The 460,242-nt window shown below is 71.3% G+C and carries 412 protein-coding genes, 15 pseudogenes and 1 riboswitch (1 of these 428 cut by a window edge); of the genes and pseudogenes, 257 read left to right on the top strand and 170 right to left on the bottom strand.

What is annotated here, in order from left to right; genetic code table 11:
- From ENC19_RS11865 to ENC19_RS11805, 13 genes are all read right to left on the bottom strand, one after another.
- Nucleotides 1–132 carry the 5' end (the start) of an IucA/IucC family protein gene (locus ENC19_RS11865; protein ID WP_164447222.1) on the bottom strand. It extends 1,491 nt beyond the left edge of the window, so the window shows 132 of its 1,623 coding nt (coding positions 1–132); the start codon lies at nt 130–132; its stop codon lies beyond the left edge, outside the window.
- Nucleotides 129–1,298: an ATP-grasp domain-containing protein gene (locus tag ENC19_RS11860; RefSeq protein WP_166458519.1), complete on the bottom strand. Its 1,170-nt coding sequence runs from the start codon at nt 1,296–1,298 to the stop codon at nt 129–131. The genes ENC19_RS11865 and ENC19_RS11860 overlap by 4 nt, the downstream gene beginning before the upstream one ends.
- Nucleotides 1,299–1,323: 25 nt before the next feature.
- A complete protein-coding gene (locus ENC19_RS11855; protein ID WP_164447220.1) occupies nt 1,324–2,037 on the bottom strand; it encodes a siderophore-interacting protein in 714 nt (237 codons plus the stop codon).
- Nucleotides 2,038–2,099: 62 nt separating this feature from the next.
- Nucleotides 2,100–2,675, bottom strand: a complete 576-nt coding sequence (locus ENC19_RS11850; RefSeq protein ID WP_164447219.1) for a GNAT family N-acetyltransferase — start codon at nt 2,673–2,675, stop codon at nt 2,100–2,102.
- A gap of 90 nt (nt 2,676–2,765) precedes the next feature.
- Nucleotides 2,766–3,161, bottom strand: a complete 396-nt coding sequence (locus tag ENC19_RS11845) for a DUF1330 domain-containing protein (protein ID WP_164447218.1) — start codon at nt 3,159–3,161, stop codon at nt 2,766–2,768.
- Between the two features lie 130 nt (nt 3,162–3,291).
- Nucleotides 3,292–3,699 carry an arsenate reductase ArsC gene (locus ENC19_RS11840; RefSeq protein WP_164447217.1) on the bottom strand — a complete coding sequence of 136 codons (408 nt, stop codon included), beginning with the start codon at nt 3,697–3,699 and terminating at the stop codon, nt 3,292–3,294.
- A gap of 55 nt (nt 3,700–3,754) precedes the next feature.
- The gene (locus ENC19_RS11835; RefSeq protein WP_164447216.1) at nt 3,755–4,498 is read right to left on the bottom strand and encodes an aquaporin; all 744 of its coding nucleotides are present in this window, start codon (nt 4,496–4,498) and stop codon (nt 3,755–3,757) included.
- A 23-nt stretch (nt 4,499–4,521) separates the two neighbouring features.
- Complete coding sequence (locus ENC19_RS30185; protein WP_164447215.1) at nt 4,522–5,181, bottom strand: arsenate reductase ArsC; 660 nt, start codon at nt 5,179–5,181, stop codon at nt 4,522–4,524.
- A complete protein-coding gene (locus ENC19_RS11825) occupies nt 5,178–5,864 on the bottom strand; it encodes an arsenate reductase/protein-tyrosine-phosphatase family protein (protein ID WP_164447214.1) in 687 nt (228 codons plus the stop codon). Before ENC19_RS11825 ends, ENC19_RS30185 begins: the two co-directional genes overlap by 4 nt.
- A gap of 59 nt (nt 5,865–5,923) precedes the next feature.
- The gene (locus ENC19_RS11820; protein WP_164447213.1) at nt 5,924–6,511 is read right to left on the bottom strand and encodes a DUF6879 family protein; all 588 of its coding nucleotides are present in this window, start codon (nt 6,509–6,511) and stop codon (nt 5,924–5,926) included.
- Nucleotides 6,512–6,728: 217 nt separating this feature from the next.
- Entirely contained in the window at nt 6,729–8,021 is a 1,293-nt protein-coding gene (locus tag ENC19_RS11815; protein ID WP_208020867.1) for a zinc metalloprotease, read from the bottom strand.
- Between the two features lie 11 nt (nt 8,022–8,032).
- Complete coding sequence (locus ENC19_RS11810) at nt 8,033–9,133, bottom strand: HesA/MoeB/ThiF family protein (protein WP_164447211.1); 1,101 nt, start codon at nt 9,131–9,133, stop codon at nt 8,033–8,035.
- Between the two features lie 134 nt (nt 9,134–9,267).
- On the bottom strand, nt 9,268–9,666 hold the full coding sequence (locus ENC19_RS11805; protein WP_164447210.1) for a hypothetical protein: 399 nt from the start codon (nt 9,664–9,666) through the stop codon (nt 9,268–9,270).
- Between the two features lie 86 nt (nt 9,667–9,752).
- Here ENC19_RS11805 and ENC19_RS11800 point away from each other — a divergent pair, with 86 nt between their 5' ends.
- From ENC19_RS11800 to ENC19_RS11770, 7 genes are all read left to right on the top strand, one after another.
- On the top strand, nt 9,753–10,373 hold the full coding sequence (locus tag ENC19_RS11800) for an L-threonylcarbamoyladenylate synthase (RefSeq protein ID WP_164447209.1): 621 nt from the start codon (nt 9,753–9,755) through the stop codon (nt 10,371–10,373).
- A 188-nt stretch (nt 10,374–10,561) separates the two neighbouring features.
- Nucleotides 10,562–12,934: an ATP-binding protein gene (locus tag ENC19_RS11795; RefSeq protein WP_235944749.1), complete on the top strand. Its 2,373-nt coding sequence runs from the start codon at nt 10,562–10,564 to the stop codon at nt 12,932–12,934.
- A 117-nt stretch (nt 12,935–13,051) separates the two neighbouring features.
- Nucleotides 13,052–13,729 carry a hypothetical protein gene (locus tag ENC19_RS11790; protein WP_164447207.1) on the top strand — a complete coding sequence of 226 codons (678 nt, stop codon included), beginning with the start codon at nt 13,052–13,054 and terminating at the stop codon, nt 13,727–13,729.
- A 229-nt stretch (nt 13,730–13,958) separates the two neighbouring features.
- Entirely contained in the window at nt 13,959–14,753 is a 795-nt protein-coding gene (locus tag ENC19_RS11785; RefSeq protein WP_164447206.1) for an SCO2525 family SAM-dependent methyltransferase, read from the top strand.
- Between the two features lie 207 nt (nt 14,754–14,960).
- On the top strand, nt 14,961–16,802 hold the full coding sequence (locus ENC19_RS11780) for an SCO2524 family protein (RefSeq protein WP_164447205.1): 1,842 nt from the start codon (nt 14,961–14,963) through the stop codon (nt 16,800–16,802).
- Nucleotides 16,803–17,732 (top strand): SCO2523 family variant P-loop protein, encoded by a 930-nt coding sequence (locus tag ENC19_RS11775; RefSeq protein WP_164447204.1) that lies wholly within the window; start codon nt 16,803–16,805, stop codon nt 17,730–17,732.
- On the top strand, nt 17,732–18,700 hold the full coding sequence (locus ENC19_RS11770; RefSeq protein WP_166458400.1) for an SCO2522 family protein: 969 nt from the start codon (nt 17,732–17,734) through the stop codon (nt 18,698–18,700). Before ENC19_RS11775 ends, ENC19_RS11770 begins: the two co-directional genes overlap by 1 nt.
- Here ENC19_RS11770 and ENC19_RS11765 read toward each other — a convergent pair whose 3' ends face one another.
- Nucleotides 18,701–19,741 carry an SCO2521 family protein gene (locus tag ENC19_RS11765; RefSeq protein ID WP_164447203.1) on the bottom strand — a complete coding sequence of 347 codons (1,041 nt, stop codon included), beginning with the start codon at nt 19,739–19,741 and terminating at the stop codon, nt 18,701–18,703. It abuts the gene before it with no gap.
- A 211-nt stretch (nt 19,742–19,952) separates the two neighbouring features.
- Between ENC19_RS11765 and ENC19_RS11760 the strand changes: the two genes are divergently transcribed.
- On the top strand, nt 19,953–24,161 hold the full coding sequence (locus tag ENC19_RS11760) for a HEAT repeat domain-containing protein (RefSeq protein WP_164447202.1): 4,209 nt from the start codon (nt 19,953–19,955) through the stop codon (nt 24,159–24,161).
- Nucleotides 24,162–24,228: 67 nt separating this feature from the next.
- On the opposite strand, the gene ENC19_RS11755 is transcribed toward ENC19_RS11760, so the two are convergent.
- From ENC19_RS11755 to ENC19_RS11740, 4 genes are all read right to left on the bottom strand, one after another.
- The gene (locus ENC19_RS11755) at nt 24,229–25,308 is read right to left on the bottom strand and encodes an ABC transporter ATP-binding protein (RefSeq protein ID WP_281604523.1); all 1,080 of its coding nucleotides are present in this window, start codon (nt 25,306–25,308) and stop codon (nt 24,229–24,231) included.
- A 65-nt stretch (nt 25,309–25,373) separates the two neighbouring features.
- Nucleotides 25,374–26,219, bottom strand: coding sequence for an ABC transporter permease (locus ENC19_RS11750; RefSeq protein ID WP_164447201.1), 846 nt, complete (start codon nt 26,217–26,219; stop codon nt 25,374–25,376).
- A 3-nt stretch (nt 26,220–26,222) separates the two neighbouring features.
- A complete protein-coding gene (gene modA, locus ENC19_RS11745) occupies nt 26,223–27,002 on the bottom strand; it encodes a molybdate ABC transporter substrate-binding protein (protein ID WP_164447200.1) in 780 nt (259 codons plus the stop codon).
- Nucleotides 26,999–27,418, bottom strand: a complete 420-nt coding sequence (locus ENC19_RS11740) for a TOBE domain-containing protein (protein WP_164447199.1) — start codon at nt 27,416–27,418, stop codon at nt 26,999–27,001. Before ENC19_RS11740 ends, modA begins: the two co-directional genes overlap by 4 nt.
- Nucleotides 27,419–27,783: 365 nt before the next feature.
- Between ENC19_RS11740 and ENC19_RS11735 the strand changes: the two genes are divergently transcribed.
- The 6 genes from ENC19_RS11735 (at nt 27,784) to ENC19_RS11710 (ending at nt 36,506) form a co-directional block, all read left to right on the top strand.
- Nucleotides 27,784–30,144, top strand: a complete 2,361-nt coding sequence (locus tag ENC19_RS11735; protein WP_328824224.1) for a glycoside hydrolase family 43 protein — start codon at nt 27,784–27,786, stop codon at nt 30,142–30,144.
- Nucleotides 30,145–30,228: 84 nt separating this feature from the next.
- Nucleotides 30,229–32,640, top strand: a complete 2,412-nt coding sequence (locus tag ENC19_RS11730; RefSeq protein WP_164447197.1) for a family 43 glycosylhydrolase — start codon at nt 30,229–30,231, stop codon at nt 32,638–32,640.
- Between the two features lie 36 nt (nt 32,641–32,676).
- Nucleotides 32,677–33,309, top strand: a complete 633-nt coding sequence (locus ENC19_RS11725) for a hypothetical protein (protein ID WP_164447196.1) — start codon at nt 32,677–32,679, stop codon at nt 33,307–33,309.
- A 91-nt stretch (nt 33,310–33,400) separates the two neighbouring features.
- On the top strand, nt 33,401–34,423 hold the full coding sequence (locus tag ENC19_RS11720) for a hypothetical protein (RefSeq protein WP_164447195.1): 1,023 nt from the start codon (nt 33,401–33,403) through the stop codon (nt 34,421–34,423).
- Nucleotides 34,424–34,543: 120 nt separating this feature from the next.
- Nucleotides 34,544–35,227, top strand: coding sequence for a copper resistance CopC family protein (locus ENC19_RS11715; RefSeq protein ID WP_164447194.1), 684 nt, complete (start codon nt 34,544–34,546; stop codon nt 35,225–35,227).
- A 241-nt stretch (nt 35,228–35,468) separates the two neighbouring features.
- Nucleotides 35,469–36,506, top strand: coding sequence for a hypothetical protein (locus ENC19_RS11710; protein WP_328824223.1), 1,038 nt, complete (start codon nt 35,469–35,471; stop codon nt 36,504–36,506).
- Here ENC19_RS11710 and ENC19_RS11705 read toward each other — a convergent pair.
- A complete protein-coding gene (locus tag ENC19_RS11705) occupies nt 36,493–37,488 on the bottom strand; it encodes a helix-turn-helix domain-containing protein (RefSeq protein ID WP_164447193.1) in 996 nt (331 codons plus the stop codon). The genes ENC19_RS11710 and ENC19_RS11705 overlap by 14 nt on opposite strands.
- A 59-nt stretch (nt 37,489–37,547) precedes the next feature.
- Here ENC19_RS11705 and ENC19_RS11700 point away from each other — a divergent pair, with 59 nt between their 5' ends.
- The 5 genes from ENC19_RS11700 to ENC19_RS11680 all read left to right on the top strand — a co-directional run bounded on the left by ENC19_RS11700 (nt 37,548) and on the right by ENC19_RS11680 (nt 42,096).
- The gene (locus tag ENC19_RS11700) at nt 37,548–38,759 is read left to right on the top strand and encodes an MFS transporter (protein WP_164447192.1); all 1,212 of its coding nucleotides are present in this window, start codon (nt 37,548–37,550) and stop codon (nt 38,757–38,759) included.
- Complete coding sequence (locus ENC19_RS11695; protein WP_164447191.1) at nt 38,756–39,637, top strand: hypothetical protein; 882 nt, start codon at nt 38,756–38,758, stop codon at nt 39,635–39,637. Before ENC19_RS11700 ends, ENC19_RS11695 begins: the two co-directional genes overlap by 4 nt.
- A gap of 80 nt (nt 39,638–39,717) precedes the next feature.
- Nucleotides 39,718–40,251, top strand: coding sequence for an AAA family ATPase (locus ENC19_RS11690; RefSeq protein ID WP_164447190.1), 534 nt, complete (start codon nt 39,718–39,720; stop codon nt 40,249–40,251).
- Nucleotides 40,252–40,292: 41 nt separating this feature from the next.
- Nucleotides 40,293–40,817, top strand: coding sequence for an NUDIX hydrolase (locus ENC19_RS11685; RefSeq protein ID WP_164447189.1), 525 nt, complete (start codon nt 40,293–40,295; stop codon nt 40,815–40,817).
- Nucleotides 40,818–40,872: 55 nt separating this feature from the next.
- Entirely contained in the window at nt 40,873–42,096 is a 1,224-nt protein-coding gene (locus ENC19_RS11680; protein ID WP_208020866.1) for a low temperature requirement protein A, read from the top strand.
- Nucleotides 42,097–42,118: 22 nt separating this feature from the next.
- Here ENC19_RS11680 and ENC19_RS11675 read toward each other — a convergent pair whose 3' ends face one another.
- Nucleotides 42,119–44,044, bottom strand: a complete 1,926-nt coding sequence (locus ENC19_RS11675; RefSeq protein WP_164447187.1) for a Xaa-Pro dipeptidyl-peptidase — start codon at nt 44,042–44,044, stop codon at nt 42,119–42,121.
- A 408-nt stretch (nt 44,045–44,452) separates the two neighbouring features.
- Here ENC19_RS11675 and ENC19_RS11670 point away from each other — a divergent pair, with 408 nt between their 5' ends.
- Nucleotides 44,453–45,757, top strand: a complete 1,305-nt coding sequence (locus tag ENC19_RS11670; RefSeq protein ID WP_164447186.1) for a cellulose binding domain-containing protein — start codon at nt 44,453–44,455, stop codon at nt 45,755–45,757.
- 107 nt (nt 45,758–45,864) lie between these two features.
- Nucleotides 45,865–46,398, top strand: coding sequence for a DUF4184 family protein (locus ENC19_RS11665; RefSeq protein ID WP_164447185.1), 534 nt, complete (start codon nt 45,865–45,867; stop codon nt 46,396–46,398).
- On the opposite strand, the gene ENC19_RS11660 is transcribed toward ENC19_RS11665, so the two are convergent.
- Nucleotides 46,325–47,281, bottom strand: a complete 957-nt coding sequence (locus ENC19_RS11660; protein ID WP_164447184.1) for an acyltransferase domain-containing protein — start codon at nt 47,279–47,281, stop codon at nt 46,325–46,327. The genes ENC19_RS11665 and ENC19_RS11660 overlap by 74 nt on opposite strands.
- Before the next feature lie 66 nt (nt 47,282–47,347).
- The gene (locus ENC19_RS11655; RefSeq protein WP_164447183.1) at nt 47,348–47,884 is read right to left on the bottom strand and encodes a cupin domain-containing protein; all 537 of its coding nucleotides are present in this window, start codon (nt 47,882–47,884) and stop codon (nt 47,348–47,350) included.
- A gap of 309 nt (nt 47,885–48,193) precedes the next feature.
- Here ENC19_RS11655 and ENC19_RS11650 point away from each other — a divergent pair, with 309 nt between their 5' ends.
- The 10 genes and pseudogenes from ENC19_RS11650 to ENC19_RS11605 all read left to right on the top strand — a co-directional run.
- Nucleotides 48,194–49,801, top strand: coding sequence for an ABC transporter substrate-binding protein (locus ENC19_RS11650; RefSeq protein ID WP_164447182.1), 1,608 nt, complete (start codon nt 48,194–48,196; stop codon nt 49,799–49,801).
- A gap of 10 nt (nt 49,802–49,811) precedes the next feature.
- Nucleotides 49,812–50,897: an ABC transporter permease gene (locus ENC19_RS11645; RefSeq protein ID WP_164447181.1), complete on the top strand. Its 1,086-nt coding sequence runs from the start codon at nt 49,812–49,814 to the stop codon at nt 50,895–50,897.
- Complete coding sequence (locus tag ENC19_RS11640) at nt 50,894–51,811, top strand: ABC transporter permease (protein ID WP_164447180.1); 918 nt, start codon at nt 50,894–50,896, stop codon at nt 51,809–51,811. The genes ENC19_RS11645 and ENC19_RS11640 overlap by 4 nt, the downstream gene beginning before the upstream one ends.
- Before the next feature lies 1 nt (nt 51,812).
- Nucleotides 51,813–52,793 (top strand): ABC transporter ATP-binding protein, encoded by a 981-nt coding sequence (locus tag ENC19_RS11635; RefSeq protein WP_164447179.1) that lies wholly within the window; start codon nt 51,813–51,815, stop codon nt 52,791–52,793.
- On the top strand, nt 52,790–53,758 hold the full coding sequence (locus ENC19_RS11630) for an ABC transporter ATP-binding protein (protein WP_164447178.1): 969 nt from the start codon (nt 52,790–52,792) through the stop codon (nt 53,756–53,758). Before ENC19_RS11635 ends, ENC19_RS11630 begins: the two co-directional genes overlap by 4 nt.
- 10 nt (nt 53,759–53,768) lie before the next feature.
- Complete coding sequence (locus ENC19_RS11625) at nt 53,769–55,007, top strand: amidohydrolase family protein (protein ID WP_164447177.1); 1,239 nt, start codon at nt 53,769–53,771, stop codon at nt 55,005–55,007.
- On the top strand, nt 55,004–56,674 hold the full coding sequence (locus ENC19_RS11620; RefSeq protein WP_164447176.1) for a DUF885 domain-containing protein: 1,671 nt from the start codon (nt 55,004–55,006) through the stop codon (nt 56,672–56,674). Before ENC19_RS11625 ends, ENC19_RS11620 begins: the two co-directional genes overlap by 4 nt.
- Nucleotides 56,675–56,679: 5 nt before the next feature.
- A complete protein-coding gene (locus tag ENC19_RS11615) occupies nt 56,680–57,054 on the top strand; it encodes a nuclear transport factor 2 family protein (RefSeq protein WP_164447175.1) in 375 nt (124 codons plus the stop codon).
- On the top strand, nt 57,051–57,377 hold the full coding sequence (locus ENC19_RS11610; RefSeq protein WP_164447174.1) for a TIGR04076 family protein: 327 nt from the start codon (nt 57,051–57,053) through the stop codon (nt 57,375–57,377). The genes ENC19_RS11615 and ENC19_RS11610 overlap by 4 nt, the downstream gene beginning before the upstream one ends.
- Nucleotides 57,374–58,255: pseudogene (locus ENC19_RS11605) on the top strand (LLM class flavin-dependent oxidoreductase); the annotation flags it as partial. The gene ENC19_RS11610 and the pseudogene ENC19_RS11605, both read left to right, overlap by 4 nt.
- A 231-nt stretch (nt 58,256–58,486) precedes the next feature.
- Here ENC19_RS11605 and ENC19_RS11600 read toward each other — a convergent pair.
- From ENC19_RS11600 to ENC19_RS11560, 10 genes and pseudogenes are all read right to left on the bottom strand, one after another.
- Nucleotides 58,487–60,238, bottom strand: coding sequence for an ABC transporter ATP-binding protein (locus ENC19_RS11600; RefSeq protein WP_164447173.1), 1,752 nt, complete (start codon nt 60,236–60,238; stop codon nt 58,487–58,489).
- On the bottom strand, nt 60,235–61,911 hold the full coding sequence (locus ENC19_RS11595; RefSeq protein ID WP_164447172.1) for an ABC transporter ATP-binding protein: 1,677 nt from the start codon (nt 61,909–61,911) through the stop codon (nt 60,235–60,237). The genes ENC19_RS11600 and ENC19_RS11595 overlap by 4 nt, the downstream gene beginning before the upstream one ends.
- An 88-nt stretch (nt 61,912–61,999) precedes the next feature.
- Nucleotides 62,000–62,941: an NAD(+) diphosphatase gene (gene nudC / locus ENC19_RS11590; protein ID WP_164447395.1), complete on the bottom strand. Its 942-nt coding sequence runs from the start codon at nt 62,939–62,941 to the stop codon at nt 62,000–62,002.
- Nucleotides 62,942–63,085: 144 nt separating this feature from the next.
- Nucleotides 63,086–63,697, bottom strand: coding sequence for a TetR/AcrR family transcriptional regulator (locus ENC19_RS11585; protein ID WP_164447171.1), 612 nt, complete (start codon nt 63,695–63,697; stop codon nt 63,086–63,088).
- Nucleotides 63,698–63,730: 33 nt separating this feature from the next.
- A complete protein-coding gene (gene sugE / locus ENC19_RS11580; RefSeq protein ID WP_164447170.1) occupies nt 63,731–64,048 on the bottom strand; it encodes a quaternary ammonium compound efflux SMR transporter SugE in 318 nt (105 codons plus the stop codon).
- Between the two features lie 11 nt (nt 64,049–64,059).
- A pseudogene (locus ENC19_RS11575) lies at nt 64,060–64,799 on the bottom strand (SDR family NAD(P)-dependent oxidoreductase).
- Between the two features lie 157 nt (nt 64,800–64,956).
- A pseudogene (locus ENC19_RS31810) lies at nt 64,957–65,349 on the bottom strand (cellulose binding domain-containing protein); the annotation flags it as partial.
- A 72-nt stretch (nt 65,350–65,421) separates the two neighbouring features.
- Nucleotides 65,422–67,020: pseudogene (locus ENC19_RS31805) on the bottom strand (CotH kinase family protein); the annotation flags it as partial.
- Nucleotides 67,021–67,085: 65 nt separating this feature from the next.
- The gene (locus ENC19_RS11565; protein ID WP_164447169.1) at nt 67,086–67,916 is read right to left on the bottom strand and encodes a polyphosphate polymerase domain-containing protein; all 831 of its coding nucleotides are present in this window, start codon (nt 67,914–67,916) and stop codon (nt 67,086–67,088) included.
- Nucleotides 67,913–68,512, bottom strand: coding sequence for a DUF4956 domain-containing protein (locus ENC19_RS11560; protein ID WP_164447168.1), 600 nt, complete (start codon nt 68,510–68,512; stop codon nt 67,913–67,915). Before ENC19_RS11560 ends, ENC19_RS11565 begins: the two co-directional genes overlap by 4 nt.
- A gap of 545 nt (nt 68,513–69,057) precedes the next feature.
- Between ENC19_RS11560 and ENC19_RS11555 the strand changes: the two genes are divergently transcribed.
- A complete protein-coding gene (locus tag ENC19_RS11555; protein WP_408058071.1) occupies nt 69,058–70,749 on the top strand; it encodes a glucuronyl esterase domain-containing protein in 1,692 nt (563 codons plus the stop codon).
- Nucleotides 70,750–70,980: 231 nt separating this feature from the next.
- A complete protein-coding gene (locus ENC19_RS11550) occupies nt 70,981–72,354 on the top strand; it encodes an endo-1,4-beta-xylanase (protein ID WP_164447167.1) in 1,374 nt (457 codons plus the stop codon).
- A gap of 58 nt (nt 72,355–72,412) precedes the next feature.
- On the opposite strand, the gene ENC19_RS30175 is transcribed toward ENC19_RS11550, so the two are convergent.
- The 3 genes and pseudogenes from ENC19_RS30175 to ENC19_RS30165 form a co-directional block, all read right to left on the bottom strand.
- Nucleotides 72,413–72,613 (bottom strand): beta-xylosidase family glycoside hydrolase, encoded by a 201-nt coding sequence (locus tag ENC19_RS30175; protein WP_235944664.1) that lies wholly within the window; start codon nt 72,611–72,613, stop codon nt 72,413–72,415.
- A 67-nt stretch (nt 72,614–72,680) separates the two neighbouring features.
- Nucleotides 72,681–73,307 (bottom strand): annotated as a pseudogene (locus ENC19_RS30960) (family 43 glycosylhydrolase); the annotation flags it as partial.
- A gap of 62 nt (nt 73,308–73,369) precedes the next feature.
- Nucleotides 73,370–73,789, bottom strand: a pseudogene (locus ENC19_RS30165) (family 43 glycosylhydrolase); the annotation flags it as partial.
- A 250-nt stretch (nt 73,790–74,039) separates the two neighbouring features.
- Between ENC19_RS30165 and ENC19_RS29535 the strand changes: the two are divergent.
- From ENC19_RS29535 to ENC19_RS11535, 3 genes are all read left to right on the top strand, one after another.
- On the top strand, nt 74,040–74,189 hold the full coding sequence (locus ENC19_RS29535; protein ID WP_208020865.1) for a hypothetical protein: 150 nt from the start codon (nt 74,040–74,042) through the stop codon (nt 74,187–74,189).
- A 10-nt stretch (nt 74,190–74,199) separates the two neighbouring features.
- A complete protein-coding gene (locus ENC19_RS11540; protein ID WP_164447166.1) occupies nt 74,200–75,366 on the top strand; it encodes a GH12 family glycosyl hydrolase domain-containing protein in 1,167 nt (388 codons plus the stop codon).
- A gap of 173 nt (nt 75,367–75,539) precedes the next feature.
- Nucleotides 75,540–76,916, top strand: a complete 1,377-nt coding sequence (locus ENC19_RS11535) for a glycosyl hydrolase family 18 protein (RefSeq protein WP_164447165.1) — start codon at nt 75,540–75,542, stop codon at nt 76,914–76,916.
- A gap of 280 nt (nt 76,917–77,196) precedes the next feature.
- Here ENC19_RS11535 and ENC19_RS31395 read toward each other — a convergent pair whose 3' ends face one another.
- Nucleotides 77,197–77,973 carry an IclR family transcriptional regulator gene (locus ENC19_RS31395; RefSeq protein ID WP_164447164.1) on the bottom strand — a complete coding sequence of 259 codons (777 nt, stop codon included), beginning with the start codon at nt 77,971–77,973 and terminating at the stop codon, nt 77,197–77,199.
- Nucleotides 77,974–78,046: 73 nt separating this feature from the next.
- On the opposite strand from ENC19_RS31395, the gene eda reads away from it, so the two are divergent.
- From eda to ENC19_RS11515, 3 genes are all read left to right on the top strand, one after another.
- Nucleotides 78,047–78,658, top strand: a complete 612-nt coding sequence (gene eda, locus ENC19_RS11525; RefSeq protein ID WP_166458398.1) for a bifunctional 4-hydroxy-2-oxoglutarate aldolase/2-dehydro-3-deoxy-phosphogluconate aldolase — start codon at nt 78,047–78,049, stop codon at nt 78,656–78,658.
- Nucleotides 78,655–79,758, top strand: a complete 1,104-nt coding sequence (locus ENC19_RS11520) for a sugar kinase (RefSeq protein WP_164447162.1) — start codon at nt 78,655–78,657, stop codon at nt 79,756–79,758. Before eda ends, ENC19_RS11520 begins: the two co-directional genes overlap by 4 nt.
- A gap of 144 nt (nt 79,759–79,902) precedes the next feature.
- Complete coding sequence (locus tag ENC19_RS11515) at nt 79,903–80,460, top strand: hypothetical protein (RefSeq protein ID WP_164447161.1); 558 nt, start codon at nt 79,903–79,905, stop codon at nt 80,458–80,460.
- A gap of 55 nt (nt 80,461–80,515) precedes the next feature.
- Here the strand turns inward: ENC19_RS11515 and ENC19_RS11510 are convergent, their stop codons facing one another.
- Nucleotides 80,516–81,358: a YybH family protein gene (locus tag ENC19_RS11510; RefSeq protein WP_164447160.1), complete on the bottom strand. Its 843-nt coding sequence runs from the start codon at nt 81,356–81,358 to the stop codon at nt 80,516–80,518.
- A gap of 67 nt (nt 81,359–81,425) precedes the next feature.
- On the bottom strand, nt 81,426–82,409 hold the full coding sequence (locus ENC19_RS11505; RefSeq protein ID WP_166458510.1) for an RNA polymerase subunit sigma-70: 984 nt from the start codon (nt 82,407–82,409) through the stop codon (nt 81,426–81,428).
- Nucleotides 82,410–82,740: 331 nt separating this feature from the next.
- Here ENC19_RS11505 and ENC19_RS11500 point away from each other — a divergent pair, with 331 nt between their 5' ends.
- From ENC19_RS11500 to ENC19_RS31390, 3 genes are all read left to right on the top strand, one after another.
- Entirely contained in the window at nt 82,741–84,042 is a 1,302-nt protein-coding gene (locus ENC19_RS11500; RefSeq protein WP_164447158.1) for a TrkH family potassium uptake protein, read from the top strand.
- A complete protein-coding gene (locus ENC19_RS11495; RefSeq protein WP_164447157.1) occupies nt 84,035–84,715 on the top strand; it encodes a potassium channel family protein in 681 nt (226 codons plus the stop codon). Before ENC19_RS11500 ends, ENC19_RS11495 begins: the two co-directional genes overlap by 8 nt.
- Nucleotides 84,716–84,799: 84 nt before the next feature.
- The gene (locus ENC19_RS31390) at nt 84,800–85,657 is read left to right on the top strand and encodes a DUF4253 domain-containing protein (protein WP_208020864.1); all 858 of its coding nucleotides are present in this window, start codon (nt 84,800–84,802) and stop codon (nt 85,655–85,657) included.
- Nucleotides 85,658–85,669: 12 nt separating this feature from the next.
- Here ENC19_RS31390 and ENC19_RS11485 read toward each other — a convergent pair whose 3' ends face one another.
- Together ENC19_RS11485 and ENC19_RS11480 are read right to left on the bottom strand one after the other, a co-directional pair.
- The gene (locus ENC19_RS11485) at nt 85,670–86,515 is read right to left on the bottom strand and encodes an endonuclease/exonuclease/phosphatase family protein (protein ID WP_235944662.1); all 846 of its coding nucleotides are present in this window, start codon (nt 86,513–86,515) and stop codon (nt 85,670–85,672) included.
- A gap of 58 nt (nt 86,516–86,573) precedes the next feature.
- Nucleotides 86,574–87,968: a short-chain fatty acyl-CoA regulator family protein gene (locus ENC19_RS11480; RefSeq protein ID WP_164447156.1), complete on the bottom strand. Its 1,395-nt coding sequence runs from the start codon at nt 87,966–87,968 to the stop codon at nt 86,574–86,576.
- 217 nt (nt 87,969–88,185) lie between these two features.
- On the opposite strand from ENC19_RS11480, the gene aceA reads away from it, so the two are divergent.
- Nucleotides 88,186–89,457: an isocitrate lyase gene (gene aceA / locus ENC19_RS11475; protein ID WP_164447155.1), complete on the top strand. Its 1,272-nt coding sequence runs from the start codon at nt 88,186–88,188 to the stop codon at nt 89,455–89,457.
- Nucleotides 89,454–91,064: a malate synthase A gene (gene aceB, locus ENC19_RS11470; RefSeq protein ID WP_164447154.1), complete on the top strand. Its 1,611-nt coding sequence runs from the start codon at nt 89,454–89,456 to the stop codon at nt 91,062–91,064. Before aceA ends, aceB begins: the two co-directional genes overlap by 4 nt.
- Before the next feature lie 68 nt (nt 91,065–91,132).
- Here aceB and sthA read toward each other — a convergent pair whose 3' ends face one another.
- From sthA to ENC19_RS11440, 6 genes are all read right to left on the bottom strand, one after another.
- Nucleotides 91,133–92,536 carry a Si-specific NAD(P)(+) transhydrogenase gene (gene sthA / locus ENC19_RS11465; protein ID WP_164447153.1) on the bottom strand — a complete coding sequence of 468 codons (1,404 nt, stop codon included), beginning with the start codon at nt 92,534–92,536 and terminating at the stop codon, nt 91,133–91,135.
- Between the two features lie 135 nt (nt 92,537–92,671).
- Nucleotides 92,672–93,640, bottom strand: a complete 969-nt coding sequence (locus ENC19_RS11460; protein ID WP_164447152.1) for an ATP-binding protein — start codon at nt 93,638–93,640, stop codon at nt 92,672–92,674.
- A 21-nt stretch (nt 93,641–93,661) separates the two neighbouring features.
- A complete protein-coding gene (locus ENC19_RS11455; protein ID WP_164447151.1) occupies nt 93,662–94,807 on the bottom strand; it encodes an LLM class flavin-dependent oxidoreductase in 1,146 nt (381 codons plus the stop codon).
- Nucleotides 94,797–95,189 carry an SCO5389 family protein gene (locus ENC19_RS11450; RefSeq protein WP_164447150.1) on the bottom strand — a complete coding sequence of 131 codons (393 nt, stop codon included), beginning with the start codon at nt 95,187–95,189 and terminating at the stop codon, nt 94,797–94,799. The genes ENC19_RS11455 and ENC19_RS11450 overlap by 11 nt, the downstream gene beginning before the upstream one ends.
- A gap of 97 nt (nt 95,190–95,286) precedes the next feature.
- On the bottom strand, nt 95,287–96,246 hold the full coding sequence (locus ENC19_RS11445; RefSeq protein ID WP_164447149.1) for a TIGR03557 family F420-dependent LLM class oxidoreductase: 960 nt from the start codon (nt 96,244–96,246) through the stop codon (nt 95,287–95,289).
- Between the two features lie 155 nt (nt 96,247–96,401).
- Complete coding sequence (locus ENC19_RS11440; RefSeq protein ID WP_208020863.1) at nt 96,402–97,112, bottom strand: MerR family transcriptional regulator; 711 nt, start codon at nt 97,110–97,112, stop codon at nt 96,402–96,404.
- A 56-nt stretch (nt 97,113–97,168) separates the two neighbouring features.
- Between ENC19_RS11440 and ENC19_RS11435 the strand changes: the two genes are divergently transcribed.
- From ENC19_RS11435 to ENC19_RS11420, 4 genes are all read left to right on the top strand, one after another.
- On the top strand, nt 97,169–97,879 hold the full coding sequence (locus ENC19_RS11435) for a hypothetical protein (protein ID WP_164447147.1): 711 nt from the start codon (nt 97,169–97,171) through the stop codon (nt 97,877–97,879).
- A gap of 21 nt (nt 97,880–97,900) precedes the next feature.
- Complete coding sequence (locus tag ENC19_RS11430) at nt 97,901–98,263, top strand: metalloregulator ArsR/SmtB family transcription factor (protein WP_281604229.1); 363 nt, start codon at nt 97,901–97,903, stop codon at nt 98,261–98,263.
- Nucleotides 98,260–98,757 carry an SRPBCC family protein gene (locus ENC19_RS11425; RefSeq protein WP_164447145.1) on the top strand — a complete coding sequence of 166 codons (498 nt, stop codon included), beginning with the start codon at nt 98,260–98,262 and terminating at the stop codon, nt 98,755–98,757. Before ENC19_RS11430 ends, ENC19_RS11425 begins: the two co-directional genes overlap by 4 nt.
- Before the next feature lie 103 nt (nt 98,758–98,860).
- Nucleotides 98,861–101,122: a catalase gene (locus ENC19_RS11420; RefSeq protein WP_164447144.1), complete on the top strand. Its 2,262-nt coding sequence runs from the start codon at nt 98,861–98,863 to the stop codon at nt 101,120–101,122.
- A 131-nt stretch (nt 101,123–101,253) separates the two neighbouring features.
- Here the strand turns inward: ENC19_RS11420 and ENC19_RS11415 are convergent, their stop codons facing one another.
- From ENC19_RS11415 to ENC19_RS11395, 6 genes are all read right to left on the bottom strand, one after another.
- Nucleotides 101,254–103,887 (bottom strand): DUF6493 family protein, encoded by a 2,634-nt coding sequence (locus ENC19_RS11415; protein WP_328824222.1) that lies wholly within the window; start codon nt 103,885–103,887, stop codon nt 101,254–101,256.
- The gene (locus ENC19_RS31385) at nt 103,884–104,618 is read right to left on the bottom strand and encodes an SWIM zinc finger family protein (protein WP_328824221.1); all 735 of its coding nucleotides are present in this window, start codon (nt 104,616–104,618) and stop codon (nt 103,884–103,886) included. Before ENC19_RS31385 ends, ENC19_RS11415 begins: the two co-directional genes overlap by 4 nt.
- On the bottom strand, nt 104,579–105,220 hold the full coding sequence (locus tag ENC19_RS30150) for a hypothetical protein (RefSeq protein WP_235944661.1): 642 nt from the start codon (nt 105,218–105,220) through the stop codon (nt 104,579–104,581). The genes ENC19_RS31385 and ENC19_RS30150 overlap by 40 nt, the downstream gene beginning before the upstream one ends.
- A 47-nt stretch (nt 105,221–105,267) precedes the next feature.
- Nucleotides 105,268–106,494 carry a multidrug effflux MFS transporter gene (locus ENC19_RS11405; RefSeq protein WP_164447389.1) on the bottom strand — a complete coding sequence of 409 codons (1,227 nt, stop codon included), beginning with the start codon at nt 106,492–106,494 and terminating at the stop codon, nt 105,268–105,270.
- 288 nt (nt 106,495–106,782) lie between these two features.
- Nucleotides 106,783–108,468, bottom strand: a complete 1,686-nt coding sequence (locus ENC19_RS11400; RefSeq protein ID WP_164447143.1) for a sodium:solute symporter family protein — start codon at nt 108,466–108,468, stop codon at nt 106,783–106,785.
- Nucleotides 108,465–108,818 carry a DUF4212 domain-containing protein gene (locus ENC19_RS11395; protein WP_164447142.1) on the bottom strand — a complete coding sequence of 118 codons (354 nt, stop codon included), beginning with the start codon at nt 108,816–108,818 and terminating at the stop codon, nt 108,465–108,467. The genes ENC19_RS11400 and ENC19_RS11395 overlap by 4 nt, the downstream gene beginning before the upstream one ends.
- A gap of 394 nt (nt 108,819–109,212) precedes the next feature.
- On the opposite strand from ENC19_RS11395, the gene ENC19_RS11390 reads away from it, so the two are divergent.
- The 6 genes from ENC19_RS11390 to ENC19_RS11370 all read left to right on the top strand — a co-directional run bounded on the left by ENC19_RS11390 (nt 109,213) and on the right by ENC19_RS11370 (nt 114,658).
- The gene (locus ENC19_RS11390) at nt 109,213–109,626 is read left to right on the top strand and encodes a hypothetical protein (protein ID WP_164447141.1); all 414 of its coding nucleotides are present in this window, start codon (nt 109,213–109,215) and stop codon (nt 109,624–109,626) included.
- A 151-nt stretch (nt 109,627–109,777) separates the two neighbouring features.
- Nucleotides 109,778–110,398, top strand: a complete 621-nt coding sequence (locus tag ENC19_RS11385) for a hypothetical protein (protein ID WP_164447140.1) — start codon at nt 109,778–109,780, stop codon at nt 110,396–110,398.
- 87 nt (nt 110,399–110,485) lie between these two features.
- Nucleotides 110,486–110,995 (top strand): sigma-70 family RNA polymerase sigma factor, encoded by a 510-nt coding sequence (locus ENC19_RS11380; RefSeq protein ID WP_164447139.1) that lies wholly within the window; start codon nt 110,486–110,488, stop codon nt 110,993–110,995.
- The gene (locus tag ENC19_RS30145) at nt 110,995–111,324 is read left to right on the top strand and encodes a hypothetical protein (RefSeq protein ID WP_235944660.1); all 330 of its coding nucleotides are present in this window, start codon (nt 110,995–110,997) and stop codon (nt 111,322–111,324) included. Before ENC19_RS11380 ends, ENC19_RS30145 begins: the two co-directional genes overlap by 1 nt.
- Nucleotides 111,321–111,743, top strand: coding sequence for a hypothetical protein (locus ENC19_RS30140; RefSeq protein ID WP_235944659.1), 423 nt, complete (start codon nt 111,321–111,323; stop codon nt 111,741–111,743). The genes ENC19_RS30145 and ENC19_RS30140 overlap by 4 nt, the downstream gene beginning before the upstream one ends.
- Before the next feature lie 101 nt (nt 111,744–111,844).
- Complete coding sequence (locus tag ENC19_RS11370; RefSeq protein WP_235944658.1) at nt 111,845–114,658, top strand: DEAD/DEAH box helicase; 2,814 nt, start codon at nt 111,845–111,847, stop codon at nt 114,656–114,658.
- Between the two features lie 196 nt (nt 114,659–114,854).
- On the opposite strand, the gene ENC19_RS11365 is transcribed toward ENC19_RS11370, so the two are convergent.
- On the bottom strand, nt 114,855–116,027 hold the full coding sequence (locus tag ENC19_RS11365) for an MFS transporter (protein ID WP_164447138.1): 1,173 nt from the start codon (nt 116,025–116,027) through the stop codon (nt 114,855–114,857).
- A gap of 41 nt (nt 116,028–116,068) precedes the next feature.
- Between ENC19_RS11365 and ENC19_RS11360 the strand changes: the two genes are divergently transcribed.
- Nucleotides 116,069–116,524: a MerR family transcriptional regulator gene (locus ENC19_RS11360; protein ID WP_164447137.1), complete on the top strand. Its 456-nt coding sequence runs from the start codon at nt 116,069–116,071 to the stop codon at nt 116,522–116,524.
- A 53-nt stretch (nt 116,525–116,577) separates the two neighbouring features.
- On the opposite strand, the gene ENC19_RS11355 is transcribed toward ENC19_RS11360, so the two are convergent.
- A complete protein-coding gene (locus ENC19_RS11355) occupies nt 116,578–117,429 on the bottom strand; it encodes an SDR family NAD(P)-dependent oxidoreductase (protein WP_328824220.1) in 852 nt (283 codons plus the stop codon).
- Nucleotides 117,426–118,274 carry a fumarylacetoacetate hydrolase family protein gene (locus ENC19_RS11350; protein WP_164447136.1) on the bottom strand — a complete coding sequence of 283 codons (849 nt, stop codon included), beginning with the start codon at nt 118,272–118,274 and terminating at the stop codon, nt 117,426–117,428. Before ENC19_RS11350 ends, ENC19_RS11355 begins: the two co-directional genes overlap by 4 nt.
- Before the next feature lie 235 nt (nt 118,275–118,509).
- Between ENC19_RS11350 and ENC19_RS11345 the strand changes: the two genes are divergently transcribed.
- From ENC19_RS11345 to ENC19_RS11310, 8 genes are all read left to right on the top strand, one after another.
- Nucleotides 118,510–118,974, top strand: a complete 465-nt coding sequence (locus ENC19_RS11345) for a universal stress protein (RefSeq protein WP_164447135.1) — start codon at nt 118,510–118,512, stop codon at nt 118,972–118,974.
- Between the two features lie 44 nt (nt 118,975–119,018).
- Nucleotides 119,019–119,639, top strand: coding sequence for a M23 family metallopeptidase (locus ENC19_RS11340; RefSeq protein ID WP_309246064.1), 621 nt, complete (start codon nt 119,019–119,021; stop codon nt 119,637–119,639).
- 37 nt (nt 119,640–119,676) lie between these two features.
- Nucleotides 119,677–120,138: a hypothetical protein gene (locus ENC19_RS11335; RefSeq protein ID WP_164447133.1), complete on the top strand. Its 462-nt coding sequence runs from the start codon at nt 119,677–119,679 to the stop codon at nt 120,136–120,138.
- Nucleotides 120,139–120,259: 121 nt separating this feature from the next.
- Nucleotides 120,260–121,795: an ABC transporter substrate-binding protein gene (locus ENC19_RS11330; RefSeq protein WP_164447132.1), complete on the top strand. Its 1,536-nt coding sequence runs from the start codon at nt 120,260–120,262 to the stop codon at nt 121,793–121,795.
- An 18-nt stretch (nt 121,796–121,813) separates the two neighbouring features.
- Nucleotides 121,814–122,758, top strand: a complete 945-nt coding sequence (locus ENC19_RS11325) for an ABC transporter permease (RefSeq protein ID WP_164447131.1) — start codon at nt 121,814–121,816, stop codon at nt 122,756–122,758.
- Nucleotides 122,755–123,645, top strand: coding sequence for an ABC transporter permease (locus ENC19_RS11320; protein ID WP_164447130.1), 891 nt, complete (start codon nt 122,755–122,757; stop codon nt 123,643–123,645). The genes ENC19_RS11325 and ENC19_RS11320 overlap by 4 nt, the downstream gene beginning before the upstream one ends.
- Nucleotides 123,642–124,625 (top strand): ABC transporter ATP-binding protein, encoded by a 984-nt coding sequence (locus tag ENC19_RS11315; protein WP_164447129.1) that lies wholly within the window; start codon nt 123,642–123,644, stop codon nt 124,623–124,625. Before ENC19_RS11320 ends, ENC19_RS11315 begins: the two co-directional genes overlap by 4 nt.
- Nucleotides 124,622–125,695: an ABC transporter ATP-binding protein gene (locus tag ENC19_RS11310; protein ID WP_164447128.1), complete on the top strand. Its 1,074-nt coding sequence runs from the start codon at nt 124,622–124,624 to the stop codon at nt 125,693–125,695. The genes ENC19_RS11315 and ENC19_RS11310 overlap by 4 nt, the downstream gene beginning before the upstream one ends.
- 17 nt (nt 125,696–125,712) lie before the next feature.
- Here the strand turns inward: ENC19_RS11310 and ENC19_RS11305 are convergent, their stop codons facing one another.
- The 3 genes from ENC19_RS11305 to ENC19_RS11295 all read right to left on the bottom strand — a co-directional run bounded on the left by ENC19_RS11305 (nt 125,713) and on the right by ENC19_RS11295 (nt 129,116).
- Nucleotides 125,713–126,909 (bottom strand): epoxide hydrolase family protein, encoded by a 1,197-nt coding sequence (locus ENC19_RS11305; RefSeq protein WP_208020886.1) that lies wholly within the window; start codon nt 126,907–126,909, stop codon nt 125,713–125,715.
- A 159-nt stretch (nt 126,910–127,068) separates the two neighbouring features.
- The gene (locus tag ENC19_RS11300; protein WP_164447126.1) at nt 127,069–128,016 is read right to left on the bottom strand and encodes a glycoside hydrolase family protein; all 948 of its coding nucleotides are present in this window, start codon (nt 128,014–128,016) and stop codon (nt 127,069–127,071) included.
- Between the two features lie 74 nt (nt 128,017–128,090).
- A complete protein-coding gene (locus ENC19_RS11295; RefSeq protein WP_164447125.1) occupies nt 128,091–129,116 on the bottom strand; it encodes a LacI family DNA-binding transcriptional regulator in 1,026 nt (341 codons plus the stop codon).
- A 379-nt stretch (nt 129,117–129,495) separates the two neighbouring features.
- Here ENC19_RS11295 and ENC19_RS11290 point away from each other — a divergent pair, with 379 nt between their 5' ends.
- The 5 genes from ENC19_RS11290 (at nt 129,496) to ENC19_RS11270 (ending at nt 134,683) form a co-directional block, all read left to right on the top strand.
- A complete protein-coding gene (locus ENC19_RS11290) occupies nt 129,496–130,857 on the top strand; it encodes an ABC transporter substrate-binding protein (RefSeq protein WP_164447124.1) in 1,362 nt (453 codons plus the stop codon).
- On the top strand, nt 130,854–131,822 hold the full coding sequence (locus tag ENC19_RS11285; RefSeq protein WP_164447123.1) for a carbohydrate ABC transporter permease: 969 nt from the start codon (nt 130,854–130,856) through the stop codon (nt 131,820–131,822). The genes ENC19_RS11290 and ENC19_RS11285 overlap by 4 nt, the downstream gene beginning before the upstream one ends.
- Nucleotides 131,822–132,649 carry a carbohydrate ABC transporter permease gene (locus tag ENC19_RS11280; RefSeq protein WP_164447122.1) on the top strand — a complete coding sequence of 276 codons (828 nt, stop codon included), beginning with the start codon at nt 131,822–131,824 and terminating at the stop codon, nt 132,647–132,649. The genes ENC19_RS11285 and ENC19_RS11280 overlap by 1 nt, the downstream gene beginning before the upstream one ends.
- Nucleotides 132,650–132,653: 4 nt before the next feature.
- Entirely contained in the window at nt 132,654–133,805 is a 1,152-nt protein-coding gene (locus ENC19_RS11275) for a serine hydrolase domain-containing protein (RefSeq protein ID WP_164447121.1), read from the top strand.
- A 77-nt stretch (nt 133,806–133,882) separates the two neighbouring features.
- Entirely contained in the window at nt 133,883–134,683 is an 801-nt protein-coding gene (locus tag ENC19_RS11270; protein WP_164447120.1) for an inositol monophosphatase family protein, read from the top strand.
- Between the two features lie 22 nt (nt 134,684–134,705).
- Here the strand turns inward: ENC19_RS11270 and ENC19_RS11265 are convergent, their stop codons facing one another.
- Nucleotides 134,706–135,167: a VOC family protein gene (locus tag ENC19_RS11265; RefSeq protein WP_164447119.1), complete on the bottom strand. Its 462-nt coding sequence runs from the start codon at nt 135,165–135,167 to the stop codon at nt 134,706–134,708.
- 631 nt (nt 135,168–135,798) lie between these two features.
- Here ENC19_RS11265 and ENC19_RS11260 point away from each other — a divergent pair.
- The 4 genes from ENC19_RS11260 (at nt 135,799) to ENC19_RS11245 (ending at nt 140,838) form a co-directional block, all read left to right on the top strand.
- Nucleotides 135,799–136,866, top strand: a complete 1,068-nt coding sequence (locus tag ENC19_RS11260) for a sugar ABC transporter substrate-binding protein (RefSeq protein WP_208020862.1) — start codon at nt 135,799–135,801, stop codon at nt 136,864–136,866.
- Nucleotides 136,863–138,404, top strand: a complete 1,542-nt coding sequence (locus tag ENC19_RS11255; RefSeq protein ID WP_164447118.1) for a sugar ABC transporter ATP-binding protein — start codon at nt 136,863–136,865, stop codon at nt 138,402–138,404. Before ENC19_RS11260 ends, ENC19_RS11255 begins: the two co-directional genes overlap by 4 nt.
- The gene (locus ENC19_RS11250) at nt 138,397–139,437 is read left to right on the top strand and encodes an ABC transporter permease (protein WP_164447117.1); all 1,041 of its coding nucleotides are present in this window, start codon (nt 138,397–138,399) and stop codon (nt 139,435–139,437) included. Before ENC19_RS11255 ends, ENC19_RS11250 begins: the two co-directional genes overlap by 8 nt.
- 72 nt (nt 139,438–139,509) lie before the next feature.
- Entirely contained in the window at nt 139,510–140,838 is a 1,329-nt protein-coding gene (locus ENC19_RS11245; protein WP_166458501.1) for an enolase C-terminal domain-like protein, read from the top strand.
- Nucleotides 140,839–140,993: 155 nt separating this feature from the next.
- Here the strand turns inward: ENC19_RS11245 and ENC19_RS11240 are convergent, their stop codons facing one another.
- Entirely contained in the window at nt 140,994–141,689 is a 696-nt protein-coding gene (locus ENC19_RS11240) for a FadR/GntR family transcriptional regulator (protein ID WP_164447115.1), read from the bottom strand.
- Nucleotides 141,690–141,859: 170 nt separating this feature from the next.
- Between ENC19_RS11240 and ENC19_RS11235 the strand changes: the two genes are divergently transcribed.
- Both ENC19_RS11235 and ENC19_RS11230 read left to right on the top strand, forming a co-directional pair.
- The gene (locus ENC19_RS11235) at nt 141,860–142,177 is read left to right on the top strand and encodes an L-rhamnose mutarotase (protein ID WP_309246062.1); all 318 of its coding nucleotides are present in this window, start codon (nt 141,860–141,862) and stop codon (nt 142,175–142,177) included.
- Nucleotides 142,178–142,603: 426 nt separating this feature from the next.
- Nucleotides 142,604–145,606: a glycoside hydrolase family 95 protein gene (locus ENC19_RS11230; RefSeq protein ID WP_164447114.1), complete on the top strand. Its 3,003-nt coding sequence runs from the start codon at nt 142,604–142,606 to the stop codon at nt 145,604–145,606.
- Nucleotides 145,607–145,793: 187 nt separating this feature from the next.
- Here the strand turns inward: ENC19_RS11230 and ENC19_RS11225 are convergent, their stop codons facing one another.
- On the bottom strand, nt 145,794–147,101 hold the full coding sequence (locus tag ENC19_RS11225; RefSeq protein WP_164447113.1) for a hypothetical protein: 1,308 nt from the start codon (nt 147,099–147,101) through the stop codon (nt 145,794–145,796).
- A 482-nt stretch (nt 147,102–147,583) separates the two neighbouring features.
- On the opposite strand from ENC19_RS11225, the gene chvE reads away from it, so the two are divergent.
- The 12 genes from chvE (at nt 147,584) to ENC19_RS11165 (ending at nt 164,460) form a co-directional block, all read left to right on the top strand.
- A complete protein-coding gene (chvE, locus tag ENC19_RS11220; RefSeq protein ID WP_164447112.1) occupies nt 147,584–148,714 on the top strand; it encodes a multiple monosaccharide ABC transporter substrate-binding protein in 1,131 nt (376 codons plus the stop codon).
- 81 nt (nt 148,715–148,795) lie between these two features.
- Nucleotides 148,796–150,343 (top strand): multiple monosaccharide ABC transporter ATP-binding protein, encoded by a 1,548-nt coding sequence (gene mmsA / locus ENC19_RS11215; RefSeq protein ID WP_164447111.1) that lies wholly within the window; start codon nt 148,796–148,798, stop codon nt 150,341–150,343.
- The gene (gene mmsB / locus ENC19_RS11210; RefSeq protein WP_164447110.1) at nt 150,340–151,584 is read left to right on the top strand and encodes a multiple monosaccharide ABC transporter permease; all 1,245 of its coding nucleotides are present in this window, start codon (nt 150,340–150,342) and stop codon (nt 151,582–151,584) included. The genes mmsA and mmsB overlap by 4 nt, the downstream gene beginning before the upstream one ends.
- Before the next feature lie 110 nt (nt 151,585–151,694).
- Entirely contained in the window at nt 151,695–152,990 is a 1,296-nt protein-coding gene (locus ENC19_RS11205; protein ID WP_164447109.1) for an ROK family transcriptional regulator, read from the top strand.
- 118 nt (nt 152,991–153,108) lie between these two features.
- On the top strand, nt 153,109–154,779 hold the full coding sequence (gene araB, locus ENC19_RS11200) for a ribulokinase (RefSeq protein WP_164447108.1): 1,671 nt from the start codon (nt 153,109–153,111) through the stop codon (nt 154,777–154,779).
- 8 nt (nt 154,780–154,787) lie between these two features.
- The gene (locus ENC19_RS11195; protein ID WP_164447386.1) at nt 154,788–155,468 is read left to right on the top strand and encodes an L-ribulose-5-phosphate 4-epimerase; all 681 of its coding nucleotides are present in this window, start codon (nt 154,788–154,790) and stop codon (nt 155,466–155,468) included.
- Between the two features lie 122 nt (nt 155,469–155,590).
- Nucleotides 155,591–156,598, top strand: coding sequence for an ABC transporter substrate-binding protein (locus ENC19_RS11190; protein ID WP_373688859.1), 1,008 nt, complete (start codon nt 155,591–155,593; stop codon nt 156,596–156,598).
- Nucleotides 156,599–156,777: 179 nt separating this feature from the next.
- Nucleotides 156,778–158,319 carry a sugar ABC transporter ATP-binding protein gene (locus ENC19_RS11185; protein ID WP_164447107.1) on the top strand — a complete coding sequence of 514 codons (1,542 nt, stop codon included), beginning with the start codon at nt 156,778–156,780 and terminating at the stop codon, nt 158,317–158,319.
- Nucleotides 158,316–159,389: an ABC transporter permease gene (locus ENC19_RS11180; RefSeq protein ID WP_164447106.1), complete on the top strand. Its 1,074-nt coding sequence runs from the start codon at nt 158,316–158,318 to the stop codon at nt 159,387–159,389. Before ENC19_RS11185 ends, ENC19_RS11180 begins: the two co-directional genes overlap by 4 nt.
- Nucleotides 159,390–159,465: 76 nt before the next feature.
- Nucleotides 159,466–160,452 carry a galactofuranose ABC transporter, permease protein YjfF gene (gene yjfF, locus ENC19_RS11175; protein WP_164447105.1) on the top strand — a complete coding sequence of 329 codons (987 nt, stop codon included), beginning with the start codon at nt 159,466–159,468 and terminating at the stop codon, nt 160,450–160,452.
- Nucleotides 160,453–160,479: 27 nt separating this feature from the next.
- A complete protein-coding gene (gene araA, locus ENC19_RS11170) occupies nt 160,480–161,982 on the top strand; it encodes an L-arabinose isomerase (RefSeq protein ID WP_164447104.1) in 1,503 nt (500 codons plus the stop codon).
- Between the two features lie 381 nt (nt 161,983–162,363).
- A complete protein-coding gene (locus ENC19_RS11165) occupies nt 162,364–164,460 on the top strand; it encodes an RICIN domain-containing protein (protein ID WP_164447103.1) in 2,097 nt (698 codons plus the stop codon).
- Between the two features lie 194 nt (nt 164,461–164,654).
- Here the strand turns inward: ENC19_RS11165 and ENC19_RS31800 are convergent, their stop codons facing one another.
- The 3 genes from ENC19_RS31800 to ENC19_RS11155 all read right to left on the bottom strand — a co-directional run bounded on the left by ENC19_RS31800 (nt 164,655) and on the right by ENC19_RS11155 (nt 168,197).
- A complete protein-coding gene (locus ENC19_RS31800) occupies nt 164,655–165,512 on the bottom strand; it encodes a carbohydrate-binding protein (RefSeq protein ID WP_373688858.1) in 858 nt (285 codons plus the stop codon).
- A complete protein-coding gene (locus ENC19_RS11160) occupies nt 165,509–166,417 on the bottom strand; it encodes a glycoside hydrolase family 43 protein (RefSeq protein WP_373688857.1) in 909 nt (302 codons plus the stop codon). Before ENC19_RS11160 ends, ENC19_RS31800 begins: the two co-directional genes overlap by 4 nt.
- A 127-nt stretch (nt 166,418–166,544) precedes the next feature.
- Nucleotides 166,545–168,197 carry a glycoside hydrolase family 27 protein gene (locus tag ENC19_RS11155; RefSeq protein WP_164447102.1) on the bottom strand — a complete coding sequence of 551 codons (1,653 nt, stop codon included), beginning with the start codon at nt 168,195–168,197 and terminating at the stop codon, nt 166,545–166,547.
- Nucleotides 168,198–168,760: 563 nt separating this feature from the next.
- On the opposite strand from ENC19_RS11155, the gene ENC19_RS11150 reads away from it, so the two are divergent.
- Nucleotides 168,761–169,750, top strand: coding sequence for a LacI family DNA-binding transcriptional regulator (locus ENC19_RS11150; protein ID WP_208020885.1), 990 nt, complete (start codon nt 168,761–168,763; stop codon nt 169,748–169,750).
- Between the two features lie 164 nt (nt 169,751–169,914).
- On the opposite strand, the gene ENC19_RS11145 is transcribed toward ENC19_RS11150, so the two are convergent.
- Both ENC19_RS11145 and ENC19_RS11140 read right to left on the bottom strand, forming a co-directional pair.
- The gene (locus tag ENC19_RS11145; RefSeq protein WP_164447100.1) at nt 169,915–171,288 is read right to left on the bottom strand and encodes an endo-1,4-beta-xylanase; all 1,374 of its coding nucleotides are present in this window, start codon (nt 171,286–171,288) and stop codon (nt 169,915–169,917) included.
- Nucleotides 171,289–171,769: 481 nt separating this feature from the next.
- The gene (locus ENC19_RS11140) at nt 171,770–174,514 is read right to left on the bottom strand and encodes a beta-L-arabinofuranosidase domain-containing protein (RefSeq protein ID WP_164447099.1); all 2,745 of its coding nucleotides are present in this window, start codon (nt 174,512–174,514) and stop codon (nt 171,770–171,772) included.
- A gap of 334 nt (nt 174,515–174,848) precedes the next feature.
- Between ENC19_RS11140 and ENC19_RS11135 the strand changes: the two genes are divergently transcribed.
- The 6 genes from ENC19_RS11135 to ENC19_RS11115 all read left to right on the top strand — a co-directional run bounded on the left by ENC19_RS11135 (nt 174,849) and on the right by ENC19_RS11115 (nt 180,772).
- On the top strand, nt 174,849–176,156 hold the full coding sequence (locus ENC19_RS11135) for an MFS transporter (RefSeq protein ID WP_328824219.1): 1,308 nt from the start codon (nt 174,849–174,851) through the stop codon (nt 176,154–176,156).
- A gap of 15 nt (nt 176,157–176,171) precedes the next feature.
- Nucleotides 176,172–177,053, top strand: coding sequence for a GNAT family N-acetyltransferase (locus tag ENC19_RS11130; RefSeq protein ID WP_164447098.1), 882 nt, complete (start codon nt 176,172–176,174; stop codon nt 177,051–177,053).
- Nucleotides 177,054–177,137: 84 nt separating this feature from the next.
- Nucleotides 177,138–178,442: a M48 family metalloprotease gene (locus tag ENC19_RS11125; protein ID WP_164447097.1), complete on the top strand. Its 1,305-nt coding sequence runs from the start codon at nt 177,138–177,140 to the stop codon at nt 178,440–178,442.
- Between the two features lie 106 nt (nt 178,443–178,548).
- Complete coding sequence (locus ENC19_RS11120) at nt 178,549–179,019, top strand: TetR/AcrR family transcriptional regulator (RefSeq protein WP_208020861.1); 471 nt, start codon at nt 178,549–178,551, stop codon at nt 179,017–179,019.
- On the top strand, nt 178,980–179,147 hold the full coding sequence (locus ENC19_RS29530) for a hypothetical protein (RefSeq protein WP_208020860.1): 168 nt from the start codon (nt 178,980–178,982) through the stop codon (nt 179,145–179,147). Before ENC19_RS11120 ends, ENC19_RS29530 begins: the two co-directional genes overlap by 40 nt.
- Complete coding sequence (locus tag ENC19_RS11115) at nt 179,144–180,772, top strand: isovaleryl-CoA dehydrogenase (RefSeq protein WP_164447096.1); 1,629 nt, start codon at nt 179,144–179,146, stop codon at nt 180,770–180,772. The genes ENC19_RS29530 and ENC19_RS11115 overlap by 4 nt, the downstream gene beginning before the upstream one ends.
- 45 nt (nt 180,773–180,817) lie before the next feature.
- Here the strand turns inward: ENC19_RS11115 and ENC19_RS11110 are convergent, their stop codons facing one another.
- Nucleotides 180,818–181,900: a glycoside hydrolase family 19 protein gene (locus ENC19_RS11110; protein WP_164447095.1), complete on the bottom strand. Its 1,083-nt coding sequence runs from the start codon at nt 181,898–181,900 to the stop codon at nt 180,818–180,820.
- 322 nt (nt 181,901–182,222) lie between these two features.
- Between ENC19_RS11110 and ENC19_RS11105 the strand changes: the two genes are divergently transcribed.
- The 12 genes from ENC19_RS11105 (at nt 182,223) to ENC19_RS31795 (ending at nt 194,437) form a co-directional block, all read left to right on the top strand.
- A complete protein-coding gene (locus tag ENC19_RS11105; protein WP_164447094.1) occupies nt 182,223–184,322 on the top strand; it encodes a cellulose binding domain-containing protein in 2,100 nt (699 codons plus the stop codon).
- Nucleotides 184,323–184,516: 194 nt separating this feature from the next.
- Nucleotides 184,517–185,347, top strand: a complete 831-nt coding sequence (locus tag ENC19_RS11100; protein ID WP_164447383.1) for an alpha/beta hydrolase family protein — start codon at nt 184,517–184,519, stop codon at nt 185,345–185,347.
- A gap of 117 nt (nt 185,348–185,464) precedes the next feature.
- Nucleotides 185,465–186,622 carry an acyl-CoA dehydrogenase family protein gene (locus ENC19_RS11095; RefSeq protein ID WP_164447093.1) on the top strand — a complete coding sequence of 386 codons (1,158 nt, stop codon included), beginning with the start codon at nt 185,465–185,467 and terminating at the stop codon, nt 186,620–186,622.
- Nucleotides 186,619–187,272 carry an acyl-CoA dehydrogenase family protein gene (locus ENC19_RS30130; protein ID WP_235944656.1) on the top strand — a complete coding sequence of 218 codons (654 nt, stop codon included), beginning with the start codon at nt 186,619–186,621 and terminating at the stop codon, nt 187,270–187,272. The genes ENC19_RS11095 and ENC19_RS30130 overlap by 4 nt, the downstream gene beginning before the upstream one ends.
- Nucleotides 187,242–187,766 carry an acyl-CoA dehydrogenase family protein gene (locus ENC19_RS30125; protein WP_328824238.1) on the top strand — a complete coding sequence of 175 codons (525 nt, stop codon included), beginning with the start codon at nt 187,242–187,244 and terminating at the stop codon, nt 187,764–187,766. The genes ENC19_RS30130 and ENC19_RS30125 overlap by 31 nt, the downstream gene beginning before the upstream one ends.
- An 88-nt stretch (nt 187,767–187,854) precedes the next feature.
- The gene (locus ENC19_RS11085) at nt 187,855–188,637 is read left to right on the top strand and encodes an ABC transporter ATP-binding protein (protein WP_164447092.1); all 783 of its coding nucleotides are present in this window, start codon (nt 187,855–187,857) and stop codon (nt 188,635–188,637) included.
- The gene (locus ENC19_RS11080) at nt 188,637–189,356 is read left to right on the top strand and encodes an ABC transporter ATP-binding protein (RefSeq protein WP_164447091.1); all 720 of its coding nucleotides are present in this window, start codon (nt 188,637–188,639) and stop codon (nt 189,354–189,356) included. The genes ENC19_RS11085 and ENC19_RS11080 overlap by 1 nt, the downstream gene beginning before the upstream one ends.
- Before the next feature lie 17 nt (nt 189,357–189,373).
- Complete coding sequence (locus ENC19_RS11075) at nt 189,374–190,252, top strand: branched-chain amino acid ABC transporter permease (RefSeq protein ID WP_164447090.1); 879 nt, start codon at nt 189,374–189,376, stop codon at nt 190,250–190,252.
- Nucleotides 190,249–191,355, top strand: coding sequence for a branched-chain amino acid ABC transporter permease (locus ENC19_RS11070; protein WP_164447089.1), 1,107 nt, complete (start codon nt 190,249–190,251; stop codon nt 191,353–191,355). The genes ENC19_RS11075 and ENC19_RS11070 overlap by 4 nt, the downstream gene beginning before the upstream one ends.
- Before the next feature lie 65 nt (nt 191,356–191,420).
- Nucleotides 191,421–192,701 (top strand): ABC transporter substrate-binding protein, encoded by a 1,281-nt coding sequence (locus ENC19_RS11065; protein ID WP_164447088.1) that lies wholly within the window; start codon nt 191,421–191,423, stop codon nt 192,699–192,701.
- 174 nt (nt 192,702–192,875) lie between these two features.
- Nucleotides 192,876–193,439, top strand: coding sequence for a TetR/AcrR family transcriptional regulator (locus tag ENC19_RS11060; RefSeq protein ID WP_328824217.1), 564 nt, complete (start codon nt 192,876–192,878; stop codon nt 193,437–193,439).
- A gap of 113 nt (nt 193,440–193,552) precedes the next feature.
- A complete protein-coding gene (locus ENC19_RS31795; protein ID WP_164447087.1) occupies nt 193,553–194,437 on the top strand; it encodes an AAA family ATPase in 885 nt (294 codons plus the stop codon).
- A 370-nt stretch (nt 194,438–194,807) separates the two neighbouring features.
- Here ENC19_RS31795 and ENC19_RS30115 read toward each other — a convergent pair whose 3' ends face one another.
- A complete protein-coding gene (locus tag ENC19_RS30115) occupies nt 194,808–195,731 on the bottom strand; it encodes a hypothetical protein (RefSeq protein WP_235944654.1) in 924 nt (307 codons plus the stop codon).
- 121 nt (nt 195,732–195,852) lie between these two features.
- Here ENC19_RS30115 and ENC19_RS30110 point away from each other — a divergent pair, with 121 nt between their 5' ends.
- From ENC19_RS30110 to ENC19_RS11020, 6 genes are all read left to right on the top strand, one after another.
- Nucleotides 195,853–196,440 (top strand): helix-turn-helix transcriptional regulator, encoded by a 588-nt coding sequence (locus ENC19_RS30110; protein WP_235944653.1) that lies wholly within the window; start codon nt 195,853–195,855, stop codon nt 196,438–196,440.
- A 184-nt stretch (nt 196,441–196,624) separates the two neighbouring features.
- A complete protein-coding gene (locus tag ENC19_RS11040) occupies nt 196,625–197,596 on the top strand; it encodes an ABC transporter substrate-binding protein (RefSeq protein WP_164447085.1) in 972 nt (323 codons plus the stop codon).
- Between the two features lie 78 nt (nt 197,597–197,674).
- Nucleotides 197,675–198,466, top strand: coding sequence for an ABC transporter permease (locus tag ENC19_RS11035; RefSeq protein ID WP_235944652.1), 792 nt, complete (start codon nt 197,675–197,677; stop codon nt 198,464–198,466).
- Complete coding sequence (locus tag ENC19_RS11030) at nt 198,463–199,290, top strand: ABC transporter permease (RefSeq protein WP_281604179.1); 828 nt, start codon at nt 198,463–198,465, stop codon at nt 199,288–199,290. The genes ENC19_RS11035 and ENC19_RS11030 overlap by 4 nt, the downstream gene beginning before the upstream one ends.
- Nucleotides 199,283–200,083 (top strand): ABC transporter ATP-binding protein, encoded by an 801-nt coding sequence (locus ENC19_RS11025; RefSeq protein WP_164447084.1) that lies wholly within the window; start codon nt 199,283–199,285, stop codon nt 200,081–200,083. Before ENC19_RS11030 ends, ENC19_RS11025 begins: the two co-directional genes overlap by 8 nt.
- 37 nt (nt 200,084–200,120) lie before the next feature.
- On the top strand, nt 200,121–201,005 hold the full coding sequence (locus tag ENC19_RS11020) for a PaaX family transcriptional regulator (protein ID WP_216592412.1): 885 nt from the start codon (nt 200,121–200,123) through the stop codon (nt 201,003–201,005).
- Here the strand turns inward: ENC19_RS11020 and ENC19_RS11015 are convergent.
- From ENC19_RS11015 to ENC19_RS11000, 4 genes are all read right to left on the bottom strand, one after another.
- On the bottom strand, nt 201,002–202,528 hold the full coding sequence (locus ENC19_RS11015; protein ID WP_164447082.1) for an acyl-CoA synthetase: 1,527 nt from the start codon (nt 202,526–202,528) through the stop codon (nt 201,002–201,004). The genes ENC19_RS11020 and ENC19_RS11015 overlap by 4 nt on opposite strands.
- A gap of 61 nt (nt 202,529–202,589) precedes the next feature.
- Nucleotides 202,590–203,042: a MaoC family dehydratase gene (locus tag ENC19_RS11010; protein ID WP_164447081.1), complete on the bottom strand. Its 453-nt coding sequence runs from the start codon at nt 203,040–203,042 to the stop codon at nt 202,590–202,592.
- A gap of 16 nt (nt 203,043–203,058) precedes the next feature.
- Nucleotides 203,059–203,940: an amidohydrolase family protein gene (locus ENC19_RS11005; protein ID WP_281604176.1), complete on the bottom strand. Its 882-nt coding sequence runs from the start codon at nt 203,938–203,940 to the stop codon at nt 203,059–203,061.
- A 23-nt stretch (nt 203,941–203,963) separates the two neighbouring features.
- On the bottom strand, nt 203,964–204,890 hold the full coding sequence (locus tag ENC19_RS11000) for an SDR family oxidoreductase (RefSeq protein WP_164447080.1): 927 nt from the start codon (nt 204,888–204,890) through the stop codon (nt 203,964–203,966).
- An 83-nt stretch (nt 204,891–204,973) separates the two neighbouring features.
- Here ENC19_RS11000 and ENC19_RS10995 point away from each other — a divergent pair, with 83 nt between their 5' ends.
- Nucleotides 204,974–205,441 carry a MarR family winged helix-turn-helix transcriptional regulator gene (locus ENC19_RS10995; protein ID WP_164447079.1) on the top strand — a complete coding sequence of 156 codons (468 nt, stop codon included), beginning with the start codon at nt 204,974–204,976 and terminating at the stop codon, nt 205,439–205,441.
- A 53-nt stretch (nt 205,442–205,494) separates the two neighbouring features.
- Here ENC19_RS10995 and ENC19_RS30950 read toward each other — a convergent pair whose 3' ends face one another.
- The 7 genes from ENC19_RS30950 to ENC19_RS10960 all read right to left on the bottom strand — a co-directional run bounded on the left by ENC19_RS30950 (nt 205,495) and on the right by ENC19_RS10960 (nt 211,792).
- Nucleotides 205,495–206,208, bottom strand: a complete 714-nt coding sequence (locus ENC19_RS30950) for a DUF6351 family protein (RefSeq protein WP_164447078.1) — start codon at nt 206,206–206,208, stop codon at nt 205,495–205,497.
- Nucleotides 206,139–207,647 carry a DUF6351 family protein gene (locus ENC19_RS30945; RefSeq protein ID WP_164447077.1) on the bottom strand — a complete coding sequence of 503 codons (1,509 nt, stop codon included), beginning with the start codon at nt 207,645–207,647 and terminating at the stop codon, nt 206,139–206,141. Before ENC19_RS30945 ends, ENC19_RS30950 begins: the two co-directional genes overlap by 70 nt.
- A gap of 158 nt (nt 207,648–207,805) precedes the next feature.
- A complete protein-coding gene (locus ENC19_RS10980; RefSeq protein WP_164447076.1) occupies nt 207,806–208,687 on the bottom strand; it encodes a PaaX family transcriptional regulator in 882 nt (293 codons plus the stop codon).
- Nucleotides 208,688–208,770: 83 nt separating this feature from the next.
- Entirely contained in the window at nt 208,771–209,544 is a 774-nt protein-coding gene (locus ENC19_RS10975; protein WP_216592406.1) for an IclR family transcriptional regulator, read from the bottom strand.
- A 30-nt stretch (nt 209,545–209,574) separates the two neighbouring features.
- Nucleotides 209,575–210,528, bottom strand: coding sequence for a PDR/VanB family oxidoreductase (locus ENC19_RS10970; protein WP_164447075.1), 954 nt, complete (start codon nt 210,526–210,528; stop codon nt 209,575–209,577).
- Nucleotides 210,525–210,752, bottom strand: a complete 228-nt coding sequence (locus ENC19_RS10965; RefSeq protein WP_164447074.1) for a hypothetical protein — start codon at nt 210,750–210,752, stop codon at nt 210,525–210,527. Before ENC19_RS10965 ends, ENC19_RS10970 begins: the two co-directional genes overlap by 4 nt.
- On the bottom strand, nt 210,749–211,792 hold the full coding sequence (locus ENC19_RS10960) for an aromatic ring-hydroxylating dioxygenase subunit alpha (RefSeq protein WP_164447073.1): 1,044 nt from the start codon (nt 211,790–211,792) through the stop codon (nt 210,749–210,751). Before ENC19_RS10960 ends, ENC19_RS10965 begins: the two co-directional genes overlap by 4 nt.
- Nucleotides 211,793–211,935: 143 nt before the next feature.
- Between ENC19_RS10960 and ENC19_RS10955 the strand changes: the two genes are divergently transcribed.
- Together ENC19_RS10955 and ENC19_RS10950 are read left to right on the top strand one after the other, a co-directional pair.
- The gene (locus ENC19_RS10955) at nt 211,936–213,222 is read left to right on the top strand and encodes an MFS transporter (protein ID WP_309246059.1); all 1,287 of its coding nucleotides are present in this window, start codon (nt 211,936–211,938) and stop codon (nt 213,220–213,222) included.
- A gap of 61 nt (nt 213,223–213,283) precedes the next feature.
- Nucleotides 213,284–213,583 carry a hypothetical protein gene (locus tag ENC19_RS10950; RefSeq protein ID WP_164447072.1) on the top strand — a complete coding sequence of 100 codons (300 nt, stop codon included), beginning with the start codon at nt 213,284–213,286 and terminating at the stop codon, nt 213,581–213,583.
- 436 nt (nt 213,584–214,019) lie between these two features.
- On the opposite strand, the gene ENC19_RS10945 is transcribed toward ENC19_RS10950, so the two are convergent.
- Together ENC19_RS10945 and ENC19_RS30100 are read right to left on the bottom strand one after the other, a co-directional pair.
- Nucleotides 214,020–215,825: a DUF6119 family protein gene (locus ENC19_RS10945; protein WP_164447071.1), complete on the bottom strand. Its 1,806-nt coding sequence runs from the start codon at nt 215,823–215,825 to the stop codon at nt 214,020–214,022.
- A gap of 130 nt (nt 215,826–215,955) precedes the next feature.
- A pseudogene (locus ENC19_RS30100) lies at nt 215,956–216,314 on the bottom strand (hypothetical protein); the annotation flags it as partial.
- An 87-nt stretch (nt 216,315–216,401) separates the two neighbouring features.
- On the opposite strand from ENC19_RS30100, the gene ENC19_RS10940 reads away from it, so the two are divergent.
- The 4 genes and pseudogenes from ENC19_RS10940 (at nt 216,402) to ENC19_RS31380 (ending at nt 221,480) form a co-directional block, all read left to right on the top strand.
- A protein-coding gene (locus ENC19_RS10940) for an IS5 family transposase (protein ID WP_164447377.1) occupies nt 216,402–217,201 on the top strand; the annotation gives its coding sequence in 2 pieces (ribosomal slippage) (nt 216,402–216,738 and nt 216,738–217,201; 801 coding nt in all).
- A gap of 159 nt (nt 217,202–217,360) precedes the next feature.
- The gene (locus tag ENC19_RS10935; RefSeq protein WP_164447070.1) at nt 217,361–219,259 is read left to right on the top strand and encodes an AAA family ATPase; all 1,899 of its coding nucleotides are present in this window, start codon (nt 217,361–217,363) and stop codon (nt 219,257–219,259) included.
- A 250-nt stretch (nt 219,260–219,509) separates the two neighbouring features.
- Nucleotides 219,510–220,661 carry a helix-turn-helix domain-containing protein gene (locus ENC19_RS10930; RefSeq protein ID WP_164447069.1) on the top strand — a complete coding sequence of 384 codons (1,152 nt, stop codon included), beginning with the start codon at nt 219,510–219,512 and terminating at the stop codon, nt 220,659–220,661.
- A gap of 387 nt (nt 220,662–221,048) precedes the next feature.
- Nucleotides 221,049–221,480, top strand: a pseudogene (locus ENC19_RS31380) (hypothetical protein).
- A 331-nt stretch (nt 221,481–221,811) separates the two neighbouring features.
- On the opposite strand, the pseudogene ENC19_RS31790 reads toward ENC19_RS31380, so the two are convergent.
- The 3 genes and pseudogenes from ENC19_RS31790 to ENC19_RS10905 form a co-directional block, all read right to left on the bottom strand.
- Nucleotides 221,812–222,887, bottom strand: a pseudogene (locus ENC19_RS31790) (alcohol dehydrogenase catalytic domain-containing protein).
- Complete coding sequence (locus tag ENC19_RS10910) at nt 222,884–224,302, bottom strand: aldehyde dehydrogenase family protein (protein ID WP_164447067.1); 1,419 nt, start codon at nt 224,300–224,302, stop codon at nt 222,884–222,886. The pseudogene ENC19_RS31790 and the gene ENC19_RS10910 overlap by 4 nt, the downstream one beginning before the upstream one ends.
- Before the next feature lie 43 nt (nt 224,303–224,345).
- Complete coding sequence (locus tag ENC19_RS10905; RefSeq protein ID WP_164447066.1) at nt 224,346–225,011, bottom strand: TetR/AcrR family transcriptional regulator; 666 nt, start codon at nt 225,009–225,011, stop codon at nt 224,346–224,348.
- A gap of 89 nt (nt 225,012–225,100) precedes the next feature.
- Here ENC19_RS10905 and ENC19_RS10900 point away from each other — a divergent pair, with 89 nt between their 5' ends.
- The 5 genes from ENC19_RS10900 to ENC19_RS10880 all read left to right on the top strand — a co-directional run bounded on the left by ENC19_RS10900 (nt 225,101) and on the right by ENC19_RS10880 (nt 229,511).
- Nucleotides 225,101–226,249 (top strand): acyl-CoA dehydrogenase family protein, encoded by a 1,149-nt coding sequence (locus ENC19_RS10900; RefSeq protein ID WP_164447065.1) that lies wholly within the window; start codon nt 225,101–225,103, stop codon nt 226,247–226,249.
- Nucleotides 226,250–226,273: 24 nt separating this feature from the next.
- Nucleotides 226,274–227,446, top strand: coding sequence for an acyl-CoA dehydrogenase family protein (locus ENC19_RS10895; protein ID WP_164447064.1), 1,173 nt, complete (start codon nt 226,274–226,276; stop codon nt 227,444–227,446).
- A complete protein-coding gene (locus ENC19_RS10890; RefSeq protein ID WP_164447063.1) occupies nt 227,443–227,907 on the top strand; it encodes a MaoC family dehydratase in 465 nt (154 codons plus the stop codon). The genes ENC19_RS10895 and ENC19_RS10890 overlap by 4 nt, the downstream gene beginning before the upstream one ends.
- Nucleotides 227,904–228,848: an AMP-binding protein gene (locus ENC19_RS10885; RefSeq protein WP_164447062.1), complete on the top strand. Its 945-nt coding sequence runs from the start codon at nt 227,904–227,906 to the stop codon at nt 228,846–228,848. The genes ENC19_RS10890 and ENC19_RS10885 overlap by 4 nt, the downstream gene beginning before the upstream one ends.
- A 144-nt stretch (nt 228,849–228,992) precedes the next feature.
- Nucleotides 228,993–229,511 carry a GNAT family N-acetyltransferase gene (locus ENC19_RS10880; protein ID WP_164447061.1) on the top strand — a complete coding sequence of 173 codons (519 nt, stop codon included), beginning with the start codon at nt 228,993–228,995 and terminating at the stop codon, nt 229,509–229,511.
- A 46-nt stretch (nt 229,512–229,557) separates the two neighbouring features.
- Here the strand turns inward: ENC19_RS10880 and ENC19_RS10875 are convergent, their stop codons facing one another.
- Together ENC19_RS10875 and ENC19_RS10870 are read right to left on the bottom strand one after the other, a co-directional pair.
- Nucleotides 229,558–231,420: an adenylyl cyclase gene (locus ENC19_RS10875; RefSeq protein WP_164447060.1), complete on the bottom strand. Its 1,863-nt coding sequence runs from the start codon at nt 231,418–231,420 to the stop codon at nt 229,558–229,560.
- A 242-nt stretch (nt 231,421–231,662) separates the two neighbouring features.
- On the bottom strand, nt 231,663–233,129 hold the full coding sequence (locus ENC19_RS10870; RefSeq protein WP_164447059.1) for a PepSY-associated TM helix domain-containing protein: 1,467 nt from the start codon (nt 233,127–233,129) through the stop codon (nt 231,663–231,665).
- 219 nt (nt 233,130–233,348) lie between these two features.
- Between ENC19_RS10870 and ENC19_RS10865 the strand changes: the two genes are divergently transcribed.
- The gene (locus ENC19_RS10865; protein WP_164447058.1) at nt 233,349–234,059 is read left to right on the top strand and encodes a class I SAM-dependent methyltransferase; all 711 of its coding nucleotides are present in this window, start codon (nt 233,349–233,351) and stop codon (nt 234,057–234,059) included.
- 19 nt (nt 234,060–234,078) lie between these two features.
- Here ENC19_RS10865 and ENC19_RS10860 read toward each other — a convergent pair whose 3' ends face one another.
- Nucleotides 234,079–235,248, bottom strand: a complete 1,170-nt coding sequence (locus ENC19_RS10860; protein ID WP_164447057.1) for a 4-hydroxybenzoate 3-monooxygenase — start codon at nt 235,246–235,248, stop codon at nt 234,079–234,081.
- Between the two features lie 18 nt (nt 235,249–235,266).
- Nucleotides 235,267–236,727, bottom strand: coding sequence for a benzaldehyde dehydrogenase (locus ENC19_RS10855; RefSeq protein WP_164447056.1), 1,461 nt, complete (start codon nt 236,725–236,727; stop codon nt 235,267–235,269).
- Nucleotides 236,728–237,068: 341 nt separating this feature from the next.
- Here ENC19_RS10855 and ENC19_RS10850 point away from each other — a divergent pair, with 341 nt between their 5' ends.
- The 10 genes from ENC19_RS10850 to ENC19_RS10810 all read left to right on the top strand — a co-directional run bounded on the left by ENC19_RS10850 (nt 237,069) and on the right by ENC19_RS10810 (nt 245,052).
- Nucleotides 237,069–237,887, top strand: a complete 819-nt coding sequence (locus ENC19_RS10850; RefSeq protein WP_164447055.1) for a CoA transferase subunit A — start codon at nt 237,069–237,071, stop codon at nt 237,885–237,887.
- Nucleotides 237,884–238,654 carry a CoA-transferase subunit beta gene (locus ENC19_RS10845; RefSeq protein WP_164447054.1) on the top strand — a complete coding sequence of 257 codons (771 nt, stop codon included), beginning with the start codon at nt 237,884–237,886 and terminating at the stop codon, nt 238,652–238,654. Before ENC19_RS10850 ends, ENC19_RS10845 begins: the two co-directional genes overlap by 4 nt.
- Nucleotides 238,655–238,757: 103 nt before the next feature.
- Nucleotides 238,758–239,498, top strand: coding sequence for a protocatechuate 3,4-dioxygenase subunit beta (pcaH, locus tag ENC19_RS10840; protein WP_164447053.1), 741 nt, complete (start codon nt 238,758–238,760; stop codon nt 239,496–239,498).
- Nucleotides 239,491–240,060 (top strand): protocatechuate 3,4-dioxygenase subunit alpha, encoded by a 570-nt coding sequence (gene pcaG / locus ENC19_RS10835; RefSeq protein WP_164447052.1) that lies wholly within the window; start codon nt 239,491–239,493, stop codon nt 240,058–240,060. Before pcaH ends, pcaG begins: the two co-directional genes overlap by 8 nt.
- Before the next feature lie 233 nt (nt 240,061–240,293).
- On the top strand, nt 240,294–241,025 hold the full coding sequence (locus tag ENC19_RS30095; protein WP_328824215.1) for a lyase family protein: 732 nt from the start codon (nt 240,294–240,296) through the stop codon (nt 241,023–241,025).
- Between the two features lie 38 nt (nt 241,026–241,063).
- Nucleotides 241,064–241,456, top strand: coding sequence for a lyase family protein (locus ENC19_RS30935; protein ID WP_328824237.1), 393 nt, complete (start codon nt 241,064–241,066; stop codon nt 241,454–241,456).
- A complete protein-coding gene (gene pcaD, locus ENC19_RS10825) occupies nt 241,453–242,235 on the top strand; it encodes a 3-oxoadipate enol-lactonase (RefSeq protein WP_164447051.1) in 783 nt (260 codons plus the stop codon). Before ENC19_RS30935 ends, pcaD begins: the two co-directional genes overlap by 4 nt.
- The gene (gene pcaC, locus ENC19_RS10820) at nt 242,232–242,612 is read left to right on the top strand and encodes a 4-carboxymuconolactone decarboxylase (protein WP_164447050.1); all 381 of its coding nucleotides are present in this window, start codon (nt 242,232–242,234) and stop codon (nt 242,610–242,612) included. The genes pcaD and pcaC overlap by 4 nt, the downstream gene beginning before the upstream one ends.
- Nucleotides 242,609–243,397, top strand: coding sequence for an IclR family transcriptional regulator (locus ENC19_RS10815; RefSeq protein WP_164447049.1), 789 nt, complete (start codon nt 242,609–242,611; stop codon nt 243,395–243,397). Before pcaC ends, ENC19_RS10815 begins: the two co-directional genes overlap by 4 nt.
- An 83-nt stretch (nt 243,398–243,480) precedes the next feature.
- Nucleotides 243,481–245,052 carry a Na+/H+ antiporter gene (locus ENC19_RS10810; RefSeq protein WP_216592402.1) on the top strand — a complete coding sequence of 524 codons (1,572 nt, stop codon included), beginning with the start codon at nt 243,481–243,483 and terminating at the stop codon, nt 245,050–245,052.
- A gap of 37 nt (nt 245,053–245,089) precedes the next feature.
- On the opposite strand, the gene ENC19_RS10805 is transcribed toward ENC19_RS10810, so the two are convergent.
- Complete coding sequence (locus ENC19_RS10805; RefSeq protein WP_164447048.1) at nt 245,090–246,343, bottom strand: PucR family transcriptional regulator; 1,254 nt, start codon at nt 246,341–246,343, stop codon at nt 245,090–245,092.
- Nucleotides 246,344–246,427: 84 nt separating this feature from the next.
- On the opposite strand from ENC19_RS10805, the gene ENC19_RS10800 reads away from it, so the two are divergent.
- Together ENC19_RS10800 and ENC19_RS10795 are read left to right on the top strand one after the other, a co-directional pair.
- The gene (locus ENC19_RS10800) at nt 246,428–247,516 is read left to right on the top strand and encodes a ferredoxin reductase (protein ID WP_164447047.1); all 1,089 of its coding nucleotides are present in this window, start codon (nt 246,428–246,430) and stop codon (nt 247,514–247,516) included.
- Between the two features lie 16 nt (nt 247,517–247,532).
- On the top strand, nt 247,533–248,690 hold the full coding sequence (locus ENC19_RS10795; RefSeq protein WP_164447046.1) for a fatty acid desaturase family protein: 1,158 nt from the start codon (nt 247,533–247,535) through the stop codon (nt 248,688–248,690).
- A gap of 37 nt (nt 248,691–248,727) precedes the next feature.
- Here ENC19_RS10795 and ENC19_RS29270 read toward each other — a convergent pair whose 3' ends face one another.
- Both ENC19_RS29270 and ENC19_RS10790 read right to left on the bottom strand, forming a co-directional pair.
- Nucleotides 248,728–248,898 carry a hypothetical protein gene (locus tag ENC19_RS29270; RefSeq protein ID WP_166458379.1) on the bottom strand — a complete coding sequence of 57 codons (171 nt, stop codon included), beginning with the start codon at nt 248,896–248,898 and terminating at the stop codon, nt 248,728–248,730.
- A gap of 104 nt (nt 248,899–249,002) precedes the next feature.
- Nucleotides 249,003–250,109: an L-dopachrome tautomerase-related protein gene (locus ENC19_RS10790; protein ID WP_164447045.1), complete on the bottom strand. Its 1,107-nt coding sequence runs from the start codon at nt 250,107–250,109 to the stop codon at nt 249,003–249,005.
- A gap of 212 nt (nt 250,110–250,321) precedes the next feature.
- Here ENC19_RS10790 and ENC19_RS10785 point away from each other — a divergent pair, with 212 nt between their 5' ends.
- Nucleotides 250,322–250,891: an STAS domain-containing protein gene (locus tag ENC19_RS10785; protein ID WP_164447044.1), complete on the top strand. Its 570-nt coding sequence runs from the start codon at nt 250,322–250,324 to the stop codon at nt 250,889–250,891.
- 126 nt (nt 250,892–251,017) lie between these two features.
- On the opposite strand, the gene ENC19_RS10780 is transcribed toward ENC19_RS10785, so the two are convergent.
- The 5 genes from ENC19_RS10780 to pgi form a co-directional block, all read right to left on the bottom strand.
- The gene (locus tag ENC19_RS10780) at nt 251,018–251,317 is read right to left on the bottom strand and encodes a BON domain-containing protein (protein ID WP_164447375.1); all 300 of its coding nucleotides are present in this window, start codon (nt 251,315–251,317) and stop codon (nt 251,018–251,020) included.
- Between the two features lie 140 nt (nt 251,318–251,457).
- The gene (locus tag ENC19_RS10775; protein ID WP_164447043.1) at nt 251,458–251,832 is read right to left on the bottom strand and encodes a YciI family protein; all 375 of its coding nucleotides are present in this window, start codon (nt 251,830–251,832) and stop codon (nt 251,458–251,460) included.
- A gap of 102 nt (nt 251,833–251,934) precedes the next feature.
- Nucleotides 251,935–253,179, bottom strand: coding sequence for an RNA polymerase sigma factor (locus ENC19_RS10770; RefSeq protein ID WP_164447042.1), 1,245 nt, complete (start codon nt 253,177–253,179; stop codon nt 251,935–251,937).
- A gap of 69 nt (nt 253,180–253,248) precedes the next feature.
- Complete coding sequence (locus ENC19_RS10765; RefSeq protein ID WP_164447041.1) at nt 253,249–253,857, bottom strand: MOSC domain-containing protein; 609 nt, start codon at nt 253,855–253,857, stop codon at nt 253,249–253,251.
- Nucleotides 253,858–253,991: 134 nt separating this feature from the next.
- A complete protein-coding gene (pgi, locus tag ENC19_RS10760) occupies nt 253,992–255,626 on the bottom strand; it encodes a glucose-6-phosphate isomerase (RefSeq protein WP_164447040.1) in 1,635 nt (544 codons plus the stop codon).
- 226 nt (nt 255,627–255,852) lie between these two features.
- Between pgi and ENC19_RS10755 the strand changes: the two genes are divergently transcribed.
- Entirely contained in the window at nt 255,853–257,298 is a 1,446-nt protein-coding gene (locus ENC19_RS10755; protein WP_164447039.1) for a glucose-6-phosphate dehydrogenase, read from the top strand.
- Nucleotides 257,299–257,367: 69 nt separating this feature from the next.
- Here the strand turns inward: ENC19_RS10755 and ENC19_RS10750 are convergent, their stop codons facing one another.
- Both ENC19_RS10750 and ENC19_RS10745 read right to left on the bottom strand, forming a co-directional pair.
- A complete protein-coding gene (locus tag ENC19_RS10750) occupies nt 257,368–258,810 on the bottom strand; it encodes a cellulase family glycosylhydrolase (RefSeq protein WP_208020859.1) in 1,443 nt (480 codons plus the stop codon).
- A 189-nt stretch (nt 258,811–258,999) separates the two neighbouring features.
- Nucleotides 259,000–259,230 carry a hypothetical protein gene (locus ENC19_RS10745; protein ID WP_164447038.1) on the bottom strand — a complete coding sequence of 77 codons (231 nt, stop codon included), beginning with the start codon at nt 259,228–259,230 and terminating at the stop codon, nt 259,000–259,002.
- Between the two features lie 181 nt (nt 259,231–259,411).
- Between ENC19_RS10745 and ENC19_RS10740 the strand changes: the two genes are divergently transcribed.
- The 6 genes from ENC19_RS10740 to ENC19_RS10715 all read left to right on the top strand — a co-directional run bounded on the left by ENC19_RS10740 (nt 259,412) and on the right by ENC19_RS10715 (nt 265,659).
- Nucleotides 259,412–260,290, top strand: a complete 879-nt coding sequence (locus ENC19_RS10740) for a hypothetical protein (protein WP_164447037.1) — start codon at nt 259,412–259,414, stop codon at nt 260,288–260,290.
- 139 nt (nt 260,291–260,429) lie between these two features.
- Complete coding sequence (locus ENC19_RS10735) at nt 260,430–260,753, top strand: plasmid stabilization protein (protein WP_164447036.1); 324 nt, start codon at nt 260,430–260,432, stop codon at nt 260,751–260,753.
- A gap of 132 nt (nt 260,754–260,885) precedes the next feature.
- Complete coding sequence (locus ENC19_RS10730) at nt 260,886–261,278, top strand: MmcQ/YjbR family DNA-binding protein (RefSeq protein WP_164447035.1); 393 nt, start codon at nt 260,886–260,888, stop codon at nt 261,276–261,278.
- Between the two features lie 136 nt (nt 261,279–261,414).
- Nucleotides 261,415–263,211 carry an ABC transporter ATP-binding protein gene (locus ENC19_RS10725; protein ID WP_164447034.1) on the top strand — a complete coding sequence of 599 codons (1,797 nt, stop codon included), beginning with the start codon at nt 261,415–261,417 and terminating at the stop codon, nt 263,209–263,211.
- The gene (locus ENC19_RS10720) at nt 263,208–264,965 is read left to right on the top strand and encodes an ABC transporter ATP-binding protein (RefSeq protein ID WP_164447033.1); all 1,758 of its coding nucleotides are present in this window, start codon (nt 263,208–263,210) and stop codon (nt 264,963–264,965) included. The genes ENC19_RS10725 and ENC19_RS10720 overlap by 4 nt, the downstream gene beginning before the upstream one ends.
- A gap of 7 nt (nt 264,966–264,972) precedes the next feature.
- On the top strand, nt 264,973–265,659 hold the full coding sequence (locus tag ENC19_RS10715) for a TetR/AcrR family transcriptional regulator (RefSeq protein WP_164447032.1): 687 nt from the start codon (nt 264,973–264,975) through the stop codon (nt 265,657–265,659).
- Nucleotides 265,660–265,728: 69 nt separating this feature from the next.
- Here the strand turns inward: ENC19_RS10715 and ENC19_RS10710 are convergent, their stop codons facing one another.
- Complete coding sequence (locus ENC19_RS10710; RefSeq protein ID WP_216592398.1) at nt 265,729–267,072, bottom strand: extracellular catalytic domain type 1 short-chain-length polyhydroxyalkanoate depolymerase; 1,344 nt, start codon at nt 267,070–267,072, stop codon at nt 265,729–265,731.
- A gap of 302 nt (nt 267,073–267,374) precedes the next feature.
- On the opposite strand from ENC19_RS10710, the gene ENC19_RS10705 reads away from it, so the two are divergent.
- Entirely contained in the window at nt 267,375–268,433 is a 1,059-nt protein-coding gene (locus ENC19_RS10705; protein ID WP_164447031.1) for a PaaX family transcriptional regulator, read from the top strand.
- Nucleotides 268,434–268,484: 51 nt separating this feature from the next.
- Here the strand turns inward: ENC19_RS10705 and ENC19_RS10700 are convergent, their stop codons facing one another.
- Entirely contained in the window at nt 268,485–269,618 is a 1,134-nt protein-coding gene (locus ENC19_RS10700; RefSeq protein WP_164447030.1) for a sensor histidine kinase, read from the bottom strand.
- Between the two features lie 76 nt (nt 269,619–269,694).
- On the opposite strand from ENC19_RS10700, the gene ENC19_RS10695 reads away from it, so the two are divergent.
- The 7 genes from ENC19_RS10695 (at nt 269,695) to ENC19_RS31365 (ending at nt 273,874) form a co-directional block, all read left to right on the top strand.
- Nucleotides 269,695–270,333, top strand: a complete 639-nt coding sequence (locus ENC19_RS10695; protein WP_164447029.1) for a nitroreductase family protein — start codon at nt 269,695–269,697, stop codon at nt 270,331–270,333.
- Between the two features lie 125 nt (nt 270,334–270,458).
- Entirely contained in the window at nt 270,459–270,881 is a 423-nt protein-coding gene (locus ENC19_RS10690) for an OsmC family protein (RefSeq protein ID WP_164447028.1), read from the top strand.
- Nucleotides 270,882–271,017: 136 nt separating this feature from the next.
- Complete coding sequence (locus ENC19_RS10685) at nt 271,018–272,007, top strand: AAA family ATPase (protein ID WP_164447027.1); 990 nt, start codon at nt 271,018–271,020, stop codon at nt 272,005–272,007.
- Nucleotides 272,008–272,220: 213 nt separating this feature from the next.
- Entirely contained in the window at nt 272,221–272,343 is a 123-nt protein-coding gene (locus ENC19_RS30930; protein ID WP_268968009.1) for a hypothetical protein, read from the top strand.
- A gap of 40 nt (nt 272,344–272,383) precedes the next feature.
- Entirely contained in the window at nt 272,384–273,073 is a 690-nt protein-coding gene (locus ENC19_RS10680) for a hypothetical protein (protein WP_164447026.1), read from the top strand.
- Nucleotides 273,058–273,435, top strand: coding sequence for a hypothetical protein (locus ENC19_RS10675; protein WP_164447025.1), 378 nt, complete (start codon nt 273,058–273,060; stop codon nt 273,433–273,435). The genes ENC19_RS10680 and ENC19_RS10675 overlap by 16 nt, the downstream gene beginning before the upstream one ends.
- 127 nt (nt 273,436–273,562) lie before the next feature.
- Complete coding sequence (locus tag ENC19_RS31365) at nt 273,563–273,874, top strand: response regulator transcription factor (protein WP_164447024.1); 312 nt, start codon at nt 273,563–273,565, stop codon at nt 273,872–273,874.
- An 81-nt stretch (nt 273,875–273,955) separates the two neighbouring features.
- Here ENC19_RS31365 and ENC19_RS10665 read toward each other — a convergent pair whose 3' ends face one another.
- Genes ENC19_RS10665 through ENC19_RS10650 form a run of 4 tightly spaced genes read right to left on the bottom strand, consistent with a single transcriptional unit; the run spans nt 273,956 to nt 277,479 of the window.
- Nucleotides 273,956–275,182 (bottom strand): ABC transporter permease, encoded by a 1,227-nt coding sequence (locus tag ENC19_RS10665; protein ID WP_164447023.1) that lies wholly within the window; start codon nt 275,180–275,182, stop codon nt 273,956–273,958.
- Between the two features lies 1 nt (nt 275,183).
- A complete protein-coding gene (locus ENC19_RS10660; RefSeq protein ID WP_164447022.1) occupies nt 275,184–275,879 on the bottom strand; it encodes an ABC transporter ATP-binding protein in 696 nt (231 codons plus the stop codon).
- Nucleotides 275,876–276,952 (bottom strand): peptidoglycan-binding protein, encoded by a 1,077-nt coding sequence (locus tag ENC19_RS10655; protein WP_164447021.1) that lies wholly within the window; start codon nt 276,950–276,952, stop codon nt 275,876–275,878. Before ENC19_RS10655 ends, ENC19_RS10660 begins: the two co-directional genes overlap by 4 nt.
- A complete protein-coding gene (locus ENC19_RS10650; protein ID WP_164447020.1) occupies nt 276,949–277,479 on the bottom strand; it encodes a hypothetical protein in 531 nt (176 codons plus the stop codon). The genes ENC19_RS10655 and ENC19_RS10650 overlap by 4 nt, the downstream gene beginning before the upstream one ends.
- A 129-nt stretch (nt 277,480–277,608) precedes the next feature.
- Between ENC19_RS10650 and ENC19_RS10645 the strand changes: the two genes are divergently transcribed.
- Together ENC19_RS10645 and ENC19_RS10640 are read left to right on the top strand one after the other, a co-directional pair.
- Nucleotides 277,609–278,265, top strand: coding sequence for a response regulator transcription factor (locus ENC19_RS10645; RefSeq protein WP_216592394.1), 657 nt, complete (start codon nt 277,609–277,611; stop codon nt 278,263–278,265).
- Nucleotides 278,262–279,428, top strand: a complete 1,167-nt coding sequence (locus tag ENC19_RS10640) for a sensor histidine kinase (RefSeq protein ID WP_164447019.1) — start codon at nt 278,262–278,264, stop codon at nt 279,426–279,428. The genes ENC19_RS10645 and ENC19_RS10640 overlap by 4 nt, the downstream gene beginning before the upstream one ends.
- 25 nt (nt 279,429–279,453) lie before the next feature.
- Here the strand turns inward: ENC19_RS10640 and ENC19_RS10635 are convergent, their stop codons facing one another.
- Nucleotides 279,454–280,398 carry an FAD-dependent oxidoreductase gene (locus ENC19_RS10635; RefSeq protein ID WP_164447018.1) on the bottom strand — a complete coding sequence of 315 codons (945 nt, stop codon included), beginning with the start codon at nt 280,396–280,398 and terminating at the stop codon, nt 279,454–279,456.
- 9 nt (nt 280,399–280,407) lie between these two features.
- On the bottom strand, nt 280,408–281,526 hold the full coding sequence (locus ENC19_RS10630; protein ID WP_164447017.1) for a GNAT family N-acetyltransferase: 1,119 nt from the start codon (nt 281,524–281,526) through the stop codon (nt 280,408–280,410).
- Nucleotides 281,527–281,582: 56 nt separating this feature from the next.
- Between ENC19_RS10630 and ENC19_RS10625 the strand changes: the two genes are divergently transcribed.
- Together ENC19_RS10625 and ENC19_RS10620 are read left to right on the top strand one after the other, a co-directional pair.
- Complete coding sequence (locus ENC19_RS10625; protein WP_164447016.1) at nt 281,583–282,032, top strand: MarR family winged helix-turn-helix transcriptional regulator; 450 nt, start codon at nt 281,583–281,585, stop codon at nt 282,030–282,032.
- 63 nt (nt 282,033–282,095) lie between these two features.
- On the top strand, nt 282,096–282,566 hold the full coding sequence (locus ENC19_RS10620; protein ID WP_281604129.1) for a VOC family protein: 471 nt from the start codon (nt 282,096–282,098) through the stop codon (nt 282,564–282,566).
- Between the two features lie 20 nt (nt 282,567–282,586).
- Here the strand turns inward: ENC19_RS10620 and ENC19_RS10615 are convergent, their stop codons facing one another.
- Nucleotides 282,587–284,053, bottom strand: coding sequence for a hypothetical protein (locus tag ENC19_RS10615; RefSeq protein ID WP_164447015.1), 1,467 nt, complete (start codon nt 284,051–284,053; stop codon nt 282,587–282,589).
- 471 nt (nt 284,054–284,524) lie between these two features.
- Between ENC19_RS10615 and argS the strand changes: the two genes are divergently transcribed.
- On the top strand, nt 284,525–286,189 hold the full coding sequence (gene argS / locus ENC19_RS10610) for an arginine--tRNA ligase (protein WP_235944716.1): 1,665 nt from the start codon (nt 284,525–284,527) through the stop codon (nt 286,187–286,189).
- A gap of 89 nt (nt 286,190–286,278) precedes the next feature.
- Here the strand turns inward: argS and ENC19_RS10605 are convergent, their stop codons facing one another.
- Both ENC19_RS10605 and ENC19_RS10600 read right to left on the bottom strand, forming a co-directional pair.
- The gene (locus ENC19_RS10605; RefSeq protein ID WP_164447013.1) at nt 286,279–287,178 is read right to left on the bottom strand and encodes a permease prefix domain 1-containing protein; all 900 of its coding nucleotides are present in this window, start codon (nt 287,176–287,178) and stop codon (nt 286,279–286,281) included.
- A complete protein-coding gene (locus ENC19_RS10600; protein WP_309246055.1) occupies nt 287,175–287,588 on the bottom strand; it encodes a PadR family transcriptional regulator in 414 nt (137 codons plus the stop codon). Before ENC19_RS10600 ends, ENC19_RS10605 begins: the two co-directional genes overlap by 4 nt.
- Between ENC19_RS10600 and ENC19_RS31360 the strand changes: the two genes are divergently transcribed.
- Nucleotides 287,517–288,056 carry a DUF6624 domain-containing protein gene (locus ENC19_RS31360; protein ID WP_328824212.1) on the top strand — a complete coding sequence of 180 codons (540 nt, stop codon included), beginning with the start codon at nt 287,517–287,519 and terminating at the stop codon, nt 288,054–288,056. The genes ENC19_RS10600 and ENC19_RS31360 overlap by 72 nt on opposite strands.
- Nucleotides 288,057–288,149: 93 nt before the next feature.
- On the opposite strand, the gene ENC19_RS10595 is transcribed toward ENC19_RS31360, so the two are convergent.
- Together ENC19_RS10595 and ENC19_RS10590 are read right to left on the bottom strand one after the other, a co-directional pair.
- Complete coding sequence (locus tag ENC19_RS10595) at nt 288,150–288,356, bottom strand: hypothetical protein (RefSeq protein ID WP_164447012.1); 207 nt, start codon at nt 288,354–288,356, stop codon at nt 288,150–288,152.
- Nucleotides 288,353–288,892: a GNAT family N-acetyltransferase gene (locus ENC19_RS10590; RefSeq protein ID WP_164447011.1), complete on the bottom strand. Its 540-nt coding sequence runs from the start codon at nt 288,890–288,892 to the stop codon at nt 288,353–288,355. The genes ENC19_RS10595 and ENC19_RS10590 overlap by 4 nt, the downstream gene beginning before the upstream one ends.
- A 230-nt stretch (nt 288,893–289,122) precedes the next feature.
- On the opposite strand from ENC19_RS10590, the gene ENC19_RS10585 reads away from it, so the two are divergent.
- The 3 genes from ENC19_RS10585 to ENC19_RS10575 all read left to right on the top strand — a co-directional run bounded on the left by ENC19_RS10585 (nt 289,123) and on the right by ENC19_RS10575 (nt 292,476).
- Nucleotides 289,123–290,577: a glycoside hydrolase family 43 protein gene (locus tag ENC19_RS10585; RefSeq protein WP_164447010.1), complete on the top strand. Its 1,455-nt coding sequence runs from the start codon at nt 289,123–289,125 to the stop codon at nt 290,575–290,577.
- A 143-nt stretch (nt 290,578–290,720) separates the two neighbouring features.
- A complete protein-coding gene (locus tag ENC19_RS10580) occupies nt 290,721–290,948 on the top strand; it encodes a potassium transporter TrkA (RefSeq protein ID WP_164447009.1) in 228 nt (75 codons plus the stop codon).
- Nucleotides 290,949–290,997: 49 nt separating this feature from the next.
- Nucleotides 290,998–292,476, top strand: coding sequence for a cation:proton antiporter domain-containing protein (locus ENC19_RS10575; RefSeq protein ID WP_164447008.1), 1,479 nt, complete (start codon nt 290,998–291,000; stop codon nt 292,474–292,476).
- A 27-nt stretch (nt 292,477–292,503) separates the two neighbouring features.
- Here ENC19_RS10575 and ENC19_RS10570 read toward each other — a convergent pair whose 3' ends face one another.
- The 3 genes from ENC19_RS10570 to ENC19_RS10560 all read right to left on the bottom strand — a co-directional run bounded on the left by ENC19_RS10570 (nt 292,504) and on the right by ENC19_RS10560 (nt 298,281).
- Nucleotides 292,504–294,285 carry a hypothetical protein gene (locus ENC19_RS10570; protein WP_166458466.1) on the bottom strand — a complete coding sequence of 594 codons (1,782 nt, stop codon included), beginning with the start codon at nt 294,283–294,285 and terminating at the stop codon, nt 292,504–292,506.
- Nucleotides 294,286–294,404: 119 nt separating this feature from the next.
- A complete protein-coding gene (locus tag ENC19_RS10565; RefSeq protein WP_164447006.1) occupies nt 294,405–295,997 on the bottom strand; it encodes a xylulokinase in 1,593 nt (530 codons plus the stop codon).
- Nucleotides 295,998–296,001: 4 nt separating this feature from the next.
- Nucleotides 296,002–298,281 (bottom strand): aminotransferase class III-fold pyridoxal phosphate-dependent enzyme, encoded by a 2,280-nt coding sequence (locus ENC19_RS10560; RefSeq protein WP_164447005.1) that lies wholly within the window; start codon nt 298,279–298,281, stop codon nt 296,002–296,004.
- A gap of 150 nt (nt 298,282–298,431) precedes the next feature.
- On the opposite strand from ENC19_RS10560, the gene ENC19_RS10555 reads away from it, so the two are divergent.
- The 4 genes from ENC19_RS10555 to ENC19_RS31355 all read left to right on the top strand — a co-directional run bounded on the left by ENC19_RS10555 (nt 298,432) and on the right by ENC19_RS31355 (nt 302,924).
- Nucleotides 298,432–299,628 carry a PucR family transcriptional regulator gene (locus ENC19_RS10555; protein ID WP_328824211.1) on the top strand — a complete coding sequence of 399 codons (1,197 nt, stop codon included), beginning with the start codon at nt 298,432–298,434 and terminating at the stop codon, nt 299,626–299,628.
- 403 nt (nt 299,629–300,031) lie between these two features.
- Nucleotides 300,032–301,018, top strand: a complete 987-nt coding sequence (locus ENC19_RS10550) for a glycoside hydrolase family 11 protein (protein WP_235944650.1) — start codon at nt 300,032–300,034, stop codon at nt 301,016–301,018.
- A gap of 272 nt (nt 301,019–301,290) precedes the next feature.
- On the top strand, nt 301,291–302,184 hold the full coding sequence (locus tag ENC19_RS10545) for a DUF1996 domain-containing protein (RefSeq protein ID WP_164447003.1): 894 nt from the start codon (nt 301,291–301,293) through the stop codon (nt 302,182–302,184).
- Nucleotides 302,185–302,255: 71 nt separating this feature from the next.
- Nucleotides 302,256–302,924, top strand: coding sequence for a DUF305 domain-containing protein (locus ENC19_RS31355; protein WP_164447002.1), 669 nt, complete (start codon nt 302,256–302,258; stop codon nt 302,922–302,924).
- 46 nt (nt 302,925–302,970) lie between these two features.
- Here ENC19_RS31355 and ENC19_RS10535 read toward each other — a convergent pair whose 3' ends face one another.
- Complete coding sequence (locus ENC19_RS10535) at nt 302,971–303,387, bottom strand: DUF6223 family protein (RefSeq protein ID WP_328824210.1); 417 nt, start codon at nt 303,385–303,387, stop codon at nt 302,971–302,973.
- 767 nt (nt 303,388–304,154) lie between these two features.
- Here ENC19_RS10535 and ENC19_RS30080 point away from each other — a divergent pair.
- The 7 genes from ENC19_RS30080 to ENC19_RS10500 all read left to right on the top strand — a co-directional run bounded on the left by ENC19_RS30080 (nt 304,155) and on the right by ENC19_RS10500 (nt 310,921).
- On the top strand, nt 304,155–304,745 hold the full coding sequence (locus tag ENC19_RS30080; RefSeq protein ID WP_235944649.1) for a sensor histidine kinase: 591 nt from the start codon (nt 304,155–304,157) through the stop codon (nt 304,743–304,745).
- Entirely contained in the window at nt 304,742–305,404 is a 663-nt protein-coding gene (locus ENC19_RS10525) for a response regulator (RefSeq protein ID WP_164447001.1), read from the top strand. Before ENC19_RS30080 ends, ENC19_RS10525 begins: the two co-directional genes overlap by 4 nt.
- 65 nt (nt 305,405–305,469) lie before the next feature.
- A complete protein-coding gene (locus ENC19_RS10520; protein ID WP_164447000.1) occupies nt 305,470–305,919 on the top strand; it encodes a helix-turn-helix transcriptional regulator in 450 nt (149 codons plus the stop codon).
- 5 nt (nt 305,920–305,924) lie between these two features.
- Complete coding sequence (locus ENC19_RS10515; protein WP_164446999.1) at nt 305,925–306,335, top strand: VOC family protein; 411 nt, start codon at nt 305,925–305,927, stop codon at nt 306,333–306,335.
- Complete coding sequence (locus ENC19_RS10510; protein ID WP_164446998.1) at nt 306,332–308,707, top strand: ATP-binding cassette domain-containing protein; 2,376 nt, start codon at nt 306,332–306,334, stop codon at nt 308,705–308,707. Before ENC19_RS10515 ends, ENC19_RS10510 begins: the two co-directional genes overlap by 4 nt.
- 268 nt (nt 308,708–308,975) lie before the next feature.
- A complete protein-coding gene (locus tag ENC19_RS10505; protein WP_164446997.1) occupies nt 308,976–310,475 on the top strand; it encodes a SulP family inorganic anion transporter in 1,500 nt (499 codons plus the stop codon).
- Complete coding sequence (locus tag ENC19_RS10500; RefSeq protein ID WP_164446996.1) at nt 310,475–310,921, top strand: MerR family transcriptional regulator; 447 nt, start codon at nt 310,475–310,477, stop codon at nt 310,919–310,921. Before ENC19_RS10505 ends, ENC19_RS10500 begins: the two co-directional genes overlap by 1 nt.
- Nucleotides 310,922–311,043: 122 nt before the next feature.
- On the opposite strand, the gene ENC19_RS10495 is transcribed toward ENC19_RS10500, so the two are convergent.
- The gene (locus tag ENC19_RS10495) at nt 311,044–311,685 is read right to left on the bottom strand and encodes a response regulator transcription factor (RefSeq protein WP_164446995.1); all 642 of its coding nucleotides are present in this window, start codon (nt 311,683–311,685) and stop codon (nt 311,044–311,046) included.
- A gap of 66 nt (nt 311,686–311,751) precedes the next feature.
- Here ENC19_RS10495 and ENC19_RS10490 point away from each other — a divergent pair, with 66 nt between their 5' ends.
- The 7 genes from ENC19_RS10490 to ENC19_RS10460 all read left to right on the top strand — a co-directional run bounded on the left by ENC19_RS10490 (nt 311,752) and on the right by ENC19_RS10460 (nt 318,862).
- Nucleotides 311,752–312,477: a sensor histidine kinase gene (locus ENC19_RS10490; RefSeq protein ID WP_164446994.1), complete on the top strand. Its 726-nt coding sequence runs from the start codon at nt 311,752–311,754 to the stop codon at nt 312,475–312,477.
- An 84-nt stretch (nt 312,478–312,561) separates the two neighbouring features.
- Entirely contained in the window at nt 312,562–313,431 is an 870-nt protein-coding gene (locus ENC19_RS10485) for a manganese catalase family protein (RefSeq protein WP_164446993.1), read from the top strand.
- A 69-nt stretch (nt 313,432–313,500) separates the two neighbouring features.
- On the top strand, nt 313,501–314,607 hold the full coding sequence (locus ENC19_RS10480; RefSeq protein ID WP_164446992.1) for a putative manganese transporter: 1,107 nt from the start codon (nt 313,501–313,503) through the stop codon (nt 314,605–314,607).
- A gap of 20 nt (nt 314,608–314,627) precedes the next feature.
- Nucleotides 314,628–314,897: a hypothetical protein gene (locus ENC19_RS10475; protein ID WP_164446991.1), complete on the top strand. Its 270-nt coding sequence runs from the start codon at nt 314,628–314,630 to the stop codon at nt 314,895–314,897.
- A 187-nt stretch (nt 314,898–315,084) separates the two neighbouring features.
- Nucleotides 315,085–316,740, top strand: coding sequence for a hypothetical protein (locus ENC19_RS10470; protein ID WP_216592389.1), 1,656 nt, complete (start codon nt 315,085–315,087; stop codon nt 316,738–316,740).
- Nucleotides 316,740–317,825, top strand: a complete 1,086-nt coding sequence (locus ENC19_RS10465; RefSeq protein WP_164446989.1) for a hypothetical protein — start codon at nt 316,740–316,742, stop codon at nt 317,823–317,825. Before ENC19_RS10470 ends, ENC19_RS10465 begins: the two co-directional genes overlap by 1 nt.
- Complete coding sequence (locus tag ENC19_RS10460) at nt 317,822–318,862, top strand: hypothetical protein (protein WP_164446988.1); 1,041 nt, start codon at nt 317,822–317,824, stop codon at nt 318,860–318,862. The genes ENC19_RS10465 and ENC19_RS10460 overlap by 4 nt, the downstream gene beginning before the upstream one ends.
- A gap of 10 nt (nt 318,863–318,872) precedes the next feature.
- Here the strand turns inward: ENC19_RS10460 and ENC19_RS10455 are convergent, their stop codons facing one another.
- Nucleotides 318,873–319,562, bottom strand: coding sequence for a DUF2306 domain-containing protein (locus tag ENC19_RS10455; protein ID WP_164446987.1), 690 nt, complete (start codon nt 319,560–319,562; stop codon nt 318,873–318,875).
- Nucleotides 319,563–319,803: 241 nt separating this feature from the next.
- Here ENC19_RS10455 and ENC19_RS10450 point away from each other — a divergent pair, with 241 nt between their 5' ends.
- From ENC19_RS10450 to ENC19_RS10440, 3 genes are all read left to right on the top strand, one after another.
- Entirely contained in the window at nt 319,804–320,472 is a 669-nt protein-coding gene (locus ENC19_RS10450) for a response regulator transcription factor (protein WP_164446986.1), read from the top strand.
- Nucleotides 320,473–320,655: 183 nt separating this feature from the next.
- The gene (locus ENC19_RS10445) at nt 320,656–321,288 is read left to right on the top strand and encodes an HNH endonuclease family protein (protein WP_164446985.1); all 633 of its coding nucleotides are present in this window, start codon (nt 320,656–320,658) and stop codon (nt 321,286–321,288) included.
- Nucleotides 321,289–321,431: 143 nt separating this feature from the next.
- Nucleotides 321,432–322,439, top strand: coding sequence for a 1-aminocyclopropane-1-carboxylate deaminase (locus ENC19_RS10440; RefSeq protein ID WP_164446984.1), 1,008 nt, complete (start codon nt 321,432–321,434; stop codon nt 322,437–322,439).
- Between the two features lie 15 nt (nt 322,440–322,454).
- Here the strand turns inward: ENC19_RS10440 and ENC19_RS10435 are convergent, their stop codons facing one another.
- Together ENC19_RS10435 and ENC19_RS10430 are read right to left on the bottom strand one after the other, a co-directional pair.
- Nucleotides 322,455–323,693, bottom strand: a complete 1,239-nt coding sequence (locus ENC19_RS10435) for an RNA polymerase sigma factor (protein WP_164446983.1) — start codon at nt 323,691–323,693, stop codon at nt 322,455–322,457.
- Nucleotides 323,693–324,082: a YciI family protein gene (locus ENC19_RS10430; RefSeq protein ID WP_166458457.1), complete on the bottom strand. Its 390-nt coding sequence runs from the start codon at nt 324,080–324,082 to the stop codon at nt 323,693–323,695. Before ENC19_RS10430 ends, ENC19_RS10435 begins: the two co-directional genes overlap by 1 nt.
- A gap of 223 nt (nt 324,083–324,305) precedes the next feature.
- Here ENC19_RS10430 and ENC19_RS10425 point away from each other — a divergent pair.
- Nucleotides 324,306–325,070: pseudogene (locus ENC19_RS10425) on the top strand (neutral zinc metallopeptidase); the annotation flags it as partial.
- A gap of 101 nt (nt 325,071–325,171) precedes the next feature.
- Nucleotides 325,172–325,825 (top strand): HAD family hydrolase, encoded by a 654-nt coding sequence (locus tag ENC19_RS10420; RefSeq protein WP_164447367.1) that lies wholly within the window; start codon nt 325,172–325,174, stop codon nt 325,823–325,825.
- A 56-nt stretch (nt 325,826–325,881) separates the two neighbouring features.
- On the opposite strand, the gene ENC19_RS10415 is transcribed toward ENC19_RS10420, so the two are convergent.
- The 5 genes from ENC19_RS10415 to ENC19_RS10395 form a co-directional block, all read right to left on the bottom strand.
- Nucleotides 325,882–328,431, bottom strand: coding sequence for an ABC transporter permease (locus ENC19_RS10415; protein ID WP_164446980.1), 2,550 nt, complete (start codon nt 328,429–328,431; stop codon nt 325,882–325,884).
- Nucleotides 328,431–329,198: an ABC transporter ATP-binding protein gene (locus ENC19_RS10410; RefSeq protein ID WP_164446979.1), complete on the bottom strand. Its 768-nt coding sequence runs from the start codon at nt 329,196–329,198 to the stop codon at nt 328,431–328,433. Before ENC19_RS10410 ends, ENC19_RS10415 begins: the two co-directional genes overlap by 1 nt.
- Nucleotides 329,199–329,478: 280 nt before the next feature.
- Nucleotides 329,479–330,165, bottom strand: a complete 687-nt coding sequence (locus ENC19_RS10405) for a response regulator (protein WP_164446978.1) — start codon at nt 330,163–330,165, stop codon at nt 329,479–329,481.
- Between the two features lie 40 nt (nt 330,166–330,205).
- Complete coding sequence (locus tag ENC19_RS10400; protein WP_164446977.1) at nt 330,206–331,402, bottom strand: sensor histidine kinase; 1,197 nt, start codon at nt 331,400–331,402, stop codon at nt 330,206–330,208.
- 79 nt (nt 331,403–331,481) lie between these two features.
- Nucleotides 331,482–332,396 carry a RecB family exonuclease gene (locus tag ENC19_RS10395; protein WP_164446976.1) on the bottom strand — a complete coding sequence of 305 codons (915 nt, stop codon included), beginning with the start codon at nt 332,394–332,396 and terminating at the stop codon, nt 331,482–331,484.
- Nucleotides 332,397–332,479: 83 nt separating this feature from the next.
- Between ENC19_RS10395 and ENC19_RS10390 the strand changes: the two genes are divergently transcribed.
- Genes ENC19_RS10390 through ENC19_RS10380 form a run of 4 tightly spaced genes read left to right on the top strand, consistent with a single transcriptional unit; the run spans nt 332,480 to nt 335,378 of the window.
- Nucleotides 332,480–333,643 carry a M50 family metallopeptidase gene (locus ENC19_RS10390; RefSeq protein ID WP_164446975.1) on the top strand — a complete coding sequence of 388 codons (1,164 nt, stop codon included), beginning with the start codon at nt 332,480–332,482 and terminating at the stop codon, nt 333,641–333,643.
- Between the two features lie 47 nt (nt 333,644–333,690).
- On the top strand, nt 333,691–334,662 hold the full coding sequence (locus tag ENC19_RS10385; protein ID WP_373688863.1) for a tRNA (adenine-N1)-methyltransferase: 972 nt from the start codon (nt 333,691–333,693) through the stop codon (nt 334,660–334,662).
- Between the two features lie 21 nt (nt 334,663–334,683).
- Nucleotides 334,684–334,809, top strand: a complete 126-nt coding sequence (locus ENC19_RS30920) for a hypothetical protein (RefSeq protein WP_268968007.1) — start codon at nt 334,684–334,686, stop codon at nt 334,807–334,809.
- Nucleotides 334,806–335,378 (top strand): hypothetical protein, encoded by a 573-nt coding sequence (locus tag ENC19_RS10380; protein WP_164446973.1) that lies wholly within the window; start codon nt 334,806–334,808, stop codon nt 335,376–335,378. The genes ENC19_RS30920 and ENC19_RS10380 overlap by 4 nt, the downstream gene beginning before the upstream one ends.
- 29 nt (nt 335,379–335,407) lie before the next feature.
- Here the strand turns inward: ENC19_RS10380 and ENC19_RS10375 are convergent, their stop codons facing one another.
- A complete protein-coding gene (locus ENC19_RS10375; RefSeq protein ID WP_164447366.1) occupies nt 335,408–335,701 on the bottom strand; it encodes a ferredoxin in 294 nt (97 codons plus the stop codon).
- 178 nt (nt 335,702–335,879) lie between these two features.
- Here ENC19_RS10375 and arc point away from each other — a divergent pair, with 178 nt between their 5' ends.
- The 6 genes from arc (at nt 335,880) to prcA (ending at nt 342,059) form a co-directional block, all read left to right on the top strand.
- Nucleotides 335,880–337,661, top strand: coding sequence for a proteasome ATPase (gene arc / locus ENC19_RS10370; RefSeq protein ID WP_164446972.1), 1,782 nt, complete (start codon nt 335,880–335,882; stop codon nt 337,659–337,661).
- Nucleotides 337,662–337,850: 189 nt separating this feature from the next.
- Entirely contained in the window at nt 337,851–339,368 is a 1,518-nt protein-coding gene (dop, locus tag ENC19_RS10365; RefSeq protein WP_164446971.1) for a depupylase/deamidase Dop, read from the top strand.
- 118 nt (nt 339,369–339,486) lie between these two features.
- On the top strand, nt 339,487–339,702 hold the full coding sequence (locus ENC19_RS10360) for a ubiquitin-like protein Pup (protein WP_164446970.1): 216 nt from the start codon (nt 339,487–339,489) through the stop codon (nt 339,700–339,702).
- A 20-nt stretch (nt 339,703–339,722) separates the two neighbouring features.
- Nucleotides 339,723–340,409, top strand: a complete 687-nt coding sequence (locus ENC19_RS10355) for an endonuclease VII domain-containing protein (protein WP_164446969.1) — start codon at nt 339,723–339,725, stop codon at nt 340,407–340,409.
- Nucleotides 340,328–341,167: a proteasome subunit beta gene (prcB, locus tag ENC19_RS10350; protein WP_216592387.1), complete on the top strand. Its 840-nt coding sequence runs from the start codon at nt 340,328–340,330 to the stop codon at nt 341,165–341,167. Before ENC19_RS10355 ends, prcB begins: the two co-directional genes overlap by 82 nt.
- 58 nt (nt 341,168–341,225) lie before the next feature.
- Entirely contained in the window at nt 341,226–342,059 is an 834-nt protein-coding gene (gene prcA / locus ENC19_RS10345) for a proteasome subunit alpha (protein WP_164446967.1), read from the top strand.
- Between the two features lie 115 nt (nt 342,060–342,174).
- Here the strand turns inward: prcA and ENC19_RS10340 are convergent, their stop codons facing one another.
- From ENC19_RS10340 to rfbB, 6 genes are read right to left on the bottom strand one after another with little or no spacing between them, the layout of a single operon-like run.
- Complete coding sequence (locus ENC19_RS10340; protein ID WP_164446966.1) at nt 342,175–343,203, bottom strand: glycosyltransferase family 2 protein; 1,029 nt, start codon at nt 343,201–343,203, stop codon at nt 342,175–342,177.
- Entirely contained in the window at nt 343,200–344,504 is a 1,305-nt protein-coding gene (locus tag ENC19_RS10335) for a lipopolysaccharide biosynthesis protein (RefSeq protein ID WP_166458393.1), read from the bottom strand. Before ENC19_RS10335 ends, ENC19_RS10340 begins: the two co-directional genes overlap by 4 nt.
- The gene (locus ENC19_RS10330) at nt 344,504–345,205 is read right to left on the bottom strand and encodes a glycosyltransferase family 2 protein (protein ID WP_164446964.1); all 702 of its coding nucleotides are present in this window, start codon (nt 345,203–345,205) and stop codon (nt 344,504–344,506) included. The genes ENC19_RS10335 and ENC19_RS10330 overlap by 1 nt, the downstream gene beginning before the upstream one ends.
- A complete protein-coding gene (locus ENC19_RS10325) occupies nt 345,198–345,596 on the bottom strand; it encodes a DUF2304 domain-containing protein (protein WP_164446963.1) in 399 nt (132 codons plus the stop codon). Before ENC19_RS10325 ends, ENC19_RS10330 begins: the two co-directional genes overlap by 8 nt.
- Nucleotides 345,593–346,477, bottom strand: a complete 885-nt coding sequence (gene rfbD / locus ENC19_RS10320; RefSeq protein WP_164446962.1) for a dTDP-4-dehydrorhamnose reductase — start codon at nt 346,475–346,477, stop codon at nt 345,593–345,595. The genes ENC19_RS10325 and rfbD overlap by 4 nt, the downstream gene beginning before the upstream one ends.
- Nucleotides 346,474–347,472 carry a dTDP-glucose 4,6-dehydratase gene (gene rfbB, locus ENC19_RS10315; protein ID WP_164446961.1) on the bottom strand — a complete coding sequence of 333 codons (999 nt, stop codon included), beginning with the start codon at nt 347,470–347,472 and terminating at the stop codon, nt 346,474–346,476. The genes rfbD and rfbB overlap by 4 nt, the downstream gene beginning before the upstream one ends.
- Nucleotides 347,473–347,557: 85 nt before the next feature.
- Between rfbB and rfbA the strand changes: the two genes are divergently transcribed.
- Genes rfbA through ENC19_RS10295 form a run of 4 tightly spaced genes read left to right on the top strand, consistent with a single transcriptional unit; the run spans nt 347,558 to nt 350,739 of the window.
- On the top strand, nt 347,558–348,469 hold the full coding sequence (gene rfbA / locus ENC19_RS10310; protein WP_164446960.1) for a glucose-1-phosphate thymidylyltransferase RfbA: 912 nt from the start codon (nt 347,558–347,560) through the stop codon (nt 348,467–348,469).
- Nucleotides 348,466–349,083, top strand: a complete 618-nt coding sequence (locus tag ENC19_RS10305) for a dTDP-4-dehydrorhamnose 3,5-epimerase family protein (protein ID WP_164446959.1) — start codon at nt 348,466–348,468, stop codon at nt 349,081–349,083. Before rfbA ends, ENC19_RS10305 begins: the two co-directional genes overlap by 4 nt.
- A gap of 57 nt (nt 349,084–349,140) precedes the next feature.
- Complete coding sequence (pafA, locus tag ENC19_RS10300) at nt 349,141–350,499, top strand: Pup--protein ligase (protein ID WP_164446958.1); 1,359 nt, start codon at nt 349,141–349,143, stop codon at nt 350,497–350,499.
- A gap of 54 nt (nt 350,500–350,553) precedes the next feature.
- Nucleotides 350,554–350,739 carry a hypothetical protein gene (locus tag ENC19_RS10295; protein WP_164446957.1) on the top strand — a complete coding sequence of 62 codons (186 nt, stop codon included), beginning with the start codon at nt 350,554–350,556 and terminating at the stop codon, nt 350,737–350,739.
- Nucleotides 350,740–350,797: 58 nt separating this feature from the next.
- Here the strand turns inward: ENC19_RS10295 and ENC19_RS10290 are convergent, their stop codons facing one another.
- Complete coding sequence (locus ENC19_RS10290) at nt 350,798–351,883, bottom strand: DUF3866 family protein (RefSeq protein WP_164446956.1); 1,086 nt, start codon at nt 351,881–351,883, stop codon at nt 350,798–350,800.
- Between the two features lie 196 nt (nt 351,884–352,079).
- Between ENC19_RS10290 and ENC19_RS10285 the strand changes: the two genes are divergently transcribed.
- From ENC19_RS10285 to ENC19_RS10250, 8 genes are all read left to right on the top strand, one after another.
- On the top strand, nt 352,080–353,069 hold the full coding sequence (locus tag ENC19_RS10285; RefSeq protein WP_164446955.1) for a helix-turn-helix transcriptional regulator: 990 nt from the start codon (nt 352,080–352,082) through the stop codon (nt 353,067–353,069).
- Between the two features lie 52 nt (nt 353,070–353,121).
- A complete protein-coding gene (locus ENC19_RS10280; protein ID WP_164446954.1) occupies nt 353,122–354,135 on the top strand; it encodes a helix-turn-helix transcriptional regulator in 1,014 nt (337 codons plus the stop codon).
- Nucleotides 354,136–354,145: 10 nt separating this feature from the next.
- Nucleotides 354,146–354,394 carry a hypothetical protein gene (locus ENC19_RS10275; RefSeq protein WP_093405953.1) on the top strand — a complete coding sequence of 83 codons (249 nt, stop codon included), beginning with the start codon at nt 354,146–354,148 and terminating at the stop codon, nt 354,392–354,394.
- 248 nt (nt 354,395–354,642) lie between these two features.
- Complete coding sequence (gene tatA / locus ENC19_RS10270) at nt 354,643–354,930, top strand: Sec-independent protein translocase subunit TatA (protein WP_164446953.1); 288 nt, start codon at nt 354,643–354,645, stop codon at nt 354,928–354,930.
- 18 nt (nt 354,931–354,948) lie between these two features.
- Nucleotides 354,949–355,899 carry a twin-arginine translocase subunit TatC gene (tatC, locus tag ENC19_RS10265; RefSeq protein WP_164446952.1) on the top strand — a complete coding sequence of 317 codons (951 nt, stop codon included), beginning with the start codon at nt 354,949–354,951 and terminating at the stop codon, nt 355,897–355,899.
- Between the two features lie 322 nt (nt 355,900–356,221).
- Nucleotides 356,222–357,520, top strand: a complete 1,299-nt coding sequence (locus tag ENC19_RS10260) for a hypothetical protein (protein WP_164446951.1) — start codon at nt 356,222–356,224, stop codon at nt 357,518–357,520.
- Between the two features lie 206 nt (nt 357,521–357,726).
- On the top strand, nt 357,727–358,320 hold the full coding sequence (locus ENC19_RS10255; RefSeq protein ID WP_328824208.1) for a response regulator transcription factor: 594 nt from the start codon (nt 357,727–357,729) through the stop codon (nt 358,318–358,320).
- A gap of 79 nt (nt 358,321–358,399) precedes the next feature.
- On the top strand, nt 358,400–359,023 hold the full coding sequence (locus ENC19_RS10250; RefSeq protein WP_166458392.1) for a response regulator transcription factor: 624 nt from the start codon (nt 358,400–358,402) through the stop codon (nt 359,021–359,023).
- 29 nt (nt 359,024–359,052) lie between these two features.
- On the opposite strand, the gene ENC19_RS30075 is transcribed toward ENC19_RS10250, so the two are convergent.
- From ENC19_RS30075 to lanKC, 8 genes are all read right to left on the bottom strand, one after another.
- Nucleotides 359,053–360,096 carry an ATP-binding cassette domain-containing protein gene (locus ENC19_RS30075; RefSeq protein WP_235944648.1) on the bottom strand — a complete coding sequence of 348 codons (1,044 nt, stop codon included), beginning with the start codon at nt 360,094–360,096 and terminating at the stop codon, nt 359,053–359,055.
- Nucleotides 360,000–360,614, bottom strand: coding sequence for a hypothetical protein (locus ENC19_RS30070; protein WP_235944647.1), 615 nt, complete (start codon nt 360,612–360,614; stop codon nt 360,000–360,002). Before ENC19_RS30070 ends, ENC19_RS30075 begins: the two co-directional genes overlap by 97 nt.
- A 193-nt stretch (nt 360,615–360,807) precedes the next feature.
- Complete coding sequence (locus ENC19_RS31350; RefSeq protein WP_328824207.1) at nt 360,808–361,125, bottom strand: P-loop NTPase family protein; 318 nt, start codon at nt 361,123–361,125, stop codon at nt 360,808–360,810.
- On the bottom strand, nt 361,100–361,453 hold the full coding sequence (locus ENC19_RS30060; RefSeq protein ID WP_328824236.1) for a hypothetical protein: 354 nt from the start codon (nt 361,451–361,453) through the stop codon (nt 361,100–361,102). Before ENC19_RS30060 ends, ENC19_RS31350 begins: the two co-directional genes overlap by 26 nt.
- 25 nt (nt 361,454–361,478) lie before the next feature.
- Complete coding sequence (locus tag ENC19_RS30055; RefSeq protein ID WP_235944646.1) at nt 361,479–362,279, bottom strand: ABC transporter transmembrane domain-containing protein; 801 nt, start codon at nt 362,277–362,279, stop codon at nt 361,479–361,481.
- Nucleotides 362,185–362,526 (bottom strand): hypothetical protein, encoded by a 342-nt coding sequence (locus ENC19_RS30050; RefSeq protein WP_235944645.1) that lies wholly within the window; start codon nt 362,524–362,526, stop codon nt 362,185–362,187. The genes ENC19_RS30055 and ENC19_RS30050 overlap by 95 nt, the downstream gene beginning before the upstream one ends.
- A gap of 73 nt (nt 362,527–362,599) precedes the next feature.
- Entirely contained in the window at nt 362,600–362,719 is a 120-nt protein-coding gene (locus ENC19_RS10235) for a SapB/AmfS family lanthipeptide (protein WP_164446950.1), read from the bottom strand.
- A gap of 6 nt (nt 362,720–362,725) precedes the next feature.
- Nucleotides 362,726–365,320, bottom strand: coding sequence for a class III lanthionine synthetase LanKC (lanKC, locus tag ENC19_RS10230; RefSeq protein ID WP_164446949.1), 2,595 nt, complete (start codon nt 365,318–365,320; stop codon nt 362,726–362,728).
- Between the two features lie 458 nt (nt 365,321–365,778).
- Between lanKC and ENC19_RS10225 the strand changes: the two genes are divergently transcribed.
- On the top strand, nt 365,779–366,480 hold the full coding sequence (locus ENC19_RS10225; RefSeq protein WP_408058068.1) for a diacylglycerol kinase family protein: 702 nt from the start codon (nt 365,779–365,781) through the stop codon (nt 366,478–366,480).
- A 92-nt stretch (nt 366,481–366,572) separates the two neighbouring features.
- Here ENC19_RS10225 and ENC19_RS10220 read toward each other — a convergent pair whose 3' ends face one another.
- Nucleotides 366,573–367,328: an HAD family hydrolase gene (locus ENC19_RS10220; RefSeq protein WP_328824205.1), complete on the bottom strand. Its 756-nt coding sequence runs from the start codon at nt 367,326–367,328 to the stop codon at nt 366,573–366,575.
- A gap of 85 nt (nt 367,329–367,413) precedes the next feature.
- Between ENC19_RS10220 and ENC19_RS10215 the strand changes: the two genes are divergently transcribed.
- The 3 genes from ENC19_RS10215 (at nt 367,414) to ENC19_RS10205 (ending at nt 371,662) form a co-directional block, all read left to right on the top strand.
- Nucleotides 367,414–370,194, top strand: coding sequence for a DEAD/DEAH box helicase (locus tag ENC19_RS10215; RefSeq protein ID WP_164446948.1), 2,781 nt, complete (start codon nt 367,414–367,416; stop codon nt 370,192–370,194).
- A gap of 173 nt (nt 370,195–370,367) precedes the next feature.
- Nucleotides 370,368–371,261 (top strand): MHYT domain-containing protein, encoded by an 894-nt coding sequence (locus ENC19_RS10210; protein ID WP_164446947.1) that lies wholly within the window; start codon nt 370,368–370,370, stop codon nt 371,259–371,261.
- A 41-nt stretch (nt 371,262–371,302) separates the two neighbouring features.
- On the top strand, nt 371,303–371,662 hold the full coding sequence (locus tag ENC19_RS10205) for a type II toxin-antitoxin system Phd/YefM family antitoxin (RefSeq protein ID WP_235944644.1): 360 nt from the start codon (nt 371,303–371,305) through the stop codon (nt 371,660–371,662).
- Nucleotides 371,663–371,810: 148 nt separating this feature from the next.
- Here the strand turns inward: ENC19_RS10205 and smpB are convergent, their stop codons facing one another.
- The 5 genes from smpB to ENC19_RS10180 all read right to left on the bottom strand — a co-directional run bounded on the left by smpB (nt 371,811) and on the right by ENC19_RS10180 (nt 377,850).
- Nucleotides 371,811–372,302, bottom strand: coding sequence for an SsrA-binding protein SmpB (gene smpB, locus ENC19_RS10200; RefSeq protein WP_164446946.1), 492 nt, complete (start codon nt 372,300–372,302; stop codon nt 371,811–371,813).
- A gap of 30 nt (nt 372,303–372,332) precedes the next feature.
- Nucleotides 372,333–374,684, bottom strand: a complete 2,352-nt coding sequence (locus tag ENC19_RS10195) for a hypothetical protein (protein WP_164446945.1) — start codon at nt 374,682–374,684, stop codon at nt 372,333–372,335.
- Between the two features lie 114 nt (nt 374,685–374,798).
- Nucleotides 374,799–375,311 (bottom strand): NUDIX domain-containing protein, encoded by a 513-nt coding sequence (locus tag ENC19_RS10190; protein ID WP_164446944.1) that lies wholly within the window; start codon nt 375,309–375,311, stop codon nt 374,799–374,801.
- Nucleotides 375,312–375,343: 32 nt separating this feature from the next.
- Nucleotides 375,344–377,410, bottom strand: a complete 2,067-nt coding sequence (locus ENC19_RS10185) for an amylo-alpha-1,6-glucosidase (protein ID WP_164446943.1) — start codon at nt 377,408–377,410, stop codon at nt 375,344–375,346.
- On the bottom strand, nt 377,407–377,850 hold the full coding sequence (locus tag ENC19_RS10180; RefSeq protein WP_164446942.1) for an SCP2 sterol-binding domain-containing protein: 444 nt from the start codon (nt 377,848–377,850) through the stop codon (nt 377,407–377,409). The genes ENC19_RS10185 and ENC19_RS10180 overlap by 4 nt, the downstream gene beginning before the upstream one ends.
- Nucleotides 377,851–378,077: 227 nt before the next feature.
- Here ENC19_RS10180 and ENC19_RS10175 point away from each other — a divergent pair, with 227 nt between their 5' ends.
- Complete coding sequence (locus ENC19_RS10175) at nt 378,078–378,305, top strand: hypothetical protein (RefSeq protein ID WP_164446941.1); 228 nt, start codon at nt 378,078–378,080, stop codon at nt 378,303–378,305.
- Nucleotides 378,302–378,622 carry a TraR/DksA family transcriptional regulator gene (locus ENC19_RS10170; protein WP_164446940.1) on the top strand — a complete coding sequence of 107 codons (321 nt, stop codon included), beginning with the start codon at nt 378,302–378,304 and terminating at the stop codon, nt 378,620–378,622. The genes ENC19_RS10175 and ENC19_RS10170 overlap by 4 nt, the downstream gene beginning before the upstream one ends.
- A gap of 22 nt (nt 378,623–378,644) precedes the next feature.
- On the opposite strand, the gene ENC19_RS10165 is transcribed toward ENC19_RS10170, so the two are convergent.
- Together ENC19_RS10165 and ENC19_RS10160 are read right to left on the bottom strand one after the other, a co-directional pair.
- Nucleotides 378,645–379,148 (bottom strand): ATP-binding protein, encoded by a 504-nt coding sequence (locus ENC19_RS10165; protein WP_164446939.1) that lies wholly within the window; start codon nt 379,146–379,148, stop codon nt 378,645–378,647.
- Nucleotides 379,149–379,210: 62 nt separating this feature from the next.
- Nucleotides 379,211–380,083 (bottom strand): SDR family oxidoreductase, encoded by an 873-nt coding sequence (locus tag ENC19_RS10160; protein WP_164446938.1) that lies wholly within the window; start codon nt 380,081–380,083, stop codon nt 379,211–379,213.
- A gap of 222 nt (nt 380,084–380,305) precedes the next feature.
- On the opposite strand from ENC19_RS10160, the gene glpK reads away from it, so the two are divergent.
- Together glpK and ENC19_RS10150 are read left to right on the top strand one after the other, a co-directional pair.
- Complete coding sequence (gene glpK, locus ENC19_RS10155) at nt 380,306–381,823, top strand: glycerol kinase GlpK (RefSeq protein ID WP_164446937.1); 1,518 nt, start codon at nt 380,306–380,308, stop codon at nt 381,821–381,823.
- 140 nt (nt 381,824–381,963) lie between these two features.
- Nucleotides 381,964–383,289 (top strand): carbohydrate-binding domain-containing protein, encoded by a 1,326-nt coding sequence (locus ENC19_RS10150; protein WP_164446936.1) that lies wholly within the window; start codon nt 381,964–381,966, stop codon nt 383,287–383,289.
- Between the two features lie 21 nt (nt 383,290–383,310).
- Here the strand turns inward: ENC19_RS10150 and ENC19_RS10145 are convergent, their stop codons facing one another.
- The gene (locus ENC19_RS10145) at nt 383,311–384,114 is read right to left on the bottom strand and encodes a TetR family transcriptional regulator (protein ID WP_164446935.1); all 804 of its coding nucleotides are present in this window, start codon (nt 384,112–384,114) and stop codon (nt 383,311–383,313) included.
- 97 nt (nt 384,115–384,211) lie between these two features.
- Between ENC19_RS10145 and ENC19_RS10140 the strand changes: the two genes are divergently transcribed.
- Complete coding sequence (locus ENC19_RS10140) at nt 384,212–385,132, top strand: ABC transporter ATP-binding protein (protein ID WP_164446934.1); 921 nt, start codon at nt 384,212–384,214, stop codon at nt 385,130–385,132.
- On the top strand, nt 385,129–386,751 hold the full coding sequence (locus tag ENC19_RS10135; RefSeq protein ID WP_164446933.1) for an ABC transporter permease: 1,623 nt from the start codon (nt 385,129–385,131) through the stop codon (nt 386,749–386,751). Before ENC19_RS10140 ends, ENC19_RS10135 begins: the two co-directional genes overlap by 4 nt.
- 313 nt (nt 386,752–387,064) lie before the next feature.
- On the opposite strand, the gene ENC19_RS31345 is transcribed toward ENC19_RS10135, so the two are convergent.
- The 7 genes and pseudogenes from ENC19_RS31345 to ENC19_RS10110 all read right to left on the bottom strand — a co-directional run bounded on the left by ENC19_RS31345 (nt 387,065) and on the right by ENC19_RS10110 (nt 392,319).
- Nucleotides 387,065–387,613, bottom strand: coding sequence for a hypothetical protein (locus tag ENC19_RS31345; protein ID WP_328824240.1), 549 nt, complete (start codon nt 387,611–387,613; stop codon nt 387,065–387,067).
- A gap of 521 nt (nt 387,614–388,134) precedes the next feature.
- A pseudogene (locus tag ENC19_RS31340) lies at nt 388,135–388,209 on the bottom strand (hypothetical protein); the annotation flags it as partial.
- A 49-nt stretch (nt 388,210–388,258) separates the two neighbouring features.
- Nucleotides 388,259–388,420: a hypothetical protein gene (locus tag ENC19_RS29260; RefSeq protein ID WP_166458390.1), complete on the bottom strand. Its 162-nt coding sequence runs from the start codon at nt 388,418–388,420 to the stop codon at nt 388,259–388,261.
- A 116-nt stretch (nt 388,421–388,536) separates the two neighbouring features.
- Nucleotides 388,537–389,751: a helix-turn-helix domain-containing protein gene (locus ENC19_RS10125; RefSeq protein ID WP_164447362.1), complete on the bottom strand. Its 1,215-nt coding sequence runs from the start codon at nt 389,749–389,751 to the stop codon at nt 388,537–388,539.
- A 174-nt stretch (nt 389,752–389,925) separates the two neighbouring features.
- Complete coding sequence (locus ENC19_RS10120; protein WP_164446932.1) at nt 389,926–390,657, bottom strand: amino acid ABC transporter ATP-binding protein; 732 nt, start codon at nt 390,655–390,657, stop codon at nt 389,926–389,928.
- Nucleotides 390,654–391,433: an amino acid ABC transporter permease gene (locus ENC19_RS10115; RefSeq protein ID WP_164446931.1), complete on the bottom strand. Its 780-nt coding sequence runs from the start codon at nt 391,431–391,433 to the stop codon at nt 390,654–390,656. The genes ENC19_RS10120 and ENC19_RS10115 overlap by 4 nt, the downstream gene beginning before the upstream one ends.
- A gap of 37 nt (nt 391,434–391,470) precedes the next feature.
- Nucleotides 391,471–392,319 (bottom strand): ABC transporter substrate-binding protein, encoded by an 849-nt coding sequence (locus ENC19_RS10110; RefSeq protein WP_164446930.1) that lies wholly within the window; start codon nt 392,317–392,319, stop codon nt 391,471–391,473.
- Nucleotides 392,320–392,581: 262 nt separating this feature from the next.
- A riboswitch (SAM riboswitch) is annotated at nt 392,582–392,694 on the bottom strand.
- Nucleotides 392,695–393,090: 396 nt separating this feature from the next.
- Between ENC19_RS10110 and ENC19_RS10105 the strand changes: the two genes are divergently transcribed.
- The 9 genes from ENC19_RS10105 to ENC19_RS10065 all read left to right on the top strand — a co-directional run bounded on the left by ENC19_RS10105 (nt 393,091) and on the right by ENC19_RS10065 (nt 401,437).
- Nucleotides 393,091–393,393: an urease subunit gamma gene (locus ENC19_RS10105; RefSeq protein ID WP_164446929.1), complete on the top strand. Its 303-nt coding sequence runs from the start codon at nt 393,091–393,093 to the stop codon at nt 393,391–393,393.
- Nucleotides 393,390–393,713 (top strand): urease subunit beta, encoded by a 324-nt coding sequence (locus ENC19_RS10100; RefSeq protein WP_164446928.1) that lies wholly within the window; start codon nt 393,390–393,392, stop codon nt 393,711–393,713. The genes ENC19_RS10105 and ENC19_RS10100 overlap by 4 nt, the downstream gene beginning before the upstream one ends.
- Nucleotides 393,714–393,774: 61 nt before the next feature.
- Nucleotides 393,775–395,478: an urease subunit alpha gene (locus ENC19_RS10095; RefSeq protein WP_164446927.1), complete on the top strand. Its 1,704-nt coding sequence runs from the start codon at nt 393,775–393,777 to the stop codon at nt 395,476–395,478.
- Nucleotides 395,414–396,160, top strand: a complete 747-nt coding sequence (locus ENC19_RS31335) for an urease accessory protein UreF (RefSeq protein ID WP_328824204.1) — start codon at nt 395,414–395,416, stop codon at nt 396,158–396,160. Before ENC19_RS10095 ends, ENC19_RS31335 begins: the two co-directional genes overlap by 65 nt.
- Nucleotides 396,150–396,887, top strand: coding sequence for an urease accessory protein UreG (gene ureG / locus ENC19_RS10085; protein WP_164446926.1), 738 nt, complete (start codon nt 396,150–396,152; stop codon nt 396,885–396,887). The genes ENC19_RS31335 and ureG overlap by 11 nt, the downstream gene beginning before the upstream one ends.
- 49 nt (nt 396,888–396,936) lie before the next feature.
- Nucleotides 396,937–397,668 carry an urease accessory protein UreD gene (locus ENC19_RS10080; RefSeq protein WP_328824203.1) on the top strand — a complete coding sequence of 244 codons (732 nt, stop codon included), beginning with the start codon at nt 396,937–396,939 and terminating at the stop codon, nt 397,666–397,668.
- On the top strand, nt 397,646–398,611 hold the full coding sequence (locus tag ENC19_RS10075; protein ID WP_328824202.1) for a maleylpyruvate isomerase N-terminal domain-containing protein: 966 nt from the start codon (nt 397,646–397,648) through the stop codon (nt 398,609–398,611). The genes ENC19_RS10080 and ENC19_RS10075 overlap by 23 nt, the downstream gene beginning before the upstream one ends.
- A 221-nt stretch (nt 398,612–398,832) precedes the next feature.
- Complete coding sequence (locus ENC19_RS10070; protein WP_164446925.1) at nt 398,833–399,855, top strand: serine hydrolase; 1,023 nt, start codon at nt 398,833–398,835, stop codon at nt 399,853–399,855.
- 82 nt (nt 399,856–399,937) lie between these two features.
- The gene (locus ENC19_RS10065) at nt 399,938–401,437 is read left to right on the top strand and encodes a hypothetical protein (protein ID WP_164446924.1); all 1,500 of its coding nucleotides are present in this window, start codon (nt 399,938–399,940) and stop codon (nt 401,435–401,437) included.
- A gap of 81 nt (nt 401,438–401,518) precedes the next feature.
- Here the strand turns inward: ENC19_RS10065 and ENC19_RS10060 are convergent, their stop codons facing one another.
- Nucleotides 401,519–401,962, bottom strand: coding sequence for a MarR family winged helix-turn-helix transcriptional regulator (locus ENC19_RS10060; protein ID WP_164446923.1), 444 nt, complete (start codon nt 401,960–401,962; stop codon nt 401,519–401,521).
- Between the two features lie 97 nt (nt 401,963–402,059).
- Between ENC19_RS10060 and ENC19_RS10055 the strand changes: the two genes are divergently transcribed.
- The 7 genes from ENC19_RS10055 to ENC19_RS10025 all read left to right on the top strand — a co-directional run bounded on the left by ENC19_RS10055 (nt 402,060) and on the right by ENC19_RS10025 (nt 410,652).
- Nucleotides 402,060–403,187 (top strand): substrate-binding domain-containing protein, encoded by a 1,128-nt coding sequence (locus ENC19_RS10055; RefSeq protein WP_208020858.1) that lies wholly within the window; start codon nt 402,060–402,062, stop codon nt 403,185–403,187.
- Nucleotides 403,188–403,642: 455 nt separating this feature from the next.
- Nucleotides 403,643–404,887 (top strand): urea ABC transporter substrate-binding protein, encoded by a 1,245-nt coding sequence (urtA, locus tag ENC19_RS10050; RefSeq protein ID WP_208020857.1) that lies wholly within the window; start codon nt 403,643–403,645, stop codon nt 404,885–404,887.
- Nucleotides 404,888–404,951: 64 nt separating this feature from the next.
- Nucleotides 404,952–405,839, top strand: a complete 888-nt coding sequence (gene urtB / locus ENC19_RS10045) for an urea ABC transporter permease subunit UrtB (protein WP_164446921.1) — start codon at nt 404,952–404,954, stop codon at nt 405,837–405,839.
- On the top strand, nt 405,836–407,005 hold the full coding sequence (gene urtC / locus ENC19_RS10040) for an urea ABC transporter permease subunit UrtC (protein WP_164446920.1): 1,170 nt from the start codon (nt 405,836–405,838) through the stop codon (nt 407,003–407,005). Before urtB ends, urtC begins: the two co-directional genes overlap by 4 nt.
- A complete protein-coding gene (urtD, locus tag ENC19_RS10035) occupies nt 407,002–407,775 on the top strand; it encodes an urea ABC transporter ATP-binding protein UrtD (protein WP_164446919.1) in 774 nt (257 codons plus the stop codon). Before urtC ends, urtD begins: the two co-directional genes overlap by 4 nt.
- 8 nt (nt 407,776–407,783) lie before the next feature.
- The gene (gene urtE, locus ENC19_RS10030) at nt 407,784–408,467 is read left to right on the top strand and encodes an urea ABC transporter ATP-binding subunit UrtE (RefSeq protein ID WP_235944642.1); all 684 of its coding nucleotides are present in this window, start codon (nt 407,784–407,786) and stop codon (nt 408,465–408,467) included.
- 208 nt (nt 408,468–408,675) lie between these two features.
- Nucleotides 408,676–410,652 (top strand): cellulase family glycosylhydrolase, encoded by a 1,977-nt coding sequence (locus ENC19_RS10025; protein WP_164446917.1) that lies wholly within the window; start codon nt 408,676–408,678, stop codon nt 410,650–410,652.
- A gap of 138 nt (nt 410,653–410,790) precedes the next feature.
- On the opposite strand, the gene ENC19_RS10020 is transcribed toward ENC19_RS10025, so the two are convergent.
- From ENC19_RS10020 to ENC19_RS10010, 3 genes are all read right to left on the bottom strand, one after another.
- A complete protein-coding gene (locus ENC19_RS10020) occupies nt 410,791–411,306 on the bottom strand; it encodes a Rieske (2Fe-2S) protein (RefSeq protein WP_164446916.1) in 516 nt (171 codons plus the stop codon).
- Nucleotides 411,307–411,331: 25 nt separating this feature from the next.
- Nucleotides 411,332–411,895 (bottom strand): DUF6529 family protein, encoded by a 564-nt coding sequence (locus ENC19_RS10015; RefSeq protein ID WP_164447359.1) that lies wholly within the window; start codon nt 411,893–411,895, stop codon nt 411,332–411,334.
- A 68-nt stretch (nt 411,896–411,963) separates the two neighbouring features.
- Nucleotides 411,964–412,758 (bottom strand): hypothetical protein, encoded by a 795-nt coding sequence (locus ENC19_RS10010; RefSeq protein ID WP_164446915.1) that lies wholly within the window; start codon nt 412,756–412,758, stop codon nt 411,964–411,966.
- Between the two features lie 406 nt (nt 412,759–413,164).
- Between ENC19_RS10010 and ENC19_RS10005 the strand changes: the two genes are divergently transcribed.
- The 4 genes and pseudogenes from ENC19_RS10005 to ENC19_RS30035 all read left to right on the top strand — a co-directional run bounded on the left by ENC19_RS10005 (nt 413,165) and on the right by ENC19_RS30035 (nt 416,991).
- Nucleotides 413,165–413,698 (top strand): HPP family protein, encoded by a 534-nt coding sequence (locus tag ENC19_RS10005; RefSeq protein ID WP_444968364.1) that lies wholly within the window; start codon nt 413,165–413,167, stop codon nt 413,696–413,698.
- Between the two features lie 81 nt (nt 413,699–413,779).
- Nucleotides 413,780–414,199 (top strand): annotated as a pseudogene (locus ENC19_RS30915) (hypothetical protein); the annotation flags it as partial.
- A 131-nt stretch (nt 414,200–414,330) separates the two neighbouring features.
- Nucleotides 414,331–416,592: pseudogene (locus tag ENC19_RS10000) on the top strand (non-ribosomal peptide synthetase); the annotation flags it as partial.
- Between the two features lie 3 nt (nt 416,593–416,595).
- Nucleotides 416,596–416,991 (top strand): phosphopantetheine-binding protein, encoded by a 396-nt coding sequence (locus ENC19_RS30035; protein ID WP_235944694.1) that lies wholly within the window; start codon nt 416,596–416,598, stop codon nt 416,989–416,991.
- Nucleotides 416,992–417,047: 56 nt separating this feature from the next.
- Here the strand turns inward: ENC19_RS30035 and ENC19_RS09995 are convergent, their stop codons facing one another.
- Nucleotides 417,048–417,635, bottom strand: a complete 588-nt coding sequence (locus ENC19_RS09995) for a putative glycolipid-binding domain-containing protein (RefSeq protein ID WP_164446913.1) — start codon at nt 417,633–417,635, stop codon at nt 417,048–417,050.
- Between the two features lie 254 nt (nt 417,636–417,889).
- Here ENC19_RS09995 and ENC19_RS09990 point away from each other — a divergent pair, with 254 nt between their 5' ends.
- The 10 genes and pseudogenes from ENC19_RS09990 (at nt 417,890) to ENC19_RS09945 (ending at nt 430,774) form a co-directional block, all read left to right on the top strand.
- Complete coding sequence (locus tag ENC19_RS09990) at nt 417,890–419,410, top strand: pyridoxal phosphate-dependent decarboxylase family protein (RefSeq protein ID WP_309246047.1); 1,521 nt, start codon at nt 417,890–417,892, stop codon at nt 419,408–419,410.
- 36 nt (nt 419,411–419,446) lie between these two features.
- Complete coding sequence (locus tag ENC19_RS09985) at nt 419,447–420,670, top strand: fatty acid desaturase family protein (RefSeq protein ID WP_164446912.1); 1,224 nt, start codon at nt 419,447–419,449, stop codon at nt 420,668–420,670.
- A 39-nt stretch (nt 420,671–420,709) separates the two neighbouring features.
- Nucleotides 420,710–421,147: a cobalamin-dependent protein gene (locus tag ENC19_RS09980; RefSeq protein WP_164446911.1), complete on the top strand. Its 438-nt coding sequence runs from the start codon at nt 420,710–420,712 to the stop codon at nt 421,145–421,147.
- Nucleotides 421,140–422,591: a methylaspartate mutase gene (locus ENC19_RS09975; RefSeq protein ID WP_164446910.1), complete on the top strand. Its 1,452-nt coding sequence runs from the start codon at nt 421,140–421,142 to the stop codon at nt 422,589–422,591. Before ENC19_RS09980 ends, ENC19_RS09975 begins: the two co-directional genes overlap by 8 nt.
- Nucleotides 422,588–423,703 (top strand): sulfotransferase family protein, encoded by a 1,116-nt coding sequence (locus tag ENC19_RS09970; protein ID WP_164446909.1) that lies wholly within the window; start codon nt 422,588–422,590, stop codon nt 423,701–423,703. The genes ENC19_RS09975 and ENC19_RS09970 overlap by 4 nt, the downstream gene beginning before the upstream one ends.
- A 116-nt stretch (nt 423,704–423,819) precedes the next feature.
- Nucleotides 423,820–425,058, top strand: a complete 1,239-nt coding sequence (locus ENC19_RS09965) for an ABC transporter substrate-binding protein (RefSeq protein ID WP_164447357.1) — start codon at nt 423,820–423,822, stop codon at nt 425,056–425,058.
- Nucleotides 425,055–426,773 carry a thiamine pyrophosphate-dependent enzyme gene (locus ENC19_RS09960; protein ID WP_164446908.1) on the top strand — a complete coding sequence of 573 codons (1,719 nt, stop codon included), beginning with the start codon at nt 425,055–425,057 and terminating at the stop codon, nt 426,771–426,773. The genes ENC19_RS09965 and ENC19_RS09960 overlap by 4 nt, the downstream gene beginning before the upstream one ends.
- Entirely contained in the window at nt 426,770–428,167 is a 1,398-nt protein-coding gene (locus ENC19_RS09955) for a pyridoxal-phosphate dependent enzyme (protein WP_164446907.1), read from the top strand. Before ENC19_RS09960 ends, ENC19_RS09955 begins: the two co-directional genes overlap by 4 nt.
- Nucleotides 428,164–428,781: pseudogene (locus tag ENC19_RS30030) on the top strand (Glu/Leu/Phe/Val dehydrogenase dimerization domain-containing protein); the annotation flags it as partial. The gene ENC19_RS09955 and the pseudogene ENC19_RS30030, both read left to right, overlap by 4 nt.
- Before the next feature lie 583 nt (nt 428,782–429,364).
- Nucleotides 429,365–430,774 (top strand): class-II fumarase/aspartase family protein, encoded by a 1,410-nt coding sequence (locus tag ENC19_RS09945; RefSeq protein ID WP_164446906.1) that lies wholly within the window; start codon nt 429,365–429,367, stop codon nt 430,772–430,774.
- Nucleotides 430,775–430,866: 92 nt separating this feature from the next.
- Here the strand turns inward: ENC19_RS09945 and ENC19_RS09940 are convergent, their stop codons facing one another.
- The gene (locus tag ENC19_RS09940) at nt 430,867–431,607 is read right to left on the bottom strand and encodes an SDR family NAD(P)-dependent oxidoreductase (protein WP_164446905.1); all 741 of its coding nucleotides are present in this window, start codon (nt 431,605–431,607) and stop codon (nt 430,867–430,869) included.
- Nucleotides 431,608–431,675: 68 nt separating this feature from the next.
- On the opposite strand from ENC19_RS09940, the gene ENC19_RS09935 reads away from it, so the two are divergent.
- The 3 genes from ENC19_RS09935 to ENC19_RS09925 all read left to right on the top strand — a co-directional run bounded on the left by ENC19_RS09935 (nt 431,676) and on the right by ENC19_RS09925 (nt 443,799).
- A complete protein-coding gene (locus ENC19_RS09935) occupies nt 431,676–433,046 on the top strand; it encodes an aspartate aminotransferase family protein (RefSeq protein WP_164446904.1) in 1,371 nt (456 codons plus the stop codon).
- Nucleotides 433,047–433,096: 50 nt separating this feature from the next.
- The gene (locus tag ENC19_RS09930) at nt 433,097–439,693 is read left to right on the top strand and encodes a non-ribosomal peptide synthetase (RefSeq protein WP_164446903.1); all 6,597 of its coding nucleotides are present in this window, start codon (nt 433,097–433,099) and stop codon (nt 439,691–439,693) included.
- 68 nt (nt 439,694–439,761) lie between these two features.
- A complete protein-coding gene (locus tag ENC19_RS09925) occupies nt 439,762–443,799 on the top strand; it encodes a non-ribosomal peptide synthetase (protein WP_164446902.1) in 4,038 nt (1,345 codons plus the stop codon).
- Between the two features lie 73 nt (nt 443,800–443,872).
- On the opposite strand, the gene ENC19_RS09920 is transcribed toward ENC19_RS09925, so the two are convergent.
- Both ENC19_RS09920 and ENC19_RS09915 read right to left on the bottom strand, forming a co-directional pair.
- Nucleotides 443,873–445,432 (bottom strand): MFS transporter, encoded by a 1,560-nt coding sequence (locus ENC19_RS09920; protein WP_164446901.1) that lies wholly within the window; start codon nt 445,430–445,432, stop codon nt 443,873–443,875.
- A gap of 75 nt (nt 445,433–445,507) precedes the next feature.
- Complete coding sequence (locus ENC19_RS09915) at nt 445,508–447,280, bottom strand: MFS transporter (RefSeq protein WP_309246044.1); 1,773 nt, start codon at nt 447,278–447,280, stop codon at nt 445,508–445,510.
- 798 nt (nt 447,281–448,078) lie between these two features.
- Here ENC19_RS09915 and ENC19_RS09910 point away from each other — a divergent pair.
- Nucleotides 448,079–448,597 (top strand): MarR family winged helix-turn-helix transcriptional regulator, encoded by a 519-nt coding sequence (locus ENC19_RS09910; RefSeq protein WP_164446900.1) that lies wholly within the window; start codon nt 448,079–448,081, stop codon nt 448,595–448,597.
- Nucleotides 448,598–448,681: 84 nt separating this feature from the next.
- On the opposite strand, the gene ENC19_RS09905 is transcribed toward ENC19_RS09910, so the two are convergent.
- The 3 genes from ENC19_RS09905 to ENC19_RS09895 all read right to left on the bottom strand — a co-directional run bounded on the left by ENC19_RS09905 (nt 448,682) and on the right by ENC19_RS09895 (nt 450,198).
- A complete protein-coding gene (locus ENC19_RS09905; RefSeq protein WP_164446899.1) occupies nt 448,682–449,356 on the bottom strand; it encodes an STAS domain-containing protein in 675 nt (224 codons plus the stop codon).
- Nucleotides 449,357–449,444: 88 nt separating this feature from the next.
- The gene (locus ENC19_RS09900; protein ID WP_164446898.1) at nt 449,445–449,714 is read right to left on the bottom strand and encodes a GlsB/YeaQ/YmgE family stress response membrane protein; all 270 of its coding nucleotides are present in this window, start codon (nt 449,712–449,714) and stop codon (nt 449,445–449,447) included.
- A gap of 43 nt (nt 449,715–449,757) precedes the next feature.
- Nucleotides 449,758–450,198: an STAS domain-containing protein gene (locus ENC19_RS09895; protein ID WP_281604038.1), complete on the bottom strand. Its 441-nt coding sequence runs from the start codon at nt 450,196–450,198 to the stop codon at nt 449,758–449,760.
- Between the two features lie 153 nt (nt 450,199–450,351).
- Between ENC19_RS09895 and ENC19_RS09890 the strand changes: the two genes are divergently transcribed.
- The 6 genes from ENC19_RS09890 to ENC19_RS09865 all read left to right on the top strand — a co-directional run bounded on the left by ENC19_RS09890 (nt 450,352) and on the right by ENC19_RS09865 (nt 456,686).
- Entirely contained in the window at nt 450,352–451,041 is a 690-nt protein-coding gene (locus ENC19_RS09890) for a response regulator transcription factor (protein ID WP_164446897.1), read from the top strand.
- Nucleotides 451,038–452,393 carry a sensor histidine kinase gene (locus tag ENC19_RS09885; RefSeq protein WP_164446896.1) on the top strand — a complete coding sequence of 452 codons (1,356 nt, stop codon included), beginning with the start codon at nt 451,038–451,040 and terminating at the stop codon, nt 452,391–452,393. The genes ENC19_RS09890 and ENC19_RS09885 overlap by 4 nt, the downstream gene beginning before the upstream one ends.
- Before the next feature lie 29 nt (nt 452,394–452,422).
- Nucleotides 452,423–452,986 (top strand): GerMN domain-containing protein, encoded by a 564-nt coding sequence (locus ENC19_RS09880; protein ID WP_164447355.1) that lies wholly within the window; start codon nt 452,423–452,425, stop codon nt 452,984–452,986.
- Between the two features lie 87 nt (nt 452,987–453,073).
- Nucleotides 453,074–454,990 (top strand): molecular chaperone HtpG, encoded by a 1,917-nt coding sequence (gene htpG / locus ENC19_RS09875; RefSeq protein WP_164446895.1) that lies wholly within the window; start codon nt 453,074–453,076, stop codon nt 454,988–454,990.
- Between the two features lie 203 nt (nt 454,991–455,193).
- The gene (locus tag ENC19_RS09870) at nt 455,194–455,631 is read left to right on the top strand and encodes a VOC family protein (RefSeq protein ID WP_164446894.1); all 438 of its coding nucleotides are present in this window, start codon (nt 455,194–455,196) and stop codon (nt 455,629–455,631) included.
- A gap of 104 nt (nt 455,632–455,735) precedes the next feature.
- Nucleotides 455,736–456,686, top strand: coding sequence for a diacylglycerol/lipid kinase family protein (locus ENC19_RS09865; protein ID WP_164446893.1), 951 nt, complete (start codon nt 455,736–455,738; stop codon nt 456,684–456,686).
- A gap of 48 nt (nt 456,687–456,734) precedes the next feature.
- Here the strand turns inward: ENC19_RS09865 and ENC19_RS09860 are convergent, their stop codons facing one another.
- Nucleotides 456,735–457,481, bottom strand: coding sequence for a phosphotransferase family protein (locus tag ENC19_RS09860; protein WP_166458387.1), 747 nt, complete (start codon nt 457,479–457,481; stop codon nt 456,735–456,737).
- Between the two features lie 85 nt (nt 457,482–457,566).
- On the opposite strand from ENC19_RS09860, the pseudogene ENC19_RS31330 reads away from it, so the two are divergent.
- Nucleotides 457,567–457,935: pseudogene (locus ENC19_RS31330) on the top strand (GNAT family N-acetyltransferase); the annotation flags it as partial.
- A gap of 245 nt (nt 457,936–458,180) precedes the next feature.
- Here the strand turns inward: ENC19_RS31330 and ENC19_RS09850 are convergent.
- Nucleotides 458,181–458,942 carry an arginase family protein gene (locus tag ENC19_RS09850; RefSeq protein ID WP_164446891.1) on the bottom strand — a complete coding sequence of 254 codons (762 nt, stop codon included), beginning with the start codon at nt 458,940–458,942 and terminating at the stop codon, nt 458,181–458,183.
- A gap of 218 nt (nt 458,943–459,160) precedes the next feature.
- Entirely contained in the window at nt 459,161–459,715 is a 555-nt protein-coding gene (locus ENC19_RS30020) for an MFS transporter (RefSeq protein WP_328824198.1), read from the bottom strand.
- Between the last annotated feature and the right edge of the window lie 527 nt (nt 459,716–460,242).

Raw genomic sequence — 460,242 nt, 5'->3', positions numbered from 1 at the left:
GCCGGCCCGGTGGGGTGCCTGCCACCAGCCGGGGCCGTCCGGACCGCCACCGCTGCTCAGGCCCAGATGGTCCTCGCGCAGCAGGGCGTCCAGCACCCGGCGGAACAGCTGCTGCTCCACCGGATCGGTCACGTCGCGATCACCCAGTCGAGTCCGGCGCGGAACTCGACGAGCGCGCGGCTCACGGCGTCCGGGTCCGGCCCGATGGCGTGCACGACGGCCAGGTAGTCGCGGTTGGTGCCGGTGCGCTCGGCGGTGGTGCCGATCGCCCGCAGCGGGCGGCAGCCGAGTCGGACCCCGTCGCGTACCGCGTCGACGGGCCCGGGGGCGGCGACGAGAGTGCCGCCGCGATCGGCGCAGACGTACTCGACCCGGGCGGTCTGTTCGATCGTGGCCGGGTCGGGCAGACCGAGGTCGGCCACGGACTCGCCGAGGTGCAGCCGGATGACGTACTCGAACAGCGGCACGTCGAGCAGTTCGGCCAGGACGAGATCCATCCGGTCACCGATCAGCCGGTCGTTGACCTCGATGAGCCGAGGTCGTTCCCGGTGCACGACGAACTCGGTGTGGCAGGGGCCGAACCGGACGCCGAGCACGTCGAGTTGGGCCCGCAGCCGCTCGGCCGTCGCCGGGGCTGCCGGCGCCCATTCCAGGCACAGCTCGGTGAAGGTGGGTGGCGGGCCGAGCGTGGTACGCCAGCCGCCGAGCACGGCCAGCGTCGCGGTGTCACCGAGGGTGTCGTGGGTGCGGACGTCGCCGGGCAGGTACTCCTCCACCACAAGTGGCGCGTCCGGTCGGCGACAGCGGATCTCGCTCACCCGCCGGGTCAGCTCGTCGGCGTCGGTGACCAGGTAGGCGTCCTCACTGGCGACGCCGTCGCGGGGCTTGACCACGGCGGGAAACAGGTCGAACGTCGGCGGCTGCCCTGGTTCGAGGATCCGGGCGTGGACGACGTCGAGTCCGGCGTCGGCGAGGGCCTGCCGGGTGGCGGCCTTGTCCTTGCAGCGCCGCGCCGACTCGGGCTCCTTGCCGGGCAGGCCGAGGCGGTGGGCGGCGAGCGCCGTCGCGGCCTGCAGGTGATCGCTGTTGGAGAACAGACCCACCGCGGCCGGTCCGGCCCGGACCACCTCCGTGACGGCCTGCGGGTCCCGCACCGGGCAGCCCTGCTTCGGCACCGTCGCGGGCCAGTCGTCGGGTCGGTCGGTCAGCACGGTCACCGGCACGCCGAGCGCGTCGGCCGCCGGCAGCAGGCCGTCCAGCACGGAGTCGGTCGGGTTGAGTGCGGTCAGGTACAGCATCACGAGCCGGCGCGGTGCCCAGCCGTCACCGGGCGCGCCAGTAGGCCAGCGCCGCCACCTGCTCCTTGCCGACGCCCAGCCCGCGCCGCAGGTGCCTGACGATGCCGCGGGTGCTGGCCGCCTCGCAGGCCACCCAGTACAGGCCGTCCTGCTGGGCGTCGGTCAGGGCGGTGGTGACGGTGTCCACCAGGTGCTGGCCCTCGTCGCGGCGCGGCACCCACACCACCTCGTCGTGCGGCCGGGTACGCAGCGGCAGGTCTCGTTCGCCGTCGTGGGCGTACTCGAGCCAGATCCGCGCCGACACCGGCCCGGCGGCGTCGAGCAGGCTGTTGACCGCCGGCAGGGACGCCGCGTCGCCGACCAGGTACAGCCGGCCGGGCGCCGGATCGGGGAGCGTGAAGGAACTGCCCTGCACGGTCGCCTCGATGGTGTCTCCGGGCCGAGCCGTCGTGGCCCAACGCGCGGCGCAGCCGTCGTGCAGGGCGAACACCAGGTGGAAGCGCCCGCTGTCCGGGTCCGGATCGACGAGGGTGTACGCCCGCTGGTGGGGGCGGCCCGCGTTGTCGAACCACAGCCGGATCCACATGGTGGGGTGTACGCCGCAGGCGCGCAGCAGGTCACCCCCGTCGACGAGCAGCCGCTGGTAGCGGTCGCCGACGGATTCGTTCTTCAGGACGGTCAGCTGGAAGTTCCGGCCACCGAAGGCCTTGAGGACGAGGGCTTCCCAGTTGCGTTTCACACGTTCTCCACTGTGGATACGTTCGGATGACGGCGAGCCGGTGGACGGGGGTGGGCGTCGGCTCAGGGCCGGCTGGCCAGCGGCAGGTCCCGCACCAGCATCCGGTGCGAGCGCCAGCCGGGAAACGGCACGAGATCGCCGACGTGGTCGAATCCGCTGCGTTGTAGGGCGTGCCACACCCGGGTGTTGGTCTCGGCGACGGCGAGCGACACGCGCTCCTCGCGCCGTCGGGACAGCAGTTCGACCGTCATCCGGAAGCCGAGGCGGTGACGGCGGTACTCGGGCAGGACGAACGCCTCGCACACCGCGAACGTCCGGCCCGGCCACTCCACCGCGAGGTCGGGATCCCTGGTCGAGGTCAGGTCACGCCACCAGAGGGTCTCCGGTGGCAGCGGGCAACCCATGACCGTGCCCACGAGCCGGCCGTCGACGTACCCGAGCGCCGCCGAGAAACCGGGGGCCTCGGCGGTCCACCGCAGGCGTTCCGCCACCGTCGGGACGGTGTGGTCGACCAGGTGCAGGTCGGCGGCGTGCACGCGGTGGTAGACCTCGGCGAGCGCCTCGACGTCGACCTGGTCGGTGACGACGACAGCACTGTCCCGGCCGCCGATCGCCTCGGCCACAGCGGGCGATGACATGGAACCCTCCCCGAACTTTGGTTAGGCATACCTAACCAGTCGGTCGGCGATCGGGCAAGTCTCCGTATCGTGGCGCGGCGAGCGCGCCCGTCACGGCTGTCTGGAGTCGTCTCGTGGCGTCCGTCCCCAGGGGCGGGTGGGTTGCAGCACGGCATCGCGCAACGCCTCCCGCCGCAGGTGGGCGATCCGCTGGTACGCGGGGTCGGCGATCATCCGACTGAACGCCCGGCGGGTTGGATAGCGCACCAGCAGGACCGCGTCCCACTGCTGACCCGCTGCGGCGACGAGGGCGTCGTCACCGTCGCCGGCGTAGACGACCTCGACACCGTAGTGCGGCGCGACGGTCGTGGCGAAAGCCTTCGCGTACTGCTGGTACCGCGCGCGGCCGCCGTCGGCGAACCGCAGCAGGTTGAGCATGACCACCGGTTCGTCAGGTCCGTCGGCGAGAAAAGCGGTAGGAAGGTCGCCGGATGGATCCGCCGTCATCGTTGCCTCCGATCTCGGGACTGGAAGCAGTATTCCGGCATCGAGGTCGGGCTCGTCAACGAAAACCCAGTGGGATTTTGCACTCACGGTGCATATTGCCGACCGCGCCCGTCCGGGCGCGCGGCAGGCGTCAGCCGGCCCTGCGCAAATCGGCCAGGAGCGCCTCGACCCGGGTACGGATCTCGTCGCGGATCGGGCGGACCGCCGCCACGCCCTTGCCGGCCGGGTCGTCGAGTTTCCAGTCCTCGTAGCGCTTGCCGGGGAAGACGGGGCAGGCGTCGCCGCAGCCCATGGTGACGATCACGTCGGAGGACTCGGCGGTGGCGTACTCGAGGAGCTTGGGGGTCTGGTCGGTGATGTCGATGCCCACCTCGCGCATGGCCTCGACGGCGGCCGGGTTGATGGTCGCGGCGGGAGCGGAGCCGGCGGAGCGGACCTCGACGGCGTCGCGGCCGAGGTGACGCAGCCAGCCGGCGGCCATCTGGGAACGGCCGGCGTTGTGTACGCAGACGAACAGGACGCTGGGCTTGTCGGTCACGGGGTGCCTTTCTGCGGTACGGGATTCCTGGTTGGCGGTCGGTCGTGCGGGCAGGTCATGAGCGTCGACTCACGGTCGCCTGGTCGTCGGCCGGCACGACCACCTGGTCGGCGGCGGCACCGGCGTCGGGGTAGAGGGCCGCCAGCAGGCCGACACCGACGGCGAGACCGACGACCTGTGCCACCACGAAGCCCGGCACGGAACCGGGAGCGATGCCGGCGAAGGTGTCGGTGAACGCGCGGCCGACCGTGACCGCCGGGTTGGCGAACGAGGTGGACGAGGTAAACCAGTAGGCCGCCCCGATGTAGGCGCCCACGGCGGCCGGCGCCACGACGGCGCGGCCGGACCGGGCCAGCGCGAAGATCAGCAGGACCAGGCCGGCGGTGGCGACGACCTCGCCGAGCCACAGGTTGCCGCCGCCGCGTTGCCGGCCGGAGAAAGTGACCGCGCTCAGGGCGAACATCAGGTTGGCCAGCACCGACCCTGCGACGGCCCCGGTCACCTGCGCGGCGACGTAGCCAGCGAGTTCCCGGGGGGAGAGGCCGGTGCCCGATCGGCGGCCGAGCAGCCAGTCGGCGGCGGAGACGACCGGATTGAAGTGCGCGCCGGAGACCGGCCCGAACATCAGGATCAGTACGCCGAGGGCGAAGGCCGTGGCGATCGAGTTCTGCAGCAGTTGCAGCCCGACGTCGTCCGGGGACAGGTCGGTGGCCATGATGCCGGAGCCGACCACGGCGGTGACCAGCAGGGCGGTGCCGGCGAACTCGGCCAGCAGCCGCCGCCAGAGTGCGATGGTCATCTTGTTGTGCTTCTCCTCGATGGTTATCGGGTGGGGACGTTCAACTCGTCGAGGAGACGCCGTACCCGCCGCTCGATCTCGTCGCGGATCGGCCGGACGTCGTCGACGTCGAGGCCGGCAGGGTCGGCGAGGTCCCAGTTCTCGTAGCGAGTCCCGGGGAAGACCGGGCAGGCGTCGCCGCAGCCCATGGTGACCACCACATCGGCGGCGCGGACCACCTCGTCGGTCCAGGGCTTGGGAAACTCGTCGGAGATGTCGATACCGCGTTCGGTCATGGCCGCCACCGCGGCGGGATTGATCTCGGTGCCCGGCTCGCTGCCACCGGACCAGGCCACGGCCCGATCGCCGGCCAGGTGGATGAGGAACCCGAGCGCCATCTGCGAGCGACCCGCATTGTGGGTGCACAGAAACAGGACGACGGGCCGGCCGTCCCGGTGGTGGCCCTCGACGCGGGCCAGTGCCTGTAGCCGCTGGCGGGCGAAGCGTTCGGCGAGTAGGGGCAGGTAGTGGGGGATCCGACCGTCGACGGCGAACTGGTCGTAGCTGCTGTGCAGGAAACGCTCGATCGTCTCCGGGCCGTACGTGCCGTGGAACTCCGCGGCGAGGCGGGTTGCGGCCGTGCGCAGGGCCAAGTGCTGATCGACCGAGAGGTCGGGGCGGGAGCTGCGGGCGAGGCTGGTCATCGTGGGTCTCCGGGTAGGACGGCGGGCGCGAGCCGGGCGACCCGGTCGGCGAGGTCGGCGTAGGCGGACTCGAACGCCTCGTCGGTGTCCACCCGGACCGGGTCGGGAACCGACCAGTGCAACCGGGGGCGTAGCTGGTCGGTCAGTCCCTCGTGGGCGTTGTCGCAGACGGCGATGACGAGGTCGTCGTCTCGTACGACGTCGGCGACGTGGGCGGTGCCGGTGGGATCGAGGTCGAGTTGGTGGCGGTGGGCCACGGCGACCGCGCGGGGGTGGACCCGGGCCGCCGGTTGCGTGCCGGCCGAGGCGGCGGCGCCGCGGGTGCGGTGCCGCCACAGCGCGGCGGCCAGCTGCGAGCGGGCCGAGTTGTGGGTGCAGACGAAGACCACCCGGTCGAACCCGGTCAGTCGCGGGGTGGCGAGGGCGGCGAGGGTCTCGGGACGCAGCTGGAGGTAGGTGCGCCGCCGGTCGCCCTCGGAGCGGACCTTCACCACCAAGCTGGCCTGGGTGAGGACCTTGACGTGATGGGCGATCAGGTTGGTCGGCATGTCGAGCCGGTTGGCGATCTCGCCGGGCGAGGCGTCACCGAGGGCGAGCGCGTCCACGATCGCCAGGCGTGCCGGCTCGCCGAGCGCGGCATGGGTACGCGCCCGGGCAACCAACGAAGAAAGCTCAACCTCCATAGACTCAACTATTGCTGACTTAAACTCCGGCGTCAAGGCGTCGGCCGCCGACTCGTCGGTCAGCCCAGCTCGCGGGGGAAGTAGTCGGCCAGCGGCTCGCCCGCCCGATGCAGGTCGGTGAGCACCTGCCGGCACGCCCGGACCAGGCCCGCGTCGGTGTAGCGGTCCGCGCCGACGAGTACGCCGTCGGCGTCGTACCGCACCTCGTAGAGCGTCTCGTCGGCCACCGTGACGAGTTCCGGTAGCGGCTCGCCGCCTTCCAGCGGCGCGACCTGTGGTGGCCCGACGATCCGGGCGTCGGTGCCGCATTCCGCCCTGATCCGCAGCACGTGCAGGTTCCAGCGCACGTACTCGCTCAGCGGCGGCTCCACCACCCGGACCCAGTGCAGCCTGATCGCGTGCCGGGCCATCCGTCGGTGCTCGGCGGCTATCTGCTGCCGGTCAGCCTGGAGCAGCCGCATCGACTCCGACCAGTCGCCCCGGGCGAACGCCTCCCACACCCCGTAGCCCGGCTCCCGGAAGTGCTGCCGTCGTTCCAGCTTCCAGATGTGCGCGCCGTCGACGGCCCAGAACCGCTCCCAGAAGTCCGTCAGGTACGCCTCCCGCGCCAGCCGCCTCCCGGTCGCCTGATCGAGCAGATCCCGCACGGCCCCACCTCTCTGTCTCGACACCGTCACCTCTGCCGGGTGCCGCCGGCTCGGCGCGACCGGGATCGCGTCGAGCCGGCGGTCCGTCGGCATCAGCCGGACGGGTTGCTGCTCAGCGCGGTCGTCTCGATCTTGTCGAGCTTGCGGATTTCGATCTTGTCGAGCTTGCCGGCCTGCGGCTTGTCGGCCTTGCGGCCGTCCGTCTTCTTCATGCGGTTCACCTCCTTCCGGTTCGCCGCCGTGGGCGGCTGATCCCCCGTCGGACCCGGTGCCCGTGTCGATGCCACCAGGCGCGGGTCCACAGGACGACAAAGACGACGCTGATGGCGGCTACCGCGCCCGCGTCGAACAGGTCGCCGGCCGAGCCGCCGGCCAGCATGGTGCCGACGGCCGAGGTCAGTACGGTGACCGTCACCGGAAGGGTGACCAGAGCCGCCACCGCCAGGCAGGCGACCGTCCCGGCGACCAGCACGACGGCGTACGCCCGCACGGCCAGGCGCTCCCGGGCCGTGAGTCGCCGGCTCGGGTCCTCGCCCGGGCCGGCTGCCGGCCAGAACCGGCGCGCCGGCCACCGCGCCAGGTGTCGCACGTAGGCCGAACCGTCGGCGTACAGGTTGGCGCAGCCGGTCACGTCCTGCAGCACGAAGTAGATGTCGGTGCGCATGAACACCAGGAACTGCACCGGAACGAGACCGAGCGAGAGCAGGCCCACCGCCGCGAGCAGACCGTCGGCCGGGCCCGCGACACCGGTGGCCCGCAGCAGCACCGTTCCGGCGTAGATCACCAGATTCGTCGCGATACCGGCGAGGTAGACGGCCAGGCGGTCGCGGCGGGGTGCCGCCCACACGCCGCTGACATCGGTCTGCGCGACCAGGAACTGCAAACGGGTACCGAGGCTGATTCGACCGGGTGCCCCGGCCGCGCGGGCGGTGACCAGGTGTGCCAGCTCGTGCAGACCGATCAGCGTCCAGACGATCCCGAAATTGCCGAGCAGGATCAGCCCGCCGCTGGCACTCCAGAGCAGGTCCTGGTGGCGTGGTGCCAGCACGGGGTCGCCGCCGATCGCCACCGCGGCGGCGAGTACCACGGCGACGGCGATCAGCGGGACCACCGGATGCAGCAGCCAGCGGACGTGCCGTGGACGCAGCCAGGGCAGCATCGGCCTGGGCGCCGCCGCCGTCGGCAGCGGTCGACCGTCGATCTCCGCGACGAAACCGAGGTCGGCCAGGTCGGCGACGAATTCGGCGACGTCCACGTCGTCGCCGCTCTCCTCCCGCAGCGTGGTTCGCACGCCGCCGACAGTGGTGTGCGGCAGCAGCGTGATGGCCCGGTGCCCGATCGGCGGTAGTCGGACGAACGACCCGGTGTCGATCCGGCCGACCACCCACGAACCGCCCTCCGGACGCAGGTGGAGCCGGTGCAGCCGGACCCGACTGCGGTCGGCGATCGGCATCGTGTCGGACGCCTGCGGCGTGGACGTGCCTGCCCCGGGCGTGACGCGTCCGCTCACCCCGGGGCCGGTCATGCCGGCGTCCCGCAGGCGGCGCAGTCCGGTCGGCGTGGGTCGTCGCGGACGAAGGTCGCGTCGGGGGCCAGAAGATTGACCGCGTCGACCCGCCCGGCCGGCAACGCCGGTACGCCGGTGATCAACGCCATGGCGTGGTGTGCCGCCAGGTGACCCGAGATTCCCGCCGTTGGTGCGGCGACCGCGTTCGCGACCGCCGCGTTGCGCCGTACCGTGTCGGCGGCTCGGACGCCTATCGCGCGGCGCTGCTCGGCGTCGGCCCACCGGACGCACTCCCAGCACGGTCCGGTGCCCGGCACGTACCGCCCGACCTGCACCAGCGGGCCGTGGTAGCCGGCGTCCACCCAGGGGGTGCCGGTGGCCAGGCAGGCGCGGTTGGTCCAGCGCCGCAGCGCCGGTGGCTGGTCGGCGGCGAGCAGCAGGACGTCGCATTTCGCGGCGAGGGCCGCCACCTGCTCGGTGCCGGTGACGCGCTGCCGGAGCCCGGTGACATCGACCGTCGAGTTCAGCTGCCGAAGCCGTTCCACCGCCACGTCGACCTTGGCCCGACCGAAGTCCTGCTCGGCGTAGAGCAGTTGGCGGTTCAGGTTCGACAGTTCGACCACGTCCGGGTCGACGCAGCGGATCCGCCCGACCCCACTCGCGGCCAGCGCCATGGCCGCGGTCCCGCCGGTGCCACCGAGCCCGATCACGGTGACGGCCGCGCGGCTCAGGGCGACCTGCGGCTCCCAGGTGCTGTCCCGGGGGACGAGGTCCATCCAGCGGAAGTACGCCCGACTGCGGTCGAACCGTTGCCGATCGCGCTCACTGAGCTCGGGTGGATCGGGTGCGTCAGCCTCCTCGACGTAGCCGGAGTCGATGAAGAGTCGCAGGGCGGCGCGGATGTCGGTCACCGGATGGTCGGGATGTGCCGTCCGCACCCGACGCACGATCTCCGCCGCGCTGCGGCTGCCGTCCATGTTCTCCAGCAGGCACCAGACGGCACCGCTGGGATCCGCCACCTCGGCGGCGATGCCGTACGTCGGTCCGCCGATCCGGATCCGGCCGTCGGCGATCCGGTAGGGCGCGTGCTCAGGTTTGACGCGTGGACGCCTCATGGCCTCTCCCCGTGTGCCACTCCGGCTGACTACGTCCTGCTCGCCCAGCCTGTCGAGGCCCGGCACGCCTGTCAATCCGTTTAGGACCGTTGGACCGGCCACGGCGGTCGCGGCGGGACAGCCGGACCGGACGGTCAGCGCAGCCGACCGGGCCGGCCGAACCAGTCCCGCGCGGATCGGGTGTTGAGGGCCAGGACCACCCAGGCCAGCAGGCCCAGGCCGACGATCGTGATCGCGCCGAGGAGGCCCAGCGAGGCGGCGGCCAGCAGACCCGCCAGGGCGTACGCGGGGTAGGGCGCCCAGCGGCGGCGGGCCGCCAGGCTGATCGCGACCAGCCCGCACGCGGTGGCCATCACGGCGAAGAAGGCGACCGCGCCGAGGGAGCCGGTCGTGGCGAGCGACCGGTGCGCCGTCGCGAGAGCGAACAGCAGCGACAGCAGTGCGAACGCGAGCACGGTGACCCGGACCGGGGTCGGCGTCGGGTGGGGCCGGAGGTGATCCCCGTAGCCGCCGCCGGGTACGCGTACGACCATAGTGACAACGATGGACGTCGACGTCTGTCCGGTTGTGCCACTGTCGGCAACGCGACAGCGGACGCGGGCGGCCTAAGCTTCGGCCCATGGCGAGGTACTTCGACGTGCACCCGGACAACCCGCAACCGCGCACCATCGGCCAGGTGGTCGAGATCATCCGGGGTGACGGTTTGATCGCGTACCCCACGGACTCCTGCTTCGCCCTGGGCTGCCGGCTGGGCAACAAGGACGGCATGGACCGGATCCGGGAGATCCGTCACCTCGACAGCGGACACCACTTCACGCTCGTGTGCCGGGACTTCGCCCAGCTCGGGCAGTTCGTGCAGCTGGACAACGCGGTGTTCCGGGCGGTCAAGGCGGCCACCCCCGGCCGCTACACCTTCATCCTGCCCGCCACGAAGGAGGTGCCCCGGCGGCTGTGGCACCCCCGCAAGAAGACGGTCGGGGTGCGCATCCCCGCGCATCCGGTCACCCGCGCACTGCTCGACGCGCTCGGCGAGCCGCTGCTGTCGAGCACCCTGCTGCTGCCCGGCGACGAGGAGCCAATGACCCACGGCTGGGAGATCAAGGAGCGGCTCGACCACGCCGTCGACGCGGTCATCGACGCCGGCGACTGCGGCACCGAACCGACCACGGTGGTGGACTTCTCCGACGGCGAACCCGAGATCGTCCGGGTGGGCGCCGGTGACCCGGGCCGTTTCGCCTGACGTTCCGGCAGGTCGGCCCGACACCGACGGTGGTGGCCGGACGATTGCTGGCCGCCACGCCCCCGTACCCCGTGGCGGCCCTCACCCCGGCCGATCCCAACACGACCCGCTCGCCGGCCGGCGAAGTCCAAACGAATCCGTACGGGATATCGCGACATCGATTGTTATCGTCGCAACTCGTGGGTGTCATGAAGGCTGCCGTGTCCGACGGGCCACCAGACCCGGGCTCGGCCCACAGCCTCGACGAGCTGATCGGTCAGCTGCGCGCACTCAAGCTCTGGGCCGGTGATCCCTCGTACGAGACGATCACCCGGCGGGTCAACGAGCGGTGGCGGGCCGACGGTCGTCCGGCCGACGAGATGGCCCGCCGGGGCACCGTGGTGGACTGCTTCAAGACCGGGCGGCGGCGGATCAACGCCGACCTGGTGCTCGCCGTCGTGCGGGCGTTGCACGACGAGACGGGCTACCTCGCGCACTGGCGGCAGGCACTGCGGGTCAGTCTCGCCGAGACGACCGCGGCCGCCCAGGTGCGGGTGCTCGACCGGCTGCCCGACGATGCGGGGGCCTTCACGGGCCGGCAGGCGGAGCTGACCCGGCTGCGGGAGTTGGCCGTGCTGACCGCGGCGGCGGGCCCGACCGCCACCGGCGGGACCGGGCGAGGCGCGGAGGTCTGCGTGCTCGCCGGGATGGCCGGGGTCGGCAAGACCCACCTCGCGGTGCACGCCGGCCGGATGCTCGTCGACGAGGGTCACTTCGACACGACGCTTGTCGTCGACCTGCGGGGCTACCACCCCGACCCGGAGCAGCCACCGGCCGAGCCCGGCGCGGTGCTCGACGGCTTCCTGCGCCTGCTGGGCATGTCCGGCCACGAGATCCCGTACGGCCTGGCGGAGCGTGCGGCCGCGTTCAGCGAGCGGCTCGCGGGCCGACGTGCGCTCGTCGTGCTCGACAACGCGGCCGGTACCGAGCAGGTGCGGCCGCTGCTGCCCCGGTCGGCCCGCACGCTCACCCTGGTCACCTCGCGGCGTCGGCTCGCCGACCTGGCCGAGGCGGTACAGCTCGACCTCGACCTGTTCACACCGCAGGAGGCGGAGCGGCTGCTCGTCCGGTCGCACCCCGACGTGGCGGTGGGCAGCGATCCGTCGGCGCACCAGCGGGTCGCACTGCGCTGCGGGTACCTGCCGTTGGCACTGAGCGTGGTCGTCGGACAGATGGCCGCGCGACCCGGGTGGACCGTCACCGACCACGCCGACCGGCTGGACGAGCGGCACCGCCACCGCCGGCTCGACAGCGGGGTGGAGGTGGCGCTGCACCTGTCGTACCAGCATCTGCCGGAGCGGCGGCAGACGCTGCTGCGGCGGATGGCCGCGCATCCCGGCGCGGATCTGGACGAGCACGGTGCCGCCGCCCTGCTGGACGTCGACCCGGCCACCGCCGCGGCCGACCTGCGTCATCTCGCCGCCGAGCACCTGGTCCAGCAGCCCGTCGTCGGGCGCTACGCGTTACACGACCTGGTCCGCGCCTACGCGGCCGAACGCGGCCGGGAGGAGGACCGGCCGGCGGATCGCCGGGCCGCCCTGACCCGCCTGCTCGATCACTACCTCTACAGCGCGTCGGCGGCGATGGAGGCGCTCTACCCGGCCGAGCGGCACCGCCGACCGGCACTGCCCCAACCACCCCCGGCCGTGCCGATGCTCGACAGGCCCAGGACCGCCCTCCGCTGGCTGGACGCGGAACGCGCGACGCTGGTGGCGGTGTGCGTGCACGCGGCCCGCAACGGCTGGCCGCAGCACGCCGTGTGGCTCGCCGGCACCCTGTACGTCTACCTCGACAACGGCGGGTACCCGGCGGACGCGATCACCGTGCACACCGAGGCCGAGCACGCGGCGCGACTGCTGGGGGACACCGTCGCCGAGGCCACCGCGCTGACCAATCTGGGTGTGGCGTGCTGGCAGTTGGGCCGCTATCCGGAGGGTATCGGGCAACTGGAACGCGCGCTGCCGCTGTTCCGCGCGGCCGGTGACGGTCGTGGCGAAGCCCGGGTGCTGGGCAACCTCGGTGTGGTGCACAGCGCGGCCGGATACTGGGAGCGCGCCGCCGGATACCACGAGTTGGCGCTGGACCGTTTCGTCCAGATCGGCGACCGGGTCGGCGAGGCCAACACCCTGACCAACCTGGCTGCCGTCCACGAACGGCTGGACCGCCCCGGTGCCGCGGTCGACCAGAACACCCGTGCCCTGGCGATCTTCCGTGAGCTGCGGCATCTCGGCGGCGAGGCGACCGCGCTGAACAACCTCGGTGACGCCTACGTCGCGCTCGGCAGGTTCGCGGAGGCCGTGGCGTGTTACGAACCGGCCCTCGCCCTCTTCCGCGACATCGGGGAACGGTACGGCGAGGCGTGCGTGCTCAACGGGCTGGGGCGGGCGCTGACCGGGCACGGCGCACGGGACGAGGCGGTCGCGCGGCACGCCGAGGCGCTGGCCCTGGCCACGGAGATCGACCGGCCCGAGGAACAGGCCCGCGCCCGTGCCGCGCTCGCTCGGCTGGGTGCCCCGGCCTAGCCCCGCACAGCTTTCGGCTGACCCGGCGAAAGTTCGGTCGACGGTACTGAAACTATCGACGTCGCTCGGGGTGAGGGCTACGCTCCCAGGCAAACAGCCGTCGATGCGAGGGGTGTCATGTCCCGTCGAACCGGAAGGCCGTCCTACCTGGTCGCCCCGCCTGAGAAGCGGCAACGGACGAGGACGTGGATCGTCGCGGCCGCCGCGGCGGCGGTCCTGGTGGCAGCCCCGGCCGGCGGGCTGGTCGGGCACGCTGTCGGCAGGCCGGACCCGACGGAGGCGAGCGTGGCGAAGATGCGCCAGGCCGACGCCGAGCGGGACGCGCAGCAGATCGTCGAGCTCACCGAGCTGGCTCACCGGACGGGCGAGGAACTCGCGCCGATCATCCGCGCCGTCCGGCAGGACGCCGAGGCGGGGCGCACGCCCGAGCGGGCCCAGGTCGACAAGTGGCAGCAGACCATGCAGCGGCTGATCGCCCAGTTCGCCGACCCACCGTCGGGCATGACTGCCACGAACGTCGCCCGTGGTGGGCTACGCAGCGCCGTCGACCAGGCGGCCGTAGCGGTCGACTCGGTCGCTCTCGCGCTGGCCGGTCCGACCACGGGGCGGGCGGAACGGATGCAACTGGCCGCCCGGCAGGCGACCCTCGCCGTCACCACGTGGTCGGTTGCCGCGACCCAGCTCGACCAGGTCAACATCGACGCCGGACAGGGCCACCAGCACGTCCACCTCGATGTCGGTGAGGTGGAGGGTGCGCTCGGTCCGGACGGTTCGGCCGAGGGTGCCGGCGGCTGACCGCCGCGACGTCGGGCGGTCGCGTCCGGCATCTGATCGTGGTCCGGGCTGACCGCCGGATCCGTTGTGGTCGGTAGCGATCAATCGTTGTCACGGTCCTGACTCGGTGATCGATTCACGTCACCTCGACACTTGCGAATCGGTATCGCGTCCGATGCATAATGGGCAACGGGCTGCGCGCGTCGGGGCAGGGACCAAGTGATCTGCCGACTTCAATGGAGGCGCCTCCATGGCATTGATTCCGGCGGTTGGTGCAGGTTGTAGTGGGCCGTCGACCTCACCACCACGAGTCGAGCCCCCGGGAACGGTCAATTCCGAGGTCGAGTGGGACGGCTTCGACCCGGGTGCCTACGTCCAGCACAACTACTCCGTCCTGCGCGACGATGATCGCGAAATCCTCTGTCGGATAAGAGACTTCTTCGGCGGCGCGAAGATTGCCGGCACACACTGCGTCGACGTCGGATCGGGCGCGAACCTCTACCCGGCACTGTCGCTTCTGCCATTCGCGCGCAGCGTCGAACTCTGCGAATATTCCACGGCGAATGTGCGCTGGTTGCGTAACCAGATCAACGGCTATGACGAGTGCTGGGACGCGTACTGGCAGGTGTGTGCGGAGCACTCGGCGTACGCGGCGCTGCCCGACCCCCGTGGCCATCTGGCCCGGGTGGGGCGGGTGTCGCAGCTGAGCGTCTTCGACCTGCCCAGACGGGCCTGGGGCGCGGGCACCATGTTCTTCGTGGCCTGCTCGATCTCCGCCGACCGGGCCGAGGCGGAACACGCGATCGGCCGGTTCCTGGCCGCCCTGCGTCCCGGGTCGCCGTTCGCCGCCGCGTTCATGCTGGGCTCGAACGGCTACCGCGTCGGGCAGCACTGGTTCCCGGCCGTGCAGCTGCACCGCGCGGAAGTGGTGGCGAGCATCGCGGCCGGTGCGTACGACGTGGACATGCACGAGGTGCGTCCCAGGCCCGCGCTGCGGGACGGATATCTGGGCATGCTGCTGGTGACCGGACGCAGCCGCGGCTGACCTCGCCCCATTGCCCGCTCCGGATTCTCGAACCCGGGCCCACCTGCGCTCCTGTGTCGACTGACTGCTCCGGGAGATCGGTACGCGCGGCCATTCAGGTGACGCTGCGGCAGGGATACGATGATGGGTGCACGTCATCGTGGATCATCGTGGGCCAGGCAGAATCAGCAGCTCCGTTTCGACGACTACAGCAGACGGTGGTGGACCATGCGGATGCAGCCGCGCCAGGAGATTCTCGACATCTGGCGGGCCACGGTGCGCAGCTGTCTCCGCAACGGCGAATGGGATTGGGGCGGTCGGAGCGGATCCAATTCCATCAGCGACGCCGAACAGCTGCTGACCATGCTGCTGCCGGCGACCAAGATCCCGGTGCTGTCACTCGACGATCCGGACCGGATCGACGAGGAGGTCATCGAGGCCCTCGGCGCGATCGGCGGCGCGATAGAGATTCCCCGCCGCCTGGTTAAGATCATGACCGAGTACTTCGTCCGTTACACCGACGACAGTGGTGCGCCGACCTTCGGTGGCGGCAGCTACCTGAACCCGGTCCAGGGCGGTCCGGACCTCACCGACGAGCAGCGCTCCATGGACGTGGTCGACTCGTTCGCGGTGTCCGTCACGCTCACCCTGGCGACCATCGGTTTCGTCAAGATCTACCGGCCCTCCACCCAGCGGGCCGACCTGCGTGCCCAGTTGGACAAGCTGGAGGAGATGGCCAGCCTCCGGCTCACCGCGGCCATGGTCGGTCTACTCCGTAGCTTCAGCACCTCGGTCTTCGCCGCGACCGACGAGTTCGGCGTCCGGCTCTGCGACATGGTCAACCAGGACGAGTTGCCGCGCCGCGAGGTCGTGGCCGCGCTGCGGGCGCAGTTGCGGGACACCATGGCGAGCCTGCGCAACGTCGTGGTCGGGTCCGGCCAGGTGACCGAGGACCTGGACAACAGCGAGATGCTCTTCGAGTGCGGCTGGTCGTGGGGAACGATCGCCGGCGCCGACGAGGTGGAGACGACCGAGCCGATCGGCGTGCAGCGCGAGGGCTCGGCGGAGAACGCCCCCTATCTCTACTTCACCGTCATCGCGGTGGACGCCATCGACGATCTCAACTCCGAACGTACCCGCCTGCTCGGCCTGCTCAACGAGGAGCAGCAGCGGCTGTTCCGGATTCTCCAGCTGCGCTGGGAGTTGACCCGCCGCTACTGGGCGACGGTGGCGACCTTCGGCAACCGGCGCCGGTGGCCGATCGAGGACATTCCCTGGCGTACCACCGACGGTGACCGGACCGACTACTACACCCTGCAGGCCACGTCGCTGGCGGTGAAGGGACTGGTGGCCAGCGGCCGGGGCGGTGACGAGGAGTTCGGGCGGATCGGGAACGTGCTCGTGGAACTGGCGCAGCGGGGCCGGATCACCCGGCGCGCCTCGCCGAACGAGCCCGCGTTGGTCGTGCACGCCCCAGGCAAGCAGGTGACCCTCAACGACGCCACCTCGAAGCCGATCATGACATGGAACGTCAACGAGTTCTCCACGGTGCTGCTGCAGCGGGCCACCACCGTCGCCGGCCTGCTCAACAGTGCCCGGCGCCGCAGCGAGCTGCTCGAACTCGCGGACGAGGTCTGGGAGCACCTTCTGCTGCGGCGCATCCCCGAGGGTCGACACCGGGGGCTGTGGGATCACGCCGGAGGCGCGTTCCCCGAGTTGGCTCCGTTGCCCGAGGCACCCTCCTGGTACCTGACCGAGCGGGTCGTGCAGGCTCTGGTCAACGCCGGTCAGCTGCTCTGGGAGCGGCCGTTCCCCCGAGCCGGCAGCCTCGCCACGTACGCCCAGGATCTCATCGACGAGGCCGAGTACGTGTTCGACCGTGAGCTGATGAGCGGCACGTTCGCCGGTGAGGCCATGCAGCGCGTGATGCGCAGCATCCGGGCGACCCTGCGCCGCGCGCAGTCGCTCGTGGACGACCAGCCGGGCACGTCCGCCGCGCTGGCCAGCACCCTGCTGCTCCAGCTCAACGACATCACCACCGGCCAACAGAAGGCCAGCGAGGGGATCTGAATGCTGGTCTTCGTCACGTCGCACAAGGGTGGCACCGGACGCTCGGTGACCGCGGCGAACATCGCCTACCGCAGCGCGCTCTCCGGCCGTTCCACCTGTTACCTGGACTACGACTTCGGCTCGCCGACGGCCGGCATCACGTTCCAGATCCCCCAGGCCACCAACGGCATCGAGGGTGCCGGCCCGAACGGCGGTGGTCTGCACCGGTACCTGCGCGGCGAGATCCCGTCCCCGGAGCAGTTGGACGTGTGGGGCACCTCGGAGCGGGTCAGCCTGCGCCAACGACCGACCGGATCGGGCTCGCTGGTGCTGCTGCCCGGGCAGCGTAACGGCAGTGAGTTCGGCTTCACCGCCGACATCGGCCGGCGCTGCGCCGAACTCTTCCTCCGGCTGGAGGAGGAGTTCGACCTGACCCTTGTGGATCTGAGCGCCGGTCGCTCGTACGCCAGTCAGATCGCGCTGGCGGCCACCGCCAACCGGACCCTGCGCAAGGTGACCGTGCGGTGGCTGGTCTTCCACCGCTGGACGCCGCAGCACGTGATGGCGGCGGCGGATCTCGCGTTCGAGGCCGGCGGGATCCTGGCCATGGGTAAGGAGTACGGCCATGAGCCGGACCGGCTACGGGAGTCACTGCGGTTCGTGCGCACCGCGGTGATCGACTCGCGCGGGCCGGAGGTGGGACACCTCGACCTGGCGCAGCAGGCGTTCCTGCGCCGGTGCGACGCGGAACTGGGCGAACTGGCCCGCAGGAAGGGCACCGGCCGCACCACGCTGCTCGGCGCGGTGCCGTTGGACCCGCTGCTGCAGTGGCGCGAGCAGCTGATCTCGGACAACGACGTGCAGACCAAGATCGCCAATGCCAGGACCGTGGACGCCTTCGTGGAGCTGACCGAGAAGCTCTTCGACGAGACCGCATGGGAGACCGTGTGATGAGCGTGGATGTCAGGTTTCAGGAGGCAGCCGCGGTGCGTCGGACGGAGAGCGTGCCGTACTCACACCTGTCGGTCGAGTTGGGGCACGTGTACGCCGAGGACTTCGGCGACGGATGCCGGGACCTACGGCGCAAGTTCGCCCGGATCGCGGACTGGGCGCAGGCGATCCCGGCGCTGGGCCGCCGAGGGCTGCGCCCCCACCGGCAACCCCGGATCAGCACTTGTTTCCTGGTCGACGACTACTTCCACCGGTTCGCCACACCGCGCGAGGTGATCCCGCAGGTGCAGCAGGCCGCGGCGGAGCACGGGCTGGTGCTCGACTACGTGGCCCGCGAATCCAGCTTCGCCCGGTACGACGACGTCGAACTGGCCCGGCTGGTGGTGGACACGCTCGTCGTGGAGCCGCCACGGCACACCACGGGCAGCCGCCCACCACTGAGCGAGTCGGGCTGGCTGTCCAACGGCAAGCGGTCGCCGGGGCACGCCGACGCGCCCGCGATGACGCTGCCGCTGCCGTGGTCCCCGCCGTTGCAGTCCGGCGACGCGCCGCACTCCATCTTCGTCGACATCGAATTGTGGTCCGACGAGCCGGACCGCCGGGTGTGGGCCTGCGCGCTGCTCGCCTCGGTCTGGCAGATGACCCGGCTGGGCGTGCTGCGGCACCGGGGGCAGACGATCACCCAGCCGTACCAGCTCCCGCCCGACGAGCCGCTGCCGACCGACTGGGACCGCCTACCCGCGATCGTGCAGCTGAACCCGGACGCCACACCCTTCTGCGGGTACCGCACGGTGACCCTGATGGACACCCGGTACCTGCCGGTCGAGTTGGCCGTACGGACCATCCTCGGGCAGGTGGCGGTGCCACCCGCGGTCGCCCGGCAGGTCGCCAAGCGGGCCGGCAGCGAGGGTCTGGAACTGCCCGACGAACTGGTCGACCGGCTGAGCTACGTGTTCATCGGGGAGTGATCAGCCGCGCGGCGCCTGTGCACCGCGCCCGATCCTGCGGTCCGCCGGGCCACGGTTGGCGGTCGAGAACGGTTCGGCGACCGTGGCGGACCCGCACGGCTGGCTGACCGCCGCCCGGCCGGCCAGGTCTCGCAGGATGGCCATGTTGCCGACGGTGATCTGATCGCGGATCCAGTTGACCGAGGACTGCCACTGCCGGCTGAACCCCGGTACCTGCTCCAGGCGGTCCCAGATCGGCCGCAGCCGTGGGTCGACCCGGGCACCGGGCAGCCACAGGTGCAGCAGGTGCTCCAGCACCGGCCGTAGCCGTTCGATGTGCTCCTGCGTCGAGCCGGCCCGGGTCACCGCGGCCTCCACCAGGGCGGACAGCATGGTGAGCAGCCAGTCGTGCAGGGCGAGATCCTCGCAGAGGCCGGCGACCGCCGCCGGCACGTCCTGGGGGCTCACCGTGAGTCGCACGGTGCGCAGCGTCGGCGAGTCGACCGCGACATCGGCCGTGGCGTCGGCACCCGGCTGCTGGTGCACCTGCGCGGTCCACCGCAGCCGGGTGCGTGCCGCGCGCAGCGGCGGACGCCGGTCCAACAGGTCGGACATCTGCACACTGTCCAGCACCCGGCCGGTGATCGCGTCCAGGTTCAGCACGTCGGCGGCGTTGCCGTGCAGGAAACCGTTCGTCAGATCGTCCGCGTCCAGCTTGCCGACCGTCTCCAGCACACCCGAGTTGGCCAGGTAGTGCGACCACGGTCGGCGGCGCTCGCCGGCCACCACCTGGATGATGGAGGAGGCCTGCACGATCCGACCGCCGGTGATGACCGCCCGGGTGACCACCGCGCCCACCCCGCGCAGTTGGCGGTTCTTCGCGCTCGGCAGCCAGCAGTCCACACCGGTACGCACGTCGGGCGACACCGCGTACAGCGACGGTCGCCGGGAGGTCAGCACGGCCTCGCCCTCCACCAGGCTGAGCACCTCGGCGCTCTGGTCCTGCGCCAGCGCCGTGCTGTGCTGTAGCAGGCTGGTGTGCACCTCGCCCACCGTGAGCATGGTTCCTCCGCATCGGCACCACGGGGGACACCGGCGGGCATGGGCCAGCGGCCGGTGACCGGACCGAATCCGTCCCGCGGCCATCATAGGCCCATCCGTGGCGGGAAAGCCGATATGTGCCCGGGCGGCGGGCCTCACGGGTCCGATGGATGTGACGACGACTGATATTTTGAAGAATGCGGTCGCCAGCCACCCCTGGAGTTTGCCGTCGATGAAGGTCTACATTTCGGCCACCCAGAAGGACCTGTTGGAATACCGCGCGGCCGTGCACGCGGTGGCGCGTCGTCTGGAGATCGAAGACGTCGCAATGGAGGCGTACGGGGCCGACGTGCGCCCGCCTCTGGAACGCTGTCTGACCGACGTCCGCCGATGTGATCTCTACGTCGGACTCTTCGCCTGGCGCTACGGATACCGCCCACCGGGCCAGGAGTCCTCGATCACCGAACTCGAATACCGCGAGGCACTAGCGGCCGGCAAACCGTGTCTGATCTTTCTGCTCGCCGAGGACATGCCGTGGCCGCCTGACATGATCGATCGCAATCGGCAGCAGATCGTGGCGTTGCGCAACGAATTGAAGGAACGCCACCTGTGCGCCTTCTTCTCCAGCGTGGACGACCTGTCGGCGAAGGTCACCGTGGCGCTTGCCGACATGCGCAGCGGCCGGTCACCGGCGCGTGAGCCCGGCGACCCCGACACCCACCTGCCGGAGGCGGTCCGCAGCCAGTACCACAAACAGCTTCGGCTGCGGTACCAGGCGGTGCCGCTGGACGCCGTGTCACCCCGACCCACGATCGGCTACCTAACCGTCGGCCTGTCGAACGTGTTCGTCGAACCACGGGTGCACGAGGACGCCCGGCCGGAGATGCCGCTGGCCTGGTGGCGCTGGGCGGGCGCCGGCCCGGACGGTGACCCCGGCGCGTTGCCCGGTGTGGTGGATCCCAGGGACGTGGAGCGGCTCTGGGAGGAGTACGCGGCCAAGGAGGCGTCGCCGCTGTTCGACGTGGTCTGCGATCCGGCCCGGCGGGCCATCGTGCTGCTCGGCGATCCCGGCTCCGGCAAGTCGGCGGCGGCGCGTTACCTCGCCCTCGCGCTGGCCGGGGTCTGCGAGGAACCCCGGCTGGCGGCGCTCGACCGCTACCTTCCCGTCCTGGTCGAGCTGCGGTCGTACGCGGCGCATCGTGGTGACGGCCGGTGCGACGGCCTGTTGGACTACGTCGGACACCGGCACCAGCAGGGGTTGGCCGGCATCGACCGCGACGTGCTGGAGGCGTACCTGCGGCAGGGTGGTCAGGCGCTGTTCCTCTTCGACGGGCTCGACGAGGTGTTCGATCCGGCGCAACGGGAGGAGATGGCCGCGCAGATCGCCACCTTCGCCAACGAGTACCCCGGGGTGCGTACGGTGGTCACCTCGCGGGCGGCCGGATACCTGCGGCACACCTTCGCCAACGCCGGGTTCGACCACTTCACCCTGGAGGATCTCGACGACGAGCGGATCGCGCGGTTCCTCGGCAACTGGTACCGGTACGTGATGCCGACCCCGTCGGTCGAGGCGGACCGCCAGCGACGGCAGATCCTCGACGTGGTGCGGCGGTCCCGGGCGATGCACGAGATCGCCGGCAATCCGCTGCTGCTGATGCTGATGGCGATCGTCGGCCGGGACCGTCCCCTGCCCCGCAACCGTCGCCGGCTCTACGCGCACGTCACGGACGTGCTCATCTCCGAATGGGACGTGACCAAGCAACTGCGGGAAAGCCACGGCGACGTGCCGCCGCTGGATCCGCAGGCGAAGCTGCGGCTGCTGCGCCACCTCGCCTTCTGGATGCAGTGCCGGGAGTCGGGACCGGCCGGAAATTACATCGAGGCGGACGAACTGTCGCGGATCTTCCGCGACCACCTGGTGGAGTTCTACGGTTTCGAGAACGAACGCGCGCACGCCATGGCGTACTCGATGATCGACAAATTGCGCCAGCGCAGCTTCATCCTGGAACGGTACGGACTGCGCCTGTTCGGGTTCGTGCATCGCACGTTTCTGGAATACTTCTGCGCCGAGGAGATCGTGGACAGGTTCGATCACGACCCGGACACCTGGGGGATCGACCAGTTGCGTGCGCTGTTCCGCGAGAACTGGGCAGATCCGTCCTGGCGGGAGGTGCTGCGGCTGGTCGCCGGGGCGCTGCCCGCCGAGGTCGCCAACGATCTGGTGACCCTGCTGGCCACCCAGGTCAACCGGCCGTGGCCGCCGCTGAATCTGGCCGGTCCACCGTGGAACCTGGTGCTGGCCGCGCAGTGCGTGGCGGAGGCACCGCAGCCGGCCGGGCTGGCCGGTGCCGGCGAGGCGGTGCTACGCCAGGTCGTCCTCCTTGTCGAGCACGGCATCTCCGCCGACGACCCGAACGTCGTCGAGGTGACCGAGCAGGAGCTGCTCCCGTCGATCCGGGCGCTCGGACCACAGTGGCCCGGCCGGGCCGTCTTCCTGCACTGGTACCGCCGCCGCGGGGTGCGTACCAGCTGGCTCTCCGGATCGACCTTCGCGACCCGGTCGGCGGCGGTGCTGTCCACGGCCGACGAGCAACTGGAGGAGGTGCTGGTCCGGGAACTCGGGCAGGCCCGCCAGCGGCAGGCGCGCATCGCGCTGGTCGCCGGGCTGGCCGAGGCTGCCGGGAGGCTGGACAGCACCACCCGCAGCCGCCGGCACTGCCAGGAGCTGCTGCTCGCACAAACCCAGGCGAAAGGCTCGACCGCGGTGCGCCAGGCGGCCGTACGCGCCCTGGTCGCCAACTTCGGCGCGGGCGGCGATCTGCTCGTGGTGCTGCGCGACCTCGCCGCCTCTCCCGACGCGGCGGTCCGGGCTATCGCCGTGCAGTCCCTCGGCGGACGGGCCGAGCTGACCGACGACGTTCGGCGGCTGCTACTGACGCGGGCGACCGAGGACCGGGACACCGGCGTGCGACGGGCCGCCGTGGCGGTGCTCGCCGCACGCTGCCTTCACCTGCCCGACGTCACCGAGACGCTGCACCGGCTGCTGGCCACCGACAGCGATCCCGGCGTGGTGCAGTCCGCGTTGCGCTGCCTGCTCAGCGTCGCCGAGCAGAGCGAGACGGCCCGCGGGCGGGCCCTGTCCCGGATCACCGGTGATCCGCACGAGGGGGTGCGGCGCTGCCTGGTGTGCGAGCTGCTGCCGGGGCGGGGCGGCACGGAGGGCACCGAGCTGCTGCTCAAACTGGCCGGCTCGGATGCCTCCGCGCGGGTCCGTGCGGTCGCCGTACAGCGGCTGGTGCTGGTCAACGACCCGGACGGGCGGTGCCGGGACCGACTGGTGGACCGGATCGAGCAGGACGAGGACGCCTCGGTGCGGGCGGCTGCGGTGGTGGCGTTGGCCGACCGGTACCGGGTGGCCGACAGCGGGTGGGAGGTGGCCGCGCGGGCGGCGCGCACCGACGACGACGCGACGGTGCGGCTGGCCGCGGTCCGGGCACTGGCCGAGGCGTACCCGGATCACCGCACCGGCGAGCTGCTGCTGGAACGGGCCCGTCAGGATCCCACCGCCGGTGTTCGCCTCGCCGCCGTCGACCTGCTCACCGGCCGACCGCTGCTCGGGCCCGCCACGCGGGACCTGCTGATCGGCCGTGCCGCCGAGGAACGCGATCCGATCGTCCGACTCCGCGTCACCCGCAGCCTGGCTCGCCTCGGTGATCCGCTCGACCCGGCGGTGGTGGAATGCCTCGCCGAGCAGGTCCGGCGGGATCCCGATCCGAACGTGCTGCGCGCCGCCGCGCAGGCGCTGGCCCGGCACGGCGGCACCGACGGACTGGTGGAGACGCTGTCGCGGCGGGCTCGGCGGGACAGCTACGCCGGCATCCGACTCGCCGCCGTGGAGACCCTCAGCGCGTACGGCGATCCGGGCGTGGTGACCGACGTGCTGCTGGAGTGCATCGAGTCCGACACCGACCCTGCGGCCTTCGACGCGGCGGTGTGCTGCCTGATCGCGCGCGGCGAGACCGCCATGGCGGTGACGTTGCGGCTGATGCGCCGGCTGGCCGACCGGGATCCGGCGATCCGGGCCCGGATCGCGGCCGCGCTCGGCGAGCACTTCGGCAACGACCCGGAGGTCCGGTTGCTGCTGGTGGGGCTGGTGCGCGACGATCCGGCGCTGGAGGTGCGCCGCTGCGCCGCGGCGCAGCTCGCGGCCAACCTGGCCGACCGGACGGGGGTGCGGGAACTGCTGATGCGGCTGGTCGACGACGAGGACTGGGAGATCCGCCGCACCGCGCTGCTCGCGCTGGCCCGACACTACGGCGAGGACACCCGCACCCGGCCGTTGCTCGTCCGGCTGGCCGGTCAGCCCGACCCCACGGTACGTGGCCTCGCCGGTCAACTGCTGGCGACGCTACCCAACACCAGCCCGGACGACTTCCCGTGACGCACCGCCACGGCGACGGTGATCAACGGTGTGGCCGGTGTCCCGCGACGGACGCGGCCGTTAGGTCTCATCCGACCCCGGCATTGGTGGCCGCCGCAGCGGCCGGATAGACCCGGGTCTCGGCCGCCTTGACGGCTACCCAGAGCGTCTGCCCGGGCGTCAGTCGAAGGTGGGCGGCGGCGGCCGGGGTGATGTCGGCGGCCACGGTGACCCGGCCGTCGAGCTGCACCCGCAGGTTGTCGCCGTGGCGTTGCACGCCGGCGACGGTGGCCGGCCAGGTGTTGCGGGGGCTGCCCTCGGGGCGGTGCGGATGCAGCGCCACGGCCGACGGTGCGAAAGCGACGAAGACGTCTCCGTGCTGCCGGTCGTTGGTGACGAGCGTGAACCCGTCGGTGATCAGGACGAGGTGCCCGTCCGCGTGCCCTCGGTAGAGGTTGAGACCGACCAGACGGGCCACGTAGTCGGTGCGCGGCTGGGCGGTGACTGTCGCGACGTCGCCCTCCTGCACCACCTGCCCGTGTTCGATGATGACCAGCCGGTCGGCGAGGACGACGGCGTCGATCGGGTCGTGGGTGACCAGCAGCGTGGCACCGGCGTGGCCGGCGAGGTGGTGTTGCAGCCGGGCGCGGGTGTCGAGGCGGGTGCGGGCGTCGAGGGCGGCCAGCGGCTCGTCGAGCAGGAGCAGCGCCGGGTCCACGGCGAGGGCGCGAGCCAGGGCCACCCGTTGGGCCTGTCCGCCGGAGAGCTGTCGAGGCTTGCGCCGGGCGTGGTCGGCGAGCCCGACCCGGACCAGCCAGTCCGCTGCCCGCTGCCGGGCCCGCTGCCGGTCGAGGCCCTGTCGACGTGGCCCGAACGCGACGTTGTCCAGTGCGGTCAGGTGCGGAAAGAGCAGGTAGTCCTGAAAGACGACGCCGATCGGTCGCTGCTCGGTCGGGGTCCAGATCCGCCGGCCGGGATGATCGAGGTGGCGACCGGCGAGGCTGAGGTGCCCGTCGGTGAGCGGAAGCAGACCGGCGAGGGCCCGCAGCGCGGTCGTCTTGCCGGCGCCGTTCGGCCCGAGCAGAGCGACGACCTCGCCGGGGCGGATGGTCAGCGGCAGGTCGAGTCGGAAGGTGCCACGGTCCACGACGAGGTGGGCGTCGAGCACCGCACGGCCGGGTGATGGCGCGCCCGGCGGGATCGGCTCGACATCGGGGGAGTTCGGATCGGCGGTCACGAGCTGCCGAGCCAGCGGTCGCGGAGGCTGGCCAGGATCACCACCGAGACGGTGAGCAGGACGAGACTGAGCACGATCGCCGCCTCCAGGTCGGTTTCGAGGGCGAGGTACACCGCGAGCGGCATGGTCTGCGTACGGCCGGGGAAGTTGCCGGCGAAGGTGATGGTGGCGCCGAACTCGCCGAGCGCCCGGGCCCAGCACAGCACCGCTCCGGCGGCGATGCCCGGGGCGACCAACGGGAGCGTGACATGGGTGAAGGTGGTCCACCGGCCCGCGCCGAGGGTCGCCGCAGCCTCCTCGTACCGGACGTCCGCGCCGCGTAGCGCGCCCTCGACGGCGATCACCAGGAACGGCATCGCGACGAAAGCCTCGGCGAGCACGACACCGGCGGTGGTGAACGGCAGGGTCACCCCGAAGGTGCTGTCCAGCCAGCCGCCGAGGATGCCCCGCCGCCCGAAGACGAGCAGCAGAGCCACGCCACCGACCACCGGCGGAAGCACCAGCGGCACGGTGACCAGGGCCCGCACGAGGCGGCGGCCCGGGAAGTCGACGCGGGCGAGCAGCCAGGCCAGGGGCACCCCGAGGACGAGGCAGAGCAGCGTGGCCAGGGTGGCGGCCTGCACGGACAGCCGTAGTGCGGTGAGTACTCCCGGCTCGGTCAAACGCTGGGGGAGGGTGCTCCACGGCGTACGGATCAGCAGGCCTGCCAGCGGAAGTAACAGGAAGAGCAGGCCGATGGCGGCGGGCAGCAGCAACGCGACGGGTACCTGACCGGTGCGCCTGGACCGTGGAGATGGCGCGGACCGGGCGGGTGCGACGGCCACCTTGTCAGGCTGGGGCATCGGCTACGGAGCCTGGAATCCGGCGGCGGCGAGGACGGCCTGACCCGGGCCGGAGAGCACATGCTCGACGAACGCCAGGGCGGCCGGCTGGTTCGGGGCGTTCCTCAGCACGACGATCGGATAGTCGTTGACCGCTCCGGCCGACTCGGGGAACTCGATGCCGTCCACGTCGTCGTCGGCGGCCCGTACGTCGGAGCGGTACACCAGTGCCGTGTCGACCTCGCCCAGCCGTACCTTGGACAGGGCCGCCTTGACGTCCTGTTCCAGCGTGACCGGGGTGAGTTTCGTCCCGGCGGCGTCCAGGGCCCTCGCTGCCGCCGCGCCACAGGGGACCTGTTCGGCGCAGAGCGCGACCTTGACGCCCGGCTGGGCCAGGTCGGCCAGGCCGTTCACCCCGCCCGGGTTGCCGTCCGGTACCGCGATCACGAGCTGGTTGCGGACGAAGACACGCGGATTGCCGTCACCGTTGCCGGCGTCGATGACGGTCGTCATGTTCGCGGGGGAGGCGGAGGCGAAGACGTCCGCCGGGGCACCCTGGTTGATCTGGTTCGCGAGGGCGGAGCTGCCGGCGAAGCTGAAGGTCACCCGGACGCCGGGATTCGCCGCCTCGAAGTCCTCGCCGATCCGGGTGAACGACTCGGTGAGCGACGCGGCGGCAAGCACCGTGACGTCGCCGGTCACGGCACCACCCGGCGGCCGCGCGTCGGTGGTCTCGCCACCGCCGCAGCCGGTGAGCGCGACCGTCAGCAAGGCGGCGAACAGGGCCAGGCGTCGGGTGGTCACGAGCCGTTGCTCCGGCCCGCGCCGGTCGGCGGTCGCTCCACGACGACAGTGGTCGACTTGATCACCGCGATCGCCACCGAACCGACCGACAGTCCCAGATCGTCGACGGCCTCGCGGCTCATCAGCGACACCACCCGGAACGGGCCGGCCTGGATGTCCACCTGGGCCATCACGGCGTCCTTGCGCACGGCGGTGACGATGCCCCGGAGCCGGTTGCGGGCCGAGGACTCGTCGGCCCGGTCGTCCGGGTCGCCGGCCTGCGTCCGCACGAAGGCGGCCAGCGCGACGCCGTCGATCACTCGATGTCCCTGCTCGTCGCGCCCGGCGGCGAGGCGGCCGGCGTCCACCCAGCGGCGCACGGTGTCCGCGCTGACCCCCAGCAGCTCGGCCGCCTCGCCCATGCGAAACATCGTCACGGGAGGCACCTTACGCCATGCAGTTGCGAGGTCAGAAGCGGAAGTGGTCTAGAATCTGCGGCCGCAGGGTGCCTGAGTGATGCCGCAGCTGCCGCTGCTGACCGCGGGCCGCCCACTCGGTCGGCTTCCCGGTTCGCGCGTGGAGGGGAGGACGGGCCGGTCCCGTCTGGACGCCGCATCGTCGCATCGGGTCACCTGCACCCGGGCGCTGTTTCGCGACTATTTCGGATCGATCTCGGTCAGGGTCTTGACGATCTATGTTAACGCTAACAGCATGGAGGCTCCGTAACGCTCGCGTCTGGAGCCCCGCCATGCAGGTGTCTGCCGGCTCTCCTGCCCCACGCCCACCACGACGGATCCCCCTCGTGACGGCCGGTGTGCTCCTCTGTGCCGCCGCCATCTCCCCGGGCGGCGCGGCTCAGGCCGCCGACGAGTGGTCGCCTCCGTCGTCGTACACCTCCACCGACCGAGGGGACGGCACGTACCGGGTGCCGTTGCTGCGCGCCGACGTGCCGGACATCAGCGTGGCACGGGTGCCGGCCGCCGAGAGCGCCGAGGGCCGCGACGTCTACTACATGATCAGCACGACGATGCACCTCAGCCCGGGCGCGCCGATCATGAAGTCGTACGACCTGGTGAACTGGGAGATCGTCAACTACGTCTTCAACCGGGCGAGCGTCGGCGACGCGTTCTCGTTGCGCAACGGGCAGAACTCGTACGGGCAGGGCCAGTGGGCCTCGTCGCTGCGCTACCACGACGGCGTCTTCTACGTCGTGTTCAACACGAACAACCTCGGCGGCGCGTACCTCTACCGCACCGACGACATCGAGAACGGGTCATGGCAGCGCACGGCGCTGGGTCGCGGCCTCCACGACCCCTCGCTCTTCTTCGACGTCGACGGCACGCCGTACATCTTCCACGGCTCCGGCGGCACCAGCGCGGTACGGCTCAACGCCGACCTGACCGCGATCACCGCGGACTACCCCAACATCTTCACCGCGGCCGACTACGCCGGGCAGCCGTTCATCGGCGGGTTGTTCGAAGGCGCGCAGTTCTACCACATCGACGGCTGGTACTACGCGGTGATCATTACCTGGCCCTCGGGTCAGGGGCGGCAGGTGGTCATGTTCCGCTCCCGGGAACTGCTCGGCCGCTACACCGCGGCCGGCGGGGTGAACAGCTACGAGGCGCGCGGCGTGCTCAACTCGAACGGATTCGCGCAGGGCAGCCTGGTTCCCATCGCCCGTGACGGTGGGACGACGGACTGGTACGGCATGTTCTTCCGGGACACGTTCCCGATCGGCCGCATCCCGGCGCTCATCCCGGCGACCTGGTCCGACGGCTGGCCGACCTTCGGCGACAACGGGCTCGTGGCGGTCGACGGCACCTTCGCCAAACCGATCCGGCTCAGCCCTGCCGAGGAGTTGTTCGCCCGGCAGCAGAGCATCGTGGTCTCCGACGACTTCGCCAACGACGCGCCACACCGGCCCTACCTCGACGAACAGTGGACCGTACCGCCGGGAAGCGCGGCGGAGATCGCGCCGAACGGGTCGCGACTGGACCTGGCGTGGCAGTGGAACCACGCTCCGGACAACCGGTACTGGTCGCTCACCGACCGCGCCGGCTGGCTGCGGCTGACCGCCGGCACGGTGGTCACCGGCGACTACGTCTACACCAAGCTCGCCAACCGCGCCGAACTCGCCTGGTTCGAGGAGGCCCGCAACACCCTGTCGCAGCGCACGTTCGGGCCACGGCAGTCGGTGGAGACCAAGATGGACATCTCCGCGATGGCAGACGGCGACGTCGCCGGCCTGGCCGCCTACAACCGCGGCTTCTCGTACGTCGCGGTCAGGCGGACCGGCGGCGTCAACACCCTCGGCGTGGTGAACCGGGGCCAACCGTTCGCCGTCGACCTGGACCAGACGACGCTGGAGAACTTCCTGCCGGGCAGCACCGTGCCGCTGGGCGAGGCGACCGAGGTGCACCTGAAGGCGGACCTCGACTTCGCCGCACCGACCGGCCAGCTCTGGACCACCTTCCACTACAGCCTCGACGGGCGCCAGTGGTCCCAACTGGGCAGCCGGGTCGGCCCGCAGACGCTCGACGGCAGCCTCGCCCACTTCATGGGGCACCGGGTCGGCCTGTTCAACTACGCGACCCAGCAGACCGGCGGCCACGTCGACTTCGACCACTTCCTGCTCAGCGACACGCTGACGGCCCAGGGCCGGCCGCTGGACACCAGCCGGCTGGACGCCGCCATGGCGTACGCCGCCGCGCTGGACGAGGCCGACCATCCGGCCGACGCCTGGGCGACGATGCTCGCCCGGCTGGCCGAGGCCCAGGCGGCGCGGGACGGCGGGTTCGGCACCCAGAACCAGATCGACGCACCGGAGCGGGCGCTGAGCTACCAGCTCGCCCGGCTCGGCGTACTGCGAGCCGAACTGCCGGTGACCGTCGACGTACGGGCGCGCTGTGTCGCGGGCCGCGCGCACCTGGCCGTGCAGGCCCGCAACGACCATGACGCGCCGGTCGACATCGTGCTGGAGACCGCGTACGGCGCCCGGTCGGTGCCGGACGTGGCCCCCGGTGCCCACGCGTACCAGCAGTTCAACGCCCGTGACTCGGCGGTTCCCGCCGGCACCGTGACCGTCCAGGTCATCGGAACGGTGGACGGCCGGACGGTGGCCACCGTGCGTACCACCAACCACCCGGCCGCCGACTGCTGACCCGCCACGGCGACCACGGCTGGACGGCACAGGCCGGCCGCGCCCGAACCCCCGGATCCACCGCAGTGATCAAGGAGGATGTCAGTGACACATCGCGTGCGAAGGGCCGCCCTGCGCAGGGCCGCCGCTGTCGTCACGGTCGGGCTCATGCTGGCCACCGGGCTCGTCGCCACGTCGCCGGCCCAGGCGGACGACACCGATCTCGTGGTCAACGGCGGATTCGAGGACGGTCTCACCGGCTGGTTCGTCAACAACGGCAACGCGACCGACAGTGCCACCCTGTCGCTCACGGCGGACGCCCATTCGGGGTCGAGCGCCGTGCTCGTCACCAACCGGGCGACCACCGGGTCCGGCCCGATGCAGGACCTCAGCGGCCGGGTGCAGGCCGGGCAGACCTACGCCCTGACGGCCCGGATCAAGTACGAGAACCCGAACGGGCCGGCGACGAAGCAGTTCTTCGCGACGATGCACTACGGCGGGGCGACCTACACCAACCTGGTCAGCGTCGTCGCCACGAAGGGACAGTGGGCGCAGTTCGACGGCACCTTCACCATCCCGGCCGGGCAGAACGTGTCGACGGCGCGGCTGTTCTTCGAGACGCCGTGGACGAGCACGCCATCCTCGGACCCCGAGGTGCACCTGATGGACTTCAAGCTGGACGGCGTGTCGGTGGTCGGCGCCGCGCCGCCGCCCGCCCCGTCGAAGACGATCGAGGTCGTCGGCAAGCTGCCGGGCGAGCACAACCCGTTGATCGGGCACAAGTTCGGCGCCGACGGCTTCGGCTTCGTGCACGACGGCCGGGTGTACCTGTACCTGACCAACGACACCCAGGGCTACGCGCCCGACCCGGTCACCGGTGTCTCGCCGGGCATCAACTACGGCGACATCAACCAGATCACGGTGATCTCCTCGGCGGACCTGGTGAACTGGACCGACCACGGCGAGATCCAGGTCGCGGGCCCGAACGGCGTGGCGCCCTTCACCGCCAACTCCTGGGCCCCCGGCATGGCCAGGAAGGTGGTCGACGGCGAGGAGAAGTTCTTCCTCTACTACGCCAACAACGGCAGTTCGAGCAACGTGATCACCGGTGACTCGCCGCTCGGCCCGTGGCGCAGCGAGCGCACCAGCACGCTGATCGACGGCCGTACCCCCGGCGCCGAGGACGTGGCCTGGAAGTTCGATCCGGCGCCGTTCGTGGACGTCGACGGGGAGCCGTACCTTTACTTCGGTGGTGGTCCCGCGTCGACGAGCATGCCGCCGGCCGAGCGTTTCAACAATCCGAAGAACCTGCGGGTGATCAGGCTCGGTGACGACATGGTGTCGACCGAGGGCACGGCGGCGGTGGTGGACGCGCCGGTGGCCTTCGAGGCGGCCCAGGTGTTCGAGCGCGACGGCAGGTACTACCTGTCGTACTCGTCGCACTTCGGCGGCAACGACTTCGGTGGCAACCAGACTCCGCTGCCCGGCTACCCCGGCGGCGGTCAGATCGGCTACCTGATCTCCGACGACCCGATGGACTGGCCGAAGGAGACCTACGCGGGCGTGCTCTTCCCGAACCAGTCACAGTTCTTCGGTGCCGGCACCGGCGGCAACAACCACCAGTCGGTCTTCGAGTTCGAGGGCAGGTACTACTTCACGTACCACGCCCCGACGTTGAACAAGCGGATCAACGGCACCACCACCCAGGGGTACCGCAGCCCACACATCCAGGAGTTGACCTTCAACCCGGACGGCACCATCCAGCAGGTGGTCGGCACGTACGCCGGTGTCGACCAGGTCCGCGACCTCGACCCGTACCGGGTTCTCGAGGCGGAGACCTTCGGCTGGAGCAAGGGCATCGCGACCACCAAGGTCGCCGGCGGGTCCGCCCAGTTCGGCGACGCGGCACCGAACCTGGTCGTGCGTGACATCGACAACGGGGACTGGACGGCATTGTCGTCGGTGGACTTCGGCGACGGTGCCCGCAGCGTGACCGCGAAGGTGCGGCCGCTGGCCATTGGCGGTTCGATCCAGATCCGCCTGGGCGGGGTCACCGCGCCGGTGGTCGCGACCCTCCCGGTCGACGCGCCCCTCGGCGAGTGGACCGAGCTGACCGCCGAACTCGAAGGCGTCGCAGGGGTGCACGACGTGTACTTCACCTACGCCGGACCGCAGGGCGCCGACCTCTTCGAACTGGACACCTGGGACTTCGAGACCGGAGCCGGAGCCGAGGTGTCGGTGACGGTCAGCGCACAGGCACGGTGCGTGGGTGGTAACGCGTACGTGGCGGTGCGGGCGCGCAACGACCACGACGCGCCGGTGGACGTGGTGCTGGAGACGGCGTACGGGCAGCGGTCGGTGACCGGCGTGGCACCCGGCGCCAACGCGTACCAGCAGTTCAACACGCGCACCCCGGCCGTCTCCGCCGGAGTGGCGACCGTTCGGGTCACCGCCGAGGGTGTCGAGGGCACGACCGTACGCACCGTCGAGTACCCCGCCGCGGAATGCGGCGCCTGACCTGCCGTCCATTCACCAACGACAACGGAGCACCGGATGAGCACATGGAATCGCAAGCGGTTGGTCGCGGCGGGGGCTGCGGGCGTCCTCCTGGTCGGGTCGGCGGCGCTGCCGTCGCCGGCACAGGCCGAGCCGGGTGACAGTGGCGAGGTGGAGGTCACCGTCGACATCGAGGAGATCCAGGAGCCGGGAGTGCTGGCGATGTCGATCGCCGGTGACTCGGTGGCGTTGACCGAGGACGGGTCGACGCTGCTGGTACGCCAGTTCGTAGGCGGGCTGCCGACGGTGACCGTCACCGACATGCGTACGGCCGACGAGCTGCCCGAGGGCGCGGCGTGGGCGGTGCTGGGCAACGCGACCGACTTCGTCGGCAGCGCCGGTCAGGCGCCGATCGGTGCCGAGCATCTGGGCTGGCGGCCACGGTTGCTCGACGGCGGTGACACCGGCCTGGTCAGCGCCGGCGAGGAGGTCGTCACGGTGCTGGACGAGCCGACCCAGCCGGGGAACAACGTGGGTCTGGTCGACCAGGAACTGCTGGTCTCGACGTTCGACTCGGGCGCGGTGACCGGGGACGCGTACTCGGTGGACGCGGAACTCTTCCTGCGCACTCCGGCGGACGTGGCGGCCGGTTCCTACACCTCGACGGTGACGTTGTCCCTGTTCGAGTGAGGGCCGCCGCGGTGGCCGGGCCATCGCACCTCCCGGGGGTCGTCGCTCGGCGGCCCCCGGGTCATTCCCGTCCCGACCACGAAGGACTGTGATGATCCGATTCCTGCCGCGCTGGGCAGCGGTGCTGGTCACGATGTCGGCCATGATGCTGCCCGCACCGGTGGCCGCGTCGGCGCAGCCGACCGGTGCGACGGTGACCTGGGCGGTGCAGCCGGCGGACGCGCGGGGCCCGGACGGCCGTCGGTGGATCGAGCACACACTGGATCCGGGTACGGTGCTGACCGAGCACCTGGCGGTGCGCAATTTCGGCGACGCGCCGGTGGTGTTCGCGTTGCAGGCCGCCGACGGTTACCTGACCGACAAGGGGCGGTTCAACATGCTGACCGCCGGCCAGGAGTCGGTGGACGGTGGAACGTGGATCACGCTGCCCGAGACGGTGACCGTCGAAGCGAGACAGACGACCGTGGTGCCGTTCACCATCACCGTGCCGCCGGACGCGACGCCGGGAGATCATCCGGCCGGTGTCGCGGCCACGGTGACCAGCGCCGGTGGCACTGTGGCGGTGCAGAGCCGGGTCGGGTTCCGGGTGATGCTGCGGGCCAGCGGCACGGTCACCGCCGCGGTCACGGTCGAGGATCTCACCGTCCGGCACGAGGGGTCGTGGAATCCGTTCGCCTCCGGCGGCGTCCACCTGACGTACACCGCGCGCAACAGCGGCAACGTCGCGGTGACCGGTGCCGGCACCGTGCGGGTGGGCGAGCTGTTCGGCCTGACCGGCCGGACCGTGTCCACCGCCGTGCCGGAACTGCTACCGGGCGACAGCAGACAGGTCGAGGCTCACGTCGGCGGGGTCTGGGGGCTGGGTCGTTACTCCACCACCGTCGAGGTGACCCCGGCGGTCGTCACCGGTGACCCGGCCGACGCCCAGGTCCGGCCGACCACCGTCACGGTCACCGGGTGGACGGTGCCATGGCCACAGCTGGTCTTCGGGGTACTTGTCGGCATCCTGCTGCTGGGCTGGCTGGCCATCGCCCGGCGGCGTCGCCGGCGGCTCGCCCGGATGCTGGACCAGGCCCGTGCCGAGGGCCGCGAGTCCGTGCTCGCCGCCGACTGATCCGGGAACCGACAAGTGGACCGTCACCCAACAATCGGCCAGCGCGGCCAGAACTTTTCCCATCTGAACAAAAAGATGACGACCTATTGCGGAAAGCGGCGTCATCGCGAGGATGATTCGATGCGTCATCTCCCTCGGGCTCACGGCCGCGTCGCCGCCGGTCTGCTCGCACTGGTCCTCGCCGCCGGCGTCGTCCTCCTCGGACCGGCCACGCCAGCCTCGGCGCACGGCACCCTGGCGACGTCCACCCCGGCCGAGGGCGCCACCGTCGACGAGGCCGTGACGGCCGTGCAGCTCTACTTCACCGAGCGGGTCCGCGAGGACGCGTACTTCACCGTCACCGCGCCGGGCGGTGCCCGGGTCGACAACGGCTGGACGCATGGCGAACCCCGCGAACTCGACCGCCCGGTGCGGGAGTACTTCCTGGTCGACGGGGTGTTCGAGCCGCGCGAGTACACCACCGGTTTTCCCGCGGTGGTGGCCCTCGCGCACCTGCCCGCCGCCGGTCAGTACTCGGTGAGCTACCTGTCGGTGGCCTCCGACGGTGACCCGGTACGCGGCACGGTCACCTTCCGGTACACCGGTAAGCCGACGGCCGCGCCGCCGGACTGGCAACCGCCCACCGGCCAGCCGGATCCGTCGCTGATCGCCGCCACCGAGCAGCACGGCGACACCGGATCGCAGCCGGCGTCCGGCGATGCCACCCCGTCGCGCCGACGGCGCCGGTCCCGTCGGTCGCCGCCGCGCCACCCGCCTCCGACGACTCGGGCGGCATCGGCGCGCTGGGCTGGGCCGCACTGGTAGTGGCCGTGGTCGCGGTCGCCGGCTTCTTCGCCTGGCAGCGCCGTCCGGCTCGCGTCGACCGGAGTCGCACGGCGGCACGCCGGTCCGGTGCCACCCGACCTCGCGCCAGACCCACCACACGCGGCAAGGAGGCCGTACCACGGCAGCCGCCACGGGTCGCGGCGGCACCGCGGCAGGCCCGGCCGCCCGGCGAGGCCGCAAGGCTGCCACGGTATCGGCGGCGGCCCCGGCCCAGCGGGCGGTGACCACCCCGGTGGCACCCGCCGAACCTGCGGAAGCCGCCGCCCTCGCCGCGCCCGGGACGCCAGCGGATCGCTCCGCGTCGACCCGCTGGTGGCACCGGGGCGATACCCGGCTCGCGTTGCTTGTCGGTGGACTCGTGCTGACGTTGGTGGCCGGTTTCGCGCTCGGCCGGATCAACACCTCCGACGAACCCACCTCCGTGGCGCAACCGCCGGGCGCGGCAGCGGGTGGTGGCAGCCGGGACGCGGCGCAGGCGGTGTCGGCCGGCGACGGGCACCAGCACGGGCCGGGAACCGGCCCGCACACGCATCCGGGTGACGGCCAGGACGAGGCCACCGGTACGACCGTGAGCGCGGCCGGGTACACACTCAAGCCGGTGCTGCGCTCCCAGCCGGCCGGCGCGACGACCGACTACCGGTTCCGGGTGGTGGGGGTCGACGGGCAGCCGGTGACCCGCTTCGCGGTGGTGCACGACAAGCCGCTGCACATGATCGTGGTCGGCCGTGACCTCGGTGGATACCAGCATCTGCATCCGACGATGGCGGCGGACGGCACCTGGAGCGTGCCACTGGAGCTCACCCGACCCGGCGGTTACCGCATCTACGCGGACTTCACCGTCACCACCGCCGACGGCCGGGGGTTGCCGCTGGTGCTCGGCGTCGACCACGAGGTGCCGGGCAGTTACCGGCCGGCCGGACTGCCCCCGCCGCAGCCGCAGACGACCACCGGGCCGTACGCGGTGTCCATGGCCGGCACGCCCACCATCGGGATGACCGTCCCGCTGACCTTCCGCGTCGACCGCGCCGGGACGACCGGGCCGGTGCGGATGGAGCGTTACCTCGGCGCGTACGGGCATCTGGTCGTGGTCCGGGAGGGTGACCTGGGGTTCCTGCACGTCCACCCGGAGCCGGAGCTGGTCGACGGTGCGGTGAAGTTCTGGCTGACCGCGCCGAGCACCGGCCGTTACCGGGCGTTCTTCGACTTCCAGGTGGACGGGAAGGTGCACACCGCGGCGTTCACGATCAATCTGGCCTGACGTCCTCGTCGACCCGGACATCCGCCGGCACCGGATCATCGGCCGCCAGGGCGGCACCACGGGCGGTCCGCCAGTAGAGCACCTCCCGCCCCGATCGGCGCTTGGTCACCATGCCCGCGTCGAGCAGTATCCGCAGGTGGTCACCGACCGCGCCCAGGGACAGCCCGGTGAGCGCGGCCAGGTGCGAGGTGCTCAGCGGTGTGCCCAACCGGACCAGGATGGCGGCGCGGTTCGGACCGATGAGCCGGTCCAACCCGTCCGGCGTGGGCGGGGACACCTCGGCGAGGATGCCGCTGGCCGGGTAGACCATGCCGAACCGGTCCTGGTCCCACACCACCCAGCCCTTGGCGCAGTGCGCCGGGACGAACACCAGTTGTTCGGCCCGGTCGAGTGGCAGCGGCGCGGCGGGATGGTCGTTGACCTGGAGCCAGCCGTCGCCCAGCCACCGCATCCCGGGGTTGAGGTCCGCGAACAGACCCGCCCATCCGTGGGCGCTCAATCGTGCGGTACGAGCCACCACGTCGGCCCGCAGCCGGCGCTCCCGCTCGGGCCACTCCGGGCGCACCGTGTGGGTCCAGACCCAGTCGAGCAGGTACCGCACCTGCTCGGTCAGCCCGTCGTGGCACAGCACCTCGGCCAGTGGCCCCGGCCGGGTCGCCCGCAGGTCGGCGCGGATCCGCTCGTCGGAACGGGCGGCGACGACGGCCAGTTCCTCGGCGAAGGTCGGCGTCGCCGTCGCGGGCGGCAGGGTGAGGAAGTCAGCGATCCACCGGGGCGCGAACGCCGCCGCCAGCAGCGCCGGAAGCACCGGCCGCCGCGCCAGCATCCGCTGGTACGCCGCCAGGTGCGGTCGCTGCCAGGAGCGTTGCCACGGGTGGCGGGGGAGGTGCAGTGCCTTCAGCGCGGCCACCGTGTCGGTCATCGGCGAGATGACGAAACGACTGCCCGCCAGCAGATCCACCGGCACCCGCCACCGCGACATGTTTCGCCCCCAGCCGTAACTCTACGCCGCCGGCCGTCGACGCCCCGACGATCGTCGGCGTGAGGACATACTCGGAACTGTTCGCCGTGACCGAATTCCGCAACCTGTTCGTGGCCAACTGCGCCGGCATCGCGGCGCACACCACGTCGGCGCTGGCCCTCGGTTCGCTGACCTACGCCGTTACCGGTTCGGCGCTGCTCACCGCACTGAGCATGTTCGGCGCGCCACTGGCCAGCGTGCTCGGCAGCCTGACGCTGCTCTCCGCGGCCGACAGCCTGCCGCCGCGTCGGGCGTTGACCCTGGCCGCGCTGGTCGGCCTCGCCGGTGCGGTGCTGCAGGCCGTTCCCGGTCTGCCGCTGTCGGTACGCTTCGCGGTGATCCTGCTCGTGGCGTACGTCGGGTCGGTCACCGGCGGTGCCCGCTGGGCGTTGATCAACGACATCCTGCCGGCCGACGCGTACGTGCTGGGTCGGTCCACGATGAACGTCAGCGTCGGCGTGATGCAGATCGCCGGTTTCGGGGCGGGCGGTCTGCTACTGGTCTGGCTGAGCCCGTACCAGGTGTTCCTGGTCGCCGCCGCGTTGCGTGCCCTGGCCGTGGCGGTGACCTGGTTCGGATTGCGGGAGCGGCCGGCACGGGCCGGCGCGCGGACCTCGACCACCCGCACGATGCGGATCAACCGGGAACTCTGGGCGGACCCGGGACGCCGATCGTTGTACCTGAACCTGTGGCTGCCCAACGGACTGGTGGTCGGCTGCGAGGCGCTGTTCCTGCCGTACGCGGGCGACCGGGCCGGGTTTCTCTTCGCCGCCGGTGCCGTCGGCATGCTCGCCGGTGACGTGTTGGTGGGGCGGTTCCTGCCGGCCACCGCGCGGCAGCGGTGCGTGCTGCCGTTGCGGCTGCTGCTGCCCGTGCCGTACCTGGTATTCCTGATCCGTCCGGAGCTGCCGGTGGCGATGCTGCTCGCCCTGGTCGCCTCGGTCGGCTTCGCGGTCTCGTTGCCGTTGCAGGAGCGGCTGATCGCCTGCTCCCCGCCGCAGAACCGGGGCCAGGTGCTCGGCCTGCAACAGAACGGGATGCTCGCCGGTCAGGCGGTCTTCGCGGCCCTGGCCGGTACGGTCGCCGACCTGCTGCCGACCCACCGCGCGGTGGCCGTGATGGCCGGGTTGTCGCTGCTCACCACGCTGCTGTTCACCCGAGGGCTGCGGCGGACCGCGCCGGTGCCGGTCGCACGGAACCGGCCGGTGCCCGCCGACGTCCGATCGGCATGAGCATTCGTCGAAGCGGGCGACTGGCGGTCGTCCCCCTGCTGTTGCTGACCTCCGCGGCCTGCGGCCAGCAGGCCGGTGGCACCGGGTCGGGAGAGGCGGACTCACCCGAGCGGTCCTACTCCGCCGACACGGTGGTGTTCCGGATGGAGCACACCGGGGGGTTCGTCACCCCGGCCATGCTGGCCACCCGCGTGCCCACGGTGAGCGTCTACGGTGACGGCCGGGTGATCACCCAGGGGCCGGTGCCGTTGATCTATCCGGGCCCGGCGCTGCCCAACCTCCAGGTGGGCACGATCAGCGCCACCGAGGTGGAGGAACTGCTCAAGGCGGCCCGGGCCGCCGGGGTGGGCGGCCCGGCGGACCTCGGCACCCCGCCGGTCGCCGACGCCCCCACGACCCGGTTCACGGTGCTGGGTGACAACGGGGTCGAGGAACTGGAGGTGTACGCCCTGGCCGAGTCGGGCGGGGCGCAGACCGGGCTCACCGCCGAGCAGCGGGCGAAGCGGGAGACGCTGCGGGAGTTCGCCGACTCGCTGAGCGTCGAGTCCGGTCCGCTCGGCGACGCGCAGACGGACACGCAGCCGTACGCGCCGACTGCCGTCGCCGCCGTGGCCGAGCCGTGGGTCGCCAACGCCGAAGCCGGCGAGCAGCCCGAGGTGGCCTGGCCCGGGCCGGCGCTGCCGGGTGCCGAACTCGGCGAGGGCCTGGGTCTGGGTTGTGTCACGGCGACCGGTGACGAGGCGAAGCAGGTGCTCACCGCCGCGGCGGCGGCGAACGCGGCCACCCCGTGGGTCTCAGACGGCAAGCGGTGGACGGTGGCCCTGCGACCGCTGCTGCCCGACGAGACCGACTGCGGCGACCTGGTCGGCAACCGCTGAACCTGGTCCGGGCGGTCGGTCACCGGCCGCCCGGCCGCCTCCGGCGGGTTGCTGGCACCGGCCGGTTAGGCTGCCGCGCGATGAGCAAGAGGTTGTCTCGCATCCTGGTCTACGGGGTCCACGGCTCCGGCAAGTCCACCCTCGCGCAGCGCCTGTCCGAGCGGCTCGGGCTGCCCTGGTACCCGGTCGACGACCTGCTCTGGGAACCCAACTGGGTCGAGGTGCCGGTGGCGCGGCAACGCAGCCGGATCGAGACGATCTGCCGCCGGGACCGCTGGATCCTCGACGGGGCGTACCACGGTTGGCGGGACGTGCCGCTGGCCCGCGCGGACCTGGTCGTCGGCCTGGACTATCCGCGTGGGTTGTCCTTCCGCTGGTTGCTGCGGCGCACGCTGCGCCGGCTGTCGACCGGGGAGGAGATCTGCAACGGCAACCGTGAGTCGCTGGGCAGCGTGCTGTCCAGCGACTCGGTCCTGATGTGGCATCTCACCGAGTTCGGTCGGGAACGGCGACGGCTGCGAGCCTGGCACGGCGACCCGAGCGGACCGCCGGTGCTGCTGCTCGACTCCCCGGAGGCGCTCGAACAGTGGCTGGCCGGTCTACCGCCCCGGTGAGAGGTCGACGTTCGGCGGGCGGGCGGCGCTACGGTGGGCGGATGGACGAACTCGTGGCGCTCTACCTGGAGGGTGACACCTCGGGGACCGTCACCGGCACCGCGCCACGCAGCGCCGTACGGGCCGCGAACCTGCCGCACGCCGCGACGGCGGTGTTGCTGCGCGACGAACGGGACCGCGTCTACGTCCACCGCCGTACCGACACGAAGGACGTCTATCCGGGCATGCACGACGCCCTCGCCGGCGGTGTCGTGCTGGCCGGCGAGGATCCGGCCGAGGCGGCGGCCCGGGAACTCACCGAGGAACTCGGCGTCACGAACTGCGAGATCCGGCCCTGCCTGCGTTACTGGTACGCCGACGCGCGCACCAACTACCTCGCGTACGTCTTCGAGGCCCGCTACGAGCGGGACCGTTGCGGCCCGGTGGTACATCAGCCCAGCGAGGTCGCCGACGGCTGGTGGCTCGACCTGACCGAGCTGGTCGCCCGGCTCACCGACCCGGCCTGGCCGTTCGTCCCCGACGGGCGGGTCACCCTCGAGCACTACCTGCAATGGGTCACACCGTAGGTCGAGCTTGGCCGATCGTCGCGCCTGCGGTGGCGGCAGCGATGAAGATGGGCCCATGGGGCGGTTCCTCCGAGGGCGCGTGGAGACGACCAAGGAGATGCACCGGACGACGCGGTACGAGATCTTCTTCGATCTGGTGTTCGTCTTCGCCCTCACCCGGATCACCGCCTACATGGCTGGTCACGCCTCGCCGTTGACTCTGCTCAAGGGCCTGGTCGTCCTGCTGCTGCTCTGGATCTCCTGGCTGATCTACGCCTGGCTGGGCAACCAGGCCCGCGCCGACATCGGGCTGATCCGGGCCGGCACCACCGCCGTCATGGGCCCCATCTTCCTCATCGCCGTGGTCATCCCGAACGTCTGGGAACCGAGTCCGGGCCCGCGCCTGATCCTGGTGCTGTCGTACCTCGTGGTGCGGGTGGTCCATTTGGCGCTCTACCGCCGGGCGGCCGAGGGCGATCGGCGGCTGCACCGCACGTTGCGCATCTACACCGCGATCACCGCGCTGTCCTGGATCCCGCTCGTCCTCGGTGCCGTGCTCGGCGGTGAGGCGCAGTTGCCGCTCTGGACGGCGGCGGTCGCGGTCGACTTCGCCGGCGGTCTGATCGCCTCCACGCTGAGCGGGTGGCCGTTGCGCAGTTCGGAGCACTTCACCGAACGGCACGCCCTCGTGGTGATCATCGCACTCGGCGAGACGCTGATCTCGGTCGGCACCGGTATCGGCTCCGAGATGATCAACGGGCCGGCCCTGCTGGCCACGGTGCTCACCCTCGTCGTCACGGTCAGCCTGTTCCGGCTGTACATGCTGAACTCGGTGGCGGCGGGCGAGGCGCTGATGACCGAGCAGGGGCCGCGACGGGACCGGCTCGCCGCCAACGCGTACAGCGGCGGCCATTTCGCGTTGATCGCCGGGACGATCTACCTGGCGCTCGGGGTCCACGCGGTCATCGCCCCCCTGGCGCATCACGAGCCCTGGGCTGCTGCTGGGTCGCGCCTGCCCTGGACCTCGGCCGCCGCGATGTTCGGTGGGGTCGCCCTGTATCTCGCGGGTGAGGTGCTGTTCCGTGGGCTCAGCGTCCGATCGGTGACCCCGGCGCAGCTGCTCGCGCCCGCGGTGGCCCTGGCGCTGCTGCCAGCCGGGCGGTACCTGCCCGGCCTGGTCGCCCTCGGCCTGCTCGCCGCCTTCCTCGTCGTGCTCGTCGGCTACGAACGCGGCTTCGGTGCCGGCCGTGGCGCCAACCCTCCCGCCGCCAGTACGAGGCGCGACCCGGGGAAGCGCTGACCCCGGGCCCGCGCATCAGGGGTCAGAAGCCGAGGGCCGACCTCCCGCCGACCACCGGCAGGCGCAGCTCGCTGCGGTGCGGTGCGACCCGCAGCCGGGTGCCGCCCAACGGCAGCAGGGTGTACTCCTGGTCGGTGGAGAAGATCACCAGACCGATCCGGTGACCGGCCGGGAAGACGTGGTCCTTCGGCTCCAGGGTCCACCGCAGGTCGTACCGGCTGCCCTGGCGCAGCGGATCGGTGCGTGACGCACTGCGGCGGTTCTGTGGGTCCATCCAGCCCCGGGTCACCACAGTCGGTGCCGCGGTGGAGCCGGTGGGCCCGTAGTCGACCAGGTACGCGGAGAGGTTGGCGTCCGGCTTGTTGTCGATCGCCAGCCGCAGCCGCAGCTCCGGACGGCCGGATACGCGGACGTCCCGGGTCAGGGTGGGGGAGAGATAGGCCAACCGGTGGGGACTGGGTGTGCCCGGATCGGCGACCAGGGTGTCCGGGTGGATGGTGCGACCCTCGTCGACGAAGCGGTGCTCGACGGCGCGCTTCGACGCCCGGGCGGTGGTGAGCGTGCCGACCGGGGTGGCGTCGGTGGCGGCCAGCCGCAGCGCGACCTCCCGGCTGGCCGGGTCGGGCCAGTTGGCGTACGTCGCGTAGGAACGGTCCTCGCGTTGCACCACGGCGGTCGGCTCGTCCATGATCCCGTTGGGCACCTGCCACAGCCAGTGGTCGAACCAGCGGTTCTCGGTCTGCTTCCAGGTCCAGGTGCGGCCGTCGGGCAGGGTCACCGAGGCCGTGTTGCCCGGGCCGCCGTGCCCGCCCTGGTGCAGCCAGATCCGGCGTGGGACGTGGTGGCGGGTCAACTCGTCCCACCAGCCGGCGAAGTGCTCGGTCTTCACGTTCCAGTCGTTGAGGCCGTGAACGACGAGCACGCTGGCCCGTACCTTCCGGGCGTCGAGGTGGTCCCGGTCCCGCCAGAACGCCGAGTAGTCGCCGGTGACCCGGTCCTGTCGGGCGGTCAGCTCGGCGATCTCGTCAGCGCAGCGCCCCTCGGCCCGGGCCTGGCCGGCGGTGAACCCGGCCAGGACGTCGGTGTCCTCACCCTGGTAAGTCCCGGGCGCCACCACCAGGCCGTTGGCCCGGTAGTAGTCGTACCAGCTGCTGATCGCGGCCACCGGCACGATGGTCCGCAGCCCTGGGACGCCGGTGGCGGCGACCTGGTTGGGCAGGGTGCCGTTGTAGGAGACGCCGGTCATGCCGACGGCCCCGGTGGTCCAGTCGGCGGCGACCGGCGCGCCGGCCGCGTCGAATCCCTTCGCCCGCCCGTTCAGCCAGTCGATCACCGCCCGGGTGCCGAGCGTCTCGGCCTGGTCACCACTTGTCGGGCAGCCGTCGGAATCGCCGGTGCCGACGCTCTGTCCGAGCACGACCGCGTAGCCCCGGGGCACGTAGTAGTCGTCAAGTGAGCCGGGCAGGTTGGCCTTCGCCGTCGCCCGCTGGACCGTCGCGCCGGACGTCCGTTGGCCGGACCGGCGGCCGACCTCGTTCTGCGGCAACTCGTCCACCAGCACGCTGGGGTACGGTACGTCGTACCAGACGTCCTTGCGGTACGGGCTGTGCTCGAAGATGACCGGCACCTTGAAACCCTCGGTGGCGGTCTCCCGGGGCCGGGAGATGTCGATCGCCACGCGGTCGAGGCGGCCGTCGTGGTCGGTGTCCACAGCGGTCTGAACGTACACCCGTTCCTCGATCGCGTCGGCGAGCGAGAACACCGGTTGGGTCATGCCGTCGACGACCACGATGCCGGGTGTGGTGGGTGTCGGCCGCGCCACCGCCGGAGCCGTGTTCAGCGTCAGCGCGCCGGACAGACCGACGCCGAGTAGTGCCAGCAGGTGGGGGGAGCGACGCACGGGCGTCTCCCTTCGGTGGCCGGTGTCCGCCAGGGGGATGGCGAACATCGATCACATGCTATGTCGTGCTGACCCGGAATGCGATCAAGACATTTACATCTTGCGATGTTATCGCTCACAGGATACCTTGCGGAGGCAGGAGCGAAGGGCACGCTCCGACGTCCCCCGCCCGGTCGCTGACCAGGCGAGCCGAGGCGCGTTGCGCCGGCTGACGGGCACTGCGGGCCCCGTGCGGGACGGGTCACGCCGCCGGTCCAGGACGGCTGACAGCACGTCGCGGGAGCCGTGGCACACGTCGAACGACCGCCGCCCGGGTGCGCCCACCCGGCCTGACCACCCGGACCGGCGTCGCACCGTACCCAGGCGTGTCCCGCGGTACGCCGGCCGTCCCCGGCAGCCACCACCGCGATACGCCGCACCGCCGCGCGTCCACAGCGGGCGCGGAATGGAGTCACGATGTCCAGGCGTAAATCGATCTTCGGACCGGTCGCGCTCGCGGCGCTCATGGTGCTGGCTGCCGCCGGCACGGCGCTGAGCGCGAACCCCGGCAGCGTCCCGGCCGCGCAGTCGGGCATCCTTGCCGCGACCGCCGGCTGCGGCAAGGCACCCACCCTGCGCAGCGGTACGCACACCATCCAGAGCAGCGGCAAGAACCGCAGCTACATCCTGCGGGTGCCGGACAACTACAACAACAACCACCCGTACCGACTGGTGTTCGGGTTCCACTGGCTCAACGGCTCGGCGACCGACGTCGCCACCGGCCAGACCGTCCAGCGCGACACCTGGGCCTACTACGGCCTGTTGCCCCTGTCGAACAACAGCACCATCTTCGTCGCGCCACAGGGCCTCAACAGCGGCTGGGCCAACTCCGGCGGCGAGGACGTCACCTTCGTCGACGACATGCTCCGGCAGATCGAGGGTGACCTCTGCGTCGAGACCACGCAGCGCTTCGCGCTCGGGTTCAGCTACGGCGGTGCCATGAGCTACGCCCTCGCCTGCGCCCGGCCGAACGTCTTCCGCGCCGTAGCCGTCTACGGCGGCGCGCAGCTGAGTGGATGCAGTGGCGGCAGCCAGCCGGTCGCCTACTTCGGGGCGCACGGCATCCGCGACAGCGTTCTCAACATCTCCAACGGGCGGTCGCTGCGGGACCGGTTCGTCCGTAACAACGGCTGCACCGCGCAGAGCCCGCCGGAGCCGTCGCAGGGCAGCCTCACCCACCGCAGCACCACGTACTCCGGCTGCGCGTCCGGCTACCCGGTGGTCTGGGCGGCGTTCGACGAGGGACACATCGCCGCCCCGCAGGACGGCGCACCCGGCGACAGCGGCTCCCGTACCTGGCTGCCGGGCGAGACCTGGCGCTTCTTCACCCAGTTCGGCGGCACCACGCCGCCGCCGAGCCCGACCACGCCGCCCCCGAGCCCGACCACGCCGCCGCCGGGTGGCGGGGCGTGCCGGGTCACCGCCGACGTCAACGCCTGGAACACCGGGCTGACCGAGCAGATCACCATCACCAACACCGGCAGCTCCACCATCAACGGTTGGTCGCTGGTCTTCACGCTGCCCGGCGGGCAGACCATCACCGGCGGCTGGAACGCCAGCTACTCACCGACCTCCGGGCAGGTGACCGCCCGCAACGTGTCGTACAACGGCACCATCGCCCCGAACGCGTCGGTCGGCATCGGCTTCCAGGCCACCCACACCGGCAACACCGCCGAACCGGGTTCGTTCACCCTCAACGGCGCGGCCTGCACCGTGGGCTGACCGGTACGGCCTGTCCGGGCGCGGATCCCACCCCTGTCCGCGCCCGGACCCGGCCGCCGATCCGGTTCCGGGCCGCCGACGAGGACGACGAGTTCTATGCTCCGCACGTGCCGCTGACCTTCCCTTCGCACCTCGCGCCGGTGGGGGTTTTCGGTCTCCAGTGGTCGAGCGTCACGGACGTCGCCTGGTGGACCGTCTCGGATCTGGCGAACACCCTCGTCGGTGCGTTGCTCGCCGTCGTGCTCGCCGCGCGCCTCGGCCGGCGGGAAGCGGCGAAGGTCGGCGTCTGTCGGGTCGCACCGTCGCCTCGCCGTCCGGCGCTGTTCTGGAGCGTCGCCGCGCTGGTGTCCGCCGCCGGCCTGGCGCTCGTACCGCTGCTGCCCGGCGCCAGCGCCCTCGCCGCGACGATTGTCCGGTCGCTGCACGTCGCTGGTCTGGCTCTGGTGGCCGGTGCCATCGCAGTCCGGATCCGGTCCCGGCGACCCGGTGCGGGTCACGGGCGGCCGGCAGCCGACGCCGGATCGTCGCACGCACCGCATGCAGGTGCTGCGTCGAACTGCCGCCGCGTCAGCGATCCGGCTGGATCGGGAAGCGGCCGCGGCACCACCGCCAGTGGCGGCCAGCCGTCAGGTGGTCGATGACGGCGCGTTGCAGCACGGTGTCGCGCGGCAGCTGGTCCAGCGGAGTGGTCAGGGTACGGAACACGAACCGCACCACTTCGACGTCGGCGTCGAGCCCGTCCGGCTCCTGATAGGGCTCCAGCTCGAATCGTCGCTGGAAGCGGACGATGTTGGAGTCCGCTGGCAGGTATTCGCGCAGCTGCGGGTCGAGCAGCCAGGAGCCGCAGGCGAAGGCCGTGTAGTGCTCGTCGGGGAAGTGGCGTGGGAAGAACGCGCGGGCCTCGTCGAGTGACGCCTCGACCGCCGCCGGGGTCAGCGGCCCCGAGTCGGGGATGTGCAGTTCGATGGCGGTGCCGCCGCGATGGTGCTGGAGCCGGCCGAGTTCGTAGACGCTGCCGCGCGCGTGCAGCGTCAGCCAACTCTGCATCACCGACCAGCCCTCGCCCTGCATCCGCCGGTCGATCGCGAGGTTACGACCCAGGTCCGCGAGGGTCAGCCAGGAGACGGTGTCGGGGACACCGTGGTCACGGTGGTACTCCCGGGCCACCTCGACCAGGGCCAGGTACGTGTAGACGTAGAGGTGCCGCCAGGCGGGGCCGCGCTCGCGGGGCAGCGCCGGACCGGGCGGCAGCCACTCGTGGCCCCCGAGATCGGCGCGGACCAGGGCGATCGAGCGGTCGAGCAGCCAGCGCAGCTCGGGGGTCCACTGGGTGGAGTCGGGGTCGGGCCAGCCCGCCAGGATCTCGGCGGCGTCGTCCGGTCGCACCGCGAGCCGGTCGAGCAGCGCGGGTGCGTCGGCTCGGGCGGGCACCGGCGCTGACGGGCGGTCGCCGGCGAGCCGGTGCACGCGGTCGATGTCCCCGACGGGTACGCCGAGCCGGGTGGCGATGTCGTCCAGATCCACGCGGACGACAGTAGCGACCGGTGCGGCCGCCGCAACAGGCCCCGCCCGCGCTGCCCCGAGTCCTGGTCAGGGGTTGGGCGGGGTGACCGCGATGATCAGGTGGGCCGGCTGGTCACTGGCGTTGCGGTAGAGGTGGGCCAGGCGTGAGTCGAAGGTGACGGCCTCACCGTCGGTGAGGGTGTACGCCTCGCCGCCGATGTCGGCGACCACCTCGCCGCTGATGACGATGGCGCACTCGGTCGAGGGGTGTGCCCACGGCTCGGCCGAGCTGGCGTCGCCCGGGGCGAGGTGGGCCTGGAGCACCTCCAGATCGCCGCGCCCCGGGGTCAGGCGCTCGTAGGTGATCTGGCCCGGGGGAGCGGTGAGCAGGCTGCGGCTGCCGGCCCGGCTGATGTGCACCGCCGGCGCCTCCGGTTCGGAGAACAGTTCGGCGATCGAGGTGTCGAACACCTGCGCGAGCTTGCGCAGGGTGGCCAGGCTCGGGTCGGTCGCCCCGTTCTCGATCTGACTCAGCAGGGCGGGTGACACGTCGGCGGCTGTGGCGAGCTGCCGCAGCGTGAGGGAGTGCTGCTGGCGCAGGACGCGGAGCCGGTCACCGAGCATGTGAACCTCGATCCGATAACAGTGTGGCTAAAAATGTTTGACCAAGCTACACGGCCCTGTTTAGGGTGGTCAAACAAGGGCCGGCGCTGTTTGGTACTGGTAGACAAGCCGCGTCCAGACACGAACCGGACGAATGCGAGTCCGGCCTACATCCAACCCTGCGACGACGCACCCCGAGAACCCGACGCACCCCTGAGAACCCGGAACACCGTCACCGGCCGTCTGGGCCCGGCCGGTGGGGGTGCCGCCGGACGTCGATGCCCCGCGGATCCCGCGCAGCGGGCCGCGCCATACGAAGGTAGGAACAGCATGTCGGTGTCCCCCCGCCGGCTCCGCACCGGAGCGCTCGCTCTGGCGACGCTGGCCGTCATCTCCACCACCGCCTGCACGGCCGGCGGCAGCGGTGGCAACGCGAACAGCGGCGAGGCCAAGACCCTCACCGTCAACACGTCGTTCGTGCTCAAGACCCTCGACCCCGGCCGCGTCTACGAGGCCACCGGTCTGACCGCCGTGCACGCCCTCTACGACACCCTGCTCACCTTCGAGGGCTCCGATGTCGGCAAACCCGTACCGGCGCTGGCCGAGTCGTACGACGCGTCCCCGGACGCGAAGACCTTCACCTTCAAGCTGCGCTCCGGGGTGACCTTCGCCGACGGCAGCCCGCTCACCGCCGACGACGTGGTGTTCTCCCTCAACCGGCTGAAGAACATCAAGGGCAGCCCGGCGGTCACCGTGAGCGAGTTGAGCGTCAGCAAGACCGACGACAGCACCGTCGTGGTCACCTCGGCCACGCCCAACCCGAACGTGCCGGTGGTGCTGGCGATGCCCTCCACCGGCGTGCTCAACGCCGAGGTCGCCCGGGACAACGGCGCCAAGGACGGCGCGGACGCCGCGCAGGGCGACACCGCCCAGCAGTACCTCGACACCAACTCGATCGGCAGCGGCCCGTACGTGCTCAAGTCGTACGAGCCGGAGTCGCAGGTGGTGCTGGAGGCCAACCCGAACTACTGGGGCGACAAGCCGCAGTTCGAGCGGGTGGTGCTGCGCAACATGGACGTGCAGACCCAGAAGCTGACCATGCAACGGGCCGAGACCGCCGAGATCTCGCTGGACATCTCCGGCAAGCTGCTCGACGGACTGCCGGAGAGCCTGCAGACCTCCGGCGTGCAGGACACCGTCTACTTCCTCTTCCTCAACGCCGATCCGGCGGTGTCGGCGGTGACCGCGAACCCGAAGTTCAACCAGGCACTGCGGGCCGCCATCGACTACCAGGGCATCGCCGCCCTGTACGGCGAGGGTGCCGCGCCCGGCGCCGGTCTGGTCGCACCGGCCTTCCCCGGCACCCTGCCGGCGAGCGAGGCATCGACCCGGGACGTGGCGAAGGCCAAGGCGCTGCTCGCCGAGGCCGGGCTGACCGACCCGACAGTGAAGTTCAACTACCCGGCCATCACCTACAAGGGCGTGGACCTGGGCACCGTGGCGACCAAGGTGCAGGGCGACGCCGCCGAGGCCGGCATCACGCTGGAGTTGAACCCGCAGCCACTGACCACCTTCCTCGACGAGATGCGCAGCGGCAAGTCGCCGCTGGGCTTCACCCCGCAGAGCCTGAACTACCCGGTCGCCGACTCGCTGATCAACAACATGGCACCCGGTCAGGCCACCGCGCTGCGCTCGGGCTGGACCGTCGAGCGGGCCGACCCGGCGATCGTGGCCGCCGGCGAGAAGGTCACCGAGACCCTCGACCTCGCGGCCCGGGCCACCGCCATGCAGGAGTGGCAGCGGCTGATGAACCAGTCCTCCCCGTACATCGTGCTGGCCAGCAACTCCTCCACGGTGGTGGCGACCGCCGACCTGACCGGCGCGGACTACTCCGCCGCCGGCTGGCAGGTCGACGTGGCCGCGGTCGGTCTCCGGTAGTCGGAGCACCATGACGACGGTCCACGACGGGGAGCCGGGCGCGGTCACCACGACCGCGCCCCGGCCCCGCCGCGCCCACCCGCTGCTGGTCTTCCTGGCCAAGCGGCTGGCGATCACCGCCGGACTGCTGCTGGGCGTTACCGTGGTGACGTTCGGGCTGGTCAACGTGGTACCCGGCGACCCGGTCACCGCCAACCTGTCCGACCAGGCGCTCAACGACCCGGCCACGGTGGCCGCCTTCCGCGAGAAGTGGGGGCTGGACCAGCCGCTGTGGCAGCAGTACCTGCACTACCTGGGCAATCTGGTCCGCGGCGACCTGGGCATCTCCCAGCAGACCGGCCGGGCGGTCCTGGACGACCTGGTCCGGTACGTGCCGGCGACGATGGAACTGGCCATCCCCACCATGGTGCTGGCGCTGCTGATCGGCACCGGGATCGGCATGCTCGCCGCGGTCCGCAACGGCCGGCTCACCGACCAGTTCGTCCGGGTCGGCGCCCTGCTCGGGCTCTCCACGCCACCGTTCTGGCTCTCGCTCGTGGTGCTCTACGTCTTCTTCTACCAGCTCGGGCTGGCCCCCAGCGGTGGACGGCTCTCCACCGGCTTCAGCCCGCCGCCGACGGTCACCGGCATGTACACCGTGGATGCGGCGCTGGCCGGTCAGTGGGACGTGGCCTGGGACGCGGCACAGCACCTGACCCTGCCGGTGCTGGTGCTGACCTCGCTGACCGTGGCGCTGCTGGTCCGCTTCGTCCGCTCCGCCATGCTGGAGGTGCTCCAGCAGGACTACATCCGGGCCGCGTACGCCAAGGGCCTGCCGGCCCGGGTGGTGCTGCGCCGGCACCTGCTGCGCGCCGGCCTGGTCCCGGTGGTCACCGTGTCCGGCCTGGCCTTCGCCTCACTGCTGTCCGGGACGGTGCTGGTGGAGAGCATCTTCGGCTGGCCCGGCGTCGGTCAGTACGCCTACCGCAGCGCCACCGCCCTCGACCTGCCCGCGATCCTCGGGGTCAGCCTGTTCGTGGCGCTTGTCTACACGCTCGTCAACCTCACCGTCGACCTGCTGTACGGGCTCATCGACCCGAGGATCCGCCTGTCATGACGATGATCGCACCCGATCCGGTGGCTCCCGACCCGAAGGTGGACCGGGCGCTGACCCGCCGTCGCTGGCTCGGTCGACTACGCGGCGGCTCGACCGGCCGGCCGGTCTGGCGACAGCCGATCGCCGTGGTCGCGCTCACCATCCTCGGCGGCTGGCTGCTGGTGGCGATCCTCGCCCCGCTCGTGGCCCCGTACGACCCGCTCGCTCAGAGCGCGGACACCTACGCGGCACCCTCGGCGGCCCACTGGTTCGGCACCGACTCCCTCGGCCGGGACATCTTCAGCCGGGTCGTGTACGGCGCCCGGTTGTCGATCCCGCTGGCGCTGGCCATCGTCTCACTGGCCCTGCTCGTGGGCGGCCTGCTCGGGCTGGTCGCCGGATATCTGGGCCGGCTCGCCGACGAGGCGTTGATGCGGCTGACCGACCTGGTCTTCGCCTTCCCGCAGATCATCCTCGCCATGGCGGTCACCGCCGCCTTCGGCCCGAACACCCGCAACGCGGTGCTGGCGCTGGTCATCGTCTCCTGGCCGGTCTACGCCCGGGTCATCCGCAGCGCCGTACTCAGCATGCGCGGCGACGACTACCTCAACGCCGCCCGACTGCTCGGTGTCGGACCGGTCCGGGCACTGCGCCGCGACGTGCTGCCCAACAGCATCGGTCCGGCGATCGTGCTGGCCACCCTGGAACTCGGCAACGCGGTGCTGCTGCTCGCCGCGCTCTCCTTCCTGGGGCTCGGGCCGCGCCCACCGGCCGCCGAGTGGGGCTCGATGGTCGCGCTCGGCTCCCAGGACCTGTCGATGTGGTGGGTCAGCGTCTTCCCGGGCCTGGCCATCCTCACCGTGGTGATGGCCTTCAACGTGCTCGGCGACGCGCTGCGCGACCGGCTCGACCCCCGCTACGCGAAGGGACGCTGAGATGGCGCCGCTGCTCGACGTCGACTCCCTCGCGGTGACCCTGCCCGGTCCGCGCGGGCCGCTGCCGATCCTGCACGACGTGTCGCTCAGCGTCGACGAGGGTGAACTCGTCGGCATCGCCGGCGAGAGCGGCTGCGGCAAGAGCCTCACCGCACAGACCCTGCTCGGCCTGCTCCCGGCCGGCGCCACCGTCACCGGGACGGCGCGGTTCGCCGGCACCGACCTGCTCGGCCTGGACAACCGGGGCTGGCAGCGGATCCGGGGCGCGGGCATCGCCATGGTCTTCCAGGACCCGTCCGCCGCCCTGCACCCGATGCTCACCGTCGGCCGTCAGCTCACCGAACACATGCGGGTACACCTGCGAATGGACCGGCGGTCCGCGACCCGCCGGGCGGTGGAACTGCTCGATCAGGTCAGGATCCCCGACCCGGAGCGCGCCCTGCGCGCCTATCCGCACCAGTTCTCCGGCGGCATGCGGCAACGGGCGGCCATCGCCATCGCCCTGGCCGCGCGGCCCCGACTGCTGATCGCCGACGAACCGACCACCGCCCTCGACGTCACCGTGCAGGCCGGCATCCTCGCCCTGCTCGACCGGCTGCGCGCCGAGACCGGGCTGGCCGTCGCCTTCATCACCCACGACCTCGGGGTGCTCAGCGCGTTGACCACCCGTGGCTACGTCTTCTACGCCGGTCGCGTGGTGGAGACCGGCCCCACCGGGGCGCTGCTCACCGCACCCACCCACCCGTACACGGCGGCGCTGCTGGGCGCCCGGCCGCACGGCACCCAGGCCGTCGGCACGCTGCGGCCCATCCCCGGCGCCCCACCGGCCCCGGGCGAGGCGCCGCCGGGCTGCCCGTTCCAACCCCGCTGCCGGCACGCCGAGCCGACCTGCGGCACGGCACCGCCGCCCCTGGCTCCGGTGGCAGCCGACCGGTCGGTGGCCTGCGTGGTCCGCCCGCACCTGGAGGTGACCGTCCGATGACCGGCCTGCTGGACATCAGCGACGTCGAGGTCGAGTACCGCTCGCGGGGACGCGGCCGGGTGCTCGCGGTCGCCGGGGTCAGCCTGGACGTGGCGGCCGGGCAGATCGTCGGCCTGGTCGGTGAGTCCGGCTGTGGCAAGTCGTCGCTGGCCCGGGTCGCCGTGGGACTGACCCCGCCGAGCGCCGGGGCGGTCCGCTTCGCCGGGCAGCCGGTCACCCCGCTGGGCTGGCGACGCCGACCGGACACCGAGATCGGCCTGCAGATGGTCTTCCAGAACCCGTACGCGTCGCTGAATCCCCGGCGCACCATCGGCGCGCAACTGCTCGACGGCGTCCCGGCGACGGTGACCGGCGCGACGGCCCGCCGAAACCGGGTGCGTGAGTTGCTGGACCGGGTCGGCATGCCGAGCACGGCCGCCGAGCGGTACCCGCACCAGTTCTCCGGCGGTCAGCGGCAACGCCTCGCCATCGCCCGGGCGCTCGCCCCGCAACCCCGCATGATCATCGCCGACGAACCGGTCACCGCGCTCGACGCCTCCTCCCAGGCCCAGGTGGTCAACCTGCTCGTCGGGCTGGTCCGCGATCTCGACATGGGCATGCTGTTCATCTCCCACGACCTCGCCTTGGTCCACGAGATCGCCGACGTGACCGCCGTGATGTACCTGGGCCGCATCGTGGAGAGCGCGCCCACCCGCGAGCTGTGGCGCAGTCCGCGACACCCCTACACCCGGGGGCTGATCGACGCGGTGCCCCGCATCGGCCCCACCCCACGGCTGCCCGCCACCCTGGCCGGTGAGGTGCCCGACCCCGCCAACGCCCCTACCGGCTGCCGGTTCCGGCCGCGCTGCCCGCACGCCTTCGCTCCCTGCGGCGACCAGCCACCAACCCTCGACCTCGGCGGACGCAGCGCCGCCTGCTGGCTCAACGACCCCACGATGGCCCCGGCCACCGTGCCCGCGAACTGAGGACGTCGTCATGCACACCGCCACCGAACAGGTCCTGGTCAACCTCGCCCTCTACGACGGCGTCGCCGACCACCTCCAGCCCGACCGGGGAGTCTGGGTCGGCGCCGACGGGATGATCAAGGCGGTGGGGACCGTCGACGACGTGCTCGCCGAGGCCGGCGACGCCCGCGTGGTCGACCTCGGCGGGGACGTGGTGATGCCCGGCCTGACCAACATGCACGTGCACCTCTCCCTCGGGCTGCCCGGCCACCTCGCCGACACGGTGCACCGGTCCAACCTGGCCGAACTGGTGCTGCTGATGGCCGACTCGGCCCGGCGTACCCTGCACGCCGGCGTCACCACCGCCCGACTGGTCGGCGAGGGACGCTACGCCGACTTCGCGCTGCGCCGGGGCATCGAGGCCGGCGCGGTGGACGGCCCCCGGATCTTCACCGCCGGGCACGCGTTGTGCTGCACCGGCGGCCACGGCTGGGAAGCCGACGCCCTGGAGGCCGACGGTGCCGACGGCTTCCGCCGGCTCACCCGGGCCCAGATCCGGGCCGGCGCCGACCTGATCAAAGTCTGTGTCTCCGGCGGGATCGCCGGTCAGTTCGAGGCGATCGACACACCGCAGCTGCTCGACGACGAGATGGCCGCCGTCATCCGGGTCGCCCACGACTGGGGGCGCAAGGTCACCGCGCACGCCGGGCCGGCCGACACCGTACGCCGGGCCGTCGAACTCGGCCTGGACTGTGTCGAACACGGCTACGAGCTGACCGACGAGGTCACCCGCCTGATGGCCGACCGAGGCGTCTGGTACGTGCCCACCATCGTGGTGAGCCGCTGTGAACAGTTCTTCCGCGACTCCGGGGTACCGGGCTGGTTGATGGACCGGGCCCTGGCCGCCGGCCCCCGGCACTGGGAGAGCCTCCAGCACGCCATCCGCAACGGGGTGCCGATCGCCCTGGGCAGCGACATGCCGCCGCACGCCGGCTACGACGAGACCAGCGCGACCGTGCGTGAGCTGGAGTTCATGGTGGACGCCGGGATGCCGGTCGCCGAGGCGCTGAAGGCCGCCACCATCCGGCCCGCCGAATGGCTCGACCAGGCCGACACGCTCGGCAGCGTCGAGGCCGGCAAGCACGCCGACCTGCTGGTGTTGCGCGACGACCCGACCCGTTCCGTCTCCGCGTTGCGCACCCTGCACGCGGTCATCAAGGGCGGCGTCGTCTACCGCGACGACCACCACCGCGTCCGGGTGCCCCGATGACCGACATCACCGCGGTCGCCGACGGGTACCTGCGCGCCCTCGCCACGCTCGACCCGGAGGCCGCCGAGGCGGCCGGACGTACGCCGCAGTGGCGGCTGGCCGACCTGTCGCCGGACGGCTTCGACGCCCGCGCCGAGCTGGCCCGCGCGACCGCGACCGCGGTGGCCGCCGCCACGGTGACAGTCCCGGCCGAACGTGCCCTCGCCGGTGCCCTGGCCGACCGGCTGGCCAGCGAGGTGGCGCTGCACGAGGCCGGCTTCACCACCCGGCTGCTCGCCCCGCTGGCCACCCCGGTGCACCTGGCCCGGCAGGTCTTCGACAACCTGCCCCGGACCACCGTCGACGACTGGGCCGTGGTCGCCGAGCACCTCCACCGGCTGCCCACCACCCTCGACCAGTACGCCGCCACGCTGCGGCGCTCCGCCGGGCGTGGCCAGTTGGTCGCCCGCCGGCAGGTGCTGACCGTCGCCGATCAGTGCGCCGCCTGGGTCGACGCCGACTTCTTCGGCGATCTCGTCGCCGGTCACCGGAGCGAGCCGCTGGCCGGGCGGCTGGCCGAGGGGGCCCGGCGGGCCACCGCCGCCACGGCGAAGTTCGCCACGTTCCTGCGTACCGACCTGGCCCCGCCGCCACCGAGGTCGACGGCGTGGGCCGCGACCTCTACCAGGTCACCGCCCGCGCCTTCCTCGGCGCCACCGTCGACCTGGACGAGTTGTACGCGTACGGCTGGGCGGAACTGTCCCGCACCGCCGCCGAACTGCGGGCGGCGGCGGCCGACTGGCCATCCGGACGTGGCCGCCGCCCGGACGGCGCTGGACGCCGACCCGGACGGGCGGGTGCCGGTCGGTCCCGCCCTTGAGGAGTGGCTGACCAGGCGGACCGCGCTGACGACGGACCTGCTCGACGGGACGCACTTCGACATCCCCGCCGCCACCCGCCGGGTGGTGTGCCGGATCAGTCCGACCACCTCCGGGGTCATGTACTACACCCCACCCGACGCGCGGCTGACCCGCCCCGCCGGCATCTGGTGGTCGGTGCCGCCGGGGGAGTCGACGGTGCCGGTGTGGCGGCACGTCGGCACGCTCTGCCACGAGGGGCTGCCCGGCCACCACCTGCAGCACGCGATCACGCTCACCACCGCCGACCTGCACCCGTGGCAGCGCACACTCTGCCAGGTGCACGGGTACGCCGAAGGCTGGGCGCACTACGCCGAGCGGCTCGCCGACGAACTCGGCCTCTACGCCGGACCGGCGGAACGGCTCGGCATGCTGGACGGGCAGATGTGGCGGGCCGCCCGCGTGGTCATCGACCTCGGCCTGCATCTCGACCTGCCGATCCCGGCGGGCAACGGGTTCACCGACGCGTCCCGCTGGAGCCACCCGATGGCCGTGGACCTGCTCACCCGGGTCGCCGGGCTGGACGCCGCGACCGCCCGGTTCGAGGTCGACCGCTACCTCGGCTGGCCGGCGCAGGCGCTCGCGTTCAAGGTCGGCGCGCGGCTGTGGCAGCAGACCCGCCAGGACGCCGAACGCCGCGCCGGCGCCGCCTTCGACCGCAAACGGTTCCACCACACCGCGCTGGCGCTCGGGCCGATGGGCCTGGACCCGCTGCGTGACCGCCTCGCCGAGACGTTCCGACCCGCTGCCGACTCCCTCGACCGGAAGTGACCCCGATGAGCATCGACGAACTCACCGCCACGATCACCGACATGTACCGATCACTGGGGGATCGATCCGCCTTCGACGCCCACCTGCATCCCGACCTGACGATCTGGGAATCCGACGCCGATCGGCTGCTCACCGGGCTGGCCGCACTGGACACGCTGCGCGACCGGCGAGCCGCCGAGGCCACCGGACCGGCACCGGTCACGGTCGCCCCGGAACAGGTGCACGCCGAGTCGTGGGACGGCACCGGTCTGGTCCGGTACGTGCTGCGCGCCCGGCACGCCGACGACCGACCGGACACCTGCTTCCGGGTCACCGACGTGCTGCGGCGCGACGACGCGGGCTGGCGGATCGTGCACCACCACGCGGAGGCCGTGCGATGAGCGACGAGCAGCCCACCACCGACGTCTACGACCTGCGGGTCGTGGTGGAGCGCATCGAGGGACGCTCGGTGTGCGGCATGAAGCCGGGCGACCACGTGGAGCTGACCGAGTCGTGCCGGTTGCGCATCCCCGAGGGCCAGCACTTCTGCCTGTACGCGCTCGCCGCCTGTCTGCCGCTGCTGCCGGCCAAGCAGCGGGCCCTGGACGACGGGGACTGGATGGCCCGGGACAGCCACGTCGCCTGCCCCGACCCGGAGGAACGGCTCATCATGCGTATCGAACGCACCGGCCGGCGGCAGATCCCCACCGAGGAGCTGACGTGACCCGCCTGGTGGGCATCGGCCTCCAGTCGGACAAGTCCGCCGACGAGTACGCCGTGCTGGCCGAGATGGCCGAACGGCACGGCTTCGACGTGCTGTCCGTCTTCGGTGACCTGATGTACCAGCCCTCGCTGTTCCCGCTGCTGGTGGCCGCCCGGCACACCCGCCGGATCCGGCTCGGCGCGGCCTGCCTCAACCCGTTCACCCTGCACCCGGTGGAGGTGGCCGGCCAGGTGGCCGCCCTCGACCTGGCCTCGCACGGCCGCGCGTACCTCGGCCTGGCCCGGGGCACCTGGTTGCAGCAGGTCGGAGTGGCACAGACCCGGCCGCTGCGCCGCATCGCGGAGACGGTGCAGATCGTCCGGCGGCTGCTCGCCGGTGACGACGGTGGATTCGTCGGCCGGGAGTTCACCGTGGCCCCGGGTACCGCGCTGCGGTACGCCCCGGCCCGGCCGGACGTGCCGGTGCTGGTGGGCACCTGGGGCCAGCAGACCGCCCGGTCCGCCGCCGCGTTCGCCGACGAGGTGAAGGTCGGCGGGTCGGCGAACCCGGCGATGGCCAAGACGATGCGGGCCTGGCTGGACGAGGCGGCCTCGGGTCGGGACACCGGTGTGGTGCTCGGCGCGGTCACCGTGGTCGACACCGACGGGGCGCTGGCTCGGCGGATGGCCCGTACCGAGGTCGCCATGTACCTCGCGGTGGTCGCCGCCCTCGATCCCACCGTCGAGGTCGACCCGGAGCTGCTGGCCCGCATCCAGCGGCACGTCACCCGCCGCGAGGACGACCTGGCCGGCGCGCTGATCGGCGACGACCTGCTCGACCTGTTCGCGTTCTCCGGTACGCCCGAGCAGGTCGCCGCGCAGGCCGCGGCGGTCTTCGACGCCGGGGCGAGCCGGGTGGAGTTCGGCACCCCGCACGGGCTGACCCCGCAGCGCGGAATCGACCTGATCGGTCGGCGGGTGCTGCCGCTGCGCGCGACTGACCGCCGCCGCCGGCCGGCTCGATCCGGCCGGCCCGGACCGGCCGGAATCGGCCAGCCGGCCCCGGCCGCCGCGCGCCGGGCGTGCGTCCGGGTGGGCCCGGCGGCCCGGCCGTCGGGTGCGGGTGCCGGGTCAGTGCCGCCAGGCCGACCAGAGTTCGGCGTACCGGCCGCCGGCTGCGACCAACTCGTCCGGAGTGCCGAGCTCGACGATCCGGCCGTGCGCCATCACGGCGATCCGGTCGCAGGCGTGCGCCTGGCTGAGCCGATGGGCGACGACCACCGCCGTGCGGCCCCGGATCAGGGCGGTGCTGGCCTGTTCGAGCTGCCGGGCTCCCGCGCTGCCGGCCTCGGCGCTGGCCTCGTCGAGGACGACGATCGGCGGGTCGAGCAGGGCGATCCGGGCCAGTGCCAGCTGTTGCGCCTGGCCGGCGGTGAGCGGGTGTTCGCCGTCGCCGACCCGGGTCGCCAACCCGTCGGGCAGGGCGGTGACCCAGCCGTCGGCGCCGACCAGTCGCAACGCGGCGTGCAGGTCCTCGTCGGCGGCGTCCGGAGCGGCCAGCCGCAGGTCGTCGGCGAGGGTGCCGGCGAAGACGTGAACCTCCTGGGTGACCACGCCGACGGTCCGGCGTAGCTCGACCGGATCCAACTCGCCGATCCGACGGTCGCCCAGCCACACCTCACCCTCGGCGGCGGGGAAGACGCCACCGAGGATGGCCGCGAGAGTCGTCTTGCCGGCTCCGCTCTCGCCGACGATCGCCAACGACTCGCCCGGGGCGATCTCGATCGATACGTCCCGCACCACAGCGGGGCCGCCGGGGTAGCGGTGCCACACCGACTTGGCGGTGACGCGTGTCGGCAGCCATCCCGAGACCGGTCCGGCCGGCCGGCTCGCGGGTACGTCGAGCCCGGAGATGCCGACGAGCCGGGCGAGCGCCGCGCCGGCCGACTGGACGTCGTTGAACGACATCAACAACAGGCCGAGCGGGCCGAAGAGACGATGGAACAGCAGCGCCGCGGCGGTCACGTCGCCGACCGTGCTGTCGCCCGCCCGCACCAGCAGGAAGCCGGTGAGCAGCACGGCGGTCAGTCCGAGCGCCTCCGCGTAGTTCATCGTGTTCGCGAACCAGAGGAAACCGCGCACCGCTCGCAGGCGCGCCACCACCGCGTGCCGGGAGGTCTGCTCGACCCGTCGGCTCTGGCGGTCCTGCATGCCGTACGCGTGCACCGTCCGGGCACCGGTGAAGGTGGTCAGCAGACTCTGGGTACGCACCGCCGCGGCTTCCCGCTCGGCGGCGTACAGCCGTTTCGCCTGCGGCACGAAACGGCGCAGGCTCAGCACGTACACCGGGAAGACGACCAGGAACGCGGCGGCGATGCGCCAGTCGAGCGTCGCGAACCCGGCGAAGGTGATGACGACGGTGACCAGTGCGGTGAAGATGCCGGCCGCGAGCCGCACCGAGTCGGTCACCCGTTCCACGTCCTCGGTGACCCGGGACGCCACGTCACCGGAGCCGGCGCTCTCCAGCCGGGTCGCGTCCATCCGCAGCGCCCGGTCCAGCACCTCCTCGCGGAGATCGGTGCAGGCCCGCATGCCCCACTCGGTGACCAGCCAGTGGGCGGTGCCGGTGAGGACCGCGGCAGCCAGGCCCGCGCCGAGGATGAACGAGGAGGTGAGCAGCAGCGAGCCGACGGTGCCGCCGGCCACCACCAGGTCGACCAGCCGGCCGAGCAGGATCGGCACGACGACGGCCGCGACACTTGCCGCCGTGGCCGCCGCCACCGACGTCCAGGCGAGCGTCGGGTAGCGCCGCAGGGCACGCCAGAAGGCGGCGAGCGTGACCCGGCCGGTGGCCACCGGCAGGATCGTGACACCGGAGGTCATCGCAGCACCACCTCCGCGTACGACGAGTCGGCGAGCAGGTCGCGGTGCCGCCCGACCGCCGCCACCTGACCGGCGCGGAGGAACACGACCCGGTCGCACCGGTCGAGCAGCGGCGCGCTGGTGGTGACCAGTACGGTCGCCCGGCCGTCGCCGCTCCGGTACGCGCGGATGCCGTCGGCGATGGCGTGCTCGGTGACCGCGTCGATCGCCGTGGTCGGGTCCCGGAAGACGGTGACCGGTCGATCGGCCAACAGCGCTCGGGTGAGGGCGAGCCGCTGCCGCTGACCGCCGGAGAGGTTCAGGCCGTGGTCGACGAGTTCCCGGTCGAATCCGGCGTCGTCGGTGATCAGGTCACCGACGGAGGCCGCGGCCAGCGCGGTGCGCAGGGCGGCGTCGTCCCGGTCGTCGCCGGTCTGGAGCACCTCCCGCAGGGTGGCGCCGAACAGGTCGACCCCGTGCGGTTCGACGAGCACGGTCCGGCGCACCGAGGCGAGGTCCAGCTCTCGCATCGGCGTGCCGGCCAGCCGCACCTCGCCCCGGTCCGGCGACCGTGCCCCCGCGAGCAGGTCGGTGAGGTCGTCGGCGGTGCCGGTCTCCGCGGTGACGATGCCGAGCAGCTCTCCGGGGGCCACGGCGAGGTCGACGCCGTCCAGGCCCGGCGCGTGCACCCGGTCGAGGCACAACGCTCCCGGCCGGGTCGGGAGTGTCCCGGACGGCATCCGCTCCGGTGCGGCGAGCACCTCGGCCACGCGGGCCGCGCTGGCCCGCGCCGTGGCCAGCCGGAAGACGCAGTCGGCGAGGTTGAGCACCGGATCGGTGAGGAAGGTGGCCAGCCCGACGATCGTGATGAGCTGGCCGACGGTGATGCGCCCCGCCAGGGCGTACCAGCCCGCCAGAGCGGCGACGACGGTGATCAGCAGGCCGGTGGTGAAGGTGGACGCGCCGATGAAGGTGGCACCGGCCTTGGCCGTGCCGATGCCGGCGCGCAGCGACGTCCGGCTGGCCGTGCGGTAGCGATGGACGGCCTCGTCGACGCCACCGAACCCGCGCAGCGGTCGCAGCCCGCGCAGCAGGTCCGACGCGACGGCGGCGGCCCGACCGACCGCCTGCTGCTGCGCGGATGTGCGGCGTCCCACGACCGGGCCCAGCGCATTGAGCCCGAGCACCAGGATCGGCACGCCCACGACCAGGCCGAGCCCGAGCGACCAGTCGATCCGCAGCAGCACGACCGTCGACACCGTCAGCCCGACTAGCGCGCTCACCCCCCGGGTGCCCAGTTCGAGCAGCTCGGCGGCGGACTGGGTGTCGGAGGTGGCGATCGAGAGCAGCTCGCCGCTCTGGCGGCTGGTCCGGATCCCCTGACCACCGACCACGCGCCGGACCACCCGCATCCGCAGCTCGTGGGACTCCTCGGTGACCGCCCGGGACAGGAACCAGAAGCCTGACCGCCAGCCCATGGTGAGGGCGGTGAACAGTGCGAAGATGCCCAGCACGGACCAGAGCATCGCCGAGGTCGATCCGGTTCCGACGGCCTGGTCGATGACCAGGCCGATGGCCACCGGGACCAGAGCCTCACACAGCTGGTGCAGTGACCAGAAGGCGGCGCACAGGGCGGTGTCGCGACGCTGCCGCCAGAACATCAGGCGGATCAGTCGCCCCGTGGTCTGTTTCATGCCCCCGCCTCACGTTCGATGAGTTAGGGCAGGCTAACCTGCTGTCCTCGCTGATCGCCATTCGCGGGTACACCGTGCTGCCCAGGTCTCAGACCTCGGCGTGCGGAAGCGGCGGCCGGTCGAACCCGGCCCAGGAGCGCAGCAGCCGACCGCCGATGGAGTCGGCCGGCCCCGAGCCGGGACCGTTGCGGACCCGCTCGACGATCTCGGCGCGGGTGAACCACCGGGCCTCCGTCAGCTCCCGTCCGTCCACGGCGATCGTGTCATCGACAGCCTGGGCGACGAAGCCGACCATGAGGCCGGCGGGGAAGGGCCAGCCCTGGGAACCCTGATAGGTGACCACACCGACCGTCACCCCGGCCTCCTCGCCGACCTCGCGGCGGACCGAGCCCTCCAGGCTCTCGCCGATCTCGACGAAGCCGGCGAGCAGCGAGAAGCCGTCCGGGCCGGCACCGTGATGCCGGGCGAGCAGGCAGCGTGGCTGCGGACCGGGGCCTTCCACCAGCACGATGACGGCGGGTTCGATCCGGGGAAACAGTTGCCGGCCGCAGTCGGGCCCCTGGCAGACCCGCAGGTGACCGGCTTCGGCACTGGCCGTGGCAGCGCCGCAGGTGCCGCAGTGTCTGGCGTGCCGATTCCAGTAGAGCAGGCCGCGCGCGTACGCCAGGGTCGCGGCAAGTGGCTCGGGCAGGGTGGTGGCCAGTCCACGCAGATCGGCGCTGGCGTGTGCGGTAGCCAGGCGCAGCGCCTCGATCTCCTCGACCTCGCTGAGGTCGGCGGCGAAGCTCGCCGTGGTGCCGTCGAGGCCGAGCAGCGCTGTCTGCCCGGCCCTCGCCAGCAACGTGCGCGCGGACGATCCGGTGAGCCGCACCGGCCTGCCGTCGGCCGTGAGCAGTGGCCGGTCGCGCCACAGCGGCAGCACCTCGCTGTCCTCGCGGCCGAGCAGGTCGGCGACCCGGGCCGGGTCGGCGCGCAGGCTCGCGGCCCGGTCGTGCGGTGCGGCGGTGTACGCGAGCCCGGGGAAGACCATGCCGCCGATCGTGCCGCACGCCCCCGGCAGCGCGCCCACCGGCTCGGCGGTGACCGGCGGCACACCGCCCGTCCCGGTCGGCATCCGGTTCGGCGGCGGCGCAGTGATGGTGTGCTGCGGTCAGGGGTCTGCGGTGCACCGGCGCTACACCTGCCGGGTCAGGCCGTCCCAGGCGGCCATGGCGCAGTCGACGATGCCGAGGAGATCCTCGGCGGCGGCGCCGTCGCGTGCCTGGACCGCCATGCCTTGTACGACCGCGCCGACGAACCGGGCGAGCGAGTCAGGCACGATCGACGCGGGTAGATCACCCTCGTCCACCCCGCGGCTGATCCGCCGCCGCAACTCGGCGATGTCACGCTCCCGGCACGCGCTGAGGAACTGGCCGACCGCGTCCGACTCGGGCACGGTGCCGGCGCCGGCGAGCACGACTAGGCATCCGCTCGGATTCGCCGGATCGACATAGGCGTACGCGTGGTGACGCAACATCGCCTCGATTGCCGCGCGGGCGGTGTCCCCACCGTCGAGCGCCGCCCGGGGACCGGCGCCCTCGGTGAGGTTGTAGAGATCGACGGCCTCCCGGAACAGCGCTTCCTTGCTGCCGAACGCGGCGTAGAGGCTGGGCGAGCCGATGCCCATGGCGGCGGTCAGGTCGGTCATCGAGGCGCCCTGGTAACCGCGACGCCAGAAGACCTCCATCGCACGCCGCAGCGCGACCTGGCGGTCGAACGTGCGGGGTCGACCTCGCTTGGCCGTCATGCGTCGCGTCCTCCCTTGCATCCGCTTCAGCGGTCAGTGTTCCACCAGACGCAGCCCGATGATCCCGACCACGATCAGGGCCAGGAACAACAGACGTGCCGGACCGGCATCCTCCTGCATCGTGACTATCCCGGCGATCACGACACCGACCGCTCCGATGCCGACCCAGACCGCGTACGCGGCACCGACCGGTAGCGCCTTCATCGCCCAGGCCAGCATGAAAAAGCTGAGCGCGGCGCTGGCGACCGCCAGCAGTGACGGCCAGAGCCGGGTGAATCCGTCGGTGTGTTTCAGCGCGGTCGCCCAGACGACCTCGAGCAGTCCGGCCACGACGAGCACGAACCAGGCCATGCGTACCCTCCTCAGGCGGCGAACCCGCCGTCGACGGCGATGGCGGTGCCGGTGATGTAGCGGCCGGCCGAACCGGCGAGGTGGCTGACCGTCGCCGCGACGTCGGCGGCGGCCGCGTACCGCCCGAGGGCGATGAAGCTGCGTTCGTGGTCGGCGCCCTCGCCGTCGGCCGGGTTCATCTCGGTGTCCGTCGAGCCGGGATGCACCACGGTCGCGGTGATCCCACGAGGACCGAGGTCGCGGGCCAGCCCACGGGTCAGACCGAGCAGGGCACTCTTGGTCATCGAGTAGAGGCTGACCCCGGCGTACGGCACCCGCTCGGCGAAGCAACTGCCGATGCTGATGATCCTTCCGCCCGGTCCCAGGTACGGGATCGCCGCCTGGGTGGCGAGGAAGACTCCGCGTACGTGCACCGCGAGGGCCCGGTCCAGTTCCGCCAGACTGACCTGCTCGATCGGCCCGTACGGAAAAATGCCGGCGTTGTTGACGAGGATGTCCAGCCGCCCCAACTCGGTCGCCGTACGCCGTACCGCGGCGGTGACCGCGTCGGGATCGGCGCTGTCCGCCGCGATCGCCACCGCTCGGCGGCCCACCGCCTGCACCTCGGCGACCACCTTCTGCGCCCGGTCGGCCGCGGCGCGGTAGGTGATGGCCACGTCCGCGCCGTCCCGGCGAGGCGGGCGGCGATCGCCGCGCCGATGCCTCGACTACCCCCGGTGACCAGCGCGACCTTGCCGGCGAGTTCCGTCATGCCTGCCCCTTATTTCTGTATCGATCGACACAATATTAGGGCAGCGTAGCGGAATCGGGTGTCGACGGCTGTCCCGGAACCCGACGGATCCTCGTCCCGGTACCCGGACGCCCGGCACCGGTCCGTCGGACGGACCGGTGCCGGACGGTTACGCCGATCAGCTAGCCGTGCAGGTCGGTGTGGGTGTGCTCGGTGTGCCGGTGGTGGAGCCGAGGAAACCGAACGAGGTGCTGGCGCCAGCGGCGAGACTGCCGTTGTAGCTGACGTTGCGGGCGGTCACCGCCGATCCCTGGCTGGTGACTGTCGCGTTCCATGCCTGGGTCACCGTCTGCCCGGCCGGGTACGTCCAGGTCACGGTCCAGCCACTGATCGCCGCGCCGCCCGCGGTGACCCGTACCTCGCCCTGGAAACCGCCGGACCACTGGTTGGTCACCGTGTACGTCGCGGTGCAGCCGCCTCCGCCGGGCGGCGTGGTCGTCGGCGGCGGCGTGCTCGGCGGCGGCGTGGTGGGTGGCGGCGTGGTGGGTGGTGGCGTGGTGGGTGGTGGCGTGGTCGGCGGCGGGGTGGTGGGCGGGGGAGTCGTGGACCCGCCCCAGCCGGCGGTCGAGTCCAGCCACGCGGCGCGGCGCAGCATCCAGTCCCGCATGAACTGGACCTGCCCCTGCCAGGTCGGCGCGGTCGGCGTGATGAACGGGCCGACCATTCGGGTGCTGAGGTTGGGCCAGCGCTGGAAGTTGCGCTGTGCCCCGTTGGTCAGCGGCCCGGTGAGGGCGTTGATCCGCGACTGCAACGACGCGTCGGAGAGCGGGCCCCGGCGCAGTGTCTGCCAGCGCAGCCGCACCTCGTTGACGAACGCCGGATCGCGCATCAACTGCGTGTACCAGTCGTTGGCCAGCGGCTGGCGGACCTGCTGGTACTGCCAGCCGGCGGTCTGGTCGTTCTGGAAGAAGCCACCCACCCCGAAGCTGAGGTCGTAGTCCCAGAGCGGCCCGGCGAGGATCTTGGTGTCGCGGTCCTTGTAGAAGTAGGCGCTGCGGATGTACGAGTCCATCTCCCGGCTCAGCTCGTTGATGATGAGCTGGTCGATGAAGGAACCCACGTCGATGTACGCCCGGTAGCCGGTCGTCGGATCGGCGAAGTTGGGCGCCCGCAGCACGTTGTGGAACTCCTGGATGTGGTTGCGCAACCAGTCTCGTTGCTCGGGTTGCAGCGGTGACGGGTCGGCGACCTCAAGGTAGTTCCAGCAGCTCGCCGCCGGCCCGGTGCAGGGCAGGGTCGGCTCCTCGGCGGCCATCCACTCGAACTTCCAGATGTAGCCGCCGGTGATCCGCGGCAGGGTCCGGTCGTCCTCGCGGAGCTGCTTGAGGTCGAGACGGTCCTTGGAGTTCTTGATCGTCTCGACGATCATGTAGACACCCATGTAGTCGTCGGAACCGACCGGGCCGGCGTCGGTGTTCAGGTAGAACTCCGCGAAGGCGTACCGGGGGGCGGGTAGGCCCAGCTGCCGGCCGAGGTCGTAGACGAACGCCTCCCGGATCAGGGACTTGTCGCTGAACGGCCCGCGCAGCACCCAGTCGGAGTCGGCCGGCATGCCGAGCACCGGGTAGTCGGCGTCGTCGTCGGCGTTGTCCCAGAATTCGAGGCGGAACGGCGTCTTGGCGAACATCGCCGACGACTGGCCACGCAGCCGGAACCCGGACCGGGTGGCCACGGTGGGTGCGGCTGCCAGCGAGGTGCTGCCGCCGCCCGGCTCGAAGATCATGGTGGTGGCGTCGAGGTACTCCCGCTCGGGCCGGCCGGCACCGTACGAGTCGATCAGTACGACCGGCAGGTCGTGTGCGGTGCTGGTGTTGCGCGCGACGTACATGGCGGTGCCGGGCGCACCCGAGGCGGTCTGCCCGACGAATGCCTGGGCCCGCAGTTGCGTCGTACGCGTGAACCGCAACGCCGATCCGGAGTAGAGCGGCGACTGCGCGTTCGGCAGCCCTCCGTCGGTGGTGTAGCGGATCTGGGCACCGCTGACGGTGGTGCTCAGCGACACCGAGACCTCGCCGGAGAAGGTGCCGCTGGGCACCGAGAAGCCGATGTCGCCGACCAGGTCGTCGGCGGCGGCCGCAGTCGCGGCGGTCCGGTCGACCGGTGTGGTGGAACTGGACGTGTCGGCGAGGGGCTCGGCACCGGCCGGCGCCGGCGCCGGGACGAGAAACGCGGTGACCAGCATGACGGCGGCCGCGATCCCCGCGATGCGCAAGCGGGGTGCCGCCGAGGTGCCGACGCTGGGGTCGGTCAGACGCACGATGCCTCCTGGACGGGACGGTGGGCGGTGGCGGTCGGTGCCGTGCCCACCGACGGGGTGGTGCGGAAGTGCCGACGCAGCGTCCGGCGCCAGGGCGAATCCGGCAGCTCCGGGCGCAGCGCCGCCAGGCCCGTGGCGTACTTGGAGATGCGGGCCGGGCGCAGCCCTCCCTGCCACAGCAGCCGGTCGGCGGGCGACGCGGCGGCGCTGGTCTTGGTCTCGACCACGGCCAGGTCCGGCAGGTGCAGTGCGGTGTCGCCGGCCTGCCAGGACAGCGCGGTGTCGATGGTGACCCGGCTGGCGGTCGCCGGCAGCAGCAGCGTCACCCGCCGGTAGCTGGTGACCAGCACCGGGTCGAGGGCGCTACCCGCGGGCGGGCAGATCGCCTCCCGCACGAGCGCCTCGTCGACGAACTCGCGGCCGGGGACCACGGTCGTGCGGTCGTGCGGCTCGTACGGCAACCGGTGTTTGGTGATGCTGTCGCGCGCTCCGCTGATCTTGACTTCGAGCCAGCACTGCGCCGAGTCGAGGTAGGTGCGGGTGCGCACCTTGAAGCGGCGTCGTCGCCGGTAGGCCGCGCAGTGGTAGCTGGCCAGCATGGGGGTGTCGAAGTAGACCGACTCGTAGCGGAAACTGCGCGCACCGTCGATGTCCAACACCCGTGCGTACGGGGTGAGCTGGTCCAGCAGATGGGGCACCCGGTCGAGGGGGACGAGGTACTTGCGGTCCACCCTGGTCTGCAGCGCGGCCCGGTCGATGAGTTCGGCCAGCCCGATCGGGTCCATGGCCGCCAGCGGCGCGGTGATCGGCCGGCTGCTCATCGGGCGGCTCCCGCCTTCGCCGGAGTCGCGGACGCCCTGGTGGCGCGGCCCTTGACCGAGTACCTGACGTCGACCACGGTGGTCTCGTTGACCAGGTCGAGTCGCTGCACGGTGGCGACGTGCACGCGGGCGCCGAGCAGTTGTTCCAACTGGGCGACGAGGGTCACGTGGTCGGTCACCGCCGAGTCGAGAACCATGATCTGGTGCCGGTAGTGGCGGAGCAGCCGAGGGTGGTCGCCCAGGAACATCACCACGAGGATGAGGCCCATCAGCCCGGCGCTGAGCCAGACCGAGGTGGTGCTCAACGCGCCGAGGATGCCCAGCGCCAGGGCGGAGAAGTAGTACGCGACCTCGTGCTGGTCCAGCTCCGTCGATCGCAGGCGGATGATCGACAGTACGCCGAACAGCGCCAGCCCGAGCCCCAGTCCGGCGCCGACGTTGCTGGCGCTGAGCGCGCTGGCCACCGCGAGGACACCGACGTTGACGCCGAGGTAGGCGACCACGAGATCGCGACGGCGGTGCCTCGGAAAGTAGAGCCCGAAGACGAGGAGCACCACCGCGCCGATGTCGATCGCGAACAGGATGAGCTGCGACATCTGCTGTCTTCCTCCTGGATCGCTGTCGCGCCGGCCCCGTCTCATCTCGTCGGCACGAGCTGCGGTCAGGCGACCGAACGCAACCGAAAATCTCGGTAAACTTGCGGGAACTATTCCGGGAAGCGTAATGGCTCAAATTGAAGTACGTCAATGGTCATGTCGTGCCAACCTGGACTTTTGACGCGCCCGGTGCCGGCGTGGGCCGTGACTCGCGACTGGTCGCCCTGCTCGACGGCTGATCACCCGTAGGTGAACCCATCATGCACCGAAGGTGAATCAAGGGTAAACAGCCCCGGCTGCTCGCCACTCGCCGCGGGTGCGTCCGGCCGGCCGCCGGGCCGCGCCGGTGGATCCTCGCTCCGGCTGACACGCAGGGGGCGTGCCGCGAGTTGCGGTCGGGTGGGCCGGCCGGGTGGCGGCGACCGATAATCACCGAAACCGTATCGACATGTTTCGTTGTCGTGTTCGAAACTTGCCAGGACGTCAATCGACGCTGATCGATCAAACCCGATGGTGTCTCGCCGTCCGCCGGAAGGGGTGCCCGAGTGATCACCAGGTTGGGTGGCTCCCGTCACCGTTCGATGGTGGTCCTGGCGGTGACGGCACTGACCGCCGTGGCGGCGACCTGGTCGATGGCCGAGGGCGGGGTGGCCCGGGCCTCCGCCGGGCTCGCGACCGTCTCGTCGGTGGAGGACGAGGGTGTCGACTGCCCGACGTCGAATCCCGGAACGCCCTCGGCCAACCCCAGGCTGCCCGACCCGTTCCGGCGGCTCGACGGCAGCCGGATCTCGGCCAAGTCCGACTGGCGTTGTCACCGAGCGGAGACCAAGCAGCTCGCGCAGCGGTACGTCTACGGCGACAAGCCGGCGAAACCGCAGACCGTCAGCGGTACGGTCTCCAACACCAGCATCACGGTGAACGTGGCCCACAACGGCCGTACCGCCAGCTTCTCCGCGAGCGTGCAACTGCCCAGCGGCGGCAGTGGGCCGTATCCGGCCGTGGTGGTGCTGGGCGGGTTCGGCGCGGACACGGCCACCATCCGGTCCGCCGGCGCCGCCGTGATCAGCTACGACCCGCTCGCGGTCGGCCGGGAGGGCACGCCCCGCACCAACAAGCAGGGTGCCTTCTACAGCATCTACGGCTCGTCCAGCAGCAGCGGACTGCTGGTCGCCTGGGCCTGGGGGGTCAGCCGGATCATCGACGTGATCGAGCAGTCGGGCGGCACCATCCTGCGCGCGGACGCGACCGGCGTTACGGGTTGCTCCCGCTACGGCAAGGGTGCCTTCGTGACGGGCGCGTTCGACCAGCGCATCGCCCTGACCATGCCGATCGAGTCGGGCAGCGCCGGTTCGCCGATCTTCCGCGGCATCCCCGGCGAGTCCGGCGCCCAACCGTTGAGCAGCGCGTACGGCGAACAGCCGTGGCTGGGTGATGCCTTCGGGTCGTACACCGGCAACCCGGCGAACCTGCCGATCGACACGCACCAGACGGTGGCCATGGTGGCTCCGCGTGGACTGCTCATCATGGACAATCCGCACATCGACTGGCTGGCCGCCCGATCCTCGAGTGTCGCCGCGCTGGCCGGAGCGGAGGTCTACCGGGCACTCGGCGCGGGTGACAACATCAGCTACTGGTCCGACGTCCAGGACGGCACGCACTGCGCCGCGCGGTCGGAGTGGCGTACCCCGTTGCAGCAGAACATCCAGAAGTTCCTGCTCAACACCGGCAGCTCGACGGGCGTGTTCCGGATCTCCAGCCGTAAGTCCGGCAGCCTGTCCGAGTGGCGGGACTGGCAGACCCCGGTCCTCGCCGACGGCCCGACGACGCCGCCCACGACTCCACCGACCACGACGCCGCCGACCACCCCGCCCACCACGACGCCGCCGACCACCCCGCCCACCACGACGCCGCCGACCACCCCACCCAGCACCTCGCCGCCGGCGAGTGGCGCCTGCTCGGCGTCGGTGTCGATCAACCAGTGGACGGGTGGTTTCGTCGCCACCGTACGGGTCACCGCCGGCGCCGCCCCGGTCAACGGCTGGACGGTGGCCGTGACGTTGCCCTCCGGCGCCAGCGTCACCAACGCCTGGAACGCCCAGCGCAGCGGCTCCAGTGGCGCCGTCACCTTCAGCAACGTCAGCTACAACGGATCCATCGCCGCCGGGCAGTCGACCGAGTTCGGCTTCCAGGGCACCGGTACCGGCGGTGGGATGACCCCCGTCTGCTCGGCCCGGTAGCCGCCGGCGGGCGCGGGCGCGGCGGCGAAAGGTCGCGTGTCCAGTAACTCTCCGAAACTTCCGGGAGAACTTCCGGAAATCATTGACGCGTATGAAATCTCGCTGCAATACTTCGGCCCAGTAAGGCCGATGCGATCCCTTTGGCCGGGATGCGCATCACTCACCCTCTTCGCACATACGCGTCCGGATTCATGCTGCCCAGAGCGGGCCACCGGACCCGGAAGGAGCGTCATGGCCAACTCGTTCCGAGCACCCGGACGGTCGAGGCGACTGCGCGCCGCGCTCGTCGTCTCGGCTGCCGTCGGCCTGCTCGCCACCGCAGGCGCCGTGGTCCTACCCGGCAGCGCCAGCGCCGCGAGCACCCTCGGTGCCTCCGCGGCCGAGCGCGGTCGTTACTTCGGCACCGCCGTCGCGGTGAGCAGGCTCAACGACTCGGCGTACACGACCATCCTGAACCGCGAGTTCAACCAGGTCACCGCTGAGAACGAAATGAAGATCGACGCGCTCCAGCCGAACCAGGGGCAGTTCAACTACGGCAACGCCGACCGGCTGGTCCAGCACGCCCGCAGCCAGGGCATGCTGGTCCGCGGCCACACTCTGGCGTGGCACTCGCAGCAGCCGGGCTGGATGCAGAACATGTCCGGCACCACCCTGCGCAACGCGATGCTCAACCACGTGACCCAGGTCGCCACCCACTTCCGGGGCCAGATCGAGTGGTGGGACGTGGTGAACGAGGCGTTCCAGGACGGGTCGAGCGGCGCTCGCCGTGACTCGAACCTCCAGCGCACCGGCAACGACTGGATCGAGGCGGCCTTCCGGGCCGCACGCCAGGCCGACCCGAACGCCGACCTGTGCTACAACGACTACAACATCGACAACTGGAACGACGCCAAGACCCAGGCCGTCTACCGGATGGTCCAGGACTTCAAGAACCGTGGCGTGCCGATCGACTGCGTCGGTCTCCAGTCGCACTTCACCGGCGGCTCGAACTACCCGAGCAACTACCGCACCACGCTGTCCAGTTTCGCCGCCCTCGGCGTCGACGTGCACATCACCGAGCTGGACATCCGCAACGCACCGTCCGACGCGTACCGCAACGTGGTGAACGACTGCCTCGCCGTCGCGCGCTGCAAGGGCATCACCGTGTGGGGCATCCGCGACTCCGACTCGTGGCGCTCCAGCGAGAACCCGCTGCTGTTCAACGGCAGTGGTCAGAAGAAGCCGGCGTACGACGCCGTGCTCACCGCGCTGAACAACGGCACCACGCCGCCCACCGGCAACCCCACCACTGCGCCGCCCACCGGCAACCCGACCACTCCGCCGCCCGGTGGCGGGTGCACCGCGACGGTGACGCCCGGCCAGGTCTGGGGTGACCGCTACAACACCTCCGTGACGGTCAGCGGGGCCAGCACCTGGTCCGTGGTCGTCGCCATCACCGCGCCGCAGAAGATCTCCTCCACCTGGAGCGGCAGCCCCACCTGGGACAGCAGCGGCAACGTGATGACGATGCGCTCCAACGGCAGCGGCAACACGTTCGGCTTCACCACGATGATGAACGGCAACTCCAGCGCCCGACCGCAGATCAGGTCCTGCACCGCAGGTTGATCGAGGCGAGCCACACCGGCCGTGCGGGGTTCGCCCCGCACGGCCGGTCCTCGTTCGGTCACCGCGTCGTCGACGCACCCGGCGCGCCGGTCGCCGCCGGCTGGTAGTCGAACCAGTCGAAGGCGGCACTCCCGTCGGTCACGTAGAGGCCGAAGACCCGGCCGGTGAAGCCGGCGGCGACCTCTGTGGACAGATAGCGGCCATCGAGTTCGGCAAGCACCACAGGGCCCTGCTCGGTGTCCACCACGAAGGTGACCATGTCGCAGGCGGTGGGCCTGGTCCAGGCGCAGGGTCAGCCCGGCCCGCCCGGTACCGGGATCGACGCGGACGGCGGCCCGGCAGTCGTGATGCAGTTGCCGGTGGGCGACGAGCGTCGCCCCGGCGCGGTCGAGGGTCGTACCGTCGGCGTGCAGGGTGAGCCATCCCGGCCGTTCGGTGAGCGACAGGCTCGTCCTCGGCCGGTGCCGCAGCGAGATCCAGCGCGGCGACAGTTCGCCGCCGTCGAAGTCCTCGTGGTACCCGCCAGCGTCGGGGGAGGGGGCGAGCGCGGGCGGGCTGCCGGCGGGGGCGGCCATGACCTCCTCGACCGGGTCGACCACAGGCCAACCGTCCACCCACCGTACCGGCGCCAGAAAGGTCTCCCGACCGAGCACGTGGTACGGCGGCCACTGGCCCTTGGCGCGAATGCCGAGCAGGACCATCCACCAACTGCCGTCTCCGGCCTGGACGAGGTCGGCGTGGCCGGTGGCCTGCACCGTACGCCTCATGCCGCGTTGGGTGAGGAAGGGGTTCACCGGCCCCGGCTCGAACGGCCCCCGGATACTGCGGGACCGGGCGATGGAGATCGCGTGCCCGGTGTGGGTCCCGCCTTCGGAGACGAGCAGGTACCACCATTCGCCGATCCGGTACAGGTGCGGGGCCTCGGGGTACTGCCCACCGGTGCCGGACCACATCGGCACCGGCCCTTCCAGGACGGTGCCGGCCTGCGGATCGACGCGATAGGACTCCCCGACACGGTCAACCAACAGTCACCGTTGTCGTCCCAGGCCAGCGACGGGTCGACGTGCGGCAGGTCGAAGTAGACCGGGTCCGACCACGGTCCGGCCGGGTCGACGGCGGTGACGAGCAGGTGCCGGCCGAGGGTGACGTCAGTGGTGATCATCCAGAACCGGCCGTCGTGGTGCCGGATCGTCGGCGCGAAGATGCCGCGCGAGGCGTGCGTGTCCGGCGGGAGCCGCAACTGGCCGGGGCGGTCGAGCACGTTGCCGATCTGCTGCCAGTTCACCAGGTCCCGGCTGTGGAAGATCGGTACGCCCGGAAAGTACTCGAAGCTCGAACAGACCAGGTAGTAGTCGTCGCCGACGCGGCAGATACTCGGATCGGGATGGAAGCCCGAGAGCACCGGGTTCCGGAACGTGGTCGAGGGGGCCGTCATGCCGACCGATGCTATGCACCTCGGTGCCGGCCTCGTCAGTTCCGGACGGGGCCCGATCAGCCGTAGCCTGTCGATGTCGGTGATCCCCGAGTAGGCCGGCCCCTGGGGCGCGGGCACAGTTCATTGACTGCCGTCCAACTGTCGTCGTACCGTCGCAGCGTCAGCCATCGATGATGGGCATGGCGACCGAGCCGGCGCCGTGTCCGCCGGGCGACTTCTCGGGCACGGTCGCCGGGCGAGATGGGCCGCGATGGCCGGGATCAGCGCCCCCGGCGCGATCCGGGCCACGCACACGCCGCTGCCGGCTGCCGCCTCCGTACGCGATCACGAACCGCACGTCGGATCCGCCGCCGTCGTGACCGCGAACAGTCCCGGCTGCCCACGTGGCGGCCAGGACTGAAGGAGGACCAATGGTGAAACGTACCCGCCTCGCCCTGCTCGCCGCCGCGGTGGCCAGCACTGTCGTCACCGCCGTCGTCGGGGTCGCGGTCGCCCACGCCGCCACCGTCGCCTGCGCGGTGCGGTACACGGTCTCCGCCCAGTGGTCGGGCGGATTCACCGCCGACGTGACCATCACCAACCTCGGCGATCCGGTGCCGTCGTGGCGTCTGACCTGGGCCTACGCTGCCGGACAGCGGGTGACCCAGGCATGGAACGCGACCGTGACGCAGGATCTCACGCAGGTGACCGCGGCGAACATGTCGTACAACGGCGCGATCGGCCTCAACGGCACCGCCAACTTCGGTTTCAGCGGCTCGTGGAGCGGCAGCAACCCGGTGCCGACCGCGTTCGCGCTCAACGGGGTGACCTGTACCGGCTCCGGCAACCCCGGTCCGACCCCGACGCCGACCCGCACCACTCCGCCACCGGTGCCCGACTATCCCCCCACCGGGCGGCTGTGTGACAGCGACGATTCGATCGAGATCGGCAAGTACTGGATTCCCAACAACCAGTGGGGCGCCACCGGTGCCACCGGCAGCCAGTGCATCTGGTCCAACGGAGGCCCGGGGAACCCCATCTACTGGGGGACCAGCTACACGTGGAGCGGCGATCCGAGCAGCGTCAAGTCGTACGCGGCGGCGATCCTCGGCTGGCACTGGGGTTGGCGGCGGCCGAACACCGGGCTGCCGGTGCAGCTCAGCGCGAACCGTGACGTCACCACCAACTGGCGCTTCAATGTCACCGCCAACGGTGCCTCGAACATGAATGTCGCGTACGACATGTGGTTCCACCCGATGGCCAACCCGGGTTCGGCGGACCAGCCCACCGACGAGCTGATGATCTGGCTCTACCGTTCCAACGCGTCGCCGGCCGGCAGCCGCCAGGGCACCGTCACCATCGCGGGTACCACCTGGGAGGTCTGGCGTGGCTACGTGGGCACCTGGAACGTCTACTCCTACGTGCGGACCAGCAACACCACGAGCGCGACCCTCAACATCCGCGACTTCACGAACGACGTGGTCTCCCGGGGCTGGATGAGCAGCTCGAATTACCTGACAAGCGTCCAGGCGGGACCGGAGATCTTCACCGGCAGCGGCGAGGTCAACACGACGTTGTACCAGGTAACCGTCGGCTGAATCGGACCGGACGGTGCTGATCGAAGGACATCGTTGACCGCTACCGTTAACACTCTTTAAGATTTGGCTGCCTCGAGGAACCCAGCACCCGTACGCCACGGCCGATCATCGGCGGCTCCACAACGACCGGCCGTGGCGGCACGGCACCCTCACCTGCCACGGGAAGGTCCTCGATGTCCTCACCACGTCCCCGGCCGCGCTCGGCCCTGGCCGCCGGTCTGCTCGCGCTGGTCACCGCCGGTGCCACCCTCGCCGTCACCCCGACCGCCGCGCAGGCGGTGATGCTGCCCGACAACTTCAAGAGCGTGGGCTACCTGCCGTCCTGGACCGGCAACGTCAACTCGGTGCAGTACACCAAGCTCACCCACATCAACTACGCCTTCGTGCTGCCGAACAGCAACGGCACCCTGCGCCCGGTGGAGAACCCGAGCAAGCTCACCTCCCTGGTGTCGCTGGCCCGGGCGAACAACGTGAAGGTCTCCATCGCCATCGGCGGCTGGAACGACGGTGACGACTCCGCCTTCGAGGCCCTCGCGGCCAACGCCGGCATCCGCACCACATTCGTCAACAACGTGGTCAGCTTCGTCAACCAGTACGGCCTCGACGGCGTCGACATGGACTGGGAGTACCCGGACCCGGGCGCCTCGGCCAACAACTTCAGCCTGCTGATGCAGCAGTTGAGCAACGCGTTGCGCCCGCAGGGCAAGCTGCTCACCGCGGCGGTCGTCGCGGAGGGCTACTACCGCGACGGCGTACCCACGTCGGTCTTCAGCCACGTCGACTTCCTCAACATCATGGCGTACGACGGTGGCAGCCCACACGCCAACTACGACTGGTCGATCAACGCGGTGAACGGCTGGAAGGCCCGGGGCCTGCCGGCCAGCAAGGCCATCCTCGGCGTGCCCTTCTACAGCCGGCCCGGCTACTACACCTACACCCAGCTCGTCGGCCTGGATCCGGCCAACGCCAATCGGGACTGCACCACCGTGGGCGGCGCCCAGCAGTGCTACAACGGCGTACCGACGGTCAAGCGCAAGACCCAGTGGGCGATGGCGAACGCCGGCGGCATGATGAACTGGGAACTCACCCAGGACACCGGCGGCTCGACCTCGCTGGTCAGCGCGATCTACGACACCGTGACGGGTGGCTCCCCGCCGCCGACCGGCCGGACCGGTCAGATCACCGGCATCGCCGGCAAATGCGTCGACGTCGCCGCCGCCAGCACCGCCAACGGCACCGCGATCCAGCTCTACACCTGCAACGGCACCAACGCGCAGCGCTGGACCGTGGCCGGCGACGGCACCCTGCGTGCCCTCGGCAAGTGCCTGGACGTGACCAGCGCCGGCACCGCCAACGGCACCCCGATCCAACTCTGGGACTGCAACGGCACCGGCGCCCAGGTCTGGCAGGCCCAGTCCAACGGCACGCTGCGCAACCCGGCGTCGAACAGGTGTCTCGACGCCACCGGCAACAGCTCCGCCGACGGCACCCGGCTCCAGATCTGGGACTGCTTCGGCGGCGCCAACCAGGTCTGGCGTCTGCCGGCCTGAGGCACCGCGAGTTCCGACCGGCGGCCGGCCTCGTGAGGCGCAGGCCGGCCGCCCTCGGTGTCACTCTCTGTGCCGATGGTCGGCGCCGTCGCGATTGTCGACGAAACGTGAGGTCGTCGCCGACCCTCGGGTATGCCCTCAGCCGCGAGGGGGTACTGGGATGGGGTGGCGAAGAGTAACTGATCGTCATGGGTTGTGAACGGCCCGCAGCGGGTCATCCAGCGGCTGGGGCTGGCCCACAGGGGCCAGCCAGGTAGCGGTGGCGGCGGGGTGGTTGGGCCTACGTGGTAAGCATGCTCCGGGCCTGGGCGAGACCACCCACCAGCTCGCGCAGCGCCGCGACGATCGCCGCTTCGAGGTCCGGGCTCAGCCGGCTGACCGGCACCGAGACGCTCACCGCGTCGACCGCCGGGCGGGCCAGCGGTACGGCCATCGCGACGCAGCGGATGCCCTCGGCGTTCTCCTCCCGGTCGACGGCGTGGCCGGTGGTCCGCACCGCTGCCAGGGCGGCGTGCAGGGCCTCGGGGTCGGTGACCGTGTGTGGGGTGAGGCGGGCCAGCGGCCAGGTCAGCATCCGGTCGACGTCGGCGTCCGGATGCTCGGCCAGCAGGGCCTTGCCCAGCGCGGTCGCGTGCGCCGGCAGCCGGCGGCCGATCGCGCTGTACAGCCGCAGCCGGTGCACCGACTCCCGTTTGGCGAGGTAGACGACTTGGTCACCGTCGAGTCGACCGAGGTGGACGGCTTCGCCGAAGCGGCGGGACAACTCGTCGAGCACACCGGACAGCAGGCCGACCAGGTCGTCCCCGTCCAGGTAGGCGGCGCCGACCCGCAGCGCCCGCAGGCCGAGGCGGAACCGGTTGCCGCTCTCGTCGGTCTGCACCCAGCCGCGACCGACAAGCGTCCGGAGCAGGCCGTGCAGGCTGCTCTTCGGTATGCCGAGGGCGCGGGCCAGGTCGCCCAGCGCCCAGGGCTGTGGCTGCTCGGCGAGCAGTTCGAGCAGGTCGAGGGTGCGTCCGGCCGACTTCACGGGCTGGAAATCCTCGGGCACGGTGGGCACGCGGCCACTCTAGCGAAGGGCGTACCCCTCCAGTAAGGTCACGTACGTGACCGACGTTCATAGTTCTGAACATTTGCCTGTCGGTCGGGTGCTGCCGGTGGTGGTGCTCGACGACGCGCGGCACGCCGACCCGCTCGGTGACGCCCTGGTCAAGGGTGGTCTGGCCGCGGTCGAGGTGACCCTGCGTACCGCCGCCGGGCTGGACGCCATCGCGGCGCTCGCGGCCCGCGACGACCTGACCGTCGGAGCGGGCACGGTGCTCACCGTCGAGCAGGCCGAGCGGGCGATCGGGGCCGGCGCCCGGTTCGTCGTGACCCCCGGCTTCGCGCCGGCCGTGGTCCGCGCCTGCCGACAGGCCGGCGTGCCGGTAGTGCCCGGAGCGGCCACCGCGACCGAGATCCAGATGGCCCTCGACGCCGGCCTGAACGTGGTCAAGTTCTTCCCCGCCCAGCAGCTCGGTGGCGCCGCGATGATCAAGGCTCTCGCGGCGCCGTTCCGCGACGTCCGGTTCATCCCCACGGGTGGGATCACCGCCGCGGTGATCGCCGACTACCTGGCCCTGCCGGCGGTCCTGGCCGTCGGGGCGAGCTGGATGGTCTCGGCCGACCTGATCGCCGGCGAGCAGTGGGACGAGATCGCCAACCGCACCCGGGCGGCACTGGCGGCAGCCGGAGGTGCGGTGTGAGTGCGGTGGAGCCTCGGCCGAAGGCCGACTGCCGGTACGACCTGGTTTCGCTCGGCGAGGTCATGCTGCGGCTCGACCCCGGTGCGGGGCGGGTCCGAACCGCCCGTCAGTTCCGGGTCTGGGAAGGTGGCGGCGAATACAACGTCGCCCGGGGCCTGCGCCGCTGCTTCGGCCTGCGCACCGCCGTGGTCACCGCGTTCGCCCGCAACGAGGTCGGCCTGCTGCTGGAGGACCTGATCCTTCAGGGCGGCGTCGACACCAGCCTGATCACCTGGCTGCCGTACGACGGGATCGGCCGCACCGTCCGCAACGGACTGAACTTCACCGAGCGCGGCTTCGGCGTCCGTGGCGCGGTCGGCACCTCCGACCGGGGCCACTCCGCGGCCAGCCAGCTCAAGCCGGACGACGTCGACTGGGACCACCTCTTCGGCACGCTCGGGGTGCGGTGGCTGCACACCGGCGGCATCTACGCCGCCCTGTCCGACACGGCCGCGCAGACCGCCGAGGCCGCGATGACCGCCGCCCGTCGGCACGGCACCCTCGTCTCGTACGACCTGAACTACCGACCCAGCCTCTGGAAGGCCGTCGGTGGCCAGGAGCGGGCGCGGGAGGTGAACACCCGGCTCGCCGGCCTGGTGGACGTCATGATCGGCAACGAGGAGGACTTCACCGCCTGCCTGGGCTTCCCGGTGCCGGACACGGACATCCACAGCGGTGCGCTGGACGCCGGCAACTTCAAGGCGATGATCGAGGCGGTCGTGCGGGCGTACCCCAACTTCAAGGTGGTGGCGACCACCCTGCGCGGGGTACGCAGCGCGACGGTGAACGACTGGGGCGCGGTGGCCTGGGCCCGCGGTGCGTTCGCCGAGGCCACCCACCGACCCGGCCTGGAGATCCTGGACCGGGTCGGTGGCGGTGACAGCTTCGCCTCCGGGCTGATCTACGGCCTGCTCGAACGCGACGGCGACCTGGCCGCCGCGGTGGAGTACGGTGCCGCCCACGGCGCGCTGGCGATGACCACGCCGGGCGACACGTCGATGGCCAGCCTGGCCGAGGTGGAGGCGTTGGTGCGCGGAGCCGGCGCCCGGGTGCAACGCTGACCCTGTCGCTTCGGACGTTCGTGTTCGGTTGGCGTCAGTGCGGAAATTGACACACATGTTGTGGTCCCGGCCGGGCGGCCGAACGATGAGTTACATGAGTGACAAGTCATTCGATTGACCGACCTCCGGAGAGGAGTGCCGGTCATGCCGGACGAATTCATCATGGGTGTACCCGAGGACCTTCGCTTCGATGTCATCGAGCTGCTGCCCCCGGAAGCGCTCGCCAGCCTTGCGCGAGAACCCTATTCCAGGGAGCTTCTCTGGGAGTACTTCCAGAAGGCCGACGTCTACTTTGTCGACAGGCCCCGCGATGTGGAGGATCGGAGGTCGGTCGACGAGCTGATCGACGGCCTCCGGGACAATCTCTATTTCCGGGGGCCTGGCAACGAGAAGCTGAACAGACTGTTCTACAAGACGCTCATCAGGCTGCCGAGTTGGGTGCCACGGCCGGACGGCGGAGAGCGGGGCGACCAGGTCGAATTCGTGGCTGCTTGCGTCAGTGGCGGAATCCCGCGAAGCTCCGACGCGATCAACCGCCGGGAGGCGCTTGAGGAGTTCGCGAAGACCGCCATCCGGCTGAACCTCTTCTCGTACTCCGACACGGGCGAGCGGTATCCGGACCAGGACCTGTCGAGGGTCATCGACGCCTGGGCCAGCGGCAAGATCGTGTACCTGTTCAACCCGGAGCAGCCCGGCAACTAGCCTGGTTTCAGGTCCAGCGGACGGTAGACGCCGCACCGGGACCGGACCGGTCCGTTCAGGGGAGCAGATCGGTCCGGGCGGCACCGGTGGCCGGGTCGAACGGGTAGGACAGGTGCTGGTGCACCAGTTGCCAACCGCCGTCGCGTCGGGCGAAGACCCGGGTACCGCGCGACCAGCTCTCGACTGTCTCGGCACCGGGCGGCGTGACCCGTACCCGGTTCAGGCCCCAGGCGACGGCGAGATCCCCGTCGACCACGAGCGTCTGGTCGGGCACCGCCCAGCTCACCGCTCCGTCGCCCGAGGCGTCGAGGCCGGCCCGGCAGATCTCGCGTACCGCCGGTTCGCCGACGTACCGCAGCGGCGCCTCGTGCTCGTACGACACCACATCGTCGGCGATCGGCTCCATCAGCGCGGCGAGGTCCTTCGCCGCTGTCGCGGCGAACCACCGCTCGTGCAGGTCGTGCAGCTCCCGCTCATCGGCTGCGGTATCCGGGTCGGGTGTCGGGTCGAGCGCGAACGAGTGATGCTCGTGGGTGACCACCCAGCGGTCGTCCTGGCGGCGTAGGCCCAGGGTGAGGCGCAACCGCCGGTCAGGTGCCTCGGTCAGGTCCGCCGGTGTGCCACAGCGCAGCAAGGCGTACGCGAACGCCACGTCGGCACCGGCGGTAACGTCGAGCGACTCGATGTCGAACGACGCGCCTTGGGCCTGCCACCGGAAGAACGGAAGCCAGGTCTGCCGGTAGGCGTCGATTCCGCGTACCCCCTGCTGTGGTGGCGGCACGTCGAACATCACGATGTCCTGGGCGTGGTCGGCGAGCACCGTGGCGAGATCCCCCTGGTGTACCGCCCTGGCCCAACGTTCGATCAGCTCGCGGATCTGTTCTTCATCGGTGGTCATGCTCGGCACGGTCCTTCCGGGGGTTGATCGGCTCCGTCACACCTACAACCCCGGCCGGAGCGGAAACTCACCGCCGGACGGCGGTTTCGTCATCGGAAAGTCGGTCGGGCAGGCCGAAGGCCGAGAACGGGGCGTCGAGGAAGGAGACCACCTCGGTGACCCGGGCACCGTCGAGCGCCAGCAGGTCCAGGCCCGCCGGCAGGTAACTCCGTCGGGCGTCGTCCCACAGGTACGTGCCGAACGCGAGCTGCCCGTTGGCCCGGGCGGGCAGGAACCGCCAACGGTGCGACAGCACCGCCTCGACCAGGAAGTCACGGATCGCGGCGCGGCCCTCGTACCAGACCCGCTGCGGCGGCATCGAGTACCGCGCCGCGTCGGTCAACATCGCCACCAGGGTCTCGACGTCGCCGCCCTCCCAGGCTGCCGCGTACCGCCGGGCCAGGTCCTGCCGTGCCGGGTCACCGAGCGTGCCCAGGGTCCGTTGCTGGGTCCGGTCCGGCAGCCGGTCCGCGAGCACCGCGCGAGCCCGTCGCAGGGCGCTGTTGACCGCCACGACTGTGGTGCCCAGCAGGTCGGCGACCTCGCGTGCCGGGAAGTCGAGCACGTCGCGCAGCAGCAGGACGGCACGTTGCCGGGCCGACAGGTGTTGCAGTGCGGCGACGAACGCCAGCTCCACACTCTCCCGGGCGATCACCCGCGCCGCCGGGTCCAGGTGGTCGGCCCAGGCCATCAGCCGATCCGGGTACGGCTGCAACCACGCCACCTCGGCCGCCGCATCCGGACGCAGGGCGGCGGGCAGTTCACGGCGGCGTCGCCGCTCGGCCAGTGTCAACGCCCGGTTCGTCGCGATCCGGTACAGCCAGGGCCGGATCCCGGCGTGATCGTCGAGGCGGTCCAGCGCGCGCCAGGCCCGATCCAGCGTCTCCTGTACCGCGTCCTCCGCCTCGTGCAGCGAACCCAGGATCCGGTAGCAGTGCGCCCGCAACTCGTCCCGCACCGGCCCGACGAGACGACCGAAGGCCACACCGTCACCGGCCCGCGCCGCCGCCAGTAGCTCCGCGTCCGACCCGTCCGCCCGGCGCGGTCGCTGCCAAGGCGTCCGATCAGGCTCCACACCGGCACGGTACGCCGGCCGAGCCTCGGCGTGTCGTCACTCCACCTGCCGGCCCGCCGGACCCGGGACGCGTCGGTCGTGCGACGATGCGCCCTGTGTTGATCGCTGCTGGCCAGCGGCGGCCGGTGGGCCGGTCCGCCGGGGGCCTTGTCGACAATCCGGACCGGTCGAGGGCACGCTCCTTCGGCCGGGGCGGACGGCCGTGCGTCTGGTGACCCGGCGGCCCGCGTGGCAGCGACGCGGCGACCGTTTCCGACACCCCGCGCAGATGATCGCCGTGGGATTCGCCGGTGCGGTCGCGGTGGGCACCGGTCTGCTGTCCCTGCCCTGGGCAACCCGATCGGGAGATTCCCCCGAGCTGGTGGACGCGTTGTTCACCGCCACCTCGGCGGTGTGCGTCACCGGCCTGGTCACGGTCGACACCGGCAGCTACTGGTCCGGCTTCGGGCAGGCGGTCATCCTGCTGCTCATCCAGATCGGCGGCCTCGGGATCATGACCCTGGCCACGCTGTTCACCGTGCTGCTGTCCCGTCGGCTCGGGCTACGTGCCCGCTTCCTCGCCCAGGCGGAGACCAAGAGCCTCAACCTGGGCGACATACGCGGCGTGGTGCGTCGCATCGTCGTGTTCAGCCTGGTCAGCGAGGCCGTGGTGGCCACGCTGCTCACCATCCGGTTCGCCACCACGTACCAGCGCCCGTTCGGCGCCGCGCTCTACGAGGGCGTCTTCCACGCGATCTCCGCGTTCAACAACGCCGGCTTCTCCACGTACGCGGACAACCTGATGGGGTACGTGACCGATCCCTGGATCACCCTGACCGTCGCGGCGGCGGTCATCCTCGGTGGCCTCGGCTTCCCGGTCGTGTTCGAACTGGTCCGCACCTGGCGCCGCCCGGCGTACTGGTCGGTGACGACGCGGATAACCGTCGCGCTGACCGTGGCGCTGCTGGCCCTCGGTACGGCGGTCTTCACCCTCGCCGAGTACTCGAACCCGGGCACGTTCGGCCCGCTCGGTGGTCCGCAGAAGCTGCTCGCCGGATTCTTCGCCTCCGCGATGACCCGTACCGCCGGTTTCAACAACGTCGACATCGGTGCCATGCGCCCGGAGAGCCTGCTCGCCAGCGACGTGCTGATGTTCATCGGCGGCGGCAGCGCGGGCACGGCCGGCGGCATCAAGGTCACCACCTTCGGGCTGCTCGCCTTCGTCCTGTGGTCCGAAATGCGGAGCGAGACCCAGGTCAACGTCGGCCACCGGCGGATTCCGGCCAGCAACCAGCGGCAGGCCCTCGCGATCGTCCTGCTCGGCGCCGGTGCGGTCGCCGTGGCCACCTTCATCCTCCTGGCCATCACCCCGTACCGGCTCGACGCGGTCCTGTTCGAGGTGGTGTCGGCCTTCGGCACCGTCGGCCTGTCCACCGGCATCACCGCTGACCTGCCACCACAGGCCGACGTGCTGCTCGTACTGCTGATGTTCGCCGGCCGGATCGGACCGCTCACGTTGGCCTCCGCGCTGGCGCTGCGGGACCGTAACCGGCGTTTCGAGCTACCCGAGGAGAGGACGATCGTTGGCTGACATCCGTAACGAGCCGGTCGTCGTGATCGGTCTGGGCCGCTTCGGCAGCGCGCTGGCTCTCGAACTGGCCAAGCGGGGTACCGAGGTGCTCGCCATCGACAGCCAGCCGAAGATCGTGCAGAGCATGGTGGGGCAGCTTCCGCACGTGATCACCGCCGACTCGACCGACATCGAGGCGCTGCGGCAGCTCGGCGTGGGCGACTTCCACCGGGCGGTGGTGGCGATCGGCACCGACATCCAGGCCAGCATCCTGACCACCAGCCTGCTCGCCGAACTCGGCATCCCCGACATCTGGGCCAAGGCCATCACTGGGCAGCACCGCAACATCCTGACCCGCGTGGGCGCCCATCACGTGATCGCGCCCGAGCACGACATGGGCGAACGCACCGCCCATCTGCTCACCGGCCGCATCCTCGACTACGTGGAGGTGGACGCCGACTTCGCCGTCATCAAGACCAAACCGCCGGGCGACGTGGTGGGCATGCCGCTGCGCGAGTCCCGGCTGCGCAGCCGGTGGGGGGTGACCGTGGTGGCGGTGAAGCCGGAAGCGGCCGTCGGTGGACGACGGCCCGGTTTCACCCACGCCACCCCCGACACCGTGCTGAGCTACGGAGACCTGATCCTGGTGGTCGGCCCGGTCGACAACGTCGAGAGGTTCGCCGCCGCCGAGTGACGTGGACCGACCACGAGCGCGCGTTGGCGACGCGACCGGCTTGTTACCCCGGATTGTCGGACTTGGCGGCTATCCTCACGCGTCGTGACCGCACAGCTGAACGAGATGCCGCCCGACCTGCTGGACTTGTTTGCGGACGCCGCTGCTCGCCCCCGGACGTTGTCCGTTCCGCTGCCGCCCGGCCGGACGGTCCGCGGCGATGAGGGCGACGCCGACCGGCCGACGCTGTGGCTCAGCGATGAACCGGCTCCGGCTGGGCTGTGGCCGCGGTTGCACGCCGCACACCAGCAGTCAGGGTTGTGGCCGTTGCTGCTGGACGGCTACGACGGTGAGCCGACGCGGCCCTGGGAGGACGGCGAGTTCTGGCCCGGGCGCGGGTCGTCGCCGGCCGAACATGATCCGGAGCGGCTGCTCGCCGGCTGGTGGGCCGACCAGACGGCCCCCTACGACGGTGACGACGAGCTGTCCAACGACCGGCGGGCCGCCGTCGCCGCCCCGTACGGGCGGGACTGGCCGGGGCTGGCGCCGCCCGGCGAGCCGTGGACGACGCCTGAGCGACACGCGGACCACTGGGCCGAGCAGCTGACGCTGGCCCAACCGGCGATGCGCCTCGGCCTGGTCCCCGCCGGGCGGGGCAGCGACGCCCTGGCCGTCCTCGGCTGGCAGGGCGCGATCAACCACACCGCCGATCCCGGCCGGTTGTCGGCCGTGCTGCGTAGCTGGGAGGACCGGTTCGGGGTCCGGGTGATCGGGGTCGGTTTCGCCGAGCTCTACCTGAGCGTCGCTGCGCCTCCGGAGCACACCACCGAGGCGTTGCGGGTGGCCGCCGAGCATTTCGCCTTCTGCCCAGACAACGTCTGGCAGGGGCAGCGGCCGTGCACCCTGGCCGCGTACGCCGAACGTATCGTCGACGCGCCGACCTGGGCGTTCTGGTGGGACTGACCCGGGTGGTCCTCAGTGGGCGGGATCGCCCTGACCGGGCAGCGTGAGCGTCACCAGGAAGGCCGCGTGGTCGGTCGTCCGTTCCATGCTGACCGACCTGGTGGACTCGATCGGCAGGTCCGCCGTGGCCATGAACTGCTGCACCCCGCCGTCGTGCCGGTGCCGGTAGTCCGCCGGTACGCAGGAGCGCACGTCGGGTGTGCCACCCTGCCGCAGGTTGAGGTCGCCGCTGACCACCGTGGGCTGGTAGCGACCGTCGGCGTGCAGTTGCGGGATCGCCGTGCCGACCAGGTGGGAGCACTGGGCGAGGGCCAGGGTCGAGCTGGTGTACGCCAGGTGGGTGGTGCAGGCGAAGAAGAGGGTGCGGGCCTCGACGCAGAGCCAGGCCCGCTGCTCGGGGTCGGCCGGGTCCTGAGCCGGGTAGATCCCGGCGTGCACCTCGTGCTCGCCGGCGGGCGCCGCGATGTGGGTCAGCACTCCGACGCCGTATTGCTGCCCGTTGACGCAGCGGTACGGCTCACCGGTGCGGCCGTTTCGCGCCGGCTGGAAGGCGGCCACCACCGTGCCGGCGTGCACGTCCGTCATCACCCGTTCCAGGGTGTCCACGTCGCCGGAGCAGATCTCGTTGAGGGTGACGACGTCGGGGGTTTCGGCCCGGATCACCTCGGCGGCCCGAGCCACCGCGCGACCCGTGTAGCACCCGGTGGCCATGCCGCTGTTGCACAGGTTCAGTTGGAGCACCCGCAGCGGTGCGGGCGCGACCGGTGCGACGACGGAGCAGCCGGCCAGCAGTACGGCGACCGAGACCAGGGCGGCGGCGGCCACCAGTGGCCGGGGAACTGTCGGACGAGAAACCATGCACCAGCCCTGGGCTCGCGGAGGGGCTGAAAGTGTATCCGTACCGGCGGGACGGCGCTCAGGTCCGCAACGGGTACGGGATGAAGGTGCTGCGGTTCTCGTCCACGTCCAGTTGCCGGCTGATCGGGGGCGCGGCCCGCTGCGGACAGGTCATCCGCTCGCAGGTCTTGCAGCCCGGCCCGATCGGGGTCGCGGCCTCGGCCGCGTGCAGGTCCATCCCGGTGGAGTAGACCAGCCGGCTGGCGTGCCGCACCTCGCAGCCCAGACCGATGGCGTACACCTTGCCGGGTTGGCCGTAGCCGCCGTGGTGGCGGGTGATGGTGCGGGCGATCCACAGGTAACGTTGCCCGTCCGGCATGGCGGCGACCTGGGTGACCACCCGCCCCGGCGCACCGAACGCCTCGTACACCGTCCACAACGGACAGGTGCCGCCGGTACGCGAGAACGGAAAGCCGGTGGCCGACTGTCGTTTCGACATGTTGCCGGCCCGGTCGACCCGGACGAAGGAGAACGGCACGCCGCGCGCCCGGGGCCGCTGCAACGTGCTGAGCCGGTGGCAGACCGTCTCCCAGCCCATCGCGTAGTGCTGGGTGAGCAGGTCGATGTCGTACCGACGCTGCTCGGCGGCGGCCAGGAAGTGTTCGTACGGCAGCAGCAGCGCCGCCGCGAAGTAGTTGGCCAGGCCGACCCGGGTGAGGATCTGGGTCTGCACGTCGTCGAACTCCTCCGACTCGACGATTTCGTCGATGACGTCGGCGAACTCCAGCAGTGCGATCTGCGCCGCCATCCGCATCGCCTCCTGCCCGGCGCGCAGCGACGTGGACAGGTGCAGGGTCCGGGTCTGCGGGCGGTACCGGTGCAGCTCACCACCGAGTGCGGCGGCGTCCTCGCGGGCGACGTGCACGCCGTGCCGTTGCGCCAGCCGGTCGCGGAGCAGGGCGCGGACCTCGCCGCGGCGCAGCGCCATCCGTCCGGCCAGCCGCTCGGCCTCCTCGTCGAGATCCGGCACGTAGTTCTGCCGCCGGTAGAAGAACTCGGTGACCTGGTCGTGCGGGCTGCGGCCGATCCGCTCGCGGTCACCGACCAACTCGGCGAGCTGTTCGTCGGCCTGCTGGTAGCGCCGGTGCAGCTCGATGACCGCCGCCGCCACCTCCGGCAGCCGGGTGGCCAGTTCGGTGAGTTCGGTCAGGCCGGCACGTCCGGGCAGCGCCTCGCGTAGCCCGGCGACCAGCCGAGGGGTGTCGTGCGCGGCGAACACGGTCGGGTCGACGCCGAACAGTTCGGTGATGCGTAACAGCACCGGCACGGTCAGTGGTCGGCTGTCGTGCTCGATCTGGTTGAGATAGCTCGGGGAGATGCTGAGGTGCCGGGCGAGCTCCGTCTGGCTCAGCCCGCGCTCCTCGCGCATCCGGCGCAGCCGCGCGCCGGCGAACGTCCTGGCGACCGCCCTCACCTCCCTGCTCCGTCGACCGGGTCCGGCCACATTAGCACTGCTGCGAATAGCCGCTTTCACAACTTCACAGAATCGCCCGTCGACTTTTCAATAATTGGCTTTTTCCGTCCCTCGACCGCCTCCGGCCTGGCATGTGACCGTTGGCTGCACACCCGGCGGCCCGGCGTCTCGCGCAGCGTCACCAGGTGACGACGGAATTCGAAGGGAATGAGAAACGATGGTTACCGCGGTCGAGCAGTTGCAGCACGAATGGGACACCAACCCTCGCTGGCGGGGTGTGCGACGCAGCTACCGCGCCGAGGACGTGGTGCGGTTGCGTGGCGCGATCCAGGAGGAGCACACCCTGGCCCGGCACGGCGCGAACCGGCTGTGGCGGTTGCTGAACAGCGAGGACTACATCCACGCCCTCGGTGCCCTCACCGGCAACCAGGCCGTGCAGATGGTCCGCGCCGGGCTCAAGGCGATCTACCTGTCCGGCTGGCAGGTGGCCGCCGACGCGAACCTGGCCGGGCACACCTACCCCGACCAGAGCCTGTACCCGGCCAACTCGGTGCCCGCGGTGGTGCGTCGGATCAACAACGCCCTGCTGCGCGCCGCGCAGATCACCACCGCCGAGGGTGACCCGTCCGGCATCGACTGGCTGGCACCGATCGTCGCCGACGCCGAGGCCGGCTTCGGTGGCGTGCTCAACGCGTACGAGCTGATGAACGCGATGATCGCGGCCGGGGCCGCCGGCGTGCACTGGGAGGACCAGCTCGCCAGCGAGAAGAAGTGCGGTCACCTCGGCGGGAAGGTGCTCATCCCCACCGGCCAGCACATCCGCACCCTGGAGGCGGCGCGGCTGGCCGCCGACGTGGCGGGCGTGCCGTCGGTGGTCATCGCCCGTACCGACGCCCAGGCCGCCACCCTGCTCACCACCGACGTCGACGAGCGGGACCAGCCGTTCGTCACCGGCGAGCGCACCGCCGAGGGCTTCTACCGGGTCCGTAACGGCGTCGAGCCGTGCATCGCCCGTGGCCTGGCGTACGCGCCGCACGCCGACCTGCTCTGGATGGAGACCAGCACCCCGGACCTGGAGGTCGCCCGCCGCTTCGCCGAGGCGATCAAGGAGCAGTACCCGGACCAGCTGCTCGCCTACAACTGCTCGCCGTCGTTCAACTGGCGCAAGCACCTCGACGACGCGACCATCGCCAAGTTCCAGCGGGAACTGGGCCACATGGGGTACAAGTTCCAGTTCATCACCCTGGCCGGCTTCCACGCCCTCAACTACTCGATGTTCGACCTGGCCCGGGGCTACGCGACCGACGGCATGTCGGCGTACGTCTCGCTTCAGGAGCGGGAGTTCGCGGCCGAGCCGGCCGGCTACACCGCGGTCAAGCACCAGCGCGAGGTGGGTACCGGTTACTTCGACCTGATCAGCACGGTGCTCAACCCGGCCGCCGAGACCACCGCGCTGCGTGGCTCCACCGAAGAGGAGCAGTTCGCATGAGATACGAGATCATCGGCCCGATGGCCGAACGCTTCGACGAGGTCCTCACCGATGCGGCGCTGGACTTCCTGGTCGCGCTGGACAGCGAGTTCGCCGCCCGTCGGGTGGCCCTGCTGGACACCCGCCGGGCCCGTCGCGACCGCTACGCCACCGGCCAGCTGCCCGACTTCCTGCCGGAGACCGCCGCGGTCCGCGACGACCCGACCTGGCAGGTGGCGGCGCCCGCACCCGGCCTGGAGGACCGGCGAGTCGAGATCACCGGGCCGCCGGACCGCAAGATGACCATCAACGCGTTGAACTCCGGCGCCAAGGTGTGGCTCGCCGACTTCGAGGACGCCACCGCGCCGACCTGGCAGAACGTCATCAGCGGCCAGCTCAACCTGATCGACGCCCTGGACCGCCGGATCGACTTCACCGACGCGCGTGGCAAGCGGTACGCGCTCGGCGACGACCTGGCCACGATCGTGGTGCGGCCGCGCGGTTGGCACCTGGTGGAGAAGGGCATCGTGGTCGACGGTCGACCGATCTCGGCCAGCCTGGTCGACTTCGGGCTGTACCTGTTTCACTGCGCCCGTCGGCAGCTCGACGCCGGCAAGGGCCCGTACTTCTACCTGCCGAAGCTGGAGAGCCACCGCGAGGCGCGGTTGTGGAACGACATCTTCGTCTTCGCCCAGCGCTACCTCGGGCTGCCGCAGGGCACCATCCGGGCCACCACGCTCATCGAGACGATCACCGCCGCGTTCGAGATGGAGGAGATCCTCTACGAGCTGCGCGAGCACTCGGCGGGCCTGAACGCCGGGCGGTGGGACTACATCTTCAGCATCATCAAGAACTTCGGCCAGTGGCCGGACTTCGTCCTGCCGGATCGCGCCGAGGTGACGATGACCGTGCCGTTCATGCGGGCGTACACCGAACTGCTGGTGCGCACCTGTCACCGACGTGGCGCGCACGCGATCGGCGGGATGGCCGCCTTCGTCCCGGCTCGTGACCCGCAGGTCAACGAGATGGCGTTGAGCAAGGTGCGGGCGGACAAGCAGCGCGAGGCCGGTGACGGCTTCGACGGCTCCTGGGTCGCCCACCCCGGCCTGGTGGCGACCTGCCGCGAGGTCTTCGACGCGGTGCTGGGCGAGCGCCCGAACCAGCTCGACCGGCGTCGTGACGAGGTGACGGTGACCGCCGCCGAGCTGCTCTCGGTGGACAAGACCCCGGGACAGGTCACCGAGGCGGGGGTGCGCGCCAACGTCGCGGTGGCGCTGCGCTACATCGACGCCTGGCTCGGCGGCGCGGGCGCGGTGGCGCTGTGGAACCTGATGGAGGACGCGGCCACCGCCGAGATCGCCCGTTGCCAGTTGTGGCAGTGGCTGCACCACGGCACCCCGCTGGCCGGCGGGGGAGCGGTGACCGAGGAACTGGTCCGTTCGATGCTCGCCGAGGAACTGGCCACGGTGACCGAAGGGCGCGCGGACGCCGAGCGGGAACGCGCCGAGCAGGCCGCGCGGATCGTCGAGGAGACGGCGCTCGGTGAGGACCTGCCGTCGTTCTTCACCACCAGCGCGTACGCCCGGCACCTGGGGCCGGCGCGGGCGCTCGCGCTGGCGGCGGGCTGAGGCTGATCGTCCCGACGCGACGGCGCCGGTTCCGGGGCTCGGACCCCGGCCGGCGCCGTCGCGTCCCGTCAGCCGTCGATCCGGGTGATGTTGCGGATCTTGTTGGACGCGTCCAGGGCGGCCACCTTGTACGCCTCGGCCAGCGTCGGGTAGTTGAACACCGTGTCGACCAGGTAGTCCACCGTGCCGCCGCAGCCCATCACCGTCTGCCCGATGTGCACGATCTCGGTGGCGCCGGTGCCGAAGACGTGCACGCCGAGCAGCCGGCCGTCCGTCGGCGAGACGAGCAGCTTCAACATGCCGTACGAGTCACCCACGATCTGGCCGCGCGCCAGCTCGCGGTAGCGGGCGATGCCCACCTCGAACGGCGTCGCGCTGTCGGTCAGCTCCTCCTCGGTCTTCCCGACGAAGCTGATCTCCGGAATGGTGTAGATGCCGATCGGCTGCAACTCGTGCATCGGGCGGTCCGGCTCGCCGCAGGCGTGTTGCGCGGCCAGCCGCCCCTGCTCCATCGACGTCGAGGCCAGCGCCGGGAAACCGATGACGTCGCCGACGGCGTAGATGTTCTCCACCGCGGTGCGGTAGTTCGCGTCGACCTCGATGCGACCGCGTCGGTCCGCGGTCAACCCCGCCGCGGCCAGGTCCAGACCGTCGGTCTGGCCCTGCCGGCCGGCCGAGTACATGACCGTGTCGGCGACGATCTTCTTGCCGCTCTTGAGGACACACAACGCGGCGGTCTGGTGCTTTTCGACCGAGGCCACCTCCTCGCCGAAACGGAACGTCACGGACAGGTCCCGCAGGTGGTACTTCAGCGACTCGACGACCTCCTCGTCGCAGAAGTCGAGCATCCGCTCGCGTCGTTCGACCACGGTGACCTTCGTGCCGAGCGCGGCGAACATCGAGGCGTACTCCATGCCGATCACACCGGCGCCGACCACGACCATGCTGCGGGGTACGGCCTGGAGGTTGATGACGCCGTCGGAGTCCACGATGGTCCGGTCGTCGAAGTCGACGCTGTCGGGGCGTGCCGGCCGGGTGCCGGCGGCGATGATGGCCTTGTCGAAGGTGACCTTGGATTCGCGTCCCGAATCGCCGTCGACCCAGACCGAGTGGGCGTCGGCGAACCGCCCGGTGCCGGTGATGATCGCGACCCGGTTTCGGGCCAGTTGGTTACGGATGACATCGGTCTGCCGGTTGATGACGTGCTGGGTCCGCGCGGCCAGATCGCTCACCGTGATCTCGTCCTTGACCCGGTAGCTGCTGCCGTAGAGGTCTCGCTGACTGAGGCCGGTCAGGTAGAGCACCGCCTCGCGCAGCGTCTTGGACGGCACGGTGCCGGTGTTGATGCACACCCCGCCGAGCATGTCGCGCCGCTCCACCAGGCCGACCCGCCGGCCGAGCTTCGCCGCGGCGATGGCGGCCTTCTGACCGCTGGGCCCGGAGCCCAGCACCAACAGGTCGTAGTCATACACGATCACCAGCGTCGCAAGATGTCGCGGCCAGCACCAGACCCGTCGCGTACCCGGCAGGTGACGTTAACCAGGTTGGAACAAACACGGGTGCCGCTGCCGGGCCAGGTGCCCGGCAGCGGTGCCGTCGTCGACGGTTCAGCCGGCCGTGGTGCCGGCGAGCGCGGCCGGTCCCATCTGGAAGTCCGGGTCGATCTGCGTGGTGAGGTCCACTCCGGTGCGCTCGTTGGCCCAGGCCTCGGCGTTACGCCGGTGGAACTCGTGGGCCCACCGGGTGAACGCCGCCCAGTCCTGCGTGGTGCCGTCGACGGCGTCGGCCATCAGGCCCAGCACCGCGCGGTTGGCGTTCTCGAGGTCGTGCAGCGGGCCGACCGCGCCACGCTCGGCACGGCGCACGTAGGCCGACCGGCTCATCCAGGCGAGCAGGTCCGCGCCGACGTGCTCGTGCAGGAAGGCCACGTCGGCGGCGTCCTCGACCTTGTTGCCGATCACCGACAGGGCCACCCCGTAGTCGCGCGCGTAGCCGGCGTACTGCCGGTAGACACTGACGCTGCGCACCGTCGGTTCGCAGACCAGGAAGGTGCGGTCGAAGCGGGTGAACAGTCCCGAGGCGAACGAGTCGGCACCGGCGGTCATGTCCACCACCACGTACTCGCCGGGCCCGTCGAGCAGGTGGTTCAGCAGCAACTCCACCGCGCCGACCTTGGCGTGGTAGCAGGCCACCCCCAGGTCCTCGGCGCTGAACTCGCCGGTCGCGGCCAGCCGGACGCCGCCGACGGTGGTCACGCACTCGGCGTAGATCGGGTTCTCCTCCGCCACCCGCAGCAGTCGTGAACCCCGTCCGGGCGGGGTGGTCTTCACCATCTGCGCCGCCGAAGCGATGCGCGGGTTGTCGCCGCGCAGGTACTCCTTGATCGCCGGCAGGTGTTCACTCAACGGCCGCGCCGCGCTCACGGCGGCCGGACCACCCAGGGCCACCGCGAGATGCTGGTTGATGTCGGCGTCGATGGCCAGCACCGGGTGCCCCTCGGCGGTGAGATGGCGGGCGTGGAGCGCGGCGAGGGTGGTCTTGCCGCTGCCACCCTTTCCGACGAAGGCGATCTTCATCGGCGCCCCTCCACCCAGTTGCTAACGGTAACCGTTTCCATGAGAGGCATGGTAGCGGGCCGCCGTCCCGCCCGACGCCGAACCCGCCTGACTCACCGGCATCGGTGTGTCCCGCCCGTCATCGCCGACCGGTGCGAGATCGAGCACGTCGGTGGCCAGCCGGTGGATGTTGGTCAGGCCGACCTCGGGGCCGCCGCCGGCCTCCACCATGAACAGCAGGTGGCGTACGCCGGGCAGCGCCGCCGCCCGCGCGACCGCCTGTCGGCAGCGGTCCGGCGCACCCACCGGGTGGATGCCGATCAGATGCTCCACGTAGCCGGCCGGATCCCGTGCTCCGGCCGGTGCGCCGTCCAGCCGGACGTACTCCCGGGTGCCGGCCAGCAGCGGGGGTAGGCCGCTGCCGACCAGCCCAGCCGCTTCCGCGTCCGTCTCCGCGACCTGGGCGAGATGGGCGCTGGCATGCTCGACTCCGGCGGGATCGTGCCCGTGTGCCTCGGCCACCCTGGCGTAGCGGTCGAGCAGCTCGACCTTCTCGGCGAGGTCGGCGTGCAGGCCGAGCAGCAGCGGCAGGCCGTGCCGGGCGGCGAGATCGACCGTGCCGGTCGAGGTCGCCGCGACCCACACGGGCAGCCGCCGGCGTGGTCGCGGCACCACCGGGACCGCGCGAAACGGGAAGCGGTGGTTTCCGGCCACCTCCGGTCGCCCGGACAGCCACCTGGTCAACAGCTCCAGCGAGTCGTGGAACCCGTGCGTGAACCGCTCCGTCCCGGTGCCGAAGACCTCCAGATCCACCCAGGGCCCGCCCCGGCCGACGCCGAGCCGGAACCGGCCACCGGACAGCTCGTGCAGCAGTGCCGCCTCCTCGCCGACCGCCACCGGGTGCCGGTTGGACAGGATGCACGCGGCGGTGCCCACCGCGATGCGGCGGGTGGCCCCGAGCAGGTGCGCGGCGAAGGTGATCGCCGACGGGCAGACGCCGTAGGAGATGAAGTGGTGCTCGGCGATCCACACGCCGGCGAACCCGGCGGCCTCGGCCGCGCGACCGTACCGATGGGCGGCGGCCAGTGCCTCGGTGTGCGAGACGCCGGGGCGTTGCCCGGCGAGCAGGAACAGGTGCGCCCGTACGCCCCGACCTGCCCGCCGGACTCCGCCGGGATCAACAGTCACGCAGCTCGGGGGACTGGTTGAGTAGCTGGCCCCGTGTCGAGGTGAACCGGCGGTAGGTGTCGGAGTCGACGGCGGACGGTCGGAACGCCGCGATCCGGTGGCAGTTCTGGAAGGCGAGCTTGACGCCGAAGTGACGCTCCAGGCTGGACCGGATGGCGTCGCTGGCCAAGGCGCGCAACAGCTGGCCCCGCTCCGCCTCGCTGGGCGGAGGCACCTGGTTGTCGGCGAACTCGGCGTCGGAGGACGCCAGCTCCGACGCCACCCGGCTGACCGTCTGCCAGGCGTAGGGCAGTGACTCGCGGACGCAGGCCACGAATGCCTCGTCGTCGACGGGGCCGGACTCGGCGGCCCGCAGCAGGCTCGGCGGCACGGTGAGAGACATGCTCCTCCTCGGCTAACGATCACGGTTGTCATTACCGCTACGTGGGGAGCACATCACGTCACTGTCGGGAGTGTCAATGCCGCCGCGCCGGACCCGGTCAGCCGAGGCCGCGCAACCGGACGGCGAGGGTGTCCTGGAAGAAATCGAGGAAGCCGTCCGGGTCCGGGCCAGCGTTCTGCAGCACCACGTGGTCGAAGCCCGCGTCGACGTAGGCCCGCACCGCCTCGACGTGCACGTCCGGGTCGGGGCCGACGGCGAACTGCTGCCGGATGTCGTCCTCGGTGACGGTGCGCGAGGCCGCGTCGAAGTTCACCGGGTTCGGCAGTTCGCTCATCACCTTCCAACCGGTGACCGACCAGCGGCTGGTCTGCCAGGCCGCCTGCACGGCCTGCGCCTCGTCGGGTGCCCAGGCGAGCGGAACCTCGGCGTAGCGGGGGCCCTGCCCGCCGAGCCGCTGGTAGGTCTGCACCAGGTCGGCCTCGGGTTCGGTGGCGAACAGGCCGTCACCGAGTTCCGCGGCGATGGTCGCGGACACCTCACCACTGGCGGCGACGGCGATGACGGGCAGCTCCTCCGGAAGGTCGAACACCCGGGCGTCGTCCAGCTGGAGATGCTTGCCCTCGTACGAGTGGTAGCCGCCCGTCCATAGCAACCGGATGATTTCCAGCGCCTCGCGGAGCCGCTCGTGTCGACCCCGTGCTCCCGGGAAGCCCTGGCCCACCACGTGCTCGTTGAGGCGCTCGCCCGCACCGACGCCGAGGGTGAACCGGTTGTCGGAGACCAGGGCGAGCGTGGCGGCGGCCTGCGCGATGATCGCCGGGTGGTACCGCACGCTCGGGCAGGTGACCCCGGTCGCCAGCTCGATCCGGTCGGTCCGGGCGGCGATCGCCCCGAGCACCGTCCAGGTGAACGACGAGTGACCCTGGCTGTCCAGCCAGGGGTGGAAGTGGTCGCTCATCTCGACGAAGTCGAACCCCACCTGCTCGGCGCGTACCGCCTGCCGGATGATCTCGTTCGGCCCGAAGCCCTCACTGGACAGCTTGTATCCGATCCGCATCAGCTCTCCCGATCATGAACCCAGTCCGTCTCTGCCACTTTTGCACTAGTAAGCCCGGTCCGGTGGAGGAAATCCGGTGAGCGCCGCTGCCGTTTGTCGGCCACCGGCGCGGGAATCTCGGCCAGATGCGGTGCGGGGGCGACGGCCCAGGGACCTCAACCGGTCAAGCGCCGGACCGGGATCTCCAGCACGATGGCGTTCATGCCGTCACCGTCGACGACGTGGTCCTCGGTGGTGGGGCCGGCGGGCGAGAGGCGGTGCCGGCACAACCAGTCGAAGAGGTCCAGCCCGGCGCGGGCCACACCACACCCCGGTGGCACGACCGCCCGGACGACGGTGCGGGCCGGCAGGGTGAGCGTCGTGCCCCTCACGTCGGTCACGGCGACCGTGAAGGCGCCGGCAGGGGCACCGGACAGCCAGGTCACCAGGGTGGCCGGCGCAGCCGTACACAGCGCCGCCACCTCGACCGCGTCGGCCACCTCCACGCGGCGTAGGCGTAGCTGTCGCGGAGCCACGCGGGCCCGTCGGGGCAACAGTGGGCTGTCCGTCGCGAGCCGGTCCTCGACCGCGGCCACCGTCTCGACCATGGTGGCGATGTCGCGGCGCAGGGCCGTCACCGTCTCGGCCAACGCCTGACGCAGCTGTGCGTCGGGTGCGTCCGACAGCTCGGCGATCCGGCGCAGCGACAGGCCCAGCCGTTGCAGGCCCCTGATGTGTTCCAGCCGGGTCAGCTCGGGCACGCCGTACCACCGGTAGCCGGTGGTCGCATCGACCGCCGCGGGTCGCAGCAACCCGACCTTGTCGTAGTGGCGCAGGGTGCGCTCCGACACCCCGGACATCCGTGCCAGCTCACCGATGCGCCACACCGGTCCTCCTCGTGGCTTGACCTTGCCGCTGCGACAAGGTTCTAGCGTCGGCGCCCATGAGACGGGCTCACCAGATCGATCCGGCCCGGCTGACCGGTGCCCTGCTGCTGACCTCTTTGCTGACCATGGTTGCCGGTGCGGCCGTCGCCGTGCCATCCGGACTGACCCTGAATCCGGCCGAGCCGGCGGCCACGCTGTCCGCCGTGCACGCCCGGGCCGGACTGCACCTGACCGAGTTGGCCCTCGACGTCGTCGGGTGGCTCGCGCTGACCGGCGCGGCCCTCTCGGCGTTGGCCGCCATCGTCCGCACCGGGCAGCACCTGGCGGTGCTGCCGGCCGGACTGCTGGCCGCGGCCGGCCTGGCGGGTCTGCTGCACGACGCGGGGAACCTGGCCGTCACCCAGCTGTCCGCCGATCGCACCGATCCGTCGGTCGTGGCCGTGGCCGGGGCGATCCTGCTGACCGCCAAGTGGACCGTGAATCTGGCCGGGCTGCTCTGGGTCGCCGCCACGGCAACCGCCGTGGTCTGCGTACCGATGCCGGCCGGGCTGCGGCGCGTCGGTGCCTTCGCCGCCATGGTCGGCCTCGCCGCGGTGATGCTGCCCTGGACCACGGGTGTGGCCGGGCCGTCGGCGACGCTGGAGCAGTTCGGCTACCTCCTGCACCTGCCGCTCATGATCTGGTACGGAACGCTGGGCTGGCGCCTGCGCAACGGCGGGTGGTCCGGCCACGGCCGCCCGGGGTGCCCAGCGCGAGCGAAAGCGTAACTGATGGGTTACGCTTTGGCCGTGGACGACGTGGCCGCCGCGATCGCGGACCCGGTGCGGCGGCGCATCCTCGAACTGCTGCGTGAGCGTCGGCTGCCGGCCGGGCGGATCGCCGAGGAGTTCGAGATCAGCCGGCCCGCGATCAGCCGACACCTGCGCGTACTGCGCGACTGTGGCCTGGTCCGCGACACCGTCGTCGGCCGCCGACGACTCTACGAACTGGATCCGACCCGGCTCGCCGAGCTGATCCGGTGGCTGACCCCGTTCACCCGGACCGATCTCTGGGAACGTCGCCTCGACGCCCTGGAGACCGAGGTCTACCGTGCCCGCCGCGACCGCCGTACCGGCGACTCGCCATCCGCCACTCAGGAGCGCACCGCATGACCCGAATCCCGACCGGCCGACTCTTCGGCGCCGAGGACGGCGTCGACCTGGTCCTCACCCGCACCTTCCCGGCCCCGATCGACGACGTGTGGGCCAGCCTCACCGAGCCGGAACGAACGGCACGGTGGTTCGGGCCCTGGGAGGGCGACGCCGCGCCGGGCCGCACCGTCCGGGTCCAGATGGCCATGGAGGAGGACGCGCCCTGGTCCGATCTGCGGATCGACGCGTGTGAGCCGCCCCGGCGGCTGGCCGTGTCCATGCGCGACGAGTACGGCCACTGGGTGCTGGAGTTGCTGCTCACCTCACACGGCGAGCGCACCGAGCTGCGCTTCGTGCAGCATCTCGACGACGCCACCGGCATCGGTGAGGTGGGTCCGGGCTGGGAGTACTACCTCGACTGTCTGGTGGCCGCGCGCGACGACACGGCGATGCCGTCGTTCGACGACTACCACCCGCCGATGAAGGCGTACTACGAGCAGCTCCGGCCGGAGTGATCGAAGATACCCACATCCGCGCCATTCGCTCCGTTTTGCTCGGTCCACCCCGGGTACCGCCCTGGTCATCTGGCTCTCGTGCCCCAGGGAGGTACCCGTCGAGATGAACGCCCGCAACCCCGCCGAGGCGGTAAGGAATGTCGTGGAGGCCGCGGCGGAGAAGGTGACCGACGCCGGCACCCCACAGGTGCCCGGTGCGCCGGGCAGCGCCCCGCCGCCGCGCGACGAGCCGACGACGCCACACGAACCGCTACCGCCCAAGCCCGAGCAGGGCGCTCCGCAGACCCGTACGCCCACCGGCGCCGAGACCGGCGCGCCGGCCACCGCCAACGGCCAGCAGGGTGCCTTCCTCACCACCGCGCAGGGTGCGCGGCTACGGGACACCGACCACTCCCTCAAGGCCGGCCCGCGCGGGCCCGTCCTGCTGCAGGACCACCACCTGCGGGAGAAGATCACCCATTTCGACCACGAGCGCATCCCCGAGCGGGTGGTGCACGCCCGCGGCGCGGGGGCCCACGGCGAGTTCACCGCCTACGGCACCGCCGAAGCCGTCACCCGGGCGGGCTTCCTGGCCAAGGGCCGGACCACCGAGGTCTTCGTCCGCTTCTCCACGGTGCTCGGTTCCCGGGGCTCGGCCGACACCGTCCGCGACACCCGGGGCTTCGCCACCAAGTTCTACACCGACGAGGGGACCTTCGACCTGGTCGGCAACAACATGCCGGTCTTCTTCATCCAGGACGCCATCAAGTTCCCCGACATCATCCACGCCGGCAAGCCGCACCCCGACCGCGAGATCCCGCAGGCCCAGAGCGCGCACGACACCTTCTGGGACTTCGTCTCGCTGCACACCGAGGCGCAGCACCACGCCATGTGGAACATGTCCGACCGGGGCATCCCGCGCTCCTACCGGACGATGGAGGGCTTCGGCGTGCACACCTTCCGGCTGGTCAACGCGGCCGGCGAGACGGTGCTGGCCAAGTTCCACTGGAAGCCGAAGCTGGGCGTGCACTCCCTGACCTGGGAGGAGGCTCAGCTGCTCGGCGGCATCGACCCGGACTTCCACCGGCGTGACCTCTACGACGCCATCGAGGCCGGCGCGTTTCCCGAGTGGGAACTCGGCCTCCAGGTCTTCCCCGACACGCCCGAGGAGACCTTCGCCGGCATCGACCTGCTCGACCCGACGAAGATCGTGCCGGAGGAACTCGCCCCGGTGCAGCCGGTCGGCAAGCTCACCCTGAACCGCACGCCGACCAACTTCTTCGCCGAAACCGAGCAGGTCGCCTTCCACGTGGGACACCTGCCGCCGGGCATCGACGTCACGAACGACCCGCTGCTGCAGGGACGGCTCTTCTCGTACGTCGACACGCAGTTGACCCGGTTGGGCGGGCCGAACTTCGCCCAGATCCCGATCAACCGGCCGCACGCCCCGGTCAACGACATGCTGCGCGACGGCTTCCACCAGCAGGCCGTGCACGCGGGCGTGGCACCGTACCGGCCGAACTCCCTGGACGGTGGCAATCCTTTCCCGGCCGGCGACGACGACCACCCGTTCGTCGACGTGCCGGTGCAGGTCGCGCAGGCGCCCAAGGTACGCGCCAACCCCGCCTCGTTCGACGACCACTTCAGCCAGGTCCGCCTGTTCTGGCTGAGCATGTCCCCGGTCGAGCGGGAACACATCATCCGGGCGTACACCTTCGAGCTGGGCAAGTGCTACCACCAGGCGATCAAGGAACGGCAGCTCCAGTGCCTGGCCAACATCGACCCGGTGCTCTGCGCCCAGGTGGCCACCGGCCTCGGTCTACCCGCGCCGGAGCCGACGGTGCCGTTGGCGGACGTCGAGCCCAGCCCGGCGCTGTCCCAGGTAGGGCGGCAGTGGCCGGCCGACGGCCGGATGGTCGGCATCGTCGTCGACCCCGAGGCCGACCTCGACAGCGTCCGGGCGGCCCGCGAGGCGGTCTTCGCCGCCGACATGGTCCCGCTGCTGATCGCGCCGCACGGTGGAACGATCGGTGACCTGCCCGCGCAACGGAGCTTCGCCACCGGCCGCTCGGTCGAACTCGACGCGCTCCTGCTCGCCTCGGCGCCCGCGCCGGCACCGGACGCGATGCCGGCCCGGGACGCCAAGGCGGGCGCGGCCGGCTCGGCCACCGTCGATCCCCGGGTGCTGCTGATGGTGGAGGAGTGCTGGCGGCACGCCAAGGCCATCGGCGCGTGGGGGACCGGCGTCACGGTGCTGGACCAGGCCGGTGTCGCCGGCACACCCGGCGTGGTCACCGCCGACTCCGCGAGCGAGGTCCTGACCGCCGTCCAGCAACTCATGGCCGACCACCGCGTCTGGCACCGCTTCCCCACCTCCGTCGCCTGACCCGGCTCCACGCCGTAGAGATCGTGGTCCGTGAGCGCCCCCGGGAGGGTGCTCACGGACCACGATTCACATGTCCACGCTCGTGCCAGCGGACCACGCCGGGCTCGGCAGGTCCGAGGCGTTCCGGTGCGTCACGCCTCGGCCAGTGCCTTGTGCAGGCGGCGGGCTTCGGTGACCAGGCGGCTGGAGCCGACCCGCCCGGCCACGTCGGACAGGCCGGGCACCTCGATCCGTACGCCGGTCACGGTTGCCGTCTCCGCCGCCAGGGTCAGCAGATCCGGCAGGCCACGCGGTGGCGTGGGCGCGGCCAGCAGCGCCGGGAGCGCGGCGGCCAGCAGCCGCCACACGGTGAGCGGCGCTCCTGCCTGCGCGGCGTCGCGCACCGGTTCGACGACCCGGGTCAGCTTCACCAGTTGCCGGGATGCCAGGGTGCCGAGTTGCGCCCCGGTGCCGGCCGCATCGAGCTCACCGGCGGCGGCGAGGGTGAGCAGCGCGTCCACCGTCGCCACCCGGTCCGGGCCGTGCCGGGCGCTGAGGCCGTAGGCCACCGCCAGGTCGAGGGCCGCCCCGCCCGGGCCTTCGATCTCCGCGAGCAGGGGCAGCACCGCGGCACCGTCGCGCTCGTCCATGTCCGCGGCACCGGCGACCAACGGCAGGGCGTACGCGGTGACCACGCCCCGGTGGCGGGGCAGCAGCGACGGCCACAGGTGCACCCACCCGGAGTGGTCGCCGCCGAGTGGAGTGGCCGGCGCGGTCAGCAGCCCGTACCGGTCGACTGTGCCGGCCGGTGGTGTCAGGTCGACAAGGATCCGCTCGGCCGGCAGGTACGCCCACTCCCAGTGGCGGTTGCCCCGGCGCGGGTCGCGGGTGACGGTGCGGGACCGGATGACCGGCTGGGGCAGGCCGCCGTCGCGCAGCCAGGCGGCGAACCGTTGACCGGCTGCCGTGCCGAGCGCCGCCGCCTTCGCGGCGAGGGTCTCGTCGGCCTCGGTGGGTAGCCGCAGCAACGCCTGGGTGAGATCCCACTGCCCGGGCTCGCGGTCACCGAGCGCGGTGAGCCGTTCCAGGAGCGCCATCGGGTCGAGCAGCCCGTTGGTCGAGGTGGGCAGGGCCAGCAGGCCGGACTGTCCCGGCTCGTCGAGGTGCGCGCCGATCTCGGCCAGCCGGGCCCGCAACAGTCGGTGGACCGGTGGCACCTTGGGATCGGTGACCGCCAGCTCCGGTGTCGCGCCGGGTCGGTGTACCGCCGTCAGGAGTTTCTCCCACCGTTCCCGGCGCCGGTCGGTGCGGCTGACTCCGGCGCTGCGGAACACCTCGACCACCGTCTCGCAGAGACAGAGCGGATCCCACCGGTGCTCGTTGGCCCACGACCAGTGCCGCCGCTCGATCACCGGGTCGAGGGCGGCGCGTACCCGGGGCCCGTCGGCCGCGGTGAGCCGGACCAGCCCGTCGAGGATCCGCTCCAGAGGTGCCCCCTGGTACGGCGTGCCGAGCAGGGCGGCAACCTCCTCGGTCAACTCGTCCAGGTCGACGATCGGTTCGGGGACCGGTCCCGGCGGCGCGGGCGGGGGCAGGTCGTCGCCGCGTGGCCAGGTCAGCGCCGGGCCGACCGGTGCCGGCTCGACGCCGCGCCGGGCAGCCAGATCCGTCGCCCGCTCCCGCAACTCCACCGCGGGATGCTCGGTGGCCACCGCGATCACCTCGGCGATCTCGGCGGCCCGGTCCCGGTGCCGGCGGGCGAGTTGGTCGAGCCAGGTGAGCTGGGTCCTGACAAGTGTCTTGTCGGGTCGGGTGAGCATCTGCCGGGAGGTGTCGAGGATCGACTCCAGCTCCAGTTCGGGCAGCTTCCGCAGCGCCTTCTGGGCCATGGTGGCCACCGGCGCGGGGGCGTCGACGAGCAGCCGCAGGTAGTCGGTGACCCGGGCGGTGACCTCGGTGGTGGTCGGCGCGAGCTGGTCGAGCAGGGTGGTGAAGGCGCGCAGCGCGGCGGGTCGGTCGCCGCGCAGCAGCCGGCCGATCGCACCGTCGAACAGCAGCGCCCGGTCGACCACGTCTTCGGCGGCGAGCTGGGCCAGGGCGGCCGGCAGAGCGGGCCGGCCCGGATCGTTCCAGTTCTCGTGGGCGGCGACGAACATCATCTGGACGCCGATGCCGTCCACCTCGAACAGTCGGGGCAGCATGGTGGCCAGGAACGGATCGTCGCGCAGCCGGTCCACCACCGGCGCCGGCTGGCCCTGGTGGAACCGGTCCGGGGACTCGACCGCGGTCAACCACAGCTGTACGCACCGGTCGTCGGTCGGTGGTGCGCCGCCCTCGGCGTGCAGCAGCGTGGCGACGAAATGCCACCGGCCGACCCAGGTGTCCTGCCGGAACCGGGCGGCGATCCGGTGGGCCAGGTCGACCAGCCAGTCGACGCCGCGCTCCTGCGCCACCCGCCGGATCAGCTCGGCCGCGCGGCGACCGTGCGGGTTGACCGAGGGACGACCGAGGATCGCCGCGGCCTGGGCGGCGGTGGGCAGGCAGCCGACCACGGCGACCGCCAGGGCGGTCCCGGTGCCGGCCGACCACCAGGTGTCCCGGTCACGCTGCTTGAACCAGGCGGTCAGCTCGACGCCGATCTCCCGGCGACGCTGCTCCGGCAGGCCCTCCAGGGCCGCCGCGACCCCATCGGCATCGCCGCTGCTCACCAGGGCGAACAGGTCGCTCGTGCCGCCGGCCGCCAACTCCCGCCGACGTCGTACCGTGCTCTCCGCCGACCGCGTCACACCCGCTCCTCGACCCGCTCGGTGGCCAGCATCCGGGAGGCCAGGGCATGCCGGCACGGGCCGCGTTGCCCCCGGTGTTTCGCCCACCAGGGGCAGGTGCAGGTCAGCCCGCCGTCGGGCAGCTGGCGGACCCGGTACACCTGGTCGCCGCTGCGGACCGTCGCCGCCGCGCCGTCGAGCTGTACCGCCCCGGCGTCGAGCAGCGCCCGGGCACCGACCAGCCGGGGATTGTCCCGCTCGGCACGGCCCGCGTCGTACGGCATCACCCGGTGGAAGTACGCCGCCTCGGCCACGTCGTAACCGACCCGGCCGGCGGTGCCGAGCTGGGCCAGCGCGCCCCGAACCCGTTCCGCGTCGATGCCGGCCTGCTCGGCCAGCCGGTCCGGCTCGATGGTCGGATCCCAGGACAGCAGGGCGGAGACGAGGTCGGCGTCGTCGACGACATCGTCTCCGGCGAGCGCGGCGAGGGCGGCCCCCTCGCCGGAGAAACCCCGGTACGGCTCGGGGGAGAGGGTCAGCGACAGCCGCAGCGCGCCGGTGTCCAGTTCCCAGACGCTTGGTGCCGGGGCAGCACCGACAGCCACCGTCGGGCCGTACACCCGCAGGGTCTTCGCGAAGCGCAGCAGCGGGTGCAGCGCGACCAGCCGGCCGGCCCCGGCCAGGCAGACCGCTCCGGCGACGGGGCGGGAGGTCAGCCGCAGTGACCGGCCGGCCGGCACCACCCAGAGCACCGACCGGTCGCTGCCCCTGGGCAGCCGGCGCAGGAAGGCGGCGGCCTCGGCCGCCGGCAGCTCCGCCAGGGCTCGAACCGGGCCGCGAGGACCTGCACCTCGGCGAAGCCGCGCAGCCAGCGCACCGGCAGCAGCACCTTCTTCTCCACCACCGCACCGTCCAGGGTTGAGACGGTGAGATCGTCCGGACCGACCGACAGGTGCAGCGGATCCAGACCGCCGACCCGGGCCAGTGCGTCGCGCAGTGGTGTGTTCACGTCGACGTTTGTGGTGCCGTGCTCGGACACCGCACCGTCGAGCCCGGCGGGCAGCACGTCGAGCCGCGCGTACACGCCGCAGCAGCCGGAGAAGGACTCGAAGCGGAGCCGGTCGCGACTGCCGGTCACCACCGGGTCGAGGCTGGCTGGGCTGACCGGCCGGTGGTATCGGGTGCGGGCCACCTCGGCCACGGCCAGCAGACCGACCGCGGCCGCCTGCCCGGTGGTGAGGAAACCGGTGAAGAAGCGAGGATTGGGCGTGGGACCGCCGCTGGTCTGTAGCGCGAGCGACCGCTGCCGGAGGGCGGAGGGGGCGAGGTACCGATACGTCTGCACTGCGTTCACGCCGCCGCACGGTAGAGCAACCCACCGACACCGGCGGGCCGGAGTCCTCAGTGGGCGGCGACGGCCATCGCCTCCACCGGCTCCGGCACGGAGAGCTGGCCGGGGCGGACCACCACGACGAGCACGACCAGAGCCGAGACCATTCCGCCGGCGATCACCAGGGCCATCGCCACGGCACCGGTGCCGAGCACACCCACGAGAGGAGCGGCCACCGCTCCGATGCCGAACTGCACCGCGCCGAGCAGGGCGGAGGCGGTGCCGGCCGCCTCGCCGTGCCGGGTCAGCGCCAGGGCGGGAGCGTTGGGCAGCGCCAGGCCGGCCGCCGCGAGCACCACCCAGAGCGACGCGAGCAGCGCCGGCAGGCCACCGGTGCCGGTCGCGGCGAGGCCGAGCAGCACCAGGCTGGCGGCCGAGCCGACGATCAGGGCGGTCACCAGGATCCGCTGCGGGGACCAGCGACGCAGCAGGCGTACGTTGCCCTGGGTGGCCGCGATCAGTCCCACCGCGCCGGCACCGAACGCCAGCCCGAACTGCTGCTCGTCGAGCCCGTACCGCTCCTGCAGGACGAACGAGGAGCCGCCGACGTAGGCGAACAGGGCCGCCATGGCCAGCCCGGCCACCAGCACCAGCCCGACGAAGGCGCGGTCACGCAGCAGCGAGCCGTAGAGCCGGACGGTGGGCAGCACACCGCCGCGCTGGCGCCGCAGCGGCGGCAACGTCTCCGGCAGGCCGAGCATCGCGATCAGCAGCAGCAGTACGCCGAAGACCGCGAGGGCGGCGAACACCCCGCGCCACTGCGTCCACCGCAGCAACTCGCTGCCGAGGGTCGGCGCGAGGATCGGGGCGGCGCCCATCACGAGCAACAGGCGGGACAGCAGTTGGGCGAAGGCCGTGCCGCTGAACAGGTCCCGGACCACGGCCATGGCGATGACGGCGGCTGCCGCCGCACCCAGGCCCTGGATCACCCGCAGCGCGCCGAGCACGGTGATGTTCGGGGCGAGGGCGCAGCACACGGACGCCGCGATGTGCAGCGCCGTGCCGGCGATCAGCGGTGCCCGCCGGCCGACGGCGTCGGAGAGCGGGCCGATCAGCAGTTGTCCGAGGGCGAGGCCGATGAGGGTGCCGGTGAGGGTCAGTTGGACCGCCGCCGAGGTGGTGCCGAGGTCGTCGACGATCGAGGGCAGCGCGGGAAGGTACATGTCGATGGTCAGCGGACCCACCGCGATCAGTGAGCCGAGGACGAGGATGAGGCGCAGGCGCTGGCGGCGGTTCATCAGGTCGCCCGGCATCAGCGCGGCCGGTGGTGCGGCGGTGTCGACGCCGCTCACCGGAGGGCCTCCCGCCGGCCGGAGGACGGGGCGGGACGTGGTGCGATGCTCATACCTGCCTGCAACCCACCGGCGGTGCGCTGATTCCCGCTTGATCCAGAGGTAAGCCACCTCACACCTCCGGCCCGCTCGTCGGACCGAGCCGCGCAGGCCGCGGGTACGGCCCACGGCCGGTCGCCGGCCCCAACGTCGATGGCGGGACCGGCGACCGGTGGTTCTCGATATGGCTGTGGGTCAGGCGGCGTCGGCGGCGGTGCCGGCGGTCACCTCCCGCCGGGTGGCCGGGTAGCGGATGCTCTCCACCATCTCGACGATGTCGTCCGGCGGTGGTGCCGTCATCTTCGACACCACGACGGTGACGACGATGTTGACGATCGCGCCGATGGTGCCGATGCCCTCCGGGCTGATGTCGAAGATGTGCGGGTTGGCCGCGGTGCCGAACACCGGCAGCGTGTAGATCATGTAGCTGGCGGTGAACACCAGACCGGTCACCATGCCGGCCGCCGCGCCGGTGGCATTACATCGTTTCCAGAAGATGCCGAGCACGATGGCCGGGAAGAAGGTCGACGCCGCCAGGCCGAAGGCGAAGGCGACCACCTGCGCCACGAACGCGGGCGGGTTGATGCCGGCGTAGATGGCGACGAGGACCGCGAGACCCATGGCGATCCGACCGGCGAGCAGTCGCTGCTTGTCGGTGGAGTCCCGCTTGACCCGACGGAAGTACAGGTCGTGCGAGAACGACGACGAGATCACCAGCAGCAGTCCGGCCGCCGTGGACATCGCGGCGGCCATGCCGCCGGCCGCCACCAGACCCACGATCGGCGCCGGCAGGCCGGCGATCTCGGGACTGGCGAGGACCAGGATGTCGTTGTTGACGATCAGGTCGGCGCCGGAGGTCGGGCTGTTGCTGACCGTGTTGATTGTCGTCGCGCCGTCGCTGACGGTGACCAGCCCGGTCGCCGCCCAGTTCTCGATCCACCTGGGCAGCGCGTCGGCCGACACCCCGTTGACGTCCTGGAGCAGGTTCAGCTTGGTGAAGGCACCCACCGCCGGGGCGGTGGTGTAGAGCAGGGCGATGAAGAACAGCGCCCAGAACGCCGAATAGCGGGCACCGCGTACGGTCTTCGTCGTGTAGAACCGGACGATGACGTGCGGCAGACCGGCCGTACCGATCATCAGCGCCATCGTCACCAGGAAGACGTCGATCTGCGGCCGGGCCGCGAACGCCTCGGTGTACTGGTTCAATCCCATCTCGACGCTTATCGCGTTCAGCTCGTCGAGGATCTGGCCGAACGACACCTGCGGAATCGGAATTCCGGTCATCTGCTGGGCGACCGCGAAGGCGGGAATCAGGTAGGCGACGATCAGCACCGTGTACTGCGCCACCTGGGTCCAGGTGATGCCCTTCATGCCGCCGAGCACCGCGTAGAGCCCGATGATCACGGCGGCGAGGATGACGCCCTGGGTCACGTCCAGCTTGAGGAACCGGCTGAAGACGATGCCGCCACCGCGCATCTGTCCGACCACGTAGGTGAAGGAGATGATGATCGCGGCCACGGCGGCGATGGTGCGCACGGTTTCCGAGTACCGGTCACCGACGAACTCGGGCACCGTGAACTTGCCCCACTTGCGCAGGTACGGGGCGATCAGCAGGGCCAGCAGCACGTAGCCGCCGGTCCAGCCCATCAGGTAGATGGTGCCGTCGGAGCCGAGGAACGCGATCAGGCCGGCCATCGAGATGAACGACGCGGCCGACATCCAGTCGGCCGCCACCGCGGCACCGTTGGCGATGGTGGGGATGCCCTGGCCGGCGACGTAGAAGCCGGCGGTCTCCTTCACCCGGCTGCGCCAGGCGATGTAGAGGTAGACGGCGAACGAGCCGACAATGAAGACGAGGGTCCAGATCTGGATCTGACTCATTTGTCAGCCCCCTCGGTCTCCTGCTCGTCCACGCCGAACTGGTTGTCGAGGCGATCCATCATCTTCGCGTACACGAAGATGAGAATGACAAAGACGTAGATCGATCCCTGCTGGGCGAACCAGAAGCCGAGCGGGAATCCGGCGATGACGATGTTGTTGAGCGGTTCGACAAGCAGAATTCCGAAGCCGAACGAGACGACGAACCAGACGGCCAGGAGAATCACCATGAGCCGCAGGTTGCGGCTCCAGTATTCCTTGCGCCAGCCGTTGTCCGGCGGGGACGCCGGTGGTGGTGCCGCCGGTGGCGGTTCACCGCCACGGGTCTCCTTGTCGGGGGTTACCTCGGTCATGTCTGGAGCCTCCTAGTCGGTATGGAACCGGTAGATCCGGCGAGGGGCCTGCGACACGGCGCCCGGTTGGTGGTGACGCGGTGCTGGTGCCGGGGCCCGACCCGCCCACCCGCGTCGCCGTACTGCTCGACGTGGCTGTGCGGTCGGTCACACCTGTGGTCTGCGAAGCGAACGTGACGCAGCCTGGCCAGGCAAGAGTTGATCCGGTCAGGTGCGGCTTCGGGTCGCCGAGCGGTCCGTTGGACTCCGCGAACGGTCGAACGGCCCGGACGGGGATGCTGAATCGTCCGCTTTCGTGGTTTTCGCGGGCCCGGTCCGCCCGTCCACCGATCCCGCCCGACCGCTCACCGATCTGCCCGTCCGGTCAACGGCGCGCAGCGCCTAGCATCCGGACATGGCCGACACCGCATCCACCGCCGCCCCGGTTCGCCGGCGCGTCTTCCACGCCGGCAGTCTCGGCATGATCGTCGGCGGCGTGCTCGCGCTTGTCGGCTCGCTGCTGCCCTGGGTCATCACGCCGTTCGGGTCACTCTCCGGTGCGGCCGGTCCCGGTCTGTGGACGCTGAGCATGGCGTTCCTCGCCGTCGCCGGCGCCCTGCTGCCGTACCGCAAGGTGGCCATCGCGCACAGCCTGATCCCCGGGCTGGTCGTCGCCGCCATCGTCGGATGGCAGGTGGCCCGCCTGATCAGCCTCAGCGCCAGCACCGGCGCCTGGGGGCAACTGATGCCCGGCGTCGGCCTGGTCATGGCCGCCGGTGGCGCGGTGGTGCTGATCCGCACCGGCATGCGCCTGGTCAAGCTGGGCTGACGGCCCGCGATCCGGCCGGGTGCAGCCGGACGCAAGAGATTCGACCGACCGTGAAACCCTCCACCAGCCGTACGCGTCATCTCGCTGAATCGACCGAGGATCAGCCGCCACCCGGTGGCTGACCCCGGTGCTGAGCAGCTCGGGAGGAATCGTGTTGCTGGGTAGGTGGCTCGCCGCTGCGGGCCTGGTGGTGCTGACCGGTACCGCCGTGGGCATGTACTCCATGGGTCCGGCCTCCGGCGAGCCGGTCGCGGTGGCGGGTGTCCGGTCGCCCGACGGTGCGGCGTCGGCGGCCACGCCACGGCCCACGTCGGCGGGGGATCCGCTGCTGTCCGGCAAGCGCCGGGTCACCATCGTCCGGGTCGGTGCCTTCGAGTCCGGGCTGGCGCTGCTCGACGGCGGCCGGTTGGCGGAGGTGGACGACGACCGGGGCCGGCAGGTGTTCGTGCCGACCCCGGTGGGTTCGGGACAGTTCCTCGTCAAGGCCTACTACGGCGGCGGCACCGGGCAGCCGGTCTGCTGGCAGGTACGCAACCCGGGCGACAGCCGGCCGCTGTACGTGCGGGGCACCACCTGCCGGGCCGACGACCCGGCCCAGCGCTTCGAGATCACCGCCGTCGCCGACGGTGGTCCCCGTGAGTACCTGATCAGCAACCGGTGGGCGTACCTGCGGGACTCCGCGCGATCCGGTCTGATCATGGAGGAGTTGGGCGACGCCCCTCCGGCGAGTAGCTTCCGGTTCACCGACACCGGACCGGCACCCCGAAGGTAGGGCACCCCTGGCGCCCCCGGTCCCGGCCCGGGGGCGTGCGTCGTCCGCCGGGCACGATCAGCAGCGACAGTACGGGTGGGAACGTGAGTGAAACGCGACGCTGAGGAGTTCGACGCCTTCTACGCGGCGTCGGCGCAGCGGGTCCTGGGCCACCTGTCCGCGATGACCGGCAGCCGCGCCGAGGCCGAGGACGCGGTGGCGGAGGCGTACGCCAGGGCCTGGGACCGCTGGGCGTCGGTGCGGGAGTGCGACAGCCCGGAGGCGTGGGTCCGCCGCGTCGCCTATCGGATCGCGGTGAGCGCGTGGCGCAAGGCGGTGAACCGGCTGCGTGCCCACCGGCGGGAGGCGGCCGGCCAGCAGGTCGAGGCGACCTCGGTCGATCATGTGGCGGTGGTGTCGGCGCTGCGCCGCATCTCCGCCGAGCAGCGGCGGGTGGTGGTGCTGCACCACCTGGTCGGGCTCAGCGTGACCGAGATCGCGGCGGAGATCGGCTGCAACGTGAACACCGTCAAGACGCGGCTGGCCCGGGGACGCCGGGCCCTCGCCGTGCACCTCAGCGACGACGCATACGAGACCACGGGCGGGGGAGGGCAGTGATGGTTCCTGAGCCGCACCTCGACGAGGTCCTGCGCGCGTTGGCCGGGCACGGCCGGCAGGGCAGGGTGCCGGCCGCGGCCGACGTCCGACGCCGGGGCGACACCCGTCGCCGCCGCCGACAGGCGGCATCCGTCACCCTGGCCGCCGTACTCGTCGGTCTGCTCGGTGCCGGCGCGGTCCTGGCCCGTCCATCGGGAGATCCGGACTCCTTCCCGTCGGGCCGGCTGGCCCGACGACGGCCCCGGCCACCACGTCGACCAGCCCCGACCCGGCCGCCACGTCCGGCCCGCCGAGCAACGACCCGCTGCTGTCCGGGCGGCGGCAGGTGACCGTCGTCCGCGCGGCCGAGCAGAGCGGTGGGCTGTCACTGCTCGCCGACGGCCGCCTCGCCGAGGTCGACGGCGCCGAGGGCCGCCAGTTGTTCGTGTTCACGCCCCTGGGCTCCGACACCTACCAGGTCCGGGCCGCCGAGCGGGGCGGCGGAGCGACCGACGTGTGCTGGGAGGTGCGGTCGTCGGGCAGCCAGCCGCTGCGGGTGGTGGCGGCCGCCTGCGCGCCGCAGGAGCCGAGACAGCAGTTCACGGTCGTCCGGAGTGGACAACGCGCCGGCGAACCGACGTACGCGATCAGCAGCCACTCGGCCTACCTACAGAACTCGGCGACCCGGGGCCTGATCCTGGAGGAGTTGGGCGACGCCGCGCTGACCACGCGTTTCCGGCTGGTCGACAACGGGGCCGCGCCGGAATGACCGGCCGGCGCCCGAGCGGGCGCCGCCACGTGCCATGTCGGGAGCGCGGCGTGGTGAGGCGTGTGCCGTGGTCGGGCAGGCGGCATGGTCAGCTATGCGGCATGGGCGGGTGGCTGGCGGGGTACCGGGCCGGGGTGCGGATGGACAAGGCCGAGCGTGAAGAACTCCGTCGGCTCGTGGCGGACTTCAGACGGTGGGGTCAGCTCGCCACGACGGCAAAGAACTGGCACCGGGCGGTTCAGCACGCGGCCGGCAGCGCCGAAGCCACCATGCTGGCCCGCAGCATCCTGGTCGACCGGTCCGGCAAGCCCGCCTGGCGCGTACTCCCGCTGGGGGACAGCGACCGCGACATCGTCCGACGGCTACGGGAACGAGCCATGCTTCCCGCGACGACGAACGCCGACCGTGCCCTGCTGCGCCTGCTCACCGATGACGCCCCCCGCGCCGTCACCGACCTCGCGCCGATGCTCGACGTACGCCGCTACCTCACCGGGCCGGCGAGGAGACAATCGGCGGCCACCGCGGCGACGTTCCTGCGTCACCGGTACGCGGAGGTCACCGCCGCCGAGGGGCCCGAGCGTCTGGCGCAGCTCGGCGTCCACACCGCACCCCCTGACCCGGCCCGGAACGGCCTGGACGACCTACTCGACCCGGCCCTTCGCTTCGCACTCCTCACCGAGCGCCCCGGCTCTGATCCCGCTGAGCGGCGCGGCTCCGAGCCAGCCGGGCGGCGCGACTTCGAGCCAGCCGGGCGGCGCGGCTTCGAGCCGGAGCTGGCGGGTCGGGTCGGCTGGGAGCCCGAGCTGGTGGACCGGTCGGTCTTCGGGGGCCTGCCGGCGGCACTTGCCGCCATCGACAAGGTCGTGGCCGGCGAGGCCAAGTACCGGTCGGCGGCACGTGAAGCGGGCGAGCAGGTCAGACATCGTGAGGTGCAACGCATCCTGCGGGACATGCCGGTGGAGGCGGTACGGACCGTCACCCGGGACCGGTTCCGCCTCGGGCCACTGACCGACGCCGGAGTCACCACGGTGCAGGACGTGCTGCACCGGGGCGCGACCCTTCAGGCGCTTCCGGGTGTCGGGGAGACCTCGGCCCGTCGCCTGATCGGTGCGGCCCACACCCTGCGACAGACCACCTACGACGACACGCCGGTCCGCATCGACGTCGACCACCGCCACCCGGAGACCACCCACCTGTTGCGGTGCCTCGCCGAGTGGGACGCGCACCGGCGCACCCACGGCGCGGCAGCCGACCTCGAACGCGCCGCCGAACTCGCGCCGCTGGGCGGCACCATCGACCGCAGGACCAGCCACCTGCTGGTGGTGCCGACCCGAGGGCTCGCCGCCAGCGGTCTCCGCGAGAGCATCGAGATCGTCGAACGGCGAGCCGAGCTGCTCGGCAGGTCGACCGCGCCCGGTCGACGGAACCTGCGTGCCGACCCGTGGGACGACTTCCTCGCCCGCCCCGCCGACTACCTCGCCATGCTCGCCGAGCTGGGATTCGCCAGCGGTGACGAGCGCGCGGCGCACGGCGACCTCCCGGACGAGATCATCGAGGCGGTACGCGACCAGGCACTCGACGGCGCGCACCTGACCGCCTCCCTGCGCGGCTACCAGAGCTTCGCCGCCCGCTTCGCCCTGGTCCAGCGGAAGGTCATCGTCGGGGACGAGATGGGCCTCGGCAAGACCGTCGAGGCGCTCGCGGTGCTGGCACACCTGCGCAGCAGGGGAGACACCCATTTCCTGGTGGTGTGTCCCGCCGCCGTGGTGACCAACTGGGTCCGCGAGATCAGCGGCAAGTCGACGCTGCGTCCGCACCGGGTGCACGGCGCGGGGCGCGAGACCGCTGCCCGTGCCTGGCAGCGGGACGGAGGCGTGGCGGTCACCACCTACGAGACCCTCGCCTGGTGGGGGCCGCGGCTACCGGAGTCGCCCGACCTGGCGTGCGTCGTGGTCGACGAGGCCCACTACGTCAAGAACCCCCAGGCGCAGCGGTCGATCAGGACGAAGGAACTCGTCGCACGCGCCGACCGGGCCATCCTGCTCACCGGTACGCCGCTGGAGAACAGGGTCGACGAGTTCCGTAACCTCGCCTCCTACGTACGCCCCGACCTGACCGTCGACGCCACCGACCTGTCGCCAGCACGGTTCCGGCGGCAGATCGCACCGGCGTACCTGCGTCGCAACCAGGACGACGTGCTCGACGAACTGCCCGAACTGATCGAGGTCGAGGAGTGGCTGCCGATGTCTCCGGCGGACACCAGGCGTTACCGCGAGGCGGTCGAGCGGGGCAACTTCATGCAGATGCGCCAGGCGGCCATGCTTGCGGCGGCCGAGTCCACCAAGGTGCGGCGCCTCGTCGAGCTCGTCCGGGAGGCGGCCGAGAACGAGCGCCGGATCATCGTCTTCTCCCACTTCAGGGAGGTCCTCGACCTGCTCGCCCGGACCCTGCCCGGCCCGGTCTTCGGTCCGCTGACCGGCTCGGTGCCCGCCAACCACCGGCAGCGGATGGTGGACGAGTTCTCCGCCGCCCGCCATGGCGCCGCCCTGGTGGCCCAGATCGTGGCCGGTGGCGTCGGGCTCAACATCCAGTCCGCCTCCGTCGTCGTCATCTGTGAACCGCAGCTCAAACCCACCACCGAGGCGCAGGCCATCGCCCGGGCACACCGGATGGGGCAGGTCCAGTCGGTGCAGGTGCACCGGCTGCTCTCCGAGGAGGGCGTCGACCAGCGGATCACCGAACTGCTGGCGGGCAAGCGCCGCATCTTCGACGACTTCGCCCGGGTCAGCGACACGGCCGACGCGAGCCCCGAGGCGGTGGACCTGTCCGAGGCCGAACTCGTCCAGGAAGTCGTGGCCGCCGAACGCCAACGCCTCCTCGCCCCCGACCTCCCGCCCCAGCCCGCGCCGTCGTAACCGGTTGCCGAAGGATCTGTGGCAGTAAAAGCGTCAGCTGGTCGGCGTGTCGACTACCGCGACCGCCACAGATCCAAAGTGTCACCGCCGGCGCAGGCTCCCCTGAGGTGTCCAAGACCGTCGTCGCGATTAGTTCGCGCTCTCAGCTCGACAGGGCCGGCACCAGGCATGGCTCCGGACGGAGCCGGCTCGCGTGTCACTGCGCCAGCAGCGCGTCTGACGAGGGCCTGCGCGACGACGTGACCCGGGTGAGGCGGGTGGCGACGATGGTGGCGGCCAGGACGGAGACGGCGGCGACCGGGCCGATCCAGGCCGGGCTGAGGCCGACCGTGAGCACCGTGCCGCCGAGCGCGGCGCCGAGGGCTCCGGCGGCGCCGGCGACGGAGATGTTGACGGCGGCGACCAGGCCGGTGGTGGCCGCGTCGACCTGACCCATCAGCCAGGTCTGGACCAGCGGCACGACCAGGAACGCCGCCGCGCCCAGCAGGGCCAGCCCGGTCAGCGCCAGCGGAGCGACCGGCAGCAGCAGCGGCTGCACCAGCAGGATCGCCGTCAACGCGCCGACGGCCAGGGGCAGCCGGCGGGTGATCGCCTCGGGGCGTACCCGTCCGGCGAGCAGGTTGCCGGCGATGGTGCCGAGGCCGTAGAGGACCAGGCCGACGCTGACCCAGCCGGGGCTCAGGCCGGTGACGGTGCGCAACATCGGGGCGACGTAGGTGAAGGCGGCCACGAAGCCGGTGAGCGCCAGCAGGGTGACGCCGAGTCCGGCGTAGATGCCGGGACGCAGCAGCGCACCCACGCTGTCGCGGACGCCGGCCGGTGGCGGGGTGGGGATGCGGGGGCAGAAGACGAGCACGCCGAGCAGCCCCAGCGCGGCCATGCCGGCCACGGCCACGAAGGTGACCGGCCAGCCGTACGCCTCACCGATCAGGCTGCCCAGCGGCAGGCCGAGCACAGTGGCCAGGGCGAATCCGCCGAACAGCCGGGCCACCGCGACGGTTTGCCGCTCCGGCGGCACCGAGGCCATCGCCACCTGGGAGGCCACCGCCATGAACAGCGCCTGGGCCAGCGCCGAGCCCAACCGGGCCGACAGCAGCATCGGGTACGAGGTGGCCATCGCGCTGGCCACCGCGGACACCGTGGCGAGCGCCATGGTGCCGGCGAGCAGTTCCCGGCGCGGCAGGCGGCGGGTCAGCACGGTGGCGACCGGGCCGCCCACGGTGACCACGATCATGTACGCGGTGACCAGTTGACCGGCGGCGGCCACGGAGACGTCCAGGTCGGTGGCGACCTGGGGGAGCAGGCCGACCAGCACGAACTCGGCGGTGGCCACGGCGAAGGAGCAGACGAAGAGCACGTAGACGATCACAGACGGACGCTAAAGCCTCACATCGACGTTAGAGTCAAGCGATGCGGATCGGTGAGTTGAGTGCGCGGACGGGTGCGTCGGTGCGGATGCTGCGGTACTACGAGGAACAGGGGCTGCTGACGCCGGTACGCACCGAGTCGGGCTACCGGATCTACCAGGAGTCCGACGTCGACCGGGTGGCCCGCATCCGGTGCATGCTGTCGGCCGCGCTGCCGTCCGGAGTGGTCGGACAGGCACTGCGGTTCCTCCTGGACGGCCGCGCGGCGATCCCCGACGAGCCGGCCGACCGGGCCCGCCTCGCCGAGACGCTTCAGCGGGAGTTGGACCTGCTCACCGAGAAGATCGAGTCGCTGCGGAGCAGCCGGGATCTGCTCGCCACCATCGTCGCCGACGTTCGCGGCGACGTGGTGGGGCCCGGTCATCCCGGTGACCCGGGCGGTGCGGTGGCCCGCCGATCGGTCCGCAAGGCCGGCCCGGCGGTCGGTCTCGCCCGCTGAGCTGCCGCTCCGGCCCGGCTCGCCGGGTCGTGGGAAGCCGTAGACCGTGCCGCTCAGTCCCGGCTCGGCGTCGGCGTGGCGAGCCGCGGACCGGGCAGCTCTGCCCGGCTCGGCGGCGTCGGCAGGCGTAAGCCGTGCATGCCGCTGTCTGACGGCCAGCACGCTGCCGGTGGTTGATCCGGACAGCGGACTGCCAGGTAGGCGACGGCGGCGGCGACCTCCTGCGGGGTGGTGAGGCGGCCAGGGCATTGGCGGGCCCGCAAGCGCGGCCAGCTCCGCCGCCGGATCGTCGGCGGCGTCGAGCAGCCGCCGTACCCACGGGTGTCGGCGGTGCCCGGGTTGACGCAGTTCACCCGGATGCCGGCGGCGACGTGGTCGGCGGCCATCGCCAGGGTGAGCGCCTGCACCGCACCCTTGCTGGCGCTGTAGAGGGCCCGCTGCGGCAGCCCGAGCCAGGCGGCGATGGAGCCGATGTTGACGATCGCGGCGTGCGCGGAGGCGCGCAGGTACGGCAGCGCGGCCCGGCTCACCCGGACGATGCCGACCACGTTGACGTCGAACACCCGGTGCCAATCGTCGTCGGTGTCGGCCTCGATGGTGCCGACCGCACCGATGGCGGCGTTGTTGACCAGGATGTCGAGGCCGCCGAACGCCTCGTGGGCGGTGGTGATCGCGGCCCGCACGGACGCGTCGTCGGCCACGTCGGCGGCCAGGCCGAGCAACGGCTCGGGTACCGGCCGCGGGTTCAGGTCCAGGCAGGCCACCCGGGCGCCACGCTCGGCGAGCAGGGTGGCCGTGGCCAGGCCGATGCCGGAGGCGCCACCGGTGACCACCGCCGCCAACCCGGCGAACTCGCCCGCGCCGGCGGGTCTGCCGGCGGCGGCCCCCTGCCCGTCGCCGGTCACGCGGGTGTCAGCGTCTGACGTTGCCGGCCGAGGCCGTCGATCTCCAACTCGACCACGTCCCCGGCGACCAGGTACGGCTTGGGTTCCGGTTGCCCGAGGGCGACGCCGGCCGGGGTGCCGGTGTTGATCACGTCGCCGGGGTAGAGCACCATGAACTGGCTCAGGTAGCGGACGATCTCGGCCACCGGGAAGACCATGTCCTTCGTCGTGCCGTCCTGCCGCAGCACCCCGTTGACCCAGAGCCGTAGCCGCAGGTTCTGCGGATCGGGGACCTCGTCGGCGGTCACCAGCCACGGGCCGAGCGGGTTGAACGTCTCGCAGGACTTGCCCTTGTCCCACTGGCCGCCCCGGTCGAGCTGGAACTCCCGTTCCGAGACGTCGTGGGAGACGGTGTACCCGGCGACGCAGTCCATCGCCGCCTCGGCCGACGGCAGGTAGCGCGCCTTGCGGCCGATGACGACGGCGAGCTCGACCTCCCAGTCCGTCCTGGTGCTGCCGCGGGGCACCAGCACCGGGTCGTCGGGACCGACCACCGTGTCCGGCGCCTTGAGGAAGACCACCGGCTCGGCGGGCAGGGCCGCCCCGGTCTCGGCGGCGTGGTCGCGGTAGTTCAGCCCGATGCAAACGATCTTGCCGGGCCGCAGCGGAGGACCGATCCGCAGGTCGGTGGGGTCCATCGGAGACAGATCGTGCGGGGCGATGCCGGCCAGGCGGGTCAGGCCGTCGGTGCCCAGGAATGCGGGGTCCAGGTCGTCGGTCACGCCGCTGAGGTCACGCAGTTGTCCGGCCTCGTCGAGCAGTGCCGGTGTTTCCCGCCCCGGCGGGCCCACTCGCAGCAGCTTCATCCGTCGCCCCCCAGACACCGCGTCAGGTATTAGTCGGCAAAACATGTGATGTCTACCAGGTGATCGTGACGCGTCACAAGGCCCCATGATCGACAGGTGCCGACCGTCGACGCCGAGTGGACCGCAGGTCCCGTCCGGGACCGGGCCGTCCGACCTGTCCGGAGGGGACTCCGGCCGCTGGTCCGTACCAGCCGCGCACGCTGCACTGGAAGCAGGACGGAGAGGAGTGAGGACGATGTCGTACCTGATCGTTGTCGGCGTTGATGGTTCGGACGGCGGGCGGCGTGCCCTGCGGTGGGCGGTCGGTGAGGCGGCCGAGCGCAACGGCACCGTGCAGGCGGTCACCGCCTGGCGGTGGGACGGCCTGGACGGTGGTGCCATGGTCGCACCGAACCCGATCGAGGAGGAGGAGCGGGCCAACGCGCTGCTGGCCCGGGAGATCGGCGAGGTCACCCGGGGCGCGGCCACGGCACCGGTCTCGGCCGAGGTCGTCGAGGGCCGGCCGGCCGACGTGCTGACCGCCGCCGCCCGTGGCGCCGACCTGCTGGTGCTGGGCAGTCACGGGCACGGCCGGCTGCGGCACACCGTGCTCGGCTCGGTCAGCGAGGAGTGCGTACGCAAGGCGACCTGCCCGGTGGTGGTGCTCCCGGTGCCGGTGCCGGCGCCGAGCGGTCCCGCCGTGCCGGCGGTGCCGGCCTGAGGGCGCTCGACGGGGGGTTGCCGGTCTCTGACATGCTCTGGGCCGTGACGACCGGCCACCCCCGTTCCCACCGCCGCGCCCGCCGGACCCGGTTCGGGCTCCTGTTCGGCCTCGTTGTCGTGATCGCCCTGGCCGTGGCGGCCGTGATCGTGCTGCGTCCGCCGGGGCCCCGGCCGCTGTTCCAGATGCCGGTCGGCTGCGGGGAGACCTGGCAGGTCGGTACCTATCCGGGGCACGGCGACTACGACGTGGACTTCTTCCCGCTCTCCGGCGACCCGTGGGGGCAACCGGTGCTCGCCTCGTACGAGGGCACCGTCACCGTGGCCGGGATCAACGGGTCGCTTGGTGGTCGTACCCCGGACAATCCGGACGGCCCGCGGGGTCGTGGCGGTGGCTACTGGGTGAAGATCGACCACGGCGGCCGGTGGGAGACCCAGTACCTGCACCTGCTGGAGCCGCCGCTGGTGCAGGCCGGCCAGCGGGTCGTCCAGGGCCAGCAGATCGGCCGAATCGGCAGCACCGGCAACTCCGGCGCCCCGCATCTGCACTACGAGCAGCGGCGCGGCTGGGAGAAGGTGGAGACCTACTTCGACGGCGCCCCGTCGGGCATCACCAACGACGACGCCGAGTACACGCTGCGGCTGACCAGCAACAACTGTCCGTAGCGCGGGCGCTGTCGTACCCACCTGATGAGGTACGGCCATGGGTGTTCTCTCTGACTACTTTCGGGCGGCGGACGACGCCGCCGCGATCGGGCTGATGGCGGAGCTCGACGGCGGTCCGGTCGCCGTGTCAGGGGGCCGCCCCGGGGTCGACGCGATCGACCTCAAGGGCATCGAGCCGGCAGTGACCCTCGGCAAGCTGGTCGGCTTCGTGCGCGGGCTGGCCTGGTCCACCGACCTGATCGAGCAACGGCTGATCTGGAGCGGCGGCGACGAAGGGCCATGGTTGATCGCCCTCGACGACGCCACCAGGGACACCCTGGCCTCGATCACCGCCGCCCAGTCACCCGAGCTGTCGGCGCGGTGGGGGCAGATCGAGGAGCTGGCCTGGGGTGATCCGCTGCCGCCAGGGGAACTGCTGCCGGTGATCGAGGAGATCAGCGCCCTCGCCCGCCGTGCCCAGGCCGCCGGTGACCACCTCTACTGCTGGTGCTGCCTCTGACCGCCCGGGTCACAGCTTGACTTCGAACCTGTCCGCCCGCCGGTCCGAGCCCTGCCGGCCGGCGGGTTTGCGGTTAGCGTGGGGCGAGATCGACTGCCGGGAAGAATCCAGGGGGAGGACCATGTCCAGGACCAGATTCAGGTTGGCCGGCGCGACGATCGCCCTGCTGCTCGCCGCCGTGGCGGGATGCAGTGGGGGCGAGGGCGTCGACGTCGACGGCAACGACACGGCGGGCGCCGGCGGCGTGCTCAACGCCGCGATCGGCGGCGAGCCCGACCAGCTCGACCCGCACAAGACCTCCGCCTACTACAGCTTCCAGGTGCTGGAAAACGTCTTCGACACGCTCGTCGAGCCGGACGCGAACCTGGAGATGAAGCCTGCCCTGGCCACCGAGTGGACCACCAGCGAGGATCAGCTGACCTGGACGTTCACCCTCCGCGAAGGCGTCAAGTTCTCCGACGGTACGCCGTTGACCGCTGAGGACGTCGTCTACTCCTACAACCGGATCATCGACGAGAAGCTGAACAACGCCTACAAGTTCGGCACCGTGAAGTCGATCGAGGCCACCGACCCGAAGACCGTGGTGGTGACCCTCAACGCGCCGACTCCGAACCTACTGGCCAACCTCGGTGGCTTCAAGGGCGTGGCGATCGTCCAGAAGGCCAACGTGGAGTCTGGTGAGATCACCACCAAGCCGGTCGGCAGTGGCCCGTTCGCCGTGGAGAACTACAGCTCCGGCGACAGCATCCGACTGGTCCGCAACGACAACTACTGGGGCGAGAAGCCGAAGCTGGACGGCGTCCGGTTCACCTTCGTCAGCGACCCCACCGTCGCCCTGCAGAACCTGCGCGGCGGTGAGGTGCACTGGACCGACAACCTGCCACCGCAGCAGGTGCCGGCGCTGCTCGACGGGGACGACCCGACGGTGCAGTCGGTGCCCTCGACCGACTACTGGTACCTCGCGCTCAACCAGGCGCGCAAGCCGTACGACGACGTCAACGTCCGCCGGGCCATCGCCTTCGCGCTCGACCGCGAGGCGATCACCAAGGCCGCCAAGTTCGGGCTGGCCACGGTCAACCAGACGGCGATCCCGCAGAACAGCGCCTTCTACTACGAGTACGCGCCGTACACCCACGACGTGAACCAGGCCAAGCAACTGCTCGACCAGGCCGGGGTGAGTGGGCTGACCATGGACCTCATGGTGACCAGCGAGTACCCGGAGACGGTCACCGCGGCCCAGGTCATCGCCTCGCAGTTGGAGGCCGTCGGGATCACTGTGGAGATTCGCACGCTGGACTTCGCGCAGTGGCTCGACGAGCAGGGCGCCGGCAAGTTCGACTCGTTCATGCTGGGCTGGCTGGGCAACATCGACCCCGACGAGTTCTACTACGCCCAGCACCACAGCGACGGCACGTTCAACTTCCACAAGTACGCCAACCCGAACGTGGACCGGCTGCTCGATCAGGCCCGGACGGAGACCGACCAGGCCGCCCGCAAACAGCAGTACGACCAGGTGGCCAAGCAGATCGTGGACGACGCCAGCTACATCTACCTCTACAACCCCGACGTCGCCCAGGGCTGGTCCAAGCAGGTCAGCGGCTACGAGGTACGCACGGACCGGGCGATCCGGTTCCGCGACGTGGCCCTCGCCCGGTGACCCGGCGGGGGACCTCAGGTGGCCCGCTTCGTCATCCGTCGGCTGTTGCAGTCGGCCGTCGTGCTGCTCGGCGTGACCCTCGTGGTGTTCCTGCTGCTCCAACTGGTGCCGGGTGACCCCGTCCGGGTCGCCCTCGGCACCCGCTTCGACCCGCAGACGTACGAGGCGCTGCGGGCCCGGGCGGGGCTGGACCAGCCGCTCGTGGTGCAGTATTTCGACTACCTGCGGCGGGCGCTGACCGGCGACCTCGGGGTCAGCTTCCGCAGTGGACGGCCGGTCACCGCGATCGTGCTGGAGCGGCTGCCGGCGACCCTGTCGCTGGCGGTCACCGCGGTGGTGTTCGCGATGGCGATCGCCTTTCCGCTGGGGATCGTCTCGGCGATCCGCAGCGGCTCGCTCGTCGACCACGCGGCCCGGGTGTTCAGCCAGTTCGGTGTCTCGGTGCCGGACTTCTGGATGGGGATCATGGGCATCCTGCTCTTCTCCGGGGTGCTGGGCTGGCTGCCGCCGTCGGGGTACGTCGCGCTCACCGAGGATCCGGGGCGCTGGGCGTCCCACGTGGCGCTGCCCGCCGCCACGGTCGGCCTGGTCACCGCCTCGATCCTCACCCGGTTCATCCGCTCGTCGATGCTGGAGGTGCTCTCCGAGGACTACGTGCGCACCGCCGAGGCGAAGGGTCTGCGTACCCGGGTGGTGGTGTTGCGGCACGTGCTGCGCAACGCCCTCATCCCGGTGGTGACCGTGGTGGCGGTGCAGTTGGCCAGCCTGCTCGGCGGGGTGATCGTGATCGAGGTGCTGTTCGCCTGGCCCGGCATCGGGCGGCTCACCTACGACGCCGTCGCGGCCCGCGACTATCCGGTGCTGCAAGGGGCGGTGCTGCTGGTGGCGGCGCTGTTCCTCCTGGTCAACCTGCTGGTCGACATCCTCTATGCCCGTCTCGACCCGAGGATCACGGTCAAATGAGCGAGCGGACGGTCAACCGCGAGGGACAGTTGCGCCGGGCGCTCGTCGCGCTGCGGCGCGATCCGCTGGCGCTGACCGGCAGCCTGGTGCTGGCGGTGCTGGTCGTGGTGGGGGTCGGCGGCTCCTGGCTGGCGCCGTCGGGGATCAACGAGGTGAACGTCGACCAGATGCTCCAGCCGCCGAGCTGGGCACACCCGTTCGGCACCGACGAGCTGGGTCGCGACGTGCTCAGCCGGGTGATGGTCGCCGCCCGGGTGTCGTTGCAGGTCGGCCTGGTCAGCGTCGGCATCGCGCTGGTGGTGGGGGTGACCCTCGGGTTGTTCGCCGGTTACTACCGTGGCTGGCTCGACAACGTGCTGATGCGCTGCATGGACGTGCTGTTCGCGTTCCCGGTGCTGCTGCTGGCGGTGGCGATCGTGGCGGTGCTCGGTCCGGGACTGGTCACCGCGATGGTGGCGATCGGGGTGGTCTACACGCCGATCTTCGCCCGGGTGACCCGGGCCGGTGTGCTCTCGGTGCGGGAGCAGGTCTTCGTCCGGGCCGCGGTCTCGGTCGGCGCGTCCGACCTGCGGATCATGCGGCGGCACGTGCTGCCGAACATCGCGGCACCGCTGATCGTGCAGACGTCCCTCTCGCTGGCCTTCGCGATTCTGTCCGAGGCGGCGCTGTCCTTCCTCGGCCTCGGCGTCCAGCCACCCGATCCGGCCTGGGGCCGGATGCTGTTCGACGGGCGCGGGTTCGTCACCGACGCCTGGTGGCTGGGCTTCTTCCCCGGTGCGGCGATCTTCCTCACCGTCCTGGCGTTCAACCTGGTCGGTGACGCGCTGCGGGACGTGCTGGATCCCCGCCAGCTCACCGTCAGCGAAGCCCGGAGGAGCACCGCATGAAGCCGGTACTGGCCGTCGAGGACCTCACCGTCACCATCGGCACCCGGCGTGGGCCGGCGCACGCCGTCGCCGGTGTCGACTGGGCGGTGCAGCCCGGGGAGACCCTGGCGCTGGTCGGCGAGTCCGGCAGCGGCAAGAGCATGAGCGTGCTCGCCGCCACCGGGCTGGCGCCCCGCACCGCGCGGGTGACCGGGCGGGTGCACCTGCTCGGCACGGAGCTGACCGGGCTGGGCCAGGATCGCCGTCGGCGGCTGCGTGGGCGGCACATCGGGTTCGTCTTCCAGGATCCGATGACCTCGCTCAACCCGGTGCTCACCGTCGGCCGGCAGGTCACCGAGGCCGCCGAGGAACACCTCGGACTGACCCGGCGGGCCGCCCGGTCCCGCGCCGTCGAACTGCTGGAGATGGTCGGCATCCCGTCGGCGGGGCAGCGGGTGGACGCGTACCCGCACCAGTTCTCCGGCGGCATGCGGCAGCGGGTGGTGATCGCCATGGCGTTGGCCTGCGAGCCGGACCTGCTGATCGCCGACGAGCCGACCACGGCCCTGGACGTCACCACCCAGGCCCAGATCGTCGAGCTGGTCGCCGACCTGCAACGGCGGCTCGGCACCGCGGTCGTCTGGATCACCCACGACCTGGGTGTGGTCGCCGGCATCGCCGACACCGTGGCGGTCATGTACGCCGGCCGGATCCTCGAACAGGGGCCGGTCGACGCCGTGTTCGGCACGCCGTCGCACCCGTACACCGAGGCTCTGCTGGCCGCCCGTCCGGACCCGGCGGCCGGCGGAGCGGAACTGGTCACCATCGCCGGTGCGCCGCCCAGCCCGCTGGATCTGCCGGCGGGCTGCGCGTTCTGGCCCCGCTGCCCGGTGCGGGGTGACGCCCGCTGCGAGCACGAGCTGCCGCCGTTGGTGCCGGTCTCGGCCGGGCACCAGGTCCGCACCTTCTACCCGCAGCCGACCGACGGGGAGCGCCGATGAGCGAGCGGCAGCGAGCGGATCGTCAGCTCGGCGCGGTCGTGCCGGCCGACGGCACGGCTCACGCTGCGGTGCCGAAGCAGCGGGAACCGGGCGAGGTGGTGGCCGAACTCGACGATCTGGCGGTGTGGTTTCCGACGCCGGCCGGAGTGGTGCGGGCCGTCGACGGCGTGTCCCTGCGGGTACGGCGGGGGGAGACGCTGGGGCTGGTCGGCGAGTCCGGCAGCGGCAAGTCCACCACCGGGCTGGCCCTGCTCCGGCTGGTGGATCCCACCTCCGGCACGGTGCGGGTGGGCGGCGAGGACGTCACCCGCTGGTCCCGGCGACGGCTGCGGGCGCTGCGTCGCCGGGTGGCGATGGTGTTCCAGGACCCGCAGGCGTCCCTCGATCCCCGGCTCACCATCGGGGCGAGCATCGCCGAGCCGTTGATCGTGCACCGGCTCACCGACGGCGGTGCCGCCCGCCGCCGCCGGGTCGGCGAGCTGCTCGACATGGTGGGGTTGCGCGGCGAGCTGGCCGACCGGCATCCCCACGAACTCTCCGGTGGGCAACGGCAGCGGGTCGGCATCGCCCGTGCCCTGGCCGGCGAACCGGACCTGATCGTGCTCGACGAGCCGATCGCGTCACTCGACCTGAGCGTGCAGGCGCAGATCATGAACCTGCTCCGCCGGCTGCAACGGGACCTGGGGCTGACCTACCTGTTCATCGCCCACGACCTGGCCGCCGTGGAGCACATGAGCGACCGGATGGCGGTGATGTACCTGGGGCGGATCGTGGAGAGCGGCACCCCGGCGCAGATCTGGCGCGACCCGGCCCACCCGTACACTGCCGCGCTGCTGTCCGCGGTGCCGGTGGCCGACCCGCAGGTCGAGCGGGAACGCCGCCGGATCATCCTCAGCGGTGACATCCCGAGCCCGGTGGACCCGCCGGGCGGCTGCCGGTTCCGCACCCGCTGCCCGCAGGCGCGTCCGGAGTGTGCTGAAACCGATCCGGTGTTGGCCGAGGTCGACCCCGACCACCGGGCCGCGTGCCTGTTCGCCAAGGAGGCCGTGCGCGCCATGCGGTCGGCGTGATTCCGGCGTACGGCGGTTCAGGGTTGCCGCAGCGGCCGGAACGCGGCCCGCACCTCGGCGGCGAAGAGTTCCGGTTCCTCCCAGGCCGCGAAGTGGCCGCCACGGTCGACCTCGTTGAAGTACGCGACGCCGGGGTAGACGGCCTCGACCCAGCTACGTGGGGCAGCCCAGATCTCGCCGGGGAACGCCGTGAAGCCGACCGGGACCGCGACCGGTGGCGGCGGCTGGCCGGCCGCGTCGGCTGCCGCCTGGAAGCGCCCGAACTCCCAGTACCACCGGGCGGACGAGGCGCCGGTGCCGGTCAGCCAGTACAGCGTGATGTTGTCGACGACGGTGTCCCGGGTGAGACCACCGACCGGTTCGCCGTCGACGAACGCGCGGGAGATCTTGTAGTAGCTGTCCGTGTCGTGGTCCAGCATCCACGCCGCCAGCCCGACCGGTGAGTCGAGCAGCGAGTAGCCGATGGTCTGCGGACGGGTGGACTGTTCCAGGAAGTAGCCGAAACCGTCAGTGGTGAACGTGGTCAGCGCGTCGTGGGCCGCGCGTTCCGGCGCGGACTCCGACGGCAGTTGATCCTTGAGACCGATCGCGGCGGCGAGCAGGTTGACGTGGATGCCGGCCAGCCCGCCGGGTCCCTGACGGCCCATCGCGTCCGTCACGGAGGCGCCCACGTCGCCGCCCTGTGCCACATAGCGCGAGTACCCGAGGCGGTCCATCAACTGTGCCCAGGCCTGTGCGATCCGGTTGGAGTCCCACCCGAGCTCGGTCGGCTCGCCGGAGAAGCCGTAGCCGGGCAGCGACGGCAGCACCAGGTGGAAGGCGTCCTCGGCCCGTCCGCCGTGCGCCGTCGGGTCGGTGAGCGGGCCGACCACCCCGAGCAGTTCGACGACCGAGCCGGGCCAGCCGTGCGTCATGATCAGCGGTAGCGCGCCCTCGTGCGGCGACCGGACGTGGACGAAGTGAATCGGCACGCCGTCGATCTCGGTGGTGTACTGCGGCAGGGCGTTCAACCTGGCCTCGCACGCGCGCCAGTCGTACTCGGTGGTCCAGTAGCGGGCCAACTCCTGGACCGTCGCCAGTTGCACGCCCTGCGAGCGGTCGGCGACCAGTTCCCGGGTGGGCCAGCGGGTGGCCGTGATCCGACGACGCAGGTCCGTGAGCGCATCTTCCGGCGTGTCGAGACGGAAGGGACGAATCTCGTCGTCCTGGGACATGCCCACCACCTGTCGGGTCGGATCGAGCGGTACCGGCCCGGCCGAGCCGTACGCGCTCATCCTCACATCGGCGGGGTGGCCAGCGGGCCGGAACAGGAGTTGTGGGCGGCACGCCAGGTTCCTGACCGGCCCCCTGGCTCAGCGCTGGCGGCCGGCACCTCACCTACCGACGGCTGCCGGCTGCCGGGCGACCAGGCCGCCGGTGGGGTCGTAGCGGACCGGAACGGGATCGCTGAGTTCCCCGACGAACTCGCCGTCGGCGTGCTCGACGAAGCCGATGAGGGACCAGCCGTCGCCGTCGGGGACCAGGCGGGGCGCGTACAGGTGCGGTTGGGCGACCGGCCGGGCGGCGGCGATGTCCCAGGGCCCGCGCACGGTGGGCCCGGTGGCGACCCAGAGCCGCGACTCGGCTTCCCGGCCGGCGGCGAAGGCGTTGGTGCAGAACAGCAGCAGCGGCTGTCCGTCGACGACGGCGACCTGCGGCACCTCCAGGTGACCGAAGCCGGCCGGCGTGGACAACGGCGGCCGGACCGTCCAGTTGACCAGGTCGGGGGAGGTCGCGTGACCGACGACGCCGCGCGCGTCGGCCGGTCCCCGGTTGGCGCGGGCGGTCACCAGCATGTGCCAGCCGTCGCCGTCGGGGTCCGGAAAGACCCACGGGTCGCGCCAGGCCTGCTCGTACCACATGTCGCGGTCGAGCAGTTCGTACCAGGTCGGATCGGCTTCGAGCAGCGGCGCGTCGCCGTGCCGGTGCCAGGTGACCAGGTCGTCGGAGACGGCCAGGCCGATGCGCTGGACCAGCCCGTCCTCGGCTCGGCCGACCCCGGTGTAGAACAGGTACCACCGCTGGTCCGGGCCGCGCACCGTGCAGCCGGTCCAGGTCGCCAGGTCGTCCCAGGCGGGCGCGTCGGCGGGGACGAGGGCGTCGGCGCCCAGCTGCCAGGAGCGCAGGTCGGTGGAGACCGCGTGGCCGATCGAGGCGCGCCGGTGACGGCGGTGCGGGTCGAGCAGGGCCCGGGAGGCGCGCAGGAAGAACGCGTGCCAGCGGCCGTTGTCGTCCTGGGCGTACCAGCTGTCCCACACCCAGTGGTCGGGCAGTCGAAGCATGGCCGGAAACGTACCAGTGAATCGGTTTAGCGACTACGGCGGGTGTGGCCAGGTGCGGCCACAGGTGGCGCGGGTCAGTCGGCGGGCGCGGCCACGGACCGCCGCCGCCGCAGCGGCATCGGGACGAACGACGCGGCAGCGTCACCGCCGTCGAGCAACACCTCCACCGCGCGGCGGCCCATCTGTTCGTGCGGCAACGCCGCGGTGGACAGCCCCGGCCGTAGCCACGCGGCGATCGGGTCGTCGTCGAAGGAGATCACCGAAAGGTCGCCCGGAATGGTCAGGCCGGCCTCGCCGAGGGCCTGGTACGCGCCGAAGGCGAGCCGGTCGTTCATGCAGATCACCGCGCTGGGCCGGGTCGGGCGCTCCAGCAGCGTACGCATGGCGGTGTAGCCGTGTTCCGGCAGCCACTCCGGGCAGAAGCCCTCGGCGAGCAGCGAGACACCGGCGGCGGCGAGCGTGTCCCGGATGCCGCGCAGTCGAGCGTCGGCGGCCAGCGATATCTCCGGGTCGCGTTCCTTCTGCCGGTTACGGCCGATCAGGGCGATCCGGTCCCGGTGGCCGTTGGCGAGCAGCGTCTCGGCGACCATCGCGCCGGCTCCCTCGTCGTCGGGGAGCACGCAGGGCAACGACTCCGGACTGGTCGCGTTGAGCAGCACGACCGAGCCGCCGAGGATGGCCGGCGGCACCGCCAGGCGGCGGGTCGCCATGGCCGCGTAGATCACGCCGTCGACCTGGCGGTCGAGGATGGCCTCGATGGCGTACCGCTCGAACGTCGCGTCGCCCTGCGTCTCGGTGATCAGCAGGACGTGGTCGCGCTCGCGGGCGGCGTCCAGCGCGCCGCGGATGAGGCCACCGGCGAAGCGGGTGGTGGCGACGATGTCGGAGACGAACGCGATGGTGGCGGTCTTGCGGGTCCGCAGGCTGCGGGCGGCCACGTTGGGTCGGTAGCCGAGTTCCTCGGCGGCCGCGAAGACCCGCTGGTGCGCCTCGGCGGAGAGCCGGGTGCCCTCGCGGCCGTTCAGCACCATCGACGCGGCGGTCTTGGACAGGCCGGCCCGTCGCGCCACGTCGGCCAGTGTCGCTCTCTCCCGACCCATTGCGTCCTCCGATCACGGCGGTCCGTCCCGACGCCGCCGTCGTCCCATCATGACGGGTCGAGTCGCTCACGTGGTCACCGGCGGTGTGGTCCAGCCCGGCCGGGCGGCTGGTGAACCATCTGTTTCCAGACCGTTGCGAACTCGTCCTTGACACTCCCCGGCGACGCGCGCATGCTCTGCTAAATCAGTTTAGCGACGTGGTTTCACCTCTGCGGTGGACGCCTTCGCGTCTTCCGACGTCATATTGGGTACCGCGGGCCGCGAGCCGGGTCAGGCACGCGACGTTGCGACACGTGGTGGCCGGTGGGCCGGGCTTGTGGCGGGCGCCACGGACGGCCGTCGACCGGTCCGGCGCGCGGATTGAGTCAAGGAGCATGAGGTGCCGGAGTTCTCGACAAGGTTCACCCGACGCCGGTTGGCACTGCTGGTGCCGCTACTGGGCGCCAGCCTGGCCATCAGCGCCTGTAGCGCACCGGGTTCCGAGGAGACCCCCACGGGGGACTCCGACGCCCCGGTGAGCACCGAGCTGGGTACCGACCCGATCACCCTGGAAATGTACGCCGAGACCGGCTTCCCGCTGGCCAAGGCCCTCGCCGACGAGTTCACCAAGCAGCACCCGAACGTCACGTTCAACGTCCGCGAGGACCAGTTCACCGTCATCACGGAGAACGCGCCCCGGGTGCTCGCCTCGGACAACGCGCCCGACATCATCCGGCTGCCCACCATGGTCGACCTGGTCAAGGACGGGCTGCTGAAGAACCTGGACCCGTACTTCGACGCGTACGGCTGGGACAGGTTCCCCGCCTCCCAGCTCGTCCAGCTGCGCCTGTCCGACGGCGGCGCGGTACGCGGCAGCGGCTCGCTGTACGGCATGGGCCTGGGCTACAGCGTGACCGGCGTCTTCTACAACAAGAAGCAGGCCGAGCAGGTCGGCATGACCCAGCCGCCGGCCACCATCGCCGAGTTCGAGCAGCTGCTGGCCAAGGCGAAGACGGCCAACCTGCTGCCGATCATGCAGTTCAACAAGAACACCGCCGGCATCAACTTCCCGCACCAGGCCCTGCAGAACCAGTACGGCGACCCGACCGCCATCGCCGACTGGATCTTCCAGAAGCCGGGCGCCACCTTCGACACGCCGGCGGCGCTCAAGGCCACCCAGACCATCCAGAAGTGGGCCGAGGCCGGCTACTTCCCGAAGGACGCCAACGCCATCGACTACACGGCCATGATGGGCGAGTTCCAGAAGGGCAACGGCCTGTTCATGTTCAACGGCGACTGGGAGTCGGGCAACCTGGACAAGAACATGGCCGGCGAGGTCGGCTTCTTCCTCTTCCCGGGTGAGACCGCCGACGCCAAGCGGGTCGCGATGTCCGCGCCGAACACGTTCGGCGTCGGCGCCAAGGCCAAGAACCCCGACGCGGCGGCCTTCTTCCTCAACTGGGTGCACACCAACGACAAGGCCCGTGAGATCTCGGTCAACGTCGGCGGCTCGCACCCGGGCGGCCCGGCCGACCTCGCCCTGCCGCCGGTGTCGGAGGGCACTGTGCTCGCCGAGACGCTCAAGGCGTCCCAGCAGCTCGGCGCGGACAACGGCGCGGTCGACTTCACCGCGAACGCCACCGGCGGCATCTTCGCCGCCGCCATCACCCCCGAGATGCAGAAGTTGATCGCCGGCCAGCAGACCCCGGAGGGGTACGTCAAGGCGGTCCAGGCCGAGTACGAGAAGGAACTGTCCCGATGACGTCTGCCCTCGGCAGCGCCCCGGCCGGGTCGGACACCGCGTCCCGACCCGGCCGGGGGGACACCCGGGCACCCGTGCGGCCCCACCGGAAGCGGTGGGGCCGCACGGTCCGGTGGTCCGGGTGGCTCTGGGTTCTGCCCGCCCTGATCATGTACGGCGTCTTCGTGCTGCGTCCGCTCGTGCTGACCATGCAGTACTCGCTGTACGACTGGAACGGCATCGGTGCGGCCCGCTGGGCGGGGCTGGACAACTACCTCACGGTCTTCACCGACCGCGACCTGTTGAAGATCATCTCGAACGCGTTCATCCTGATCATCTTCTTCAGCTTCATCCCGGTCCTGCTCGGCCTGCTGGTGGCCAGCCTGGTCCGGCGGATCACCACCGGCCCGGCCGGCACCATGGTCCGCACCGTGCTGTTCCTGCCCCAGGTGATCCCGCTCGTCGCGGCCGGCATCGCCTGGAGCTGGGTGCTCTCCAGCAACGGACTGGTCAACCAGGCGTTGCGGGCCGTCGGGCTGGACGGCGTCACCCGGGCCTGGCTCGGCGACTTCGACACCGCGCTGCCGGCGGTGGGCGTCATCGGCACCTGGGTCATGCTCGGTCTCTGCACGATCCTGCTGATCACCGGAATGAGCAAGATCGATCCGTCGCTCTACGAGGCCGCCCGCATCGACGGCGCCGGCCCGGTGCGGGAGTTCTTCGCGGTCACCCTGCCCAGCCTGCGCCAGGAGATCGGTATCTGCCTGACCGTGACCATCATCGCGGCGCTGGCCAGCTTCGACATCGTCTACATCTCCACCAGCGGTGGCCCCGGAATCCAGACCACCGTGCCCGGCCTGGAGATCTATCGGCTCGCCTTCTCCCAGCGTCAGGTCGGCCTCGCCTCGGCCCTCGCGGTGGTGCTGATGGCGCTGGTGCTGGTGTGCGTACTGCCGATCCAGCGGCTGACCAGGGGAGAGAAGTGATGAACCTGACCACCCGCAGCGAGCGGCTGACCGGACGCATCTTCCTGATCGCGCTGGTCGTGGTCACCCTGCTGCCGTTTTTGAGCATGCTGTCGGCGGCGCTGCAACCGCGCGGCACCGTACCAACCGGCCTGGCCTGGCCCAGCGACCCGCAGTGGGGCAACTTCGCCGACGCCTTCACCGCCGCCAACATGGGCGCGCTGCTGAAGTCGAGCGCGCTGATCGTGGCCGGGGTGGTGCCGGTCGGCGTACTCATCGCGACCATGGCCGGGTTCGGCCTCGGCCACCTGCGGGTCCCCGGCGGTCACCTCGCCTTCGGACTGCTGCTGCTCGGCCTGACCCTGCCCTTCGAGGCGGTGGTCACCCCGCTGTACTACCAGATGCGGGATCTCGGTCTGCTCAACACCCGCTGGGCGATCATCCTGCCGTTGATCGGTCTCTACATGCCGTTCGCGGTCTTCTGGATGCGTGCCCACTTCATCAACGTGCCCCGCGAGCTGTCCGAGGCGGCGCGGGTGGACGGCAGCAACACCTGGCAGCTGTTCTGGCGGGTCCATGTGCCGCTGGCCCGACCGGCCATCGCCTCGCTGACCATCCTGTTGTTCCTGTGGACCTGGAACCAGTTCCTGCTCGCCATCGTGCTCGTCGACGATGCGACGAAGCGGACCATGGCCGGCGCTCTCGGTGCCTTCCAGGGGCAGTGGGGAACCGATCTGGTGCTGCTGTGCGCTGGCTCGTTGCTCATCCTCACGCCTACCCTCATCGTGTTCCTGATCTTCCAGCGACAGTTCATCAAGGCCCTGCTCCAGGGTTCCGTGAAGGGATAGCGGGTTGAGCGACAGCCAGATCCACGGTGACGTCGACGAGGGCTTCGGCCGGGTCGCCGACGTGTTTCGGGACAACTTCACCCACCGGCAGGAGGTGGGCGCCGCGGTCGCCGTCTACCTTCGCGGCCGCAAGGTCGTCGACCTGCACGGTGGGCTGGCCGACGCCCGGTCGGGACGCCCCTGGACCGCGGACACGCCCGCCGTCGTCTTCTCCTGCACCAAGGGGATCATGGCGATCTGCGCGTACCTGCTGGCGCAGGAGGGGCGGCTGGACCTTGACGCGCCGGTCACCCGCTACTGGCCGGAGTTCGGCCAGCACGGGAAGGCGGAGATCCCGGTCCGGTGGCTGCTCACCCACCAGTCCGGCCTGCCGGCGCTGGACAAGCCCTTCACCCGCGAGGAGGTGCTGGCCTGGGAACCGGTGATCAAGGCGATCGAGGCGCAGACTCCACTGTGGAAGCCGGGCACCGCACACAGCTACCACGCGATCACCTACGGCTGGCTGATCGGCGAGGTGATCCGACGGATCACCGGCGAGATGCCCGGCGCCTACTTCTCCCGGGTCCTCGGCGAGCCGCTCGGTCTGCGTACCTGGATCGGGCTGCCGGCCACCGAACGGGACGCGGTCGCCTGGATGCTGGCACCGATCGGCGAACCCGTTCCGGCCAGTGACCCGGTCGCTGAGCGTGGCATCACCATGGGCGGCGCCTTCGCCTTCCCCGCCGACGAGGACGGCCTGGTCAGCTTCAACGACCCGGCCATCCAGGCCGCGCAGATCCCGGGTGCGGGCGCGGTGAGCACGGCCGAGAGCCTGGCCCGGCTCTACGCCGCCTGCGTCTCTGAGGTCGGCGGAGCGCGGCTGCTCAGCCCCGCGTCTGTCGACGACGCGGTCACGGTCCGGGTCAGTGGTCAGCAGGTCTACGGACTGCCCGACGCGGGACACCGCTGGGGCACCGGGTTCCTGGTGCACTCGGAGCCCCGCCCGATGCTCGGCGTACGCAGCTTCGGCCACGACGGCGCCGGCGGGCACCTGGCCTTCGGCGACGACGCCCACCAGGTCGGCTTCGGTTACGTGGTCAACCAGATGGGCGGCTTCGACGACGAGCGGGCCAACCTGCTCTCCGCAGCGGTACGGGATTCCCTCGGCCACAGCTGACCGACGCGGTGGCCCCGGCGAAGCTGCTCGACTGAGCCGGGGCCCACCCGCGACCGGGATCGACGTACGGTGGGCGGATGTCGCGTGCAGACGCTGAACTTGCGATCCAGGCCGCGCGGGCCGGTGCCGAGGTGGTGCGTTCCCACCACGGCAGGTCCGTGGACCGCTTCGCGAAGGCGGGTGGGGACTTCGCCACCAGCGCGGACATCGAGGCGGAGCAGGCGATTCTCGGAGTGCTGCGGTCCGCACGACCCGACGACGCGATGGTGGCCGAGGAGAGCGGGCGCAGCGGGTCAGACGGAAGCGGGCGGGTCTGGCTCGTCGATCCGCTCTGCGGGACGCTGAACTTCGCCGTACACACCACGCTGGTCTCGGTGAACGTGGCCCTGCGGGTCGACGCGGAGGTCGCGGCGGCGGCCGCCGTGGACCCGTTCGCTCAGGAGGTCTTCTGGACCGACGGCACCGCCGCCCGGGTGCGGTGCGGCGGTGTTGATCAGCACCTCCTGCCGTCGGCGGCATCCGGGCTGGTGGACGTCAACCTCGACCCGCCCTTTCCGAACGAGCGGGTGTTCCGGGCGGCCCGGCTGCTGACGGACGAGGGCTTCGTGGAGCGGTTTCGGCCACGGGTCGTGTCGACCACGTTGGCGTTGGCCTGGGTCGCGGCCGGCCGGCGCGCCGCGTACGTCACGGACGGCCGACTGCGCGACAACGTGCACTTCGCGGCCGGCATCGCGCTCTCCGAGGCGGCCGGCTGCGTGGTGACCGGCATCGACGGTCGGCCCTGGCGCAGCGGCCTGGGCGGGCTCGTCGCGGCGGCCGACGCGGATACGCACGCCGGCCTGCTGGCGCTCATCGCGAGGCAGCGAGAGCCGGCGTAGGGCCGGGAGCGTCGATCCGCCCTCAGTCGAGGCAGAACTCGTTGCCCTCGGGGTCGGTCAGCACGATGAAGCCGGCCTCAAGTGGCGGCGCGGGCTCGACCCGGCGCAGCTGCTTGGCGCCCAACGCGACCAGCCGATCAGACTCGGCCTGCAACGCTGCCATCCGTTCCGCGCCGGTGAGCCCGGGCGCGGCCCGTACGTCGAGGTGCACCCGGTTCTTGGCGACCTTGTCCTCCGGCACCTGCTGGAAGAACAACCGCGGACCGAGCCCGTCCGGGTCCTCAATGGCCGACCTGGTGTTGCGCTGCTCCGGCGGTACGCCGATCCGGGCGAGGAAGTCGTCCCATGCGGCCAGCGGGTCGGCACCGTCGGGGAGGTCGACTCCGGGCGGACCGGGATGCACGTAGCCCAGGGCGTCCCGCCAGAACGTGGACAGCGCCGTCGGGTCGTGGGCGTCGAAGGTGACCTGGATCTGGCGGCTCATCGGGTTGCTCCAATCGGTTCGCGTCCAGGCGACCAATGTGCCAGGCAGGACCGACAATTCGGTGCGCGACCGTGGTGGCGGGGCGGTGCCGCTGACGGCTCAGCTTCTCCTGATCGTGTCCGCAACAAACTAGCAATCTCAGCGTCATCGATGTTAGCGTTCCCAGCTAGCGCCTCCAGACCCGAAGGAAAGCCATGGTCGCGCAGATGTGATCGCCAACATCGGCGGCCGAGAACTGCTCGGTGACTGTCGTGCCGGGCCGGCCAGCCGCCCGCGAGTCACCCGGGCGGCGGTTTCCGCGGCATTGGCCGCCGGCCTTCCAGTCGGGCCGGGAGCGCCGTTCGTCGGCGCAATCGATCTGATGTCTACGCCAACCAAGCGTCGCATCTCGCGGGTTTTACGCGATCTCGGGCGTTGACGTGACATGTCTGGAAGCCCTAACGTCTGACGTCTGAGTCACGTGAACTCCACCACCCGCCACCGTGTCTTGGAGGGATCGCCATGTCCCCTACCCGGTTCTTCGTCGCACGTTGGCGGCCGTGAACCCCATCGCACATCGCGTCCGACGAGTGCCCCTGTCGCGGCCTGACCGGGGTCGCCGCGTTGATGTCCCGGATATGGAGGAACGACCATGAGAAGCAGGGCACTGACGAGCATGGGGCTGACGCTGCTGCTCGGCGCGTCGGCCACCCTCGCCGCCGGCTGCGGTGACGGCGCGGCCGACGGGACCGGATCGGGCGGCTCGCAGGTCGTCGGGGTCGACTATCCCCGCTCCGACACGGACTTCTGGAACTCCTACATCAAGTACGTCCCGCAGTTCGCCGACGAACTGGGTGTCGAGGTCAAGACCACCAACTCGCAGAACGACATCGCCAACCTGATCTCCAACACCCAGGCCTTCATCAGCCAGGGCGTCAAGGGTGTGGTGATGGCGCCGCAGGACACCGCCGCCATCGCGCCGACGCTGTCCCAACTGGACAGCAAGAAGATCCCGGTGGTCACCATCGACACCCGGCCGGACACCGGCAACGTGTTCATGGTCGTCCGTGCCGACAACCGCGCCTACGGCATCAAGGCGTGCCAGTTCCTCGGCACCAAGCTCGGCGGCAAGGGCAAGGTCGTCATGCTCCAGGGCGGCCTGGACTCGATCAACGGCCGGGACCGCACCGAGGCGTTCAACGAGTGCATGCAGCAGCAGTTCCCCGACATCACCGTGTTCGGCGAGGCCACCGACTGGAAGGCCGACGTGGCGGCGTCGAAGCTGCAGACCCGGTTCGCGTCGGACCCGGACATCAAGGGCATCTACATGCAGTCCTCGTTCGCCCTCTCCGGCACCCTCCAGATCCTCAAGCAGCGGGGCCTCCAGGTGCCGCCCAGCGACCCGAAGCACGTCTTCGTGGTCTCCAACGACGGCATTCCCGAGGAGCTGAAGAACATCGGCGAGGGGCTGATCGACGCCACCGTCAGCCAGCCGGCCGACCTCTACGCCAGGTACGGCCTGGAGTACGTGCGGGCGGCGATCGAGGGCAAGACGTTCCAGCCCGGCCCGACCGAGCACGGCAGCACCATCATCCAGGTACGCGACGGTCTGCTGGAGGACCAGCTGCCGGCACCGCTGGTGACGCTTGACGGTGCGCCGATCGCCGGTGAGCCCACCCTGAAGTTCGACGACCCGTCCCTGTGGGGCAACAACGCATGAGCGCCACCCCGAGTGGGCCGGCCGACGGGCTGGTCGGCACCGACCAGCCCGTCGTGGAGGCCGTGCAGATCACCAAGCGGTTCGGGTCGACGGTGGCGCTGGCCGACGCCGGCATCGTGGTCCGCCGTGGCGAGACGCACGCCCTGGTCGGGCGCAACGGCGCCGGCAAGTCCACACTCGTCAGCATTCTCACCGGCTTGCAGGCCGCCGACGACGGCGCGGTGGCCTTCGACGGGCGTCCGGCCCCGCCGCTCGGCGACCGGGACGCCTGGCGCAGACGGGTCGCCTGCGTCTACCAGAAGTCCACGATCATCGGCAGCCTCACCGTGGCGGAGAACCTCTTCCTCAACCGGCACGCCCGCTCTCGGGCCGGGTTGATCCGTTGGTCGCGGCTGCGCCACGCGGCGGAGCAGTTGCTGGCGGAGTGGTCGGTGGAGGTCGACGTGCGTCAGCCCGCGTCGACGCTCTCCGTCGAGCAGCGGCAGTTCGTCGAGATCGCCCGGGCGCTCTCCTTCGGTGCCCGGTTCATCATCCTCGACGAGCCGACCGCCCAGCTCGACGGTGCCGGCATCAGCCGGCTGTTCACCCGGATCCGGCAGTTGCGGGAGCAGGGCGTGACCTTCCTGTTCATCAGCCACCACCTGCAGGAGATCTACGAGATCTGCGACCAGGTGACGGTGTTCCGCGACGCCCGGCACATCCTCACCGCCCCGGTGGCGCAGCTGAACCGTGCGGCGTTGGTCGCCGCGATGACCGGTGAGGACGTGACCATGCCGGAGGCCGAGCACCGGCCGCTGCCCGCCGACGCTCCGGTGCTGCTGTCCGTACGCGATCTGGTCACCGCCTCTGGCGCCGAGCTCTCCGTCGAGGCCCGGGCGGGCGAGGTGGTCGGCGTCGCCGGCGGCGGCGGCAGCGGCAAGGTCGAGGTCGCCGAGGCCATCGTCGGGCTGGCCCGGCCGGCGGGTGGGACGGTCGTCGTCGACGGTCGGGCGCTGCGTCCCGGCAGTGTGCCCGACGCCCTCGACGCGGGTGTCGGGCTGGTGCCGCAGGACCGGCACCGCGAAGGACTGGTGCCGCTGCTGTCCATCGCCGAGAACGTCACCATGACCGTGCCGGACCGGATCGGCCGGCGGGGTCTCATCTCGCCGCCCCGGCGTGACGCCCTGGCCCGGGACACCATCACCGACCTGGCGATCAAGGCCGCCGGGCCGCAGGTGCCGGTCGCCGAGCTGTCCGGGGGCAACCAGCAGAAGGTGGTCATGGGTCGGGCGCTGGCCAGCGACCCGAAGCTGCTGGTCCTGATCACCCCGACCGCCGGGGTGGACGTGCGCTCCAAGCAGACCCTGCTCGGCGTCGTCGAGGAGGTACGCCGCCGCGGCACCGGCGTGCTCGTCGTCTCCGACGAACTCGACGACCTGCGGATCTGTGATCGCGTACTGGTGATGTTCCAGGGCCGGGTCGTCCGCGAGATGTCCCATGGCTGGAGCGACAACGAGCTGGTAGCCGCCATGGAAGGGGTGGATCTCCACCATGTCTGAGACGCTCTCCACCACCGCGCGGCCGGCCGCCACACCGCCACCGCCACGGGCTGCCGCGTCGCGGAGCCTGGCCATCGCCCGGCTGCGGGACCTGGCGCTGGTGCCGGCGATCATCGCGGTCGCGATCGTCGGGTCCATCGTCAGCCCGGTCTTCCTCAGCACCGACAACATCATCAACGTGCTGCAGAGCATGTCGGAGATCGCCATCGTGGTCCTCGCCCAGACCATCGTGCTGATCACCGGCAAGATGGACCTGTCGCTGGAGTCCACCTTCGGCCTCGCCCCGGGCATCGCCGCCTGGCTGGTGGTGGATCCCGCGTTGACCCGGGGACTCGGTCTCGACGTGCTACCGGACGCCTGGGCGGTCCCGGTCGTGCTGCTCGTCGGCGCCCTCGTCGGCGCCTTCAACGGGCTGCTCATCGTCCGCTTCGGCCTCAACGGCTTCGTCGTCACGCTGGGCATGCTGATCGTCCTGCGGGGTCTGCTCACCGGCATCTCCGGTGGCCAGACCTTCTTCATGCTGCCCGAGTCGATGACCTATCTCGGCTCCGCCAGCTGGGCCGGCGTACCGGCCTCGATCTGGCTGTCGCTGCTGCTGTTCGCCGCCGGGATCGTCGTGCTCGGCTACACCCGGGCCGGCCGGGCGCTGTACGCGATTGGCGGCAACGCCGACGCGGCCCGGGCGGCGGGTATCCGGACCGACCGGGTGCTGTGGCTGGCGCTCATCGTGGCAAGTGTGCTGGCGGCGCTGGCCGGTCTACTGATCAGTGGCCGGCTCGCGGCGGTGCCGTCGGCCCAGGGCAGCGGCGCCATCTTCCAGGTCTTCGCGGCGGCCGTCATCGGCGGCGTCAGCCTCAACGGCGGCAAGGGCAGCGTCTTCGGCGCCTTCACCGGCGTCCTGCTGCTCTTCATGATCATCAACGTGCTGACCCTGGCCGGGGTGCCCGCACAGTGGACGAACTTCCTCAACGGCACCGTCATCCTGGTGGCCCTGGTGGTGTCCCGCATCACCGGAGGCAAGGCACAGACGTGAGGCGGCCCGCCCGTCGGTCGGGCCCACCGCGAGGCAGGCAACCCGCCCACCCGCTCGATCCCTCAGGAGTTACTGGTGAGTGAGCGCATCTCGTCCGTAGAGACCATCGACGTACGGTTTCCCACGTCCCGGCACCGGGACGGGTCGGACGCGATGAACCCGTTCCCCGACTACTCCGCCGCGTACCTGGTGCTGCGGACCTCGGCCGGCGCCGAGGGACACGGACTGGTCTTCACCGTGGGCCGGGGCACCGACCTTCAGGTCGCGGCGGTGCAGGCACTCGCCCCGATGGTGGTCGGCCAGCGGGTCGACGAGCTGGTCGCCGACCCGGGCTCGCTGGCCCGCCGGCTGGTCGGCGACAGCCAGATCCGCTGGCTCGGGCCCGAGAAGGGGGTCGTGCACATGGCCGCCGGCGGTCTGGTCAACGCGGTGTGGGATCTCGCGGCCCGGCGGGCGAAAAAACCGTTGTGGAAGCTGCTCGCCGACCTCACCCCGGAGCAGTTGGTCGCCCAGGTCGACTTCCGCTACCTGCGTGACGCTCTCACCGAGGACGAGGCGGTGACGCTGCTGCGCACCGCCGAGGGCGGGCGGGCCGAGCGCGAGCGGCGGCTACGGGCCGAGGGCTACCCCGCCTACACCACCACCCCCGGCTGGCTGGGTTACGACGACGAGAAGCTGGCCCGGCTCTGCCGGGAGGCGGTCGAGGACGGCTACCGGCTGATCAAGCTCAAGGTGGGCGGGAACCTGACCGACGACGTACGCCGGATGGGCATCGCCCGACAGGTCGTCGGGCCGGACATCCAGATCGCGGTGGACGCGAACCAGATCTGGGGAGTACCCGAGGCGATCCGCTGGATGCGGGAGTTGGCCCAGTTCGACCCGTACTGGATCGAGGAGCCGACCTCACCGGACGACGTGCTCGGGCACGGCGCCGTGCGCAAGGCTCTCGCCCCGGTCAAGGTGGCCACCGGCGAGCACGTGCACAACGCGGTCATGTTCAAGCAGCTGCTCCAGGCCGACGCCGTCGACGTGGTGCAGATCGACGCCTGTCGGGTCGCCGGCGTGAACGAGAACCTGGCGGTCCTGCTGCTCGCCGCGAAGTTCGGGGTGCCGGTCTGCCCGCACGCCGGGGGAGTGGGGCTGTGCGAGCTAGTGCAGCACCTGGCCCTGTTCGACTTCGTCGCGCTCAGCGGCAGCACCGAGGGCCGGGCCATCGAGTACGTCGACCACCTGCACGAGCACTTCGTCGATCCGGTACGGGTCAGCGGCGGACGCTACCTCGCGCCCGACGCGCCCGGCATGAGCGCCCGGATCCTGCCGGACTCGTTGGCCCGCTACCGCTACCCCGACGGCCCGGCCTGGGCCGACGCCGAGGTCCTGGCGGGAGCGCCGACATCATGATCACCCATGCGGTCCGAGATCACGGCGACCCGGTGCCCGATGGCGGTCGCCGCCCTCGGGCTGGAGCCACCGGGTTTCGCGGCGACCCGACGGTGCGAGGAGGCTCATCTGATGTCTGGCCCGGCTCGGTCGGCCTGTCCGCCTCGATCCGGCCGCTACCCGTCCGACGACTTCGCGCCGAGCACGGTACGCAGCCACGCCTCGGAGGTGTTGACGTGCAACAGGGCGCTGGCCTGTGCCAGCAACTGGTCACGCGCCCGCAGCGCGAGGTAGATGGTGTGATGCTCCTCGATGGTCTGGTGCGCCGCGTTGCCCTCGATCAACCCGCGCCACACCCGAGCCCGCAGCGTACGACCGGCGAGCCCGTCCAGCAGCGAGGTGAGGGTCTCGTTGCCGGTGGTGGCGATGACGGTGTGGTGGAATGCGGCGTCGAACTGGATCAACTTCTCGGCGTCGTCGGCCGCCGCCCGCATGTCCTGGAGGATCCGGCCCAGCTCGTCGAGGTCGGCGTCGGTCATCCGCAGCGCCGCCAGGCCGGTCGCCATCGGCTCCAGCATCCGGCGTACCTCCATGACCTCCAGGAGCGTGTCGTCGCGCAGCAACTCCACCGCGACGCCGAGCCCTTCCAGCAGGAGCCGGGGGGCGAGACTTGTCACGTAGGTCCCGTCGCCGCGCCGCACGTCGAGCACCCGAGCCGATTCGAGCACCTTGACCGCTTCCCGGACCCCACTGCGCGAGAGCCCCATCTGGGCGGCCAGTTGCGGTTCCGGTGGCAGCCGCGCCCCCGGAGGCAGCTCCCCGCTCTGGATCATGCTCCGGATCTTCGCGATCGCGTCGTCGGTAAGTGCCATCCACGCCCCCTTCGGACCGGTCGACCGGACGCCGGCCTGGCGCCGGTGCCCAGGACCGGCATCGGCGACCCCGACCACTATAGAGACATCGGACGTTTGTCGGCGACGCTGCGTACTCGCCGTGCGGCTGCCGGGACCAGGCTCAACCGACCCCACCGAAAGGGTGCGACGTGCGCCGTTACGGCATGGTGATCCGGCTCAGGCCGGAACACCGGGAGACCTACCTGCGGCTGCACGCCGCGGTCTGGCCCGGTGTCGAGCAGACGCTGCGCGACGGGAACATCCGCAACTTCACCATCTTCCTCCACGGCGACCTGTTGTTCGGTTACTACGAGTACGTCGGCGACGATCACGACGCCGACCAGCGACGCATGGCCGACGACCCGCAGACGCAGGCGTGGTGGAAGCTGACCGATCCGTGCCAGGAGTCTCTCGCCGAGCCCGGCTCGGGCACTGGTGGGCCCCGATGCGGGAGATCTGGCACCTGACCGAGGAGGCGACCTGAGCTGACCCGCCGAACCCGCCGCACCGCTGACCGGTACCCGGCCGCCCGGCCTCGCCGGGCCGTCGCCTGAGCGCGCCGGACGGGTCGCCGTTGACGTCGGCGGGGCGGAACGCGCACATCTGATGAATATGGTGGAGCGAGTCGCTCGCCCGATGGGTGACCCGGCATGACGGGGTTCCCCATGGGGTGCGGTAGCGCTGCGCTCTGAATCGCGTAACACCTGGTGAAAGCCCTTTGTCTGGTCGGCACAGGAGCTGCCCACGCCTCGGCTCACTGCTTGAATCGACCGTTGCCTATTGCGCTGCCCGGCGATAACATTCGCGAAACACATCAGACGTATGAGCCGTTCTGGGCCTGCCGGCGATCAGTGAGGCTTCGCCTGGCCGGATCGGTCACGGTTGGAGGATCGATGTCGGACCTGACTCGACGGCAGGCTCTCAAGATCGGCGCGGCGGGTGCCGGTGGCGCCCTGCTACCGCTGCCGTGGACCGCCGTGGCCCGGGCGGACTCGGCGGCACCGCCGCAGGTGCTGGCCGCCGGTGACCTGGCGCTCTGGTACGACGAGGCCGCCGGCACCGACTGGCTGCGGGCGCTGCCGATCGGCAACGGCCGCCTCGGCGCCATGGTCTTCGGCAACGTCGACGCGGAACGGCTGCAGCTCAACGAGGACACCGTCTGGGCCGGCGGACCGCACGACCCGAGCAACCCCCGTGGGCTGGGCGCGCTGGCCGAGATCCGGCGCCTGGTGTTCGCCAACCAGTGGACCCAGGCCCAGAACCTGATCAACCAGAACATGCTCGGCAACCCGGTCGGGCAGTTGGCGTACCAGACCGTCGGCAACCTCCGGCTGAGCTTCCCGACCTCCGGCGGGGCGTCGCAGTACAACCGGCACCTGGACCTGACCACCGCGACGACGAGCGTGTCGTACGTGATGAACGGTGTGCGGTACCAGCGGGAGACCTTCGCCAGCGCACCGGACCAGGTCATCGCGATGCGGCTGACCGCCGACCGGACCGGCTCGATCACCTTCACCGCCACGTTCGACAGCCCGCAGCGGACCTCTGTCTCCAGCCCGGACGGCACCACCATCGCCCTGGACGGCGTCTCCGGCAACCAGGAGGGCGTCAACGGCGCGGTGCGTTTTCTGGCGCTGGCCAACGCCACCGTCAGCGGCGGCACCGTGAGCAGTTCCGGTGGCACGTTGCGGGTCAACGGTGCCACGAGCGTGACCCTGCTGGTCTCGATCGGCTCCAGCTACGTCAACTACCGCAACGTCGGCGGCGACTACCAGGGCATCGCGCGGCGACACCTCACCGCCGCGCGGTCCAGCAGCTACGACCAGCTGCGCGCTCGGCACGTCGCCGACTACCAGGCCCTGTTCGGGCGGGTCAGTCTCGACCTGGGGCGTACCTCCGCCGCGGACCAACCGACCGACGTACGGATCGCGCAGCACAACAGCGTCAACGATCCGCAGTTCTCCGCACTGCTGTTCCAGTTCGGTCGGTACCTGTTGATCTCGTCCTCCCGGCCGGGCACCCAGCCGGCCAATCTCCAGGGCATCTGGAACGACTCGCTGACCCCGGCCTGGGACTCGAAGTACACCATCAACGCCAACCTGCCGATGAACTACTGGCCGGCCAACACCACGAACCTGTCCGAGTGCCACGAGCCGGTCTTCGACATGGTCCGGGACCTCGCGGTGGCCGGGGCCCGCACCGCCCAGGTGCAGTACGGTGCCGGCGGCTGGGTGACCCACCACAACACCGACGCGTGGCGGGCGACCTCCGTGGTCGACGGGGCCTTCTGGGGCATGTGGCAGACCGGCGGCGCCTGGCTGGCCACCCTGATCTGGGACCACTACCTGTTCACCGGGGACGTCGAGTTCCTCCGGGCGAACTATCCGGCGATGAAGGGCGCGGCGCAGTTCTTCCTCGACACCCTGGTGACCGAGCCGAGCCTCGGCTATCTGGTGACCAACCCGTCGAACTCGCCGGAGATCGGTCACCACGCCGACGCGAGCGTGTGCGCGGGGCCCACGATGGACAACCAGATCCTGCGGGATCTCTTCGACGGGTGCGCCCGGGCCAGCGAGATCCTCAACACCGACGCCACCTTCCGGGCGCAGGTGCGGGCGACCCGGGACCGGCTCGCGCCGAACCGCATCGGGTCGCGCGGCAACATCATGGAGTGGCTCTACGACTGGGTCGAGACCGAACGGAACCACCGGCACATCTCGCACCTGTACGGACTGGCACCCAGCAACCAGATCACCCGGCGGGGCACCCCCCAGTTGTTCGAGGCGGCGCGGCGCACCCTGGAGATCCGGGGCGACGACGGCACCGGTTGGTCGCTCGCCTGGAAAATCAACTTCTGGGCCCGGATGGAGGAGGGCAACCGCGCCCATGACCTGATCCGCTTCCTGGCCACCCCGGCCCGGCTCGCGCCGAACATGTTCGACCTGCACCCGCCGTTCCAGATCGACGGCAACTTCGGGGCCACCGCCGGCATCGCGGAGATGCTGCTGCACAGCCACGTCGGCGAACTGCACATCCTGCCGGCGCTGCCGGCGGCCTGGCCCAACGGACGGGTCAGCGGCCTGCGTGGCCGGGGTGGTCACACCGTCGGCATCACCTGGAGCAACGGGCAGGCCACCGAGATCCTCGTCCGGCCGGACCGGGCCGGCACCGTCCGGCTGCGAGGCCGGATGTTCACCGGCAACCACACCGTGGTCGACGCCGCCGACGGCACCCCGGCCCGGACCACGAAGGTCGAGAACGACCTGATCGAGGTGACCGTGGCGGCCGGGCGCACCTACCGGGCCACCGGGTCGGGCGGCGCGCCCACCGCACCGCCGCTGGAGCAGAGCTTCACGAACGTCAGCACCACCAACGACAACAACACCGGTGCCGGAAACTTCGACGGCAACGGCGCCACCCTCTCCGCGCAGGCGCTGGCCCAGGCCGGCGTGACGCCCGGCAGCACGCTGAGCCGCAACGGGGTCACCTTCCGCTGGCCGAACGTGGCACCGGGCGGTGCGGACAACGCCATCGCCTCCGGGCAGTCGGTCGGTCTGACCGGCACCGGCCGGACGCTCGGCTTCCTCGCCACCGGCACGTACGGGGCCGTGTCGGGCACCGCCGCGGTGGTCTACGCCGACGGCACCCGGCAGACGTTCACCCTCAGCACCCCCGACTGGTACGGCGGTCCGCACGCCGGTGGCACCGCCGCCGTCGTGATGGCGTACCAGAACCGGCCCGGCAACCAGCGGCACAACACCGCCGCGCGCGTCTACTACGTCGGGGTGGCGTTGCAGAACAAGCCGGTGGCCCGGGTGGAGCTGCCCAACATCAGCGCACGGCCCGCGGCGAACGTGCCGACCATGCACATCTTCGCCATCGCCATCGGCGCCTGACAGTCGAGGCGGATCTCCCGGGTCGCCGCCGACAGATCCAGCGAACCCGTCCCAAAGGCTCGCCGGCCCCGACATCCCTGTCGCGGCCGGCGAGCCGGCGCGGTGGCCAGGAACGTGCCCCGGGTCGCCGCCGGGACCTGGCCGCGACACCGCCGACGTTCCTGGCCGCCGCACTAGCTGGCCATGCTCACTTTCGCTGGGCCAGCAGCCACTGCAGGATGCTCTGGTCGTCGTAGGTCGGGCCGTAGGCCGCGTGGTAGTCGGGCAGCGTGAACGCCTCGTTGCCGTACTCGGTGTAGTGCAGCAACTCGGCGATCTGCTCGGGCGTCCTACCCTGCGCCTCGTACGCCGACCGCAGTGCCGCCCGGGAGTTGCGGGCCAGCGAGATGTTCAGCAGATGGTCGTTGACACCGTGGGTGATCCACAGCGGGATCTCGGCGGCGGCGATCGCCGCCGCCTGGCCGGCGCTGACCTGGAAACCACCGGTGACCAGGCCGGCGGTGAACAGGTCGGGACGCTTGGCGAACGCCTCCCACAGCAGCCGCGAGCCGTAGGAGACGGTGGTGGCGTACACCCGCCCGGTGTCCACCGCGTGGTCCTTGCTGAACTGCTCGACCAGCTTGACCAGCAGCTCCGCCTCGGCCACGTCGCCCACCCGCTGGTTCTGCGGGGCGAGCACGATGACGTCCTCCCGGCTGCCGGTGACGCTCGGCTGGAGCCAGGCCGTCGCCGGGATGTCGGCGGCGATCTGTACGCCCGTGTTGTCGCCGTCCCAGCCCATGCCGTGCCCGGGCAGCACGACCATCAGCGGGTACTTCCGGCCAGGCTGGTAGTCCTTCGGCAGGTGGTAGTGGTACGGCAGCACCATGCCGCCACTGAGGTACGAGCCGTAGCGGAACTCGTCGACGAGCAGGTTCACCGGTGCCTCGGTGACACCGTGCGAGGTACGCGGTGAGCCCTTGGCCAGCACCGGCCCGGCACCTCTGCCCTTGCCCGGCTGGGCGTGCACGTCCTTGCGTTGGGTCACCCGGGTCGGCAGCTCCGGGTTGACCTTCACCGTGCACAGGAAGGTCGGGCACTTGGAGACGATGACCGTCCAGCCGGCGTTCTGATCGGGGTCCAGCTCGACGATGACGTACCTGCCGGGTACGGACCGGCGGTCGGCGCGGACGGTGGCGGTGCTGTTGGTGTAGGTGTGGGTGATTGTCCGCTCGGTCAGTTTGGGCAGGTCCTCGATGGGGTTGAAGCGGAAGTTGTAGCTGGTGTCGGAGACCGCGAAGGTCGAGTTGTCGAGCTTGCGGGGGTTGACCGTGGCGCCGTACTCGACGGCCACGGCCGAGACCTTCTGGCCGTAGGTGTAGACCGTGGTGATGGGGGTGACGCTGCGGATGCCACCGCTGCCGCCGTGATCCCTGGTCGCGGCGTAGGCGGCGGTGCCGGACGTGGCCAGCAGCAGCACCGCGGCGACGGAGACGAACGTCCTGCGCAGTCTCATCGGCCCTCCTCGTTGGACGCGTCCGTCTGGTCCGGCTGCGCGCCGGAGCGGCTCTGTCGAACTCCGAAACAGCGGGCGCTAAACTGATTTAGCAGAGCATCGGCGCCGACCCGGTCCGTGTCAAGGCCGCCTTGGTAACGAGGCGGAAACTCAGTGTTCACATCGAGGCGCCGCCGTTCGTGCCGATTCGCCGGCCGGTCGGCTGTGGACGGAGGGGTGTCCGTCGCCCCTGGCTTGCCGTATTCTCTGACGTCGATGACCGGCGTCCGGCCGGCCTGGGCGACCTCCTGGTCGCCCCTCGTGATCGGCGCCCTGACCTGCGACGACTCACGTGGGTGAGTGAGTGCGGTGTTCGTTACGAGACCGTGACCGCAGGATTTCGAACCAGGTGTTGACCTAGGCATTGTGAGCGCTAACACTTGGGCCCCAAGTGCGACCCGCGCAGCCGGTGCGACGGCGCGAGTTCCAGATTGGGGAAGCCAGTGAACAGACGAGTCCTGGCCGCTCTCGGAAGCGCCGTCCTGGCGCTGAGCATGGCGGCCTGTAGCGGCGACGGCGCCGGCAGCGGCGGAAACGACAGCGACCAGCCCGGCGACCTGACCATCGGCGTCTCGATGCCGACCCAGACCTCGGAGCGGTGGATCGCGGACGGCAACTCCGTCAAGGAGAAGCTCGAAGCCAAGGGCTACCAGGTCGATCTCCAGTACGCCGGTGACGACATCCCCACCCAGTCCCAGCAGGTCGACCAGATGATCACGCGGGGTGCCGACGTGCTCATCATCGCGGCGATCGACGGCACGGCGCTGAGCGGGCAGTTGCAGGCGGCGGCCGACGCGGACATCCCGGTCATCGCCTACGACCGGCTCATCCGGGACAGCCCGAACGTCGACTTCTACGTCAGCTTCGACAACTACAAGGTCGGCGTCGCCCAGGCGACCGCCCTGCTGGTCGGCCTCGGCGTGCAGACCAAGGACGGCGCGAAGGGCGAGGCGAAGGGCCCGTTCAACATCGAGCTGTTCGCCGGGTCGCTCGACGACAACAACGCCCACTTCTTCTTCGACGGCGCGATGGACACGCTGAAGCCGTTCATCGACGACGGCACCCTGAAGGTGACCTCCGGGCAGACCAGCATCGAGCAGGTGGCGATCCTGCGGTGGCAGCAGGAGGCCGCGCAGAAGCGGATGGAGGACCTGCTGACCTCCAGCTACAACAGCGGCACCAAGGTCGACGGCGTGCTGTCGCCGTACGACGGGCTGTCCCGGGGCATCATCACCGCCCTGCAGAACGCCGGCTACAAGGGGGCGGACTTCCCGGTGGTGACCGGTCAGGACGCCGAGATCGCCTCGGTGAAGCTGATCGACGACGGGGTGCAGAGCTCCACCATCTTCAAGGACACCCGACTGCTGGCCGAGCAGGCCGTCATCGCCGCCGAGGCGTTCCTGACCGACAAGGCGCCGCAGGCCAACGACACCGAGACGTACAACAACGGCGTCAAGGTCGTCCCGTCGTACCTGCTGCCGGTCCAGACGGTGTACAAGGACGACATCAAGCCGGTCCTGATCGACTCGGGCTACTTCACCGCCGAGGAGGTCGCCGCCGGCCAGGCCGGCTGACGGCACCGCCGGGCTCGGTGGCGACGACCGCCGCCGAGCCCGGCCACACCCCTGACACCCACGACGATCTGGAGGCTCAGGATGGTGAGCACCGACGACAACATCCTCGAGATGCGTCGCATCACCAAGACCTTCCCGGGCGTGGCGGCGCTCCAGGACGTCACCCTCGCGGTACGCCGTGGGGAGATCCACGCCATCTGCGGCGAGAACGGCGCCGGCAAGTCCACCCTGATGAAAGTGCTCTCCGGGGTCTACCCCTCCGGCAGCTACGACGGCGAGATCCTCCTCGACGGCGCACCGGTGCACTTCCGTGGCATCCGCGACAGTGAGCAGCGGGGCATCGTCATCATCCACCAGGAACTCGCCCTGGTGCCGTACCTGTCGATCGCCGAGAACATCTTCCTCGGCAACGAGCAACGCGGGGCCGGCGGGCTGATCGACTGGAACCGCACCAACGCCGAGGCGGCCAAACTGCTCGCCTCGGTGGGGCTGGACGAGAATCCGATGACGCCGGTGGTGCAACTCGGTGTCGGCAAGCAGCAGCTGGTGGAGATTGCCAAGGCCATCTCCAAGAAGGTCCGGCTGCTCATCCTCGACGAGCCGACCGCCGCGCTCAACGACATCGACTCGGCCCACCTGCTCGACCTGATGCGACGCCTGCGCGACGAGGGCATCACCTGCATCATGATCTCGCACAAGCTCAACGAGATCACCGCCATCGCCGACTCAACTACCGTGCTGCGGGACGGGCGGACCGTGGAGCGGCTCGAGATGACCTCCGGCGAGGTGACCCAGGAACGGATCATCCGGGGGATGGTCGGCCGCGACATCGACAGCTTCTACCCCGACCGGGTCTCCACGCCGGGGGAGGAGGTGTTGCGCATCGAGGACTGGTCGGTGCGCCACCCGACCCAGGACCGGTTGGTCGTCGACGGCGCGAACCTGAACGTGCGCGCCGGCGAGGTCGTCGGCATCGCCGGACTGATGGGCGCCGGGCGGACCGAGCTGGCGATGAGTGTCTTCGGGCGCGCGTACGGCCGGGACATCACCGGTCGGCTGTTCGTGCACGGCCGCCAGGTCAGGGCGCGCACCGTCGCGGAGGCCATCGGCAACGGCATCGCGTACGCGACGGAGGACCGCAAGCGCTTCGGCCTGAACCTGATCGAGGACATCCGGCGCAACATCTCGGCCGCCGGGCTGCGCCGGCTCGCCCGGCTGGGCTGGGTGCACGACAACGAGGAGATCAAGGTCGCCGAGACGAGCCGGCGCGACATGAACATCAAGGCGCCGAGCGTGATGTCGGTCGTGGGCAAGCTGTCCGGCGGGAACCAGCAGAAGGTCGTGCTGTCGAAGTGGCTGTTCACCGACCCGGAGGTGCTGATCCTGGACGAGCCGACCCGGGGTATCGACGTCGGCGCCAAGTTCGAGATCTACACGATCATCAACCGGTTGGTGGCCGACGGCAAAGCCGTCATCATGATCTCCTCCGAACTGCCGGAGCTGCTCGGCATGTGTGACCGCATCTACACGTTGTCGGCCGGGCGCGTCACCGGCGAGGTGCCGGTCGCCGAGGCGACCCAGGAAAAGCTCATGGAACTCATGGCGAAGGACAAGGAAAGCGTCGGATGACCAGCACCAAGCCCACCTCGGCCGACCGGAAGTCGGCCGAGAGCGCTTCCGCCGCAGTGCACGTCGGCACCAGCGACCCACGTACGCTGATCATGAACAATCTGCGGCAGAGCGGCATCTTCGTCGCTCTCGTCGTCATCGTCGCCCTGTTCGCGTTCCTGACCGACGGTCTGTCGCTGAGCCCGGGCAACATCACGAACATCGTCCTGCAGTACTCGTACATCCTGGTGCTCGCCATCGGCATGGTCATCGTGATCATCGGCGGACACATCGACCTCTCGGTCGGCTCGGTGGTGGCGCTGACCGGCGCGGTCTCCGCGGTGGTCGTGATCCGGCAGGGACAACCGTGGTGGGTCGGCGTGCTGGCCGCGCTGGTGGTCGGGATCGCGGTCGGCGCCTGGCACGGCTTCTGGGTGGCGTACGTCGGTATCCCGGCCTTCATCGTGACCCTCGCCGGCATGCTGCTGTTCCGTGGTCTCACCCTGCGGGTGCTGGACAACATCTCGCTGTCGCCGTTCCCGGCCGAGTACAACCGGATCGCGGCCGGCTTCCTCAACGGACTCATCGGTGGCGACGGCTACGACGCCTTCACCCTGCTCATCGGTGGCATCGCGGTGGCCGGCTACGTGGTCAGTTGCTTCCGCACCCGGGCGGCCCGCGTCCGCTACCAGCAGCCCGTCGAGTCCTTCGCGTTGTTCGTCGCGCGGATGGCGCTTGTCGGTGCCGTGGTCATGTGGTTCGCCTGGCAACTGGCCCACGCGCGGGGCCTGCCGATCGTGCTGATCATCCTGGCCGCCCTGGTGCTCGTCTACGGGTTGCTCACCCGGCGTACGGTCTTCGGACGTCAGGTCTACGCGATCGGTGGCAACCTGTCCGCGGCGATGCTGTCCGGGGTCAAGGTTCGCACCGTGAACTTCTGGATCTTCGTGAACATGGGCTTCCTGTCCGCGGTGGCCGGCATCATCTTCTCCTCGCGGTCCAACGGGGCGCAGCCCGCGGCGGGCAACATGTTCGAACTCGACGCGATCGCCGCCGCTTTCATCGGCGGTGCGGCGGTCACCGGCGGCGTCGGTACCGTCGTCGGCGCCATGGTGGGCGGGCTCATCATGGCGGTGATGAGCAACGGGATGCAGCTCATGGGTGTGGACCAGTCGTTGCAGTCGGTGGTCAAGGGCCTCGTGCTGCTGGTCGCCGTGGCCTTCGACGTCTACAACAAGCGCCGCGCCGGTGCCAGCCGCTGAGCGAGGCGCCAGCGGCGGCGCCGGACCTGCGCTTGACGTCGGGTCACCGTGCGGAAACACTTCGTCGGGTCAGCTCCGCGTCGCCCGGAGCTGACCTCGCGGAGGTCGGATTGGTCCAGGAGGAGATCCGCCGGCGCAACGCCGGCACGCTGTTGCGGCAGGTGCATCTGCGTGGCCCGCTGTCCCGGGTCGAGCTGGGCGAACGGATGGGCCTGAATCGCAGCACCATCATGGCGCTGACCACCGAGCTGAGCCGGGCCGGCCTCGTCGATGAGCGGTCGCCGGTGGACACCGGCCGTGCCGGCCGCCCGTCCCTGGTGGTGCGACCGGTCGCCGAGCGCTGCTACGTCCTGGCCTTCGACGTCGCCGTGGACCGGTTGGTCGCCGCCCGGGTCGGACTCGGCGGGATGATCCTGGACCGGCGGGAGGCGGTACGTCCGCGCGCCGGGCCGGACCTGCACGACGTGGTAGCGGTCCTCGCCCGTTTCGGGCGGCAACTGCACCGGGCGGCCCCGCCGGGCGCCAGCTGCGTCGGCGTGGGCGCGTCGTACTGCGGCATGATCCGGCCGGGGGACGGGATGGTGCGGTACGGGCCCGATCTCGGCTGGGTCGACCAGGCGTTCGGCGACGAACTCGGCCACCGGCTCGGCCTCGGCCTGCCGGTGGCGGTGGGCAACGAGGCCCACCTCGGCGCACAGGCGGAGCAGCAGCGTGGTGCGGGAGTCGGCCTCGACGATCTCGTGTACCTGCATGGCGATGTGGGCGTCGGCGGCGGCATCATCGTCGGCGGGCGGCTGCTGGGTGGCGACAGCGGCTACGGCTGCGAGTTGGGGCACATGGTGGTCAATCCGTACGACGGACGGCCCTGCGGTTGTGGCTCGTCCGGTTGCCTGGAGGCGGAGGTCGGGGAGCGGGCGCTGCTCGACGCCGCCGGTGGGCCCGCCGAGCTGTTCGGGCGCGACGCCGTCCGGACGGTGGCCGACGATGCCGACCGCGGCGATCCGGCGGCGCGGGAGGCGCTGCGCCGGATCGGCGACTGGCTCGGCATCGGGGTGGCGAACCTTATCAATCTGTTCAATCCCGGCATGGTGGTCTTCGGCGGGATGCTGTGCGACCTCTATCCGGGGGCCGCCGCGCAGGTGCGCGCCCGCATCGCTCGTCACGTGCTGCCGGTGGCCCGGGAGACGGTGCGGCTGCGTACCGCGGCCCTCGGCGACGACGCCACCCTGGTCGGCGCGGCGGAACTCGGTTTCGCCCGGTTGCTCGACGATCCGCTCGCGGTGCTCACCGAAGCGGTGCCGTCGACCGTCGGGGCCCGGCCGGCGGAGGGTTCGCGGGCGTGCCCGGAGACGAGAGCACGGCCGGTCGGCACTGGAATCGCGGTCGATGCGGTGGGACCGGGGTAGCCGACCGGGGGGTGGGCCTGCGACCATGCAGTCCGTTACGGAGCTGTTGCCGGGAGGTGTCTTGACGACATCGGATGTGAGCGTTAACACTGAGGTCCGTCATCGGCCGGAGGTGAAGATGAGCGGTGTGGCAGCGGGCGACAAGTACGTCGTCGGCGTCGACTACGGCACCCTGTCGGGGCGGGCCCTGGTGGTCCGCGTCCGCGACGGTGCCGAGCTGGGAACCGCGGTGCACGAGTACCGCAACGCGGTGATCAGCTCCGCGCTGCCGGACGGAGGTACGCCGCTGCCGCCGGACTGGGCGTTGCAGGATCCGGAGGACTACCGCGAGGTGCTGCGCCAGGCGGTGCCGGCGGCCGTGGCCGCGGCCGGGGTCGACCCGGTCGACGTGGTGGGCATCGGCATCGACTTCACCGCCTGCACCGTGCTGCCGACGCTGGCCGACGGTACGCCGTTGTGCGAGGTGCCGGAGCTGCGGCAGCGACCGCACGCCTGGGTGAAGCTCTGGAAGCACCACGCCGCCCAGCCGCACGCCGACCGGATCAACGCTCTGGCCCACGAGCGTCGCGAGCCCTGGATCGGCCGCTACGGCGGCAAGATCTCCGCGGAGTGGCAGTTCGCCAAGGGCCTGCAGATCCTGGAGGAGGATCCGGAGCTCTACCACCGGGCGGAGCGGTTCATCGAGGCGGCGGACTGGATCGTCTGGCAGCTGTGCGGCGTCGAGACCCGCAACGTCTGCACCGCCGGCTACAAGGGCATCCGCCAGGACGGCAACTACCCGTCGGCGGACTACCTCACCGCGCTCAACCCCGGTTTCGGTGACTTCGTGGCCAAACTGGACGGCCCGCTGATGCCGCTCGCCGCGCGGGCCGGCGGGCTCACCGCTCGCGCCGCGGCCTGGACCGGGCTGCCGGAGGGGATCGCCGTCGCGGTCGGCAACGTCGACGCGCACGTGACCGCGGCCGCCGCCCAGGCGCTCGACCCGGGCCGGCTGGTGGCGATCATGGGAACGTCGACCTGCCACGTGGTCAACGGCACCCACCCCGCCGAGGTGGCCGGGATGTGCGGAGTGGTCGACGGTGGCATCAGCTCCGGTGCGTGGGGCTACGAGGCCGGGCAGAGCGGTGTCGGCGACATCTTCGGCTGGTTCGTCAAGCACGCCGCCCCGGCTGGAGTCGACTCGCACGAGCGACTCACCGAGCTGGCCGCCGCGCAGCCCGTCGGCGCGCACGGTCTGGTCGCGCTGGACTGGTGGAACGGCAACCGGTCGCTGCTGGTCAACCACGACCTCAGCGGGTTGATCGTCGGGCTGACCCTGGCCACCCGCCCGGAGGACATCTACCGGGCGCTGCTGGAGGCGACGGCGTACGGCACCAGGATGATCATCGAGGCGTTCGCGGAGGCCGGCGTGCCGGTCGACGACCTGGTGATCGCCGGTGGCCTCACCTCGAACGAGCTGCTGATGCAGATCTACGCCGACGTCACGAACCGGCCCCTGGGCATCATCGGCTCCGCGCAGGGGCCCGCGCTCGGCTCGGCGATCCACGCTGCCGTGGCCGCCGGCGCCCATCCCTCGATCCACGAGGCGTCGCAGGCGATGGGCCGGATCGCGGCGGCGGTCTACCGGCCGGATCCGGACCGGGTGCGCGCCTACGACGCGCTCTACGCCGAGTACCGGGCGCTGCACGACCACTTCGGTCGCGGCGCCAACGACGTGATGCTGCGGCTGCGGGCGATCCGCAACGCGGCAGTTGAGTCGGCGTCGTCGCCGCAGGAGGTGTTCGCGTGAACGTCGAGATGAGCCGACAGATCAGCGAGTTGCGCGAGAGCGTGGCCCGGCTGCACGGGGAACTGACCCGGTACGGTCTGGTCGCCTGGACGGCCGGCAACGTCTCCGCCCGGGTTCCCGGTCACGACCTCATGGTGATCAAGCCGAGCGGCGTCGACTACGACGACCTGTCCGCCGACAACATGGTGCTCTGCGACCTCGACGGCATGCCGGTCGAGGGGGAGCTGTCGCCGTCGAGCGACACCGCAGCGCACGCCTACGTCTACCGCGCCATGCCCGAGGTGGGCGGCGTCGTGCACACCCACAGCACGTACGCCACCGCCTGGGCGGCGCGGGGCGAGTCGATCCCGTGCCACCTCACCGCGCAGGCTGACGAGTTCGGCGGGGAGATCCCGGTGGGCCCGTTCGCCCTGATCGGCGGCGACGACATCGGCAAGGGGATCGTCAGCACCCTCACCGGGCACCGCTCACCTGCGGTGCTCATGCGCAACCACGGCGTGTTCACCATCGGGCGTACCGCCCGGGCCGCGGTCAAGGCCGCGGTGATGTGTGAGGACGTCGCCCGAACCGCGCACCTGACGCGTGCGCTCGGGCGACCGGTGCCGATGGCGCAGGCCGACATCGACGCCCTCTACGACCGCTACCAGAACGTCTACGGCCAACGTTCTTCGCCTCCGGCGAATTCCTGACCGACCCGGTGATCCGGGTCGCCCGGCACCACCTGACACACAGATTCCGCACCACCAGCGCTGGCTGCTCGTGCACCTCCGCGGCCGGCGTGGACAACCGCACCCCCACCCGAGGAGATCCGATGAGGAACATGCGAATGCCCATGGCGCGTCGGCGCGCCTTCGCGGTCGTCGCCGCCGTGCTGCTCGCCGGCGGCGTGGCGGCCTGCGGTAACAGCGACACCGGCAGCGGCGGCGACGGCGGCGACGACGGCAAGCTCGTCCTGGGCTTCTCCCAGGTCGGCGCGGAGAGCGGCTGGCGTACGGCCAACACCAACTCCATCAAGGAGGCGGCGGCCGAGGCCGGCATCGAGCTGAAGTTCGACGACGCGCAGCAGAAGCAGGAAAACCAGATCAAGGCCATCCGCAACTACATCCAGCAGAAGGTCGACGTGATCGCCTTCTCGCCGGTGGTGGAGTCGGGCTGGGACACGGTGCTCAAGGAGGCCAAGGACGCCGGCATCCCGGTCATCCTGACCGACCGCGCGGTGGACTCGGCCGACAAGTCGCTCTACAAGACCTTCCTCGGCTCGGACTTCGTCAAGGAAGGCCGGCTCTCCGGTGAGTGGCTGGTGGAGAACAAGAAGGACGCGACCGGCGACGTGAACATCGTCGAGTTGCAGGGCACCACCGGCTCGGCCCCGGCCAACGACCGGAAGAAGGGCTTCGCCGAGGCGATCGCGGCCGACCCCAAGCTGAAGGTCATCGCTTCCCAGTCCGGTGACTTCACCCGCGCGGGCGGCAAGCAGGTGATGGAGCAGTTCCTGAAGGCCCACCCGAAGATCGACGTGCTCTTCGCGCACAACGACGACATGGGTCTGGGTGCGCTGGAGGCGATCACCGCGGCGGGCAAGGAGCCCGGCAAGGACATCACCATCATCACCATCGACGCGGTCAAGGACGGCATGCAGGCGCTGGCCGACGGCAAGTTCAACTTCATCGCGGAGTGCAGCCCGCTGCTCGGCCCACAGCTGATGGACCTGGCCAAGAAGGTGCACGCCGGTGAGGAGGTGCCGCCGCGGATCGAGACCGAGGAGACCACCTTCACCCAGGAGCAGGCCAAGGAGGCCCTGCCCAACCGCAAGTACTGATGACGCACGGGGCCGCCGCACCGACGTGGCGGCCCCGCCGCGTCGCCCATTCCCGACGGACTGGGCGGCCGGCCCGACGTCCCGTGCCACGCCGCCCGACCGGTCCGTTGGCCGGCCGGGCGGCGTGCCGGTACAACTGGCCCTTCCGCATCGATGAAAAGTAGAAGAGGATCGATGGGATGACGGATAGTCGTCCGGTCCTGACAATGACCGGGATCAGCAAGTCCTTTCCCGGGGTGCGCGCACTCCACAACGTCGACTTCCGGCTTCTTCCCGGCGAGGTGCACGCTCTGATGGGCGAGAACGGCGCTGGCAAGTCCACCTTGATCAAGGTATTGACCGGCGTGTACGGCATCGACGAGGGCACCGTCACCCTCGACGGCGAGCAGGTGGCCTTCAACGGACCGATGCAGGCCGCCGCGGCCGGGGTCAGCACGGTCTACCAGGAGGTCAATCTCTGCCCGAACCTGTCCGTGGCGGAGAACATCTTCATCGGCCGGGAGCCGCGCCGCCTCGGTGCCATCCCCTGGGGCGAGGTGCGGCGGCGGGCCCGCCAGCTGTTGGCCCGGCTGGACCTCGACATCGACGTCACCGCGCCGGTGGGGAGTTTCTCCCTGGCCGTGCAGCAGATGGTCGCGATCGCCCGGGCGATCGACGTGCAGGCCCGGGTGCTGATCCTGGACGAACCGACGTCCAGTCTGGACGCCGGCGAGGTCGCGCAGCTGTTCCGGATCATGCGGCAGTTGCGGGACGAGGGCATCGCCATCCTCTTCGTGACCCACTTCCTCGATCAGGTCTACGGCATCGCCGACCGGATCACCGTGCTGCGAAACGGCGCGCTGGTGGGGGAGTACCCGATCGCCGAGCTGCCACAGCTGGCACTGGTGGAGAAGATGATCGGCAAGGAGCTCGACGTTCTCGAACTCATGGAGGAACACCCCCGGCAGTCGGTGACGGCGACCGAGGGCGGCTCCCCGTTGGTCCAGGTGTCGCAGCTCGGCCGCCGGGGTTCGGTCGCTCCGTTCAGCCTGACCATCAACGCCGGTGAGGTGGTCGGCCTGGCCGGGCTGCTCGGCTCCGGGCGTACCGAGGTGGCGCGGCTGTTGTTCGGCGCGGATCGGGCCGATCGTGGCGAGGTGCGGGTGGACGGCGCCCGGACCGGCCTGCGCAACCCGGTGCAGGCGATCGAACAGGGCATCGGCTTCTGCTCGGAGAACCGCCGGGCGGAGGGCATCATCGCCGACCTGTCGGTACGGGAGAACATGATCCTGGCCATGCAGGCCGCCCGGGGCTGGCTGCGTCCGATTCCTCGTCGTCGGCAGGACGAACTGGTCGACCGGTACATCAAGGCGTTGAGCATCCGTCCGGCCAACCCGGAGATGCCGGTGCGCAACCTCTCCGGCGGCAACCAGCAGAAGGTCCTGCTGGCCCGCTGGCTGATCACCGAGCCGCGGCTGCTCATCCTGGACGAGCCGACCCGGGGCATCGACATCGGCGCGAAGGCCGAGATCCAGAAGCTGGTGGTACAGCTCTCCGACGGTGGCATGGCGGTGCTGTTCATCTCCGCCGAGCTGGAGGAGGTACTGCGGCTGAGTCACCGGATCGTCGTGATGCGTGACCGACAACTGGTCGCGCAGCTCGACAACGACGACACTGTGGACGCCGACCGCGTCATGCAGACCATCGCCAGCGGAACCGAGCGTGAGGAGGCGAGCCGATGAGCGACGCCGGGAACCGCTTCCGTACCCTGCTCGGCCACCGGCTGTTCTGGCCGGTCGCCGTGCTCGTGGTCATGTTGGCGGCCAACACCGTCTACCGTCCGGGGTTCCTGGCCGTCGAGCTAAACAACGGTCACCTGTACGGCACCCCGATCGACATCCTGCGGTTGAGCGCACCGCTGATCCTGGTCGCACTGGGCATGACCCTGGTCATCTCCACCGGCGGTATCGACCTGTCGGTCGGCTCGGTGTGCGCGATCAGCGGAGCCATCGCCTGCCTCTACATCAGCCGGGCGCCGGATCAGGACAACCTCGTCACCGTGCTGACCGCGCTCGCGATGGCGCTCGGGGTCGCGCTGGTGCTCGGCGCCTGGAACGGGGTCCTGGTCTCCGTCATCGGCATCCAGCCGATCATCGCCACGCTCATCCTGATGGTGGCCGGACGGGGCCTCGCACAGCTGATCGCCGAGGGTCAGATCATCACCATCAACTCCGGTCCGTACCGGGCGATCGGGCTGGGACACCTGTTGACCCTGCCCCTGGCGATCTTCATCGCGTTGGCCGCGGCCCTGCTGGTCGCGGCGTTCACCCGGCGCACCGCGCTCGGCATGATCGTCGAGTCGGTGGGCGGCAACCGGGAGGCCAGCCGGCTGGCGGGCATCCGGTCCGGTCGGGTCGTCTTCCTCGTCTACGTGGTGAGCGCCGCCTGCGCCGCGATCGCCGGGTTCATGATGACCGCCAACGTCTCCAGCGCCGACGGCAACAACACCGGCCTGTGGGTGGAGCTGGACGCGATCCTTGCCGTCGTCATCGGCGGCACCTCGCTGGCCGGCGGCCGGTTCTACCTCGGCGGCACGATCCTCGGTGCCCTGATCATCCAGACCCTCACCACCACGGTGTACGCCATGAACATCTCACCCCAGACCGCGCTGCTGTTCAAAGCGGTCGTCGTCATCGCCGTCTGCCTCATCCAGGCACCGGCCTTCCGGGCGAAGTTCCGCCGCCGACGGGCCGGGACACCACCGCCGCCCCAGTCGTCGCCGCAGCGGCAGAAGGAGCAGGTGCCGGCATGAGTGAGCGTCAGCGAGCGAATCGTCAGTTCAGGGTGTTGGTGCCTCATGGCGGCACGGAGCGCAGCGGAGTGTCGGCATGACCAGTCTTCCGATCTCCGCTCCGAGTTGGGCCAAGCTGCCCCGGCGGCACATGCCGGTGCTGGCGACATTGACCCTGCTGCTGGTGATGTACGGCATCGGGGTGTCCCAGTACCGGGCGTTCTCCAACGTCCAGGTGGTCTTCAACGTCTTCATCGATAACGGTTTCCTGCTCGTCATCGCGGTCGGGATGACCTTCGTGATCCTCACCGGCGGCATCGACCTGTCGGTCGGTTCGGTGGCGGCGATGACCGCGATGGTCTCGGCGTGGTTGCTCCAGTCCGGCCTGCCCGCGCTGCCGGTGCTGGTGATCGCCCTGCTGATCGGGCCGACGCTCGGGTTCCTGATGGGCTGCGCGATCCACTTCTTCGACATCCAGCCCTTCATCGTCACGCTGGCCGGGATGTTCTTCGCCCGGGGCATGTGCACGTTCATCAGCGACGCGTCGATTCCGATCACCGACGGGTTCTGGACCACGATGTCGCAGTACCGGATCGGCGATCCCCGGGGCAACTTCGTCTCGATCAGCGTGCTTGTCGCGTTCGCGGTGGTGCTGATCGCCGCGTACGTGCTGGCGTACACGCGACTGGGGCGCAACGTCTACGCGATCGGCGGCAACCCGCAGTCGGCGCTGCTGATGGGGCTGCCGGTGGGCCGGACCCGGATCGCCGTCTACACGATCAGCGGCCTGTGCGCGGCGATCGGTGGGATCCTGCTGTCCTTCTACACGCTTTCCGGCGCCCCGCTGATCGCCATCGGAATGGAACTCGACGTGATCGCGGCCGTGGTCATCGGTGGCACTGTGCTCACCGGTGGCTCGGGGTACATCTTCGGCACGGTGCTCGGTGTGCTGGTACTCGGCGTGATCCAGACCCTGATCACCTTCGACGGCAGCCTCAACTCCTGGTGGACCAAGATCGTGATCGGAGGCCTGCTCTTCGCGTTCATCCTGCTCCAGCGCCTCATCGGCATCCGCTACAAGTGACCGCCCCTCTCGCGGAAGGCAACTCCCATGGCAACACACCCTGAACCTGAGGTCTGGTTCCTCACCGGAAGCCAGGCAATGTACGGCGAGGACACGCTCCGGCAGGTGGCCGACCAGTCCCGTCAGATCGCCGCTCTGCTCGACGAATCGCCGCACATTCCCGCCCGGGTGGTCTGGAAGCCGGTCCTGACCACCAGCGCCGACATCCTGCGGACCTGCCGGGATGCCGCGACGCAGGGGGCGGTCGGGGTGATCGCCTGGATGCACACCTTCTCGCCGGCGAAGATGTGGATCTCGGGCCTGGACGCGTTGCAGACGCCGCTGTTGCACCTGCACACCCAGGCCAACGTCCTACTGCCGTGGGACGAGATCGACATGGACTTCATGAACCTCAACCAGGCCGCGCACGGCGACCGGGAGTTCGGGTACATCCAGACCCGGCTCGGGGTGGCCCGCAAGACGGTCGCCGGACACGTCTCCGACCCTCGCGTGGTCTCCCGCGTCGGCGCCTGGACCCGGGCGGCCATCGGCTGGTCGGCCATGCGTTCGCTGCGGCTGGCGCGATTCGGCGACAACATGCGCGACGTGGCCGTCACCGAGGGGGACAAGGTCGAGGCGGAGCTGCGCTTCGGCGTCTCGGTGAACACGTACGGGGTCAACGATCTGGTGCGGGTGGTCGACGAGGTGGCCGAGGCGCAGATCGATGATCTGGTCAAGGAGTACGACGACACCTTCCGGGTGGCCGCCGAGTTGCGGCCGGGCGGTGAGCGGCACGACTCGCTGCGGTACGCCGCCCGGCTGGAACTGGGTCTGCGTACCTTCCTGGACGCCGGTGGCTTCCGCGCCTTCACCACCAACTTCGAGGACCTGGGCGGCCTGCGTCAACTGCCCGGCATCGCGGTGCAGCGACTCATGGCCGACGGCTACGGCTTCGGCGGTGAGGGGGACTGGAAGACCTCCGTGCTGGTGCACACCCTCAAGGCGATGGCGGTCGGCACCGAGGGCGGCACCTCGTTCATGGAGGACTACACCTACGACCTCACCCCGGGTGAGGAACTGGTGCTCGGCGCCCACATGCTCGAGGTGTGCCCGTCGATCGCCGGTGACGTGCCGAACGTGGAGATCCATCCGCTGAGCATCGGCGGTCGCGAGGATCCCGTCCGGCTGGTCTTCGACGCCGCGCCGGGGCCTGCGGTGGTGCTCGGACTGGCGGACATGGGCGAGCGGTTCCGCCTGGTGGCCAACGAGGTCGACGTGGTCTCCCCGCCGCACCCACTGCGCCGGTTGCCGGTCGCCCGGGCGGTCTGGCGGCCGCGACCGCACCTGCCCGGCTCCGCCGAAGCGTGGATCACCGCCGGCGCTCCCCACCACACCGTGCTGTCCCAGGCGGTCGGGGTGGAGGAGTTGCACGACCTCGCCGAGATGAGCCGTACCGAACTCGTCGTCATCGACGCCGAGACGGATCCCCGGCGGTTCGCCGACGAGCTGCGCTGGAACCAGGCGTACTACCGGCTGGCCCGGGGGTTCTGACCGCCCTCCGACGCTGGCGTGGACGACCGGCCGTAACGGCCGCGTAACCACGCCAGCGACTGCCCGCGCCTGCGCGTGGCAGGGTCCCCGGCCGGTGCGCCACCCCGTCGGCCGGGGACCGCGAGCAGGCTGCAGTGAGCCGTACGGCGTCGTTGATGTTACGTCTTGACGAAGGCCGTGTTATCGCTCACAGTCGTAGTGAAGACGGACGATATCTGTGGCCGTCCGGGACGCGCCACGTTGCTCTGAAGCTGGTGGTCACCTGATCTCTCCCTTGGGCAGGGCGGTCATGTTAGCGATCACACGCCGCACCGGATCAGCGACGGCGTAGGCCGCAGAGGAACCGTCCTGTTCGTTCTGCTCGCATCCCGAAGGAGAATCATGATTGCCAATGGTGAGGTCCCACGGACCGCGCCGGGCCGGCGCGGCTGGCTGTCGCGCGCGGTGGCCATCCTGGCGGCGCTGGTGGTGGGCGGCTCCCTCGCCGCGGTGGCACCATCGCCCGCGGCCGCGGCCACGGTGGACACCAACGCCTGGTACGTGCTGGTCAACCGGAACAGCGGCAAGGCGCTGGACGTCTACAACCTGGCCACCAACGACGGGGCACGGATCACCCAGTGGTCGCGTAACGACGGAAACCATCAGCAGTGGCAGTTCGTCGACTCCGGCGGCGGCTACTACCGGCTCAAGTCGCGGCACTCGGGCAAGGTGCTCGACGTCTACAACTTCTCCACCGCCAACGGTGCGTCGATCGTGCAGTGGTCCGACCACAACGGGACCAACCAGCAGTTCCGACTGGCCGACTCGGCAGGTGGCTACGTACGGCTGATCAACCGCAACTCCAACAAGGTGATGGAGGTGCAGAACGCCTCGACCGCCGACGGTGGCAACATCGTGCAGTACGACGACTGGGGCGGCGCCAACCAGCAGTGGCAACTCGTCCGCATAGACGGCGGCGGCACCCCCACCGACCCGCCCCCCGGCGGCAGCTTCACCAACCCCGTCGTCTGGCAGGACTTCGCCGACGTCGAGGTCATCCGGGTCGGCGAGGTGTACTACATGACCGCGTCCACCATGCACTACTCGCCCGGCGCACCGATCCTGCGCTCGTACGACCTGGTGAACTGGGAGTTCGCCGGACACTCGGTACCTCGGCTGGACTTCGGCACCAAGTACGACCTACCCGCCGGGCAGCAGGCGTACGTGGAGGGCATCTGGGCCTCCACGCTGAACTACCGGCCGAGCAACCAGACCTACTACTGGGCCGGGTGCATCAACTTCGCCCAGACCCACATCTACACCGCCACGGCCGTCGACGGCACCTGGAGCCGGCACGCCACCCTGCCGCAGTGCTACTACGACGCGGGGATGCTCATCGACGACAACGACACCATGTACGTCGCGTACGGCAACGGCACCATCAGCGTCGCGCAGCTCTCCGCCGACGGCCGCAGCCAGGTCCGGGCCCAGCAGGTCTACCAGACCCCGTCGAGCATCGGCACCCTGGAGGGCGCGCGCTTCTACAAGCGCAACGGTGCCTACTACATCTGGCTGACCCGCCCGGCCAACGGACAGTACGTGCTCAAGTCCACCAACGGCCCGTTCGGCCCGTACGAGCAGCGCCAGGTGCTGCTCGACATGCGGGGTCCGATCTCCGGCGGCGGAGTGCCGCACCAGGGCGGGTTGGTGCAGCTGCCGAACGGTTCCTGGTACTACATGGCCTTCACCGACGCGTACCCCGGCGGCCGGATGCCGACCCTCGCGCCGATCACCTGGACCGCGGACGGTTGGCCGCAGGTGCAGACGGTCAACGGCGCCTGGGGGGTCAACTACCCGAACCCGCTGCCGCTGCGCCCGGTCAAGCCGCTCACCGGCGTCGACACGTTCGCCGGCACCACCCTCGGTCCGCAGTACGAGTGGAACCACAACCCCGACAACAGCCGGTGGTCGGTGAACAACGGGCTTCGGCTGCAGACCGCCACCGTGACCAACGACCTCTACCGGGCACGAAACACGGTCACCCACCGCATCCAGGGGCCGACCTCGACCGGCACGGTCGAGATCGACTACTCGACGATGCGCGACGGCGATCGCGCCGGCCTGGCCATGCTGCGCGACGTCTCGGCGTGGATCGGCGTCCGACGGGACAACGGTGCCACCCGGGTGGTCATGACCAACGGGCTGAACATGAACAGCAACTGGGACACCAGCAGCACCGGCAGCGAAATCGCCAGTGCCGCGGTCTCCGGCGGGCGGATCTGGCTGCGCGCCAACGCCGACATCCGGCCCGGCTCCGGTCGGCAGGCGCGTTTCTCGTACAGCACCGACGGGGTCAACTTCGTCCCGCTGGGCAACGCGCTGACGCTGAACAACAACTGGACGTTCTTCATGGGTTACCGGTTCGCCATCTTCAACTACGCCACTCAGGCGCTGGGCGGATCGGTGACGGTGCGCCGCTTCGAGTTGGCCACGCCATGAGGTGACGGTGACGGTCCGGCGTCGTACCGATGCCGGGCCGTCACCCACGGACCGGGGCCTGTCGCCCCGCCCGCCGAGCGGGCGACAGGCCCCTCCTCCGGTCCGGCGATTGCCGCCGCCGGCAGCCGGGGGACATGCGGGTGCCGGGTGGGAAGATCCCACCCGGCACCCGTCCGTTCTCTGCTACCTGTGGCTCAGGCGGCGCGGGACCACTGCATGCTGGCCGCGGAGCCGCACGTACGCTGCTCCAGGGCGGCACCGGCAGCGGTGGAGCCACCGACCACGTTCAGGCACTTGTTGCTGTTGACGTTGACCAACTGGTGGTAGCCGTCGCCGGTCGACCGCCAGCTGAAGACCTGGTTCAGACCGTCGTGGCAGGTGTACTGGATGATCTGCGCACCGTCGGCCGTGGAGACGTCGCGCACGTCGACGCACTTGCCGCTGTGCACGCTCTGCAGCCGTACGTTGCCGCTGCCGGCGTCGAGGAAACGCCACTGCTGCCAGGCGTTGCCGTTGCTGCTCCACTGACCGATCACCGCGAGGTTGTCGAGGTTCGGCTGCTGGACGTCGACGACCTGCCCGCTGTTGCGGTTGACGATCCGGTAGGCCGTCGGTGCGCTGCCGCCCCCGGCGAACTGCCACCAGTTCACGTTGAACAGGCTGCCGCTGCCGCCGGCGAAACGCAGGTAGAGATCGCGCGTACCGGTGGCGCCACTCACCCCGCAACTGGTGGTGGTCCAGGTCTGCCACCCACCGGTGCCGGCCACCGTGCAGGTGCCCACCAGTGGGCCGCTGGCGCTGTCCAGCCGTACCTCGATGCGGCCGCCGCTGGTGGCTGAGGCGACCCGCGCGGAGAAGGTGGTCGCGCCGGTACCGAAGGCAACCCCCTTGACCTTGATGTAGTCGCCGTTGTCGATCCAGCCGACGTTCATGCCACCCTCGCTGGACGGCTCGGTCTCGATACCGGAACCCCAGGCGATCGTCTCCGCCTCCTGGCGCACGTACGGGTTCAACGTGCCGACCTGGGGTGCCCCGGAGGTGGTCATGTTCATGGTGGGGATTGTCCCGTTGGAGCCGTAGGTGAATTTCTCCACCGCGACCGACCGGGTGTACCCGCCACCGCCGGGCAGCGCACCGTTGTGGTAGAAGAAGTACGACCACCGGCGAAGTCGATCACGCCGGGGTGGTTGGTGAAGCTGGAGCCCTGCCGGGGCATCACCGTTCCCCGGTACGTCCACGGCCCGGTCGGGCCGGGTGCCGTCGAGTAGCCGATGAACTCCGAGCAGCACTCCGCCGCGAACACGTTGTAGTAGATCCCGTTGCGCTTGTAGACCCACGGCCCCTCCTCGTAGAGGGTGGGCCGGCTGGCATTGCCGGTGCGGGTGCCGAAGCCCCCCGTGGTCAGCGGGATCTGGGTCGGTCCGCCGGAGAACGAGATCATGTCAGGGTTGAGCCGCACGTACCACAGGTTCGGGTTGCCCCAGTACAGGTACGCCTGACCGTCGTCGTCGATGAACGCGTGCGGATCGATCTCGCCGTTGCCGACCAGCGGACGGCCGAGTGCGTCCCGGAACGGCCCGGTCGGGCTGTCCGCGACCCCGACCCCGATGACCATCTGCCCGTTCGAGCGTTGCCGGACCGGCACGTACCAGTAGAACTTCCCGTTGCGGGCGATGACGTGCCCGGCCCACGCGTTGGCGTCCGCCCAGGCGAAGGTGGCCAGGCTCATCGGCGTGCCGTGGTCGGTCCAGTTCACCATGTCGGCCGAGGAGAAGACCCGCCAGTCACGCATGGTGAAGTAGGTGGAGCCGTCCTCGTCGTGTCCGGTGTAGAGGTAGACCCGACCGTCGTGCACCATCGGTGCCGGGTCGGCGGTGTAGATGTGCTGGACGATCGGATTGTCGGCCCGCGCGAGGCCGGGTAGCAGGGCGATCGTGCAGGCCGCGCTCGCGAGCACGGCGACGAGGCGCCGGAGTGCCGGGGCGCTTCGACGGGCGGGCCGCGGCATCATGCGGCACCGCCAGGATGCGGGGTGGTGCGGGCACGCGACGTCACGTCGCGTGCCCCCGACTGCCGGGCGGTCCTCACGCCCGGCTCCACCGCTGGTTGGTGTTGCCGTGGCAGGACCAGAGGATGACCGCGGTTCCGTTGGCCGTACCGGCGCCGTTGACGTCCAGACACAGCGAGGGGAAGCGGCCGTTGCTCACCGTGCCGTTGCTGTTGAGCGTCCACTGCTGGTTGGTGCCGCCATTGCAGTCCCAGACCTGCACCCGGGTGCCGTTCGTCGCGTTCGTCGGCACGTCCAGGCACTTGCCGAGGATCCGCAACGTCTGGCCGTTCTGGGTGATCTGCTGGTTGGGGTTGCCGTGGCAGTCCCAGATCAGGGTGCCCGTGCCGTTCGCGGTGTTCGAGTTGTCGAGATCGAGGCAGCGCCCGGCCGACTCGCTGCGCAGCCGGAAGGTGCTCGGGACCGGCGGGTTGGTGGTGCCGCCACCGCTGACCCGGTACACCACGGTGCCGTGTGCCGGAACGCTCGCGGAGATGGTTCCGGTGCTCGTGGAGGTGCCGCCGGTCCACGCGTTGAGCAACGTGAACGAGCTGCCGGTCTTGCCGATCGCCGCCGCCGTGGTGGAGATCGTCGTGGTGGAGTTGCCCTGGTTGAACAGGGCGACCGCGACGTCACCGTTGGCCAGCCGCTTGGCCAGGATCCGCCGGGTGCCGTCGTGCGAGACCTGGACGGCCTGCAACCCCAACGTGTCCTGGTTGATCGCGATCAGGTGCTGGTTGCGCAGGACGTCGAGCGTTGCGGTGCTGGCCGAGCGCAGGTCGTTGCCCATCATCAGCGGTGCGGCCATCATCGACCACAGCGCGAAGTGGCTGCGCATCTCGGTGTCGTTCATGCCGCCGTTGCCGACCTCCAGCATGTCCGGGTCGTTGAATCCCCCGGGTGCGGCGTAGCCGGCGAGTGGCACGTTGACGTTGACGATGTTCTGGATGCCCATCGGGTAGCCGTTGGTCTGGCCGCTGTCCCAGGTGTTGGTGATGTCCTCGGTGGTCCGCCAGAGGTTGGCCACGTCGCTCCAGTTGCGTTGCGGCCCGGTCTTCTCGTGGATGCTGTTCGAGTTGATGCTGTAGACGATCGGCCGTCCGGTGGCCGCCAGCGCGTCGCGCATGATGCTGAACCGCGCCACCTGCTCGTTGATAGTGCCGGTGGGGGAGCACCAGTCGTACTTGAGGTAGTCCACGCCCCAGGCGGCGAACTGCCGGGCGTCCTGGTACTCGTGTCCGAGGCTGCCGGTGGAACCGGGGAAGGAGTCGAAGTACTGGGCGCAGGTCTGGTCCAGCGGCCCCTGGTAGATGCCGAACAGCAGGCCCCGGGAGTGCAGGTAGTCGCCGAGGGCCTTCATGCCGCTCGGGAACCGCTGCGGGTGGGCCTGGAGGTTGCCCTGCGCGTCCCGGTCCGGGTTGAACCAGCAGTCGTCGACGACGACGTACTTGTACCCGAGGTCGCGCAGACCGTGGTTGACGATCGCGTCGGCCATCTGGCGGATGAGCGTCTCGTTGATGTTGCAGCCGAACGTGTTCCAGGTGTTCCAGCCCATCGGCGGGGTACGGGCGACGCCGTTGTTCAGCGCCTGCGCCGGCCTGGGGGAGACGACCCCGTCGGCGAAGCTCGCGGCGAGCGTCACCGTCAGGATGCCGAGGGCGGCGGTCAGCCACCTTCTCGCGCTACGCACGTTGGATTCCTCCTTGTGTCGGTGTGGTGGTCGGTGCGGCCCGCCGTCGTGGCGGCGTGCGGCGGGGCGGCCGGGTGGAACCCTGCGCGGATCCGGCGAACGCCGCCCACGTACGCGTGCAGTCGTCCGGGACGCCGATGTGCCAGGCCCGGACATCGCTGGTCGTCACGCCGTTGCGGGCCCCGCATGGCTCCCGCCGCGCCGTGTCGGCAGATGCCATTCCGATGACAGGAATGTTATCGCTATCATCAATGCCTGTAAATTGTCAGTTGCCGCTCGTGCAGCCGCAGCGGAGTGTTGACACGGGCAGCTGACACGCCAGGGAAGTTACGGGTGTGACCGTTAACAGAAGGACCTGCCGGAAGCTGCGGTCGGGTCGGCGGTCACCGGGGCGGCTGCTGGCGCTAGACTGTGCGTGATCTAGCGCTCTCCACCCGGACGGCACGGCCGGCGTGGGCACCGCGCGAGGGGATCTTTGTACCTGAGCCGTGCCAGTCATCGCCGACGGGCTGCGGCGATGACTGGATTGCGGGGAGTGTGAGATGGCCGTACGCGATCCTGCGATGACGGACGTGGCCCGCCTCGCCGGTGTTTCCCACCAGACGGTCTCACGCGTGCTCAACGGGCACCCGAACGTGCGGGAGCAGACCCGGCTGCGGGTCCAGGCGGCCATCGCCGAGCTCGGCTACCGGCCGAACCGGGCGGCCCGTGCGCTGGTCACCGGCCGATCCCAGGTGATCGGCGTGGTCGCGCAGAACACCACCCTCTACGGTCCGGCCTCGCTACTGGCCGCGCTGGAGCAGACGGCCGCCGAGTCCGGTTTCGCGGTCAGTGTGGGTAGCGTGCGTGACCTCGACCATCGGTCGATCTCCGCGGTGGTCGAGCGGCATCTGGCGCACCGGGTCGCCGGTATCGTGGTGATCGCGCCGGTGGAGTCGGCGGGCGAGGCGCTGGAGCGCCTACCCAAGGACGTGCCGCTGGTGACCGTGGACGGTGATCCGCACCGACCGATGCCGCTGGTGACCGTGGACCAGGCCGCCGGCGCCCGGGCCGCCACCCAGCACCTGCTCGACGCCGGCCACCGTACGGTCTGGCACGTGTCCGGCCCGTCGGACTGGTTCGACAGCGCCGGCCGCATCGAGGGCTGGCGGGAGGCCTTGACCTCGGCCGGGGCGGAGATCCCACCGCTGGTGCCGGCGGACTGGTCCGCGGCGGCCGGCTACCGGTGCGGGCAGATGCTGGCCCGGATGCCCGACGTCACCGCCGTCTTCACCGCCAACGACCACCTGGCCCTCGGAGTGCTGCGCGCCCTGCACGAGCACGGCCGCCGGGTGCCGGACGACATCAGCGTGGTCGGCTTCGACGACGTGCCCGAGGCCGCCTACTTCATTCCGCCGCTGACCACCGTACGACCGGATTTCGGCGCGGTGGCACGGGCGAGCCTGGAGATGCTGCTCACCCAGATCGAGTCGGTGAGCGGCGGTGCCCTGCGCCGGACCATCGCCCCGACCCTGGTCGCCCGCCGAAGCGTAGCCCCACCTCCCCGCCGCTGACCCCACCCCACCCACCCCACCCACCCCACCCACCCCACCCCCGGAACCCTCCGAAGAGTTGATCAAGAAGTTTTGGTCGGCCTACGTGCTGGACGCGACCAAAACTTCTTGATCAACCGGTGGGGTGGGGTGGGGGTGGGGTCGGGGTGGGGTCGGGGGAGTGGTCAGGTTGCGGTGCAGGTGGGGGTGGCGGATGGGCCGACGCCGGTGCCCTGGAAGCCGAACTCGGTGCTGCCGCCCGCGCCGACCTGGCCGTTGTAGCTGACGTTGCCGAAGTTCACCGTCCCGGTGCTGCCGCTGGCCTGCGCGTTCCAGGTGCCGGTGACCGCCGCGCCGCCGGGCAGCGTGATCCGTACGGTCCACCCGCGGATCGCGGCACTGCCGGCGGTGACCCGGACGGTGGCCACGAAGCCGCCGTTCCAGGAGTTCAGCGACACCGACGCCGAGCAGCCGCCGCCACCCGGCGGTGGGGCGGTGGTGGTCGGCGGCGCGGTGGTCGGGTTCGGTCCGCTGACGCTGTTCAGCGCGTTGAGCACCGAGGTGTACGCGGGCTTCTTGTTCCCGTTGCCGTCGAACAGCAGCGGGTTGTCATCTCGCCAGGAGGCGGCGTCCCAGACGCCCCAGACCGTGATTCCGGTGCAGCGCGTCACGGCCAGGCAGGCCCGGGTGACCCGTTCGTAGATGCTCGCCTGGTTGGCGCCCTGGGCGACGTCCAGTTCGGTGATCTGCACGTCCACGCCGAGGTCGGCAAAGCGTTGCAGGTTGGCCTGGTAGTCGCTGGCGAGGGTGGTGCCCAGGTGGGACTGGAAGCCGACGCAGTCGATCGGTACGCCGCGCTGCTTGAAGTCGCGCACCATGTTGTAGATGCCGGTCGACTTCGCGTTGATGCCGTCGGTGTTGTAGTCGTTGTAGCAGAGCTTGGCGCCCGGGTCGGCCGCGCGGGCGGCGCGGAACGCGGCCTCGATCCAGTCGTTGCCGGTGCGTTGCAGGTTCGAGTCGCGCCGCGCGCCGCTGCCGCCGTCGGCGAACGCCTCGTTCACCACGTCCCAGGAGTGGATCTGCCCCCGGTAGTGGCTGGCCACCTGGGTGACGTGGTTGATCGCCACGTTGCGCAGCGCGGTGCCGGACATGTTCTGCGCCCAACCGGGCTGTTGCGCGTGCCAGAGCAGGGTGTGACCACGTACGGACATCCCGTTGGCCCGGGCGTGTGCGACGAGGCGGTCACCGGCGCTGAAGTTGAAGACGTTCTGCTGGGGTTCGTTGGCGTACCACTTCATCTCGTTCTCGGCCACGATCGAGTTGAACTCGCGATTGAGGATCGTGGTGTAGGCGGAGTTGGAGAGCTGGAACGAGTTGGTGGCGGCGCCGAAGTAGCGGCCGCTCTGCGCCGCCGCCGCGCCGAGGGTGCTGGCGGCGGCGTGGGCGGAGGGCGCGACCAGCGCGGTGGAGACGAGCAGCGCGGCACCGGCCGCGACGGACATCAGCACGGTACGCGGCCGTACGCCCACGCCCCTGCCTCCGGTGGTTCTGGTTGTCATCGACGTGCCCTTTCGATGGTGGTGGTTCGGAGTGCCGCCGCGAATCAGCGCTCGAGTGCCGTTGTCCCGGGCCCGGATGTCCGGATCCAGGCACGGCGAATCGGCCCGAACGTGGATCGCCCGGGTTGTGCGGTGATTCGAGGTGTGCCGGTCGCCGATGACGGCGGCCGTTCTCCGAGGTGCGCGAGGATGTGTGCCGTCGAGGCGTGCCCTTCCGCGCGGATGGACAGCGCGCGGCGTCTCGCGGGTGCGGCCCGGACAGGCCGCCGGGCGGGGGTCGGCGGGGTGACCGCCTCGGCCCGGTGACCGGTGGCCTCGAACAGGAGCGTGCCCGTTGCTCCGTGCCCGAAGCTAGCATGTTATCGATAACATCATCAAGCGATGATGGTGGATGTGTAGGCGGTCCCGGGACGACGGCCGAGGCCGCCGGACACGACCCGTGGTGGGTGGCGCCCGGCGGCCTCGGTGACGGCGGGTCAGCTCAGATGAAGCGCCAACGGTGGTCGCCCGCGCCGCTGTCGTCCCAGATCACGATCTGGGCACCCTGACTGGACGAGGCCCCGGTGACACCGAGGACCCGCCCGCCGTTGGCGGACTGGATCCGGAAGTAGCCGTTCGCGGCGTACCGCAGCCGCCAGCGGTTGCTGGCCGCGCCGTTGTCGGCCCACTGCACCACCCGGGCGCCGTTGCCGCTGCTGCCGTTCTCCACGCCCAGCACCTTGCCGCTGTGCGAGTTGCGCAGCCGCAGGTAGCCGCCACTGTCCACGATCGCGGTCCAGAGGTGGTCGGCGGTGCCGGTGTCGCCCCACTGGATCACCAGTCCGCCGTCGGCGGTGGACATGTTCTGCACGCCCAGCACGAGACCGGTGGCCAGGTTCTGGATGCGGCGGGCACCGTTGGGCACGAACCGCCACTGGTTGTCCGGCGTGCCGTTGTCCGGATCCTGCACGACGCGGGCGCCCTGGGCGGTGGAACCGTTCAGGGTGGCGAGCAGTTTGCCGGTGTGCCCGTTGCGGATCTTGTGTGACCCGTCGCCGACGTCCACGATCGTCCACCGGTGGTCGGCGGTGCCGGTGTCGGACCACTGCAGCACCTGTGCGTTGTCGGCGGTCGACATGTTCTGCACGCCGAGCACCTTGGCGCTGTTGGCGTTGCGGAACTTCACCGCGTTGCCGTCGACGACCAGCTGCCAGTCGTGGTCGGCGGTGCCGTTGTCGCCCCACTGCAACGCGGGCGCCCCGTCGGTGGTGGACATGTTCTCGATGCCGAGCACCAGGCCGCTGGCGACGTTGGCGAGCCGGAACGTCGCCGTCCCGGTGCCCGGGGACTGACCGTTGGCGTTCCAGTAGACGGTGTAGTTGTGCCCGTGTGCGTCGTAGAACGGGATCAGGTTGACCGTGGCGCCGTTGGCGGTGGCGGTGAAGGCCAACGCCGAGGTGCTGGTCCGGTTGACCGAGGTGGTGGCCAGGGCGGGCAGGGCGGAGAGCGCGGTGTTGCCGTAGTTGCCGGAGAGCACCGCGGGGCCGTAGGTCAGGGCCACCACGTTCGGGTCGTCGTTGGCCGGCTGCACGATGACCCGCATCGGAAGCCGCACCGTCACCGTGTCGCCGGAGGCCCAGGATCGGGCGAGGGTGGCGTAGGTGCCCGGGGTGGTGGTGATGTTCTGCGCGGCGCCGTTGACGCTGATCGTCGCGCCCTGCGTCCAGGCCGGGATGCGGATCCGCATCGTCCACGACCCGCCGACGTCGCCGGTCACGGTGAGGGTCGTGGTGTCGCTGACCGGGTAGGTGGTGCTCTGGGTGACGGTGATGCCGCGCTGCGACCAGGTCAGCACCGAGGGCATGAACAGGTTCACCGTGAGCGTGGTGTCGTTGTGGAAGTAGATCGAGTTCATCAGCATGGTGTTGGTTTCCAGTTGCGAGCCCTGGCAGCACCAGAAGGAGTTGTAGTCGGTGCTCCAGGTGCCGCCGCCCCACGCCGGCCCGACGCCCCGCCGCCCGCCGGGGTTCAACGGGGTGAAGTACGTGATGTGGCCGTGGTTGTCGGCCGGATTCTGCGCCCCGATCAAGTGGTTGAGCAGCGCGCGCTCGTAGAAGTCGAAGTACCCGGCCCGGTTCGGATCCAGCAGCCACAGCTCCCGGGTCAGCTTGAGCATGTTGTACGTGTTGCACGCCTCGCAGGTGTCGTTGCGCAGGTAGCTGGCGATGGCGTTGGGTGCCCGGAAGTGTTCGGCCTGGCTGTTGCCGCCGATGACGTAGGTGTGCGCGTTCACCGTCATGTTCCACGCGTTGCTGGCGATGTCCCGGTACCGGGTGGTGCCGGTGGCCTTGAACTCGCGGGCCGCGCCGATCCACTTCGGTACCTGGGTGTTGGCGTGCAGCCCGTTGAGCTGGTCGGAGTTGGCCGCCAGCGGGTTGAACACGGCGTTGTGGTCGAACCGTTGGGCGGTGGTCAACCAGCGGGCGTCGCCGGTCTGCTGGTACAGGTCGGTCAGCACGGCGTTCATCCCGCCGAACTCGGTGCCCAGCATGGCCTGCATCTGCGCCGAACTCAGTCGGCTGGTGCGCCAGTCCACCCAGCCGGCGAACGCCAGCAGGACGTCGCGGGCCTGGTTGTTGCCGATGTACCGCCACACGTCGAGCAGCCCGGCCAGGGTCTTGTGGATGGCGTAGTACGGCACGTTGCCGTTGTTGAGCGTGCGGTTCTCCACCGCGGTGAAGTCGGACTCGGGGAAGCCGCTGAGGTAGCCGGTGTTGAAGCCCGCGGCACCGTTGTTGGCCTGGCACTTCGCCATCTCGGCCACCATGTAGTTGGCCTTGTCCCGGCAGGAGGTGTCGCCGAGCACGGCCCACAGGTACGACCAGGCGCTCAGGAAGTGCCCCTGGGAGTGGGTGCGGAACGGGAAGTTGGGTGCCTCCCAGCCGCCGAGGGCAGCGGCGCCGGCGGTGGACAGCCGGTGGTTGGCGCGGAAGTTGTAGAGCAGCCGGTTGACGTCGACGAAGCGCAGGTAGTTGACCGTGCGGTTCTGGTTGTCCAGCCAGCGGCTGGCGGTCAACCGCACCTGGCCCGGCTCGAAGGCGTACGCGGAGACGCCGAGGTCGGGCCGCACCGGGGATAGCGCGGCACTGGCCGTGCCGTTGCCCAGCGCGGGGCCGACGGCGGCGGCGACGGCGGCCGCGCCGGCAGCCCGGAGCACGTGTCGACGGTTGAGGGACGGGTGGGGCATCACGACCTCCGTGGTGGCATGGGGGAGCGCCGCCCGACCCGGCGGGGTGGTGGCCGACCGGGCGGCGAGGAGCTGTGCGATGACGTCGACGCGCGGCGCGCAGCGCGCGTCGACCGGACGCGGCGCGTTCTGCTGCGGTGGCGGCTACGCCAAGTCCATCGATGTTATCGCTAACATACGCGGCCTTTTATGGCCACCGCAAGACGTCGGGAACGGGCCCGGCCGGGGGGACCCGAATTGACCCTCGACCGGGTCGAGGTCGGAGGGTGCCGAAGGCGGCCGGCCGGCGCTGCACCGAGACCGGTCGGGCGGTCGGCGACGGGGGTTCATGGTGGTGGCGGCGAGTGGTGACCGGGCGATGGTGCCGGGTACGTACTGGGCGTGGCTGGGTGGTACCGCACTGAGTCTGGTCGGTGTGCAGGCGATGGCGTTCGCGATGGCCTGGGCGGCGGCCGGGCAGGGGGCTCGGTTCGCCGCTCTGGTGCCGACCGCGATCGTGCTGCCCCGGGTGCTGCTGCTGTTGGTGGGTGGTGCGGTGGCGGACCGGGTCGGCGCCTGGCTCGTCCTGATCGCCTCGAACGCGGCGATGATCGTGGTCACCGTGGCGTTGGCGGCGGCCGCGTGGTCGACGCTCGATCTGCGGCTGCCCCTGCTGCTCACCGCGCTGGCGATCGGCACCGTGGACGCCTTCCAACTGCCGAGTTCCGGCTCGATGCCGCGCCGGCTGGTGCCCCCGGACGTGCTGGCCCGCGCGATGTCGGCCCGGCAACTCGCCGGGCAGCTCGCGTTGTTCGCCGGCCCGCCGCTGGGTGGCCTGCTGCTCGGCGTGGCCGGGCTCGCCGGGGCGGCCCTGACCAACACCGCCACCTTCCTGGCGATGCTGGCGGCCCTGCTGGTCGTCCGGCCCGCCGCCGAGCGGTCACCGGACGCGCTCAAGGCTGGGACGAATCACGGGCGGTCGCGTGACGCCCGGACGGCTGGTGACGGCGGGACGGGTTCGGGGTCGCCGGCATCGGCGGCGTTCGACGGGCTGCGCCTCGCCTGGTCGGTGCCGGTGCTGCGGGCGGCGCTGCTGGTGACCGGCGTCGTCGCCGGATTTCTGCTGCCGGTCGGCACGCTGCTGGTGCCGCTGCTGGCCCGGCAGCGGGGCTGGTCGCCGTCGGCCGCGGGCGCGGTCGTCGCGGCGATGGCGGCGGGTACGGCGGTAGTCGGGGTGGGTGTCCTGCTGCGCGGCGCGTCCCGCCGGCCGGGCATGGTGGCTGCCGTGGGCCTGCTGGTGGCCGCCCTTGGCGTGATCATGCTCGCGGCCGGCCGCACTCCGTCGCCGGCCGTCCTGGCCGGTGTGCTCGTCGGGGTCGGTTCCGGCTGCTTCGCCACACACGTCGGTCCACTGGTCCTGGCCGCCACGCCGCTCACCCACCTGGCCCGGGTGCAGTCCGTGCTGGTGTTGGTCCAGAGCCTGCCGTTGCTGGTGACGGCCAACGCGTTCGGTCTCGTAGCGGAGGCCACAGACGTCGCGGCGGTGCTGTACGGCTGCGCGGGCGTGCTGGCCGTGACCGGGCTGACGGCCCTTGCGGTGCCGACCCTGCACCGCTCGTCCGGCAGCTCGGCGCCGGCGGGTGTCCGTCGCCCGAATATCTGACTAAAGTCAGCAATCGTGGATCGTGCACTCGTGGACGTGGTGCGGCGCTTCAACCGCACGGTGACCCAGCGCCTCGGCGCGCTTGACGACAGCTATCTCGCCCGCGACCGGCCCCTGGCGCAGTCGCGGCTGCTCTGGGAGATCGGCCCCGGCGGTGCCGAGGTCGCGGCCCTGCGGACCCGGCTGGATCTCGATGCCGGCTACCTCAGCCGGCTGCTGCGGACGTTGGAGGGCGCGGGCCTCGTCCGGGTGGGGCCAGCCGAGGGGGACGGTCGGGTGCGGACCGTCCGCCTGACCGACGCCGGCCGTGCCGAGTGGCACCTGCTGGACGGCAGGTCCGACGAGCTGGCCTGGTCGGTCCTCGCGCCGCTCACCGACGGCCAACGCGCCCGGCTCACCCGCGCCATGACCGAGGTCGAGCGCCTGCTGACGGCGTCGCTGGTCACCATCGGACCCTGCCATCCCGGTGAGCCGCGGGCCCGCGCCTGCCTGCGGGCGTACGCGCGGGAACTCACCGAGCGTTTCGACATCGGCTTCGAGCTGGGCCAGGGCGGCGCAGACGAGCGGGAGTTCGTGCCGCCGTCCGGCCTCTTCCTGGTCGCCACCATCTCGACCGAGGCGGTGGGCTGCGGTGGGCTGCGGCTGCCTGCGGGCGAGCCCGCCGAGATCAAGCGCCTCTGGGTGTCGGCCTCGGTACGCGGGCTCGGCGTCGGCCGTCGCCTGCTGGGCGAACTGGAGCAAAACGCCGCGGCGGCCGGTGCCACCAGCATCCGTCTCGACACCAACCGCACCCTCACCGAGGCGATGCGGCTCTACCGCGCCGAGGGCTACCAGGAGATTCCGCGCTACAACGACAACCCGTACGCCCACCACTGGTTCGCCAAGCCGCTGCCCTGATACGCGCGCCGACAGGTACCACCGAAGCCCGGCGGTGGTCACCGCGCCGTTGACTGGGATAGCGCAGTTGATCACACTGTCGCGGTGCCGATCGCGCGTGACCGCATCCCCTCCGACCCTCGGGTCGGCTCCTGCCCGAACTGCTCCAGCACCGAGCTGCAGACCGTCGTGGACCAGCCACCCTGGTGTGGGCGTTGCGAGTGGAACCTCGACGTCGCCGCTTCGGGTGCCGCCGGTCGTCTCGGCCGGTCCATCGAACGGCTCGATCGCCGGGCGGGGTTCCGGGCGGATCGCCGCCTTGCCCGGATGGCAACGCAGGAGGATGTTTCCCACTCCCGGCTGACACCTGCCTTCCTGCTGCTCGGTCTGGTCTCCGGCGTGCTGGTGCTCATCCCGGTAGGTGCGTTGGCTGCCGCCGGGTGGCTGCTGGTCGACGGCGAGGGGCCGTTGATTCTGCCGCTGCTGCTCGCCGCCGTCGCCTACGCGTTGCGCCCCCGCCTGGGCAGCGTCCGCCAGGTTGTCAGGGGCGCCTACCGGCTGACTGGGCAGCGGCAGGTGGCGCTGCACCGTCTGGTCGAGCGGGTCGGCGACGCCGTCGACGCACCGAAGCCCGACGTCATAGTGCTCAACAACGACTGGAACGCGGCGGCGGCGGTCGTCGGGGTGCGCAGGACCCGGGTGCTGCTGCTCGGTGTCCCGCTGCTCGTGGGCCTGACGCCACAGGAGACGGTGGCACTGATCGGTCACGAACTCGGGCACTTCCGCTGGGCGGACTCGCGCCGGCGTCTGCTGACGCAGCCGGCCCGGACCTTCTTCGGCGTGCTCGCGACCGCGACCCGGCCGCCGCACGGGGACGCGCACGACAGGGAGCTGGCGGGTGTCCACGCCCTCTTCTACACCCTCTGGCAGGTGGTGGGGGGCGCCGTCAGCTGGCTGCTATTCGTCGTACACCTCGCGATGAACACGCTCGACGCCCGGGAGGGGCGTCGAGCGGAGGTGCGGGCCGATGCGATGGCGTCGAGTGCGGCGGGCAGCACCGCGGCTCTCAGCATGATCGACGTCTTGGTGCTGTCGCCGGTGCTGGCGCCTCTCGTCACCGCGTACGGAACGCCGGGAGGCGCGATGGACGTCTGGCGGCGGGCCATCGCCACGACCCGTACGCAGCGGGCAGGGCAGCTGCCGATGCTGCGTCAGCTCACCATCCGCGAGCACGCGTCACTGTTGGCCAGCCATCCGGCACCGGGACGGCGGCACCAGGTGATCTCCCAACTGCCCTACCGGGACGCCTCGGTCGTGGTGGCCCCGGACGAAGCGGCCGTCCTCGATGCCGAGCTGCGGCCCTTCGTCGAGGCGCTGCGCAAGCAGCTCGCGCAGGCGTACGACCTGTGACCGTAGCCGTCTGAGGCGCACCCGGCGCGGGTCGTGCCGTGCGGCGGTCACCTGCCGTCGGGTGGGCGCTTGCCGGCAAGAAATGAATGGTGATTCAATTCTTGGTGTGGCGTACCGGAGTACCGAGCGGGTGCGGGCGCGGCTGACCGCCTCGCGCGAGCGGATCGTGGACGCCGCCCTCGGCATCCTGGCCGAGCACGGCTACGCCGGCTGCTCGGTCGCGGCGGTCGCCGAGCGGGCCGGGCTGGCCACCGGCAGCGTCTACCGGCACTTCCCGGCCAAGGCCGACCTCTTCGCCGAGGTGTTCCGTACCGCCAGCCAGCGCGAGATCGACGCCGTCACCCGGGCCGCCACCGCCGAGCACACCGCCGCCGCGCGGTCCGGGCCGTCATCGAGACCTTCGCCGGCCGGGCGCTACGGTCGCCACGACTGGCGTACGCCCTGCTCGCCGAGCCGGTCGATCCGGCGGTGGAGGCGCAGCGGCTGGTCTTCCGGCGGGCCCACGCGGCGCTGCTGGCGGGCTACATCGCCGACGGCGTGGCCGGCGGTGAGCTGCCGGCGCAGGATCCCGAGCTGACCTCCACCGCTGTGGTCGGCGCACTGGCCGAGGCGATGGTGGGCCCACTGGCCGCCGGTGTCGCCGGCCCGGACACCATCGGCGGCCTGACCACCTTCATCCACCGCGCGTTGGGAGTCCCGTCGTGAGCACACACGAGGTGTTCAACCAGGTGCCGCCGCTGGTCGGCCACGACACGGCGGACGAGCCCGCGCTGCTGGACGCGCTGGCCCGGGAGGGTGCCGACTGGGCCTTGGCCGAGGTGCGTGAACTCGGCCGGCTGGCCGGCACCGAACGGGCGATCGAGCACGGCCGGCTGGCCAACGACCATCCGCCGGTGCTGCGGACCCACGACCGCTACGGACACCGCGTCGACGAGGTGGAGTTCCACCCCTCCTGGCACGAGCTGATGCGTACCGCCGTGACGCACGGCCTGCACGCCGCGCCCTGGGGCGACGAGCGGCCCGGCGCGCACGTGGCCCGGGCCGCGAAGTTCCACGTCTGGCGGCCCGACGCCGGTCACGGTTGCCCGATCTCGATGACGTACGCGGCGGTGCCCGCGCTGCGGCACGCCCCAGACCTGGCCGCCCGCTACGAACCGTTGCTCACCGCCCGCAGCTACGACTTCGGGCTGCGGGAGCCGCAGGGCAAGCGGGGGCTGCTGGCGGGCATGTCGATGACCGAGAAGCAGGGCGGGTCGGACGTGCGGGCGAACACCACCACGGCACGCCCGACGGCCGACGGCAGCTACCGGCTGGTCGGGCACAAGTGGTTCACCTCCGCGCCGATGTGCGACCTCTTCCTCACTCTCGCCCAGGCGCCCGGCGGGCTCACCTGCTTCCTGGTTCCCCGGGTGCTGCCCGACGGCACCCGCAACCCGATGCGGTTGATGCGGCTCAAGGACAAGCTCGGCAACCGCTCCAACGCCTCTGCCGAGGTGGAGTACGACGAGGCGGTGGCCTGGCGGGTCGGCGACGAGGGCCGGGGCGTGCGCACCATCATCGACATGGTGAACCTGACCCGGCTGGACTGCGTGATCGGTGCCGCTTCCGGCATGCGGCACGGGGTCGTCACCGCCGCGCATCACGTCGCACACCGGCGGGCGTTCGGCCGCTACCTCGTGGACCAGCCCCTGATGCGCAACGTCCTGGCCGACCTGGCGGTGGAGTCCGAGGCCGCCACCGTACTGATGATGCGCCTGGCCGGGGCGACCGACCGGTCCGCGCGGGGCGACGCGGCCGAGACGGCGTTCAAGCGGATCGCCCTCGCGGTGGGCAAGTACTGGGTCTGCAAGCGGTGGCCCGGTCACGCCGCGGAGGCCCTGGAGTGCCTGGGTGGCAACGGTTACGTGGAGGAGTCCGGGATGCCGCGGTTGTTCCGCGAGTCGCCGCTCAACTCCATCTGGGAGGGCTCCGGGAACGTCGCCGCGCTGGACGTGCTGCGGGCGCTGGCCGGCCAGCCCGAGGTGCTGGGGGCGTTCCAGTCGGAGGTGGACGCCGCCGCGGGCGCCGACGCCCGGCTCGACGCCGCGGTCCGCCAGGTGCGGGCCGCCCTGGCCGATCCGGCCGATCTGGAGGTACGCGCCCGTCGGGTGGTCGAACAGTTGGCGCTGGTGTTGCAGGGCGCGCTGCTGGTGCGCCACGGTCACCCGGCGGTCGCCGATGCCTTCTGCGCGTCCCGGCTGGGCGGTGACCGGGGACATGCCTACGGCACGCTGCCGGCCGGCGTCGACTTCGCCGCGATCATCGACCGGGCCACCCCGAAGGTCGGCTGACCGGTCCGGTGCCGCCACGGTGGGCGGCGGCACCGGAGCCGGGGATCAGCAGTAGAGGTTCGCTCCGGCGGGCACCCCGAGGATGCCCACGAACTGCTGGTACCGGGTGACCCGACTCTGCACCTGGGCGGGGTTGCCGCCGTTGCACTCGATCGAGCCGTTGATGCTGCGGATGGTCTGGCCGAAGCCGGCTCCGGTGACCATCGCGGTGTGCGCGGTCATCGTGCCGGGCCCGTTCTGCGTCATCCAGTACCAGATGGCGGTCTTCCAGGCCACGGCGGCGTCGGTCTGCACCAGCCACGGGTTGGTCAGCAGCGGCAGCCCGAGGGCGTTGCCGGCCGCGTTGTAGTTGAAGTTCCAGCTCAGTTGGATCGGCCCCCGCCCGTAGTACGCGGCCTGCCCGGCCGGACAGCCGTACGGCTGGCCGCTGTCGCAGTAGTGCGGGTAGTTGGCCGTGTTCTGCTCCACGATGTGCACCAGGCCGCCGGTCTCGTGGTACACGTTCGCCAGGAAGGCCGCCGCCTCCTGCCGCTGCACCGTGGCACCACCGGTGCGCGCGAAGGCCGGGTAGGCGCTGAGCGCGTTGACCAGCCCGGAGTACGTGTAGAAGGAGTTGCGGTTCGGGAACATCTGGTGGAACTGGGCCTCGCTGACCACGAAGCCACCCGGGTTGACCGGCGGCGGGCTGCTGGTGGGCGGCGTGCCCGAGCAGGTGTACGGGTCCCAGTACCAGGTGCTGATGATCGGGTCGTAGCCGGGATTGTCGTGCTCGGCGATGTAGTACTGGCCGTTGGTGTACCGCACGATGCTGCCGGCCGGGTACCAGGTGCCGGCGGTCCAGTTCGGATGGTTGCAGGTGCCGCCCGTGGGCGGCGGGGTGCTGCCGCCGCAGGCGCCCAGGTCCTGCCAGACCCCGGTGGTGCCGGGCGGCGCCTCGTTCTGGGTCCACCACTTCGCCTGGTAGTTGCGGCCGTTGTGGGACACCTGCATGCCGGAGGTGTAGACCGCGGTGGACCGCCACCCGGTGGCACAGGCTGCGGCGGAGGCGGCGGTCGACGGGATGACCGCCAGCAGCGCGCCGGTGAGCGTCAGTGCCGCGAACGCGGCCAGGGCGCGCCATCTCGACATGCGATCACTCCTTTCCAGGGGGGAGGGGACGTCGAAGGGCGGAGCGCTCATCGACGGACATGATGGTAACACCAACTGTTCATAAACCTTACAGTTGGTTCCGAGCAGTGAACCGGGCGTTGAGCCGGGCCCGTTGCTGTGGGATTCTTGGACGCCGATGCGTTGTCGCGCGTGTGAGTGACCGTCGCCCGATGGGCAACCGGGGCCGCCACGGTTCCGGGGGACGACGGTCGAGGACGGATTCGTCTCTGTTCCACCGGTCCCGAGCCCGGCACGTCGGGCTCGGGACCGGTGGATCTCCGCGTGACCGCGAAGGAAGATCATGGAAATCTCGGACCGGCACGGAGTTCGACCCCCGACCCCACCCCGGCGCGCGCGGGCCCTTGCGCTGGTGGGCCTGCTACTCGGCGCCGCCGCACTCGTCGGCATCGACCAGCCCACCGCCGTCGCGGCCACCACGCCGGTGGACGTGACGGTGAACGCGCGGGCCGGGCTGGCCACCGTGCCCGACACCGCCCTCGGTGTCAACCACGCCATCTGGGACTCGCAGCTGGGCACCACCGATACCTCGGACCTGCTGCGGGCGGCCGGTGTGCAGATGATGCGTTATCCCGGCGGCTCCTACGCCGACATCTACCACTGGCGGGACCACACCGCGCCGGGTGGCTACGTCGCCCCCGGCACCGACTTCGACACCTTCATGGCCGGCGTGCGGCGGGCCGGCGCGCAGCCCATGATCATCGCGAACTACGGCACCGGCACGCCGGAGGAAGCGGCCGAGTGGGTCCGGTACGCCAACGTGACGAAGGGCTACGACGCCCGGTACTGGGCGGTCGGCAACGAGAACTACGGCAACGGGCACTACGGGTCGGCGTGGGAGGCCGACCACCACCCCGACAAGAGCGCCACCTACTACGCGAATCTCCTGGTCGAGTACGCGGACGCGATGAAGGCCGTCGACCCGAGCATCAAGGTCGGTGCGGTGCTCACCATGCCCGCGAACTGGCCCGACGGGCTGACCGCGGGCGACGACCCGGGCCCGTGGAACCAGACCGTGCTGTCCATCGCCGGCCAGAAGATCGACTTCGTCGACGTGCACTGGTACCCGGGCGGCAGCGCCGCCGAGTCGTTGCCCCGCACCAGCCACATCACCGACGCGGTCGAGCTGCTGCGGGAACAGATCACCAGGTACGCAGGGCCGGACTCCGGTCGCATCGGCATCAGCCTCACCGAGGTGAACGTCACCTCCCAGGGGATGACCAGCCAGCCGGCCGCGTTGTTCCTCGCCGACGCGTACAGCGGACTGCTGGCCAACGGTGTGTTCACCGTCCACTGGTGGAACGTGCGCAACGGCATCGGGCAGGTGTCGACCGTGGCCGGGCAGACCGACTACGGCGACTTCGGCATGCTCTCCAGCGGCACCTGCACCTCGGACGGATCGGTCTGCGAGCCGCCGTTGAACACACCCTTCGCCGCGTACCACGGGCTGACCATGATGAGCCGCTTCGCCCGCACCGGCGACCAGTTCATCCGGGCGGCCAGCGACGAGCCGTCGGTCGCCGCGCACGCGGTACGCCGGTCCAACGGCGAGGTCGCGGTGCTGCTGGTGAACCGGGACCCGGACAACGCCCGGGAGGTCAGCATCGACTACGCCGGCTTCGCCCCGTCGAGTGGGGAGCCGACGGTGCACACCCACACCAACGGGGCCACCGCCATCACCACCAGCCGGTCCGGCAGCGCGACCAGTCGGACGCTGCCGCCGTACTCCCTGACCACGCTCGTGGTGCAGTCGGCCGCCCCGGCCACCGGGCACCCCGGCGCGCCGGGGCAGCCCACGGCCACCGAGGTCACCGACCGGACCGCGACGATCTCCTGGCCGGCGGCGACCCGGGGCGCGAGCCCGATCGCCAAGTACGAGGTGCACCGGCAGTACGGCGCGGTAAGTGAGCAGCTCGGCGAGACCTCGGACACCTCGCTCACCGTCGACAACCTCGTCCCCGGGCGCAGGTACACGGTCAACGTGCTGACCCGGGACACTGCGGGCCGGGTCTCGTGGGCGTCGCCGCCGCTGACCTTCACCACCGGCAGCCCGGCCACCAGCAGCTGCGGCGTCCGCTTCACCCGGACCACGGACTGGGGCAACGGCTACGTGGCGAACGTCGACATCGTCAACAACTCGGACACCGCGATCGACGGCTGGACGCTGACCTGGACCTGGCCGACGACGTGGCAGCGGGTGGGCAGCGGCTGGAGCGCGACCTGGGAACAGGTCGGCACCACCGTCCGGGTCACCGGCACCGACGACAACCGTCGGATACCCGCCGAGGGTGGCACGAGCGCCGGCTTCGTCGGCGAGTACAGCGGGCCGAACGTGACACCGACCGCCTTCCGGCTCAACGGCACCCTCTGCACCGTGCTGTGAGGCCACCGGCGTCGTCGGTGGACGCATCGCGCTCCACCGACGGCGCCGGGACTGGTGATTTTGCCGATGCGGTGCTGGCGGAGCGCCCCAAACACTGATCGCAGTCGATACCACTCCAACCCAAGGGAGTATCCGACGTGCGATCTACCACCACCACCCGTCCCCGTTCCGTCTCCCTCCTGGCCCGGCTGGCGATGGCCGCCGTCCTGGCCACCGGTGGCGTCGTCGCCACCTCGTCCCCGGCCCAGGCCGCCAACCCGTACGAGCGGGGCCCGGCGCCGACCAACGCCATCCTGGAGGCCAGCCGCGGCCCCTTCGCCACCTCGTCGACGAGCGTCTCCTCGCTGGTCAGCGGCTTCGGCGGCGGCGTCATCTACTACCCGACCACCACCACGGCCGGCACCTTCGGCGCGGTGGCCATCTCGCCCGGCTACACCGCCTCCTGGTCGAGCCTGGACTGGCTGGGCCCACGGATCGCCTCGCACGGCTTCGTGGTCATCGGCATCGACACCATCACCCGGTTCGACCAGCCGAGCAGCCGGGGCCGGCAGTTGCTGGCCGCGCTGGACTACCTGACCGAGCGCAGTTCGGTGCGCGGCCGGATCGACGCCAGCCGGCTCGCCGTGGCCGGACACTCGATGGGCGGCGGCGGCAGCCTGGAGGCCGCGGCGAGCCGGCCGTCGTTGCAGGCCGCAGTGCCACTGGCGCCGTGGAACCTGGACAAGAACTGGTCGAACCTGCGGGTGCCGACGCTCATCGTCGGCGGCGAGAACGACACCGTGGCCTCGGTCTCGTCGCACTCCGAGCCGTTCTACAACAGCATCCCGGCCTCGGCGGAGAAGGCGTACCTCGAACTCAACGGTGAGGGCCACTTCTTCCCCAACACGGTCAACACCCCCACCGCCAAGCAGATGGTGGCCTGGCTGAAGCGGTTCGTCGACGACGACACCCGGTACGAGCAGTTCCTCTGCCCGGGTCCGAGTGGCCTGGCGATCGAGGAGTACCGCAACACCTGCCCGCACTGAGGTTGACCGGGGCGGTCGCGTCGCGTCCGCCTCGGGCTCCATCCGGCCGCCGGTCTTCCGTCCCGTGGACCGGCGGTCGTATATTGCATTGGCAGTGCAAGAATGTGGAGGTGGTGAGTGTCCGACCACACGGCCGACGGGCTGCGCCGGCTGGTCGCCGCGTTCCTGCGGACGCACGACCCGAGCGGTGATCGCACCGGTTTCCTGCGCGCCCGCTTCGACGCCGGCCTGGCCTGGGTGCACCACCCGCCCGGTCGCGGTGGCCTGGGCGCGCCGCCGCACCTGCAGACCGTGGTGGACGACGCCTTCGCCGAGGCCGGCGCGCCGGACAACCATCCCCGGCGCAACAGCATCGGGCTCGGCATGGCCGCGCCCACCCTGCTGCGGCACGCCACCGAGGCGCAGTGCCAGCGCTGGCTGCGACCGCTGTGGACCGGCGAGGAGGTGTGGTGCCAGCTGTTCAGCGAGCCCGACGCCGGTAGCGACCTGGCAAGCCTGCGTACCCGGGCGGTGCGCGACGGTGACGACTGGGTGGTCGACGGCCAGAAGGTGTGGACGTCCCTGGCCCACGAGGCGCGCTGGGCGATCCTGCTGGCCCGCACCGACCCGGCGGCACCGAAGCATCACGGGCTGACCTACTTCGTCTGCGACATGACGGCGCCGGGGGTGCGGGTGCGGCCACTGCGGCAGGCCACCGGCGAGGCGGAGTTCAACGAGGTCTTCCTGACCGGGGTCCGGGTACCCGACGCCCACCGGATCGGGGAGGTCGGGCACGGTTGGCGGATCGCCCGCACCACCCTGATGAACGAACGCGTCGCCATCGGCGGGCGGCCACTGCCCCGGGAGGGCGGGATGGTCGGGGTGCTGGCCCGGTTGTGGCGGGAACGACCGGACCTGCGCACCGGCGGCCTGCACACGCAGGTGCTGCGCGCGTGGGTACGCGCCGAGGCCGCCCGGCTGGCCGCGCTGCGGCTGCGGCAGTTGATCGCCGCCGGCCAGCCCGGCCCCGAAGGCTCGGCGGTGAAGCTCTCCTTCGCCGAGCTGAGCCAGCGGATCAGCGGTCTGGAGGTGGAGTTGCGCGGCGCCGAGGGGCTACGGCACGACGACTGGACGATGCGTCGTCCGTCGGCCCCGGACCTGCTCGGCCGCACCGCCACCTACCGCTACCTGCGCGCCCGGGGCAACTCCATCGAGGGTGGCACGTCGGAGATCCTGCGCACCATCATCGCCGAGCGGGTGCTCGGGCTGCCCGCCGAGCCTCGGGTGGACCGATGACCGACCTGCTCTACGACGCCGACGAGGAGGCGCTGCGCGACAGCGTCCGCGCGCTGCTGGCCGCGCACGCGCCGTGGCAGCGGATCCTCGCAGCCGTCGACGCGGACGAGCCGTACGACGGGGCGCTGTGGCGCCGGCTGGTCGACCAGACCGGGGTGACCGGCCTGGCGGTGCCCGTCGAGCACGGTGGCGCCGGGGCCGGTTTCCGCGAGGTCGCGGTGGTGCTGGAGGAACTGGGCCGGGCGGTCGCGCCGGTGCCCTTCCTGGGCACCGTGGTGGCCACCCGCGCGCTGCTCGCCTGCGGTGAGTCCACCCTGCTGCGCCAGGTCGCCGCCGCCGAACGCGACGTGGCGTTGGCCGTCGGCCTGGCCACCGCGCCCGACGCGGATCCGGGGCCGGTCACGCTGGGGCCCGGTCCGACGCTGTCCGGCCGGGTGCTCGGGTGGCTGACACCGTCCCGCACGGCCTGCTGCTGGTTCCGGCCGCCGACGGGTTGTACGCCGTCGACGGCGCCGACCCGGCGGTACGCCGGACTCCCGTGGTGTCGCTGGACGCCACCCGACCGCTCGTCGACCTCGAGTTCACCGCCGCACCCGCCCACCCGGTCGCCCGGGGCGCGGTGGCCGCGACGGCGATCACGGCGGCGTTGACGGCGGGTGCGGCGCTGCTCGCCTCCGAGCAGGTCGGGGTGGCGCAGTGGTGTCTGGACACGACGGTGGACTACGTGCGGCAGCGCCACCAGTTCGGCCGGCCGGTCGGCTCGTTCCAGGCGGTCAAGCACCGGTTGGCCGATCTCTGGGTGGAGCTGACCGAGGCCCGGGCGGTGGCCCGGTACGCGGCCGACCTCCTCGGCGCCGCGCCAGCCGACGGGCGGGCGGTCGGTTCGGAGGCGGCGCTGGCCGCCGCGCTGGCACAGGCGTACTGCGGTCCGGTGGCGGTCCGGGCGGCGGAGACCTGCGTCCAGTTGCACGGTGGGTTGGGCTTCACCTGGGAACACCCGGCCCATCTCTACCTCAAGCGGGCCAAGAGCACCGCGATCGCCTTCGGCACGGCCGACCGGCACCGGGAGGCCCTGGCCCGGCTGGTCGACCTGCCCGGACCGGGCACCGCCGACGGCGTCACGAATCGCTGTACCGGTAGGTAACAACCAGGCATCGAGGGTGTTGACGAAACACGCGAGAAACGTACACTCCGAGTGTAATAAGTTTGGTCGTGCGGCGAGGGGCGGGTTGATGGCGGACGGTCTCGCACTGCACCAGGTCGGCGTCCGCTTCGGCGGCCTGACCGCCCTCGACGACGTCTCGCTGACGGTCGGACCGGGCGAGGTGGTCGGGGTGATCGGCCCCAACGGGGCCGGCAAGACCACCCTGTTCAACGTCGTGTGCGGCTTCGTCACCGCGCACACCGGCACGCTGACCCTCGACGGCCGACCGCTGCGACCGCGACCACACCGGCTGACCCGGCTGGGCATCGCCCGGACACTGCAGGGCACCGGACTGTTCGCCGGGCTCACCGTCCTGGAGAACGTGATGGCCGGGGCCAGCCACACCGCCCGCACCGGGCTGCTGCCGGCGCTGCTCGGGCTGCCCCGCAGCGACCGCGACGAACGCCGGTTGCGCGAGCACGCCCACGCCGTCCTGGCCGACCTGGGCATCACGGAGTACGCCGACGCCGCGCCGGACACCCTTCCGTTCGCGGTACGCCAGCGGGTCGCGCTCGCCCGTGCGTTGGCCGCCCGCCCCCGGCTGCTGCTGCTCGACGAGCCGGCCGGCGGCCTCGGCGCCGAGGACGTGGACACCCTCGCGGAGCTGATCCGGCAACTGCCGCACCGGGCCACCGACCCCTGCGCGGTGCTGCTCGTCGAGCACCACATGGACCTGGTCATGGCGGTCTGTGACCGGATCGTGGTGCTCGACTTCGGACGGGTCGTCGCCACCGGGTCGCCCGAGGCGGTCCGCGAGGATCCGGCCGTGGTGGACGCCTACCTCGGTGCGGCCGTCGACGAGGCCGCGTAGTGGGCGGGGACCTGCTCACCGTCGAGGCCCTGGCCGCCGGCTACGGGCCGGTGCCGGTGCTGCACGACGTCGACCTGCGGGTGCCCACCGGCACCATCGCCGCGGTCATCGGCGCCAACGGTGCCGGCAAGACCACGCTGCTGCGCACCCTGTCGGGCATGCTGCGCCCGACCGCCGGTCGGATCCTCCTCGACGGCCGTGACCTGCGCGGCACCCCGGTCGAGCAACTCGTCCGGCGGGGCATGGCGCACGTGCCGGAGGGGCGCGGCGTGATCGGCGAACTCACGGTGGAGGAGAACCTGCGCCTCGGCGCGTTGTGGCGGCGGGACCGCACCGCCGCCGGGCACGCCCTCGACGAGGTCTACCAGCTGTTCGAGCCCCTGGCCCGACGGCGGCGACACCTCGGCCACCAGCTCTCCGGTGGCGAACGGCAGATGCTGGCCCTCGGCCGGGCCCTGGTCGGCCGGCCCCGCCTGCTGCTGCTGGACGAACCGTCGCTCGGCCTGGCTCCCCGCGTGGTGGCCCAGACCATGGCGTTGCTGCGCCGGCTGCGCGACGACACCGGGCTGACCGTGCTGCTGGTCGAGCAGAACGTGCGCAGCGCCCTGGCCGTCGCCGACCAGGGCATCGTGATGTCGCTCGGACGGGTCGCCCTGGCCGCACCGGCCGCCCGGCTGCGCGACGACGCCGACCTGCGCCACGCCTACCTCGGATTCTGAAGAGCGCAAGGAGGACCGTGGACCGCTTCCTGTTCCTCACCCTCGACGGCCTGTCGAGGGGCGCGGTCTACGCCGCGTTCGCACTCGCCCTGGTGCTCATCTGGCGGGCCGGTCGGATCGTCAACTTCGCCCAGGGCGCGATGGCGGTGGCCGCCGCGTACGTCGCGTACAGCGTCACCGCCGCGACCGGCTCGTACTGGCTCGGCTTCGGCGCCGCGCTGCTCGCCGGCCTGCTGCTCGGCGCGGTCGTGGACATCGCCGTGATGCGGCTGGTGGACCACCGGTCACCACTCAATCCGGTGATCGTCGCGCTCGGGCTGGTCCTGCTGATCCAGGCGGTCCTCGGCATGGTGTACGGCAACGAGTACCTGCCCGCTCAAACACCGTTCAGCCGGACCGCGTTGACGGTCGGTGGCACCGCCGTGCTGTCCCCGTACGACCTGTTCGTCTTCGCCACCGTCGGGGTGGTCGGCGCGGCCCTCGTCTGGGTCTTCACCCGGACCGCGATCGGGTTGCGGATGCGCGCCGCCGCGTTCGCCCCCGAGGTGTCCCGACTGCTCGGCGTGAACGTGGGCGGCATGCTCACCCTGGGCTGGGCGCTCGCCTCGGGTGTCGGTGCCCTGGCCGCGATGCTCGTCATCCCCACCGAGTTGGGGCTGCATCCGCACGCGATGGACCTGGTCTTCGTCTCCGCGTTCACCGCCGCGGTGCTCGGCGGGCTGGACAGTCCGCCCGGCGCGGTCGTCGGCGGTCTGGGGGTCGGCCTGCTGCTGTCCTACGTCAGCGGTTACGCCGGCGGGGATCTCATCCCGCTCGCGGTGCTCGCGTTGCTGCTGACGGTGCTGCTGCTGCGTCCCGGCGGGTTGTTCGCCCCGGTCACCGCGAGGCGGGTGTGAGCGCCACCCGCGCGGCGGCGCCGCAGGCCCGGCACGCCGCCGCCGATTCCGCCCGGCCCGGTCGGTCGCTGCCGACCGTGGTACGCCATCTCGCCGTCGCGGCCGGCGTCGCGCTGCTGGTGCTGCTGGTCAGCTACCAGCTCGACTCGTTCCGCAACTTCCAGCTGGCCACCGTGGCGGCGTACCTCTGCGCCACCGCCGGGCTGACCGTGCTGACCGGGCTATGCGGGCAGCTCTCGCTGGGACACGGCGCGCTGATGGCCACCGGCGCGTACACCCTCGCCCTGGTGCAGAACGCCTTCGCCGAGCGGGGCCTCACCGCCGGCGGGTGGCTGATCGTGTCGCTGGTGGTGGCGGTGCTGGCCACCGTCGTCGTCGGCGCGGTCGTCGGGGTCGCCGCCGCCCGACTGCGCGGGCCGTACCTGGCCGGGCTCACCCTCGCGGTGGCCGTGGTGGTGCCGGCGTTGACCGTCACCTTCGACGGGGTCTTCAACGGCGAGCAGGGTCTGGCGGTGCCGGTGGCCCCCGCCCCGGCCGGGCTGGGCAGCTACTTCCCGCATGAGCGGTGGCAGCTCTGGGTGGCCGCCGCGGCGACCCTGAGCTGCCTGGTGCTGTTGGCGAACCTGGTCCGCAGCCGCTACGGCCGGGCCTTCCGGGCGGTACGCGACGACGAGGTAGCGGCCCGCCTGGCCGGTATCCACGTGGCGCGTACCCAGGTCGTCGCGTTCGTGGTGAGCGCGGCCAGTGCCGGCCTCGGCGGCGCCCTGCTGGCGGTGCTCGCGCAGAGCGTGTCACCCGGCGCGTTCGGCCTGACGCTGTCGCTGTTCCTGCTGATGGCGGTGGTCATCGGCGGTCTCGGTCGACTCGCCGGGGCGGCCTGGGGCGCCGTCCTGCTGGTCGCCCTGCCCGACCTGACCCACTCCCTGACCAACCTGTTCACCCTCTCACCGGCGGCGGCACAGCGGCTGGAGGGCAACCTGCCGCTGGCGATCTTCGGCGCCACGTTGATCGTGGTCATGATCGCCGCGCCCGGCGGCGTGCAGGGGTTGTTGTCCCGGCTGACCCGGGCGCTGCGCGCCCGCTGGCCAGTCGGGCGGTCGTAACCGTTCCACCCGCTCACCGCAACCACCCATATCGCACAACCGGACCGATGAAAGGTCGGTGTCCCATGCGAAGCACGGCACGACGCGGTCTCGTGATCGCCACCACCCTCACCCTGTTGCTCACCTCCGCCGCCTGCGGCGCCGACGACGATCCCGGTGCGGGGGCGGCGGTGCCCGGGGTCACCGACACGGAGATCGTCGTCGGCACCCACATGCCGCTCACCGGTCCGGCGTCCGCCGGCTACTCGAAGATCGCCCCGGCGACGAAGGCGTACTTCGACTACGTCAACGCCAACGGCGGTGTGCACGGCCGCAAGCTCACCTACAAGATCGTGGATGACGGCTACAACCCAGCCACCACCCAGCAGGTCGTCCGGCAGCTCGTGTTGCAGGACAAGGTCTTCGCCATCCTGAACGGCCTCGGCACACCGACCCACACCGGCGTGCTGGACTTCCTGCACACCAACCGGGTGCCCGACCTCTTCGTCGCCTCCGGCAGCCGCAACTGGGACCAGCCCGACCGCTACCCGAACACCTTCGGCTTCAACCCGGACTACACGGTCGAGGGCAAGATCCTGGCGAACCACGTGAAGAGCGCCCTGCCCGGCCGTAAGGTGTGCTTCCTCGGGCAGGACGACGACTTCGGCCGCGACGCGTTGGCCGGCGTGGAGAAGGTGCTCGGTGCCGACGGCGTGGCGGCCCGTCAGACGTACGTCACCAGCAACACCAACGTCGCGCCGCAGATCGGCGCGTTCAAGGCGGCCGGCTGCGAGGTGGTCATCCTCGCCACCGTGCCCGGCTTCACCGCTCTGTCGGTCGGCACCGCCGCCCGACTGGACTTCAAGCCGCAGTGGGTGGTGTCGAACGTGGGCGCCGACCTGCCGACGCTGTCCCGGCAGCTCGGCGACGCCGCCGGACTGCTGGAGGGGCTGATCGGCCTGAACTACCTGCCGATGCAGGGCGACAGCGACGACCCGTGGATCCAGCTGTTCACCAAGGTGAACGCGGAGCACAACGGCGGTGCGGAGTTCGACGGCAACACCGTCTACGGCATGGCGGTGGGCTACCTGTTCGTGCAGGTGCTCCAGGCCGCCGGCAAGGACCTCACCCGGGAGTCGCTCGTCGAAGCCGTCCGCAAGGGTGGTTACCAGGGGCCGGGTGTGGCGCCGTTGCGGTTCTCCGCCACCGACCACTCCGGCTACGGCGGTGGCCGGCTGAGCCGGGTCGAGGGGGGAGAACAGCGCTACTTCGGCCCCACCTACGAGACCGACGAGGCCGACGGGCCGGTCAACGAGTACGCCACACCGCCGGTACCGCCACCGGCCAACGGCGTGCCGAGCGCCTGATCCGCTCACCCGGTGTGCGCCGCCCGGGCGGCGCACACCGGGCGCGGTGAGCGAACCGGTCACCGCGAGCGCGGCGGCCCGGCCGGGTCCCACGAGGCTCGTCCGGGCCGGGTCCGGTCAACGCCTAGACTCGGCACGCACGCATGCGACGCCAGGGTGAGGGGGACGGCGGGGATGGTCAGTGCCGAGGCGGCCGGCCGGGTGGACGGGCGCACCGCCCGGGCCGAGCGCACCCGGGCGGCGATCGTCGAGGCGCATCTCGCCCTCATCTCCGAGGGCGACCTGCGCCCGACCGGTGAGCGCATCGCCGAGCGGGCCGGCATCTCCCTGCGTACGCTCTGGACGAACTTCAAGGACATGGAGACCCTGTTCGAGGCCAGCGGGGCGGAACTGCTGCGCCAGCAGGACGCCGCCTGGCGGCCGATCTCACCCACGTTGCCGCTGACCAAGCGGGTCGACGCGTTCTGCCGGCAGCGGGCGAAACTGCTGCAACTGATCGCGCCGTCGGCCCGGGCCGCGCAGATGCGCGAGCCGGTCTCCGCGCAACTGCGCCGCAACCGGCTCAAGCACATCGCCCGGGTACGCGACGAGGTCGAGCAGTTGTTCGCCGACGAACTGGACCGCGCCGGATCGGCCCGGGACCAGCTGGTCAACGCCGTGGTGGCGGCGTGCACCTGGCCGGCGTGGTCAACCCTGCGCGACGGCCTCGGGCTGGGCGTGGACGCGGCCCGGCGGTGATGGCCCGCACCGTCGGCGCGCTGCTCGCCGAGCCGGCCGACCGCTGACCCCGGGCTCCCGCCACCCGACAATTCCCTCTTCTCAAGCGCCGACGCTTAGGCGAGACTCGATGCATGGTTAATGCATCAACGGTGCAAATAGATGTGCTACGGGGCCGGCAGGCGGAGTGTCGGGAGATCCGCAGGCTGCTCGCGGCATCGGCCGGGGGAGCGCTGCTGCTGCACGGCGAGCCCGGCTCCGGGCGCAGCACGCTGCTGGCGTACGCCCACCGGCACGGTCGGGATCGTCGCCTGCTCGCCGCCACCGGCCTGCCCGACGAGGCCACGCTGCCCTACGCCGGGTTTGCAGCGGCTGCTCGGTCCGGTGCTCGACGGCGCGGGCGCGCTGCCCGAACGGCACCGGCAGGTGCTGGGCCGGGCGATGGCCGGCGAAGGCTGTCGCGACCAGGACCAGCTCGTGCTCTCCCACGCCGTGCTCGGTCTGCTCACCGAGGCCGCTCACGACGGTCCGCTGCTGTGCACCATGGACGACCTCGACGCGGGCGACGCTCCCACCGCCCGGTTGCTGACCCTGGTGGCCCGACGCCTGCCGCACCTGCCCGTCGTCCTGCTGCTCGTCGCCGGCAGCGACAGCGGGGCGGACGCGATACCCCACCACCGGCTGTTGCCGCTCGACGAACCGGACAGTCACGCCCTGCTGGCCGCTCGCCGCCCGGGGTCGCCACCACCGGGCCCGGTGCTGGCCGGGCTGAGCGCCCTCGCCGCCGGGAACGCGCAGGCCCTCGTCGACTCGCGGACTCGCTGACACCCGGCCAGTGGCAGGGTGCCGAGCCCCTGCCCGCGGCTGTGCCGGCCGACGGCGACCTGGGTCAGGCGTACCGTGGACTGCTCTGCCTGCCCGGCGACACCGCGGCACGCGCTGCTGCTGGCCGCGCTCGCCGCCACCGCCCCAACCCCACCCGAGCCCGGCCGACCAGGCTCACGTCGTGGATCCGGTGACGCTGGGCCGGGTGCTGGGCACGGCCGGCGGCAGTGTCGAGACGCTCGCACCGGCCGAGGCCGTCGGCCTGATCCGGCTCACGGCGGCGGTGGCGCCTTCCCCGACCGCTGGTCCGCGCCATGGTCGAGGCCACCGCCTCCGTTGCCGCACGGCGCGACGCCCATCTGTTGCTCGCCGCCGCGTTCGGGGCACCGGAGCCCGGTTGCGTCGGGCGCTGCACCTGTCGGCGGCGACCGACGGACCGGCACCGGCGCTGGCCACGGAGTTGGCGGACGCTGCCGGCGACCGTGTGGACCTCCGCCGCGGCGACGGCGCTGGCCCGGCCCGCCGAACTCAGCGACGATCCGGTGCTCGCCGCCGACCGGCGGATCAGCGCCGCCCGACACGCCTGGCAGGCGGGCGAACCCGACCGGGCCGCGCGCTGCTGCACCACGCGTCGCGGATGCACCCATCGGTCCGCCTGCCGTACTCGCCGGACGGACGTGGCAACGGAACCGGTGCGTCGCGGCTGAGGTGTCGCCCCAACCGGCAGCCGGAAGTGCCGGCGGCGACGTGGTGTGCGATCGGGGGATCGCCGCCATCCGGGGCCTCGCCGAACTGCTGCGTGGCGAGATGCGGCTGCGCTGCGGACCCGTGCCGGCCGCGCTGCCGAACCTGCTGGCCGCCGCGAGCACGCTTGCCGACGTCGACCGCGAGTCGGCGCTTGTCGCGTTGGTCCGTGCCGGTGAGGCCGTCTGCTACTGCGGTGACCAGTACCGCTACGCGGAGGTGGCCCGCCGGACGGCGGCGCTTCGGCACGAGGGGGATCCGCCGTGGGTAGAGCTGCTGACCACCCTGGTCGCCGGAGTCGCCGCGACGCTGCGTGGCGAGCACGCCCACGGTGGGCCGCTGCTGCGTCGGGCGGTGGTGCTCGGTGGCCGGCTTACCGGTGCCGCGGCAACCCCTACCGCGTTGACCGGCGCGGCCGTGGCCGGTCTGCTGGTCGCGGTGGACGCCGCGGCGTACCGGCTCGCCGACCACGCCGTCGAACGTGCCCTCGACCGGGTGGTGTCCATGCTGCCCAGGGCGCTCGAACTGCGGGCGATGAGCGAGTACTGGCTGGGCCGCCACGAGGCCGCGACGAGCAGCTGCCGGGAAGGGCTGCGGGTGGCGCGGGCCGCCGGCCAGCACACGAGCGTCGGCGTACACCTCGGTCTGCTCGCCGTGCTCGCGGCCGTACGGTCCGACCGCGACACCAGCCTGGGTCACGTCGCCGAGCTGGGCGACGCCGCCGTGCCGGGCAGTCGTCCGCACGCCCTCGCCCAATGGGCCTCGCGTTGCTGGACCTGGCCGAGGCCAGGTACGCCGACGCCGCCGACCGGCTGGCCGCGCTGGCTCGCCCGGTACCGGGCGCGGTCAGGTGCTCGTCCAGGTGATGGCCACGCCCACCTGGAGGCCGCCGCGCACGACGGTCGGCACGCCCGGGCCAGCGCGGCGCTCGCTGTCTTCGACAGGTGGGCCGGCAGCACCGCCAGCCCGCTGCGCCGGGCGCTGTCGGCCCGCTGCCACGCCCTGCTGGCCCCGCGGCAGCACCGAGGCCGAGCAGCATTTCCGGGCCGCGCTGTCGCTGCACCCGATCGATGCCGCCACCTTCGAGCGGGCGCGCACCGAGCTGCTCTTCGGCCGGGAACTTCGCCGCGCCCGCCGCCCCCGGGAGGCCCGCGATCACCTGCACCGGGCCCGGCAGACCTTCATCCTGCTCGGTGCGCAGGCGTGGGCCCGGCAGACGACAGTGGAACTGCGCGCGGCGGGGGAGTCCGTCGGCCCGCCGGACCCACACGCCGTGCGGCTGCTCACCGGCCAGCAACTGCGGATCGCCCACCTGGTCGCCGCCGGCGCCACCAACCGGGAAGTGGCCCGGCAGATGTTCCTGTCCACCCGAACCATCGACCATCACCTGCACAACATCTACCATCGGCTCGGCATCCGGTCCCGCACCGAGCTGGCCCGCGCGTTGGGTTGACGTACCCAAACCGATATTCAATCGATTCATGACGGGCGTCAGAATTTCTTGACATTCGAAGGTCGGTGGCCGACGATGGCCAACACGGCCGGGTGATCTCACTCACATCGAGCCCGCCGTAGGTCTGAAGGCGCCCGTAGGTGTTGACGCGCCCACCACCCCCGCCCCAGGAAGGGCCTTGTCGATGAAGAAGGTATTCACGCTCGGGCTGATCGCCAGCGTCGCGATCGCGCTCGCTGGATGTACGGACTCGGATGCCACCCCCTCGGGAGAGGACAGCGGCGAACTCCGCCAGGTTCGTGTCGCGGCCCTGCCGATCACCGAGACCGCCGCGTTGTGGGGCGGCATGAAGGCCGGCATCTTCGAAAAGCACGGACTCTCGGTCGAGGTGCTGCCCGCCCAGGGCGGGGCCCAGGCCATCCCCGCGCTGATCAACGGCGACATCGACTTCGCCATCGGTCAGCCGTTCGGCCCGTTCCGAGCCGACCTGCAGGACCTCGGCGTGGTGATCATCGGCAACTACGCGTCGTCCTACGCCGAAGGCGACGACATCAACGCCGTGGTGGCCTCGGCCAAGTCGGGCATCACCCGGCCGGCGGAGCTCGCGGGCAAGCGAGTGGCGGTCAACAGCCTCGGTGCGGCCGGCGACGTGACGATCATGGCCGCGGTGGAGAAGGACGGCGGTGACCCGTCCACGATCAAGTTCGTCGAGGTCGCCTTCCCCGACGTCCCGGCGCAGCTCGAAGCCGACAACATCGACGCCGCCTGGGTGCCGGAACCCTTCGTCACCCAGCTGCGCAACCGTGGCGACACGTTCGTCGTCGCGCCCTACCAGGCCGTCGCCCCCGGGCTCGCGACGCTCACCGCCATCACGACCAAGGAGCAGATGGACTCCGAGGCCGAGCTGGTCGCCGACTTCACCGCGGCGATGAAGGAGACCCTCGCGTGGGCGCAGGACTCCGCCAACGAGGCGGCCGTCCGCCAGGCGATCAAGGACAACCTGGAGCTCCCGGAGCCGGTCGCGGACTCGGTGAAGCTGCCGCGCTTCGGTTGGGAGCTGGACCGGGCGAGCCTGGAGTCGCTTGCCACGCTCGCCGGCAAGTACAAGGTGCTCGATCAGCAGCCCAACTTCGACCGCCTCATCCAACAGCAGTAGTAGCCGGCGCGGTCCCGCCCTTCCCGGTCACCGGCCGGGAAGGGCGTCGCCGCCGACCACGGGAGCAACATGCACGTCTTGTCCCTCCGACGTCCCCGTTCGCTGCGCAAGGTGATGCTGGGCGTTGTCGGGCTGACCGGGTTCCTCGTCGTCTGGCAACTCGTCCCGACCCTGGGCCTGATCAACTCGCAGTACCTGCCGTACGTGACCGACGTGTTCGCCCGGCTCGCCGAGGAGTTCCGTGACCTCGCCTTCTGGCGGCGGCTCGGATACACCATGACCTCCTGGGCGATCGGTCTGGCCGTGGCCACGGCCGCCGCGGTCGTCCTCGGCACGATCGTCGGCCTGGTGCCCTTCCTGCGCCGCGCCACCCACACGGTGGTGGAGTTCCTGCGGCCCATCCCGTCGGTGGCGCTCATTCCCCTCGCCGTGCTGTTGTTCGGCATCCAGATGCAGGCCGCCCTGCTCATCATCATCTACGCGTCGTTCTGGCAGGTCTTCGTGCAGGTGATCTACGGTGTCGCCGACGTCGACGCGGTCGCCCGGGACACCGCCCGCAGCTTCGGACTCACCCGCCGCGAGCGGTTGTCGTACCTGGTGCTGCCGACCGCGCTGCCGTATCTGATGACGGGCGTCAGGCTCGCCGCGGCGGTCGCCCTGATCCTCGCCATCACCGCCGAGATGGTGATCGGCAACCCCGGTCTGGGGCGGATGATCGAGCTGTCCCGCTCCGCCGGTGACGCGGTCGGGCTGTACGCCTTCGTGGTGGTCACCGGGCTGCTCGGGCTGCTGGTGAATCTCGTCTTCCGGTTCATCGAACGACGTTCGTTGTCGTGGCACCAGTCCGTACGCGGTGAGGAGGTCCTGTGACCACGCACACCGGCCGAATCGGCTACCGGTCGTCGCCCGGGTGGCGCCTCGGACGCCGGGTCGCCGCGGGTTTCCTCTACCCCCTCGGGCTGCCCTTCCTGCTGCTGGTGATCTGGGGGCTGGCGTCGAGTTCGTCGACGAACCGGTTCTTCCCCGGACCTGTCACGATCTTCGAAGCCTTCCGGGAGACCTGGGTCGGCCCCGCGTTCGTCGACGACGTGCTACCGAGCCTCTACCGGCTCGCCCTCGGCATCGCGGCCTCGATCGTGATCGGCATCGCCGCCGGCACGCTCATCGGACTGTTCCAGTGGCTACGGGAACTGCTCGAACCGCTGCTGGAGTTCTTCCGGGCCATCCCGCCACCGGTGCTCATCCCGGTCGTGATGCTGCTGCTCGGCATCACCGACACGATGAAGGTGGTCGTGATCGTCTCCGGCGCGGTCTGGCCCATCCTGCTGAACACGATCGACGGTGTCCGGGCCACCGACAGCGTGATGTCCGAGACCGCCGACTCGTTCCAGATCACCTGGTGGGAGCGGCTCCGGTTCCTCGTGCTTCCGGCGGCCAGCCCGCGGATCATGACCGGGGTCCGGCAGGGGCTCTCGGTCGCGCTGATCCTGATGGTCATCTCGGAGATGTTCGCCTCGTCCGCCGGACTCGGCTACCGGATCGCCTACTTCCAACGTAACTACCTCATCGCCGAGATGTGGAGTGGCATTCTCCTGCTCGGCCTCGTCGGCGTGCTCCTCGCCGCGACCTTCGGGGTCGTCGAGCGACGGGTGCTGCGCTGGTACCACGGAATCAGGGAGGTCAACCGTGCCTGACCAGAGCACCCTGCTGCGGGTGGAGCACCTGCGCAAGGTCTACGAGTCCACGAACGGTGATGTCGAGGCGATCGGTGACATCAGCTTCACCATGCGCTCCGGTGAACTCGTCTGCATCGTCGGGCCGTCGGGCTGCGGCAAGACCACCCTGCTGAAGTGCCTCGCCGGTCTGCTCCGGCCCACCAGCGGTCTGGTCGAGATGGACGGGACGCCGGTGACCGGTCCGAGTCCGGCGATGGCCGTCGTCTTCCAGGAGTACGGCCGCAGCCTCTATCCGTGGTTGACCGTCCGGGGCAACGTCGAGCTGCCGCTGCGGCACAAGCGGCTGTCCCGCCCCGCCCGGGACAAGCTCGTCACCGACGCCATCGAGGCGGTCGGGCTGGCGCACGCGGCCCGCAGTCACCCGTGGCAGCTCTCCGGTGGCATGCAGCAGCGGGTGGCGATCGCGCGGGCCATCGCGTACCAACCCGAAGTGCTGATCATGGACGAGCCGTTCGCCGCGGTCGACGCGCAGACCCGCGCGGACCTGGAGGATCTCGTCCGCGAGCTGCACACGACCCGGAAGATCTCGGTTCTCTTCGTCACCCACGACATCGACGAATCGGTGTACCTGGGGGAACGGGTGCTGGTGTTGTCCGCGTCGCCGACCTGGGTACAGGAGGATCTGACCGTCGACCTGCCGCCGGAGCGCGACCAGATCACCACCCGGGCGCTGCCGCGCTTCACCGACCTGCGCACGCATGTCTACGACCAGATCCAGCGTGCGAAGCGCGGGCAGACCGTCGCCCCGTGACGGTGCCGAGGGGCGGATCCGCCCGAGGGGGAGGGCTGTGCGCAGTCGTCAGCCGAAGCAGCTGCTGCTCGCGTTCTTCGGCGAGCACGTCGTCGACGATGACCCTGGCCCGATCCGCGCCAGCGTCCTGATCGGTGTGCTCGAAGGAGCCGGCGTCGCCGCACCGGCGACGCGGGCGACCCTCGACCGGTTGGTGCAGACCGGCATGCTCGACCGGAGCAAGAGCGGTCGGGAGATCCAGTTCTCGCTCACCGAGCACGGGGTGGCGGTGCTGCGGGAGGCCACCGCCCGCGTCCGTGGCCCGCGCCCGTTCGATCCGCAGGGCACCGGCTGGACCCTCGTCACGTTCACGATCCCCGAGGGGCAGCGGACCCTGCGCCACCGGTTGCGTTCCACCCTCACCTGGGAGGGTTTCGCGCCGCTGCGCGACGGGCTCTGGCTGGCACCCGGCGAGGTCGATCTCGCCGGTTCGTTGGAGCCGCTGTGCCAGGACCTTCCTCCCCAGACGGTCATCGCCTTCCACGCCCGGGAACTGGCCGGCTTCCCGATCGCCGACAGCGTCCGCGCGGCGTGGGACATCGAGGCGATCCGGCGCGAGCACCTGGCGTTCATCGAGGTGTGGGGCGACGCGGGCGCCGCGACCCAGGCGGCGAGCGCGCTCACCGTACGCACGATGCTGGTGGCCGACTGGCTGGCGTTGCTGCGCGCGGACCCGAGGCTGCCCCGCGAGTTCATGGACGCGCAGTGGCCGGCTGAGCGGTCGACCCAGGTCTACCGGCGGATGCACCAGCGGCTGGCCGCGGCCTCCGCCGAGGAGTTCGCCGCTCTCGTCGGCGGTAGCAGCACCGGTGCGGTGTCCAGGAACATCGGTGGTGTGGCGGCGCGGGCGGGCGGCGACCCGGCCCGACGCGGTCGGGCCTAACGCGCGAACCGGCTCCGCAGGTCGGCCTTGCGCACCTTCCCCGAGGCGGTGCGGGGCAACTCGTCGACGACGACCACGTTCTTCGGCACCTTGTAGCGGGCCACCCGGCCGTCCAGGAACTGGCGCACCGTCGCCACGTCGACGGTGGCGTCCTCGCGCACCGTCATGATCGCCCACGGCACCTCGCCCCACCGCGCGTCCGGTACGCCGATGACCGCCACCCCGGTCACCCCGTCGATCTCGCCGAGCAGGACCTCGATCTCGGCCGGGTAGATGTTCTCGCCCCCCGAGATGATCATGTCCTTGAGTCGGCCCGAGATGTAGAGGTAGCCGTCGGCGTCGAGGTATCCGAGGTCGCCGGAGCGGAACCAGCCGTCCGGGGTGAACGCCTCGGCCGTCGCCTCCGGCAGTTGGTGATAGCCGGGGAAGACGTTCGGGCCGCAGATCTGGATCTCACCGATGCCGTCGTCGGCGATCGGTGCGCCGTATTCGTCGGCGATCCGCACGCTGGTGAAGAAGTGCGGCAGGCCCACGCTGCCCTGCTTGGCGCGGGTCATCGCGGGGGGCAGTGACGTCGCGCCCGGCGACGCCTCGGTCATGCCGTAGCCCTGCGAGAACGACAGGCCGCGCTCCTCGTAGGCGTTGAGGATGCGGGTCGGCACCGCCGAGCCGCCGCAGGTGAGCTTGCGCAACGTCGACAGGTCGGTGGCGCTCCAGTTCGGATGGTCGGCCATCAGCTGGTAGGTGGTCGGTACGCCGCTGAGCATGGTGACGCCGTGCCGCTCGATCTGGGCGAGCGCGCGTCCCGGCTCGAAACCCTTCTCCAGCACCAGCGTGGCGCCTTTGAGGATGACCGGCAGTGCTCCCATGCCGAGGGACGCGACGTGGAACAACGGCGAGATCATCAGCGCGACGTCGGTCGAGACGACGTCGTAGTCGACCACGCAGTTGAGCGCGACCCAGGTGAGGTTGCCGTGGGTAAGCACGGCACCCTTGGCCCGCCCCGTCGTGCCCGAGGTGTAGATGATCGCGGCCGGGTCGTCCAGGCTCACCGCGACAGCGGCGCTGGCGTCCGCGGCGGTCGTGCCCAGCAGCCGGGTCAGTCCCGGCTGGTCGGCGGTGCCCTCCCCGGTGACGACGACGCGGGGGGACGGCCCGGTGCCGATGGCGGCGGCCACCCGATCGTCGAACTCGGGATCGTGGATCAGCACCCGCGCGCCGCAGTCGGTGAGCACGTGGGTGACCTCGGGCGGTGCCAACCGGGTGTTGACCGGCACGAAGACCGCGCCCAGCCGCGCCGCGCCGAACATCACCCGGAGGAAGTCCGGACTGTTCTCGCCCAGATAGGCCACCGCGTCGCCCCTGCCGACGCCGAGGCCGCGCAGCAGCGCCGCGACCCGGTCGGTGCCGTCGGCGAACTGGCGGTACGTCACGGTGGCGCCCTCGCCGTGGACGAGGGCGACCTTGTCGGGGGACTTGAGTCGGCGCTTGGCCAGCCAGGCGCCGATTCCCTGTTCGTGCATCAGCGGACTCCCGGTGGTGGAGGATGGTGCGTCGATGCGTGGCCGGCCGGTCCGGTGACCGTCAGGCGTAGAAGCGGTACAGGCCGCGCGCCACCACGGCGGGCTTGGTGCCGCCGTCGATCTCGATCGTCTGGTCGACGGCGATCTGGTAGCCGCCGGTCACCTCGACGACCTCGGCGACCGTCGCGGTCATGCGGACCCGCGAGCCGACCTTGACCGGGGCCGGGAAGCGCACCTTGTCGAGGCCGTAGTTGACCTTCGTGGTGACCCCCTTCACGTCGAGCAGCTCGGTCCAGAAGGGCACCGCCAGGGAGAGCGTGAGGAAGCCGTGCGCGATGGGTGCGCCGAACGGCCCGTTCTTCGCCCGCTCGGGGTCGACGTGGATCCACTGGTGGTCGTCGGCGGCGTCGGCGAAGAGGTTCACCTGATCCTGGGTGACCGTCCGGTAGTCGGTGTAGCCGAGGTCGGTGCCGGCCAGGTCGGCGAGCTGTTCGTAGGTGATCGTCGTCGTCATGAGCGTCCTCTCGTCGTCAGCTGGACAGGCCCAACAGCCGGACGGCGTTGTCCTTCAGAATGCCGGGGAGCACCTCGGGCTTGAGGTCGGTGCCGCGTACGTCCCGTAGCCAGCGGTCGGGGGTGAGCAGCGGGTAGTCGGTGCCGAACAGCACCCGGCGCTTGAGCAGTGAGTTGGCGTACCGTACCAGCTCGGCCGGGAAGTACTTCGGGCTCCAGCCGGACAGGTCGATCCAGGTGTTCGGCTTGTGCGTGGCCACCGACAGCGCCTCGTCCTGCCAGGGCACCGACGGATGGGCCATGATGATCTGGAGGTCGGGGAACTCGGCCGCGACGGGGTCGAGCAGCATCGGGTTCGACAGGCCGAGCCGGAAGCCGTAGCCGCCCGGCATGCCGGCACCGATGCCGGTCTGTCCGGTGTGGAACAGCGCCGGCACGCCGGCCTTCTCCAGCAGACCCCACAGCGGGGCGTACTGCTCGTCGCTCGGATCGAAGCCCTGCACGGTGGGATGGAACTTGAAGCCGCGTACGCCCTCGTCCTCGATCAGCCGGCCGGCGAGGTCGAGCGCCGCCGCCCCGGTGCGTGGGTCGACGGAGCCGAACGGGATCAGCACGTCGGCGTGCTCGGCCGCGGCACGGGCGATCTCGACGCTCGACAGCGGCTGGTGCGCCAGCTGGGTGCGGGCGTCCACGGTGAACACGACCGCGGCCATCTGGCGTTCCCGGTAGTACCGCGCCACCGCCTCGATCGCCGGGCGCGGCCCGTCGGCCTTGAAGTACTTCGACACCGCCGCCACCAGGTCGTCGGGCAGCGAGTTGTGGCCGTGCTCGTCGATCTCGATGTGCACGTGCACGTCGATCGCGGTGACGGCGTCGAGGTCGATGGCGGGCTGGTACACGATGGGGAACTTTCTTCCGGCGGTCAGGAGCCTGCGGTCTTGAACTCCTCGGGGAGTTCCGGGAACCGCTCGCCGACGCTCTGCAGCGCCCCGGCGAACGTCGCCGGCCAGGCTTCGAGCAGAGCATCGTACGTCCAGCCGCCCTCGCGGTGGGCGGTCAGCGCCGCCTCCGGGTGGGTCCAGACCTGGAGCCGGTCGCCGCCCACCCCGATCACCTGCCCGGTGACGCCGCCGGCCGCGTCGGAGCCGAGGAACGCGATGAGACCGGCGACGTCGTCCGCCGTGCCGAAGCCGAGATCGTGCCGGAAGAACGCCGGCATCGGCTCGCCCTGCTCGGCCGCCCGCACGGCGGCGGCGAAGTAGGGAACCGTGGCGGTCATGGCGGTCGCGGCCACCGGAACCACGGTGTTGGCGGTGATGCCGGCGCGCTTGAGCTCCAGCGCCCAGGTGCGCGTCATGCCGACGATGCCCGCCTTGGCGGCGGCGTAGTTGGTCTGGCCGAAGTTGCCGCGCTGGCCGGTGGGGGAGCCGATGCAGATGATGCGGCCACCCTCGCCGGCCGCCCGCATGTGTTGCACCGCCGCGCGCACGGTGGTGAAGGTGCCGCGCAGGTGCACGTTGATGACGGTGTCGAAGTCCTCGTCGGTCATCTTCCACAGCACGGTGTCGCGCAGCACGCCGGCGTTGGTGACCAGGATGTCGAGTCGACCGAAGGTCTCGACGGCGGTGGTGACCAGCTGCTCGGCGGTCTCGGTCGGGCCGACCGGAGCGACCACCGCGGCGGCCCGACCGCCGAGCGCCTCGATCGAGGCGACGGCGTCGGCGGCGGTCTGCGCGTCGACGTCGTTGACCACCACGGCGGCGCCCTGCCGGGCGAGTTCCTGCGCGTACGCGAGGCCGAGACCGCGTCCGGATCCGGTGACGATGGCGACCTTGCCGTCCAGGGACATGGAGAACTCCTTCGTGTCCGCCCGATCTGAACACGAACCGTTGAAAATGTCAATCATTGAGGAAACTTGCTACCATCGTCGCCATGTCCGCTAGCGGGAAGACCCGGACGCCGGGGCGCGACGTTCTGCGGGACAGCGTGCTCGGCGGTGACCTGGTCTTCCTGCTGGCCCGCGCCAACGCCCTCACGCTCGCGGCGGCCAACGCCGCCCTCGCCGAGCACGGCCTCAAGGCCCGCTCCTACTCCGTGCTCGCGCTGGCCGCCGACGGGGCCCGACCCACTCAGCGGGAGCTGGCCGAGTTCCTCCGCCTCGACCCGAGCCAGGTCGTCGCGCTGGTCGACGGGCTGGAGAAGCGTCACCTGGTGGAGCGTCGCACCGACCCGGCCGACCGGCGGGCCAACGTCCTCGTCGCGACCGACGCCGGCCGGGACCTCTTCGCCCGCGCCCAGCAGGCCGCCCGTGCCGTCGAGTTGGGCCTGCTGGCCACGGTCACCCCCGAGGAGCACGAGCGGCTGGCCGGCCTGCTGCGCCTGCTCGCCTTTCCCGACTGAGCGCGGGCGGGAGGCTGCGCGCGACGGGCGATCCTCCCCGCCCACGCTGCGCGTCAGAAGCGGATCCAGGTGCCGGCGAGCGGGCGCTGCCCGACGTCGGGTTTCGACCAGTCACAGACACCGTCGGGGAAGACCGTACGCAGCCGGTCCCACTGCTCGGCGGTGAAGCGCACCCCGTACCCGGACTTGCGCAGCGGCTGGAGCTGACACTTGAGCACCGCCGAGGTCGTCGGCCCGCCCGCCACCACCCGCGGATTGCGGTGGTACGGGTAGAGCTGGTTGCACCGGGCGTCCGGGTCGAGCGTCAGCCGCTCCACGATCCGTTCCCCCTCGGGCGTGACACAGCCGTCGGCCACGCCGCGCGGTCGCGACAGCCGGGTGAGCGCTTCGGCGCGCAGGTGCGGCCGGGTCGCCGCGAGCCGGGTCCGGGCCGTCAGCCAGGCGTCCATGTCGGCCAGCGCCCGCTCCTGGAGCTCCGCGCTGGCCGCTCCTGCCGGGCCGGTCACGCTGACGTGGTTGTCGGCGTTGCCGTTGGCCCGCACCAGGCGTTCCCGCATCGTCCAGGAGCGGAACCGGTCATGGAAGTCTCCGGTGGGATCGGTGTAGCCACGGGTCTCGATGACCGGGGTCCAGCGCAGCCCGCCGTCGAACTGGTTGACCCGGCCGGTCGCGTATGCCCGGTTCAGCGCCGCGACGCTCACCGAGGTGCGTTGCGGCGTGCGGTTGCCCTCCACGTCCAGGCCGCCGATGCCCTCGTTGAGCCGCACGAACTGCTCCGGGCTGATGACGCCCGCGCCCGGAGCGTCGCCAGACCGTACTGCACGCCGACGGTGTCCGGGATGATCGGCCGGCCGGCGCCGGTGTCCGGGTCGACGCCGTAGACGTTCGAGACGAAGTCCGCCATGGCGCAGCGGATGCCCTCCGGGTTGGTCACCGGGTGGTAGCGCCGGTCGGCGGGGATGTGGGCGGGGCAGGCGGTCGGCCAGTCGACACTGTCGAAGAACTGGTAGCCGACGCAGGTGTTCGGGCTACCGAAGCCGCTTACCGCGTGCTGCTGGGCCGCCGACAGCCCTGCGGCCGTGGCCGCCTGGGAGATGAACCGGCACTCGTGGCCGGAGATCGTCGTGGAGCGCTCGTCGGGGTATCCGATGCTGCCGACGACGCCGTCCAGGATGCCGGGGTAGGCGTTCGCGATGAGCAGCTGCTGCATGGTGCCGGCCGATCCGCCCCATCCCATGGTGAAGGCCGGCACGCCGAGCGTCTCGATGAAGTGTTCCTTGACCATCATGGCCGTCTCGGCGGACGTGACGTCGTTGCAGTTGTGCGCGTACACGTTGAAGGTCGCGCTGGCGACCGCGTAGCCACGGCTAAGCAACGTGTGGTCGAGAACGCCGCCGGTGCTGGTGGCCTGGGTGTGGCCGATGCTGCAGGCACCACCGAAGGTGTAGACCAGCCGGTCGTTCCAGCCACGCGTGGTCGTCCACGGGCTCGGGGCCGGGGTGCCCGGCTGGTGCAGCATGGCGATCTCGTAGACCGCCCGGTTGATGGTGCCGCGTTCGATCCGTACGACGTAGGGGACGGTCCGGCCGGCCGTGGTGGTGGTGCTGGCCACATCGGCCGGCAGGGGACCGTCGGGCAGGTCGACGAAGCTGCCGGCGGTGCTGCGGTACCGGTAGCTGACCCGAGCCTCGGCCACGTGGCAGTTCTCGTCGACCGGGCCCAGGTTCCAGGGACTGCCCGAGGCGGTGCAGAACAGCGGGATGTGTGGCCCGGAGAAGACCGGGCCAGCGGCCGGATGGTTGACCACCGTCAGCGTGGCACCGGGCCGCTGCCAGCCCCACCGGTCGGCGCGGACCTCGATCCGGTTACGGCCCAGCTTCAGCCGGTCCACCAGGCCGAGCAGGGTCCACCTGTCGCCGACCGACCGGAAGCGGCTGGTCACGTCACGGCCGTCGAGGCGCACCGTCACCCGGTGCGGTGCGACGGTGCGCGGCACGGTCACGCGCACCAGCGCGTCGCCGCCGCTGACCATGTCCGCGCGGCCGGACACGACGGACACGTCGAAGCCGCGGTCGATGCCCTTGACGGTCGCCGCGGTGGCAGCGGCCGGCGCGGAGCCGCCGATCAGCGCGGTGGCGACGAGCGCGGTCAACGCCACCCGGAGTGGTCGGTGCCGCGCGTTCCTCCTCGATCGGTGGATGGGCATGGCAGGACCCCTTTCAGCCGGGGACGGACGGCTGGACCTCCTGGGTCGAAGGCACGGAGAGAACGTAATGCGAAAACTGATCGACAGTCAATGGAAGTGCAATGCATCGATGTTATGAGGTGGCCCTGGGCCGGGCTCGGCACGGATCTACGGTGCGGTCAGGCTGGTTCGAGCCGCTGGACGAGGTCCTCGAAACGCTTCTGGGCCAGCGGAGCCAACGCCTCGGAGATGCCCAGGAACATCGCCCGCGCCTCGGCGCGCGGGAACGACGGGGGCAGGAAGTCGACCGGCAGGTCAGGGTCGGCACCCACCAGCGCCCGCCAGTCGCTCACCAGCTCGGTACGCGCGACGAGCGCCTCCGCCGCCGGCACCCCGCCGGCCTCGGCCCGACCGGCCAGGTCGCGGTATCGGTGCAGGAAGTCCCGGTACCCGGCGGCCACCTCGTCGATCCGCCAGGCGGCCTCCAGCCGTGCCCGGCCGTCCGGCAGCAACTCCAGGTCCGTGGAGCGCAACAGCACCGCGTCGGTGACGCCGAGTTCGCTGAGCTGCTCGCGTGCCTCGTGGAGCCGGTCGTGCGGCGTGACCCAGGTGGCGTCGTACAGCGGCCAGAACGTCAACCAGCGCAACCGGGCCCGGATCAGCCGCCGCTGGTTCGCGTCCTCCAGCGGCACGGTGAACGCGATGAGCGTCCAACTGCCGTCCCAGGTGCTCTCGTCGGTGCTGGCGAAGATGCGCCGGGCACCCCGCTGAAGGATGTGCCACGCCGGCTCGGTCAACCGGTAGCTGGTCCGCCGGCCCTCCTTGGTCCGGTGCAGCATGCCCCGCTGGGTCAGCCGGGCGAGCGTGGCGCGGGCGTTGGCGGGCGCGATGCCGAAATCGGCGAGGACCGCCACCAGACCCCCGGACGGCAGCGGCGCGCGACCGGCGTGCCAGTGATCTCCGAGCAGGGTCACCAGCAGACGCTGGGCCCGGGCCCGCCCGACCGCCGCCCGCTCCGGCGGCGAACCCGGCGGCGACAGCTCGCCCAGAGCGTCGCTCACCACGACGGCGCCCCGGTGCGGGGTTGGCCAGAGCGCATCAACACCCGGTCACGTTACTGCGCCGGATGACCGGGCGGTATCGCTCACCCGGCAGACCGCCGTGACCCGTACGAGGTGCCGAGGGATCGGGAGATCGTCCGACCGGCCGCCTGAACCAGCGGTGCCAGCGCGACCGGGTCCGCCCGGTGCTGGGCGACCACGAGTGAGATCGCGGCGACCACCGCGCCCTCGGGCCCGTAGATCGGCGCGGCGACCGAGAGGGCGTCCATGGTGACCTGCCGGTCGCTGATCGCGTACCCGGTGCGGCGCACCTCGGCCAGCCCGCGTCGCAGCCGCCCGGGATCGGTGATGGTCAGCGGGGTGTACCGCTCCAACGGCGCTGCCAGCACCTGTTCCTGCACCTCGGCCGGCGCGTACGCGAGCAGCACCAGCCCGACGCCGGTGGCGTGCAGCGCGAAGCGGCCACCGACCCGGGTGAGCACCGGCACCGCGTGCCGCCCGGCGATCCGCTCGATGAAGACGAGTTCGACGTCCTGCCGGACGGCGAGCTGGACGTTCTCGTGGGTGACCTCGTACAGGTCCTCCAGGGTCGGCAGTGCCAGTTCGCGCAGCCCGAGCCCACGGGGAGCGAGGGAACCGACCTCCCACAGCCGCAACCCGATCCGGTACCGCCCGTCGTCACCGCGCTCCAACGCGCCCCAGGCGACCAGCTCGGCGACCCGGCGGGACGCGGTGGGCAGCGGCAGTTCGGCCCGCCGGGCCAGCTCGCTGAGGGTCAGCGCCGGGCTGGCCGGGGTGAACGCGTCGAGCAGGGCCAGCACCTTGCTGGTGACCGACCGTCCGGGCTGCGCGTCCACCCCGCCATCATGCCGACCCCGGCCCGCCGGTCACAGCTCCAGCGTCAGTCGGGGCGTGACGGACCGCGACACACAGATCATCATGGTGTCGCCGACGGCCCGCTCGGCCTCGGTGAGCAGGCTGTCCCGGTGCTCCGGCACACCGTCCAACACCGGGGTCTCGCAGGTGCCGCAGGTGCCCTCCCGGCACGAGGAGAGCACCTGCACGCCGGCCGCCTCCACCGCCTCCAGGATCGACGTGCCCGGCGGCACGGTAAGCGTCCGGCCGCTGAGAGTGAGTTCCACCTCGACGGGGGCGTCCACGGCCTCGGTGGGGGCCAGCGGGGTGAAGCGCTCTACGTGCAGGGCCCCGGGAGGCCAGGTCCGGCAGCGTTGCTCCACCGCCGCGATCAACGCCTCCGGCCCACAGCAGTAGACCAGCCCGTCCGCCGGCCGCCCGAGCAGCTCGTCCAGGTCGAGCAGGCCGGTCTCGTCTTGCGGATACAGGCCCACCCGGTCGCCGTACTTCTCCCGCAGGGCGTCGGCGAAGGCCATTGTGGCGCGGCTGCGTCCGCCGTACACCAGGCGCCAGTCGGCGTCGGCGGCGTCGGCGGCGGCGACCATCGGCCTGATCGGGGTGATGCCGATGCCACCGGCGATGAACAGGTAGCGCGGCGCCGCCACCAGCGGGAAGTTGTTCCTCGGCCCGCGCACCCGGACGGTCGCGCCCGGGGTGAGACGCTCGTGCACGTGCCGTGAGCCACCGCGCCCCTGCGGCTCCAACTGGACCGCGACCCGCAGGGTGGCCCGGTCGGCCGGGTCGCCGCAGAGCGAGTACTGGCGCACCAGCCCGGGCCCGAGTTCCAGGTCGAGGTGGGCACCCGGCGACCAGGCGGGTAGGTCCCCGCCGTCGGGGCGACACAGGCCCAACACGTCGACACCCGTCGCCGCCCGGTCCCGCTCGGCCACCACCAGCTCCACGCCGTCCAGGTCGTCGGCGGTCATGCCGCCACCGGCGTCCGGGTCGGTGCGGCGTGCGGGCTCGGCGCGACCACCTCCGGCGGTTGATGACCGTACGGGTGGGCGAGCAGCCACTCCCACAGCTCGACCGGTTCCTCGGCGACGCGCTCGGCACCGCAGTGGCAGATCCCGCGCAGTGTGTCGGTGCCCGGCATCCAGTGGATCCGGTAGATCCGGTCGCCGGTGAGCATGCTGGCCGGCTCGGTCATCGGGGTGCCCCCACCGTCCCCGCCTCGACCATCCGCGCGATCAGCCGTCGGGCGGCGAGCCCGCCGGTGTCGATGTTGATGCTGAGTTCCTGGTACTTGTCCGGCTCGGAGGCGATCACCTGCTCCAGGATGTTCAGCGCCGTCACGTCCTGCATGACCACCGTGCGGTTGCTCTGGTGCAGGTACTCGCTCACCGACTCGTCGTCGATGGCGAAGTCCCGGGCCACCGCCCAGAAGTCGTAGGTGGTGTGCTCCGTCGACGGCGTGATGGCGTACACGATCTCGGCGTGGAAGGCGTCGCTGTCCTCGCCCTCGGCCGGCGGGTAGAGGCCCTGCGGCGCGATCCGGCTGTGCAGCAGGTACAGGCACGGCGGGTGGTACTCGATGTCCTGCCAGCGGGTGATCCGGCCCTGGATCCCTGTCGACTTGGCGTAGAACGGCGGGCACTCGGCGTCGTCCATGTGCCGGCTGACGTAGACGATGCCCCGCTCCTCGTCGACTTCGGTGGTGATCGGCGTGTTAGCCACCTCCGGCGTGCCGATGTAGCCGCCGTGCAGGTAGGTCTCGTGGGACAGGTCCATCAGGTTGTCCACCAGCAGGCTGTAGCGGGCGTTCAGCGGCTCCATCCCGCGGACGACCGCGTACCGGGGGTCGTCCAGCCAGGGCGCGCGGGGAATGGTGGTCGGGTCCGCGCGGTCCCGGTCGCCGATCCACACCCAGATCAGCGAATCCTGCTCCACCACCGGGTAGGCGGCGACCCGCGCGGTACGCGGGATACGTTGCTGACCGGGTACGAAGACGCAGGTGCCGGTCTGGTCGTAGGTGAAACCGTGGTAGCCGCAGACGATGGTGTCGCCGTCCAGTCGGCTCTCGGAGAGCGGATAGCGGCGGTGCACGCACCTGTCGGCCAGCGCCACGGCCTCCCCGGACTCGGTGCGGTAGAGCACCAGCGGCTCACCCAGCACGGTGCGGGCGAGCAGATCCCGCCCCACCTCGCTGCTGTAGGCCGTCACGTACCACTGGTTGCGGGCGAACGCCATCGTGACCCAACCTCTCTCGGGACGGGAGCGGGGTGCGGTCGGATGATCCCGTGATCCGACCGCTGATCGGCAGCGTCTATTTCACTCAGTGAAAGGCCGTGCGGCCTTTCGCCGGTCGCCGCGACGCTGCGATGATCGTCGGCGTGACGGGGGTCGAGGAACCAGTGCGTACGGATGCATCACCCCGCCCGGACGAGGGCGGCCTGGGGGGCCGGTTCTGGCGGCTCTGGTCCGCCTCGGCGGTGTCCAACCTGGCGGACGGGATCGTCAAGATCGCGCTGCCGTTGGTCGCCGTCGGCTACACCCGCTCACCGGTGCTGGTGGCCGGGGTCGCCACCGCGTTCAGCCTGCCCTGGCTGCTGTTCGCGCTGCCGGCCGGCGCCCTCGCCGACCGGCTCGACCGGCGTCAGGTGATGCTCGCCGCCAACGCCCTGCGCGCGGTTGTCGTCGGCGGGCTGGCGCTCGCGGTGGCCTTCGACGCCGGGTCAATCTGGCTGCTCTACCTGGTGGCGCTCGGTCTCGGCATGGCCGAGACCCTCTACGACACCTCCGCCCAGTCGATCCTGCCGCAGGTGGTCACCCGCGACCAGCTACCCCGGGCCAACGGCCGACTGGCCGCCGTGGAACTCGCCGCCAACCAGTTCGTCGGCCCACCACTCGCCGGCTTCCTGGTCGCCGCCGGGGTGGCCCTCGCGCTCGCCGGGCCGGCGGTGCTGTGGGCGCTGGCCGTCGCCGCGCTGCTCCTGGTCACCGGCCGGTTCCGGATCGAACGCGACACCCCGACGACGATGCGCGCCGACATCGCCGAAGGGCTACGTTTCCTGTGGCGGCACCGGCTGCTGCGCACCCTGGCCACGATGGTCGGGACCAGCAACTTCATCACCAGCGGCATCTTCGCCGTGCTGGTGCTCTACGCGGTCGGCCCCGACTCGCCTATCGGCCTCACCGAACCCGGGTACGGCCTCCTGCTCACCACCATCGCCGCCGGCATCGTGCTCGGCTCGATCGCCACCGCACGGATCGAACAGCGGCTCGGGCGGTCCCGCACCCTGGCGCTTTCCGTGCTGGCGATGGCCGCCGTCGTCGGCGTACCGGCACTGAGCATCAACCCGTACGTGATCGGCGCGGTCTTCTTCGTCGGCGGAATCCTGCTCGCCACCTGGAACGTCATCACCATCTCGCTACGCCAGCGGATCACCCCGGACCGGCTGCTCGGCCGGGTCAACAGCGGCTACCGAATGCTGGCCTGGGGAAGCATGCCGGCCGGCGCGCTGGTCGGCGGTCTGCTGGCCGAGGTCTTCGGCCTCCGCGCGGTCTTCGCCATCCTGGGCCTGCTGACGTTGACCCTGCTGCTCGGCATGTTCGTGGTCACCGACGCCAACATCGACGCCGCAGAGAGAGACGCCACCGAACGCGACGCCGCCGACTGACCGTGCCGACACAGCCATCCTGGGCCTGCGTGCATGACGATGTGATTGAGGGGTTCTCGGGGTGTCGCTCACCGGCTGGTTAGCCTGTCCACAGTGCGCCATCTGTATCGCACTGGGCACCGCGTACCGGCTGGGGGACCAGCGGATCGGCTATTTCCAGGACGGTTACAGCGTCAACTCCGACCAGCCGGAGTTGACCCGAGCGTTGTGGAAGTTCCTGGCCGACCACGCCACGCACCCCCTGCGGGTGCTGCTGCCCGACACGCCGGGCTATGACGACTTGGACCAGTTCCGGGAAATCGGCGGCGACGAGCGGGGCGACGTCTCCTTCGCCAAGTACCTCGACGGGTGGCCCGGCTGACTCCAGGCCCAACCCCGTCACCGCCCGGCACGGCACCCAGTACAAGCGCCGGCCGTAGTCAGTGGCCCTGCGGATAGGACAACAAGGGGGAAGTTGTCGTCTCGAAGCGAACGGAGACGACAACAACAGGGAAGTTGCACAGACGAATAGCCAAGCGCTAGGCCCGGGGCCGCAAAGGGCGACGACAAGCAGAAGCGATGGCAACCCAAGATGGAGCGCGACCTATCATCCGGTGCTTGACTGTAAATCCCGTCGCGAAAGCTGCAGAGGTTCGAATCCCCTCCCCGCCAAGAGGTGCACGAAGGGTCCCTGACCCGCAGAAAAGCCGGTCAGGGACCGTTCTTGTTGGTCCCGCTGGGTCTCACTCCGGGCGGCTGCATCTCACCGATCGTGTCGATACGTGTCGCCATGATCACCTGTTTAGCCACCCCCAGTTCTAGGTCTGGCTGGGCTGCGTGCCGGCTTCGGGCTTCCTTGGAGCGGGCGGTCGAGACGGTGAAACCTCGGCCTCCTCGACCGGCACCCCCTGTACAACGTCAGAGAGTTCCGGGTTTTCGGCAGAGTCGGTGATCTGGATCCGGCAAATCGCGGGACGCGCTCCGGTGCCGCGAACCCGCTTCACGAAGTCGCGTAGGTTTACCTTGCTGAAGCTCGGCAGCCCTAGCGGTACTGGCCGGTCCCTCTGAACGCCGATTGCATAAACCACCACTTCGGGAGCTTTCTCGGCTACTTGCACGAAGGCTGGGTCAATGCCCTGCACGGCTCGAAGAAAGTTGTCGCGGTACACGGAGTCTCCGCGCAGGCTAAGCGCGGACACAAGACCCTGTGAAAAAAGGTGACTCAGTGTCTGGCTCTTCTTGTAATTCTTCACGTGGATCAAAAAACCGTCGCGATGAAGCAGATCGCATGCTTCGATTTCATCGCCATCTTCCGACCGGATCTTGACCTTATCGAGGATGATGGTCGCATCCGAGTGGGCGTCCTGGAAGTCGTCATTGTATGAACCCTCTGCTCTTCCGTTCTTCCATGGAGGCGGGTTGAGGGCATCTGTTAGGTCGTCGACCTTACTCAGGTCTTCATCGAGCTTGCGTGTGTATGCCTCATTCAAAGCAAACCATCGGCCGAGTGTGAGAATAAAGCGCCGATCTTCGTTGCCCGACTCGAATATTAGCCAGTGGCGTAGCGGCATGTATGGACTCTTGGCCTCGCCTTCATTGTCGAACGCCATCAGCTTGACGTTGTCGAGGGATCGTGCCGTTAGTCGCCCCCTAAGCTCGCTGAGTGCAGCTCGTACGCCTGTAATAGAAGGCTCCAGCAGTAGCGTTGTTCGTTCCCCTCTGTAGAGGCGGATCTCGTCTATCTCGTCTGTGGTCAGAGTGTCGGGGAAAGAGAACTCCAGTAAATGGTCCTGCAAGTTGCTCAACTCGTCGTCAAACTCAGCAAATCCATGGACGCCTCCGAAAAGTGCTTGTGCTAGATGGCGATCAAGCTGGGCCGTCTGCTCGCTCTTAACTCGGAGTGGCTCTAGGGAGTCAACGAATTTCAGCCCCTCGGTGGCTGTGCCAGCCTCAATTTCGTCGAGCATCCGGCTAAGTGTTCCTTGTATCTTTTCAAGGTCGGTGCGGGCACGGAAGGATATGGCATCCGTTGCGGCTACCGCGTCGACGTCGGCGAACTCGGCCCCGTTGCTCTCGTCTAGTGTTCCCGCTAAACGTCGAACGAATTCGCCTTCCAGCGCTCCAACATCAAGATCCTTCAGGTTGCCTCCGAGGGGTAGTTGCACAGCTTGTGCGCGATTCGACGCGCCTACTCTTCTGCTGCGGAATTCGCGGAGCGACTTAGGGCTCATGCGTCGAGCTGCGAACCGGAGGCCGAAATTCGCCTCGATTGCGCTCCACTCCAAGGCTGAGCTTCCATAACCAAAGCATACGGCGAACCGTCGGTTCTGAACCGGAAGAAAGATGACGAATCGATTCGACAGATTCTGTGCCTGGGAGAGTGCAGGGAAGATGGGTAAGAGGGCTTTGGCCCACGGGGGAACCTTTTGTTTTGGAGTGCTGAAATAGCCAACTGTTCCCTGTGGTGCTCCACCAGTTGGCTGCATTGGCAACATCGGTGTCTTGCCACCTTTGCGGTATGGAGCGCGTAGGGCGGCCTCGATTGTGGGCAGACCCTCACGTAACAGGTAGCAGTTGAAGCGGAGCTTGGGAGGGGCGGCGGCGGGCGTGGCTTCTGGCTCCATGAACAGGTGGTACCACGTTATGTGATCGTGGCGGAATGAGTGGTTTGGTGGATTGAGGTGACTTCAGGTTGCTACGGCGCGTCCGCACGTCGTCTCGTAGCTACCCCTCTAGCTCGCGTGGCTGCCACTTTCAGTCGGGATGTCCACCGGGCGGAGGTAGAACCACCGGCCCACCTTGGTCGTACCTCCGCCTGGCATCACTCAACCCCGAGTTGTGCCAGGTAGATCTTCTAGATTGAGGAGGGCGGCGGCCTAGTGTCGGAATCCCGTCACTCGACCTGCGGCAGGCGGCCTCAATCCTTCGTCGCGCGGCCTGCTCTTGGCCGTCGACGCACTTGGCGTGAACCCGCATGAGGAGGTGGACGCTGTGCCCGGCCCATTCGGCGACCTGGTTAGCGGGTGTCCCAGCATTGAGCCAGAGCGACACGGCGGCGTGCCGTAGGTCGTACGGTCGCCGGCCCGCGGCGAGCGTTGCTGGGCCGGCGTAAGAGTTCCTAACGAAATGATGGTGGGCGTGTCCTCGGGACGTGAGGGTCGTTCTGTCTGAACGTGAGGAGGGGTGAGCAGCCGCCGTGGATCGTCTCGGACGAGTTGTGGGCCGAGATCGCGCCGCTGCTGCCGCCCCGAGCACCGCGTAGGCACCGGTTCCCGGGCCGAAAGCCTCTCGATGATCGGAAGGTGTTGTGCGGGATCCTGTTCGTGCTCTACACCGCGATCCCGTGGGAGTACCTGCCCCAGGAGCTTGGGTTCGGGTCGGGCATGACGTGCTGGCGCAGGTTGCGGGACTGGAATGATGCTGGTGTCTGGCAACGACTGCATGAGGTTCTGCTCGGCAGACTGCGGGCCGCTGGGCAGTTGGACATGTCTCGGGCGGTGATCGACGGCTCTCACGTTCGGGCGCTCAAGGGCGGCCCAAAACCGGTCCGAGCCCGGTCGACCGCCGCAAGCCAGGCTCGAAACACCACGTCATCACCGACGCGGGCGGCATCCCTCTCGCCGTCAGCCTGACCGGCGGCAACCGCCACGACGTCACCCAACTGCTGCCCCTGGTCGACAAGGTCCCACGGATCAAGGGCATCCGCGGCAGGCCTCGGCAACGGCCCGACCGGATCTACGCCGACCGTGGCTACGACTTCGACAAGTACCGCCGCGAGCTCCGCACGCGCGGCATCACACCCGTCATCGCCCGACGCGGCATCGGCCACGGCTCCGGCCTCGGCACCCGCCGCTTTGTCGTCGAGCAGACCATCGCCCTGCTGCACTGGTTCCGCCGCCTACGTATCCGCTGGGAGATCCGCGACGACATCCACGAAGCGTTCCTCACCCTCGCCTGCGCCATCGTGTGCTGGCGCCGGCTGCAGCGCTCAAAGAGTTAGGAGCTCTAAGTACCGCGGCCAGCGATAACGCTGGAGAAATTAGTCCTACGAAGCAACGTCTTGTCTCTATGGTCACTTCCAAATGTCGAGGCCGCAGGCTAGGGTGGCTGAAACTGTAAGGGTGGTTGTGCGTAAGCTAACTGTGGGAGCTGAATAATTGTGCGGCTAACTAGGATTGCATTCAACGGTTACAGGCGACTTGTAGATACGGGCTGTAACGTCGACAGTAAACTTGTTGCGTTTCTCGGGCCAAATGAGGCTGGCAAGAGCTCGATACTTCATGCCTTAGAGTGGTGGTCAAGCGGCGGTAAGCTTAAAGCGCGAGACTTGGCGCGAAGTCAGGTGATCGGCGATAGCGACCCCGTGGTTACGCTAACGTTCATCTTAGATGACGCGGATGTAGCCGAGATTAGGAAGCGTTACATATTGGTGGCACCGAACACGCAGTATCGTGTGCATCGGGCGTCTTCGGGGAAGCGTCTCCATGGTTTCAGCCCAACACTGGAAAGAGACTGGACGGGGCTGCGTGATCTGGCGGTTTCTATAGCGGGTGAAGTCGACAAGCTGACGGCTAGGGGCACATCTGACGCCGAGCAGAACTTGCGATCGAAGGTTGCCACCTTGCTTTCGCAGGTAATGAAGAGGAAGGAGTTGGGTTCAAGGGGGATTTCAAGCGTTGGATTAGATGCTGACGAGCACGCCGCGATAGCTGCACAAAGCCCTTCCCTGGTTTTGCAACTCACGGAGTTATTGAACCTCCTTGGAAAGACTCCCTTCACGCTCGCGCGAGAGGCTCTGATCCCTCGGCTGCCGAAGATTGTTCTTTACGAGGGTGGAAATCGTTCACTTGAAACGCGATACGACTTGAACGACCTCGTTCCGCCTAGCCAAGCGCCGGAGCCGATCGTCAATCTCTTGGCTGTTGCAGAGGTGGACGTCGATACGCTCGTCGGGGCAGCTAAGGAGAACGACACGTCACGGGTTGCAACCATCTGTAAGGGCGCGAATAGGCGCCTTCGCCGCAAGCTGCAGCCAACATGGCAGCAGAAGCAGCTTAGCCTCCGACTGGAGTCGGAGGGGGGCGCGCTGCTAGTCCTAGTTGACGAGTTAGACGATGATGGCAGCAGAACTACGCTCGACGAGCGGAGTGATGGGCTGCGAGCTTTTCTAGGCATGACGTGCTTCGTGCTCGCTCGTAGGCTGGAGACCGAAGCGTCGCCGGTGATCTTGCTTGCAGACGAAATAGATCGCCACCTACACTTTGACGCGCAGGCTGACCTTGTTGGTGTGCTGACGTCCCAAACCGAAATTCAGCAAGTTCTCTACACAACGCATTCGCCAGGCTGTCTGCCGCCGGACCTTGGTACGTCCGTCCGTCTTGTTGAGCCGGTCGTAGACGAGCCGGGTTCAAGCGTTATTCGAAGTAGCTTCTGGGGTACCTCGGTAATCGGATTCTCTCCGCTTCTTGTCGCGATGGGGGCAGGTGCTGCGGCCTTCTCCGCATGCCGAAGGGCCGTTCTTGCCGAAGGTGCAACAGAGATGATTCTGCTGCCGACCCTCCTGCGTCATGCGACCGGCCTTCCTCAGTTGCCGTATCAAGTTGCACCGGGACTATCGAGTCTCCGCCGAGATGGATTTGGGTTGGATGAAATTTCAGCCAAGATTGCCTACTTGATTGACGGCGACGAGGGCGGTAAAGCTAAAGCCAAGCTCCTATCTGGGTTGGGGGTATCGGAACGAATTATTGTCAGTCTCCCGGAGGGGAAGACCCTTGAAGACCTGCTCGATTCCGAAAAGTACGTTGAAGCCGTAATTGCGTTGCTTAGGGATCGACTGGTTGCCGTCGAAAACTTCGAGGTGGATGAGGGCAGGGCTGGAGCCCGGCCCCTCGTCAATAGGGTTGCAGATGCCTGTGCCCGGTTGGGTGCCGCGCCGCCGGGCAAGACGGCGGTAGCTAATTACCTCATTCAAGACCCAGCCAGGATTGTTCTAGCACAGGATGCGGAAGTTGTACTTGCCAATCTGCACGAAAACTTTTCAGAAATTCTAGGGTGTTGAGATTCGGTGCCTGCGCGATCGCGAATCGGCCGTTCGCGCAACAGCACCTGTTTGCAGAGGTTCTGACGGCGCAGCCGGGCCTGCGGTGTCGCGCCTCCCTCGCCTGCAGGGCTTGGGGCCACTCCAGGTCAATCAGGGGTACCGTCGGTGGTGGCGTGGTTGCCGGTTGTCGTGCTGGCTGCCTACCGAAGCTGATCGTTGGTCGAGAGGGATCGTTGTGCCTCGCCGAGCCATACCTGCTGACCCGTCGGTGGGTGAGCGCATCCGGGCCCGGCGCGAGTTGCGGGGCTGGAGCATCCGGTACGCCGCGAGTCGCGCGGGTATCTCGCATACTACGTGGTCACGTATCGAGCGCGGTGTGCAGCGTACGGACCGGTACATGGTGGTCGATCTGGCCGCTGCCCTGGAGTGTTCGGTTTTCGACCTCACCGGGCAGCCGTACACGCCGGCTGATCGGCAGCTTGATGGTGCGCGTATCGACGCGGAGCGGGTGTGGCGGGCGATGATGGCGCATCCGTTCGATGGCCCGTCGGTCATTGGGGCCGCCACTGTGGAGCAGGTGGCTCGGGAGTCCGCGCTGGTGCGGGATCTGTATGGCCGGTGCGACTACGCGGGGGCGCTGCGCCGCCTGGCGGATCTCGTGCCGGCCCTGCACGGCGTGACTGATCGGCGGTCGGCGTACCGGTTGATGGTGCCGGTGTACGGGGTGGCGATGGGTTCGTTGCTGAACGTCGGCTACTCGGCCCACGCCTGGTTGGCGGCGGAGCGTTCGGCCGAGGCTGCGCACCTGCTTGATGATCCGGTCGCGATGGGGGTGGCGGCGGCGAATCGGGCGCGGGTTTCGGCATACACCGGCGCGTATGGCCCGGCTCGGGCGTACTGCGATCGGGCCGGTGCGGACCTGGCGGGCAGCAGCGCGGATACCGCGTTGGATGTGCTCGGGTTCCTGCACCTGGCCCGCGCGCATCACCTCGCCGGCATGAAGGATCAGGCCGCCGCCGAGGATCACCTCGACGAGGCGGCGCGCATCGCTGCGTACACCGGGGAGACGACGAACTGGGATCTGTTGTGGGGGCCGAGCAACGTGGCGTTGTGGCGGATGGCCTACCTGCTCGACACCGGGCGTCCGCAGGAGGCGTTACGGGCGGCTGCCCAGGTGGCGGTCGGGGATCTGCCGGCGGTGCGGCAGGTGTACTACTGGCTGGACATGGCCCGCGCGATGGTGGCGGCTGACCGGGAGCGAGACGCGGTGCGGATGCTGCTGGCAGCCGAGCGGGTCGGCCCGCAGCACACCCGGTCATCGACGGCGGCTCGGGAGGTCGCGCGTGGGCTGCTGCGCCGAGGACTGGTCTCCATTGAGCTGCGGGGCCTGTGCGAGCGCATGGGAGTCTCCGCCCAGTAGTGGTGCGTAAGTGTGCCATCACGCACCGTGCTGTTCATAGCGTTCCGTTTAGGACACGACGGCAGGAAGCACCCGCTGCGCCGACTGTGTCCGTCGGGTGGCGGCGTCAACCCGAGCGCGACGCCTGACAGTCGCGCTGCCGGCGCCACCCGCAACCCGTGACGAGGGAGGCGGAACCTGTGGCGATTCGGTCCGAGCTGCGCGACATCATGCGATGGCTACTTCGGCGGGCCGACTCGCCCCCGCCGCCTGGAACGGGTCAGCGCCACCAAGCCGCCGAGCAGGCAGCGGCGCATCAGCGGCTGCTCGACCAAGCTCGGCGCTTGCGCGACACGCAGTGGCATCGCGAGCCGATCCAGACAACGCCGTACGTGCCGACGATGCGGGATCAGCGCACGATATGGAGCCAAAGGTGAGCCCAGCGCGGGCAGGTACTCCCGACGTGTCGCCTCCGAGCAGTCGGCGCGTCTCGTACGACGAGTACCTGTCGGCCACTGCGTTGACGTTTGCCCGAAGGCATCGGCCGGTCTGGTCCTGGCAGCGCTGGCGGCGCGTCTGCCGATGCGGTGCCGACCTGCCGTGCCGTGCCCGGCACCGGATACCGATCAACCGGGGTCACTGGCCGCAGGAGAGTGAGCAGTGACCGGCGGCCCGGAGCGAGTCATCCTCGCCGTGCACGTCCGAGGGTTCGACGGGATGTGTGTCGGCTGCCGGGCGTGGTGGTCGCGACTGGTCCCGTACCCCTACTGGCAGGTGGAGTGGGCGACCCGCCGGCAGGCCCGCGCGAGCGTCGCACGGTTCCTGGGCGGTGTGCGGTGACCACCCACGGCCCGGTGCTGCCAATCTGGAGCTGCGGCGGTTGCGACCTGCCCTGGCCGTGTCCGACCCGGCGGCGGGAGCTGCGCGCGGAGTACGCCGACGCTCCAGTGTCGTTGACGCTGTACCTCGGTGGCTATCTCGTCCAGGCCGCCGAGGACATGCCCTGGGCACCGGCCGGCGCACTGCACCGTCGCTTCGTTGGCTGGACCAGACAACCGCCGGAAGTACAGCAGCGGAGTACCGCAACGGTGCCAGCCAAACCAGACCGGGCCGGATGACCTCGGACGACGCCCGATCAGCCCGGCGTCCGGAGAGTCCCACACCGAACGGGTCAGTCGAACAGGACCACTGTGCGGGCGCCCTCGCCCCGGGCCATCCGGGCCAGCGCCTCCGGTGCCGCGTTGAGGGTGATCCGGTCGGTGACCAGGAAATCGAGGTCGAGGGTGCCGTCGAGCACCGCGCGGGCCAGCTCGGGGACGTCGCGGTCCGGGTCGGAGGAGCCGTACACCGAGGAGCGCAGCGTCCGGGCGGAGTGGAAGATCTCCAGGGCGCTGAGGGCGACCATGTCGTCCTTGCCGCCCATGCCGACCACGATGACCTGCCCGCCGCGGCGGGTGGCCCGCCAGGCGGCGCGGATGGTGGCGGCCCGGCCGACGCACTCGACCGCGTGGTCGACGCCCCGGCCGTCGGTGAGTGTCCGTACCGCGCGGCTGAGGGTGTCGTCGGCGAGCAGGAAGTCCGTGGCACCGGCGGCGTGCGCCAGCTCGGCCTTGGCGGGTGCGACGTCGACGGCGATGACGCGGGCGGCACCGGCGGCGCGGGCGGCGGCGACCGCGGAGAGGCCGACGCCACCCAGACCGATGACGGCGACCGAGTCGCCGGGTCGGACGTCGGCGGTACGGCGGATCGCGCCGACGCCGGTGAGCACCGCGCAGCCGAGCAACGCGGCGGTGGCAAAGGCAGGTCCGGCGGCACGGCGACCACGGCGTGCTGCGGCACCACCACCTGCTCGGCCAGTGCGCCGAGGCCGAGGGTGACGTGCAGTGGCTCGCCGTCGATGGTGTGCCCGACGGTGGCGGCGGGGGTGCCGGAGCGTTCGCAGAGCCACGGTTCGCCGTGCCCGCAGTACCAGCAGACCCGGCACGGGGGAGCCCAGTCGAGCACCACGTGGTCGCCGACGGCGATCCGGTCGACGTCGGCGCCGACCTCGACCACCACGCCCGCGGCCTCGTGGCCGAGCAGCAGCGGGTACGGCGCGGCGATGGTGCCGTCGACCATGGACAGGTCGGAGTGGCAGACGCCGGCCGCCCGGACCGCGACTCGTACCTGCCCGGGGCCGGTGGCGGGCAGCTCGACCTTTTCCACCCGGGGCGGCGTGCCGACGCCCCGGACCACCAGGCCCCTCACCGTTGGATCGCCTTCACTTCGCAGAACTCCTCCAGCCCGTGTACGCCCAGCTCGCGGCCGAGGCCGGACTGCTTGTAGCCGCCGAACGGGGCGAGCGGGTTGAACGGTGCGCCGTTGATGTCGACGGCACCGGTACGCAGCCGGCGCGCCACCCGCAACGCCCGCTCCTCGTCGCCGGACCAGACCGCGCCGGCCAGCCCGTAGCGGGAGTTGTTGGCGACCCGTACCGCGTGGTCGTCGTCGTCGACCGGGATGACCGCCAGGACCGGCCCGAAGACCTCCTCCTGCGCGAGGGCGCTGTCGGGGTCGACGTCGGCGATGACGGTGGGGGCGACGAACCAGCCCCGCTGCGGGACGGGGGCGTCCAGGCCGCCGGCCACCAGCCGGCCGCCGTCGGCCAGGCCCCGGGTGATGTGGTCGCGTACCCGGTCCCGCTGCTGGGCGGAGACCAGCGGGCCGAGCCGGGTGGCCGGGTCGAGCGGGTCACCGAGCTGGTAGCCGTCGGTCGCCTTGGCGGCCAGGTCGAGGGCCTCGTCGTAGCGGTTCCGGTGCACAAGCATCCGGGTCCAGGCGGTGCAGGTCTGTCCCGAGTTGAGGAAGGCGTTGCCGACGCCCACCTTGACCGCGCTGGCCAGGTCGGCGTCGTCGAGGACCACGTTCGCCGACTTGCCGCCCAGCTCCAGCGACACCCGGGCGATCCGGTCGGCGGCCAGGTGGGTGATCCGCCGGCCTGTGGCGGTGGAGCCGGTGAAGGAGACCAGGTCCACGCCGGGATGGCCGGCGAGCGCCTCGCCGACCACCGGCCCGGTGCCGGTGACCAGGTTGACCACGCCGGGCGGCAGGCCGGCCTCGTCGATGGCGTCGAAGAGCAGGTACGCGGTCAGCGGGGTCAGTTCGCTCGGCTTCAGCACCAGCGTGCAACCGGCGGCCAGGGCGGGCGCCAGCTTGGCGACGATCTGGTGCAGCGGATAGTTCCACGGGGTGATCGCGCCGACCACGCCGACGGGTTCGCGTACCACAAGGGAGTTGCCCACTGTCTGCGGCGCGGGCGGGTGCGCGGCCAGGTCGACGTAGGTGCCCAGGACGGTGAGCGGCAGCCCGGCCTGGACCCGGGTGGCGACCTTCAGCGGGGTGCCGAGTTCCGCGGCGACGGTGTGCGCGATGTCGTCGGCGCGGGCGGTCAGGGCGGCATGCAACCGGTCGAGGTGGGCGGCCCGGTCGGCGGGGTCGGTCGCCGCCCAGCCCTCGAAGGCGGCCCGGGCGGCGGTCACGGCCCGGTCGACGTCGCCGGCCGTGCCGGCCGGGACGGTGCCGATGACCTCCTCGGTCGTCGGGTTGTGCACCTCAAGCGACTGTCCGCCGGCCGCGCGCACCCAGCGTCCGTCGAGGTAGAAGTCGGTCCGTACGGATTCCATGGGCTCCTCACCTCGGCTAAAACTAGCGGTGCAAGTTTGGACTCTAGTACGCCGAGCCGGCCGGCGGGAGGGGTGGCAGCGGGCCGACGATGCGTTCGTAGGTGTGCGACAGCCCGTCGATTAGTGCTTCCAGGCCCAGCGCGAAGGCGCCCTCGTCGACCTGGTGCTGGTGCTTGGCGAGGCGGTGGGCCTGGCTCAGGTGCGGGTACTGCTCCGCGTAGAGCCCCGGATCCTTCACGAAGCCCTGAGCGAAGGAACTGAGCGCGGAACCCATCACGAAGTAGCGCATCAGCGCGCCGATGTGCGTCGCCCGGGCGGGTGGCCAACCCGCCGCGACCAGCCCGCCGTAGACGGCGTCGGCCATCGCCAGTGCCGCCGGGCGTCGGCCCGGGCCCCGGGCCAGGTGCGGCACGATGTTCGGGTGGGCGGCGAGGGCGGCCCGGTAGGAGTGGCCCCAGCGGCGCAGCGCCTCCCGCCAGTCCACCTCGGCGAAGAACGACACGTCGACCTGGCCGGTGATGCTGTCCGCGACCGCGTCGAGGATCTCGTCTTTGGTGCCGAAGTGGTTGTAGAGCGAGGGTCCGCGCACGCCGAGCGCGGCGGCGAGCCGGCGGGTGGAGAACGCGTCGAGCCCGTCGGCGTCGATCAACGCGGCGGCGGCCTCGACGATCCGCTCCCTGCTGAGCAGGGCCTGTCGCGGCCGGGGCATGGGTGTCCTCCTTCGGGTGGGTGGCTCGCCGGGAACTTTGCCACACCGGGGTCTGGACAGCTTAAAACTTGCACCGCTAGTTTACTGCCATGGACCTTCACCTCTCCGCCGAGCAGGTCGCGGTCCGGGCGCTCGCCGCCGACTTCGTCAACCGCGAGGTGGTGCCGCACGCGGCGGCCTGGGACCGGCGCGAGGCGGTCGACCCCGGCATCGTCGGCAAGCTCGGCGAGGTCGGCTTCCTCGGCCTCACCATCGCCGAGGAGTACGGCGGATCCGGCGGCGACCACCTCGCGTACTGCCTGGTGCTTGAGGAACTCGGCCGGGGTGACTCCGCAGTCCGGGGCATCGTGTCGGTCTCGCTCGGCCTGGTCGCCAAGTCGATCGCCACCCACGGCACCCCGGAGCAGCGCGAACGGTGGCTGCCCGCGCTCTGCTCCGGCACCGCGCTCGGCTGCTTCGCGCTCACCGAACCGGACAGCGGCTCGGACGCGGCGGCGCTGACCACCCGGGCGGTCCGCGACGGTGACGACTGGCTGCTCTCCGGTCGCAAGACGTTCATCACCAACGGCACCACCGCCGACGTGGCGCTGCTCTTCGCCCGTACCGGCGGCCCGGGCCACCGGGGCATCACCGCGTTCCTGGTGCCGACCGACAGCCCCGGCCTGAGCCGGTCGGAGATCAAGGGCAAGCTGGGCCTGCGCGGGCAGGCCACCGCCGAACTCGTTCTCGACGCCGTCCGGGTGCCCGACACCGCCCGGCTCGGCGAGTGCGGCGCCGGCTTCAAGCTGGCGCTGGCCACCCTCGCCAAGGGACGCATGTCGGTCGCCGCCGGCTGCGTCGGCATCGCCCAGGGCTGCCTGGACGCCGCCGTCGACTACGCCGGAACCCGCACGCAGTTCGGCAAGCCGATCGCCGGCCACCAGCTCGTGCAGCAACTGCTCGCCGGTATCGCGGTCGACACCGCCGCCGCGCGGCTGCTGGTCTGGCGGGTCGCCGACCTGATCGACCGGGGCCAGCCGTTCGCCACCGAAGCGTCGATGGCCAAGCTGTTCGCCAGCGAGGCCGCCGTCCGCGCGGCCAACGACGCCATCCAGGTCTTCGGCGGGTACGGCTACATCGACGAGTACCCGGTCGGCAAGTACCTGCGCGACGCCCGCGTCGCCACCCTCTACGAGGGCACCAGCCAGATCCAACAGTTACTCATCGGGCGGGCGCTCACCGGCGTCAACGCCTTCTGAATTCGGGAGAGGAACCGTGAGCACATGGACTTCGGGCTGTCCGACGAGGAACGGGCGATCCGCGACACCGCCCGCGACTTCATCACCCGCGAGGTCATGCCGCTGGAGCAGGAGCTGCTGCGCCGCGAGCGAGCCCACCAGCCCGGCCTGGAACGCTCCGAGCTGAGGGAGTTGCAGCTCAAGGCCCGCAAGTTCGGCTTCTGGGGGTTGGCCACGCCAGCGGAGTACGGCGGCATGGACCTGCCGGCCGTCGTCCAGTCGCTGATCTGGACGGAGATCGGCCGCACCTTCGTGCCGTTCCGTTTCGGCGGCGAGGCGGACAACATCCTGTTCCACGCCACCGCCGAGCAGCGGCAGGAGTTTCTGCTGCCCACCATCGAGGGGGAGCGGAACTCCTGCTTCGCCATCACCGAGCCGGGTGCCGGCTCCGACGCCGCCAACATCCGGTTCCGGGCCCGCCGCGACGGCGACGACTGGATCCTCAACGGCGAGAAGACCTTCATCACCGGCGGCAACGAGGCCGACTTCGCCATCGTCATCGCGGTCACCGACCCCGAGCGCGGAGCCCGCAACGGCGGGGCGACCGCGTTCCTGGTGGACCGGGCGATGGGCTGGCGGTCGGAGTTCATCCCCACCATGGGCGAGGGCGGGCCCGCCTCGCTGTTCTTCGACGACGTACGGGTGCCGAACCGCAACATCCTCGGCGAGGTCGGGCAGGGCTTCACCCTGGCCATGCAGTGGATCGGCAAGGGGCGCTACACGATCCCCTCGCACGCCGTCGGCATCGCCGAACGCGCGCTGCGGATGGCCATCGACCACGCCAACACCCGGGAGACCTTCGGGTCAAAGATCGGCACCAACCAGGCCATCCAGTGGATGATCGCCGACTCGGAGACCGAACTTGAGGCGGCCCGCTGGCTGATCCTGCGCGCCGCCTGGACGGTCGACGCCGGTCTGGACCCGAGGCACGCCTCCTCGATGGCGAAGCTCTACGGCGCCGGGATGGTCAACCGGGTGGTCGACCGGGTCATGCAGATCCACGGCGGGATGGGCTACACCCGCGAGCTGCCGATCGAACGCTGGTACCGGCAGGTGCGGCTGTATCGGATCTTCGAGGGGACCGACGAGATGCAGCGCCTGATCATCGCCCGCGACCTGCTGCGCGGTTACACGAAGCTCGGAGGGCACCTGGGATGAGAAGCTTCGCCAGCCTCGACGAGTTGGCCGCCGCGGTCGGCGAACGACTCGGCCCCGGTCCGTGGTTCCCCATCGACCAGCGTCGGGTGAACCTGTTCGCCGACGCCACCGACGACCACCAGTGGATCCACCTCGACCAGGAACGGGCGGCGGCCGGGCCGTTCGGCGGCACCATCGCCCACGGCTACCTGACCCTCGCCCTGCTGCCCGCGCTGGTCGGCCGCCTGTACCGGGTGGACGGGGTGCGGATGGGGGTCAACTACGGCCTCAACCGGGTCCGCTTCCCCGCACCGGTACGCGTCGGCAGCTCGGTGCGGGTCGTCGCGACGATCGACCAGGTCAGCCCGTTCGAGGGCGGGGCGCAGCTGGTGGCCACGGTGACCGTGGCGGGCGACGGCGGTGGCAAGCCGGTCTGCGTGGCCGAGACGGTCAGCCGGCTGTACGCGGACCCGCCCCGATGACCGCGCTCTCCCCGGCGACCGTGCTGGCCGGTTCCGCCGACCGGCACGCCGACACCGTCGCCGTGATCGACGGCCGGGTTCGGGTCACGTACGCCGAACTGTGGTTGGAGGCCCGCTGTTACGGCGCCGGGCTGCGGGCCGCCGGGGTGCGCGGCGGTGACGCGGTGGCCCTGCTCGCGCCGAACGTGGTGGATTTCCCCCGCGTCTACTTCGGTGCCCTCGCCGCCGGTGCGGTCGCCGTACCGGTCGGCGTACCGGTCGGTCCGCAGGCCGTCCAGCTGGCCCGGGAGGCGCGGCTGCTGGTCTGCCACACCTCGCACCTGGCCGCCGGGCGGCGGATCAGCGCACGGGCCGGCGTCCCGCTGCTCACGGTCGGTCCGAGCCGGGGCCCGTCCGACGTGCCCCGGTTGGAGGATCTCGGCGACGTCCCACCCGGACGGACCGGCGGGTTCGCGGACACCGACCTCGACCCCGCCGGCCGGACCGAGGTCGACCCGGACGACACCGACGTGGTGCTCGGTTGCCTGCCGCTGGGCGGCCGGTTCGGTCAGGCCATCACGCTGACCGGCACCTTCCGGGCGGGAGCGACCCTGGTGCTGCTGGGCCGCTTCACCGGCCCGGCGGCGCTGGATCTCATGCTGCGCGAACAGGTCACCGTCTTCCACGGCACGTCGGCGATGTACGCGGCGCTGCTCGACGCGGCCCGGGGCCGGGATTCGCTGCCCCGGCTGCGCCGCTGGGTCAGCCGGGCTCCCCTGCCACCGTCCCTGCGCCAGCGCTTCACCAGCACCTTCGACACGGTCGTCCACGTGGCGGAGGGGGAGCGCGACTCGTCCGGGCGGCCGGATGCGTCCACCGGCCGGGGGCGTACCGCCCGGCGGCTCCGCTCGCGTCGACTGGGCTGCCGCGGCGGGCGGCACCGGCGGGGGCCCGGAGGCTAGTGCGGTGGCCCGCAGCGGTCGCCGGGTCGGGCCCGACGGCGAGTGGTGGTTCGATCCGCGACCGGTCCGGCCGAGGTGTCGGTGCTGCGGTGCGGTTCCGATCGCCGTGCGGGCCGTCCCGGCGCCATCGCCTACGATTCGCCCATGATCCGAGACGAGCCGGCGGGGGGCGAGGTGCGGCTGCGCCCGATGACGGCGGACGACGCCGAACGGGTACTGGCGATCTACCAGGCCGGGCTGGACGGCGGGAACGCGAGCTTCGAGATCGTCGCACCGACCTGGGGCGACTTCGACGCCGGCCGGCTGCCGGCGCACCGGCTGGTCGCGGTCGACGGGGACGGGCCGGTCATTGGGTGGATCGCCGTGTCGCCCACCTCAGCGCGGGCGGTCTACGCCGGGGTGGTGGAGCACTCCGTCTACGTCGACCCGGCCGCGCAGGGGCGGGGAGTGGCCCGGCTGCTGCTCGACGCGCTTATCGAGTCGACCGACGCGGCGGGCATCTGGACGATCCAGTCCGGTGTCTTCCCGGAGAACACCGCCAGCCTGGCGCTGCACCGGCGGGCCGGTTTCCGGGTGGTCGGCACCCGCGAGCGGGTGGGCCGCCACCACGGCCGCTGGCGCGACGTCGTCCTGCTGGAACGCCGCAGCCCGGTGGTGGACTGAACCGCGTCGGCGGGGACCGGCGAGCCGCCGGCCCCCGCCGGTGGTGCTACGGGTACTGCTCCAGGTAGACCGGAGCGCCGACCCGGTCCATGCCGGCCGCCTCGCCGACGCCGTTGACCACGTGGTCGATGGTGCCGGCGCTGAGGTTCACCGTCATGATGTGGTGCAGCCGGATGCCGGGGCGTACCGGCACCTCGAAGCCGTTCTCGGTGCGGATCGACGGGTTGTTCTGGTTGAACACGTACACCCCGCCACCGTGCAGGGTGTGGTGGCGGACCCGGTCGCCGACCTTGTAGCCGGCCCATCCGTTGACCGTGCCGTTGTGCCAGTCCGCCTGGGTTGGCGGGTCGTAGGGCAGCTCGTTCTGGTAGAGGATCGTGGTGCCGTGCTCACCGTTCCACACGGTGTTGTACCGCTGGAAGTGCTCGACGAACAGGCCGGTGGCGGTGACGTGGTCGCCGTTGACGACGACGCCGTAGCGACCGGTGTTGGTCCGCCAGCGGTCGGTGTCGCCGTTGACGCCTTCGGTGAAGCCCTCGACACCGTGGTCGCCCCGCCACACCCAGGTGTGGTCGATCAGCACGTGGTCGCTGTTGACCTCCAGGGCGGTGTCCGTCTTGCCGATGTGCGGTCCGCCGACCCGGAAGTACACGTCGGACAGCGTGATCGGGTTGCGCGGGGTGCTGTGGTTGCGGCCGTGCTTGCGGCCGACCCGCAGCAGCACCGGTGATTCCTTCAGGCCCGCGTCGATGGTGACCCCGGCGACGACCACGCCGGGCACCCCGGCGACGTCGAGCGGTACCGCGCCGTTGACCGCGGTCAGGGTGGCGTGCCCGATGCCGAGCACGATCGTGTCGGGCCGGCGGACCTCGATGCTGCGGGCCACGTCGTATACCCCGGGGGTGAGCAGCAGGTGCCGGCCCCGGGCGAGTTCCCGGTTGATGACGTGCACCGGGTCGGACGGCCGGGCGACGAAGAAGTCGCTGATCGGGATGGTCCGCCCCGGCGTCATCCGGTCACCCCAGGTGATGCCGCGCGTGTCCCGGCGTACGGCCGGCACCCGGACCTGGTACTTGCCCCTGGCGTCGACGAACAGGTACGGCTTCTCCCGGCTCAGCGGGGTGGTGTCCAGCGTGGTGTACGGCGGGTCGGGGAACCCGGCGTCGTCGGGCGCGCCGACCACCCCGGCGAACACCTGGTTCCACACGGCGTTGGACCAGCTCTCGACCTCGCTGTTGCGGGTCAGCCACTGCTGCTGCGAGCCGTTCGTGGTGGCCGGCAGCCGGGAGTCGGCGATGAAGCCGCCACTTGCGTACTGCGGCCCGTTGGTGCAGTAGTCCATCAGCGACAGGCCGCCGCCGCTGATGTCGAGCCGACGCATCGACACCGCCTGGGACACCGCCCAGAAGTTCGCCGAGGCACGGCAGTCGTCCTGGCCGGCGGCGTTGATCCGCAGCGACAGGTTGCTCAGCGTGCGCCAGAAGTTGACCAGCGCGATGCAGTTGGCGGTGCCGCCCTCGGTGAGGCACCGGTTGTACGCCTCGACCTTGCCGTTGATGACCACGTCGGTGGGGGAGGCCCCGAGGCCGGAGATCTCGGTGTAGTAGCCCACCTTGATCTGGAGTGGCTGGTCGGCCGTGCCGTAGTGGCCGGGCCGGAACAGGTAGGCGTGCCGGGTGGTGCCCATCTCGTTGTCGACCTGTGCGGCGTGCGCCGCGTCGAGGGTCGCCTGGATCTGGCTGACCGGCATGCTCGGGTCGAAGATCGTGACGTTGGGACCGAAGGTGGGGCCGGTCGGTCGGGGCGGGCCCGCGCTGACCGGGGTGTTCGTGGCGACCGCGGCGGTGGTCAGCACCAGCCCGAAGGCCAGTGCTCGACCGAGTCGCCGCTGTGGTGGTGGGGTCGGCATGCGTTCGTCCTTCCCGTCGGGCCGGTCGATGGCGGACCCGACGACACGATGGACCAGGGCGTGTGAGAGCGCTCTCTCATCAGGCTGACTTGTATCACGGTGTGAAGAAACGGGGACGAGATGTTTCTACCCCGTAACGCCGCCGCGCGCCATGCCCCGAAGCGGGTGAATCCACGATCGACACCGTTCCGGCGGAACGTCGACGTCCGGAGGGCGAGCGTCCCGCCGGAACGGCATCGAGGTCACCCGGCCGAGGTCGGGGCGGGATCGCCTCGGCGGCCGGCACGTCGGCGGGCGAACACGCCGACGACGACGTCGGCCACGAGGAAGCCGAGCAGCGGGATGCCGAACCAGGGCAGCGCCCAGCCGACCGCGACGGCCACCGGCACGCCGAGCAGCACCACCCACCACGGCAGCCCGCGCAGGCCACCACGCGCCGGTGGCGCGCCCACCGGGGACCGCCGGTCGGCCCGGGTCGGGCGGCGCTGCCACCACATCCGGTAGCCCCACACGATGACGCAGAGCAGACCGACGGCCAGCGCTGCCAGCAGGATCTGGTTGAGCACGCCGAAGAGCAGTCCCATGTGAGCCTGTACGCCGAGGGCGCTGAGCTTGGCCAGCAGGGACCAGTCGGCGTAGTCGTTGCGGGCGGTCACCGTGTTGGTGCCCGGGTCGACGGCGACCTGGTCCAGCCGTACCGGCCAGGTGTTGTCGGTCTGGGCTACCGCCCAGGCGGTGCCGGGCGTGCCCGGGCTGATCTCGACCGGCCCGGACAGGCCCGCGTCGCGGGCCACCGCCAGGACCTGGTCGAAGGTGGCCGGATCGGCTGCCGCCGACGGTGCCGCGCCGCCGTGCTGGTGCTCGCCGCCACCAGGGCTCGGCGCACCGTCCAACGTGGTGGACAGCACCGGCCTGCGGGCGTCGAGCGCGTCCAACCCGGCGCCGAAGTTCGCACCGGCGAAGCGGGACCAGGTTAGCCCGGTGGCGGCGAGGAACAGCAGGCCGATGGTGAGCCAGACGCCTGTGGTGGCGTGCCAGCCCCGGGTCCGCCGGACGCCCCTGCTGGTGGAGAGGTCCGGCACCAGCAGGTGCTTGGCGCGAGCGCGTCCGTTCTGCCGGCGACGCCACCACAGGATGACCCCGCCGAGCGCCAGCACCCAGAGCCAACTGGCGGCGATCTCGGAATAGTGCCGTCCGAGGTCGCCCAGGTGCAGGTTGCGGTGCAGGTCGTCGAGCCAGGTGGTGGCCGGGGTGGAGCCGAACCAGGTGGTGAGCTGCCCCTGTACCGCGCCCGTGTACGGGTCGACGTAGACGGTGTGCTGCTTCTCGCCCAACTCCTCCAGTGCGAAGACCACCCGGGTCGTCTGGTCGCCCGCGCCCGGCGCGACCGTCACCAGGTCGCCGTCGGGGTGGGCGGTCCGGGCGGCGGCCACCTGCTCGGCCAGCGGTCGGGGCTGGTCGCCGACGCTGGCGACGGTGAGCTGGTCGCCGTAGAGAAGCTGATCCAGCTGCGGCGTGACGGTGTACGCCAGGCCGGTCAGCGCGGCGACCACCAGGAACGGGGCGATCAGGACCCCGGCGTAGAAGTGCAGACGCAGCAGCAACGCCGCCAGCGGCGCGGCGCGTCGTGATGATCGGGCGGGCGCCGCGGGTACCGGGCCGGGGAGGGACTCCGGCGCGGACTCGCCGGACAATTCGGTCAGAGACATGCGTGTTCCGATCGGGTGAGGAGGTCATGCTGCGGACCTGGCCCGTGCCCTTCGGGTCAGTACTGCCGGCCGTCGCCCGGATGCCCGCCGCTCGATCACCTAGTCGGACGACGGACCGTGCTGGTTCCCGCGACCGGCGACTCCGCGCGATCGTCCGCTCGCGGCCGACTCGCCCCGACGTCGGCCGGGTGCCGGCGGTCCGGGAGGTACCCTCGGCCGGTGTTCTCGCCTCACGGCCCGTCGCTACGGGAGCTGTGCGTCCAGGCGCTCTCCTCGGTGGAGCGTGGCTACGACCTCCTGGCGCCGAAGTTCGATCACACGCCGTTCCGTACGCCGGACAGCGTTCTCCGCGCGACCACGCAAGCGCTGTCCGACGTCGGGTCGTTCGACCACGGGCTTGACGTGTGCTGCGGCACCGGCGCGGGAATGCAGGTCCTCAGCTCCCTGTGTCGGGATCGGATCACGGGCGTGGACTTCAGCGCCGGGATGCTCGCGCAGGCGCGCCGCGCATTCCCGGACGCCAGCTGGGTGCGGGCCGACGCTCGGGCCCTGCCGTTCACCGAGGGGTTCGATCTCGCGGTCAGCGCCGGCGCGCTCGGGCATTTCCTGCCGGAGGAGCGGCCCACGCTCTTCGCCGGGGTCCACCGGGCGCTGCGGCCGGGTGGGCTGTTCGCCATTCCGATCGGCACGCCGTCGCCGCGTACCTCGGTCTCGCACTGGGTCACCCGCGGGTTCGACCTGACCATGCGGGTCCGCAACGCCGTGTGGCGTCCACCGTTCGTGATGTACTACCACACCACCAGCCTGTCGGCGCTGCGTGACGACCTGACGGCGGTCGGCTTCACCGTGACCGACACCGCCCTGACCGGTCTGGGTCAGCACCCCGGCGGCAGCCCACGGTTCCGGCTCATCCTCGCGCGCAAGCGCTGACCTCCGTCGCCTCCGGCGTTCAGACCTCGGGCAGGCCGACGTAGTTCTCCGCGAGGCTTGTCGCGTACGCCGGGGAGGTGGTGACGTAGCGCAGGGTTGCCGACTGGAGCTTCGCCTCGTACGGGTCGTCGGCGTTGAGCCGGTGCAGCATCGAGGTCATCCACCAGGAGAACTGCTGTGCCCGCCACACCCGGCGCAGCGCGGTACGCGAGTAGCCGTCCAGCAGGTCGGTGCTGCCGTCGGCGTACCAGGCGGCGAAGGCGTCACCGAGCAGCGCGACGTCGGCAAGCGCCAGGTTCATGCCCTTGGCCCCGGTCGGCGGCACGATGTGCACCGCGTCGCCGGCCAGGTACAGCCGCTGCCACTGCATCGGCTCGACCACCAGGCTGCGCAGCGGAGTGATCGACTTCTCCAGCACCGGACCCTCGTTGAGCGTCCAGTTCGGCACCGTCTCCAACCGGGTACGCAACTCGGCCCAGATCCGCTCGTCCGGCCAGTCGGCGATGTCCTCGTCGGCCGGCACCTGGAGGTACAGCCGGGAGATCTGCGGCGAGCGCATGCTGTACAGGGCGAAACCGCGTTCGTGGTGGGCGTAGATCAGCTCCTCCACGGCAGGCGGGGCGGCGGCGAGGACGCCCAGCCAGGCGAACGGATAGGTGCGCTCGTAGGTGGTCAGCACCCCCTCGGGCACGGCCGGCCGACTGATCCCGTGGTAGCCGTCGCAGCCGACGACGAAGTCGCAGTGCAGCTCCTCGGCCCGGCCCTGGTGCCGAAAATGGATCACCGGGGCGGTGTCCAGTCCGGACAACCGGTCGGCGGGTGCCTCGAACAGGATCGTCCCGCCGGCCGCCAGCCGGGCGGCGATCATGTCCTTGACCACCTCCTGCTGGCCGTACACGGTGATCGCCCGGCCGGTCAGCTCGGTCATCGGCACCCGGTGCGACTCGCCGTCGAAGCGCAGCTCGATGCCCTCGTGCCGCAGCCCTTCCCGGTCCAGGCGGGCCCCCAGGCCGGTGTCGCGCAGCAGGTCGACCGAGCCCTGTTCGAGCACGCCCGCGCGTAGCCGTTGCTCCACGTACTTCCGGCTGCGGCTCTCCAGCACCACCGAGTCGATGCCGTGCCGGTGCAGCAGGTGCGACAGCATGAGACCGGCCGGTCCCGCTCCGATGATGCCGACCTGGGTACGCATCCATGCCTCCTTGGGGGCCTAGAACGGGTAGCGGGTGATGTCACCCTGCACGGTGAGCCACTGCGTCTCGGTGAACGCCTCGATGTTCGCCGCCGGCCCACCGAACCGGGAGCCGGTGCCGGAGGCGCCGACCCCGCCGAACGGCGCCACCGCCTCGTCGCTGACGGTCTGGTCGTTGATGTGCACGATGCCGCTGGGGATGCGCTCGGCCAACGCCATCGCCTTCATCACGTCGCGGCTGAGGATGCCCAGCGACAGGCCGTACTCGCTGGCGCCGGCGAGTGCCGCCGCCTCGTCCAGGTCGGAGAAGCTGAGCACCGGGGCGACCGGGCCGAAGACCTCCTGCGCGTACGCCGGGGTGTCCGGGGTGACGTCGGCGAGCACGGTGGGCCGGTAGAACAACCCGTCGTAGCTGCCGCCGGCGGCCAACCGGGCGCCCGCGTCCACGCTCGACGTGACCAGCGAGTGAATCTTGTCGCGTTGTGTCTCGTCGATGATCGGCCCGAGCGCCACCTGCTCCTTGGCGGGGTCGCCGACCGGCAGGTGGTCGGCCTTGGCGGCCAGCTCGGTGACGTACCGCTCGGCGAGGCTCTCGTGCACCAGGTGCCGGCCGGTGGTCATGCAGATCTGCCCCTGGTGCAGGAAGGAACCCCAGGCCCCGGCCGAGACGGCGAGGTCGAGGTCCGCGTCGTCGAGCACCACCAGGGCGGAGTTGCCGCCCAGCTCCAGATGCGCCCGCTTCAGGTGCCGGGCGGCGGCCGCACCGACCTTGCGGCCCGCAGCGGACGACCCGGTGAAGCTGATCACCCGTACCCGTGGGTCGGCCACCAGCGCCTCGCCGGTGGCGACTCCGCCCGGCAGCACGTGCAGCAGTCCCTCGGGCAGCCCCGCCTCCTCGAAGACCCGGGCGATGGACAGCCCACCGCAGACCGCCGTACGCAGGTCCGGCTTGAGCACCACCGCGTTGCCCAGCGCCAGCGCCGGGGCGACCGAGCGGATCGCCAGGATCAGCGGAGCGTTGAACGGCGAGATGACGCCCACCACGCCGACGGGCAGCCGGCGGGCCAGGCTCAGTCGGGGCTGAGCGCTCGGGATGATCTCACCGAGCGACTGTGAGGGCAGCGTCGCGGCCTCGTAGCACTCCTGCGCGGCGGTGCCGGTCTCCAGGTCGCCCTTCGGCGGGATCGACCCGGACTCGCGGACCACCCAGTCGCCGACCTCGGCGGCGTGCTGCTCCCACAACGCACCGGCCCGGCGCAGCACGGCGGCCCGCTCGGTGTAGCTGGTGGCGGCCCAGGCCCGCTGCGCGGCGGCGGCCCGGATGCTGGCCCGCGCGACGTCGTCGGCGTCCGCCACGCCGATCTGGCCGATCTCCTCGCCGGTGGCTGGAGCGCGGACGGCAGCGGTGCCGCCGGCCGACCGTACCCAGCCGTCGCTGTAGATCCGGCCGTGCCAGGTGTCGGTGTCGAGCAGGGGCATGGTGATCCTCCTTGCGCCGCAGGTGGGACAGCCACGGGCGGGTGGCTGGCGGATGGTCCGGCCACGCCTGACACGTGCGGCGGCCCCGGCGGTGACCCGGGCCGGTCGCGCGTCGCTTGTTCGCCTGCCGAACAAGCGTTCTCATCAAGGACATTTGCACGGTACCCGATCCGCGTCAACGGATCGCCGCAACATTTCTGCAATCGGGGCGGGCCCGGGGGCGGGTCGCCCCGGGACTCGTTGACGAACGTCACCGATGCCGATTACGTTCGAGATAAGTACGCCGGTCCGCATACCGAACACATGTCGGTAGGCTTTCGACACAGGAGGCAGGGAGGCTCATGGCGAAGCTCGTCTCGCTTGCCGACGGCGTCGCGGAGCTGGTCCGCGACGGGGACACGGTGGCCCTGGAGGGATTCACCCACCTGATCCCGTTCGCCGCCGGCCACGAGATCATCCGGCAGGAGCGGCGCGACCTGACCCTGGTGCGGATGACCCCCGACGTCATCTACGACCAGCTCATCGGCTCCGGCTGCGCCCGCCGCCTGGTCTTCTCCTGGGGCGGTAACCCCGGCGTGGGCTCCCTGCACCGCTTCCGCGACGCCGTACAGAACTCCTGGCCCGTCCCGCTCGAGTTGGAGGAACACAGCCACGCCGGGATGGCCAACCGCTACGTCGCCGGTGCCTCCGGCCTGCCCTTCGCCGTGCTGCGTGGCTACACCGGCACCGACCTGCCCCGGCACACCGGCAACATCCGCAGCATCGACTGCCCGTTCACCGGGGAGACGCTGACCGCGGTCCCCGCGCTGAACCCCGACGTGACGGTGGTGCACGCCCAGCGCGCCGACCGCGCCGGCAACGTGCAGATGTGGGGCATCACCGGCGTGCAGAAGGAGGCGCTACTGGCCGCCCGCCGGTCCCTGGTCACCGTCGAGGAGATCGTCGACGAGCTGACCCCGGTACCGGGCCAGGTCGTGCTGCCGGGCTGGGCGGTGACCGCCGTGGCGCACGTTCCCGGCGGCGCCCATCCCTCCTACGCCCAGGGCTACTCGGTGCGGGACAACGCCTTCTACGTGGCCTGGGACGAGATCAGCCGGGACCGGGACACGTTCCAGCGGTGGATCGACCAGCACGTGCACAAGGCGGAGGTGCAGGCATGAGCGAGCGTCAGTACACCGCCGACGAGATGATGACGGTGGCGGCCGCCCGACAGCTGCGCGACGGCACCGCCTGCTTCGTCGGGATCGGCCTGCCCAGCACCGCGGCGAACCTGGCCCGCGCCACCCACGCGCCCGAACTGGTGCTGATCTACGAGTCCGGTTGTCTCGGTGCCAAGCCCGACCGGCTACCGCTGTCCATCGGTGATGGTGTCCTGGCCGACACCGCCGACGCGGTGATCCCGGTGCCCGAGGTGTTCAACTACTGGCTGCAACCCGGGCGCATCGACGTCGGCTTCCTCGGCGCCGCGCAGCTCGACCGGTACGGCAACATCAACACCACGGTCATCGGTGGCGACTACACCGACCCGAAGGTGCGCCTGCCCGGTGCCGGTGGCGCTCCCGAGATCGCCGCCTCCTGCGGCGAGGTGGTGGTGATCGTCCGGCAGAGCCGACGTACCTTCACCGAACGCGTCGACTTCGTCACCTCGGTCGGCTATGGCGCCGGCCCCGGCGACCGGGCCCGGCTCGGCCTGCGCGGCGGTGGACCCCGTACCGTCATCACCGACCTCGGCATCCTCGAGGCCGACCCGGACAGCTGCGAACTCACCCTCACCCGGCTGCATCCGGGCGTGACCGTCGAGCGGGCCCGCGAGGCCACCGGCTGGCCGCTCGCCGTCGCCCGGGATCTGAGCACCGTCGAGCCACCCACCGCCGAGGAACTCGCCGTGCTGCGCGCCCTCGAAGCGACCATGCGGGCGGCGGCGTGAACTGGCGCAGTCCGGCCACCGGGGGAGACGTGATCACCCTCCGGCTTACGCTCGGCTCCTTCGGGGCGCGGATACTCGGAACGACTGACGGGGAGGAGCGGCCGTGACCCACGACGCCGAGCGGAAACTGATCCTGCCGAGCTACCGACGCGACGACGTCGACGCCCATCCGCCGCTGCTGAGTCCCGGCTACCGCTCGACCGTGGCGCGGGCACCGCAGCAGCCGTTGACCTACCTGCCGCAGCGGCTCACCGAGGTCACCGGCCCGCTGCTCGGCGAGGGCCGCCTCGGCGAACTGGACCACGACCTGACCCGCCAGCACGACGGTGAGCCGCTCGGGCAGCGGATCATCGTGCACGGCCGGGTCGTCGACGGCGACGGCTGCGCGGTGCCGCACACCCTGGTCGAGATCTGGCAGGCCAACGCCGCCGGCCGCTACCGGCACGCCGCCGACACCTGGCCGGCGCCGCTGGACCCGAACTTCACCGGCGTCGGGCGGGCCCTGACCGACGCCGACGGGCGGTACCACTTCGTCACCGTGCAGCCTGGCGCCTACCCGTGGCGTAACCACGACAACGCCTGGCGGCCCGCGCACATCCACTTCTCCCTCTTCGGCCGGGCGTTCACCCAGCGGCTGGTGACCCAGATGTACTTCCCGGGCGATCCGCTGTTCTCCCAGGATCCGATCTTCAACTCGGTCCGCGACGAGCGGGCCAGACAGCGGATGGTGGCCCGCTACGACCACGCCGCGACCCGCCCCGAGTGGGCGCTGGCCTACGAGTTCGACATCGTGCTGCGGGGCCGTGAGGCCACCGTGTTCGAGGACGAGGACGACGATGAGTGAGTCGCTGGGCGTCACGCCCGCCCAGACCGTCGGGCCGTACCTGCACATCGGGCTGAGCTGGCCGGACGGGCCGTACGTGGTGCCGGAGGGCACGCCGGGGGCGTTCTGGCTGCGGGGCCGGATTGTCGACGGCACCGGCGCGGCCGTGGTCGACGCGATGGTGGAGAGCTGGCAGGCCGACCCCGACGGGCGCTTCGACCACCCCGACGATCCGCGTGGCGCCCGGCCGTCGGCGGTCCCCGGGTTCCGGGGTTTCGGCCGGTCCGAGACCGACACCGAGGGCCGGTACGCGTTGCACATCGTCAAGCCGGGGCCGCTGCCCACCTTCGACGGCGACACCGAGGCACCGCACCTGACCCTGTCGGTGTTCGGCCGAGGGCTGCTGCACCGCCTCGTCACCCGGGTCTACTTCTCCGGCGAGGCGGCCAACGCCACCGACCCGGTGCTGCGTACCGTCGACCCGCAGCGGCGTGACACGCTGCTGGCCCGGCCGGCCACGGACGGGTTCCAGTTCGACATCCGCCTTCAGGGAGAGCATGAGACCGTCTTCTTCGCCGTCTGAGGCACTGCTGCGCGGGCTCTCCGGCACCCCCGACGTCGACGCCGAACTCGGCGACCACGCCCTGCTGCGGGCGCTGCTGGACGCGGAGGCCGCCCTGGCCCGGGCCGGCGCCGACGTCGGGCTGCTGCCCGCCGAGGCCGCCGAGGAGATCGTCCGGCAGTGCCGCGTCGAGCGGTACGACCCGGCAGCTCGGTGCCGCGGCCGAGGCGGCCGGCAACCCCGTGGTCCCGCTGGTGCGGGAGCTGACCGCCGCGGTCGCCGAACCGGCCCGGCCGTGGGTGCATCACGGCGCCACCAGCCAGGACGTGCTCGACACCGCCCTGTCACTGGTGGCGGTCCGCGCCGCCGGTCCGCTGCTGCGGCACCTCGCCGACGCCGCCGACGCCGCCGCCCGGCTGGCCCGGACCCACCGCGACACCCTGATGGCCGCCCGCACGCTCGGCCAGCAGGCCGCACCGACAACCTTCGGGCTCAAGGCCGCCGGCTGGCTGGTCGGCCTGGTCGAGGCGCGGACCCGGCTGACCCGGGCGTGCGCCGACCTGCCCGCACAACTCGGCGGGGCGGTGGGCACCCTCGCCGGCTACGGCGCGGCCGGGCCGGTGATGGTCGACCGGTTCGCCGCACACCTGGGCCTGGCGGTGAGCCCGTTGCCCTGGCACACCCGCCGTCAGCCCCTGCTCGACCTGGCCGCGGCCCTCGGTGGGCTGCTCGCCGCCACCGGCAAGATCGCCCTCGACGTGGGCCTGCTGGCGCAGACCGAGGTCGGCGAGGTGGCCGAGGGGGCGCGGAGCGGGGTGGCTCCTCGGCGATGCCGCACAAGCGCAACCCGGTGGACTCGGTGCTGGTCACCGCCGTGGCCCGGCGCGGCCCCGGGCTCGTCGGCACGCTGTTCGCCGCCGCCGGCCAGGAACACGAGCGGGCCACCGGCGGCTGGCACGCCGAATGGGAGCCCCTGCTCGACCTGACGCACCTGGCGGGAGGGGCGACCGCCCGTACCGCCCGGATGCTCGCCGGCCTCGACGTACGTCCGCGGCGGATGCGTGCCAACCTGGACGCCAGCGGCGGTCTGCTGCTCGCCGAGGCGGTCGCCGCCCGGCTGGCACCGGCCCTCGGCCGTGCCGCCGCCCACGACCTGGTCCGCCGTGCCGCCGCCCGGCCCGACTTCCGGGCGGCGCTGCTGGCCGAGGCGGACCTGCGCGCCCACCTGTCGGAATCGGACGTCGACGCCGCCCTCGACCCGGCCGGCTGGCTCGGCAGCGCCGGGCAGCTCATCGACCGCGCCCTTGACCTGCACCGCGAGGCGACGCGTGGCCCGGCCGCGACCACCGGACCGGACCGTGAGGCGACGTCCGGCCCGGCCGCCACCGCCGGACCGGACCGTGAGGCGCAGCGGTGAACGGCGGCCTGCATGTCACCGTCGACGGTCCGCCGGACGCGCCGGTGCTGCTGCTCGGTAGTTCCCTGGGCACCACGGGCGCGATGTGGCAGCCGCAGGTGGCGGCGCTGACCGAGCGCTACCGCGTGGTCCGCTACGACCATCTCGGCCACGGCGGTTCCGCGGTGCCGGCCGGGCCGTACACCATCGACCTGCTCGGCCGGAAGGTGCTGCGACTGCTGGACGCCCTGGGCGTGGCCCGGGTCCACTACGCCGGCCTCTCCCTCGGCGGGATGGTCGGCATGTGGCTGGCCGCGCACGCCGGCGAGCGGATCGACCGCCTCGCCCTGCTGTGCACCTCCGCGTCGCTCGGGCCGGCCGAGGGCTGGCGGGCCCGGGCCGCCACCGTCCGGGCCGGTCGGCTGGACAGCATCGCCGACGCGATAGTCGAACGCTGGTTCACCCCCGCCTTCGCCGCGAGGAATCCGGACACCGTCGCCGCGTACCGGAACATGCTGGTGGGCACACCCGCCGCCGGGTACGCCGGCTGTTGCGAGGCGATCGCCGCGATGGACCTGCGTCCGGACCTGGCCGCCGTGCGCGCCCCGACGCTGGTGATCGGGGCCGCCGACGATCCGGCGACCCCGCCGGAGCAGGCCGCCGCCATCGCCGAGCGGATCCCCTCGGCCCGCCTGGTGGTGCTCGACGGCGCGGCGCACCTGGCCAACGTCGAGCAACCCGAGGCCGTCGCCCGACTGCTCGCGGAACACCTCGATCCGGAAGGCGTGGTGCCCAGATGACCGACCAGCAGCGGTACGAGGCCGGCATGGCGGTACGCCGGCAGGTGCTCGGCGACGCGCACGTCGACCGGGCCGTCGCCGGCACCGACGAGTTCACCACCGACTTCCAGGACCTGATCACCCGCTACGCCTGGGGTGAGATCTGGACCCGGGAAGGGCTGGACCGACGGACCCGCAGCTGCGTCACCCTCGCCGTGCTGGCCACCCTGCACCACGACGAGGAACTGGCCATGCACGTACGCGCCGCCCTGCGCAACGGCCTCACCCCCGACGAGGTGAAGGAGGTGCTGCTCCAGGTGGCCGTCTACGCCGGCGTCCCGGCGGCGAACCGGGCGTTCAAGGTGGCCCAGGAGACGCTGCGGCAGGAGGGCCGGTGACCGACGAGGCGACGGCCCGACCCGGCGAGTTCGTCCAGTCGCTGGAACGCGGGCTCGCGGTGATCCGGGCCTTCGACGCCGAACACCCGCAGCTCACCCTCAGCGAGGTGGCCCGCCACACCGGGCTGACCCGGGCCGCGGCCCGACGCTTCCTGCTCACCCTCGTCGAACTCGGCTACGTACGCACCGACGGGCGGCTGTTCTCGCTGCGTCCGCGCATCCTCGACCTCGGCTACGCCTACCTGTCCAGCCTGAGCCTGCCGGAGGTGGCGCAGCCGCACATGGAGGCGCTGGTGGCGCAGGTGCACGAGTCCTGCTCCGTGTCGGTGCTCGACGGCGACGAGGTCGTCTACGTCGCCCGGGTGCCCACCAAGCGGATCATGACGGTGGGGATCAGTGTCGGCACCCGGTTCCCCGCGTACGCGACGTCGATGGGTCGGGTGCTGCTCGCCGCGCAGCCGGCCCGATGGCTCGACGACTATCTCGCCACGGCGCAGCTACGCCCGCTGACCCGACGCACCGTGACCGACCCGGCCAAGCTGCGCGGCCTCCTGACGAAGATCGCCAGCCAGGGGTACGCCCTGGTCGACCAGGAGTTGGAGGAGGGGCTGCGGTCACTGGCCGCGCCGATCCACGGCGACAACGGTTCGGTGGTGGCCGCGGTGAACGTCTCCGCCCACGCCAGCCGCGGCTCGTTCGAGATGATCCGCAAGGAGCTGCTGCCGCCGTTGCTGGCCACCGCCAGGCGCATCGAGGAGGACCTGGGCGCCGGTCCCGGCCGCTGAGCCCGGCTTCGCGGCCTGCGCGAATCGGCCCGGGACGGTCCGTCGGCGTACCACCATGTGGGGGGCGACGAACGGGGGGCGGGGTGCGCGAGCTGCTGCTGGTCATCACGCTGGGCGTCGTCGTGGTGGTCGGCACCACCATCGGCGGCCGCTACCGGGTCGCCCCGCCGGTGCTGCTCATCTGCCTGGGTGCCCTGGTGGCGCTGCTGCCCCCGTTCTCGCACGTGGTCCTCGCGCCCGAGGTGGTCCTGCTGCTGTTCCTGCCGGCGATCCTCTACCGGGAGAGCCTGGTCGTCAGCCTGCGGGAGATCAGGGCGAACATCGTGGTCATCGCGTTGCTGGCGATCGGCCTGGTCGGGGTCACGATGGTCACGGTGTCGCTGGTCGTGCAGCGCTTCGGTGTGGACCCGGCGGTGGCCTGGGTGCTCGGCGCGGTGCTCGCCCCGACCGACGCCGCGGCGGTGGCCGGGCTGGCCAAGCGGATGCCCCGTCGCCTGCTGACCACCCTGCGCGCGGAGAGCCTGGTCAACGACGGCACCGCCCTGGTGCTGTTCGCCATCGCGCTCGGTCTGCTGGGCGGGGGTGCCGCACCGAGCGCCTTCGAACTCGTCGAGCGGATCGGCCTGTCCTTCCTCGGTGGCATCGCCGCCGGCATGGTGGTCGGCACGGTGGTGATCCTGATCCGCAAGCGCATCGACGACCCGCTGCGAGAGGGCGCACTGAGTGTGCTCACCCCGTTCACCGCCTTCTTCCTCGCCGACAGCATCCACGAGAGCGGAGTGCTCGCGGTGGTGGTGGCCGGCCTGATGCTCTCCTACGCCAGCCCTCGGGTGATCCGGGCCCGGTCCCGGATCCTCGCGCTGTCGTTCTGGGACCTGACCACCTTCCTCATCAACGGGGGACTCTTCGTGCTGGTGGGCATGCAGATCCCCCGGGCGGTGCGGAACGTCACGAGCGTCTCCCTGGGCCGGGCCGTCGTGATCGCGCTCGTGGTGGCCGGGGTGCTGGTGCTGGTGCGGATGCTCTGGTTGCACCTGATCGCCGCCGTGGCCCGGCTCGATCGGCGCGAGTCACAGCTCGCCCGCCAGGTCAACTGGCGGGTGCGTACGGTGGCCGGCTGGGCCGGTTTCCGAGGGGCCGTTTCCCTGGCGGCGGCGCTCGCCGTGCCGTTGACCGCGCGGGACGGCAGCCCGGTACCGGAACGGGACCTGATCATCTTTGGTGTCGCCACGGTGATCCTGGTGACCATGCTGGTGCAGGGCACCACCCTGCCGTTCCTGCTGACCTGGGCCGGGTTGCGCGGCGACCCGGAACGGGTCGCGGAGTCGCGGCAGGCGCAGGTGACCGCCACCCAGGCCACCCTCGACGCGTTGCCCGACCTCGCCGACCGGGTGGGTGCGGAGGCGGAGATCCTGCACCGGCTCCGGGCCGAGTACGCGGGTCATCTGAACGCGATGCAGGCCGAGCCGGAGGACGAATCGTTGACCGCCCGGGAGGTCGAGCGCCAACTGCGGCTGGCCGCCCTCGAACACAAACGACGTGAGATCACCGCGATGCGTGACCGGCGGGAGATCGACGACACCGTGTTGCAGGAGTTGCAGGCCCGCCTCGACGTCGAGGAGATCCGCCTGCTCGGCCCGATGCCCTCCGAGTGACGGTGGAACGGCGGCTCGACGCCGACGCCGGCACCGCTCACCCGGTGGCCGTGGCCGCGCCGCCGGCGGGCAGCGCGAGCGCGACCGTGAGGTCGAGCAGACTACGCGGATCGGTGAGCCGGTCACCGTAGATCTGACGCAGCTGACCCATCCGGTAGCGCACGGTCTGCGGGTGGACGAAGAGGTCGGCGGCGACGTCGTCGCGCCGTCCCTGGTGCAGCAGCCAGGACCGCAGCGTCTCGGTGAGCCGCTCGGCGGTGGCGGCGGGCAGCGCGGCGAGGGGTTGCAGCACCCTGGTGCGCAGGTCGGCGAGCGCCTCGACGTCGGCGCTGAGCAGCAACTCGGCCAGATGCGCCTCGGTGTCCAGGGGCTCGCCGTCGGTGGGCTGGGCGATACCGAGGGCGACCACCCGGACCACCCGCCGGTACGAGGAAGTGACCCGGGCCCAGGGACGACAGGGCCCCAGCACCGCGCGGCGGCCGTGCAGCACCCGGGCGAGCTGCCGCCGCCGGTCGCCGTGCATGTCCGGTACGAGCAGCACCGCCGTCTCCTCGCCGGGCTCCCCGGCCGGCAGCTCCTCGCTGCTCTCCAGGGTGTGTTCGGCCAGCAGGGCGAGCGCCCCGCGCAGCTTCGCCTGCGGCAGCAGCACCACAGTGAGGGTCTGCGGCACCGGCCAGTCGGCCCGCTCGGCGCTGCGCAGCAGCACGTCCTCCGCCTCACCGGCGAGCAACTGCTGGGTGAGCCGTTCCAGGTTCCGCCGCCGGGCCCGGCCCACGCTCGCCAACTCGTCGGCGTGCCCGGCGACACTCGCGGCGGACAACTCGTCGATGTAGGCGAACATCAACTCGGCGAACTCGGCGACCGTGGCGGCGGGCAGCCCGGTCGCCACGGTGGCGGCGGCCAGCTCCCGCCAGGAGACCCGGGCACCCACCCGGTACGCGGCCAGCAGCGCGTCCACGCTGCGGCCCGACCGGGCCTCGCCGCTACCCAGCGCGTACGCGGCCTCCAGCGCCGGGACCAGCGGGGTGCTCGGATCGCTGACCTGCGTACGGTCGGCGGTCTGGGACTGTTCGAGCAGTTGCAGGAAGGTGCCCAGCGCGATCTGCACCGCGTTCTCTATCTTGTCCCGCATCTGGCCGGTCAGGGTGCCGGAGTAGCTGGGCACCTCGCCGGTGATCGCGGTGACGGTCTGCCCGGCGACCAGCGGTAGCCGGTCGCGCAGTTCGCGGGCCACCCGCTGGTCCAGTTCGATGCGGGCCGCCCGATTGGTCGTTCCGGATGGTTCCGCCACGGTTGTTCTCTCCGCACAAAAGGGGTGGATCGCTTTACCTTCGCAGACCAAGAGTTTATGCCAGCGGGCCGCGACCATCGTCTTATGACCGCCACCGTCCCGCCACCGGACACGAGATCTTTTCGGCGCCGCCTGTGGCGGCTCGCCGAGACGGTGACCACGCCGGTGCTGCCCAGCGACTACCTCGACCTGGTCGCGCCGCTACGCGCCGGTGCCGAGCTGCGCGGCCGGATCGTCGCCGTGCACCCGGAAACCCCGGACGCGGCGACCCTGGTGATCCAGCCCGGCCGCAGCTGGCGCGGGCACGTCCCCGGCCAGTACGTCCGGCTCGGTGTCGACGTCGACGGGGTGCGCCAGTGGCGCGCCTACTCGGTCACCTCGGCCCCCGGCCGGCGCACTGACCCCATCTCGGTGACGGTGAAGGCGATCCCCGACGGCGTGGTCAGCAACCATCTGGTCCGCCGGCTGCGGCCGGGCACGATCGTGCAGCTCGACCAGGCGCGCGGCGACTTCGTGCTGCCGGAGCGGGCGCCGTCGCGGGTGCTGTTCCTCACCGCGGGCAGCGGCATCACCCCGGTGGCCGGGATGTTGCGCTCGGGGGCCCTGGCCGGCAGCGACGTGGTGCTCGTGCACTCGGCGCCCACCGCCGCGGACGTGGTCTTCGGCGCGGAGCTGCGCGGCCTCGCCGAGCGCGGTGCCATCCGCTTGGTCGAGCGGCACACCGAGGTCGAGGGCCTACTGAACGTGGCCGAACTCGACACCCTGGTCCCGGACCACCTGGAGCGCCAGACCTGGGCGTGCGGCCCGCTCGGGCTGCTCGACGCAGCGGAGGAGCACTGGTCGGCCCGCGGCCACGCCGCGCGGTTGCACACCGAGCGGTTCCGCCCCACGGTGATCACCGCCGGTGACGGCGGCACCGTCACCTTCACCCGTTCGTCGGTGACCGTCGAGGCCGCCGGCGCCACTCCGCTGCTGGATGCCGGCGAGAACGCCGGGGTGCTGATGCCGTCGGGCTGCCGGATGGGCATCTGCTTCGGCTGCGTGCTGCCGCTGCGCCAGGGCGCGGTGCGCGACCTGCGCAACGGCCAGCTCACCACCGCCCTGCCGGGCGACGGCGTACGCGTGCAGACCTGCGTGTCTGCCGCCGCCGGCCCGTGTGAACTCGAGATCTGATCGGAGACCGACCGACGTGACCGTGATCCAGAAGAAGGCCGTAAACCCGATCGCCCACCTCACCGCCGAGGACATCGAGACCCTCGGCAAGGAACTCGACGCCATCCGGGAACGGGTCATCGCCTCCCGGGGCGAGCGGGACGCCGCGTACATCCGCAAGGTCATCTCGACCCAGCGGAAGTTGGAGATCGGCAGCCGGGTGGTGCTGCTGTTCTCGCTGTTTCCCCCGGCGTGGATCGTCGGCACCGCCGGGCTGTCGGTGGCGAAGATCCTGGAGAACATGGAGATCGGGCACAACGTCCTGCACGGTCAGTGGGACTGGATGCGCGATCCGAAGATCCACTCGACCAGCTGGGAGTGGGACCACGTCGCCCCGGCCGACCAGTGGAAGCAGTCGCACAACGAGCTGCACCACCGGTTCACGAACGTGGTCGGCAAGGACAACGACCTCGGCTACGGCATCATGCGGGTCGACGAGGACCAGCCCTGGCACCCGGCCCACCTGGGGCAGCCGCTCTACAACTTCCTCAACGCCTGCTTCTTCGAGTACGGCATCGCCGCGTACGACCTCGACCTGGGCAACAAGCTGAAGAACGGCGGGCACAAGGATCCCGAGTTCCGGCGCCGGGTCCGCGCGGTCGGCCGGAAGATCCGCCGCCAGTTCCTCAAGGACTACCTGCTGTTCCCGGTGCTGTCCGGCCCGTCGGTCCTGCACACCCTGGCCGCCAACTTCACCGCGAACCTGGTCCGCAACCTGTGGAGCCACTCGGTCATCATGTGTGGGCACTTCCCGGAGGGGGTGGAGACCTTCGAGAAGACCTCGATCGAGGGGGAGACCCGGGGGGAGTGGTACGTGCGGCAGATGCTCGGCTCGGCCAACATCAGCGGCAGCCGGCTGATGCACATCATGACCGGCAATCTGTCCTTCCAGATCGAGCACCACCTCTTTCCCGACCTGCCGAGCAACCGCTACCAGGAGATCGCGCCGGAGGTGCGGGCGCTGTTCGACAGGTACGGGCTGAAGTACACCACCGGCTCGCTGCCCCGGCAGGTCTTCTCCGCATGGCGGAAGGTCTTCCGGCTCGCCCTGCCGAACCGCCGCCAGCCGGCACCGCCGGTCACCCCGCTCGACGACTCCGCCGACCATCCCACCCCGGCCCTCGTCGCCGCCTGACCACCCGGCAGGCCCCCGCTGCCGCCGGACCTACGTCCTACTGCTCGCCGTCGATTACGTCGGTGTCGCCGTCGTGGGTGTACGTCACCGGCGGGTGCTCGTCCGGCAGCGGGGTCTGCGCCGGATTGTGATGCGGGTCGCCGTCCGGGGAGAACAGCACCGGGTCGGTCTTCGCGCTCTTCTCGCGCTCTTCCTCCGGCTCGGTCACGACCGGCTCCTCACCTCGGGGTCACTGCCCTCCGACGCTACGTGCGGCGGGACGCACCCGGCCCCGACCGGGCGGCACTTCCACCCGATCGGGGCTGGTCGGCGTCACGGTCGCAGCAGCACGGGGCCCGCGTCGATCCGGGTCCGGAACAGGGCGTACGGCTTGCGACGCAGGTCCCGGCCGCGGTTGAACGGCGGCTGCCGGTGCACCTGGTTGGCGATGATGTAGAGGTGCCGACTGGTGGCCACGCTGAGCGTGTCGGGCCAGAGCAGCCGGGCGTCGTGCACCACGGTCTCGTACTCGCCGTCGGGGCGCCGCCGCAGCACCGCGTTGTGCTCGTAGTTGGTCAGGTAGAGCCGGCCGGCGTCGTCGGACTCCAGGCCGTCGGCACCGCCGCCCTTGTCGCCCTCGTCGATCACCGTCGCGGCGACCGCCGCGTCATCCAGCGCACGGTCGGCCAGCGCGTCCGTGGCGACGCTGTACCAGCGGCGGGTGGCGAGGGCGCAGTAGTACAGCCGGGCGCCGTCGGCGGAGATCGCGATGCCGTCGGCACCGACGCCCACCGGCTGCGGGGGAGCGTCCGGAGGGCGGACCAGGAACGGGCGTCCCTCGACCACCGGCCGGAAGTCCGCCAGCGGTGCGGCCTTGGTGGACGGGTGGTCGTTGAGGCGCCGCCATGAGGACCCGCTGGCCAGGTCGACCACGATGATGGCGTTGGGGGCACCATCGGCGGAGTCGGTGAGGTACGCGATGCCGGCTTCCCCGCGACGCAGGTCGAAGCGCACGTCGTTGAGGTACGAGGTGGGCAGCACCACGTCGGGCGGGAAGGTGATGACCTGGGCGACGGTGTCGGTTCTCAGGTCCACCCGGACCAGTTTCGGCCCGCCGGGAGAGGTCGGCTGGAACATCGGGCTGCCCGTGTCGAGCACCCAGAGCCGGTCGGCCGGGTCGACCACCACGCTCTGCACCGACACGAACGCCGACGGGTCGTCGTCGCCGGACGGTGTGTTCCACGCCAGGTCGGGGAAGGGGACCTCGCGCCCGCGCCGCAGCTCCACCACTGTCGCGGGCACCTCGTCACCCCATCGGGGGAAGTTGACGAAGATCCGGCCACGGTGCGAGACGGTCACCCCGGTGGGCATCGGGCCCCAAAACCGGTGTACCACTTCCAGCGTGCCGACCGGTTCGTCGGTGGGTAGTGCCTTTCGCATCCTTCGACCTCCCGTCGCACACAGGGATCAACTGATCTCTCTACGTCTATCGTCTCAAAGCGGACGACGTACGCGACAGGGTCGTCGCCCATCCGACCCGCAAGCGGTGGGAGGGCCATTCGTCACCCAACCGTCATGTGTCCGCGCGGTGCCCGCCACCTGCCCCCGGCAGGGTGGGACCCCGACCCCTCCGACCTGGGAAGGAGCACGCCATGGCCGTCGTACTGGATGACCATCTGGTCACCCTGACCTGTGACAACTGCGGTGACACGGTCGCCGGGCCGCGGATGGCCTCCGACGCGGAGGTGGTCTGGCCGTTGGTGTCCGAGCACGGCTGGAGCGGTTCCCCGTTGGCTCACGGACCGCACCGCTGCGCGCACTGCACCGAGCTCGGTCCCGCCGCTGCCGGTGTGCCCGGTGGCATCCTCGGCATCGAGCACCTCGGAGCCGTCACCGTGGTGACCGTCGCCGGCGACGTCGACGTCGACACCGGTGACACCCTGGGCATCGCGTTGCGGCACGCCGCTGACATGGGCGGGCATGTCCTGGTGGACCTCGGTCGGACCGACCTGCTCGACTCCACCGCACTCGGGCTGCTCGTCCGCGCCCACCGGCACGCCGCCGAGCGCGGCGCACTGCTCTGCGTGGCGTCGAGGTCACCGCTGATCCGTCAGGTGCTCCGGGTCACCCGGCTGGACGAGGTGTTCCCGGTCGCGGACACCCGCGCCGACGCGCTCGCCCGGCTCCAGGGCCGCGCGGCGGGTGCGGACGCCGCCGAGTAGCCGACGATGCCGGGCCCGGCCCGTGCGTGATTCGGGCGGTCAGTTCGTTGTCGACGACGCGCAAACGGTTCGTCGGGTTCGGCTCGTCCACGGCGCCGGTGCCGGGCACCGTGGACGAGCCGAGGCTCAGTGGCGCCCGCGCCGGTGACCGGCCAGCCGTAGCGCGTTGCAGACGTCCGTCACACCCTCGACGTCCCACGCCAACTCGCCGGCCGCCCGTCGGGTCTCGGCGCTGGCGACCAGGCCGGTGAGGATCACGACCCGGTTCTGCACCATCACCGTGATCTGCTGCCGGCGGGTCGACCAGTCCGCGCTGAGCCGCTGGGCGACCAGAGCGGCGAGCCGGACATCCTCGTCGTGGTGCTGCGGCTCGTCCCACAGCGCGCGGAAGGAGTGATCGTCGGGCATCGGCCAGGGCCACGGCATCACCACAGCGGTCTCCTTCGTCGTTGACGCCGGCGACCCGACGCGCCGTCCCGATCGACCACCACCTTGCGCAACGACCTTGGAGTCGACCGCACGGTTGGATGACAGTTGGATGACAGTCACCACCGAACGGTGGAAGCTCAGCCTGGTCGGCCAGCCTGGCGGAGCATCTCGTCGGTTTCGGGGTCCGGCATGAGCTGCCGAACCTCCTGCGCGCACCGGCAGGCGACGGCGATCTTGGCGGCCCAGGCCAGCGCCTCCTCGCGTTCTGCCACGTCGACGACCACGAATCCGCCGATGACCTCCTTGGTCTCCGGGTACGGGCCGTCGGTCACCAGCCCGTCCGTGCCCACGACGCTGGCCCGCTGCCGCTGTAGTCCGGCGCCGAACACGAACACCCCGGCGTTCACGGCCTCCTGGGTCACCGCGTGCGCCGCCCTGCCCACGTCGGGCCAGTCCTCGTCGGGGATGTGGTCCATCGCGCCGTCGTTGAACGAGATCAAGTACCGGGCCATCGCAGAACTCCCTTGTCCCGGCGGCCCCTCCGGCCGCCTCTCACCTGATCCACGAGCGACCCGCCGCCCATCGGACAAGGTGCCGGACGATTTTCCCACCGGTCAGCCGGCGAGCTGGTCGCGACGGCGGGTGAGATAGGCCTGCTCGGCGGGGTTGCCGGCGAGACCGATGGCCCGGTCGTACGCCGTCCGTGAGTCGCCGTCACGTCCGAGCCGCCGCAGCAGGTCGGCGCGGACGGCGTGGAAGGCGTGGTAGCCGTCGAGGGCCTCGCCGAGCGCGTCGATCTCCGCGAGCCCGACCTCGGGGCCGTCGACCTCGGCGACCGCGACGGCCCGGTTGAGCCACACGACCGGCGAGGGATCGAGCTGCGCCAGGCTGCCGTAGAGCGCCACCAGGGTGGACCAGTCGGTGTCGCGGCTGGTGGGCGCGTTCGTGTGGACCGCGTTGATCGCCGCCTGCACCTGGTAGCGCCCGGGTGCGGCACCGCCGGCCGTCATCACCTTGATCCGTTCGCCGAGCAGCGCGTTGCCCTCGGCGATCCGGATGCGATCCCAGACGCTGCGGTCCTGCTCGTCGAGGGTCACCAGTTCCCCGGTGGCGGACACACGCGCCGGTCGCCGGGCATCGGTGAGCAGCATCAGCGCGAGCAGGCCGGCCACCTCGCCGTCCTCCGGCAGGAGGGTCCGCAGCAGCCGGCCCAGGCGGATCGCCTCGTCGGTGAGGTCGACGCGCAGCGGCTCGGTTCCCTGCCCGGGCAGGTAGCCCTCGTTGAAGACGAGATAGACGACGGCGAGCACACCGGCGAGCCGCTCGTGGATGTCGTCGGCCGAGGGCACCCGGTAGGGAATGCCCGCCGCCTTGATCTTCGCCTTGGCGCGGGTGATCCGTCGGGCCATCGCGGGCTCCTGCACCAGGAAGGCACGGGCGATCTCGCCGACGGTGAGGCCGCCGAGCAGGCGCAGGGTGAGCGCCACCCGAGCCTCCATCGCCAGCGCCGGGTGGCAGCAGGTGAAGACCAGCCGGAGCCGGTCGTCCTCGACCGGGCCGGTCGGCTCGGCCGGGGTGTCGTCGTACGCGATCCTGGCCGCCCGGTGCCTGGCGTCGCGCTGCGAGTCCCGCCGGAGTCGATCGATCGCCTTGCGGGTCGCGGTGGTGACGAGCCAACCGCCGGGATTGGGTGGTACGCCGTCGCGCGGCCACCGCTCCACGGCCGCCACGAACGCCTCGGCCGCCGCTTCCTCGGCGACATCGAGGTCACCGAAACGGCGGGCGAGGCCGGCGACCACCCGCGCCCACTCCTCCCGGTGGGCACGGGTGATCGCCTGCTCAACGGGCAGACCGGGCACGGCTCACCCAGTGCTCGGACGCAACTCCACGAACGGCCACGCCGTTCGGCACCGTCCCGCAGGATCCCGTCACGGCAGCCGGGTGGCCGGCGGGCCGGGGTCGGCGGGCAGTTGTCGTACGGTGTCGCCTTCCTTGATCGTCGCACCGACGACCACCCGGGCGTTGAGACCGCGAAGGCGCAGTTGCTGGCCCTCCTCGCTCCAGACGATCTTGTGGGCGTCGCGCCCGAACCGGGCGGCGAACTTGGCACAACCGTTGTGCGGCTGGTCGGTCACCTCGATGACGGCCTGGTCACCGATCGCCAGGCGGGTACCGGCTGGCAGGGCGTCGAAGCTCAGGTCGAGATCGACGTAGAGCTGATCACCGGCGAGTGCCCAGGAGTCCCGGTCGGGACCGGCGATCAGCTCGACGAATCGGGAGTTGATGACGTTCAGCTGCATGTCGGGGTGCGGTGATCGGTCGGTCGTCCGTGAGCTGGGCCGTTGACTCCAGCTGTCGCCGACCAGCCCGACGGTGGTGTCCAGCTCGGCCTGGGACAGCACCTCCCGGACGTCGACGGCCGGCCGGCGGACGGCCAGTGCCAGGGTGCCGACGCCTCGGGGGGAGCGCCGCACGAGGTGCAGACCTGCCACGATCTCATCCATGGAGCGGTGGCGTACGGTGATGGAGTTCGTCACGCTCTGACTGTGCCCGACGCGCGCCAGCGGAGTCCAAGCTGTTTTCGAAGCGCGAGACCCGAACGAGGAACTGTCTCCTCGCCGGACCACGCCCTTCGCGGCAGAGGCCGCCACGAGCGGACGTCTGTCGCCGGTCAGGGGCGGTTGCGCTGGGCGCGGTAGCGGGAGATCAGGGCGGCGGTGGACGAGTCCAGTTCGGTCAGGTCGGCCGCCTCGCCGGTGAGCAGCGGCGCGAGCTGATTGGCCATCACCTTGCCCAGCTCCACACCCCACTGGTCGAACGGGTTGATGTCCCAGATCGCACCCTCGGTGAACACGATGTGCTCGTAGAGGGCGACCAGTTGGCCGAGCGTGGCCGGAGTGAGGCGGTCGGCCACGATCGACGTGGTCGGGTGGTTGCCGGCCATCACTTTGTGGGGCACGAGGTCGGCGGCGGTACCCTCGGCCGCCACCTGCTCGGCGGTCCGGCCGAAGGCCAGCGCCGCGGTCTGGGCGAAGAAGTTCGACATGAACAGGTCGTGCATGTCGCCGATGTCGTGGTTGGGTTCGCTGAACCCGATGAAGTCCGCCGGCACCAGCCGGGTGCCCTGGTGCAGCAGCTGGTAGAAGGCGTGCTGGCCGTTGGTGCCGGGCTCGCCCCAGAAGATCTCCCCGGTGTCGTACGACACCTGGCGACCGTCGGTGCGTACCGACTTGCCGTTGCTCTCCATGGTGAGCTGTTGCAGGTAGGCGGGGAACCGGTGCAGGTACTGCGAGTACGGCAGCACCGCGTGGGTCTGCGCGCCCAGGAAGTTGGTGTACCAGACGTTCAGCAGGCCGAGCAGCACCGGCGCGTTGGCGGCCGGCGGTGCGGTGCGGAAGTGCTCGTCCACGGCGTGGTAGCCGGCCAGCATCTCGTCGAAGCCGGCCGGCCCGATCGACAGCATCACCGACAGACCCACCGCCGAGGGCAGCGAGTACCGACCGCCCACCCAGTCCCAGAAGCCGAACATGTTGGCCGGATCGATGCCGAAGTCCGACACCCGCTGGGCGTTGGTGCTGACCGCGACGAAGTGACGGGCCACCGCGTCGGCGTCGGCGTCGAGGCCGGCCAGCAGCCAGTGCCGGGCCTGCTCGGCGTTGGCCAGGGTCTCCTGGGTGGAGAAGGTCTTCGACACCACCACGAACAACGTGCTCGCCGGGTCCAGGTCGGCGACCGTGTCGTGGATGTCGGTGGGGTCGATGTTCGAGACGAATCGGCAACTCAGACCGGCGTCGCGGTACGCCTTCAACGCCTCGTACGCCATCACCGGCCCCAGGTCGGAGCCGCCGATGCCGATGTTGACCACGGTGCGGATCCGCTCGCCGGTGTGCCCGCGCCACTGACCGGAGCGCACCTTCTCGGCGAACTCGGCCATCCGGCGCCGTACCGCGTGGACGTCCGTCGCCACGTCCTGCCCGTCCACGGTGAGGGCGGCGTCCGACGGCAGGCGCAGCGCGGTGTGCAGCACCGCGCGATCCTCGGTGCCGTTGATGTGGGCTCCGGCGAACATCGCGGCGATCCGATCGGTCAGCCCGACCCGCTCGGCCAGCGCGATCAGCAGGCGCAGCGTCTCGTCGGTGACCAGGTTCTTGCTGTAGTCGACGTAGAGGTCGGCCACCTCGACGGTCAACCGTCGGCCCCGGTCGTGATCGGTGGCGAACAGCTCACGCAGGTGGGTCCCGCGGATCTCGTCGGCGTGCTTGCGCAGGGCCTGCCACTCGTCGGTGCTGGTGACGTCCGCAGCCATCGGATCGATCGTCTCCTCGCAGGATCGGGCACGTCGCCGGCCTCGTCCCGGCCGACGGTGACCAGACTGCCACACGAAGATCGGCTCGCCCGCCCGACACCACGACCGGTGCGACTCCGGCGCCACGGGGTGACGATCCGCACGTACCCGGGTGCGGTGGGCGAACGGCCGGCGAGTCCCCGGGGTCCGGTGCTTGCCGATCGCCGGGACAGGGCATGGTGGTGGCATGACGACACCGGCATCGAGCGCCCCCGCAGCTGTTGTCCCCGCAGCGACCGCCGCCTCCGGCGTACGGCAGACACTGCTGGTGCTCGGCGCCAGCGGCGACCTGACCGGGCGCCTGCTGCTGCCCGGCCTGGGCCGGCTGCTGGCCACCGGTTCCGTGCCCGGATTGCGGCTGATCGGCAGCGGCATGGACGGCTGGGACGACGAGCGCTGGCGGCGCCGGGTGACCGACTCCTTCGGCGCCGTCGGCGCGGTCGGGCCGCTGGAGTCGGAGGTGATCCGCGAGTCGCGCTACGTGCCCGCCGACGTGACGCGCGAGGAGGACCTGCGGTCGCTGCTGAGCTGCTGCAGCGGGCCGTTGGTGATCTTCTTCGCGCTGCCGCCGCTGGTGACCGCCCGGTCGGCCGCCGCGCTGGCCCGGATCGGGGTGCCACCCGGCACCCGGCTGATGCTGGAGAAGCCCTTCGGCGTCGATCGGATCTCGGCCCGCTCGCTCAACGAACTGCTGGCCACTCTGGTGCCGGAGAACCAGGTCCACCGGATCGACCACTTCCTCGGCAAGTCGACGGTGCTCAACCTGCTCGGCCTGCGCTTCGCCAACCGCATCTTCGAGCCGGTGCTCAACTCCGCACACGTGGCCTGCGTGGACATCGTCTTCGACGAGACCCTCGGCCTGGAAGGACGGGCGGGCTACTACGACGGTGCCGGCGCGTTGGTGGACATGGTGCAGTCGCACCTGCTCCAGGTGCTGGCCCTGCTGGCCATGGACCCGCCGCCGACCCTGCGGTCCGAGGAGGTGCGGGGACGCAAGGCGCAGGTGCTGCGGGCCACCCGGCTGTGGCGTGACGATCCGGTGGCCGCCAGCCGGCGGGGGAGGTACACCGCAGGGGAGATCGACGGTCGGCGGCTGCCGAACTACGCCGACGAGCCCGGCGTCGACCCGGCGCGGGGCACGGAGACGCTCGCGGAACTGGCGGTCACGGTGGACACCTGGCGCTGGGCGGGAGTGCCGTTCCGGCTGCGCTCGGGAAAGGCGATGGACGCGGTACGCAAGGAGGCGATCATCACCTTCAAGCAGCCGACCCGGGTACCCGACGGCCTGACCGGCTACGACCGGCCGGACCGGCTCCGGATCGGCTTCGGACCGGACCGCCTCGGCCTGGACCTCAACATCAACGGCCCGGGGAATCCCTTCGAACTGGAACAGGTGAACCTGACGGCGGCGTTCGGCCCCGGCGACCTGCCCGCGTACGGCGAGGTGCTGCGCGGCGCCTTCGAGGGTGATCCGACCCTGTCGGTCCGCGCCGACGTCGCCGAGGAGTGCTGGCGCATCGTGGAGCCGGTGCTGGCTGCCTGGAAGGCCGGTGCGGTGCCGCTGCAGGAGTACCGGGCGGGCTCCACCGGGCCGGCCGACTCGCTCATCGGTCCGGTGCTCGACGAAAGCTGAGCCCGACCCCGCACCTGGTGCGGCCCCGGCGGTTCACCGCCGGGGCCGCGTGGTGGTGGTGCGCTCGGATCAGCTGGTGGGGAAGTTGTCCGGGGTGCGGATGCGCTCGCGCATGAAGGCCCCGGAGGCGGTGAGCACCGAGGTGCCGGTGTAGGAGTTGCCGTTGCAGGTGCCCGGCCGCAACGCGGCGCTGCCCTCGGCCTTGTCGGAGAAGGTCCAGTTCGCGTAGCCGATCTTCAGCCGGTCGAGCAGGTCGAGCCACTGGGCGCTGCTGGTCAGGTCGACACCCCCGTCACCGGTGTAGTCGACAGTGCCGAACTCCGTGACGAACAGCGGCAGCCTGGCGGCGGCCCGCTCCACCTCGGCGCGGTAGTTGTCCTTGTGCGACGCGGCGTAGAAGTGGAACGCGTACATGACGTTGCTGGCGTTCACCGGGTTGTTGACGATCTCGGTGTGGTTGGCGCCCTCGGAGACGCCCAGCGAGGACCAGGCGCGGGTGCCCACGATGACCACCGCGTCCGGGTCGTTGGCCCGGATCACCGGGATCACCTGGTCGGCGTAGTTCTTGATGGTCGACCAGCTCACCCCGTTGGGTTCGTTGGCGATCTCGTAGATCACGTTGTTCTTCGCGGCGTGCCGGGCGGAGACGGCGGCGAAGAAGGTCTTGGCCCGCTCCAGATTGAACATCGGGTCACCCGGGGTGAGCAGGTGGAAGTCGATCATCGCGTACATGCCGCGCCGGGTGGCCTCCTCGACCAGGTTGTTGACCCGGTTGGTGAAGCCCGCGGGGTCGGTCTCGTAGCCCTGCTCCTGCACGTACATCGCGATGCGGAACAGGTCGGCGCGCCAGTCGGTGGCGAGCGCGTCGAGGGAGGCGTTGTTGTAACAGTTCCCGAACCACTGGATGCCGTGGCTGCTCATGCCGCGCAGTTGGATCGGCCGGCCGTACTGGTTGCAGAGGTTGACACCGCACACCCGCAGCTGCCCGTTGATGGCCACCGGAGTCTGACCGGTGGGTGGGGGCGTGGTGGGTGGGGGCGTGGTGGGCGGCGGCGTCGTGGGCGGCGGGGGAGTGGTCGGCGTGGTCGAGCCCGTGCACACCGTGCCGTTGAGCGTGAACGAACTCGGTGCCGGGTTGGCGCCGGTGAAACTGCCGTTGAAGCCGATGTTGGTGCTGGCTCCGGTGCCGAGCGAACCGTTCCAGCTCGCGCTCCGTGCGGTGACGGAGCTGCCGCTCTGGCTCCAGGTGGCCGACCAGCCCTGGGTGAGCCGTTGGCCGCTGTCGGGGAAGCTGAAGCCGAGTGTCCAGCCGTTGACCGGGTCGCCGAGGTTGGTGACGCTGACGCTCGCGGTGAACCCGCCGGACCAGCTGTTCGTCGTGTAGGTCACGGAGCAGCCGGTCGCGGCCATCGCGTTGGCGGTGGGCAGGACCGTCAACGCGCCGAGGGTCAACGCGCCGACGGCGCCGGCCGCGACCAGCAGGCGCCGCAGGCGGCGTGGAGGTTGCTTCATGGTGGACCGTCGCAATCTGGTCGTGGTGGTGGTACGGCACTCCGGCGGCAGTGGACGAGGAGGCCGGGAGCGCTCCCACAGCAGCCTACGACGGGTCGAAACCAGAACGCAATATTTCGATACATCGAAACGATCGATCAACTGTGGCCCCGGAACACGTTCCGGGGCCACAGTTGGGCGGGGTCCGACTCAGTCCTCGCCAGCGGCGCGTCGCCGGTCCGCCTCGGCATCGGCCGCGCCGACGGGGGTCGGATCGGTGTCCCGGTCTGCCGGGGTCAGATCGATGTCGGCGCCGGCTCGTGCGGCGTCGGCCGCCGCGTCGTCCGCGCCGACCAACTCGGTGCCGGTGTCGCCGTCTTCGTCGACCAGCTTGCCGGTCCCGGTCATTGCGATCGGCGTGTACCTCGGGTCGGTCGTCATCTCGTCCTCCTCTGCGTCTCCGACAGGTACCCGCCGCGCGACGTCGGCACACCGGTAAACCCACGCACGAGGTCCGTCAACTGGATGGCCGGAGAGTCGATGGCGTCCGGACTTGCGCTGCTCACTACCCTGACCCTGATCATCGGGCCAGGTAACCTCTCGACTTCGACAAGGGCATCAGATGAGTGACAGCCACCCTCCGTACGGTGGGCAACAGCCGGATCCGAACGCCGCCCCCTGGGGCACACCACCCGGCTCTCCGGTCGGCCCGCCGGGCTCGCCGGTCGCCCCGGCCGGCTACCCCTCGCCGTACGGGGCGCCGGTGCCGCCGCCACCGTCCTACGGGCCGCAGCCGACGAAGTCCTCGAACAAGGGCCTCTGGCTCGGTCTGGGCATCGGTGCCGCCGTGATGGCGGTGCTCGTCGCCTGTGGCGGAGTGATCGGTTTCTTCGTGCTGGCCGGCGACGACGAGGGGGAGCCGGTCGCCGGGCAGCGCAGCGAGGCGCCCGTCGTCCCGACCGACGCGCCGTCGATCGTTCCCCCCGCCGAGCAGCAGCCCGACAACAACAACGCGGTGACCGCCCGCAACTCCAGCGACATGTCCGCCGTGTGCGAAGGTAGCCCGATCCTCAACGCCGCGCCCTACACCGGGGCGAAGGGCACCAAGGTCTACACGTTCGCCAACTCGCCGGAGCGTCCGGAGTCCTGGCTGAGCAAGTCGGTGGGCTTCGACAAGCAGTACTACGCCAAGACCTCCGAGTGGGCGTCGGTCTCCGTCGTCGGCTGCCTCACCTTCGAGCAGGGCAGCGAGGGTACGCCCCGCAAGTGCCAGTACAAGGACCGCGACGACAAGCAGGTCACCGTCGACTACGTCTCCTCGCGTTACACGCTCACCTTCTACGCCGCCAGGACCGGCGAGAAGATCGGTGAGGGTGGGCGGGTCAACGCCCCGGCGGTGCGCTGCCCGAGCTTCATCTCCTACAACAAGGAGACCATGCGGGCGTACGCCCAGCCGGACAGCGGCGCCATCGAGCTGGCGCTGGACAAGTTCACCTCCTGAGTCACCGGCACCCGCGGCGGCGGGGCGAGCCGTGTCCGCCCCGCCGCCCGGTTGCGTGGCGGGTTCGCGCGCCGGGTGTTTCGGTGGCCGACGGTGGGGCATCTGACCACTGACCACTGTCGGTGGAGGGAGGCACTCCATGCCTGCGGGATCCAGTCCGAAGAGAGAACGGCAGTACGAACACATCAAGGCCAGCGCCAAGAAGCGCGGCGTGTCCACCGGCCGGGCCGAGGAGATCGCGGCACGTACGGTGAACAAGGAGCGGGCCCGTTCCGGTGAGGCGCGGACCGCGAGCCGATCGTCGATCGACGATGTCTCGTCGGGCCACCGAGGCGGCAAGCGTTCGCATCAAGGCGCCGGCGGGCGCACCAAGGAACAGCTGTACAACGAGGCGAAGAAGCGTGGCGTCAAGGGCCGCTCGTCGATGTCGAAGGCGGAACTGGAGCGGGCCCTGTCCCGCTGACGCGACGGCCCGCTGAGCCGACGGCCCGCCACGTACGAGAACGGGGTGGGCCGTCGCCCCGACACGGCGTCGCTGTCGGAGCCGGCGGCTAACCTCTCGGCATGCCGCGATCGGTGATCTCAGGGGTGGACGATGGCTGACGCCGCCGACGTCCGCCGGTTGGCCCTGGCGCTACCGCACGCCGTGGAGATCGACAGTGACGGTTTCGACTTCCGGGTCGCGGACCAGGGCTTCGTCTGGTCCTATCCCGAGCGCCGACCGGGCAAGCCCCGCGTCATCCGGACCGACATCGCCGTGTTGTACGTCGGCGACGAGGCCGAGAAACAGGCACTGCTGCTCGGCGAACCGTCGTTGTTCTTCACCACGCCCGCCTACCACGGGCTGCCGCTGGTGATGGTGCGTCTGGCGGCGGTCACCGTCGAGCGGCTGGACGAGTTGATCACGGACGCGTGGCGGATGCGCGTGCCCGACCGGCTGCTCGCGGGCCCCGAGGAGGGCTCGGCCGACCGGGCTGCCCGCCCCTGACGGCGGGGGGCGGGGGAGTTCCCCGTGCCAGCGCCCGTGCCGCGGACAGCGAGTCCACAACAGCCGGACCACATGGTGGGCGGGCTCGGGGTACCGTATTCCCGAACACGTTTGAAAATGTGGACGGGGGACGGCGATGGGCGCGACTCACTCCATTGTGGACGCGAAGCGGTCATCGCCGTCACCGGGCGGTGATCCCACCGGGCGGCAGCCGGCGAGCACGGCGGCTCTGCTGGGCCCCCACGCCCCGAGCTTCGCGGCCGTCGTGGTCCTGCAGGTCGTCGGCGCCGTCGCCGGACTGGCACCGCTGTTCGCGGTGATCGAGCTGGGCCGTGCCCTGGTGTCACCCGGCCCGGTCGACACCGAACGGGTGTGGACCGCCGTGGCCCTCGGTGCGACCGGTCTGTTCGTCCGGCTGGTGTTCACGGGTGCCTCGTCCGGGCTCGGTCACGTCCTCGACGGCAGGGTGCAGCTCTCGCTGCGCCGGGCACTGGCCCGTAGCCTCGGGCAGGCACCCATCGGTTGGCTCGCCCGCCGCCGCAGCGGCGAACTGGCGAGAGTGGTCGGTGACGACGTCGCCGCCGTGCACCCGTTCATCGCCCATGCTCCCGGCGAACTGGTCTCCGCCTTCGTCGTGCCGTTGGTGTCGCTCGCCTACCTGCTCACCGTCGACTGGCGACTCACTCTGATCACCCTGATCCCGGTGGCGCTGGCCCTCGCTCACGTGCCGCTGCTGATGACCGCGGCCCGTACCCGGGAGCAGCGGGACTTCGACGCGGCGATGGGCCGGATCGCCACCTCCGTCGTCGAGTTCGTGCAGGGCATCGCCGTGGTGAAGGCGTTCGGCGGCGCCGAGCGTGCGCACCACCGGTTCCGCACCGCCGCCGACGAGTTCGTCGACATCTTCACCCACTGGGTACGCGGTGTCTCCGCCGTCGCCGCCGGCATGCAGTTGGCGTTGTCGCCGCCCTTCGTGCTGCTGGTGGTGTTGACCGGCGGCACGATGCGGATCACCTCCGGTGACCTGGTGCCGGTGGACCTGCTGCCCTTCCTGCTGCTCGGGCTGGGGCTCACCGCACCGGTCGCGGCCCTCGGCCACGGCTTCGACGACATGCAGGCCGCCGGCCGCGCGGTCGGCCGCATCCGCGAGGTCCTCGGGGTGGGGGTGCTGCCGCAGCCCGCGTGCCCGGCCATCCCGCGGGACAACCGGGTGGAGCTGCGCGACGTCCGGTTCGGCTACGACGACGGCCCCGAGGTGCTGCGCGGGATCGACCTGACGCTGGAGCCGGGCACGCTCACCGCGGTGGTCGGACCGTCCGGCAGCGGAAAGTCCACGCTCGGGCAACTGCTGCCCCGGTTCTTCGACCCGACGCACGGTTCGGTGCGCCTCGGCGGTGTCGACCTGCGTGACATCGACGCCAGGGAGCTCTACCGCCGGGTTTCCTTCGTCCTCCAGGACGTCCGGCTGCTGCGCGCGTCGGTCGCGGACAACATCGCGCTGGCGGTCCCGCACGCGACCGCCGAGCAGATCACGCGCGCCGCCCGGCTGGCGCACATCCACGACCGCATCCTCGCGTTGCCGAACGGCTACGAGACCGTACTCGGCCAGGACGCCACGCTCTCCGGCGGCGAGGCGCAACGCATCGCCATCGCGCGTGCCCTGGCCGCCGACCCGCCCGTCCTGGTGCTCGACGAGGCGACCGCCTTCGCAGACCCGAGGACCGATCAGGCGGTCCGGCAGACCCTGTCGACGCTGCGCGACCGGACCGTCCTGGTCATCGCCCACCGCCTGGAGACCGTCGCTGACGCCGACCAGGTCGTGCTGCTCGAGAACGGGGTGGTCGCGGCGCGGGGTAGACCGACCGACCTGCTCGCCCGGGACGGAACGTTCGCCGCGTTCTGGCGGACCCGGCAGGAGGACCTCTCCCGATGATCAGTCTGCTGTTGCGGGTGCTCGGCGACGAATACGCCACGCCGATGCGTCGTACGGTCGCCCTGATGACGGTGACCGCGGTGCTGGAGGGCCTGCTCTACGCGTTGCTGGTGCCGGTGTTGCGGGCGCTGTTCGGGGACAACCCGTCGGATGCCGGGCCGTGGCTGATCGCGTTCGCGGTCTCCGTCGCGGCCTACGCGGCGCTGCGCTACACCAGCGACCTGTCCGGCATGCGCGTCGGGACCACGATGCTGCGGGGCATGTACCACGGCCTCGGTGAACACCTGGCCCGGCTGCCCGTCGGCTGGTACGACGCCGCCCGGGTGGGCGAGGTGTCCGTGCTGGCCAGCCGTGGGCTGCTGACGGCGATGGGCGTGTCGGCGCACCTGCTCGGGCCGTTCATCTCCGCCTGCGTGACACCGCTGACGATCGTGGCCGTGATCGCCGTGTTCAACTGGCAACTCGGGCTGGCCGCGCTGGTGGCGGCACCACTTGTGGTACTCACCCAGCGGTGGACCGCGCGGCTGATGACGGCCAACGACGCCGACCACGCCGCGCGGGACCACGAGGCCAGCGCCCGGGTCATCGAGTACCTCCAGGCCCAGCCGGTGCTGCGGGCCGGTGGCCGCGGTGGCGAGCGGTTCGCCCTGCTCGACGACGCGCTGCGGGACGTGGAGCGGGCCGCCCGCCGGCAGACGATCTCGGTGCTGCCCGCCGTGGTGGGTCTGACCCTGACCGTGCAGGCCGTCTTCACCGCCCTTCTGGTCCTGGGAAGCCATCTCGCGCTCGGCGGCGACATCGGGAGCGCGGAGATCCTGGCCGTTCTGGTGCTCGCCGCCCGAGCTGCGGACCCGCTGCTGTCCCTGTCGGACACCGGCGGCAAGCTACGCGCCGCCCGCGCCGAGCTGGCGCGGCTCGACACGGTGCTGCGCACCGAGCCGCTGCCGGAACCGGATCGGCCGGTACGGCCGCGGCGGTTCGATCTGGAGTTCGACGCGGTCACCTTCCGCCACGGTGATCGCACGGTGCTCGACGGTGTGTCGCTGTCGGTGCCGCAGGGGCAGCGGATGGCCGTCGTCGGTCCGTCCGGCGCGGGCAAGAGCACCCTGCTCCAGCTGATCGCCCGGTTCTACGACGTGGAGTCGGGAGCGGTACGGGTGGGCGGTGTCGACGTGCGGCGGATCGACCCGGGCGTGTTGCTGGCACAGATCGCCATCGTGTTCCAGGACGTCTATCTCTTCGACGGCACCATCGAGGAGAACGTCCGGCTCGGTCGCCCCGACGCCGGCGACGCCGAGGTGCGGGCGGCGGCGACCGCCGCGCGGTTGGACGAGGTCGTCGAGCGGCTGCCCGGCGGCTGGGGGGCGAACGTCGGCGAAGGCGGCGCGTCGCTGTCCGGCGGTGAGCGCCAGCGGGTCTCGATCGCGCGGGCACTGCTGAGGGACGCACCGATCGTCCTGCTCGACGAGGTGACCTCGGCGCTCGATCCGGTCAACGAGGCGGCCGTTCACGAGGGCATCGAACGGCTGATGCCGGGACGGACGGTGATCATGGTCACGCACCGGATGCGGACCGTCCGGCGCGCCGACCGGGTCGTCTTCCTCGACGACGGACGGGTCGTCGAGGAGGGCAGCCACGAGGAACTGCTGCGTCGTGGCGGTCGCTACGCCGACTTCTGGAGCCTGTCCACCGCGTCGGGCGTGCCTGGTGCGGCGCCGTCACCTCGACGGGCCTCGGACGGCGAAGGGGCATGATGGGGCGGTGCCCCACGCCGATGCGCCGCGCCCCAGGCCTGGCAGACCGCCGACGACCTCTCGTGCCCAGATCCTGGCCGCCGCGCGTGGCCTCATCGATCGCGACGGGTGGGAGCGGCTGACCATCCGCAAGCTGGCCGCCGAGATCGGTGTGGGAGCGACCACTCTCTATCACCATGTCCAGGACAAAGAGGACCTGCTACTTCTTCTGATCAACGAGTACGGGGAACAGGTCTCCCGCCCTCGGCTGCCCGATGAGCCACGGGAGCGCGTCATCGTCGCGGCGGCGACGATCCACGATGCGCTGGCGGCGTGGCCGTGGGCCGCCGAGGTCCTCACCACCGACGGATTCATCGCCCGGCTCGGTGACTCGCCCCTGGGGCTGGTCGAGGCGGTCGTGGCCGGCGCCGTCGACCACGGCTGCACTCCCGAGCACGCCGTCTACGTCTTCCGCAGCATCTGGTACTACACCGTCGGGGAGATTCTCGTCCGGTCGCACACCGCGCGTCGGGGTCAGGGCGACGCCGTCACCCGTCAAGGGGCGTTCTTCGGCACCATCGACGCCGGGAAGCTGCCGCACCTCGCCGCGCTGGGTGACCGCTGGGCGGTGCTGGCCCCCCGTGACACCTATGTCGACGGCCTCCGGGCCCTCGTCGACGGGCTGCTCGCCCAGGGTGCCCGGGTGCGGCCGTAGACGCGCCGGGTCGGCGTGGGTGCTCCGGGGAGGTACGCGAAACGTACCGTCCCCGGAGCACCGACGGGGTCAGGCGACCGTGCAGGACGCCCCGTTGAGGGTGAACGAGCTGGGCCTGGCGGTGTTACCGGTGTGGGTGGCCTGGAAGCCGATCGTCAGCGATCCGTTGGGCGCGATGCTGGCGTTGTACGAGACGTTGCGCGCCGTCACCTGCCCCGAGCTGGGGGAGTAGGTGGCGTTCCAACCGCCGGTGATGGTCTGCCCACCGGGCAGGGTGAACACCAGCGACCAGCCGTTTATCGCGCTGGTGCCGGTGTTGGTGATGGTGATGTTCTCGGTGAGCCCGGTGTTCCACGCGTTCACGGCGACGGTCACCCGGCAGGCACCGGAACCCGGCGGCGGCGTGGTCGGGCTCGGCGGCGGCGTGGTCGGGTTGGGTGGCGGGGTGGTGGGGTTCGGCGGCGGGGTGGTCGGGTTCGGGTTGGTCAGACCGAAGAACTGGACGGCGGCCGCGGCCATGCCGCCGGAGGGCAGGCTGTGCCCGGCGCCCTGGATGCTGTACGCCTCGACCTGGACGGTGCCACCGCTGTCGGCGAACCTGCGGCGGTTCCAGTTGGCCTGCGGCGTGTCGGTGGAGGTGGGCGTCTGGCTGAGGCCGAACACGTTGGTCCACTGCTCGACGGCCTCCTGGAGCAGTGAGAACGGCACCAGCGTGTCGTTGGTGCCGTGCCACAGCTGCACCCGGGGACGCGGACCGGAGTAACCGGGGTACGCCTGGCGCACCGCGTCACCCCACTGCTGCGGGGTCCGGTTCATGTTGCCGCCGGTGCACTGGCTGCTGCCGGGCGGGTAGTCCGCCGCGTTGGCGAAGCAGTTGAACGGCACTCCCATGAACGCGGCGCCGGCCTTGAACACGTCGGGGTAGAGGGCCAGCATGTGGTTGGTCATCATGCCGCCGGAGGAACTGCCCGTCGCGTAGACCCGGTCGGGGTCGGCGTTGTGCTGCTGTTGCGCGTACCGGATCATCGACATGATCGAGACCGGGTCGCTGCCCCCGCCGCGGCGCTTGGCGGCGTCCGACCACACGTCGAAGCAGTTGCCGAAGCCGGCCTGCTGGGTCGCGGACGGGTAGATCACGATGAAGCCGTACCGGTCGGCCTGGCTGGCGAACTCACTTGCGGAGTAGAAGCCGGGGCCGGAACCGCCGCAGCCGTGCATGGCCACCACCGTCGCCGGCCGCGCCGGTCGGTTGTCCGGCACGTAGATGTGCATGCGCATCCGGCCGGGGTTGTCACCGAAACTGGTCACCTCGGTCAGCGAGGCCGCGTACGCGGGGCTGAACGTGGGCACCACCAGGCCGGCCGCGACCAGCGACATGGCCACGCCGAGCAGTAGTTTCCTTCTGATTTTCACGGACGACTCCTTCGAACGCCTGAATGCAGGCTGGGATCGGTCGGTGCGACGGCGGCGGTGACGTGTGCCCGCCGCGTGTGCTCGCGGGTGCGCCCAAGTCCCCCGCTCGCCCACCACGTCTGGCTTGCCCTGCCCGGCTCCGAGTGGCGTCGTGTAGCAGATATTGTTCTCCTGGGCCCAGGAAGTGTCAATCGACGCACCTCGATCAACTGTGCCGTGGTTCCCGGCCCGGTCGACGGACTGGTTCATCGGCGTCCATCTACAGTCGATAACCCCGTCCCCGAGTCGACTCCGGAGCGCCCGTGAACAGCCCGTTCCACATCGAGGAGATCTATTCCGACGACGGGAGCAACGCGCTGCGGATGCCCCGGCGACAGGTGGGCAACTCGCCCCAGGGTTTCGCCATGACGCTGCTGGCGGACTACACCCTGCGGACCCGTGCCGCGCTGCCGTCCGCCGCCATCGTCGCGCTGCTCACCGAGTCCGGGGTGACCACCGCCGGCGCCCGTACCGCGATCAGCCGGCTGGCCCGCCGTGGTGTGCTCGAAGGCAGTCGCCACGGACGCCGCAGCTCGTACCGACTCAGCCGCGCCGCCGCCGCCAACCTCTCCAGCGGAGGCAACTGGATCCTCACCTCCACCACCACCGCGGCGCCGTGGGACGGGTGCTGGACGATCGTGGCCTTCTCGCTGCCCCAGGATCACAGCACCCAGCGCCGGGCGCTGCGCGGCCAGCTCCGCTGGCTCGGATACGCGCCGCTGTACGACGGCCTGTGGGTCTCGCCGTACGAACTGACGCCCCGGGCGCGGGCGCAGCTGGAACAGTTGACCCTCGGCACCGTCACGGTCTTCCGCGGTCGCCAGAACGCGCTGGGGTCGACCAGCGACCGTGCGCCCATCGAGGCCTGGGACATCGACGCCATCACCCGGCAGTACGCGGCGTTCCTGGACCGCTGGACATCGTTGTTGCCGCTGGTCAGCGCCGGGCAGGTGGACGGTGCCGCAGCGGTGCGGGCACGCACCGAGGTGATGGACACCTTCCGCCGCTTTCCCACCCTCGACCCGCAGCTGCCGGTGGAACTGCTGCCGGCCGGCTGGCTCAGGCAGCCGGCCCGCGATCTGTTCGCGGCCGTGTACGACGGTCTCGCGCACCCGGCCGAGCAGCACGTCCGAGCGGTCGTCGGGCGGTTCACCGACAGCACACCGCTCGGCGTCCGGGCCCACACCACCGCCGACCTGATCGCCGGGGTTCGCGGTGCCGCCGGCACCACCTCGGCGGCGAGCGCACCACCAGCCGAATGGGAGACACCGGACTCGGCCGTGGACTGCGACGAGGTGACGGTCGGGCCCCGGCCCAGCTGACCCGGTCGGCTGGATGCCGGGTTCGGCCCGAGGGCTCTCGCGCGCGGCGCGTCAGGCCGGCACGGTGCACGGCAGCGTCGCGGTGACCGTCCAGCCGCGCTCGACGTCCGGTCCGGCGTCGACGGAGCCGCCGAGCAGATGGGCCCGCTCGCGCATGCCGATCAGCCCGAAACCGGTCGGTCCGAACCCGCGAGGACTCGGCACCTCTCCGTCGTCGCTCACCCGTAGCCGCACCACCTCGGCGTCGCGGGCGACCCGCACCACGACGCGCGTCGCGCGCCGGGCGTGTCGGCGGGCGTTGGTGACGGATTCCTGGGCCAGCCGGTAGATCGCGGTGGCCACCGGCGCCGGCAACCCGTCGAGGTCGCCGGACAACTCCACCTCGACGGCCAGGCCGTGCGCGGACCGGCTGGCCAGCCGTTCCAGATCGGTGATGCGGGGAGCCGGTGCGCGGTCCGCCGGCTCGTCGCGGCGCAACACCCGCACCATCGCGCGCATCTCGACAAGCGCCCGGGTCGCCTCGGCCTCGATGATCCGTAGCGCGTCGGCGGCGGCGTCCGGTTGCGTGTCGAGCACCGCCAGCCCCGCCTGGGCCCGCACGGCCATCGCGGACACGTGATGGGCGACGGTGTCGTGCAGGTCGCGGGCCAGCCGCTCCCGTTCCAGCAGCTTGACCTGCTCGAACTCGCGTTGACGGGCGCGGGCCCGGTAACGCAGCGCGGCCCCGAGCGCGAGCGCGGCCGACACCACCCCGGCCCCGGCCAGCGCGTCGCCCGGACCGAGGTGATCGGCCGCCACGGACAGCGTGATCTTCGCGGCGACGACGGCCCCTCCGAGTACCGCCTCGCGTCCCGAGCCCCACCGCGACAGCGAGAACACCAGGATCAGCAGGAAGGCCAGCGTGTGCAGACCGAGATCGCCGCCCACCACGGCCTCGCCGGCGGCGCAGACCGGGAAGGCGACCGCCGCCATGAGCAACGGCCTGGTCCGTCGCCAGAGCAGCACCGGGGCGAGACCGACGCCGATCAGGACCGGCACGACCGTCGGTGCCGGCAGGTCCGCGCGTACGACACCCTCCAGCAGAGCCGTCGCCATGAACACGACGACCAGTGACCAGTCCCGCCATCCGCGCGCCGGACCCGTGGGCCGCGGCTCGTGCCACCACGACCGCAGCAGCTCCCGCACCAGCCGATCGTACGGCCGGCCGAACCTCGACCACCAGCGGCGGCGGTGCCCGGAAAAGGGTGGCAGGATCGCCCGCATGCAGTTCGCAGAGGTTATCCGTCGCCGCCGGATGGTGCGGCACTACGCCGATCGGCCGCTCAGTCCCGAGGTCATCGAGACGATCCTGGCCAGCGCGTTGCGGGCACCGTCAGCCGGCTTCTCGCAGGGCTGGGCCTTCCTCGCCCTCACCGATCCGGCCGACCGGGCCAGATTCTGGCCCTTCGTGCCGACCCGTGTCGCGCAGACTCCCACGATGCAGAACGCGCCCCTGGTGGTCGTACCGCTCGCGCACAAGGCGGCCTACCTCGCCCGGTACGCCGAGGCCGACAAGGGCTGGGCCGACCGGTCGGAGGCCCGCTGGCCGGCACCCTACTGGTACATCGACACCGGCATGGCGGCGCTGATGATGCTGCTCACGGCCGTCGACGAGGGACTGGACGCCTGCTTCTTCGGCATCATGCCGGTCACCGGTGAGTACTCCACCCCCGAGGTCGACGTCCCCGCGCACACGGCCGCCTTCAAGGCCGAGTTCGGCATCCCCGACGAGTACGCGCCGATCGGCGGCATCTGCGTCGGTTACCGCGCCGACGACCTGCCACCGCAGAATCCCGCCGTCGCCGCGCGCCGCCGCGCCGCCAGCACGGTCATCCACCGTGGCCAGTGGGGCAACGCCTGACCAGGCGGCACCGTGTCGGTCCGGTCGGACGGCTGTCCACCGGCGGGTCACGCCGGGCCCAACGGCCCTGCCGATCCTGCCTCCTCGGGGATGGGATGGGAGTGACGACGTCCCGAGGAGGAGCCATGACAACCACGGACGGCAGGGTCGGCCTGGACCCGATCGACGTGCGGTTTCGAGCCGGAGAAGCGTACGAGATCCGGGTACGCGATCACCGACTGCTCGCCGATCAACCAGTCGACGCGGGTGGTGCCGACACCGCACCGAGCCCCACGGAGCTGTTCGCCGCCTCGCTCGCCGCCTGCGTCGCGTTCTACGCCGGGCGCTACCTGAGCCGGCACGGACACGATCGGGCCGGTCTGGTGGTGACCGCGTCGTTCGATCTGGCCACCGACCGACCGGCCCGGGTCGCCGCCATCCGGATCACCGTACGACCACCGACCGACCTGCCACCGGACAAGTGGCCCGCGTTGCGTGCCGTGGCGAGCCACTGCACGGTGCACAACACGCTGCTGCACACGCCCCAGATCGAGGTCGACATCCAGTGAAGCGGCGAGCCCGGGGCCGCACCGACGACCTCGACGATCCGGCGACGATCCGGCACCGGCGCCGCCGCCGACGAACCGGCCGATAGTTGATGGTCACCGATGGCTGTCGCTGTGACACTCCCCGTGGGGAGGCGTGATGACGGCCAGCCGAGAGGTGGGATTCCGGCTCGATCCGGTGCTGGTGGGCCGGGCGGCCGCGGTGGAGTCGCTGGACGCGGCGGTGGCTACCGTACGCGCCGGACGATCCGTGGCGGTCGAGGTGTGCGGCGAGGCGGGCCTGGGCAAGACCCGGATTCTCCGCGAGTTGGCGCGACGGGCCGCCGACGCGGGGCTGCTGGTTCGCACCGGCCGGGCCACCCAGTACGAGCAGGGCGTGCCGTTCGGGCTCTTCGCCGAGATGGTGGAGGCGGCCGACGGGGGTCCGGACGACGCGGCGTCATCGGTGCCGGCGGCGGTGCGGCGGATGCTCACCCGGACACCGGCACCGGGCGCCGCACTGCTGCTCGACGACGTGCACTGGGCCGACTCGGCGTCGCTGGAGCTGACCGAGCACCTGCTCGGCAGTCCACCACCGGTGCCGGTGCTGCTCGCGGTGGCGTTCCGCAGCGCCTGCCCACCGGCACGGCTGGTCAACGCCATCGCGCGGCTCGGCCCGGCCGCCACCCTGATCGACCTTCCGCCGTTAGACGCGGCCAGCCTGGACGTGCTGCTGGTCGGCGTGCCGCGTCGTCGCCGGGAGCTGATCCTGCGGGCCAGCCTCGGCAATCCGCTGTACATCAAGGCGTTGTCCCGGCTGGACGACGATGAGCTGGACTCCCTGGCGAGGCTGGCCCACCGGCACGACCCGGTCGACGCCGACCGCCTCGCCGGATCGCGGCGATCCGTGCTGGCCGGACTCGCCGCCGAGATCACCGCCCAGCAACCGCCGGTGCAGCGGGTCGCCCACATCGCCGCGGTGGTCGGCGACCACACCACCATCGACCTCGTCAGACACGTCGCCGGCCTGCCGATGTCCATGGTCACCGCGGCGGTGGACCAGCTCGGGCGGCTCGGCCTGCTCGACGCGGACGGCGGGCGGCTGCGCTATCGACACCCGCTGATGCGGGCCGCGGCGTACGCGCGTTGACCGGCGCGGCCTGGCGGTTCGAGGCGCACACCCGCACCGCCGACTCTGCGTGGCCGCCGAGCGTCCCGGCAACTAGTGGCGCACCACACGGAACGGTCCGCCCGCGACGGGCGACGAGGTCGCGGTGGCCACACTGGTCGACGCGGGTGTCGCGTTCACGCACGAGGCCCCCGCCCAGGCGGCCCCGCTGGCTCGGGCACCGCGCTGCGCATCATGCCGGACGCCGGTCCGGGCGACCGGCGGCGTGCCGAGGTGGCGATGTGGTACGCCCGGGCCCTCGGCCGCAGCGGCGAGTTGGCCTGCAGCCGTGAGGTGCTCCAACGGCTGCGGCGCTGACGGGCCAGTGCGGCGGCGTGCCGAGACGTTCAGTGTGGCGGTGGCCCGGCAGCTCGGCGACTTCGCTGAGGCGGCCGCGACGCTCGGCACACAACTGCGTCGGGGTGGGCTCGACCCGGTCGAGGAGGCGAAACTGCACGTGGAACTGGCGGCGGTGGACGCGTTCCGGGAGGAGCCGACCTCGGCGGTGCACCACGCGCAGCGGGCCCTCGAACTGCTGGACGAGCACCGGTCGGCGCTCGTGGCGGCGGCGCTGACGCTGCGGGCGCTCGCCACCCTTTACCTCGGCTGCGCCAGGTCGGCCCGCGAGCAGCTCGCCGACGCCGTCGTCGCCGTGGACGCCACCGGCGACGCCGATCTGCGCCCGTACGTCGAAATCGTCTCACCACTGGCGCTTGTCGAGATCCAGCTGGGCAACTACGCCGACGCCGACCGACATCTCGCCCGGGCGCGACGGATCCTGGACGGCCTCGGGCCGAGCAGCGCCTCGCCGTACCTGCTCGTCATGGAGTCGCTGGTGCACGCCCGTGCTGGCCGGCTGACCCGGGCGGTGCGGGCGGCGGAGCAGGCGCGGGCCGCCGCCGAGCGGGTGGGCAGCACGGAGATGGCCGCGATGGCGGCGGCGGTCCGCCTGCGCCCGGTGTTAGGACCGCCGGCCCGGCCGCTGCCCTGGTCGACCCTGCGCCGGCCCGCCTCGGCGGCGACCCGGGCAGTGTGGGTACCGAGGTGATCGTCGGGCAGCCCCGCTCCCGAGCATGGTGGCGGATCAACCGGGTGGAACTGGCCCTGGCCAGGGCGGTCGCGTGCGACTGGGGCGGCGGTGCCGACCTGCTCACCGAGCCGGCGACACCGCCGTCGAGGCATCCACCGGTGCTGGTGGCCCGGGACGTGGTCGCGACCGTCGTCGCGGCCGGGCAGGGTGATCACGCCACGGCCGCCCGGTTCGGCAGGCGGGCGGAACGCCGAGCCGCGACCGCCGATCTGCCGTACGAGATCGGACTGGCCGGTTCGCCCGAGCCTTCGCCGCGTACCGGATGGCGGATCCGGACCGGGCGACGGTGCTGGCCGAGCACGCGGCGGCCAGCTTCGTGACGGCCGGAACCCCGATGGAGGAGGCGCTGTCCCGGCACCTCGCCGGTGTCGCGTACCTCGTCGCGGGAAGGCCGGGACCCGGTGCCGCCGCGTTCGACCGCGCCGACACCGGGTACCGGGCCTGTAGGTGCGGTCTGGGCCGCAGCCGTGCTCGCCGGGCACCACGCCGCCGGCTGCCGCGTTCCGGACACCGCGCCGCCGGTGCGGCGGCGCCGGGCGGCCGGCCGGGGACGGCGCCCTCACCGCCCGGGAGCGGGAGATCGCGGGCCTGGCGACGACCGGCCTGACCAACAAGGAGATCGCCGCGCGACTCCATCTCAGCCCGCGGACCATCGAGTCCCACCTGAACCGGGTCTTCGCCAAGCTCCACGTGCACTCCCGCACCGCGATGGCCCGTCGACTCACCGAGGCAGCCGCCGAGCACGGACCACCCGCGTAGGTCACGGATCCGCGCCGCCGGTGCCTCCTGCCGCCCGGTCGGTGCCCGCCGTGACAGGTGGCGGGCCGGTCGTCCGCCGCCTCACGTCGTCGCCAGCGCCTCGGTGGGGGACAGGCGGGAGGCGCGGATCGCCGGATACAGGCCAGCCAGGCCACCGATCAGCAGCGTCGCCAGCACACCCCCGGTCGTCGCCCAGGCCGGGACCACGGTCGGCCAACCCTGCGACAGCGCGTACCCGGAGGTCACCAGGATGCCCAGCAGCACGCCGCCGGCTCCGCCCAGGGCCGACAGCAGCAGTGACTCGGCGAGGAACTGGCTGCGGATCTGCCCCCGGGTGGCACCGAGTGACCGACGCAGTCCGATCTCCGCCCGGCGCTCCAGCACCGAAATGACCATGGTGTTGGCCACCCCGACACCACCGACGAGCAGGGCCACCGCGCCCAGCCCCAGCAGCAGCGCGGTGAACGTCTCGTCGGTGGCCTGCGCGGCGGCCAACGCGTCCGAAGGACGGGAGACGTCGACCTCGTTCGGCGCCTGCGGGTTGGCGGTCGCCCCGAGCACCGCGCGGACCGCCTCGACCTGGTCGGCCTCGGTCCTGGTGTAGACGGTGGTCGGGTGACCGTCGAAGCCCAGGTGGCTCGCGGCGACCGGCCAGCCCACCAGGGCCGAGCTGTCCAGCTCCGGTGCCAACGGCGCCGGAGCGAGGATGCCCACCACGGTGAACCAACGACCACCGAGCCACACCTGCACGTCCGCGCCGGCGGCACCCAGCCCGAGCCGCTCGGCGGCGGTCGCGCCGAGCACCACCGCCGGATACCGGGCAGTGGCCTCGTTCAACCAGGTACCGCTGGCCACCTCGCCGCCGACGGTGTCCAGGAGCCCGAGCTGCGTCGCCCGCACGGCCAATCCGCCGGTCTCCGCCGACGGGATGTGGTCGGTGCGGTAGACGTTCGCGTCGACGACCTGCCCGGTGGCCGCCACCTGGGTCACCGGACCGATCCGACCGATCATCGCCACCGAGTCGTCGGGCAGTTGGGCGTCGGCACCGAAGAGGGTCCGGCCCGGCGACACGGTGAGCAGGTTGGTGCCGAGCGTGGCCAGGGTCCGATCCAGTTCGGCCCGCGACGACGAGGAGATACCGACGACGGCGATCATCGCGGCGATGCCGATGGCGATGCCCAACGCGGAGAGAAATGCCCGCAGCGGACGGGTCCGGAGCCCGACGCCACCGACCCGCACCACGTCGGCGGCCGGCATCCGGGCCGGAGTCAGTTGCTCGCCCGGCTGGTTCTGTGACGTCACCGGCATGTCAGCTCACCCCGCTCGGCACGAGGCGGGAGTCCGCGCGGATCCGCCCGTCGCGCATCCGCACCTGCCGAGGCAGCGCGGCGGCGATCTCCCGGTCATGGGTGATGACGACGACCGTGGTGCCGGCCCGGTGCAACTCGTACAGCAGGTCGAGCACGGCCGTCCCGGAACCGGTGTCGAGGTTGCCGGTGGGTTCGTCGGCGAGCAGCACGGCGGGCTCACCGACGACCGCACGGGCCACCGCGACCCGTTGCCGTTCGCCGCCGGAGAGTTCGTGCGGCCGGTGCCCGAGGCGGTGCCCGAGACCGACCCGATCCAGCGCGGCCTCCGCACGCCGCCGCCGCTCCCGCCGGGGTACGCCGGCGTAGAGCAGCCCGTCGGCCACGTTGTCCACCACCGGTACGCCCGGGGCCAGGTGGAACTGCTGGAACACGAAACCGATCCGGGTGGCGCGCAACGCGGAGAGTTGCCGGTCGGACAGTCGCGCCACGTCGTGACCGTCGATCACCACCGTGCCCGAGGTCGGCTCGTCCAGCGTGCCGATCACGTTCAGCATCGTCGACTTGCCGGAGCCGGACGGCCCGACGATGGCCACCAACTCGCCGTACCCGATCCGCAGCGACACCTGGTCGAGCGCGACCACGTCGCCGGCGTACCGCTTGGCGACCTGGTCGAGCACGACCACGTCGCCGCTCACCGGGGCACCCCGACGGTGGTGCCTTCGACGATCCCGTCGCCGGTGACCTCGACCCGCCCGTCGGCGAACAGCCCGGTGGTCACCGCGACGATCCGGCTGGAACCCTCGTCGAGGACCTCCACGCCGTAGCCGCCCTCGGCGAGCGCCAACAGCGCGGCCACCGGCACGGTCAGCACGTCCGCGCGCTCGCTGACGGTGAAGGTGATCTCGGCGGACGCCCGGTCGAACTCGGCGAGCGCCTTCTGGTCGTCGACGGCGACCGTCACCTCGATCCTCGTCTCGGCGCTGGTGTCGCCACCGGCGTCCGCCGATCCGCTGTGGATCACCGTCTCGACCGTGTCGACCTTTCCCGTCACCCGCCGGCCGTCGGGCAGGGTGACCCGCACCGTGGTGCCAGGTTCGGCGAGGCGCTGGTCGTCGATGTCGAGTTCGGCGGTGACCAGCCGGCTGGTGCCGGTGTAGGTGAGCACCGCCTGCCCTGGCTGGATGGCCGCGCCCACGTCCAGCTGGTGACCCTCCACCCGGACGGCACCGTCGGCGAACATGACGCGACCCAGCTCGACGCGGCCGGTCTCCGGCACGCCGAGGTCGTCCTGCCAGGCACGGACCGCCTCGGCGGTGGCCCAGGTGTACTCGTCGTCGACGGTGAAGCCGGAGTAGCCGAGGGCCTCCAGATTCCGTTCCACCTGTCTGACGTCGGAGCCCTCGGCGCCGGGTTGCAGGGTCCGGTAGGCGGGCAGCCGCCCGTAGAACAGGACCACCGGGTCGTTGTCGACGGCGTAGAGGGCCTTGCCGCGCGCGACGGTGGTGCCGGCGTCGGGCAGCGTGGTGAGGGTGCCGGGCAGCCGGCTGGTCGCGGTCCGACTGGGCCCGTGTCCCAGCTCCCCGTCGACGGTCCTGGCGTCGGCGAGGGTCTGTCGGGTGACGGCGGCGCTGCCGGGCGCGGCGGTGCGGGCCTCGGCGCTCCTGTCGCCGGAGCCACCACCGAAGCCGACCGCCGCGGCCACGCCGGCTCCGGCGACGAGGATCAGCGCCGCGCCACCGGCGGCGGGCAGGCGGGTTCGACGGGTCACCGGCCGCCCCCGAACTGCGGAGCGTGCTGACGACAGGCCTCCAGGGCGGCGCGGAACGTCGGGTCGTCCGGGTCGATGCCCAGGGCCTCCCGCTGGATCTGGATCCGGCCGTCCGCCGCCGGGTCGGGGAAGTCCGGCACACCGTTCTGCCGCATGCAGCGGGCCATGACCCGCATCTGTTCGAGCTGCTCTGGGTCGAGCTGCGCCGCCTGCCCGCCGTTGGGCAACAGCTGGCGGCACTTCTCCATGCCGGCCTCGACCTGTTCCGGGTCGACACTGTCGTCGAACCGGAACATCGGTCCGTTGCCGGCCTCCGGATCGGGCATCTCCACCCCGTTCTCCCGCATGCAGCGGGCGAAGTCCAGTCTTCGTTCGGCGTCGCTGCCGCCCGCACCGTCACCGGTGGCGGAGGCGGTGGGCGCGGCGCCGCCGGCGGTGGCCACCCCGGTCCGGTCGCCGTCCTGGCCGGCACACCCGGCGAGTGCCAGGATCAGCAGTACGGGCAGCGTGAGTGTGCTCCGTCGCATCGTTGGTGTCCTCTCCGATGTCCGACGACGGTCGCCGGACACCGGACAAGTGCATCCGGGGTGACGTATCGGGGGCGTAACCGATCACGTTTACGGCGGCGTTATCCGCGCTCGCGGCACCATGGACCGGTGCGAGTGCTGGTGGTCGAGGATGAGGACGTGTTGGCCGACGCCATCGCGGAGTGGCTGCGCCGGGAGGCCTTCGCGGTCGACGTCGCGTACGACGGCGACGCCGCGCTGGAACGGCTCGGGGTCAACGAGTACTCCGTGGTGGTGCTCGACCGTGACCTGCCGGTCGTGCACGGCGACGACGTGTGTCGGGCGATCGTCGACTCCGGGGGTGACACCCGGGTGCTGATGCTCACCGCGGCCGCGGCGGTGCGTGACCGGGTGGCGGGTCTGGCCCTCGGCGCCGACGACTACCTGGTGAAACCGTTCGCGCTCGTGGAACTGGCTGCCCGGGTGCACGCGCTGACCCGGCGGACCCGGCCCGCCGCGCCACCGACGTTGCGTCGGGCGGGCATCGTGGTGGACCCGGGCCGCCGCGAGGTGTACCGCGACGGTCGGTACGTGTCGCTGTCGCGCAAGGAGTTCGCGGTGCTGGCCGAGTTGCTGCGCGCCGACGGCGCGGTGGTCTCCGCCGAGGAGCTGCTGGAGCGGGCGTGGGACGAGCACATCGACCCGTTCACCAACGTGGTCCGAGTCACGGTGATGAAGCTGCGGCGCAAGCTCGGCGATCCCTCGGTGATCGAGACGGTGCCCGGCACGGGGTACACGATCCGGTGAAGCGGCTGACTCTGCGGGCCCGCCTCACCCTGGTCTACGGCGGCCTCCTCCTGCTCGCCGGCATTGTCCTGCTCGGCGTCACGTACGTGCTGGTGGACCAGCGGATGCCGCAGCCGATGCGCGCCGACCTGCCGGACCGCACCGCCGTGGTGACCCGGCTGCCCACGTCGGCGGAGGACCTCGACAAGATCCGCATGTTGATCCAGGACGTGCAGAGCGAGGCCAAGCGCAACGCCCTGGAGTCGCTGCTCACCCAGGGCGGCATCGCGCTGGTGGTGGTCTCCGCGGCAGCCGTGGTGATCGGTTGGCTGGTCGCCGGCCGGGCGCTGCAACCGCTGCACCAGATCACCGGGACGGCCCGCCGGATCGCCGGGGCCGACTCCGCCGGACGTGGTCTGCACGAACGGATCGCGTTGACCGGCCCCCGCGACGAGGTGCGGGAGCTGGCCGACACGTTCGACCAGATGCTGGAGCGGCTCGACCGTTCCTTCGACGGGCAACGGCGGTTCGTGGCGAACGCCTCCCACGAGCTGCGGACACCGCTCGCGCTGAACCGGGCGCTCGTGGAACTGGCGGTCAGCCGGCCGGACGCCCCGGCCGAGGTTCGTCGGCTCGGCGAGGCGTTGCTGTCGGTGAACGAACGACACGAGCGGTTGATCGACGGGCTGCTCACCCTCGCCGACTCGGAGAGCGAGGTGACCGAGCGCGCGACGGTCGACCTCGCCGAGATCGCCGCCCACGTGGTCGAGCAGGTCGCCCCGGCGTACCCGGATGTTCCGGTACACCGCTCGCTGGAGCCGGCCCGTACGGTCGGCGATCCGGTGCTGCTGGAGCGGCTGGCGTTCAACCTGGTGGAGAACGCCCTGCGGCACAACGTGCCGGCGGACGGCTGGGTGCGGATACGTACCGGACAGGTGGCCGGACGCCCCACGCTGGTCGTGGTCAACACCGGTCCGGTGGTCCCGAGCTACGACGTGGAGACGATGTTCCAGCCGTTTCGGCGGCTCAGCCGGGAGCGGGTGGCGGGCACGAGGGGCTTCGGGCTCGGGTTGTCGATCGTGCGGGCGGTGGCCCGGGCGCACGGTGGCGCCGCCGAGGCAGCACCACGCCCTGACGGCGGCCTCACCGTCACGGTGACACTGCCGCCGTCGGCACCGACCTGATGACCCCGCCGCGACGACCAGCCGGTCAGCGCAGCCCGGACACCAGGTGGGCCACGTCCTCGGCGCAGCCGTAGGAGAGCGTCACGCCGGCTCCGCCGTGGCCGTAACAGTGCACCACCGGACCGCGATCGGTGACCTCGGCCTCCAGCCGCACACTCGGCCGACCGGGCCGTAGGCCGACCCGGTGACCGAGGACTCGCGCGTCGCGCAGCGCGGGTACGAGGTCGGCGCAGCGATCGAGGATGCCGCTGGCCGTGTCCGCCCGGACGGTCAGGTCCTCGTCGCCGTCGTCGGCGGTGCCACCGAGCAGCACGGTGTCCTCGCGGGGTACGACGTATCGCAGCTGCTCGGGATCGGACTGGTCGATCACCCACTCGCGCAGGCCGAACTGGGCGACGACGACCACCTGTCCCCGCACCGGGGTGAGGTGGGCGTCGCCGACCAGCTCCCGGGCTCCGAGACCGGTGCAGTTGACCACGACGTCCACGCCGACGAGGGCGTCGGCCAGCTTCTCGAACCGCCCGGAGCGGACCGCGACCCCGGCGGCGATCACCTCGCCGAGCAGCCAGGGCAGGTGCACCGCCATGTCCGCCACCGGGACGGTCAGCTCGAAACCGTCGGCGTAGCCGGTCGGTAGCCTCGCCGCGGTGGCCCGGGCCAGCTCCGGCACCGCGTCCCGCCACCACGGCTCGGGTGCGGGCCGGCGGAACAGCTCCCGCCCCAGGCGCATCCGCACACCGGTGCGCGGATCGTCGGCCAGGCCGCGCAGGGTCGCGTAGCTGGACGCCGACCAGCGGGTCACGTCCGCCGCCGGATAGGCGCGGTAGGGATACCAGAGCGCCGCGGCGACCGCCGACGTCGTGTCGTCGCCCATCCGGGCGGCGACCAGGTCGACGTGATGGCCGTCGCGCGCCAGGCGCAGTGCGCTGGTCAGACCGACGACGCCGGCACCGAGCACCCGGACCCTCATGTCTGGAGATCACACCACACCCGCGTCGTGGTGGACAGCGCCGGTCGGCTGACCGGAGCGTGGCTTGGTCAGGCGCACGCTGTCCGGTGGGGTGTCGTCGGTCGCGGCGCGGGTGTAGCCGGCGCGCTCGTACAGGCCGATGTTGCGGGTGCTGCGGTGGCCGGTGAAGAGGGTGCAGTGGGTGGTCTCCCCGGGAGCCTGTCCTTCGACGTAGGACAGCAGCCAGGAGCCGATGCCGTTGCCCGCCTGGTCGGGTGCCACCATCAGGCGACCGATCAGCCAGGCACCCTGGTGCGCCCGGGCGCGCACCGCCGCGACGAGGCGACCGTCGTGGCGTACGCACCACCACCGCCACGTCGCCATCGACGCCCGTAGGTCGGCGAGGTTCTCCCGCAGCGGTGCCAGGTCGAGGGTGTCGTTGGCGATGGCTTCCTGGACCCAGCAGCACCGTTGCAGGACGAGCAGTTCCGCCATGTCGTCGGGGCGGGCCTCGCGGAGCGTGAGGCCGGCGATCGGTCCGTCGACGTCCGTCGGGTCGTTTCCACCGCGCAGGGGACGCAGCGCGCGGGCCACCCGGCTCAGCTCGATCAGCAGCGCGCGGGCGGCGTCGTCGAGCGTTGCGGAGCCGGCCACCTGACCGGCGTGGACGCTGTCCGCGATGCGCAGGGCGACTGTCGCGCCGATCGGCATCATCCGCAGCGTCGTGACGACCTGCTTCGCCATCTGCGCCGACCGGGTGCCGGCCGAGGTGTTGCCGTAGCTGACGAAGGCCACCGGCTTCCACGCCCACTCGTGATAGAGGAAGTCGAAGGCGTTCTTGAGCACCGCCGGCATGCCGAAGTTGTACTCGGGCGTCACCACCACGAAAGCGTCGGCCGCAGCGACGGTGCGGCTCCAGCGGCGGGTGTGCTCGTGTCGGTAGCTGCCGCTGGCGGGATGCTCCGGTTCGTCGAGCAACGGCAGCGCGACCTCGGCCAGGTCGGCGACGTCGACGGTGATCGCGTCGGAAGCGGCGTCGGACCGGACGGTCCGCACGAACCAGTCGGTGATCGCGGGCCCGAGCCGGCCGGGGCGGGTGCTGGCGGTGATGACGAGGACCCGGAGCGGGGTGGAGTCATTCGATGACATGTCAACGACAGTAGGTCGATTTCAGTGACACGTCAACGACGAGTAGGGTGACCGACATGGACACCGCCTGGCTGAGCGCGGACGAGGAGCAGGCGTGGCGAGCCTTCCGGCGGCTGCTCGTCGCGTTGCCCGCCCGGATCGGCCGCGACCTGGCCCGCGACTCGGGACTGTCCGCCGCGGACTACGAGGTGCTGAGCACGCTGTCGGAGAAACCCGACCGCCGCTGGGAACTCCGGGAGCTGGCTGCCAAGATGGAGTGGTCGCGCAGCCGCCTGTCCCACCACGCCGCGCGGATGCAGGCCCGGGGACTCATCGACAAGGAGCCGGATCCGCAGGACGCCCGTGGTTGTCTGCTGCACCTGACCGATGACGGCTTCGCCGTCCTCGAACAGGCGGCGCCGCACCATGTCGTGTCGGTGCGATCTCGCTTTCTGGCGCACGTGAGCGCCGACGAACTCGCGATGCTGCGCGCGATCTCGACCCGGATCGCCGACCTGCCCGACTGAGCGTGACGCAGCATTGCCGGTGGTGCCGGCGTCGGCACCACCCGACGGCACAGGGGAGTGGCAGTGACCGATTCATCCGAGAAGTCCACGTCGACGGTCCGCCAGCTGCGGCTGGTGGTGCAGGCCGACGACTACGAGGCGGCGGTGCGGTTCTATCGCGACGTGCTCGGCCTGCCCGAGCAGGCCGCGTACTCGGGCGCGGACGACGCCCAGGTGGTGATCCTGGACGCCGGGCGGGCGACGCTGGAGATCGCCAACCCGGCGCAGAAGCGCATGATCGACGACGTCGAGGTCGGACGCCAGGTGGCGCCGAGTATCCGGGTCGCGTTCGAGGTGGACGACACGGCCGCGACCACCGATCGGCTGGTCGCCGCCGGTGCCGAGCCGGTGGCACCGCCCACCACCACACCGTGGCACTCGGTCAACGCCCGCCTCGATGCCCCGGCCGGCCTGCACATCACCGTGTTCCAGGAACTGCGTACGCTCGACGAGCGGGTCGACCTCGACGGGTTCGGCACCGACGCGGGCCGGTGACCGGACCGCCGGTACCGCGGTCAGCCGGCGGCCGGCTTCGGGGTGCCGCAGAGCTTGGTACCGGGCGGGATGATCTCCTCGTCGCTGTGGATGACGAACGGCGGTGGTCCCAGCTTGCCGGAGGGATCGATCGGACTGATGTTCACCAGGCTGAGGAACTTGTTGATCACGTTCACCACCGGGGCCAGGATGGTGTAGCCGACGCCGTACGAGGCCCGCACGCCGATGCCCACGCCCCGGCAGACCGCCAGCGGCGCGCCCAGCGCCGATCCGAGCGTCGTCCCGTACGCGGTCGACACCTCGAAGAACAGACCGGCCTTGAGCACGAACGCGCTGAACCCGACGTCGAACCGGACCTGATGCTCGATGAGCAGGCCCATCACCCCGACCGGAACTCCAGTCAGCGAGTTGATCAGACTCTCCTTGCGCTTGAAGTTCTTGCTGACCTGCGGACCGAAGGTGCCGTTGGCGTAGCCGTAACCCAGCGAACCGGCGAGGGAGAACTCACCCTTGCCCTTGATGGTGCCCGCCTTCGCGCCGAACGCGGTGGTGACCTTCACCGTCTGGCTGATGGTCAACGCCAGCGGTACGCCGAGCACCGTGCCCATCGGGATGCTGAAATCCACCGGGATGGGAAGCACCGCCTGGATGTTCTGCCCGTCCCGCAGCCCAGCCTCGAACGAGTAACGGATGCCGAAGCCGCCGCTGATCGACAGCTCCGCCCGGGTCACCGAACCGCCGCTGATCTTCAGGTGGAAGTCCGCCTCCGGCGTGGCGAAGGTCAGCGCGGCCCGCCCGAACAGCTTCGTACCGTCGCGGTGGTAGTTGAAGCTGACCTCCGCGCCGTCGTTGAGGCTGACACCGGTGGAGAAGTTGGCGACGACCGTCTTGACCTCGCCGCCGCCGCGTACGGGTGGTGGCTGGTTCGGCCGGGGTGGCGGCGGGGCGAGCCGCGGCGGCCCGGCGCGCCCGGCGCGGCCGGTGGGCGTGGCGCCCAGGGCGTCGGCCTCCTCCTCGGACATCGCCCAGATCGGTTCACCGGCCTGGTAGATGACCGGGTTCTCGATGGCGATGCCGCGCTGCTCCAGGGTGCCGTCGCGGATCACGTCGGTCACGGTGACCGGGCCGATCGTGACCAGCAGGTCGCCCCCGTCGCGCCGCACGTCGAGCACCCGGCCGACGCCACGACCGGTGACGAACATGACCTTCCCGGGAGCCAGGTCGTCGGCCCGGGGCGCGTCACCGTCGAGCCGCCAGGTCAACCCGTCGGCGGTGACCGACCGGACCGAGCGGCCGCCGCCGCCGACGAGGACCACGTCCGGCTGGTACGTCAGGTCGGGATGGGGCACCGGTGCCATGCCGTAGCGCAGCGCGGACTCGCTGTACGGGTCCTCGTCGGCGGCCGGATCACCCGGGGACCGGCCGCCGCAACCGGGCGCGGCCAGCACCAGGACCACGGTGAGGACAGCCGAAACAACCTTGCGCACCGGGACTCCTCGTCGGATCGGGACGGCGCCAACCACCGGCACCGGAGCTGCGGCGTCAGACCCGGCCATACCGACGCGGACCAGGGGTCGGGCCATGGAATCGACCCTAGACAGTGGCCATGGCCAGGGAATCAGGGTTTTCCCCACGCCTCGACGACGCGGGCGCGCAAAACCCGGTCACCGTCCGCACCGCCCGGCGCGTACACTTCCGGCATCTGGCCGCGCCCGCTGCGCGGCCCCGGCGTTCGAGGCGGTGGAGATGGAACGGGTGCTCGGCACCGTCCGCCGCTCACGCCTGCGACGACGATAGTCGTCCCGCTCACCCGCGCGTTCCTTCCGCCGTGCCCGCACCCGCTGTGCGGCCGGCACACCTCGTGACGATCGCTCATCCCGTCCCAGGGAGTACCCGTGACCGTGCCCTCGCTGGCCTCGTCGTTGTCCGACTCCGTCGCCGCCGCGGCCCGCCGGGGAATGGCGGACCTCGCGCCGCAGCTCCGCCGCTCCGCGCACGCCGACTTCCAGGCCGACGGTGTGTTGGCGGCGGCACGGACGCTGCGCCGCAATCCACGGCAGGTCGCTGCGGAGGTGGTCGACCACCTGCCCGAGGACGGTCTCGTGGCCACGGCGGTCGTGGCCGGGCCGGGCTTCGTCAACATCGAGCTGGCCGACCGGGCGCTGCTGGCGCAGCTCGCCCGCCGGGTGGGCGATGACCGGCTCGGCGTCGGCACCCCCGAGGCGGGCGTAACCACCGTCATCGACTACTCCCAGCCGAACATCGCCAAGGAGATGCACGTCGGGCACCTGCGCTCCACCGTCATCGGCGACGCCCTGGTGCGGGTCCTGGAGCACCTCGGTGGCACCGTCGTGCGGCGCAACCACATCGGCGACTGGGGAACCCAGTTCGGCATGCTCATCCAGTACCAGGTCGAACACCCCGAACCGGTGCCGGGCGACACCGGCACCATGGGTCGGCTGGCCACGCTCTACCGGCTGGCCCGGGCGCAGTTCGACACCGACTCCGCGTTCGCCGACCGGGCCCGGCGGCGGGTGGTGGCGTTGCAGGCCAGCGACCCGAGCACCGTGGCCGCGTGGCAGGACATCGTCGACGAGTCGACCCGCTACTTCACCGACGTCTACGACCGGCTCGGCGTGCGGCTGACCGACGCCGACACGGTGGGGGAGAGCGCCTACAACGCCGCGCTGCCCGCGATCGCCGACGAACTCGAACGCGGGGGAGTCGCGGTGACCAGCGACGGCGCGCTCTGCGTCTTCTTCGACGACCTGCGTGGCCCGGACGGCGAGCCGACGCCGCTTATCGTCCGCAAGCGGGACGGTGGTTTCGGCTACGCCGCGACCGACCTGGCCGCGCTGCGGCAACGCGTCGTCGAACTGCACGCCGACCGGCTGCTGTACGTGGTCGACGCCCGGCAGGCCCGGCACTTCCGGATGGTCTTCGACACCGCGCGGCGGGCCGGGTGGCTGCCACCGACCGTGCCCGCCGTGCACGTCGCCTTCGGTACCGTCCTCGGCCCGGACGGCCGGCCGTTCAAGACCCGCGCCGGTGACACCGTCCGCCTGGTCGACCTGCTCACCGAGGCGGTCGACCGCGCCCGCGAGGTGGTCGCGGCGAAGAATCCCGGGCTGACCGGGGCGGCCCTGGACGAGCGGGCGTGGCAGGTCGGCATCGGCGCGGTGAAGTACGCCGACCTGGCCACCAACCGGACCCGGGACTACGTCTACGACCCGGAGCGGATGCTAGCGCTGGCCGGCAACACCGGCGTCTACCTCCAGTACGCGCACGCCCGCGTCCGGTCCATCCTGGCCCGCGCCGCCGACGGCGGCGACATCACCGTGGACGTGACGGCGACGCTGGAACCTGCGGAAAAAGCGCTGATCCTCGACCTCGACGCCTTCGCCGACACCCTCGTCGAGGTGGTCGCCGGTCACGAGCCGCACCGCCTCTGCGGCTACCTGTACCGGCTGGCGCAGACCTTCACCACGTTCTACGAGCACTGCCCGGTGCTGCGTGCCACCGGACCGAGGCGCGGCAACCGCCTGGCCCTGTGTCACCTCACCGGCGAAACCCTGCGCACCGGCCTGCACCTGCTCGGCATCCCCACCCCCGACCACCTGTGACCGCGGTGGCGCTCGCCCTGTTGATCAAGAGGTTCGCGTCGTGTTTCGACGGTCGGCGATCTCACCTTCTTGATCAACGGAGCGGGAGTTCAGCGCCGGGGGTGGCCGAACTGCATGCGGGCCAGCATCAGCAGCATGACCACGACACCGCCGAGCGGCGCGAGCCAGGACCAGGCCCAGCCGACGGTGAAGCTGAGCACTCCGAACGTGGCGATCGCGACCAACCAGAGCGTGGCCACGTAGAGCCCGAACCGGGCGGCGGCGGCCGGGTCCCGGGTGAACACGTCGACCGTTTCTCGGTGGGTCGCCTCCATGCTCAGCACCCACGGCTTGTGCCGGTTGGTCTGGGTGCCACCGAGGTAGGCGAAGAGCATTACCGCCACGACCACCGCGAGCGCCCCGCCGACCAGCCACGGAACGCTGCCGTCGGTCAGGAACTGCCAGCCGGCGCCGAGCCCGGCGAGCACCAGGGTGACGGCGGCGCCATACCCCCCGGCGCGCCCCGCCGGCATCGGGTAGCTGGTCGAGGTCTCCTGGCACAGCGCGTCGGCGGTGCCGGCCCCGGCCGCGACCGCGACGGCGGCCACCGCCACCAGCAACCAACCCGACGGTACGGCGATGCCGGCCACGGTGAGCACCAAGAGTACGACTCCGGTGACGCCGAGCGCGGCGAGCAGCGCCGTGCGAATCAGGAATCCGGCCGCCGGACGGATTCGGTGGCGCTCCCATTCGGTGTGGCTGGAGGTCGGCCCGGCTGCCGGTACCGCGTCCAACAGCGGGCCGAGGTCGCCCAGCTCGGCCATGGCCGCGCGGGCGGCGGCGGGGGACCGGCCGGCGTCGACCAGCTCGCCGACGCGGGCGACCAGGTTGGCCCGGATCTCCTCCTTGAGATCCTGCCGTTCGGGGCTCATCTCGGCACCGGCGAACGCCTCGTCGAGCAGCCGGTGGACGTCCAGCGCGGTGTCGTGGGTGGAGCGTGCGGTGGTCATGCGGACTGCCCTCCGGTCGTTTCGTCGGGGTGGCCGGCACGGTCGGCCAGGTCGAGCAGGGTGTCGATGAGGTCGCGGGTCAGAGACCAGGCCGCCACGTTGCGGCGGTAGACCGCACGTCCGGCGTCGGTGATCCGGTAGTACTTGCGGCGGCCGCCCTGGGTCTCGTCGCCCCAGTACGACTCGATCAGCCCGTCCCGGGCGAGCCGGCGGTAGCTGGCGTACAGGGTGGCTTCCTTGATCTCGTGGCGGCCGCCCGTGCGGTCCCGGATCCGCTTGAAGATCTCGAAGCCGTAGCTGTCGGTGCGGCGCAGCAGCCCCAGCACGATCGTGTCGGTGTGACCGCGCAGCAGGTCGGCGGCGAGCACGTCGTCGGCGGAGGGCTCCACGGTCGAAGACTTATCAACCACAACAGGTACTGTATCAGATCAAGTACAAGAGTTGTTTGGGTTGATGTTCGCCGACGGCGTCCGGGGACTCTCAGACGGTGCCGAGGAACCAGGGTTCGAGCTGGTCGGATCGGCGACGGCTTGTCGTACCTGATCCCGCTCCTCGGCGTTCCGGGCCGGCGCCGGAGCCGGCCCCCGTGTCCGGGTCGGGAGGCGCTCGAACTGCTTCGGGCAGCCGTCGCGGACGGTCAGGCGTCTCCCGGCAATCTGGCCTATCTCGAGGATCGGGTCGCGGTCGCGCAGGGCGAGCCACAGACGTACGGGACGCAGGTGCGGTGTGGTGCGCGCGGACCGGTGCCCGCCACGCCGATCCGCGACGAGGCCGCTGTCGACAGCCGGCGCGCCACGGCAGGTCTCCAGCCATTGGCCGCCTACCTCAGCGAGATGGCCGCGATCTGCGCGGAGTCGGAGGACCAGCCGCTCGACTGACCGCCCTGACGAGGTGGCCGAGCATCGCCCACAAGCTGCCGTCCTGTCGGCCGCGCGATGCCCTGGCTGCGCGTGCAGGTGAGTCCTCGGTGTCTACCGGGTTGAGCCGGACGGGGTCGCTTCGGGTACTTGAAGGGCTCGTCCGCACACCGCCACCCAGTCGGGGTCGACGGTGACATGGTCGACGGTGTTGGCCAGGTACCTGATGGCGGCGTCGGGCCTCAGGGGCAGCAGTGCGTCAAGGACGTCCATGTACAGCGACTCTCGCAGGATCTCGGCCAGCAATCCCGGCAGTTTCATGGGTATCTCGGACAGCGGTGGGCAGCCGGGTACAGAGTTCGACGCATGCAGACGCGGGGCCAGCGGTCGAGGCCGTGCGCTGCCTCGCGTTGCCGGATGGCCCGAAGGCCCTTGGTGAGGTCGCGCTCGCGGAGGGTCTGGAAGCCGCAGCGGGCGTAGTACGGGGCGTTCCACGGCACGTGAGCGAACGTCGTGAGGGTCAGGGCGGGGATGCCGTCGGCCATCGCCCGGTCGGCGAGGTGGCTGATCAGCTGACGTCCGATCCCGCGACGGGCGACGGCGGGATGTACGGAGACCTGTTCGATGTGGAAGTTGCCGTCGACGAGGTCGGCGATGAGGTAGCCGACCGGCCCGTCGGTGGCGTCGGTGGCCACCCAGGCACGGCCTGCCTCCTGGTAGCGGCCGAGTACGTCCAGCGGCAGCGGTTCATCGTCGGCGATCTGTGGCATGCCGATGTCGCGGAAGCACTGTCCGGCCGCGCGCTCGATGCCCTGCAGGACGGGTAGCTCGTCCTGCCGTACCGCTCGGATCCGCACCGGACCATTCTGTCGGTGCCGCTGTGCAGCGTCACCCAGGTTTCCGGTCACGGCGGGTGCGAAGGCCGACCCCGGGCCGGCGCTGGCCGTCGCCGTCGCGGCGGTCACCGTCTTGACGGGTGTCGATTCGAAGCGGAGACTGCGTAACACCCCCGAAACAGCGACCAGGGCCGTCCGGGGCGCGTGATGTTAGCGCTAACGTCGGCCGGGCCGGACGGACGGAGAGCCGCATGTCCAGAGTCCTGACCAGGCTGAGTGCCCTGCTCGCCGCCCTGTGTCTGCTGGTGTTGCCGGCGGCGCAGGCACCGCGTGCCCAGGCCGCCGCGCTCGACCCGTTCACCGGCTACCTGATGGCGCACTTCACCGGCGAGTCGGCCACCGGCGAGCAGGTCTACTTCGCGCACAGCCGCGACGGTCTGACCTGGCGCGACCTGAACAACGGCGCACCCGTGCTGCTGTCCACGATCGGCACCCGGGGAGTGCGTGATCCCTCCATCGTCCGTTCGCCCTCCGGCGACCGGTACTGGATCGTCGCCACCGATCTGCGGATCGCCAGCGGCACCTCGTGGAACGACGCGGCGAACCGGGGCAGCAGGTCGCTCGTGGTGTGGGAGTCCCGCGACCTGGTGAACTGGTCCGCCCCCTGGCTGATCAACGTCGCGGGCGCCATTCCGGGTGCCGGCAACGCCTGGGCACCGGAGGCCATCTACAACGCGGCGACCGGTGACTACGTCGTCTACTGGGCGACGAACTCGCTGCGCGACGGCGTCACCAAGCACCGCATCTGGTACGTGCGGACCAGCGACTTCCGCAGCTTCACCGCGCCCCAGCTCTACATCGAACGCCCCGGCGGCGGGCAGGGCATCATCGACACCCAGATCGTCGAGGTGCCGAACGCCGTCGGCGGCTACCGCTACTACCGGGCGTCGGCCGACGGGCACATCACCATCGAGGCCAGCAACTCGATCCTCGGCTCGTGGACGACCCTGGGCAACCTCTCCCACCTCGGCATCTCCAACGGCACCGGCGGCGGCAACGTGGTCGAAGGGCCGATGTGGATGCAGTTCAACGGTCGTGACGAGTGGGCGCTCTGGCTCGACCAGTACGCCACCGGTCGTGGCTACCTGCCGGTCACCTCCACCAACCTGGGCAGCGTCACCAACTTCCGGACCCGCACGGACTACCAGCTCGGTGCCAGCCGCAAACGGCACGGCTCGATCCTCAACCTGACCGCCGCCGAGGAGAGCGCGGTGCTGGGGCGCTGGGGCGCCACCACGCCGGCCAACCGGATCCAGGCGTACACCCACCAGGACCGGTACGTGCGCCACGCCAACTACGACGTACGCATCGACGCGAACGTCAGCCCGGCGCAGGACGCCCAGTTCCGGGTGGTGCCGGGGCTGGCCGACGCCGGCGCGGTGTCGTTCGAGTCGGTCAACTACCCCGGTCACTACCTGCGGCACTACGGTTTCGACTTCGTGCTGGCGGCACACGACGGCAGCTCGGTCTTCGCGGCGGACGCGACGTTCCGGCAGGTCGCCGGCCTCGCCAACTCGTCCTGGTCGTCGTTCCGGTCGTACAACTACCCCGACCGGTACCTCCGGCACTACAACTACCAGCTGCGACTCGACCCGATCAACGACGCCCAGGCCCGCGCCGACGCCACGTTCCGCCTCACCTCGTAGCCGGGCGGGCCGGCACGCGGTGGTCGGCCCGGCGGTGGACCGGATGAACCGACCGGTGGGACATCCAAAGGTGATCTAGCCGTCGGGTGCCGGAGGCCTCGTACCATTGCGCAGGGATTCCGGAGCGCGCAGCGGGAGGGGCCATGGGAAAAGGGATATACGTGCAGGAACTGCCGGGTATCGGCAAGCGGTACGACGTCGACCTGGGTAGCAACACCCAGCGGATCTCGGTGGTGGTACGCCGGGACGGCACCCGTGACCTGTACGTCTTCGCCGCCGGCAAGGACGATCCGGTCGCCGTGATCGAGATGTCGGAGGAGCAGGCGCGTAAGGTGGGCGCCCTGCTGGCCGGCACGTACTTCTCCGAGTAGTCGTCCCGCGTCGTACGTCCTCGTTCAGTCCGCTCCAGGAGTCCTCACCGTGCATGCTGACCTCGTGGGCTTCGGGGCCCTCGTACTGATCGCGGGCCTGCTGGCCCGTGCGGGTCGCCGGATCAACCTGCCCACCGTGCCGTTCTTCATGCTCGCGGGCATCCTGCTCGGGCCCGGTACCCCCGGTCCGGTGCTGGTCGCCCATCCCGAGGATCTGAGCCTGCTCGCCTCCCTCGGCCTGATTCTGCTGCTGTTCCATCTGGGTGTCGAGTTCCCGGTCGACCAGGTACTCGGCAGCGGCAAGCGGCTGTTCGTCGCCGCCGGCTCGTACATCGGTCTCAATGTCGGTGCCGGCCTGCTCTTCGGCTTCGCCCTCGGTTGGGGCGGGTACGAGGCGTTCGTGATCGCCGGCGCGCTCGGCATCTCCTCCTCGGCGATCGTGACGAAGCTGCTCATCGAGTTCCGCCGGTTGGCCAACGCGGAGACGCCGGTCATCCTCGGCATCATCGTGATCGAGGACCTGTTCCTCGCGCTGTACCTGGCGCTGCTGTCGCCCCTGCTGTCCGGTGCCGGGTCCGCCGGGGAACTGGTGCTGCGCATCGGCCTGAGCTTCGCCTACCTGGTGGTGCTCTTCGCCGTCGCCCGCTTCGGTGCCCGCCTGGTCGGCAAGGTGATCGACAGCAACGAGGACGAACTGCTGGCCATCCTGATGGTCGGGTTGGTCGTGCTCGTCGCCGGTGTGTCCGCCGAGATCGGGGTCTCCGACGCGATCGGCGCGCTGATGATCGGTCTGGTGATCGCCCGTACCCCCCTGCGCGAGCGGGTCGAACGCCTGGTGCTGCCGCTGCGCGACGTTTTCGCGGCGGTCTTCTTCCTGGTGTTCGGGCTGACCATCGACGTCGGCGACTTCGGCTCGGTGGCGCTGCCGGTGCTGCTGGCGGTACTGATGACCGTCGTGACCAACGTGGTGGCCGGCCTGATCGCCGGCCGGCTGTTCGGGCTCAACCAGCGCGGGGCCGCGAACGTCGGCCTGACCGTGCTGGGCCGGGGCGAGTTCTCGCTGATCCTGGCCACGCTCGCCATCGCCGCCGGCCTGGACGACCGGCTCGGCCCGTTCATCGCCCTGTACGTGCTGGTCCTGGCCGTGACGAGTCCCCTGCTCGCGGCGAACTCGCGCTATCTGGCCCGGATCATCCCGGACCGGCTGCTGCACGCCAGTTGGCGGTACGTGCGGGAGGAGACCATCAGCACCGCCTGCACCCACCTCGACCGGATCAACATCACCGAGTCCGACGCGGACGCGTGCCCGCAGTGTGTGGACAGCGGCGACGACTGGGTGCAGCTGCGGATGTGTCTGACCTGCGGCGCGGTGGGCTGTTGCAGCGACTCGGTGAACAACCACGCGGAGGAGCACTACCGGCAGACCGGCCATCCGTTGATCCGGTCGCTGGAGGAGGGCGAGGACTGGCGGTACTGCTACATCGACGGTGCCCTGGTCCGCGAGCCGATGGGTGCCACCCGGGAGTGACGAGCGGTACGCTCGCGTCGACCCACCTCAGTCGAGGTGGTACACCAACGCGCCGGCCACCTCCTCCCGGGTGATGCCGAGGCCGTCGACCGGTCGGGTGGGCAGCCCGTCCCAGGGCGTTCCGGCGAGCCTGTCCGGCAGGACGACCACCGACCGGATGCCGACCTGCCGCAGGAACGTGATGCTGACCGGATCGGGAAAGGTCGTGGTCACCGCACGGATCTGTTGCTGACTGGCCGGCAGGAAGGTCACCGAACCGTTGGCGACGCGGGGAAACCCGTCGGTGGTCCAGAGCATGATGTCGGATTCGGCGACCCCGTTGCTGGGCAGGACCAGGATCGGTTCGGTCGCCGCCCGCAGCGCCGGTGGGGCGGTCGGCACGGTGGGGTGCGGCGTCCGGTTGACACCCTCGACCGTGACCAGCACCAAAGGCAGCAGGAGCACCACCGCGCTCACCCACCTCGGCCACCCGAGCCTGGGGCGATTGCGTCCGAACTCGCTTACCGCGCCTGCCGCCAGTACGGCGAGCAGCAGGCTCGTCCACACCATCAGCCGCCCCGGGGTCCGTAGCGCGTCCCACCCGGGCAGCAGCCGCGACAGGGTCAGGTATCCCGGATCGCCCTGACCGACGAGGTTGCTGCCGAGCCCGAGCGCGCCGCTGACCAGCACGCCGAGCGCGAGCAGCACGCGGTGGCGCACCCGGAACGTCGAGTAGCTCAGCCCGGCCACGGCCAGCACGATCAACGTGACGCCCGGCAGCAGCGCCATCTCCGGCGGCCAGGACAACTGGGCGCGGGCGGCGGCGAAGTGGTCGCCCCACAGCCACGAGTCCGCGGGCGCGACGAAGTATCCCCGCAGGGCTGGGGAGAACATCTCCGTCCAGGACAGGTCCCGGTGCGCCTCCGGGTTCAGCTCCACCACCCGCAGGAAGGTGGTCCCCAACCAGATCAACACCGCTCCGAAGACGACGCCGCCGAGCAGGTTGGCGAGCACCACCCGGCGCCCCAACAACCAGGTGCCGGTCCGCCAGCGGGCCCAGCCGACCGCCACGAGGACCACAATCATGGTGCCGGCCAGGAAGTACGCGAGCGGCAGGCCGATCGCCAGGCCCAGGGTCAGCTGCCAGGCGGCGACCAGCCAGCCCGCCAGGATCCATCCGGGGCGGTGCAGGTCCGGTCGGTGACCGTCGCGCAGGGACCAGCCGTGGCCGCGTGCCAGCATCGCCAGGCACAGTGCGACGCCGCCGATGGAGAGGATGTTCAGGTGCCCGCTGTGCGCGAGCCGCCACGGCGCGAAGGCCCAGGCGACGCCGGCCACGGCCGCCGCCGTCCGGATACCGCCCAGTTGGCGCACCAGGGCGTACGCCCCGAGGCAGGCGAGTGCGTGGGCGAACACGTAGAGCAGGTTGTAGCGGAAGATGGCCGCCGCCACGCCGTTGACGAAGAGACCGGCAGGTGCGTATCCGAGCACGATGTCGGTGTAGGCGTACGTGTACAGATCCGGGAAGAACGTGTTGGAGTGCCAGAGGTTGAGCGGATCGGTGACCAGCGCGTGCCCGGCCCAGGCGACCTGCCACGCCTGCAACGGAGGATCGCCGATGTCGCCCGGGATGGTCGTCCACGGTTGCTTGAGCGTCGGCCAGGTGAGGACGACCGCCACGACCACGCTGGCGATTGTCGCCACCGTCCATTCATGCCGCAGCAGACGCGAGGCCGCCCGCACGACGCCCTGTCCGCGGCGGGGCTGGGACTCCGATCCTGCCTGCTCGGGGTCGGGCTGGCGGCGATCAGCGGACGAGGTTCCGACCAGCCCCCGACGTATCGCCTGCACGTGTCCTCCTGTCGATGTCCAACGCGGACGGTCTAGCGTCGCATCGAAGGAAGGAGAAAAGCCATCGTCGATGGCCACCGAAACTTCCGGGCGACGGTTCAGTGGCGGTTGAGCCGGCGGTAGACCGGGGTCAGCCGCTGGTGCAGCGTCCGGTAGACGTCGAAGATCTCGTCGTAGCCCGCTCGATGCGCCGGGTCCGGGGTGAAGAGCCGGTCGGTACGCATCAGACCCGGGATGTCGGCGAAGGTGAGCCACCCGGTGCCGACCGCGCCGATCCAGCCCGCCCCTCGGGCGTTCACCGCGAGTGGTTGGGCGTCGCGGCGGATCTCGACGCCGAGCACGTCGGCGAAGATCTGACACCACGAGTCCGACAGTGCCCCGCCGCCGGTGATGGCCATCGAGGTGACCGGTGCGCCGAGGAACCGGTTCACCGCGCCGAGCAGCCAGCGGGTGTTGAACGCCACCCCCTCGAAGACCGCCCGCAGCAGATCCGAGCGGTTGGTGTCGAGGGAGATGTTGAAGAACCCGGCGCGCAGGTTCGCGTCGTCCACCGGGGCGCGTTCGCCGTAGAGCCAGGGGGTGTAGAGCACCCCGTTCGCGCCCGGCGGCACCGTCGGGATGATGGTGTCGAAGGCGTCGAAGATCGTGCCCTCGTCGCGGCTTAGGTGACCGGCGCTGAGCAGCGGGTCGTCGTACTCCACGATCTTGTCCCGCAGCCACGTCAGGTTGGCGCCGGCGGTGGCCTGCAGGGCGGTCATCAGGTAGCGGTCACCGATCGCGCAGGGCACCGAGGCGATGCCGGCGGCGACGTCGGTCTTCTTCCGGGGCACGTGGGCGGCGATCCAGGACGAGGTGCCGACGTACAGGTGCGGCTGGCGGTCGCCGGTGGTGCCGGCGCCGATCGCCGCGGCGGTGTTGTCGATCGCCCCGGCGACCACCCGCACCGTCGTCGGCAGGCCCAGGTGCGCGGCGGCGGCCGGGGTCAGGGTGCCGATCACCTCGGTGCAGGCGACGATCGGTGGCAGCTTGTCCGCGTCGACGCCGCTGTCGGCGACCAGGGCGGGGGAGTAGCGGATGTCGCCGGGACGCCGGTTGTCGGTCACCCACGAGGTCAGGATCGAGTCGACGGTGGCCACCGTGCGTCCGGTGAGCCTCAGGTTGATCCAGTCGAGCACGTTGAGGAACGTCGCGGTGCGCGCGTACACCTGCGGCAGGGTGTCGCGGACGAACAGCATGTGGGCGGCGGGGTCCTTGCCGGTGGGTGAGGGCATGCCGCCGGTGAGCCGCAGCCAGCGGGCGATCCGGCGCACCGACATCCCCTGGTACGCGGGGAAGCCGCCGAACTGCCGTCGCAGGTGCGGCGCGCCACGCATGTCGAGCCAGCTGATGCAGGCGGTGAGCGGCTCGCCGGTGGCGTCCACCGCGATGGTTCCCTCGCCCTGGGTGGAGGCGCACACCGCCTCGACCGCCCGCATCTGCTCGGGATGATCCCGGCCCAGGTCGGCGGCGACCTGGCCGAGCGCCGTCCACCAGGCGAGCGGGTCCTGTTCGGCGCCGCCACCGGGCAGCACCCGCAGCGGGACCGGCCGCTCGGCCCAGCCGGTGACCGTGCCGTCGGCGGCGACCAGCGCGGCCTTCAGACCCGAGGTGCCCAGGTCGATCGCGAAGACCTGCGGCGGGCTGGCGGTCACCGGATCAGACCCCGTCGACAAGTGCGAAGACCTGGTCGAACCGGGCGAGGGCGTCGTCGACGACCGCGTCGGTGTCGGCCATCGACGTGTACATCCGCGAGCCGGCCAGGGTGACGATGCCGTGCGCGGTGTACGCGGCGCCCATCTGCTCCATCAGCCGCTTGCGGGACTTGTTCTCCTTGAGCAGCTTCACCGGGTTGCGCATGTCCAACAGCATCACGCCGCTGCACTCCAGGTGCACGATGGATCCCTGGTTGTACGCGACGTACGGCAGTCCGTAGGAGTCGACCAGCCGTTGCAGGCCCCGGGTCAGCCGGTCACCGGCCCGGCCGGCGATCACCGGTGCGTTGGTGCGGGCCATCTCCTCGATGGCGAAGTAGCCGGCCGCGCAGGACAGCGGGTTGGCCGACAGGGTGCCGCCGACCTGGATGTGCGCGCCGCTCCTGCCGTCCAGCCCGGAACCGAAGACCGCCATCACGTCGGCCCGCCCGCCGACACCGCCGGCCATCGGGTAGCCGCCGGAGACCGCCTTGCCCAGCACGGTCAGGTCGGGGGTGACACCGAAGTAGCCGGCCGCGCCGCCCAGCCCGAGCCGGAACCCGGTGACCACCTCGTCGAAGATCAGCAGCGCGCCGAACTCGTCGCACAGCTCCCGGACCCGGGCGTTGAAGTCGCGTGGCGCGGGCCGGGTGCCGGATTCCGGGCCGACCGGCTCGACCACCACCGCCGCGGTGCCGCCGCGCAGCCGGTTCTCGATCAGCTTGCGCTTGAGCTGCCCGAGGTCGTGCGGGAAGGCCTCCCGGGTGCGGGCCGTCGCCCCGAAGGGGATGCCCTTGGCGTTCATCCGGTACGTGCCCGGCACCCGCAGCCCGTAGACCATCGTGTCGGACCAGCCGTGGTAGGCGCCACCGACCTTGATCACCATCTTCCTGCCGGTGAAGGCGCGGGCACCCCGGACGGCGGCCATCACCGCCTCGGTGCCCGAACCCAGCGACCGGTACATCTCCACGTGCGGCATGAACCGGTGAATGATCTCGGCGAGCTTCAGCTCGTACTCGTGGAACAGCCCGGTCACCGGCCCGGAGTCCCGGACCACATCGGCGACGCGCTCGTTCACCGGGCCGTAGTTGCTGCCCAGGATCGTCGGCCCGCCGGCCTGGAGGAAGTCGATGTACGTGTTGCCGTCCCGGTCCACCAGATACGCGCCGTCGGCCTTGTCCACCGCGAGCGGGAACGGGTAGTTGAACGCCAGGTTGTGCTGCACCCCGCCGGGGATGCGCCGCCGCGCCCGGTCGGTGATCTCCTTGCTGGCGCGGCACTTGGTGTCGAAGTAGTTCAGCACGTCGAGCATCGCGTCGTGGCGCAGACCGCGCACCGGCTGGGCGGTCAGCGCCTTCAGCCGACGCATCACGTCGTCGACGTCGGGGTACTCGGTTATCGCGTAGCCGAGCCGGGCCGCCTCGGCACCCGGCGTGCCGGCCATCTCGTCGTCGGCGCTCGCCGCCGGCATGCTGCTGGCGGTCCGGCCGGCGATCTCGGCGGCCGCCGCGTCGGCGCTGGGCAGTTCCTCGTCGGCCGGTACCCGCAGCGGCTCGACCGCCTCGGTGAGCTGCGCGGCGATCCGCTTCTCGTCGGCCCGCAGCTTGCTGAAGGCGATCTCCCGGATCGCGGTCGGGATGGTGTGGATCTTCCCCGCCTCGCTGGTCAGCGCCAGCAGGTAGGCGATGGACACCTTCTCCAGCAGCGCCATGTTGAACACCGCCCGGTCGGGGTCGGTGCCGACGGCGACCACCCCGTGATTGGCGATGATGAAGGCGTTGTCGCCGCTGGCCACCTTCTTCTGCACGTTGCGGGCCAGGAATCCGGTGCCGGACGGGGCGTAGTCGATGATCGCCACCTCCCGGCCCAGGAAGCGCACCTGCTCGTCGGTGAGCGCCGGGATCGGCTTGCGCAGGAAGGCCAACGCCGAGGCGTACGGCTGGTGGGTGTGCACGATCGCGTTGACGTCCGGCCGCTCCCGGTAGATGTTCGCGTGCATCCCGCACTCGATGGACGGTTTGAGGTCGGCACCGGAGTCGTCGGGCAGGTGCCTGCCGTCGAAGTCCACGATGCAGATGTCCTCGACGCGCATCCGGTCGTAGTCGTAGTTGCTCGGGGTCACCGCGTACCGCCGGTGGCCGGGCACCCGGACCGAGACGTTGCCCTCGGTGGCCTTCAGGTAGCCCCGGGCGAGCATGGTGCGGCACATGTCGACGACGTGCTGGCGGGACAGGCGGTGCTGCACGGCGTTCTCCTCCGTCGGGTCGTCGGCCGCCGGTCGGTGCACCCGTCCGGCCCGTTCGGTTCATCGTCGCGTGGGCGCGACGGTCGAAACACCGTCCCGCCGGCAGCGAGAATCACCGTGCTTCTTATCCCAGCGTGACAAAATCGCCGGGTGAGTTCGCCTGTCTCCGCGACTCCCTGGCGACACCTGCCCGCCGATCTGGCCGCCGCGATGCGCCCGCAGCTGCCGGACACGGTGGCCGCCGTCGCGGGCGCCGTCACCGAGGCCACGCCGGCCTTCGCCGGCATCGCCGACGACAAGTTCACCCGGGACGTACACACCGCCGTGCAGGTGGCGCTCGACCGCTTCCTCGATCTCGTCGGCACCGGGGAACCGGCGCTGCCGCCCCGGTTCCGGGAGGTGTTCGTCGGGTTGGGGGCCGCCGAGGCCCGTGAGGACCGGGGACCGGAGGCGCTGCTGGCCGCGCTACGGATGGCGGCACGGCTGCTGCTGCGTACGGCGTCACGATCCCTGGCCCGGCTGCGCCCGGTCGAGCCGGAGGAACTGATCGACCTCTCCGACGCGGTAAGCGCGTACATCGCCGAACTGGCCGCGGCGAGCACCGACGGGTACGCCCTGCAACTGCGGGAGCAGGCCGGGGAGGGGGACCGCCGTCGCCACCTGGCCGAGCTGCTGTTGCGCGGCGACGGGCTGCCCAGCGCCGTCGAGTCGGCGGCGGCCCGGATCGGCTGGGCCGACCTGGACGCGGTGGTGCCGGTCCTGCTGCCACCGGACCAGGCCCGCGACGCGCGGTTCCGGTTCGGTCCGGACGGGCTGGTCATCGAGCGTGGCCGCGACGCCGTGCTGCTGCTGCGGTCGGGTGCCCGGGCGGTCCGCGTCCACCTGGCCGAGGCGTTCGCCGGCCGGTCGGTGGTGGTCGGCCCGGAACTGGGCTGGCCCCAGGTGCCGGCGGCCGTCCGGCTCGCCGAACTGGCCGGCGGGCTGGTCGGACCCGCGCCCGGCCCGGTTTTCGTCGACGACCACCTGGTCGCGCTGACCCTGCGCGGCGAACAGCGGGCGTTGGCGGTGCTCACCGAGCGCCGCCTGGCACCGTTGTCGCAACTGCGTCCGGCGCAGCGGGAGAATCTGCTGGGTACGCTCTACGCCTGGCTCCGGCACTGGGGCTCGCGCGCCGAGGTCGCCACCGAGCTGTTCGTGCACCCGCAGACGGTCAGCTACCGCCTCAAGCGGCTGCGTGAGCTGTACGGTGACGACCTGGACGACCCCGCCGCCCGCTTCGAGCTCCTGGTGGTCTTGACCGGCCAGCTCGCGACGAGCATCCGGAAGGCCTCTGGAACTTCCGCTTGACACTGGCCCTGACCTGGCGTTAATGCTCATGCCCATGCTGCGGAGTGACCGCCGGCGTGTTGTCGCTGACCAGCACCAACGCTGTCCCTGGGCCGGGCGGGCGGCCACGAGAAGGTTTCGAGAGTATTTCCGGAAGTTGTTGACGGCTCGACGGCGGCACGCCAATACTGTGGCCATCGACGAATCTGGATGATCGTCGATTGTCGCTACCTACTCCGCCGGTCGCGGTGCATCACGACCGGCAGACCACCACCCGGTACGACGTCGACAGTCGATGGTGGCCGACCAGCCACCGGGACCGCCGGTTCGTAGCGCACTGCTGGCCACCGGCCAGCCGTCACGAGGAGGAAGCATGAACAACGTCCCCGTCCCACCACGAAGTCGCAGGCGTGGACGCGTCAGGATGCTGGCTGCCGCCGCCTTCGCCGCAGTGTTGGCCACCACCGGCACCGTCGCGATCTCGGCCAGCCCCGCCCAGGCCGAGGCCGACCGGCAGGTCTGCTCGAACACGGAGGGCACCCACAACGGGTTCTTCTTCTCGTTCTGGAAGGACAGCGGCGACGCCTGCATGGTGTTGCGTGAGAACGGCCGCTACTCCAGTTCGTGGAGCAGGAGCACCAACAACTGGGTCGGTGGCAAGGGTTGGAACCCGGGCACCCGGCGCACGATCACCTACTCGGGTAGCTACAACCCGGGTAACAACAACAGCTACCTCGCGCTGTACGGGTGGACCCGTAACCCGCTGGTCGAGTACTACATCGTCGAGAACTTCGGCAGCTACAACCCGAGCAGCGGTGCCACCCGGCTGGGTAGCGTCACCACCGACGGGGGCACCTACGACATTCTGCGGAGCCAGCGGGTCAACCAGCCCTCGATCGATGGCACCCAGACGTTCTACCAGTACTGGAGTGTCCGGCAGCAGAAGCGCAGCAGCGGGACCATCACCACTGCCAACCACTTCGACGCCTGGGCGCGTGTTGGTCTGAACCTGGGCAACCACTACTACCAGATCATGGCGACCGAGGGTTACCAGAGCCAGGGCAGCTCGGACATCACCGTCCGGGAAGGCGGGGGCTCGAACCCGCCGCCGAGCAACCCGCCGCCGAGCAACCCGCCGCCCGGTGGTGGCAACTGCTCGGTCAACGTGCAGCGCGCCGAGGACTGGAACGACCGGTTCAACACGACCTTCTCGGTCAGTGGCAGCAACAACTGGACCGTCACCATCCGTACGAACGGTGGCCAGAGCCTGCAGAACAGCTGGAACGCCTCGATCAGCGGCTCCAGTGGCACGATCACCGCACGGCCGAACGGTAACGGCAACAACTTCGGCATCACGCTCTGGAAGAACGGCAACAACACCACGCCAACCGCGACGTGCTCAAGCAGTTGACCTGGTGAACCAGGTGGGGTGACGGCCGCAGCCGGCACCCCGCCGCCGGCAACGGCATCCGCGGCGGGCCGACCCTCAGGGGGTCGGCCCGCCGTCGTTGTGCGTCACGCCGACCCGACATGTATTGACAACCATCGACTTAAGGGTGAGGCTGGTGTGAGAGCGCTCTCTCGGATCGCGTCCGCGACCACCACCAGTCCGGCCAGGGAAGCTCCGATGTCTACGGCGGCGGCGCCGGAAGGACCCTGACCCTCCCCGACAGGAGCCATGAGATGGAAAGCGCCGCACCCCAACCCGTCGGCCGCGGCCGGCTACGCCTCGGCACCGCGATCGGTGCCCTGCTGGTGCTGCTCGGCAGCTACGTCGTGGCCAGCACCGCACCGGCCGACGCCGCCCCGGGCATCAACGCCATCCGGGTGGCGGAGTTCCCGGCCGACTGCACGTACAGCCACCGGCTCCCGGACGACCCCATCGTCCTGCCCGGGCTGCCCGGTGCCTCGCACATGCACAGCTTCTTCGGCAGCACCGTCACCAACGCCCACACCACACTGCCCGACCTGGTCGGCTCCGCCACCACCTGCAATCCCCGGGTGGATGTCTCGTCCTACTGGGTACCGACCCTCTACCGCGACAACGTGCCGGTGGAGCCGTCCATCGCCACCTTCTACTATCTCGGCGAAGGAGTGCGTCCCGACGTCGTCGCGCAGACGCAGCCGTTCCCGCTGGGCCTGCGCCTCGTCGCCGGGAACGCCCGGGCCGCCGGACCGGGCGACAGCATCGCCCGCTGGTCCTGCCTGCACGCCGGGCACGTGCCGCCGTCGAAGAACTTCGTCAACTGCCCGGCCGGCACCATGCTGGAGTCGTACCTCGACTTCCCGCAGTGCTGGAACGGCCGCGACCTCGACTCGCCGGATCACAAGAGCCACCTGGCCTACCCGGTGAACCAGGCCTGCCCGGCCAGCCACCCGGTGCACGTGCCGAAGCTGCGGCAGGTGCTGCGTTACCCGGTCAACGGTGACCCGTCGCGGCTGCGACTGGCCTCCGGGCCGGGCTACACGATGCACGGCGACTTCTTCAACGCCTGGCCGGTGGAGGAGCTGGCGCGACGCGTCCGCGACTGCATCCGTCCGGTCATCAAGTGCGGCCACGACGGCAGGCCGCTCTGAGTCGACAGGTGACACCCGACGGCGGGCCCGGTCGTACCGGCCCGCCGCCGGGCGCACGCGAAGGAGGTCGCGTGCGAGGAGGCCCACTCGCCGCGCTGTTCGCCGCCCTGCTGCTCGTCGCCGGGTGCGACGCCGGAACATCGCCCATCATCGGAACGCCAACCACCACGGGACCAGCGCCGCCGAGCACCGGGCCGCCGACAGCCCTCGCACCACCGGCCGGCGCGTCGCCCACCGCAGTGCCTTCCGGTACGACCGGACAATTCAGCGCCACCGACATCGCCTGGCTCCAACTGACGGTGGCCATGGCCGAACGGCTGCTGCCGATGCTCGACCTGGTGCCGGACCGGACCGCCGACCCGGCCTGGCGGCGGTTGGCCACCCGGATCGAGACCAGCGAGCGGGCGCACCTGACCCGGTCCCGGCGGCTATTGACCGACTCCGGTGCACCGGTGGTCAACCCGCACGAGGGCCACGACATGCCCGGCATGATCACCGCCGCGGAACTGACCGCGCTGCGCTCGGCCACCGGGCAGCAGTTCCACCACCGGCTCGCCGGGCACCTGCGGGCGCATCTGACGCAGTCGGTGCGGCTCGCCACCGCCGAGCAGCGGGTCGGGGCCCACCCGGCGACCACCGCACTGGCCGCGGTCGTGGTCCGGGACGACACCGCCGACCTCGACCAGCTCGACCACCTGCACCGGCCATCGACTTCGTCCCCGCGGCAACCCCGAGCGTAGTGGCGGCGACCTTCACGCCGACGGGGGCCGAACCAGCACTGGTCAGTCAACCAGCACGCCGGGAGCGGGCCAGCACGAACCCGCCGACGACCACGGCGATCAGCCCCACCACCAGCGCCACGTAGCCGCCGCCCCGCCCGTTGCCGGTGCCGACGCCACCGTCCGAGGTGAGCACGACCAGACCACCGAGCGCCATCCCGAACGCCCCCGCAGCCAGGGCGCTCCAGCCCGCCCGCGCCCGGCCGGTGCGGAAACGACCGGGGGTGAGCGCCAGCCCACCGACGACCACCCCCGCGAGTGCCAACAGGGCGGCCACCGTCGATCCGATCCGGCCGGCGCCCATGCTGACGCCCTGTGCGACAGCCGGATCGGCCGCGATCTGCGTGGTCACCGGTGCGGCGAGTCCGACCGCCCCGGACGGGACGGCGCCGACGGTGGTGAGTATGAGCCTGGCGATCGTCACGTCTGTCTCCTCTGTGGTGCGCGGGTCGTGAACTCGACGTCACCGATCATGTCGGCCGGCGACCCGGCGCTCATCCGGCCGGCGTAGGCACTTTCGGCTGCCGCAGCCGGCGTGACCGGCTGCCACGTACGCCGCGACCGCCGCTCCACTACCGCGTACGTGGTAGCCGGCCAGTCCTCCGTGAGCAGGAGTCGCCGGGCCGTGCCGGCCGGCTAGGGTGCGCCCATGGGCGAGCGGTGCGGGCGGGTCCTCAGGCGCGCTGCGGTCAGGGACTGGACGATCGCGGTGGGCGTGACGGCGGTGCTGCTGATCGCCGCACTGTCCGCGACCCGCCCCGCCACCGGGGAGGACCTTTTCGGCTACGCCTGGTTGGTGACCGGCGGCCTGGCCCTGGTCGCGCGTCGACGGGCACCGGTCGCGGTGCTGGTCGTCACCGGGGTGTGCGCGGTGGGCCACCAGGCGACCGGTATCGAGGTGCCCGCCGTCGCGTTCCTGTTCGCGGTCTACGCGGCCGTACGCGCGGGGCACCGCACGGTCACGGTCGCCGCGGGGGTCGCGATGCTTGTCGCTCTTCCGCTCGCGGCCCTGACTCTGCCGCCGGGACTGCCCGTCGGCGAGGCCCTGGCGCGGGCCCGTGACGCCCTCGAAGTGGCCTGGCTGGTCGCCGCCGGGGCGGCGGGGAGGCGCTCCGGCAGGCCGAGCGGCGTGCGGAGGAGGCCGAGCGCACCCGGGAGGAGACGGCACGGCGCCGCGCCGACGAGGAGCGGTTGCACATCGCTCGGGAACTGCACGATTCCCTCACCCACCAGATATCGATCATCAAGGTGCAGGCAGAGGTCGCCGTGCACCTGGCCAGCCGGCGCGGCGAGCCGGTGCCGGAGGCGCTCGCGGCCATCCGCGAGGCCAGCCGTGAGGCGACCCGGGAACTGCGCGCGACCCTGGAGACACTGCGCGCCGACGGCACCGCCACCGCACCCGGGCTCGACGAACTCCCGGAACTGGTGCGACGGGCCCGGATGGCCGGCCTGGACGCGACGTTGACGATCGACGGTCAACGGTCCGACGTGCCGGTCGCGGTGGGCCGCACCGCCTACCGCATCGTGCAGGAATCCCTCACCAACATCGCCCGTCACGCGTCCACCGCCTCGGCGTCGGTGCGGCTCGACTACCGGCCGGGCATCCTCGCGATCCGGGTGGACGACGACGGCGACGGCACGCCGGGCCGGGCGGCGGTGCCCGGCGTCGGACTGCTCGGAATGCGGGAACGCGTCGTCGCTCTGGGCGGACTGCTGCGGGCCGAGGCCCGCGACGAGGGCGGGTTCACCGTGCACGCCGAGCTTCCGGTGGGCGGGGCGTGATCCGCGTCCTGCTGGTCGACGACCAACCGCTGCTGCGCAGCGGATTCCGGGCACTGCTCGACATCGAGGACGACATCGAGGTGGTGGCCGAGGCCGCCGACGGCGAGCAGGCGTTGACCCTGGCCCGGGAACACCTGCCCGACGTCGCGCTCGTCGACATCCAGATGCCGGTCCTGGACGGCATCGAGACGACCCGGCACATCGCCGCGGATCCGGCTCTGACCGGCGTGCACGTGGTCATCCTGACCAACTACGGTCTGGACGAACATGTCTTCCACGCGCTGCGCGCCGGTGCCGCCGGCTTCCTGGTCAAGGACATCGAGCCGGCCGATCTCGTGCACGCCGTCCGGGTGGCCGCCCGTGGCGACGCTCTGCTCGCGCCGTCGATCACCCGCAAGCTGATCGACCGGTACGTCACCGAGCCGCTGCGGACGCGGACCGGTGCGCGGCTCAAGGAGTTGACCAGTCGCGAACGGGAGACGGTCGTCCTGCTCGCGCAGGGCCTGTCCAACGACCAGATCGCCGAACGCCTTGTGATCAGCCCGCTGACCGCCAAGACCCACATCAACCGGGCGATGACCAAACTTCACGCCCGTGACCGAGCCCAGCTCGTGGTCATCGCCTACGAGTCCGGCCTGGTGGCGCCCCGCCACCGCTGATCCCGGTGGCGCGTCGCGGCCGACGCACTCGCCGTCTGTCGGACCGCCGTGGCACGATCGCACAGGTGACCAGCAGATCCACCACCGAACAGCGCCTCGGCGACCTGGCGCGGCTGCGCCGCGTGCGGGACCGCATCGACCGGGAGTACGCGCAACCGCTGGACGTCGAGGCACTCGCCCGTGGGGTAAACATGTCGGCCGGGCACCTCAGCCGCCAGTTCCGGCAGGCCTACGGCGAGTCCCCGTACGGCTACCTGATGACCCGACGCATCGAGCGGGCCATGGCACTGCTGCGCCGTGGTGACCTCAGCGTCACCGATGTCTGCTTCGCGGTCGGCTGTTCGTCGTTGGGCACCTTCAGCACCCGGTTCACCGAACTCGTCGGCGTGCCGCCGAGCGTCTACCGCCGCGACGCGGCCCGCGCGACGCAGGGGATGCCCTCCTGCGTGGTGAAACAGGTGACCAGACCGATCAGGAATCGAGAAGCAGCGGCCCCCGCGCCGCAGTTAGCGTGACCGCCATGGACATCACGATCAACGCCAGCTTCCTGCCGCACACCGACGCGGACGCCGCCCTGGCCTTCTACCGGGACCTCCTCGGCTTCGAGGTCCGCAACGACGTCGGCTACCAGGGCATGCGGTGGATCACCGTCGGCCCACCCGGTCAGCCCGGTACGTCGATCGTGCTGCATCCGCCGGCCGCCGACCCGGGGGTGACCGAGGAGGAGCGCCGCACCATCACCGAGATGATGGCCAAGGGCACCTACGCCTCGATCCTGCTGGCCACGCCCGACCTCGACGGCGTGTTCGAGCGGTTGCAGGCCAGCGACACCGAGATCGTGCAGGAGCCGACCGAGCAGCCGTACGGGGTTCGTGACTGCGCCGTCCGGGACGCCGCCGGCAACATGATCCGTATCCAGGAAGTGCGATGAGCAGTGCCAACCGGTCGGCGCCACCCGCCGCCGACAGCCACGATCTGATCCGGGTGCAGGGTGCCCGGGAGAACAACCTCAAGGACGTCACCGTCGAGCTGCCGAAGCGCCGGCTGACGGTGTTCACCGGCGTCTCCGGTTCGGGTAAGAGCTCGCTGGTGTTCAGCACCATCGCGGCGGAGTCGCAGCGGCTGATCAACGAGACCTACAGCGCGTTCATCCAGGGCTTCATGCCGACCCTGGCCCGGCCGGAGGTCGACGTCCTCGACGGGTTGACCACCGCGATCATCGTCGACCAGGAGCGGATGGCCGCCAACCCGCGCTCCACCGTCGGCACCGCCACCGACGCCAACGCCATGCTGCGGATCCTGTTCAGCCGGCTCGGCAAGCCGCACATCGGCTCTCCTCAGGCATTCTCCTTCAACGTCGCCTCGATCAGTGGCGCCGGCGCGGTGACCATCGAACGTGGCGGCACCACGACGAAGGAACGGCGCAGCTTCAGCATCACCGGTGGCATGTGCCCGCGCTGTGAGGGCACCGGGCGGGTCACGGACATCGACCTGACCGCGCTGTACGACGACAACAAGTCCCTCAACGAGGGCGCCATCACCGTGCCCGGTTACAGCATGGACGGGTGGTACGGCCGGATCTACCGGGGCAGCGGTTTCTTCGACCCGGACAAACCAATCCGGAAGTACACCAAGAAGGAGCTGCACGACCTGCTCCACAAGGAGCCCACCAAGATCAAGGTTGACGGGATCAACCTGACCTACGCGGGTCTGATCCCGCAAATCCAGAAGTCGTTCCTGTCCAAGGACGTCGAGGCGATGCAGCCGCACATCCGCGCCTTCGTGGAACGGGCGGTCACCTTCACGACCTGCCCCGACTGTGGTGGCACCCGGCTGAGTGAGGCGGCCCGGTCGTCGAAGATCAAGGGCGTCAACATCGCCGACGCCTGCGCGATGCAGATCAGCGATCTCGCCGAGTGGGTGCGCGGGCTGCGCGAGCCCTCCTTGGCGCCGCTGCTGGCGTCGTTGCAGCACACCCTCGACTCCTTCGTCGAGATCGGGCTCGGCTACCTCAGCCTGGACCGGCCCTCCGGGACGCTCTCCGGCGGGGAGGCGCAACGCACCAAGATGATCCGCCACCTCGGCTCCTCGCTCACCGACGTCACCTACGTGTTCGACGAGCCCACCATCGGGTTGCACCCGCACGACATCCAGCAGATGAACCGCCTGCTGCTGCGGCTGCGCGACAAGGGCAACACCGTGCTCGTCGTGGAGCACAAGCCGGAGACGATCGCCATCGCCGACCACGTGGTCGACCTGGGCCCCGGGGCCGGCACGGCGGGCGGCACCGTCTGTTTCGAGGGCACCGTCGAGGAGCTACGGACCAGCGGTACGCTCACCGGCCGCCACCTCGACGACCGGGCCACGCTCAAGAAGTCGGTGCGTACGCCCACCGGGCAGCTGCCGATCCGGAAGGCCTCGACGCACAACCTGCGCGACGTCGACGTCGACATCCCGCTCGGGGTGCTGGTCGTGGTCACCGGCGTCGCCGGGTCGGGCAAGAGTTCCCTGGTGCACGGGTCGATCCCGCCCGGCACCGGAGTGGTGTCGATCGACCAGGGCGCGATCCGTGGCTCACGGCGCAGCAACCCGGCGACGTACACCGGGCTGCTCGACCCGATCCGCAAGGCGTTCGCGAAGGCCAACGGGGTGAAGCCGGCGCTGTTCAGTGCCAACTCCGAGGGCGCCTGCCCCACCTGCAACGGCGCCGGCGTGATCTACACCGACCTGGCGATGATGGCCGGCGTCGCCACCGTGTGCGAGGAGTGCGAGGGCAAGCGGTTCCAGGCCTCCGTCCTGGAATACCGCTTCGGCGGCCGGGACATCGCCGAGGTGCTCGCGATGCCGGTCACCGAGGCGGAGGAGTTCTTCGGTTCCGGCGAGGCCCGTATGCCGGCCGCGCACCGCATCCTCAACCGGCTCGCCGAGGTGGGCCTCGGCTACCTCAGCCTCGGCCAGCCGCTGACCACGCTCTCCGGCGGCGAGCGGCAGCGGCTCAAGCTGGCCACCCACATGGCCGAGCAGGGCGGGGTCTACGTGCTCGACGAGCCGACCACCGGGTTGCACCTCGCCGACGTCGAGCACCTGCTCGGCCTGCTCGACCGGCTCGTCGACTCCGGCAAGTCGGTGATCGTCATCGAACACCACCAGGCGGTCATGGCCCACGCGGACTGGATCATCGACCTGGGTCCGGGTGCCGGTCACGACGGCGGCCGGGTCGTCTTCGAGGGCACTCCCGCCGATCTTGTCGCTGCCCGGTCCACCCTCACCGGCGAGCACCTCGCCGCCTACGTGGGCAGCTGAGATCCCGCTCGTTCCGCACCCCACGGTGATGATCATCACCGTGGGGTGAAACCTACCCTCGCTGGAGGGTAGGTTTCGTGCTGGTCGTCGAGGCGCGGCTACGGCCCCTCGCGGTCCTTCCTGAGCGGTCTTCTTCTTCCGGGCGACGATGCTCGGAAATGGTCCGGAAACGTCCGACCGGTACTGGTATGTGCAGATCATGTCGGTCCCCGTGGGGAGCGGCATCACGTGTGCGCCTGGCGCGTGCACCCTGAGTGGAAACGGCTGTATGTCTTCGATGCTGTCCGCGGTCGCCCGGCCGCGTCTGTCCCGCCCGTCCTGGTTGTCGCCCAAGGTGTTCCGGACCGAGGTCCTCGCCGGGCTGGTGGTGGCTCTGGCCCTGATCCCGGAGGCGATCAGCTTCTCGATCCTGGCCGGGGTGGATCCGCGGGTCGGGTTGTTCGCCTCGTTCACGATGGCCGTGGTCATCTCGATCTGCGGTGGCCGGCCGGCGATGATCAGCGCGGCGACCGGCGCGATCGCCCTGGTCGTCGCACCTTTGGCCAAGGAGCACGGCCTGGACTACCTGGTCGCGGCGGTGATCCTGGGTGGGCTGATCCAGGTGCTGCTGGCCGCCCTCGGGGTGGCGCGGCTGATGCGGTTCATCCCACGCAGTGTGATGGTCGGGTTCGTCAACGCCCTGGCCATCCTGATCTTCGCCGCGCAGGTGCCGTACCTGCTCGGGGTGCCGTGGCTGGTCTACCCACTGGTCGCCCTCGCCCTGGTGATCATGGTCGGGCTGCCCCGACTCACCCGGGCCGTGCCGGCCCCGCTGGTCGCGATCGTCGTGCTCACGGTACTCACCGTGGCCGCCGCGGTGACCGTGCCGACCGTCGGCGACCAGGGCGAACTGCCCAACAGCCTGCCGACTCTCGGCCTGCCGCAGATCCCCTGGACGATGGACACCCTGGCGTTGATCGCCCCCTACGCGGTGGGGATCGCGCTGGTCGGGCTGATGGAGTCACTGATGACCGCCAAGCTGGTCGACGACATCACCGACACCCACTCCAACAAGACCCGCGAGTCCTGGGGCCAGGGGGTGGCGAACATCGTCACCGGCTTCTTCGGTGGCATGGGCGGCTGCGCCATGATTGGCCAGACGATGATCAACGTGAAGGCGTCCGGCGCCCGCACCCGACTGTCGACGTTCCTCTCCGGCGTCTTCCTGCTCATCCTCGTCGTGGCGCTCGGCGACGTGGTCGCCACCATCCCGATGGCCGCCCTCGTCGCCGTCATGATCATCGTCGCGGTCTCCACCTTCGACTGGCACTCCGTCGCCCCCGCCACCCTCAAACGCATGCCGCTGGGCGAGACCCTGGTCATGGTCACCACCGTCGCCACCACCCTGGCCACTCACAACCTGGCCATCGGCGTCGTCGCGGGCGTGCTCACCGCCATGGTCATCTTCGCCCGCCGGGTCGCCCACCTCGTCGAGGTCACCAGCGTGCTCGACCCTGATGGCGGCTCTCGGATCTACTCCGTGCACGGCGAACTCTTCTTCGCCTCCAGCAACGACCTGGTCTACCAGTTCGACTACGCCGGCGACCCGGACAAGGTCATCATCGACATGAGCCGGGCACACGTCTGGGACGCCTCCTCCGTCGCCGCCCTCGACGCCATCACCACGAAGTACGCAGCACGGGGCAAGACCGTCGAGATCGTCGAACTGAACAAGCCGAGCGCCGCCATCCACGGCAGCCTCGCCGGCACCCTCGGTGCGGGCCACTGATGCCCCGCACCGGGCGCGACGCCGGGCCGCAGACCACAAGTGGCCCGGCACCGGGCCGACTCATGCAGATCGGCGAGGCCGCCGAGCGGGTCGGCCTGAGCATCCGCACCATCCGGCACTACGAACAGGTCGGGCTCATCGTCCCGTCGGCGCGTACCGACGGCGGCTTCCGCCTCTACACCGAACCCGACCTGGACCGCCTCGGGGTGGTCAAACGGATGAAACCCCTCGGGTTCACCCTCGACGAGATGCGTGACCTGCTCGGCATCCTCGACGCGCTGCCCGCCGCCGACGGTGCGGAACGTGCCGCGCTGCTCGACCGGCTCGCCATGTTCCACACCCTCGCCGCCACCCGGGTCGACGCCCTCCGCGAACAACTGGCCACCGCCGAGGGCTTCGCCGACACCCTGCGACAGCGGATCGACAAGCACACGCTCCAGAACTGATCGGCCCGCCGCTCGGCAGGGCGTCTCGGCCGGCGTGGGTCGAGCCACGACCAGCGGCGGGTGGTGGAGCCGTCGGGTGGCGCGCCGCCGGGGATTCCTGCCGGTTCCGGCTCGACGGCCGGTCAGTCGCCCAGCAGGCCCGCGTGCCCGGCGAGCGCCGCGGCCTCGGCGCGGGTGCCGACCCGCAACTTGCGCAGCAGCGCGGCGGTCATCCGTTTCACCGTGCGTTCCGACACGTGCAGCTGATCCGCGATGGTCAGGGTGCTGCGGCCGGCGGCGATCGACCGGAGCAGGGCGCGTTCGTCGGGGTCGAGATCGACCCGGAAGCCCGGGCCGGAGTGCAGCAGCTCGCGCAGCAGTTGCGCCGGCAACACCGCCCACCCGTCGAGAACCGCCAGCAGTGGCGGCAGCAGCGCCTCGGGTTCGGCACTCTTCGGCAGGAACGCCTCGGCGCCGGCACGCAGGGCCTCCAGCGCCGGCGTCGGATCGCTGTCGCCGGACATAGCCACCACTCGCACCCGCGGGGTCGTGCGGCGGATGGCCGCCACGGCGCGGATGCCGCCCGGGGCCGGCATGTGCAGGTCGACGAGGGCCACGTCCGGTAGGCACCGGCACATCAGCGAGGCCGCCGCGGCGGCGTCACCGGTGGCGCCCACCACCCGTACCCGACCAGCGGTGGCCGACGGCAGCAGCAGTTCGAGTCCACGGGCGAACAGCGGGTGGTCGTCGACGACGGCCACCCGGATGGCCGGGGACTCGGACATGCCTGTTCCCTTCCCGAGCGGGTACCGATCATGCGGTCGGTGCCACCTCGGGGGAGTGGGGAACGGATGCGCGGACGGTACCTCGGACGACTGCGGGAGGCGCTTCGCCGTACCGACGTTCCCGCGGGTGGTGCCCGGGCCGCCGGCTCCGGTGACCTGCTGCTGCGGGTGCTGTGTCACGAACTTCGTACGCCGGTCACCTCGTTGACCTCGTTGACCCGGGCCCTCGCCGACGAGACGAGCCCGCTGACCGGCGAGCAGCGTCGGGCCATCTCCGCACTGGCCCGCGACCACGCCGCGTACCTGCAGAATCTGCTCACCGAGGCGGCGACGAGCGTGAGCGCCCTGACCCTGATGGCCGGGCGGAACGACCATGCGGTGCCGCTGGCGACGATACTGCCCGCCGTCGCGATTCTCGTACCGGCGGAGCGGCGGCGCGTCCGGGTCACCCGGGAAGCCGCACGATGTGCGGTGTCGGCCGGCCGTACCCGGCAGATGGTGGGCAACCTGGTCGAGAACGCGCTGCGCCACGGACCGGCTGCGGGGCGGGTGGGCATCCACGCGGTGTGCCGTGGTGCCGACCTGAGCATCAGCGTGCTGGATGAGGGGCGCGTGGCGGACCCCCTGATCGAGGCGCTGCGCCGGCCCGCCCCGGCCGTCGGCATGTCCGGCCTGGGCCTGTGGATCGTCCGGCAACTCGTCGCCGTCGACGGCGGCCAGGTACGCCTGCACCGGCTGCGCCCGACCGGGGTGGCGGTGGAGGTGCTGCTGCCGGCCCGCCAGGCAGGTTGACCCGTCCGGGCCGCCGGTTGGCCCGTACGGGCCCGCGATCGGGGAAGTGACCTCGGTGACAGCTCAGCTCATCGAGGAGGGCGCGTGTTCACCCATATCAAGGACCTGCAGTTCGAGGCGAAACCGGACGGTCCCGACGCGGCGTTCGCCCGTCGGCTCCAGGAGATCCTGGGCGGCAAGTGGGGCGAGATGACCGTCGCCAACCAGTACCTCTACCAGGGCTGGAACTGCCGGCTGCCGGGCAAGTACAAGGATCTGCTGCTCGATGTGGGCACCGAGGAGATGGGCCACGTCGAGATGATCGCCACCATGATCACCCGGCTGCTCGACAACGCGCCGTTGTCGTTGCAGGAGGCTGCCGAGGACAACCCGATGGTCGGGGCGATCTACGGCGGTTCCAATCCCGCACACTTCATCCACGGCGGCGGCGGGGCGATGCCGGTCGACAGTGTGGGAGTCCCGTGGAGCGGCAGCTTCGTCACCGCCAGCGGCAACCTGATGGCCGACTTCCAGCTCAACGTCACCGCCGAGGCCCAGGGCCGCCTTCAGGTGTCGCGTCTGTTCAACATGACCGACGACCCCGGCGTGAAACAGATGCTCCGCTTCCTGCTGGCCCGCGACACCATGCACCAGAACATGTGGATGGCCGCCATCGAGCAGCTCAGGGAGGACGGCCTGGAGGAGATGCCGGTGCCGGACGCCTTCCCCGACTCACCGGACTTCACCGAGCAGTTCAGCTACACGTACCTCGACTTCTCTCCCGGCGAGGACGCCGCACAGGGGCGCTGGGCCTCCGGACCAACGCCGGATGGCAAGGGCGAGTTCCGCTACGAACACAGCCCTCGCGCCCACGCGCCCGAACCTGTCCTGCCGCCGGGTGACCCGCGCCTGTACGGCACCAACCCGGGCATGGCACAGGGCGTGGTCAATACCGTCAAGAGCAAGATCAGTTGACGTCTTCCTGCCGGGCCGCCCACCTGACCGGGTGGCCCGGCGGGTGACGCCCGCCCGAGGAGGTGAGCCGTGACCGAACTCGTGCTGCGCCCTCTCGCGGACGCGTTCATGCAGGTGGGTGTGTACGTCGCCGTGATGGTGGCGCTGTTCGGCTGGCTGCGCTGGCGGTACGGGGACCGGGTCACCGACGGGCTGACCCGTCGCCGCCGGGTGGGCCCGCTGGTCGGCGCGCTGCTGGGGGTGACACCGGGCTGCGGTGGCGCGATCATCCTCATGCCGCTGTACGCCCGCGGCAAGGTCTCCTTCGGCACCGTGGTGGGTGCGCTGGTCGCGACCATGGGTGACTCGTCCTGGGTGGTGCTGGCCTGGAACCCGCTCTTCGCGCTGCAACTGCACGCGCTGCTGTTCGTGGCCGGCCTGGCCACCGGGTACGCCGTGGACGCCCTCGGCATCGATCCCGCCCGGTCCGCCACCCGGCGGCGGCCGGTGCCCGTCGCGGCACCGGTGAACCTCGCCGCCGACGTCGGGCCCGATCTCACCGTGTCCCGTCGCCTGTTCGGGGCACTGCTGCCCCGGGTGCCCGCGTCGACCGCGTTCTGGGGGCTGACGACGCCAGCCTTCGCGGTGTCCGTACCGGTGGTGTTCCAGATCGTCGACCCGGCGGCGTTGACCGTGATCGGTGGGATCGACCCGTACCTGGCGCTCGGGGTGCTCGGCACGCTGGTCGCGGCGCTCATCTTCGCCGCCGGGCGGGGACGGCTGGCCGACGACACCCTGGAGACCGCGCACGCCAGTACCCGGGCTGCGACGCTGCGGCACAGCGCGCACGAGGCCTCGTTCGTCACGGTCTGGGTGGCGGTGGCCTACCTCGGCTGGCAGGTGCTGAGCACAACGACCGGCTTCGACGGTTCGCAGCTCGTCGTGACCGGCCTCGTCGGTGTGCTGGTCGGTGCCCTGGTCGGCCTGGTACCCGGCTGCGCCCTGCAGATCGTCTTCACGGGCCTCTACGTCAGTGGCGGTCTGCCGCTACCCACTCTGGTCGCCAACGCGATCAGCCAGGACGGGGATGCCCTGATCCCGCTCGCCGCGCTGCGCCGCCACTGCGCGGTCATGGCGACCGCCATCACCACCGTCCCCGCGGTCGTCGTCGGTGGGGCGCTGCTCGTGTTCTGGTGAACCGGCCGAAGGAGCCTGCCATGTCGTACTCGACGACGGACTCCGTCGCGCTGTCGCGGGTCCGGTGCAAGTTTGCCGTCTTCAGCGGTCTGAGTCTCGTCGCGGCGGCCGTGGGACTGCCCGCCTGGTCGGTCGCGGCCCTGGTGCTGACCAGCCTGGCCATCCCCGTCGCCGTCGGGCTGGCCGGAGGCGGCGGCCTCCTGCGCCAACTACTGCGACCGGGCGCGAACCCGGGTGGCGGCACCCGGTCGCCGGACCGTGGCACGCGGCGCACCCGCCCGTCGACCTGAAGAAGGTTCATTCCGGATGTCGTCCCGGCCACCTGTTGTCCATGCGATGTCAACCTGAACTCCGCTCAGCACCGGTACCTTGCGGTCTCCGTGAGTCGTGCCGGGCCTGCCCGGTGGGCGCGTCACGGTGCGCCAACGAATTCGGACACACGCTCAGACGGGTATGCGGGGGAAGGCGGTTCTTCGGGTGTGGCTCGGGGCTGACAAGAAGGAGTTCGAGGCCTTCCTCGAATCCGCTGACGTTTACTGGCGCAAGAACCTCGGCTCCACGACGTCCCAGAACTACCTCGTCGTCGAGGTGTTCCACCAGGACATCAGGGTGGCGATGCGCAATCTGTCCGTCGCCAACGCGATCCGCCGCATCGTCCCCGCCCAACTGGTCGTCGTGACCGGGGTGGAGCAGATGTGGCACGAGGCGCTGTGGACCGAGTTCGACGTGAAGCTGGTCGAGCGGATCGCCGCCGCCTACGGTGCCAGCCAGGTCATCGACCTTTACCGCCTCGTGGAGGGGCCGGCCAGCTCCGCCACTGCGGGCGCCGTGCCGGTGGAGCTGTTCGGACGGACGCTGCCCCCCGGCACGCCGGTCAGTGAGGAGACCCTCGCCGAGTTCGTCAGCGCCACCTACTGCCGGGTGACCAAGCGGCCCCGGCCGCCGGAGAACCCCGGCGCCGACCCGCGCTACCTCCGACGGCAGGCGCTGGCGCGGGCCATCTCCTCGGCCTACGACGCCCTGCTCGGCAGCGGCTCGGTGGTCGCGTTGGTCACCAGTCATGTCGACTACGACCACTGGGGGCTCGCGGTGGACTCCGCCCGCCGGGCCGGGGTGCCGGTCGTGCACACCCAGCAGACCGGGTGCCTCAAGGCGTACGCGCTGTTCCCGGAGAACGACACCGGTGAACACACCTTCCGTGGTGAACTCACCCACCAGATCGGCGCCTTCTTCGAACAGCGGGTGTGGTCGCGACGCAACGAGGTGCGGCGCAACGCCGAACTCGTCGCCTGGCGGTCGAAGGTCAACCTGGGTCGGCCCAGCTGGTGGCGGGGCGGTGCCAGCGCCTCCGTCGACATCACCAACAGCAGTGAGCGGGCCCGGCTGCGCACGCACTTCGCCGCCCGGCTGGGGTTCGACCCGGCCCGTCCGGTGGTGGCGGTGTTCAACCACGCCGTGTCCGACGCGCCCGGCACGAACCACCAGTCGTTCCCGACGCTTGCCGACTGGTTCGCCGAGACCGCCCAGTTCGCCAGCACCGCCACCGAGGTGCAGTGGCTGTTCCAGGACCATCCGAGCCAGTTCCGCTACGACAGCACCGACTTCTTCGACTCGGTCGCCCGACGGTACGCCCGACACCGGCACATGGTGTTCCAGCCCAGTAAGGACCTGAGCAAGAACGGTCTGTGGAGCCTCGTCGACCTGGGCGTGACCGTACGCGGCAGCGTCAGCAACGAGCTGCCGGCGTACGGCATCCCGGTGATCCAGGCCGGCTGGTCCGAGTGGAGTGAGTGCAGTCTGTCCACGGTGGTGAACGACCCGGAGACGTACTGGAAGGCACTCGACGCCGCGATCAGCGCCATGCTCAACGGCGAGGAGATCATCTCCGCCGAGCAGGTCGAGCGGGCCCGCCTGTGGCTGTGGTTCTACCGCAGCGCCACCGACCTGTTCACCCCTCAGGTGCCGCACTGGGAGGTATGGCCGGCCGACTACCTGCTGCGCGCGGTGCGGACCTCCTTCCGGCACATCGAGAGCGACGCGGACCCGGTCTTCGAGGCCGTCGAGCGCATGTGGACCCGGCGCGAGCCGGTGCTGACCCGGACCGATCTCCAGGTGCCGGGAGGTGTCCGGTAGTGGCGATCGGTACCTGGTTCGCCACCGAGTTCGACGAGCCGATCCCGGCCCGGGAACTACCCGCGACCTTCACCTCGGGTGGAGATCCCGACGTGTTGCTCGCCGACCAGGTCGCCCGGGGCGTCGCGATCGTGGGCCGGGTCCAGAGTGGGTCCGGCGCGGTCGTGCTCAAGATTCGCACCGACGGCCGCCCGGTCCGCGTCCGGGTCGACCTGCACGTCGACGGTGCCTCGCAGACCGCCTGGTCGCGGGCGGCGGCACCGACCCGGGGCATGCGCGAGCTGCCACGGCTGGTCATGGTCAGAGCCCAGGGCGCGGACCGGGCCGCCGCCCTGATCAGCCGCCAACGGGGACGGTTGCGGATGGTGGAGGCCCACGCCTGGGTGGAGTTCGATCTGCGGGCCGGCGAGGTGGGCGACGACGGCCTGCTGATCGTCGAGGTGGTGGACGGTGCCGTGCCGCCCTGGGCGGCGACCGAGCTCAGCCCGTTGGCGGCGATCGGCGTCCGGATCAACCAGGTCGAGATCGTCGCGATCGACGCGGCCGACCAGCGCGAGGGCGCCGCTCGACTCGCCGGTGCCGCCGCGCAGTGGGCCGGGCTCGTCAGTGCCGGCGGCCTGGTCGGGGCGCGAGGTCGTGGACAGGGACACCCCCGGTCGAGGTTCGTCGTGGTCAACGCCGCCGACCCCACCGTACGGTGCCGGCTGCGGATCTCGGCCGGCACGGCCCCACCGGCCGCGGTGCGTCAGCCGAGCCAGAAGTGGCTGCGCCGCCACCAGGGCCAGACCGTGCTGAAGGCGTTCCGGGTGGCGCAACGTGGGGCGGGATACGCGCTGTTCGAGGCGTCGCCGTTCACCCGGCCGCCGCACCCGGACCGGCTGGTCGTCCGGGGCGTCCATCTGGTCGACGGCACCGAATGCCGGGTGAGCGCCGTCCCGCAGGGCGAGGACGCCCTCGACGTGGTGGTCGAGCGTACGGCTCCCGGACCGGTGCTGGTCGGGCTCGCCGAGCGGGACACCCCGGCGGTACGGCGGCGGGTCGCGGAGACCGTCTGTCAGCTCGTCGAGCTGGAGTGCCACCGGTGACCGGGCACCACCACCACGACCTGACGCTCAGCGATGATCCAGCGGCCAACCGGCGGGCCCTCGAACAGGTCCTGGCGTCCGGGACCGGGGGCACCCTGCGGCTGCCGGCGGGCACCTTCACCCTGGACCGGGGAGTGGTGCTCGGTCCGGGCTGGACGCTGACCGGCGCCGCGCCCGGACCCGGGCCGGTGACCACGTGGCTGACGTCGTCCTCGTCGGCCGGCGAGCCCATCGTCCACGTGCTGGGTTCCCAGGTGACGGTCCAGGACATCGGCTTCCGCCCGCCGCCGTGCGCGCCCGGCGAGCACGGCGGCGACCGGGGCACGGCCATCACCGTCGGGAACTACCTCTACCCGGCCGAGACGCAGTGGATCGAGGACATCCAGATCCGACACGTCCAGGTCGAGCGCCACGACGAGCGCGCCGCCAACTGTGTCGCCGTCATGGGCGCGGTACGTGACATCACCATCAGCGACGTGGCCATCGTCGGCGGCTGCACCGGCGTCGCCGTGCACTGGGGTGCGGTCGGCGATGGTGTCGACTCGATCGTCGGCCCCTCCTACCACCCGCACCACCTGGATATCCGTGACCTACGCGTGTCCGACGCGTTCGAGGGGTTCTACCTCAGCTCGGTGCACGACGTGACGGTGGACCGGGTCCACCTGAGCGAGGTCGAGATCGGCTTCCGGCTGCTGCCGGGCGACAACACGGACCGGTTCCACTCCGGCGGCGACAACCCGGTCGGCGCGCGGATCCGCGTCGACGGTGCGTACGTGGCCTGGAACGGTCCGTTGTACGCGGTCCGGATCGCGGGCTGGGGACGCAGCGAGATCGACCACTCGTTCCGGGTACTCGACTATCGGGACGTGGTGGTCCGGGACTGCACGTTCGTGCCGTTGCCGCTCGCCACGGCCGGGTCCGGCGAGGCGCGGCGTCCGCGGTCGCCCGTCGTCGTCGAGCAGGCCTCCGGGGTGATCCTGGAGGGGATCCGCGTGGACCTGCGGGCGGGCGCGGTTACGGCCGGCCCGCCACCCTGACCGGCGGTTCTCATACGGCAAGCGCCGTGTCCTCTCGGGCGCGGCGCCCGCGCACCGCCGGGCGCGCTCCGGCGGTACCGCCGCGCCGCCGGATGATCCATTCCGCAAGCAGCACGTTGATCAGCCAGGCGGCGGTCATGGTCCCGGTCCGGCCGGACGTCGTGAGTGGACCGACGGCGGCGAGCCAGGCCATCTGGGTGAAGAACTGGGTGCCCGCGCCCATCCCGATGGCGTAGCCACGGATCATCCACGCGCGGTGTCGGCCGAAGTCGCGGCGTCGGACCGCCACGAGGCCGAGGACGATCGACCCGGCCATGGCGACGCTGACCACCACCCGGACGGCGACCAACGCGTCACTGTCGAAGGGCCCTGGCGGCAGGAACAAGGTCAGCCACAGGCCGCTCAGCGCGGTGAGCAGCCCGCACGGAATCAGCAGCCGACCGGCGACCCGGTGCCAGCGGCGATGGCGCCGGCGGAACCGGGGCGCGAACTGGAAGGCGCCTAGCACGCTGAACACGGTCACCGCGACGATGTGGGCGACCACGGGCAGCGGGGCCGAGGTGATCCGGTCACCGTCGGGCAGCACCTGGGCGCCGCCGGCGAACTCGGCCAGGCGGAGGCCCCCGGCGAGAACCGGTACGGCGGCGAGCACCAGCAGGCCGGCGGGGATGAGCCAGTTCGATCTGGCGGAAGGCGTCACAGCGGTGCGTCCCTTCTGCTGAGGACAGGACCGTGACCACGTCCCCGTCCCAGGCCCGCCCGGCGCTGCGCGGACGCGGAACGCGGGTTCGGTCGGGAGGGGACCCGGTCGCTCCTGCTCCGTCGATCCTGGCGAAGTGCCGGGCGAGACTCATCGGAGTGCGGGCCGACGAGGACTCGGCCGAAGGACGGGACGGCCGGCCGTACTTTGGGTCGGGACGCCGGCGGTGTTCAATCGTGGGGTGGCCATCCGCGTGATCGTCGCCGACGACCAGGAGATCGTCCGTACCGGACTGACGATGATCCTCAACGCCCAGCCGGACATCGAGGTGGTGGGCGAGGCGGGTGACGGTCACCGGGCCGTCGACCTCGCCCGGCGGCTCCGTCCCGAGGTGTGCCTGTTCGACATCCGGATGCCCGGCGTGGACGGCATCGAGGCCACCCGCCGCCTCGCCGGGCCGGCCGTGCTCGACCCCTTGGCGGTGGTCGTGATCACCACGTTCGACCTCGACGAGTACGTCTACGCCGCGCTGCGCGCGGGAGCGCGTGGTTTCCTGCTCAAGGACGCCGGCACGGCCCTGCTCACCCAGGCCGTGCGGGCTGCCGCCGCCGGTGACGCGCTCATCGCGCCGAACATCACCACGCGGCTGCTGCGGGCCTTCGCCGACGCGGGTCCGGTCGCGCCGCCACCACAGCCGGTGGACGCGCTCACCCTGCGGGAGGAGGAGGTGCTGCTCGCCGTGGCGCGGGGTCGCACCAACACCGAGATCGCCGAGGAGCTGCACATCAGCCTCAGCACCGTGAAGACCCACATCGCCAGCCTGATGGTCAAGATCGGTGTCCGTAACCGGGTGGAGATCGCGATGTGGGCGTACCACACCGACCGCGTCCGCCCGGGCCGCTCGGGGTAGCGCCTCGCCCACGAGGGGCTTCGTGGCCGAGGGCCGGGGGCGGTCTTCACGTGGCGTTCACGGGGCTTGTGGCGCGATGACATTTATTGATCGAGATGTTTGCGAGAATCCTGATGTCGCCTGCCGCGCCCCCAAGTCGGGTTCCCCCACCCGCCGTCGCAGGAGACAGTCAGGAGTCGCCCCGTGGCTCACCTACGCAGGGTCGCCGTCGTCTCGGTGATCACCGTCGTCCTGTCGGTCGTGCTCGTGCCGTCGACCGCCCAGGCCACCCCGCCCAACATCCCCTCGTACAGCACGGCGGTGAGCCGGCTGAACTCCCTCACCGTCGCGGCCGAGTCCCACCAGTCCAGCTACAGCCGTGACCTGTTCCCGCACTGGATCACGATCACCGGTGCCTGCAACACCCGCGAGCAGGTGCTCAAGCGGGACGGCAGCAACGTGGTGGTGAACTCCAGCTGCTATCCGACGTCCGGTTCCTGGTACAGCCCGTACGACGGTGTGACCCGCACGAACCCCGCCGACATCTCCATCGACCACGTGGTGCCGCTCGCCGAGGCCTGGCGGTCGGGCGCCTGGGCCTGGACCACCGCGCGGCGCCAGACCTACGCCAACGACCTGGGTGGACCGGAACTGTGGGCGGTCACCGGCACCGTGAACTCGTCGAAGGGCGACAAGGACCCGGCCGCGTGGAAGCCGCCGCGCGCGGCCTTCCACTGCACCTACGCCCGGGCGTGGATCCAGGTGAAGTGGTACTACGGCCTCACCGTGAACAGCGCGGAGAAGTCGGCGCTGACCACCATGCTCAACACCTGCTGAGCCGGCACCGGTGACCCGGGGACGTGACGTCGTCGACGTCACGCCCCCGTCGCTGTCGCCGTACCCGTCGAAGTCGGCCGCTCGTTGTCGGAGGACCGGACGAAGGCTTGACAGGCCACATCATGCAACGTGCAATATGTTGCATGTCTCTCGACGAGTTCGACCGTTACCCGTTGCTCTTCGGTCCGAGCCCGATCCACCCCTTGGACCGGTTGAGTCGCCACCTGGGCGGCGCCCGGATCTGGGCCAAGCGGGAAGACTGCAACAGCGGGCTGGCCTTCGGCGGCAACAAGACCCGCAAGCTGGAGTATCTGTTGGCCGACGCCCTGGCCCGCGGCGCGGACACCCTGGTCAGTATCGGTGGCGTGCAGTCCAACCACACCCGTCAGGTGGCCGCCGTCGCCGCCCGGGCCGGCCTGAAGGCCGTGCTGGTGCAGGAGAGCTGGGTGGACTGGCCGGATGCGGTCAACGACAAGGTCGGCAACATTCTGCTGTCGCGGGTCATGGGCGCCGACGTGCGCCTCGCGCCGGACGGATTCGGCATCGGCGTCAAGGAGAGTTGGCAGCGGGCGCTGGAGGAGGTCCGGTCCGGCGGTGGCGTGCCGTACGCCATCCCCGCCGGGGCGTCCGACCACCCGTTGGGTGGGCTCGGCTTCGCCAACTGGGCCTACGAGGTCCAGCAACAGGAGCGGGAGCTGGGGATCTTCTTCGACACCGTCGTCGTGTGCAGCGTCACCGGCAGCACCCAGGCGGGGATGATCGCCGGTTTCGCCGGCCAGGACCGGCCCCGGCGGGTGCTCGGCATCGACGCCTCGGCCAAGCTCGACGAGACCCGGGCCCAGGTGGAGAAGATCGCCCGTGACACCGCCGGACGGATCGGTCTCGGGCGCGACCTGCGCGACGACGAGATCACCGTGCTGCCGGGCTGGGCCGGAGACCGCTACGGCATCCCGATCCAGTCCACCCTGGACGCGATCCGGCTCACCGGCCGACTGGAAGGCATGATCATCGACCCGGTGTACGAGGGCAAGTCGATGGCGGCGCTGATCGACCTCGTCCGTACCCGGGACATCCCCGCCGACGCCAACGTCCTCTACGCCCATCTTGGCGGGCAACCGGCCCTGAACGCCTACCACACGCTCTTCAGCTGACTGCCACACGTTCGCTCAGCCGTCGGTGAGGCGGTCGGCGCGAGCGTTCAGGTACCGCTGCTGCGCCAGATTCGTGGCCCGCGCGGCCGCCGTCCGGTACTCGGCGCGGGCCGCCGCCGGGTCGCCGCGGCGTTCCAGCAGATGCGCGCGTACGGCGGGCAGCCTCACGTCCCGGGCCAGCCGACCGTCGGCAACCACCTTCTCGACAAGCGCCAGCCCCGCGTCGGGGCCGTCCGCCATGGCCACCGCGACGGCACGGTTCAGCGCGACCAGGGGACTGGCGTCCATCGTCGTCAGCACCTCGTACAGCATCGCGATCTGCGGCCAGTCGGTCTGCTCCGGGCCGGACGCCTCGTCATGCAGGGCGGCGATGGCGGCCTGCACCTGGTAGGGCCCGGGAGGCCCGCGGCGTAGCGCCGCGACCACCAGCGCCGTGCCCTCGGCAATCTGATCGGCACGCCAGCGGGAGCGGTCCTGTTCGGCCATCGGGATCAGTTCGCCGTGCGGACCGGTGCGCGCCGGTGCGCGGGCATCGGTGAGCAGCAGCAACGCCAGCAGACCGGTCACCTCGGCGGCGTCGGGCATGCTCCGGCGCAGCAGCCGGGTCAGCCGGATCGCCTCGGCGCACAGGTCGGCGCGGAGCAGCCCGGGCCCGGATGTGCTCGCGTACCCCTCGTTGAAGACCAGGTAGAGCACCCGGAGCACGGCCGCCAGCCGCCCCGGAAGCTCGGCCGGGTCGGGCATCGCGAAGGGCAGGCCGCTGTCGCGGATGCGCTGCTTGCCCCGGCTGATCCGCCGGATCATGGTCTGCTCCGGCACCAGGAACGCCCGCGCCACCTCCGCCGTGCTCAACCCGCCGACCGCCCGCAGGGTCAACGCGACCTGCGCGGCCGGGGACAGCGAGGGATGGCAGCACAGGAACAGCAGGATCAGGCTGTCGTCGGAGTCCGGGCTCCGATGACCCGACGGTGCCAGCCGCCATTCGGCCACCACGCGCCGGCCGACGACGTCCTCCCGCCGCCGTCGCGCCTGCTCGGCCCGGAGCAGGTCGGTGAGCCGCCGCGACGCCACCGTGATCAGCCAGCCCCGAGGGTTCGCCGGTAGACCGTCCCGGGGCCAGCCGGTGGCCGCCGCGATGAGCGCCTCCTGGGTGGCGTCCTCGGCGGTGTCGAAGTGCCCGTAGCGGCGGACGAGCGCGCCGAGGACCTGCGGCGCCAGCCGGCGCAGCAGCTCCTCGACGGTCGGTCCACCCATCAGACGAGGTCGTCGATGCCCTCGGCGATCGGACGGACGTCGACGTACTCGCCGGGGTTGTCCGGGTTGACCAGCATGGCGGCGATCTCGGCGGCCCGGTCGAAGCTGGCGCACTCGACCACCGTGTACCCGGCGAGGACCTCCTGCGTCTCCGGGTACGGACCATCGGTGACCATCGTCGCGCCGTCGCGCACCTGGACCCGACGGGCGTGCACCGGCGCGGTCAGCCCCTGGGCGTCCACCAGTTCACCGGCGTCGGCGAGGTCCTGGTGCACCCTGCCCATGTGCGCGTGCATCGCGGCCACCTGCTCGGCCGACATCGCCGGCCGGTCGGAGCCGTGCCCGGCCATCGCGTCGTAGTCCCGCTGCGAGCCGTACAGCATGATCATGTATTTCACGGCGTCTCCCTCTCCCGCCCGCCACCATCGCGGTGCCGGTTCATCGGGGACGTCGGAGCCGGGTGTGCGTACCGGACACCGACCACCGCACCATAGGCCGTCTTTCCGCGACCGGCCGGGAGAGCGGATGGAACACGCGCGACTGAACCGGACGGGGCGGTAAGGCGTACCTGACGGCAACGGGCGTGACGGTCGTACCGTCGGGGTACAGGACCGGCGACGTCGAGGCGGGAGGCGTGCGGTGACGGCAGGTGGGCGAGGGTTACGCCGGGGCAGACTCGCCGGCTTGGCCGTGGCGCTGGTGGCGGCGGCCGCCTGCATGGTGGAGCCGGTGGGCGGGCCCGCGGACCCGAACGGGCAGCCGCAACCGGCCGAGCCGACGGCGGAGGTGACCCGCGCCGACGGCACCGACACGGTGGAGGAGTTCCGCCAGGACGTGGCCGACGCGCAGCGGCTCGCCGAGCTGTACTGGGCCGACCAGTTCGAGGCCTCGGGACAGTCCTTCCGGCCGATCAGGCAGGTCCTGCCGTACCAGCGTGACGGTGAGGTCTCCTGCGGCGGTCAGGAGGTGCCCCGCAACAACGCGGTCTACTGCACCATCGACGACTACATCGCGTACGACATCAACTGGTCGTTCGGCGCCTTCCGGCAGATCGGCGACGCATTCGTGTTCTACCTGCTCGGGCACGAGTACGCGCACGGCATCCAGACCCGGCTGGGCATCCGGTACAACTTCACCATCCAGCAGGAACTACAGGCCGACTGCATGGCCGGGGCGTTCCTCGGCGACTCGGTCCGGTCCGACCGGCTCACCCTGGAAGAGGGTGACCTCGACGAGTTCAACGACGGACTGCTCGCCGTCGGCGACGACCCGGGTCAACCGTGGTTCGCCGAGGGTTCCCACGGCACCCCCGAGCAGCGCTCCGAGGCGTTCTTCCGGGGCTACGAACGGTCCCTGACCGCCTGCGACCTCGGTTGAGAAAGGTCACTGCGCCGAGCGCCGGACCACCGTCGGCTGACAGGATTCACCGGTCAACCGAGCCCGAGGAGGATCCGGTGAACAGCGCCCGTCCAGCCGCCGTGCTCTTCGACATGGACGGCACCCTGGTCGACAGCGAGCGGTTGTGGGACGTCGCTCTGGCCGAACTGGCGCAGCAGTACGGCGGCACCCTGTCCGCCGACGCCCGGCGCGCGATCATCGGCACGGGCATGGCCGACTCGATGCGGATCCTGCACGACGACCTGGGGCAGCCGCACCGGGATCCGCGGACCAGCGCGGAATGGATCAACGCGCGGATCCTTGAGCTGTTCCGCACCGGGTTGCGGTGGCGCCCCGGGGCGCTGGCGCTGCTCGGCGCGGTCCGCCAGGCGCGGATCCCGACGGCCCTGGTCACCTCCAGCGGGCGGGCCCTGGTCGAGATCGCCCTGGACACCCTCGGCCGCGACAGCTTCGACGTGGTGGTCTGCGGCGACGAGGTCGACGCGACCAAGCCGCATCCCGAGCCGTACCTGACGGCCGCCCGGCTGCTCGGGGTGCCCATCGACAGGTGCGTGGCGATCGAGGACTCGGCGACCGGGGTGGCCAGCGCGGTCGCCGCCGGGGCCGCGGTGCTGGCCGTGCCTGCCGAGGTACCGCTGGCACCCACCGACGGCGTACACCAGCTGGAGAGCCTGCTGCTGGCCGACCTGGAACTGCTGGCGGGGCTGCTGCGTCCAGCCTCCACCCCGGGCTGACCGAGCAGGCCCCGGCGCAACGCGCGTCGCGTCGCACCGGGGGCCCGCCTCACCGGTCAGTCGTGCGCGATGGCGCCCAGCACGTTGATCCGGGCGGCCCGGATCGCCGGCAGCGCCGCCGCGACCACGCCGATGATCGCGGCCAGGCCGAGGAAGACACCCATCTGGCCCCACGGCAGCACCAGTCTGGTGATGCCCTCGTCGCGCAGGGCCTCCACCACCGCGGCACCCAGGCCGGCGCCGACCACCACGCCGAGCAGCGCGCCGAACACCGAGATCACCACCGCCTCCACGGTGATCATCCCCATGGTCTGCGACCGGCGCAGGCCGATGGCACGCAGCAGACCCAGCTCCCGGGTCCGCTCCAGCACCGACAGGGCGAGGGTGTTGACGATGCCGAGCACCGCGATCACGATGGCCAGCGCCAGCAGGATCTGGATCATCTGCAGCAGCCCGTCGAGCTGCCCGGCCTGCTGTTCGATGAACGCGTCGCGGTCGGCCACCGAGACCTCCGGGCTGTCCGCCAGCAGCGCCTCCACCCGGGGCAGCACGTCGGCCGCCCGGACCCCCGACTCCAGCTGGATGTAACCCTGGATGGGCTGCGGGATGGAGAAGTCACGCGCCGCCTCGGCGGGCAACGTCACGCCGCCGAACAGCGGGGTGCTCTCGTAGATGCCGGTGACCGTGTAGCTGCGTTCGTCGCCCCGGGCCAACTGCACCGGCACGGTCGAGCCGACCGACAGGCCACGCGACTCCGCCGCGTCCGAGCTGATCAGCATCTGGCCCGGTCCCAGCCGCCCGATGTCCCCGGCGGTCGCGGTGAGGCCGAACATCTCCACGAGCGCGCTCGGTTCGCTGCTGGCACCGACCCAGGTGCGCTCGCCGCCGACCAGCGCCATGTCGCCGTACTCGCCGTCGACGAGGCGGACCCCGGGGATCGCCTTCGCCTCGTCCAGCACCGCCGGGTCGAACGTCGGCGGGCGCGGACCGGACTGTGCCCCGGCGATCACCAGCTCGGCGCTGATGCTGTCCTGCGCCAGCCCGCTGATGCTGCTCTTGGCCGAGTCCAGGATCACCGTGATGCCGGTGACCAGGGCGATGCCCACCATCAGCGCGGCCGCGGTGATCGCGGTGCGGCGCGGGTTGCGACCGGAGTTGAGCCGGCCCAGCTTGCCCGGCACCCAGCCGGAGAAGACCGATCCCAGCGCCGCCACCACCGGACGACTGATCAGGGGCGTCAGCAGGGCCACTCCGATGAAGGAGAACAGCACGCCACCGAGGATGGTGGCCAGCGTGCTGTCACCGGCGTGCCCGCCCAGACCGAGGAAGAGCAGGGTGGCGCCGATCGCGGTGACCAGCGCACCGCCGACGGTCACCTTGGTCAACGGCCGATCCGGCGTCGCCACGTCCTGCATCGCCGCGATCGGTGGGATCCGGGCGGCCCGCAGCGCCGGCAGCAGCGCCGCCAACACCGTGATCACCAGGCCGACACCGAACGCGCCGATCACCGCCGACGCCGGCACCCCGACCCCGGCCAGGGCCAGCCCGCCGGCGAGGTTGCCGAACAGGTACGCCAGCAACGCGCCGATGCCGATGCCGGCGGCCAGACCGAACACCGAGGCGATCAACCCGACGGCGATCGCCTCCAGCACCACCGAGCCGATGATCTGCTTGCCGCTGGCTCCGACCGCGCGCAGCAACGCCAGTTCCCGGGTGCGCTGCGCCACGATGATCGAGAAGGTGTTGAGGATCAGGAACGTCCCGACCAGCAGGGCCACCGCGGCGAAGCCGAGCAGGATCCGGTTGAAGAAGGACAGTCCCTCCTTCAGACCGGCGGCGGCGTCGGCGGAGAGCTGCTCGCCGGTCTTGACCACGTAGCCGTCGCCGACCGCCGCGGCCACCGCGTCACGCAGCTGCTCGTCGGAGACCCCGTCGGCGGCGGTGGCCACGACGTTGCTGAACACGTCCGACTCGCCGAGCATCAGTTGCTGTGCCACGGGAGTGGTGAACATGACCTCGTTCGCGCCGCCGAGGGAGTCCCGGTCACCGCTGTAACCGAAGATGCCGACGATCGTGAAATCCTTGCGCGGCTGGAGGGTGAGCACGCCCACCCGGTCGCCGACCGCCACCCGACCGGCGTCCGCCAACCCCTTGTTGATCACGATCTCGTCGTCGGCCTGCGGCTCCCGGCCCTCGCGCAACCGCACCAGGTCGCTCTCGCCGGTCCAGTTCCCGCCCAACTGCGGCGGCCCGAACGAGGTGACGACCTTGCCGTTGCTGCCGATCAACCGGGCCCCGTCGGCGGCGACCACTCCGGTCGCCTCGGCCACCCCGTCCACCGCGCGCACCGTCTCCACCGTGGCCGCCGGGAACGGGGTGGCGAGCTGCTCGCCCTCCAGCTCGCCGAGCTCCAGCTTCGGCTTGGCGGCCACGTTGACGTCGACCTCGGCGTACGCGTCGGCGAACAGCGAGTCGAAGGAACGGCCCAGGGTGTCGGTGAGGACGAAGGCGCCGGAGACGAACATGACGCCGAGCACCACGGCCAGGCCGGACAGGATCAGCCGGACCTTGCGGGCCAGCAGACTCTTCACAGTTGCCCGGAACATCAGCCGGCCACCTCGGCGGGGGTGTCCAGCTTCTTCATCGTGTCCAGCACCGTGTCCGCGGTCGGCTCGATCAACTCCGAGACGATCTGCCCGTCGGCGAGGAACACCACCCGGTCGGCGTACGCGGCCGCCGTCGGATCGTGGGTCACCATCACGATCGTCTGCCCGTGCTGGCGTACCGAGTTGCGCAGGAAGTTCAGCACCTCCGCGCCGGAGCGCGAGTCGAGGTTGCCGGTCGGCTCGTCCGCGAAGATCACCTCGGGGCGGGCCACCAGGGCCCGGGCGCAGGCCACCCGCTGCTGCTGGCCGCCGGACAACTGCGCCGGCCGGTGACCCAACCGGTCCCGCAGGCCCACCGTGTCGATCACGACGTCGAACCAGGCCTGGTCCGGCTTCCGGCCGGCGATCGACAACGGAAGCAGGATGTTCTCCTTGGCGGTCAACGTCGGCAGCAGGTTGAACTGCTGGAAGATGAAGCCGACCTTGTCGCGGCGCAGCTTCGTCAGACCCGCGTCACCGAGCCCGGTGACGGTGGTCTCGCCGATCTCCACGGTCCCCCTGGTCACCGAGTCCAACCCGGCCAGGCAGTGCATCAACGTCGACTTACCTGAGCCCGACGGGCCCATGATCGCCGTGAACCGTCCGCGCTCGAACTCCGCGCTGACCCCCCGCAGGGCGATGACCTGTGCCTCGCCGCTGCCGTACACCTTCCACACGTCGCTCGCCCGGGCTGCGGCCGATGCCGACTGGCCTGTGGTAGCGGTCACGTCACGTACCTCTCCGTCGCGTCAGCTCGCACCGCCCCCGCTGGACCGGTGCGAAACAATCATCTGTGCTGCCCGCCGCCGATCCGTCCGACTCCGGGCGGAGCCGGAACGGATTTCCGGCTGCGGGTACCCCCCAACCGATGTCAGGGTTGTCCCCGACTCCGGCAACTGTCGCCATCAGCAGATGGTGGTCACGGTCATCCTGGACGTTGCCGTCGCGTGAGGGTCAACCGATTTCCACCGCAGGCCGTCACGGTAGGTGAGCGATGCAACGCCGGCGTTAACCGCCAGGTCGGACCAGGCCCGACTCGTACGCCAACACCACGGCCTGCACCCGGTCGCGCAGTCCCAGCTTGGTCAACACGTGCCCGACGTGGGTCTTGATGGTGGTCTCGCTCACCGACAGCGCCCGGGCGATCTCGGCGTTCGACAGGCCGCGGGCGACCTGCACGAGCACCTCCCGCTCCCGTTCGGTGAGCGCGCCCAACGCCTTCGACGGGGTCGCGGACGGGTCCGGCAGTACGTCGGCGAAACGGTCCAGCAGCCGACGGAGGATCCGCGGCGCCACCACCGCGTCACCGGCGGCCACCGTGTGGATCGCGGTGACCAGGTCCTCCGCCGGCACGTCCTTGGCCAGGAAGCCGCTCGCCCCGGCCCGCAGCGCCCCCACCACGTACTCGTCGAGGTCGAAGGTGGTCAGGATGAGCACCCGCACCGGCAACCGGGCATCCACGATCGCCCGGGTGGCACTCACCCCGTCCATCCGGGGCATCCTGATGTCCATCAGCACCACGTCCGGCAACAGGCGACGGGACAGCTCCACCGCCTCCACCCCGTCACCGGCCTCCGCGACGATGTCCAGGTCGGCCTCCGCGCCGAGGACCATCCGGAAGCCCGTACGCAGCAGCGGCTGGTCGTCGGCGAGCAGGATCCGCACCGGTCGGGCGCGTCCCGTCGCATCGGCCATCTGGTCCTCCCTGTCGATCGCACCGCTCACCAGGCCCACCTCACCGTCGGCTCGACTCCGGTAGCGGTTCGACCGGAATCCGGGCGTACACCCGGTAGCCGCCACCGCTTCGCGCGCCGGTGCGCAGGATCCCACCGTAGAGGCCGACCCGTTCCCGCATCCCGACCAATCCGTGCCCGATCCGGTCGGTGTCCGGTGACGGCCCCCGACCGGTGTCGGTGACCTCGACCTCCACCGCGTCGCCACCGAAACCCACCCGCACCCGCGCGGTCGCCGTCCCGGCATGCTTGAGCGCGTTGGTCAGCGCCTCCTGCACGATCCGGTACACGGTCAGCGCCACCCCCTCCTCCAGCTGTCCCGGCGTTCCGGTCACCGTCAACGTCACCGGCAACCCGGCCTCGCGGACCTGGTCGGTGAGCGCCTCGATACCGGCGATGCCCGGCTGCGGTGCCAACTCCGCCGCCGGCTCGGCCTCGGTACGCAGCACGTCCAGCAGCCGGCGCAGCTCCCGCAGGGTCGCCCGGCTGGTCTCCTCGATCGTGGCCATCGCCTCGTCGGCGCTGTCCGGGTCGCGGCGCAGCACCCGGCGCACCCCGGTCGCCAGCACCCCCATCACGCTCACGTGGTGGGCCACCACGTCGTGCAGTTCCCGCGCGATCCGGCGCCGCTCGTCCGCGACCGCCTGCTCGGCCAGCGCCCGCTGGTTGGCCTCGGCGACCCGGGCCCGTTCCCGCAGCGCCTCGGTGGAGGAGCGGCGCGCGTGCACCGTCCGGCCCACCGAGAACGACACGATCCCCACCAGGATGTTGTTCGCGATCAGGAACGCCGAACCGACCTGCGGAATGCCCACCGGCGGCACCAGTGCGTTCACCACCGCCACCGGAAGCCACAGCCCCACCGCCGCTACCAGTGCCGGACGTACCGGACGGTAGGCCGCCATCGTGTACGTGAGCACCACGAAGGTGAGGCTCTGGGTGGTCGGCGCCACCTCGATGACGACCGGCAGCAGCAGCGTGGCCAACGCGGCCAGCAGTGCCGGCCACGGCGCCACCCGGCGCAGCACGACCGGCGCCGCGCACAACACACTCCAGCCCAGTGCCGTCGGCAACGGTCGTGGCCAGAACTCCCGGGGAGTGAGCAGGGTGAACACGACCTCGCCCAGCACCAGACCAACGGCCAGCAGCGAGTCACCGGCCGCCGGACTGCGACGCAGCCACTCCCTCAGCGCGCTACCCACGCCCCGACGCTAACCGCCCAGGCCGCCGAAAGATCGTCTTGTGTGGTGACTCGTTCCTCATCCCCGGGAAGGAGAGCGGCTACTCGTCGGCACCGGGTGGCGCGGGGGAGGAGCGGGCGTCGCGCATCGGATCAGGCGTCGCCGTCGGCTCCGGGAACGGCGGCGGAGTCCCCCCGAAGCTGGGACAGCGGGCCTGGTGACTGCACCAGTCGCACAGCCGGCTCGGCCGGGGCCGGAAGTCCCGGGCGGCGGTGGCCTGCTCGATCGCCCGCCACAGCGCCACCACCGTCCGCTCGAAGCGCACCAGTTCCTCGGCGTCGGGGGCGTAGTCGCACACCTCGGCGTCCTTGAGGTAGAGCAGGCGCAGCACCCGGGGGACCACGCCACGGGTGCGCCACAGCACCAGGGCGTAGAACTTCAGCTGGAACAGGGCCCGCGCCTCGAACGCCTCCCGTGGGGCGCCGCCGGTCTTGTAGTCCACCACCCGCAGCGCGCCGTCGGGAGCCACGTCGAGCCGGTCGAGGTAGCCGCGGATCAGCAGCTCGTCGTCGACCACCGCGGAGATCAGACTCTCCCGCTCGGCCGGCTCCAGCCGGCGCGGATCCTCCACCGCGAAGTAGCCGCCGAGCAGGGCCGACGCCGAGCGGAGGAACTCCGTCACGGCCGACGGGTCGTCATCGGCGAACAGCCCGGCCAGCTCGGGCTGCTCGGCGACCAGGTGCTCCCACTGGCCGGGCACCAGGTCACCGGCGGCCGCCGGAGTGCGGGCGGCCGGCGGCAGGTCGAACAACCGCTCCAGCACCGCGTGCACCAGCGTGCCCCGAGCCTGCTCCACGCTGGGCCGCTCCGGCAGCCGGTCGATGCTGCGGAACCGGTAGAGCAGCGGGCAGGTCTTGAAATCCGCCGCCCGCGACGGCGACAGCGAGGCCCGCACCGTCGCCGGCAGCCGCGTCGGAGTCGGGGCCTGCTGAGTGATCACCGGATCCGCCGTCATGCCCCGGAAGGTTAGGCCACCGGTACGACAGGCCGACCGCCGCCGCTCCGGTACGTGATCTCCCGCCGCGTAGCATCAGCCCGATGGAACAGCGCAGGCGACCACGGGCCGGCCAGCGTCCCGGCATCCGGGTGGGCCGGATTCTCGGGGTGCCGCTGTACCTGAACGCCTCGATCCTGCTGCTCGCCCTCCTGATCACGGTCCTGTACGGCGAACTGGCCGGTCAACGACTGCAACTGTCCCCGCTCGGCGGCTACCTCGTCGGCGCCGGGTTCGTCCTCGCGTTGCTCGGCTCGGTGTTGGCCCACGAACTCGGCCATGCCCTCACCGCCCGCCGCTTCGGCATCGGGGTACGCGGCATCACCCTGGAACTGCTCGGCGGGTACACCGAGATGGACCGCGACGCACCCTCCCCACGGGTGGACCTGCTGGTGTCACTGGCCGGACCGGCCGTCTCCGCCGTGCTCGGCGCGGCCGCCGTGGCCGCCACGCTGGCCCTGCCCGACCGCACCGTGGCCGACCAGCTCGCCTTCCAACTCGCGGCGAGCAACGTCATCGTCGCGCTGTTCAACATCCTGCCCGGGTTGCCGCTGGACGGCGGTCGGGCGTTGCGCGCGGTGGTCTGGGCGCTGACCCGGGACCGGCACCGGGCCACCGAGGTCGCCGGCTGGGCCGGGCGGATCCTGGCCGTCGGCACCGCGCTGCTGGTGGCGGCGCTCTACGCGGCAGACGTGCTGAGCCTGCTGGCGCTGCCGCTGACGGCCCTTGTCGCCCTCACCCTCTGGCACGGTGCCGGACAGTCGATCCGGATGTCCCGCATCGGCCGTCGGCTTCCCCTTGTCGACCTGGCCACCCTCGCCCGCCCGGTGCACACCGTGCCCACCGGCACCCCGCTGGCCGAGGCGCAGCGCCGTGCCGCGCCGACCCACCCGCTCACCGGGCCACCGCACCCGGCGGCGCTGCTGGTGACCGACTCCGCCGGCCGGCCGGTGGCTCTGGTCGACCCGGTCGCCGCCGCGGCGGTGCCGGAGGCCCGCCGGCCCTGGCTGGCCGTGGACGCGGTCGCCCGTACCCTCGCCGACCTGCCGGCCATCCCGGTGCACACCGACGGCGAACGGGTGCTGGAGACCGTGCAGGCCCACCCGGGCGCACAGTACGTGGTGACCGCAGGCGAAGATGTCGTCGGCGTTCTGCACATCGCGGATCTGGCTCAACTGCTCGAACCTCACCGGAAGATGAACACGTGACCGTCACCCACTCCGCCCACCCGGCCAGCGACCTCCCCGAGGAGAAGGTGGAGCCGCCCGCCGTGCGGCGGGGGCCGTTCCAGCCCGGTGACCGGGTGCAGCTGACCGACCCCAAGGGGCGGATGCACACGGTGACCCTGGAGCCGGGCAAGGAGTTCCACACCCATCGGGGCATCCTGGCGCACGACGCGCTGATCGGCCTGCCCGACGGCAGCGTGGTGACCACCTCCGGTGGCGGCACCGCGTTCCTCGCGCTGCGCCCACTGCTGTCGGACTACGTGCTCTCCATGCCACGCGGCGCTCAGGTGATCTACCCCAAGGACGCCGCGCAGATCGTCGCCATGGGCGACATCTTCCCCGGCGCCAAGGTGCTCGAGGCCGGTGCCGGCTCCGGCGCGCTGAGCTGCTCACTGCTGCGCGCGGTGGGCACCTCCGGTGAACTGCACTCCTACGAGCTGCGCGACGACTTCGCCCAGATCGCCCGACGCAACGTCGAGTCGTTCTTCCAGGGCCCGCACCCGGCCTGGCACCTGCACGTCGGTGACGTCGCCGGGTGCCGCGAGACCGGTTTCGACCGGATCATCCTGGACATGCTCACCCCCTGGGAGAACCTCGACATGGTCGAACGCGCGCTGCTGCCCGGCGGCGTGTTCATCGGCTACGTGGCCACCACGCCCCAGCTGTCCGAGCTGGTGGAGGCGTTGCGCGAGCGCGGCGGCTGGACCGAGCCACGGGCCTGGGAGTCCCTGGTCCGGGACTGGCACGCGGAGGGGCTGGCGGTCCGCCCCGACCACCGGATGATCGCCCACACCGCGTTCCTCGTCTCCGCGCGTAAGCTCGCCCCCGGAGTCACCGCCCCGCCACGGCGTCGCAAGCCCAGCAAGGGCACCGAGGCGTACGCGCAACGCCGCCAGGCGCTACGCGAGGCGGAGGCGGCCCGGCAGGCGACCGTGGTGGCGCACGACGCGCCGGGCGGGCAGACACCACCCGACGTGACGCGGGAGACGGACAGGCCGTGACGGCGGAAGGGGCGGCTGGGAGTGAGCGGGCTGATCCGGGGCGGGTTCGGCGGTGGCCCGACGTGGCGGCGTGAGTGGGCGGTGGACCGTCGGCGTGATCCGGCCCACGCCCGGGCCGGTGCCGGGTGGGACGAGGTGATCCGATGAGTCGCCCCGGCTTCGGCGGCGGCGACCTGCCGGCCGTGTTTCCCGACTGGTCGCCGTACACCGACCTGGAATCGGCGGCGCGCGCCTACCTGCGTGACCCCGACGTCGCCATGGAGGCGCTCGGCGGCGTACTGCGCGGCGCCTCGGTGCTCGGCTTCACCCTGGAACGTTTCGTCAACGAGGTGAACGGGGTGTGGCAGGAGGTCGTCGTCTGCGACGGCAGCCGCCTGGTGCTCTGGCACGGCGAGGACGTGCCACCCGGGGAGGGACCGCCGGGCTCGATGACCTCCTCGCTGCGGGTGGTGCCGGTCTCCTCGGTCACCGAGGTCGGCTGCCGGCGCCGGCTGTTCCGCCACGACAACGGCGACATCCGGGTCGACAGCATCGACGTGTACCTGCTGCTGACCTCGCTGGACGAGTCGCCGCCGAGCGAGGAAACCGCCGGCGGGCCGCGCCACGACGCCCTGCGCTTCGGTAAGACCCTCGACGACGGTGGTGCCGGGCAGATCGCCCGGTTGGAGGAGTTCGCCCGGCTGGTCGCCTCGGTGGTTGGTCGCCCGTTGCTGTAGCCCGACCGGGTGATTCCGGGGTCAGCGGGTCAGTCGTCGGCCTCCGGGCCGGCGACCTCGACGCCGTCGCCGCCGCGGACGACGTGGATGCACTCGCCCGGGCACTCCTTCGCCGAGTCGATCACCTCGAGGCGCAGGTGCTCCGGCACGTCGACCCGGCCGCCCGGCGCCTGCACCAGCTCACCGTCGGGCCCCTTGACGTAGGCCAACCCGTCGACGTCGAACTCGAAGACCTCCGGCGCGTACTGCACGCACAGCCCGTCGCCCGTGCACAGATCCTGGTCGACCCAGACCTGCAACTGGTCGGTCGCGACCTCGGCCACCGGTGCACCCCCCATGTTCTCCCGTCCCACCCCTCGACGGTACCCGAATGCCCGTACCCGCCCGTCGACCCACCCTTGGCGATCAAGCTTCGGTGACGGGCGCGTTGCGGAGGACCGAATCGGGCTCATAGCGGCTAGTGTTAGGTCAGAACGTTCAAGCCCCCCGGGGAGGTGGGACGTGGCACGCAGCGACGACGCGGACTCGCGCGCCGCACGGTGGGAGAAGGAGGCCCACGATCTCTCCACGCAGGTCGCGTTCCTTCAAGAGGAACTCGCTCTGGTGCGGCGCAAGTTGACCGAGAGCCCCCGACACGTCCGGCAGCTCGAAGAGCGGCTGGCCGCCACCCAGGCGCAGTTGGCGCGGCTGACCGAGAACAACGAACGGCTTGTGAGCACCCTCAAGGAAGCTCGCGCGCAGATCGTGACGCTCAAGGAGGAGATCGACCGGCTCGCTCAACCCCCAAGTGGCTACGGCGTCTTCCTGGCCAAGCACGACGACGGCACGGTCGACGTCTTCACCGGCGGACGGAAACTGCGCGTGGCCGTCTCGCCCTCGCTCGACGTCGACGAGCTGCGACGCGGCCAGGAGGTCCTGCTCAACGACGCGCTCAACATCGTCGACGCGTTCGGCTACGAGCGGGTCGGCGAGGTGGTCATGCTCAAGGAGATCCTCGCCGGTCCCGAAGGCGCGCCGGGCGACCGGGCGCTGGTGGTCTCGCACTCCGACGAGGAACGCATCGTGCACCTGGCCGAGACCCTGATCGGAAGTCCGATCCGGGCCGGCGACTCGCTCATGATCGAACCTCGCTCGGCGTACGCGTACGAGCGGATCCCCAAGAGCGAGGTCGAGGAACTCGTGCTGGAGGAGGTGCCCGACGTCGACTACACCGACATCGGTGGCCTGCACTCCCAGATCGAGCAGATCCGCGACGCGGTGGAGCTGCCGTTCCTGCACGCGGACCTGTTCCGGGAGCACCAGCTGCGTCCGCCGAAGGGCATCCTGCTCTACGGCCCGCCCGGCTGCGGCAAGACGCTCATCGCCAAGGCGGTCGCCAACTCGCTCGCCAAGAAGATCGCCGAGCGGCGGGGCGAGGAGAAGCACACCAGCTTCTTCCTCAACATCAAGGGTCCCGAGCTGCTCAACAAGTACGTCGGTGAGACCGAGCGGCACATCCGACTGATCTTCCAGCGGGCCCGGGAGAAGGCCGGTGAGGGCACTCCGGTCATCGTCTTCTTCGACGAGATGGACTCGGTCTTCCGCACCCGCGGCTCCGGTGTCTCCTCCGACGTGGAGAACACCATCGTGCCGCAGCTGCTCAGCGAGATCGACGGCGTCGAAGGGCTGGAGAACGTCATCGTCATCGGCGCCTCCAACCGGGAAGACATGATCGACCCGGCGATCCTGCGACCGGGACGACTCGACGTGAAAATCAAGATCGAGCGTCCGGACGCCGAGGCGGCCAAGGACATCTTCTCCAAGTACATCCTCCCCGGCCTGCCGCTGCACGCCGACGACCTGGCCGAGCACGGCAGCGATGCCCAGGCCACCGTCGCCGCCATGATCGACGCGGTGGTGCTGCGGATGTACTCGGAGACTGAGGAGAACCGCTTCCTGGAGGTCACCTACGCCAACGGTGACAAGGAGGTCCTGTACTTCAAGGACTTCAACTCCGGCGCGATGATCCAGAACATCGTCGACCGGGGCAAGAAGATGGCCATCAAGGAGTTCCTCACCTCCGGTCGTAAGGGGCTGCGCCTGCAGCACCTGCTCGACGCCTGCGTCGACGAGTTCCGCGAGAACGAGGACCTGCCCAACACCACGAACCCGGACGACTGGGCCCGCATCTCCGGCAAGAAGGGCGAGCGGATCGTCTACATCCGCACGCTCGTCTCCGGAGGCAAGGGCACCGAGGCCGGACGCTCCATCGAGACCGCGAGCAACACCGGTCAGTACCTCTGACCGGTACGCGCCACCGGGGCCCGCGACGCCGCGCGTCGCGGGCCCCACCCGTACACCCGGGCTTCCGCCGGATCGACGAGCAGCAGAGTCGACCTGGTACGCCGACCGACCGCCACGCCCCCGGTTGCCCGAGTGGCGACTACGCTCGACATGACGGGGACCGGTCAGGCAAACGAAGCGGGTAGGTCGATGAGCGTTAGACGAATCATGGGCACCGAGGTCGAGTACGGCATCTCCGTGCCCGGCCAGGCCGGCGCCAACCCGATGGTCACCTCCTCGCAGGTGGTCAACGCCTACGGCGCCCGACCGGAGCTGAACCGCGGTGGCCGGGCCCGGTGGGACTACGAGGAGGAGTCACCGCTGCGGGACGCCCGCGGTTTCACCTACTCCGGTGCGGCATACGACCCGGCCGAGGCGCTCGCCGACGAGGACCTCGGCCTGGCCAACGTGATCCTGACCAACGGCGCCCGGCTCTACGTCGACCACGCGCACCCGGAGTACTCCACCCCCGAGGTGACCAACCCCCGCGACGTGGTCCGCTGGGACAAGGCGGGAGAGCGGGTGATGGCGGAGGCGGCGCGGCGGGCCGCCACGATCCCCGGCACCGCACCGATCCACCTCTACAAGAACAACACCGACAACAAGGGCGCCAGCTACGGCGCGCACGAGAACTACCTCATGCGCCGGCAGACGCCGTTCGCCGACATCGTGGCGTACCTGACGCCGTTCTTCGTCACGCGGCAGATCGTCTGCGGCGCCGGTCGTGTCGGCATCGGCCAGGACGGCGGCCAGAGCGGCTTCCAGATCTCCCAGCGCGCCGACTTCTTCGAGGTCGAGGTGGGCCTCGAGACCACCCTGAAGCGGCCGATCATCAACACCCGCGACGAACCGCACGCCGACGCGGACAAGTACCGCCGACTGCACGTCATCATCGGCGACGCGAACCTCTCGGAGATCTCCACCTATCTCAAGGTGGGCACCACCGCGTTGATCCTCACGATGATCGAGGAGAAGGCGCTCGGCCCGGACCTCGGCATCGCCGACCCCGTCGGCGAGCTGCGCGCGGTCAGTCACGACCCGTCGCTGTCGCATCTGATGCGGCTGCGCGACGGCCGTCGGCTCACCGCGATGGACGTGCAGTGGGCCTATCTGGAGCGGGTGCGCGCGTTCGTCGACGACCGCTACGGCAACGACGTCGACGAACAAACCGCCGACGTGCTGGACCGGTGGGAGAACGTGCTCGACCGGCTGGGGCGCGACGTGATGCTCTGCGCCGACGAGCTGGACTGGGTGGCGAAGCTGCGGCTGCTGGAGGGCTACCGGGAGCGGGAGAAGCTCGGCTGGGGTTCGCACAAGCTCCAGCTGGTCGACCTGCAGTACTCCGACGTACGCCCGGAGAAGGGCCTCTACCACCGGCTGGTCTCCCGTGGGTCGATGAGGACGCTGCTCAGCGACGAGGAGAGCCGGACGGCGATGACGGAGCCGCCGGAGGACACCCGGGCGTACTTCCGGGGCCGCTGCCTGGCCCAGTACGCCTCGGAGGTGGTCGCCGCCAGCTGGGACTCGGTGATCTTCGACGTCGGTCGGGAGTCGCTGGTGCGGGTGCCGATGATGGAGCCGGAGCGGGGCACCCGGCGGCACGTCGGAGAGTTGTTCGACCGCTGTGCCAGCGCCAAGGATCTGCTGGAGACCCTGACCGGCGGCTGACCCACCGGTCCCCGTCCGTCAGCTGTCCGTCCCCCGCACGCCGCTACCGGCGCGCGGGAGACGTTTCGTCGCTCGCGCGAGGTAAGTTCATCGCAGGGAGATCGTGGAGGAGGCAACGATGGCCACTCGTGACAGCGGCGGTCAGTCGCAGTCGGGCAAGGCCCGTCAGGGCGAAGAGGTCGAGGACGTCACCGTCGAGGCGAACCCTGAGGTCGCCGAGCGGCACGCCGAGATCACCGAGGACGTCGACGACCTGCTCGACGAGATCGACTCCGTCCTCGAAGAAAACGCCGAGGAATTCGTGAGAGGTTACGTCCAAAAAGGAGGTCAGTGAACATATAGGGTAAATCGGACATGTCGAATTCTTTCGGCGAACAGCACGGTCAACGCCGATGCCGCGACTGCGGAGAGTGGAAGGCGCTTGAGGAGTTCTGCGCGAACAGCAAGCGCCCCAGCGGTCGCGGCAGTTACTGCAAGCCTTGCTTCAATGCCAGGTCAAAGGCCAGCTATGCCAAGCGCGTGAAGCTCCAGCATGGCCGAGAGGTGAAGCCAGTTCGAGAGGTGGCCGAGGGGCACCGCTATTGCGCGGACTGTGGCAGTGTCAAACCTTTGATCGACTTTCCGCGCAACCGTGCGGACAGCTCGGGCTACGCCACCTACTGCAAGCCCTGCCATAACACCCGTACCAGTGAGACCAAACAGCGGCTCTACGGCGGCAACCGCGAGTATCACCTGCGGCGGCGGTACGGCATCGGGCAACGGGAGTTCGACGAGTTGCTGGCCGAGCAGGGCGGCCTCTGCGCGGTCTGCGGTGACCCCGATCCGGAACATGTGGACCACGATCATCGCACCGGGTGGGTGCGCGGGATACTCTGCTTCAACTGCAACGGTGGTCTTGGCCAGTTCCGTGACAGTCCGACGAGGCTGGCCAGGGCCGTCACGTACCTGAGAGGAACCACGTGGCAGCGGGTTTTGATCCATCCGGGCGTCTTCCAGATGTGTTCACCAACGCGGGGACGTCCTCCTTCACGGCATTCCTGAGCAAGGTGGCCCCCGAGATGCTGCCCGGCCGACGGGCGCTGCCCCCGGGCATGGCCGCCGATCTGGCCCCGCACGCGACCACGATCGTGGCGATCGCCGCGGCCGGTGGTGTCGTGATGGCCGGCGACCGACGGGCCACGATGGGCAATCTGATCGCCCAGCGGGACATCGAGAAGGTGCACCCCGCCGACGCGTACTCGCTCGTGGGCATCGCCGGCACCGCCGGCATCGGCATCGAGCTGATGCGGCTGTTCCAGGTGGAGCTGGAGCACTACGAGAAGATCGAGGGCGCGATGCTCTCGCTCGACGGCAAGGCGAACCGGCTCGCCTCGATGATCCGCGGCAACCTGGGCGCGGCGATGCAGGGGCTGGCGGTGATTCCGCTGTTCGCCGGCATCGACCTGGCGGCCAGCGACCCGGCGCGGGCCGGCCGGATCTTCAGTTTCGACGTCACCGGCGGCCCGTACGAGGAGACTGGCTACGACGCGATCGGCTCGGGTTCGCTGTTCGCCAAGTCGGCGTTGAAGAAGCGGTTCCGGACCGGGCTGTCCGTCGACAACGCGGTGCGGTTGGCGGTGGAGGCGCTCTACGACGCGGCCGACGACGACACCGCGACCGGTGGGCCCGACCTGACCCGCCGGATCTACCCGGTGGTGATGACCGCGACGGCGGAGGGCACGCACCGGCTGACCGACGCGGAGACCTCGGCGATCGCGGAGAGCGTCGTCGCCGGCCGGATGGAGAATCCGGGCGGCTGAGCCGTCCGTCCGCAGCTGATCCCGTTTCCCCGAGTACCGCCGAAGGAGAGCCGCCGCCGTGGCCATGCAGTTCTACGCCTCGCCCGAGCAGATCATGCGCGACCGTTCCGAGTTGGCCCGCAAGGGCATCGCTCGGGGACGCAGCGCGGTGGTCGTCAGCTACGCCGGCGGGGTGCTCTTCGTTGCCGAGAATCTCTCCAGCACGCTGCACAAGGTCAGCGAGATCTACGACCGGATCGGTTTCGCCGCCGTGGGGCGGTACAACGAGTTCGAGAACCTGCGCCGGGCGGGTGTGCGGATGGCCGACCTCAACGGTCTGAGCTACGACCGTCGGGACGTGACCGGTCTGGCGCTGGCCAACTCGTACGCGCAGATTCTCGGCGCCATCTTCACCGAGCAGTCCAAGCCGTTCGAGGTGGAGATCTGCGTGGCGGAGGTCGGTGCCACGCCGGGCGAGGACTCGCTGTACCGGTGCACCTACGACGGGTCGGTGACCGACGAGCCGGGGCGGATGGCGATGGGCGGTCAGGCCGAGGCGATCTCCGGGGTGCTGAAGTCGCACCACCGACCGGACATGTCGCTCGGCGACGCGGTGAAGGTGGCGGTGCAGGCGCTAAGCACTGTCGGCGGCGAGGGCGGTGCCGCCCGCACGATCGCCGGTCACCAGTTGGAGGTCGCGATCCTGGACCGCAACCGGAGGGGTCGCACCTTCCGACGGATCACCGGGGCCGCGCTGACCGGGCTGCTGGACGGCGACGCGGCCGGCGAGGCGGTGGCGGAGGGCGACCGGGCGCAGACCCCGACCACGCCGACCGAGGAGGGGCACAAGCCGACCACCTCGGCCGGCTCCGCGGACCTGGAGGACAAGCCGGGCGACAAGTCCGACACCTGATCGTCATTTGCGGCGGTGCCGGCGCCCGAGCGGTTTCGACCGGTCGGGCGCCGCGTCTTTCGGATCCCGACCGGGCCGACGGTGAGCCGAGTCCGCTGGCGCCGGGGGGACCCGATCAGCGGCGGGCGAGCAGCGGCCGCACGAGTGCCCACCAGGCCGTGGCGACCGCGTTGAAGACGCCCATCCCGGGTGGGGCCGCCACGTTCGACGGGGCGACGCGGGCGGTCATCAGGTGGGCGAGGGTGCCGTCTGCGACGGTGCGCTCGGCCTGTAGGCGTCGCCGACGGGCGCGCACCCAACCGCGGTGCCGCCACAGCCAGGCCCAGCCTCGGGTCTTCTGCCGCCCCCAGCCGCCGGCCAGCGCGGCGGCGAGCATGGCAACCTCGGTGAGCAGCAGCATCGGTGCCAGCAGGGCCAGGGTCCGGCCCTGGTACGCGGTGAGCAGGGTGAGCAGCCGGTTGCGTTCGACCAGGTAGAGCTTGAGGTCGTTGCGGGAGAACTCGTAGTGGTGCCGGACCACGGCGTCGGGCACGTACTCCAGCCGGAGGCCGCGCTGCCAGAGCCGCAGGCTGAGTTCGGTGTCCTCGTGGTAGGCGAAGTACTCGTCGGCGAAGCCGTCGAGTTCTGCCCAGCGGTGGCGGCTGATGACGAAGCAGCAGCCGCTGAGTGAGGGCACCACGGTGCGCCGGGCGTGGGCGCTGGCGGGTTCGCCGTTGCCGCCGGCCCAGGACAGGCCGGTGAAGTGCAGCGGATTGCCCGAGGTGTTGATCAGGTCGGGGTCGTGGGCGAGCCGGATGGAGGCCATGGCGGCGCCGACGCCGGGCTCGGCGGCCACCGCGACGACCTTGGCGAGGGCGTCGGGGGCCACGATGGCGTCGGAGTTGACGAAGGCCAGCCAGTCGCCGGTGGCCTCGGCGGCGCCGATGTTGCAGCCGCCGGAGTAGCCGGTGTTCGCCTCCGGCCGGAGGACCCGTACGCCGGGCAGGCCCTTGACCACGTCGATGCCGTCGCCGGTGCAGCCGTTGTCGACCACGACGAGTTCGATGTCGACGCCGGTGCTGGCCAGTACGGCCCGGGCGGCGTCGACCAGCCAGGGTTCGGCACCGTAGGCGAGCATCACGGCGGTGACGCGGGGCGGTCTCATGGTGCTCCTCCGCTGGTGGTGGCGGGCACCGGGGCCGCGACCGGCGGTGGTGCCTGTGGTGCCGTCCGCCGGCGGCGCAGCAGGGCGACCATGACGGCGGCGGCCACCACGGAGCCGACGGTGTAGCCGAGTTCGACGCGCAGCGCGACGGGCAGTGGGGGCAGGGTCGCGACGACAAGCGCGGCGACGCCGACGGTCCAGGCCAGGGCCTGGGCGTGGTGCCGGTCGCGGGCCAGCAGCGCCTGGCCGAGCACCATCGCCCACAGGTAGGCCAGGGTGGCCACCGAGAGCCAGGCGAAGTCGCCGTGACCGAGGACGTCGGGGGTGTCGAAGAGGGCCCGCACGAGCCACGGGCCGAACAGGGCGGCGAGGATGCCGCCGAGGGCCCCGAGGGCGGTGACGACGGCCAGGGAACGGCGTAGCAGGGTGCGGAAGGCCGGTTCGTCGCCGGTGGCGGCGGCGGTGGACAGGCCGGGCAGCAGCGCGGCCTGCATCGAGCCGAACACGAACAGGGGTATGCGGACCAGCACCAGCGCGGAGAGCAGTGCACCGGCGGTGGCGACGTCGGTCGGGTCGAGCAGCCGTACGTTGATCACGCCGATGTTGACGACCACCTGGGCGAGCAGGCTGGAGACGGTGAGCAGGGTGAGGCCGCGGAGCAGGGGTGGCCAGGGGACCGCCGGTCCGCGGCCGATCGTCCGGACGATCGGTGCGGCGGTCAGCGCGACGGCGACCAGCGGGGCCGCGACCAGCACCAGCGCGTAGGCCACGGGTGAATTCACGCCGGTGAGGGCGAGGATGGCGACCAGGCCGATGCGCAGCCCGCCGTCGAGGCCGAGTTGGGTGCCGTACCAGCCGAAGCGGCGCAGGCCGGAGAGCACCCCACGGGTGGTGTGCGCCACCGCCAGCGCGGCCAGTGCGCCGCCGAGGGCGGGCACCATCGCGGGGTCGCCGTCGAAGAGCCGGTCGGTGAGCAGGTCGGCGGCGCCGATGGTGAGCACGAGCAGCAGGCCGAGTACGGCGGCGGCGACGGCGGCGCCACGGGCCAGCACCGGTCCGGGTGGCAGCCCACGGGTGCGCCGGGCCGCGACGAGCCGGGCGACTTCCTGTTCCACGGGGAAGAACACGCCGATGCCGAGGGTGAACACGACGGACCAGAGCACCGACAGCGAGGAGTAGTCGGCGGCGTCGAGGTTGTGCCCGGCCAGGGCGAGGTGGACGTACGAGGCCAGCCCGACCACGGCCAGTCCGATGCCGACGCCGACGGTGCCGGGTGGTACGAGACGGAGCAGGCGACGCATCACCGGCGGATGAGGGCGAGGGTGAGCACGGCCACGGCCCGGCCGAGGTAGATCATCGCCCTGGCGGGGGAGTGGCTGGGCGTGCCGGCCATCCGGCGGCGCATGGCGACCGGCACCTGCTGGATCCGGTAGCCGCGACGGGCGGCGTGCACGAGCGTCTCGACGGTGTCGCCGAGGTACTCGGCGGGGTACCAGCGGGCGAACATCTCGATCATTCGTCGGTTGGCCGCCCGGAAACCGCTTGTGGTGTCGGTGAGCGTGGTGCCGGCCAGGCCGGACAGCACCAGCGACAGCATGCCCATCGCCCAGCGGCGCGGGCCGCGTACGGTGTATTCGCCCTCGCCGGCGAACCGGGCCCCGATGACCAGGTCGTAGTCGTCGAGCAGGTCGACGAGCTTGGGTACGTACCGGGGGTCGTGCTGCCCGTCGGCGTCGACCTGCACCGCGACGTCGTAGTCGTGGTCGTGGGCGTAGCGGTAGCCGAGCCGCATGGCGCCACCGACGCCGAGGTTGTACGGCAGTCGGGCGACGCGGGCTCCGGCGGCGGCGGCGACGGCGGCGGTGTGGTCGGTGGAGCCGTCGTCGACAACGAGCACGTCGACGCCGGGCAGTTCGCCGCGGATCTCGCCGACGACGTCGCCGATGGAGGCGGCCTCGTTGAGCGCCGGAATGATGATGAGCAGCCGCTTGCCGTTAACCATCGTGGGACACCATCTCGGTCCGGTCCAGTCGTCGGGTCCACTCCGCCCGTTCCGCCCGTTCGGCCTCGACTTCGGCGCGGAGCAGGGCGAAATCCTCGGCGAGGGTGCGGGTCTCCTCCTCCAGCGCGCTGACCTCCCAGCTGAGGTGGATGCAGACCAGCAGGAGGAAGACGATGCCGAGGAAGAGCACCAGGCTGACTCCGGAGGCGACACCGAGCAGGTCCGCGACGCCGTCGAGCAGCCGGGGGAACAGCGACAGCGGGATCACCACGAACAGCAGGCCGAGCCAGAGCATGCCGTACTTCTCGCGCAGTTGCCGGCGGCGCAGCAGCTCGACGATCGTGGCCAGCAGGATCAGGCCGGTCAGACCGGTGACGAGGGTGAGCTTCATACGACCTTCCACGGGGAGGGTGGAGCGGCGGGGGCGAACGCGTCGACCAGGGCGGCGTGCCAGTCCGGCAGGGGCGGCAGCCCGGCCTCGGCCCACCGGCCGTGCCCTAGCACACTGTACGTCGGTCGGGGGGCGGGTCGCACGAATCGGGCACTCGTGGTGGGTCGGATCCGGTCCGGGTCGAGCCCGTGCCGGGCGAACACGGCGCGGGCCAGGCCGTACCAGGTGGTCTCGCCGGCGCAGGTGCCGTGGTAGATCCCGGCCGCGGCGCGTCCGGCGTGGGCGGCCTCAGCGAGCGCGACCAGGTGCCGGGCCAGGGCGTGGGACCAGGTCGGCTGACCGCGCTGGTCGTCGACGACGTCGAGGGTGTCGCGGCGGTCGGCCAGGTCGAGCATGGTGGTGACGAAGTTGCGGCCGTGGGTGCCGTAGAGCCAGGCGGTCCGCACCACGTATCCGGTGTCGGGCAGTAGCCGGGTGACGGCCTGTTCGCCGATCAGTTTGCCGCGACCGTACGCGTTCAGCGGGGCGGTCGGCGCGTCCTCGGGGTACGGCGTGGTGGCGGTGCCGTCGAAGACGTAGTCGGTGGACAGGTGCAGCAGGCGGGTGTCGTGGGCGGCGCAGGCGGTGGCGAGGTGGACGACGGCGTCACCGTTGACGGCGGTGGCGGACGACTCGTGTGTCTCGGCGCCGTCGACGTCGGTCCAGGCGGCGGTGTTGATCACCACGTCGTGGCCGGCGACGGCGGCGTGCACGGCGGCGGGGTCGGTGATGTCCAGGTCGGCGCGGGTGGCGGGGGTGACCTGGTGGTCCGGCCGCGCTTCGACGACGTCGACCAGGTCGCGTCCGAGCATCCCGCCGGCCCCGGTCACCAGGAACCTCATGCGTTCGCCGCCTTCAGCGGTTCCCACCAGGCGCGGTTGTCCCGGTACCACCTGACGGTGTCGGCGAGTCCGGTGTCGAGGGTGATGCTGGGGGCGTACCCGAGCTCGTTGCTGATTTTGGTGATGTCGAGGGAGTAGCGGCGGTCGTGTCCCTTGCGGTCGGCGACGGGGGTCACCCGGTCCCAGCCGGCGTCGCAGGCGTCGAGCAGCCGGGCGGTCAGTTCCTTGTTGGTGAGTTCGGTGCCGCCGCCGATGTGGTAGACCTCGCCGGCGCGACCCTTGTGCTGGACGAGGGCGATGCCGCGGCAGTGGTCGTGCACGTGCAGCCAGTCGCGTACGTTGCCGCCGTCGCCGTAGAGCGGGACGGGGTGTCCGTCGAGGAGGTTGGTGACGAACAGCGGGACGACCTTCTCCGGGTACTGGTAGGGCCCGTAGTTGTTGGAGCAGCGGGTCACCACCACGTCGAGGCCGTGGGTGCGGTGGTAGGCCAGGGCGAGCAGGTCGGAGCCGGCCTTCGACGCCGAGTAGGGGGAGTTGGGGGCCAGCGGCCAGTCCTCGGTCCAGGAGCCGTCGGCGATGGAGCCGTAGACCTCGTCGGTGGAGACGTGCACGAACCTGGCGACGCCGTGGCGTAGCGCGGCGTCGAGCAGGTTCTGGGTGCCGAGGACGTTCGTGGTGACGAAGGGTGCGGCGCCCGCGATGGAGCGGTCGACGTGGGACTCGGCGGCGAAGTGCACGACCACGTCGTGCCCGGCGACGGCCTCGTCGACCACCTCTGGGTGACGGATGTCACCCTGGACGAACCGCAGCCGTGGGTCGTCGGCCACCGGCGCGAGGTTGGCCAGGTTGCCGGAGTAGGTCAGCGCGTCGAGCACGGTGACCTGGGCCGGTTCCACCGCCGGTACGCCCGCCGCGCTGCCGCCGGGGACGCCGAGCAGCGTCCGGACGTATTCCGAGCCGATGAAGCCGGCGCCGCCGGTGACCAGGATCCTCACGGGTCCGGAAGTCTACGCGAAACGGCCACATCCGCAGCGCAGGCGACGCGCGGCGGTCCGTCCGATTGCCGGTAGGCTCGCCCGGATGCGTGGAATCCTGCTCGCCGGTGGCACCGGATCCCGGCTGTGGCCGATCACCCGGGCGGTGTCGAAACAGCTGATGCCGGTCTTCGACAAACCGATGATCTACTACCCGCTCTCCACCCTGGTGATGGCCGGGATGTCCGAGATCCTGGTGATCACGACGCCGGAGGAGCAGGCTCAGTTCCAGCGGCTGCTCGGCGACGGCAGCCAGTTCGGGCTCCGGCTGGAGTACGTCGCCCAGCCTCGGCCGGAGGGCATAGCGCAGGCGTTCGTGCTGGGCGCGGACTTCATCGGCGACGAGTCGGTGGCGTTGATCCTCGGCGACAACATCTTCCACGGTGTGGGTCTGGGCCGGCAGCTGGCCGCGGCCGGTGATCCGGTCGGTGGCCGGATCTTCGCGTACCCGGTGGCCAACCCGCAGGCGTACGGTGTGGTGCACTTCGACGCCGCCGGGCGGGTGCTGTCGATCGAGGAGAAGCCGCAGCGTCCCAGGTCCCGGTACGCGGTGCCCGGCCTGTACTTCTACGACAACCGGGTGGTGGAGATCGCCCGGGGACTCACCCCCAGCGCCCGGGGCGAGCTGGAGATCACCGCGGTGAATGAGGCGTACCGGCAGTGGGGTGAGCTGTCGGTCACCGTGCTGGACCGGGGGACCGCCTGGCTGGACACCGGCACCTTCACCTCGCTGATGCAGGCCGCCGAGTTCGTTCGGGTGATTGAGGAGCGGCAGGGCATGAAGATCGGCTGCGTGGAGGAGGCCGCCTGGCGGGCCGGGCTGATCGACGACGCGCGGTTGCGCGCCCTGGCCGAGCCGCTGACCCGCAGCGGCTACGGCGACTACCTGCTCGACCTGCTCACCGGCGACCGGCAGGAGCCGACCGGCGAGATCGGCGCAACTGGGGCGGTCCGGTGAAGCTGCGACCGTTGAGCGTCGAGGGCGCCTGGGAGATCACCCCGCAGCAGCACGGCGATCCGCGCGGGTTGTTCCTGGAGTGGTACCGCTTCGACCGGTTGGCCGCGGCGGTCGGGCATCCGCTGCGACTGGCGCAGGGCAACCTGTCCGTCTCGGCCCGCGACGTGGTGCGCGGCATCCACTTCGCCGACGTGCCGCCGGGTCAGGCGAAGTACGTCACCTGCGTTCGGGGAGCGGTGCTCGACGTCATCGTCGACCTGCGGGTCGGCTCGCCCACCTTCGGCCGGTGGGAGGGGGTGCGCCTGGACGACGTGGTCCGGCGGGCGGTCTACCTGGCCGAAGGGCTCGGCCACGGGTTCTGCGCGTTGACCGACGACGCGACCCTCACCTACCTCTGCTCGACCACCTACAACCCGTCGGCCGAGCACGCGGTGCACCCGCTTGACCAGGAACTGGGCATCGACTGGCCGGCCGCCGTGCCGCAGCTGTCCGCCCGCGACGCCGCCGCGCCCACGCTGGCGCAGGCCCGGTCTGCCGGGCTGCTGCCGGAGTACGACACCTGCCGGCGGCACGTCGCGACTCTCGTCGCCGCGGCGGGTTCCACCGACGGCTGAGGTCGGCAGGTGCCCCGACAGTGACGAACAGGGCCTCCGTACGGCTAATGTCTCATCATGGAACGGCGAATCTTCGGTCTGGAGACCGAGTACGGCGTCACCTGTACCTACCGCGGACAGCGGCGGCTGTCCCCCGACGAGGTGGCCCGGTACCTCTTCCGCCGGGTCGTGTCCTGGGGCCGGTCGAGCAACGTCTTCCTGCGCAACGGCGCACGGCTCTACCTGGACGTCGGCTCGCACCCCGAGTACGCCACCCCCGAGTGCGACTCGGTGGTCGACCTGGTGGCCCACGACCGGGCCGGTGAGCGGATCCTGGAGGGGCTGCTCATCGACGCGGAGAAGCGGCTGCACGACGAGGGCATCGCCGGCGAGATCTACCTGTTCAAGAACAACACCGACTCGGCCGGCAACTCGTACGGCTGCCACGAGAACTACCTGGTGTCCCGGCACGGTGAGTTCGGCCGGCTGGCCGACGTGCTGATCCCGTTCCTGGTCACCCGGCAGCTCATCTGCGGCGCCGGCAAGGTGTTGCAGACGCCGCGTGGGGCGGTCTACTGCCTGTCCCAGCGGGCCGAGCACATCTGGGAGGGGGTCTCCTCGGCCACCACCCGCAGCCGCCCGATCATCAACACCCGGGACGAGCCGCACGCCGACGCGGAACGGTACCGCCGGCTGCACGTCATCGTCGGCGACTCCAACATGAACGAGGTCACCACGCTGCTGAAGGTCGGCACCGCCGACATCGTGCTGCGGATGATCGAGGGTGGCGTGGTGATGCGCGACCTCACTCTGGAGAACCCGATCCGGGCGATCCGGGAGGTGTCGCACGACATCACCGGCCGGCGGAAGGTGCGGCTGGCCTCGGGCAAGGAGATCAGCGCCCTGGAGATCCAGCAGGAATATCTGGCCAAGGCCACCGAGTTCGTCGAGCGCCGGGGCGGCGACCAGACCGCCAAGCGGGTGGTCGAGTTGTGGGGCCGGGTGCTGCGGGCGGTGGAGACCGGCGACCTGGAACCGGTCTCCCGGGAGATCGACTGGGTGACCAAGCTGCGCCTGATCGAGCGGTACCAGCGCAAGCACGACCTGCCGCTGTCGCACCCCCGGGTGGCGCAGATGGATCTGGCGTACCACGACCTGCGCCGGGGGCGGGGCCTCTACGCGTTGCTGGAGCGGCGCGGCGAGGTGGACCGGGTGGCCACCGATCCGGAGATCTTCGAGGCGAAGGAGACACCGCCGCAGACCACCCGGGCCCGGCTGCGTGGCGAGTTCATCCGGCACGCCCAGGAGAAGCGGCGGGACTTCACCGTCGACTGGGTGCACCTGAAGCTCAACGACCAGGCGCAGCGGACCGTGCTCTGCAAGGACCCGTTCCGGGCGTACGACGAGCGGGTGGAGCGGCTGATCGCCAGCATGTGACGGGGTCGACCGGGGCCGCGCCGACCGGCCGGCCCCGGGTACGCTGGTCGGGCCATGATTTTTCCTGAACCTCCCACCCCGGGCGCGCAACGGCAGAGCTGGCTCGAACGCCGCCGCGACAAGATCCGCGACGAGATCGAGCGTAACCGCCGTGGCGAGTACACCGTGCCCACCTGGGTGCTGGCCCTGGCTCTCGCCCTGATCGTCGGTGCCTGGGCCGCCCTGGTCATCTTCGCCTGAGGCGCGCGGGGCGGTCGCGCAGGTCGCCTCGTCAACCGGCGGCCGGTGCCGGAGGTGGCTACGCCGTCAGGCGGGCGGCGTGCCGGCCGGCCGCTGCTGCGGCCAGGAAGTAGGCGTGGTCGGCGTCCAGCCCGCGTCCCATCGTCGACAACGGCACCGGACTGCGTCGCAGCGCCGCGTCCAGTCCGGCGGTGTCCACCCGCACCAGCGTGTGCCGCTGCGCCAGCGGTTCCACCGCGGCGTCGACCTCGGCGGCCAGCACGGGGTCCAGACCGTCGGGCACCACCAGCTCCGCGCGAGCCAGCGCCACCCGGCCGTACGCGGTGAGGCTGTGGTGCGACACGCCACGGTGTCGGGGACGCGGGTCGGCGGCGGAGATCCGCAGCGAGCCGACCGGGCGTCCACCGAGCGTGGCGACGGCGTTCACCGCCTCGCCGACGGCCACGCCGGAGAATCCCCAGCGGGTGCCGGTGCCGAGATTGCCCGGGCCCTGCGCCACCACCGCCACGTCGGCGCCGAGCACGTGCCGGGCGGCGAGCAGGCCGCTGTGCAGCGTCGAGGCCTCCAGGTCACCCCCGAACGCCTGCCCCACGCTGATCGTGCCGACAAGTTCGTCGCGCAGCCCGGCGAGGGTGCGGGAGAACCAGGCGGGCAACGCGCCGCCGTCGGTGAGCAGGTACGCCACCCGCGCCCGCGGCGCGTCGACCCGGATTCCGGCCAGGATCGCCGGCAGCGCGGAGTGCAGGTCGGCGGTCACCACCGGTAGACCGGCCACCTCGTCGGCGGCCGCCAGCGCCGCCCGGTGCGGTGACGCCTCCTCGTCGACGCCGAGCAGGATCGGCTGCAACGGGGTGTAGCGGGCCTTGACCAGATGACCCGCGTCGCGGGAGTCAAGCGCCTGCGGCGGATCCGGCGGTAGCCGCTCCGGCAGCGCCACGACCAGGGCGTACCCGCCGGTGCCCAGACCCATCAGCAGCGCACCGGCGTTGAGCAGCACCCGGTCGCCGGTCTCGGGCTCACCGACCAGCGCCGGATAGGCCAGCGCCCGCATCGCGCCGCCGCCGTCCACCTCGACGTCCAGCTCCACCGCACCGGCCCACCGCCGACGCACCCTGACCACCGCACCTGCCCGCCACCGCACCACCCCCGCACGCTAACCCCCACCATCCCGTAACCCTCACCCCACCCCGTCGATCTTGCGCTTTCTGTCCCTGCGGAGCACAACAAAAGCGGCATACCGGCGACCACAACTGCAAGATCGACGAGAAGGGGGAATTGGGGGTGAGGGTGGGTGGCGTGGGGTGCCTGTGCGGGGGGTCAGGGCTGCTAGCGTCTACCGGGTGTCACGTAGTCGCACCGAACGGCTGGTCAACCTGGTGATCTGCCTGCTGTCCACGCGGCGGTTCCTGACCGCCGCGCAGATCGCCGCGACCGTGCCCGGTTACGAGCACGATCCGGACGACGCCCGCGAGCACGAGGCCTTCCAGCGCAAGTTCGAGCGGGACAAGGCCGAGCTGCGGGAACTGGGCGTACCGCTGGAGACCGGGACGGCGAGCGCCTTCGACGCGGAGCCCGGGTACCGGATCGCCCACCGGGAGTACGCGCTGCCCGACATCCCTCTCCAGCCCGACGAGGCGGCCGTCGTGGGCATCGCCGCTCGACTGTGGCAGCACGCCGGCCTGGCCGCCGCCGCCTCGTCCGGGCTGGCGAAGCTGCGCGCCGCCGGCGTGGACGTGGATCCGCAGGCCACCCTCGGGCTGGAGCCGATGGTCACGGTCGACCCGGCGTTCGCGCCGCTGACCGCCGCCGCCCGCGACCGGCGGGAGGTCCGCTTCGACTACCGGGTGCCGGACCGCGACGCGCCTGCCCGGCGTCGTCTGCAACCGTGGGGTGTGGTCTGCTGGCGGGGCCGGTGGTACGTGGTCGGCCACGACCTGGACCGCGACGCCACCCGCTGCTTCCGACTGTCCCGGGTGGTGGGCCCGGGGCGGGCCACCGGCGAGTCGGGTGCCTACCAGCCGCCGACCGGTGTCGACCTGATCAGTCACGTGGCCCGCTGGTCCGGCCCGGTCGAGCGACCCGGTCGGGCGACCGTGCTGGTCACCCCGGGACGGGCCGCCGGGTTGCGCCGCTGGGCGGTGGAGGTCACCGCCGGGCCCGACGCGGACCGGCTGGTGCTGCCGTACGGTGACGCCTGCTCGCTGGCCGGTCACCTCGTCGGCTACGGGCCCGATGTGCGGGTGGTCGACCCACCCGAGGTGCGGGAGGCGGTCATCCAGCGGCTGAAGGAGATCGCCGCCCGACACGACTCGCTGGCGGTGCTCCGGTGAGCACGCGGGACGAGCTGGCGCGCCGCGCGGTGGTGCGCGGAGGGTGGTCCCGGTGAGCGGTGCGGCGCCACGGGCCGGTTCCCGGGCCTCGGCGGACCGGCTGGCCCGGCTGCTGAACCTGGTGCCGTACCTGCTCGCCCGGCCCGGGATCGAGATCGCCGAGGCGGCCGGTGACCTGGGTGTCACCGAGCGGCAGCTGCGCGAGGACCTGGAGCTGTTGTGGGTGTGCGGGCTGCCCGGGTACGGCCCGGGCGACCTGATCGACATGGCCTTCGACGGCGACCGGGTGACCATCACCTACGACGCGGGCATCGACCGGCCGCTGCGGCTCACCCCGGACGAGGCACTGGCGCTGGTGGTGGCGTTGCGGATGCTCGCCGAGACACCCGGGGTGGCGAACCGGGAGGCGGTCGAGCGGGCCCTCGCGAAGATCGAGGACGCGGCCGGTGACCTGGTCGCCGCGCCGGTCGAGGTGCGGCTGCCCGGTGACACCGGGCGGGTGGAACAGTTGCGGGCCGCGGTGGAGGGTGGTCGCGCGCTGCGGATCACCTATTACACGCCGGCCCGGGACGAGACCACCGAGCGGGTCATCGACCCGCTGCGGGTGCTGATGATCGGTGGCCGGACGTACGTGGAGGCGTGGTGCCGCCGCGCCGAGGCGGTGCGGCTGTTCCGGGCCGACCGGATCGACGCGGTGACCGAGCTGGCCGAACCCGCCGTGGTACCCCCGCAGGCCCGACCGCACGACCTGCGTCACGGGGCGTTCCGGCCCTCGCCCGACCTGCCCCTGATCACGTTGCGGATCGGTCGGGGCGAACGGTGGATCACCGAGTACTACCCGTGTGAGCGGGTCGAGTCCGACGGCGAGCGGTGGGTGGTGTCGCTGCGCGTCACCGATCTCGGCTGGGCCCGTCGGTTCGTGCTGGGTCTCGGCCCGGACGTCGAGGTCGTCGCACCGGCCGAGCTGGCCGGGCAGATCCACGAGTCGGCGGTGGCGGCCCTGGAGGCGTACGCCCACCCGGTGTCGGCCGACGCGGACCCGGCGGCGACCGGCGACAGGCAGTAGGCTGGCCGGCGTGCTGAAGTGGATCGTGCTCGCGCTCGTGCTGGTGCCGTTGGTTCTGCTCGCGCTGGCGGTACGACCGGTGCTGGCGCGACTGCCCCGGCTGCGCCGGGCGGCGCTGGCGTTGCAGCGTCGGGCCGACGAGGCGACCGCGCTGCGCGAGGCGGCGGAGAGTCTCCAGCAGCGGGCGGAGGGCTTGCAGAGTCGGCTTGAGACCACCCAGCAGCGGCTCACCGTGATCAAGGCGCGGCGCGGCGACTGAGGCCCGTTCCGCCGGCGTCACCTTCCGCGCGGTGCGCGTTCCTGCCCGTACGGTGCGTGCTGCTGCACGCGGCGTCGCGACTTCGCGCAGAATGATCCAGCCGCACGGTTGACGGGACACTCGCGGTTGGCCGAGACTTCACCCGCCGGGACGAACCACCACCGCCCCGGCGGGTGGCAATGGCCTTCGTCGCACGTACGATGGGCTGCGGAACCACCCTCATCGACACAGTGCGACTGGAGCCCTCCATGCATGCCCTCAAGCCCTGGCACATCGCCGTACTCGTGGTCGTGCTGATCCTGCTCTTCGGCGCGAAGCGGCTCCCCGACGCCGCCCGGTCCCTCGGCCGCTCGCTGCGGATCATCAAGGCCGAGACGAAGAGCCTGGCCGACGACGACCGCGACCTCGCCAGCAAGGCCGACGCGCAGGCCGGCTACCAGCCGTACGCGCCGCAGCAGCCGGGGCCGCAGCAGCAGCCCTACCAGGGCACCGTGCAGCCGCCGGTCGACCCGGTGCAGCGCGTCCGCGAGAACTGACCCCCGGGTCCGGTAACCGTGGCCTTCGGACTCCGCAAGCGCGGACCGAGCAACTTCGAGCGGGCCGCCGACGGCTCGATGACCCTCGTCGAGCACATCCGCGAGCTACGCAACCGGCTGTTCAAGGCGTCGCTGGGCATCCTGATCGGCTTCGGCTTCGGTCTCTGGCTGGCCGGCCCCGTCCGTGAGTTGCTGTCCCAGCCCTACTGTCAGCTGCCCGGCAGTCAACTGCCCGACGGCCGGTGCAACTTCGTCCAGCTCGGTCCGGCGGATCTGTTCCTGCTGAACCTGAAGATCGGTCTGTGGGTCGGTCTGATCCTCGCCGCGCCGGTCTGGCTCTACCAGTTGTGGGCCTTCATCGCGCCGGGCCTGCACCGGCACGAGCGGCGGTATGCGTACGCCTTCACCGCCCTGGCGGCACCGTTGTTCGCGGCCGGTGCCGTGCTGGCGTACTTCGTCGCCTCGAAGGGGCTGGAGTTCCTGCTGGAGATCTCGGGCGATGACATCAACACCACGCTCGACATCACCCGCTACATATCGTTCATCACCAACCTGATTCTGATGTTCGGGGTGGCGTTCGAGTTTCCGTTGATCGTGCTGATGCTCAACTTCGTCGGCATCGCCAGTGCGAAGCGGCTGCTCGGCTGGTGGCGGGTTGCCGTGTTCGTCTTCTTCGCCTTCTCGGCGGTGGTCACTCCCACGCCGGATCCGTTCGGCATGAGCGCGCTGGCGTTGTGCCTGTGCGCGCTCTACTTCGCCGCGGTCGGCGTCGCGTTCCTCAACGACAAGCGTCGGGGACGCGGCAAGGAGATCTATGCCGGCATCGACGACGACGAGGTCTCCCCGCTGGAGTTCGACCGGGAGCCGGTCGAGGCGGGGCAGCGGGTCGACGCGAGTGCCCCGATCGACGCCCCCGCACCTGTCGCCGCGCCGGCTCCGATCGACCGACGGTATGACGACGTGACCTGACGCGCGACGTGTGACGGATGAACGCGACAAGCCTTCCCGGGTGGAAGGCTTGTCGCGTTTCTGGTGACCGCGATCGGCGGTGAACTCCCGGGTGGCCGCGCCGGTTACCGGACGGCAGCGCCACCGTCAGCCGGAGAGTCGGCAATCCGTCACCGGGTTGTTCACGGTCAGCGACGGGGTAAGGGGCTGAATACGATAAGTCGACGTTCTCGGAGAGAGAGGCTCTGTGCGTCGTCCGACGTTCCGCCGTCCGCCCGCTGCCCGGAGGGGGCCCAACGCCCCGGCAGCGCGCCCAGCGGTCGCCGTCGCCCGGCTCGCCGTCATGGGAGCCGCCGCCGTGGGCGTCGGGCTGCTCATCGGTGCCCTGTCGAGCGACCCGGCCAGTGCGGACAGCGCCGGTGTGCCCTCGGTCGGCGCGGATCGGCGGGAGCCCGAACGCGACCGGCCCGCCTCGCCCCTCGACGAACTGGTCACCGGTCTCGTCGAACGCCCGGACGTCCGGCATCCCGGCGCGGGCCGCAGTTCGACGCGCGGTTCCCCGGAGGCCGGTCGGCAGGATGACGACAGCCGGGCCGAGAGAGCCAGGGCGCGCAGCGGCCGCCCGGCGAAGCCACCAGCGACCGTGCGAACCGGGAATGTGCCGACGCCCGACGGTCCGTCCGCCGACCCGTCACCGGGCAGCCGTTCACCGGCTGACCGGTCCCTGACCAGTCGCACACCGGGTGGCCGTGCGGTGGCTGCCCGGATGCCGCGCGACGGGTCGTCGAAGGGCTCCGGGCCGGTCGGGCGTACGCCGGTGACGCCGCCGAGCCGGTCGACGGTGCCGATCGTCGGCGACCGGCCTCCGGTGGCGGAGGTGGGCACGGCGCTGTCGCCCCTGCCGGAGGTGGCCCGGTCCGCGACTGGCTTGCTGGCTCCGCCCGTCCCAGGCAGCGCCGCGAGTGACCTGACGACGCTGCCCGCGAGTGACCTGACGAACCTGCCCGTGACGGGCCTGGCGGCGCTGTCCGGGACGGCTTTGACGGCGCTGCCCGCGACGGAAGCCGTCGTCGTGCTGTCGCAGGCTGTTCTGCGACCGGTGCTGGTCACGGCCGTCGCGGCGGTCAGGACCGGCGTGGCAACGGCGGCGACGCCGGTCACGCGGCTCACGGGCCCGGTCACCGGCACGCTTCCCGTCCTGCCGGCGGGTTCCGCTGCCGGGCCGTACACCCTGGGTGGACCGACGTCATGGACGTCGACCACCGACCCGGTCGCGGGTGTGCCGCCGCCGGCTCGGTCGCTGGCGCCTGACCCGCCACCCGCCACGGCACCGGAGGCCACACCGCCGCCCGAGGTGACACCGGCCATGCCCGTGGCCGGGGTGGCGCTCGGGTGGCATCGCTCCTCCGCCGGCACCTCTGGAGCTGGTTCCGGGTCGACGCCGGCACCGACCGGCTCACCGCAGCGTCCTCATGTGCCCGCTGGCGACGGTGTCACGGGTGCCGATGGCGGCCCCGCACCGCTGCGAGGGATGATCCTCGACGGGTGCCAGGTGCCGCCGACGACCAACGCCCGGACCGATGTTCCGGCGCCCCGCAGGTACGCGGGCCGTTCCCCCGGTGTGAGCGCCCGACCCGGCTGAGTCCGCCCTGACCCGCCCGCGCCGCCGGTGTTCCACCGGCTGGTCGCCCGGCGTGGCCGTACGGGTGCCCGGGGTCGTCGTGTGCGACGTCCCACGGGCCGGGCCCAGTCCGTTCGCGCGTGGCCGACCTGCGTAGTCCCGTCCAGGGGACCGGCAGCCGCTGCGCCGCGCGTACCTCAGATCGGAGCTACGTGGTGATCCGCGTTGTGATTGGCGAAAGTATGGGTCTGCTGCGCAGTGCGTTGTGCGCGGCACTGGCGGGCGAGGAGGACATCGAGGTCGTCGCCGCGGCGACGGGCATCGGTGACCTGCCCGCGATGGTGCGTCGACACCTGCCGGACGTGGTGCTTGTGGACCTGGCGTCCGGTGTTCCCGAGCCGGTGGCGGTGATCACCGAGATCACCGGGGCGGCACCCGCGACAGCGGTGCTGGCCCTCAGCGACCGGTGGAGCCGGGGCCTGGTGACGGAGGCGTTGACGGCCGGAGCGCAGGGGTTGGTCGGCAAGGACGAGCCGCTGCACGAGCTGGTCCGGGCGGTGCGGGCGCTCGCGGCGGGGGAGCGGGTCATCGACGTGGCCGCCGCCGCGACGGCGCTGCGGCCCGCCACGGGCCCGCTGACGCCTCGGGAGGCCGAGGTGCTGCGGATGGCCGCCGAAGGGCTGCCGCTCAAGGAGATCGCCCACCGGCTGTTCCTGGCGCACGGCACGGTGCGTAACCACCTGTCGGCGATCATGCGCAAGACCGGTGCCCGCAACCGGATGGAGGCGGTCCTGCTCGCTCGCCGTGACGGCTGGATGTGACCGTGGCTGGGGCCGCCGCCCGGCGGCCCCAGCCCACCGCCGCCAGCCCGACGGGCGAAACCGGCCAGGGCGTGTTTGAATGCTGACGGTCCGTGATCCAGCCGACGAGTTCGGAGAGCCTGCGGTGATCCGTACCCTGCTCGCTATCGATGGCGCCCTGGTTCGGGGCGCCCTGTCCCTCGTGCTCGCCGCGGAGGACGACATCAGCGTGGTGGCGGAGGTCGCTCGGGGTGACGTGGTCACCTGGACCATCCGCACCCGTCGTCCGGACGTCGCGGTGGTCGACCTCGACCTCGTCGAGGGGCTGCCGGCGACCGGCTCCTGCCCACTGCTGGTGCTCGCCGAGCCGCGTCGGGCCGGGAGCCTGTACCGGACGCTCACCCCGTCCCGAACCGTCGGCGTCCTCGGCAGCGACGTACCGCCGCACCGGGTGGTCGACGGGATCCGCCGGCTGTCCCGTGGCGAGCCGGTGGTCGACGCGGATCTGGTGCTGGCGGCGCTGCACCGGGACAACCCACTCACCCCGCGTGAGGCGCAGATCCTCGACCTGACGGCCGGCGGCGCGCCGGTCGCCGAGGTGGCCGGTTCGCTCGGTCTCGCCCCTGGCACCGTCCGTAACCATCTCGGCCGGATCATCCGGAAGACGGGCGGGCGCACCAGAGTCGAGGCGGTCCAGGTGGCCCGCGACGCCGGCTGGATCTGACCGACCCCGCACGCTCCCCGCGTCGAAGGTCAGCCGCGGGGAGCGGCGACCCGGTCGGCGCCGCCGGCCGCCGAGACACCGTCCCAGTGCCCGACCAGATCGCGGTAGCCGGGCGAGCGGACCAGCAGTTCCTGATGGCTGCCGTCCAGCGGTCCGTCCTCGTCGAACACCAGCACCCGTCGGGCACGGACGGCGGAACTGATCCGGTGGGCGATGACGACCAGGGTGCCCGGACGCCGGGCGAAGGCCGACTCGACGGTGGCCTCCAGGGTCGGGTCCAGGTGACAGGTTGCCTCGTCCAGGATGACAAGCGGGGCGGGGGCCAGATAGGCGCGTACGGCGGCGACCAGTTGTCGCTCACCGGCGGAGAGCGTGGTCGGGTCGACCGTGGCGGCGAGGCCGCCCAGCCGCCGCGCGAGAGCGTCGGCACCGAGCCGGGCCAGCGCGGTCTCGACGGCCGTGTCGTCGGCGTCCGGACTCAGGTAGCGGAGGTTGTCGGCGAGGGAACCGGTGAACACGTACGCCTCTTGCGGCACGAGCACCCGTAGCGCGGCCAGGTCGGTTCGACCGAGGGCGGCCACCGGCCGACCGGCGAGGTGGACCGTGCCGCGCTCCGGCTCGATCAGCCCGGCGACCAGCCCGGCCAGGGTGGACTTGCCGGTGCCGCTGGGTCCCACCACCGCCAGGTGTTCCCCCTCGGGCAGGGTCATCGAGAAGTCGGCCAGAATCGGCCGGGCACCGGGCCCGTACCGGAAGGTCAGGTTGGACAACCGGACCGCCGGGGTGTCGCCCTGCGGGTCCGCACCGGGGGTGGCCGCCCGGTCGCGCCGCGCTGGGGGCGGGCAGGTGCGCAGGATCCGTTCCAGGGTGACGGCGTAGCGCAGCCCTCCACCACCGAGCCCCTGCACCAGGGCGTGCAGCGCGGGTTGCAGGCTGGTGGTGACGTAGACCAGCGCGCCGAGCACCGCGCCGGTGCTCAGCCCGCGTCGCACCAGCCACGGCGCGGCGAGCAGCAGGACCACCACCGGCAGCCAGCCGCCCAGGCCGAGGCTGAGGCTGCGCAGCGCGGACATCGGGCCAGCGTCCGCTCGGCGTCGGCATGGTCGCCGACCCTGCGGTCGACCTCGGCCACCGTGCGTTCCTCGGCGCCGCAGGCGAGCACGTCGCGGTGACCGGTCAGCGCGGTCGCCGCCGACCGGCCGAGCGCCTCGCCGGCCCGCACCTGGGTCCGCTGGTGTGCCAGCATCGACGGGAGCGCGGCGGTGAACACGACAAGCCCCGCGAGCAGCGGGGCCGCCACCAGCGCCGCGACCGTGGCATCCAGGGCCAGCAGGCCGAGCAGCGCCGCTCCGGCGGTGAACAGGAAGCCGCGTACCACCATGACCAGGCCGCCGAAGGTGTCCCGGACGATCTCCACGTGGTGGGTCAGCCGGGCCACCGGGGCGCTGTCCGGGTGAGCGCCGGCCCGGGTGGCGTCGTGCAACGCGCCGTGGACCACCAGACGGGCCAACTCGTCGCGGAACGGCTCCACCACGTCACCCAGGCTCCGGTAGACGCGCCCGGTCGCCGCCGCGCCGAGCAGGACGGCCACCGCGAGTCCGCCGACCAGGCCAGGCCGGTGGTGAATCGGCCGGCCAGGAAACCCTGGTCGACGGCGCGGGCGACGAGCAGCCCGGCGAGCAGCGCCGGCGGGGACTCGACCGCCGACCAGGCGGCGAGCCGGCCGACGTCCCGGCGACGGGCCCGCAACGCCCGCCACGTCGTCCGACCAACGCCCGGACCGTTCATCGGGGGACACCGTCGTCCGCGAACACCGCCCGGTAGTCCGGGTCCGTCCAGAGTCGCCGATGCGGTGCCAGGGCGCGTAGCCGGCCGGCGTCGAGCCAGGCGACCAGGTCGGCCGTGGCGGCCGTCGCCACCCGGTGGGTGACCACCAGGCGGGTACGCCCTCCGTCCCGGCCGGTCAAGGCGCGGGTGATCCGATGCTCGGTGGCGGTGTCCAGGCTGGACGTGGCGTCGTCGAGGATGAGCAGCCGCTCGGCGTGGAACGCGCGAGCCAGCCCGAGGCGCTGGGTCTCACCTCCGGACAGCGGTGCGTCCACGGTCCGGGTACGGAATCGTCGGGCAGCCGGGCCACGACCCCGTCGATCTGCGCGGACCGCGCCGCCGCCAGCACGGCGGCGGTGGCCGGCGCACCGGTCGAGGGCGGCCGGGCCGACCGTTCCGGCAGCCCGAGGCCGATCGCGTCGTGCACCGTCTCACCGACCAGCACCGGACGGTCGAAGGCGTGACCGACCGCCCGACGCAGCGCGGCCCGGTCGAGGTGGGCCAGTGGCACCCGTCCAACAGCACCTCGCCGGTGTCCGGGTCGTACAACCGCCCGGCCACGGCGGCGAGGGCGGACTTGCCGGCCCCGGACCGCCCGACCACGGCGACCGTGCAACCGGCGGGCACGTCAGGTCGATGGCGTCCAGGACCGCCCGGTCGTCGGCGCGGACACCGACCCGCGCAACCGCAGGTGACCGCCGCCGGGCGGCAACGGCTCGTCGCCACCGGCGCGCACCGGACAGGACAGCGGCTCGGCGATCCGGCGGGCCGCGGCCCGGCTGCGGACCAGCCGGTTGAGGGTGGCCAGCACCGCGCCCAGCCCGCGCCGAGCGCGGCGTACTGCACGGCGGCGACCAGTTGGCCGGCGGTCAGCCAGCCGACGCTCAGCGCGTACCCACCGACGGCGACGACGGCGACCTGAAGCAGCGGTGCCACGGCCGCGACGCGGGCGTTGGCCAGGCCAGCAACCGCCAGCCGAGCCGGCCGTGGCCGCGCAGCTCGGGCAGTCGCCGCCAGCACGGTCGCACTCGAGGTCGGTGGTGCCGGCCGCGGCGATGGTGCGGGCACCACCGAGCGCCTCCTGCAGCCGGCCGGCGATCGCCCCGAGCACCCGCTGGTACGCGGTGACAACCGCCGAGGCGTCGGTGACGAACGTGGCCATGAGGACGGTCAGCACGGCCAGCCCGGCCAGGAGAGTGAACCCGAGCACGGGCTCCAGCAGGAACAGCGCCACGACGCTGCCCAGCGGCGGCAGGGCCGCGATCCCGCCAAGTGCCACGGCGTTGCCGGCCTGCCCGGTGTCGGCGGCCTGTCCGGCCAACCGGCCGACCAGGTCACCGACCGGGAAGCGGCGCACGGCCCGGACGTCCAGCGCGAACAGGTGCCGCAGCAGCCTCCGGCGGAGCCGGGCCGTGGCGGGCGGCGCCATGCCCGCCAGTCAGGTCACCGAGGACATCGGTGACCAGCAGGACGACGACGAGGACACAGGCGACCACCGGCCACCGGGGGGCGGCGTCACCGCCGACGGCGGCGTCCACGGCCAGCCCCAGCACCGCGGGCAGGGCCAGCTCGGCAGCGGCACCGGCCAGCGCCACCACCACCAGCGTGACGGTCCAGCCGCCACCGTCTCGGACCACCCGGAACAGCAGGCGGTCCGCGCCGGCCAGCGTTCGCATCGGTCCTCCCGGTCGTACGGCGTGGCCCTGGACGGTCAGGTAACCGTCCAGGGCCTCGCGTGGTGCGGTCCGATCAGTTGCAGGTCGTCACGGACAGCGAGCTGTCGCCGCAGAGCAGCAGGCTCGCCCGGCTACCACCGCCGGTCCGGTCGGCCGGAGCCGCCTCCATTCCCTGAAGGTCGAGGAGCGCCATGTCGTGTCACCTCCCATCGGTCGTCGGGGTCAGGGTCGCCCCCGCTGTCGCGGGGGAGTCCGGTGCGCCGGTGAGGGGCGCGAGGAAGGGCAGGGGCGTCGGGGCGTCACGTCGGGCGGTGGCCAGCGCCAGCAGGACGCCCGCGGTGCCGGTGGCCAGGTCCATCGAAAGCCGCAGCAACTGCTCGCCGGGGAAGGCGGTGCCGTCCCGGTACGGCAGGGCGTGCCAGCCCAGCCGCCGGACCTGGCTCTCCATCTCCTGTCGCAGCTGCGGGTCGTCGCGGTGAGCGGCGAGGTAGGCGATGATGCCGGCCCGCCCGGCGAAGAGGCCGGACTGCGCGTAGAACGGCGACCGGGCGGCGCGACGCACCCCGGCGCTCGCCTCGGCGAACTGCTCGTCGTCGCGGTGACGCAGGTACTGGTCGAGGACGAGCCCGATGCCCACGCTGCCCTGCCCCAGGTAGGGCATGGTGCGCCAGCCCTCGTTGACCTCCAGCGCGCCGTCGGGTCGGACCACGCAGCGGCGCAGGTCCTGCCGCAGCGCGGTGGCGGCGTGGTCGAGCAGGTCCGAATCGCCGGTCAGCTCGTACAGGCGCACCAGCAGCAGCGCCGCTCCGGTCCGGCCGCGCAGCAGCCCGGCGTACGGGTGTCGCCCGCCGCTGACCTCGCCGCCAGGGTCGTCGGCGAGTCGCTCCACCAACTCTCCGGTGACCTGCCAGGCCGCCTCCCGCAGCGCCGGTTCGCCGGTACGCCCGCCCAGCTCGGCCAGGTTCAGGGCGATGCCGGCCAGCCCGCCGGCCAGGCTGTGGTCCAGCCCGGTCGTCGACTCGCGGAGGCAGATGTCGAGCACGTCGAGCGCGTCCTGCCGGCGACCGAGCACCTCCAGGGCGTACGCGACGCCGTGCAGGCCGTCGTAGAAGCCGCACCGGGTGCCCGACGGAGGCGAGGTGGTTTGACGGACCAGCCACTGCTCGTGCTCCGGCCACCGGCCGGCGCCGCTGCGGTGCAACGCGTACAGCACGCCCGCCGCCCCGTGTGCGAGGTTGAGCCCGCCGCTGCGGAACTGTTCGATGTCGCCGGGGAACAGCCGGTCGGCGCGGGCGGGCGTGGCGCTGGTGAGGATGGCGCGGGCGAGCCGGTCCCGGTCCACGGACGGCCTGGCGGCGGTGGGCGGGACGCGGTCCCCGGACTCGGCGTCCGGTGCGGTGATCTCCGCCACCGCCGCGTCGAGGAAGTCTCTCGGCACCGGGAAGGTCTCGGCGATGATGTCGGCCAGGTGCGCGGCCTTCGCCGGGTCGAGGCGGACCAGCTGGGTCAGCGGCAGGAACAGGGCCAACCGAAGGCAGGCCAGGGCGTAGTGGTCGACGGCCACGCCGGTGCGTCCCCGGGGCGCGGCGAAGCCCTGGTTGCGCAGGCCCGGCCGGCGGTGCCCGTCGATCGGTGCGGCCACCTCGAAGTCGACCAGCGCGACCCGGTCGTCCGGCCGCAGCATGATGTTGAACAGGTGCAGGTCGCCGTAGACCAGGCCGCGCGCGTGGATCGCCCGGACGACCTCGTCGACCTGACGGTGGACGTCCAGCGCCCAGCGCGCGTACGCCGCGCGGTCGTCGTCGGTGGCGTCGGCGTCGATCAGCGGGTAGCGGTCGACCAACACCTTGTTCAGCGGGCGGCCCTCGATGAACTCCAGGGCGAGGAACCGGTGGTCGCCGAGGGCGAACTCGTCGTGCACCCGCGGCACCTGCGGCAGGTCGGCGAGCTGGCGCAGGACGGCGGCCTCCCGGGCGAGCCGGGTGACGGCGTCGGTGCCGTCGGCGTCCAGGCCGGCGTGCGGCCGGGCCTCCTTGAACACCAGCTGGGTGTCGGTGCGCCGGTCGCGTCCGACGTACAGGCCGCCACCGTTGGAGAAGTGGATGACCTTCTCGATCTGGTAGGGAACCTCGTCGGTGCTCGTCGCGTTGCGGGCGGCCAGGTGCGGCGCGAGGAAGTCGGGCAGCGCCACCCAGGACGGTACGTGGAAGACCGGATCGCGGCGGTCCGGCACCAGGGTGCCGGTCTCGTCCTCGACCGCCGGGACCACCTGGCCGTCGGGGGAGTGGCAGTACCGGGCGGCGAAGCCGCCGTAGCGGACGTACACCGGCCCGGCGGCGTACCGCAGGTCGCTGAGGATGTACGGGCCGGCCTCGCCGGTGAGCAGCTCGTCGAGTTCCTTGCAGACCAGTTCGAGTTCGGCGTCGTCGCGAGGGTAGACGGTGACGAACTTGCCGCTGGCGGCGCGGGCGGCGTACTTGGAGTTGCGCAGCAGCAGGGTGCGGGGGCCGCGCAGGAACTTGAACGACAGGCCCCGGGGTACGCAGTAGTCCCAGACGGTGTCCAGCACCCGGTCGGCGTTGGCGACCGTCGCCGACACGTGCACCTTCCAGCCCTGCTGCGGCAGGCGTTCACCGTCGGGGGCGTGGATGAGCCAGTCGTCGAGCGACTCCCGGCGCCAGCCGGCCGGCAACGGCCGGGTCGCCGCGGGGAAGGTCGGCTGCGCGACGGCGCTGCCGAGGGAGTCGTAGAACAGCGGGTCGGCGGCGCAGTAGCTGTCGTAGCGCTCGTCCACTGTGTCGCCTCCCGTCCGCCTGTCGGCTGTCGTCCTGTCGATGGATTCGAGTCTGTCCGTTCGGCCTATGGCGTTCCTAGTGTTTTCAGTCATGGAGATGAATGCGTGCCGCACGACCGGTCGTGACAAATGACAGTTGCGGCGTAGCGGCGGGACTGTCCGGTTTCGCCTGCCGGCACGGGCCGTCGCCGGGTCGGCACAGCCGCGCCCGCGCCGGTCCGGGCGGGTACGGTGCTCGCCGTGACCGCAGACGATCGCCCTTGGGTGCCCGGCGGACCGGTCGCCGTGCTGGCCAATCCGTCCGCCGGCCGTGGCCGGCACCGAGGACTGCTGCCGGGCCTGCTGGACGGGCTCGCGGCCGCCGACCGGCCGGTGCGGCTGCTGCGGGCCGGCAGCGCGGTCGAGGCCGAGGCGGTCTGTCGGGCCGCCGTGGCCCAGGGGTCGGCGCCCTGGTCGCGGTGGGTGGCGACGGCACGGTGCACCGGGCGATGCGCTGTCGCCGGCACCTCGGTGCCGTTCGGCCGGTGCCGGCGGGCACCGGCAACGACTTCGCGGTGGAGACCGGCTTCCCGGCCGATCCCCGGGCGGCCGTCGACGTCATCGCGACGGCCCTGCGCGAGGGACGCAGCCGGCCGGTCGACCTGGCCCGGATGACCGGGGCCGACGGCACGGCCCGTTGGTACGGCGCGGTGCTGGCGGCCGGCTTCGACGCGATCGTCAACGAGCGGGCCAACCGGATGCGCTGGCCGCGCGGTCCACGCCGCTACGACCTGGCCATCCTGGTGGAGCTGGCCCAGCTACGGCCACGCCGGTACACCCTCACCCTCGACGGCGAGCGGATCGAGGTCGATGCGGTCCTGGTGGCGGTCGGCAACGGCGCCAGCTACGGCGGCGGGATGCGGATCTGCCCCGACGCGGACCCGACCGACGGCCTGCTCGACGTCGTGGTCGGCGGTCGGTTCGACCGACGTACCCTGATCCGGGTCAAGCCGCGCATCTACGCCGGCACCCACGTCGCCCATCCTTTGGTGCAGACCTACCGCGCCCGCACCGTCACCCTGGCCGCGGACGGCATCACCACCTACGCCGACGGCGAACGCTCCCTCCCCCTCCCACTCACCATCACCGCCGTCCCCGCCGCCCTGCACCTCCTCCACTGACCACCCTCACCACACGCGATCTTGCACTTTCGGTCGGGAAATAACCCCCCGAAGGCGACATACCGGCGACCACAACTGCAAGATCGCGGAAGTCAGGGGGTGGGGAGGAGGTCGAGGACGGAGCCGAGGGCGTTGGGGCGGCCGGGGTCGGCGGCGGGGAGGATCAGCGCCGCGCAGCCGGCGGCGACGGCACCGGCGTCGGCGGGGGAGTCGCCGACCATGAGCGCCTCCTCGGGGTCGACGCCGAGCATGCCGCAGGCTCGCCAGAAGATCGCCGGGTCGGGCTTGCAGCGGCCCACCTCGTACGACAGCACGTGGGCGTCGACCAGCTCCGCCAGCCCCCAGGCGTCGAAGAGCGGCCGGATGTCGAAGCCGATGTTGCTGACCACGGCCACCCGGACGTCGGCGGCCCGCAGGGCGGCCAGCGTCGGCACGGTGTCGGGGTAGGGCACCCAGCCCTGCGGCACCAGCAGCCGTTCGTACAGCGCCTCGGCGAAGCCCTCGATACCGGCGTCGACGGTGTCGGCCAGCCCGGTGTAGGCACCCCGGTGGGCGTGCTCGTAGAGATCCCGGTCGGCCCAGAGCTCGGCCAGGTGGGGCGGTACCCGGGCGGGCAGCGGCCCACCGGCGCGGCCGGCGGTGAGCAGCCGGTCGGCCAGGGCGGTCGCGCGGGCCCGGTCCAGGTCCACGCCGCACGCCGACGCGGCGGCCAGCACCCACTGGCTGGCCTCCTCCACCTGCGCGAGGGTGCCGTGGAAGTCGAACAGCACCGCCCGCACCCGCCGACGGGAGGGGCCCCGATCGTCGATGTCGGGTACGGGGCTGGTCGGTTCGGCATGATCCGGCACGTGGTGCACCCTACCGACCCACTCGGACCGCCCCGGCGCTCGGCCTTGCCCGGTGCCCGTCGTGGGCAGGCACTAATCTTGGGGCATGTCGAGCCCCGCCGAGCGGTACGCCGCGGCGCGCCGCCGGGCCGCCCAGGCCACACAGTTCCCGGCGCTTGAAGAGTTCACCTCCGACCTGGGGTTCGATCTCGACGACTTCCAGCGGGAGTCCTGCCAGGCCCTGGAGCGGGGCAGCGGCGTCCTGGTCTGCGCGCCGACCGGTGCCGGCAAGACGGTGGTCGGCGAGTTCGCCGTACACCTGGCGTTGCGGGGTGCGCCCGGGCGGCCGGAACCGGCCGACGGGGCCCGGCGCAAGTGTTTCTACACCACGCCGATCAAGGCGCTGTCGAACCAGAAGTACCACGACCTGGTCGACCGGTACGGCGCCGCGCAGGTGGGGCTGCTCACCGGCGACAACGCCATCAACGGCGACGCCCCGGTGGTGGTGATGACCACCGAGGTGCTGCGCAACATGCTGTACGCCGGCTCGGCCACCCTCGAGGGCCTGGCGTACGTGGTGATGGACGAGGTGCACTACCTGGCCGACCGGTTCCGCGGCGGGGTGTGGGAGGAGGTCATCATCCACCTGCCCGCCTCGGTGACCCTGGTGTCGCTGTCGGCGACGGTCTCCAACGCCGAGGAGTTCGCCGACTGGTTGATCACCGTCCGGGGCGAGACCACCGTGGTGGTCAGCGAGCACCGGCCGGTGCCGTTGTGGCAGCACATGCTCGTCGGCAAGCGGATGTTCGACCTGTTCCACGACGCCGCCGCCGCCCGCAAGCACGACGTGCACCCGGAGCTGCTGCGCTACACGCGCGACACGGTACGCCGGCTGGATCTCGGCGAGGGACAGTCCGCCGGCTTCGGTGCCGGCCGGCGCGGCCCCCGCTGGCGCGGGCCGCTGCGCCCCGACATCGTCGACCGGCTGGACCGCGAGGGACTGCTGCCGGCGATCCTGTTCATCTTCAGCCGGGCCGGCTGCGACGCCGCGGTGCAGCAGTGCCTCGCCGCCGGGCTGCGGCTCACCTCGCCCGAGGAGCGGGCGGAGATTCGCCGGGTGGTGGAGTCCCGGGTCACCGCTATCCCCGGCGAGGACCTGTCGGTGCTCGGCTACTGGGAGTGGCTCGACGGGCTGGAGCGCGGGCTCGCCGCGCACCACGCCGGGATGCTGCCGGCGTTCAAGGAGGTCGTGGAGGAGTTGTTCGTCCGGGGGCTGGTCAAGGCGGTCTTCGCCACCGAGACCCTCGCCCTGGGCATCAACATGCCGGCCCGCTGCGTGGTGCTGGAACGCCTGGTCAAGTACAACGGTGAGGCGCACGTCGACCTGACCCCGGGGGAGTACACCCAGCTCACCGGGCGGGCCGGGCGTCGGGGCATCGACGTGGAGGGGCACGCCGTGGTGGTGTGGTCCCCGGAGACCGACCCCCGGCACGTGGCGGGTCTGGCCTCCACCCGGACGTATCCGCTGCGGTCCAGCTTCCGACCGTCGTACAACATGGCGGTGAACCTGGTCGGCAGCGTCGGTGCGGAGTCGGCGCGGGCGCTGCTGGAGTCGTCGTTCGCGCAGTTCCAGGCGGACCGGTCGGTGGTCGGCCTGGCCCGGCAGGTGCAGCGCAACACCGAGACCATCGAGGCGTACGGCGTCGAGGCGGAGTGCCACCACGGCGACTTCGACGAGTACTTCGCCCTGCGGGTCGCCATCGCCGACCGGGAGCGGGCCATCGCCCGGCAGGGGCAGAGCCAGCGCCGGGCGGCGGCGGTGGCGGCCCTGGAGCGGCTGCGGGTCGGTGATGTGATCCGGGTGCCGTCCGGGCGGCGGGCCGGCCTGGCCGTGGTGCTCGATCCGGCGGCCGGAGGCTTCAGCGAGCCGCGCCCGCTGGTGCTCACCCAGGACCGCTGGGCCGGCCGGATCAGCCCCGGCGACTTCACCACCCCGGCCGAGGTGCTGGCCCGCATCCGGGTGCCCAAGCACTTCAACCACCGCAATCCGGCCGCCCGGCGGGACCTGGCTGCCCAGGTCAGTGGCACCGGGCTGGACCGGCACTCCCGCCGGGGGGCCCGCGGCCGGCAGTCCGGCGAGGACCACCAGCTCAGCCAGTTTCGCACCGAGCTGCGTCGGCACCCCTGCCACGCCTGCCCGGAGCGGGAGGAACACGCCCGCTGGGCCGAGCGCCGCCGCCGGCTGGAACGCGACACCGACGAACTGCGCCAGCGGGTCGCCGGCCGGACTGGCTCGTTGGCGCGTACCTTCGACCGGATCGTCGCGCTGCTCACCGGGCGCGGCTATCTCGCCGCCGACGGCACCGTCACCGACGCCGGCCGGATGCTCGGCCGGATCTGGACGGAGGCGGACCTGCTCGTGGCGGAGTGCCTGCGGCGTGGCCTCTGGGACGGGCTGTCACCGGCCGAACTCGCTGCCGCGGTGTCGGTGGTGGTCTTCGAGGCCCGCCGCGACGTCGACGAACGGGCCTCGCTGCCCCGTGGCGCGGTGGCCGAGGCGGTCGACGCGACACTGAAGCTCTGGAGCGAGATCGAGGCCGACGAGGCGTCACGCGGGCTGGCCGTCACCCGTGAGCCGGATCTCGGTTTCGCCTGGCCGGTGTACCGCTGGGCACGAGGCGAGGCACTGGCCAAGGTGCTCGCCAGCGGGCACGAACTCGACGGTGAGATGCCCGCCGGCGACTTCGTCCGCTGGGCCCGCCAGGTGGTGGACCTGCTCGGCCAGCTCGCCGACTCCGGTGGTGCCTCGACGGAGCTTCGCGCCACCGCTCGCCAGGCGATAAAGGACGTCAACCGGGGTGTGCTGGCGTACCACTCACCGGCCTGAGCCGACCGCGACGGCGGCCGGTCGATGCGTCGGAACCGACGCGTCGCTGCGTCACCGTCGCGGCACCCCCCCCCCGAATTGACCAGGGGTCCTGTTGTGCCTGGTGAGAGCGTCCCCGATGATGTCATCGGCGCGTGCACTACGCGCCGGTAGCAGCTCTGGGGGGAGCCCACGTGGCGGACATCAATCACTTTGAGTACGGCTGGATCACACCGGCGTTGAGCTACGCGCTGTCGGTGCTCGGTTCCATCCTCGGCCTGGTCTGTGCCGGCCGCATCCGGACCGCCACCGGTACGGGCCAGAAACTCTGGTGGGGAACCCTGGCCGCCTGGGCGCTCGGCGGCACGGCGATCTGGACGATGCACTTCATGGCGATGCTGGGCTTCGCGGTGACCGGGACGCGGATCCGCTACGACGTGCCGATCACGGTTGCCAGCGCGCTGATCGCGGTGGCGGCCGTCGGCCTCGGGCTGGCGATCGTCGGCACCGGTCGGCTCTCGGCGGCACGGATCCTCGGTGGCGGCCTGTTCACCGGCGCCGGGGTGGCGGCGATGCACTACACGGGCATGGCGGCGATGCGGTTGGACGGTCGGCTGGTCTACGACGACCTCCGGGTGGGCCTGTCGGTGCTGATCGCCGTGATCGCCGCGTCCGTCGCCCTCTGGCTCGCGGTGACCGTACGCAAGGGAGTGGCGATCTTCGCCTCGGCGCTGGTGATGGGGGTGGCGGTCAACGGCATGCACTTCACCGGGATGAGCGCCCTGTCGGTGCACCTGCACGAGGAACGAGGTGAGGTCACCGGGGCGGGTGTCGGTACGCTGCTGATCCCGATCGTGCTGCTGGTCATCTTCGGCGTGGTCGGTCTGGTGTACGCGTTGCTCGCCGCGCCCACCGACGAGGATCGCGCCGCGCTGGCCTACCTGGACGCCCGGCAACGGCCGCAGCCGGCCACGGCCGCCGCGACACCGGACGTCAGCGCACCCGATCCGGTGGGGCTGCGCGCCCGGTCGACGCTGGCCCGTCCCGGTGCCCAGTTCCCGTCCCGCCGGGACCATTCGTCGCGCTGACGGTCGCGGAAAGTGTCGTACCCGGCACCGACGATGTATTCATGGCTGTCCCCGCCCTCACTCCGCGAAACGCCCCGGCGCGCTCGCTGCCCCTCCGCGAGGCGCGCACCCGACTCAGCCAACTCGTCGCCATGGCCGAGCTGACCGACTCGGTCACGGTGGTGACCCGTGACGGTGACCCTCGGCCGGTCGCCGCGATCGTGCCGGCGGCGGCCGCCCGAACGGTCGCCGAGGCCCGCGCCGACGCCGCCCGCCTGGCCGAGGTCACCGCCGGCTGGTCCCGACGCCTCGACGCTGCAGCGGCAGCAGAGCGGGCGCCGGCACGCCGCCGAGCTGCGGGCGGTGACCATGGCGCTCGCCGAGGTCTGGGCCGAGCTGGATCGGCGCTTTCCGCCGGGTAGCGATCCAGCGCTCACCCGGTTGCGCGCGGCGCACACCCAGCTGCTCGCCGACTGAGCGACCGCTGGGAGACTGTCGCGGGTGCCCGCCGGTCTCCGGGTCGTCCCGCGCGGGCTCGACCCGGTCCGAGGGCGAGCCACGGCTTCCGGCTCAGCGCCGACCTGGGCGGCCCTTGAGCCGGCGGCCCAGCTCGCGGGCAATCTCCCGGTTGGCGTCGCGTTCGGCGAGCACCTGTCGCTTGTCGTACGACCGGCGCCCTTTCGCCAGTGCCAGCTCTACCTTCGCCCAGCCGCCGGAGAAGTACATCGACAGCGGCACCAGGGTGATTCCGCCCTCGCGGGTCCGGTCGAGGATCCGGGCGATCTCCACCCGGCGCAGCAGCAGCTTGCGGGTCCGCCGGGGCGCGTGGTTGGTCCAGCTGCCGTAGCCGTACTCGGCGATGTGCAGGCCGTACAGCATGATCTCCCCGTCGCGTTCCTGCGCGAAGGCGTCGACGAGCGAGACGCGACCCGCGCGCAGCGACTTGACCTCGGTGCCGGCCAGCACGATGCCGGCCTCGTAGGTCTTGAGCACGGCGTAGTCGTGGCGGGCCTGGCGGTTGGCCGCGATCAGGGTCCGCTCGGCGGCTGAGGAGGTGCCCATCGAGGAAGGATAGCCGCACCGTGGGAGGGCTCATGCCGGCTTGTCGTGCTCACGCAGCCGGCCCGCCAGCTCGGCCACCGCGGCCTCGAAGCGCGGATCGGATTCGCCGGGCCAGTGCCCGAGGATCGGATGCGGGACGCTGTCGCCGGGCGGCGGGAGGACGCCGACCGGGTCGCGCAGCCGCCGGTCCACCGTGCCGGCGGCACCGGACACCGTCGGCGGACGCTCCGGCCGGTGCGGCGAGAAGACCCAGCCCCCGATCGGGTCGGTGTCCCGCCACAGGTTGATCCACCGCCAGTTGACCCGGTCGCCCACGTCGCGGAGCACCTCGTCACTGACGTAGGCCGGAAACAGCCGGGCGTAGAGCCGGCGCAGCGGTGAGCCGTAGGTCAGCAGCGCCAACCGGCCGCACACCTCGGGTGGCAGTTGCAGGATCGTGGCGGCGAGCAGCACCGAGCCGTGACTGTGCCCGGTGAGCAGCACTCCGTGACCCTGTTCGGCGAGGTACCCGATCCGTCGGCTCAGCTCGGGAACAGCGCGCTCGGCGTAGCAGGGCGGTGCGAACGGGTGCGCCACCCGTGGCCAGAACGTCCCCAGGTCCCACAGCACGCCGACGTACCTGCGGAACCGGGACGTACGGTACGCGAAGATGCCGCCGACGAGCAGCGCGAGCACCACCGCCGCGATGAGGAAACTGCCCATCTGGATGCCGAAGTTGGTCGCCGCGGCCGGAATGCCGGTCAGCTGCTGCACCGTGCTGTCCGGTGCCAGGCCCAGCATGCCGAGCAGGCTGCTGGGCATGCCCACCCCGACGACACAGGCGTACACCACCGCGAGTGACTCCACCCGTTCGGTGAACCGCGCCCTGGCGATCATGCGCTCGACCTGGTGCAGGCGGTACCGGGCGGCCGGCGGCGCGTCGGGAAAGTCGTGTGCGACGGTGGCCCGGGCGGTGCGCATCCGGGGGATACGACTGGCCAGCCCGATGATCAGCGCCGCCAGCAGGGTGGCTGCCGCCGCCACCAGGAAGACGAAGATGGCCCACTTGTAGCCCAGCGGCGGGCTGATCTCCCGTTCACCGTCGGCGTCGGCACGGCGGTTGAGGAAGTCGGCCACCCGGTAGACCAGGTCCGCGGAGATCGCCACCGCCAGCCCGGTCGCGGTGGCCGCGATCACGGGCGCACCCAGGCCGCGTAGCGGTCCGGCGCCGAGCCCGTCACGGCCGAATCCGCGACGCGCCTCATCGGGCTCGACACTGGGTGCGGGCGGCGCATCTCCGCCGGCGTCGCCACGGTCGACCGGTTCGCCGCTGCCGGTGGTGTCGGCGGTGCTGTGGCGTTGTCGGCTCCGGGCGATCAGCGCGCCCGTGCCGAGCAGGAACAGCAGGACCGCCTGGGAGGAGATGACCAGCCCGACGGCGGTGGCGTAGCCGGGCAACCCGTCCCGGATCCGCCACGGCGTGGGGTCGACCGACACCGCGACCAGCACCACGGCGATCAGTACGAAGGCCAGGTTGCGCAGGCCGCGCGAGATCCGATCCGCGTACGAGCCGGTCGGCAGCAGGTCGACGAACGGGTGCGCGCAGACCAGCACGATGCTGACCACCAGCACCGCCCCACTGACGACGGCCAGGGTCACGCTCAGCGGCGACGGGCCCGAGCCGATCCGGGCGGCGACCAGGCCGAGACCGAGGGTCATCAGCCCGGCGGCTCCGTGCAGTGAACAGAGCCGGTCCACGGTCGGTCCGCTGTCCCACTGGCCCACGGCGCTGAGCTGGTGGCTCCCGGAGGTGCTGATGGGGGTGTGGAAGGCGTCGAAGTTGCGGCCCGGACGGACACCGAGCAGCCAGACCAGCATGAGCGCGCCGAAGGGCAGCAGCGCGAAGACGGCCAGGGTCAGCCCGGTGGGTCGGTCGCTGAGCCAGGACAGCCATGGCCGCCCGGCCAGACAGGACGGGTTCGGCACGCACCGCCAGGCGATCAGTTCCAGCGCCACGCCCATCGCCGCCAGCACGTACAGCATGGTGAGGCTGAGGGCGAGCAGCCGGCACAACGCCTTCACCCCGGAACCGGCCTTGTCGCCGGGGGCCGGCCGCATCCAGATCGCGACGTTGCACAGCATGAACGGCAGCAGGAACATCAGCGACAGCGTGCGGACGGTGGTGCCGGAGGGAAGTTCGCTCCAGCGGTACGCCTCCAACGTCACGCCCGCCGGACCTCCGGTGTCCGGATAGCCCGGGCGCGGCCGGTAGAACCCGCCGTTACGGTCCCCGGCGACCTGGTGACTGTGCGGACGGTCGAGGATCTGTTCGGCGTCGGCGCCGGACACGCCGTGCACCCGCAGCTCCACGACGTCGTCCGACGCCCCCGGCTCGCTGGTCATCGGCCCCCCGGAACGTGTGCACCGACCCGACCCGGCGCAGGCGCGACGTCCCGGTGCGATCTCCCGGTCTACCCGCCGAGCCGACGAACACGCCTGCTCGCGGTGCCCGGCCGGTCAGACCGGCCGGCGGGCGAGGAAGTCGGCCAGCACCTCCGTGTGGGTGGAGAAGGCCAGCTCGGTCGGCTCGGTCAGCACGAGCCACTCGGTGGCCTCCGTGGTCGGTGCCGACGGCGGCAGCTCCTCGGCGGGGCGGGCCGGCAGCTCTCCGAAGACCAGCATGGTGCCGCCGGCCGGCGCGCTCCGCACGGTGAGCAGCCTGGCACCGACCGCCTCGGCCCGCAGGCCGGTCTCCTCGCGCAGCTCGCGGACCAGGGCGTCCTCCCACCGTTCGCCGTACTCGATGAACCCGCCGGGCAGCGCGAGCTGCCCCCGGGCGGGTTCGATGTCCCGGCGGACGACGACCACGCCCAGTCCGGTGGCGGTCAGCACCGGCTGTACGGCCACCGCCACCGGCAGCGGATTGCGCCAGACCTGCTGGCCACAGCTCGCGCAGAGCCGGGGCCAGGCGATCGGCGGCGGGTAGGCCGCGCCACAGTACGAACAATGCGAGTACGCCACGCCGCTCATGCCGCAGCACGTTACCTGGGGTCCGCCCGGGCTCACCTGTCGCCACTGTGCGCCACCGGCCTGCCCGCCCGCGCGTTGCCGATCGCGTCCTTGCGTCCCCACCGGCCCGGGATGTTCAGCAGTTCGATCCGGCCGAAGCGTGCGGGAAGCGCCGGGTGCACCACCAGGTGCTCGCCGTAGGGCTCCAGGCCGAGCAGGCTGCGCAGCAGCAGGAACGTGGCGCCGGTCGCGGAGGCCTGTGGGCTGTTGGCGGCCGGGTACGGCACCGGGTACCGGGTCAGTTCACGGTCGTAGCCGGCGAAGGCCTCCGGCATCCGTCCGGCGAAGTGCTGGGACGCCTCGATGACGGACTCCGCGATCTTTCCCGCCTCCTCGACGAAGCCGTAGTGGCGCAGCCCGCAGGCGATCAGCGAGTTGTCGAACGGCCAGACCGTACCCACGTGGTAACCGAGCGGGTTGTAGCTGGCCTGCCCGGTGGCCAACGTCCGGACCCCCCAGCCGGAGAACAGCCGTGGCCCGAGCAGGTGACCGGCGACGGCGGCGGCCCGGGAGTCGTCCACGATGCCACTCCACAGCAGGTGTCCCATGTTCGACGCCAGCGCGTCCACCTGGTCACCGTCGGGGCCGAGCGCCAGCGCGAAATACTCACCTCCGTCGATCCAGAAGTCGCGGTTGAACCGCCGCTTGAGCTCCTCGGCCTGTCGTTCCAGGCGGTCGGCGTACGCCGGGTCGCCCCAGAACTCGCGGGCCAGTCGGGCTCCGCGCCGCTTGGCGTCGTACGCGTAGCCCTGCAACTCGCAGGTGGCGCGCGGCAGCCCCGGCAGCCGGCCGTCCCGGTAACAGATGGCCTCCGGCGAGTCCTTCCAGCAGTGGTTCTGCGCCCCGCTCGCGTCGTTTCGCGGCTGGTACCAGAGGTAGCCGTCGCCGCGCAGGTCGCCGTACTCGTCGATCCAGTTCAGCGCCGCGCGGGCGGCGTCCTCCAGATCGCGCACCAGCGAGGCGTCGCCGGTCCAGCGCTCGTACTCGTCGAGCAGCACGACGAACAGGGGCGTCACGTCCGCTCCGCCGTAATACGGTGACTGGGGACGCTGCTCGAAGGCGGCCATCTCCCCGTATCGGAACTCGTTGAGGATCTTGCCGGGTTCCTCGTCCCGGAAGTCGTCGAGCACCGTGCCCTGGTCCATGGCGAGCAGGCGCAGCGTGGTCGCCGCCATCCGGGGAACGAACGGCAGGGTCTGGTAACAGGTGAGCAGGTTGTCGCGGCCGATGATGGTGGCCGACCAGGGCAACCCGGCGGCGAGCATGGTCTCGTGCGGCAGCGCCAGCGGAGAGAAACGCAGGCCGGCGAGGTCCGCCAGCCCGCGTCGGTAGGTCGTGCACAGCGACTCCCAGTCGCAGTACAGCCGGGGGGCCTCGGCGATCCACTCGCTCAGGTCGTGGCGCAACTCGGTGCCGACCTTGCCGCGCGGGTGCCGCAGCCGCTCCCGCATGTCCGCGCCGTCCGGACGCAGCACCAGCGCCCGCACCCGCAGGGTCGTGTTCCACCGGCCCTGCCGGTCGACCCTGATCCGGAAGGTCAGCCCGTGCTCGTCGAACTCCGCCGGCTCGCTCGTCGAGATGTCGGTGACCCGGTGGAACTTCTCCCGCCGGTAGCCGAGCCGCAGGCCGTCCGTCGAGACCTCGCGGTAGCCGCGCAGCGCCGACGCGTGCGGCCAGATGACGTCGTAGACCGGGGCGAAGTCGCTGTCCACGTCGATGCGCAGCACGTAGTCGACGGGGCCGTTGGTGTGGTTGAGCACGGTGAGGTGTTCGACGAAGGCGCTGTCGGAGATCCACCGGTCGCGGATCATCGAGACCTTCGCGTCGACGTAGTGGGTCGGATGACCGGGCACCAGGAAGAACCGGATCTTGTAGTAACTCGGATCGTGCACAGCCAGTGGGTGCAGCCGTTCCCCGTCGAGCCGCAACCGCCAGGTGGACAGGAAGCGGGTGTCGAAGGCGAAGAACCCGGCCGGATTGGTGGGGCTGAAGTCCATGTCGCCGTTGTCCTCGCTCAACGCGAAGATGTTGCCGTCGAGGATGCGGACGAGTTTCCTCACCGCTGCTCCCCCTCACCGGTCGGGGGGACCGCGTCGTGCGGCGACGGCTGTCCAGGATCGGCCAGCGCCCGGTGATTGCGGTGGGCGGCCACCTCCCGCGGGTGGTGGGCGTGGGGCGGCGGTGCGAACAGGCGCTCCAGCATGATGACGAACCGGAACTCGCCGTCGGCGGTGAAGTCGTTGCGCAGCCACGCCGACAGCGGCTTGACCTCGCCGCGGGTCATCCGGAGAAACAACTGCGCGTCGGCCCGGATCACCGTGTCCACATCCGGTACGTCGTCACGCGACACCGTGATCCGGCCCTGGTCGATGCTGACCAGCCAGTGGTCGACCCGGTCGGGATAGGCCAGGTCGAAACGCACGGTGCCGGAGACCTGCCGCAGCATCCGCCCCCCACCCCTGGTGAGACCGTCGAAGAAGTCGCGCACCGCCTCCGACATCCCGGACCTCCTGCGGGCCGTGCCCGGCCGACGAGGGCTGGGTGCCGGGGCGGCCCGAGCCGGCGGCGAAGCGCCGGTCAACTCCTCCGCCACGGTCACCTTAGCGGCTTTGATCCGCTCTGGTGCTGGTCCGTACTACTGGTCCACCTTCAGGTGGGCCCCGGCCTCCGGGCCGTGCATCGGAGATCGGCGTTGGTTTCCGGCCGGTCGCCGCCTATGGTGGTCCGATGCGAACCGCCGTGCTGCTCAGCCGCGCCGCCGCCGTCCCGGCGGCGGCCGGGCTGCGCGTGCCGGGCGCGGCCACTCCGGCGCCCCGGTTCCCGGCACCGACCGGTCACGGCCAGCCGCGCCCCGCCGGTCGCAGCCCTCCGGACATCGTGCACGGACACGTGACGGCAAGGGCGAAGCGCACCGCTTCGGCCCTTTTTCTTTTTCCGGAGAGGGAACCGACATGAGCGAACGGACCGACAGCCACGACCAGCAGTGGATCAGCGAACTCGAAGCGACACTGCACCACGAGTTCGCGGCCCAGACCGCCCGGCTGACCGAGTTGACGGCCGACACCGGGGATCCCGGGGAGGCGCACACGAATGCCGCGCTGATCGCCGCCACCCGGCTGAGCCTCGACCAGATCGCCGGGGCGCTGCGGCGCCTCACCGCCGGTGGCTACGGCAGGTGCGAGCGGTGCGGAACGGACATTCCCCGGGAACGCCTGGAGATCCTGCCGCACGCGCGGTTCTGCGTGCCGTGCCAGCAGAAGCAGAACGGCTGACCGGGTGGACCGGCCGTCGGCCTCACGGATGCGACGGCCGGTCCGTGGACACCTCGGGCGATCCGGTCACCGCGGACGGCTCGACGCGCAGATTGGCGGTGACGGTCGCGGTCAGACCGTCGGGCCGGCGGGTCAGCGTCAGCGCTCCGGTTAGGTGATGGGCGAGCCAGAGACCTCGGCCGCCCGGGGTGTTCGTCGCCGGCAGGTTCACCGGCAGGTCCGCGCCCCGCTCGTGCCCGTGATCGGTGACCTCACAGACGAGCAGGTCGGCCCGCCGGAAGAGGTCGAGTCGCCCGCGGCCCCCGCCGTGCAGCACGGCGTTGGTGACCAGTTCGTGCACGGCCAGGACGAGATCCTCGGCCACGTCGCCGGTGAGGCCGGCGGCGGTCACCCGGGCGGTGAGCAGGTGCCGCAGCGCCGTCACCGTCTGTGCGGTGAATGTCTCGGACAGCAGGGGAGTGGCCTCGTCGCCGCCGGGTGACGGGTCGCGGGAATCCCGGGCGTCCGACGGGCCGAGGTTGTTCATGCAGGCAGATTACGTCGTCCAGGAACATCCGCGACCTTTGCCGAGGGGCAACCATCCGGACGCTACTGGCCGCCCTCCACCGACGTCCGACCGAAGGACCGGCCGAGACGGTGTACCTCCGCCTCCATCCGCTCGGCCAGCTCCGCGCCGCCGAAGCGGTCGATCAGCCGGTCGGCGAACCCACTGAGCACCACCGGGCGCAGCGCCTGGACCAGGGCGATGGACCGTGGCACGTAGACCTTGCGTCGACGAGCTTCGATGCCGCACAGCAGTGCCTCGGCGCACCGTTCGACGCTGACCGTCGTGTTCAGCGGCCAGGGCAGCTTGCGCTGCGCGGTGTGGAACGAGGCGAGGTCGTCCCGGATGTCGCGCACCAGGTCGGTGTCGATCCAGATCGGGTGGGCGGTGCCCACGGTCAGCCCTCGCCGGCGGTTCTCCAGCCGCAGCACGTTGCCGAACTGTTCGACCCCGGCCTTCGACGCGCAGTACGCGGCCATCCCGGGCATGGCGGCGAAGGCCGCCGCCGACGACACGATCAGGACGTGGCCCCGGGCGGCGCGCACGTGCGGCAGCGCCGCGCTGACCGTGCGGACCACCCCGGTCAGGTTCACCTCGATGGTGCGGGCCAGGGCGTCGACCGGGCCGGTGGACACGGTGCCGATGTTGGCGATGCCGGCGTTGGCCACCACCACGTCGATGCCGCCGTAACGCTGCACGGTCGAGGCGACCGCGTCGTCGAGGCCCGCCTGGTCGGTGACGTCGCACTCGTACCAGTGCCCGCCCACCTCGGCGGCGACCTGCCGCAACGGCGCCGGTTCCAGGCCGACCAGGGCGACCCGGGCGCCCCGGGCGGCGGCCGCCCGGGCCAGTTGGGCGCCGATACCCCGCGCCGCTCCGGTGATCAGGATGGTCCGGTCGCGTAGCTCTAACCGCATGTTGCGCTCCTGCTCCCGGTCGCCGCCAGCGGCGACCCAGTGGTGGTCTGCCGAACGCTACCGGGCATCCGCCGGCCCTCCCACCCGGTGCCGCCGCGCCCGGCGGGCACGCCTTCCCCGCCGGCCGCGCCAACCGTTCGTGGTAAGCGACGCGGAGATCGGGAAGGATCTACCCGAGGCCGCACGCCGCACCCACAGCGAGGACCAGGACAAGGAGAACGCATGGCTGACTTCGTCGGCGCCGTGGACCAGGGCACCACCAGCACCCGGTTCATGATCTTCGACCACGGTGGCAACGAGGTCGGCCGCCATCAGCTCGAACACCAGCAGATCCTGCCGCGCGCCGGCTGGGTCGAGCACAATCCGCTGGAGATCTGGGAACGCACCCAGACGGTCGTACGCACGGCGCTGAACACGCACAGCCTCGCCGCGGGTGACCTGGCGGCTTTCGGTGTCACCAACCAGCGGGAGACGACGGTGGTGTGGAACCGGCGCACCGGCCGGCCGTACTACAACGCCATCGTCTGGCAGGACACCCGGACCGATCGGATCGCCTCGGCGTTGGGGCGTGACGGGCGCGGCGAGATCATCCGGCGCAAGGCCGGCCTGCCGCCGGCGACCTACTTCTCGGGCGGCAAGATCCAGTGGATCCTGGAGCACGTCGACGGGGTGCGGGCGGCCGCCGAACGCGGTGAGGCGATCTTCGGCAACACCGACACCTGGTTGCTGTGGCACCTGACCGGTGGTACCGACGGCGGCATCCACGTCACCGACCCCACGAACGCCAGCCGGACCATGCTGATGAACCTGGAGACGCTGGACTGGGACGACGAACTGCTGTCCATCTTCGGCATCCCGCGCGCCATGCTGCCCCGGATCGTCCCGTCCTCCGACCCGGACGCCTACGGCGTCACCCTGCCCAACGGCCCGTTCGCCGGCCCCGTCCCGATCACCGGGGATCTGGGTGACCAACAGGCGGCCACCGTCGGTCAGGTCTGCTTCGCCCCGGGCGAGGCGAAGAACACCTACGGTACGGGCAACTTCCTGCTGTTGAACACCGGACCGGAGATCGTCCGCTCCGAGGCCGGACTGCTCACCACCGTGTGCTACCAGTTCGCCGGCCAGTCGCCGGTCTACGCGCTCGAAGGTTCCATCGCCGTCACCGGTTCGGCCGTGCAGTGGCTCCGCGACCAGTTGAAGATCATCAGCAGTGCGGCGCAGAGCGAGGACCTCGCCCGCCAGGTCGACGACAATGGTGGGGTCTACTTCGTACCGGCCTTCTCCGGTCTGTTCGCCCCGTACTGGCGATCCGACGCCCGGGGCGCGATCGTCGGCCTGTCCCGCTACAACACCGACGCGCACATCGCCCGGGCGACCCTGGAAGCGATCTGCTACCAGAGCCGCGACGTGGCCGAGGCCATGGCGCGCGACTCGGGCGTGTCGCTGGAGTGCCTCAAGGTCGACGGTGGGGTCACCGTCAACGACCTGTGCATGCAGTTGCAGGCGGACATCCTCGGCGTGCCGGTGAGCCGGCCCGTGGTCGCCGAGACCACGGCCCTCGGCGCGGCCTATGCCGCCGGACTGGCCGTCGGATTCTGGCGGGACACCGACGAACTGCGGGAGAACTGGAACGAGAGCCGGCGCTGGCAGCCGTCCTGGTCGCCCGAACAGCGGGCCACCGGTTACGCCGGCTGGCGCAAGGCGGTGCAACGCACGCTCGACTGGGTCGACGTCGGCTGATCGATCCGCCGCGCCCCCTGTCACGTTTCGTCAAGGTAAACGTCACTGCGTGTCGATGTTTCGGTACCGGAATGCCCGGTCGGTCTGCCTTAGCATCCCGATGTCCGGCAGCTGCCGGAGGTGGCACAGGGAGGGCATCCATGCGGATCACGCGCGCGATCATGGCGGTCGTGGTCGTCCTGTCGGCCGGCGTACCGGCCGGCGCGGCGCACGCGGCGTCACCGTTCACCGTGGTCAACGGTTCGATCCAAGCCGCCACGGGCACGCCCCGGCCGTCCTCGGGCACCCACGCCACGCTGTGGCACAACGCCAGCTACGCGACGATCGTCGTGCGGGGCGCCGGACGGCTGGTCGTCGGTGCGATCGGCGACCACTGCGACGGCTGGCCGACCCTGCGGGTCAGGGTCGGCGGCGCGCTGGTCGGCGAGGTCACCGTGACCAGCGCCACCGACTATGGCGGCTATCCGGTCGGTGCCGAGCTGCCGGACGGTACGCACGACGTCCGGATCGAGCTGGTCAACGACCGGTACACCGGCGCGTGTGACCGCAACGCACACCTGGCGTCCGTGTGGACGCAGCCGCCTCCGGCGGTCGACCCGCGCTTCACCTTCGCCGTGGTGCCGGACACGCAGGAGGAGGTGCTGAGCGCCCGCGACACCCGACTGCGTCAGCGCGTCGACTGGCTGGTCGCCCAGCGCACCACTCTCGACCTGCGGTTCGTCACGCACTCCGGCGATGTGGTCAACTACGACACTCCCGACCACGCGCAGTACGACCGGGCCCGCGCCGCGCTGCGTCCGTTGGAGACGGCCGGCCTGCCGTACACCCTCGCCGTCGGCAACCACGACACCCAGGCCGCCGGGCCGGGCGGGGAACTGCGCAGTCCCGCCGGACAGTTGCTGCGCGACACGACAGTGTTCAACAGGTACTTCACCGCCGGGCGGTTCGGCGCGGTGGGTGGCCAGTTCGAGGCGGGCAAGGTGGACAACGCCTATGCCACCTACACCGCCGGTGGGGTGCGGTGGCTGGTGCTGAGCCTGGAACTGTGGCCGCGCCGGGCGGCCGTCGACTGGGCGAAGGCGGTCGTGGCGGCCCATCCCCGGCACAACGTCGTGATCGTCACCCATCACCACCTGGAGAGCGACGCCTCGATCGGTCGGTCGGCCGGCTACGGTTCGACCAGTCCGCAGTACGTCTTCGACAATCTTGTGCGGCGGTACCCGAACATCCGGTTCGTCTTCTCCGGGCACACCGGCACGGCGGCGTCCCGGGTGGACACCGGAGTGCACGGCAACCGGATCTACTCCTTCCTGCAGACGTTCCACTCCCGCAGTACCAACCCGGTGCGGCTGGTGGAGATCGACACCACGGCCGACTCCCTGCGTACCTGGATCTACGCGCCGCACACCGACGAGGAGTTCCCGGCGTACGAGCGGACGTACGCCGGGATCGGCCTGGTCCGGTGACCACCCGGCGAGGTCTCATAACTATCTTGTAATTGTCTCGTTATCGTGGTCCGCGTCGAGGTGGCGGTAGACGGTGGCGCGCGAGACACCGAACTCGGCGGCGATCTCGTCGGCCGAGTGGGTGCCCGCCAGATGCATCCGACGGGCGGCGCGCACCTGTTCCGGGCTCAGCGAACGGGGGCGGCCCGGCCGCCGCCGACCCACCCGCCCGGGCGGCGCGGCGCCGGCGGCCGGATCGGTCGCCGTCGTGGTGCGGGCGACCGGCCGCTGTTCGCCGGGCGGCGTCTCACCCAGCAGCCGGCAGACGCCGTCCAGCATGTCCGCCCTCAGTACCGACGCGGGAACGTCGATCATGAACACCACCGGGTCGCTGCACATGGCGATGGCCTGGACCGCCCGGACCCGATCCCGGCGTCCGGCGTCCGGACCGGCGACGATCTCGTTGGCCCGCATGGCGATCTGCATCAGGCGGTGGTACGTGCTGCCCCGGTCGACGAGCGCGAGGTCGTGAAAGAGCATGCCGAGTGGGCCGCGGTGCGCGAGCATGGTGTCCACCCAGCCCTCCAGCAGCGTCCATCTCGCCTGCCGGCCGGGCAGCGACCCGGCGGTGTCCAGCAGTGCCTCCAGGTCGCGGATCAACGGCTCGGCGAGTGCGGCGAGCAGATGCACCTTGCTGGGGAAGTGGTAGAGGATGGCGGCCTTGGTCAGCCGCAACCGTTCGGCGATCTGCCGCAGCGAGGTGCGTTGGTAGCCCTGCTCGGCGAAGAGGTCCAGCGCGGCGCGCAGGATCCGACTGCGGGTGCCGTCGGTCTCCGCGCAGGTCATGGCGTTCAGCGTAGTCGCTCCTGACCGCCGGACGGTGGCTGTGCGGTACCCCTTACCATCGGTCAGTGGCAGACACCGGCAACGACAGGAGGCGTCCATGTCCGTGATCGCCATCGAGAACCTCGTCAAGACCTTCGGCGGCGTACGCGCACTTGACGGGCTCGACCTGACGGTGGAACCGGGGGAGGTGCACGGATTCCTCGGACCCAACGGCTCGGGCAAGTCCACCACCATCCGGATCCTGCTCGGCCTGCTGCGCCGGGACTCCGGGCAGGTTCGCCTCCTGGGTGGGGACCCGTGGCGGGACGCGGTCGCGCTGCACCGGCGGCTGGCCTACGTGCCGGGTGACGTCAACCTCTGGCCCAACCTGTCCGGCGGAGAGGCGATCGACCTGTTCGGTGCGTTGCGCGGCGGGCTGGACCCGCGTCGCCGCGACGAACTGCTGCGTCGCTTCGACCTGGACCCGACGAAGAAGTGCCGCACCTACTCCAAGGGCAACCGGCAGAAGGTCGCCATCGTCGCCGCCTTCGCCAGCGACGTCGAGCTGTACGTGCTGGACGAGCCCACCTCCGGGCTGGACCCGCTGATGGAGGCGGTGTTCCAGGAGGAGGTCCGGCAGCTCACCCAGGGCGGCGCGAGCGTCCTGCTCTCCAGCCACGTGCTGGCCGAGGTCGAGGCGCTCTGCGACCGGGTCAGCATCATCCGGGAGGGCCGGATCGTCGAGTCCGGCACCCTGTCCGAGCTGCGCCACCTGGCGCGTACCACCGTCACCGTCGAGACCGGACGGCCGGTGACCGGCCTGACCGAGCTGCCCGGCGTGCACGAGGTCCGCCCCGTCGACGGTCGCGTCCGCCTGGAGGTCGAGCCCGAGCACCTCGACGCGCTCCTGACCCACCTGGTCCGCTTCGAGGTCCGCGCGTTGACCAGCACACCGCCCACCCTGGAGGAACTCTTCCTGCGGCACTACGGCGAGACCATCGACTCAGACCGGCAGGCGCCGGCCGGAGGCACCCGATGAGCGCCTTCACCGGCACCGGCCGACTCACCCGGCTCGCCCTGCGTCGGGACCGCATCCGCCTGGCCATCTGGACGCTCGGCAGCCCGCTGATCGGCTACGCCCTCGCCGAGAGCGTGGCCAGCATCTACCCCGAGGAGCAGAACCGCATCGGGTACGCCGAGGTGGCCAACACCAGCGTCGTCGCCCGTGCCTTCAACGGCCCGGTGGCCAGCACCGACCTCGGAGCCGTGGTGGTCACCGAGACGTACCTCACCCTGGCCGTGCTCGCCGCGTTGCTGAGCACCTTCGCGGTGGTCCGGCACACCCGGCAGAACGAGGAAACCGGCCGCGCGGAGCTGCTCGGTGCCGCCGCCGTCGGCCGGTACGCGCTGCTCACCGCGGCCCTGGTCGTCGTGGTCGGCGCCAACGTGCTGTCCGGTGCGCTGCTCGCGCTCGCCTTCGTCGGTGCCGGCCTGCCGGCCGCCGGCTCGGTGGCCGCCGCGGCGATCGTCGGGGTCGGCCTCGCCTTCACCGGCGCGGCCGCCGTCACCGCCCAGCTCTCGGTGACCTCCCGGGGCGCCAACGCCCTCGCCTCGGCCACGGTCGGGGTGGCGTTCCTGCTGCGCGCCACCGGTGACGTTCTCGGTCAGCCCGCCGCCGACGGGGTACGCCTGGTCAGCGCGTGGCCCACCTGGTTGTCGCCGCTGGGCTGGGGCACCCAGATCCGTGCCTTCGACGACGAGCGGTGGTGGGTTCTCACGCTGCCGGTCGCCCTGCTGGTCGCCGGGGTCGCCGGGGCGTACGCGCTCGCCGAACGACGCGACCTCGGCGCCGGCCTGCTCGCCGCCCGCCGGGGTCCGGCCCGAGCCACCGCCGGCCTGCTCAGCCCGGCCGGACTCACCTGGCGGCTGCACCGTGGCGCGTTGACCGGTTGGGCGGTCGCGGTGGCGGTGCTCGGCCTCGCCATGGGTCTGGCCGGCAACGAGGTCGACGACATGATCGCCGACAACCCGGCCGCCGCCGAGGCGATCGCCCAACTCGGCGGCGGGGCCGAACTCGTCGACGCCTTCCTGGCCGCGATGCTCGGGCTGTTCGCCCTGACCATCGGGGCGTACGTGGTGCAGGCCCTGCTGCGGGTGCGCGGTGACGAGTCCGACGGCATCCTCGAACCGCTGCTCGCCACCGCCGTCAGCCGCTACCGGTGGCTGGGCACCCAGGTGGCCGGTGCCGTGCTCGGCGCGCTGGCGCTGATGCTGCTGGCCGGTGCCACCACCGGCCTCGGGTACGGGCTGGCGGTCGGTGACCCGGTCGGTTGGACGGTCGACCTGACCGGGGCCGCGCTGCTGCGGCTGCCGGCGCTGCTGGTCGTCGCCGGGGTGGTGACCGCCCTGCTCGGCGCGTTGCCGCGCCTGTCGGTCGCGTCGAGTTGGGCGGTGCTCATCGTGTTCCTGCTGCTCGGCCAGTTGGGCGCCGCGCTGGACCTGCCGCAGGCGGCGCTGAACCTCTCCCCGTACACCCACGTGCCGTCGGTGCCCGCCGTCGACGTCACCGTCCTGCCCCTGGTGGTCCTGACCGCCGTAGCCGCCGCCCTGCTCGCCCTCGGCCTCACCACCTTCCGCCGCCGCGACACCCCCACCTGACGCGGCCTGAGCCGAGCTTGATCGTTTGCAGTCGAGTGACTCGACACGCCGCTGCCATGGTCAGTGCTCGGGGTGCCGGTCAGCGCGGAGCAGGCGGGATCCACGGGGGACACGATGTGCGGCGGAACCTCCAGGCGGTGCCAGCGCAGTTGGGTGATGGCGTCGAGGACGTCACGCGCAGCGGCTGCCGTGGCACAGTCCGCCGTGTGGCAGATCGGGCAGGTGCCGTCCGACGATTCATGATCACGGAGGGTTCGGCGGGCCGTGAGGGCGAGCCGGTTGAGAATCTGGGCCAGGGACAGCAGCGGTGCGGTCATGTTGCCGGCACCTTGAGGGCCGCGGCGAGCTGGACGATCGTCGTCGGGGCGTGCCGGCTCCGGAGCACCTCGGCGAGCAGATCGCGGGCGGCGGGCCGGTGCCGTACCTCAGCGGGTGCGGTGCTCTGGGCTTGCAGCAGGGTCCGAGCCGCGCTGGTGGGATCGTGGGCGTGCAGGTGCGCTCGGGCGGCGTCGATCAGGTGGGCGGCGCGATGCTCGACGGGTAGCCACCGCCAACCGTCGCGTCGGACCGCCCTCTGATGCCAGGCCACCGCCTCACCCGCGTCGCCCAACTCCAGTGCCGCCACTGTCCGTGCTGCGGTGACGGCGGTGGGCCCGAAGGCGGTGCGATGGTGGTCATGACCGTCGCCCACCCGGTCGGCCAGGTCGGCGGCCTCGTCGAGCAGGTCGGCGGCGGCGCGCTCGTCGCCGTCGCCGGCTGCCGCCAACGCGCCCTGCACGAGCAGCGTGCCGCACAGGGACAACTGCGCCGACGAGCCGCCGTCGAGGTCCGGCGGGGCGATGCGGTACGCGGCGGTCCGCACGGTCGACACCGCCGATCGCGCCCGCCCGGTGGCGCGCAACACCTCCCGAGCTGCACCGCCGCGCTGGCGACGAGCACAGCATCGCCGGTCGCCAGCGTCATCGCCCGGTCGGCGGCCAACCAGGCCAACTCGGTCTCACCGAGCTTCGTCAGCAGTGCCGCGCCGATCCGGTACGCCTCCACCAGTGGCACGCGCCCCGACGCCAGCTCGCGGGCGTGACCGCGCTGCGCCCCGCTGATCAGCTCGGGCAGCAGGTCGGTCAACTGGGGGTACCGTGCGTGCTGGTAGGTGGTCCAGGCGTAAGCCACGCCGCGCGCCACCTGAGCTGCCGCCGGCACGTCGCGGTCCGGCACCCGCCGGCCCACCGCGATGTCGTACGCCGCAAGTGCCGCTCGGATCCGCTCCACCGAGCCGGCCCGCTCGCTGTCGGCGACGGGACGGACGTCGTGGCCCAGCAGCACCGACTGATCGACCCGCAGCACAGCGGCGATCTCCGCGATCGTGGACACCTTGTCCAGCGACCGCGCACCGCGCTCGACCTTGTCGACCCAGCTCTTCGACTTGCCCAGCCGGTCGGCGAACACCTGCTGCGACATCCGTCGCCGCCCCCGCCAGTACGCCACCCGCCGACCGATCGGCAACTCGTCACCCATGCCGTCGCCGATCCGGCACCGCCCGGGTCGTCTCCTCGACCGGTATCCGATCCGCCTCGGCCTGCGCGAGCAACCGAAACCGCGCCGCTTCCCGCTCGGCCGCCTCGATCCGCTCGCCCTCACTGGGCGTGTCGGGCTTGTTCTGGCCGCTCATTCCCGACTCCTCCGCAATCAGAAGCGCCAGCAACTCTCTGTCGCTACCGTCTGATTACGCTAAGCAATCGAGTGTTCGAGTCCTGGGTACACGGCGTACCCGGTGACGAGGCGTACCTAAAGGTCGGAGGCGCCGATTCGACGTGCGAGGTCAACCGCCTCGGCGCGGATCGACGCTGGTGCTTCGTGGCACAACCGGGTGACCATGTCCTGCGCCACCGGCGAGTAGCGGACGGTCTCCGGTGACGTCGCCTCGGCTCGCGCCAGTAGGTGGAGGGTCGCTTCTCTCGCGCCCTCCAGGTCGGCGGAGCGTGCCAGCTCCACGTAGTGCCGACCCCGGCGCTCTGTCGACGGGATCGACGCCGGGTCGAGGGCGTGGGCGCGGCGTTGCGCCTCGTCCGGATCTCCGAGATCCACTGCGCACATCACCGCGTACACGTCGACCAAGGGCCGCGACACGCGGGTCCGCAGGCCCACGAAACCCTCGGGCAACGCCCGGTCGACGATTGACCGAGCGGTGTCCCAATCCGACCACGCGCCCTGGTCCCCGGTCCGGGCGCGGGTAAGGGCCGCGCAAAGGTGCAGGTCGGCGAGCACTTCCGCCCATTCGGGACCGCTATCTGCTACGCGTGGCTCGATAAGCCCACGCGCTTCCCGCAGCCGCTCCAACGCCTCGTCTCCGCGGCCGACCGAGCGCAGCAGGTGCGCGGCAAACCAACTCGCTCGTGCGATAGCCAGTGGGTCGTCCGCGTCCATGGCAGCAGTCATTCCGCGATCGACGGTCAACCAGACCAACTCGCGGTCGCCATGCCATGCCAGATACCCCTGGGCGAGGTGATAAGCCTGTGCGAGCAGAGCGAGACTCTCTCGTCGAGCATCGCCGGAATGCAACCGAGCCGCCCGCTGGGTGGCACCTAGCAGGCAGGGCAGGATTTCCCCCACCGCCGTGCGCTGGTTTCGAGATGTGTGCCAGGTCTGCCATGCGGAATCGACCGCACCACGGAGATAGTCGGTGCTCTCCGGTTCGCCGTCGAGGACAATGTGCCAGGCGGTCAACGCACGGCGGACCTCGTGTACTGCGGGGTGACTGACCCGGCCGTCGAGAGACAGTGCCACGGACGGGCCGAAGAGGTCACCCAGATCCCGCACCCCGAGGTGTGGTGCCATCTGCTGCGCGGCACGCAGGGTCAACGACCGGCGGCCGTTCTCGATGAATTTCACAGTGGTCGCTGAAAGTCCGCTCAGATTGGCGAGGCGTTCGCGGGAGAGCCCGGCTGCTCGACGTAGCCGCTCGACTCGCTGACCCGGCTTGGGCTGCTCTTGACTGGTCACGAACAACACCTCACTCGATGGGGTACATCGTGTACCTCACGCTACGCGCAGCTCATGGCGACGGGAAGAGTGGAACGCTGACACCGGGACCCGCAGGTTGCTTCGGTCCACACCAACCGACCGGCCTGCGTGGAACGTGTACCGGAGGTGATGTCTGGCGCGCTCGCGTCCGTCTCACAGCACCTGGGACAGGAAGCGGCGTAGCCGGGGGTGCTGCGGCGACTCGAAGACGGACTCCGGCTTGCCGGCCTCCAGCACCACCCCGGCGTCCATGAAGGCGACGGTGTCGGCGACCTGCCGGGCGAAGCCCATCTCGTGGGTGACGACCACCATGGTCATGCCCTGGGTGGACAGCTCCGCCATCAGTGCCAGCACCCCCTTGACCAGCTCCGGGTCGAGCGCGGAGGTGGCCTCGTCGAAGAGCATCACCTGCGGCCGCATGGCCAGCGCCCGGGCGATGGCCACCCGCTGCTGCTGCCCGCCGGACAGGTGCGCGGGCCGGGCGTCGGCCTTGGCGGCCAGGCCGACCCGGTCGAGTTCGGCCCGGGCCCGGGTCACCGCCTCGTCCTCGCGGAGCCTGCGGATGCGGCGCAGCGGCAGGGTGATGTTGCGCAGCACGCTCATGTGCGGGAAGAGGTTGAACTGCTGGAACACCATGCCGATCCGCTGCCGCAGGGCGTCCGGGTCGTCGCGCAGCACGCTGCGCCCGTCGAGCAGCACGTCGCCCCGGTCCGGTTCGAGCAGCCGGTTGACGGTACGCAGCAGGGTGGACTTGCCCGACCCGGACGGGCCGATGACGCAGGCGGTGCCGCCGCGCGCCACGTCCAGGTCCACCCCACGCAGCACCCGGTGACGCCCGAAGGCGAGGTGTACGTCGCGCAGGCTCAGGCTGACCGAGGTGTTCATCGTTGGTTGCCTCCGGCGGCGCCGGGCAGCGCCAGGTCCAGGTCGTCGGGGTCGTCGGTCGGCCCGGCCGCCGGCCGGCCGTGTCGCAGTCGCTTGTCGATCCGGTTGACGGCGTGGGTCAGCGGCACGGTCAGCGCCAGGTAGAACAGCCCGGCCAGCAGCAGCGCCGACTGGTTGCCGGTGTTGGCCGCGTAGTCCTGACCGATCCGGAACAGCTCGCGCTGACTGGCCAGCAGACCGAGGAAGTAGACCAGGCTGGAGTCCTTGATCAGGGCGATGAGCTGGTTGACCCAGGCCGGCAGGATCCGCCGGATGCCCTGCGGGATGATCACCCTCCGCATCGCCTCGCGCCAGGAGAAGCCCAGCGCGCGGGCCGCCTCCAGCTGGGTGGCCTCCACCGACTGGATGCCCGAGCGGAAGATCTCCCCGAGGTACGCCGACGCGATAAGCGACAGCGCCAGGATGCCCAACGGGTACGGGTTCGGCCCCCACACCTGCATGCCCAGCGGGGCCAGGCCCACCCCGATCAGCAGGATCGTCGCCGCCGCCGGCAGGCCCCGGAACACGTCGGTGTAGACCCGCGCCGGCCACCGCAGCCAACGGGTACGCGAGATGCCCGCCACCGCCAGCAGGATGCCGAGTGCCGAGCCGAGCAGGGCAGCGGTGACCGCCAGGATCAGCGTGTTCGGCAACCCGACGGTGAGCATCTCGGGTAACGCCTCACGCATCGACTCGCCGTCGAAGAACGTCTCCCACAGGGTGCGCAACGGATCCACGGGTCAACCTCCGCCCTGCTCGCTCGTCGTCCTACCGTCAGGAGGCGACCGGTGCCGACACGTCTCCACTGCCCGGGGTGAAGTCGGCCGGGATCGGCCGGCCCGGGTAGTACTGCTCCTGAAGGCGGGTCCAGGTGCCGTCGGCGATCACCTCGTCGAGCGTCTTGTTCAGCGCCTCGCGCAGCGCGTCGTTGCCCTTGGCGAAGGCGTACGCCGTCGGTGCCGGGCTGAGTTCCTTCGCCGCCACCGTGATCTTGCCGCCGCTGTCCGCCGCGGTCTTCTCACCGATCTCGGCGGGGGCGATCCACGCGTCCGCGGTACCGGCCTTGAGCTGGTTGATCGCGCCGTTGTAGTCGGGTACGCGGACCGGGTCCAGCCCCTTGTTCGTGGCGTAGTCGTCCTGGACGGTGCCCTGCACGACCACCACCCGCTTGCCGGGCAACTCGTCGAAGCTGCGCAACGTCGATCCGGCGGGCACGTCGAGCCCGAAGTAGCCGAAGTCGTACCCGTTGCCGAAGTCCACGGTCTTCTTGCGCGCCTCGGTGATGGTGATCGAGGAACTGCCGACGTCGAACTTCCGGTTGCCGACCTGGGCGAGCAGGGCGGAGAAGTCGGTGCCGACGAACTCGACCTTCAGACCGAGCTTGTCGGCGGCGGCGACAAGCAGGTCGTTGTCGAAGCCGGTGAACTCGCCGTCCTTCAGGTACACGTTCGGCGGGGCGTCGGTGAGCGTGCCGGCCCGCAGCACGCCCGGCTGCACCAGGCCGTACGGGTTGTCGGCGGCGCTGCCGGCGGAGTCGGAGCCGCAGGCGGTGAGGGTGGCGGCACCGAGGATCGCGGCGACACCGACGGCGGCGGCGCGGGTCAGGGCAGGAAGGAATCGCACAGGTGTCTCCTGGTTGAGCTGCGGCGGGCACGGACGTGCCGCACCGACGGTCCGCCGCAGGGCGGACCGCTGGGATGGGATCGATGGCAGAGGGTCAGCCGACCCGTGGCGGATCGGTGACGGGGAGCGACGCGGTCAGCTACACGCGGCGCTGCACACCCGCATCATGTCGACGTGCCGACGCCGGGTCAGGCCCGGGCGGGCCACAGAACGATCGCGGTACGACATGGTGCTCCTCAAGGTCGTGATGACCTGGGAACCCAGGCCACGCTTGCACCGGAGAACGCTCCGGCGCCTGGTCCTCACCCGGGGCACCCCTGCGCGGACGAGGGTTGCCGGCCAGCAAGCCGGGGCTTCGCGCTGGCACTCATGACCTGCCACCGACGCTATCAGCCCTCGCCCGCCCACCGTCCACCCGCTATGACCACCCTCACCCCAAGGCCAAGCTCGGTTGATCATGAGGCTGGCGGCGAAGTTGATCTATCCGACTGCCGCTAACCTCATGATCAACGCTGGTGGGCGTTTGGGTGGGCGGCCGGTCGGGGTGTTGCCGGGGGAGTGGGTGATCCTCTACGGTCTGCTCAGCGGTGGGCGGTGCGGTCCGCATCCGATGACACCGCCGGTGGTCCGTCACGTGGGCCGGGAGGGTGGAACTCCCAGGTCCTCAGCGCGTGACGGTCGGGCCGGCGGGCGAACCCCCGAACCGTGCGGCGGCGCGTCGAGGCGCCGGGCCGGCGGCGTCGGGAGCGCGGACATCCACCGGGAGCACCCGTGTATCTCACCCCGCACGAGCAGGACCGTCTGCTCGTTCACGTGGCGGCCGATGTCGCCCGGCGTCGCCGCGAGCGCGGCCTGCGCCTCAACTATCCGGAAGCCGTCGCGGTGATCACCGCCTTCCTGCTCGAAGGGGCCCGCGACGGTGCGTCCGTGGTCGACCTGATGGCCGCCGGACGCACCGTGCTCAGCCGCGATGACGTGCAGGACGGCATCCCCGAGTTGCTGAGGGAGGTGCAGGTGGAGGCGACGTTCCCGGACGGCACCAAGTTGGTGACGGTGCACCACCCGATCCCGTGATCCCCGGGGAGATCCTGCCGGCCGATGGACCGGTGGAGATCAACGCCGGACGCCCGGTGACCACGCTGCTGGTGGTCAACACCGGCGACCGGCCGGTGCAGGTCGGGTCGCACTACCACTTCGCGGAGGCCAACCCGGCGCTGGACTTCGACCGGGACGCCGCCTGGGGGCAGCGGCTCGCGGTACCGGCCGGCACCTCGGTGCGGTTCGAGCCTGGAGTGAGCCGCCGCGTCGACCTGGTGCCGCTGGGCGGCGCACGGATCGTGCCGGGCCTGCGCGGCGAGTGCGCCGGATCGCTGGACGAAGGACGGACGGCATGAGCGCGCGGATCAGCAGGTTAGACCCGCCGCCTGGCGGCATGGAGCGAAGTGGAGTGCCGGCATGAGCATGGTGGAGCGGGACCGCTACGTCGCCCTGTACGGCCCGAGCACCGGCGACCGGATCCGGCTGGCCGACACGAACCTGCTGATCGAGATCGAGCACGACCACTGTGCCGGCGGCGACGAGGCGGTCTTCGGTGGCGGCAAGGTGATCCGTGAGTCGATGGGCCAGTCCCGGGCCACCCGCGCCGAGGGCGCCCTGGACACCGTCATCACCGGTGCGGTCGTCCTCGACCACTGGGGGGTGGTGAAGGCCGACGTCGGGCTGCGCGACGGGCGGATCGTCGCGCTGGGCCGGGCCGGCAACCCGGACACCATGGACGGTGTCCACCCGGACCTGGTGATCGGCCCGGCCACCGAGGTGATCGCCGGTAACGGCCGGATCCTGACCGCCGGTGCGGTCGACACCCACGTGCACTTCATCTGCCCGCAACTTGTCACCGAGGCCCTGGCCAGCGGGGTCACCACCCTGGTCGGCGGTGGCACCGGCCCGGCCGAGGGCACCCGGGCCACCACCGTCACCCCGAACGCGTGGCACCTGGCCCGGATGCACGAGGCCCTGGACACGTTCCCGGTCAACGTGCTGCTGCTCGGCAAGGGCAACACCGTCTCGGAGGAGGCGCTGTGGGAGCAGTTGCGGGCCGGGGCCGGCGGGTTCAAGCTGCACGAGGACTGGGGCACCACCCCGGCGGCGATCGATGCCTGTCTGCGTGTCGCGGACGCCTCCGGCGTGCAGGTCTCCATCCACACCGACACCCTGAACGAGGCCGCGTTCGTCGCCGACACGCTGCGCGCCATCGGCGGACGGGCGATCCACTCGTACCACACCGAGGGGGCCGGTGGCGGGCACGCGCCGGACATCATCACCGTCGCCGGTGAGCCGAACGTGCTGCCGTCGTCGACGAACCCGACCCGCCCGTACACCCGCAACACCCTCGCCGAGCACCTCGACATGCTGATGGTCTGCCACCATCTCAACCCGGCGGTGCCGGAGGACCTGGCGTTCGCCGAGAGCCGCATCCGGCCGTCCACGATGGCCGCCGAGGACCTGCTGCACGACCTCGGGGCGATCTCCATCATCGGCTCCGACTCGCAGGCGATGGGCCGCATCGGGGAGATCGTGCTGCGTACCTGGCAGAGCGCGCACGTGATGAAGGCCCGGGTGGGCGCCCTGCCCGGGGACGGGGCCGCCGACAACCACCGGGCCCGCCGGTACGTCGCGAAGTACACCATCTGCGCGGCCATGGCCAACGGCCTCGACCACGAGATCGGGTCGGTGGAGCCGGGCAAGCTCGCCGACCTGGTGCTGTGGGAGCCGGCGTTCTTCGGCGTACGACCGCACCTGGTCATCAAGGGCGGCATGATCGCGTACGCCCAGATGGGTGACGCGAACGCCTCGATCCCCACGCCGCAGCCGATGCTGCCCCGGCCGATGTTCGGCGCGTACGGCGGCGCGGCCGCCGCGACCAGCCTGGCGTTCGTCGCGCCCGCGGCGCTCGAGGCCGGGCTGCGGCTGGACGTGCGGCGGCGGGTGGTGCCGGTGGCCGACGTACGCTCGCGCGGCAAGGCCGACCTGCCGGGCAACGACGCGCTGCCCCGCATCGAGGTCGACCCGGACACCTTCACGGTCCGGATCGACGGTGTGGTGGTGGAGCCGGATCCGGTGGCCGAACTACCCATGGCCCAGCGGTACTTCCTGTTCTGATGGCCGCCACGACGATGCTGCTGCTCCTCGCCGACGGGCGGTTTCCGGCCGGTGCGCACGCGCATTCGGCCGGGCTGGAGGCGGCCGTCGCCGCCGGCCGGGTGACCGACCTGGACACGCTGGGGGAGTACCTGCGGGGTCGGCTGGCCACCGCGGGACTTGTCGCGGCCGCGTTCGCGGCGGCGGCCCGTGGTGCGGCCTGGTCGGCGGGCCGGGCCGCCGCGCTGGCCCGGCTCGACGCCGAACTGGACGCCGGACCGCCTCGCCCGCCCAGCGGTCGGTGTCCCGCCGGCAGGGGCGGGCACTGCTGCGGGCCGGTCGCCGGATCTGGCCAGCGGTCACCTTCGACGACCTGCCCGCCGCAGCGGACGGGCCACACCAGCCGCTGGTGCTGGGACTCGTCGGTGCCGCCGCCGGCCTCGATCCCGGGCAGGTGGCCACGGTCGCCGCCCACGCGACGGTGACCGGCGCCGCCAGCGCCGCCGTACGCCTGCTCGGCCTGGACCCGTACCAGGTGCAGGCCCTGCTGGTGCGGCTCGCCGGTGCCTGCGACGCCACCGCGGCGCGGGCGGCGCGCGCCGCCGACGAACCACCGGAGCGGCTGCCCGCCGCCGCCGCTCCGCTCGCCGACATCCACGCCGAAGCTCACGTCACCTGGGAGGTGCGTCTCTTTGCGTCCTGAATTCGATCACGACGAGTCCGTTCCCCACACCCACCCCGAGCCGGGAGTCGACCCGCACGCCCCGCTGCCCGCCGCCGCGCGGGCGTTGCGGGTCGGCATCGGCGGGCCGGTCGGCTCCGGCAAGACGGCCCTGGTCGCGGCGCTGTGCCGGGCGTTCGCCGGTGAGCTGCGCCTCGGTGTGGTGACGAACGACATCTACACCACCGAGGACGCCGACTTCCTCAAGCGCGCCGGGGTGCTCGACCCGGCGCGGATCCGGGCGGTGGAGACGGGCTGCTGCCCGCACACCGCCATCCGCGACGACATCGGCGCCAACCTCGACGCCGTCGACGACCTGACCGACGCGCTGGGTCCGCTGGACCTGGTGCTGGTGGAGAGCGGCGGCGACAACCTGACCGCGACATTCAGCCGGGGCCTGGTCGACCGGCAGATCTTCGTGGTGGACGTGGCCGGCGGGGACAAGGTGCCCCGCAAGGGCGGCCCGGGGGTGACCGCCGCCGACCTGCTGGTCATCAACAAGACGGACCTGGCGCCGATGGTCGGTGCCGACCTGTCCGTGATGGACCGGGACGCCCGGGCCCGCCGGGGCGACCTGCCCACGGTTTTCCAGTCCATCAGCGAGGATCCCCTGGCCACCCGGGTCGCCGCGTGGATCCGGCACGAACTGGCCCACCACCGGGCCGCGCAGTCCATGCCCGCCGGCCCGGTACCCGCCGGACAGGCCTGATGCGGGCCACCGCCCGGCTGGTGGCCCGGCCGACCGGCACGGCCGCACCGTGCTGGCGGAACTGCGCGGCGAGAGCCCGCTGCTGCTGCGCCAGGTGCCGACCCCGGGCGATGGTGTCACGGTGTACATCGTCGGCGGGGCGGCCGGTCCGCTCGCCGGTGACGATCTGCGCCTGGACGTCGAGGTCGGCCCCGGCGCGGCGGTACGCGTGCACACGGTGGCCGCGTCCGTCGCGCTGCCGGGGCGTCCCGGCGCGGTGTCCCGGATGCTGGTCCGGGCCACCGTCGCCGACCGGGCGGCGTTGTACTGGCTGCCCGAGCAACTGGTCGCGGCGGCCGGCTGCGCGCACGTCGCCGATTCGCAGGTGGACGTCGCCGAAGGCGGCGTCCTGCACTGGCGGGACGAGTTGATCTGCGGTCGACACGGCGAGCGGCCCGGCAACGTCGAGATCAACACGTGGGTCGACCTGGAAGGTCGGCCGCTGCTGCGGCAGTCGCTGACGGTAGGGCCGAACGCCGCCGGCTGGGCTGGCCCGGCGGTGCTGGCCGGTGCGCCCGCCACCGGCTCACTGTTGATCGTGGACCCGACCCGACCGGAACAGCCGCCCGCGGTGTGCGGTACGCGGGCCCGGCTGCCGCTGGCCGGTGGACCGGCGACCCTGTGGAGCGCCACCGCGCCGGACGCGCACACCCTGCGGGAGTACCTCGAATCGCAGACCGCGCTGGATACCATCGCTGCGTCGGGCGAGGCAGAGGAGCGTGCGGTTGTACGAGTTGGGTGAGGTCGTCGCCGAGCGGCGGATCGCGGTGGTTCTTCCTGACGGTGGCACGTCGGAGCTGGTGGTCCGTTTCGGCAAGCCGCACCCCGACCCGTTGCCGGGCGGCGACTGGTGCTGCCCGTTCCAGATCGAAGGGCTGGGCGACGGTGCGGTCGACGCCGCGTTCGGGGTGGACTCCCTACAGGCGATGCTGCTGGCCGCGTACCGCGTGCGGCTGCTGCTGACCGAACACGCCGAGCAGACCGCGGCTCGACTGGACTGGCTGGGACAGCCGGAACTCGGCCTGCGCGTCGATCCGGGCCTGGTGCTCCAGGACGTCACCACCCGCGACGCCTACCTCGCCGCCGCCGACATCACCGCCGCGCTGCTGCGTACGCCGCTGCTGGCCGAGCGTTGGACGTCGCCGAGTGCCCTGCCGTACTACTCGACCGGCGGCCTGGCCCGGCACCTCGCCAACCAGATCACCCGAACGGCGGAACTGCTCGACGCCCCGCCCGGGCACACCGCGATCGACGTCCTGGCCCACTTCACCGGCAGCGGCTGGGTGACCACCGGTGCCGACGAGGCGGACAACACCGACATCCGCGAGCGTGGCGAACGGGCCGCCGCCGAGACCACCGCCGACCGGCTCGCCGCCGAGGTCGACGGGTGTCTGGCAAGGCTGCACCGCACGGTGCCGGCGCAGCCGCCCTACCGGATCGTCGACCTCGGCGACTGGGGACTGACCGTCGACGACTTCCTGCTGACCCGGTTGCTGGAGATGGTGGTGCACGGCGACGATCTGGCGGTCAGCCTCGACCTGCCGACGCCCGAGATGCCGACGGCCGCCACCGAGCTGACCACCGACCTGCTCACCCGCATCGCCGCCTGGCGGCACGGTCCCCTCGCGGTGGTGCGGGCACTGTCCCGCCGGGAACGGGCCCCGGAGACCATCAGCGCACTCTGACCACTTGATCTGCGCCACCAGCCCGGAACGGGTCTGCTCACACCCGGGCTCCTCGGCCATCGTCTGCCGGCAGCCCACCCGCGGCCTCCGGTAGGCGGGCCACCTCGGCCGGCTCGCGACAGATCCCGGCGCGGCCAGGTCGGCTGTCCTTTGTGGTCATATGGCAGGGTGTGTCGGGTGCCGGTGCTCGTCGGCGCCGGTGTAAACCCTGGGGAGAGTCAATGACCATGCGGATCAGTCGTCGGGCAGCGATCGGGTTCGGTGCGGCAGCGGTGACAGTGGCGGCAACGCCGTCCGGCGCGGTGGCCGCTCCGGGGGACGGCACCATAACTGCCGACGGCGGGATGTCGCCGCGAGAGGTGATCCGCCGGACGTACCGGCGGCAGAAGGCCCGGGCCGGCGGGGTGTGGCGCTCGCACGTCGCGATGGTGGACGAGTCCGGCGCCCTGCGGACCGTGCTCGCCGACGACGCCGACCGGGTCACGCACGGGTACAGCGTGCAGAAGCTCGCGGTCGCGGTGGCCGCCATGGACAAGATCGACCGCGGTGAGCTGCGGCTCGACCAGCGTCTCGACCTCACCGCCGACATCATCCTCGGTGGCAGCGGGATCTACTTTCTGCAGACGGTCTGGGGTGACGAGGTCACCGTGGCGAACTTCCTCACCGCGATGCTGCTCGTCTCCGACAACACCGCGGTGCGGATGTGCGGCCGGGTGGTGCCGGCGCTGGAAATCAACGAGATCCTGGCGGCCAAGGGCTTCACCCACACCCGGGTCGAGCCGGTGGCCAACCCGAACCGGTTCTTCCTCGGCGTCACCACCCCGCGCGAGACCCATGACCTGCTGTGGCGGCTGGCCAACAAGACCCTGCTCTCGGCCCGGTCGAGCGACTTCCTGCTCGGCATCCTGCGCTGGATCAACGGCTACCACGACGGGATCCGCCGCGACATGTCCTCCGCGGAGCGCAGCCGGGTCGCCACCAAGTACGGCGCCGACTTCGACTCCTCGGGTGCCGCCCGGCACGAGGTCGGGATCATGTTCGACGCGACCGGCGCGCCCACCCTGACGTACGCGTTCTTCGCCGACTCCCTCGGCGACCTGGACAACTACGGCGGTACCCACCCGGCCGTACGCGCCCACGCGGCCCTGGGCCGAACCATGTTCGACACCATCGCCCGAACCACCAACCCCGCCCCGCGCGCCCGCCACTCCGTCCAGCGGTTCCGCCCTGTCAACGGCGGCTGATCGAGCCTGACCATCTGGCTCGGTCGATCCCGTGCGTTTCCCGCCTGGTTACGGGCAGTAGCGGACCGCGCATAATGGAGTGATGCTTCGTCGCTGGCGCAGACCGTTCCACAGTCCCAGGCGTGGCCAGTACGTGCTGGCCGACGCCCTTGCGGGCAACGCCCACGCCCGGGCCAGAATCGACCGGTGGTGGGCGGCCGGTGGCGCCGGTCGCGACCGGGTCTGGCGTGGTGCGTGGTTCTTGCTGAGCGACGCGTACTTCAGGTTCGGCAATCACGAGCGGCCGGAGCAGGTCGCTCCGGTGCTGGAGTTCCTGCTCGAACCCGACCCCACATCCGGGTACCTTCCGCGGGTGCGGTTGACCGCCTGCCTTCCGCAGACCGCCGCCGACCCGCCGCAAGGCCTGTACGAGGGCGACCCGTACGTACGGCGGCTGGTTCAGGCCGCGCTCGCGTTTCCCGATCTCGAACTGCGCCGACGGCTGGCCGAGCTGATGTCGGTCACCGACCAGCCCGGGCTGCTGGACGCCCTGGAAATCGAGTTCCGATCGCGGGCGCGGCTGGACTCGACCTACGTCGGCGCGGCACCGCCCGGCCACGAAACCCTGTGCAACCTGTGGTACGGGGGCGAGCCGACCGCGTTGCTGCGGATCGTCTGCGCCAACCCCCATCTGCCCCGCCCGTCCGCCGATCCCGGGGACGTCAACCTGGTTCTGCTGCCGCTTGTCAAGGACCGGCTCGATCTGCTGCCGGCGTTCGACCAGGCCGTCCTGGCCCAGCGACTGCTGAGGTGTCTCGACACCTGGCTGCCGGAGGAGGTCCACGACCGGTGTCGCCGTGCGTTGCGGGAGCTGTCTGCCCGAGATGGTGTCGCCGTGGTCTGTAAGCAGGCCATGCTCGGCGACACCGAGGCGACCGCCGCGGTCCGTGCCGCCGGGCACCGGCCGGCTCACCCCGCCTGGCTGCCCCTCTTCCTGCTCCTCACCCGGCAGTTCGCGGCCTACCGCGAGGCCGATCCGGAGGGGCGGGTGCTGCAACTGGCGTGCTTCGCCAGCGAGTGGGGGAGCGCGGACGAGGACGTCCTCGACGAGTTGCAGGTCGAGGAGAAGGCCATCATCGATCGGGTTCTGCGCGTCCTGGAGACGGATCTGCCGGACGACGTGGCCGCATCCGTGCGCCGGTCCCTGCGCGACCTTGGCCCCTCGGGCTCCTCTCTGGACGACGACTTCTGCCGCCGGGCGATGCGAAGGGCGCTCCTGACGCACGCGGCCACGCTGGTGCCCGAGGCGGTGGCGGCCGTGGTCGACGCGGGGTACCTGCCCGAGGATGACGACGAATCGGCGCTGCCGGTGCTCTTCCTCACCGAGCAGTTCGAGCGGTACGACCGTGAGGACCCCGACGGCACCCGGCTACGCGCCATCATCGCCACGCAGTCCTATCTCTACGAGCACGAGCACTTCCGGACCGTCGCACGACGCAACAGTCGCCCCGACCCGTGGCCTGCGCCGGCACCATGGACGTCGGATACCCGGTCGTCGACCCGGCACGCCACCACCTGGCCGAGCAGCTTCGGTCACTTCTGAGCCCGCTCGTGTGGCCGGTCGGTCTGGTGGTCTGGCCGCCGTGGCTGCCCGAACCGTCGTCGTTTCCGCGGTCGAGCGCGTTCAGGAGCCGACCGGGACGTGCCGGCGCTTCGGATCGAGGTGCCGGATCAGCTCGTCGAGGCGTGCCGCCAGGTCGGCGTCACCGGGTAGTTCGGCCAGTTCGTCGCGGATCCGTGCGGAGAGGCGCTCGTGCTCGCGGCGACCTCGGACGGTGAGGTAGGCGCGGATGCGACGCCGGTCGATCGGATCGACCCGGCGGAAGACGAGGTTACGGTCGACGAGCTGGTCGACCAGCTTCGTCAGCGTGCCGGGCGGCAGCGACGCCTCGGCGGCGACCTCGCTCATCGGGTGCCCGAGACCGTCGGCGAGCAGGCAGAGCACCCGCCACGCCTCGATGGTGAGCGACTCGGCGGCGAGCACCCCGCCGACCCGGCGCGAGAGCAGCCGCTCGGCGCGGGTGAGCAGGGGTAGTAGGTCGGCTGCGGAACCGGGAAGGTCTGACATGGCACTCCCGCCTCGCTGATGCGTTGTCATCGTACCGAGATGTCCCGCTGGCTGGGAGGGCTGGTCTTCCACCAGCGGCGGCGGCCACCATGTGTTCATGTCCGCGCCGGCACCAGGGTCCGGACGCCCGCAGGCAGGGGAGAGCATCGCCGCCGGGGCGTCCTGGCTGACCGTCGACCGGGGCGTGGTCAGCATCGCGTTGGTGTACCCGATGCGTGGGCCGGCGGGCATGTTCGGTCCGAGCTGTGAACTCTGCGCGCAGCTCGCGGTCGAGGAACTCAACCGGCGTGGCGGCGTACTCGGCCGGGAGCTGCGGCTGGTGCCGGTCGACGGCGGGGCCCCGCCGGCCGAGGTGGCCGCCGAGGTCGAGGCGCTGGTGTCGGTGGGCGCGGTGCAGGGCGTCACCGGCTGGCACATCTCCTCGGTGCGCCAGGCGGTGGCGCCGCGCATCGCGCACCGGGTGCCGTACGTCTACACCGCCCTGTACGAGGGGGGCGAGCGTACCGAGGGTGTCTTCCTGACCAGCGAGACGCCGGACGCGCAGCTGTGGCCGGCGATGCGGGTGCTCGCCGGGGATCTGGGGGTGCGGCGCTGGTTCGTGGTCGGCAACGACTACGTCTGGCCACGTCGGACCACCCGGGCGGCGCACCGGTACGCGCTGCGCAGCGGCGGGCGGGTGGTCGGCCAGCACTTCCTGCCGCTGGAGACCCACGACTACACCGAGGTGCTGCGGCGCGTCGAACACAGCGACGCCGACGCGGTGCTCATGCTGCTCGTGGGCGCGGACGCGGTGCGGTTCAACCGGGCGTTCGCGCGGGCCGGTCTGGACCAGCGGTGCCTGCGCCTGAGCACCCTGATGGACGAGAACATGCTGCTGGCCAGCGGCGCCGCCAACACCCGGGGGTTGTTCAGCGCGGCGGGTTTCTTCGCCGGCCTGGTGACACAGGAGAATCTGGACTTCCACGGCAGCTTCGGTCGTCGCTTCGGGCTGGAGGCACCGCCGCTGGGCAGCCTGGGGGAGTCCTGCTACGAGGGCGTGATGTTGCTGGCCGCGCTTATCGCCAAGGCTGGCACGCTCGACGTACGGGCGGTGGAGGCCTCCGCCGGCGTGGTGACCTACGACGGACCGCGCGGCGAGTTGCGGCTGCGTCGCCGGCACGTGCGTCAGCGCATCTACCTGGCCGAGGCCGACGGCCTGGACTTCACCGTCCTGACCGAACTGTGATCTCCGCCGGGCGTGACCGGACCGTGTCTTGACAGGTTCGTCGGCCGGCGGCCAAGATACTTCCTACGTGAAGCATCCGATCGTCGCGTCGGATATCACCACCGTCCGGCGATGGACGGAAAAGTGCAGCCGAATGCGGCTGAAAATCGTGTGCCGGTGCCATTCCGCCGATTCTCCTCGGCGATGCGCCGGCATTTTTCGTGCCCTCATCAGCACGGTCGGGCCAGCGGAAACACTCTATTGAGGACCGGGAAACATCCGTGCAATGAAACGGATCGAAGCTTTCCCTGCCCGATATTCGAATCGCCGCCCGGGTCGGTGTCCACCCGCCGTGCCGGGCAGCGCCAACGTTCCGATGGACCGCACCGCAGTTAGACAGATCCGCACTTCGACTCGGGGCCGACGACCGTTCCCGGGCACTGACTGACGTCACACGCGCGACGCAGGGAGATTTGATGACACTGATCCGGGGCCGCCGCATCCTGGCGGGTGCCATGACCCTGGTCGCCGCGGCCGCGCTGGCCGCGTGCGGCAGCAAGACCACCGACGGGAACACCTCGGCGGGAGTCGCCGCCGATGTCTCCGGCGACACCGTGAAGGTGGGCCTGCTCAACTCCCTCTCCGGCACGATGGCCATCAGCGAGGTCACCGTCCGCGATGCGATCATGCTGGCGATCGAGGAGATCAACGCCGCCGGCGGCGTACTCGACAAGAAGATCGAACCTGTCGGCGAGGACGGCGCCTCGGACTGGCCGACCTTCGCCGAGAAGGCCGAGAAGCTGATCCGCGAGGACCGCGTGGCGGCCGTCTTCGGCTGCTGGACCTCGGCCAGCCGCAAGGCCGTCAAGCCGGTGTTCGAGAAGAACAAGGCGCTGCTGTTCTACCCGGTGCAGTACGAGGGTCTGGAGCAGTCGCCGTACATCTTCTACACCGGGGCCACGACGAACCAGCAGATCGTCCCCGGCCTGGACTACCTCAAGGCCCAGGGCGCGACCTCGCTCTACCTGGTCGGCTCCGACTACGTCTTCCCGCGCACCGCAAACAAGATCATCAAGGCGTACGCCGAGGCCAACGGGATGAAGGTGCTGGGCGAGGACTACGCCCCGCTGGGCTCCACCGAGTTCGGCACCATCACGAACAAGGTGAAGTCCTCCGGCGCGGACGCGGTCTTCAACACGCTCAACGGTGACAGCAACGTGGCGTTCTTCAAGGAGTACAAGTCGGCCGGGCTGACCGCCGACAGCATGCCGGTGGTGTCGGTGTCGATCGCCGAGGAGGAGGTCAAGAGCATCGGCACCCAGTACCTGGAGGGCCAGCTCACCGCCTGGAACTACTACCAGACCACGCCCGGGGCGGCGAACGAGAAGTTCGTCGCGGCGTACAAGGCCAAGTACGGGGCGGACAAGCCGACGAGTGACCCGATGGAGGCCGCCTACGTCTCGGTCTACCTGTGGAAGGCGATGGTCGAGAAGGCCGGCACCTTCGACGTGGAGAAGGTCCGGGAGGCTTCCGACGGCATCACCTTCGAGGCGCCCGAGGGGCTGGTCACCGTGGACGGCGCGACCCAGCACATCGCCAAGACGGCGCGCGTCGGCAAGGTCGGTGCGGACGGGTTGATCACGGAGGTCTGGAACTCCGGCGAACCGATCACCCCCGACCCGTACCTCAAGAGCTACCCGTGGGCCGGCGGCCTGAGCTGACCCGGCGGGCCCGGGCGGCGCTCCCGCCCGGGCCCGCACCCACCAGCAGTTCGGAGTACGCACCGTGACAGTTCTCATCGGCCAACTCTTCACCGGCGTCAGCATCGGGGCGGTGCTGCTGCTCATCGCCCTCGGCCTGGCCCTGACCTTCGGCCAGATGGGCGTCATCAACATGGCCCACGGCGAGTTCATCATGGCCGGCGCCTACACCACCTACGTGCTGCAACAGGTCATCACCGCGGCCGGCTGGTCACTGCTGATCGCCCTGCCGGTCGCCTTCGTGGTGGCCGGCGCAATGGGTGTGCTGCTGGAGATGCTGCTGATCCGCCGCCTCTACGCCCGCCCGCTGGACACCCTGCTGGTCACCTGGGGGGTGTCGCTGATCCTGCAACAGCTCGCCCGAGACATCTTCGGCAGCCCCAACGTGCAGACCCGCGCCCCGGAGCTGCTCACCGGAAACATCGCGCTGCCCGGCGGCATCACGGTGGCCAACAACCGGTTGTTCATCCTCGCCCTGGCCGGCGGCGCGGTCGTCGCGTTGACCCTCGCCCTGCGGGTCACCCCGCTGGGGCGCCGGATCCGGGCCGTCGTGCAGAACCGGGACCTGGCGGCTGTCTCCGGCATCCCCACCGCCCGGGTCGACCGGATGACCTTCTTCATCGGCTCCGGCCTGGCCGGCATCGCCGGAGTGGCCCTCACCCTGCTCGGGCCGATCGGTCCCACCATGGGCACCAACCTGATCATCGACGCCTTCCTGGTCGTCGTGGTCGGCGGGATCGGCCAGCTCAAGGGCACCGTCATCGTCGCCTTCGCCCTCGGCGTGCTCCAGGCGACCGGCGAGTACCTCACCACCCTCAGCGTCGCCAAGGTGATGGTCTTCATCGCCATCGTCGCGTTCCTCCAGTGGCGACCCCAGGGCCTGTTCACCCTGCGTACCAGGAGTCTGGCATGACCACCGTCGCCCGAGATCCCGTCGCCGCCACCGACCCGGCGCCGACACCACCGACCAGACCGGCGGCCGGACCGTCCCGGCACCGCTACCGGGCCGCCGTCGGATTCGCCTTCGGCGCGGCCCTGCTCTTCGCCGTCGCGCCGCTGCTGCTGTCGGACTTCCGGCTCTCCCTGCTGGCGAAGTACCTCTGCGTGGCCATGGTCGCGGTCGGCATCGGCCTGGCCTGGGGCCGAGGCGGCATGCTCACCCTCGGCCAGGGCGTCTTCTTCGGCCTCGGCGGCTACGCGATGGCCATGCATCTCAAGCTCGCCGACGCGGGGCCGGGCACCATGCCCGACTTCATGATGCTGTACGGGCAACTGGACGAGCTGCCGCTGTGGTGGCGGCCGTTCGCCAGCCCGTGGTTCGCCCTGCCCGCCACGGTGCTGCTGCCGATGGCGGTCGCCTTCGTACTCGGGTCGTTGGTGTTCCGCCGTCGGGTGCGCGGCGCCTACTTCGCCATCCTCAGCCAGGCCCTCGCCGCCGCCATGGTGATCCTGCTGATCGGCCAGCAGGGCACCACCGGCGGCACCAACGGGCTCACCGACATCCAGGGCTTCTTCGGCTACGACCTGGACGACCCGGTCAACCAGCGGATGGTCTACTTCATCATCGCCGGCACGCTGCTGGCCCTGCTAGCCCTGGCCCGGCACCTGATGCAGAGCCGCTACGGCGAGCTGCTGGTGGCCGTGCGCGACTCGGAGGAGCGGGTCCGCTTCCTCGGCTACGACCCGGCCACCGTCAAGCTCGTCGCGTACGTGGTCGCCGCCGGCATGGCCGGGCTGGCCGGCGCGCTGTTCGTGCCGGCGGTGGGCATCATCTCCCCGGCCCTGATCGGGATCGTGCCGTCCATCGAGTTCGTCATCGGCGTCGCCATCGGCGGGCGCGCCACGCTGCTCGGCCCGGTACTCGGTGCGGTCGCGGTGGCGTGGGCGCGTACCGCCCTGTCGGAGCGCTTCCCGGGCACCTGGACGTACCTCCAGGGCCTGCTGTTCGTGGTGGTGGTGGCGTTCCTGCCCGGCGGCCTGGCCTCGCTGATCGGTCTGGCCCGCCGCCGCGACGACGGCGAACCCCGCCCGAGTCGACTGAGTCGATTTCGACCTCGGCGGCGGGAGGGGGCGGCATGACCGGGCAGTTGCACGGGCTCTACGTGCGTGACCTGCGGGTCAGCTTCGACGGGTTCACCGCCGTCGACGGGGTGTCCCTCGATGTCGCCCCCGGCGACATCCGGTTCCTGATCGGGCCCAACGGCGCCGGCAAGACCACCCTGGTGGACGCGGTCACCGGCCTGGTCCGGGCCACCGGCTCGGTGCGTTTCGGCGACCGGGAACTGCTCGGCCGGCCGGTGCACCGGATCAGCCGGCTCGGCGTCGGCCGCACCTTCCAGACCTCGACGGTGTTCGAGGAGCTGACCGTGTTGCAGAACCTCGACATCGCCGCCGGGGCCCGGCGCGGCTGGGCGACGTTGCTGCGCCGCCGCCACGACGTGCCCGACGAGGTGGCCGAGGCCCTCGACGTGATCGGCCTGGCGAGCCGCGCCGACCAGCTCGCCGGCACCCTCGCCCACGGGCAGAAGCAGTGGCTGGAGATCGGCATGCTGCTGGTGCAGGACACCCGGCTGCTGCTGCTCGACGAGCCGGTCGCCGGCATGAGCCACGAGGAACGCGACGCCACCGGGCAGCTGCTGGAGAAAGTGAGCCAGGACCGCACGGTGGTGGTGATCGAGCACGACATGGACTTCCTGCGCCGCTTCGCGCGTACCGTCACCGTGCTGCACGCCGGCAAGGTGCTCAGCGAGGGCACCGTCGCGCAGGTACAGGCCGACCCACGCGTGCAGGAGGTCTACCTCGGTCACCCGGTCGACGCCGGGTCGGCCCCGACGCACACGGAGGCATGATGCTCGCGATGCGCGGCGTGCACGCCGGTTACGGGCGCAGCCGGGTGCTGCACGGCGTCGACGTGACGGTGCCCGACGACGGGGTCGCCACGGTGCTGGGCCACAACGGAGCCGGCAAGTCCACCCTGCTGCGGGTGGCCGCCGGCCTGCTGCGTCCGACCGCCGGCCGGGTCGAGCTGGACGGCGAGGACATCACCCGGCTGGCTCCGCACGAGCGGGTCGCCCGGGGAATCGCGTACGTGCCGCAGGGGCAGCAGTGCTTCCCGCACCTGACCGCGGCGGAGAACCTGCGCCTGGTCGCCGACGGTCGCCGGGACGGCGCGACGGCCACGGCCGAGGTGCTGGACCTGTTCCCGGCGCTGCGTCCGTTGCTGCGTCGCCGGGCCGGGCTGCTCTCCGGCGGCCAGCGTCAGCAGCTGGCCATCGCCCGGGCACTCATCACCCGACCACGGCTGCTGATGCTCGACGAACCGACCGAGGGCATCCAGCCGTCGGTGGTGACCGAGATCCAGGACCGGATCGTCGCACTCATCGCCCAGAGCGGGTTCAGTGTGCTCCTGGTCGAGCAGCACCTCGGCTTCGCGCTGCGGGTCGCCGACCGCTACCACGTCCTCGAATCCGGCCGCGTCACCTCCGCCGGCGACGGCGGCGCCACCGCCGAACACACCGTCCGGGAGGCCCTCGCGGTCTGACCTCCCGCGATCTTGCACTTTCGGTCGCCGAGATGCCCCTTGTCGCGGCTTTTGTGGCGACGGAAAGTGCAAGATCGGCGAGGTCGGGGGGTGGGCCTTCCGTTGTCGGGGTCGACCGCCTAAGGTGGGTCTGGAAGCGCTCCCACGGTCCCTGGGCAGGACTGTTTCTCGACGTGCTCGCTCCCTCACCCACCACAGAGGAAGTCGCATGTCTGCACGTACAAAACTTCAGGCCGCCGCGACGGTGGCCGTGGCTCTGCTCGGCTTGGCCGCCGCCGCGCCCGCCGCGACGGCGGCGCCGACGGTCGGTGCTCCGGCCGTCGCCGCCGCGCCGACCGCCGACTGGCTGCACACCGACGGCAACCGGATCGTCGACGAGGCCGGCAACCAGGTCTGGCTCACCGGGGCGAACTGGTTCGGCTTCAACGCCAGCGAGCGGGTCTTCCACGGCCTGTGGTCGGGCAACCTCGAATCGATAACCCGCCAGATGGCCCAGCGCGGCATCAACATCGTCCGGGTGCCCATCTCCACGCAACTGCTGCTGGAGTGGAAGGCCGGGCAGACGATCCGGCCGAACGTCAACACGTACGTCAACCCGGAGCTGGAGGGCCTGAACAACCTCCAGGTCTTCGACCACTGGCTCGCCCTGTGCGAGAAGTACGGGCTGAAGGTCATGCTCGACGTGCACAGCGCCGAGGCGGACAACTCCGGCCACGTCTATCCGGTGTGGTGGAAGGGCAGCGTCACCCCGGAACTGTTCTTCCAGGGCTGGGAGTGGATCACCACCCGCTACCGGACGAACGACACCATCGTCGCGATGGACATCAAGAACGAGCCGCACGGGACCCCGAACGATCCCCAGCGGGCCAAGTGGGACTCCAGCACCGACCAGGACAACTTCAAGTACGCGTGCGAGACGGCGGGCCGGCGGATCCTGGCCATCAACCCGAACCTGCTGATCCTCTGCGAGGGCATCGAGATCTACCCGCGCGCCGGTGCCACCTGGAACTCGCCGAACACCAACCCCGACCGCAGCCCCAACTACCACTACAACTGGTGGGGCGGCAACCTGCGCGGCGTTGCCGAGCACCCGGTCAACCTCGGTGCCCAGCAGGACCAACTCGTCTACTCGCCGCACGACTACGGACCGCTGGTGTACGAGCAGCCATGGTTCGAGGGCGACTTCGACAAGGACTCGCTGACCAACGACGTGTGGCGGCCGAACTGGTTCTACATCCACGAGCAGAACATCGCACCGCTGCTGGTCGGGGAGTGGGGTGGCCGGCTGGGGCAGGACGACCGGCAGGACCGCTGGATGGCCGCGCTGCGCGACCTGATGATCGAGAACGGTATTCACCACACCTTCTGGTGCCTCAACCCCAACTCCGGTGACACCGGGGGTCTGCTGCTGGACGACTGGGCCAGCTGGGACGAGACGAAGTACAACCAGATGCTCAAGCCCGCGTTGTGGCAGCACAACGGCAAGTTCGTCGGCCTCGACCACCAGGTGCGCCTCGGCGGCACCGACTCCACCACCGGCATGAGCCTCGCCGAGCGCTACGCCGGCGGGCCCGGCCCCGGCGACACCACCGCGCCGACCGCCCCCGGACGGCCGACCGCCACCGACGTGACCGCCACCTCGGCCACGCTGAACTGGGCGGCGGCCACGGACGACGTGGGTGTCACCTCGTACGAGGTGCTGCGGGCCACCGGATCCGGGGCGGCCACCGTGGTCGGCACGGTCTCCGGGACCACCTACCGGGCGACCGGGCTGAGCGCCTCGACCAGCTACACCTTCACCGTGCGGGCCCGCGACGCGGCCGGCAACGTGTCGGCGGCCTCGCCGGCGCTGACCGTCACCACCCCCGCCGGCAACGGCAACGGTGACGCCGGCTGTGCCGCGACGTACCGGGTCACCAGTTCGTGGCAGGGTGGCTACCAGGCGGAGGTGACCGTCCGTAACACCGGTACGGCGGCCATCTCCGGCTGGACGGTCACCTGGACCGCCCCCGCCGGCACCACGATCGCGTCACTGTGGAACGGCCGGCTCACCACCTCCGGCAGCACGGTGACGGTGCGCAACGAGCCCTACAACGGGCAGCTCGCCGCCGACGCCAGCACCACGTTCGGGCTGACCGGCAGCGGATCGGGTACGCCCTCCGGGTTGACCTGCACCGCGTCCTGACCGGCCGCGTCCCCTGCTCCACCTGCGGATCGTGGGTGGAGCAGGGGCCGTCCGGGGGCGTGACGCCACCTCGGACGGCCCCGCGCGGCCCGGGCCTGGGTGGGCCGCGTCACCGCGTTCGCATCGCCGAGCGTCGGGTCAGGCCAACCGGATGGCGTCACCGTCGACGGTGACGTTCGCGGCGGGCAGCGGCGCCCCCGCCGGGCCACTGCGTACCGAGCCGTCGGCGATGTCGAACACGCTGTTGTGGCAGGCGCAGACGATGGTGCCGTCGGAGACCGAGGTCACCGTGCAGCCCTGATGGGTGCAGGTCGCCGAGTACGCCTTGATGATCCCGTCGGTCGGCTGGGTCACCACCACGCCGGCGTCGGCGAAGATCGCGCCGCCACCGACCGGGATGTCGGCGAGGGTGGCCAGTGCCGGTGGACCGGCGTCCGCGCCGTCGTCGCCCGGGGTGGCGGTGCCGGAGGGATCGGCACCGGAGGTGCCCGACGGGTCGGCGGCACCGGCGGTGCCGGCGGGCGGTGCGGCCGGTGGCGCCGCTGTCGGCTGACCGTACGTCGCGCAACCGGCCAACGCGGCCACGCCCACCGCGCCGGTACCGGCCAGCAGGGCGCGTCGCGACCGGCAGCAGCCAGCCTGCTCGTGTTTCATCTGCGGTGCCTCGCCTTTCCGGGGATCAGAACTGGATGCCGAACGTGGTGAAGTACCAGACCGAGGAGGTCAGGAAGACACCGATCAGGGCGACGAACACGGCCCCGCCGACCGTGGGGAGCACCCAACCGGCGAGGCCCCGCTTGGGCAGGGTCAGCATCTTGGTGGCGAACGCCCCGAAGAAGAAGCAGCCCAGCAGGGAGTGCAGCAGCGTACGGGTGTCGTAGTCGGCGAAGCCGAGCGCGTAGAGGCAGTGCACCGCGACGGGCACGGTGAGCAGGAACGCGATCCGCCCCGACCAGCGGTGCGCCGCGCCGGCCCAGGACGGGGAGAAGCCACCGAGCCGACCCCACATCGCCAGCGCGGACAGCAGTTGGATGACGGCGAAGAACGCCGCCCCGGTGCCGAGCCACACCTTCACCGTCAGCGGCGAGGAGAAGCCGGCCACGTTCACGGCGATGCCGGTGGGAGTGTGGGTGCGTCCGTAGACGCCCAGCGCCACCGCCACCCCGGCCCCGACGACAAGCGGCACCAGCAGCGAGGGCCGCCGTCTCGGTGGGCTCGGCGGCGGGGCCCCGAAGTCGCGCATCACCTCGATGGTGGGCTCGGAGGCCCGGCGGGGCACGGTGCGTGCCCCGCCCTGCCGATGCTGGGACATCACCGCGCCCCGGGGATGACCGGTTCGGCGACGAGGGTTACGCCGTCGACCACCGTGCTGTTGAAGGCGGGGTCCAGCGGTGGAGCCGGAATGGGCTTGCCGTTCCAGGTGACGATGCCGATCTGGGTGCCGTCGGGCAGCATGATCCAGCCGCCGTCGAAGCCGGCCTTACGGGTCTCGTCGGTCACCCGGTAGATCGCCGGCGCGGTGCCCGAGCCGGACTTCACCACCGCCTCGTCGGTCGACGTGTCGTCGGGTCGGGCGGTGAACTTCCAACGCCGTACGCCGACGATCATCTCGCCGCTGGCGCGGTCGCCCCGGATGACGCCGGTCAGCTTCGCGTCCTTGCCGGTCAGCTCGATCTTGCCGTCGCGCACCGTGCCGGACAGCCACAGCTCCATGCTCCGACCGTCGCAGACGTACGCCTCGGCCTTGCCGTCCTTGACGGTGATGGCGATGGTGGCCCCGTTCTCGAGTTCACCGATCCAGTTCTGCTCGACCGACGTCACCTCGGTGCCGGCCGACGAGCTGTCCGGGTCCGTCGGTGGCGAGGTGCCGGCCGGTCGGCGGGCGTCGGCGTCGCTCGGTTCCTCGTCGGGCGCAGCCGCGTCGGGGTCCGCCTCGGCGTCGGCGTCCGCCGCCGCGTCGGCGGGTGGGGCCGGCGCGGCGGCCGGCGCACCGCCGCCGGCGGCGGGTTGGGTGCCCGGCGGGGATGCCTGTGCACTCATCGTGAACAGCACGGCAGCCGTCACCGCCCCCGACAGGAGGGTGAGCAACGGGGTCAGGCGCTTCATGGGCCACTCCCTTCGCACAGAGGTACGGGCGGAGGTGGTGGATGGGTTCAATCAGGCGCCAGGAAACCTCTCGCGGGATGTCGCCAGTGCCCGGTTAGGCCATGTTTTCTCGTCCCTCGCGTGGGATAACCGTAATCGGCAACATCGGCGAATGTCACTTCCATGTCACATGTCATCCAGTGACAGGATGCATCCAAAGCGATAAGCTTCCGGTCGTTGGATCCGCCGGTACGGGGGCCGCGGAGCCAATGTCTTGCCTGGTAGTCGAGCTGTCCGGGGTGCCAATCGAAGGCTGGAGGGCGGGCCGGCGTCCGCTCCGTGGGTCGGATTTCGTGGGATCGAGAGCCCTCTCGGGCGCGGTTTCGTTAACGCGACGGCAACATCAAGGCATGGCTGGGGGAAGCGCGTGCTTGTCGTACGGTCGTTGGTGCGTGGAGTCGGACGCCCGTGGCCGCCTCGGACGGCGGTGCTCGCCGGGGTGGGGGGCACGCTGGGCATCGGAGCGGTGGGCTCCATCGCGCTGCTGGTCGGTACGCCCCTGCTGATCGCTCCGCTGGGCTCCACCTGCATGATGATCTTCGGGGCGCCGCACGCGCCGTTCGCCCATCCACGCAACGTCCTCGGTGGACACACGATCTGCACCGTGGTCGGCCTGCTCGGCGTACGCGTGCTGGGAAACGCCCCGTGGACGATCGCCGCCGCGGTCGGCCTGGCCATGGCCCTGATGGGACTGACCCGGTCGTTCCACCCGCCGGCCGGCGGCGACACCGTACTGGTGATGCTGGCCCAACCCGGGTGGCTGTTCCTCTTCGTACCTGTCCTGCTCGGCTGCGTGATCCTGCTGGGCATCGCGATGGCCTTCCACAACGCGCACTCCGCCGGTTCCTATCCGGTCTCCTCGGTGCCTACCCGCCGGGAGGTGATCGCTGCCGAGGAGTGAGCAGACCGGCCGGCGGGTGGCACCCGACAGGCAGGGACAGGCCGCATCGTCGTGTCCACGTTGACCTTCCATTCCGTATGTATGACCACCGCATGTCGAGACGGGAGTGACGAGCAGATGCAGCAGGGGGAGACCGAACCGAGCCTGTCGCTCGGGCAGGAGAGGTCCTGGTTCATCGATCAGTACGTGGACGCGCCGGTAGAGGTGCTGGTGGAGCAGGTGCGGCTGCGTGGGCCGCTGCGGGCGGCCACGCTCGCCGCCGCGCTCGGTGACGTGGTCGCCGCCGAAGCCGTGCTCGGCCTGGCGATCGGCACCGCCCAGGGCCGGGCCGACCGGCGGTCGGCGGCACCGGTTCCGGCGGCGCTGGCCGGCGCGGACCTGTCCGGGCTGTCGGACACCGAACGGGAGGAGGCGGTCCGGCGAGCCGTCGGGCGGGCCACCGAGACCCGGTTCGACCTCGGCCGTGGCCCGCTGATCCGCGCCGAACTGCTGCGCCTGGCGGCCGACGAACACCTGCTCCTGCTGATCGCCCACCGTGCCGTGGTGGACCCGGCCTCCTCACGCTCGTCGTCGCCCGCCTCGGTGCGGCCTACCAAGCCCGGCTCGCCGAACCGTCCGGACCGGCCGACACCACCGTCCGGGACGAGTTCGCCGGTTTCGCGCAGCGGGAACGCGCCGCGGCGGAGGCGGCCCGGGTGGTCGCCGGCGCCGCCTGGCGGGAGTACCTCGCCGACGTCGCCCCGCTGGAGCTGCCGACCGACCGGATCCGTCCGGTACAGCCCCACTACGCGGCCGGCACCGCCGACCTGCGGCTGCCGCCGGTGCTGCACGAGCAGGTGGAGAACCTGGCCGCCCGGCTCGGCGTGGCATCGGCCGACGTGCTGCGGGCGTGCTTCCAGTCCCTGCTGCACCGCTGGTCCGGCCAACCGGTGCTGGCACTGGGTGTCAGCGACGAGCGTCGGACGCCGGACACCGCCGGCCTGGTCGGACCGGTGGCGACCTGGCGGGTGCTGCGCAGCGAAACCGACGAGCACACCCCGTTCGCCGCGCTGTGCGCCCCATCCGACACCCCCGAGCCGCTGCCGTTCGAGACGCTGGTCGAGGAGGTACGTCCACCTCGCGATCCGGCCCGCAGCCCGCTGTTCCAGGCGGCGTTCACCGCCCGCCGGGCCACCGCCGCGACCGACTGCTTCGGCGAGCTGACGGTGCTGGCGCAGACCCTCGTACCGGCCGCGGCCACCCTGCCCGACCTGGCGCTGCTGGCCCAGCCCGACCCGGGCGGCACCCGGCTCACCCTGACCTGGCGGGCCGACCTGTTCGACCCGACGACCACCGAGCGGATGCTCGGCCACTACGTGAACCTGCTGCGGGCCGCGGTCGCCGACCCGGACACCGCGGTGCACCGACTGGCCATCCTCGACGATGCCGAGCGGGCCCGGTTGCTCGACGAGTTCAACCGCACCGACGCGCCGTTCCCGCAGGACGTCACCGTGCACGAGCTGTTCGAGGAGCAGGTGCTGCGCACGCCGGACGCCCGGGCGGTCACCATCGAGGGGCGACACCTGACCTACCGCGAGCTCAACGAGCAGGCCAACCGGCTCGCCCACCGGCTGCGCGCCGGTGGCGTCGGGCGGGGCACCCTGGTCGCCCTCTGCCTGGAACGCTCGCTCGAACTCATGGTCGCCGTCGTGGCGGTGCTGAAGTCCGGCGGCGCGTACGTGCCCCTCGACCCGGCGTACCCGACGGACCGGCTGGCCTTCATGCTGGCCGACACCCAGGCCCGCTTCCTGGTCACCCAGCAGCGGCTGCGTGAACTGGCGCCGGTCGGCGAGGACGTCGCGGTGCTCGTGCTCGACGACCCCGCCGACGCCGCGTCGCTGGCCGCGCAGCCCACCGACAACCCGGTGAACGTCAACACCGCCGACGACCTGACCTACATCGTCTACACCTCGGGTTCGACCGGCCGGCCGAAGGGAGTCGAGACGATCCACCGTGGGGTCGTCCGCCTGGTCATCAACACGGACATCCTCCAACTCGACGAGCGGACCAGCTACCTGCAGATATCCCCGCTCTCGTTCGACGCCTGCACGCTGGAGATCTTCGGACCGCTGCTCAACGGCGGACGGGTGGTGCTGCTGCCGCCCGGGGTGCCGACCCCGGCCCGGGTCGCGCGTACCGTCCGCGAGCAGGGAGTGGACACCCTCTGGCTGGTCGCACCGCTGGCGAACCTCACCATCGACACCCACCTGGAGGACCTGCGCGACCTGCGCCAGTTCATGGCCGGCGGGGACGTCCTGTCGCTGCCGCACATCCGTCAGGTGCTGGAGCGGCTGCCACACGTGTCGATGGTCAACGGGTACGGGCCGACCGAGGTGACCGCCTTCAGCGTCAGCCACCGGATCACCTACGTGGACCCGGACTGGCCGTCGATCCCGATCGGGCGGCCGATGCACAACACCACCGCCTACATCCTCGACCCGCTGGGCCAACCGGTACCCGTCGGCGTGTGGGGCGAGTTGTACCTCGGCGGTCCCGGCGTGGCGCTCGGCTACCACAACCGCCCCGATCTCAACGCCGAGCGGTTCCTGCCGGACACCTTCCGCCCGGGCGACGGGAACCGGCTCTACCGCACCGGCGACCGGTGCCGCTGGCTGCCCGACGGCACCATCCAGTTCCACGGCCGGTTGGACACCCAGGTGAAGATCGACGGGCTGCGGGTCGAACTCGGCGAGATCCAGAGCGCGGTGGCCGATGACGAGTCGGTCGCCGCCGCGGTGGTGACCGCACCGGTGATCGGCACGCGACGCACGCTAGTCGCGTACGTCGTGCCGGCCGAGGGGCACACCTTCGACCCCGCCGCGGTGCGGGCCCGGGTGGCGGCCGCGTTGCCCAGTGTCATGGTGCCGGCCCACTACGTCACGATTCCCACCATCCCGCTGACTCCGAACAACAAGGTCGACTTCCGGGCGTTGCCCGCGCCGGAGCTGGCGGCCGGCGGCGCGCACCGACCGCCGGAGACCGGTACCCAGCAGACCGTCGCCGAGATCTGGCAGGAGATCCTCGGTGTACCGTCGGTCGGTCTCGACGACAACTTCTTCGAGCTGGGTGGCCACTCGCTGCGTGCGGTACCGATGATCGCGGCGGTCAGCATGCGGTTCGGCGTCGACCTGGCAGTTCAGGACATCTTTGAGGTACCCGTTCTGGAAGCGCTCGCGACGCGTATCGAGGAGCGCATGCTGGAGGCCATTCCCGCGGAGGAGCTGGAGCGTATGTTCGCAGATATCGGCGGCTGAGGCCGCAATTGCGGGTCGGGGTGGGGAGTGCCGCACCCACCCCGACCGCACAATTGTCACGGCACCCGACGGCTAACCTTGTGCGCCACTGAGCGCCACCCGCCGCCGGGATAGTCGAGCACCATTCCATTGGCGTCGACCGTCAATTTGTAGCTGCCGTATCGGCCCTTGTACCGATAGGTGTCGCGGTCGATCCGCTGGTATCCCTGTTCGACGGCGCGTACGCCGAACGAGGGCACCTGGATCCACAGCACCCGGGCGGTGGCCTGGGCGCCGACGGCCAGATCGAGCCGCCGGATGGTCAGGCCGTTCGTGGCCGGGGTAACCGCCAGATCCACGTCCTCACAGGGAAACGGCAGGTCGAGGGGGCCGTCGGCGGAGTGCCAGCGACCCTCGTCGTCGGCGTGCAGCGCCAGCGTGCGTAACCCGGTCGGCTCGTCCACCTCGATCCGGACGGACCGGGACCGCCGCGAGGCGTCCGTCTCGACGAGGTAGGTGGCGCTGGTCGGCCCGCCCCTGCCTCGGTACAGGGCGGTTCCCGACAGCCGGAAGCCGGTCGGCGTCCGGTCGAGTTTGCCCATTTCCAGGAACAGTCGGTCGGACCGTTCCCAACTGGTCGTACTTAGTCTCTCCAAATCGGACATGCCGGAGATTCTAGTTCCTCGATTCTCCACTGGCGCAAGGGGCCGGTCGGTTGTACCGTCGTTGTCGGAGCGCGATGAGCAGCGATGAGACATTCGCTTCCTGGTACGCCCATGTTTGGCAGTCCAGTTCGGCGACTACTTTCGGTCACATAATTGACGGCGGTTTCGGGCCGACTCCACGAAGGTGGATTCGGTTCGGTGGAGGGCCGTACCCGAATGCCCTTTCCCGCTGCTGAACCAGAAAGGGGAAAGCCGTGTCAGTGCCGAGCGTCGGCGACGCACCCACCTTCGTGGCGACCGCTGACCACGACAGCATGCGACAGCTCCGGACGTTGATCGACGACGTGTTGGGCGTCCTGGAGGACGTGGGCAAGGGACGGGCCAACCCGGTGGCGCCGGGCGGCCCGACAGCCGTCCGGGCGTACGCGGACGACGTGCTCGCCGAGCCGCTGCTGCCGGCGACCGGCGGCGGCAACCCCGCCGAGGTGCTGCGCAAGCTCGTCGAGGCGTACGCCAACTGGTCGGTGGACGTGAGCCACCCCGCGACGGTGGCCCGGATGCAGTGCCCACCCACCGCGGTCGCCGTCGCCGCCGACCTGGTCGCCGGCGCGCTCAACCAGTCGATGCACGCGTGGGAGGCCGGCCCGTTCGCGCTGGAACTGGAGCGTCGGCTGATCGAGGACCTGGCCACCCTGGTCGGCTACGGCGCCGACGCGGGTGGCACCCTGACCGCCGGCGGAAGCATCTCCAACGTCATGGCCATGCTGATCGCCCGGGACGAGGCGTACCGCCGTCGCCTCGGCCGGTCCACCTTCGACAGCGGGTTGGCCGTCGGTGGCGTCCGTCCGGTGGTGCTGTGCACCGAGACGGTGCACTTCTCCGTCGACCGTGGCGCGAGCATCGCGGGCATCGGCGCGGACGGCATCATCCGGGTACCCGCCGACGATCTGGGCCGGATGATCCCCGCCGAGGCCGACCGGATCCTGCGCGAGCTGCCGTCGGACTGCCTGCCGGTGATGCTCTTCGTCTGCGCCGGTTCCACCGACTTCGGCTGGGTGGATCCGCTGCCCGAGCTGGCGCGGGTGGCTCGCGAGCATGGCGTGTGGCTGCACGCCGACGCCGCTTACGGCGGTGGGGCGCTGTTCTCCGAGCGGCTGCGGCCGCTGTTCGACGGGCTCGCCGAGGCCGACTCGGTCACCCTCGACCTGCACAAGTTCGGCTGGGTGCCGGCGTCGGCCGGGGTGTTCCTGACCCGGGACGCGGCCATGTTGGACCATCTCGCCGTCCAGCAGACCAGCCTCAACTCGCCGGACGACGTGGCCGAGGGCTTCGTCGGCCGCTACGGGCACTCCATCCAGGCCACCCGCCGCTGCGACGCGCTCAAGATCGCCGCCACCCTGCGGGCGTACGGCCGCGACGGCATCGGCGCCATGGTCGACGCCTGCCACGAACTGTCCCGGTACGGCGCGGCGCGGGTCGCCCGGGAGGCGAAGCTCCAACTGGCCGCGGAGCCGGTGCTCAGCACCGTGCTGTTCCGCTACCTGCCCGGCGACGGGAGCGACCTCGACGCGTTCAACAGCAGCCTACGGCGGCAGCTGATGCGTGACGGGCACGCCATGCTCGCCCGGGTCTTCCTGCCGCGCCCCGGCGGCGGCAAGGACGTGTGGCTCAAGCTCATGCTGCTCAACCCCGACACCACCGGTGAGCAGCTCGACCAGGTTATCGACGACGTGCTGGCCGCGGGTGCGGCGCTGGAGGCGGCGGGCCGGTCCTGACGCCCCTTCCGCAGAGATCCGTCAGGGAGCGCAACGATGGTGATGCAGCAACACGGTACGACCCTCGCCTACACACCGGCGGACGAGTCGGTGTCGATCCGTGACTCGATGAACGCCCTGCCCCGGGTGCTGGCGATGCCGCTGACGTTCCTCACCGGCAAGCCACACACCGGTCAGCGGCCGGTCCGGCTCACGCCCGGATTCCATCTCTGGGCGGCGACGGCCTCGATGCTCGGTGGGCTGGCGGTCAGCTGGGTCGCGCTGGCAACCGGCGGTTGGTGGCTGGTGCTTCTGCTGCTGGGCTGGTCGATGACCCTGCACGGGGCCCGGAACCTGCGGATGATGATGTACCACCAGGCGGCGCACCGGAACATGTGGGCCCGCCCCCGCCGGGACCGGGTGGTCGGTCGGCTGGTCGCCGCCGCACTGATGGTGCAGGACTTCGACCGCTACAGCACCGAGCACGTCATCGACCACCACGCGGTGCATCACATGACCGTCCGCGACCCCACCGTCCAGGCGTTCCTGATCGGCCTGGAACTGCGGCCCGGCATGACCCGCCGGCAGATGTGGCGGCACCTCGTCCGGCACAAGCTGCTGTCCCCGGCGTTCCACCTGAACTTCCTGCTGGGCCGGATCCAGTCCTACTTCGCCCCGGCCAGCCGGACGCTGCGGGTGGCGACCGTGGCGGGCTACGCCACCGTGGTCGCGTCGGCCGTCCTGCTCGACATGTGGGTCTTCCTGCTGGTCGCCTGGGTGCTGCCGATGACGGTCTTCTACCAGATCAGCAACACCCTGCGGCTGTGCGTCAAGCACACCTTCCCCGGCCCGGAGGTCACGCAGCGGCGCGGTCGGGAGTACTTCGCCAGTCTCACCAACGCCATCCTGATCGGGGAGCGCGCGCCGGCCGACCGGTCGGGTGGGCCGCTGCGCCGCGCCGCCCGGTGGCTGCACTGGTCGCTGCGGATGCTGGTGGTGCACCTGCCGGCACGGTACCTGGTGCTCACCGGCGACACGGTGGTGCACGACTTCCACCACCGGCATCCGATGAGTCGCGACTGGGCCAACTACATCTTCGCCCGGCACGCCGACATCGAGGCGGGACATCGCGGATGGCCGCCGTACCGCGAGGTGTGGGGCCTCGTCCCGGCGATCAACCTGGTCTTCGACTCGCTGGGCCGGGCCGATCCACAGGAGTACGACCGGGCCCGGATCGCTCAGGTCAGCGGGCGCAGCGTCTTCTCCGCCTTCGACGACTGACGGCCGGCACGCACTGCGCACATCGGGAGGTACGACGACATGTCCAGTCGCAAGACCCAACGAACCGTCATCATCGGGGTGGCCCGCAGCGACGCCCACGCGGTGGCCAACCATCTCATCGCGATGCGGCTGCGCGAAGCCGGCTTCTGCGTGGTCAACCTGGGCGTCTGCACACCGTTGGAGGATTTCGCCGACGCGCTGGTCGCCCACCCGGACGCCGAGGCGGTGCTGATCGGCAGCCTCAACGGCCACGCGTACGAGGATCTGCGCGACCTGCCGGCGCTGCGGGCCGCCGGACGCCTGCACTGCCCGCTGATCGTCGGCGGGAACCTCTCGGTGGGCAGTCACAAGGACGGCGACGAGCGGGAGCGGCTGTTGAGCCTCGGCGTCGACCACATCCTCGACGAGGCCGACCAGATCCCGCTGCTGCTGGACCTGCTGCACGCCGCCCGGGCCACCCCGCTGACCGGTGTCTGACCTACCCGAGCTCGACGTCGAGCCACGAGTCGCGGCCATGCTGCCGCCCTGGACGGAGACCATGCAGTACATCCGCAAGTCGCCGAAGCGAGCACCGGTGGAGGTGCTGCGGGCCGCGGCCGCGCGCGGCCGGCCGGTGGTGCAGCCCCGCTGCGGCGTCGGCGGGCACGACGAGATGCGGACCCTGCTGACGACTCTGGAGCGGCGCGCCCGGCCCGGCATCCTGACCATCACCATCGACTCGTTCACCCGGCTCAAGCAGTTCCGCACCGCGGCCCAGACGTTGCAGCGTGAGCCGGCGGACCTCAACGGCTATCCGCTGGTCACCCACGGCTGGCGGCGCGGCCGGGAACTCAACGAGTCGGTGGACGCCCCGATCGAGGTCCGGCACGGCTCACCCGACCCGCGTGAGCTGTTCGCGGTCTCGCTGGCCTCGGGGTTCACCTCGTTCGAGGGCGGCGGCATCGACTACAACCTGCCGTACTCCAAGGACGTGTCGCTGACCCGGTCCCTGGCGGCGTGGGCGCAGGTCGACCGGCTCTGCGGGTTGCTCGCCGAGGAGGGGGTGATCGTCGACCGGGAACTGTTCGGCACCCTCACCGCCGTGCTGGTGCCCCCGTCGGTGAGCCTGGCGGTCTGCGTCCTGGAGGCGCGCGCGGCGAGCCTGGCCGGGGTGCGCTGCCTGTCCATCGCGTATCCGCAGGGCGGCGAGGTGCACCAGGACATCGCCGCTCTGCGCTCGATTCCGGTGCTGGCCCGCCGGTACCTGCCGGAGAACGTGGAGATCTTCCCGGTCCTGCACGAGTTCATGGGCGTCTTCCCGGCCGACCCGGACGTCGCCGACGCCCTGATCCTGTACGGCGGGCTCACCGCCCGACTCGGCGGCGCCGCCAAAGTGATCAACAAGACGAACCAGGAGGCCCGCGGCATCCCCGACGCGCAGGCCAACGTGGCCGGGATCCGCACCGCCGCGCTGGCCTGCACCGACCTGCTCGACTTCGTACGGGTCGACGAGGCGACGGTCGAGGAGGAGACCTACTGGCTGCAACGCGAGGTCGCCGAACTGGTCGAACCGGTGCTGGCCGCCCCGGATCTTGCGGCGGCGATCGTCGACGCCTTCGCCGACGGACGGCTCGACATCCCGTTCAGTGCCAGCGTGCACGCCCGATCGGAGGTGATCCCCAAGCGGGACGCCACCGGTGCCATCCGCTATCTCAACCCGGGCCGGCTGCCGTTCAGCCGGCCCACCCTGCGCCGCAACGAGCAGTGCCTGCGGGTGGACCGGGCCAGCCTCAGCCGCCGGCTGATCGACGAGATCCGCTCCGACATCAACTTCTTCCTGCACGCGGAGCGACGGTTCCAGGCGGACCGCGCGACGGTCGAGTGCCCCGGCCCGGCCAACACCGGACCGGGTGCCGCCGCGAGTTCGGGAGGTGTCCGATGACCACCGTCCTGCTGGATCCGGACGAGGTGACCCGGGCCGCGCTCGGCGAGGGCGAGGCGGCCACCGCCGGACTTCGCTTCCAGCCCGCGCTGCACCGGCTGGTCCGGGCGATCAACGAGGAGGCGCAGCTCACGCCCGACGGGGCGCGGGTGGCGCGCGACTCGCTGGTGAACGCCCTGCGCGTCCAGCAGCGGCTGGCCGCCCGACAGCGGCCGTCGACGGACCGGCCGCCGGCCGTGACCGTGGTGACCGGACTGCACCGCACCGGGACGACCCTGCTGCAACTGCTGCTCGCCGCGCACCCGCGGGTGCGCGCGCCGCAGCTGTGGGAGCTGCTGGCACCGGCCGCGACGCAGCCGCCCGAGGAACTGGTGGCCGCGGCCGACCGTTACGTGGCGGAGTACCACCGGGCCGCCCCGGCCTTCGCCGCGATCCATCCGCTGCATCCTCGCAAGCCCGAGGAGTGCCACCGGCTGATCGCCAACAGCTTCCACTCCGAGATCTTCGGCCTGCGCTACCACGTGCCCGGATACCTCGACTGGCTGTCCCGCCAGGACCACACCGCGGCGTACGGGTTGCACCGGGAACAGCTCGCCGCGATCGTCGGCTCCGGCGCGGGCCAGCACGTGGTGCTCAAGTGCCCGTTCCACCTGTGGCACGCCGCGGACCTGGCCGGCACCTACCCGCAGGCCCGGGTCGTCCGGCTGCACCGGGATCCGGTGACCACGGTGGCCTCGGTGTGCAGTCTCACCCGGACGGTGCGGGCGGCGCGTTCCCGGCACGTCGACCCGTACCAGATCGGTGCCTTCTGGCTGGACCGCACCGCCGCCGCCCTGCCGGGCCTGCGTGACCCCGAGGCGTTCGCCGGTCTGCCGGTGCTCGACCTGCGCTACCGGGACCTGGTCGCCGACCCGGTGACGGTCCTCGGCCGGGTCTGCGAGTTCGCCGGGTTGCCGTTCGACGCCGCGGCCCAGCACGCGGTGCGGTCGGCGATCCGCACCGCCGCGCACACCGCTCCGGGCCGCCACCAGTACCGACTGAGCGACTACGGGCTCGACGCGGACGGCCTGCGCCGTCGCTTCGCCGACTACCGGGCCGACTACCGACTGTGACCTTGTCCCATCTGGCACGAGCCGACCGCAGAAGGAGAGATGCCGTGACCACCACGACGAACGCCGAGGTTCCCGCGCCGCGCAACCCGCAGCCGACCGCACCGGCGAGCACTCCGATGGAGCTGGCGTTGCAGGAGATCGAGGCGGTGAACTCGGTCGCCGGCGACAACCCGATCAAGATCGGGATCCTGTCGCCGATGAGCCGCCCCGGTGACGCGATGGCCGGCGTACTGGTCTCGCGAGGTGCCCGCCTGGGTGCCGAGTACCTGCGTGAACACGGCGGCGTACTGGGTGGGCGCAACGTCTCGTTCATCGCGTACAACGACATGGCGACCGCCGCGGAGGAGGGTTTCCCGCGCTCCGCCGTCGCGGGCATGGCGAAGCTCGCCATGGTCGACGAGGTGCTCGCCGTGCTGGGCCAGTGGCACCTGCGTACCACCCCGTGGGTGGCGGAGATGTGCGAGAAGATCGGCGTGCCGATGTTCGTCGAGAACGGGCACAGCACGGTGACCCACGGGCGGCGCACGATCTTCCGCACCTACTTCTCGATCGCCGACCGGGTACCGCTGATGATGGACTGCCTGGCCGACATCGGCGCCCGCCGCATCGGCATGATCGCGCCCGACACGGTGTTCGGCAAGACCATGGCCGACACCCTCCAGCAGTACGGCGAGTCGCGGCACGGCATGGAGTTCCTCCGGTTCGACTTCGAGCAGGAGGTCGCGCTCGACTGGCGGGAGCAGCTGCGGCAGATCAAGCAGTGGCAGCCGGACGCGTTCATCAACGGCGGGCTCAACGTCGTCGCCGGCGGTGGCCCGGTCGGCAACAGCTACCACATCCTCCAGCAGGCCATCGAGATCGGTCTGCTGCCCGCGGTGCCGATGATGGTGACCTTCGGTTTCCCGATGCGCTCCCAGGACTACTGGCGGATGGCCGGCGCGGGCGGCAACGGGGTGATGTGGCCGGCCACGAAGTTCCGTCCCTCGTGGTCGGAGATGACGCCGATCGGACGCTGGTTCACCGACCGGTTCATGCAGCGTTACGGCTTCGCGCCGCCGGACACCTGCCTGAGCGCCTTCACCGACGTGACCATCATCGGCCAGGCGTTGCAGGTGGCCGGCACGGACAGCCGCGAGGGCCTGCTCGACGCCCTGGAGTCCACCGAGTTCGACACCTGGCGGGGCCCGCTGCGCTTCGAGCGGGGCGCCGAGCACTGGCACCACAACCCGCCGGAGCTGGTGGTCATGCAGTACCAGACGGTCGGGCAGACCTTCGACGACGCGGCGATCATCTACCCGCCGGCCCTTGCCGACAGCAAGTTCCGGCCCTCAACGGTCGACGGGGAACTGCCGTGACAACCGCCCCGCCGGCGGCGGACCGGGCGTCGCCGACACCGCGCACCGTCGCCGCCACCGTCGTGGACACGCTGCTCGCCCACGGCGTGGACCGGGTCTTCTGCGTCGCCGGGGAGAGCTACCTGGCGGTGCTGGACGAGTTGCACGCCGCGTCGACAGTCGACGTGGTCACCAGCCGGCACGAGGCCTCCGCCGGCTTCGCCGCGGTGGCCGACGCGAAGCTCACCGGACGAGCGGGGGTGTGCCTGGTCAGCCGGGGCCCGGGGGCCACCAACGCGAGCATCGCGGTGCACTCCGCCTGGTACGACGCCACACCGCTGGTCCTGGTGATCGGCCAGGTGCCCCGCTGCGACCTCGGCACCGAGGCGTTCCAGGAGGTCGACTACGCACGCGCCTTCAGCGGGCTGGCCAAGGAGGTGCTGGTGCTGCTGGAGCCGGCCCGCACCGGTGAGTTCGTCGCCCGCGCGTTCCGCACCGCCCAGTCGGGCACCCCAGGCCCGGTCGTGCTGGTGCTGCCCGAGGACGTGCTGGACCTGCCGGATCCGGTCGGCGCGGCACCGACCCGCTGGCAGCCGGGCGCGACCGCGGCCGCCCCGGCCGACCTCGACCGGGTACGGGAGCTGCTGCACGGTGCGGAACGTCCCCTGCTGCTGGCCGGCGGCACGCTCGGCGGCGAGGCCGGGCGGCGGGTGTTGGCCGCCGCCGCCCACCGGCATCACCTGCCCGTGCTGACCAGCAACAAGCGGCAGGACCTGTTCGACAACCGGGACCCGTGCTACGCCGGCCACCTGCACAACAACACCCAGGAACGGCAGCGGACCCTGCTCGACCGCGCCGACCTGGTGCTGGCGGTCGGCACCCGACTCGACGACGTGACCACGCTGTCGCGGCGGCTGCCGAGGCCCGGCAACCCCGCACAGGCACTGGTGCACGTCTACCCCGACCCGCAGCGGATCGGCCGCACCCATCCGCCGACGGTCGGGCTGGCCGCCGACCCGGTGCAGTTCCTGCGGCAACTGGCCGATCTCGCACCGGCCGGGGTGGACGCGGGGCGGGTCGGCTGGGTTGACGAGCTGCACCAGCTGGAGGTGGCCAAGGCCCGGTGGGCGCCGCACCCCGCCGACGACGGCCTGGCCTTCGGTGCGCTCGTCGCCGGATTGGACGAACTGACCGGCGGCGACGTGGTGGTCACCCTCGACTCCGGCACCTTCACCAGCTGGCTCTACCGCTACCTGCGGTTGACCGGCGACGCGCGGATGCTCGGCGTCGGTTCCAGCGCCATGGGTTTCGGGGTGCCCGGTGGCGTGGCCGCCGCGCTGCGTACCGGCCGGCCGACGGTGGTGATCGTGGGCGACGGCGGATTCCTGATGACCGGCTCCGAACTGGCCACCGCGGTGAGCCGCCGCCTGCCGTTGATCGTGGTGATCGCCAACAACGGCAGCTACGGCACCATCCGGGCGCACCAGGAGCGGGCGTACCCCGGCCGGGTCATCGCCACCGACCTCGACAATCCCGACTTCGTCGCGCTCGCCCGCGCGTACGGCGCGTTGGGGCTCGCGGTCACCACGGAGCAGGACGTGGAGCCGTGCCTGGCCCGGGCGCTGGCCCACGGCGGGCCGGTGGTGGTCGACGTGCGCACGAGCCTGTCCTGGATCTCGGCGTACCGCCGGCTGAGCGTGAGCGGCCCGGTGAGCATGGAGGTGAGTGTCGGGTGAACATGCACGAATCACTTACCGAGCTGATCGGTGACACCCCGCTGGTGCGACTGCGCAGCGTGGTGCCGCCCGGCTCGGCCCCGCTCTACGCCAAGGTGGAGTACCTGAACCCGGGCGGTTCGGTGAAGGACCGCATCGCCCTGCGGATGGTGGAGACGGCCGAGGCCGACGGCCTGCTGCGTCCCGGCGGGACCATCGTCGAGCCCACCTCCGGCAACACCGGGGTGGGGCTGGCCATCGTGGCCCAGCAGAAGGGCTACCACTGCGTCTTCACCTGCCCCGACAAGGTGTCCCGCGACAAGATCGACGTGCTGCGGGCGTACGGGGCGGAGGTGGTGGTCTGCCCCGCCGCCGTACGGCCCGAGCACCCGGACTCGTACCGCAGCGTGGCCTCCCGGATAGCCTCCGAGCGGCCCGGCGCGGTACAGCTCAACCAGTACGCCAACCGCAGCAACCCGGAATCGCACTACCACACCACCGGACCGGAGCTGTGGCGGCAGACCGAGGGCCGACTGACGCACTTCGTCGCCGGGATCGGCACCGGCGGCACGATCTCCGGTGCCGGGCGCTACCTGCGGGAGGTCTCCGGCGGGACGGTTCGGATCATCGGCGTCGACCCGGACGGTTCGATCTACTCCGGTGGCACCGGGCGGCCGTACCTGGTCGAAGGGGTGGGTCAGCCGAGCTGTCCGGACTCCTACGACCCGACGGTGGTCGACGAGGTCATCGCGGTCACCGACCAGGAGTCGATCCTGATGACCCGCCGGTTGGCCCGCGAGGACGCCCTGCTCACCGGCGGCTCCGGTGGGATGGCCGCCGCCGCGGCGGTGCGGGTCGCCGCCGCGGCCGGGCCGGAGGCACTCGTCGTCGTGCTGCTACCGGACTCCGGCCGTGGCTACCTGTCCAAGATCTTCAACGACGACTGGCTCGCCGGCCTGGGCCTGTACGACCCACCGACCGACCAGCCGAGGGTGCGCGACGCCGCGACCGGCGGACATCCGCCGCTGATCCGGCCGGACGAGACCCTGGCCAACGCGGCGAAGCTGCTGCGTGACGCCGACACCACGCACCTGCTGGTCAGTGCAGCGGCACCGCCGCTGCGGCTGGCGGAGATCCTGGGATGCGTCACCGAGGCGACGCTCGCCGGTGCGTACGCCGCCGGTGCCGGCGCCGACGACCTGGTCGGCGATCACCTGAGCCCGCCGCCGCCGCAGGTCGGCGCCGGCACGCCGTTGCCGGACGTGGTTCCGATGCTGTCCGAGCCGTCGACCGCCGTGCTGGTGGTCGACGGAGGACTCCCGCGTTGCCTGCTGACCGCCCGCTGCCTGGTCGCGTACCTGGGCGAGGGTGGGGGCGCGAGCGGGTCCGCACCATCATCGCGGGGGAAGCCGTGAACGCTGTCATCGAGTACGTGGACCCGATCGAGGGGTTCCGGGGGTGGCTGGTCTACGACGGGCTGGACTGCCGGCTGGCCGCCGGTGGTTGCCGGGTGAAACCCGGGCTGACCGCGGCGGAGCTGGGCGAACTGGCCTCCCGGATGACCCTCAAGGAGCGGCTGCTGGGCATCAACGTCGACGGCGCGAAATGCGGCATCGACTACGACCCGAGGGCACCGGGCAAGGCGGCGGCGCTGCGCCGCTTCCTGCGCTTCCTGCGCGGGCAGCTGATGACCCGGTTCAGCATGGGCTGCGACATGGGCACCCACTGGGACGAGTTGGAACAGCTCGCCCTGCTGGAGGGCATCCCGTCGATCAAGTACGCCGTCCGGGGCGCCCAGGAGTTCAGTGAGGCGGAGTTCGTCGCGCGGATGGGCCTGCTCGACCAGCACGTCGGCGCGCTGACCCTGGCCGAGCGCCGCGCCGGGCACGCCCTGGCCCAGGCGGCGGTGATGGCCGCCCGCGCCAGTGCCCTGCCGGGTCCGCTCTCCTGCACCCTGCAGGGGTTCGGCAACCTGGGACGCGCGGCGGCGTACACCCTGGCGCAGGAGGGCGTACGGATCACCGGGATCGCCGACGAGTACGGCTGCGTCGCCGACCCGCGCGGACTGGACGTCGCCGCGATGCTGGCCGAGCCGGCCGGCACCCCGGTGTCGCAAATGGCTCGACACGTCCGACGGATGCCGGCGCCGCGCTGCTCGACCTCCCCACCGACCTGGTCCTGCTCGCCGCCGGCGCCGACGGGCTGCCGGCGGAGCGGGCCGAACGGCTGCCGGCACCGGTGGTGGTGGTCGGTGCCAACTGCGGCTCAGCCCGCAGGCGGAGCACGCGCTGCACCGGGCGGGAGTGCTCGTGGTGCCCGACTTCGTCGGCGGCATCGGCGGCTCAGCCTCGATGGAGGCGCTGTTCGGGCCCACCCGCTGTCCGAGCCCGCGCGGGGTGCTCGACGGCGTGACGGAGCTGATGCGTCAGCTCGTCGACCATCTCACCGACGAGGCCCGCCGCCGGGGCCTGCCGCTGCGCCAGGTGGCGTACGACACGGCCGCCGCCGCCCGCGTGACCCCCGACCAGCCGCCGTACGGCACCAGCCCCTTCCTCACCCGACCACTGACCGCGACCAGCCGACCCGTTCGTCGCTGAACCACGGAGGCACCGATGTCCGTCACCCACGCCCATTCGGTCGAGACCTGCCGCCACGAGCGGGGCCACATCACCGACTCCCGCTTCTACGGCAACCGCTACGCGACCGCCGCCAGCCGGCGGATCTACTGCGACGTCTGTCGCAAGCAGCGCTGGCTCGACATCGAGGCGGCGCTGGCCCAGGCGCAGGGTGAGCTGGGCATGATCCCCGCCAGGGCGGTCGAGGGCATCGTGTCGGCGGCCCGGCTGGACCGCATCGACCTGGACGCGGTGCAGCAGGAGATCGAACGCTCCGGGCACTCGCTCGTCGGCCTGCTGCGGGTGTTCCAGGCGGCCTGCCCGGACGGCACCGGGGAGTTCATCCACTTCGGCGCCACCACCCAGGACATCCAGGACACGGGGCAGTCGCTGGAGATCCGCGACACCCTCGACGAGATCGACCGGGAGCTGACGGAGATTCTCGGCTGCCTGGTGGAGCTGGCCGAGGAACACGCCGAGACGGTGGCGGTGGGACGCACCCACGCCCGCGCGGCACTGCCGATGAGTTTCGGCCTCAAGGCCGCCAGCTGGATCGACGAGATCCTGCGGCACACCGAGCGACTGGCGACCGTCCGGTCCCGGGTGGTGGTGGCCCAGCTGTTCGGCGGTGCCGGGACCATGGCCGGCTTCGGCACCGAGGGCATCGGGTTGCTGGAGCGGTTCGCCGCGCGGCTCGGTCTGGGCGTACCGACGATCGGCTGGCACGTGGCCCGCGACCGGGTGGTGGAGTTCGTCACCACCCTGGCCATGGTGGCCGGCACCCTGGGCCGGGTGGCCGACGAGATCCGCACCATCGGCCGGCCCGAGTTCGGCGAGGTCACCGAGCCGTGGCGGTACGGCAAGGTCGGGTCGAGCACCATGCCGCACAAGCGCAACCCGGAGCGGTGCGAGCAGGTGGTGGTGATGGCGAAGCTCGCCGCCGCCCAGGCGGGCATCGCGTACGGCGGGATGATCGGTGACCACGAGCGGGACTCGCGGGCGCTGCGGGTGGAGTGGGCGTGCGTGCCGGACGTGTCCCACTACACCCTGGCCGCCTGTGAGATCACCCGGGAGCTGGTCAGCGGCCTCACCGTCAACGTCGACCGGCTGCGGGAGAACACCCGGGTCGTCGCCGACCAGCTCGCCTCCGAGCGGCTGATGCTCGCCCTCGGCGCGCATGTGGGCAAACAGACCGCCCACGAGCGCGTCTACGAGCTCAGCCAGCAGGCCCACGACGCCGGTGGCTCGCTGCGGGAGTCCCTGGACGGCTGCGCCGAGCTACGCCGCCTGCTGCCCGACCACGAAGTTGAGGTGATCTTCGATCCGGCCCGCTATCTCGGTGCGTCGACCGACCTGACCCATCGTGCCGTGGCGGAGGCGCGCAAGTGGCTGGCAGGCCGCGGGTGACCGGTGCACGACGACAGGACCGGCCGACGCGCCGGCGAGCCGGCGGCGGACCCCACCGGGGGCCCGTCCGGCGGCCGTCGGCCGGTCCCGGGTCAGCCCCGGCCCATCAGCGCGCCACCGTTGATCTGGATGATCTGGCCGGTGACGAAACCCGCCGTGGCACCGGCGAGGTAGCCGACGAGGCCGGCGACATCGGCCACCGTGCCGCCGCGACCGACCGGCGCCTGCGCCGAACGCTGCCGGTGGAACTCCGGTGTCATCCGGTCCCGGTAGAACTCGGTGCCGCCCACGTAGCCGGGCGCGACGACGTTCACCGTGATGCCCGCGCCGGCCAGCCGCGCGGCCAGTTCCGTGGACCACGGGTGCAGCGCCGCCTTGGCGGCCCCGTAGGAGGCGTTGCCGCGGAAGGCCGCGATGGAGGTCACCGTGACGATCCGCCCACCCGGACGTCGCAGGGCGGGCAGCAGCGCCTGGGTCAGCAGCACCACCGGCAACACGTTGCCACCGAGGTTGCGCAGGTACTGCTCGCGCAGGGTGGACAGATCCTCGGCGGGCTGCGGCGCGAAGTTGCCCCCGGCGTTGTTGACCAGCACGTCGACCGTACGGTCCCCGGCGGTGATCTCGTCGGCGGCCCGGCGTACCTCGTCGGGTTCGCACAGGTCGGCGACCACCGCCCGGACCAGACGGTGCTCGCCGGACAACTCCTCGGCGGTGCGTCGCAGCACCTCGGCGCGCCGGCCGAGCAGCACCACCTCGTGCTCCGCGGCCAGTTCCTCGGCGATCGCCCGCCCGATCCCGGTGCCACCTCCGGAAACCACGGCCAGCTTCGGCACGCCCATCACCCCTCTCGGTCATCGATGCCCGGCAGTATCCACCACTTCAGTCCGACGGGAGCAGCCGCGTGAGCGCGCACGACCACCACAGCGATCCGCTGCCCGACACGGCGCAGGGCATCCTGGCCGAGGACCGGGCCCACCTGTTCTACTCCTGGTCCGCGCAGCGACAACTGTCGCCGATGCCGGTGGCGCGGGCGCTCGGCTCGTACTTCTGGGACTACGACGGCAACCGCTACCTCGACTTCGCCTCCCAGTTCGTGCACGTCAACATCGGTCACCAGCACCCGAAGGTGGTGGCGGCGATCCAGCGCCAGGCCGAACGGCTGTGCACGGTCAGCCCGGCGTTCGGCAACGACCAGCGGGCGCGGGCGGCCCGGCTGATCGCCGAACGGGCACCGGGCGACCTCGACCGGGTGCTGTTCACCAACGGTGGCACCGACGCGGTGGAACACGCCGTACGGATGGCCCGCCTGGTCACCGGGCGGCCGAAGGTGCTCGCCGCGTACCGCTCCTATCACGGCGGGTCACACCTGACGCTGCACATGACCGGCGACCCGCGTCGCTGGCCGATCGACACCGGCGCGGCCGGCGTGGTCCACTTCTTCGGCCCCTACCTGTACCGCAGCGCGTTCCACGCGCGCACCGAACCGGAGGAGGCCCAGCGGGCGCTGGCCCACCTCGAGCAGGTGATCGCGTTGGAAGGGCCGGGCACCGTCGCCGCCGTGATCCTGGAACCGGTGGTCGGCACCAACGGTGTGCTGGTGCCGCCGGAGGGCTACCTGGCCGGCGTACGCGAGCTGTGTGACCGGCACGGCATCCTGCTGATCGCCGACGAGGTGATGGCGGGCTTCGGCCGGACCGGACGCTGGTTCGCGGTGCAGAACTGGGACGTCGTACCCGACCTCATCACCTTCGCGAAGGGGGTGAACTCCGGCTACGTCCCGCTCGGCGGGGTGCTGATGGGTCCGCGCGTGTTCGACGCCTTCGCCGACCGGCCCTACCCCGGCGGCCTGACCTACTCCGGCCACCCGCTGGCCTGCGCCGCCGCGGTGGCCGCCATCACGGCGATGAGCGAGGAAGGGATCGTCGAGAACGCCGCCCACCTCGGTGCCGAGGTACTCGGCCCCGGTCTGCGGGAGCTGTCCGAACGCCACCCGGTCATCGGTGAGGTACGCGGACTGGGCGTGTTCTGGGCGCTGGAGCTGGTGCGGGACCGGGACACCCGCGAGATGCTGCCGCCGCTGGGGGCGCCCGGCGGTCCGCCCGGTCCGATGGACGAGCTGGCCGCGGCCTGCCGTAAGCGCGGGCTCTGGCCGTTCGTGCACACCAACCGGATCCACGTCGTGCCGCCGTGCACCGTGACCGAGCGGGAGATCCGCGAGGGCCTGGACATCCTCGACGAGGCGTTGTCCGTCATAGGCAGCCACTACCGATGACCTCCGAACCGATCCGACAGTCGTCACCGCAGTCCGTGCCGAGGAGCGAGATGAACCAGCACGCCCAACGCCTCTCCACTCTGACCGCCGAGCAGCGCGCCCTGTTGCTGAAGCAGGTCGGTGCGCAGTTGACCGAACGCCAACGTCCGTCCACCCGGATTCCCCGCCGGGTCGGGGACGCGGACCGGGCGCCCGTGTCCTACCTACAGGAACAGCTGTGGTTCCTCGACCAGTTGGTGCCGGGACAGTCCACGTACAACGTGCCGTCGGTGTTCCGGTTGCAGGGGCCGTTGGACCTGACGGCCCTGCGCCGCGCGCTGGCCGACATCGTCGATCGGCACGAGGCGCTCCGGACCACCATCCGGGCCGAGAACGGCGAACCGTACCAGCACATCGCCAAGCCGGGGGAGCAGCCGCACCACCTGGTGGTGGACGACCTCAGCGACGTCGCGGACCCGGCGGTGCGGTTGGCGGAGGCGCAGCGGCGGGTGCAGGAGGAGATCCGGCGACCGTTCGACCTGGCGGAGGGGCCGCTGTTCCGCTCGCTGCTGGTCCGCCTCGACGACGCCGACCACCTGCTCGCCGTCACCATGCACCACATCGCCTCCGACGGCTGGTCGCAGGCGGTGCTCACCAACGAGCTGTCCGAGCTGTACGCGGCCCACCACACCGGCCGCCCACCGGCGCTGGCACCGCTGCCCGTGCAGTACGGCGACTACGCGGCCTGGCAGCGCAACCAGCTCAGCGACGAGGTCTTCACCGACCAGCTCGACCACTGGCAGCAGCGGCTGAGCGGGTTGCCCACCCTGGAACTGCCCACCGACCGACCAAGACCGGCCACGATGTCGTACCGCAGCGCCGCGGTGTCCCGCACCCTCGACGGGGATCTGCTGCACCGGCTGCGTCAGCTCTCCGCCCGCAACAACGCCACCCTGTTCATGACGCTGATGACGGCGTACCAGGCGGTGCTGGCCCGCTACAGCGGACAGGACGAGATCGTCGTCGGCACCACCACCACCGGCCGGGAGCCGGCCGAGCTGGAGCCCCTCATCGGCTACTTCGTCAACATGGTGGTGCTGCGGACCGAGGTCGCCGACGACCCGACCTTCGGCGAACTGCTGACCCGGGTGCGCGGCGTGGTGCTGGAGGCGTGGAAGCACCAGCAGGTGCCGTTCGAGAAGGTCGTCGAGCGGATCCAGCCGGTCCGCGACCCCTCGCGGAACCCGCTGTTCCAGGTGGGCCTGCAACTGCTGGGCAGCGCCACCCAGAGCACCGAGCCGAACCTGCCCGGGCTCACCGTCACCTCGCTTGACGCCAACCCGGGCGGGCACCCGTTCGACCTGTCGATCACCTGCACCGAGAGCCCCGACCAGCTGCGGCTGGTCGCCGACTACTCGGTCGACCTGTTCGACGAGCCGCGGATGGCGCGGCTGCTGCGGCACCTGGAACGGGTGTTGCGGACCGCCGTCGACGCTCCCGACACCCCGCTGTCGGCGTTGCCGTTGCTCGACGAGGAGGAGCGGACGCTGCTGCTGCACACCTGGCAGGGACCGCAGGGGGAGCGCGCCCGCGAACCGGTGCACGTGCAGATCGCGCGGCTGGCCGCCGAACGACCCGACCTGGTGGCGGCCACCCTGCACGGTGCCGAGCTGACCTACGGCGAGCTGGATCGCCGCGCCGGGGTGCTGGCGCACCGTTTCCGGGCGCTCGGCGTGGGCCGGGACGACATCGTGGCGTTGCTGCTGGAACGGGGCTTCGACCTGATCGTCGGCATGGTCGCCGCGCAGAAGGCCGGCGGCGCGTTCGTGGTGATGGACCCGGGCCACCCGGTACGCCGCATCGAGTTCATCCTCGAAGACACCGCGGCCAAGGCGGTGGTCACCCGCAGCGCGCTGGCCGACCGGCTGCCCGAGGGTGCCGCCGCCACGCCGGTGCTCGTCGACACGGAGTGGGACGAGTTGTCGGCGGCGGCCGCCGGTGCGGCGCCGCTCGACGAACTGGCCGACGAGAACTCGCTGGCCTACGTGCTCTACACCTCGGGCTCGACCGGCAAACCCAAGGGGGTGATGATCGAGCATCACGCACTGAACACGTTCCTGCTCTGGCTCGGCAACATCTTCGACTTCGGCCCCGGCGACCGGTTGCTGCAACACATGGCGCCCATCTTCGACTTCGCCGAGGGCGAGATCTTCACCGCGCTGACCCGTGGCGTGACGATGGTCTTCGTACCGGAGGAACACCGCACCGACCCGGACGTGATCGGGCAGCTGCTAGTCTCGGAGAGGATCACCTACATCGGCGGACCGCCGGCCATCCTGGGCCGCATCCCGCCGGGCAGCTACCCCGACCTCAAGTACATGATCGCCGGAGGTGAGGCGGTCACGGGTGATCTCATCAACCGCTGGAACACCCCGGGTCGCCGGTTCATCAACGGGTACGGACCGACCGAGGCCGCCGTCGGCTGCATCTTCTATGAGTGCGAGCACCGCACCTGGATCGGCCAACCGCCGATCGGGCGGGCCATGCCCAACCGGGTCGCCTACGTGCTGGACCGGTGGAACAACCTGCAACCGGTGGGGGTGCCCGGTGAGGTGATCACCGGCGGTGAGGGTCTCGCCCGGGGCTACCTCAACCGGCCGGAGTTGACCGCCGAGAAGTTCATCGACAACCCGTACCGGCCGGGGGAGCGGATGTACCGCACCGGCGACCTGGGCGTGTGGACCGAGGACGGGCAGATCCAGTTCCTCGGCCGCATCGACACCCAGGTCAAGCTCAACGGGCTGCGCATCGAGCTGGAGGAGATCGAGTCGACGCTCACCGCCCATCCCGGCGTCGCCGAGGCGGCGGTGGCGCTGCGCGAGGACAGCCCCGGCAGCAAGCGGCTGGTCGGCTACGTGGTCCCGGCCGGCGCGGCGGCACCACCGACCGAGGAACTGCGCGAGCACCTGCTCGCCGACCTGCCGCCGTACATGGTGCCGCACGTCTTCGTGGCCCTGGACGTACTGCCGCTGACCAGCGTCGGCAAGGTGGACCGCAACCGGCTTCCGGTTCCCGAGGAGACCGGGTCGGCCGAGGTGGAGCTGGTCGCGCCGCGCACCCCGGAGGAGGAACGGGTCGCTGAGATCTTCGCCGCGGTGCTCGGTGTCGAGCGGGTCGGCGCCGACGCGAACTTCTTCGAGCTGGGCGGCAACTCGCTGATGGCGGCCCGGGTGCTGTCCCGGATCGCCGAACTCGGCGGGGCCAGCGCGACCATGCGGGACTTCTACACCAAGCCGCGGGTCAGCGAGATCGCGCAGCTGCTCGCCGGAACGCCGTCGAGCACCGACCCGGCGACCCCGACCGACGCGGCACCGGTGGCCGACCAGACCCGGGCCCGGTTGGAGCAGGAGATCGCCGACCTGGAACAGCGGCTCCGGGCCGCGCGGGCGGCCCTCGCCGGGCAGGACGGTCCGGTGTCCGGCGGGCACGAGGGACAACGGCTGCCGCTGTCACCGACGCAGGAGCAGCTCTGGTTCCTCGAACAGCTCGCACCCGGCCAGCCGACCTACCACATCCCGGTGCCGGTACGGCTCACCGGACCGCTCGACGTCGACCTGCTCGGTCGGGCGCTGACCGCCGTGGTGGCCCGCCACGAGGCGCTGCGCACCACGTTCGGCACCGACGACGACACCCCGTACCAACTGGTGTCACCCGTCGGTGAGGTGCCGCTGCCGGTGCACGAGCTGGACGCGACGGCAGCCGACGACCGGGAGCAGGCGCTCCGCGTCGAGCTGGAACGCGACGCCACCGAACCGTTCGACCTGGGTCGCGACCTGATGTTGCGGGCCCGGCTGATCCGCCTTGACGGCCAGGAGCACGTGCTCAGCATGGTGTTGCACCACATCTGCGCCGACGGCTGGTCGGCCGGGCTGCTGGTGCGTGATCTCGCCGAGCTGTACGACGCGTTGCGGCACGACCGGCAGCCGCAGCTGCCCGCCCTGCGGTTGCAGTACGCCGACCACGCGCTGGCGCAGCGCCGGCAGCTCGACGCCGGTGACCTGGAGTCGCAGTTGGCGTACTGGGCGCGGCAACTGGCCGACGCGCCCACCCTGGACCTGCCCAGCGACCGGCCCCGCCCGGCCACGGCCACCAACCGTGGCGCCCTGCTGGTGCGTCGGATGCCCGCCGACGTGCTGGAGGGCCTGCGCCGGGTGGCCCAACAGGAGCAGGCCAGCACGTACGCGGTGCTGCTCGCCGGCTTCAAGACGGTGCTGATGCGCTACACCGGCGTCGACGACGTGGTGGTCGGCACCGCCGGTGCCGGTCGCGGCCGTCCGGAGCTGGAGGATCTGGTCGGTTTCTTCGTCAACATGCTGGCCCTGCGTACCGACCTCTCCGGCGACCCGAGCTTCGGTGAGGCGGTCCGCCGCACCATGGGCACCCTGCTGGCCGCCTGGGACCACCAGGACGCGCCGTTCGAGCGGGTCGTCGGGCGGCTCGGTCGACGCCGCGACGCCAGCCGCAACCCGGTCTTCCAGGTCTCCATCGACCTGCTCAGCGGCGACCTGGTGGACTTCCGGTTCCCCGGGCTGGCCGCCGAGTTCCTCGACGTCGATCCCGGCGTCTCCCGCTTCGACATGGCGATCAACGCGTACGAGGAGACCGACGGCATCACCTTCCGGATCGAGTACGCCACGGATCTGTTCGACACCGCCCGGATCGAGGCGATGTTCGGCCACCTGGAGCGGGTTCTGCGGGCCGCGGTGGCGGCACCGCAGACGCCGCTGTCGGCCCTGCCACTGCTCGACGACACCGAGCGAACCGAACTGCTGGCGCTGGCCCAGGGGGAGCGACGACCCCACCGGCCGGCGACCCTGCCGGAGCTGTTCGCGGCGAGCGTGGCCCGCACCCCGCAGGCCACCGCGGTCATCGCCGCCGAGGGCACGCTGAGCTACGCCGAACTCGACGAGCGCAGCCGTCGGCTCGGCGCGGCTGCGCGCCGCCGGGTGGGCACCGGGGACGTCGTGCCGGTGCTGCTGGAGCGCGGCCTCGCGGAGGTGGTGAGCGTGCTGGCCGTGCTGCGGGCCGGTGCCGCGTACGCTCCGATGGACCCGGCCGCGCCGCCGAGCCGGCTGGCTTTCCAGGTCGGTGACACCGGTGCCCGGGTGGTGGTGGGCGACCCGGCGCGGCTCGGCACCGTCGCCGGGGTGACCATCGTGGACCCGGCGGCGGAGCTGCCGGAGGCGGCCGACGAGCCGTGGCTGGCCGAGCTGACCCCCGCTTCGCTGGCGTACGTGCTGTACACCTCCGGTTCCACCGGCGAGCCCAAGGGCGTGCTCATCGAGCACGGCATGGTCGCCGGCTACCTGGAGTGGATGGTGCCGGACTTCGGCATCGAGCCACGGTCCCGGATGATGCACTGCTGCGCGCCGGTGTTCGACCTGGCCGTCGGTGAACTGTTCGGTGCCCTCACCGCCGGTGCGACCGTGGTGGTGGCCGGTCACGACGACGTGCACCGCCCGGGCGCGTTGACCGCGCTGGCCCGCGAGACCGGCGCGACGCACATCTTCACCACTCCCACCGTGCTGGGTCTGCTCGATCCGACCGAACTGCCGCAACTGCGGTCGGTGATGATGGCCGGCGAACCGGCGCCGCCGTCGCTGGTGGCCGCCTGGCACGTCGACGGTCGGCGGGTGCTCAACCTGTACGGCCCGGCCGAGGCCACGGTGGGCTGCACCTGGTACGAGTGCCCGGCCGGCACCGCACCCGCGGCGACGGTACCGATCGGTCGTCCGATGCCGAACCGGCGGGTGTACGTCGTCGACGACAGCGGCGACCTGGCGCCGGTCGGTGTGCCCGGTGAGCTGGTCGTCGCCGGCAACGGGGTGGCGCGTGGCTATCTCGACCGACCCGAGCTGACCGACTCGGCGTTCGGCGCCGACGAGCGGGCCGGGGAGGGACGGGCGTACCGCACCGGTGACCTGGCCCGGTGGAACCGGGACGGCCAGTTGGAGTTCCTCGGCCGCCGCGACGGGCAGGTCAAGCTGCGTGGGCTGCGGGTCGAGCTGGGTGAGGTCGAGCATGCCCTGCGCACGGCGGCCGGCGTGTCCGGAGCCGCCGCGGCGGTGCACGGCACGGGCGCCGAGGCGGTCCTGGTCGGGTACGTGGTCGGCGAGCTGTCTGACGACGACGCGGAGGCCCTGCGGACGACGCTCGCCGGGAAGCTGCCCGGGTACATGGTGCCCAACGTGGTGCTGCGCCTGCCGCAGCTGCCGCTGACCCGCACCGGCAAGGTGGACCGCAAGCGGTTGCCCGCGCCCGAGTCCGGTGCCGGGCAGGCGGCGTACGTGCCGCCCGGCACCGACGACGAGCGGCTCATCGCCGGGGTCTTCGCCGACCTGCTCGGTCTGGAACGGGCCGGCCGCGAGGACGAGTTCTTCCTCAGCGGCGGCAACTCGCTGCAGGCGATCCGGGCGGTGGGCCGGCTCAACGACGCACTCGGTGTGCCGCTGACCGTGCGGGACTTCTACGCGGCACCGACCGTCGCGGCCCTGGCCGAGCTGGCCGGACGCCGACGGGCCGCCGAGCAGGCGGCGCAGTGGCAACTGCTCGACGAGATCGAGCAGCTCAGCGACGACGAGGTGGAACGGCTGCTGGCGGCGGACTGATCGCCGGTCGCGTCCGCGGGCCCCGCCGCCGTGCGCGGCGGGGCCGGCGGTGTCCTGAAAGGAGTGAGATGTCCGACGAGACCTTCGACGGCAGGGTAGCCCGACTGGACGAGCGCCGGCGGCTGCTGCTGGAACGGATGCGGCAACAGCGCCGGCAGCCACCGGCGACGATCGGCGCCCGACCGGCCGGCGACGAGCGGGTGCCGCTGTCGCGGGCCCAGGAACAGTTGTGGTTCCTCGCCCAGCTCGCGCCGGCCGAGCCGACGTACAACCTGGTGCAGGCCTCGTACCTGACCGGCGAGGTGGACCCCGCCGCGCTGCGGCGGGCGTTGGACGGCGTGGTCGCCCGGCACGAGGCGTTGCGCACGGTCGTGGAGAGCGTCGACGGCGTGGCGTACCAGCGGGTGTTGCCGCCGGGGCCGGCCAGCCTGGTCGTCGACGACGTGTCCCGGCTGCCCGAGCAGCAGCGTCGGCCGGCGGCGCTCACCCTGCTCCAGCAGCAGGAGGTGCACCGCCCGTTCGACCTGGCCACCGGCCCGCTGTTCCGGGCCCGGCTGGTCCGGCTCGGTCCCACCGAGCACGCTCTCGCCGTCGCGGCGCACCACATCGTGGTCGACGGCTGGTCGATGGGCCTGATCCTGCGGGAACTGGCCGCCGCGTACGACGCGCACCGGCACGGCACGCGAGCGCGGCTGGACCCGCCCGCCCTCCAGTACCCGGACTTCGCCCGCTGGCAGCATCAGCAGCTGGCCACCGCCGAACTGGACAACCACCTGAGGTACTGGGCGCAGCGGCTGGCCGACCTGCCCACCCTGGAACTGCCGGCCGATCGACCCCGGCCGACCACCGCGTCGTTCCGGGGTGCGCTGCTGGAGCAACCACTGGATCCGCAGCTGCACGCCGGGGTGCAGGCGTTGGCCAAGGAAACCGGCGCGAGCCCGTTCATGGTGCTGGTGGCGGCCTTCGCGGCGATGCTCGCCCGCTACACCGGCACCGACGACCTGGCCGTCGGCACCACCTTCAGCGGGCGCAGTCGCCCGGAGCTGGAGAGTGTGGTCGGGTTCTTCGCCAACATGGGGGTGCTGCGTCTGGACACCTCGGGCGACCCCACTTTCGCCACCCTGGTCGATCGGGCCCGGGACACCTGCCTGGGCGCGTGGGAGCACCAGGACGCCCCGTTCGAGCGGGTGGTGCAGCGACTCGCCCCACCCCGCGACCCGGGCCGCAACCCGCTGTTCCAGGTTGCCGTGCAGCTGCTGGACGGTTCCACCTGGGGCGGACCGACGCTGCCCGGCACCGACAGCACCCCGGTCGACCTGCGGCTGGACCGGTCCCGCTTCGACATGATGGTCAGCCTCGTCGACCACGGCGACCGGTACTCGGTGCTCACCGAGTACTCCACCGACCTGTTCGACGCCCGGCGGGTACGCGCCATGCTCGACCACGTCGCCCGGCTGCTCGACGCGGGCCTGGCCGACCCGGCTACGACGCTGTCGCGGTTGCCGATGCTCGACCCCGCCGAACGCGAGCGGGTCCTGGCCCTCGGCGCGGGCGAACGACGTGACGTGGCCCCGGCCACCGTCCACCAGCTGGTCCGGGCGCAGGCCGAACGCAACCCCGACGCGGTGGCCGTCCGGCACGGCGATCACGAGCTGACCTACCGGGAGCTGCTGGACCGGGCCGCGCGGCGGGCGGCCGGCCTGCGCGACGCGGGCCTGCGACCCGGCGACCGGGTGCCGGCGCTGCTGGACCGGGGCGTCGACGAGGTGCTGACGCCGCTGGCGATCTGGCACGCCGGTGGGGTGTACGTGCCGCTGGACACCGCCGCCCCGCCGAACCGGCTGCGCCGGATCCTGACCAACTGTGCCGCCCGGCTCGTGCTCACCCGCACCGAGCACGCCGCCGGGGTGCCGGAGGGCCCGTGGCGGACCCTCCTGCTCGACACCGGCGACCTGGACTCCGCCGCCGGTCTCGCCCCGGAGCCGTCCACCGGCCCGGACGACCTGGCGTACGTGCTGCACACCTCGGGCACGACGGGTGACCCGAAGGGTGTCCAGCTGCCGCACCGGGGTTTCGTCACCTACCTGGACTGGATGCGCGACCAGTGGCGCTGCGGGCCCGGTGACCGGGTGTTGCACGGCTGCGCGCCGGTGTTCGACCTGGCGGCGGGTGAGGTGCTGGCGGCGCTCACCTCCGGTGCCACGGTGGTGGTGATCGGCAAGGACCGGTTGCTCTCGCCGGGCGGTCTCGCCGAGGTCCTGGCGGCCGAACGGATCACGCACCTGTTCCTGACCCCGACCACGCTCGGTCTGGTCGAGGACGACACCGACCGGTTCGACGCGTTGCGGGAGGTGCTGGTCGGTGGCGAGGTCTGCCCCGCCGACCTGGTGACCCGGTGGGCGCGCCCGGGGCGGCGTCGGTTCGTCAACCTGTACGGCCCGACCGAGGCCACCGTGGGCTGCCTCGCCCACGACTGCACGGACTGGTCGGCAGCCACCCCACCGCCGATCGGCGCGACGATGCCGAACCGCCGCACCTACCTGGTCGACCGCTGGGACAACCCGGTGCCGGTCGGGGTGCCGGGGGAGATCCTGGTCGGTGGCGCGGCGCTGAGCACCGGCTACCTCAACGACGACGAGCTGACCGGACGCCGGTTCACCGCGGATCCGTTCGATCCGCAGGGACGGGTCTACCGCACCGGCGATCGTGGTCACTGGGACGCGCAGGGCCGGCTGCACTTCGGCGGCCGGCTGGACGGCCAGGTCAAGTTGCGCGGCCTACGCGTCGAACTCGACGAGATCGAGGCACTGCTGAGCCGGCACTCCGGGGTGGCCCGCGCCGCCGCGACCGTGGTCCGCGACGGCAACGGGGTGCAGCGGCTCGTCGGGTACGTGGTGGACGCCGCCGAGCCGGCCAGCGACGCGGACCTGCGCACGCACCTGAGCACGGAGCTGCCCGCCCACCTGGTGCCCGGCCGGTTCGTCCGACTGCCCGCCCTGCCGTTGACCACCAGCGGCAAGGTCAACCGGCGGGCGCTGCCGGCACCGGAGGCGGCGGACACCGACGACACCGGCGCGGCCCCCACCACCGGTGCCGAGCGCCAGGTCGCGGAGATCTTCGCGGAGGTGCTGGGGGTGGCGCGGGTGGGCGCGGAGACATCCTTCTTCGACCTCGGTGGGCACTCGTTGCAGGCGGCGCACGTGCTGGCCCGCATCGCCGGACGGATCGGCACGTCGGTGTCGCTCAAGCAGTTCTACGCCACCCCGACCGTCCGAGCGGTGGCCCGGTTCGTCGAGCACGGGCCGGTGGTGGACGCCTCGCCACTCGTCACGCTCAAGGCCACCGGTTCGCGCCCCCGGCTCTACTGCCCGCACGCGGTTTCCGGCTCGCCGTACTGGTACCTGCCGCTGAGCCGGGCCCTGCATCCGGAGCAGCCGGTGGACGGCTTCGAGGCGCCGGGACTGGAGGGCGGCATCGAGCCGGTCGACGACCTGGTGATGCTCGCCGGGCGGTACGTCGCCGCGCTGCGCGAGCGGCAGCCGCACGGGCCGTACCTGCTCGCCGGCTGGTCGATGGGGGGCTTCCTCTGCTTCGAGATGGCCCGGCAGCTCGCCGCCGTGGGTGCCGCACCGGACCTCGTGGTGATGATCGACTCCAATGAGCCCGGCCCGTTGCCGCTGCCGAGCGAGCGACAGGTGATGGAGACCTTCGTCGCCGACCTGGCCGGGCTCTCCGCGGCACCGGCACCGCCGCTGGACGCCGAGGTGGTCGACGCGGCCGACCCGATCGCGGCGCTCACCGGGTTCCTGGTCCGGCACGGATTGATCCCGTCGGACGTGCGGGCCGACTTCGTCGCCAACCGGTACGCGGTGTTCCGCGCCAACATGCGGGCCATCTACGGCTACCAGCCGGCACCGTACGCCGGCCGGACGGTGCTGGTGCAGGCGGAGCGGGAGGCCAGCCGCGCGGCGTGGCGCCGGTGGAGTCCGGCGATGGAGGTGGTGACGCTGCCGGGCGACCACTACTCGATGTGGTCCCCGCAGCACCTGCCCGCGCTGGCAGCCCTCATCGACGGCCAGGTGGCACGGGTGCTCGACCTCGGCTGACCGGCACCGGGGCCCGCCCAGACCATCGGCTGGGCGGGCCCCGGGCGAGCATCGTCACCGGCGGCGAGCCCGGTCACCTCGGTGCGGAACGCGCTCCGGTCGGCGCGGACGACTCCTCGACCGGGCCCGTGGCCGGCTCGACCTCGACCTCACCGGGAGGTGGGTTGCCCGGCGCCGCCACGGCCTCGACCTGCTCGGCGGCGTCGCCGTTCGGCGCCGTCCCGGCCGACACCCGGGTGGACAGCCGCCAGGTCCGGTAGGCCAGCAGGAATCCCAGCATCAGCAGACCGGCGTCGACCCAGAGGCTGCGGCTCAACCCCAGCGCGGAACGGCTCGGGTCGTTCTCGGCGGTCGCCAGGTAGACGCCGCCGACGACGACCACGCTCACCACGCTGGCCAGCAGCGTTCCGGTCGAGACCAGGGCGGACAGGGCGGCGGCGTAGCGGGGGCCCACGGTCGCGGCCGTCTGCTCCACGAGCGTGCTGAAACCGGCCGCCATCCCCGCGCCGGCGAGCAGCAGCAGCGCCGACACCACCGCGATCGGCCAGCCGCCGGCCACCACGACCGCGAGTGCGGCCAGGGCCAGGGCGAACACCAGCAGGCCGGCGACCGGTAGCGGGCGGTGGAAACGTTTCGGCAGCCGCGTCCAGGTGAGGCTGACGGCCGCGAAACCCACGGGGTACGGGATGAACATCAACCCGGCCTGCAACGGTGTGTAGCCCAGCCCGTTCTGCACGTGCAGGGTGAGCGGAAACAGCACCCCGGCGAAGGCGAAGTTGAGGATGCAGCAGGCCAGCAGTCCCGACTTGACGCCTCGCGGTCGCAGCGCGTCGATCTCCAGCACGGGTTGTCCGCCCCGGGCGCCCAGCCGCAGCTCGTACCGGACGAAGAGGACGAGCCCGGCCGTGCCGGCGGCGATGCTGGCCAGTGCCCACGCGGGCCAGCCCTGTTCCCGCCCGAAGACCAGCGGTGCTACCACCGCGCCCATCGAGACGGCGAGCAGCAGGATGCCGACGATGTCGGGCCGGAACCGCGAGCTGGGCGTGTGCCCCGGCAGGTAACGCGGCGCCGCCGCCAGCAGGGCCAGCCCGATCGGCACGTTGACCAGGAACGCGGCCCGCCAGCCGCTGCCCAGCACGTCGGCGCTGACGATCACGCCGCCGGCGATCTGACCGGCGGCAACTCCGAGCGCCAGCACCATCGAGTAGAGCCCGATGGCGCGGGCCCGGGCCGACCCGGTGAAGACGATCTGGATCACCGAGAGCACCTGCGGCACCATCATGGCCCCGAACGCCCCCTGCAGCAGGCGGGCGGCGACCAGCGTGCCCGCGGTCGGGGCGATCCCGCAGAGCAGCGAGCTGGCGGTGAAGCCGGTCAGCCCGACCATGAACAGCCGCCGGTGCCCCACGTCGCCGCCGAGTCGCGCGCCGGTGACCACGAGCACCGCGAACATGAGCGTGTATCCGGACAGGATCAGTTGCAGAACGGCGCCGGAGGTCTGCAGGTCATCCTTGATGGTCTTGGTGGCCACGGCGACGATGGAGTTGTCCATCGTCGCCATGACCTGTGCCACCAGGAGGATGAGCAGCACCAGCCGGGCGCCCCGTGGTCGACCTTCGTCCTCAGTGGCCATCGACACTCCTCGCTCTTTCTGGTTGTCACGCCCGTTGCCGTGGTAGAGGCTTCCGTGCCGACAGTGGTTGCGCAACTACGTGCGGCTGGGTGTCGCGGGCGTGCGGGCATCCCGCGGATCGTCGTCGTCGGAGACCGCCGGCCGGGTCGCCGGCACACCGTTGCCGGTCGCCGACCACGCCACCGACGCCGGGCTTTCGGTGTCGGTGGGGCCGGTGCCTGGCGCGGGACCGGTCCGGGACACCGGCACGGTGCCGACGCCGCGACGCGCGAGCGGCCCGACCGAGGCACCCAACTCCGGCCCGAACACCAGCAGCAGGACGGTGGCGGCCAGGCACAGCACACCCAGTGCGATGGCCGGCGCGACGAGCCCGCCGCCGAGGGAGAGAATCAGCAGCATGGCGGACGGTCCGAGGATGCCACCGACCTTCGTGGCCGCCCCGGCGAAGCCGGAGCCGGTGGCCCGCATCGCGGTCGGGTAGATCTCGGCGCTGTACGGCAGCAGCATCGCGTTGACCGCGGACAACGACAGCACCAGCAGGCCGATGGAGGCCAGCAGCAGCACCGTCCCGCCGCTGTCGGTGGTCCAAAGGGCCACTCCGCCGAGCCCGACCGCGGTTATCGCGATGAACAGCGCCAGCGCGCGGCGGCCGCTCCAGGCCGCGTAGAGCAGCACGACCAGCGCGAGGGCCGGGGTGGAGTAGAGCGCCGAGTCGGCCAGCAGCCCGCTCGCGACACCGCCGGCCAGGCCAGCCTCGCGCAGCTGCGCGGGCAGCATCACCAGGAAGCCGAAGTTCACCAGGCCCCAGACGACACCGACCACGCCGATCACCGATGTCACGACCGGATACGCCCGCAGCATCGCCCCCACGCCGGGACGCGTCGCGGCGGCGGCGGCGTCGGCGGCCGGGGGCGTGGCACCCAGGTGGGACCCGTAGCGGCGGAGCACCGCCTCCGCCTCGGTACGCCGTCCGGCGCGCAGCAGGTACAGCGGCGACTCGGGGATCAACGGCGCCATCAGCAACAGCAGCAGCCCGGAGGGCAGCCCGATCAACCAGAGTGCGCGCCAGGTCAGCGCCGGCTCCAGGTGGCGTGCCGCCTCGCTGGCCGCCAGGTAGCCGCCGAGGCCACCGATCCCACCGACGGTCACCGCCACCCAGCCGCGGTGCCGGCGTGGGGTCAGCTCGGCGATCAGCGTGAACACCAGGGGCAACAGGCCACCGGCGGAGGTGCCCATCGTGAAGCACATGACGAGGTTCCACTCGAAGGTGGGCATGGCCCCGCACGCCGAGGTCGCGATGAACAGCAGGGTGGCCAGGAGCAGGGCGGTCCGTCGACCGTACCGGTCGCCGAGCAGGCCCCAGACGACCGACCCGACCGCGGTGCCGGTGAGGGCCACCAGGGGCAGGATCGAGACCGATTCGAGGGACATGCCGTACTCGTCGCTCATGCCGGGCATGACGAAGCCGAGGGTCAGCGGCTTCATGATGTCGACCACCAAGGCGATGGTCAGCACCGCGCAGGTGATCCAGTACGCGGGTCGCAGCCGCCCGTGCTCGATCGACTCCACGGTGACGCTCGCGGAGTCCGGTCGTCGGACCCCCGCGAACAGCGCCCGCCCGGCCACCACCAGGCCGACGACGAGCAGCAGCATGCCGAGGATCATCGTCGGCGTCCACATGTCCATCGGCTCGCCGGGGCTCATGCCCTCCATGCCCGGCATGCTCTCCATGTCGTCCATGCCGTCCATGTCGTCCATGCCGGGCTCGGCCGACCCCATCCGGGCATGGTCGATCATCATCTTCACGTCGGGCAGTTGGAACAGCACGCCGGCCGTCACCAACGCCACGCCGAGCAGGAATCCGAGTGTCCCGCGGTGTTTCGCGGGTGTTGTGTCGGCAGTGCGGGATTCGGGCATGGATGACCGACCTCCGAGCTGTCCCGAGACGAGAAGAACGTCGGCGAATTGGCGACCACCGAAATCTACAAGGGTGCTTCCCGGGTGACAACCGTCAATTATATGACTCATTTCGGTAAGTGGTTATGAATTGCTGCCTCCGGGCGGCTCACCCTGTTTGCTACCGATTTGGTGGGCTCTGATCGGTCAGTCAGCCGACGGGCGTTGCCCGATCGCCCTGTGGGATGTTAGGCTCACCCTAAGTGATCAACTGGCCGGCGTCGGTACTCCCCAATGGGCCGCTTGCCATCGCCTTTCGGCAGCTCAATGCCGTTGTGGCGGATCGTTGGTCGCGGGTGACGCGCACCGCGTCGTCGGATCCGCCAGGCGGTGGCGCTGTCCGCGCCAGGCCGGCGCGGCGCAGCGGCCGACCCGACTTCAGCAATTAACCGAGCGTATTGTTCCGTGAATTGCTGGCAATCTCTCCGTAACGCTCCGGGCCGCACGGAAATGCTAGGATCGGAAGCGATGCCCGCCGCCCATCGCCTTTCAACTGAGGTCGACGGCGGGCTGGATCGGGCGTGAGCTGCGCCGTTTCTCGAATCGGTATCCGACTACCCGTACGCGACCGCGACCCCGGCACGCGCCGACCGGCCCGGATCGATCCCCTCGGTCACTGTCGGTGCCGTAGATGTGCCCCATGTGGACCGGTCGGCCCGATCCGGCCCGTGTTGTGCCAGCATGGACTACATGACCATCCAGTCCGACCCGATGGCGTCGACGGACGAGGTACGCGGTGAGCCGGCCGATGAGTTCGTCGGTGCCCTCGTCTCGCTGAGCCGGGTCATGGTGGCCGTCGCCATGCGGACGCTGGCGCGCATCGACGCCGACGTGACGCTCCAGCAGTTCCGGACGCTCGTGGTGCTGGTGCCCGGCCCGCAGCGGGTGATCGACCTGGCGAAGCTGCTCGGCGTGCAGTCGTCGACCGCCACCCGGATGTGCGACCGACTGGTCCGCAAGGGGCTGGTGGCACGGCACGAGCGGGTGGCGGACCGTCGGGCTGCCTGGGTCGGGCTGACCGTCGCCGGCAAGGAACTCGTCGGCCTGGGCATGCGAGCCCGACAACAGGAACTGGAGCGGATGCTGGCCGACCTGCGACCCGGCGACTCCGACGTCACCACCGGCGCGCTGGTGGCGGTACTGCGCGCCGCCGGTGAGCTCACCGACGGTGCCTGGTGGCGGCAGTGGGCGGATTCGGTGGTGGAGTGACGCGACGCCGTCGGTCCCGAGTGGCCGGCGCAGCCGTGGGCCGACCGGCGGCGCGGCCGGGTTCAGACGGTGACGCAGCCGGGGTCAGACGGTGACGCGGCTGGCCGCACGGCGGCGGGCCATGGGCATCGACGGCACCTCGGCGGCCGGACGCGGTAGGTCGGACGGTGTCACGTCGATCGGCGACACGCCGGCCGAGACGGCGTCCTGTGACGCCGCGTTCCGCAATTGATCGAGGGCGGCGTCGAGGCTGTCGAAGATCGGGAAAACCCCGTCGAGCTTCATCGTGTGCAGCACGGTGCGGATGAACCTCGACGGCGCGGCGAGGCACAGCCGCCCGCCACGCTCGCGTACGTCGCGGTGCGCCCGGACGAGCATGCCCAGGCCGAGCGAGTCGATGACCTGCACCTGGGTCAGGTCCACCACCACCGTCCCGGCCACGTCGAACGCGCCGCGCAGCGCGGCCCGCAGCGCGTCGCCGGTGTCCTGGTCTCCGCCGTCGGCGGGCACCACCACCGCCGCCTCGGCGAGGCCCGATCCAGCCCGGTCGCCGTCACCGAGGGAGCTGCCCGGCGGCAGCGCGCTGCACCGGGGGCAGCGGTGCGGGCCGGTGGCGAACGGCGACCCGCTCCACCCGTGGTCGGAGACCAGCGTCCAGACGACCTCGGCGTCGGGCAGCACGCAGGCGGTGCCGGTGGTGGTGTCTCCACAGACGTCGCAGATCAGGGTCATCAGGTTGTCGTCCGGTACGACGGTCATCCTGCTTCCTCTCCGGTACCCCGGCCGGTCGGCCGCGGTGCGGGACTCGGGGCGGGGGCGGGTGAGGCACCCTCGCCGTACGGACTCCTCACAGGGAGTCGGAGCGTTCCTTGCCGGTGGTGGCGACCACGATCACCACCGCGACCGCGGCGAGCCCGGCCTGCACGACCAGGCCCAGGATGCTGAACCCCTGTACGCCGGCGAGCCAGGCGGTGATGGCACCGAGCAACGAGGCGACGGCACCGATGGTCATGGTGAGCCACAGCGGCGCACCCGGGCGGCCGGGCAGGACCAGCCGGCCGAGCGCGCCGACGGCGAGGCCGACGGCGAGGGCCGTGACGATCCCGGCGCTGGTCATGCTGCTCCTCGTGCTCGCGGTCAGATGCGTCGGCTGCGGTGTGTCAGGTGCGCACGGTGACGGCGGCGCGGCCGTACGCGGCAGCGCGCGGGACCGTACCCGGTGCCGGTGTCCCGTCGGCCGGCGGGACACCCGGCGCGGCGGTGATCGCCTCGGCGACCGGGGCCGAGGCGGCGTCGGTGTGCACCGGCAGGATCTGGTCCAGCCGGGCGGTCTGCAGGATGCGGGTGATGCGCGGGTTCGGGTTGCGGACGGCCAGCACACCACCGGCACGGACCATCCGGCGGTGCACGTCGAGCAGCAGACCGATGGCGGCGGCGTCGATGTGCCGGCAACCCGCCAGGTCGATCACGACCTGACCGGGACGCAGGGCCAGGAGCTGATCGAGGACCGCGCCGGTCTCCGGCAGGCAGCTCAGATCGAACTCGGTGATGGACACCTCCACCAGCGGCACCGAGCACTCGGGGCGTCGTGGTGCGGTCACGGCCAAGGCCCCCTCTCCTGCGGTCTCCGAGTGGCTCTCACCCTGCCCAGCGGGGTTGGCGGCCACCGCGCGGACGGATGACAGTTGCGTGACAAAACCCCCTGTTGTCGATCGTGGTTGGCCCGGCGGTCAGGGCTTGGGGATGATTCCGGTATGACAGCGGTACTGGTGATCGAGGACGACGACCGGATCCGGTTGGCGTTGCTGCTCGCTCTGGAGGACGAGGGCTACGAGGCCCGGGGAGCGGCCACCGCCGAGGAGGGGCTGCGCACGCAGCGCCGGGATCCCGCCGACTACGTCCTGGTCGACCTGATGCTGCCCGGCATCGACGGCTTCGAGGGCATCCGCCAGTTGCGCCGCGACGACGACGTGCCGATCGTCGTGGTCAGCGCCCGCGACGACACCCACGACATCGTCGCCGCCCTCGAGGCCGGCGCCGACGACTACGTGGTCAAGCCGGTGGCGATCAAGGAACTGACCGCTCGGCTGCGCGCCCTGCGCCGACGCGGGCGCACCACGACCGCGTCGGACGGCCCGCAGCCGGTGCCGGTGCTCGCCTTCGGTGACCTGGAGGTGAGCCCCGAGGCGGGGGAGGTGCGCCGCGCCGGTGAGCCGGTCGCGGTCACCCGCACCGAGTTCCGGCTGCTGTGCGAGCTGGCCGAACACGCCGGCCGGGTGCTCTCCCGGCAGCAGCTGCTCAGCCGGGTCTGGGGGTACGACAGCGGCGACGAACGGCTTGTCGACGTGCACGTCGGTCGGCTGCGCCAGAAGATCGAAGCCGATCCGGCCAACCCCCGACACCTGGTGACGCTGCGCGGGCTGGGTTACAAACTGCAACGATGAGACGCCTCGGACTGCGTGCCCGGGTCACCGCCGCGTTCGCGGTCGGTGCGTTGCTGCTGTCCGCCTCGATGGCCCTGGTGTCGTACGAGCTGACCCGCCGCACCCTGCTCGACGAGCGGGAACGCACCGTGCTGCGGGCGGCGTACTACGACGCGGCGGTGGTCCGCGCCGGGCTCGACACCGACAACCCGGACGTCGCGGAGGCGTTGCGGGCGTTGGACACCGGCACCGGACGGCGACCCCTGGTGCTGCTCGACGGCGAGTGGTACGCCCGCAGCGCCGACAACGGGCTCACCACGATCGTTCCGGCCCGGCTTCAGGACCTGGTCGCGGCGGGGGAGCCGGCGGTGCAGCGGGTACGCGTCAACGACACCCCGGTGATGCTGGTCGGCGTGCCGCTGTCCGAGTCGACCGCCTTCTACGAGATCGCCTCGCTGCGGGAACTGGAACAGACCTTCCAGGTGCTGGCGCTGGCGCTCACCGCGGTCGCGATCATGATCGCCGGGTCCGGGGCGGCCCTCGGCTGGTACGCCACCCGACACGGGCTGCGTCCGCTGACCGCCGTCGCCGACGCCGCCGAGCGGATCGCGGCCGGCGACTTCACCACCCGCCTCGCCCCCGACACCGACCCCGACCTGACCCGTCTGTCCACCTCCTTCAACCGGATGGTCGACGAGTTGGCCGGGCGGATCGACCGGGACCGGCGCTTCGCCGCCGACGTCAGTCACGAACTGCGGTCGCCGTTGCAGACCCTCGCCGCCGCCGCGAGTGTGCTGTCCCGGCGCCGGGAGAACCAGGACGAGCGGACCGCCACCGCGGCCCGGCTCGTCGCCGACGAGATCGACCGTTTTCAGCAACTGGTCAACGACCTGCTGGACCTGGCCCGTGGTGACCAGCCGGTGCACCGGGAGTCGGTGGACCTGCCCGAGCTGGCCCGGCAGGCGTGCCGGGACCGGGACCTGCCGGAGTCGATGGTGCAGCTGGCGGCGGGGACGCCACCCGGGTGGCGGGTGGACCGTCGCCGGGTCGCCCAGGTGTTGGCCAACCTGCTGGACAACGCCGAGCGGTACGGTGCGGGACCGGTCGCGGTGCGGCTGTCCCACGACGCGGACACGGGCGTGATCGAGGTCGACGACGAGGGCCCGGGAGTGCCGATGGAGGACCGCGAGGCGATCTTCGACCGTTTCGTCCGGGGGCGGGCGGCCAACTACCGTGGTGGCGGCGACGGCACCGGCCTGGGCCTGGCCCTGGTGGCCCAGCACGCCGCCGCGCACGGCGGAGACGCGTCGGTCAGCGACCGCCCGGAGGGCGGTGCCCGGTTCCGGGTAACCCTGCCCGGGAGCCTGCCATGACCCGCCCCGGCACCGTCCAGGCCACGCGGATGGGCGCGATCGCGGCGATCGTCGCCGTGCTCGCCCTGCTCGGGGCGTGCGGAGTGCCGGCCGAGGATCGACCCCGCGCGGTCACCCCGCCGCCGGTTCCCTTCCCGGCGACCGCCTCGGCCGCGCCGACGGCGGCGGAGACCGGCGCGGTGACCGAGGTGCTCTATTTCGCCCGCGACGAACGCCTGGTGCCGGTGATCCGCCGGGCCGACCAGGTGCCCGCACTCGACGCGCAGCTGCGGGCGCTGCTGGCCGGGCCGACCCCGACCGAGCGCGACGACGGACTGACCAGTGCCCTGCCGGGAGCCTTCACCAGCGCGGTGGTCGAGCTGGTCGACGGGTTGGCCCGGGTCACCGTCGGGCTGACGGCGGTGGACACCGGCCGCAGCGACGGCCGGCTGGCGTACGGTCAGATCGTCTGCACGCTCACCGCCCGCACCGATGTCACGGCGGTGCTGTTCCTGGAAGGCGGCACGCCGCTGAGCGTCCCCCGGGCGGACGGCTCGCTGTCGTCGGGACCGCTCACCGCTGCCGACTACGCCGTGTTGATCAATCCGCGCTGATCAGAGACAGACACCCGACGCACGCGCAGCGCGACGACTCGTATCCTTTCCGCGAACCGTCGTGCCGACGACCGGAAAGGACTTGGTGTGAACGACCGGGCCGAGACGTTGGAGTTCCAGGCCGAAGCGCGTCAGCTGCTCCGGCTGATGGTCCACTCGATCTACTCGAACAAGGACGTCTTCCTCCGCGAGTTGATCTCGAACGCCTCAGACGCGCTGGACAAGCTGCGCCTGGCGTCGATGGTCGACAAGGACCTCGCCGTCGACACCGGCGACCTGCACATCGCCATCGAGGTCGACCGGGACGCCCGCACCCTCACCGTGCGGGACAACGGCATCGGCATGAGCCGCGACGAGGTGGTCTCCGTCATCGGCACCATCGCCAAGTCCGGCACCGCGGAGCTGCTGCGGCAGCTGCGGGAGGCCAAGGACGCCGGCGCCTCACAGGAGCTGATCGGTCAGTTCGGCGTCGGCTTCTACGCCGCGTTCATGGTCGCCGAGCGGGTCGAGCTGGTCACCCGGCGGGCCGGCGAGACCGGTGGTACCCGCTGGGAGTCCACCGGCGAGGGCACCTACACCATCACCGAGCTGGACGACGCCCCCCAGGGCACGGCGGTGACCCTGCACCTCAAGCCCGCCGACGCCGAGGACAACCTGCACGACTACACCGCCGAGTGGACGATCCGGGGGATCGTCAAGCGCTACTCCGACTTCATCGCCCACCCGATCCGGATGACCGTCGAGCGGCCCGGCACCGACGACGCCCCCGCCACCACCGAGACGGTGACCCTCAACTCGATGAAGGCGCTGTGGGCCCGCCCGCGCGGTGAGGTCGAGCCCACCGAGTACCACGAGTTCTACAAGCATGTCAGCCACGACTGGGCGGACCCGCTGGAGACCATCCACATGCGGGGGGAGGGGACCTTCGAGTACGAGGCGCTGCTGTTCATCCCCACCCACGCGCCGCTCGACCTGTTCTCCCCCCAGGGCCGCCGAGGGGTGCAGCTCTACGTCAAGCGCGTGTTCATCATGGACGACTGCGACGCGCTGATGCCCAACTACCTGCGGTTCGTCAAGGGTGTGGTGGACGCCCACGACCTGTCGCTGAACATCTCCCGGGAGATCCTCCAGCAGGACCGCCAGATCCGCGCCGTCCGCCGTCGCCTGGTCAAGAAGATCCTCGCCACGGTCAAGGATCTCAAGACCGAGCAGCCGGAGCGCTACCGCACCTTCTGGACCGAGTTCGGGCCGGTGGTCAAGGAAGGTCTGCTGGAGGACACCGACAACCAGGACACCCTGCTGGAGATCCTCTCGGTGGCCTCCACCAACGACCCGGCCGAGCAGACCGACCTGGCCGGCTACGTGGAACGCATGCGCGAGGGCCAGCAGGACATCTACTACGCCACCGGCGAGAACCGGACCACCATCGAGAACTCCCCGCACATGGAGGCGTTCCGCGCCAAGGGCTACGAGGTGCTGCTGCTCACCGACCCGGTCGACGAGGTCTGGGTGGAGCGGGTCGGCAGCTACGCGGGCAAGACGCTGCGTTCGGTCGCCAAGGGGCAGGTCGACCTGGACACCGAGCAGGAGCGCACCGAGGCCGAAGCCGAACGGGAGCGGCAGCGCACCGAGTACGCCGACCTGCTCGGCTGGATGGGCGAGGTGTTGGCCGACAACGTCAAGGAGGTCCGGCTGTCGTCGCGGCTGACCACCTCGCCGGCCTGCGTGGTCGGCGACGCGCACGACCTCACGCCCACCCTGGAGAAGATGTACCGCGCGATGGGGCAGGAGGTGCCGAAGGTCAAGCGGATCCTGGAGATCAACCCGACCCATCCGCTGGTCACCGGCCTGCGCAAGGCGCACGAGCAGGGCGCCACCGGCGACTCCCTGGCGGAGACCGCCGAGCTGCTCTACGGCACCGCGCTGCTCGCCGAGGGCGGTGACCTGACCGACCCGTCGCGGTTCGCCCGGATCCTCGCCGACCGCCTCGCCCGCACCCTGTAGTCGCACCGGCTGTCGGAATCGCGCCCGCTGCCGGGATCGAGTTGGCTCGGACGCCACTCGATCCCGGCAGCGGGCATGACCGTGGCGGTGGGCGTCAGGAACCTGTCGGGGCTGCGGCTCGTTCGAGACGTCGGGCGAATGTGCGTAGCCGGACCGGACCCGCCCGGCCCTCGGTGTGACCGTCGGCGGCCTATGGTGTGGCGATGTCCGAGCAATGGTCCCTGACCGTCGACTGCGCGCGCCCGAGCGAGTTGGCCGCGTTCTGGTGCCTCGCGCTGGGGTACGTCCCGGCCGCCCCACCAGAAGGGTTCGCCACCTGGGAGGCATGGCGGACCCATTTCAAGGTTCCCGAGGACGAGTGGGACGACGGCGCCTTCATCGAGGACCCGAACGGCGCCCGGCCCGGTGTGTCGTTCCTCAAGGTGCCTGAACCGAAGGTAGTCAAGAACCGCATGCACTTCGACATCCACGTCGGCGGCGGCCGGCAGGAGCCGTTCGAGCTGCGCTGGCCACGGGTCCAGGCGGTGATCGACAAGCTGGTGGCGGCGGGCGGCACCGTGCTCCGGGTGGACGAATCGGATGGTACGCCTGACCACGTGACGATGGCCGACCCAGAGGGCAACGAGTTCGACGTCCTTTAGGCCCCGTTCGGCCGGGCAGCTGGCCGCCTACGGCACGGCTGCGAGGCGAAAGCGGTCAGGAACCAAGGCGTGAAAGTGCGGGCCGACGGGTACCAATCGCCGACATGAGTGCGAGTGTGCTGGTGGATCCGGACCGGCCTGCGCCCGCAGTGGCGGTGGGCACCGTCGCGGTCGTGGCCCACCGGAAGAAGAACCTCGGTGGCGGCCTGGACGAGCTGCGCGCCGTCCTCGTCGGCGCGGGTGTCGAACACCTGCTCTGGTACGAGGTGCCCAAGAGTCGCAAGGCACCGAAGAAGGTCCGCAAGGCGCTCGACAAGGGTGCCGAACTGGTTTTCGTCTGGGGCGGCGACGGCATGGTCCAACGCTGCGCCGACACCCTCGCCGGATCCCGCGTACCGATGGCGATCCTGCCGGCCGGCACCGCCAACCTGTTCGCCACCAACCTGGGTATTCCCGAGGATCTGCGCGAGGCGGTCCGGATCGGCCTGCACGGGCGGCGCCGCCGGCTCGACCTGGGCAAGCTCAACGGTGAGCACTTCGCGGTGATGGCCGGTGCCGGTTTCGACGGTGACCTCATCCGTGAGGCCGACCGGGAGATGAAGGGGCGTCTCGGCCGGCTCGCCTACGTGTGGACCGGGCTGCGTCACGTGCGTGGCGAGCTGACCCGGACCCGGATCACCGTCGACGGTGCCCGGTGGTTCGACGGTGAGGCCAGTTGCGTGCTGTTCGGCAACGTCGGCACCATCACCGGCGGCATCCCGGCCTTCGACGACGCCCGCCCCGACAGCCGCGCGTTGGAGATCGGGGTCTCCACCGCCAGCGGTGCCGTCGACTGGGCCCGCGCCCTCGGCAAGATGGCCACCGGTCGGTCCGAGGACTCCAAGTTCGTGCGGATCACCCGGGGCCGCAAGGTCAAGGTCCGTTTCGCCGACGCCAAGACGTACGAGCTTGACGGCGGCGCCCGCGGCACGGCCCGGAAACTGAAGGTGCGCGCCGTGCCCGCCGCCCTGACCGTATGCTGCCCGGATCGGGACGCCGAGGACGCGCCGCAGTGAGCCCGGGCCGGCCGCCGTACATCCCGCCGACATCGGGTCGATGTCGCCTCACATCCGCGATCTGAGGACGTCGAACTCGCAGCCTGGTGCGGACGGGTCGAAGCCGTGTTCGATCAGCCAGCGGGACGCCAGCAGGCTGCGCAGCGACCACCAGGCGCGAATCACGTCCCGGTCGACGTCGGTGCCGTAACCGGCGAGAAGATCGTCGAGTCGTTCCTCGTGCCCGAGGGTCAGGATGGCCAGGTCGTACAGCGCGTCGCCGGGCGCCGCCTCGGACCAGTCGATCACACCGGTGACCTCGTCGCCGTCGGTGAAGATGTGGGTGATCTGCAGGTCGCCGTGCATGAACACCGGCGTCCACGGCCGAATCGCGGCCTCGGCGATCTCGCGGTTGCGCTCGACCAGGTCGGCGGGCAGGGCGCCGCTGTCGACGAGCCAGGCGCACTCGCGTTCGAGTTGCGCGTCCAGCCCGACGAGCTTCCTGCCGGCCCACGGAGGTGGTGGCGCGTCGTGCAGTTCCCGGATCACCGCGCCGGCCGTGGCCCACGCCGCCGGTGACGCGGGCGACGGCTCACCGAGACGGCCGAGCGCCCGGCCGGGTACGGCGGCGATCGCGAGGACCGGCGGCCTGCGCCACAGGACCTCGGGGGTCGGGACGGGCGCCAGCCGCATCGCCTCGACCTCGACATCGATGCGTGCCTGATCACTGTCGACCTTCAGGAACACGTCACCGACCCGCAGGGTCGCGCGCTCACTGTGGGCGACGACGACGGTGACCTCATCCACACCGGCCATTATCGAGGGTCGATCGACGATGTCGCTGCGGGCGTCCGGATGAAGCAGCCGGGTAGCTGGGACGGGGCTTGCCGCTGTCACTACAGTGTCCGCTGTGCGCGACGGACCTTCGCGGATAGTCGTCAGGGAATGCCGACAGCGGGACGTCGCCGCTCTGGAGGAGTCTGTACCCACCGGTCGGAACCGCTACCACGAGGCCCGCTATCGCCGTCAGAGCGAGGGCACCAGCACCTTTCTGATCGCCTACCTCAATGACGTTCCGGCTGGCTGCGGCGAGATCCTGTGGCAGGGAGCCAAAGAGTCGGATGTCCGTGGCCGGTTCCCCGAATGCCCGGAAATCAACGGCTTGACCGTTGCCGCCGACCATCGGTCTCAAGGCGTCGGAACGACGATCATCCGCGCCGCCGAGGAACTCGCGTTGCGGCGCGGCCACCACCGGATCGGGATGGGCGTCGGCGAGGACAACTCCCGGGCGGGTGCGCTCTACCTTCGGCTCGGTTACGAGGACACCGGCTACCGCTACCTCGACCGGTACCACTACATCGACGAGCGAGGCACCCGACACGAGGTCGCCGACCGCTGTCTGTTCCTGGTCAAGGAGCTTCGCGACGTTCCCAGGCGATGCCATCGGAGCCGATCGCGGCGTCCGATCACCGCCGGACAACCTGCCCTCTACCGCCCACAAGCCTGGACTGCGGCTCAGCGGGTGGCGAGGGCCGTCAGCCGGGACAGCAGTTCCGTACGGATGTCCCGCTGGCCCTCGTCCTCGGTCCGCAACCATGGGCATGCCACATCGAACGCCACCACCCGGCCGGTCGCGAACAGCCGCGCGCAGGCGCCCAGGACGGCATCCGCCGACGGGCCGTTCGGCGCCGGGTAACGCAGACCGGGCACCTCGTCCGAGTCGATGACATCCACGTCGATGTGCAGGACCAGCGGACCGGACGGCACGGTGTCCGCGGAAACCTCGGGGACCGGGATCCGGCGGGTCGCGCTGCCGGCCAGATACTCGATTTCGGCGGGATCCAGGTCCCGCGCGTCGACCAACACCGTGCGCTCCGCCGGCACCGGCCGCAACCCGATCACGTCGGCGTACCTGTCGGGATGTGCACCGTTCAGCAGCCGCAGCGAAAGACCGCCCAGATAGCCCGATGTGCTCGTCTGCACGGTGTGCACGTCACCGTGGGCGTCAAACCAGACAACCGCCGGGTCGACTCCCGCTCCCTGCACCCCGGCGACGGTGCCGCCGGCAACCATGCAGTCGCCGGAGACCACCACCGGTATGCCGCCGGCCGTCACCACCGGCGACACTGCCGCCGCAGTTGCGGAGCAGACTCCCGCCACGCGCCGCCAGGCATCCCCGTCGAGCACCTGTGACCGGACAGTGATGTCTGCCGACACCGGGATCTCGTCGTCCCGCAGCCGCTCATCTTGGTGGTAGGGCACCAGGATTGTCGTCACGCCCCACCCTATCCACGTTCCAAAATCCATTCCGAGCGGCGCTGCTACGTCTCCGGGTCGCGGGTGGGGCGGCTTCGGCGGTTCGCAGGTACTGCTCCAACCCGGCGACCAGCGCGCCAACGAACGCGAGTCATAGTCGAGGTCACCGGCTCGGCTGCGAACTGGGGTGCCTGGAGCCCTTCTCGCACTGACGCCGTCCGGCGTCTCGGCCCGCGACGTCAGCCCGGGGCGGCCGACACGGGGAAGGGGTGTGACGGTGTCCGGTCGCGCCGACGTCGCCAGGTCAGCGCGCAGGCGGTGAGGCAGCCGGCGGCGGCGAGGACCAGCGGTGGTCGGGGGCCGAGCAGCACGGCGGCGGCGCCGAGCGGCGTCGTCGCCGCGATCGGCCCGAACAAGACCGTGTTGGCGGTGGCGGCGACCCGGCCGAGCAGCGCGTCGGGGCTGTGTGTCTGGACGGCGGTGACGGCCGCGACGAGCGCCCACGGCAACCCCAGACCGGTCACCACCGACGCGGCGACGACCGCTGGCCACCAGGGCAGGCATCTGCCCAGGCAGCTGACGGCGAAGAGTCCGGCCCCGGCCAGGGCCACCGCCGTCGGGCCGAACCAGGCGATCATCCGGCCGACCACCAGTCCACCGGCGACCGAGCCGGCGCCCTGGGCGCTGAGCAGCACGCCCAGGAACGTTGCCGGCAGGCCGAGCGTGTCGGTGACGACGGCGTAGCCGGCGGCGGTGACGAAGCCGGACATGCCGATGGCGACCCCGGCCAGCACGACCGGTCGTCGGATGGACGGGGAGCCGAACAGGACGGCCAGGCCGGCTCGGACTCCCCGGTTCCGGGGCGGCCGGCGGCGGCGTGCGGGTCAGGCGCAGCGCCGCGTAGCCGGCTGCGGCGAGGGCCGGCAGGACGGCGGCGAGCAGGGCGACCAGCTGACCACCCTGCCAGGTGTACAGGCCGGCACCGGCCAGCGGGGCGACCAGCGACGCCCTCCTGGGCGCTGGAGCGCCACCCGTTGACCCGTCCGAGGTGGACAGCCGACAGTGCGGCCGGCAGCAGGGCGCTCTCGCCCGCGTCGATCAGGACGTACGCGATGCCGTAGACCGTGGCCACGCAGAACAGCAGCCACACCTGGCCGGGGCCACGCACCGCCAGCAGGGTGGGCAGGGTGGCGGTGAGGGTCAGGTTGGCCGCGACGACGACCGGGCGTCGGGGCAGCCGGTCGACGACAGCGCCGAGCCACGGGCCGGCGAGGGTGGGCGCGTAGGCGCAGAGGCCGGCGAGCGCAGCCAGACCGGGGGA

The organism is Verrucosispora sioxanthis, assembly GCF_010560025.1.
Lineage (GTDB): Bacteria > Actinomycetota > Actinomycetes > Mycobacteriales > Micromonosporaceae > Micromonospora > Micromonospora palythoicola.
This window is presented reverse-complemented; position numbering and strand designations above follow the sequence as displayed.

What these genes read in the sequence shown, in the direction of transcription:
- ENC19_RS10170 (WP_164446940.1), top strand. Translation starts at nt 378,302, where the DNA reads ATGAGCGAACGGACCGACAGCCACGACCAGCAGTGGATCAGCGAACTC.
- ENC19_RS11300 (WP_164447126.1), bottom strand. Translation starts at nt 128,016, where the DNA reads ATGCTTCGACTGCCCGACCACTGGGTGTGGGACAGCTGGTACGCCCAG.
- ENC19_RS11485 (WP_235944662.1), bottom strand. Translation starts at nt 86,515, where the DNA reads ATGGTTTCTCGTCCGACAGTTCCCCGGCCACTGGTGGCCGCCGCCGCC.
- ENC19_RS09945 (WP_164446906.1), top strand. Translation starts at nt 429,365, where the DNA reads ATGTCCGTCACCCACGCCCATTCGGTCGAGACCTGCCGCCACGAGCGG.
- ENC19_RS30110 (WP_235944653.1), top strand. Translation starts at nt 195,853, where the DNA reads ATGGCCACGCCCACCTGGAGGCCGCCGCGCACGACGGTCGGCACGCCC.
- ENC19_RS10755 (WP_164447039.1), top strand. Translation starts at nt 255,853, where the DNA reads ATGACGACACCGGCATCGAGCGCCCCCGCAGCTGTTGTCCCCGCAGCG.
- ENC19_RS29260 (WP_166458390.1), bottom strand. Translation starts at nt 388,420, where the DNA reads ATGAGCGGCCAGAACAAGCCCGACACGCCCAGTGAGGGCGAGCGGATC.
- ENC19_RS10730 (WP_164447035.1), top strand. Translation starts at nt 260,886, where the DNA reads ATGGCTGACGCCGCCGACGTCCGCCGGTTGGCCCTGGCGCTACCGCAC.
- ENC19_RS10335 (WP_166458393.1), bottom strand. Translation starts at nt 344,504, where the DNA reads ATGCGTCGCCTGCTCCGTCTCGTACCACCCGGCACCGTCGGCGTCGGC.
- ENC19_RS30075 (WP_235944648.1), bottom strand. Translation starts at nt 360,096, where the DNA reads ATGTCCGCGCTGCGCAGCCTCAGCCTCGGCCTGGGCGGCTGGCTGCCG.
- ENC19_RS11615 (WP_164447175.1), top strand. Translation starts at nt 56,680, where the DNA reads ATGAGCATCGACGAACTCACCGCCACGATCACCGACATGTACCGATCA.
- ENC19_RS09910 (WP_164446900.1), top strand. Translation starts at nt 448,079, where the DNA reads ATGACCATCCAGTCCGACCCGATGGCGTCGACGGACGAGGTACGCGGT.
- ENC19_RS11435 (WP_164447147.1), top strand. Translation starts at nt 97,169, where the DNA reads ATGAGACGGGCTCACCAGATCGATCCGGCCCGGCTGACCGGTGCCCTG.
- ENC19_RS11350 (WP_164447136.1), bottom strand. Translation starts at nt 118,274, where the DNA reads ATGAAGCTGCTGCGAGTGGGCCCGCCGGGGCGGGAAACACCGGCACTG.
- ENC19_RS11085 (WP_164447092.1), top strand. Translation starts at nt 187,855, where the DNA reads ATGGCGGACGGTCTCGCACTGCACCAGGTCGGCGTCCGCTTCGGCGGC.
- ENC19_RS09890 (WP_164446897.1), top strand. Translation starts at nt 450,352, where the DNA reads ATGACAGCGGTACTGGTGATCGAGGACGACGACCGGATCCGGTTGGCG.
- ENC19_RS10650 (WP_164447020.1), bottom strand. Translation starts at nt 277,479, where the DNA reads ATGCGACGGAGCACACTCACGCTGCCCGTACTGCTGATCCTGGCACTC.
- ENC19_RS11775 (WP_164447204.1), top strand. Translation starts at nt 16,803, where the DNA reads ATGCTGGTCTTCGTCACGTCGCACAAGGGTGGCACCGGACGCTCGGTG.
- ENC19_RS11630 (WP_164447178.1), top strand. Translation starts at nt 52,790, where the DNA reads ATGACCGGCCTGCTGGACATCAGCGACGTCGAGGTCGAGTACCGCTCG.
- ENC19_RS11770 (WP_166458400.1), top strand. Translation starts at nt 17,732, where the DNA reads ATGAGCGTGGATGTCAGGTTTCAGGAGGCAGCCGCGGTGCGTCGGACG.
- ENC19_RS11850 (WP_164447219.1), bottom strand. Translation starts at nt 2,675, where the DNA reads ATGTCATCGCCCGCTGTGGCCGAGGCGATCGGCGGCCGGGACAGTGCT.
- ENC19_RS11795 (WP_235944749.1), top strand. Translation starts at nt 10,562, where the DNA reads ATGAAGGCTGCCGTGTCCGACGGGCCACCAGACCCGGGCTCGGCCCAC.
- ENC19_RS11540 (WP_164447166.1), top strand. Translation starts at nt 74,200, where the DNA reads ATGGTGAAACGTACCCGCCTCGCCCTGCTCGCCGCCGCGGTGGCCAGC.
- ENC19_RS11675 (WP_164447187.1), bottom strand. Translation starts at nt 44,044, where the DNA reads ATGTTCGCCATCCCCCTGGCGGACACCGGCCACCGAAGGGAGACGCCC.
- ENC19_RS10745 (WP_164447038.1), bottom strand. Translation starts at nt 259,230, where the DNA reads ATGACGACCGACCCGAGGTACACGCCGATCGCAATGACCGGGACCGGC.
- ENC19_RS11330 (WP_164447132.1), top strand. Translation starts at nt 120,260, where the DNA reads ATGTCCAGGACCAGATTCAGGTTGGCCGGCGCGACGATCGCCCTGCTG.
- ENC19_RS09985 (WP_164446912.1), top strand. Translation starts at nt 419,447, where the DNA reads ATGGTGATGCAGCAACACGGTACGACCCTCGCCTACACACCGGCGGAC.
- ENC19_RS10160 (WP_164446938.1), bottom strand. Translation starts at nt 380,083, where the DNA reads ATGCGGTTAGAGCTACGCGACCGGACCATCCTGATCACCGGAGCGGCG.
- mmsA (WP_164447111.1), top strand. Translation starts at nt 148,796, where the DNA reads ATGGTGAGCACCGACGACAACATCCTCGAGATGCGTCGCATCACCAAG.
- ENC19_RS10605 (WP_164447013.1), bottom strand. Translation starts at nt 287,178, where the DNA reads ATGACCACCGCACGCTCCACCCACGACACCGCGCTGGACGTCCACCGG.
- ENC19_RS11040 (WP_164447085.1), top strand. Translation starts at nt 196,625, where the DNA reads ATGAAGAAGGTATTCACGCTCGGGCTGATCGCCAGCGTCGCGATCGCG.
- ENC19_RS10510 (WP_164446998.1), top strand. Translation starts at nt 306,332, where the DNA reads ATGAGCAGTGCCAACCGGTCGGCGCCACCCGCCGCCGACAGCCACGAT.
- nudC (WP_164447395.1), bottom strand. Translation starts at nt 62,941, where the DNA reads ATGGTCTTCCCCGGGCTCGCGTACACCGCCGCACCGCACGACCGGGCC.
- ENC19_RS09880 (WP_164447355.1), top strand. Translation starts at nt 452,423, where the DNA reads ATGGGCGCGATCGCGGCGATCGTCGCCGTGCTCGCCCTGCTCGGGGCG.
- rfbD (WP_164446962.1), bottom strand. Translation starts at nt 346,477, where the DNA reads ATGAGGTTCCTGGTGACCGGGGCCGGCGGGATGCTCGGACGCGACCTG.
- ENC19_RS10775 (WP_164447043.1), bottom strand. Translation starts at nt 251,832, where the DNA reads ATGGCCCGGTACTTGATCTCGTTCAACGACGGCGCGATGGACCACATC.
- ENC19_RS30050 (WP_235944645.1), bottom strand. Translation starts at nt 362,526, where the DNA reads ATGCGAACGCTGGCCGGCGCGGACCGCCTGCTGTTCCGGGTGGTCCGA.
- ENC19_RS11195 (WP_164447386.1), top strand. Translation starts at nt 154,788, where the DNA reads ATGAGCCGACAGATCAGCGAGTTGCGCGAGAGCGTGGCCCGGCTGCAC.
- ENC19_RS30145 (WP_235944660.1), top strand. Translation starts at nt 110,995, where the DNA reads ATGGTTCCTGAGCCGCACCTCGACGAGGTCCTGCGCGCGTTGGCCGGG.
- ENC19_RS09965 (WP_164447357.1), top strand. Translation starts at nt 423,820, where the DNA reads ATGGAGCTGGCGTTGCAGGAGATCGAGGCGGTGAACTCGGTCGCCGGC.
- ENC19_RS11780 (WP_164447205.1), top strand. Translation starts at nt 14,961, where the DNA reads ATGCGGATGCAGCCGCGCCAGGAGATTCTCGACATCTGGCGGGCCACG.
- ENC19_RS10250 (WP_166458392.1), top strand. Translation starts at nt 358,400, where the DNA reads ATGCTGACGGTCCGTGATCCAGCCGACGAGTTCGGAGAGCCTGCGGTG.
- ENC19_RS31800 (WP_373688858.1), bottom strand. Translation starts at nt 165,512, where the DNA reads ATGAACATGACCACCTCCGGGGCACCCCAGGTCGGCACGTTGAACCCG.
- ENC19_RS10475 (WP_164446991.1), top strand. Translation starts at nt 314,628, where the DNA reads ATGTCGTACTCGACGACGGACTCCGTCGCGCTGTCGCGGGTCCGGTGC.
- ENC19_RS11395 (WP_164447142.1), bottom strand. Translation starts at nt 108,818, where the DNA reads ATGACCGAGGTAACCCCCGACAAGGAGACCCGTGGCGGTGAACCGCCA.
- ENC19_RS10415 (WP_164446980.1), bottom strand. Translation starts at nt 328,431, where the DNA reads ATGTTCCGGGCAACTGTGAAGAGTCTGCTGGCCCGCAAGGTCCGGCTG.
- ENC19_RS10015 (WP_164447359.1), bottom strand. Translation starts at nt 411,895, where the DNA reads ATGCGCGACTTCGGGGCCCCGCCGCCGAGCCCACCGAGACGGCGGCCC.
- ENC19_RS11565 (WP_164447169.1), bottom strand. Translation starts at nt 67,916, where the DNA reads ATGAGCAGCCGGCCGATCACCGCGCCGCTGGCGGCCATGGACCCGATC.
- ENC19_RS11000 (WP_164447080.1), bottom strand. Translation starts at nt 204,890, where the DNA reads ATGTCCCTGGACGGCAAGGTCGCCATCGTCACCGGATCCGGACGCGGT.
- ENC19_RS11165 (WP_164447103.1), top strand. Translation starts at nt 162,364, where the DNA reads ATGATTGCCAATGGTGAGGTCCCACGGACCGCGCCGGGCCGGCGCGGC.
- ENC19_RS10790 (WP_164447045.1), bottom strand. Translation starts at nt 250,109, where the DNA reads ATGCGAAAGGCACTACCCACCGACGAACCGGTCGGCACGCTGGAAGTG.
- ENC19_RS10845 (WP_164447054.1), top strand. Translation starts at nt 237,884, where the DNA reads ATGAGCGAGCGTCAGTACACCGCCGACGAGATGATGACGGTGGCGGCC.
- ENC19_RS11690 (WP_164447190.1), top strand. Translation starts at nt 39,718, where the DNA reads ATGAGCAAGAGGTTGTCTCGCATCCTGGTCTACGGGGTCCACGGCTCC.
- ENC19_RS11790 (WP_164447207.1), top strand. Translation starts at nt 13,052, where the DNA reads ATGTCCCGTCGAACCGGAAGGCCGTCCTACCTGGTCGCCCCGCCTGAG.
- ENC19_RS11230 (WP_164447114.1), top strand. Translation starts at nt 142,604, where the DNA reads ATGTCGGACCTGACTCGACGGCAGGCTCTCAAGATCGGCGCGGCGGGT.
- ENC19_RS11405 (WP_164447389.1), bottom strand. Translation starts at nt 106,494, where the DNA reads ATGAACCGCCGCCAGCGCCTGCGCCTCATCCTCGTCCTCGGCTCACTG.
- ENC19_RS11715 (WP_164447194.1), top strand. Translation starts at nt 34,544, where the DNA reads ATGCGTCATCTCCCTCGGGCTCACGGCCGCGTCGCCGCCGGTCTGCTC.
- ENC19_RS10970 (WP_164447075.1), bottom strand. Translation starts at nt 210,528, where the DNA reads ATGACCGCCGACGACCTGGACGGCGTGGAGCTGGTGGTGGCCGAGCGG.
- urtA (WP_208020857.1), top strand. Translation starts at nt 403,643, where the DNA reads ATGACACTGATCCGGGGCCGCCGCATCCTGGCGGGTGCCATGACCCTG.
- ENC19_RS11110 (WP_164447095.1), bottom strand. Translation starts at nt 181,900, where the DNA reads ATGTCGAGATGGCGCGCCCTGGCCGCGTTCGCGGCACTGACGCTCACC.
- ENC19_RS10515 (WP_164446999.1), top strand. Translation starts at nt 305,925, where the DNA reads ATGGACATCACGATCAACGCCAGCTTCCTGCCGCACACCGACGCGGAC.
- urtC (WP_164446920.1), top strand. Translation starts at nt 405,836, where the DNA reads ATGACCACCGTCGCCCGAGATCCCGTCGCCGCCACCGACCCGGCGCCG.
- ENC19_RS10340 (WP_164446966.1), bottom strand. Translation starts at nt 343,203, where the DNA reads ATGAGACCGCCCCGCGTCACCGCCGTGATGCTCGCCTACGGTGCCGAA.
- ENC19_RS31795 (WP_164447087.1), top strand. Translation starts at nt 193,553, where the DNA reads ATGGTTAATGCATCAACGGTGCAAATAGATGTGCTACGGGGCCGGCAG.
- ENC19_RS11180 (WP_164447106.1), top strand. Translation starts at nt 158,316, where the DNA reads ATGAGCGACGCCGGGAACCGCTTCCGTACCCTGCTCGGCCACCGGCTG.
- ENC19_RS11285 (WP_164447123.1), top strand. Translation starts at nt 130,854, where the DNA reads ATGACGTCTGCCCTCGGCAGCGCCCCGGCCGGGTCGGACACCGCGTCC.
- ENC19_RS11150 (WP_208020885.1), top strand. Translation starts at nt 168,761, where the DNA reads ATGACGGACGTGGCCCGCCTCGCCGGTGTTTCCCACCAGACGGTCTCA.
- ENC19_RS09920 (WP_164446901.1), bottom strand. Translation starts at nt 445,432, where the DNA reads ATGGCCACTGAGGACGAAGGTCGACCACGGGGCGCCCGGCTGGTGCTG.
- ENC19_RS11650 (WP_164447182.1), top strand. Translation starts at nt 48,194, where the DNA reads ATGTCGGTGTCCCCCCGCCGGCTCCGCACCGGAGCGCTCGCTCTGGCG.
- ENC19_RS10665 (WP_164447023.1), bottom strand. Translation starts at nt 275,182, where the DNA reads ATGCCGGTGACGTCACAGAACCAGCCGGGCGAGCAACTGACTCCGGCC.
- ENC19_RS10215 (WP_164446948.1), top strand. Translation starts at nt 367,414, where the DNA reads ATGTCGAGCCCCGCCGAGCGGTACGCCGCGGCGCGCCGCCGGGCCGCC.
- ENC19_RS10900 (WP_164447065.1), top strand. Translation starts at nt 225,101, where the DNA reads ATGGACCTTCACCTCTCCGCCGAGCAGGTCGCGGTCCGGGCGCTCGCC.
- ENC19_RS10055 (WP_208020858.1), top strand. Translation starts at nt 402,060, where the DNA reads ATGTCCGCGCCGGCACCAGGGTCCGGACGCCCGCAGGCAGGGGAGAGC.
- ENC19_RS11805 (WP_164447210.1), bottom strand. Translation starts at nt 9,666, where the DNA reads ATGGTCGTACGCGTACCCGGCGGCGGCTACGGGGATCACCTCCGGCCC.
- yjfF (WP_164447105.1), top strand. Translation starts at nt 159,466, where the DNA reads ATGACCAGTCTTCCGATCTCCGCTCCGAGTTGGGCCAAGCTGCCCCGG.
- ENC19_RS11860 (WP_166458519.1), bottom strand. Translation starts at nt 1,298, where the DNA reads ATGCTGTACCTGACCGCACTCAACCCGACCGACTCCGTGCTGGACGGC.
- ENC19_RS10785 (WP_164447044.1), top strand. Translation starts at nt 250,322, where the DNA reads ATGGCCGTCGTACTGGATGACCATCTGGTCACCCTGACCTGTGACAAC.
- araA (WP_164447104.1), top strand. Translation starts at nt 160,480, where the DNA reads ATGGCAACACACCCTGAACCTGAGGTCTGGTTCCTCACCGGAAGCCAG.
- ENC19_RS10780 (WP_164447375.1), bottom strand. Translation starts at nt 251,317, where the DNA reads ATGCCGTGGCCCTGGCCGATGCCCGACGATCACTCCTTCCGCGCGCTG.
- ENC19_RS10430 (WP_166458457.1), bottom strand. Translation starts at nt 324,082, where the DNA reads ATGATCATGCTGTACGGCTCGCAGCGGGACTACGACGCGATGGCCGGG.
- ENC19_RS10750 (WP_208020859.1), bottom strand. Translation starts at nt 258,810, where the DNA reads ATGAAGCAACCTCCACGCCGCCTGCGGCGCCTGCTGGTCGCGGCCGGC.
- ENC19_RS11305 (WP_208020886.1), bottom strand. Translation starts at nt 126,909, where the DNA reads ATGTCCCAGGACGACGAGATTCGTCCCTTCCGTCTCGACACGCCGGAA.
- ENC19_RS09925 (WP_164446902.1), top strand. Translation starts at nt 439,762, where the DNA reads ATGTCCGACGAGACCTTCGACGGCAGGGTAGCCCGACTGGACGAGCGC.
- ENC19_RS11500 (WP_164447158.1), top strand. Translation starts at nt 82,741, where the DNA reads ATGATCGCCGTGGGATTCGCCGGTGCGGTCGCGGTGGGCACCGGTCTG.
- ENC19_RS11625 (WP_164447177.1), top strand. Translation starts at nt 53,769, where the DNA reads ATGCACACCGCCACCGAACAGGTCCTGGTCAACCTCGCCCTCTACGAC.
- ENC19_RS10960 (WP_164447073.1), bottom strand. Translation starts at nt 211,792, where the DNA reads ATGGCGTTCGCCCGCAACCAGTGGTACGTGACGGCCTACAGCAGCGAG.
- ENC19_RS11255 (WP_164447118.1), top strand. Translation starts at nt 136,863, where the DNA reads ATGAGCGCCACCCCGAGTGGGCCGGCCGACGGGCTGGTCGGCACCGAC.
- ENC19_RS11320 (WP_164447130.1), top strand. Translation starts at nt 122,755, where the DNA reads ATGAGCGAGCGGACGGTCAACCGCGAGGGACAGTTGCGCCGGGCGCTC.
- ENC19_RS10740 (WP_164447037.1), top strand. Translation starts at nt 259,412, where the DNA reads ATGAGTGACAGCCACCCTCCGTACGGTGGGCAACAGCCGGATCCGAAC.
- ENC19_RS10025 (WP_164446917.1), top strand. Translation starts at nt 408,676, where the DNA reads ATGTCTGCACGTACAAAACTTCAGGCCGCCGCGACGGTGGCCGTGGCT.
- ENC19_RS10855 (WP_164447056.1), bottom strand. Translation starts at nt 236,727, where the DNA reads ATGCCCCTGCTCGACACCGACACCTGGCACGGCCGGATCTACAGCGAC.
- araB (WP_164447108.1), top strand. Translation starts at nt 153,109, where the DNA reads ATGAGCGGTGTGGCAGCGGGCGACAAGTACGTCGTCGGCGTCGACTAC.
- ENC19_RS10390 (WP_164446975.1), top strand. Translation starts at nt 332,480, where the DNA reads ATGGAACAGCGCAGGCGACCACGGGCCGGCCAGCGTCCCGGCATCCGG.
- ENC19_RS10630 (WP_164447017.1), bottom strand. Translation starts at nt 281,526, where the DNA reads ATGTCATCGAATGACTCCACCCCGCTCCGGGTCCTCGTCATCACCGCC.
- ENC19_RS10885 (WP_164447062.1), top strand. Translation starts at nt 227,904, where the DNA reads ATGACCGCGCTCTCCCCGGCGACCGTGCTGGCCGGTTCCGCCGACCGG.
- ENC19_RS10405 (WP_164446978.1), bottom strand. Translation starts at nt 330,165, where the DNA reads ATGGCCGATGCGACGGGACGCGCCCGACCGGTGCGGATCCTGCTCGCC.
- ENC19_RS11015 (WP_164447082.1), bottom strand. Translation starts at nt 202,528, where the DNA reads ATGCACGAACAGGGAATCGGCGCCTGGCTGGCCAAGCGCCGACTCAAG.
- ENC19_RS11100 (WP_164447383.1), top strand. Translation starts at nt 184,517, where the DNA reads ATGGCCGCCGTCCTGGCCACCGGTGGCGTCGTCGCCACCTCGTCCCCG.
- urtE (WP_235944642.1), top strand. Translation starts at nt 407,784, where the DNA reads ATGCGCGGCGTGCACGCCGGTTACGGGCGCAGCCGGGTGCTGCACGGC.
- ENC19_RS10325 (WP_164446963.1), bottom strand. Translation starts at nt 345,596, where the DNA reads ATGAAGCTCACCCTCGTCACCGGTCTGACCGGCCTGATCCTGCTGGCC.
- ENC19_RS11680 (WP_208020866.1), top strand. Translation starts at nt 40,873, where the DNA reads ATGGGGCGGTTCCTCCGAGGGCGCGTGGAGACGACCAAGGAGATGCAC.
- ENC19_RS11105 (WP_164447094.1), top strand. Translation starts at nt 182,223, where the DNA reads ATGGAAATCTCGGACCGGCACGGAGTTCGACCCCCGACCCCACCCCGG.
- ENC19_RS09995 (WP_164446913.1), bottom strand. Translation starts at nt 417,635, where the DNA reads ATGTCCGATTTGGAGAGACTAAGTACGACCAGTTGGGAACGGTCCGAC.
- pafA (WP_164446958.1), top strand. Translation starts at nt 349,141, where the DNA reads ATGGAACGGCGAATCTTCGGTCTGGAGACCGAGTACGGCGTCACCTGT.
- ENC19_RS10020 (WP_164446916.1), bottom strand. Translation starts at nt 411,306, where the DNA reads ATGAAACACGAGCAGGCTGGCTGCTGCCGGTCGCGACGCGCCCTGCTG.
- tatA (WP_164446953.1), top strand. Translation starts at nt 354,643, where the DNA reads ATGCATGCCCTCAAGCCCTGGCACATCGCCGTACTCGTGGTCGTGCTG.
- ENC19_RS11560 (WP_164447168.1), bottom strand. Translation starts at nt 68,512, where the DNA reads ATGTCGCAGCTCATCCTGTTCGCGATCGACATCGGCGCGGTGGTGCTC.
- ENC19_RS10490 (WP_164446994.1), top strand. Translation starts at nt 311,752, where the DNA reads ATGCGCGGACGGTACCTCGGACGACTGCGGGAGGCGCTTCGCCGTACC.
- ENC19_RS09970 (WP_164446909.1), top strand. Translation starts at nt 422,588, where the DNA reads ATGACCACCGTCCTGCTGGATCCGGACGAGGTGACCCGGGCCGCGCTC.
- ENC19_RS11425 (WP_164447145.1), top strand. Translation starts at nt 98,260, where the DNA reads ATGACCCGAATCCCGACCGGCCGACTCTTCGGCGCCGAGGACGGCGTC.
- ENC19_RS11705 (WP_164447193.1), bottom strand. Translation starts at nt 37,488, where the DNA reads ATGTCGCGGTGGCGGGTGCCGGTGGATCTGCTGGCGGGCAGTCGTTTC.
- ENC19_RS11640 (WP_164447180.1), top strand. Translation starts at nt 50,894, where the DNA reads ATGACGATGATCGCACCCGATCCGGTGGCTCCCGACCCGAAGGTGGAC.
- ENC19_RS11460 (WP_164447152.1), bottom strand. Translation starts at nt 93,640, where the DNA reads ATGAAGATCGCCTTCGTCGGAAAGGGTGGCAGCGGCAAGACCACCCTC.
- ENC19_RS11845 (WP_164447218.1), bottom strand. Translation starts at nt 3,161, where the DNA reads ATGACGGCGGATCCATCCGGCGACCTTCCTACCGCTTTTCTCGCCGAC.
- pcaG (WP_164447052.1), top strand. Translation starts at nt 239,491, where the DNA reads ATGAGTGAGTCGCTGGGCGTCACGCCCGCCCAGACCGTCGGGCCGTAC.
- ENC19_RS10395 (WP_164446976.1), bottom strand. Translation starts at nt 332,396, where the DNA reads ATGACGGCGGATCCGGTGATCACTCAGCAGGCCCCGACTCCGACGCGG.
- ENC19_RS11725 (WP_164447196.1), top strand. Translation starts at nt 32,677, where the DNA reads ATGAGCACATGGAATCGCAAGCGGTTGGTCGCGGCGGGGGCTGCGGGC.
- ENC19_RS10260 (WP_164446951.1), top strand. Translation starts at nt 356,222, where the DNA reads ATGGGAGCCGCCGCCGTGGGCGTCGGGCTGCTCATCGGTGCCCTGTCG.
- ENC19_RS30930 (WP_268968009.1), top strand. Translation starts at nt 272,221, where the DNA reads ATGCCGGACGCCGGTCCGGGCGACCGGCGGCGTGCCGAGGTGGCGATG.
- ENC19_RS11635 (WP_164447179.1), top strand. Translation starts at nt 51,813, where the DNA reads ATGGCGCCGCTGCTCGACGTCGACTCCCTCGCGGTGACCCTGCCCGGT.
- glpK (WP_164446937.1), top strand. Translation starts at nt 380,306, where the DNA reads ATGGCTGACTTCGTCGGCGCCGTGGACCAGGGCACCACCAGCACCCGG.
- ENC19_RS29535 (WP_208020865.1), top strand. Translation starts at nt 74,040, where the DNA reads ATGGCCGGGATCAGCGCCCCCGGCGCGATCCGGGCCACGCACACGCCG.
- ENC19_RS11685 (WP_164447189.1), top strand. Translation starts at nt 40,293, where the DNA reads ATGGACGAACTCGTGGCGCTCTACCTGGAGGGTGACACCTCGGGGACC.
- ENC19_RS11515 (WP_164447161.1), top strand. Translation starts at nt 79,903, where the DNA reads ATGCCGGACGAATTCATCATGGGTGTACCCGAGGACCTTCGCTTCGAT.
- ENC19_RS11785 (WP_164447206.1), top strand. Translation starts at nt 13,959, where the DNA reads ATGGCATTGATTCCGGCGGTTGGTGCAGGTTGTAGTGGGCCGTCGACC.
- ENC19_RS10860 (WP_164447057.1), bottom strand. Translation starts at nt 235,248, where the DNA reads ATGCGTACCCAGGTCGGCATCATCGGAGCGGGACCGGCCGGTCTCATG.
- ENC19_RS10945 (WP_164447071.1), bottom strand. Translation starts at nt 215,825, where the DNA reads ATGGAGCCAGAAGCCACGCCCGCCGCCGCCCCTCCCAAGCTCCGCTTC.
- pgi (WP_164447040.1), bottom strand. Translation starts at nt 255,626, where the DNA reads ATGGCTGCGGACGTCACCAGCACCGACGAGTGGCAGGCCCTGCGCAAG.
- ENC19_RS10500 (WP_164446996.1), top strand. Translation starts at nt 310,475, where the DNA reads ATGCCCCGCACCGGGCGCGACGCCGGGCCGCAGACCACAAGTGGCCCG.
- ENC19_RS11310 (WP_164447128.1), top strand. Translation starts at nt 124,622, where the DNA reads ATGAGCGAGCGGCAGCGAGCGGATCGTCAGCTCGGCGCGGTCGTGCCG.
- ENC19_RS10495 (WP_164446995.1), bottom strand. Translation starts at nt 311,685, where the DNA reads ATGTCCGAGTCCCCGGCCATCCGGGTGGCCGTCGTCGACGACCACCCG.
- ENC19_RS10965 (WP_164447074.1), bottom strand. Translation starts at nt 210,752, where the DNA reads ATGACCGAGCCGGCCAGCATGCTCACCGGCGACCGGATCTACCGGATC.
- ENC19_RS11280 (WP_164447122.1), top strand. Translation starts at nt 131,822, where the DNA reads ATGAACCTGACCACCCGCAGCGAGCGGCTGACCGGACGCATCTTCCTG.
- ENC19_RS30035 (WP_235944694.1), top strand. Translation starts at nt 416,596, where the DNA reads ATGGTGCCGGCCCACTACGTCACGATTCCCACCATCCCGCTGACTCCG.
- ENC19_RS10880 (WP_164447061.1), top strand. Translation starts at nt 228,993, where the DNA reads ATGATCCGAGACGAGCCGGCGGGGGGCGAGGTGCGGCTGCGCCCGATG.
- ENC19_RS09980 (WP_164446911.1), top strand. Translation starts at nt 420,710, where the DNA reads ATGTCCAGTCGCAAGACCCAACGAACCGTCATCATCGGGGTGGCCCGC.
- ENC19_RS10725 (WP_164447034.1), top strand. Translation starts at nt 261,415, where the DNA reads ATGGGCGCGACTCACTCCATTGTGGACGCGAAGCGGTCATCGCCGTCA.
- urtD (WP_164446919.1), top strand. Translation starts at nt 407,002, where the DNA reads ATGACCGGGCAGTTGCACGGGCTCTACGTGCGTGACCTGCGGGTCAGC.
- ENC19_RS10065 (WP_164446924.1), top strand. Translation starts at nt 399,938, where the DNA reads ATGCTTCGTCGCTGGCGCAGACCGTTCCACAGTCCCAGGCGTGGCCAG.
- ENC19_RS30935 (WP_328824237.1), top strand. Translation starts at nt 241,064, where the DNA reads ATGCTCGCCGGCCTCGACGTACGTCCGCGGCGGATGCGTGCCAACCTG.
- ENC19_RS11370 (WP_235944658.1), top strand. Translation starts at nt 111,845, where the DNA reads ATGGGCGGGTGGCTGGCGGGGTACCGGGCCGGGGTGCGGATGGACAAG.
- ENC19_RS10435 (WP_164446983.1), bottom strand. Translation starts at nt 323,693, where the DNA reads ATGGGTGGACCGACCGTCGAGGAGCTGCTGCGCCGGCTGGCGCCGCAG.
- ENC19_RS10625 (WP_164447016.1), top strand. Translation starts at nt 281,583, where the DNA reads ATGGACACCGCCTGGCTGAGCGCGGACGAGGAGCAGGCGTGGCGAGCC.
- ENC19_RS09930 (WP_164446903.1), top strand. Translation starts at nt 433,097, where the DNA reads ATGAACCAGCACGCCCAACGCCTCTCCACTCTGACCGCCGAGCAGCGC.
- ENC19_RS10295 (WP_164446957.1), top strand. Translation starts at nt 350,554, where the DNA reads ATGATTTTTCCTGAACCTCCCACCCCGGGCGCGCAACGGCAGAGCTGG.
- ENC19_RS09900 (WP_164446898.1), bottom strand. Translation starts at nt 449,714, where the DNA reads ATGACCAGCGCCGGGATCGTCACGGCCCTCGCCGTCGGCCTCGCCGTC.
- ENC19_RS10440 (WP_164446984.1), top strand. Translation starts at nt 321,432, where the DNA reads ATGTCTCTCGACGAGTTCGACCGTTACCCGTTGCTCTTCGGTCCGAGC.
- aceA (WP_164447155.1), top strand. Translation starts at nt 88,186, where the DNA reads ATGGTTACCGCGGTCGAGCAGTTGCAGCACGAATGGGACACCAACCCT.
- ENC19_RS11140 (WP_164447099.1), bottom strand. Translation starts at nt 174,514, where the DNA reads ATGCCCCACCCGTCCCTCAACCGTCGACACGTGCTCCGGGCTGCCGGC.
- ENC19_RS11835 (WP_164447216.1), bottom strand. Translation starts at nt 4,498, where the DNA reads ATGACCATCGCACTCTGGCGGCGGCTGCTGGCCGAGTTCGCCGGCACC.
- ENC19_RS11610 (WP_164447174.1), top strand. Translation starts at nt 57,051, where the DNA reads ATGAGCGACGAGCAGCCCACCACCGACGTCTACGACCTGCGGGTCGTG.
- ENC19_RS10870 (WP_164447059.1), bottom strand. Translation starts at nt 233,129, where the DNA reads ATGTCTCTGACCGAATTGTCCGGCGAGTCCGCGCCGGAGTCCCTCCCC.
- ENC19_RS10205 (WP_235944644.1), top strand. Translation starts at nt 371,303, where the DNA reads ATGGCTGTCCCCGCCCTCACTCCGCGAAACGCCCCGGCGCGCTCGCTG.
- ENC19_RS11345 (WP_164447135.1), top strand. Translation starts at nt 118,510, where the DNA reads ATGTCGTACCTGATCGTTGTCGGCGTTGATGGTTCGGACGGCGGGCGG.
- ENC19_RS11800 (WP_164447209.1), top strand. Translation starts at nt 9,753, where the DNA reads ATGGCGAGGTACTTCGACGTGCACCCGGACAACCCGCAACCGCGCACC.
- ENC19_RS11655 (WP_164447183.1), bottom strand. Translation starts at nt 47,884, where the DNA reads ATGCTCGGTGACCGGCTCCGCGTCCTGCGCCAGCAGCACTCCCTCACG.
- ENC19_RS10905 (WP_164447066.1), bottom strand. Translation starts at nt 225,011, where the DNA reads ATGCCCCGGCCGCGACAGGCCCTGCTCAGCAGGGAGCGGATCGTCGAG.
- pcaC (WP_164447050.1), top strand. Translation starts at nt 242,232, where the DNA reads ATGACCGACCAGCAGCGGTACGAGGCCGGCATGGCGGTACGCCGGCAG.
- argS (WP_235944716.1), top strand. Translation starts at nt 284,525, where the DNA reads ATGGCGGACCTCGCGCCGCAGCTCCGCCGCTCCGCGCACGCCGACTTC.
- ENC19_RS11450 (WP_164447150.1), bottom strand. Translation starts at nt 95,189, where the DNA reads ATGTCTCTCACCGTGCCGCCGAGCCTGCTGCGGGCCGCCGAGTCCGGC.
- ENC19_RS11060 (WP_328824217.1), top strand. Translation starts at nt 192,876, where the DNA reads ATGGTCAGTGCCGAGGCGGCCGGCCGGGTGGACGGGCGCACCGCCCGG.
- ENC19_RS11720 (WP_164447195.1), top strand. Translation starts at nt 33,401, where the DNA reads ATGATCCGATTCCTGCCGCGCTGGGCAGCGGTGCTGGTCACGATGTCG.
- ENC19_RS11065 (WP_164447088.1), top strand. Translation starts at nt 191,421, where the DNA reads ATGCGAAGCACGGCACGACGCGGTCTCGTGATCGCCACCACCCTCACC.
- ENC19_RS09870 (WP_164446894.1), top strand. Translation starts at nt 455,194, where the DNA reads ATGTCCGAGCAATGGTCCCTGACCGTCGACTGCGCGCGCCCGAGCGAG.
- ENC19_RS10380 (WP_164446973.1), top strand. Translation starts at nt 334,806, where the DNA reads ATGAGTCGCCCCGGCTTCGGCGGCGGCGACCTGCCGGCCGTGTTTCCC.
- ENC19_RS10890 (WP_164447063.1), top strand. Translation starts at nt 227,443, where the DNA reads ATGAGAAGCTTCGCCAGCCTCGACGAGTTGGCCGCCGCGGTCGGCGAA.
- ENC19_RS11600 (WP_164447173.1), bottom strand. Translation starts at nt 60,238, where the DNA reads ATGACCTCCGGTGTCACGATCCTGCCGGTGGCCACCGGCCGGGTCACG.
- ENC19_RS11550 (WP_164447167.1), top strand. Translation starts at nt 70,981, where the DNA reads ATGGCCAACTCGTTCCGAGCACCCGGACGGTCGAGGCGACTGCGCGCC.
- dop (WP_164446971.1), top strand. Translation starts at nt 337,851, where the DNA reads ATGAGCGTTAGACGAATCATGGGCACCGAGGTCGAGTACGGCATCTCC.
- ENC19_RS10910 (WP_164447067.1), bottom strand. Translation starts at nt 224,302, where the DNA reads ATGGAATCCGTACGGACCGACTTCTACCTCGACGGACGCTGGGTGCGC.
- ENC19_RS11390 (WP_164447141.1), top strand. Translation starts at nt 109,213, where the DNA reads ATGGCCGACACCGCATCCACCGCCGCCCCGGTTCGCCGGCGCGTCTTC.
- ENC19_RS11315 (WP_164447129.1), top strand. Translation starts at nt 123,642, where the DNA reads ATGAAGCCGGTACTGGCCGTCGAGGACCTCACCGTCACCATCGGCACC.
- ENC19_RS11620 (WP_164447176.1), top strand. Translation starts at nt 55,004, where the DNA reads ATGACCGACATCACCGCGGTCGCCGACGGGTACCTGCGCGCCCTCGCC.
- ENC19_RS11185 (WP_164447107.1), top strand. Translation starts at nt 156,778, where the DNA reads ATGACGGATAGTCGTCCGGTCCTGACAATGACCGGGATCAGCAAGTCC.
- ENC19_RS10720 (WP_164447033.1), top strand. Translation starts at nt 263,208, where the DNA reads ATGATCAGTCTGCTGTTGCGGGTGCTCGGCGACGAATACGCCACGCCG.
- ENC19_RS30055 (WP_235944646.1), bottom strand. Translation starts at nt 362,279, where the DNA reads ATGGCGCCGCCCGCCACGGCCCGGCTCCGCCGGAGGCTGCTGCGGCAC.
- ENC19_RS10060 (WP_164446923.1), bottom strand. Translation starts at nt 401,962, where the DNA reads ATGTCAGACCTTCCCGGTTCCGCAGCCGACCTACTACCCCTGCTCACC.
- ENC19_RS10140 (WP_164446934.1), top strand. Translation starts at nt 384,212, where the DNA reads ATGTCCGTGATCGCCATCGAGAACCTCGTCAAGACCTTCGGCGGCGTA.
- ENC19_RS11595 (WP_164447172.1), bottom strand. Translation starts at nt 61,911, where the DNA reads ATGAAACAGACCACGGGGCGACTGATCCGCCTGATGTTCTGGCGGCAG.
- ENC19_RS10735 (WP_164447036.1), top strand. Translation starts at nt 260,430, where the DNA reads ATGCCTGCGGGATCCAGTCCGAAGAGAGAACGGCAGTACGAACACATC.
- ENC19_RS10135 (WP_164446933.1), top strand. Translation starts at nt 385,129, where the DNA reads ATGAGCGCCTTCACCGGCACCGGCCGACTCACCCGGCTCGCCCTGCGT.
- ENC19_RS10180 (WP_164446942.1), bottom strand. Translation starts at nt 377,850, where the DNA reads ATGTCGGAGGCGGTGCGCGACTTCTTCGACGGTCTCACCAGGGGTGGG.
- ENC19_RS10995 (WP_164447079.1), top strand. Translation starts at nt 204,974, where the DNA reads ATGTCCGCTAGCGGGAAGACCCGGACGCCGGGGCGCGACGTTCTGCGG.
- ENC19_RS30185 (WP_164447215.1), bottom strand. Translation starts at nt 5,181, where the DNA reads ATGACCAGCCTCGCCCGCAGCTCCCGCCCCGACCTCTCGGTCGATCAG.
- ENC19_RS10095 (WP_164446927.1), top strand. Translation starts at nt 393,775, where the DNA reads ATGAGCATGGTGGAGCGGGACCGCTACGTCGCCCTGTACGGCCCGAGC.
- ENC19_RS10585 (WP_164447010.1), top strand. Translation starts at nt 289,123, where the DNA reads ATGTCCAGAGTCCTGACCAGGCTGAGTGCCCTGCTCGCCGCCCTGTGT.
- ENC19_RS09865 (WP_164446893.1), top strand. Translation starts at nt 455,736, where the DNA reads ATGAGTGCGAGTGTGCTGGTGGATCCGGACCGGCCTGCGCCCGCAGTG.
- ENC19_RS11510 (WP_164447160.1), bottom strand. Translation starts at nt 81,358, where the DNA reads ATGACCACCGATGAAGAACAGATCCGCGAGCTGATCGAACGTTGGGCC.
- ENC19_RS10695 (WP_164447029.1), top strand. Translation starts at nt 269,695, where the DNA reads ATGCAGTTCGCAGAGGTTATCCGTCGCCGCCGGATGGTGCGGCACTAC.
- mmsB (WP_164447110.1), top strand. Translation starts at nt 150,340, where the DNA reads ATGACCAGCACCAAGCCCACCTCGGCCGACCGGAAGTCGGCCGAGAGC.
- ENC19_RS11420 (WP_164447144.1), top strand. Translation starts at nt 98,861, where the DNA reads ATGAACGCCCGCAACCCCGCCGAGGCGGTAAGGAATGTCGTGGAGGCC.
- ENC19_RS11670 (WP_164447186.1), top strand. Translation starts at nt 44,453, where the DNA reads ATGTCCAGGCGTAAATCGATCTTCGGACCGGTCGCGCTCGCGGCGCTC.
- ENC19_RS11645 (WP_164447181.1), top strand. Translation starts at nt 49,812, where the DNA reads ATGACGACGGTCCACGACGGGGAGCCGGGCGCGGTCACCACGACCGCG.
- smpB (WP_164446946.1), bottom strand. Translation starts at nt 372,302, where the DNA reads ATGGGCACCTCCTCAGCCGCCGAGCGGACCCTGATCGCGGCCAACCGC.
- ENC19_RS11825 (WP_164447214.1), bottom strand. Translation starts at nt 5,864, where the DNA reads ATGGAGGTTGAGCTTTCTTCGTTGGTTGCCCGGGCGCGTACCCATGCC.
- ENC19_RS11260 (WP_208020862.1), top strand. Translation starts at nt 135,799, where the DNA reads ATGAGAAGCAGGGCACTGACGAGCATGGGGCTGACGCTGCTGCTCGGC.
- ENC19_RS30945 (WP_164447077.1), bottom strand. Translation starts at nt 207,647, where the DNA reads ATGCCCATCCACCGATCGAGGAGGAACGCGCGGCACCGACCACTCCGG.
- ENC19_RS10545 (WP_164447003.1), top strand. Translation starts at nt 301,291, where the DNA reads ATGGAAAGCGCCGCACCCCAACCCGTCGGCCGCGGCCGGCTACGCCTC.
- ENC19_RS30130 (WP_235944656.1), top strand. Translation starts at nt 186,619, where the DNA reads ATGACCGACCTGCTCTACGACGCCGACGAGGAGGCGCTGCGCGACAGC.
- ENC19_RS10010 (WP_164446915.1), bottom strand. Translation starts at nt 412,758, where the DNA reads ATGAAGCGCCTGACCCCGTTGCTCACCCTCCTGTCGGGGGCGGTGACG.
- ENC19_RS10175 (WP_164446941.1), top strand. Translation starts at nt 378,078, where the DNA reads ATGCGAACCGCCGTGCTGCTCAGCCGCGCCGCCGCCGTCCCGGCGGCG.
- ENC19_RS11400 (WP_164447143.1), bottom strand. Translation starts at nt 108,468, where the DNA reads ATGAGTCAGATCCAGATCTGGACCCTCGTCTTCATTGTCGGCTCGTTC.
- ENC19_RS11360 (WP_164447137.1), top strand. Translation starts at nt 116,069, where the DNA reads ATGCGGATCGGTGAGTTGAGTGCGCGGACGGGTGCGTCGGTGCGGATG.
- ENC19_RS11750 (WP_164447201.1), bottom strand. Translation starts at nt 26,219, where the DNA reads ATGCCCCAGCCTGACAAGGTGGCCGTCGCACCCGCCCGGTCCGCGCCA.
- ENC19_RS09905 (WP_164446899.1), bottom strand. Translation starts at nt 449,356, where the DNA reads ATGACCGTCGTACCGGACGACAACCTGATGACCCTGATCTGCGACGTC.
- ENC19_RS10360 (WP_164446970.1), top strand. Translation starts at nt 339,487, where the DNA reads ATGGCCACTCGTGACAGCGGCGGTCAGTCGCAGTCGGGCAAGGCCCGT.
- sugE (WP_164447170.1), bottom strand. Translation starts at nt 64,048, where the DNA reads ATGGCCTGGTTCGTGCTCGTCGTGGCCGGACTGCTCGAGGTCGTCTGG.
- ENC19_RS09860 (WP_166458387.1), bottom strand. Translation starts at nt 457,481, where the DNA reads ATGGCCGGTGTGGATGAGGTCACCGTCGTCGTCGCCCACAGTGAGCGC.
- ENC19_RS11250 (WP_164447117.1), top strand. Translation starts at nt 138,397, where the DNA reads ATGTCTGAGACGCTCTCCACCACCGCGCGGCCGGCCGCCACACCGCCA.
- ENC19_RS11145 (WP_164447100.1), bottom strand. Translation starts at nt 171,288, where the DNA reads ATGACAACCAGAACCACCGGAGGCAGGGGCGTGGGCGTACGGCCGCGT.
- ENC19_RS10635 (WP_164447018.1), bottom strand. Translation starts at nt 280,398, where the DNA reads ATGAGGGTCCGGGTGCTCGGTGCCGGCGTCGTCGGTCTGACCAGCGCA.
- ENC19_RS10165 (WP_164446939.1), bottom strand. Translation starts at nt 379,148, where the DNA reads ATGAACAACCTCGGCCCGTCGGACGCCCGGGATTCCCGCGACCCGTCA.
- ENC19_RS10690 (WP_164447028.1), top strand. Translation starts at nt 270,459, where the DNA reads ATGACAACCACGGACGGCAGGGTCGGCCTGGACCCGATCGACGTGCGG.
- ENC19_RS10875 (WP_164447060.1), bottom strand. Translation starts at nt 231,420, where the DNA reads ATGCCGACCCCACCACCACAGCGGCGACTCGGTCGAGCACTGGCCTTC.
- ENC19_RS10800 (WP_164447047.1), top strand. Translation starts at nt 246,428, where the DNA reads ATGACCGCCACCGTCCCGCCACCGGACACGAGATCTTTTCGGCGCCGC.
- ENC19_RS09885 (WP_164446896.1), top strand. Translation starts at nt 451,038, where the DNA reads ATGAGACGCCTCGGACTGCGTGCCCGGGTCACCGCCGCGTTCGCGGTC.
- ENC19_RS11585 (WP_164447171.1), bottom strand. Translation starts at nt 63,697, where the DNA reads ATGACGGCCAAGCGAGGTCGACCCCGCACGTTCGACCGCCAGGTCGCG.
- ENC19_RS10355 (WP_164446969.1), top strand. Translation starts at nt 339,723, where the DNA reads ATGTCGAATTCTTTCGGCGAACAGCACGGTCAACGCCGATGCCGCGAC.
- ENC19_RS10120 (WP_164446932.1), bottom strand. Translation starts at nt 390,657, where the DNA reads ATGAACACCTCGGTCAGCCTGAGCCTGCGCGACGTACACCTCGCCTTC.
- ENC19_RS10895 (WP_164447064.1), top strand. Translation starts at nt 226,274, where the DNA reads ATGGACTTCGGGCTGTCCGACGAGGAACGGGCGATCCGCGACACCGCC.
- ENC19_RS11270 (WP_164447120.1), top strand. Translation starts at nt 133,883, where the DNA reads ATGTCGCGTGCAGACGCTGAACTTGCGATCCAGGCCGCGCGGGCCGGT.
- ENC19_RS11765 (WP_164447203.1), bottom strand. Translation starts at nt 19,741, where the DNA reads ATGCTCACGGTGGGCGAGGTGCACACCAGCCTGCTACAGCACAGCACG.
- ENC19_RS11010 (WP_164447081.1), bottom strand. Translation starts at nt 203,042, where the DNA reads ATGACGACGACGATCACCTACGAACAGCTCGCCGACCTGGCCGGCACC.
- ENC19_RS11190 (WP_373688859.1), top strand. Translation starts at nt 155,591, where the DNA reads ATGAGGAACATGCGAATGCCCATGGCGCGTCGGCGCGCCTTCGCGGTC.
- ENC19_RS11810 (WP_164447211.1), bottom strand. Translation starts at nt 9,133, where the DNA reads ATGAGGCGTCCACGCGTCAAACCTGAGCACGCGCCCTACCGGATCGCC.
- ENC19_RS10330 (WP_164446964.1), bottom strand. Translation starts at nt 345,205, where the DNA reads ATGGTTAACGGCAAGCGGCTGCTCATCATCATTCCGGCGCTCAACGAG.
- ENC19_RS11695 (WP_164447191.1), top strand. Translation starts at nt 38,756, where the DNA reads ATGAGCATTCGTCGAAGCGGGCGACTGGCGGTCGTCCCCCTGCTGTTG.
- ENC19_RS10195 (WP_164446945.1), bottom strand. Translation starts at nt 374,684, where the DNA reads ATGACCAGCGAGCCGGGGGCGTCGGACGACGTCGTGGAGCTGCGGGTG.
- ENC19_RS10145 (WP_164446935.1), bottom strand. Translation starts at nt 384,114, where the DNA reads ATGACCTGCGCGGAGACCGACGGCACCCGCAGTCGGATCCTGCGCGCC.
- ENC19_RS11335 (WP_164447133.1), top strand. Translation starts at nt 119,677, where the DNA reads ATGGGTGTTCTCTCTGACTACTTTCGGGCGGCGGACGACGCCGCCGCG.
- ENC19_RS11240 (WP_164447115.1), bottom strand. Translation starts at nt 141,689, where the DNA reads ATGGCACTTACCGACGACGCGATCGCGAAGATCCGGAGCATGATCCAG.
- ENC19_RS10550 (WP_235944650.1), top strand. Translation starts at nt 300,032, where the DNA reads ATGCTGGCTGCCGCCGCCTTCGCCGCAGTGTTGGCCACCACCGGCACC.
- ENC19_RS11295 (WP_164447125.1), bottom strand. Translation starts at nt 129,116, where the DNA reads ATGGGTCGGGAGAGAGCGACACTGGCCGACGTGGCGCGACGGGCCGGC.
- ENC19_RS10150 (WP_164446936.1), top strand. Translation starts at nt 381,964, where the DNA reads ATGCGGATCACGCGCGCGATCATGGCGGTCGTGGTCGTCCTGTCGGCC.
- ENC19_RS11225 (WP_164447113.1), bottom strand. Translation starts at nt 147,101, where the DNA reads ATGAGACTGCGCAGGACGTTCGTCTCCGTCGCCGCGGTGCTGCTGCTG.
- aceB (WP_164447154.1), top strand. Translation starts at nt 89,454, where the DNA reads ATGAGATACGAGATCATCGGCCCGATGGCCGAACGCTTCGACGAGGTC.
- ENC19_RS10685 (WP_164447027.1), top strand. Translation starts at nt 271,018, where the DNA reads ATGACGGCCAGCCGAGAGGTGGGATTCCGGCTCGATCCGGTGCTGGTG.
- ENC19_RS10580 (WP_164447009.1), top strand. Translation starts at nt 290,721, where the DNA reads ATGGGAAAAGGGATATACGTGCAGGAACTGCCGGGTATCGGCAAGCGG.
- ENC19_RS30175 (WP_235944664.1), bottom strand. Translation starts at nt 72,613, where the DNA reads ATGGTCACCTTCGTGGTGGACACCGAGCAGGGCCCTGTGGTGCTTGCC.
- ENC19_RS11445 (WP_164447149.1), bottom strand. Translation starts at nt 96,246, where the DNA reads ATGCGGATCGGATACAAGCTGTCCAGTGAGGGCTTCGGGCCGAACGAG.
- ENC19_RS10070 (WP_164446925.1), top strand. Translation starts at nt 398,833, where the DNA reads ATGACCATGCGGATCAGTCGTCGGGCAGCGATCGGGTTCGGTGCGGCA.
- ENC19_RS10850 (WP_164447055.1), top strand. Translation starts at nt 237,069, where the DNA reads ATGGCGAAGCTCGTCTCGCTTGCCGACGGCGTCGCGGAGCTGGTCCGC.
- ENC19_RS10235 (WP_164446950.1), bottom strand. Translation starts at nt 362,719, where the DNA reads ATGGCGCTCCTCGACCTTCAGGGAATGGAGGCGGCTCCGGCCGACCGG.
- ENC19_RS10190 (WP_164446944.1), bottom strand. Translation starts at nt 375,311, where the DNA reads ATGAGCGGCGTGGCGTACTCGCATTGTTCGTACTGTGGCGCGGCCTAC.
- ENC19_RS10595 (WP_164447012.1), bottom strand. Translation starts at nt 288,356, where the DNA reads ATGAAACTGCCGGGATTGCTGGCCGAGATCCTGCGAGAGTCGCTGTAC.
- ENC19_RS11535 (WP_164447165.1), top strand. Translation starts at nt 75,540, where the DNA reads ATGTCCTCACCACGTCCCCGGCCGCGCTCGGCCCTGGCCGCCGGTCTG.
- ENC19_RS11760 (WP_164447202.1), top strand. Translation starts at nt 19,953, where the DNA reads ATGAAGGTCTACATTTCGGCCACCCAGAAGGACCTGTTGGAATACCGC.
- ENC19_RS11265 (WP_164447119.1), bottom strand. Translation starts at nt 135,167, where the DNA reads ATGAGCCGCCAGATCCAGGTCACCTTCGACGCCCACGACCCGACGGCG.
- rfbA (WP_164446960.1), top strand. Translation starts at nt 347,558, where the DNA reads ATGCGTGGAATCCTGCTCGCCGGTGGCACCGGATCCCGGCTGTGGCCG.
- ENC19_RS10505 (WP_164446997.1), top strand. Translation starts at nt 308,976, where the DNA reads ATGTCTTCGATGCTGTCCGCGGTCGCCCGGCCGCGTCTGTCCCGCCCG.